Source organism: Lentzea sp. NPDC058436, assembly GCF_042721515.1.
Lineage (GTDB): Bacteria > Actinomycetota > Actinomycetes > Mycobacteriales > Pseudonocardiaceae > Lentzea.
In genome coordinates, this window is sequence record NZ_JBHXLF010000002.1 from 564,342 (window position 1) to 1,025,714 (window position 461,373).

Sequence of the window (461,373 nt, forward strand, 5' to 3'; positions counted from 1 at the left end):
GGGCTACCCGGTGGAGATGCTGCAACCGGGGCTGGACCTGGAAGCGGACCTGTCGATCGACTCGATCAAGCGCACGGAGATCGTGGGTGAGCTGGCGGCGGAGCTGGGTGCTGCCGGGTCGGTCGACGAACTCGCGCAGCTGAAGACCATCGACGGGATCGTCGCCTGGTTCGGGGAGGCACCCGCACTTGTCGCGGACGCGCCGAAAGCCATCGAGACCGGTCAAGGCCGGCTGGTCAGGCTGGTGCCGCAGGTCGTCGCCGCGGAACCCGCCGCCCCCACCGACCTCACCGGCAAGACCGTCCTGATCATCGACGACAACGGCATCGGCCTCGAACTCGCCGACCTCCTCGAACGCCACACCGCCCGCCCGCGCATCGAACCGGCGTTCCCCTCGGACCTCACGTGTATCGACGTCGTCGTGAGGCTCGGCGCCCGGCTGCCGGAGGCGTTCAGCGAGGTCAAGGCGTGCGTGACCAACGGCGTCGCGCTCGTGGTGGTGACCACGGGCGGCGGCACGTTCGGCTTCGACCACCAGCCCGACGAGTTGCCCGAGGACATCGGCCTGCACGGCCTGGTCCGCACGGCCGCGCTCGAATACCCGGATCTCGTCGTGCGCTCGGTCGACGTGAACCCCAAGGAGAGCCACCGCGACATCGCCACCGCGCTGCTCGCCGAGATCGGGCCCGGACCGGCGGTCGTCGGGTACCAGGCCGGCCGGCGGCAGGTCATCGAGGCGGTCCCGGAGAACCTCGAACCCGCGTCGCTCGACCTCGACGCCGACAGCGTGGTGCTGCTGACCGGTGGTGCGCGCGGCATCACGGCGCTCGCGGCCGCGGAGCTCGCCGAACGGACCGGGTGCCACATCGAGCTGATCGGCCGCACGCCGATCGCGCAGGAGGACCACCGGCTCGGCCACGCCACGACCGAGCCCGCGCTCGTGAAGGCGTTGTTCGAGCTGGGGGAGACCGACGACGTTCCTGCCAAGGCGCGCAGGGTGCTGGCCGAGCGCGAGGTGCGGGGCACGCTGGAACGGTTGCGGGCCAAGGCTTCCAGCGTGCGGTACCACGAGTGCGACGTCACCGACGCCGAGGCCGTCGGCAGGGTGGTCGACGACATCAAAGCGCGTTTCGGCAGGCTCGACGGTGTCGTTCACGGCGCGGGTGTGCTGGACGACAAGCTGATCGAGGCCAAGACCCAGGAGTCGTTCGACCGGGTGTGGGCGACGAAGGTGAACGGCGCCAAGGCGTTCTCGGACGGGTTCCTCGTGCTGTTCGGCAGCGTGAGCGGCGTGTTCGGCAACCGCGGGCAGGCCGACTACTCGGCCGCCAACGACGCGCTCGACCGGATGGCGCGGTTCTGGGGCGGGCAGCGACGGGTCGTCGCCGTCGACTGGGGTCCCTGGGCCGGTGCCGGCATGGCGGTCGGGCTGGCCGGCGAGTACGCGCGGCGCGGCATCCCGCTGATCGAGCCGCAGCAGGGCGTGGACGCGCTGATGGACGAGATCGCGAACGGCAGGGACGTGCAGGTGGTCTACCGATGGGAGGCATAGCGATCGTCGGGATCGGCGCCGTCTTCCCCGGTGCCCCCGACGCGGCGACGTTCTGGCGCAACATCGCCGGTGGTGTCGACGCGATCGGTCAGATCCCGCCCGGCCGCTGGGACCCGGCCACCTACTACGACCAGGACAGCAGGACCGGTGACCGGTTCTACTGCCGCCGGGGCGGGTTCGTCGACGACCTGGCCGAGTTCGACCCGACCAGGTTCGGCATCATGCCGTCCACTGTGGACGGCGCTGAGCCCGACCAGCTGCTCGCGCTCGCCACGGCCGCCGAGGCCATCGCGGACGCCGGCGGTGAGTCCAGCTTGCCGTCACGGGAACGCGTCGGTGTCGTCGTCGGACGTGGTGGTTATCTGACGCCCGGCTGCGCGCGGCTCGACCAGAAGGTCAGGCTCGCCGACGAGGTCGTGTCCGTGGTCAAGGACCTCTTCCCGAACCTCGCCGGCACCGAACTCGCCACCGTCCGGCAGGCCATCCGGGACCGGCTCGGGCCGGAGCAGCCCGAGGCCTCGATCGGGCTCGTGCCGAACCTGGCGGCGTCGCGCATCGCCAACCGGTTCGACCTCAAGGGCACCGCGTACACGGTGGACGCGGCCTGCGCGTCCGGGCTGGTCGCCGTTGAGCACGCCGTCCGCGAACTCCAGGAGGGTCGCGCGGACGCCATGCTCGCCGGGGCCGTCCACGTCTGCCACCACCCGACGCTGTGGAGCGTGTTCACGCAGCTCAGGGCGTTGAGTGCGACGGAGCAGATCCGGCCGTTCGACGCGTCAGCCGACGGAACGCTGCTGTCCGAGGGCGTCGGAATGGTCGTGCTCAAGCGGCTGGAAGACGTCACGGACGAACGCGTCTACGCGGTGATCCGCGGCATCGGCACGGCGAGCGACGGCCGTTCGACCAGCATGATGACCCCGAACCCCGACGGCCAACTCCTCGCCGTGCAACGGGCCTGGGCCGACGCGGACCTCGATCCCCGCACCCACGGGCCGGGGCTGATCGAGGCGCACGGCACCGCCACGCCCGCAGGGGACGCCGCCGAGCTGCAGACCATGATCAGCGCGTTCGGCGGGGAGGGTGACGAGATCGGCATCGGCACGGTCAAGTCGATGATCGGCCACGCCATGCCCGCCGCCGGCATGGCCGGGCTGATCAAGGCCGCGCTCGCACTGCACCACAACACGCTTCCGCCGACCCTGCACGTCGAGAACCCGCACAGCAGCTTGGCCGGCACCAGGTTCACGCCCGTGACGAGTGCTCGCGAGTGGACCGGACGGCATCGCGCGGTCGTCAACGCGTTCGGGTTCGGCGGGATCAACGCCCACGCTGTGCTCGACGGCCACACCATCGCCAAGCCGCGCAAGCCGGTGATGACGTTCGCCGCCGACACCGCGGAGGAACTGGCCGCGGCGCTGAAGGAACGCCGGACCTCCAGCGCGGACAGGGCGTTCCGGCTCGCCATCGGCAACCCGGACGACCGCAAGATCAAGCTCGCCGAACGCGTGCTGGCCCAGGGCAAGGCGTGGCCGGGCCGCCACGACATCTGGTTCAGCCCGCAGCCGCTGCTGAGCAGCACCGACCAGGTCGCGTTCGTGTTCCCCGGCTTCGAACGCGAGTTCAGCGGTGACGTCGTCGACCACGCCGTCAGCCTGCTGCAGGACGGTCGTGAGGAAGCCCGCGAACTGATGGCGCTCGGCATCACGCCGGGAGCGCTGGCCGGGCACAGCATGGGCGAGTGGACCGCGATGGTCGTCGGCGGCATCTACCCGACGATCGACGAGTTCGTCGCGGCACTCGGGCCCGGCGCGGTGGCCGTGGTCGACATCGCCTACGCCGCACTGGGGTGCTCGGCCGACACCGCCGAGCCGCACCTCGTCGACGGCGTGACGATCAGCCACGACAACTGCCCGCACCAGTCGGTGATCTGCGGCCCGATCGACCGCCTCGAAGAGGTTCTCGGCACGTTGAAGGCCAACGGCGTGATGGCGCAACTGATGCCGTTCCGCACCGGTTTTCACACCCCGGCCCTCGCGCCGTACCTGGGGCAGGCCAGGGAGATGCTCGACCGGCTGCCGGTCCGAGCGTCGGACATCCCGGTGTGGTCGGCGAACTCCCTCGAACCCATGGCCGCCGAGGACGTCCGCGAGCTGGTCCTGCGCCACCTGGTCGAACCCGTCCGGTTCCGGCCGCTGCTCGAACGCCTGCACGGCAACGGGTTCCGCGCGTTCGTCCAGATCGGACAGGGCAGCCTGCCCGGCTTCGTCGGGGACACGCTGTCGGGCAGGCCGCACATCGCCGTGAATGCCGACATCGCGCCGGAGGCGTTGTGGGCGTTCGGGCTCAAGCGCGGCACCGCCCACAAGGTCAAGCTCCGGCTCGGCACGCCGAAGATCACGGTCGAGCCGCTCGGCGCCGAACCCGTGCTGGTGGCGGACGACAGCCCGATGTCCGCGGCGGTCAACAAACTCGTCGCCCACACCAACGCCGTCGCCCGCGAGGTCGTCAGCGCCCTCCGGCCGAACGAGGCCGGGTTCACCCGCGAGTTCTCGCTGCGGACCATGCCGGAACTGGTCGACCACTCGGTCTTCCCGCAGGCGCCCGGCTGGTCCGACCTCGCGGACGGGTTCCCGATCGTGCCCGCCACCGGTCTGCTGGAGGTGTTCGCGGACGCCGCGCGTCGGCTCACCGGCGGCACCGTGCACGGGTTCGCGCAGGTCAGGGCCAAGCGATGGCTCACAGCGCTGCCCGCGACGACCGTGAAGATCTCCGCCCGCGTGGAAGCCCCTGACCGCGTCACCGTCCGGGTCGGCGACTACGCCGAGGGCGTCGTGCTGATGACGCCGCAGGCACCGCAGCCCGTCGGCAAGGAACTCGAAGGTGTCCGCGAGGCACCGGTGAGCGCCGCCGAGCTGTACCGCGACAACTGGATGTTCCACGGACCGGCGTTCGCGGGCGTCACGAGGATCGACTGCCTGGCGGACAACGGGATCGCGGGTGTGCTGACGCCGTTGCCCGCGCCGGGAGCGTTGCTGGACAGCGCAGGACAGCTGATCGGGCACTGGATGCAGGTCTGCCGCACGGTGGACCAGACGGTGCTGCCGACCGGGATCGAGCAGGTGACGTTCCACGGACCGGTGCCCACCGGGGACGTCGGCTGCACCGCGTGGATCCGCGAGGTCACCGACCAGACGATGGTCGCGGACGCCGAGCTGACCGTGAACGGCGTGCTGTGGTGCCGCATCACCGGCTGGACCACCCGCCGCTTCACCACGGACGACCGGATCTGGCAGGTGAAGCTCAGGCCCGGCACCGAGATCCTGTCCACTCAGGACGGTGAGTGGCTGCGGGTCGCCGAGAACTGGTCGGACAGCGCCACGCGTGACCTGATCATGCGCCGCTACCTGAACTCCGCCGAACGCCTGCACTACGGCGATCTGGACGTGCCCGCCCAACGCGACTGGCTGTTGCGCGTGATCGCGGTGAAGGACGCCGTGCGCACGTGGTTGTGGGGTCGCGGAGCGGGACCGGTCTACCCGTCGGAGCTGACCGTGAACGCCGACGGACGGGTGCGCGGGGCCTTCGCCGTCCCGCGCATCGAAGTGACGAGCGACCAAGGGCGAGCCGCGGCCCGCGTGCGAACGGAGATCTGATGGACGAGGTGCTGCAGCAGGTCGCGAAGCTGATCACGGAGGTGGTCGGGCAGGACTTCCTGCTGGGCGTGGAGATCACCCGCGACACCACGTTCAGCGACGACCTGGGCCTGGAGTCGATCGAGTTCGTCGCGCTGGCCGACAAGCTCAACGCGCACTACGGCGTCGACCTCGTGGCCTTCCTGGCGGACATGGACATCGACGAGATCATGGCGATGTCCGTCGGCCGGCTCGTCGACCACATCACGGCTCGTGTCTGACGTCCACGCCCGAGGGCTGCGCTTCCACGTGCAGCGGCTCGGGCCAGAAGACGGGCCGACGGTGGTGTTCGTGCACGGCCTGGTGATGGACAACCTGTCCAGCTTCTACTACACGCTCGCCGCGCCGCTGGCCCAGGCCGGATTCGGCACGGTGCTGTTCGACCTGCGCGGGCACGGCCTGTCCGAACGGCCTCCTTCCGGATACACACCGGAGGAGAGCGCCGAGGACCTGGTCGCCGTGCTGGACGAGATCGGCGTGACCGAGCCGGTCTACCTGCTGGGCAACAGCTACGGCGGTGTCGTCGCGATGCACGCGGCCGTCCAGGCACCCGACCGCGTCGGCGGTGTCGTGCTGGTCGAGTCCGCGGTCGGCGGGGTCGTCGGAGACGCATGGTTCGAGGACATCACGAACACGCTGACGGTCGCGGCACTGGGCCTGGAGTTCGACCGCACGCAGGACCAGCTGATGGCGCTGGGTCAGCGCAAGATCGCGAAGCTCGCCGTGAACGCCAACGCGTTGCTCAACGGCACGACGTTGATCGACGACCTCGGGTCCGGCGCGAAGCTCGACCTGAGCGAGGTGCGGTGCCCGGTGCTCGGGGTCTACGGCGCCGAGTCTGAACTGATCGGAGCCGCCGCCGAACTGCGCGAACGCATCCCGTCGTGCCGGCTGCACGTCGTCTCCGGGCTGGGGCACACGGTGCTGCGCGAGGCCACGGCCGAACTGCTGGACGTGCTCTTCGACTGGTTGCCGTCATGAGCCGGTTCCTGTTCGTCGTGCCGCCTCTGACAGGCCACGTCAACCCGACCGCCTCGGTGGGCGGCGAGCTGTTGGCGCGCGGGCACGACGTCGCGTGGGTCGGGCACCCCGGCACGCTCGCGCCCCTGTTGCCGGACAACGCGAGGATCTTCCCGGCGATCGACGACGACCTGGAGGCCGACATCCGCGCGAAGCGGGAGCGGTGGCTCGCGTTGCGCGGGATGGCGGTGTTGAAGTTCTTCTGGGAGGAGTTCCTGATCCCGCTGGGCCACGCGATGGTGCCAGGGGTGACGGACGCGGTCGCGCGGTTCGGTCCGGACGTGGTGGTCGCGGACCAGCAGGCCCTGGCCGGACCGGTGGTGGCGCGTGAGGCCGGACTGCCGTGGGTGACGTCGGCGTCGACGTCGGCCGAGCTGGTGAATCCACTGAGGACGATGCCGAAGGTCGACGCGTGGGTGCGGGACCTGTTGCACGACTTCGCCGGTGGGGACATCAGGTTCTCCGAGCGGCTGGTGCTGGTGTACAGCTCGGCGGCGCTGGTGGCGGGGGAGTTCGGCGAGGAGGTGGCCTTCGTGGGACCGGCGCTGGCGCACCGGGTGGAACGTGGTGTGTTCCCGTGGGAGTGGTTGGTCAAGGACGAGAAGCGGGTCGTTCTCGTCTCCCTGGGCACCCTCAACGGCCCTGCCGGCGAACGTTTCCTCAGCCAGGCCCTGGAAGCGGTCGCCGACCTGCCCGTCCGCGTCGTCGTGGTCGGCGAGCCCCGTCCCGCGCCTCCCAACGTCCTCGTCCTCCCGTCCGTGCCGCAGCTCGCGCTCATGCCGCACCTGGACGCCGTCGTCACGCACGGCGGGCACAACACGGTGTGCGAGGCACTGGCACATGGTCTGCCGCTGGTCGTGGCGCCGATCCGCGACGACCAGCCGACCGTCGCCGCCCAGGTCGTGGAGGCCGGCGCCGGCGTGCGCCTGACCTACTCGCGGGCACGGGCGGCGGACATCAGGAGCGCACTGGAATCCGTGCTGGACGAGCCGGAGTACGCGGCCGCCGCGGAGCGGGTGCGCACATCGTTCTTGGCGGCGGGCGGCGCAGCGGCCGCGGCCGACCGACTGGAAAAGGTGGTGGCAGGGTGATCCTCACCGTGCTGGTGGTGCTCGTCGTCGTCCTCGACGTCCTGCGCCTGCGGTCCCGCGCGTCCAAGCTGCGAGTGCTCCCTTCGGGAGTGGGTGAGCACTCGCTCCTCACCGCCACCGGGGTCCGTCCGGAGGGATCGTGGGAGACCGACGCGGACCTGGTCGACCTGGTCCCGCGCGACCTGCCGACGGTGGCCGCGCTGGACCTGCTCGGCGCGGTCGACCCCGGGAAGTACCGCGACGACCAGTGGGCGCGCGGCGTCAGCGCGTCGCAGGCCGTTCTCGTGCGGGAGAAGTACGCCGAGGAGGTGAACCCCGACGACCCGACCGAGTTCGTGGCGTACGTGCGGCGGGTCAAGGACCACGTGCACGCGACGGTCGACATCGCGGTCGCGCCGGGGTTGAAGGCCGGGCCGTACGACCTCGGGTACCGCGCGGCGACGTTGCGGCAGATCGGGAAGCGGCCGTCGCTGTGGATCGCGGGCTCGGTCATCGGGTACGCGGCGGTCGCCGGTGCCCTGATCACCAATTGGCAGTGGGGACTCGTCGCGCTCGCCGCGTACTGGGCGCACCCGGTCCTGGTGTTCGCCGGAACGCCGCTGAAGCCGCGTGATCTCTGGGTGCCGCGCGTGCTGCGCACCCCCTACCTGTGGTTCAAGACGTCCGGCGGCAAGAAGTCCACCGCCGAGAAGCGGCAGGCAGAGCACCTCAGGCAGGCCGGGCCCTGGTACGAGCAGAACCGCGACAAGAACTTCCACGAGGCTCCGCGCGACAACTGCCCGTCGTGCGGGAGCACCGACCTGCGCCGCTGGGTCACCGCGACGGACCTGGTGCAGCGCAAGCCCGGCACGTTCACGATGGACCGATGTGTCCGATGTGGACACGTCTGGCAGAACCCGCGGCTGACCGAGGAAGGCCTCGGCTTCTACTACCGCGACTTCTACGACGGCCTCGGCGAGACCTCGGCGGAGGCGGTGTTCTCCGGGAAGACCGACCCGTACTACGGCCGGGCGCGCATGGTCGAGCCGTTCACGAAGCCCGAGCGCTGGCTCGACGTCGGCTCCGGGCACGCGCACTTCTGCCTGGGAGCCAAGGAAGTGCTGCCGCAGACGACGTTCGACGGCCTGGACCAGGGCGCGGCCATCGAGGACGCGGCACGGCTCGGGCGGATCCAGAACTCGTACCGGGGCAGCTTCAAGGACTTCGCGGGCGAGCTCAAGGGCCAGTACGACGTGATCAGCATGCACCACTACCTGGAACACGTGCGCGACCCGTGGGAGGAGCTCGACATCGCGGCGGACGTGCTGCCGCAGGGCGGTTACCTGCTGATCGAGCTGCCCGACCCGGAATGGCGGCTCGGACGGTTGTTCGGCCAGTACTGGATGCCGTGGTTCCAGCCGCAGCACCAGCACATGATGCCGATCGGCAACCTGGAGCACGCGCTCGCCGACCGAGGCCTGACCACGGTGGCCACCGAGCGCAAGGAAGCCCACCTCTGCAACGACTTCACCCTCGCGTTGTTGCTGTGGCTGGGGAACAAGGCGCCGCGCACGCCCGCGCCGTGGCGTCCGGAGAAGGTCAGGCTGCGCAGGACGAGGAGCTTCCTGGTGTGGTCGCTCGGCATTCCGGCGTTCTTCGTCGCGCTGGCGCTGGACCAGACCGTGAACCGGTTCGTCGCGGCCCGCACGGGCAACGGCAACGCCTACCGGCTCCTGGCCCGGAAGTCGTGATCGACCTCGCGGACAGGCCTGAGCTCGCGCCGGAGCTCAGGCTCGTGCCGCACGCGTTCCGGCGCACGTTCGGCAGGCCTGCGCAGGGTGTCTGGTACGCGCCCGGCGTGCTGAACCTGCTGGGCGGCGCCGTCAGGGTCCCCGCCAAGTGGGGCGCGATCGTCGCGGGAGACCTGCGCGACGACGGCGTCCTCGAACTCGTGTCGGTGAACCGCCCCGCCGAACGCGCCGTGCTGCCGTCGGACGACGTTCCGGCGTGGGCACGGGGTGTGCGGGCTAGGGGCGGTGCCACGTTGATGTGCAGCGTGGACCTGCCGCACGGCAGCGGTCTGTCCGCGAGCGAGGCCCTCAACGCGGCCGTCGCACTCGCGCTCGGCGAGATCGCAACGGACCCCGAACCACTCGACCTGCCCGGCCGGCGGCTGCTGGTGGTCGACACGAGGATCAGGCGCGAGGAGCCGCAGGAAGTACGGCCGTACAACCCGAGTTCGAACGACCTCGGGGCGGAGCTGACGGCGTACCACCGCGCCCAGAACCCGGATCCCGAGCAGGACGCGGTGGTCGAAGCCGCCCTGAAAGCCGGCGCACGCGGTGCGAGCATGCTGGTCGACCCACCGGGAAGGCCCGCTGTCGCTCTGGTCGACGCGGACCTCGTCCCGGCGGTGAAGAAGGCGATCACGAAGGCGGTGGAGATCCCTCCCCGCTACCTCACGATCGCCCCCGGTCCCTTCAACTCAGCGGCTTTACGGTGAACTCGGCCCGGCGCAGGTCCTTCGAGCTCGGACCCACGAGCAGGACGAACTCGCCGGGCTCCACCACGCGCACCCCGGCCGCGTCGACGATCGTGCAGTCCGACACCGGCAGTTCGAGCGAGACCCGCACGGTCTCGCCGGGCGCCACGTCGACCTGCTTGAACGTCTTCAGCTCCTTGTCCGCCCAGCTCACCGACGTGACGGCGTCGCTGACGTAGACCTGCACGGTCTCGCGGGAGGGCCGCGAACCGGTGTTGGACAGCGTGATCGACGCCCTGACCGTCTCGTCCGGGCGCAGCACCGCCGTCTCCACGTGCAGGTCGCCGTACTCGACCGTCGTGTACGACAGGCCCTCGCCGAACGCGAACGCCGGGTCCTGCGTCAGATCGGCGTAGCGCGTGCCGTGCTGGCCGCGGATCTGGTTGTAGTACGTCGGCTGCTGGCCGGCGTGCGCGGCGAACGAGATCGGCAGGCGTCCGCTGGGCTCGACGAGCCCGTGCAGCACCTCGGCGATCGCGCGACCGCCCTGCATGCCGGGGTTCGCGACCCACAGCAGCGCGGCGGCGTTGCGGGCGGAGGCGGGCAGCACCAGCGGCTTCGACGCGAGCAGCACCACGACCAGCGGCTTGCCGGTCCCGGCCAGCGCGTCCAGCAGGGCGATCTGGCCGCCGATCAGGTCCAGCGTGGCGGTGGAGCGGCCCTCGCCGACCAGTTCGATCTGGTCACCGACGACGGCGACCACGAAGTCGGCGTCCTGCGCCGCCGCGACGGCCTCGGCGATCAGGTTCGCGTCCGGCGCGCACGGCACGACGATCGGCGGCCGCGGCTGGCCGTCCGGGAACGTGTCGCCCTCGGGGTCCGGCTCCAGCGTCAGGATGTCTGCGCCGCGGGCGTAGGTGACCTCCTGCGACGACAGCTCGCGCAGGCCGTCCAGGACGGTCGTGATCATCTCGCGCGGGTGGCCGTTGGGCAGCCAGTCGGCTTGACCGGACGAGCCCGCCCAGTCGCCGAGCTGCGTCTGCGCGTCGTCCGCGAGCGGTCCGACGACCGCGATCTTGCCCTTGCCCTGGGCGAACGGCAGCACGCCGTCGTTGCGCAGCAGCACCAGCGAACGGCGCGCGACCTGCAGGTTCAGCGCCACGTGGTCGTCGTGGTTGATCATCACGCGCTGGCGTTCGGCGTCGGGCCTGCGGGGGTTCTCGAAGAGGCCCAGGTCGAACTTCAGCGTGAGGATGCGGGTGACCGCGCGGTCGAGGTCCGACTCGGCGAGCAGACCCTCCTCGACGGCCTGCAGCGCGCCGTCGAAGAACTGCGGGGTCGTCATGATCATGTCGTTGCCGGCCTTCACGGCGGCCGCGGCGGCGTGCATGTAGTCGGGCTGCAGCTTCTGCTCCCAGACCATGCGGCCGACGTTGTCCCAGTCCGTGATGAGCGTGCCCTGGTAGCCCCACTCGCCGCGCAGGACCTCGTCGAGCAGCCACGAGTTGACCGTGATCGGCACGCCGTCGGTCGACTGGTAGCCGAGCATGAACGTCGCGCAGCCCTCGCGGGCGACCTTCTCGAACGGCGGCAGGAACCACGAGCGCAGCTTGCGGCGCGACAGGTCCGCCTCGCTCGCGTCCCGGCCGCCCTGGGTCTCCGAGTAGCCGGCGAAGTGCTTCGCGGTCGCGAGGATCGCCGTCTCGTCGGTGAGGCCGTCGCCCTGGTAGCCGCGGACCATGGCGGCCGCGAGTTCGCCGATCAGCACGGGGTCCTCGCCGAACGTCTCGTCCACGCGGCCCCACCGCAGGTCGCGCGAGATGCACAGGACCGGCGAGAACGTCCAGTGCACGCCGGTCGCGGCGGCCTCGACGGCGGTCACGCGGGCGACCTGCTCGACGAGTTCCGGGTCCCAGGACGCCGCCATGCCGAGCTGCGTCGGGAAGATCGTGGAGCCCTCGTAGAACGAGTGGCCGTGGATGCAGTCCTCGGCGATCAGCAACGGCACGCGCAGGCGTGTCTGCGTGGTGAGGTCTTGCGCGCGCAGCACTCGTTCGGGCGAGGTGTGCAGGATCGAGCCGACGTGCTTGCGCAGCACGTGGTCGTCCAGGTCCTCCCGCGAGTCCAGCTGCATCATCTGACCCACCTTCTCGGCCAGCGTCATGCGGCCGAGGAGGTCGGCGACCCGCTCTGCGGTGGGCAGCGTGGCGTCGAGGTAGGGCACGTCGTCGCGATCCATGTGGTCTCCGAGAGGGCTCGTGCGGCGGCAGCGTCTATGGGAGCGCTCTCACAGTTGATACCTGAAACCGGTTCCGCGCGGAACCGGTTTCAGGATTTCCGGTACAAACGAATCGTTCGAGTAACCCGAACGCGACAAACCGGCAACCCTTCCGGGCCGCCGGTTCCGTTGTGTGGTCCGGGCGTTACGCCGTGCGGTCGCCTGCTCTAGCGAGTGGCCTTCGCCCCGGTGGGGGAGATGGCGAACCACTTGTCGTCCACGCCGTGCCCCGTCGTGTCGCCCGCCTGCTCGTCGTCGACGTACCGGTGGACGGGCTTCCCGGCGATCGTCACCTGCTCCAGGCCGTCCGGGCGCTTCGTGGTGCCGAGCAGCGCCGGGTCGATGCCCGGTGCCTCGATCTGGCCGCCCTTCGCGAGCAGCGGCGGCCACACGAGCGTGCACTCCGGTTCGAGGCACGTGGGCTTCGACGGGCCGTCCTGAGTGGTGAAGTAGAGGGTGTAGTGCTCGCGGTCGGCGACCACCGCGCCGACCGCGGGCGACTCCTCGACCTGCAGTTTCGCGATGTCTCCCGGCAGGATCCGAGTGGGTCCCGCGACCGGACCGGCAGCGGCCTCCAGTTCGGCCGGCGAGGCTGTCTCCTCCGGAGGGGAGGAGCAGGCACCCAGGCACACGAGCAGCGCGAGAACGGCGAATCGGCTCACAACGGGTGATACGGGCAGCGGCGGCCGGTCGGTTCACTGAGTCTTGGTGCGCCGCACGCGTGAACGCATGATCGTCGCCGCCTTCTGGAAGTCCTCGTAGGTGCTGTCCAGCGTCACGGACATGACGCGGCCCTTCAGCTCCACGTGGTAGTCGTTGGACTCCGAGACGGGCACCTGGAACGCCGTCAGCACCATGCCCTCGCGGCGGATCTCCTCGACCTGGTCCCACGTCACCACCTGGGGCACCGTCCACCCGCGCACCACGACGAACCCGCCGGTGAACAGGTAGAGGCCGCCGCCGCGGCGCCGTTGCAGCAGCAGCCAGGCGATCCAGATCGGCAGGGCCACGACCACGACCGGTGCCGCGCTGAGCATCAGCAGCAGGAGCACCACCCCGGCCGCAGCGAACACGCCGAGCACCGTGAAGACCGTGACGCGCCGGCGGAACCTGTGGTCGCACGGCCCGAGGCCGCGTTCGGCCGCGAGCTGTTCGAGCGCCGCGGGGATTTCGACCATTCCAGCACCGTACGAGGGACACCGGTCCCGTGATGGCTCTTTCGGTGCCGAACACCCTTACGGGCGAGTGATGGCCGCCAACACCAGCTCGCGGATCTCCGCGGCGATCTCGTCGGCCGCGAGCGGCGGCTCGTGCGCCTGCCACTCCCGCAGCAGGCCGGTGATGGCCCCCACCAGCGCGATCGCCGTCAGCCGGTACGACCTGCGCGGCGCCGCGCCCGTCTCCGCGGCCCTGAGCGCCTCCGACTCGATGAACTCCGCCCACGTGTTCACCCAGCGCACGTGCTGCTGCTCGATCTCCGCGTTCACGCCGACTGCCTCGACGTAGTTCAGGCGCGGTGCGCGGGGGTCGGCCGTGACGCTGCTGATGAACGCGTCGACGAGCGTCGTGATCCTGGTGCCGAGGTCGGCCGTCTCCAGCCCGTTCAGCGCCTCGCGGACCCGCGCGAACGCCGTGGCGTTGATCAGGTCGTGCAACTCGCGCAGCAGGTCTTCCTTGGTCGCGAACTCCTCGTAGAAGTTGCGCGTGGAGACGCCGGCCTCGGTGCACAGCTCCGAGATCCTCGTGGCCGCGAACCCGGTGCTCGTGAACAGCCGCAGGCCCGCCTGGAGCAGCTTCGCCCGGCGCTCTGCCCTGCGCTGCTCGGGTGAGATGCCGCCGTAGGCACGGGCCACCGGGGTCCCCCGATCTGGTAACTGGGCTTGTCAGATTATGACCGCGCAACCCCGCGCGCACGCCAAGCGTCTAGACCTTTGCGCGAGGGGTCAGCTGCCCGTCGCGCTGGGGATCAGGGCGGGGCACCCTCCGGTGAGATAGCCGGAGCTGTACTCGAAATGCCACTGCTCGTTTTCGTAACGGCGGCACCAGCCGAGGGTGTTGCCGTTTTTCTCGACCCATTTCGCGGATTCGATCGGCTGCACGTCGATCGCGAATCCGATCACGTGCATCGAACGGTCCGGCGGGTTCAGCACGTACTTCGACGCGAGTTCTTCGGTCCCGAACTTCTCGACGGCCTCGTCGAACTCCGCCTGTTGTTGCTGACGGCTCCGCTTGCCGTCGTTCAGGCACAGCGTGATGCCCTGCTCAGAGGCCTTCTGGCGCAGCTTCAGCCACGCCTGCAGTACCTCGGGTCGCAGGCCTCGCGGCTCCTCGTCGAAGTAGCGCGCGTCGATCGCGCACTTCGGCCCGTCCGGCGGTCCCGGCACTTCCTCGATTATCGCGAGCGACTTTCCCGGATGGCGGTCGAACACGAGCGTCAATCTGCCCAGGTAACCCAGCGCGCCGCCGGTGGAAACCACGAGTGTGACGATCAGGAGCACGCCGAACACGACGCGTCTGGAGGTCTTGGACATGATTCGAATAATACGTCCGAGCGCAACCTCGTCTGTCAGCAACCCGTAACAGTCCGTCGGCAGCTGTGTCGCGACGAACGTGTCCCGCGACACATCCGTTCGGCCCAACCATACTTTCGGAGGGGCGTGGAAATGTGATCGGTGAACAGTTCCTGGCCCCTTTCGCTCACTCGATTCCGGGTGGCAACATCTGCGGCGGCCGAGAACCGGCCCGTTTTTGTGAGGTCTCAGGAGGACCGCTTTCATGTCCGGCCGCATTTGTGCGTTCGTTGCTCTGTTCGTGTCGCTTTTCGCCTTCGCCGGCACCGCGCAGGCCGCTCCGGCGGCACGCGGTACCACCGCGCTCGTTCTCACCACCCAGTACTCGGAGTTCGACGGCGGCGCCTTCAAGGCGACCGTCCTGACCTGCGAACGAGGTGACCAGCACCCGCGCAGGGCCCTCGCCTGCGCGACGCTGACCTCCGCGGGCACCGACCTGCGCACCATGCAGGCCGACGACAGGGCGTGCACGTTCCACTACGCCCCGGTCGAGGTGGCGATGTTCGGTTTCTGGCGCGGTGAGCCCGTGAACGAGGTGCACACCTACCCGAACTCGTGCGTCATGCTGGCGCACACGGGTGCCCTCTTCGATTTCTAGGAATCGAACACGGCACCATCCAGGAAATGTGGAGCGGGGCGCGGCAGGGGCGCTCCGCTCCACATTTTCTTGTGGTCGAAACCAGTGCTGCGCCGAATGGCGGAGAGTGCGCCCGGTATGCGAGGGTTGGATCATGGCCGCCGCCCCCCGCTTCCCGCTGCTCCACTGGACGACCATCACCCCCGTGCTCGGCGTGGTCCTGCTCGCCCTCTTCTGGGGCCGCGACCTCGGGGGCGTGTTCGTCGCGATCGTCGCCGTGGTCCTCGCCGCGACCGTCCTCGCCGCCGTGCACCACGCGGAGGTGGTCGCGCTCAGGGTGGGGGAGCCGTTCGGGTCACTGGTCCTCGCGGTCGCGGTGACGATCATCGAGGTCGCGCTGATCGTGACGCTGATCGTGTCCGGCGGCCCGGAGGCGTCCTCACTGGCCCGCGACACGGTGTTCGCCGCGGTCATGATCACCACGAACGGCATCATCGGCATCGCGTTGCTGCTCGGTGCCATGAAGCACCACACGATCCTGTTCAACGCCGAGGGCAGCGGCGGCGCGCTCGCGACGGTCATGACGCTCGCGACCCTGACCCTGGTCCTGCCGACGTTCACCACGTCCACGCCCGGCCCGGAGTTCTCCGGCCCGCAGCTCGCGTTCGCCGCCTTCGCGTCCCTCGGCCTGTACGCGATGTTCGTCTTCACCCAGACCGTCCGGCACCGCGACTTCTTCCTCCCCGTCGACGAGGACGGCGTGATCGAGGCCGACGAGCACGCCGACGCGCCGTCCGGCAAGGCCGCGCTCACCTCGCTGGCGTTCCTGCTCGTCGCACTGGTCGCCGTCGTCGGTCTCGCGAAGATCGAGTCGCCCGCGATCGAGGCTGGCGTGAAGGCCGCAGGCTTCCCGCAGTCGTTCGTCGGTGTCGTCATCGCGTTGCTGGTGCTGCTGCCCGAGACGATCGCCGCCGCCCGCGCCGCGCTGCGCGACAGGATCCAGACCAGCATCAACCTCGGCTACGGCTCGGCGATCGCGAGCATCGGCCTGACGATCCCGACGATCGCGCTAGCGACCATCTGGCTGGACGGTCCGCTGATGCTGGGGCTCGGGTCGACGCAGATGATCCTGCTGCTGCTCACGGTCCTGGTCAGCGTGCTGACGGTGGTGCCGGGGCGGGCGACGCGCCTGCAGGGTGGCGTGCACCTGGTGCTGCTCGCGGCATTCCTGTTCCTGGCCGTGAACCCGTAACGGGATCCGTCCCGGTTCCTTGATCCGTTGTGCCCCGGTTTGTCCGACTCCTACGTTTCGGAGCATGTTGCGACGCAGGGCACTTCTGCAGACGGCCGCGCTCGGAGCCGTGTCGGCACTGGTCGGCCGGTCCACAACGGACGTCCAGCTGATCAGGCCGGGTGACGCCGCCTACGGGGACGCCAAGCTCGGCTACTTCACGCAGTACGACGCCCAGCGTCCGAGCGCGATCGCCCGAGTCGCGTCACCTGCGGACGTTCAGCGGTGCGTCGAGATCGCCCGCGCCGAGCGCACCCGGATCACCGCTCGGTGCGGCGGCCACAGCTATCCCGGGTACTCCACGGCGGACGGTGCGCTGGTCGTGGACGTGCGCGGTCTCAACCGGATCGACGTCCGGTCCGACGGCACGGCCGAGGTCGGCGCCGGCGTGCTGCTGATGGACCTCTACGTCGCACTGGCGAACGCGGGACGCATGATGCCGGCGGGCACGTGCGCGACCGTCGGGATCTCCGGGCTGACGCTGGGCGGCGGCATCGGGGTCACCGCGAGGCAGTTCGGCCTGACCTGCGACCGGCTGGTCAGCGCGCGGATCGTGACGCCGGACGGTGTGCACCGCACGGTGTCGGCCACCGAGCACGCCGACCTGTTCTGGGCGTTGCGCGGCGGTGGTGGCGGCAACTTCGGCATCGTCACGTCGTTCGTCTTCCGCACCGAGCCCGCGCGCGACCTGACGACGTTCACCCTCGTGTTCCCCTCGGCGGCGCTGGCCTCGCTGCTCAGCGTCTGGCCGGACTGGCAGGGCGCCGCGCCGGACGCACTCACGTCCACACTCGGCGCCGGCAGCGGCACGAACCCGTACGTCGAGGTCAGCGGCTGCTTCGTCGGCACCACTGCGAACCTCAAGCCGGTGCTGGACGACCTCGTGCGCCGCGTCGGCTCGCAGCCGACCTCCCGGCGCGAGACCGAGCAGAGCTTCCTCTCCGCGATGGAACGGTTCGCCTGGTGCAAGGTCGGCGACGGCACGTGCAAGCCGTCGTGGAACGGAGGCGGCGGCAGCCAGTCGCGCGGCAGCTACGTCGCCACGTCGCGGATGATGACGAAGCCGATCACCGACCCGCAGAAGCTCGCCGAGATCTTCAAGAACACCCCGAACTCCTACAACATGATCGATGGGTTGGGCGGCGCCGTCGGTCGAGGCCCCGCCACCGCGTTCCCGCACCGGAACGCCGTGGCGAGCATCCAGGTCGAGCTGTCGTTGCAGGCGGGGGAGGCGAACGCGCGGCGCGCGATGGGCGTGGCGCGCGACGAGCTCGGGAAGATGTTCGGCGCCAACGGGTACGTCAACTACATCGACCCGCAGATGCCGGACTGGGCGCAGGCCTACTACGGCTCGTCGCTCACCCGGTTGCGCGAGGTGGCGCGCAAGTACGACCCGGACGGGGTGTTCACCTTCGCCCAAGGGCTTGCTTGAATCCATCAAGCCGTACGGGCTATTGCTCCGTTGCGACGTTCGGCCCTACATTGCGGTAACGCCGGTTACCACAAAGGGGTCCAACGATGCAGCTCCGAGCCGTGCTCGCCGCCGTTCTCCTGTTGTTCGCCCTGGTCACGCCTGCTTCGGCGGCGGCGCCGGGCGAACTGGTCAGCAGCAGGGAGGTGGCGTGGCACCCGGAGCCGCTCAGACTGCTCCCGGCGCCCGTGAAGGCCTACGACATCCGCTACCGCTCGACGTCCGCGACGGGCGAGGGCACCGTTGTGTCCGGCATGGTGCTCGTGTCGCCGCTGCCGTGGAACAACGGCCCGCGCCCGATCGTGGCGTACGCGATGGGTACGCAGGGCCTGGGCGACCAGTGCGCGCCGTCGCGGCAGCTGCAGGGCGGCACCGAGGTCGAGATCGCGTTCCTCGCGCAGGCCATGTTCAAGGGCTGGGCGGTCGCGGTCACCGACTACGAAGGCCTTGGCACGCCAGGGGATCACACCTACGCGGTGGCCCGTTCGGAAGGCCGCGCCCTGCTGGACGTGGCACGGGCGGCGAGCGGAGTCCCCGGCCTGTCCGCTGATGCCCCGGTCGGCGTTTTCGGCTACTCGCAAGGAGGTCAGGCCGCTTCCTCCGCCGCCGAGCAGTGGAAGTCCTACGCGCCTTCGCTGAACGTGGTCGGCGTGGCCGCCGGTGGTGTGCCTGCCGACCTGAACGCGGTGGCGAAGTTCAACGACGGCAACGCGGGCTCCGGCCTGGTGTTCGCGGCCGCCGCGGGTTATGCCGCGGCCTACCCGGAACTGCCGCTGTCGTCGGTGCTCAACGCCCGCGGCAAGCAGGTCATCGACCGGATCCGCGCGGCGTGCGTCGCCGAGATCGCTTTGGTGGCACCGTTCACGCGCCTGAACTCGCTGACGACGATCCCGAACGTCATCCAGGACCCGTTGTGGCAGAAGCGTTTGAAGGAGAACACGCTCGGCTCGGTCAAGCCCGCCGCGCCCGTGTACCTCTACCACGGCACGCTGGACGAGCTGATCCCGTTCGGCGTCGGGCAGAAGCTGCGCTCGCAGTGGTGCTCGCTGGGCGCCGACGTGCAGTGGACCCCGCTGCCGCTGCTCGGTCACGTCACGGCCGTCAGCGCGTGGGGCACGAACGCGATGAACTGGCTGGGCGACCGCTTCGCCGGGAAGACGACCCGCCCGAACTGCTAGTCAGGAGCCGGAAACCGGCGCCGGAAGGTGAACGCCTCCGGCGTCGGGCCGCTCTTGACCAGGTCGAGCTTCGCCAGGCCCTCCTCCGTCGTGGGCTGGTGCCCGGCAGGGATCCACCACATCGCGTCGAGCGCGCTCCCCGGCTCGAACCACTGCCTGGTGCGCTTGAGCGCTTCGAGGTGCACACCGCTGAAAGCGAAGGCCCACAACGACTCCACCGACTCCCACACGCTGAGGTTGTAGGCCTCGCGCATCGGGTCGAGCCCCAGCCGGACCAGGTCGTTGAGCATCCGTTCCGACGTCGGCCGCCACACGAACCCGGGAGCCTCCTGCGCCAGGTCGTTGATCGCCTCGATCCTGCTCGTGAACCCGCGCATCCTCCAGTGGTCGAACGCCCACCGCCCGGTCGAGATGTTGGCCTGCGCCAGGTGGAAGGCTCCCATGCTCCTACTCTGACATGATCGGCTCATGCGGTGTGCGGTGTTGGACGACTACCAGGGCGTGGCGCTCGCGAACGCCGACTGGTCGGGCCTCGACGTGACGGTGCTGCGCGAGCACCTGGACGACCCGGCCGACGCGCTGGCCGACGCCGAGTGCGTCGTGATCATGCGCGAGCGGACCCCGTTCGACGCCGCTCTGTTCGCGCGGTTGCCCCGGCTGCGGTTGCTGATCACCAGCGGCATGCGCAACGCGTCGATCGACCTGGAGGCGGCGCGTTCGCACGGCGTCACGGTGTGCGGCACCGGCAGCGCCAAGACCCCGCCGACCGAGCTGACCTGGGCGTTGATCCTGGGCCTCGCCCGCCACCTGACCGTCGAGAACGAGGCCTTCCACGCAGGCGGCCCGTGGCAGAGCACCGTCGGCGTCGACCTCGCCGGCCGCACCCTCGGCCTGCTCGGCTTCGGCCACCTCGGCAAGGCCGTCGCGCGGGTGGGGCGGGCGTTCGGCATGGACGTGGTGGCGTGGAGCGCCAACCTCGCCGCCGACCGCGTCGAGCCCGAGGGCGTCCGGCTCGCCTCGGGGCTGCACGACCTGTTGGCGCAGAGCGACTTCGCGTCCATCCACCTCGTGCTGAGCGACCGCACCCGCGGCCTGGTCGACGCCGACGCGCTGGCGTGCCTCAAGTCGTCGGCGTTCCTCATCAACACCTCGCGCGCGCCGATCGTGGATTCCGCCGCGTTGCTGGAGGTGTTGCGGGAGAAGCGGATCGCCGGTGCCGGGCTGGACGTGTTCGAGGTGGAGCCGTTGCCGCTGACCGACGAGCTGCGCACGCTGCCCAACGTCCTCGCGACCCCGCACCTCGGGTACGTGACCGAGGGGAACTACCGCACGTACTTCACGGAGGCCGTGGAGGACGTCCACGCGTTTCTCGCGGGTGAACCGATCCGGGTCCTCTAGCGCTCGGTTACCTACCGGTAGTAAGTTCGGGCGCATGACGCCGGACGCCACCGCGCACATCGACGTTGCCGCCTCGCCGCAGCGCGTGTTCGAGCTGGTCAGCGACCTCCGCGGACTCAGTCGGTGCGCCGAGGAGTACTCCGGCGGCAAGTGGCTGAACGCGCCGGGTCCGCAGGTCGGTGCCCGGTTCCGCGGCGTCAACAAGCGCGGCTGGCGCGTGTGGCCGACGACCTCCACGGTGACCGACTGCTCGGAGACCCGGTTCGCGTTCGAGGTGAAGTCGCTGGGGCTCGCGGTGTCGCGCTGGCAGTACGACATCGAGGAGACGGCGGGCGGCTGCCGCGTCACCGAGTCGACGTGGGACCGCCGGCCGCGGTGGTACGTGCCGATCACTCAGGTGGCGACCGGCGTGAGGAACCGCGCTGTGACGAACCAGCGCAACATCGAGGCGACTCTGGAGCGGCTGAAGCGCGCCGCCGAGTCCGCTTGATCGTTCCTGTCCTCCCGGCGACATCGGACAGAACCACTCACTTTTAAACACACCGCAACACGTCGAGGCAGGCGTGTAGTGCGGCTATGAGCTGCAGACATCGGAGGACCGGAACGAGACCCGGTCGCCGCAACCCGTTGAAAACGCTGTCATCCGCGTGGGAACGTGGCCAAACGACGATTGACACGCTCGTAACGCCCGCGTTCAATCTTCGTCAAATATCCTATAGGATCAAAGGTCCGAGGAGTTGGCGTGGCGAAGGTCGTGCGGGCTGAGGCGTTCCAGGTCGACGTTCCGGTCGAGACTCTGCGCACGGACGCGGTCCAGCAGTTCGTCAAGCAGGAGACCGTGTTCGTCGAGGTCACGACGGACGACGGGCTCACCGGCCTCGGGTACGCGTACACGATCGGCACGGGCGGCAGCTCGGTCCTCGCGCTCCTGAAGGACCACCTGCTGCCGCGTCTCGCGAACGCCGACACCCGCCGGATCGAGCACGTGTGGCGTGACCTGTTCGCGTACACGCGGTCCACCACGGTCGGCGCGATCACCTCGCTCGCGCTGGCCGCCGTCGACACCGCGCTGTGGGACCTGCGTTGCCTGCGAGCCCGGGAACCGTTGTGGCGCATGGCCGGCGGGTTCCGGCGGGAGGTGCCGCTGTACGACACCGAGGGCGGCTGGCTGCACCTGAGCACCGAGGAGCTCGTGGCGGGCGCCAAGGAGACGGCCGCGCAGGGCTGGCAGGGCATCAAGATGAAGGTCGGCAAGCCCGACCTGACCGAGGACGTCGAACGCCTCGAAGCCGTCAGGTCGGCGGTCGGCGAGCGGTTCGCGATCATGGTCGACGCCAACCAGTCCATGACGGCCGCCGAGGCGGTCCGGCGCGCGGACGCGTTCAGGCACACCGGTCTCACCTGGCTGGAGGAGCCGCTGCCGGCGGACGACGTGCGCGGGCACGAACGTCTCGCGAGAAGCACCAGCATCCCGATCGCGGTGGGGGAGTCGCTGTACTCGGTCGCGCAGTTCCGCGAGTACCTCGAACGCGGCGCGGCCTCGATCGTCCAGGTCGACGCGTCCCGGATCGGTGGCATCACGCCGTTCCTGAAGGTCGCGCACCTCGCGGAGGCGTTCAACGCCGACGTCTGCCCGCACTTCCTGATGGAGCTGCACGTCAGCCTCGCGGCGGCGCTGCCCAACGGCAGGTTCGTCGAGCACATCCCGCAGCTGCGCGGGATCACGAAGAGCGAGATGACAGTCCACAACGGACACGCGCTCGCACCTGACACACCGGGTCTCGGTATCGACTGGGACCGCGACGCGATGGAAGACCTCCGGGTCGCCTGAAAATCACAAAGGAGTGGTCTTGAGAGCGTTAGGTGTCGTTGCCGGCCTGCTCGCGTCGCTGATCGCGGTTCCGGCGGCCCAGGCCCAAGCACCCCAGGCCCCAACACCCCAGCAGCAGACGGCGGCCAAGGCCGAGAAGCCGTACATGGGCTGGAGCAGCTGGACGTTGCAGGCGACCAACTACCCCGGGGTCAACCCGGACGGTCCCGCGAGCTGGTTGAACGAGAAGAACGTGCTGGCACAGGCGGACGTGCTGGCGGCCAGGTTCAAGAAGGCCGGCTACGACCACGTGAACGTCGACGCGGGCTGGCTCGGCTCGTTCGACGAGTACGGGCGGCCGGTGGTGGACGCGAAGAAGTTCCCGCGCGGCTTCAAGTGGCTCGGGGACTACATCCACGGCAAGGGCATGAAGTTCGGCTCGTACCTCGCGGTGGGGCTGGACCTCAAGGCGTACAACGACGGCAAGACGCCTATCTACAACGCGCCCGGCTGCACGACCAAGGACATCGTCTACCCCGACCTGCGCAAGACCAACGGGTGGGACATGGCCTACAAGATGGACTTCGACAACCCGTGCTCGCAGAAGTACATCGACTCGATCGCGCAGGTGCTCGCGGGCTGGGGCGTCGACTTCCTCAAGCTCGACGGCGTCGGGCCCGGCAGCTTCCGCGGCGGTGAGCGCTACGACAACACCACCGACGTGAAGGCGTGGAACTCCGCGCTCAAGAGCACCGGCCGTCCCATCGAGTTCCTCATCTCGTGGGCGCTCAGCCACCGCCACGCCGACGTGTGGAAGGCCAACACCAACGGCTGGCGCGTCGACACCGACGTCGAGTGCTACTGCGACACGCTCGTCACTTGGAACCAGTCGGTGAAGCAGCGCTGGAACGACGTCGTGCAGTGGATCGACGACGCCGGGCCCGGCCACTGGAACAACCTCGACAGCCTCGCCGTCGGCAACGGCCAGATGGACGGCCTGACCGAGGCCGAGCGGCAGAGCTACATGACGCTGTGGTCGATCTCGTCCTCGCCGCTCTACATCGGTGACGACCTCACCAAGATCGACGACTTCGGCTACAGGTTGCTGACCAACAACGAGGTCATCGCGATCAACCAGGCCGGCGTTCCGGCCCGGCCGGTGGACCAGTTCTCCGACCAGCAGGTCTGGTACGCCCGCAACCGCGACGGCAGCTACACCGTGGCGTTGTTCAACCTCGGTTCGCGGCCCGCGCCGGTGACGGCGGACTTCGCGCAGCTCGGCATCCAGGGCAACGCCAAGGTCCGCGACGTGTGGGCTAAGAAGGACGTCGGCCAGAAGTCCGGCTCCATCACGGAAGAACTGCCGGTGCACGGCTCGAAGCTGTTCACGATCACCCCGCGCAACTCGGTCGCGCCCGGTGTCGTGCAGGGCACCGCCGCCACGCCGAACAGCGTGTCCCTGAAGTGGTACGGCAAGACCGGCGTCCGTTACGACGTCTACGCGGGCAACAGGAAGGTCGCCACGACCACCGACACCAAGGCGACCGTCACCGGCCTCACGCCGGCGACCTCCTACGAGTTCACGGTCGTGCAGAACGGCGCCCGCTCGAAGCCCGTCACCTTCGTGACACCGCAGGAAAGCGTGACGTACGAAGCGGAGAAGGGCAGTGTCGGCGGCGGCGCGACCGTCTACGGCTGCGCGTGCTCGGGCGGCAGCAAGGTCGGGTACCTCGGCGGCAGCGGCGTCCTGACCATGCCGACGGTCACCGTGCCGCGCGAGGGCACGTATCTCGTCGAACTGGCCTACATCTCCGCCGACGCCAGCAGGACCGGCGTGATCACGGTGAACGGCACCGCCTTCAAGCTGCCCGTCGCCGGGTCGAACGACGACGACTGGAACACGCCGCAGAAGGTCACCGTGCCGATCTACCTGCTGAAGGGCGGCAACACGATCCGGTTCGGCAACCCGGACGACTCCGTGTTCGACGTCGACAGCATCCGGATCTGAGACCAGGAGGCGTCGTGGTGACCACCGTGCAGGACACAAGCGCCCAGGTCGTGCGTGGCCCCGCCACCACGGCGCCTCCGCCCCCTCGGCGACGCACAGGCCCTGCCTCGCGCCGCAACGACACGTGGGTCGCGTGGCTGCTCGTCGCACCCGCCGTCCTCGGGTTCGGCGTCTTCTTCGCCTACCCGATGCTGCGCGGGGTCTACCTGAGCTTCACCGAGTTCCACATCCTCACCCCACCGGTGTGGACGGGCCTGGAGAACGTCCAGGAGTTGCTGAACGACAACAGGTTCTGGCACTCGCTCGGCGTCACGGCCTACTTCGTCGTGCTGTCGGTCGTTCTGGGGGTCGGCGTCTCGCTGGTCACCGCCGTCGTGCTGCACCGGCTGGGGGTCAGCACAACGGTCCGCGGGCTGATGATCTTGCCGTTCCTCATCTCCGGCGTCGTCACGGCGCTGGTGTGGACGTGGATGCTCGACCCGCAGCTCGGCATCGTGAACCAGCTCATCACGTGGATCACCGGCGAGCCCGTCATGTTCTTCAGCTCGAACGCGTGGGCGGTGCCGACGCTGGCCGCGCTCAACGTGTGGAAGACCATGGGCTACAACGCGGTCCTCATCTTCGCGGGCCTGCAGACGATCCCCGCGACGATCTACGAGGCCGGGCGGATCGACGGCGCGTCGGAGCTCCAGATGTTCCGCTCACTGACGTTGCCGCTGCTGCGGCCGATCCTCGTGATGGTCGTGATCCTCAACGTGATCGGCGCGACCCAGATCTTCGACATCGTCCAGGTGAGCACCAAGGGCGGTCCGGCGGACGCGTCGCTGGTGCTGCAGATGTACATCTACGACAAGGCCTTCGGGCAGTTCGACTTCGGCTACGCCGCCACGATGTCGCTCGCCCTGTTCCTGATGCTCGTCGCGGTGACCTTCACGCAGATGCGGATGGCCCGTGCGAGCGAGTCCGACACCGCCTGAGGAGGCCCGGTGAACCTCACGATGAAGCTCGGCAGGGGCGTCGCCTGGGGCTACCTGGTCGTCGTGCTGCTGATCACGATCTTCCCGTTCTACTGGATCGTGCGAACGGCGTTGTCCAACAACTTCGCGATGTCGACCGACCCGTCTTCTTTGCTGCCGGTGCACTTCACCTGGGGCCCGTTCCAGCGCGCTCTCGGGCTCGCGACGCCGGCCGAGGCCGCGGCCGAAGGCGGTTCGGGCGCCAAGATCGAGCTGGGGCTCGCACTGTGTAACTCCGTTGTGTACGCCGGGGTACTGACGTTCGTCACCGTCGTGTTCTCGGCGCTGGCCGCCTACGCGTTCGCCCGGCTGCGGTGGAAGGGCCGGGACGTCGTCTTCGGAGTGCTGCTGACGGCGCTGATGGTGCCGTCGGTGTTCACGCTGCTGCCGAACTTCGTGCTGATGAAGGACCTCGGGCTGCTCAACTCGTTCGCCGGCATGATTCTTCCGAGCGCGTTCTTCTCCGCGTTCAACATCTTCTTCCTGCGGCAGTTCATGCTCGGCCTCTCCCACGAGGTCGAGGAGGCCGCGATCATCGACGGCGCCGGGCCGTTGCGCGTGTGCTTCCGGATCGTGCTGCCGATGAGCGTCGCGCCGATGGCGACCCTGACGCTGCTGCAGTTCATCACCACCTGGAACGACTACTTCTGGCCGTTGCTCGTCACCAACGACGAGTCGGTCCGCCCGCTCACCCTCGCGCTCGCGGTGTTCAAGCAGTCCTCACCGCAGGCGTCGCTGGACTGGGCGGGCCTGATGGCGGCGACGCTGGTCGCGGCGCTGCCGATGTTGCTGCTGTTCGTGGTCTTCGGGCGGCGGCTGGTCAACTCCATCGGCTTCACGGGGATCAAGTGAGACTGCACTGGCCGTCGGCCGCGGCGGAGTGGACCGAGGCGCTGCCCGTGGGCAACGGGCGCCTCGGTGCGATGGTGTTCGGCGGGGCCGGTCGGTCCCGCGTGCAGGTCAACGACGCGACCGTGTGGTCCGGGACCGCTGACGGACCTGGGGAGGCGCTGACGGACGTGCTGGCGTCGGGCGCCGGTCCGGAACGGCTCGCGCGGGTGCGGGAGGCGATCTTCAGCGGCGATCTGGAACGGGCCACCGAGCTGCTGATGTCGTTCGAGGGCCCGTACAGCCAGTCGTTCCTGCCGTACGTGGACCTGTGGATCACGTTGCCCGAGGGCTCGTCGCGCGGCCGCACGCTGGACCTCGGCACGGGAGTGGTCACCGAGCGGCTGACCGTCGACGGCGCTGAGGTCGTGCGGCGGGTGTGGGCGTCGGAAACCGCGCTGTGCGTGGAGATCACCGGCGCGGTGCCGTCCGCCGTCGAGATCTCGACGCCGTTGCGCGAGGTCGCGCGGGACGGGCTGACCCTGGTGGTCGAGATCCCCGTCGACTCGGCTCCCCGGCACGAGCCGCAGGTGGACGCGCCTGTGTACGGCGCCGGGGAACGCGGCACGGTGACGGTCGAGGTGCACGAGGGCGAGCGGTGGTTGCTCACGCTCACGAGCTCCACGACGACGGAGTCGCGCTGGACCGGCCGGCGCCACGGCAACCACAGGACGCTGATGGACGCGTGCGACGTGCGGTTCGGGGAGGTGCCCGAGGTCGTCGACGTGCCGGACCTGTTGAGCGGCAAGGACGAGCAGCTCATCGCGTCCGTGCTGTTCGCGTACGGCCGCTACCTGCTGGTCTCGTCGTCACGGCCCGGCGGCCCGCCCGCGAACCTGCAGGGCATCTGGAACGACGACCCGCGCCCGGCGTGGTCCTCCAACTACACGATCAACATCAACACGCAGATGAACTACTGGGCGGCCGAGGTCACCGGGCTCGCCGAGTGCCACGAGCCGTTGCTGGAGCTGCTGGAGAAGCTCGCGGTGACCGGTGCGGACGTGGCTCGGGAGCTGTACGGGGCGCGGGGCTGGGTGGCGCACCACAACACCGACGTCTGGGGCTGGTCGTTGCCCGTGGGCATGGGGCACGGCGCGCCGTCGTGGGCGATCTGGCAGATGGGCGGCGCGTGGCTCGTCCAGCACGCCTGGGACCACTACGACTTCGCCCGCACCTGGTCCACTTTGGAGCGTGCGTGGCCGTTGCTGCGAGGGTGTGCCGAGTTCTGCCTGGACTGGCTGGTCGAAGGGCCCGACGGCTACCTCGACACGTGCCCGTCCACGTCGCCGGAGAACTGGTTCCTCGACGCCTCCGGCACACCGCAAGCGTTGTCGTGGTCCGTGACGATGGACGTGGTGCTGATCCGAGCGGTGTTCGAACGGACCTTGGCGCTGGCACTGGCATCAGGCCGCGCGGATCCGCTGGTCGCGGAGATCTCGGCGGCGCTGCCCCGGTTGCGTCCCGTCCCGGTGGTCGGCGGGCGGCTGGGGGAGTGGGTGACCGACCTGCCGGAAGAGGATCCGTCGCACCGGCACATGTCGCACCTGGTCTCCGCGTACCCGCTCGGGCAGATCGCCGCCGGGACGTCGTTGGGCGATGCCGCCGTGGCGACCATGGACCGGCGCGGCAACGGCGCGATGGGCTGGTCGTGGGCCTGGAAGATGGCGCTGCGAGCGCGGCTGGGCGACGGCGAGACCGTGCGGTCGCTGCTGGCTGAGGCCTCGCAGGCCTTCACCGGGGACCGGCACCGCGACGCGCCGGTCGACGGCTCGCAGTGGGGCGGGCTGCTGCCGAACCTGTTCAGCACGCACCCGCCGTTCCAGATCGACGGCAACTACGGCTTCACCGCGGCATTGGCGGAGGTCGTGGTGCAGAGCCACGCGGGCGTGATCGGCGTGCTGCCCGCGTTGCCCGCCGGTTGGTCCCGGGGCTCGGCGCGCGGCCTGCGTTGTCGCGGCGGGCTTTCCGCGGACGTCACCTGGCACGACGGCGAGGTCGTGGTGCGGCTGCGGCGGTTGTCGGGTGACGCCGCGGAGGTCGTGCCGGTGAGCATCGGCGGCGAGATCACCGAGGTCGTCGTGAGTGACGTCGTGGAGGTACGCGGGAGGGTGTCGTGCTGACCGATCTGGGCCTGGACTCGCTGTGGGAGTACCGCAGCTCCTATGAACGACCGGACGACTTCGACTCGTTCTGGGATTCAACGCTGGCGGACGCCCGGTCTTTCGACCTGGCGGTCGAAGCGGTGCCGGTCTCCACGCCGTTGCGGACGCTCGACGTCCACGACGTGTCGTTCGCGGGCTTCGGCGGTGACCGGATCCACGCCTGGCTGCGGACTCCTCGCGGGGTCACCGGTCTTCCGGCGGTGGTGCACTACCACGGCTACGGCGGTAACCGGGGCAGCGCGGTCGAGAACCTGACGTGGGCCAGCGCCGGGTTCGCGCACCTGCAGGTCGAGGTGCGGGACCAGCGCGGCGGCACCGGGTTCCTGACGCGCGGCATCACCGACCGCTCCACCTACTTCTACCGCCGGGTCTTCGTGGACGCGGTGCGCGCGGTGGAGGCCGTCCGCGCCTTGGGTTCGTCGGAGGTCGCGGTCATCGGGAACAGCCAGGGCGGTGGAATCGCGCTGGCCGTGGCAGGTCTGGTCCCGGACCTGGCGGCGGTGCACGCGCAGGCGCCGTTCCTGTGCGACCTCCGCAGGGCGTTGAACGTGTGCGGCAGCCCGCCGTACACGGAGCTCACGAAGTACATCGCCGACAACCGGCGTTCCGACGTCTTCCCCGCACTGTCCTATTTCGACGGTGTGGGGTTCGCCGCCCGTGCCACGGCTCCCGCGTGGTTCTCGGTCGGCCTGATGGACGACATCGTGCCGCCGTCCACCGTGTTCGGCGCCTACCACGCGTACGCCGGACCGAAGGAGATCGCCGTCTGGGAGCACAGCGCCCACGAGGCGGGCGGCTCCGACGACCTCGACATCGCACTGGAAGCCTTCCGATCCCGTCTCCTGGAGAAGCCATGAAAATCGCCGCCGCTGCCCTGGTCGCAGCAACAGCCCTGGTGGTCGCCGCGTGCGGGAGCTCGGACACCGGCTCCGGGAACACCGTGAACTGGTGGACGTGGGACGACAAGCAGGCCGTCGCCTACGGGGAGTGCGAGAAGGCGTTCGAGGCCGCCAACCCCGGCACCGACGTGAAGATCACCCGCTACAACGTCGACGACTACTTCACCAAGCTCACCGCCGGTTTCGTGGCGGGCACCGCGCCGGACGCGTTCCAGAACTCCGTGCAGTTCCTCCAGGCCTACGCCTCGCAACACCAGCTGATGCCGCTGGACGACCTCATCACCAAGTCCTCTTTGGACACCAAGCGGTACTCGGTCGGCGTCGACACGTGGAAGTTCACCGACGGCAAGCAGTACGGGCTCCCGCTGGACTGGGCCGCCTCCGCGCTCTACTACAACGCCGACATGCTCGCGAAGTCCGGCGTGGCCGAGGCCGATGTTCAGAAGCTGACCTGGAACCCGGACGACGGCGGCACGTTCGACAAGGTCGTGGCGCGGTTGACCGTCGACAAGAACGGCAAGCACGGCGACGAACCCGGCTTCGACAAGACCCAGATCGCCACCTACGGCATCGGCGCGATGGCGGGCCGCAGCTTCATCGGCGAGACCTCGTGGGCACCGTTCGTCAACACGCTCGGCTGGCGCCTCGGTGACAAGGACCAGTGGCCCACCAAGTTCAACTACACCGACCCGCGCTTCACGAAGACGATGAAGTGGGTCCTGTCGCTCACCGACCGCGGCTTCTCGCCGAAGCTCGGCACCTTCACCACCGGCAACCAGTCCACGATCTCCGACGTCGACCTGATCGGCTCCGGCAAGGTCGCCATGACCATGGGCGGCTCGTGGTCGGCGCCGTCGTTCGGCAAGATCCCCGGCGTGAAGGTCGGCATCGCCCCGACCGTCCTCGGCCCCGACGGCAAGCGTTCCGTCCTGTCCAACTCGAACGGCAACAACATCTGGGCCGGCACCAAGAACCCCGAGCTGACCTGGAAGTGGGTCAGCTACATGGGCGGCGAGGAGTGCCAGACGAAGGCGGGCGCCACCGGCACGTTCTTCCCGTCGATCCCCGCCGCCATGGACAACACCGTGACCTCCATGAAGTCCCAGGGCGTCGACCTCACCGTCTTCAACCAGTACGTCAAGGACGGCGTCCTGTTCCCGTCGAGCGCCTACGCCAACGGCTCGGCCGTCCAGTCCGCCGAGCAGCCGCTCTTCGAGGCGTACTTCGCGGGTCAGCGCTCCGACGACGTGTTCGCCGAGATGGAACGCGTCTCGCAGGAGATACTGGCGAAGAACTAGACGGGAGCTTCGGGAGTGGAGTTGCGGATACCGGCCAGGCGCGTGCTCGCGGACGACGTCTACGAGCAGATCCGTGCCCTGATCATGAGCGACGGCATGGCGCCGGGCGCCCGCGTGAACATAGACGAGCTGGCCCGCCGCCTGGACGTGTCCCCGACCCCTGTCCGCGAAGCCCTCGCCCGCCTTGAGTCCGAGGAACTGGTCAGCAGGCTCCCGTTGCGCGGCTACAGCGTTACGGACCTGCTGAACCGCAAGCAGGTGGACGACCTCTACGCCCTGCGCCTGCTGCTCGAACCGCCGTCCGCGGCACTGGCGGCGGTGCGGATGACCCGTGAGTTCGCGGCCGAGATCGAGGAGGAGCTCGCGACCTGCCCGGCCGCCCCCGCGGACAACGCGTACGACGACTACAAGAACCTCACCGCCCACGACCAGCGCCTGCACGAGCTGATCCTGCGGATCGCCGGGAACGAGGCCGTGCTGCAGTCGTTCGCGAAGACGCACTGCCACCTGCACCTGTTCCGGCTGAACTTCCAGCAGCCGTTCGGGGTGCAGACGATCACCGAGCACCGGGCGATCGTGGACGCGCTGGTCGCGGGGGACCCGGAGGCGGCGAGTGCGGCGATGACCGCGCACCTGGAGATCGCGCGGGCCCGGTTGCTGGACCGCATGTAGTCGTTGCGTAGCCGCCGCATCTACGCAACGACTACCGACGCGAACGACCCCGCCCGGCCGCGACGCTACTCCCGTGACAACACGAACCGCGCCGACGCGACCGGCCCAGGCGGTGGTCCTCGCCTCCGCCACCCTCACCATCATGGCTGCGGCCATCATCGCCCCGAGCCTGCCCGCGATGGGCGAGGTGTACGGCCAGGAGGTCCTGGTCAAGCTCGCCCTCACCATCACCTCGCTGGCCATCGCGGTGAGCGCGCCATTGGCGGGCCTCGCCGCCGACCGGACCGGCCGCAAGCCGCTCCTGACCGGGAGCCTCGTCCTGTACGCCCTCGCGGGAACGGCTGGCTACTTCGTCACCAGCCTGCCGGTCCTCCTCGGCACCAGAGCCCTGCTGGGACTGGCGGTGGGCGGCGTCATGACCTCCGTCAGCGCCCTGATCACGGACTGGTTCGAGGGCGAGAGCCGCACGAGGTTCCTCGGCTACCAGCAGGCGGCGGCGAGCTTGGGCGGTGTGGTGTTCCTGCCACTGGCGGGAGTCCTGGCCGGCGTCGACTGGCGGCTGCCGTTCTGGCTCTACAGCGTGGCGGCCGCGATCGCGCTGGCGGCAGCACTGACACCCACCGGTGAACGTCCAGCCGCGACGAAGGCCACGACCACGGCCGGATTTCCGCGGAAGGCCATCGGGATCTACCTGATGGCGCTCACGGCCACCCTCGTCTTCTACATGGCGCCGACGCAGCTCCCGTTCCTGCTGCGAGAACTGAACGCCGACACCACCACGATCGGCGCGGTGATCGCGGGCAGCACCCTGACCAGCGTCGTGGGAGCCCTGGTCTTCCCGAAGCTCAGGACCACGAAGATCACCGCCATCAGCGTCGCACTGCTGGGCGCGGGCTGGTTGATCATCGGCGCGGCGAACGGGATCGCGCTGATCACCGCCGGTCTGCTCCTCGGCGGGTTCGGAGTGGGGCTGGTCGTGCCGAACCTCAACACCACCCTCGCCGGTCTCGCGGAACCGGAGCAGCGCGGCCGCGTGCTGAGCGGGCTCGTCGCCGGCATCTTCCTCGGCCAGTTCCTGTCACCGCTCGTCGTCGCACCCCTGATCGAGGCCACGGGCATCGCGCAAGCGTTCGCGTGGACCGGGATCGCCACCACCGTCGCAGGGGCGGCACTCGCCCTGACGTACAAGGAGAACTGACATGATCTACCACGGCAACCGCCTGACGCTGCGCAAGGACGCCTCGCCCGAGCAGATCGAGGAGGCGCTGGAGAGCCTGCGCAACCAGGGGCGCGTGATCCCGTCCGTGAAGTCCTTTGTGGTCGGACGCGACTACGGCGGCGAGTACGAGTGGGGCGCCACGTTCGTCATCGAGGACCTCGAAGGGTACTGGGAGTACCTGATCCACCCCGCGCACCGCAACACCGACCGGGTCGGGTTGCCGCTGGTGGACAAGTTCGCCTCGTTCGACATCACCGACGACGAGGACCCCGAGATGGGCGCGAAGATCGCCGCCCTGCACCAGAAGCGCTACGACAGCGACCCCGAGCTCACCAAGCTGGTGTCGGACCTCGGCGAGTACACGGGCAGCGCCGCCCCCGGCCAGCACGGAGAGAAGTGATGAGCGACCTGGTCAACGACTGGCTGGAGTTCTGGAACGGCGATCTCGCCCGCGCCGGGCAGATCGTCCACGAGGACTTCGTGTGGCACGTGGCGCCGCTGACCGGCGGGCCGTCGCAGGACCACAGTGGACGGCAGGCGCTCGTCGAGTGGGTGAAGGGCTCCCACGAGAACATGCCGGGGCTCAAGTTCAGCATCGAGGTCGGGCCGATCGTGCAGGACCCGTTCCACGTCGTGCGCTGGTTCGCCGAGGCCGGCGCGGTCTCCTTCCACGGTACGGACATCCTCCGCGTCGAGGACGGCAGGATCGCCGAGTACTGGCTCAACGCGGACGGCCTGTGGGCGGCTCAGCAGCTCGGCATCATGCCGAGGAGCTGAACAGGCCGGCCAGCTGGCGGCGGGAGTTGATGCCCACCTTGCGGTAGATGTTCCGCAGGTGGGCATCCACCGTGCGGGGGCTCAGGAACAGCCGCGCGGCGACCTCCTTGGACGTCGCGCCGGTCGCCACCAGCCGGGCGATGTGCGTCTCCTGCATCGTCAGCTCGTCGGTGGCCTGGGCGGACCGGCTGCGCGCGACCTCGCCGGTGGCCTGCAGTTCCAGTGCCGCCCGCGCCGCGAAGGCCTCCATCCCGATGGAGGACGACAGTTCGTGCGCCGCACGCAGTTGAGCGCGAGCGTCGACGCGACGGCCGGCCCGGCGCAACCACTCGCCGTACACCAGGTGGGTCCGTGCGAGATGGGGCCGGGCCGCGGACGTCTCCAGCAACCGCAAGGCCGAGACGAACGACGACTCCTCGCCCATGACGAGGGCACGCGAGCAGGCCGCGACACCGGACGCCCACGGGGTGTCGCAGGGAGAAGTCCGGGAGACCAGGTCCTCCAACGCCTCCGCGGCGACGGCCGTCTCACCGCACCGCATCGCCGCCTCGATCAGTTCTGGCAGCGCCATCCCGGTGAGGTACAGGTCGCCCGGCGCGACCGCCTCCCGAGCCGCGGCCAGTGCCACCGGGTACTCGCCGAGCCCGTTGTGCAGCACGGCGGACGCCCAGTGCACATTCGCGACCAGCAGCCCCTCCCGTCGGGACGCCTCCCGCAGCGTGTCGGAGGACTCGGCCAGCACCTCGTCCCTCCGGCCGCGCATCGCCGCCAGGTGCAACCGCGGATACCGCAGCGGAGGCATTCCCACGGCGTCCGCGACGGCCTCTTCCTCCGCGATCGCGGACACGGCCCTGCCGAACTCGCCGGTGAGCACCGCGCGCGTCGCCACCTGCGCGAGCCCGAGCCGCAGCACGAACGGCGACCCGGAGTCCCGTCCGGTCTTCACCAGCCAGTCCGTCACCGACGAGTGCACGCCGGTGTCCCACAGCTCGCCCGCGAGCATCGTCGCCAGCGCGGGATGCCGCGTCCACGCGTCGCCGGAGAACACCTGGCGCAGCAGGGGAACGGCGGCCGCGTGTCCCTCGTCGGCGAGGAGCACCAACGCCTCCAACGCGTCCGAGCCGCGTTCCAGCGTCCGGGCCTCGCGCACCACGGCCTCCATCACGCCGCTCGGGCGTCCGAACGCGAGCGCGATCTCCAACGCGTCCAGCACACCGTCCCGTGCGGACGGACCGCTCATCCGGCGAGCCGCCCGCAGCACGAAGGACGGCCCGTCGTTCGACCTGGTGCGAACGAAGGCGATCCGGCCGCGCAGGAGGTCGGCCTCCGGGTCGTCCGCGGCGAACGTCGTGAGCAGCTCGGCGGCGACGTCGACCGCCCCCGCGTCGAGCTTCGCCGCAGCCGCGGCCAGCGTGCGATCCGCCCGCAGACCGGGGTCCAGCGACAACGCTGCCGCCCGCTCCAGGAACGCCGCCGCGGCAGCCACCCCGCCCCGCGCACGAGCCCGCTCGGCCGAGCGCTCCAGCTCCGCTGCCAGCGAGTCGTCCGGTCCGGTGCCGGCCTGCGCGCGGTGCCACACCCGCCGGTCGGGATCGCTCGACGGATCGGTGGCGGCGGCCAGCGCGAGGTGCGCCGACTGGCGTTCGGCGGGAGAAGCGGCCAGGTAGACGGCGGACCGGGCGAGCGGGTGGCAGAACCGCACCCGCGTGGAGAGGCCGACCAGTCCGGACGCCTCGGCCTCCACCCCGGCCGACGCGACGTCGATGCCGAGCTCGGCCGCCGCCGCCCACAGCAGACCGGGTTCTCCGGTCGGATCGGCGCCGGCGACGGTCAGCAGCAGCCGCGCGCCGGAGGGCAGGGCCGCCCACCGGTCCTGGAAGCTGCGCTCGATCCGGCTCGGCACCGACGCCACGTCCGGCAGCGCGAACCCGCCTGCCTTGGGCAGTTCCAGCAGTGCCAAGGGGTTGCCGCGCGCCTCGGCGAGCAGTCGTTCCCGCACCTTGTCGTCGACCACCGCGACCGGCCCTGACGACAGCAACGCGCGTGCCTCGGCGTCGGCCAGTCCGCGCAGCTCCAGGCCGGGCAGCTCGTCCAGCAGCGAACGCGCCCACGGCTGCCGGGCGGCGAACACGAGCACGACGGGTTCGGAGGCCAGCCGCCGTCCGAGGAACGCGAAGACCCGCGCCGACGCCTCGTCCAGCCAGTGGGCGTCGTCGAGCAGGCACAGCACCGGCTGCTCCTGGCCGCCGAGCAGGTCCAGCGCGGCCATGCCGACGCGCAGGACGTCGGGCTTGCCGTTCGCCAGCCCGAACGCGACGTCGAGCGCCTCGCGGTGGTGCCCGGTCAGCGAGCCGAGCAACGGCAGGCACAACTGGTGCAGCGCGGCGTACGGCAGTTCGGTCTCGAACTCCGACCCGGACGCCTCCAGCACGCGGAACCCGGACGCCGACTCCCGCACGTGGTCGAGCAGGGCGCTCTTGCCCATGCCCGCCTCGCCGCGCAGCACCAGCGCGCCACCACGCCCTTCCCTGGCGGCGGCGAGCATCCCGGACAGACAACTGATCTCGTCGTCACGTCCGAGGAGCGGAGGTGCGGTCAGCGCGTCCATGTGCCCAACCGTAGGCGTCTCCTGTCCAGTTCAGAGTCCAATTGAGACGGCGGCGGGAAAACGGGCTTCGCGTGCCCTGGTTTCGAGCTGCGCGACCGGCAGCGCCGCCTCGGTGGACACGAGGACCACGTTGCCGGGTCCCGTTCCCGCCAACACCCCCAGATCGGCGATCACCAACGGAACGCCGAACTTGGCACTAACGACGTCGATCAGCCTGGTGGTGACGGACAAATCGGGCTGGTCGACCACGTTCACGACGTACGTGCGGGATCCCGTCAACGCGTCGGCGACGTGCTGCTGGAACTCCGCGCTCGCGAGTTCCTCAGGCAGGCCAACGGCTTCGACCACGACCAGGTCGAGATCACGCGCGGTGCGAATCGAGTCCGCTCCGTTCCCGGCGCGCACGGAGATCCCGGTGGGAACCGGGAGATGGGCGTTGACCAGGTCGACCATCGCCTCGTCGGCGTCCACGACGAGCTGGTCGGAGCCGCGGCGGACGTGCTGGACGTAGCGCGGCAGACTTCCCGCCGCACCGCCGACGTGCAGGGCGTTCACCGGACCCGGCGGCAGCGCGTCCACCACGTCCGCGATCCTGCGCGTCACCCCGAACGGCAGGTTGGCGGGGTCCAGCAGGTCCACATAGGACCGTGGAGTGCCGTCGACGCTGATCAGCCAGGCTTCTCGGCGGTCGCGGTCCTGTTCGACGTCGGCCATCCCGGAACGCACGCGGCGGCGTTCGACGGTCTCGAATCGCATGGTGACCATGATGGCTGTTGAGACGCTCAAGTGGTGGGCGAACGAAGTGCTTCTGTGGGAGCGTGTGCCGCGCATGCGGACATGACTGTCTTCAACAGGGGGTACGGACAGAATGAAGCAGCGAAGGCTGAGCCTTGCGCTGGCGGGTGCCGCCAGTCTGGTCTTCCTCGTCGGCACGTCGACGGCGCAGCCGCCGGCGCCCGTCGCCGTGCAGGACGGACCGACGTACGTCTACCGCGTTCCCGCGCCGCTCGGGCAGAAGGCGCAGGACCTGCTCGCGCGCGGGTTCGACGTGCTGGAGCAGCGCGACGGCGACGACCTGTTCGTGCTCGGCTCGAAGGTCACGCACACCAGGCTGAGCGAGGCCGGGTACACCGGCGCGGTCGAGTCCGTGATGGCGCCGCCGTCGTCCACGGCGAAGACGCAGGGCCACGGGATCAACGAGACGTACTACGGGGGATATCGCACGATCAAGGCCCACTACGCCCACCTCGACCAGGTGGCGGGCCGGTACCCGCGCCTTGCGACCGTCGTCGACTACGGCGACTCGTGGCGCAAGACCCAGGGCGCCGGCGGACACGACCTCAAGGCCGTCTGCATCACGAAGAGGGGCCCCGGCGACTGCCGGCTGAACCCGAACGCCCGCAAGCCGAGGATGGTCGTCTCCGGCCAGATCCACGCCCGCGAGATCACGACGGGCGACATGGCGTGGCGGTGGATCGACCACCTGACCCAGGGCTACGGCAAGGACCGCGAGGTCACCTCGTTGCTCGACACGACCGAGGTGTGGGTCGTGCCGATCGCGAACCCGGACGGCGTGCAGATCGTCCAGTCGGGCGGCGACTCGCCGAAGCTGCAACGCAAGAACGCGAACTACACCAACGGCCCGAGGCAGTGCCCGACGACCGAGGACCCGAACGCCCAGATCGGCATCGACGTCAACCGGAACTTCGACGCGCAGTGGGGCGACAACGGCACGTCGGCCGACCCGTGCCACCAGATCTACCGCGGCCCGAGCCCCGACTCCGAGGTGGAGACGAAGGCGCTGGAGAAGCTCTTCCGCGGCCTCTTCGCGGACATGCGCGGACCCGGCGTGAACGACCCGGCGGACCCGAAGACGCGCGGCATGGTGATCACCATGCACTCCGCCCTCAACGTCGTCCTGCTGCCGTGGGGCTACACGACCACGCCGTCGCCGAACGACGGGCCACTGCGCGCGATGGCGAAGGACATGGCCCAGCTCGCGGGTCCGGACTGGCAGTACGGCCAGCCCGGTGAGCTGCTCTACACCGCGGGCGGCTCGATCGACGACTGGGTGTACGGCGAGCTCGGCGTCCCGCACTACACGTGGGAGATCGGCAACTGGCAGGGCGAGTGCGCAGGGTTCCTGCCCGCCTACTCCTGCCAGGACGGGCACTGGGCGAAGGTCAAGCCGATGCTGACCTACGCCACGAAGAAGGCGGCCAACCCGTACGTGGGCTGATTTCGCTACTCCAACCGGGTGTGGCCGGTCACATCGTGTTTGGCCACACCCCGCAGGGGTATCCGCGCGCCATGAGCATCGAGCCCGGCATCGACATCGAGATCGACTTCGACGATTCCGCCGTGCGCGATGTGCGCCATTACCTGGGGCAGGTCGTCACAGGGCTCGGTCTGCGCGGTGACAGCTCGTGCGCCGACATGGAGCCGATGGTCACCGCGTACGTGGCCCTGGACGGACGGCTGCCCGACTTCCCGGAGCACTACGTGGCGCTCGTCTGGAACGAGCTGACCGGGTGGGCCGTGGCCGTCGAGGACCGGATCGGGGAGCTCGTGGAGGTCGCCCGGCTGGTCGGCGACCCACGACCCGCGCCGGACGCCGTCGTCAGCTGGGTGTCCGGGCTGCTGCACGAGGAGCAGGGCAGGGCCAACCGCGACTTCGCCGCGTTCGTGCCGTCGCAGCGGGCGGTTCTCTCGTAGTTTGGCCTGCGGAGGACGCGGGTAGCCGGTGCCGCGTCAAGCAGTCGGCGCGCCATGTCCCCGGCTGTTTCCGAAGGCGGCAAGCACATGCGTTCCAGCGCACTCGACCGAGCGATCCGCGAGGCTCTCGCGCTCATCCGCGTCACGGCGGGCAGTGACCTCGCCGAGCAGATCGAGCGGGCGCGCAAGTGCCTGGCCCGAGCCGTGTCGGACTCGCCGGAGGCGCCGCAGCGGGCGTTGATGCACGTCGCGGCTGCGGACGAGCACTTGGAGTACGGGGAGTTGATGGAGGCCCGCACGCTGCTGACGGCGGCACGGTCGTTCCTCCCCGGTGCGCGGGCCGCGGTTCCGGCCCGCGCTTGAGAGAGGCTTAGTCCGGCGGTTCGCTCTCGTCCTCGGTCGTCTCCTGCGGGATTTCGGGCTCCTCGACGTCGAGGTCGTCGAGACTCGGCGTGCCGGGCGAATGAGGCGCTTCGGGGTTGATCGGATCGGTCATGTCGTGCGGTTACCCGCACGACATGACCTCAAGCTCCTACGCCGGCACCGTCCACCGCTGGTTCGCGCCGCCCGTGCAGGACCAGATCTGCAGCTTCGCGCCGTCCGCCGTGTTGTTGCCTATGACGTCGAGGCACTTGTTGCTGCCGACGTTGACCAGCGTGCCGCCCGACGCCGTCCACCGCTGGTTCGGGCCGCCGAAGCAGTCCCAGAGCTGGACCGGCGACCCGTCCGCCGTGCCGTTGCCGGTCACGTCGAGGCACTTGCCCAGGCCGCGCACCGTGCCGTCGGACGCCAGGGTCCACGTCTGGTTCGGGCCGCTGAAGCAGCTCCACAGCTGCGGCAGGTTCCCGTTCGCGGTCGAGCCGTCGGTGACGTCGAGGCACTTGCCGCCCAGGCCCGTGATGGCGCCGGTGCGGCCCGTCGGGGGCTGACCCGGGTCGAGCGTGCCGGGCCACGTGAACGTCGCCATCGCGCCTGCCGGGAGGTTGTAGCCGAACGTCTGGCCGTTGTACTGCACCCGGAAGTTCTGCTGGCCGCCCGAGTTCAGCGCGACGAGCACGATCTGGCCGTTCGGGTTGCGGAACGCGACGTTCTGCACGCCGCCCTCGCCGTAGCCGGTCGAGTCGATGCGGACCGCGCCGGGCTGCACGAACTTCGACAGGTGGCCGAGGACGTAGTACTCGGCGTTGTACATGACGTTGCCGCCGTTGGTCGTGACGACGCCGGTGCAGTTGGTGCAGCTGCCGATCACCGGGCCGTTGTTCTGGTCCAGCGCCATGTTCCAGATCGCGACCGACCGCGCGTGGTTGCGCGTCGCGCCGATGGCGAGGTTGATGCCCTGCCAGCGCAACGTGTCGCGGAACGTCGCCGCGTCGTTGGCCGACTTCGTGCCGGAGCACTCGGTGAAGAAGATGTCCTTGCCGGGCTGGTTGTTCTTCACGACGGACTGGCCGCTCGGGTTGCCGCCGTAGCAGTGCCACGCGGAGCCGATCACGTTGTTGCCGGCGCCGTTGTTCACGACCTGGGCGTAGTTCGTGTCGTCCCAGTTGTGGTCGTAGCCCAGCAGACGCGCCTGCTCACCGGCCGCGCGCAGCTTCGGCACCAGGGTGTTGATGACGTTGACCTGCTGCTGCGCCGACATCCTCATGCCGGGGTAGCCCGGCGGTTCGAAGTTCGGCTCGTTCTGCACGCTCAGGTAGTCGATCGGGATGCCGGCGGCCTTGTACGCCTGCGCGAACTTGACCAGGTAGTCGGCGTAGACGCCGATCCGGCTGTCGTTGAGCGAGCCCTGGATGAGGTTGTTGTTGTTCTTCATCCACGCCGGCGCGCTCCACGGCGTCGCCATCACGGCGACCTGCGGGTTGAGCTGCTTGGCCTGCTGCAACAGCGGCAGGATGTACGGCCTGTCGTGGTCGATGGAGAACCGCGACAGCGACGGGTCCGCCGCGCCGTCGTTGTAGGTGTAGAAGCTGCGCGAGAAGTCCGTCGCGCCGATCGGCTGGCGGATGAAGCTCATGCCGATGCCGTTGTTCTTGTCGAACAGGTTGTTCATGATCTCGTTGCGGCGCGGGGAGTTGAAGATGTTCCACGCCGCCGCGTCCGTGAACGACGCGCCGAAGCCCACCATCGACTGGTAGGTGGAGTTCGGGTTCACGGTGATCGTCGGCCCGGTGCCACCCGAGCCGAACGCCACGTCCGCTTGCTTGGTCAGCTGGGCCGACCTGTCACCCGTGGTCAGCCACACGCTCGCGTTGGTCGCCGCGGTGGCGGACGGGGAGACCAGTGTGGACCCCGCCGTCACCACGGCTGCTGCGATCGCGATACCGCGCCAACGTTGTGTCACCTTTGACATAAGCGCTCCTTGCAGGGGTTGGGCGCCCGACAGCGGTAATTCAGTTGTAGAGCCGGAAATCGGAGATGCTCCACCAGTTGTTCGCGGCCCCGGTGGACGTGATGCGGACGTACCGCGCGCTGGTGCGGCGGACGTCGACGTTGGTCAGCTGGCCGACGCCCTCGCCGGACGCGATCCTGCGCCAGCTCGTGCCGTTGTCGCTGACCGAGAGCTCCCAGTTGCGGGCGTAGTCGCCGAGGTTGCCACCGGAGTCGATCGCCACGCGGCGGAAGTCCTTGCGGCGCCCCAGATCGACCTGCAGGAACTGGCCGGGCGCCTGGGCCCCGTTGTTCGACCAGCGGGTCGACGCGTCGTCGTCGATCGCGAGCGCGCCGTCAGGAGAGGCGGTCGCGCCCTTCAGCGACACGGCGTCGAGCTTGCTGCGGAGCTGGCTGGTCCAGGTGAACGTCGCCAGCGCGCCGCCGGGCAGGGTGTACTCGAACGTGCGGTCACCGACGTTGACGGCGAACGAGCGCGGGTCGTCGTTCTGGTTGTGCACCACCAAAGCCGTGGAACCGTCCGGGTTGCGGAACGCGGCGTCCATGGTCTGGCCGTTCCAGCCGGTGGTGCCGAACGACGTGCTGGCGATCCGGCGCGCGCCGGGCTTCACGAACTTCGAGAGGTGCCCGATGGTGTAGTACTCGGCGTCGGTGACGACCGACCCGTCCGGCTGCACGGTGACGAGGCCGGTGCACGTGCCGCAACCACCGAGGTGCGGGCCGCCGGTGCTGTCGAGCGCGATGTTCCAGTTGACCGCGCTGCGCGCCCAGTTGCGGGTGGTGCCGAGGACGACGTTGCGGGCGTGCCAGCGCAGGGTGTCGCTGAAGACCTTGGCGGGCGGGTCGTCGACGCCCTTGGAGCCCGAGCACTCGGTGAACCAGATCCCCTTGTCCGGGAAGGCGTCGTGCAACGCGGTCTGCGCGCTCGGGTCGCCGTAGTAGCAGTGGTAGGCCGTGCCCGCGACCCACTTCGCGGCCTTGGACCGCAGGATCTGGTACGGGTAGTCGGCTTCCGCCGTGCCGTCGTTGGGGTGAGTGGCCCAGTTGTGGTCGAAGCCGAGGATCTTGGTGCGCGGGCTGGCGAGCCTGAGCTTCGGGCCGAGCGCCTCGATCACCTTCACCTGCGCGGCGACGCCCATGTCCGTGCCGGGGTAGGCGTCGGGCTTGCGGTTCTGCGGCTCGTTCTGCACGGACAGGAAGTCGACCGGCACACCGGCACGTGCGTACGCCTGCACGAACTTCACGAGGTAGCGCGCGTAGGCGTCGTAGATCTTCGGGTCGTCCTTGAGCTTGCCTCCGACGAGCGAGTCGTTTTCCTTCATCCACGCCGGCGGGCTCCACGGCGTGGCCATGACCTTGAGGCGCGGGTTGAGGCGCTTCGCCTCGCGCAGCAACGGAAGGATCTTCGCCTCGTCGTGGCGGATGCTGAAGTGCCTGAGCGGGAAGTCGGTCTGCCCGGCCGGCACGTCGTCGTAGGTGTAGTGCTCCTGCGCCGCCGTGAAGTCGGACGACCCGACGGGCTGGCGCAGGAAGCTGACACCGATGCCGCTGTTCGGGTCGAACAGCTTGCGCATGGTCTCCGCGCGCACGGCCGAGGGGAGACCCGCGAGCAGTTCGGCGGACGAGTCCGTGATGGAGGCGCCGAAGCCGTCGACCTCCTGGTAGCGGCGGTCGGGGTCGACCACGATCGTCGGGTGCGCCGACTCGCTCGTGCCGAACGCGACGCGCGGCCGTTCGTGCAGCAGCTCCGCGCGGTCCGGAGTCGTGACGAAGACGCGGACCTGCGGCGGCGCGGAGGCCTCTGCGGTCGGCACGGCGGTGAGACCGAGGACCAGGGCCACGATCGCGGTTCGTCTCATGTAACACCCATCCATCACTGTGAAACGTCAGCTTTCAGGATGAAACACCCGGTCGTTGCGACGGTCAATGGTCTGGAGGATTTCCGGTACATTGACCTGGTGGAACGCAAGATCGAGAACGTGAAACAGCGCGCGAGCCTGCGGGACATCGCGGCGGAGACGGGCGTCTCGATCGCGACCGTCTCCCGCGTGCTCAACGATCACGTCAACGTGGCCCAGCGAACCCGTGACCTGGTGCTCCAGGCCGTCGAACGGCGCAGGCAGGACGTTGCCGCGTCCAGGACCCGCACGATCTACGTCCGCTGCCCGTACGTCCTCACCGACTACTTCGGGCTGATCGTCTCCTCGATCGCCGACGCGCTGAAACTGCACGGCCTGCGGCTGGTGCTGGACGCGGGGGAGTCCGGCCAGGGCTCCGGCGCGTTGCGCGACCTGCCCGCCGCGGCCGACGTCGACGGCGCGATCCTCATCCTGCCGCCGGAGGAGGGCGACGAGCTCGTCGCGTTGTCCCAGGCGGGTTACCCGTTCGTCGTGGTCGACCCGCGCGTCCTGCCGCTGCCCGACATCGCCTCGGTGTCGGCCGCGCACTTCGCGGGAGCGCGCGCGGTGGCGGACCACCTCATCGAACTGGGGCACCGGGACATCGCGGTGATCGCCGGGCCGGAGGAGTGGCTGGCCGGTGACGCCCGCCTGGCCGGGCACCGCGCGTCCCTGGCTCAGGCAGGAGTGCTGCTCACGCCGGATCGCCTGCGGCACGTGGAACCCACCACGACGCACGGCAGGATGGCCGCGGAGGAGTTGCTGGCGCTGGAACCCAGGCCCACCGCGATCGTGTGCTTCAACGACAAGGTCGCCGTCGGCACGTTGCGGGCGGCTCGCGAACGCGGGCTGCGGGTGCCGGAGGACCTGTCGGTGGCCGGGTTCGACGACATCGACCTGGCGGAGGCGACCTCACCGCCGCTCACGACCGTGCGGCAACCGTTGCAGGAGATGGGACGCATCGCCGTGACGCAGCTGATGCGGGTGCTGGACGGGCACGAGCCCGAGGCGTTGCACATCGAGCTGGCGACGACGCTGGTGGTGCGCGGTTCCACGGCCGCCCGTCAGTGAACGACGGCCCAGGCGCGCGTGACGGTCTCGCTGTCATCCCGCGAGGTGCTGTCGAGAACCTCGGCGACCACGGTGGTTCCGTTGGCGCGCAAGGCAGCCGTCTCCTTGGCGGACTCCCCGGCCGAGGCCCAGAGCGCCAGCATGATCACCACGACGACGAGCATGCCCAGCTCCCACAACGCGATCGCCCACCACGGTTCGTCGGAGAAGGCGAGCACGGCCATGCCGCCGGCCAGCGCGGCGATCGTGACCCCGGACAACACGCGCTGCGCCAAAGCCGAACGCGGGCTCGTCAGGACGACCTCAGCGGGATTCGTGGTCACCGGCCGATGGTAGAGCGCCGATGACCACGAACTCGCTGCCTTTAGGGGCGCAGCGTCACCGACTGGCCCTTCCGCAGGCTGATCTTCTTCTTCCAACGGCCGAAGCGCACCTCGGTCTCCGTGCCGCCGACGCTGCGGACGGTCGCGGTGGTCACCTTGCCGTTCCTCCACGCCAGGTCGACGGTGAACCCGCCGCGCGCGCCGATCCCGGTGACCGAGCCCGTCTTCCACGCCGAGGGCAGCGCGGGCAGCAGTTCGATCACGCCCGGCCGCGCGTACAGCAGCATCTCCAGCATCGCGGCCGGAGCGCCCAGGTTCGCGTCGATCTGGAAGATGGACCGGTCACCGAAGCTGTACATGTCGAAGAAGTTCGGCGCCGTGCCGTTCGCGTGGTCGATCGACGGCCGGATGACCTTCTGGAACAGCTCGTACGACCGGTCGGCGTCCTTCAGCCGCGCCCAGCACGCCGCCCGCCACGCGAGGCCCCAGCCGAAGCTCTCCATGCCGCGGGTGATCAGGTGCTGCTTCACGCCGTCGAGGACCGCGGCGGGGGAGTCGTCGCGGTTGATCCGGTCGCCGGGGAAGAAGCCGACGAGCGGCGACAGGTGCCGGTGCGTGGTCTCGCCGAGGTCGTCGGGCGACATCCACTCCTGCAGCATGCCGGTCTTCTGGCTGACGACCGGCAGGTACAGCCTTTCCCGCAGCGCCGACATCCTGCGGCCGTAGGACTGGTCGCGGCGCAGCACGTCCGTCGCGGTGCGGTACGTGCCGAACAGGTGGTGCACCAGCTCCTGGTTGTACGTGTTGCCGCGGGTGTCCTGCGGGCCGTGCTCCGGCGACCAGTCGTGGTCGTCGACCAGGCCCTGTGGCGTCTCGACCAGGCGTGCCTCCCAGAACTCGCAGGCGCCCTTGAGCAACGGGTAGATCTTGGCCAGGTAGTCGCGGTCGAGCGTGTACTCGTAGTGCTCGAACAACGACATGCACAGCCACGCGTTGCCGCCGGGGTGCCACCACCAGCCGCTGCCGCCGTAGATGTTGGTGGAGAAGGCGACCGCCCACCCGGCCACGCGGTTGTTGGTGTTGCGGAACCGGTTGCGCTCGTCCTGGTACACCGCCTGCGTGGTGTTCGTCCACGCCGGCAGCTGCGCCACGCAGTAGTTCGCCAGCGCGTCGAACGTGTCCGACAGCGCGGCCCTGTCCGCGAGCCAGTAGTTCATCTGGATGTTGATGTCGGTGTGGTAGTCGCTGTACCAGTCGGGCGTGTTGTTCGACAGCCACAGGCCCTGGAGGTTGATCGGCAGGTTGTCGCGCGAGCCCGTGATGGCGAGGAAGCGGCCGAACTGCAGGTAGCTCGCCTCCAGTTCCGGGTCGGGGGCGGGGTTCGCGGCCCTGGCCTGGAGCCGGGTCCACGTGTCCATCGCGCGCTGGGCGTCGGTGGAACGGCCGAGGTCGACCTTCTGCCGGTCGTACTTCTTGCGGTAGTCGGCGACGTGCGTGCGCAGCAATGCGTCGGCCTTCGCGCGCACGTTCGCCTTCTGCAGTGCGAGCTTCGCGGGTTCGAGGAGCGGGTCCAGGAAGCCCCGGGAGGCGTCCGGGACGTAGTTCGTGCCGCCGGAGAACACGATCACCAGGTCGGAGCAGCCGGTGAAGGCGATCTTCGCACCGTCCACTTCGACCGTTCCATCAGGACTGAACGCCGTCACGACGCCGCTGTACGCCAGCTTGTTCGGGAACGAGCCGGTGAAGACGGCCGCGGTGTGCGGCGCGTCGCCCACGGACGGTTCCCCGTGCGCGCCGACGAGGTCGACGGTGCCGGACTGGTTCGGGCCGACGAGCCGGACGACCACCACGTCGTCCGGGTGGCTGGAGTAGATCTCGCGGCGGTACTGCTTGCCGCCGTGGGTGTACCTCGTGGTGACGAGGCCGTTGCTCAGGTCGAGCTCGCGGCGGTAGTTCGTGGCGCCGGCGTGGCCAGGGACGGTGACGTAGAGCTTGGCCAGCATGGAGAACGTGCCGAAGTGCGTGGAGTCGTACGGCAGCTGGCCGTCGCCTTCGAGGGTGTCGTTCAGCTCGCCGGTCCACAGCGTGACGTCGGTGAGGTAGAGGAAGTCCTTCTCGACGCCACCGCCGACGAGTGCGCCCAGCCGGCCGTTGCCGATCGGGAGACCCTGTTCGATGATCTTCGCCTCGTCGGCGGGGGCGGGGTACCAGAGGGTGGTGGGGTTGGGGGCGAGCGGGTTGCCGGAGGGCCGGTGGGGTTCGGCGTGGGCGGAGAACGCGGGCAGGACCATGGCCCCCAGTCCTAACGCTCCTGCGGACCTGAGGAAAGTGCGGCGTGAGGTCATCGGTGAACTCCTGGCTCGGTCAGGGGGCGGTCAGGCTGGACACGTGCACGGCGTCGTCCGGACCGCGCACCGCGACCCACGTCGTGCCGTTCGCACCGGCCGCGCCACCCACAGCGCCGGTCAGCGCGTTGCTGACGAACTGGTCGCGCTTGAACCACCAGGTGCCCGCGCCGTTGACGAGGTCCTGCTGCCAGAGCGTGTAGTCGCTGCCCCGCACGAAGACGTTGACCCGGTCGCCGTTCGCGACCGCCGTCGGGCTGCCGCTGATCACGCCGCCCAGCGAGGTCCACGCGGACCAGCCGTTCGCGGTGCGCCTGCGGTACCAGGCGGAGTCGTCCTGCAGCCGGACCACGACGAACGTGCCGGACGCGACCGTCGCCGCCGAGGGCCTGCCGTAGATCTGCTGGTTGCCGGGAGAGCCGACCGAGGTCCAGGTGCTGTTGTTCCTGTCGCGCGTCCAGACCCGGCCGTCGGCGCCACGGCCGAACAGGCTCCAACTGTCGGGGCCGCTGAACGCCACCGACACCGAGTCGGTCAGCGTGCCGCCGAGCGAGGTCCAGTTGCCCCACTTGCCGTTGGTGTAAGTGCGTTGGTACGCGACGTTGTCCGTGCCGCGGACGAAGAGGTCGACGCGGCCGTTCGGACTCGCGAACGCCGAGGGCTGGCCGAGGATCTGGCCGCCACGCGGACCACCGAGCACGACCCAGTTGCGCCACTCGCCGTTGACCATCGACCGTTGGGTGAGGCGGCCCGACCTGTCGCGGGCGAACGTGGCCATCGTCCTGTCGTCCCAGCGGATCAGGGCAGGGCTGGCCGAGGTCTCGCCGCCGAGGTCGGTGCCGGGGACGGCGGTCTCGCCGCGCAGCTTGAGGAACGCGGTGCCGTGCGCGGGAACCGTGACGGTGTAGGCGCCTGTCGCGGTACCGCGGTCGGCGCGAGCACGCAGGTCGCGGATCGAGATGGCGCCCCTGAGACCGGTGTCGGCGAGGTTGATCGTGAACTCGGAGGGCTGGTCGTTGCGGTTGAGCACCGCCACGGCCCGTTCTCCCTTGCCGGACAACACCTTGCTGTACACGTCGACGTTGTTCGACCCCGCGACGCGCACGCCCTGGATCGCGAGCGGGTCCTGGTCGACCGCGATGATCTCGGGGTTCTTCAGCGTCTCGATCATCGACGGCGGCAGCGTGCGCGGGTCGGAGCCGATGATCAGCGGCGAGGCCATCACCGACCACATGACGAGCTGTGAGGTCGACTCCTCCTCGTTGAGCTCGTACGTGCCCTGCTCCGTCTTGCGCATCGGGATCAGGTAGTCGGGGTCGTTGTAGTGACCGGGACCCTGCGCGCCGGGCCGGTAGAGGTTGCGGTCCATGTTGCGCAGCACGTCGCGCCAGATGCCCTCGTACGGCGTGCCGAACGCGACGTCCGTGCTGGTGCGCCACGAGTCGCCGACGCGCGGCCCGTACGTGTAGGCCACGTACGCGGTCTGGTCCCAGCGGTGCGGCACGCTCCACTCGTCCGTGACCGGGTTGCAGAGGTTGAGGATCATCTTCCGTCCGGCCTTCCGCACCGCCGCGGAGAACTGCGTGAAGGCGACGGCCGGGTCCATGTTCTGCGCGATGCCGCACAGGAAGTCGATCTTGATGGCGTCGAACTCCCACCCGGCGAACTGCTTCGCGTCGGCCTCGTAGTACCCGCCACCGCTGCCGGCCGCGCAGTTCTTGCCGTCCCACGCGCCCGCGTCGGTGTAGATGCCCGCCTTCAAACCCTTGGCGTGCAACGTGTCCACCAACTTGTCGAAGCCGGACGGGAATCGCGCGGGATCGGGCACGAGCGAACCCTTGGCGTCGCGAGGCGGACTGGCGTTCCACCCGCCGTCGATCCACACGATGTCGTACCCGGCCTTCGCGAGGCCGCTGCTGACGAGGTGGTCGGCGACCCCGAGCACCTTCTCCTCCGACGCCGCGCCCACGGCGAAGTAGGAGTTCCACCCCATGTACGGGGTGCGTGCGAGGCCGGAGTCGTAGTAGGTGGGGGCGCCCTGGTCGACACCGGCGTGCTCCACGGGGGATGGTGCGGCATCGGCAGCCGCCGTGGGCGCGAGCAGCGCCAAGGCGATGGTGGCCACGGACAGCAGGGTTCTCGGCATACCCGTACCTCTCGTCGTCGAGTGGCTGAAGTGTGCTGCGGTCGTCCGATCGCGTCAAGAATAAATACTAAATTAAGTTTAGAAATCCCTGCGCCCGTCCGTACCGTACAGCGCTCCGACCTATGACAACGAGACAAGTTGACCAACGATCGTCCGTGGATGTGAATCTGCAGCTAGACGCACTGATGCCCGCACTCGGCGATCGAGTGCGGGCATCATGTGATCCGAGGTGTGGCGGTCAGGGCACCACGAGCACCGGCCAGTGGCCCGACCGGATCAGCCGCGTCGCCACCGACCCGGCGAACCGGTGCCCGGCCTGCTGCGAGGCCCCGACGACCACCATGTCGGCCTGGCACTGGTCGGCCGAGTCGCGCAGCACCGTGACCGGGTCGCCGAACGCCTTCACGAACGTCACCGGCACGTCGAGCTCCTCCGCGAACTGCCGGGCCTGGTCGCGCAGTTCGGCGTACAGGTGGGCGGTGGCCTCGTGTTCGAAGACCGACGCGGCGGCGGGGCTCAGTGCAGCCAGGGACGAGTGGCACGCCACGAACGTGACGACCAGTCGTGCTCCCTGGCGGCGGGCGAGGCCGAACGCCGAGGCTGCCGCGCGCATCGCCGTGTCGGAGCCGTCCAGGCCGACCATGATGGTCCGCGACGACGGCAGGGGAGCGGGACCGAAGCAGTCCACTGTGGACTCGAAGGCGTTGTTCAGGCCGGCGCTCATGGTGTCCCCCTCGGTTATCGCGCGACCGCTGAGTCTGCTTCCTTCTTCTCGAGATCGATCGTCGTGCGCAACGTGATCGGCTTGAGCAGCAGTGCCGCGATGATGCCGATCACGCCGACCGCGGCGGAGATCAGGAAGATGTGCGCCGTCGCGTCGCCGTAGACGGTGTGCACGATCGTCTGGACCTCGGGCGGGAGAGCGGCGAGGTTCAACGCGCTGGTGCTGCCGGTCGACTGGCCCGCCGGCACGTGCAGCGCGGTGGAGAGGTCGGCCGTCACGCGGTTGGCGAGGACGGCGCCGAGCACCGAGACGCCGATCGTGCCGCCCAGCGAGCGGAAGAACGTGACCGTCGCGCTGGCGGCGCCCAGTTCGCTCAGGGGCACGCTGTTCTGCACGGCCAGCACGAGGTTCTGCATCGTCATGCCGACGCCGATGCCCACGACGGCCATCGCGACGCCGACGATCCACAGAGCGGTGGCGTGGTCGACGAAGCCCAGGCCGAGGAAGCCGAGCACCAGGGTCACGGTGCCCGCGACGATGTACGGCTTGATCCTGCCGGTGCGGCTGATCAGGCGGCCGGAGATCGTGGACGACACCAGCACGCCCGCCATCAGCGGGATGGTCAGCAGGCCCGCCTCCGTCGGCGAGTAGCCGCGGCCGATCTGGAAGTACTGGCCGAGGAACACCGCGCCGCCGAACATGGCCATGCCGACCGCGAGGCTCGCGATGATGGCGAGCGCGGGGGTGCGCTGGACGACGATGTGCAGCGGCACGACGGGTTCCTCGACCCGCCGTTCCACGGCCACCGCGATGCCGAGCAGCACGACGCCGGCGCCGGCCATGAGCGCGGTCTCCCACGACAGCCAGTCGAACGAGTTGCCGACGAACGAGACCCAGATCAGCAGCACGCTCACGCCAGCGGCGATGAGCACGGCTCCGAGGTAGTCGATCTTGACGTTCTGACGGCGCACGGTTTCGAGCTTCAGCGTGGCCTGCAGCACGACGAACGCGATCACCGAGATCGGCACGGCGACCCAGAAGCACCAGCGCCAGCCGAGCCACGACACGTCGACGATGAGACCGCCGAGCAGGGGGCCACCGACCGTCGCCACGGCCATGACCGCGCCGAGGTAGCCGTTGTAGCGGCCGCGCTCGCGCGGCGGGATGATCGCGGCGATCACGACCTGCACCAGTGCCTGGAGGCCGCCGACGCCGAGGCCCTGGAACGCGCGGGCGGCGATGAGCTGTCCGGTGTCCTGGGCGAAGCCGCTGAGCAGCGAGCCGATCACGAAGATCACGATCGCGGCCTGGACCAGCGTCTTCTTGTTGAACAGGTCGGCGAGCTTGCCCCAGATCGGGGTCGTGGCCGTCGCCGCCAGCAGGGTGGCGGTGACCACCCAGGTGTACTGCGTCTGCGTGCCGTTCAGCGAGCCGATGATCCGCGGCAGCGCGGTGGAGACCACCGTGGAGCTGACCATGGCCACGAACAGCGCGAGCAACAGCCCGGACAGCGACTCGAGCACCTGCCGGTGCCCCATCGCCTGAGTCTCGATCTTCACGTCTCGCCCCTTCGTCACCCTAATTCTTGCGCGTCGTGCAAATTTGCGCAATGAGCAACGTACACCCGCTAGGCTGATCGGCATGGAGACGCTCACCACGCTGCGCGAGCACAAGAAGGCGGAGACCCGCCGGTCGCTGGCCGCGGCGGCGTTGCGGCTCGCCATGGAACGCGGGCTGGACGGGGTGACGGTCGAGGAGATCGCGGACGAGGCCGGGGTGTCGCGCAGGACGTTCTCCAACTACTTCACCAGCAAGGAGGACGCGGTCGTCGCCGCCGACCGCGAGCGGATCAGGGCGCTGGTCACCCTGGTCGCGGCCCGGCCGGCGGACGAGGGGCCGTGGCAGGCCCTGCGCGCGTCCACCGCCGAGCTCTACCGCGACCGGCCGCTCCCGGACGTCGAGTGGATCGAGCAGCTGCGGCTGCTGCGCCGGCACCCGTCGCTGATCGCCCGGCAGGCGGGCGACCAGGTCGCGCTCGAACGGGACCTGACCGCCGTGCTGGTGCACCGCGAGCCGGACGAGGAGGTCGCCAGGCTGATGGCGGCGACGTTCCTCGCCACGATCCGCACCGGCATCGCGCTGTGGCTGGAGGGTGCCGGCGAGCAGCGGCTGCCCGACCTCGTCGACCGGTTGCTGAGCCGCGTGAGCGTTCAGGGCACGTAGACCTGCCCGGTCTGCCGCCCCTCGATCGACCTGACGTACGCCCGCACGACCTCGGCGAGCGGCACCGGCTTCATGCCGGGGAAGTAGTCGCCGTACTTGTCGAGCGACTCGGTGAACACCGTCGGGCTGACGGCGTTGATCCGCTGCGGGGCGATCTCGATGGCGGCGGCGCGCACGAACGCCTCCACCGCGCCGTTCACCAGTGCGGCGGCCGCGCCGGTGACGATCGGTTCCCGCGCCAGCACGCCCGTGATCAGCGTGAACGACTCGGCCACGTGCGCGAGCCCTTCCCGGACGAGTGCGACCTGCGACAGGACCTTGCCGGTCACCCCCGCCTGGTAGTCCTCGATCGTCAGGTCCCGCAGCGGCCGGAACGGGACGTGCCCCGCGGCCGACGCGACGGCGTCGACCTGGCCGACGGTCTGGTACAGCTGGGCCACCTGGGCCGGGTCGGTGACGTCGAACTGGAGGTCGCCCCCGGTGCGGGAGACGGTCACGACGTCGTGCTTGCGTTCGGCGAGCCCCTCGTGCACCGCGTTGCCCAGCGTGCCGGTCGCTCCTACGAGCAGAATTCTCATGCCACCGACGCTAGGTCGGCTCCGGACAGCAGTGAAATGCCGTTCGTGCAGCACTTATGATCGGTGGTCATGAATGTCGAGCTGCGTCACCTGCGAGCGCTGGCCGCGATCGGCGACCACCGCTCGATCACGGCGGCCGCCCTCGCGCTGCACGTCACGCAGCCCGCGCTCTCCCGCACGCTCGACCAGTTGGAGCGGCGCATCGGCGTGCGGCTGGTCGAACGCACCACCCGGCACGTCGCCCTGACCGAACCGGGCCGCCGCCTGTGGGAGCACAGCCACCGCATCCTCACCTCGCTCGACACGGCGCTGGCCGAGGCCACCAGACCCCAGCCGATCAGGCTCACCTTCGCCTGGGCGGCGCTCGGCCGGTTCACCATCCCGTTCCTGCGCGAGTGGAGGGCGGCGCACCCGGACGTCCTGGTGCGCATCCGCCGCGCCGACGACCCGGAGGCGGCGCTGCGGCGGGGCGACGCGGACATCGCGGTCCTGCGCACCAGCCCGGCGCAGGCCGGTGTCGACCACGTGGCGCTGATCGAGGAACCGCGGGTCGCGGCCGTGGCGGACGACCACCCGCTGGCGACCCGCGACGCCCTGGTGCTCGCCGACCTGGTGGGCGAGTGCGTGGCGGTCTGCGAGACGGCGGCCACGACCAGCGCCGACCTCTGGCCGTCCGGGGCGAGGCCGCGCACCGTGGACGTGCCGGGCGTGGTCGAGTGGCTGACGTCGATCGCGACCGGGACGACGGTCGGGGTCACGGCGGCCGGGACCAGCCACCACCACCCGCACCCCGGCGTGACCTACCTGCCGCTGACCGACGCCGACCCGATCGTCGTGCACCTGGCGTGGCCGGCGGCGGCACCGCACCCGTCGACGAGTGCGTTCATCGCACTGGCGCAGCGCCATCTGGCCGCCACAACCGAAGTTGGAGCATAGCCGCGAACCGCGCGTTCGGATCGCCGAGATCGATCTCCCCGACCTCCGACAACCGCCGCAGCCGGTACCGGAAGGTGTTGGGGTGCACGAAAACGGCGGCGGACGCGGCGGCCACGTCGCCGAACGCGTCGAGCCACGCGCCGAGCGTCTCGACCAGGCAGGCGTGGTGCTTGCGGTCGTAGTCGATCAGCCGCGCGACCGGTCCCGTCAGACTGTCCCCGCGTTCGGCGATCAGGTCCGACAGTTCCAGCAGCAGCCCTTCGCTGTGCACGTCGGACACCCGCGCGACCGGCAGCGAGGAGCGCCCGGCCCGCAGCACCCGCAGAACGAGGTCCGCACCGGCCCGTGACCGCGACAGCGTCAGTCCGTCGGAGACCTCGCCGACACCGACCACCACGTGGTTCCCGATGCGGTTGCGGAAGTCCGCGGCGATCCGCATGGCCCTGACCTCGGACTTCGCGGGCAGGATCGCGTAGGCGACGTCACCGATCAACGCGGCGGCGGCGCGCGGGTGCACGGCCGTCAGGTGCATGGCGAACGCGTCGGCGACCTGCTGGCGTTCGGCCAGGAGACGGGCGTGCGCGGCCGGGTCGTCGCCGTGCGAGTGGGACAACGCCAGTGCCAGCACGACGCAGTCCTGGTCGGCCAGACCGAGCCGCCGCACCGCCTCCGCCGCGCCGGCACCTCCCTCCACGGCGGTCGAGACCAGGTCCGCGCGCAGCCGGCGTTCGACGTCGGCGCCCGCGCGCTGCCGCATCATGTGCAACGCCACCAGCTTCGCCGCGTCGCGGAAGGCGGCGGTGCTGTCCTTTGACAGCGGCGAACGCACCGCGGCCCAGATCGAGCCGAGGAACTCGTCACCCGCCCGCACCGCCACGGCGACGCGAGGCAGGCAGAACGACCCGTCGTCCGCGGGCAGCTCCTCGATGGTCACGGGTTCGTCGCTGCGGTAGAGCTGCTGGAACACCCCTCGCGCCTCCAGCAGCTGCGAGTACCGAGCCGGCACCTGCCTGCCGAGGATCGTCTCGACGCGCGACGGGTCCGCCTCGTCCTGGCGGCCGGAGAACGCGAGCACGCGAGAGCTGCGGTCCTCGATCGTCACCGGGGCGGTGATCAGCGACGCCACGGCGTTGGCCAGCGCGAACAGGTCACCGGCAGGCACACCGCCGAAGGTCTCCGACGGGTCGACCTCACCCTCGGCGAGCAGCGAGCGGAGCATCGCGGCGAGCTGCGTCCACGACGCGCCAGGCGCCAGTCCGAGCAACGCGACGCCGGAACGGTCCACCACCGCGGCCAGTTCCTCGGTGACGACGACCGGGCCGCGCACGACGAGCGCGACCGCGCCTTCCGCGCCCAGCGCGTCGAGGACCTCCGCCGGGTCCCGCACGCCGACGCCCAGCACCAGCGCGGACGGCGGCAGCACCTGGTCGTCGTCCGGGTCGTGGATCACGACGCCGCCGACGTGGGCCGACCGGCCGGGGTCTCCGCGCACGAGGTCGATCAGGGTGGTGCCCAGGTCGTCCAGGACGCGGGTGAGGCCTGTTCGCGGGCTCATGCCTTCACCTTGCCAACTGTCTACAAGGGAATCCAAGTGGTGTTGGCCAATTGGAACCACCCAGGAGTAGCGGACGTTCTCTGTCCTCTTCTGGTGACATCGTCGTTCTCATCGCCGGACGACACCGGTGCACCACCGCTGCCGAGGGACTGTCGGCGCCGCCATCCACCGCAGGAGAACGAATGCGAACCCGTCCGCTCGGACGTTCCGGCATCCAGGTCAGCCCTTATGTCCTGGGCACGATGATGTTCGGCCCGTACGGCAATCCCGACCCCGACGCCTGCGTCCGCATCGTGCACCGCGCCCTCGACGCCGGCATCAACATGATCGACACGGCGGACGTCTACGGTGACGGCGAGTCGGAGAAGATCGTCGGCAAGGCACTGCGAGGACGCCGCGACGACGTCGTCCTCGCCACGAAGTTCAACGGCCCCATGGGCGCCGACGCCAACCAGCGCGGCAGCTCCCGCCGCTGGATCGTCACCGCCGTCGAAGGATCGTTGCGTCGCCTCGGGGTCGACCACATCGACCTCTACCAAGCCCACCACCCCGAACCCGGCACCGACGTGGAGGAAACCCTCGCCGCGCTGACCGACCTGCTTCGCGCCGGCAAGATCCGCGCCATCGGTCACTCCAACTTGCCCGCCTCGGACATCGTTGACGCCCAATGGGTTGCTGAGCGGCGAGGGCTCGCCCGCTTCCGCACCGAGCAACCGCACTACTCCATCCTCAACCGCGAGATCGAACGCGAGATCCTCCCGGTCTGCCAGCGCTTCGGGCTCGGTGTGCTGGTGTGGAGCCCGCTCGCGATGGGCCTGCTCGCGGGCCGCCTGCGCAGGGGCAACGCCGAGACCGCCTCAGCCGGCCGCCTGCACTGGGCCCGCCGGCACATGACCGACGAGCGCAAGCTCGACGCCGTGGAAGCGCTCGCCCAGGTCGCCGACCAAGCCGGACTCTCGTTGCCACACCTCGCACTGGCGTTCGTGACCGGCCATCCCGCGGTCACCTCCGCGATCATCGGCCCCCGCACCCTCGACCAGCTCGACGACCTCGTCGCGGGAGCGGACACGCTCCTCGCCGACGACGTGCTCGACCGCATCGACGAGATCGTGCCGCCGGGTACCGACGTCGGCCCGATCGACGTGGCCTACGCCCCGCCGTCGATCACCCAGCCCGGTCTCCGGCGCCGCACCGTCGACACCCGCGCGGCACGGCAACTACCCACGCAGTGACGCCCTGAAGTGCCCACACCACCACAAGAACAGAAGGAAGAGAACAATGTTCGCCGTTGTGTCCGAGATCAACTGGATCGCCGTCGCCGTGTCCACGGTCGTGCTCGCCGGCCTGGGCGCCGTGTACTTCATGTTCGTCATCCCGCGGCAGTACGCCAGTGCGCTCGGCCGTGAGAACGCGCCGGCTCCCGAACGTCGCACCGTCGACGGGATCGGCCCGCTGGTGTGCACTGTGGTCAACGTGCTGACCAGCGGGCTGCTGTTCGCCGCGTTGCGCATCACCTCCGTCGGTGACGCGCTCGCGTTCGGCGTGATCGTCGGCGTCGGGTACCTCGCCGCGATGACCTTCAACATCGCGATCAACCCGAACTTCCCGCATCCGCTGCGCTACGGCGTCCTCAACGCGCCGTACTTCCTCGTCGGCAGCGTTATCACCAGCCTCGCCCTCGTCCTGATCTGACACCGTCCCGGACGGACGACAGAAACGCAGATGCCGCTGAAGATCGGTGTCGAGCAGCGCCGGGCACGTCTCGGTGTCCGCCACCACCTCGCCAAGCCCGCCGCCACGATCAGCGATGCCATCGCGGGCGTGGTCGCGCTGCACGCGCGCTGTACGAGGAGCGCGCGGCTCTGCGGCTGCTCGGCATGCGCCGCACGGTGTTCGTCACGGACCTGCACACCGCGGCAGTGGTGCAGCACGGCTGCTCAGGGGACGTCGCCGCGAAGCAACGACGACTGCTGGTGCGGCAATTCGCGCAGCAGGGGTACCCGGAGAACGTGCCGGAGCCGGAAAGTGGCTTACGGCAGTGGAAACGGCGACGGAAGCTGCCCTGCGGGGCCTCGGCTCCGCGACGGCACAGCAGCTGAGCGCCGCTGAGCCACGGCTGCACCAGCAACTGCAGGACGACCTGGCGCATCGTCGGTGGCTGGGCTCAGCGTGCGACCGGCGAGGTGGTGCACCGGCTGCTGGGGAGGGTGTCGGCGGAGGAACGGGAACTGGTGGACCAGCCCGCGGAACGCTGCGCGACATGGCTGGGCGGGTTCCGAGTGATACCGCGGATGCGCACCCCGCTGGAGCGTGAACTGACGGAGTGACTTCACCACGTTCTGATGTGGTCCAACGGATTGAGGAGGGCCACGACGGACACGAGGCTCGACGCTCCGGCGATCCCACGGGCGGTGGCCGCCGCCGCGTCGACGCCCGCGTCGTTCATCGCCTCGTCGAACAGCTCCATGTCGAGCAGTTCGACCTGAGCCAGGTGCGTCGCCGTGCCGGAAAGGCTCACCTCGCTGTTCGTGGGCATCCGGGTGAGCGCTTCCGAGGCGCCGCTGCCGAGTTTGAGACACTCGGCGAGGGAGATCGGGTCGATTCCCAGACGTACAGCCAGTTCGAGGATCTCGGCGATGCTCGCCTGGTTCATCATCAGCAGAGCGTTGTTGAGGAGCTTCGCCGTCTGGCCGGCGCCGTGCCCACCGAGGTGCAGGACGTGGGCGGAGTAGGTGTCGAAGATCGGTCTCGCGGTGTTGAACGTCTCCACCGGACCCCCGGCCATCGTCGTGAGGTTCCTTGCTTCGGCACCGATCCGGCCGCCGCTGACCGGGGCGTCGAGGAAGTGCAGGCCCGCCTCCGCGCACAGCTCCGCGGCACGCGCGGCGTTGCGGGGAGTGCCGGTGCCGGCGTTGACGATGATCGCTCCCGGCTTCGCCGCGCCGATGAGGTCGGTGGCGAGCAGAGCGAGAACGTCGTCGTCCGTGGGCACGTAGAGGATCACGACATCACTCGCCGCCGCCAGCGAGCGGACGTCGGGGTGCGCGGTCCTCGGGGCGTTGCCAAGCGCGGTGATGCTCGCCTGGCGTCGCGCCCAGACCTGCAGGGGGTACCCGGCCTCCGCGATGGCGGTGGCCATGGGCAGACCCTGGTCGCCCAGACCGACGAAGCCGACCGCGATCGTTGCCGCGTCCACGTGACCGGTGGTCATGGTGGTATCTCCTCTTGTGGAGCGCTTCTCAAGCGCAGACGTGATCGCCGACGATGCGGCGATACGCCCGCCAGCCGATCAGGACGGCAACGCTGAAGACCACGGCGTTGGCCATGTCGACGATCCCCAGCCCGACGATGTCGTCCATGCGGTAGAACAACACCGAGGTCGCGGTGGACAGCACCTGCGCGGCCAGGAAGATCAGGCTCGCGGCGGTGTAGCCGCTCACGCGGTGGGCGCATCGGCGCCAGCGCAGCCCCTCGTTGGTGACGAGTCCCATGATCAGACCGGCGGGCGGCAACCGCAGTGCCGAGAGCACGGCGTTGAGCGTGCTCGCCGTGAGACCGAACAGGATCTGGGAGAGGAAGAAGCCGGACGCCTCTCCCGTGCCCACCGCCAGCAGGGCCCCGACGAGCACGAACGCGAGGGCGGCGAGCGCCCGCCACGGGGCCGTCCGGCGCACGATCCGAGACACCGTGACAGCCACGCCTGCGCTCACCGCCAGTGCGACGGCGAGACCGAGGTTCCCGCTGATGCCGTACACGACGGTGTACAGCAACGCCGGTGCGACGTCCGCGGCGATCTCCGCGACGTGGGCGGCCGTGCGACGCGTCCCGCTCGACGCCGTGGTCTGCCAGTCTGGCGCTGCCTGGTTCATGGGTGCCCTTCGACGTTGTGGTCCAACGACTTTGGCGTTGAACACACGGATCGAGCGAGAGCCCTGACGAACCAGGGGAGTGACAGGACCCAGGCTGACCAGGGCGCTGCCAAGCGGACAACCCCGGTGACACGGTGCCCTTGGCCACCTCAGTCCGCTTCAACGCAGGAGACGCGGCAACACCATGACAGCAACCGTCCACAAAGTACTGCTGCACTCGTCCTACGGATACCTCCTCCTCTCCGCCGTCCTGCACTTCTTCGTGGACGTGCTGCAGCAGTACTGGAGGGGAGAGCGGCCGCCTGGAGCCGAGTCCACTTACTACTACGGTCTCCACACGGCCTACTCGTTGGGACAGGTGGCTTTCGCGGTCCTGGCCCTGATCGTCATCGGAACGGGTTCCGACTTCCTGAGCGGATTTCTCGGACAGCTGCTGAGCATCGCCCTGGTCGCCGCGTGGTTCGTGCTGTGCTTGGTGTTCTTCGAGTACTTCCCGCCCAAGCTGCACCTGATGATCGTGTCCGTCCTGCTGGTGGCCGCCGCGGTCACCTCGTTCGCGAGCAGGACGAGTGCAGGCGCTTGACCCGATGCGCTGCGAGGTGCACATGGTGCAGCGGGCCGGTGATCGCCTGAGTAGCGGTCCGGGTCACTGTCGAAAATTTAGGAACGCTCGTTCTTGACCGACCGTTCCTAAAAACACTAGGGTTGCCTCATGGGACGGCGACGGTCATTCGACGTGGACGAGGTCGTCGAGGCGGCCGCGGAGTTGTTCGCCAGTCGCAGCTACGACGGTGTCTCGATCGACGACCTGGTCAAGCGGCTCGGCGTGCACCGCAACAGCCTCTACGGCGTGTTCGGCAGCAAGCGCGGGGTGTACCTGGCGGCGTTGCGCCGGCACGTCGAGCGGGAGGTGCGTCCGCACCTCGCCAGAGCGGTGCAGCCGGAGGGTGTCCTGACGTGGGACCTGCTGCTGCTCGCCGCGGTGGATCGCGCGCCGGACGACGCCGAGGTGGCCGAGTTGGTGTCGTCGGTCTTCGCCGAGATCGACGAGGCGACTGGCGACCCGGCGGCCACCGAGGTGCTGCTGGGCCGGTGGCTGCGTCGCCGGCCCGATGCCGGGCGCCACGACGTCCCGGCCGAACAGGACGCGCCGGAAACGGTGCCTGGTGAGGGGATCTGACATGGCGGTGGTCAGCGTGCAGGGCGAGGACCTGGTGGTGGAGATGGAGGGACTGGACAAGCTGTGGGCTCTGAAGAGCCGGTTGACCATCCCTCTGGCGAACGTGCGGGGCGCCACGGTGGATCCGGGGATTCTGGGTGAGCCCAAGGGAATCCGGGCGCCGGGCACGCACGTGCCCAAGGTCATCACCGCGGGCACGTTCCACCACGAGGGCGAGAAGGTCTTCTGGGCGGTGCGCGACGCGCAGAAGGCCGTGGTCGTGGAGTTGGCCGACGAGACCTATGCCCGGCTGGTGGTCGAGGTCGACGACCCGCGCGCCGTGGTGGCGATGGTGGAGAAGGCGACGAACCGATGATCGCCCAAGCCGCGGTGGCGCTGGCGACGGTGGTGTCCACGGCGGCCGGTGCCACGGTCGCGTTACCGCCCACGACCGCCCTTGCCGCCTCAGCGGTTCACGACAGGTGGGTGCCGGCGCAGGACGAGGAGGTCTCCTTCGTCGTCGACGGCACGACCACCTACGGGACGTTGCACGTGCCGGCGCGCCGCCGTGGCGAGCGGCTGCCCGCAGCCCTGCTGCTGCCCGGTAGCGGGCCGGCCGATCGTGACGGCAACCAGCCTCCGGCCTTCACGCCGAACACCATCCGTGATCTCGCTGGCGTGCTGGCCCGCGATCGCGTGGTGACCCTGCGGTTCGACAAGTACGGGACCGGCCGCACCGGGCTGGGGGAGTGGGCTGGGCGCCCTCAGGAGATCGACTACCCGGCGTTCGTCCGGCAGGCTGCCGCCGCTCGCGACTACCTGCAGGGCCGCGGGGAGGTGGCTCCGCGCCGGGTTGCGCTCGCCGGCCACAGCGAGGGAGCGTTGACCGCGCTGGTGCTCGCCGCCGATGCTTCCCGCGAGAGGCGTGCCGCCGCGCTGATCATGTTGCAGCCCTTGGCGTTGCGGATGCTGGACGTGCTGGCGATGCAACTGCACGACCAGACAGGGCAGGCGGTCGAGTCGGGTGCCATGACCGAGGACGAGGGGCGGGCCGCGGACCGTGCGATCGATCTGGCCGTCACCGACCTGCGCGGCAACCGACCGGTCGACACCACGGGCATGCCGCCGTCACTCGCCGCGCTCTTCCAAGCGCTGGCAGGGCCGAGCCGCCGCTACATCACGTCCGTGGACGCCTACTTCCCGCCCGACGTCGCACGCAGGCTGCGGCCGATGCCCGTGCTGCTGACCTGTGGCGCGCTGGATCCCCAGGTGCCCTGCCACACCACCGACCAACTCGCCGCCGTGGTCGGCCACCGCGTGGTCCTGCCGGACGTGGGGCACGCGATGACGACCGCGGACGGCACGTTGTCACCGGTTCTGACCAGGCGGCTCACCGCCCTCTGGTGGTGACGGGCGCGGTGCCGCGGGCAGGGAGCAGAACCATGCGTTGAACGTGCCAGTACGTTCCCCAGCGAACTCGAACAGCGCAGCTGCTACGCCACAGGAATCCACTCCGTCTTCACCGTGACCTCCTCCAGCGCGTCCGGAACCGGGGTCACGCCCAACCCAGGCCCGGTCGGCACGGTGAGGTGGCCGTCGTCCAGCACGAACGGCTCGGTGACGTCCATCCGGTAGTAGCGGTCGGACGCCGACGTGTCGCCGGGCAGCGTGCAGCCGGGCAACGCCGCCAGCGCCACGTTCGCCGCCCTGCCGATGCCGGTCTCCAGCATTCCGCCGCACCACGCCGCGATGTTGTTCGCCGCGCAGACGTCGTGGATGCGCCGCGCCTCCAGGTAGCCGCCGACCCTGCCGGGCTTGATGTTGACGATCTGGCAGGCGCCTAGCCTGATCGCGTCGGCGGCGGACGACGCCGAGGTGATCGACTCGTCCAGGCAGATCGGAGTCTTGACCACCTTGGCCAGCTCGGCGTGGGCCAGCAGTTCCTCCTCGTCCAGCGGTTGTTCGATCAGCAGCAGGTCGAACGGGTCGAGTCGCGCCAGGTGCCTTGCGTCGCCGAGGGTGTAGGCGGTGTTCGCGTCTACCTGCAGCAGCACGTCGTCGCCGAAGCGCTCGCGCACTGCCCGCACGGGGGCGATGTCCCAGCCTGGCTCGATCTTCAGCTTGATCCGCACGTAGCCCTCGTCGAGGTAGCCGCCGACCGCGCTCAGCAGCTCGGGGATCGAGTCCATGATCCCGACCGACACCCCGCACGGCACGCGGTCGTGGATCGCGCCCAGCTCACGGCCGAACGACACGCCACGCGCGCGTAGTTCGGCGTCTAGCACCGCCATCTCCAGTGCTGCCTTGGCCATCCGGTGGCCGTAGAACCGCTTCAGGCGCGGTGCCACCGATATGCCGTCGACCTGTCCGGTCAGCGCGGGCACGAAGTACCGCCGCAGCACGTCCGCGCAGCCCTCCAGGTACTCCGAGGAGTACACCGGTTCGGCCATCGCGACGCACTCGCCCCAGCCGTCGCCGGAGTCCGTGACGGCCCGCAACAACAGCAGCTGCCGCACGGTCTGAGTGCCGAACGAGGTGCGAAACGGCGACCTCAGCGGCATGTCGACCCAGCGGAGCTCCACCCCGTCCAGCTTCACGAACCACTCCTCTCGACCACGTACCACCCCGACCTGTCGAACCCGGTGATGCGGGCGCCGCCGGCGAGCAGGTCGCCGAGCACCTCCCGCACGGCGTAGCGCCACTCGTTCGCCGCGGCCGGGTTCGTGGCCCGCAGCGTCTCGATGTCGGGTGGGACGGCTACCAGGACCGTGCCGCCGGAACACACCCCGCGCACCGGCAGTCCGTCCTCGGAGATCCCGAGCCCGACGACACCGGTCGCGCTCACGGTTCGCGGCCGCCCTGCGCACGCGGCGCCGACCTCCTGCGAGCCGATGCGCCAGCTGACGAGCAGGCGGTCGGTCTCGCCGCCGCCGTTGATGTCGTCGTCCATGTGACCGTAGAAGTCGGGCAGGTACTCGGTCGCTTCGGCGGCGAGCTTGCCCAGGTTGAAGTAGGCGTTGCGGCGCACCAGGGGGTCGAACGTCCAGCTGACCTCGGTGAGGCCGCGTTCGAGCGCCCACGTCCGCTGGTCGAGCTTCAGCGCGTAGCCGACGTTGCGGCCCCGCATGCCCGCCGCCACACCGGCGATGTGGCTGTGCAACGCGCCTGCGGCGGGCGGTGAGCAGAACCCGATGCACGCACCGACCAGGGTGTCGCCGTCGAACGCGCCGGCGACGTAGCTGCCGGCCTTGGTCATCGCGCGCAGCAGCTCGGCGGTGACCGGGGGAGTGCCGCCGTCGCCGGTCGGCCGCCAGATCGACTCGTACAAACGTTGTGTGGCGAGGAGTTCCGCGAACTCCGTGAGCTGGCGGACCACGACGTTCCTGGTCACCACGGTCATGTCAGCTCCCTCACGAGCGCGGCGAGCAGGTCGGTGCGCGGGACCAGCTCCGACACCAGCACGTGCTCGCTCTCGGCGTGTGCCCCTCCGCCGACGGCGCCTAGTCCGTCGAGCGTCGGAACTCCCACGCCCGCGGTGAAGTTGCCGTCGGAGGCACCACCGACGGCGGCCTGTGTGACGCCGGGCAGCAGTCGCGCGGCCAGGTCGAACAACGCGCCGGACGCGGTCAGTTCCATCGGCGGGCGGTTGGGTCCGCCGGACACCTCGACCTTCGACCCGTCGAGCGCGGGCCGCAACGCCTTGAAGTCCTCGTCCACCCTGAGCTGCTCGGCGATGGTCCGCACCCGCACGTCGACCATGAACTTGCCTTGCGCGGGAACGGTGTTCGTCGTCGTGCCGGACGAGAGGACGGTCGGCACGACGGTCGTCCCGGTGGCGGGGTCGGCCAGTTGCGCGACCGCCAGGATCTGGTGCGCTGCCTCGATCGTGGCGTTCACGCCGCGTTCGGGTTCGAGCCCGGCGTGCGACGCGCGGCCGTGCAACGTCACCTCGTACATGGACGTGCCCTTGCGCTCGGTCTTCAGCGCGCCGCCGTCCGCAGAGCCCTCGCAGACCAGGACGGCGGAGTGCTCCACGGCCTCGGTCTCGATCAGCCCGCGCGACGACGGCGAGCCGATCTCCTCGTCGCCGGTGATGAGAACCGTTGTGCCGTCAGGAGATCCCAGCGCCGCGACGGCGTGGAAGATCATCGCGACACCGGTCTTCATGTCGAAGCAGCCGGGCCCGCGCAGCACGCCGTCCTCGATGCCGAACGGGATCCGCTCCAGGGTGCCGATCGGCCACACCGTGTCGTGGTGGCCGAGCAGCAACACCTTGCGCGGCCCCGAACCCAGCCGCCACCGCAGGTGCGTGCGGCCGTCGAGCACGATCCGCTCCGGCGCGGAGCGCAGCAGCGCGGAACCCACCTCGGCGGTGACTTCGGCGCTGCGGGCGACCGCGGCCAGGTCGGTGGACGGCGACTCGCAGGACACGAGCCGTCCGATGTCGTCGATCAAGCTCATCAGGACACCTTCGGCGTGGCGCGGACACCCATGTGCACGTACTGCTCCCCGGTGGGCAGCGTGTAGAACACGAGGGACGACCAGGTCTTGTCCGTGCTCTCGCGGAAGAGGAACGTCGAGTCGTCGACCGGCACGAGCGAGACCTGCGGCGGCTTCGGGAACAGACCGGCCAGCGGACCCGTGGGCGTCACGTCCAGCACCAGCCCGTTCTCGCCCTCGGAGATGTCGAGGGTGATCGAGGCCCGCTCGTACTTCCCGGTGAACCGCGCGGTGTCGACGGACGGCGGTTCGGCCGCCGGCTCCAGCGGGCGCGGCATGGCGACGTCCGCCAGGTCGGCGAAGATCTCCCGGTACAGGTCCAGGTACAGCTCGCGGGCGCCCTCGCCGTTGGTCAGCAACGTGACCGCGAGGTCGTGCTCCGGCAGCAGGCGCAGGAACGCGGACTGCCCGATCGTGTTGCCGTCGTGGCCGATCAGCCGGTGGCCGTCCCAGTCGAACCGGATCCAGCCGACGCCCCACGAGTCGCCCAGCACGTTCTTGTCGGGCACGTCGGTCTGCTTCTCGGTCATGACGGCCGCGGACTGCTCGGACAGCACGCGCGTCCCGTCCGGCGCCAGGCCTCCCGCGAGGTGCATCCTGGCGAACTCCAGCACGTCCTCGGTGGTCGAGAAGATCGTCCCGGCCGGTCCGACCGAACGCGGGAGTGCCCACACCGGAGCCACTTCGAGCTTGCCCTCGTTCTTCACGTGGCCGACGGCGGCGCGGTGCAGCAGCGCCTCCTCCGGCAGCGTGCCGGTGCGGGTGAGCCCGAGCGGCGCGAAGAGCTTCTCCCGCATCGCGACGTCCCACGTCTTGCCGGTCAGCTTCTCGATCACCCTGCCCGCGAGCACGAAACCCGCGTTGCTGTAGGAGAAGGTGGCGCCGAGCGGGTGGTTCTGGGCCGCGTCTGCGAGCAGTTCGGTGTAGCGCTCCAGGCAGTCGTCACCGCGGCCGGTGTCGGTGAAGTTGTCGCCGTCGATGCCGCTGGTGTGCGTGAGGAGGTGCCGCATGGTCACCTTCTGGCCCACCACCGGATCAGACAGCTTCAGCTCCGGCAGCACGTCGGTGATCGGCGCGTCGAGGTCGAGCAGACCCTCGTCGACGAGCCGCATCACGACCGTCGTCGTCCACACCTTGCCGATCGAGCCGATCTGGAAGATCGTGTCGTCGGTGACCTCGACCCCGGTGGCGGTGTTCAGCACGCCGTGGTGCGCCTGGACGGTTTGTCCCTTGTAGAGGATGCCGAGCGTCGCGCCGGGCACGCCGTGCTTCGCGGCGATCGCGGAAAGCCTGCGCTGCCAGTGCTTCGCGTCGAGCGGCTTGCGGTTCTCCGCGTGCTCACGCACCCAGTCGACCACGCGGCGGTTGAAGTCCTCACGGTGCGACGGCTTGCCGGTGAGGATGAACAGGTGCGACTCGTCCGGGTACAGCACCAGTTCGGTGGGAACGCCGTTCTGGCGCAGCCCGGTGAACCACTGCTCGGCCTGACCCACGGGGCACCGGTCGTCGGACGCGCCCTGGTAGATCAACGTCGGCGTGCGGACCTCGCCGACGCGCGTCAGCGGTGACATCTCCGCGAGGTGGTCGCCGGTGCCGCCCAGTTCCTGCGCGGTCAGGTAGTGGCCGGCGTCGGACGTGCCCGCCATGCTCGTCAGGTCGCTGACCACGCCACCCGCCACGGCCGCGGCGAACCGGGAGTCGCGGCTGGTCAGGTAGCAGGTCATGTAACCGCCGTAGCTGTAGCCGGTGACCGTCAGCCTGTCCGGGTCCGCGAGACCCTCGGCGACCAGCTGGTCGAGCGGCTCCAGGAAGTCCTTCGCGTCGGCCGTGCCCCACGCGCCGAGCGCGGCCTGGTAGAACGCCTCGCCGTAGCCGTCGCTGCCGCGCGGGTTGAGCAGCAGCACCGCCCAGCCCTCCTGCGCCAGCACCTGGTGGTAGGCGTGGACCGGGTCGGCGGCGCCGTTCCACGCGTTGTGCGGGCCGCCGTGGACGTCCAGCAGCAGCGGCAGCGGACCGGTGCGCTCCGGGTCGCGGACCAGCCAGCCGTGCACGACCGTGCCGTCCGAGATCGTGAACTCGCGTTCCTCGCGCACGAACCGCGCGGCCTCGGTGTGTCCGGTGTGGACGGTGGCCTCGCCGGTGGTGAGATCGACGGTGGCGACCTCGCCGAACGACGTGGACGTGCCCAGGACGACGGCCGCGGTGTCCCCGGAGACCGAAAGTCCCGTCACCACGCGGGAGTCCCCGCCCAGCACCAGCCGCGGCTCACCCCCGTCGAGGTTCACGGCGTACAGCTGGGTGCAGCCCCGGTCGCGGGCGCAGAAGTACGCGGTGTCCCCGGACAGGACGGGCAGACTGCCGGGGTAGCCCGCCGCGCCCGGCATGACGTTGCGGTCCAGCGGCGCCGACAGGTCGCGCACCTCGCCGCCGGAGGACAGGTGCAGCAGGCTGAGGTGCCCGGACGTGGCGGTGGTCCGCCCGACGACGAGCAGGCCGTCCGGCGCCCAGGTGATCGTCCCGGCCTGGCCCTCCGCGAGCCCGGTGAGCACCGGCTCGGAGCGCCCGTCCACGTCGACGACGTGCACGCCGGCCCGGAACGTGAGGTCCGCGTCGTCGTCCCGGCCCGCCGTGAACGCGATCTTCGCGCCGTCCGGTGACCACGCGAGCGCGCCGGCGTGCCAGTCGCCGTCGGTGAGCTGCCGGACCTCACGGCTTTCGAGGTCGAGCACGTGCACGTGCGAGCGGAGGCTGCGCAGGTAGCCGGGTCCGTCGGCCTTGTACGCCAGGCGCTTCGTGACGATCGGCGCCTTGGCGTCCGCGATGTCGACGGGGGCGGTGAACGCGAGCTTCGTGCCGTCCGCGCTCCACACGGGAGCGCCGGCGCCGAGGGGGAGGGTCGTGAGCTGCTCCGGTTCGCCGTCCAGCAGCCAGATCTGCGCCGGGCCGTCCTGGGCGCGCAGGAACGCGAGCCTGCCGTCCGGCGACCATGCCGGTGACGTGTCGGCCTTGCCCCTGGTGAGCTGCTTCGCGGTGCCGTTCACCAGCCGCCAGAGCGCCCGTTCGTCGCGGTCGTTCTCGCGGTCGGTGGTGCGCAGGACGTAGACGACCTCGGAACCGTCGGGGGAGAGGGCGGGCTGCTCGGGCAGCGCGTGGCCGTACAGGTCCTCGATGGTGGTCACGATGCGGATCCCCTCAGTTCGGTTCGGAACAGGTCGAGCACGTTCTGGCCCAGGACGCGGACGATGTCGTCCTCCGGCCAGCCCTTCTTCTGCAACGCCTCGGTGACGAGCGGCAGGCCCGCCGGTCCCTCCAGCCCCGGCAGGAACCGGTCGGTCGGGACGCCCTCGATGACCTGGGTCTCGCAGCACGGCGGCGTGACGTCCTCCAGGACCTCCTTGACGAAGTCCGGGCCGAGGCCGACGTGCTCGACGCCCATGACGCCGGCGATGTGCTCTATGTGGTCGACCAGGCGGTCGATCGTGAAGTCGGACTCGTGCAGGAACGGCGCGAAGAAGTTCACGCACACCACGCCACCGGTGTCCGCGATGCCCTTCAGCTGGGCGTCGGTCAGGTTGCGGTGGTGGTCGCGCAACGCCCGTGCCGACGAGTGGGTCGCCATCACCGGACGGGTCGACAGCTCCAGCACGTGCTCCACGCCCGCCGCGCCGAGGTGGCTGACGTCGAAGATCATGCCGAGGCGTTCCATCTCGGCGTGCGCGGCGACTCCGGCCCTGGTCAGCCTGCTGCCGGTGCCGTCCTCGCCGCTGCCGTCGGCCAGCGGGGTGCGGCCGAAGTGGGCGAGGGACGCGATCCGCACACCCAGCCGGTACAGGGTCCCGAGCAGCTCCACGTCCTCACCGACGCCCGGCGCGCTCTCCAGCGCGAGCACGAGCGCGATCCGGTCGTTCGCCAGGGCGTCGTCGATGTCGGTGCCGGTGAAGCAGAGCCTGGCCTCCGGGCTAGCAGCGGCGACGCGGTGGGCCGCCTCGATCATGCGCAACGTCTGCCGCAGCGCGCCTTCCGGGCGGAACACGTCGTCGACGAACACCGGCAGCACCTGCAGGTTCACACCGCCCTGCTGCAGCTGCGGCAGCCACCGCTCGCGGAAGTGCGGCACCCAGCGCTCGACCGGGCGGTGCGCGATCGCGTCGAGCAGGTCGTTGTGGGTGTCCGCGACGACGCTGCGCCCGTGCAGATCGTCGATCATGAAGCCTCCAGCCCGGTGTGGCGTCTCGGCGCGGCCGCGAGCAGCTCGCGCGTGTACTCGTGCCGCGGATCCGCGAGCACCTGTCCTGCCGGTCCCTCCTCCACGATCCTGCCCGCCTTCATCACCGCGATGCGGTCGCTCACGTACCGCACGACCGCGAGGTTGTGCGAGATGAACAGCATGGACAGGCCGAGCTGCCGCTGCAGGTCGCGCACCAGGTTCAGCACGGCGCCCTGCACGGACACGTCGAGCGCGGACGTGATCTCGTCGGCGACGACCACCCTGGGGTTTCCCGCCAGCGCCCTGGCGAGCGCGACCCGTTGCCGCTGCCCGCCCGACAGCCTCGCCGGCAGCGAACTCGCCCGGCCGGGGTCGAGGTTCACCAGTTCGAGCAGCCGTGCGACCTCCGCCTTCTTGTTCGTGCCGCGCGGCATGGCCTCGGCGATCGAGTTGCCGATGCTCATCCTCGGGTCGAGCGACGAGTACGGGTCCTGGAAGACCATCTGGACCTTGCCGTCCGCGCGCACGTGCCCCGAGGTCGGCTTGACGAGGCCGACCGCCGTGGAGGCGAGGGTGGACTTGCCCGACCCAGACTCGCCGACCAGACCCACGACCTGACCGGCCGGAACGGTGAGGCTGACGTCGTCGACCGCCGTGTGGTGGCCGAAGCGGACGGTGACGTTCGTGAAGCTCAGCTCGCTCATCGCACACCCGCCAGTTCGCTCTCGGACTTCCAGCACGCGACCCGGTGGCCCTCGTCGAACGTCACGAGCTCGGGCTCCTCGGTCCGGCACTGGTCGTCGGCGAGCGGGCAGCGCGGCGCGAACGGGCACCCCTGCCGGATCTCACCGGGCTCGGGAGGCCGTCCGGGGATGACGGCGAGCGGCGCGTCCCTGTCCGTGTCGAGGTCGGGAACCGCCTTGAGCAACGCCGTCGTGTACGGGTGCCGCGCGGCCGTGAACAGCTCGTCGGTCGGCACCTCCTCGACGATCCGGCCCGCGTACATCACCAGCACGCGGTCGCAGGTCTGCGCGACGACGGTGATGTCGTGGCTGATCAGCAACACGGCCGCGTCCCGGTCCTCGCGGATCCGCGCGAGGAGCCTGAGAACCTCCTTCTGCACGGTCACGTCGAGCGCGGTCGTGGGTTCGTCGGCGATCACCAGCTGCGGTTCGCCCATCAGCCCCATCGCGATCATCGCCCGCTGCCGCATGCCGCCGGAGAACTCGTGCGGGTACTGCTTGGCCCGCCGCTCGGCCTCCGGGATCCGCACGGCCTTGAGCCGGTCGATCGCCTTGTCCAGCGCGGCTTTGCGGGTGAGGCCCTGGTGCACCTCGGACACCTCGGCGAGCTGGCCGCCGATGCGGCGCGTGGGGTTGAAGGACGTCATCGGGTCCTGGAACACCATCGCCATCCGCGTGCCGAGCTCGCGGTCCGGGGTCTTCTGCACGGGCTTGCCGTTGAACTCCAGCCGGTCCGCCGTGACTCGGCCGGGGTGCTCGACGAGCCGGGACACGGCCAGCGCGGTGAGGCTCTTGCCGGAACCCGACTCGCCGACCACGCCGATCATCTCTCCGTTGTGGACGGTGAACGACACCCCGCGCACGGGCCTGATGTCGCCGGGGAACGTCACGTGCAGGTTCCGGACGGTCAGCAGCCCGCCCTCTGACCGGTCGTCTACGGGCTCGTGCGGCTTGGTCGCGGCGCCTCGCCGCTGGTCGCGGTGCACCGACGCGGCGGCCTCGCCGAACAGGTTGAACGCGAGCCCCGCGAGCACGACGGCGATCGCCGGCCCCAGTGCGGGAGCCGGGGTGATGTAGATGCGGTTGAGGCCCTCGCCGAGCAGCCGTCCCCAGTCGTAGGAGGGGGCCTGCACGCCGATCCCGAGGAACGACAGCCCGGCGAACGCCGTGAGCGCCGACCCCGCCGCGAGAGTGGCGTTGATGACGAGCGGTTCGGCGATGTTGGGCAGCACGTGCCGCGTCAGCAGCCGGAACCGGCCCACCCCGCACACCCGCGCCGCCTTGATGAAGTCACGGCCGCTGATGGAGGCCGTGAGGGTCTGGGTGAGGCGGGCGAACGACGGCGTGATCGCGAACGCGATGGCGAGCACCGCGCCGATCGTGCCGGTGCCGAAGATGACCGCGAAGAACAACGCCAGCAACAGTCCGGGGAACGCCACCGCGATGTTCACCGCCGACGTCACGATCCGTGCCGCCCACCTCGGGAGCACGGACGGGATTGAGCCCAGGACCAGACCGAGGCCCACGCCGATGACCGTGGCCAGCAAGGCGAGGCCGATCGTGAGCCGGGTGGCCACCAGGACGCGGTAGAAGATGTCGCGGCCCAGCTGGTCGGTGCCCAGCAGGTGGTCCGCGGACGGGCCCTGCTGGAGGGAGTCGGTGTCGATGGCGGCGGCGCGGTCGCCCCAGAGGATCGGGGCGAAGATCGCGAGGGCGATGAGGACGAGGAGGAGGACGGCGGACGAGGCGCCGACGGGGGAGCGGAGCACTGCCAGGCGGCGCATCACGCCTCCCTGATCGTCGAACGCGTCGGGCCGGACGTGCGGAGGGGTCGCATCACGCCTCCCTGATCGTCGAACGCGGATCCAGCATCCCCAGCACCACGTCCACCACCAGGTTCACCACCAGCACCCCGGCCCCGTACACGAGCACGATGCCCTGCACCGCCGGGTAGTCCTTCTGCTGGATCGAGCCGACGATCGTCGACCCGAGGCCCGGCCACGCGAACACGTTCTCCACCAGCACGGTCCCCGCCACCAGGCCCGCGAGCATCATGCCGCCCAGCGTGAGGGTCGCGGTGACGGCGTTGGGCAGCGCGTGCCGCAGGTACACCAGCCGTGGCGGCAGGCGCTTGGCCCGTGCGGTGCGCACGAAGTCGTTGCCCAGCACGGCGAGCAGCTCCACCCGCACGATCCGGGCGAGCACCGCGGCCGGCCCGATCGCCAGCGCCAGCACCGGCAGCACCCACGAGCCGGGGGCGTCGTTGCCCGCGACCGGGAACAGGTTGAGCTGCACCGCGAGAAGACTCACGAGGCCGACCGCGAGCAGGAACTCCGGGATCGCCGCCAGGACCACGCTGCCCGAGGTGAACGCGAGTTCGCCACCGCGGCGGCGGCCGCCCTTCGTCAGGACTGCCATCAGCACGCCCACCGGCACGGCCACGACGACCACGACGAGGAACGCGAGCACCGCCAGCTGCACGGTCGCGGGCAGCCGGTCGCCGATGAGGGAGGCGACCGGGGTTCCGCTGATCAGCGAGGTGCCGAACTCGCCGCGGAACAAGCCGCTGACGTAGTGCCAGTACTGCACGAGCAGCGGGTCGTCGAGGCCGAGCGCGGCGCGGCGGGCGGCGACGACGTCCGGTGGGGCGGTCAGGCCCAGTGACTCGCGGACCGGGTCGCCGGGGATCAGGTGGATCATCAGGAACGCGGCGGTCACCAGCACCCACAGCGAGGTGAGGAACCGGACCGCGCGCCGCCGGGCGAAGGACAGCCACGTGCTGCCCCGCACCCGTTCCAGCGTGGTCATGAGGCGAGCATCCTGATCGAGGTCGGGTCGAGGCTGTCGCTCAGCGTTGCCTTGGCGCCCTTGAGGAACGTGGGCACGACGGCGTCGAAGTACGGCACGAAGCTGAGGTCCTTGACGAGCGCGGACTCGGCCTTGTTCCAGTTCTCGCAGCCCTCCGCGCCTGCCTTGGACGCGGCCAGCTTCGACTCCGACTCGAACTCCGCGTTCTTGACGTGCCCGAAGTTCACGCCCTCCGGAGGCACCGGGCCCGACGCGAACGACACCAGCTGGCTCGGCAGCGACAGCGTCAGCGGGATCATCGACACGTCCCACGCGCCCGTGCCGAACAGCGTCTGGTTGATGCCGGCGGCGTCGACCGGGGCGATCTCGACCTTCACGCCGATCCCCTGCCACGCCTGCTGGATCAGCTCGGCGGTCGAGGTGAGCGTGGGGCCGGCGACGGTGGGCTGCAACAACTTCACCGCCAGCGGCTGACCGTCCTTGGCCCGCGTGCCGTCCGCTCCCGCGCGCCAGCCCGCCGCGTCCAGCGCGCTCGCCGCGGCCGCCTTGTCGAACTTCGGCAGGTTCGGGCCGACGTTGTCCCCGGTGCACGGCCGGGGTTCGACCGTCACCAGCGTCTTCGACGGCCTGCCCCTGCCGCTCGTGAGCACCTTGCCGACCTGCGCGAGGTCGAGGCCCTGCACGAGCGCACGGCGCACCGCCAGGTCCTGGCCGGGCCGTCCGGGGGCCTGGTTGAACGTCAGCGTGCCGAGCGGGGTGGCGCCGTCGACGTGGTCGAGCTTCTGCGCCGTCAGGCGTTCCTGGTCGGGGCCCGCGACCGTGGCGGCGGTGAGCTGGCCCTGCAGCAGCAGGTTCACGGCGGTGGTCTCGTTCGCGATCACCCGGATCACGACCTTGTCCGGCAAACCCTGCTGGTCGGTCTGCCAGTCGCCGGGACCCCACGCGAAGTCCTTGCGCCGCTCCAGCGTGTAGTGGTCGTTCGGGACGATCTCGGAGACCTTGAACATGCCCGTGCCCTGCTCGCCCTTGACGAGCAACGAGCGGTCGGCGAGGCCCTTGGCGCACACGATCGGCAGCGTGCCGACGTTGGTCAGCAGGAACGCGTCCGGGGCACCGCTCTTCACGGTGACGGTGCGGGTCGCCTCGTCCGCCGTGGCCGTGGTGCCGGGCGGGACCTGGATGCCCGCGAGCGGCGACTTGTTCGCAGGGTCGCCGACGAACGTGATGTTCGCGGCGACGTCCGCGGCCGTCAGCGGGGAGCCGTCGGCGCACGTGATGCCCTGGCGCAGCGTGAAGGTCGCGGAGGTGACGGTGGCGTCCCACTTCTCGGCGAGACCGGAGACGATCTGGCCGTCCGAGGTGCGCTCGATCAGCCTGCCGTAGAGGAACCGGCCGACCTGCCGCGCCACCGACAGGACCGTCAGCGCCGGGTCGAGCGAGCCAGGATCGGCGCCGACCGACATCGTGAACGTCTTGCCCTCGGCGAGGTTCTGGTTGCCGGTCGTACCGGCTGTGCCGCACCCGGCCACAACAACTACGGCCGCGAGCACGGCCACCGCGCGCTTCATGAGGTCCTCCGGAGGTGGTCGACGGCGAGGCGTCCCGCGCGTCCGATCACCGCGTCGGCGGCGGGGTCGCGCTGGGCGAGGGACGGGGAGCGGGTGAAGACGGCGACGGCGTACGAACGGCCGTCGGGGTAGGCGACGACGCCGGCCTCGTTGCGCACGGTCGGCAGGGTGCCGGTCTTGGCCGCCACCTGGACGTCGGAGGGGAAACCGGAGCTGAGCCGGTGCGGCCAGACCTGCTGGGCCATGATCGCCCTGACCTCCGCGCACGCCTCGGGTGCGGCGGCGCGGTCGGTCCAGATGGCGTCGAGCAACGTGGTGATCTCCCTCGGCGTCGAGGAAGTGGTGCGCTCGGGGTCCACGATGGACAGCTTCGGGACCAGTTCCGGGTCCTGGAGGGCGTTCTCGACGTCCTCGGTGCCCAGGTCCGCGACCACCGAGGCGAAGAGGTCCTCGCAGCAGCCCAGGATCCGGGTGCGTTCCAGACCGGCCCGGGCGAGCACTCCGTCGACCGCGGCCTGGCCGACGCGGTGGAAGACGACGTCCGTCGCGGCGTTGTCGCTCATCGTCATCATGAACAGCGCCAGGTCGCGCCAGCTCATCTCGACGTCGTCGGCACACCCCGCGGTGCCGATGCCGCCGATGCGGTAGCGGGACGTGACGCGCGTCCGTTCGGTCTCGTCGAGCCTGCCCGCCGCGACCTCGGCCGCGTACGCGACGGCGACCGGGATCTTGAACACCGACGCCAGCACCACCTGGTCGTCCGCGCCGTGGCAGAACTCCCGCCCGTCCGCCCCGATCTCGCGGGCGTGGACGAAGCCCTCCACGCCCGCCTCGGCGAAGGCCTCCGCGATCACGGGCTCACCCGGCGGTCCGCGCGGCCGGTGTGCAGGAACAACGCCCGCCCGTCGCCGTCGTCACCGACGAACGCGTGCGGCATGTGGATGCCGTGCACCGGTTCCGCCGCGACGAGCGTGTCGCCGCGCCACGGCACCAGCTCGGTCCTGCCCGCCGACTCCGGGCTCAGCTCGGCCATGATCCCCTTCGGCACGAGCTCCATCCAGATCCGGCCGTCCTCGTCCTGCGTGACGACGCGCTCGCCGACCGACGAGACGTACACGCCGGTGAAGCGCTTGCCGTCCAGGGACGCGGGCTCGGCGGCGGGTTCGGGCATCGCGGGCAGTTCGACGCCGGTGAGCTCGCGCAGCACGTGCCGGAAGACGGCCTCGTACAGGTCGATCGTCTTGCCGCCGTTGGTCAGCAACGCGATCGCCACGCCGTGCTCGGGAACGAGGCGCAGGAAGGCGTTCTGGCCGATCGTGCCGCCGTCGTGGCCGATGACCGTCGCTTGTGGATAGTGGAACATCTCCCAGCCCAGGCCCCAGGAGTCGCCCATCAACGCCAGGTCCGGCACCTTCACCTGGACCTGCCGCATGGCCGCGGCACTGGCCGACGACAGCACGTCCGCGCCGTCGTTCAGGTGCGTCCGGGCGAACTTCAGCAGGTCGCGGGCGCTCATCGCGAGCACGGACCCGGCAGGGGCGTTGGACCGGACGAGCGCCCACACCGGCGCCACCTGCGGCCCGGCCTCCTCGTCGTGCGTGAGGTGCCCGACCGCGGCCCGGTGCATGATCGCCTCGTAGGCGTCCGCGGCGGCGTGCGTCAGGCCGAGCGGCGCGAACAGGTGCTCGCGCAGGCAGTCGTCGTACGACTTGCCGCGCATGACCTCCACGATCCGGCCGAGCACGACGTAACCCGCGTTGTTGTAGCTGAACATCTCGCCGGGAGCGAAGAGCTGGGGCGTGTCGTGCAGCGTGGCGACGTACTTCTCCACGCAGTCGTCACCGCGGCCGGTGTCGGTGAAGAGGTCGCCCTCGAAGCCCGCCGTGTGGTTCATCAACTGCCGCACGGTGATCCGCGTGGCGGCGTCCTCGTCGGCGATCCTGAAGTCGGGCAGGTAGTCCCGCACGGGCGCGTCGAGGTCCAGCAGGTCCTCGTCGACGAGCTGCATCGCGAGGGTCGTCGTCCAGACCTTCGTGATCGACCCGATCTGGAACACCGAGTCGGTCGTCGTCTCGACGCCGGTGTTCTTGTTGAGCACGCCGGCAGCGGCCTCGGCCACGTCGTCGCCGACGGTCACGGCCACCGCCGCCCCCGGCACGCCGTGCTCGGCGGCCAGTCGCGGCAGGTTCTCCCGCAGCCACTCGTTGATCTCGCTGAGCTTGGACATTCGCGCCCCATCCAGGTCGACGTGACTCCGGTCACCGGCAACGCTAGGTTCGACGCCCTCGGCTGCTCTTCGTCGCGGCCGACGAATCTGGCTCCCCGGATCTGTCCACGCGGACGAACCCGTCAGGAGGTAGAGCCTGCTCCACCCCGTTCCAGGCAGCCTGCGTGATCGATCCGCGCGGCTCCCGAAATTACGTTCTTGCTCAGAAGTCGTTGCGAGCCAAGGAGAACGTGATGAGGGCAGACGCGCTGTCGCTGCAGGCGGTGCGGAAGGTGTACGGCTCAGGGGGCGGCGCCGTCACCGCGCTGGACGAGGTCACCGTCGCCATCCGGCGGGGCACGTTCACCGCCGTGATGGGGCCGTCCGGCTCGGGCAAGAGCACCTTCCTGCACTGCGCGTCGGGCATGGACCGGCCGACGTCCGGCCGCGTGCTGCTCGGCGACACCGACCTCGGCGGCCTGAAGGAGACCGCGCTGACGCAGGTGCGGCGCGACCGGATCGGGTTCGTCTTCCAGGCCTACAACCTGCTGCCGTCGCTGACCGTCGAGCAGAACATCACCCTGCCGCTGCGCCTCGCCGGACGTGCGGCGGACCAGGCGTGGCTGCGCGAGATCGTCGGCAGGGTCGGCCTCGACGGACGCCTCGACCGGCTGCCCGCCGAACTGTCCGGCGGCCAGCAGCAGCGCGTCGCGATCGCCCGCGCACTGGTGGCGAGGCCCGAGGTGGTGCTGGCCGACGAACCGACCGGCGCGCTCGACTCCCGCACCGCGCACCAGGTCCTCGGGCTGCTGCGGTCCATCGTGGACGAGATGGGGCAAACGGTCCTGATGGTCACGCACGACCCGGTGGCCGCCTCGGCCGCGCACAGCGTGCTGTTCCTGGCCGACGGACGGCTGGCCGGCGAGCTGGCGGGGCCGACGCCCGAGAAGGTCGCCGAACGCATGACGCACCTCGGGGAGTGGTGAGCGTGCTGACCCTCGCCTGGCAGACCGTCAAGGCCCGCACCGGCGGGTTCATCGGGGCGTTCGTCGCGATCCTGTGCGGCACCGCGATCGTCGCGGCCTGCGGGATCCTGATGGAGTCCGGCCTGCGCGGCGGCGTGCCGACCGAGCGCTACGCGGCCGCCGACGTCGTGGTCACCGCGGACCGGATCGTGCGGCCGCCGAGTGCGGACGTCCTGGCGTTCGAGCACGCCGCCGAACAGCCTTCCCTGCCCGCTTCCCTCGTCGCCAAGATCGCGGCGGTGCCGGGTGCGCGGGCCGTCGCCGAGCAGACCTTCCCCGCCGTCGTGGTGGGGCCGGACGGGCAGCCGCTCGCCGGCAGGCCGTCGTTCGGCCACAACTGGGACTCCGCCGTGCTGGCGCCGTTCACCCTGAAGCAGGGGAGCGCGCCGAAGGACGGCGAGGTGGTGCTGGACGCGGCGCTCGCCGCCGAGGCCGGGGTCGCGGTGGGCGGCGAGGTCCGCGTCATGGTGCGCTCGGCCCCGGTGACCTACCGGGTGGCGGGAGTCGCCGAGGACTCCGGTTCCGCACGTCAGGCGTCGCTCTTCTTCAGCGAGGCCGTGGCGACCGAGCTGGCAGGACGTCCTGACCGCGTGAGCGCCATCGGCGTGCTGGGCGCCGACGCCGGGCGCGTCGAGGCCGCCCTCTCCGGGGACCACGTCACGGTCTCGTCCGGCGCCGACCGCAGCGCCGCCGAGTTCGACGACGTCAGCCAGACGAAGTCGATCCTCGCGATCCTGGCCGGCTCGTTCGGCGGGTACGCGGTCCTGGTCGCGATCTTCGTCGTGGCCAGCACCCTCGCACTGGCCGTCGAGCAACGCCGCCGCGAGTTCGCCCTGCTGCGGGCCGTGGGCGCGACGCCGCGACAGGTCCGCAGGCTGATCGGCGTTGAGACGACCGTCGTCTCGGTGGTCGCCGGTGTGCTGGGCAGCCTGCTAGGCATCCTGGTCGCCCAGGGGCTGCGCGCCGCGTTCGCGCGGATCGGCGTGGTGCCGGACGACTTCGCGCTCTCGATCGGCCCGATTCCGCTGGCCGCGGCGTTGCTGATCGGGGTCGGCGCGGCACGGGTGGCGGCGTGGAGCGCGTCCCGCCGGCCGTCGTCGATCAACCCCGTCGAGGCGCTGGGCGAGGCCGCCGTGCAGAAGCGGGACGTCGGCAGGGTCCGGCTGACGATCGGCTGGGCGCTGGTCGCGCTCGGCCTCGGCGCCACCGCGGTGCCGTTGTTCCTCGGCGGCCAGCTCGGCGCGGCGATGTCGGTGATGGCGGCGCTCGTGCTGATCATCGGCCTGACGCTGACCGGGCCGAGGGTGGTCGGCGCAGCGGTCAGGGTGATCGCGCCGGTGCTGGCCAGGTCGTCCGGGGTGAGCGGCTACCTTGCCTCGGCGAACGTGCTGAAGAACTCGCGCAGGCTCGCCGCGGCCGTGACGCCGTTGATGCTCGCCATCGGGTTCGCGGTGGTGAACTTCTACAGCCAGACGACGCTGACGGCCGCCGTGCAGCAGCAGACCGAGCGGTCGATCACCGCCGACCACGTGATCACCGGTGTCACGGGCGTGCCGGCCGAGGTCGCCGGGAAGATCTCCGGAGGCACGGCCACGTCGCTGGTGCGCACCCAGGTGATCACCGCGAGCACGACCGGCGACAGCGTCGACGTGCAGAGCCGTCCCGCCAACGGCCTCGACCCCACGGCGAGCGGCATGGTCGACCTCGGTGTCGTGTCGGGCAGCATCAACGACCTCCGGCCGGGCACCGTGGCGTTGAGCGACGGGCACGCGTCCTGGGAGGGCAAGAAGGTCGGGGACGACGTCGAGTTCTGGTTCGCCGACGGTCAGCAGGCGAAGCTGAAGGTCGTCGCCACCTACGAGCACGACCTCGCGTTCGGCGACTACGTGCTGTCCGCCGCCGACGCCCGCGCTCACACCAACGCGGGCATGGACAGCGCTGTGCTCGTCAAGGGCTCCGACGCCACCGCGCTCCAGGCCCTGACCAGCACTTATCCGGGTCTGCAGGTCACCACCGGGGTGGCGGCGCAGGACCGGAGCGCCGAGCGCACCCAGTTCCTGCTCAACCTGGTCGCGGTCGGCGTCATCCTCGGCTACGTCGCGATCTCGGTGTCGAACACGCTCGTCATGTCGACGGCCGCGCGGCGCCGCGAGTTCGCCCTGCTGCGCCTGGTCGGCACCGGACGCCGGCAGGTAGTGCGGATGATGCGGGCCGAGGCGCTGCTCACGGTCGGTCTGGCCGCGGTGCTGGGCTCACTGGTCGCGGCGGTGCCGCTGGGCGTGCTCGCGCTCGGCTTGACCGGGACGCCGGTGCCCGCCGGTCCGGTCTGGGTCTACCTGGGAGCGCTCGCCGGGGCCGCGCTGCTCGGCCTGGTGTCGGTCGCGGTGTCCACGAGGGTGTCGTTGCGCGCGAAGCCGATCGACACCATCGGCCTGCGCGAGTGACGCGCCAGGGGCCACCCGCGCGGGTGGCCCCTGTGGCGTCAGAGGACCTGCTGGATCGGGCTGGGCTGCACGCCGAGGTGGATCGGCATCGAGTGCAGCCCGTAGACGATCGAGAGCTTGCGGAACGACAGCTCGCTCTGCGGCACCGCCAGCCGCATCTCCGGGAACTTGCGGACCAGCGCCGGGTAGGCGATCCGCAGCTCCATCTTCGCGAGCTCGGCACCGATGCAGCGGTGCGCGCCGTAGCCGAACGCGAGGTGCTGGCTCGCGGGACGATCGGCGAGGATCACGTCCGGGGTGTCGTAGACGTCGCGGTCGCGGTTCGCCTGGGACAGCGAGCACGCCACGATGTCACCCGCCTTGACCTTGATCCCGGCGATGTCGATGTCGTGGCGGGCGATGCGCAGGAACGCCACCGACACGACGCTGAGGTGCCGCAGCAGCTCGTCGACCAGCCCGTTCACGGCCTTGTCGTCGCCCAGAGCCTTCTCCTGCAGGCCCGGATCGCGCAGCATCGCGAGCGTGCCGAGCGAGATCATGCTGGCCGTCGTCTCGAACCCGCCGGTGAGCAGCCCGTCCGCGAGACCCGCGAGCTCGTCGTCGTCCAGGTCGTCGCCGTGCTTGCGGACGAGCTCGCCGAGCAGCCCGTCGGTGGGGTTCAGGCGCTGGGCGCGCACCAGTTCCCGGAAGTAGACGATGGACTCGGACACGGCTGACAGCGATGTCGTGGCCGCCCCGCCGAGGTCGAACCGCGAGACGCTGCGCCGCTGGAACTCCTCGCGCTCACTCGCGGGCACGCCCAGCAGCTCGCAGATCGTGAGCGCGGGCACGGTCATCGCGAAGTGCTCGACGAGGTCGACCGGGCCGTCCTTCATGGACATCAGGTCGAGCTGGTCCGCGACGATCTGCTCGATCCGCGGCACCAGCCGGGAGAGCCGTCGCATGGTGAACTCGGGCGTCAGCACCTTGCGCAGCCGCGTGTGCTCCGGCGGGTCGCTGAAGCCGAGCCCGCCCGGCGCCTCGTCCGAGAAGAGCCCCAGCTCGCGCAGGTGGCCGAAGTCGTTGCTGAACGCCTCGGAGTCCACGAGCACCTGCTTGGACGCCTCGTAACCCGTCACCAGCCACACCGTGACCGGCAGCGGCAGGCGCGTCAGCGGTGCCTGGGCCTGCATCCGCGCCATCTCCGGCACGGGGTCGAGGCCGTTGCGCCGCAGCGGCGCGAGCACGCGCGACGGCACGAACCAGGACGACTCGAGGTCGAACCCGGTCTTGCTGAGGTGCGCGAGGAACCGCTTCCCCATCCACTCGGTCACGCGCGACCGGACGTCGGTCGCTGACTGAAGAACTTCCCACATGACGCGGCTGTCCCTTCGGCGGAAAGGGGGTTACGAGCTGATGATGTCCAACGGAACGGACAATAACGACGTCACCGCTCGCACGTCGTCATACCTGGGATTAACTCGCCGTCATACTTTGGTCCAGGTGTTGATCAGATCCGGGGCGGGCGGTGCGGAGGGCGTTCGGTCCGGGACGGAGCGTCAACGTTGGTTGCCGATGCACGCATCGCGGTGGACCGTGCGGACGAAGGCGCCGACGTCCTCGGCGGTCGTGCGACGGTTGCACACGAGCCACAGTGGACGGGCACGAACCCACCTCTGGCAAGGTCTCGATCATGGTGAGCGCTGAGCACTTCGACCGCTGGTACGCCGACAGGGCCGAGTCGACCCAGGCCGACGACCTGGTGCGTCGCGTCCTCGGCCTCCCGGACGGCCTGGAGTCGACCAGCCTGCTCGGCGGCGCCGGCCTCGACGAGGTGGTGGCCTTCCTGGCCCTCGCGCCGGGCCGCGTGCTGCTCGACCTGGCGTGCGGCCGCGGCGGCTACGGCATGGAGATCGCCCGCCGCACCGGCTGCCGTCTCGTGGGCGTGGACTTCTCGCCGGTGGCCGTCGAGCAGGCCAGGCAGCGCAGCGGCGGCGACTTCCGAGTGGGCAACCTCACCGCGACGGGCCTGAACGGCGCCTCGGTGGACGCGGTGCTCGTCGTGGACTCCCTGCAGTTCGCGGAGTCCAAGCCGGACGCGCTGCGGGAGTGCCTGAGGGTGCTCCGCCCTGGCGGCCGGCTGGCCGTCACGTGCTGGCAGGCGGCCGAGCCGGTGGACGAACAGGTGTGGGGGCCGATTCGCGAGCTGGACCTGGCCGCGCAACTGCCCGCCGCCGGCTTCACCGAGGTCGAGGTGGCCGACAGGTCCGCGTGGCGGGCGGGCGAGAGGCGACTGTGGGAGGAGGCGCTCGCCGTTCCCGAGCCCGACCCGGCGATGGTGTCGATGCAGCAGGAGGCGCGGCACGTCCTGGCCGGGTTCGACCGGAAGCGCCGCGTCCTCGCCACGGCGGTGAAGCCGCGCTGACGGCTGGGCGCGACCGCTGCTGGGTCGCACCTGAACCCCGTCCCACCGCTCAGTGGCAGTGGCCCTGCCTGCCGAGCGTCTCCACCGCCGTCGCACCGGGCCGAGTCCACTGCGGCACCGGCCTGCTGTCCTCACCCCAGCTCGACTCGCCGTCCGCGTTCGTCCGCCAGAACCACCCCGCCTGCCGCGCCTCGGGCCACCCCTCCGGCTGCCGCTCCCACGCCTCGCCACGCCCGCGCACGGTCATGTCGAGCAACCCCAGCGACCCGTTGACCCGCTCACACCCGCGCCCGGTCGTCGAGTACGTGAGGTACGTGCTGTCGCCATCGCGCAGATAGCTGGTCAGGTAGCCCATGTCCCCGCCAGCGGGCCCCTCCACGCCACGCACGGAGTACCACGGCTGCGCGTACCCCATGAACTCCACGAACGGCGCCACCTCCTCCCACACGCCGGTGGTCAGCACGGCGAACGAGACCCCGCGCGCGTTGAGGTACGCGGCGTCGTCGAAGTGCCACGGCACGTGCGTGCACCCCTCGCACTGCCCCTGGTGCGGAGCGCCGTCCCACCACATGTGCTTGTAGACGACGAGCTCGTCGCGCCCCTCGAACAGCTCCACGAACGGCACGGGCCCCTGAGCGCCGACGACCTCGACCGTGCCGTCGAACTCGACCATCGGCAGCGTGCGGCGTTCGGCGGCGATCGCGTCGCCCTCGCGGGTGTGTGCCTTCTCGCGGACCAGGAGCTCGTCGCGGGCCTTCTGCCAGGTGGCGAGGTCGGTGACGGGCGGGCGTCCGGTCATGATCAGTCCTCCGTGGATGTGCGGGTGTCCTTCCACAACCACGTCGAAGCCGTCACGGCCGTTTCGACATGTCCCGCACGGTCCACTCGCACGGCTTGACGGCCCTGGGCCGCCGCGGCAGCGGATCGTCGTCGAGATGGGGCGCCCACTGGCCGCCGGTCCTGGGCCTGACCGGCTGCTCGTCGGCACGGGCGAGCCAGGTCCACAGCTCGGCGGAGATCGGCACGACACGTCCTGGCACCGGCCACGCGTCACCGGTCTGCGGGTGCCGGGGCACGAGCAGGACGTCCGCCCCGGAGGTCTCACCGGGTCCGGCGAGGCCCAGCGTCAGGGTGCGCGGCCCCTGGGAGCCCCGTTCGGTGAGCCCGGCCTGGAAGGTGTCCGCGAGCGGCCCGTCAGGAACGACCACGCTTGCGTCCGCGGCCACCGCCAGCACTCGAACGAGCGCCACGGCCGCCGAGATCTCGGCGCGCGCCTGCCACCACCGGTCCGCGTCGGTCAACGGCACGCTGTCCCAGTCGAACGTCTCCCACGGCCGAACCGGATCCGGGTCGCCCACGGCGCGCACGGCGTCCGGTTCGAACCGCACCACCTGCCAGAGCGAGCAGTCGTCGACGCGGGTCGCCACCGGCCGTCCGCACCCGCAGGCGAGGTTCGGCCCTTCGTGACCGTCGATCCCGCAGCAGTAGCCGACGAGCCTGCCCTTGATCCAGCTCACCCCGCGCACGTCACCGGGCGCGATGACGTGCCCTGCATAGGTGCCGGGAGGAACGAGGCCGGGCATCTCCAGCACGCCGTTGCCCCACTGGTGAACCCGTGCGTGATCGGGTGTGTCGACCTGCGTCAGCGGAACGGTCAGCGCCGCACCGCACGCCACGCACTCGAACACCACCACCGGACCATCATCGGCAGGCCGTCCACCGATTTCTCACAGCCGGACCTCCGCACCACCCCACCGCTTCCGCAGCCACCGGTCGTGGCTCGCCAGCACGATCGCGCCCGGCCCCGGCCTCAGCGCGTCCTCCAGCTCGTCGCACAGCGTCGGCGACAGGTGGTTGGTCGGCTCGTCGAGCAGCAGCAGGTGCGGCGGGTGCGCGACGAGCAGCGCCAGGGCGAGGCGGCGCCGCTGGCCCACGGACAACGTGCCGACCGCCTTGCCGAGGTCCCATTTGTGCAGCAGCCCCAACGACTCCAGCGGCACCTGCGCAATCCGTTCGGCCCCCAGAGCACGGCCATAGGTGGCCCGTGCGGTGAGGCGGGGATTGGCGAACGACGTGTCCTGGTCCAGCAGGCCGATGCGCACGCCGGGATGCCGCCGCACGCCACCGACCTCCAGCCGACCCGCCAGCACGTGCAGCAACGTGGTCTTGCCCGCGCCGTTCGGGCCGGTCACGAGCAGGCGGTCGCCGTCGCGGACGTCGAGGCGGTCGAGCGCGAGACGGCCTGGGACCTGGATCTGCCGCAGCGACACCAGGTCCTCGCCCGGCGCCACCACCGCGTCCGGGGAGAACCGCAACGGCGGCGGGGGAGCGGGCACGGCGGCGCGTTCGAGCTCCTCCAGGCGTCTCGTGGCGTTGCGGACGCGGCGGGAGATCTGGCTCTGCACGCGGTTCGCGCGCACGCCGTAGCCCATCTTGTCGTTGTCGCGCATGGCCCGGTTCGGGGCGACGCGGCCCGCGATCAGGCCGAGCGAGTCGCGGACCTCGGCCAGTTCCTCCTGCTCCTCCGCGTAACGGCGTTCCCAGCGGGCCCGGTCGGCGCGCTTGAGCCCCAGGTACTCCGTGTAGGTGCCGCCGAACCGCACCGGCCCGTCCACCGCCGGATCGAGGTCGACCAGGTCCGTGCAGACCGCGTCGAGGAACGCCCTGTCGTGGCTCGCCAGCACGACGATGCCGGGCAGCGCGCGGAGTTGCTCCTCCAGGAACGCGGCCGCGTCGTCGTCGAGGTGGTTCGTCGGCTCGTCCAGCAGCAACGCCGTCGGCCGCCGGATCACCAGCGCCGCCAGGTGCAGGCGGCGTCGTTGCCCGCCGGACAACGAGCCGAGCGTCCGGGCGCGGTCGACGTCCGCAAGACCGAGTCCACTGAGGACGATGTCGGCCCGCCGGTCCGCGTCCCAGGCGTCGTGGCGCTGCGCCAGTTCCAGCCGTTCCGCGTACTCCGCCTCGACGTCCTCGGTGCCCAGCAACGCACCCAGCCGTTCCAGCTCGGCCAGGTCCTCCCGCGCCTCGGCCAGGGCGTCGTCCACGACCTGAGCGACGGTGGCCGAGTCCGGGAACGGCATCTCCTGCTGCAGGAAACCCAGGTCCGGAGGCCGTTGCACGACGCCGCCGTCCGGCTGGTCGACGCCGGCGAGCAGGCGCAGCAACGTCGACTTGCCCGCGCCGTTCTCCCCGATCAACCCGATCCGGCGGCCGGGCGCCGCCGTCAGCGACACCCCGTCGAGCACCCGCCTGCCACCGAACCCGCGCACCAGTTCGGTCGCGACCAACGCCTCAGTCACGCGCGGCCTCCACCAGCCTGCCGCCGTCGAGACGCAGCCGGCGGTCGATCCTCACCTCGTTCAGGAACCGCTCGTCGTGGCTGACGACGACCAACGCGCCCCGGTACGCGTTGAGAGCGCTCTCCAGCTGCCCGGCGCTGACCAGGTCGAGGTTGTTCGTCGGTTCGTCGAGCAGCAGCAGTTGCGGCGCGGGTTCGGCGAACAGGACGCACGCCAGCGTCGCCCGCAGCCGTTCCCCACCGGACAGCACGCCGACCGGCAGGTGCGCACGGGCGCCGCGGAACAGGAAGCGCGCCAACAGGTTCATCCGTTCGGCGGGCGGCATCGCCGGGGCGAAGCCGGCCAGGTTCTCCGCCACCGTGCGGGAGTCGTCGAGCAGGTCGAGCCGTTGCGACAGGTAGGCGACCCGGCCGTCGGCGCGCTTCACCTCGCCGCCGTCGGGCTCCAGCGAGCCGTGCACCACGCGCAGCAACGTCGACTTGCCGGCCCCGTTCGGCGCCGACAGGGCGATCCGCTCCGGCCCGCGGATCGAGAAGTCCAGGCCGGAGAACAACTCCCGCACGCGGACGTCCGAGCCGTCGAACAGCGTCCGCCCGGCCGGGACAGCGGTCTGCGGCAGCTCCAGGCTGATCCTCTGCTCGTCCTTCAACGCCCGCTCGGCCTGGTCCAGCCGGGACTTGGCCGCACCGAGCCGCGCCGCGTGCGTGCCGTCGGCCTTGGCCGCAGACACCTCCGCGTTGCGCTTCATGTTCCCGGCGAAGATCCTCGGCAGTCCGGCGTTCGAGAGGTTGCGCTGCGCGTTGGACGCACGCCGCGCGGCACGTTCACGGGCCTGCTGCATCTCCCGCTTCTCGCGCTTGACCTCCTGCTCGGCGCTGCGGATGTTCTTCTCGGCCACCTCGCGTTCTGCGGCCACCGCCTCCTCGTAGGCGGTGAAGTCGCCGCCGTAGAACCGCACCTCACCGCCGTCGAGCTCGGCGATGCGGTCCATCCGGTCGAGCAACGCCCGGTCGTGGCTCACCACGAGCAGGCACCCGCGCCAGTCGTCGAGCACGTCGTAGAGCCGGTGCCGCGCGTCCAGGTCGAGGTTGTTGGTCGGTTCGTCGAGCAGCAGCACGTCGGGCTGCTTCAGCAACTGCGCCGCGAGCCCGAGCGAGACGACCTGCCCGCCGCTCAGCGTGCCGAGCACCCGGTCGAGCGCCAGGTCACCGAGCCCGAGCCGGTCGAGCTGGGCCCGCGTGCGCTCCTCCAGGTCCCAGTCGGTGCCGATGGTGGTGAAGTGCTCCTCGCCGACGTCACCGGACTCGACGGCCGCGATGGCGCGCAGCACGTCCGCGACCCCGAGCACCTCGGCCACGGTCAGGCCGGCGGTGAGCGGCAGGTCCTGCGGCAGGTAGCCGAGCACACCCTCGACGGACACGCTGCCGTCCGACGGCGTGAGCGCGCCCGCGATGAGCTTGAGGAGAGTCGACTTCCCGGCGCCGTTCGGGGCGACGAGACCGGTGCGCCCGCCGGGCACCGAGACGGACAGGCCGTCGAACACGGGGGTGTCGTCCGGCCAGGAGAACGACAACGAGGACACGACGATGAAGGCGTCGGACATGGGTGTGAGACCTCAGGGATGTGCCGCGCGCGAACTCATGGCCGCGCGTGTGTGGAAAAGGGGACGACGAAACGGCCATCGCGAGAGATGGCCTGTCACATCCAGGGCTCACCCTGAGATGTCGTCTTCACCCACCAGCACGTCGGGCTCCTCGGTCGAGCGGAATGGATCTCGCCGTCCACAGTAGCAGCGTCGCGGAGGCTCCGCAGATAGGGTTTCCGGCATGACCGTTCTCGAGTTGCTGCGCGAACGCAGGCGTCAGCAAAGCGTTCCAGGACAACGGAACGACGACGCCCGCCTGGTCCTGCTGGTCGAGGGCGGCAGCTCGCGCGGCGTGTACTCCAGCGGCATGACCGTGGCGATCGAACGGCTCGGTCTGCTGCCCCTGTTCGACGCCGTCTACGGCAGCTCGGCCGGATCGCTCAACGCGGCCTGGCTGCTCTGCGGCCGCGCCGACGACAGCAAGCACGCCTGGTGGGACCCGGCCGTCATGCGCACCACGATCAACCCGAGGCGCGCGTTCACCCGCCGCCCGGTCGTCGACACGCACCACCTCGTCCACACGATCTACACGCAGGTCGTGCCGATGGGCTTCCAGGAGATCCTCGACAACCCCGTGGAGTTCCACCCCATGGCCACGGACGGGCTCACGGGCGAGGCGGCAGACCTGCACGGGTACGTCCGCGACACGCTGAGCCTTCAGACCGCCCTGCGGGCGTCGGCCGCGATGCCGTTCCTCGCGGGCGACCCGGTGATGATCGACGGCCGCCCGTACGTCGACGCGGGACTCAGCGAGACGATCCCGATCCGCACGGCGCTGGACCAGAAGGCGACGCACGTGGTGGCCCTGCGGACGCGGCGCGAGGACGAGTTCCTGGGGGCACCGCCGTCCCGCAGCGAACGCTTCGTGCTGTCGCGCTGGTTCGCCCGGCACGCGCCGGGGGTGGTGGCGAGCTGGCTGGGGCGGGAGGCGATCCGGGCGCAGGACGAGGAACTGCTCGCCGCGCACCCCACGTGCCTGCAGATCAGGCCGCCGCTCGGGAGTGCGGTGATCGGGCGGACGGAACGGCGGGCGCGGGTCATGCAGGACGCGCTGGACGTGGGGGTGGAGGCGGCGATGCGCGACCTCGGGGAGGTGGCCGGGGTCGGCCGCTGACCACGGCCGTGAGTCGACTCGCAGAGGTGGGCGAGGGGACCGTTGACCCACGCCGTGAGTCGCCTGGCCGGCGTGGCCGAGGGACCGTTGACCACGGCCGTGAGTCGCGCCTGGCCGACGTGGGCGAGGGGACCGTTGACCCGTCACGCCGCTGTGAGCCGCCTGGCCGACGTGGCCGAGGGGACCGTTGACCCGCCATGCCGCTGTGAGCCGCCTGGCCGACGTGGCCGAGGGGACCGTTGACCCGCCACGCTGCTGTGAGCCGCTTGGCCGGCGTGGCCGAGGGGACCGTTGACCCACCACGCCGCTGTGAGCCGCTGCCCCACGGCCACAAACCACCTCGCCCGAGGCCCTCTTGTGCGCGTCCACCCCACCGCCTACGGTATTCGCAACAACCTGTTGCGAATTGGAGGCCGCCGGTGGCGGGACGTCCGCGGGACCCCGAGCTCGAACAGCGGCTGCTGGCGACGGCGTGGTCGCTGCTGACCTCGAACGGCTACGACGCGCTCACGCTGACGCAGGTCGCGGCCCAGTCCGGCGCGCACAGGACCGACGTCTACCGGCGCTGGCGCAGCAAGGTCCGGCTGGTCGCGGACGTGCTCGACGCCTACCTGCCGCCGGTGCCCGACCCCGACACCGGCACGCTGCACGGCGACCTCAGGGCGTTCGCCGAGGACCTGGCCGCGGCCTGGAACGAGCCGTGGAACGACGGCCTGGTCGGCTTCCTCGCCGACCTGCGCGGCGACGGCGAGGCCGAGCGGACGTTCCGCGCTCTCGTGTCGCGCCGGTCGCAGCCGCTGGTCGACGCGATCGCGCGGGCTGTGCGGCGCGGCGAGATCGGCGAGGTGCCGGAGCTGCCGTTCGTCGGCAACCTGCTCGAAGGCCCGCTGATGCACCGGCGGATGTTCGGGGGTGGGCCGCTGACGTCCGCCGAGCTCGACGTGGTGACGTGGTCGGTGCACCGGCTGCTCACCGGAACGTCCGTGACACCGTGAAGCCGCACGAGCTCACGGCCGCCCAGCAGCTGAAGGCGTTGAACGCCAAGGAGATCAGCTCGCGGGAGCTGACCGGGCACTACCTGGACCGGATCGAACGGCACGCCGGGCTCGGCGCGTTCGTGACGATCAACGAGAACGCGCTCGACGAGGCCGCGGAGGCCGACGAACGCCTTGCCAGGGGCGAGCGGGCGACGTTGGTCGGACTGCCCCTGGGCATCAAGGACCTCGCGACGACGGCGGGGATCCGCACGACGTTCGGGTCGGCGGCGCTGGCGGAGTTCGTGCCGCCCGAGGACTCCTGGACCGTCGGGTTGCTGCGGCGAGCCGGCGCGATCGTGCTGGGCAAGACGAACACGTCGGAGTTCGGCGCCACCTGCTACACCGAGAACGACGTCGCGCCGCCGGCCGTGACCCCTTACGCCCCAACGCGTTATTCGAGCGGGTCCAGCGGCGGTGCGGCCACGGCGGTCGCGGCGGGGCTGTCGCCGGTCGCGCACGCCAGCGACGGCGCGGGGTCGATCCGCACGCCCGCGGCGACCTGCCACCTCGTCGGGATGAAACCGAGCCGGGGTCTGGTGAGCCCGGCGCCCGCCACGTCGTTCCTCTCGGCGAGCACCGAGGGGCCGATCGCCAGAACGGTCGAGGACGCCGCACTCCTGCTGGACGTGATGGCGTCCGCGGCGCCCGGTGACCTGTACGGCTGGCACCGCACGAGGCCCTTCGGTGACCCGCTCGACCGCCGCCTCAAGATCGCGCTGTGGACCGACACCGGTCTCGACCAGGACGTCGACCCCCAGTCGGAACTGGCCGTGCGGCGCACCGCGGACCTGCTCGCGGAACTCGGTCATGAGATCGTCGAGATCCCGCTGCCCGCCCGGTACGACGAGCCGGTGAGCCGCGCGATCCTGACCTGGTTCGCCTACCAGGTGGGCGCCGTGACGCGGCTGATGGTGCCGCCCGAACGGATCCACCTGCTGCGGCCGTACACCCGCCACCTGCTCGACGTCAACGAAACGTTGTCCGCCAACGACATCGTGACGGCCCAGGCTCATCTCGCCCGCTACGCCGGCACGTTCCTGAGCAAGGTCAGCGACTACGACGTCGTGCTCACCCCCACGACCAACGGCGCACCGGTCCCGATCGGCCACTACACTGGCGACGAGGCCGACCTGATGCTGAAGTGGTCCTGCCACACGCCGTGGGCCAACCTCGCCGGCGTACCGGCGATCTCCCTTCCGTCGCATGTGGACGATGAAGGACTGCCGCACGGCGTGCACCTCGTGGGCCGCGACCGCCACGACGCCGAACTCCTCGCCCTGGCCGCACAGCTGGAAAGCGCACAGCTCTGGACCCAACTCCACCCACCGAGCTGGCACGAATGAGGGAGAAGAGCGTCACCCTGCCGGACGGGCGGGCGATCCGCGCCGTCACGGCGGGCGAGAGGCCCGGACCGCTGGTCGTCTTCGAGGCCGGGATGAGCGCGCCCGGTTCGTCCTGGATCCACACGCAACGCGAGGTGAGCGCCCGCCACCGCACGCTGTCCTACGACCGGGCGGGCTACGGCGGCAGCGACGTCGACCCGCACGACCGCACGCTCGACCGGATCACGGACGACCTGACCGCGCTGCTCGACGCGCTCGGCGAGACCGGACCGGTGGTGCTCGTCGGGCACAGCTGGGGCGGGCCGATCATCCGCGTGTTCGCCGACCGGCATCCCGGACGCGTGGCGGGGATGGTGTTCGTGGACGCGACCCTCGCCGAGGTCATGTCCACCAGGAACGCGAAGGTCGCCGCCAGGTTCTTCACCCTCATGTCCCTGGTGGCCCGGCTGGGCGGCAAGGGGCTGATCAGGCGGCAGACGTTCCGCAACGGCGTCTCGCCGGAGATCTCCGCGGCGGACGTGGAGATCATGACGAGCGACTACGCCACCGCGCGGGCGATGAAGGCCGGCAGCAGGGAAGCGCTGCAGATCGAGGCCGCACTGCCACTCCTACGCCGGCTGCAGGAGAAGGGCACACCAGACGTGCCGACGGTCTGCCTGCAGGCCGGGCTGGTCGAGCGCGGCATGACGAAGTGGCGCCCGCTGTTCAACCGTCACACAGCGGATCTGATGGACGCGGCGCCGCAGGGCAGGATGATCGTCGTCGAGGGCGCGGGGCACCTGATCCCGCAGGAATCACCGGCGGTCGTGCGCGAAACCGTCTTCGGGGTCGTCGAACAGCTAGTTTGAGCGCGTGGACTTCGACGAGTACCGGAAGTACGACGCCACCGGGCTTGCCCGGCTCGTCGCGGACAGGCAGGTGTCCGCGGCCGAACTGCTCGCGGTGGCACGGGAACGCGCCGCCGAGGTGAACCCGCGCCTGAACGCCATCGTGCGGGACGTCCCGGCCGAGCCGGGCGACGACCTCACCGGTCCGTTCGCCGGCGTGCCGTTCCTGATCAAGGACCTCGGCCAGGACTACGCGGGCCTGCCGACCTCGAACGGCTCGCGGTCGCTCAAGGGGCACAACGCGACCGCGCACTCGACCGTCGTGCAGCGCTGGATCGACGCCGGTCTGGTGATCTTCGGCAAGACCAACCTGCCGGAGTTCGGCGCGAAGGCGATCAGCGAGTCCGTCACCTGGGGTCCCGCGCGCAACCCCTGGGACCTGACGCGGACCCCCGGTGGCTCGTCGGGCGGGTCGGCCGCCGCGGTCGCCGCCGGGATCGTGCCGTGCGCGGGAGCCAACGACGGCGGCGGTTCGACCCGGATCCCGGCCGCGTGCTGCGGGCTCGTCGGATTGAAGCCGGGACGCGGGCTCACGCCGTTCGGCCCGGACACCGCCGAGACGATGCACGGCGCGGCGGTGCAGGGCGTCGTCTCGCGCACGGTCCGCGACACGGCCGCGATGCTCGACGTCATCTGCGGTGGTGAGCCCGCCGGGCCGTTCTCGCCCGCACTGCCCTCGGACCCGTTCGCGTCCTTCGTGGGACAGGAGCCGGGAAAGCTCCGGATCGGCGTGCGGATCCCGTCGGCGATCAACCCGGACCCGCACCCCGAGGCGGTCGCGGCCGTCGCGTCCGCCGTCCGCGTGCTCACCGACCTGGGCCACCACGTAGAGGAACTGCCGCAGGCGCCGTTCGACGACGCGGCGCTGGCCAAGGACTTCCTGCTGACGTGGTTCGTGAACCTCGCCTGGAGGGTCGGCGAGGCCAAGCGCCTCACCGGGGCGCCGGACATGGCGTTCGAACGCGACACGCTGCTCATGGCCGCGCTGGGACGGGCCACGAGCAGCGTCGACTACGTGGACGCGGTGCAGCGGCGGCACGAGCACACCAGCCGCCTGACCACCTACTTCGAGGCGTACGACCTGCTGCTGACGCCGACGCTCGCGACCCCGCCGCCCAAGGTCGGCCAGTTCGAGCTGCCGGTGTCGCTGCAACGGGCGACCGACGCGTTGCTCAGGACCGGCACGGCCCGGTTCCTCAAGCACACCAAGATCGTCGACGACATGATCAGGGACAACCTGGGCTGGGTGCCGTACACGCAGCTCGCGAACCTCACGGGTCGTCCCGCGCTGTCGCTTCCGCTGCACTGGACGGCGGACGGGCTGCCGCTCGGCGTCCAGTTCGTCGCGCCGCTGGCGGGGGAGGCGGTGCTGATCAAGCTCGCGGCGCAGCTGGAGGAAGCCGCGCCGTGGGCCGACCGGTTCCCGGTCATGAGCTGAGGAAGCGCAGCAGCTCCGCGGTGACGAACTCCGGGTTCTCCTCGACGAGCCAGTGGCCCGCCTTCGGGACGTCGAGCGCGCGCACGATGTTAGTCATCCGCGGGGCCGCCGTGCCCTTGATCGCCTCGGCCTGACCCTCCGCCGCCATGACCAGGGTCGGTGCCTGCACGGGCTTCGCGGCCTCGGTGTCGCGGACGTCCTGGTCGAGTGCGCGGTACAGCTCGAAGCCGTTCTTCAGCGTCTTGTCGTAGGTGCGGGCGTACTCGGTGATCTCGTCGTCCGCGAACGGGGACTTCGTCGACGTGCCGCCGAAAGCGCTGCCCTGGTAGGAGACCTGCGGGTAGAAGAGCTCCAGGTAGTCGCGGACGTCGTTCTGCACCACCGCTTCCGGCACCTGCGGCTGCGAGTGGAACGCGATGTGCCAGCTGAGCGTGCGGTAGGTGCGGGCGTCGATCGCCGGGCCCGGCAGCGGCAGGTCGAGGTAGCCCAGGCGCGCGGTGTCCTGCGGGAACTGGCTGGCGTACTGGAACGCGACGGCGGCGCCGAGGTCGTGGCCGACGATCGAGGAGTTCTTGAGCCCGAGCTTGCTGGTCAGCGCGTGGACGTAGCGGGCGAGCGTGGCCTTGTCGTAGCTCTTCGGCGTGCCGGTGCTGTCGCCGAGACCGGGCAGGTCGAGCGCGTAGACGGTGTGGCGTTCGGCGAGCTCCGGCATGACCGGCCACCAGCCGTACCAGGTCTGCGGCCAGCCGTGCAGCAGCACGACGGGGCTGCCGGTGCCGCCCTTCACGTAGTGCATGCGCACGCCGTCGACCTCGGTGAACTCGTGGCTGAAGGTCTTCTGGAAGGCCGGGTCGTCGCGGGTGATGGCGGTGTGCGGTTCCTGCGGGGCGTCGGGCGCGGAGCAGGCGGTGATCATGAGCAGCAGAGCGAGCACGAGGCGTTTCATGGTCATGAGCTTGGGCTGCGGTTGCCGGATTTGGCACGAAAACTTGCCGGTGTGGCAAGCTCGGGTTCGTGAACCGTGAAACCGAAGAGGTCCTCGACGGGGTGGGCGCGCGGCTGCGGGCGTTGCGACGGCACCGCGGCATCACGCTCGCCGACCTCACGACGACCACCGGGATCTCCGAGAGCACGCTGTCGCGGCTGGAGAGCGGTCAGCGCCGGGCCACGCTGGAACTGCTGCTGCCGCTGTCGCGCGTCTACGACGTGCCGCTGGACGACCTCGTCGGCGCCCCGCGGACCGGTGACCCGCGCATCCACCTCAAGCCGATCAGCAAGTACGGCATGACATTCGTGCCGTTGTCGCGACGGCCGGGCGGGGTGCAGTCGTTCAAGATGCTCATCCCGGCCGTCTCTCTGCCGCTGGAGCCGACTTTGCAGACGCACGACGGGTTCGAGTGGCTCTACGTCCTGAATGGACGGTTGCGGCTGGTGCTCGACGACCTCGACCTGACGTTGCCGCCCGGTGAGGCCGCCGAGTTCGACACCGCGAAACCGCACTGGCTGGGCAGCGCGGACGGCGGCGCGGTCGAGCTGCTGATCCTGTTCGACCCGCAGGGCGTGCGCACGCACGTCCACGCCGACAAGATCACGTCCGGTTGAACCGCGCGATCGCGACCACGCCGGCCAGCGTCACGACCGCGTTGAACACACCGAACCCGACGGCCGTGGCCGCCGCTCCCGCGATGCCGATGAAGATCCCGGCGACGATCGCCGACGTGCCCATCGCGAGGTAGCCGACGAAGAAGATCGCCGTGAACAGCCCGGCGCGTTCGTGCGGCGCGACCTCGGGCACGAGCCCGCGCGTGGTGCCGGCGAACGAGGCGCCGATCCCCGTGCCGCCCACCACCGCGGCCGCCCACAGCAGCGGCAGTGAGGTGGCGCCGATGCTGCCGACGAACAGGACCGCCCCGGCGACCATCGCGCTGGTGCCGGCGAACCGCAGCCGCGGCGCCTTGACACCGCTGGAGAACGCGGAGGCCACAGTGGACGCTCCGAGCGCGACGAACGCCAGCAGCGACCCGACGATCGGGCTCCGCACGCCGAACACCGCGACCAGCAGCGCGGGCACGAGTCCCATGAACAACGTCATCGTCGTGAACCCGCCGACGATGGCGGGAACCGTCGTCCAGTAGAGCCTGCGCACCTGAGCGGGCAACGAGATGCGCGGGTTCAGAGACCGGATGGCCCCCGGTTTGCGCGTGGCCGTCTCCGGCGTGAAGTACGCGAAGACCGTCCCGGCCGCCATGACGACCGCGAGCACGAACCACACCTCGAACGCCGCGTTCGTCGCGAACTGCGCCAGCAACCCGGCGAACAACGCGCCGATCGCCAGCCCGCCGAGCGGCGCCATGCTGGTCATCTGCGCGCCGAGCTTCTTGAACCGCTCGGGCGCCAGCTCGACCACGGCCGCGCTGAGCGCGCTCGACGCGGCGCCGGTCGCCACGCCCTGCACGACGCGAGCGGCGATGACCCAGCCGATGCTGGGCGCGAACAGGAACATCAGCATCGCGACGAGGTCGACGCCCAGCGCCGCGATCATGAGCGGCCGCCGTCCCACGTAGTCGGAGAGCGACCCGAACACGAGGATCGCGACGAGCAGCGAGAACGCGTAGATGCCGAACGCGAGCGTCAGCACCCACGGCGCGAACCCCCACTGGTGCTGGTAGATCGGCAGCAACGGGGTCGGCGCGCCGGCCGCCACGAGGATCGCGACCATCGCGGCCGAGATGCCCGCGAAGCCGACGCCGCGTGACAGGTACGGCCGGCGCACGGCCGTGTCGGTGCGATCGAGCAGTGCGGTCATCGCACTTCCTTCAAGTCCGGGGAGTGGGCTGCACGACCGTAGGCCCGTTCACTTGTTTTTTGCAAGTGAGCTTTGCGTCACGAAGTCTTTGGCGTTTTCGCAAGCTTGCTAGTGTGAGTGGTGTGAAGCGACGCGATTTCGGCCAGTACTGCGGCCTCGCCCGGGCGTTGGAGCTCGTGGGCGAGCGCTGGGCGTTGCTGATCGTCCGCAACCTCATCGTGCGGCCGCGCCGCTACACCGAACTGCAGACCGGCCTGGTCGGAATCCCGACGAACGTGCTGGCCACGCGCCTCAAGGAGCTCGAACAGTCGGGCATCGTGGAGCGCCAGGTGGCCCCCGCACCCGCGCGAGGCGTCGTCTACGCGCTAACGCCGCTGGGTCAGTCGCTGGAACCCGTGCTGCTGTCCCTGGCCCGCTGGGGCGCACCGCAACTGGGCGAACCGCAACGAGGCGACGTGGTCACGCCGGAGGGTCTGGTCCTGAACCTGCGCGCGGTCTTCCAGGCCGAGCAGGCGTCCGGCCTGACCGCCTCGTGGGAGATCCACGTCCGCGACGTGGTCGTGCACGCCGTGATCACCGACGGCGCCCTGGTCACCGGCCTGGGCCCCGCCCCGGTCGAGCCGGACCTGATCATCATCACGACGTTCGCCGACGACGAGCTGGCGTCCTACCGGGCGATCATGACGCAGGCACGCGACGGCGTGCTCGAACTGAAGGGCCGCCGCGAGCTGCTCGCCACGTTCCTGCGCGTCTTCACCGTTCCGAAGAAGGCCTGAGCGCCACCGAGCCCGCGAGGATCAGCCCGGCGGCGATGAGCAGGGCGTGCGGCATGAGGATGCCGGCGATCACCAGTGCCGCGGCGACGACGTGAAAGGGCCAGGTCCGCGTGCGGGGGCGGGTCGTGGGGGCCATGGGGCGCCTCCTGGGGGTCGAGGGCGTCTCGGGTCCAGGATGCGTCGGTTTTGTCCGGTTTGGCGATCGGGTGCGGCCCCCAACCTTGTGGTGGGTGTGGGTGGGTGACGGACACCCGGCGTGGGTGTTGGCCCCCGCACGGCGGTGGTGACGGGCACCGGCGAACTGCCGCTGGACCGCGCCCGCCAGCACCGACTTTCGCGCCCTGTCAGCCGCGAGCCGCGCCCACCAGCCGCGAGCCGTGCCCCGCCAGCCGCGCTCCCGTCCACGGCGCCGCCACCAGCCCCGCCCCACGCGCCGCTCCCGCCGCCCGGCTGCTGCCGGCCGTGCCCGCCCCTCGCTCCAACCGCGCCCGCCCCGCCGCCCCCGCTGCTCGCCGCCCCTGCTGCCGCTCGCCCGGCGACCCTCAGCCGCCTCCTGCCCGGCCGTGCCCGCCCCCGCTCCACCCGCGCTCGCCCGCCGTTCCTGCTGCCGCTCGCCCAGCGACCCCAGCCGCCTCCCACCCCGCCCTGTCTGCCAGCCGCCCCCACCCACGCCGGCCGCCCACCACGAGACCCACCTCACCCCGCCCCGCCGTGACCATCCCCACCCCGGCACCCACCCCCACCCCGCCGACCGGCGCACCCACCACATCCCCGCCAACATGGGTGTTGCCACGGATGGACACGTGGCGCCCCCGCCAGTCAGCCTCGCAGGCGTGGCGGGAAGTGATCACGGAGAGGCGGCGCGCGTGTCGTTGTTCGGGCGGATCTTCCTGCTGAACGCCCTGGTCCTGGTGGTGGCGGCCGCGCTGCTCGTGTTCGGGCCCGCCACGGTGTCGACGCCCGCGCTGTCGCGTGAGGTGCTCGTGCTGGCGTCGGGGCTGGTGGTGATGCTGATCGCCAACGCCGTGCTCATCCGGGTGGGGCTGGCGCCGCTGGGCAGGCTCACCAGGGCGATGACCACCATCGACCTGCTGAAGCCGGGGCCGCGGCTGGAGGCGACCGGGCACGGGGAGATCGCGGAGCTGATCACGACGTTCAACAGCATGATCGACCGGCTTGAGGCCGAGCGGGGGTACAGCTCGGCCATCGCGCTGTCGGCGCAGGAGTCGGAGCGGCGCAGGGTGGCGCAGGAGTTGCACGACGAGGTGGGGCAGTCGTTGACGGCGGTGTTGCTGAGTCTGAAGCGGGTGGCCGACCAGTCGCCGCAGGAGACTCGCGAGGAGCTGCTGCAGGTGCAGGAGACCACGCGCAGCACGTTGGACGAGATTCGCCGCATCGCCCGCCGCCTGCGACCCGGTGTGCTGGAGGAGCTCGGGCTGGTCAGCGCGCTGAAGGCCCTCACGAACGAGATTTCCGAACCGACCGGTCTCACCATCAGGCGGAAGTTCGACAAGAACCTGCCCCCGCTCGACGCCGAGACCGAGCTGGTCGTCTACCGCGTCGCGCAGGAAGGGCTCACCAACACCGTTCGCCACGCGAAGGCACAAGAGGCCGAGCTGAGCCTGAAGGCGCGACCGTCCCACGTGGAGCTCCGGATCCGGGACGACGGCCGGGGGATCGGCGACAGCCAGGAGGGCGCGGGCATCCGGGGCATGCGGGAACGCGCGCTGCTCGTGGGTGCCGACCTGAAGGTCGGCGCGGCGCCGGACAGGGGCACCGAGGTCCGGCTCACCGTCAAGGCGAAGGGGGAGGGCGAATGACCGTGCGCATCCTGCTCGCGGACGACCACGCGCTCGTCCGCCGCGGCGTCCGGATGATCCTCGACAACGAACCCGACCTCGAAGTCATCGGCGAGGCGGGTGACGGTGCCGAGGCGATCAGCAAGGCCCGCAAGGACCAGCCGGACCTGGCGATCCTCGACATCGCCATGCCGCGCCTCACCGGGCTGCAGGCCGCGCGCGAGCTGTCGCGGCTGCTGCCTGACCTGCGGATCCTCATCCTCACCATGTACGACAACGAGCAGTACTTCTTCGAGGCGCTCAAGGCGGGCGCGTCGGGGTACGTGCTCAAGTCCGTCGCCGACCGCGACCTGGTGGAGGCGTGCCGCAGTGCCATGCGCGGCGAGCCGTTCCTCTACCCCGGCGCGGTGAACTCGCTGATCCGCAACTACCTCGACCGGGCCAAGGAGGGCAACGGCTTCCCGGCCAAGGCGATCACCGACCGCGAGGAGGAGATCCTCAAGCTGGTCGCGGAGGGCCACTCCTCCAAGGAGATCGCGGACATGCTCGTGATCAGCGTCAAGACCGTCGAGCGGCACCGGGCCAACCTGCTGCAGAAACTCGGGCTCAAGGACCGCCTCGAACTCACCCGGTACGCGATCCGCGCCGGGCTCATCGAACCCTAGGAAACTCGAGTGAACGTCGAAGTGACGCCCCTGCCCGGCATAGGGGTCAGGCAGGACTTCTCCATCCGTTCCGGCCGCCGGATCGGCGTGATCTCATACCGCGACGGCAAGTTCGAGCTCATCCTGTCCAAACAGGACGATCCAGACGCCACCGCCGCGTCGATCCCGCTCGCGCCGGAGGAGGCGGGCACGCTCGCCGGGCTGCTCGGGGCGCCGCAGCTCGTGTCGCACCTCGACAGGCAGCACCGCGACATCGCCGGGATCAGCACCCGCCAGCTGCCGGTGACGGCGTTCGCGAGCCGCACGCTCGGCGACACCGCGCTCCGCACGCGCACCGGCGCGTCCATAGTGGCCGTCGTGCGGGCGGGCAACGCGCATCCGTCGCCCGGCCCCGACTTCCTTTTCGAGAACGGCGATCTCGCGGTCGTCGTCGGCACCGCGGACGGTCTCGACACCGCCGCGGACATCCTGACGGGCGGCTGAACCTGTGCACGACACAACGATCGCGCTGATCCAACTGGGTGCGGTCTTCTTCGGACTGGGCCTGCTCGGCCGCCTCGCCTGGAGATTCGGCATCTCGCCGATCCCGCTCTACCTCGTCGGCGGTCTCGCGTTCGGCTCCGGCGGGCTGATCCCGCTGCACGGCATCGAGAACTTCACCCACCTCGCCAGTGAGATCGGCGTGGTGCTGCTGCTCCTCCTGCTGGGACTTGAATACTCGGCGTCGGAGCTCACGACCGGTCTCAAGAAGTCGTGGATGGCCGGCGTCCTGGACATCGTGCTCAACGCTGCGCCCGGCGCGATCGTCGCGCTGATGCTCGGCTGGGGCCCGGTCGGCGCGCTGGCGATGGCCGGCGTCACGTACATCTCGTCGTCCGGCATCATCGCCAAGGTCCTCGGCGACCTCGGCAGGCTCGGCAACCGCGAGACACCCGTGATCCTCTCGGTGCTGGTGTTCGAGGACCTGGCGATGGCCGTCTACCTGCCGGTGCTCACGGCGGTGCTGGCGGGCGTCAGCTTCATCGGCGGACTCACCTCGGTCGGCATCTCGCTGCTCGCGATCACCATCGTCCTGGTGGTGGCGCTCAAGTACGGCCGGGTCATCTCGGCCATCGTGGACAGTCCCGACCACGAGGTGTTCCTGCTCAAGCTCCTCGGTTCCGCGCTGCTCGTCGCCGGTATCGCCTCGGAGCTGCAGGTGTCCGCCGCGGTCGGCGCGTTCCTCCTCGGCATCGCGATCTCGGGCTCCACGGCCGAGAACGCCACACGTCTGCTGGAACCGCTGCGAGACCTGTTCGCCGCGATGTTCTTCGTCGTCTTCGGCCTCAACACCGACCCGCGCACGATCCCGCCGGTGCTCGGCATGGCCGTGCTGCTGGCCGTGATCACCACGCTGACGAAGGTCGCCACGGGCTGGTGGGCCGCACGACGGCAGGGCATCGGGCCGATGGGCCGTGCCCGAACCGGTGCCGCACTGGTCGCGAGAGGCGAGTTCTCCATCGTCATCGCGGGTCTTGCGGTCGCGTCCGGGCACGTGAGCGAGCAGCTCGCCGCCCTCGCGACCGCGTACGTGCTGCTGATGGCGATCATCGGCCCGATCGCGGCCCGGTACGTGGAACCGGTCGGCGAGTTCTTCCTGCGCAGGAGGGCCGCGGCTCAGTGAGGTGGCCGGCGCTCCTGCTGGCCCTGTTGCTGGCGTTCGTCGGCTCTAGCACGCGAGACACCAGTGCCGACCAGCCGGGATCGGGGCTCAACGCCCCGGTCTCGGCCGTTCACGTGCACGCGACCGGGTCACCCGACGCCTGCTGGGCGCTGCCCGGTACCGCGACCGGCCCGTGCCCACCGCCGGAACCGGCGGCGGCCGTCGTGGCCGCTGCCGAGAGCTTCGAAGGAACGACCTCAGGTCACCGGTCGAGCCGGGCGCCGCCGCACGCGGCCGCTCCCGACTCCACGTACCCCTGACCCTTGAGGACTTCCCATGTCGTATGTCGTTCTTGTGCTGCTCATCGCGTCCGTCGCCGCCGGTGTCGGCGCCCTGGTCGCGATGGTCCAGAAGAAAGAGCCGTTCTACGGCGTCGTCGGACTCGTGACGATCTGCGTCCCGAGCTCGCTCCTGGCGTTCGTCTACATCGCCGTCGCCTGATCGGCGGACCTGCCGAGCTGGGCGACGCCACGAGCCACGCCCAGCTCGACCAGGTCCTGCGGCCGCAGCCGCAGCTGGTCGGCGGTCTGCCGGGCCTGCCCCGGTTCCCGCTTGAGGATCGCCGCCGCCAGCTCCGGTGAGATGACCGCCAGGTAGCTGTCCGGCGTCACCCACGTCCGGCCGGGCGCGGCGAACGCCAGCGCGCCACCGGATCCGCCCTCGCCGACCAGCAGCGTCGTCACCGGCACGCGCGCCTCGGCGACCGCGGTGAACAGGTCGGCGATGGCCGCGCCGACACCGGCCTTCTCGGCGGCGGCGTCGTTGGCCGCACCCGGCGTGTCGACGAGCGTGAGCACCGGGACGCCCAGCCGGTTCGCCAGGCGGAGGAGCCGCGCCGCCGTCCGGAACCCGGCGGGTCGGGTGGCCGTGCCGCACTGCGCCGCGTAGGCGATCGTCCTGCCGTCGCGGTGCCCGAACCCGCACAGCACCCCGGGATCAACGCCACCACTGCGGTCGCCGTTGATCGGCTCGTGCCAGTCGAAGTAGCTCGCGAGGTAGTCCTTGGCGCGTGGACGGTTCCGCGCGCGGGCCCGCAGCACCGCGTCCCACCCGGTCTTCGGCAACACCGGCTCGCCGAGCGCTTCGGGGACAGGCGCGGACTCGGGCGAGAGGGAGGTGAGCAGGCGCAGCCAGCGTTCCAGCCGCCCGCGCAGCTCGTCGGACGGCAGCAGCTGGTCGACCAGCCCCGCCGCGAACTGCTGCGTCACCGAGTATCCCGGCGGCCGCACCCGTGAGCCGGCGAACCCGACCTGGGCGCCGCGCAGCCCCAGCACGACGTCGGCACCCGCGCCGAGCGTCGCCCAGCCGCCGCCGGTCGTGGGGTCGCGCAGGACCGAGACGTGCGGCAGACCGGCCTCGCGGGTCAGCGTGAGCTGGCGGGCGATGCGGGGCAGCTGCATCAACGCCGGCGTGCCCTCCTGCATGCGGCTGCCGCCGGTCGCGACCAGCGACACGACCGGGACGCGGAGCTCGCGGGCGTGCGTGAAGGCCTGCTCGATGCGGGCGCCGGTGCGGGTTCCCAGCGAGCCGCCCAGGAACCCGAACTCGAACGCGACCACCACGGCCGTGACACCGCCGATGTCCGCGACGCCGCAGACGACGGACTCGCGCTCGCCGGTGACCTCGGCGGCTCGGGAGAGCTGGTCGCCGTAGCCGGGCCAGGCCAGCGGGCCGTTGGCGTCGAACGCGGTGTCGCCGTCCGGCAGCTCCGTGAACGCCGCCGCCACCCGGCCGATCAGCTCACGGGCCGTCTCACGTCCCGAGGGCACGCTTCATCACCTTGCCCATGTCGTTGCGCGGCAACGACTCCACGAACCGCACCACCCGCGGCCGCTTGTGCGGCGTGAGCAGGCGCGCCACGTGGTCGGCGAGCTCGCCGGGGGAGGGCTCGGCGCCGGACGACACCACCCAGGCGACGATCCGCTCGCCCAGGTCGTCGTCGGGCTCGCCGGTCACCGCCACCTCCTTCACCGCGGGGTGCTCCAGCAACGCGTTCTCGATCTCGCCGGCGCCGATCTTGTAGCCGCCGCTCTTGATGATGTCCGTGGCCTTGCGCCCGACGATGCGGAAGTAGCCGTCCTCGTCGCGCGTGCCGACGTCGCCCGTGCGGAACCAGCCGTCCGCGAACGCCTCCGCGGTGGCGTCGGGCCGGTTCAGGTACTCGGTGAACAGGTTCGGCCCGCGCACCTGGATCTCGCCGATCGCGCCGACGTCGTCCAGCGTCAGACCGGAGTCGTCGACGAGCCGCACCTCGACGCCCGGCAGCGGCACGCCGACGGCGCCCGGCCTGCGGTCGCCGTCCGCGCGCACGCTGGTGTTCATCAGCGTCTCGGTCATGCCGTACCGCTCGACCACCCGCTGCCCGGTCGCGGCCGCGATCCGCTCGTGGTCGCGCACCGGCAACGCCGCCGAACCGGACACGAGCAGCCGCGCCTTGCCCAGCGCGGCGGCGAGAGCGGGGTTGTCGCCGACCTCCTCGGCGATCCGGTGGTACATCGTCGGAACGCCGAACATCATCGTGCCCTCGCCGTCGAGCGCCTCCACGACCTGTGCCGTCGAGAACTTGCCGAGGTGGTGGAGCGTGCCGCCGCGCCGCAACGGGCCGAGCACGCCGAGGATCAGACCGTGCACGTGGAACAACGGCAACGCGTGCACCAGCACGTCCTCCGGGGTCCACTCCCACGCCTCCGCCACCGCGTCCAAAGTGGACACGATCGACCGGCGCGGCAGCACGACGCCCTTCGGCGATCCGGTGGTGCCGGAGGTGTAGACGATCAACGCGGGAGCCTCGTCGCCGGGATCCGCGAACACCTCGTCGGAAGCACCGTCCAGCGTCACGTCCAGGCGTGGCACCGAAGCCAGTCCCGCGGGCAGTTCGACACCGGGAGCCGCGAGCACCAGGGCGGGCGCGCTGTCCGCCACGATGTGCGCGAGCTCGCGTTCGCCGACCTTGGGGTTGAGCGGCACCGCGGGCACCCCGGCGAGCAGGGCCGCGACCACCGCCACGCAGGTCTCGATCGTGGGGGTGGCCCACACCGCCACCCGCGGGAGCCCGGACACCGTCCGGGCCAGGGCTCCCGCGCAACCGGCGAGCTCGGAGTGGGTGAGGGCGCGGTCGCCGAAGCGGAGGGCGACGCGGTCCGACTGCAAGGCAAACATCAACTCACCAGATTCCCGGGACGACGAGGGCGAGCCACACCAGCGGCGGCGCCGCCGCGACCATGATCCCGCCGTAGACCATCAACTGCTTGAAGAACTTGTCGCGGTCGACGTCCTGCGCACCCGCCAGCACCAGAGCGCCGTTGGTGGAGAACGGACTCACGTCGACCACGGTCGCCGACACCGCCAGCGCCGCGATCAGCCCGACCGCGCTCACCTCGCCCTGCAACAGGAACGGCACCGCCAGCGGGATCAACGCGCCCATGATGCCGACCGACGAGGCGAACGCCGACACGGTCGCGCCGATGTAGCAGATCAGCAGCGCGGCGAGCAGGGGAGCGCCGACACCCGCGACCGAGTCGCCCGCCCACTTGATCGTGCCCATGCTCTGCAGGACGGCGACGTAGGTCAGGATGCCGCAGATCAGCAGCACGGTCGGCCAGGTGATCTGGTTGATCGCCTGCTTGGAGGTCTCCGGCCACACGACGCTGAGCAGCACGGCCACCGTGATCGCGGCGAGGCCGACGTCGAGGTCGAAGACGAGGGCGGCGACCACCAGGGCGGCGAGGCCGAGGAGGGTGGCGATGCGGGGCGCGGTGAGGGTCATGCGCTCGTCGGACTCAGGCTCGGACTCGGGCTCGGACTCGCTGTCGCCGCCCGCACCACCGCCGCCGGTGCGGACCAGCGCCGCCGTGTCCAGCGGCTGCCGCGCCAGCTTCATCCCGCCGCACACCACGAACACCACGACGGCGATCAGCAGGTTCACCACGAGGCTGGCCAGGAACAGCACGATCTCGTTGCCCGGCAGCCCCTCCTTGTCGACGATGCCGTTCACGATCGTGCCGTAGATGCTGATGGGCGAGAACCCGCCTGCCTGCGCGCCGTGCACGACCATCACGCCCATCAGGAGTGGGCTGATCTTGTACTTGGCCGCGAACCCCATCGCGATCGGCGCCACGATCGCGACCGCCGCCGGGCTCACCGCGCCGATCGCCGTCAGCACGCCGGTGATCGCGAACATCACCCACGGCATCAACGCGATCCGCCCGCCGACCAGCCGGATCGCCATGTGCACCAGCCAGTCCGTGGTGCCGTTGGCGCGGGCGATGGCGAACAGGAACGTCACCCCGACCAGCACGACGAACAACGAGCCGGGGAAGCCTTTGAAGATGTCGTCGGCCTTCATGTCCGCGACCAGCGTGCCGACACCGAAGGCGGCGGCGAAGGCCAGCGCTCCCATGTTGATCGACCGCGTCGTGGCGATGACGAACACCACGACCAGCACGAGTATCGAGATCAGTTCGGCGGACATGGGCAGGGCTCCCGTCGTTGGGTTGTCCCAGTGGCTGAGTGGATGAGCCACTTTCCGCCCGTCCTCCGGTGGCTGTCAAGAGGTGGCCTAGTGGCTGAGCCACTTGGACGGTTATCCTGGGACGATGTCCGAGGCACTCCGGCCCATGGTGAAGTCCCGCCTGTACGAGCAGGTGCTCGAACGGCTGCGCGCGCACGTCACCGAGGCGGGGCTGGGCGCGGGTGACCGGCTCCCCGCCGAGCGCGACCTGGCGGCGAGTCTGGGCGTGAGCCGCGCGTCGGTCAAGCAGGCGATCGTGGTGCTGGAGGTCCAGGGCCTGGTCGAGGCACGTCACGGCGGTGGCACGTACCTGGTGCGCGACACGCTCGACGTCGAACCGGTCGAGCAGCTCGTCGAACGCCGCAAGCGCCTCCCGGAGGTGCTGGAGGCCCGTGAGGCGCTGGAGACCAAACTCGCCGAACTCGCCGCCGAACGCCGCACGGACGCCGAACTGGAGACGATCCGCGCGGCGCTCGACTACATGCGCGACGAGATCAAGAACGGTGAGAACGGCGTGGAAGGGGATCGCCGCTTCCACGCCGCCGTCACCGCCGCCGCCCACAGCTCGCTGCTGGCCGACTTCATGAAGGCCATCGCCCAGCAGATCACCGAGAGCCGCACCGAGTCGCTGCGCCAGCCGGGGCGCCCGTCCCGGTCACTGGCGCAGCACACGGCGATCTACGAGGCCATCGCCGCGGGCGACGCGAAGAAGGCCGCCGCGGCGATGCGCAAGCACGTCCGGACCGTCGCGAAGGTCCGGCTGCTCACCTGGGTGCCCGAAGACTGATCACCGGCCTCCCCGAGCTCTGCACGGTCCGGGTCGAGCCGTCGCTCTCGTGCACCACAACGGTCCACTTCCGCTTGGCGAACGTGGACGACTGCACGGTCAAGATGTCACCGGACTGCTTGAGCCGGGTGCGCTTCCCCTTGTCCTCGTACAGGGTGAACTCGCCCTTCGCGCCCGCCGTCACGTGCACGGTCAGCTCGTTGGCCGGGTTCTGCGCGTCGTTGGTGACGTTGTTCGTGCGCTCCACCAGGATCCCGCCGGACCGCAGGAACACCGGCATGGTGTCCCAGCCCGCGCTGACCGTGGCCCACGTGTTGCCCTGGTAGACCTGGCCCGTGAAGTAGTCGGTCCACTGGCCGGGCGGGAACCAGACCCGCGTGGAACCCACGTCACCCGGCGTGGTGATCGGCGCCACCAGCATGTCCGGGCCGAGCAGGAACTGGCTGTCCACAGTGGAGTAGGCCTCGGGACTGCCCGGGTACTCGATCCACGCCGGCCGCACCATCGGCACACCCGTGCGGTTCGCCTGCTCCGCCAGCGTGTAGAGGTACGGCACGAGCCGTTCCCGCAGGTTCAGGAACTTCGTCGCCGACGCCTGCGCGGCCGGTCCGTACTGCCACGGCAACCGGTCGCTGTGGTTGCTGTGCAGTCGCGTGATCGGCTGGAACGCGCCGAGCTGCACCCACCGCGCGTACATGTCGTCCGGCATCTTGGTGGTGTAGCGGAGCTGGCCGTTGTCGAGGTACTGCTCCGACCCGCGCAGCCCGGTGGTGTCGTTGTGACCGCCGATGTCGTGGCTGATGTTCGACATGCCCGTCGACACGCCCTCGGCCGAGGTGTAGCCGATGGTGCCCTTCAGCACGCCCCACGTCGACGAGGTGTCACCGGTGAAGTGCAGCGTCGTGCGCTTCTCCGCCCACGGCCCGGTCGGCAGCGGCCCCGAGCCGCTGTACCCGCCCGCCTGCAGCGAACCGAACCCGCGCGAGAACGCGAACGCGCCCATCTTCGAGTACTGCTCGTTGATCCACGTGTCCGGCGTGACGCCGCGCAACGACGAGCCCGAGCCGTCGCAGCACCAGTCGAGCCACCAGAAGTCGGTCGGCATCTTGCGGTGCAGCTCGACGTACGCCCGCAGCTGGTCCGGGTCGCCCCAGTCGAACAGGTAGCAGTTCGCGCAGTTCCCCTTGGCCAGCTTGCCCTTCGCGGTGGCCTGGGCCTGCGCGAAGTCCGGATCGTCGCCCTGGATGCTCGGGTGGATGTTGAGCGTGCTGCGCAGACCCTCGCTGTGCGCCCAGTCCAGGAACCCCTGCGGGTCCGGGAACTTGGAGGAGTCCATGCGCCAGCCGTTCCACAGGTTGTGGCCCTTGAAGTCGGTGTCCACCACCAAGACGTCCAGCGGCACGCCGTGCTGCCGGAACGCGGGCAGGATGCGGTCGCGGAAGTCGGCCGCGGTCCTGTCGATGTACTCGGAGTACCAGACGCCGTAAGCCCAGCGCGGCAACAACTTCGGCCCGCCGGTCAGCGTCGCCAGATCACCCAGTGCCGCCTTGTAGTCCTGGCCGTAGCCGAACACGTACCCGTCCTGGTACGGCTGCGCGCCCTTGTCCGCGCGAGGAGTCCCGTTGCGCAGAGCCGAACCCGTGTCGTCCAGCAGGTACCAGCCGTCGCGGTACATCAGGCCGGGGTAGAGCTTCGGGTCGCCGCTGGTGCCCGTGTAGCCGTCGAGCGAACGCCGGTACCCGCCGAGCGCCAGGTGCTGCACGGAGTTGTTGACCCCGACGGTGTCCAGGTTGACGTGACAGCCGCTGTCCGGGCACGTGACGTTCAGGTCGGAAGTGCCCGCCGGCAGGGAGATCTGCGCCGTGGTCGTGGCCCACGTCGCCCAGTTCGCCGTGGTGGGCAGGGTGATCGCCTGGCCGTTGAGGAACACGGTGCGCGGTTCGTGCTTGCCGTCGCCACCGACGCCGTTGGCGTAGCGCAGCACCACCGGGTACGTGCCTGCGGCCGGCACGCTGCTCACGCGCTGGGTCAGCCGCGTGCCGCCGACCAGTTCGGCGACGAACCCGGTGCCCGCGAACCCGGCGTGCTCGTCGGCGATCTTCGCCGCGCCGCTGATCGCGCCGTTCTCGGCCTCGCAGCTGGTGCCGAACCGGCAGTCGTCGACCGCTCTGGCGGTGGGATAGGCCTGGCCCGCCGTGAGCAGCGCGAGGCTGTCAACGTTGACGTTGCCGGAGTCCGCCGCGCCCCGCGTGAGCGAGATGCGGTGCTCACCGGCCGACAGGTCGACATCGGTGGCGACCTGCTGCCAGTCGTCCCAGTTCGCCGTCCTCGGCAACGTGATCTGGCGCGGAGCCTGCCCGTCGACGCTGAGGCCGAGCGTGCGGTTCTCGTGCTTGCCGTCGCCGCCCTGCCCGTTGGCGTACTTCACGACGACCCGGTGCCTGCCCGCACTGGTCGCGCGCACGGTGGCCGTGACACCGTTGTTGACGTAGGAGAACCCGGCGACGAAGCCCCACCCGGTGTGACCCGCGTGGTCCGCCGCGACGAGCATCCCCTCGCGGTGCTGGTCCTCGGCCTCGCACAACTGCCCGGTCGCACAGACCACCCGCCGCCACGGGGACGCGGTCGTGCCACCGGTCTTCAGTTCGAGGTTGTCCGCGCGGAACGGCCCGGAACCCACGCGGTACCGCAGGGTCATGGCCGACGTGGTGATGACCAGCCAGCCGTTCTCGGTGCGGGAGCTGTAGGCCGTGCGTGGGAAGGTGCGGTTGACAACGTTGTAGGTGGCCTGGTTCTCAAACGCGCGGTCCCCGGCGAACTCGGACCGGATCAGGGTGGGGGAGAGGATCTGGAACCGGGCCTGCCCCGAGGTGACCGTGCCGTTCGGCTGGGCGGTCGCGGGTGCGGGGAGGATCAGACCCAGAAGGGCTAGCAGAGGGACGATCGTCGTGCGTTTCCGCATTCGTGCTCCTCGTCTGACGCCGTCGGCTTCCGAGGTGTTCAGGTACCTGAACCTTCCTCACCTTGGCGTGACGAAGTTGAGCGATCAAGACGCCACTTGGCCCACCGTCTCAACTGGCGAACGGACGATCGTCCGCAGTCCGTCCACTGTGGATTCTCACCTGATGACGCGGTAGGTCACGTGCGTGAACGAGGCCTTGGCGCGCGACTCGACCTGCTCCAGCCGCAGCCCGGGAACACCGTCGAACAACCTCGTGCCGGCGCCGAGCGTCAGCGGCACGATCCGCAGCCGCAGCTCGTCGATCAGCCCCGCCGCCAGGTACTGGTTGACGGTGGAAGCGCCGCCGTGGATGGAGATGTTGCCGTTCCCGGCTGCCTCGCGGGCGAGCTTGAACGCCGCCGCGATGCCGTCGGTGACGAAGTGGAACGTCGTGCCGCCCTCCATCGGCTGCGGCTCGCGCGCGTGATGGGTGAGCACGAAAACCGGCCCGTGGTAAGGCGGGTTGTCGCCCCACCAGCCGTTCCACGGGCGGTCCCACGACCCGCGCACGGGGCCGAACATGTTGCGGCCCATGATGAACGCCCTGGTCTCGGCGAGACGGTCCATCTGCCACTTCTGTTCCTCGGGGTCCTCCATCCACGCGTGCAGCTCGCTGCCCCACCCGTCGCCGCCGTCGTCACCGAACGGCCGGTCCTCCGCCTGGCCGGGCCCCGCCGAGTACCCGTCCGCCGAGATCGAGAGATCGCACGTCACCTTGGTCATGAACCCAGCCTGAACCCCGGAACCCATGACGTCCAATGCCAACAAGCGGCGCAAGTCATCGATAACCTTGATGAATGCTCAGCCTGGTGCACCTGGAGGTGCTGGCGGCGGTGGCCCGGCACGGCTCGGTGACCGAAGCCGCCAAGGAACTGCACTACTCGCAGCCGTCGGTGAGCCATCACCTGGCGAGACTGGAGGCGGCCACGGGCGTGAAGCTCGTGCAACGGGCGGGCCGCGGGATCCGCCTGACGCCGGAGGGCAGGCTGCTGGCCCACCGCGCCGCCGAGATCGTCGGCCGCGTCGGCGCCGCCACCACCGAACTGGCCGCCCACGCCGGCCTGCGGGCGGGACGGGTGCGGCTCGCCGCCAACGCCTCCACGGCCGCCACGATCGTCCCGAAGGCGGTCGTGGCACTGGCCTCGGACCATCCAGGCCTGGAGCTGAGCCTGGTCGAACGGCACCCCGTCGAGGCGCTGGAGATGCTGCGCCACGGCGAGGTCGAGATCGCCGTCGTCTTCCGGCACGCGGACACCCCTGCCGAGGAGGGCTTCCGGTTCGTGCACCTCGGCGACGACCCGATCCACCTGATCAGCCGGCGGCCGGACGACAGCCTCGCGCACCACCGCGACTCGGCGTGGATCGGCGGCTGCGACGCGTGCAGGGAGGAGCTGGAGACCGTGTGCCGCAGCGAGGGTTTCGCGCCGCGCGTCTCCTCGCACAGCGACGACATGGTCGTCGTCCAGGCCCTCGTGGCGGCCGGTGCGGGCGTGGCGATCCTCCCCGGACTGGGACTGCGCGCCCACCGCCGCCCGGACGTCCACGCCATGGAGCTGAAGGGCTTCCACCGCGAGATCCACGCGGCCACGTACGGCGACCCGCCCGATCCTCCGGGCGTGGCCGCCGCACTGGCCGCTCTGCGGGGAGCGCTCAGCGCTTGAGCGTGAAGGTGAAGTCGCCGGTGACCTTGCCGGTCAACCGGATCGCCGACACGACCCTGCCGTCGGCGATCAACCGCTCCACCTCACCCCGCGTCAGACCGCACGCGTCCGCGATCAGGCGCACCGGCCGGACCGGAATCCGTGCCGCGAAACGGACTTCCACGTCGACCACCTCCAGATCCAGGTGAGCGGACCTGCCGGTGTCGAGCCGCCACGCGCCCTCCCAGTCGAGGGAGACGTGGTTGCGCCGCAGCAGAACGGAGTCCTGCAGCAGCTCGTCGACGAGCGTGAGGTCGTTGGCGTGCAGGCGATCCAGCAACGCGGGCCGCACGGAACGCACGTGCGTCCGTTCGAAGACCGTGAGCTTGACCGTGTCCCCGCACCCGGTGCAGAGCAGCAGGAGCCACGCGTCGAGGACCTTGTGGTTGGCGTTGACGCGGAACTTGCCGCTCGCCCGGAAGCGGTCGGAAGCGCACACGTGACAACGACGGCGGACAAGAGGAAGGCAGGTGGGCACGACGGCCCAGGTGATGAGCACAGGAGTACACCGATCGGTGAGAAATCCGCAGCAAGGGGAGCGCGTCGCTCAGAAGAGCGGCGCGCAACGAAGACCAGCGCTTGGGAAGACTCACACGGTGTACAACGGCACGTCCCAGCCTCGACGACTCAGTCGGGCAGGAAGGTAGCGGCCCGGGGCCGCGGCGCTCCACTCAATTTCGGCAGGGTCGCAGACCCCAGCACGGTCTCCAGCTGCTCCCACCGCGTCACGAGGTCCGAGAGCATCAGCATCATCACGTCCGGGAACGCGTACAGGAAGCTCTGGTACCGGTAGTGGTCCAGGTAGAACACCACGACGTCGTCGGTCAGCGCCGTCACCGACGTGGTGCGGGCGTTGAAGAACAGGTCGTAGTGGCCGAGCAGCCCGCCGCGGCCGAGGACCGAGCGTTCGTAGATGCCGCCGAAGTCGACCTCGACCTGGCCGGAGGCGACCAGGAACACGCCGTGCGCCGCGTCGTCCTCGTGGAACAGCGTGTCGCCCGCGGTGTAGGGGATCTCGTCGAACATCGACGCGAGCGTCTCCAGTTCGGCGTCGGCGAGCGCGGTGAACAGGCGGACACCGTGCGGGTCGACGCTCTCCCGCAGGCACGCCACCCGTTCGGTCAGCTCGGCCGCGGTGATGTGGTTCATCCGCATCCGCACGAACCGCAGCATCCGGTCGGTGTTGCGGGACTGCGCGCGGGACTTGCCGGCGCTGGGCGGGGTGTAGAGGGTGTGGTCGCCGCTGATCCGCGCCGCCTCGCGCAGTCCGGACTCGTACGCGCTGTGCACGCAGCCCCAGTGGTACGGGTTCGTGCCCTCGCCGGCGAAGAAGAGGGCGTCGCCGACCGGTTCTGCGAGGGTCGCGATGTCCCTGGACGACGAGCCGACGCCGATGCAGGTGTAGGAGCCCAGGGCGAAGGGATCCGAGGACCAGGTGGTGCGCGAGACGCCGGAGGGGGCGGGCGCGTCCTCGCCGAACAGGTCGTGGACCACGTCGGTCGCGTACGCCGACACGGCCTCCTCGGACCAGGTCTCCATCTCGCGGCCGAGCGAGGCGCCGAGCAGCATCACCAGGATCGGCTTGCCGTGCGACTTCCACATGCTGATCACGACGGTGGGGTAGCGGTCGGTGTCACGGCACAGGTAGCCGAAGACGTACTGTTCCGTGGGCCAGAACGGCGCGTCGAAGTGCAGCGCGATCTTGTTGAGCGTGCCGTAGCCGAGCCGGGCGATCGCCGAGCGCTTGGCCTCGGGCAGAGGTGGCACGAACTCGACCGCGGACGCCTTCAGCACGCCCAGCGGCACCGTGACGAGCACCTTGTCGGCCTCGAACACGCCCTGGACCGTCGTCACGCGGCCGCGTTCGACGCGGGTGACGACGTGCCCGAGCCGGACGTCCAGGTCCTGGGCCAGTGCGTCCACAACGGACTGGTAGCCCTGGTGCAGCGTGCTGTCGCCGTAGCCGTAGACGAGGTAGCCGTCCTCCCAGTGCTTCAACGAGAGCCTGTCCGGATCCTCCGCCGCGTCCTCGCGCAGGATCACGTTCAGGTGGTACCGCACGGCCTGTTCGTCCTCTGAGGACAGAGCACGCCCATCCAGGACCTGCCGCATCGCCTCGCCCAGCGGCATGTCCGGGTGGTCGCCCTTGCGCGCCACCTCGGCCCGGTGCTCCAGCTCGTGCAGCACCTCGTCGGCCAGTTCCAGGGTGCGGCTCTTGTAGCGGTGGTTCACCGCCCGGCGGTCCGCTCCGAACAGGTCGAGGCTGTCAAACCCGCCCGTGTAGGCGCTGTCCCCGCCCACGTAGCTGTACGGGATCCCCAGGTCCTCGACCAGTTCCGTGATCGGGTTGCCGTCCGTGCCGTGGATCCAGTGCGCGCCGAGGTCCACCCCGTGCTCGTCGGTCCAGATGCGGCCACCGACCCGTTCGCGGGCCTCCAGAACGGTGACGGGGTGGCCACGTTCGCGCAGCGCACGCGCCGCCGTCAGGCCGGCCATCCCCGCACCTACTACCAGGACGCTCGGTCTCGCGTCCTCACCACCGGATACCTCGGGCATCGCTCGATTGTCGGGCGACCATGCGTGTCCGAACATTCCCGGATCGTGTGTTCGTGCTGGGCCGTCCGGGTTGTCCGCGCGGACCCCGAATCTCGGCCTCAAGACCGGTACCTGCGCTGCGCTCCCCGAGCGAACCGGGACTACCAGGTAGTGACTTGATCTACAACGGTCGGTATAACTTGTTCTCATGCGCCCACAGTGAGGAAGATCACATGACCCACACAACGACGTGTGACAACGGTTTCGAGGGTCCTTCACGACGTTCGTTCATTGCTGGAACAGGTTCTATTCTTGGGGCTGTGGCCCTCGGTGGCGTCGCTCCGGTGGCACGGGCGGCGGCACCCATCGCGGACGCGGCGGTCGTTCCGGCCCTGGTGATCGGTACCGGCTACGGCGGTTCCGTGGCGGCCCTGCGCCTCGCCCAGGCCGGTGTCGACGTCCACATGGTCGAGATGGGCATGGCGTGGGACACCCCCGGCGCGGACGGGAAGATCTTCGCCAACACCACCACGCCGGACCAGCGGTCGTTCTGGTTGCGCACCAAGACGAAGCAGCCGCTGAGCAACTTCCTGGGCTTCCCGATCGACAAGACGATCCCGAAGTACACCGGCGTCCTCGACGCCGAGGAGTTCGCCGGCATCACCGTCTACCAGGGACGCGGTGTCGGCGGCGGTTCGCTCGTGAACGGCGGCATGGCCGTGACGCCGAAGCGGGAGAACTTCGCCGAAGTCCTGCCGACGGTGAATCCCGACGAGATGTACAACACCTACTACCCGCGTGCCAACGCCGAGCTCGGCGCCAGCCTGATCAGGCCGGCCTGGTTCGAGAGCACCGCGGCCTACCAGTACGCGAGGGTCGGCAGGAAGCACGCCCAGCGGTCGAACTTCCCGTACGTGTTCGTGCCCACCGTGTACGACTGGAACTACATGGAGCAGGAGGAAGCGGGAACGGTCACGAAGTCGGCGCTGGCCGGGGAGATCCTCTACGGCAACAACTACGGCAAGAAGTCGTTGCAGAAGACCTACCTCCCCAAGATCAGGGCGACCGGCCGCGTCACCATCTCACCGCTGCACCGGGTCGTGTCGGTCGTCCCGGCGTCGGGCGGCTACAAGGTCACCATCGAGCAGCTCAACACCACCGGTGACCCGATCGCCGTCAAGGAGGTGACCGCGGCGAAGGTGTTCTTCGCGGCGGGCAGCGTCGGCACGAGCAAGCTCCTGGTCAAGCTGAAGGCCACGGGCGCGCTGCCGAACCTGAACGGCGAGGTCGGCAAGGGCTGGGGCGACAACGGCAACGTCATGTGCGGCCGCGCCAACCACCTGTGGGACCCGACCGGCCAGCTCCAGTCGTCCATCCCCACGCTGGGCATCGACAACTGGGCGGCGGGCGGCGCGTTCGCCGAGGTGGCGCCGCTGCCGACCGGGATCGAGACCTACGCGTCGTTCTACCTGTCGATCACGAAGACCCCCAACCGCGCCCAGTTCAGCTGGAACGCCGCCGCGGGCAAGGTCGACCTGAACTGGCAGACCGCGTGGAAGAACGTCTCGATCAACGCCGCGAAGACCATCTTCGACAAGATCAACTCAAAGGAGGGGACGATCTACCGGACCGACCTCTTCGGCGTCTACAAGATCTGGGGCGACCACCTGACGTACCACCCGCTCGGCGGCGCCGTGCTGGGCAAGGCGACCGACAACTACGGCCGCCTGCACGGGTACTCCGGTCTGTACGTCACGGACGGTTCGCTCATTCCCGGCTGCACCGTGGTGAACCCGTTCGTCACGATCACGGCGCTCGCCGAGAGGAACATCGAGAAGATCATCGCCACCGACTTCTGACCGGTCGCGTGTGGACCGTCAGAACTTCGGCAGCACGCACATCGCGTCGAGGCCGAACACCCGGTTCAACCGTCCGAACACGAGCCAGGCCCCGATGCTCATCGTGAGTTCCACGATCTCCACCTGCGTGTAGTGCGCGGTCATGCGAGACCAGAACTCGTCGTCGAGACCGTGGTGATCCAGTGCGTACCGCTCGGCGTACTCCGCGGCCAGCCTCGCCCGGTCGTCGAAGGCGTCGGTGGTGCGCCACTGGGTCACCGCGTCGATGAAGTCGTCCTCGACCTTCTCGCCGTCGCGCTCGGTCCGCCAGTCGAGGCAGAACATGCACCCGTTGATCTGTGCGATCCGCAACCGGGCGGCCTCGAACTCGCGCAGCCCCAGCGTGGTGTGCTGGTACACGGCCAGCGACAGGTTCGCGGCGGAGATGCCGATGCCCGGCACGAGCTCGCCCCACACGTACCCGATGGGGTCCTTGCCCTCGGGGATGTCGATGTTCACGGCTTGCTCCTTCCGAGCTTGCCCGCGACGGGCCGCAACGGGACGTCGAGCGCGTCGTACAGTCCTGGCTCCGCCTCCGCCAGCCAGTCGATGGCGTTGACGATCCGCCCGACAGCGGTGGCGTTGCCGCCGGCGGACCGGTTCTCACCCTCGTCCACGGCCTCGACGGACACCTCGATGCGGGGCCGCCCCTCGATGATCACCTTGTGCGCGCCGTCGCCGGACGGCGGCATCGGCCAGTCCGTGGCGCAGGAGGCGTGGATGCGGGTGACGTGCTCGATGACGATCAACGGTTCCCCGCCGACGATCCCCTGCACCTCGAACCGGATGGCGCCCTGCGTCCCCGCCTCGAACTCGCCCATGGTCCGCGTCGTCACCGTCTCGTCCAGCGCACGCCGGTCGACGGTCTCGCGGATCTCGTCGATCTCCACGCCGAGCGCCCGCGCCATCAGCCGGATCTGCCCGCCCCACACCATCGTCGGCACCGTGGCCATCAGCATCGGAGCCTGGTAGTCGAGCGGCTGCCCGAACCCGATCAGCCACCGCACCGCGTCGGGCTGGTCGTAGGTGGAGTAGTCGAAGATCTCCTGGCACCGCACCGCGTCGATGGTGCTGCCGAGACCGCTGATCATCAGCGGCAGCACGTCGTTGCCCCAGCCGGGGTCGACGCCGGAGACGAACAGCGACCCGCCGCCTTCCGCGATGGCGGCTAGAACCGGTTCTCGCAACTCGGGCGGTGCACTGCGATGGTCGTAGAGCGCGTACAGCGACGGCGTCACGACGACCGCGCCGGCCCTGATCGCCTTGGTGATGTCGGCCAGCGCGTCGTCGGGCCTGATGTCCCCGGACGCCGCGTACACGACGGCGCGCGGACTCGTGGCGAGCACCGCCTCGATGTCGGTGGTGGCCGCGACTCCCAGCTCGTGATCGAGTCCGGCGAGGTCGCCGGCGTCCCGGCCGGCCTTCTCCTCGTTGTGGACGACCACGGCCGTCAGCTTCAGTGCCGGATGGGCCTCGACGGCGCGAATCGCGGCACGACCTACGTTTCCGGTGCCCCACACCACTGTGGCGATCATGCGGGTAGAGTAACTAGAACACGTTTCAGTTTACAAGGGGCCATCGGGTGTAAAGCCCTGGGAGCGGCACCTCACTCCGGCAACAACGGCACGGAGATACCGGGATCGCGCCCCAGCAACACGGCCCGAGTGACCGACCGGGCCCCGAACCGCTCCCGGACGTGGTCCAGCGCCGCGTCCAACGCGGCCGGTTTCTCCTCCTCGAACGGCAACGCCATCTGCATGGGCGCGTCGTCCTGGAGGTTGCTCAACGACACCCCCAGCAACGTGATGCCACGCCCGGAGATCAACGGCATCGCCCCGGAGAGCAACCCCCGAGCCGCCGACAGCAACACGGCCGTCTCCGTGCTCGGACTCCGCAACGTGCACGACCGGGTGGCCCGGGAGAAGTCGCCGAACCGCAACCGCAACACCACGGTCCGGCAGGCCCGATGACCACTCCTGAGTCGCCGCGAAACACCGTCGATCAACGAGGTCAGAACGGCGTCGAGGTCCTCCCGAGTCCGCTCCCGGCGCCCCAGTGCCCGTTGCGACCCGATGGAACGCCGCCGCCGTCCACCCTCGACCGGACGAGGATCGTGGTTGTGCGCCAACGCGAACAGGTGCCGTCCCGCCGCCTTCCCGATCATCGACACCAGCGCCGCCTCCCCGAGTGCGGCAACCTCCCCGACGGTCCGCAGCCCGAGCCCGTGCAACCGGGCCGCGGTCACCTCCCCGACGCCCCACAACCGCTCGACGGGCAGCGGGTGCAGGAAATCGAGCTCACCGCCGGCCGGTACGACCAGCAACCCGTCCGGCTTGGCGACCCCGCTGGCGACCTTCGCGAGGAACTTCGTCCGCGCCACCCCGACGGTGATCGGCAGGCCGACCCGCGAGAGCACGTCCGCCCGCAGCCGTGCGGCGATCACCTCCGGCGTCCCCGCGATCCTGTGCAAGCCGCCGACGTCGAGGAACGCCTCGTCGATCGACAACCCCTCGACCAGTGGCGTCGTGTTCCGGAACATCTCGAACACCGCCTTGCTCGCCTCCGAGTAGGCCGACATGCGCGGCGGCACGACGATCGCGTGCGGGCACAGCCGCCGTGCACTCGCCCCGCCCATCGCGGTGCGCACGCCGAACGCCTTGGCCTCGTAGCTCGCGGCCAGCACCACGCCGCCGCCCACGATCACCGGGCGACCTCGCAGGCGAGGGTCGTCCCGCTGCTCGACCGACGCGTAGAACGCGTCCAGGTCGGCGTGCAGGATCGGGGTGCTCACGAACACATGTTCGCATCCATCACTCGTTCAGAACAGTCACATCAGAGCGCGAGCGATCGGCCACGCTCCGGGAGAGGTGTTCGAGAGGACGGTGATGGTCGTGCCGGTGTGCGGGTCGTGGCTCGACTTGAACGACGCGCCCGCGTCGTAGCCGGCCAGGATCACCGTGTCGCTGGTCCGGTGCAGCCAGAACCCGAGCCCGTACCGCAGCGACTCCTCGGGGACGTCGTGGCGCGGCCTCGTCACGATCTGGGCGTCCTCGCCGGCGAACAGCGCCCGCCAGAACTTCGACATGTCGCCCGCGGTGGTGTGGATGCCGCCGTCCCCGGTCGCGAGGACGGGCAGGTGGAAGACGTTGGACCGGTCCGAGTCCTCCAGGTAGCCGACGGCCGCGTCACCGGGCAGTTCGTCCGACCGCAGGAAGTCGGTGCGCGTCATGCCCGCCGGGGCGAGCACCCGAGAACGGACGAGGTCGTGGTAGCTCTGCCCGCTCGCCCGTTCCGCCAGCAGCGAGAGGACCACGTAACCGCCGTTGCAGTAGCCGAAGCGCTCACCGGCCTTGAACTTCGTCGGATGCCCGTCGAGCAACGGCAGGAAGGCCTCGGTCGTGGTCAGCACGTGCACCGCGCCGATCACGTAGTCGTCGGCCTCCCAGTCGCCCTCCTCGTCGAGGTAGTCGCCGATGCCGGACGTGTGCGTGAGCAGGTGCTCGACCGTCACGTCGCCGGCGATCAGCGGCAGGTCGTCGCCGAGCAGCGAACGGGCCGTGGTGTCGAGCGCGAGCCTGCCCTCGCGAACCAGTGAGAGCACGGCCAGCGCGGTGAACCCCTTGCCGCCGCTGGCGATGCCGAACCGGGTGTCGACGGTGTTCGGCACGCCGTACGCGCGGTTGGCGAGCCCGTAGGCCGCGGCGAACTCGACTTTCCCGGCGCGGTCCACCTGAACCACGCCGGAGAAACCGGTCTCGGCGGCGATCTTGTCCAAGTCTCCCAAAGACATTGACGCAGGCTAGACCCGCGGAGCCACCTCGCTGAAACGGATTTTCCGGTGCAAGATCAGTGGTGCCAGCGCTACGACCGCCGCGAGCAGGAAGCCGAGTTGGAAGGCATCGGGCGAACCGGTGAGCAACGCCGCCGTCACCTGGACCCCCACCGCCGCACCGATCGCCCGCGCGATCCCGCACACCGCGGTGGCGACCCCGGTGTCCTGCTCGCCGACCGAGGCGATCGCGCCGGTGTAGAGGGCGGTGGACGCCGTGCCGACGCCGATGCCGAGCGCCACCAGCACGCCCAGCGCGATCTGCCACGGGGAGTGCCACACGGCCACGAACAACGTTCCGGCGGCGGTGAGAACAAGACCCGCCACGACGGCCGCACGGACCCCGGCGCGGCGGACGAGCACTCCGGACGCCGGCCCGACCACGATCGCGACCAGCACGGCGGGGAAGAGGAGCAGGCTGATCTGGCTGGCCGAGGCGCCGGACCCGGAAAGCAGTTGCGGTACCAGGAAGTACGTCGCCGAGTAGCTCGCCCCGAGCGCTCCGGCCGTGACGCTCGCCGTCCACACCCCACGCGTGCGCAGGATGCCGAGGTCTACCAGCGGGTGCTCGACCCGGCGCTCCACCACGACCCAGCCGACGCCGAACGCGAGAGCGAGCGCGAACAGCGCCAGTGCGGCGAAAAAGTCCTGTGGGACAAGGAAAAGAGCCAGCATCAACAGGGCGAGAGCGAACGCCAGCAGCGTCCCGCCCCGCCAGTCCAGCCGCACTCGCCGTGCCTCGACCGGCCCAGGCAGTGCGAACGGCGCGACGACCGCGACGGCGGCCACGACGAGTGCCGGCAGCAGGAACATCCACTGCCGCGACAGGCTGTCCGCGAGCGGTCCGGCGACGAGCACACCGACGCCGGTGCCGACGGTGAACAGTCCGGTGAGCACACCGACCGCGACCGGTGTGGAGTCGCGGAAGACCTGACGTGCCAAGACGAACGACACCGGCAGCACGCCACCGCCCAGTCCCTGGAGGAACTGCCCGAGCAGGATCACCGGGAACGTCGTCGCGAACGCCGACACCACCGCCCCGGCGACGATGCACCAGGTCAGCACGAGCAGGGTCCGGCGCCCGCCGCGGTCGTCGGCGATCTTCGCGACGACCGGCATGGTGATGGCCGACGTGATGATCAGCGTCGTGGACAGCAGCCCTGCCTGGGCGGGGTCGAGGCCGAGTTCGCGCTGCAGCAACGGGAGTGCGGGGAACGGGATGCTTTCGAGCGCGCCGATCGTGACGGCCAGTGCCGCCAGTACGGCCATCGAGCGGGTGGATCTGGTCACGGCTGGTCTCCCTCGTCCAGGGGCCAGTAAAGCTACAACGTGTAGCTGAATAGCGGTAGGGGATTGGGCGACAACTTGTAGCGAAACGTGCAGGCAACCCATTCGACGGGCAACCCGTTCAGAGGAGTGTCGGGTTTCGTTCCCACCACCTGAGAGGACCGAGCGGTCTTGTCGCTCGCCACGATCCAGCGCCCCACCGAGGTGTCCCTGCCGCCCGCGCGGGCCGCGACACCCCGGCGGTGGCCGTTCGTGCTGGTGGCGGCGGTGCTCCTGGCCCAGATGGCGATCGCGATGACCGTCACGGCCGTGCAGCAGACGCCGACCATCGACGAGCCCGTCTACATCGGTGCCGCGGTCGTCCAGTCGGAGCAGCACAGCCTGCGCTACAACCCGGAACACCCGCCGCTCGGCAAGCTGATCATGGCGACCGGCCTCGCGTTCGCCGGCGTCCGCCTCGATCCGGGCTTCCAGAGCGACCAGACCGAACTCGGCCGGCACGTGCTCTACGAGTCGGGCAACGACCCCGGCACGCTCCTGCTGGCGGCCAGACTGCCGATGATCGCGCTCACGCTGCTGTTCGGGCTGGTCGTCCTCCTGTTCGCCACGGACATCTCGAAGAGCAGGACCGGCGGCGCGACGGCCTTGGCGCTGTACGCGTTCTCACCCGACGTCATCGCGCACGGCTCACTGGCCACATTGGACGTTCCGGCGGCAGGGTTCCTGCTGACCACGGCGTGGTTGCTGTGGCGGGCGCGCACCGATCCCGCACTCCACCTGCCGCTCGCCGGACTGGCGCTCGGTGCAGCCCTCGCGACGAAGATGAACACACTGGCGGCGGTCCCGGTCCTGCTGGCGCTCGTGTGGTGGCATTCCCGGTGGCGGGCGGCGCTCGGTGTGCTGCTGACCGCGATCGCCGTCGTCTGGATCTCCTACGCGGCCGTGGATCCGTCCGTGTCGTTCCCGCAGGTCTACGTCGACGGGATCCGCGCCCAGATGGGCCTGGAGGACCGGGTCTGGGGCGGGTACCTGTTCGGCACGCACTACGAGGGCTCGCACTGGTACTACCTGCCGGCCGCGTTGCTGGTGAAGACACCGCTGGGCGCACTGCTGCTGTGGGCGGCCGGGGCCGTCGCGATGATCAGACGCCCGGCGGCCGCGTACGTCCTCGCGCCCGCCGCCGTGTTGCTGGCCGTGGCCATGACGGGCAGCCGCGACCTCGGCGTCCGCTACGCGATCTTCGTGCCGATGTTCCTCGCGGTCGCCGCCGCGGTCGTCGCGCACCGCGGCTACGCCAGGATCGCCGTCGCGCTGGTCGCGGCGAGTTCACTGTGGACGTTCCCGTACTACCTGCCGTACTCCAACGAGGTGTTCGGCGGCCCGTCCAAGACCCACCTGCACCTGCACGACTCGAACGTCGACTGGGGACAGGACCTCGGCAGGCTGGCCGAGCGGCTGAAGCGCTACCCGGGCGAACGGACGTGGCTCGTGTACAAGGGCGCCGGAGTGCCCGAGCACTACGGGATCCGCGCGTCGGACCCGCGCGAGGTGCCGCCGGATCAGGTGAAGGGCCTGCTCGTCGTGTCCAACACGGCCATCGCGAAGGCCGACGACGCGTTGAGGGCGCTGGTCGACACGAGCACGCCGATCGACGTCGTGGGCCACTCGATCACGATCTTCCGCAGACCATAGGGCGTGTGTCGAAGCCTGGTCCGCGACAGCCGGGCCAGGCTTCGACACAGGCCATAGGTAGGGAAAGTTCCGTACCCCTACGGATGCGGTCCCTGATTGTTCCGCACGTGCTCCACTCCGACAGTGATCGCAGCGAACGGCCGCCGTCCCTGCCCTGAGGTGGGCGTTCCTGAGATCCGGAGAGGAACCAACGTGACGAGAACACGGTCATGGGGCCTGGTGGCCCTGGTCGCGGCCTCGGTGCTGACGCCCGTCAGCATCGCCAGCGCCGCGCCGCCGAACGCCCCTGCGGCGAACTACCTGGGGGACACCGTCCCCGCGAACCTCGGTGACGCCTCGCCCTTCTTCGCGGGCGGGCAGAACGCCACCGTCAGCGAGTTCCCCGGCATCGTCGCCGGAATCCGCGCCGGTGGCACCCGGCCGGAGGGACAGACGTGCTCCGGCACGGTCGTGGCACCGCGCAAGATCCTGATCGCGGCCCACTGCGCGGACGCCCAGGGGGAGAAGAGGTTCGTCTACGGCCTCGACGACCTGAAGGACTTCAACGGCGGCAACGGGACCGGGTTCGCCGTCAACGTCGTCAGCTACAAGAAGCACCCGAAGTACGTCAACTTCGACCAGGGCTTCGACGTCGCCGTCGTGACCGTGGACCGCGACATCGCGCTCAAGGGCGCCGCCGCGTACCCGGCGTTCGCCACGTCCGCCGACTCCGGTGGCGCGGCGCCCGGCAAGACCGGTGTCGGGTACGGCTACGGCAAGAAGGACTTCAACGACACCTCTGCCGACGTCACCCTCGACAAGGCGAGCCTGCCGATCGTCAACGGCGACAGCGTCTGCCAGGGCGTCGGCGCGGGCTTCAAGTCGGCGACCATGATCTGCGCCGGCTACTCCGACGGTCGCACCACGATCCTGCCCGGTGACAGCGGTGGCCCGCTGGTCGTCGCCGGCAAGATCTACGGCGTCGCGTCCTGGAGCAGGTCCGACTTCAAGTGGTACTCGATCTACGGCCGTCTCGACAACGAGATGGGCGACTGGGTCAAGTCCGAGGTCGGCCAGCAGCCGCCGGTCGGCGACTTCGGCCTGACGGTCGCGCCGGGCAGCGGTTCCGTGGCGGCGGGCAAGACGGTGTCGGCCGGCATCACCACGACCGCGGGTTCGGGCGGCGCGGAGAACGCCACGCTGTCGGCGAGCGGCCTGCCCAGCGGGGTGAAGGCGGTGTTCCAGCCGACGTCGGTCACCACCGGCAACTCGGCCAAGGTCACGTTCGACGCCACCACCTCGGCACCGAACGGCACCTACGAGGTCACGGTCACGGGCACCACGTCGAGCGGCAAGACGGCGTCCGGCAAGTACTCGCTGACCGTCACCGGCGGTGGCGATCCGCAGCCGGGCGACTTCACGCTGGGTGCCTCGCCGAGCAGCGTCAAGGCGGCCAAGGGGAAGTACGTCTCCACGACCGTGTCGAGCAACGGTGACGGCCAGACGATCAACCTGTCCGCGAGCGGTGTGCCGAACGGCGTGAAGGCGACGTTCCAGCCCACCTCGATCGGTGCGGGAAGCTCGTCCAAGCTGACGCTGGACGTGTCGTCCACGGCCACCGCCGGCACGTCCAGCATCACGGTCACCGGTACGGACGCGGGTGGCAAGACGGCCACCACCACGGTCTCGCTCACGGTCGAGGGCTCGCAAGAGCCGCCGACCGGTGAGGTCACCGTGACCGCGACGCCGTCGTCCGCCAGCGTCAAGCAGGGCCTGCTGGCCCAGACGTCGGTGAAGGCCAGTGGTGGCACCGGGAACCTGACGCTGACCGCGTCCGGTGTGCCCACCGGTGCGCAGCTCTCGTTCAACCCGGCCACGATCGGCCAGAACGGCACCAGCAACGTCTGGATCTTCACCAACTTCTCCACCCCGCCCGGCACCTACCCGATCACCATCAAGGCCACCTCGGCCGACGGGAAGACCGGCACGACGACGTTCACGCTGACCGTCACCCGATAGCTCCCCTGGCAGGGGGAACAGGGAAGAGCCCCGGAGCCGATGGCTCCGGGGCTCTTCTTCGTCGTGGTGGGATCAGACCGTCAGGGTCCAGGTGTCGATGTTGCCGGTGTCGTACGTGTAGACGTCCTTCACCTGCAGCTTCCAGGTGCCGTTGCGGGCCTCGGAGGACAGGTCGACGGTGTAGGTCTCGTGGACCCCCGCCGAGGACGAGGCGCCGCCCGCCTTCTTCAGCACGTACGTCTTGCCGGACGGGCTGACCAGGTCGATGGCCAGGTCGCCGGTGTAGGTGTGGTTGATGTCGACCTTGACGGTTGCCGAGGCCGTGGAGTTGCCGGTGCAGCCCGAGATCGTCACCGACGACGAGACGGCGGTGCCGGTGTCCGGAATGGACACGTCGTCGCCGTTCGTGCCGGGACCGCACTGCGGCGGGTTGGGGTCGCCGCCGATGAAACCGCTGTACAGCAGCTTGTTCGGCGAACCGGAGCCCGGGTTGGTGACCTTGCCGTCGGTGGCGTTGTTCACCAGCGCGTCGCGCAGGGCCTGCGGGCTCGCGGACGGGTTGGCCGACAGGTACAGGGCCGCGACACCCGCGACGTGCGGGGTGGCCATGGACGTGCCGGACATGTTGGTGCTGCCGCCGTTCAGTCCCAGCGAGGTGATGTTGTCACCCGGCGCGAAGATGTCCGTGCAGTTGCCGTAGTTCGAGAACGAGGCACGGGCGTCGTTGGACGAGGTCGCGTTCACCGTGATGAGCGACGCGATCTTGGCGGGTCCGGTGGAGCAGGCGTTCGTCGAGCTGTTGCCCGACGCCACCGCCATCTGGACGCCGGAGGCGACCATGCCGGCGATGGCGTCGTTGCCGATGTCGGCGGTGTCGAAGGTCCAGGAAGCGTTGACCACGGCGGGTTTCTGCGCGTTCGCCGTGATCCACTCGATGGCCTTGACGCCGGCCGAGTCCGGTCCGTTGCCCGTGCAGTTCGTGCCGAGCATGCGGACCGAGACGAGCTTGGCCTTCTTGGCCACGCCCCAGGTCTTCGAGCCGACCGTGCCCGCCACGTGGGTGCCGTGGCCGGAGCAGTCCTGGCCGTTCTGGCCGTCCTCGATGAAGTCGGCGCCCACGGACGCGCGTCCCTCGAAGTCGGCGATGTTCGTCTTGACGCCCGTGTCGGTGATGTAGACCGTCACGTTCGACGCGCCACCGCTGGGGTAGGTGAACTTCTTGTCCAGCGGCAGGGAGGCCTGGTCCACGCGGTCCAGGCCCCACGTCGGGTTGGTCTGCACGTCCGACGCCCGCGCGGTGCCGTCCTGGTAGACGGCCTTGACGGCGGGGTCGGCCGCCAGCCTGCGCGCCGCGGCCTCGCTCAGGTTCGTGACCTGGAAGCCGCGCATGGCACGGGAGAACACGGCGTCGAGGTTCCCGCCGTACTTCTGGGACAAAGCTTGCGACGACGCCTGGACGGCGGCGCCCGGCTTGAGCGACACGATGAAGCTGCCGCCGGCCGCGGGGTTCTTGGCCTTGACGAAGTCCGCTTCAGCTGCCTGCGCGGGGGTGACCAGCAGGGCGGAGGCGACGAAGAGAACGGCGAGCCCGCAGGTGGTGCGGTGCATGGGAAGTCCTTCCAGGCGTCGTCAGAACGTCAGGGTCCAGGTGTCGATGTTCCCGGCGTCGTAGGTCCAGACGTCGGTCACCTGCAACTTCCACGTGCCGTTGCGGTTCTCCGCGGAGGCGTCGACCGTGTAGGTCTCGTGCACGCCACCGCTGGAGGTCGCGCCCTTCGCCTTCTTGAGGCTGTAGGTCGCACCGGACGGGCCGACCAGGTCGATGGCCAGGTCAGCGGTGTACGGGTGGTTGATGTCGACCTTCACCTTGGTGGTGGTCGAGGCCTTGCCCGTGCAGCCGGTCACGCTGACGGACGAGGACACGGCGGTGTTGTTGTCCGGAATGGACACGTCGTCACCGTTGGTGGCCGCGGCACACGGCTCGGGGTCCGGGCCACCGCCGCCGATGAAGCTGATGTTGAGCAGCTTGTTCGGCGATCCGCGCAGGTCGCTGATCTTGTCCGGCGTGGAGTTGTTCACCAGCGCGTCGCGAACCTGGGCAGGGGTGGCGTTCGGGTTCGCGGACACGTACAGAGCGGCGGCACCGACGACGTGCGGGGTGGCCATCGAGGTGCCGCCCATGGACGTGGTGCCGCCGCCGTTCTTGGTCGACGTGATGTTCGAGCCGGGCCCGAAGATGTCGACGCAGGAGCCCCAGTTCGACGCCTGCCCGCCGGTGTAGATCGAACGCTTGTCCGCCGAGTCGCTGGCGGCCACCGTGATGGCCTCCGGCACGCGGGCGGGGGAGGTCTGGCAGGCGTCGCCGTTGTTGTTGCCGGCCGCGAGGCCGAACGTCACGCCCGCCGCGATCGCGCGCTTCACCGCGTTGTCCACAGTGGAGTCCGCGCCGCCGCCGAGGCTCATGTTCGCCACGGCGGGCTTCTTCGCGTTCTGCGCGACCCAGTCGATGCCCTTGATGATCTGCGAGTACTGGCCGTTGCCCGAGCAGTCGAGCACGCGGACGCCGACCAGGTTGACCTTCTTCGCCACACCGTACGTCTTCGACCCGACCGTGCCGGCGACGTGCGTGCCGTGGCCCTGGCAGTCGGAGGCGTCCGGGTCGTTGTCGATGAAGTCGTAACCGTCCTTGGCGCGGCCCTCGAACTCGCTGTGCGCCTTGTAGATCCCGGTGTCCAGGATGTACGCGGTCACGTTCGACGCGGTGTTCGGGTAGGTGAACTTCGAGTCGACGGGCAGGTTCGCCTGGTCGATCCGGTCGAGGCCCCACGTCGGGTTCGTCTGGGTGTCGGACATCCGCGCCCAGCCGTCCTGCTGCACGTAGGCGACGGACGGGTCGGCGGCGAGGCGCTTCGCCGCCGACTCGTCCAGCTTCACCGCGAACCCGCGCACCGACGCGACGTAGGTGTTGCTGACCTTGCCGCCGTGCTTGCGGGCCAGGTCGAGCGCCTTCGCGTTGGTGGTGGGAGCGTCGCTCGCGCCGTCCTTGAACACGACGATGTAGCTGCCCGCGACGGGCTCGGCGGTCTTCTGGATCGACCCCGTCTGAGCGGACACAGGGCTGCTCACCGCCGCCGCGACGGCCAGGCCCAGCCCGGTCGCCGCCAGCACGCGTGTTGTGCGATCAAGTCGCATCTCTGGTTCTCCGTTCTCCGGCCGCCTCGGCAGGGGTGGGCGACCACGTGCCGATCACCATCGGGCGACCTCGAACGACGAACAATCCGGATATCTCTACGTAGGGATACGCGTCTTTCGCCTAACATCGGTGCGGATGAGCCGGACACCGAGGTCCAGGGCGCGGCGCTGCGACCCCAGCGGACTGATGCGCACGAGCTCGCCGGTGCTGGTGGGCCGAGGTGACCAGCTCGGCGCGCTGCGGGCCGCCGTGCCGAGCCAGCCCGCGGTGATCATGGTCGAGGGCGAGGCCGGAGTCGGGAAGTCGCGGCTGGTGCGGGAGTTGCTGGACGCCGACCTGGGGCCGATCGCCGTCCTCATCGGCCACTGCCAGCCGGTGGGGGAGCCGTTCCCGTACGGCGCGGTGCTGGAGGCGTTGCGCGACTGCACGGATCGCTTGGCGCGCAACCACTCCCGGTTGAGCCCGGTGTCCGGTGTGCTCGGTGCGCTGCTGCCGGAGCTCGCGGACCACCTGCCCGATCCGCTGCCCTCGACCGGTGATCCGCGGGCCGACCGGCACCGGTTGTTCCGGGCCCTGCGCGAACTGCTCGGCGTGCTCGGGCCCGTGCTGCTGGTCGTCGAGGACCTGCACTGGGCCGACGACGGCTCGCGGCAGCTGCTGCGGTTCCTGATGGGCGACCCGCCCGCGAACCTGTCCATCGTGGTCACGTACCGGCGCGAGGACGTGCCCGGCGGCGTTCCGCTGGGCTCCGCGTACCGGCCGCCGACCGGGATCACCAGCGCGTTGCTGGAGCTGGAACCGCTCGACGTGGCCGAGGTGCGCGCGCTGACGTCCGCGATCCTCGACGGCGAGCCCGTGTCGGCGGAGTTCGCGGCCAAGCTGCACGAACGCACGGCCGGCATCCCGTTCGTGGTCGAGGAGACCTTGCGGGCGCTGCGGAATCCCGCCGGCGCCGTGCACGCGGACGGTGCCACGGCCCGCCGGTTGCTCGACAACGTGGACGTGCCGGTGCTGCTGCGCGACGCCATCGCCGAACGCCTGGCCGCGCTGCCCGCCGAGGCGACCCGGCTGGTCCAGGCCGCCGCCGTGCTGGGCGCGCCCGCGTCCGTCGAACTGCTCGGTGAGGTGGCCGAGATCAGCGAGAGCCGTGAGGCGTTGACGCACGCGCTGACGGGCCATGTTCTGCACGAGGTCGACGCACGGCGGTACGGCTTCCGGCACGCGCTGGCCCAGCAGGCCGTCTACGACACCCTCGGCGGTCCCGACCGGCAGGCGCTGCACCACCGCGCCGTCGAGGTGCTCGACCAGGTCGAACCCCGCCCGCTGGTGCAGCTCGCCGAGCACAGCGAACGCGCTGGTCAGACGTCCGCGTGGCTGCGCTACGGCGAGGCGGCGGCGGACAGGGCCGTCGAGAACGGCGACGCGGGCACCGCCACGGCATTGCTGCAGCGGCTGCTGCTCGACCCGGCCGTGCCCGCGGCCGACGTCGACCGGCTCGCGATCAAGCTCGGCCAGATCGCCCACCAGGGCCTCGACCAGCTCGACCCGACCGAGGCGCTCGAACGCCTGCTGTCCGACCGGCGCCTGTCCACGGCGGCGCGCGGGCAGGTCCGCCACTACCGCGGCGTGCTGCTGATCCGGCAGGCGGGCGGCATCGAGGAGGCCCGGTCCGAGCTCGAACGGGCCGTCGCCGACCTCACCGAACGGCCGGACCTGGCGGCGCGGGGCGAGGCCGTGCTGGCGTTGTCGTACCTGGGCATGACGCCGATGAGCGAGGTCCAGCCGTGGCTCGACCGCATCAGCCTGGCCCGCGCCGCCGAGACCGACCTGGAGCAGAAGCTGGCGCTGTACGCCAACGAGGTCGGGTCGAAGATGCACACGGGCGACCCGTCGGTGCTGGCCGAGTGGAGCTACCGGCCCGCCACCACGTCCGGTGAGCTCCGCCAGCTCGCCCGCGCGCACTGCAACCTCGCCGACGCGCTGACCACGACCGGCCACTTCGCCCGGTGCGCCGAACTGCTGCGCGACGGCCTGCGGTTCGCCGCCGAGTGCGGTGCCCCGTTCACCGCGAGCACCGCCAACGCGACGAGGGCCCGCCTCGACTGGCACACCGGCGACTGGGAGGGCCTCGCCGACCGGGCGCGGACCCTGCTCGACGAGTACCGCGACCTGTTCCCGCTGGCCAGCGAGCTGAGCCTGATCCTGGGCTCACTCGCCACCGCGCGCGGTGAATGGGCGGAGGCCACCAGCTACCTCACCGAGACCGGCGCGTTCGCCCCCGAGGAGTCGATCACCCCGGTCGCCATCGCGGGGTGCGCGGCGCTGGCTCGCACGATGCTCGCCCAGGACGAGATCACGCGTGCCTGCGTGGACGTCGACCGCGGCCTGGCGATCGTGCGGGCCAAGGGCGTGTGGGTGTGGGCGACCGAGCTCGGCCCCATCGCCGTGGCCACGTTCCTCGCGGCGGGCCGTGAGACCGACGCCGAGACGCTGATCGAGGAGTTCGCCGCGGGCGTGGAGGGCCGCGACGCCCCGATGGCGTTCGCCTCGGTGGCCTGGTGCCGCGCCCAGCTCGCGGAGGCACGCGGTCAGGTCGACGCGGCCGTGTCGCTCTACCGCGAGGCCGCGGACAGGTACTCGGCGTTGCCCGCGCCCTACCTCACGGCCCTGGTCGCCGAACGCGAGGCGGCCTGCCTGCTGCCGTCCGACCAGGAGAAGGCGGCGGAGATCCTCTCGGCACTGGTCGACACGTTCGACGGCCTGGGCGCCACCCGCGACGCGGCCCGGTGCCGGCACCAGCTGCGCAGCATCGGCGGCGGCAAACCGTCCCGCCGAGGTAGGCGCGGGTACGGCGACGAGTTGTCGCCGCGCGAGCAGGAGGTCGCGCGGCTGCTGGTCGCGGGGCACACCAACCGCAAGATCGCGGACGTGCTGTTCCTCTCGCCGCGGACCGTCGAGCAGCACGCGGCACGGGTGCTGCGCAAGCTCGGTGTCTCGTCGCGAGCGGAGCTGCAGGCCGAAGACCTGACCTAACCCACGACGGTCTTCATCGGGAACTGCGAGTTCGTGCGCGCCACGCCCGGCAGCCTCGTCAGCGCGGACATGTAGAGCTGCTCGTACGCGGCGAGGTCGGCGACCGCGATCCACAGGTGGTAGTCGGGCTGCCCGAACATCCGCACGCACGACTCCACCGCGCCGATCTCCGCGATCCGCGCCTCGAACGCCTCGATGGTGGCGAGGTCCTGCGCGTTGAGGTCGATGTGCACGAGGACCCGGAACCCCCGGCCGAGTGCGGTGGGGTCGATGGCCGCGTGGTAGCCGGTGATCACCCCGGCCTCTTCCAGCGCCCGCACCCGCCGCAGGCACGGCGACGGCGTGAGGCCCACCTTGTCGGCCAGTTCGGTGTTGGTGAGCCTCCCATCGTCCTGGAGGTGGCGGATGATTGCGCGATCGATGCGGTCCACTGGCAGAGTGTGCCACGACGACGGCCGAACGAGGTCGAAGTAGCAATCGCGTGCCAGTCGCTCAGCCCTAATCTGCTTCTCGTGAACGAACTGCTGCTGACCGACGACGAACGCGACAGGGCCGGCACGAGACTGCTGGCGCTGCTGGACTCCTACGAGCGCGGCCTGCCCAAGGCCGAGATCCTGCCGGCGCCGGACCGGGACGCGCTGGCGGCGTTGCTCACGCCGATGCCGGAGCAGGGCGTGGGCGTGGACGCGCTGTTCGACTCCTGGGAGAGCACGATCCTGCCCAACTCGACGGCGGTGGCGCACCCGCGGTTCCTCGCCTACGTCCTCGGCCCGCCCAACGGCATCGCCCCGTACGCCGAGGCGATGGCGGCCGCTCTGAACCAGAACTGCAACTTCTGGCAGCTGTCGCCGACGGCGAACGTGGTCGAGCGTTCGGTGCTGGAGTGGCTGGCCTCAGTCGTCGGATTTCCCGCTGGTGCCAAGGGAATCCTGACCGGCGGAGGGTCGCTCGCCACCCTGCAGGCGTTGGCCACGGCGTTGAACGACCGCGTGCCCGACTTCCACGCCAACGGTCTGCAACGGGACGCGGCGCCGCTCGTCGTCTACACGTCCGTCGAGGCGCACCGCAGTGTCGACAAGGCTGCCGCCGTCCTCGGCATCGGCCTGGACAACGTGCGCCACATCGCCACGGACTCGTTGCACCGCATGGACGTGAACGCGCTGCGGACGGCGGTGGAGGAGGACCGTGCTGCCGGGCTGCGGCCGTGGTGCGTGGTCGGCACGTGCGGCACGGTGTCGACCGGGTCGGTGGACCCGCTGGACGAGATCGCCGACCTGTGCGCCGCGGAGGACCTGTGGCTGCACGTCGATGGCGCGTACGGCGCGCTTTTTCTCCTGTCGGAGGAGATGCGGGTCCTGATGGGCGGCTGCGCCCGCGCCGACTCGATTACGCTCGACCCGCACAAGCTGCTGTACGCGCCGCTGGAGGCGGGCTGCCTGCTCGTCCGCGACGGCGCGAAGCTGCGGGACGCGTTCGCGTTCGACTCGTCGTACCTGACGGTCGCCGAGGACCCGTTGATGACCGACTACATGGACTACGGGTTGCAGCTCTCCCGCAACTTCAAGGCTTTCAAGGTGTGGAGCGCGTTGCAGGCGTTCGGGGTGTCGGCGTTCCGCGACGCCAACGCCCGCACGCTGGCGTTGGCGCGGCGGCTGGGTGAGGGCGTCGAGGCCACGCCCGGACTCACGTTGCTGGCCCCGGTGACGCTGACGGCGGTGTGCTTCACGGTCGACGGCTTCTCGGACGCCGAGCACACCGCGTTGCTGGAGAGGCTGGCCGCCGAGAACGTGGCGTTGCTCGGACCCGTTGTGGTGGCGGGAAAGCGCGGCATCCGTGCCTGCATCACCAACCACCGCACGTCGGAGGCCGACATCGATCTGATCCTGGAACGGCTTCGTTAGCGCCAGACGTCCGCGAGGTTGCGGTCGAACATCGTCGCGATCGACACCAGCGCGGCGTTGAGGTCGACGGCCTCCGGATCCACCAGCGCCTGCAGGTGGATGCCGAGGAGCGCGCCGTTCAACGCGACGGCGGCGGTGCGCTCCTGCTCGGCGGCCAACTCCGGGTCGGCGCCGGCCGGGCGTTTGAAGCGCAGCAGGTCCTCGATGCCCGCACGCCTGCGCGCGAAGAACTCCCGGTACTGGTCGTGCACCACGCCCCGGTCGCCGAGCGCCTCGACCAGGATCATGAACACCAGCGCGGAGTTGCCGGTCCTGAGCAGCTCTGCGGTCTCGGAGAACACCTCGATGATGGACGGGACGGCGTCGTAGCGCTCGGCGGGCCAGATGCGCGCGACCGCCCGTTCGACGACGGCCATCACGAGGCCGTCCTTGTTTTTGAAGTGCCAAGGGATCGACCCCCGGCTGATGCCCGAGCGCTTCGCGATGTCCACGAAGGACGTTCGGTCGAACCCGCGTTCGGCGAACAGCTCCTCCGCGGCGTCAAGGATGCGGCGGCGGCTCTCGTCGCCGATCTCGTCGATCCGGCGCTGCCCGGGGGAGGTCACGACGATCATCGTACGACCTCACCCGGCACGTGGCGGGCGGCGGCGACCAGCACCAGACCCGCGATCACCGAGGCCAGCGGCGCCGCCGTCGCGACCGCCGCCCGCACGCCCCAGAACTCCTCCGCGACCGCCGTGAGCAGCGCGCCGCCGAGCCCGCCGACCAACGCCGTGTACACGCCCATCAGCGCGAACGCCGTGGCACGGAACTCCTCGGGCGTCACCGCCGCCACCACCAGGCTCAACGCGATGATGCCCGCGAACGTCATCCCCTGCGTCACGACCCCGATGGCCACGTACGTCGTGACGTCCGGTGCATAGGCCTGCACCGCGAAACCGATGCCCAGCAACGCGATCGCCACCGCGGCGAGGTACACGCACGCCTGCGGACTGCGCCGGAACAACCGGTCGCTCAACGCACCGCCGAACGCCGCGCCGACCAACCCGCCCACGGCCGCCACCGACGTGATCACCCCTCGTGCCGCCGCGCCCTGCCCGAGCTGGTCCTCCAGCACGAGGTTCAGGTAGATCGGCACCGTCGTCACCGACATGCCGAACGCTCCGAGAGCGATCATCACCAGCACGAACGTGCGGATCTTCGTGAGCCGCCGCAGTGCCTCACGCGCCGACGGCGTGACGTGCGCGCGCCGCGGCTCCGGCAGCCGGAATGCCACCAAGCCCAGGACCAACGCCGGCACCGCCAGGAACGCGAACGCCCACCGCCACGGCTCGTGCTCCTCAGGAATCACGGCAGCGAACCCGGCCGCGACCAGCGGTCCGACGACGATCCCCAGCGGCTGCCCGCCGCGGTGCAGCCCGAGCACCCGCCCGCGCCCGGCCGGCGGATAGGCGTCCACCAGCAGCGACGTCTGGATCGGCCCCTCGTTCGCCTTGCCGACCCCGGCGACGACCCTGGCCACGACCGCCTGCCACAGGTTCTGCACCATGCCCAGCGCTCCGGCCGCCACAGCCCAGACGAGGGTGCAGATCCCCGCGAGGGTCGTGCGGCGGCGCCGGTCCCCGAGCAGGCCGAGCGGCAGCGCGGCCACCGCCACCATCACTCCGGCCAGCGCGCCGAGCACGGCGACCGCACCGGCGCTGATGCCCAGTGACGTGCGGATCTCCGGTGCGAAGACCACGAACATCACGCCGTCGACGCTGTCGAGGACCTGGAGGCCGACGAACGTGACGAGGGTGGCGCGGCCGCCGGTCGCGAGGACCTGCCTCAACGGGCGGGCTGCAGCCTGGTCGTCTTCTGTGCTCAAGGGCATGCTGAGCAGGCTACTGTGTCAGTCAACATAGAGATGGCAGATCAGCACAGAAAGGTCTCCCATGAGGGATTGGGCAGGATCAACGGCCTTCGTCACCGGCGGTGCGAGGGGCATCGGCCTGGGCATCGCGCGGTCGCTCGCGAAGCGCGGCGTGAGCCTTGCGCTGGCCGACGTCGACGCGTCCGCGCTCGGGCAGGCGGCCGAGGAGCTGACCAGGCTGACGGAGGTGCGGACCTACGAGCTCGACGTTCGCGACCGCGAGCGGTTCGAGGAGGTCGCCGACGAGACCGAACGCGAACTGGGGCCGGTGGACCTGCTGTTCAACAACGCGGGCGTCGTGCCGTACGCCACGGCCGAGCAGCTGAGCTATGACACGTGGGACCTGGTGCTCGGCGTGAACCTGACGGGCGTGATCAACGGGATCCAGGCGTTCCTGCCGCGCATGATCGGCCGCCGGGCCGGCCACGTCGTCAACACCGCGTCGGGCGCCGGGCTCGTCGCCGATCCGAACGTGCCGTACGTGACCTCGAAGTTCGCCGTGGTCGGGCTCTCCGAGTCGCTGCGCCTGTCCGCGGCCCCGCACGGCGTCGAGGTCAGCGTGCTCTGCCCCGGCCCCGTCGACACGGACATCGTCGGTAACACCGGTGCGCTGCACGAGGGTCTGGCGCTGAGGGACGACCTCGTGCCGGTCGTCGAGGCGTTCCTGCGCAGCGGGCCGGGCGTCGACGAGGTGGGGGAGATGGTGCTCGCGGCGATGGAGGCCGGCAAGCCGTGGATCTTCACCGGGTACGACGCCGGGCCTCACATCGAGGCCAGGACCGCCGCCCTGCTGGACTGCCTATGAGACGGTGGTGAGCTGACGGCGCAGGCGGCCGAAGAGCTTGGCGTTGTTCATGGCCAGCACGCCGATCGGTCGCCCGGCGCGGCGGAACTCGGCGACGAACCTGCGGTCGTCCGGTGAGCCGTCGATCACCGCGACCTCGTCCGCGCCGCCGGTCTCGCCCGCGAGTTGCAGGCGCACGCCGTACTGGTCGGACCAGACGTAGCCGGACGGCCGGTAGGTCTCGGCCGACGTGCCTGCGAGGAGGTTGCGGACGGCCACGACCGGCTGCTCGGAGGCGTTCGTCCAGTGCTCGTGGCGAACGTGGCCGTCAGCAAGCCGATAGCGGGCCACATCGCCGACGGCGACCACGGACGGGATGGACGTGACGCAGCCCGAGTCGCACAGCACGCCGTTGTCCACTGCGAGGCCCGAGCCGGCGAGCCAGCCGGCGGCGGGTTCCATGCCGATGCCCGCCACCACGACGTCGGCCGGCAAGTGCGTGCCGTCGCGCAGGACGACACCGGTGACGCGGGTTCCGTTGTGCTCGAACGACTCCACGCCGACGCCGAGACGGAGGTCGACGCCGTGGTCGGTGTGCAGGTCGGCGCAGAGCCTGCCGAGCACGGGACCCAGCGCGCGTTCCATCGGGATCGGGGCGGCCTCGACGACCGTCACGTCCAGGCCGAGCGTGCGGCACGTGGAGGCGACCTCGGAGCCGATCCAGCCCGCGCCGACGACCACGACGCGAGCGCCGGGTAGCAGTTCTCCTTGCAGCGCAAGAGCGTCGTCGAGCGTGCGCAGGGTGTGGACGCCGCGCAACGAGGCGGTGCCCGGCAACGTGCGCGGGCGGCCGCCGGTCGCGATCACCACGCCGTCCGCGCGCACGACCTCGCCGGTGGACAGGAAGACCGAACCGGTGGACGGGTCGAGCCGCTCCGCACGGACGCCGAGGCGCCACTCCGCGCCGAAGTCGTCGTCGGAGAGCGCCAAGTCCTCGCGGGACAGGGTGCCCAGCAGGAACGCCTTCGACAGCGGCGGCCGGTCGTAGGGCGCGTGCGGCTCCTCGCCGATCACCACGACCCGGCCGTCGAACCCTTGCAGGCGAAGCTCTTCCACGGAACGCAGGCCGGCGAGCGACCCGCCGACCACCGCGACCGTTCTCATGCCACGGCCTCGCGGCTGCCCGTGTCGACGTAGATCATCCCGTCCTGCACGACGACCGGGTACGTGCGCACGGCCTTCTTGGCGGGCAGGCAGGTCGGCATGCCGGTGCGGAGGTCGAACAGCGCGGCGTGCAGGGGACATTCGACGAAGCAGCCCTCCAGCCAGCCCTCCGCCAGCGAGGCGTCCTGGTGGCTGCAGGTGTCGTCGATCGCGTAGAACTCGCCGTCCGCGTTGAAGACGGCGATCGCCACCTCGCCGGAAACGACCACGGACTCGCCCACGGGCAGGTCGTCCACGGCGCATGCGGTGATCATCAAAAGCCTCCGTTGCGTAATACGGAACAGTGTGTGCGATACGCAACAGCGAGAATGGCTCAGGATCATGAAAGTCGTCAAGAACCCGAGTGGGTTGCGTCAATCGGATAGTGTTGCGTGATGAGCAACAACGGCGAGGCTCGTGACAAGGCGCTGGTGCAATCGGTCGATCGGGCGGTGGCGGTGCTGGAGCTGCTGGCCCGCAACGGGGAAGCGGGGATCACCGAGATCGCCGCCGAGCTCGGCGTGCACAAGTCCTCCGCGTCCAGACTCGTCTACACGCTCCAGACCCGTGAGCTCGTGGAGCAGGACGGCGAGCGCGGCCCGTTCCGCATCGGCATCGGCATGCTCCGGTTCGCGGGAGCGGTGACCGGCCAGCTCGACTACGTCCGGGTCGGCGGCCCGGTGTGCACGGAGCTCGCGGACCGGCTCGGCGAGACCGTCAACATCGCGGTTCTCGACGGCGACGTGGCGCTCAACGTCAGCCAGGCGCGGGGGAGTTCCGCGGTCGCCGCGCAGAACTGGGTCGGCCAGCGCACGCCGTTGCACGCCACGTCGAGCGGCAAGGTGCTGCTCGCCGCCGCGCCGGCCGACGAGCAGGAACGCCTGCTGTCGGGCGACCTGGAGTCCTGCGCCCCGCGCACGATCACCGATCCCGTGAAGCTGCGCGGTGCGTTGCGCCGTACGGCCGAAGACGGGTTCGCCACGTGCATGGAGGAACTGGAGGCCGGTCTGCACGCCGTCGCGGTGCCGGTGTTCGGCTCGCAGGGTGACGTCGTGGCGGCGATCAGCGCCGCCGGTCCGGCCTACCGGCTCTCCCAGAAGCGCATGCCCGAAATCGTCGAGGAGCTGCGCGTGGCGTCGCGCGACCTGTCCGTCCGAATGGGGCATCCCGTGCTGTGAAAGACCTTCACGAACGATGAGCCCCCGGCCGGTGCCGGGGGCTCATCGCGTTTCCGGATGCCTCCGTCCGTGCGACAAGGCCTTGACAACGGCTCGAACGCGTCGCACCGTGATGCGCGCTGCAGTTGCATAATGCGAACCTGGTTGCGTATTACGGAACTCGCTCGGAAGGGTTGGCCCGTTGTCACTCTCCGTTCCCACCACCACAGTTCTGGACCAGAACCTCGACGACCTCGACCCGGAGGTCGCCGCCGAGATCCGCGCCGAGCTGCACCGCCAGCAGTCGACGCTGGAGATGATCGCCTCCGAGAACTTCGCGCCGGTCGGCGTGCTGCAGGCGCAGGGATCGGTGCTGACCAACAAGTACGCCGAGGGCTATCCGGGCCGCCGCTACTACGGCGGGTGCGAGCACGTCGACGTCATCGAGGCGCTCGCGATCGAGCGGGTCAAGGCGTTGTTCGGCGCCGAGCACGCGAACGTCCAGCCGCACTCGGGCGCGCAGGCCAACGCCGCGGCGATGGCGGCGGTGCTCCAGCCCGGTGACACGATCATGGGCCTCGACCTCGCGCACGGCGGCCACCTGACGCACGGCATGCGGATCAACTTCTCCGGCCGCCTCTACAACGTCGTGGCCTACCACGTCGACCGCGAGTCCGGCCGGGTCGACATGGCCGAGGTCGAACGGCTCGCGCTGGAGTCGAAGCCGAAGCTGATCATCGCGGGCTGGTCGGCCTACCCGCGTCAGCTCGACTTCGCCGAGTTCCGCCGCGTCGCCGACCTGGCCGGCGCCAGGCTCATGGTCGACATGGCCCACTTCGCCGGACTCGTCGCGGCGGGCCTGCACCCGAGCCCCGTGCCGTTCGCCGACCTCGTCACGACCACCACCCACAAGACCCTCGGCGGTCCGCGCGGTGGCGTGATCCTCTCCACCGAGGAGCTGGCCAAGAAGGTCGACTCCACGGTGTTCCCCGGCCAACAGGGCGGCCCGCTGCAGCACGTCGTCGCCGCCAAGGCCGTCGCGTTCAAGGTCGCGGCGGGGGAGGAGTTCCGCGAACGCCAGCAGCGCGTCCTCGAAGGCGCCCGCGTCCTCGCCGAACGCCTCTCCCTGCCCGACTGCGCCCAGGCCGGCGTGAAGGTCCTCTCCGGCGGCACGGACGTGCACCTCGTGCTGGTGGACCTGGTCGAGTCCTCATTGGACGGCAAGCAGGCAGAGGACCGGTTGCACCGCATCGGCATCACCGTCAACCGCAACGCCGTGCCGTTCGACCCGCGGCCGCCGATGGTCACGTCCGGCCTGCGGATCGGGACCCCCGCGCTCGCCGCCCGCGGCTTCACGGCCGGCGACTTCACCGAGGTCGCCGACATCATCGCCGCCGCCCTGCAGCCGTCGTTCGACGAGGGTGACCTGGTCGCCCGCGTCGACGCACTGGCCGCGAAGCACCCCCTCTACCCCCACCTCTGACAGGAGAGAACGAAGTGGCACAAGCGGTGAACGGTGTCGTGGCTGCGGGGCGTGGGGCGAAGGTCTCGGTCGAGACCGTCCTCGTGCCGGATCCCGGCCCCGGCGAGGCGTTGGTGAAGGTGCAGGCCTGCGGGGTCTGCCACACCGACCTGCACTACCGGGAGGGCGGGATCAACGACGAGTTCCCGTTCCTGCTCGGGCACGAGGCGGCCGGTGTCGTGGAGGCCGTCGGTGACGGTGTGAGCGACCTGGAGCCCGGCGACTTCGTGATCCTCAACTGGCGCGCGGTGTGCGGGTCGTGCCGGGCGTGCCTGCGCGGCCGTCCGCAGTACTGCTTCAACACCCACAACGCGGCGCAGCCCATGACGTTGCAGGACGGCACGCCGTTGTCGCCCGCGCTGGGCATCGGCGCGTTCGCGGAGAAGACCTTGGTCCACTCCGGACAGTGCACGAAGGTGAACCCCAAGGCGCCGGCGGAGGTCGCCGGGCTGCTCGGGTGCGGTGTGATGGCGGGCATCGGCGCCGCGATCAACACCGGCGGCGTGACCCGCGGCGACAGCGTGGCCGTGCTCGGCTGCGGCGGTGTCGGGGACGCGGCCATCGCGGGCGCCAGGCTGGCGGGGGCGCGGACGATCATCGCCGTCGACCTCGACGACACGAAGCTGCAGTGGGCCGAGCGGTTCGGCGCCACGCACACGGTCAACGCCCGCGAACAGGACGTCGTCGAGGCGATCCGCGAGCTCACCGAGGGCAACGGCGCGGACGTCGTGATCGACGCGGTCGGCCGCCCGGAGACGTTCCAGCAGGCGTTCTACGCCCGTGACCTCGCCGGACTGGCCGTGCTCGTCGGCGTGCCGACACCGGACATGAAACTCGAACTACCGCTGATCGACGTGTTCTCGCGCGGCGGCGCGGTCAAGTCGTCCTGGTACGGCGACTGCCTGCCGTCACGCGACTTCCCGCTGCTGATCGACCTGTACCTGCAGGGCCGCCTCGACCTCGGCGCTTTCGTGTCGGAGACGATCGGGCTCGGCGACGTAGAGAAGGCGTTCGACGACATGCACCACGGCCGCGTCCTGCGTTCGGTGGTGGTCCTGTGACCCAGCCGAGAGTGGTGCTGATCGGCGCGGGCATCGTCGGATGCGCGCTCGCCGACGAACTGACCGCACGCGGGTGGACCAACGTCACCGTGCTCGAACAGGGACCGCTGTTCGCCACGGGCGGGTCCAGCTCGCACGCGCCGGGCCTGGTCTTCCAGACCACCGGCTGCAAGACCATGACCACGTTCGCCAAGTACACCGTCGAGAAGTACACGGCGCTCACGATGGACGACAAGTGGTGCTTCCAGCAGGTCGGCGGGCTGGAGGTCGCGACCACCCCGGAACGGTGGACCGACATCAAGCGCCGCCACGGCTGGGCGACCGCCTGGGGTGTCGAGAGCTTCCTGCGCGACCCCGACGAGGTCGCGCGGCTGTACCCGTTGCTGGACCCCTCGAAGATCCTCGGCGCCTTCCACATCCCGAGCGACGGCATCGCGAAGCCCCTCCGCGCCGCCGAGGCCCAGGCGCGCAGGGCGATGGAGCGCGGCGCGAAGTTCCTGGCACATCACAAGGTCACCGGCATCGAACGCACCGGGCGTCAGGTCAAGGCCGTCGTCACCGAGCACGACACCTTCCCCGCCGACGTCGTCGTGTCGTGCGTCGGCATGTGGGGCCCGCGGATCGGCAGGATGGTCGACCTCGACATCCCGCTCGTCCCGATGGCCCACCAGTACGCGAAGACCGCTCCGCTGCCCGCGTTGAAGGGCAGCAACACCGAGCTGTCCGAGATGTCGAAGCCGTTGCTGCGCCACCAGGACGCGGACCTGTACTTCCGCGAGCACGTCGACCGGATCGGCATCGGCGCGTACGGGCACCGGCCCATGCCGATCTCCGCCGACGACATCCTCGACTTCGACGTGGCGCCGACCATGCCGTCCGAGATCGCCTTCACCCCGGAGGACTTCGAGACCTCCTGGGACGCCGCCGTCGACCTGCTGCCCGCACTCGGCGACTCCAAGGTCGAGGAGGGCGTCAACGGCCTGTTCTCCTTCACCCCCGACGGCAACCCGCTGCTCGGCGAACATCCCGGCCTGCAGGGGTTCTGGGTCGCCGAGGCCGTGTGGATCACGCACTCCGCCGGCGTCGCGAAGGCGATGGCCGAGTGGCTGGTCGACGGGCAGCCGGAGATCGACCTGCACGGCTGCGACCTCAACCGGTTCGAGGACGTCCAGCGCGCGCCCGGTTACGTGCACGAACGCAGCTGCCGGGCGTTCGTCGAGGTCTACGACGTGCTGCACCCGTTGCAGCCCGCCGAGAACCCGCGGCCGTTGCGCACGAGCCCGTTCTACGAGCGGCAGAAGGAACTCGGCGCGGTGTTCCTGGAGGCCTCCGGCTGGGAGCGGCCGCACTGGTACGAGGCCAATGCCTCCCTGCCCGAGGTCGCGGAGATCCCGGAGCGCAACGAGTGGGCGTCCCGGTTCTGGTCGCCGATCGCCGGCGCCGAGGCCCTCGTCGCCCGCAAGCGCGTCGCGATGTTCGACATGACCGCGTTGAAGCGGCTGGGGGTCAGCGGCCCCGAGGCGTTGACGTTCCTGCAGACCATGACCACCAACCAGCTCGACCGCAAGCCGGGCGCGGTGGTCTACACGTTGCTGCTCAACGAGGACGGGGGAGTGCGCAGCGACCTGACGATCGCCCGGCTCGCCGAGGACCGGTTCCAGGTCGGCGCCAACGGCCCGCTGGACCTCGACTGGCTGCGCCGGCGCATGCCTCCCAACGGCGGCGTGCACATCACCGACATCACGCCCGGCACGTGCTGCATCGGCCTGTGGGGACCGGAAGCGCGGAACCTGCTGCAGCCGTTGACCCGCAGCGACTTCTCGCACGAGGCCATGGGTTACTTCAAGGCGCAGAAGGCGTTCATCGGCGAGGTGCCGGTCACCGCGATGCGCCTGTCGTACGTCGGTGAGCTGGGCTGGGAGCTCTACACCACCGCGGACATGGGCCTGCGGCTGTGGGACACGCTGTGGGAGGCCGGTCAGGAGCACGGCGTCATCGCCGCGGGCCGCAGCGCGTTCACCAGCATGCGGCTGGAGAAGGGCTACCGCTCGTGGGGCGCCGACGTCACCACCGAGCACGACCCGTTCGAGGCGGGGCTGGGCTTCGCGGTCAGGATGAACAAGGGCTACTTCCACGGCCGCAAGGCGTTGGAGGGCAAGTCGGAGGAGACGGCCGCCCGCAGGCTCACGTGCCTGGTGATCAACGACGACCACCAGGTCGTGATGGGGTCGGAGCCGGTGTTCGCGGACGGTGTCGCGGTCGGCTACGTCACGAGCGCGGCCCGCGGTTACTCGATCGGCAAGAACATCGCCTACGCCTGGCTGCCCGCGGCCGTTGCCGTGGAAGGCACGCAGGTCGAGATCGAGTACTTCGGCGAACGCGTCGCGGCCGTCGTGGCGGCGGAACCGCTCTTCGACCCCAAGATGCTGCGGATCAGGTCATGAGCCACGACGTGATCGTCATAGGGCTCGGCGACCTCGGCGGGGCGGCCGCACACCGCCTCGCCGCGCGCGGACTGCGCGTGCTCGGGCTGGACAGCCGGTCGCAGGCCGAGCTGCCCAGCTCCGACGACGCGTTCCGCGCGGGCGCCGACCTGCGCTTCGAGGAGACGGTGATCGACTTCCACGTCGAGCCGTCCGGAACGGGTGCCCGCGTCCTGACGCGGTCGAGCACCCACACCGCCCCGCTGCTGGTGATCTGCGCCGGCTCGGACGCGCGTTCCCTTCTTCTCTGACACCACCACGGAGTGATCATGACCGCGACCGAGCTCCCGTCCAGCCTGATCCCCACCCTGCCGGGCAGCACCTACACCGATCCGGCGATCTTCGAGCTGGAGCAGGAGAGGATCTTCGAGCGGATGTGGTTCTGCGCCGTCCGCAGCGCAGACCTCCCCGACGCGGGCAACTTCCGCACCGTCCAGATCGGACGCGAGAGCGTGCTCGTGACCCGGTCGCGCGACGGCTCGCTGCGCGCGTTCCTCAACATCTGCCGCCACCGCGGCGCGAAGCTCTGCGTCGAGGAGACCGGCACGGTCAAGCGCAACTTCCAGTGCCCGTACCACGCCTGGACCTACGGCCTCGACGGCAAGCTCGTCGCCGCGCCGAACCTCACGTCGATGCCGGACGTCGACCGCGTCGAGTACGGCCTGAAGAAGGTCCACCTGCGCGAGTGGCTCGGCTACGCGTGGCTGTCGCTGGCCGACGAACCCGCGTCGTTCGAACAGACCGTGCAGCAAGACGTGCGCGAGCGCCTGGGCAACCTCGACGCGATCGGCAACTACCAGGTCAGCGAGCTGGAACTGGGCCGCCGGATCACCTACGACGTGAAGGCCAACTGGAAGCTCATCATCGAGAACTTCATGGAGTGCTACCACTGCGCGACGATCCACCCCGAGCTCACGGAGGTCCTGCCGGAGTTCGCGGACGGGTACGCCGCGCAGTACTACGTCGGGCACGGCGCTGTGTTCGGCGAGGAGATCAAGGGCTTCACGATCGACGGCAGCGAGGGCTTCGACAACCTGTCCGGCGTCGCCTCCGACCAGGAACGCCGGTACTACGCGATCACCGTGCGGCCGCAGGTGTTCATCAACCTCGTGCCCGACCACGTGATCATCCACCGGATGTTCCCGATGGCCGCCGACCGCACGATCGTCGAGTGCGACTGGCTCTACGCCAAGGACGTCGTCGCGACCGGCAAGGACGTCTCGCGGTCCGTCGAGCTCTTCCACCGCGTGAACGAGCAGGACTTCGAGGCCTGCGAACGGTGCCAGCCCGCCATGTCGTCGCGGGCGTACGCGCAAGGGGGTGTGCTGGTTCCCTCCGAACACCACATCGGGGAGTTCCACCGCTGGGTCCAGGAAACCACGTCAACGAAGAGGTGGTAGAAGGCCATGTCCGAACTGAAAGAGTTCTTACCCACCAAGAGATCGCACACCGACAAGGTCGTGTTCACCGTGTCCGCCGCCGTCGCCTCGGCGTTCCTCGCCTGGGGCGTCATCGGCACGGACAGCCTGAGCAGCGTCTCGACCGCGGTGCTCGGCTGGGTCATCCGCAACACCGGCTGGGCGTTCCTGACCGCGGCGACCGGGTTCGTGGTCTTCGCGCTGTGGCTCGCGTTCAGCCGCTACGGCCGGATCCCGCTCGGGCACGACGGCGAACGGCCGGAGTTCCGGACGATCTCGTGGGTCGCGATGATGTTCAGCGCGGGCATGGGCATCGGCCTGATGTTCTACGGCGTCGCGGAACCGTTGTCGCACTTCGTGAAGCCGCCGCCCGGCACGGTCGAGGGCGGCACGGACGCGGCGGTCGAGACCGCGATGGCGACGTCGCTGTTCCACTGGGCGATCCACCCGTGGTCGATCTACGCGGTCGTCGGTCTCGCCATCGCGTACGGCACGTTCCGGCGCGGCCGCAAGCAGTTGATCAGCGCCGCGTTCGCCCCGCTGTTCGGTGACAGGGTGTCCGAGGGGCCGCTGGGCCGGCTGATCGACATCCTGGCGATCTTCGCGACGCTGTTCGGGTCGGCGGCCTCGCTGGGTCTGGGCGCGTTGCAGATCGGCAGCGGGCTGAAGGCTGGTGGGTTCGTGGCCGAGAACCCCGGTGTGGGCGTGCTGATCGGCATCATCGCGGTGCTGACGGTGGCGTTCGTGGCATCGGCCGTGTCCGGTGTGGCCAAGGGCATCCAGTGGTTGTCGAACATCAACATGGTGCTCGCGACCGTGCTCGCGGTGTTCGTGTTCCTCGTCGGGCCGACCGTGCTGATCCTGAACCTGGTGCCGGCCGCGATCGGCGACTACTTCCGCGAGATGGGCGAGATGGTCTCCCGCTCCGCCGCCTCCGGTGGTTCGGCGATGGAGGGCTGGCTGTCGTCGTGGACGATCTTCTACTGGGCCTGGTGGATCTCGTGGACCCCGTTCGTCGGGATGTTCATCGCGCGGATCAGCCGCGGCCGCACGATCAAGCAGTTCGTCAGCGGCGTGATCCTCGTGCCGTCCGTGGTCAGCCTGATCTGGTTCACGATCATGGGCGGCACCGCGATCACGGTGCAGCGCGGCGGAACCGACCTGGCAGGCGCGGCGAACCCGGAGTCGCAGCTCTTCGGCGTGCTCGACCAGTTCCCGCTGGCCGCCGTCGCCGGGGTGGTCGTGATGGTGCTGGTGGCGATCTTCTTCGTCTCCGGCGCCGACGCGGCCTCGCTGGTGATGGGCACGCTCTCACAACGCGGTGACATCGAACCGCACCGCAGGCTGGTGGTGTTCTGGGGCGTGGCGACCGGCGGCGTGGCGGCCGTGATGCTGCTCGTCGGCGGAGGCGGCGCGACCGCGCTGACCGGGCTGCAGAACCTCACGATCATCGCCGCGGCACCGTTCGGACTGGTCATGGTCGTGCTGTGCGTGGCGCTGGCGAAGGACCTGCGCAGCGACCCGATGGTGTTGCGGGAGAAGCACTGCGCGGAGATCGTCGAGGAGGCGGTGGCGACCGGCAACGAGCAGTACGACGGCGACTTCCGCCTTCAGGTGGAGCCGACGCCCGTCAAGACGGAGGGCAACGGCCAGGTCGTGCAACGAGAGGTCGTCGACGAACGAACATGATCCGATAGCTTGGAGGTGGATGCGCTTGTTCTGGTGACAAGAGGACCTCATGAGGGCGACAGAACTGCTTCGCGAACTCGCGATGGCAACGGTCGACGCGCCGGAGCCACCTGGTGCCGGTCGTTACCACTACGTGCACACGCGTGGTTCGAACCTTCGAACGAACCGGATCTTGACGAGGACCGGCGAGAGCACGGTGGCCGGATCTGTCGAACAGTTCGAGCGCAGGCAGTGGATTGCCTCTGACGGGTCGGGACGCTTGGTCGTGACCCGTGGAGAGGAAATGTCGGCACCTCCCAGCGGCGTGCACGCGCCCGGTCAGCTCGCTGGGGTGTTCATCACCGCTGGAGACGAGAACTCTCTTGTCACCGAACTTGCCGAACTGACCTCGAAGTCGGATGACGGCGCGATTGTCAGGGCCTTTCGTCAGGTGTGGAATCTCCAGGTCGTGACGCCGGGACTGCAACGCCTGCTTTTGTTGCGCTTGGCGGAGTGCGCGGATCTGAACGTGGAGGAGGCGACACGGAAGTTCACGGACAGATCCGGTGTCGCCGTGTCCCACGTCGACGATGCGCGTCATCGACGGCAGGTCCTCGTGTTCTGCCAGGAGACCGGTGAACTGATCGGCGAGGAGGGAATCGCGTTGGAGGGCGCCGCGGTACCTGTTGCGGTGCCGGCCGTGGTGAGCAGCACTGAATGGCTGCTCACCGGATACTGCGAGACGACGGCCGAGCCGCCGCGCCAGGGGTGACCTCTGCGATTGATGCCCCAGTTGGGCAACGGTCAGGTCAGATCAACGCCCGAATCGCCTGCTCAAACCCGATGACGTGCTGGGAGGCGAGTTCGCTCGCCTTCTTCGCGTCACCCTCGACGACCGCGGTCAGCAGCGGCACGTGCTCGTCGACGTGACCGGCCATTCCGGACAGTCGCGGCAGGAAGACGCACCAGATCCGGGTGGCCAGGTTGTCGTAGGAGATGAGGGTGTCCTCCAGGAACGGGTTGTGCACGCACCGGTAGATCGCGCGGTGCACGCCGACGTCGTCGCGGAGGAGCTCGGTGTTGTCGCCTGGCCGTGCGGCGGTCTCCAGCTGGGACCGCAGCGCGGTCAGGGCGGCCCGGTCGTCCTCCGTGGCGCGGTCGGCCGCGGCGGCCGCGGCGAGGGGCTCCAGCGTCCGGCGCACCTCGGAGATGTGGGAGAGGTCGGAGATGTTCACGTCGGTGGCGAACGTGCCGCGGCGCGGGAAGGCGACGACGAGCCGTTCCTGCTCCAGCCGTTTGAGGGCCTCGCGGATCGGGGTGCGGCCGACGCCGAGCTCGGTGCGCAGCCTGTCCTCGTTGATCGGCTCACCGGGCTTGATCTCCAGCATGACCAGGCGATCCCGCAGGACCGCGTACGCCTGCTCGGTGAGTGAGACGGAGGCGGGCTCGTCGTTGACCCGTGCGTTCATGTGACCTACTGTAACGCACAGACTGATATACCAGTAGTCGACCAGATGATCCCGCTGGAGGCGTCGCAATGACCAGCCCGCCCGGAGCACATCTGCCCGAGCACCCGGACTTCCTGTGGGACGACCCGGAACCCAAGTCCTCGTACGACGTCGTGGTCGTCGGCGGCGGTGGGCACGGTCTGGCCACCGCCTACTACCTCGCGAAGGTCCACGGCATCACGAACGTCGCGGTGATCGAGAAGGGCTGGCTCGCGGGCGGCAACATGGCCCGCAACACGACGATCATCCGGTCGAACTACCTGTGGGACGAGAGCTCCGGCATCTACGAGCACTCGCTGAAGCTGTGGGAGGGCCTGGAGGAGGACCTCGGCTACCCGATCCTGTTCGACCAGCGCGGTGTGCTGAACCTGGCGCACAGCCTGCAGGACGTGCGGGACAGCGTGCGGCGGGTCAACGCCAACCGGCTCAACGGCATCGACGCGGAGTGGGTGGATCCGGCCGGGGTCAAGGAGATCTGCCCGATCGTCAACACCTCGCCGGACGTGCGCTATCCCGTTCTGGGCGCGACCTACCAGCCGCGTGCGGGCATCGCGAAGCACGACTACGTGGCCTGGGGCTACGCACGGGCCGCGCACGCGATGGGCGTCGACCTGATCCAGAACTGCGAGGTCACCGGGCTGGAGACCTCCGGCGGACGGATCACCGCGGTGCAGACGTCGCGCGGCAGGATCGCCGCCGGCAAGGTCGCGTTGTGCGCCGCCGGGCACAGCTCAGTTCTCGCCAAGATGGTCGGGCTTCAGCTGCCGCTCGCCTCACATCCGTTGCAGGCCCTGGTGTCCGAGTTGCTGGAGCCCGTGCACCCGACCGTCGTCATGTCGAACGCCGTGCACGTCTACGTCTCCCAGGCGCACAAGGGAGAACTGGTGATGGGCGCCGGGATCGACAGCTACAACGGTTACGGCCAACGGGGTTCGTTCCACATCATCGAGCAGCAGATGGCGGCGGCGCTGGAGCTGTTCCCGGCTTTCGCGCGGGCGCACCTGCTGCGGACGTGGGCGGGCATCGTCGACGTCAGCCCTGACGCGTCCCCGATCGTCGGGCTCACGCCCGTCGGCGGGCTGTACCTGAACTGCGGCTGGGGAACCGGCGGTTTCAAGGCCACGCCCGGTGTGGGCGACTGCTTCGCGCACACCATCGCCCACGACAAGCCGCACCCGTTCAACGAGCCGTTCACCCTGGAGCGCTTCACCACGGGCGCTCTCGTCGACGAGCACGGCGCCGCAGCCGTGGCCCACTAGGAGCGTTGCGATGCAGCTGATCCCGTGTCCGTGGTGCGGGCCCCGCGAGGAGGCCGAGTTCCACTACGGCGGCCAGGCCCACGTCGCGTACCCCGAGGACCCGTCGGCGCTGACCGACGAGGAGTGGGCGCGGTACGTGTTCTTCCGGGACAACCCGAGCGGCCCGTTCGCCGAGCGCTGGAGCCACAGCGCCGGGTGCCGGCGGTGGTTCAACGCCGTCCGCGACACCCGCACCCACGACCTGCTGGCCGTCTACCGCGTGGGCGAGCCCAAGCCCGAGGTGACCGCATGAACCTCCGCACTCCCACCGGTGGGCTCGTCGACCGGAACACGTTGCTGCGCTTCACCTTCAACGGCACCGAGTACACCGGACACCCCGGCGACACGCTCGCGTCCGCGCTGCTGGCGCACGGTGTCCACGAGATCGGCAGCAGCGTGAAGCTCGGCCGTCCGCGCGGCGTCGTCGCGGCGGGCTCCGAGGACCCGACGTCGCTGGTCCAGGTCGAGGCGCCGTTCTCGGAGCCGATGCTGCTGGCCACGACCGTCGAGCTGTACGACGGCCTGGTGGCGCGCGGCCTCGCCGGTCAGGGACGGTTGTCGGCCGAGCCCGACCCAGCCCGGTACGACGCGAAGCACGAGCACTGCGACGTCCTGGTCGTCGGCGCCGGGCCCGCCGGTCTGGTGGCCGCGCTGACCGCCGCTCGCGCCGGTGCCCGCGTGGTGCTGGTGGACGAGCAGAACCAGGCCGGCGGCGCGTTGCTGGGCGTGGACGAGTACCTCGACGACCGGCCGTCCGCCGAGTGGGTCGCGGACGTCGTCGCCGAGCTGAAGTCGACGCCCGGTGTGCTCGTGCTGGAGCGCACGACGGCGTTCGGCATGTACCAGGACGGGTTCGTGCTGGCTCTGCAGAAGCGCACCGACCACCTCGGGTTCGCGGCTCCCGCCGGTGTGGCGCGGCAGCGGGTGTGGCGGATCCGGACGCGGCAGACCGTGCTCGCGACCGGTGCGCACGAACGCCCCGTGGTGTTCGCGGACAACGACAGGCCCGGGATCATGCTGGCCTCGTCCGCGCGCACGTTCCTGCACCGGTACGGCGTGCTGCCCGGCTCGCGGGCGGTCGTGTTCACGACGAACGACTCCGCTTACTGCGCGGCGATCGACCTCGCCGAGTCCGGTGTGGACATCGCGCTGGTCGTGGACGCCCGTCCGGAGGCGCCGGCACGGCTGGCGACGGAGTGCGCGGCGCGGGGGATCGAGGTGCGCGCGGGACACGCGGTGGTGGGAACGGACGGCGAGGCACGCGTCACCGCCGCCCACGTCGCCCCGCTGTCCGGCCTCGGAGAGGCGGCCCCGTCAACGGTCGCCTGCGACGCGCTCCTCGTGTCCGGTGGCTGGAACCCGGTCGTCGGCCTGTTCAGCCAGGCCCGCGGCAAGTTGCGCTACGACGCCGAACTCGGCGCTTTCGTGCCGGGTGAGGAACTTTCTGCCGTTCGTGTCGCGGGATCGGCGACCGGCGAACTCGATCTGACCTCGTGCGCTCGCCAGGGCCGCGAGGCCGGTGCTGAGGCCGCCCGTGCCGCCGGGTTCACCTCCGGTGGTCAGGTGCCGCTGCCCGCCTCCGACTCGCGCTGCACCGCCCGCTCCGGGCTCGTGCTGTGGCGCGTGCCCGGCTCCGACTCCGGTTTCGTCGACCTGCAACGGGATTCGACGGTCGCGGACGTGCTGAGGGCGACCGGCGCCGGCCTGCGGTCGTTGGAGCACATCAAGCGGTACACGACCATCGGCACCGCGCACGACCAGGGCAAGACGTCCGGCATGATCGCGGCGGGGATCGTTGCCGAGGCGCTGGGCGTGGAGCTCGCGGACCAGCGGCCCACGACGTTCCGCCCGCCGTACACCTCGGTGTCGTTCGCGGCGCTGGCCGGACGTGACCGCGGCGAGCTGCACGACCCCGTGCGCGTCACGGCGATCCACCCGTGGCACGTGGCTCATGGGGCGCTATTCGAGGACGTCGGGCAGTGGAAACGGCCCTGGTACTACCCGAAACCGGGCGAGGACCTGCACACCGCCGTGCTGCGGGAGTGCAGGGCCACGCGCGAAAGCGTCGGCATGATGGACGGCTCGACGCTCGGCAAGATCGACGTGCAGGGCCGTGACGCCGGCAAGTTCCTCGACATGCTCTACACGAACCTGATGAGCACGTTGAAGGTCGGCAAGATCCGCTACGGCGTGATGTGCGGCGTCGACGGCATGGTGATCGACGACGGCACGGTGATCCGCGTCGGCGAGGAGCGCTACCTCGTCACCACGACCACCGGCAACGCGGCCAAGATCCTCGACTGGATGGAGGAGTGGCTGCAGACGGAGTGGCCGCACCTCGACGTGCACTGCGCCTCGGTCACCGAGCACTGGGCCACGATCCCGCTGGTGGGCCCGCGATCTCGTGACGTGCTCGCGGCCGTGGCTCCCGGACTGGACGTGTCGATCGAGGCGTTCGAGTTCATGACCTGGCACGACACCGAGGTCGCCGGGGTGCCGGCGCGGGTGTGCCGGATCAGCTTCTCCGGCGAGCTGGCCTACGAGATCAACGTGACCGCCTGGCACGGGATCACCGTGTGGGAGGCGTTGATGGCGGCGGGCGAGCGGTACGGGATCACGCCGTACGGCACCGAGACCATGCACGTGCTCCGCGCCGAGAAGGGTTACCCGATCATCGGCCAGGAGACCGACGCGACCGTCACGCCGCAGGACCTCGGCATGTCGTGGGCGGTGTCCAAGAAGAAGCCCGACTTCATCGGCAAGCGCTCGTTCGCCCGTGCCGAGAACAACCGCACCGACCGCAAGCAGCTCGTGGGACTCCTGCCCGTCGACCCGTCGGTGCTGCTGCCGGAGGGGTCGCAGATCGTGGAGACCGACCGGCTGCCCGAACCGCCGGTGCGGATGCTCGGCCACGTCACGTCCAGCTATCCGAGCGCCGCGCTGGGCCGGACGTTCGCGCTGGCGTTGGTGCGCTCCGGCCACGAACGCATCGGCGAGACGTTGTACGTGCCCGTCGAGGACTCGCTGGTGCCGGTCACCGTCACCGAATCCGTGCTCTACGACAAGGAAGGAGCCCGTCGTGACGGTTAGTCCACTCGCCGCCTGGAACGACCGGCTGGCGGCGCTCGCGCCGGTTCTGGACGTCGCCGAGGTGCCGTTCCGATCGCAGCTCACCATCCGCGTGTCCGACCCGGACGCCGTCGCGGCGATGAGCTCTACGCTCGGTGTCGTTTTTCCTTCCGCTGCTTGCACTTTCACGTCCGGCACCGGACGATTCGGAGACGTCGAGGTGCTCTGGCTCGGACCGGACGAGTTCCTCGTCACGGCCGGGCCCGACCAGCAGGTCACGATCGAGGAGGTGTTGCGTGGCGCGCTCGGGACAGTTCGCGGGTCCGTTGTGGACACTTCGGCTCAACGCACGACGGTGGTCCTCCAGGGTCCGCTCGTCCGAGAAGTGCTGGCTCACGGATGTTCCGTGGACCTGCACCCGGCTTCGGCTCCCGTCGGCACTTGCGTGCAGACACTCCTCGCCAGGACGGGGATCGTCCTGCAGGTGACCGGCGACGACCGCTTCACGATCCTGGTGCGCTCGTCGTTCGCCGAGTACTTCGCGGCCTGGCTCGTGGACGCCTGCACCGAGTACCTGGCGGTGTCGTGATGCCCCAGTTCACCCTGACCCTGCACTGCCCCGAGCGGGCGGGCATCGTCCACGCCGTGACGTCGTTCCTCGTCGACCACGGCTGCGACATCGTGCAGCACCAGCAGTTCGACGACGACGTGCGCGGGAGGTTGTTCCTGCGCACGGCCTTCTCCTGCGCCGGCGCGACGGTCGACTCGCTCGCGGGGGAGTTCGCCGCGGTGGCCACCGAGTTCCAGATGGAGTTCGAGCTGCACGACGAACGCGCGCCGCGCCTGCTCGTGATGGTGTCGAAGGCCGGTCACTGCCTGAACGACCTGCTGTTCCGCTGGCGGGCGGGCAGTCTCGGCGGGGAGATCGCCGCCGTGGTGTCGAACCACGAGGACCTGCGCCCGATGGCGGAGGCGGCCGGGCTCGACTTCGTGCACGTGCCGAACACGGCCGACACCAAGCACGCCGCCGAGCAGCGGCTGGTCGAGCTCGTCGAGGAGTACCAGGCCGACCTGGTGGTGCTGGCGCGGTACATGCAGGTGCTGTCCAACGACCTGTGCGCGAAGCTCGCCGGCCGCGTGATCAACATCCACCACTCGTTCCTGCCCGGCTTCAAGGGCGCCAAGCCGTACCACCAGGCCTACGACCGGGGTGTGAAGTACGTGGGCGCGACGGCCCACTACGTCACGCCGGACCTCGACGAGGGCCCGATCATCGAGCAGGAGGTGCTGAGGGTCGACCACTCCTTCGACCCGCGCGCCCTCACCGCCGCGGGCCGTGACGCGGAGGCGCTGGCGTTGTCGCGGGCCGTGCGCTGGCACTGCGAGCACCGCGTCCTGCTCAACGGCAACAGCACGGTGGTGTTCCGCTAGTCCTTGCGCGCCAGCAACTGCGCCTGGAGGAACCGCTCACCCTCGATCGGCCGGCGGACGAGCCGGCCGACTTCGGTGAAACCGGCCTTCTGGAGGAGTTCCGCGATGCCCGAGGGCGACCAGCGGTAGGCGGGCGTCACCTTGTGGTCGAACTCCACGGGTTCGGGGTCGTCGCCCGCGAAGAACCCGAGCATCAGGTGGCCGCCGGGCCCGAGCACCCGGAAGAACTCGGCGAACACCGCCGGGAGCTCGTCCGGCGGCATGTGGATGACCGAGTAGAACGCCAGAATTCCGTTCAACGCCTGGTCCTCGAGGTCGAGCTCGGTCATCGACCCCACCTCGAACCGGAGGTGCGGGTGGGCCTCGCGCGCCAGTTCGATCATGGCGGGGGAGAGGTCGAGGCCGAACACGTCCAGACCGAGTCCGCTGAGGTGCGCGGTGAGGTGGCCGGGGCCGCAACCGAGGTCGGCGACCGGCCCGTCGACGAGCTCGGCGAACGCGGCCAGCATCGCGCGTTCGAGCGGCCTGGTGTCGAGCACGTCGCTGAAGAGTTCGGCGTAAAGGGGTGCGACCGAGTCGTAGGGAGTCACGGCCGGAACCCTAGCGCGAATTGTTGGGAAAGAATTGCTGTTGCCAGTGTTCTGCTGTTGCACCGTCGACGCAAACCTATTCGTGTGCCTATAGTTCCGCCGTGATTTCCGTTCTGCGTGATCCGGCCTACCGGAATCTGTTCGGCGCCCAGGTCGTCGCGCTGACCGGAACGGGACTGGCGACCGTCGCGCTCGGTCTGCTGGCGTACGACCTCGCCGGACCGCGCGCGGGCACCGTGCTCGGCACCGCGCTGGCGATCAAGATGATGGCCTACGTGACGGTGGCGCCGATCGCCTCCGCGCTGCTCGGCGCGTTGCCTCGCCGTGCGGTGCTGGTGGCGCTGGACGTGCTGCGGTTCGGGGTGGCCGCCGCGTTGCCGTTCGTCAGCGAGGTGTGGCAGGTCTACGTGCTGATCTTCCTGCTGCAGGCCGGATCCGCCGCGTTCACGCCGTTGTTCCAGGCGACCATCCCGGACGTGCTGCCGGCGGAACGCGACTACACCCGCGCGATCACGTTGTCGCGCACGGCCTACGACCTGGAGAGCCTGCTCAGCCCGGCGCTCGCCGGGGCCGCGCTGGCGGTGGTGAGCTTCGAGACGCTCTTCCTCGGCACCGCGTTCGGGTTCGCGGCCTCGGCGCTGCTGGTGCTGTCGGTGGTGCTTCCGCGCCCGAAACCGTTGTCGCACAACGGCTGGTACGACGCCACCACCCGCGGCGTCCGCATCTACCTCGCCACGCCGCGGTTGCGCGGGCTGCTCGCCGTCCACCTGGCTGCCGCCGCGGCGGGCTCGATGGTGTTCGTGAACACCGTGGCGCACGTGCGAGACGGACTGGGTCGTGACGCGTCTGCCGTCGGTATCGCGTTGGCCGCCAACGGTTTGGGTTCGTTGCTGGCGGCGTTGACGCTTCCCCGGCTGCTGGACCGGTTCGCAGATCGTGCAGTCGTGCTGCGAGCGGCACTGGTGCTCGTGGTGGTGTTGTTCGCGGGGACGTTGCTCGCCGGACATTGGCCGACCCTGCTGGTGTTGTGGGCGTTGATCGGCGCGGGCTGTTCGCTTGCTTTGACGCCGGGCGCCCGTTTGCTGCGCCGTTCCGCCGACCCGGCCGACCGGCCCGCGTTGTTCGCCGCGGACTTCGCCCTGTCGCACGCCTGCTGGCTGCTCTGCTACCCGCTCGCCGGGTGGCTCGCCACTTTCGGTGTCGCGACGGCTTTTGTCGTGCTGGGCGCGCTGACCGCTGTGGGCGCGGTGTTCGCGTTGAGGCTCTGGCCGACACACGACCCGGAGGTCGTCGAGCACGAACACCGCTCTCCCGACGGCGATGTGTGGACGCACTCGCACGAGTTCCGCATCAACTCCGACCACGTGCGCTGGCCTGAATTGAGGAGGTGAAACCGAAAAGTTAAATTCGCGGGTCGCGGGTTTTCCGGAATACCGTTTCGGCACCCTGCCTGCGAAGGAGTTCCACTCATGCGAGTGCGCAGCAAAATCATCGCTGCCGCGTGCGGATCGTTCCTGACGATCGGCATGCTCAGCGCCACCCAGAGCGCGGCCGCGGCCCAGCCGGAGGCCCAGCAGAACGAGGCACACCAGCGTTTCAAGGGCCTGTCGCAGGACCTGCGCGGCCAGCTCGCCGGCCACTGGTTCGACGCGGCCGCCGGCAAGCTCACCGTCGCGGTCCCGACCGAGAACGCCGCACGGCAAGCCCGGTCGGAGGGCGTCAACGTCGTTGTGGTGCAACGCAGCGCCGCACAGCTGGAGAAACTGCTCGCCGACGTCAGGTCGTTGATCGGCGACGGAGTGCCCGGCGTGTTCAGCTGGGGCGTCGACGTGCGCGACAACCAGGTCGACGTCACGGTCAACACCTCGCGCAGGACCGAGGCCACCGAACGGTTCCTGACGAAGGTGCGCGGTCTCGACGGAGTGAACGTCGTCGAGACCAGGTCCCAGCAAAGCCAGCAGGCCGGCACCGTGCAGGCCGGCAGCCCGTGGTGGCCGGGCTCCGAGACGTACTGCTCGGTCGGCTTCGCCGCGACGGACGCCAACGGCGGCAAGCACTTCCTCACCGCCGGCCACTGCACGAACGACGCCAACCAGGCCGCCTACGGCCAGTCGGGCCAGCAGAACAGGATCGGCACGTCGAACGTCGGCGGCACCCGCAGCGTGAACGCCCGAGAGGGCGACATGGGCGTCGTCGCCGTGACCGAGCCGGGCTGGACCCTGTCCCCGTCCGTCAACACGTGGGGCCAGCCCGCCGTGACCGTGACCGGCTCGGCCGAGGCGATGGTCGGCGACCGCGTCTGCCACTCCGGCAACACCTCGAAGTGGCAGTGCGGCGAGGTCAAGTACGTGAACAAGGCCGTGGACTACGGCGGCGGCCTGGTGATCGAGGGCCTGACCTGGACCACCGCGTGCTCGAAGGGCGGCGACTCCGGCGGCGCGTGGCTGCTCGGCGACAAGGCCGTGGGCCTGCACGACGGCGGCCCGTCCCAGTGCGTCCAGAACCCGACGGACGACGGTGACCTGTCGATCTTCCAGCCGGTCAACGAGGCACTCCGCAAGTGGAACCTCACCCTCGTCACGGGTTCCGGTTCCGGCGACACCACGGCGCCGTCCGTTCCGGCCGGCCTTCGTTCCACCGGGGCCACGGCGTCGAGCGTGTCTTTGGCTTGGGACGCTTCGACGGACGACGTGGGTGTGACGGGTTATGAGGTGTTGCAGGGTGGTGTTGTCGCTACGAAGGTTGCCGGTACCACTGCTTCTGTGAGTGGGCTCGCCGCTGACACTTCGTACACGTTCACCGTTCGCGCGGTGGACGCGGCCGGCAACACTTCCGCTGGCAGCGCACCGGTCACCGTCCGCACCCAGCCGGGCAGCGCGGACTCCTCGCCTCCGTCGGCGCCCGGCACCCTCCGCTCGACGGGCGTGACTGCGTCGAGTGTGTCTTTGGCTTGGGATGCCTCGACGGACGACGTGGGTGTGACGGGTTATGAGGTGTTGCAGGGTGGTGTTGTCGCTACGAAGGTCACCGGCACCACTGCTTTGGTGAGCGGCCTGGCCGCTGACACCTCGTACACGTTCACCGTCCGTGCGCTGGATGCGGCCGGCAACCAGTCGAAGGAGTCGTCGGCGGTCACCGCGCGCACGTCTGGCAACACCGGCGGCCGCACGTTCACGAACGACGCGGACCACCCGATCCGCGACTACCAGGTGGCAGTCAGCGCGGTGCGATCCACCGCCACCGGCGCAGCGCGGAACCCGATCACCGTCAAGGTCGACGCCGTGCACACCTGTCTGGAAGACCTGAACGTCACGCTGGTCGCACCGAGCGGCCGCACGTACCCGCTGATGCGGACGCCCGGTGGCAACTACAGCTGCCACCCGTTCCCGGCGGGCAGGACGTTCTCCGTGGTCCCTGGTGCAGGGGAGGCCGCGAGCGGCACTTGGACGCTGCGCATCGGGGACAGCGGCCCCGGTGACACGGGCGTCCTGAGCAGTTGGTCGCTCACGGTTTAGTGGAAGGGGGTGGGTGTGGCCGCGTTGTGCGGCCACACCCACCTTCGCGCACGGCGGGAGTTGCGCGCACGCCGGGCAACGCGCGCAAACCTCGGGTCTCGCGCGCACCCACTCTCGTGTGCATGCCACTCTCGCCCACACGGCGGCTCTCGCGCGCACGGTGGCTGCTGCGCGCATGCTGGTTTCGCCCACACGGCGGCTCCTGCCCGCACGTCAGGCGATGCGCGCACTGCTGCCCTGCGGGCCTGCGCGCATGGCGGCTGTTAGGCCCACGGCCCGTCTCGCGCGCACGCTTGCACACGTGCAGACGCTGCTTGATGCGCGCACGGCGGTTCTTGGGCGTGCAGCTTGTCTCCCGCACGCCTGGTTCGCGTGTAGATGCCGGCTGATGTGCGCGGGACGCTCTCGCACACGCTGGCACGTCCATGCGCGCACGGTGTGCACTCACGCGCAGGACGGCTCTGCGCGCACGGTGGCTCTTACGCGCACGGCGACTCACGCGGGCATGAGGGCACGCGGGCTCTCCCGCGCACAGGGCGACTTACGCGGGTATGCGGGCTCTCGCGCGCACCAGCTCCCCGCTCTCTCGCGCACACCGAACCCCCCGGCTCTCTCGCGCGCACCGGACCCGCGCTCTCGCACGCGCACCGCACCTGAACCGAACCCGAGCCCTCTCACCAACTCCACTCAAACCCATAACACCCAGGCCCGAACTTCAGCGCCACCCCCAGCACCGACCCACCCTCCTCCACCCGCACCCCAACAGACCGCCGACTCCCATCCGCCTCCTGCACCACCCGCCGACAAGACCGCGGCACCACGTCAAAAGTCACCTCCAGCACGTACTCGTGCACCGGCCGCCGGAACTTGCGCGAGTAGTTGGTGGCCAACGGATAAGGCGCACAATTCACCAACTCGTGCTCGGTGATCACAGTCTGCCCCCGCCGCAACGGCGACCGGAACAGCAACTCCGCCACCAGAAGCCCGTCGGCAGGCCGAGTCACGACCCGCCCGAGCCGACAGTTGTGCAACGGCCGGATGGCAGGCAAAGGCCGGTCGTGTTCGTCGAGGTGCAGGATCACGACCCACCGGTCGGGCCCGTCCTCCTCCGCCCGCAGCACCTGCCGCGACACATAAGACCGCTCGCCCCGCTCCGGCCCCACGGCCACCCGGTCGTGCTGGCTGATGCGGGTCAGGCGCGAGTCCCAGCGCGTGTCGACGCCACCCACCACGTCGTCGATCACCGAAGGCACCGGCCAGAACTCGCTGATGCCCGTCTGGCGGCGGCTTCCGCGGACAGCGGGGCCCAGCAGCGAGGACAACGCGCCGGGGGACAGGGCCAGCACCTCCTCCAGGCACGAGACGGCCGCTACCGAGGCTCGGCGTTCCGGGCGGCTGCGGCCCGTTTGCCAGTAGCTGAGTGTTGCGAGGCTGACCGACACGCCTCGGCGGGCGAGGTGGTCTCGGATCCGTTCCAGGGACAGGCCGCGCGCCGCGACGCCTTCCCGGAGTGCGGACGCGAAGTCCGACATCGTTGTCTCCTTCCCGACGGGCGCGTCGACGCTATCCCTCTTATGGCGCAACGGAAGCCGGGACTTAAAAGTGAAAACGGACATCATCCGATCGCCGCACGTCAAGAGTGACCACAACCATCCGAAAGACCGGATGTCCTGAGCGATCGCTACGGCTACCGTCGCCTGACCCTGCGAACCCTGCAGAAACCCTGCGAAGGAGCCCGAAGGTGCGAAGAAGAAGATCCCTGCTCGTCACAGCACTCCTGGTGCTGACGGCGGTCCTGCCCACGGCCACCGCCCAGGCCGCCGGGTGCTCCGGCACCAACGAGAGCGACTTCGCGATCGGTGACAACACCACCGTCGAGTCGCCGATCGCCATCAGCGACTGCGGGTCGGTCCCGTCGGCGACCGCCACGGTGCCGGTGAAGATCGTGCACACCTACATCGGTGACCTCCAGGTCAGCCTGATCGCCCCGGACGGCTCCGCGTACGTCCTGCACAACCGGGCCGGCGGCTCCGCGGACAACATCGACCAGACCTACACCGTCGACCTGTCCGGCGAGACGTCGAACGGCACGTGGAAGCTGCGGGTCAACGACAACGCGAACAACGACACCGGCCGGATCGACGCCTGGTCGCTGAACCTCGGCGGATCGACGCCCGCCAACGACTTCTCCGTCGCCGTCTCGCCCACGTCCGGTTCGGTGGCGGCGGGCAGCACGGCCACGACGACCGTCCAGACCCAGACCACGGCCGGTCAGGCGCAGACCGTCGCGCTGACGGCGACCGGAGTGCCTTCCGGCGCGACGGCGTCGTTCAGTCCGGCCTCGGTCACGTCCGGTTCCAACTCCACGCTGTCGATCAGCACGACGGCGTCGATCTCGTCCGGCACCTACCCGATCACCGTGCGGGCCGCGGGCACGACGACGAAGACCGCGACCTACACCCTGACGGTCACGGGTGGCACCGGGCCGCAGATCCCGGACATCGACATCGCCAACGTCAAGGCGCACCTGACGCAGTTCGGCACGATCGCCTCGCAGAACGGCGGCAACCGGCGCTCGACGTCGGCCGGCTACCGCGCGTCGGTGGCGTACGTGAAGGACAAGCTCACCGCCGCCGGGTACTCGGTCACCGAGCAGCCCTGCACGTCCGGCTGCACCAGCGGTGCCGGACCGAACGTCATCGCGGAGTGGCCCGGAGGCAACGCGAACAACGTCTACATGTTCGGCGCCCACCTCGACGGTGTGTCCGCCGGCCCCGGCATCAACGACAACGGCTCTGGCTCGGCCGCGCTGCTGGAGACCGCGCTCGTGCTCGCTCAGCGCAACCCGTCGATGGTGAACAAGGTCCGCTTCGGCTGGTGGACCGACGAGGAGCAGGGCCTCAACGGCTCGCGCTTCTACGTCTCGCAGCTGCCGTCCGCCGAGCGCACGAAGATCAAGACCTACCACAACTTCGACATGGTCGGCTCGACCAACGGCGGCTACTTCATCAACAACATCACCTCGGCCCAGTCCACGCACATGAAGGCGTACTGGGACTCCCTCGGCCTGCAGCCGGAGGAGAACACCGAGGGCCGCAACCGGTCCGACGACGCGTCCTTCACCAACGCGGGCATCCCGGCGTCCGGCTACGCGATGGGCGCGAGCGCCCGCAAGACCGCGGCCCAGGCGACGAAGTGGGGCGGCACATCGGGCAGCGCGTTCGACCCCTGCTACCACGCGTCCTGCGACACCACCGCGAACATCAGCGACACCCACCTCAACCGCGCGGTCGACGGCATCGCCTACACCCTGTGGAAGTCCGCCGTCGGTACGGGAACGCCGGGCGCGGACTTCTCGGTGTCGGTGTCGCCGACGTCCGGTTCGGTGGCGGCGGGCTCGTCGGTCTCGGCCACGGTGGGCACCGCCACGGTGAGCGGTGATCCGCAGACCGTGCAGCTGTCCGCGTCCGGACTTCCCTCCGGCGCAACGGCTTCGTTCAGCCCGGCGTCCGTCCAAACGGGAGCGAGCTCGACGCTGACGATCGCCACCACGGCGTCCGTCGCCGCGGGCACCTACCCGGTGACGATCACCGCGGCCGGCACCGCGAACCGCACGGCCACCTACACGCTGACCGTCACGGGCGGCGGTGGCGGCAGCTGCACCGGCACGAACCCCAACGACGTCGCCATCCCGGACGCGGGCGCCGCGGTCGACAGCGACGTCGTGATCTCCGGGTGCTCGTCCACGCCGTCCGCCGCTTCGGTGGTGACGGTCCGGATCGTCCACCCGTACATCGGTGACCTCACGGTGGCCCTGATCGCACCGGACGGCACGTCGTACACGCTGCACAACCGGACCGGTGGCAGCGCGGACAACATCGACCGCACCTACACGGCGAACGTGTCGGGCGAGGGCGCCAACGGCACGTGGAAGCTCCGCGTTCGCGACCTGGCGGCGTCCGACGTCGGCACGATCGACACGTGGGGCATCAACCTGGCCCCGTAGGCGATGAAGTGGCCTCTTGGTTTACCCGCACAATGGGTATTCTGAGAGGCCACTTGTCCGCGCGAACATCATCGTCGTGACCACTCAGCACACCATCAAGATCGCGGAGCTGGACAACGCGGACCTGGCCTCCGCCTTCGACGTCATGCGCGAACTCCGACCGCACCTCACCGACGCCGACGAGTTCGTGGAGCTCGTGCGCGCCCAACGGCGTGAGGGCTACCGTCTCGTCGTCTCCTACAACGAGACGGACCGTCTCGTCTCGTTGGCCGGGTTCCGGCACCAGACGAGCCTCTACGCGGGCTCGCACCTCTACGTCGACGACCTGAGCACGCTGCCGTCCGCCCGCGGTCAGGGCCACGCCGGCGCCCTCCTGCGGTGGGTAGACGAGGAGGCCCGGCGCCTGGGCTGCGCGGGCGTGCACCTCGACTCAGGCTCTCAACGGCACGACGCGCACCGCCTCTACCTGGCCTCCGGCTTCGTCATCCCGGCGTTCCACTTCGCCAAGAGCCTCTGAAACGGCGTCGCGCCCACACCGTGCAGCGCGACGCTGCCGAGCACGCACACGACCGTGATCGTCAGGATCGTGTCGGCGGCGGGACCCTCCGGCAGCCGGTTGAACGCGAGCAGCCCGAACACGATCGTCGTCGTGCCCCTCGGCCCCAGCGCGCCGACCAGCAGGCGTTCGCGCCGCCGCATCCGCGAGCCGGTCAGCGCGAGGAACACGGGCCCGAGCCGGACCACGGTGAGCACGGCCGCGCAGAAGAGCAGCACCTGCCATGAAACGCCCAGGTAGAACGTGAGCACGGCGGCGATGCCGACCACGAACCACATGGTCATCGTCAGCAGCCCGGTGACGTCCTCCAGCAGGTGCAGGTCGGAGTTCAACGCGTCGGTGCGCGCCTCCGCCCGCCCGGTGCGGACGCGGCGGGCCTTGAGCAGCCGGTGCACGTACCGGAACGTGATGCCGCAGACGAACGACGCGACGAACCCGTTGCCGTCGATCGCGACCGTCGCCGTGTAGGTCAGCAACGGCGTGAGCAGCACCGCGACGCGGGCGGACTGGTCGCTCACCCAGTCCGCCTGGTGGGCGAGGTCCATCAGGCAGCCGAGCAACGCACCGATCACGACGCCGGCCAGCAGCGCCTTCACCGCGAACGGCAGCACCGTGCCCAGCGCCTCCAACGGCGTGCGCTCCTGCGTGTCGTCACCCGCCAGGACCAGCGCGAACAGGAACAGCGGCGTGATGATGCCGTCGTTGTAGCCGCCCTCGACGTTCAACGTGCTCCGCACCCGCGCGGACAGCCCCCGGTCGCGCACGACGCGTTCGGCGGGGGCGAAGTCGATCGGCACCGTCACGCACGCGACCAGCAGCAGGACCTCCCACGGCAGGCGCGGGAACAGCAACCAGCCCAGCAGTGCGGCCACGGCGATGCTGATCGGCATCGCGACCAGCAGCACCCTCGCCACCAGCCCCGGATAGGGGCCCCACAGCCTGCCCGCGCGCACCTCCGTCGCGTCGACGAACAGCAGCACCGCGAGGATGATCTCGGCCGCGTGCTGCACCGACTCGGTGTTGAGGCCGTCCGCGATGCCACTCGGTTCGAACCATCCGACCACGACCCCGGCCAGCACCATCACGAGAGGTGCCCCGAGCAGCCAGCGGTCCAGGCGGTTCGCGGCCAGCGACCGGACGACCATCGCGAACGCGGCGGCGAGCAACAGCGAGTTCATGGGCCTCATCTTGGCCCTTGAGTCCAAAGAGGACATCCGCAGGCGTTGCTCCGGACGGACCGACTCCGACTATTCACCTAAACCGGGACGCCCCGCTGTACGTACACCCAGACATGAGCGGATCTCAGTCCGGTAACGAGAGGGCGCCACATGGGCAAACACCACGATGACAACCGCCGCGCGAAGGTGATCGCGGGCGCCATCGGTCTCGTCGCCCTGGCGATCACAGGCGCGACGTTCACCGCCAGCCAGGCGGCGCCACAACTCCGCACGGCACCGGAGAGAGCCACCGAGACGTTGCGGGAGAAGGCCTCCGTGCCGGGCACCGCGTGGGCGGTCAACCCGGCGACGAACGAGGTTCTCGTGACTGCCGACGACACGGTGACCGGCGCGAAGTGGGACAACCTCGTTTCCACGGTGAACGCCATGGGCGCCGGCGTGAAGCTGCAGCGCACCTCGGGGGAGTTCCGCCTGTTCGCCGAGGGTGGTGACGCGATCTTCGCCGGCAACAGCCGCTGCTCGCTCGGCTTCAACGTCGTCACCGGCAACGGCAGCCCCGCCATCCTCACCGCGGGCCACTGCACGGCCGCGGGCAGGCAGTTCTCCCTGACACCGGGTGGACGGGCCGCCGCAACGGTCGCGCAGTCGACGTTCCCGGGCAACGGCGACTTCGCCCTGCTCACCTACAACAACCGCAACACGAACGCGCCCAGCGAGGTCGACACCGGCAACGGCCGCAGGGTGCGGATCGAGCGCGCCGCGGAGGCGCGGGTCGGCCTGCAGGTCCAGCGGATGGGCAGCACGACGGGCCTGCGTTCCGGCCGCGTGACCGGCCTCAACGCCACGGTCAACTACCCCGAGGGCCGCGTCACCGGCCTGATCCAGACGACCGTGTGCGCCGAGGGCGGCGACAGCGGCGGTCCGATGTTCACCAACAACGGCAACGCGATCGGCCTCACGTCCGGCGGCAGCGGCAACTGCCGCACCGGCGGTGTGACGTTCTTCCAGCCCGTCACCAGGGCGCTCGCCGCGGTGGGCGCGCGCATCGGGTGACCGTCAGGCGGCATCGCGCCGGCTCACCGGCCGCAGCCTGATCCGGCGCCGCGTGCGCGTCCGTCCACTTCGGTCCGCCGAGGAGGACGTGTCGCGCGTGCCGGCGCCGGAGTCGCTGCTGTGCAACGGCGTCCGCCCGCCGGGGTCGCGCCGGCCGAAGTGGACGAACGCCAGCAGCACGAGTCCGACCACCAGCAACGAGTGGGAGAACACGCGCGCCGCAGTCGCCGTGCCACTGAGAAGATCGCTGGCGGAGTAGGGGATCAGCACCGCGACGAACGCCGCGGTGACCGGCAGCACGCCCGCCGTCGCGGACGGGCGCAGCGCCGTCCACAGCAGACCGAGACCGAGCGCGAGGTTCCACGCCGTGCTCTCGTTGAACAAGTGCGTGCTGTCGACCCCTGTCGTGTGGCCGCTGTGAGCGGTGCTGACGCCGAGCACCTGGGCCAGGCCGAGGGCGATCTGCGCGACGGCGACCCCCGTGAGCAACCCGCGCGGCAGCGCGCCCTTCGGCGTCGGCGGGGTGATCGGCGGTGCGGCGTCGAGGATCGCCGCGGTCAGGTCGGGAACCCGCGCGGCCGGCCTCACCCGCAGCACGCGGTTGAGCGCGGCTGCCCCGTCGTGCCACTCCCGGCAGGACGCGCAGCCGTCGAGGTGCGCGTCCACCTGGTCGGCGGGCACGCCCTCCGGTTCCCCGTCGAGCCTCGCGGACAGGGCTTCGCGGCAGGTGCGGCACTCCACACCGTCATTGTCGTCCATCGGCCGTTCGCGGTTCCCGACGATCTCGAACGGTGGGTTACTCTGCCGGACCGTGGCGTCTTCGAGGAGTGACGACGAGACGGTGACGGCGTGCGCGCTGGCCGCCGGTGCGGGGGACCGCGAGGCGCTGGAGCGGTTCATCCGCCTCACGCAGCGCGACGTCTGGCGGCTGGTCGCGCACCTCGGTGGCATCGGCCTTGCCGACGACCTCACCCAGGACGTCTACCTGCGCGCTCTGCGGTCTCTGCCGGGCTTCGAGGCCCGTTCGTCGGCCCGCACGTGGTTGCTCTCGATCGCCCGCCGCACCGTCGTGGACCACATCCGGGCGGCCGTCGTGCGCCCGTCGATCGCGTGGTCCGCCGACTACCAGACGGCCTCGGACTCGGACCGCTACGCCGAGCACGCCCGTTCGGCGGGGTTCGAGGACGTGGTGGAGTTGAACGTGATGCTCGCGGGGCTGGCGCCGGAACGCCGGGAGGCGTTGCTGCTGACGCAGGTGCTGGGGCTGTCGTACGCGGAGGCCGCCGAGGTGGCGGGGTGCCCGATCGGGACCGTGCGGTCGCGGGTGGCGCGGGCCAGGGAGGACCTGATCAGCGGGCAGGGGCACGAGGACGCCGGGGCGGTGTAGGGGCGCCGGGGCTGTGCAGGGCCGCAGGGGCGGTGTAGGTCCGCAGGGCTGTGCAGGCCGCAGGGCGGCGCTGGTGGCGGTTGGTGCTGCTCGCGGCGCTGGTGGCTTCTGCCAGCGGCCGGTGTGGCGCGGGTGCTCGCACTCCTGCACGTCGCCGGGTGGTGGCGGGGCGGGTGCACCCTCCGGCGTCGTAGGACCGTTGGTGCGTTATCGCTTCCAGACCGTGCCGCGGCGCTCGTACTCCAGGACCGTCTCCACCCGTTGCGCCACCTGAGCGCCCACGAAGCGCTCCACCAGCCACAGCGCCACGTCCAGGCCCGAGGTGACGCCGCCGCCGGTGATCAGGTCGCCGTCGTCCACCACGCGCGCCTTGATCACCGTCGTGCCCTGGGCGGCGAGGTCGGCCTGCGCGGCGTGGTGCGTGGTGGCGTTGCGGCCCTTGGTGATCCCCGCCGCCGACAGGATCATCGTGCCGGTGCAGATGCCCGCCTTGAGCGACCTCGTCTCGGCGAGGCGGCGCAGGAACTCGCGGTCGCGGATCACCGGGTGGACGCCGGGGGCGTTCGTGTTGGCGTAGCCGCCGCCGGGGACGACGAGCACGTCGGCGTCGGCGGGGGACCAGCCGGTCGCCACCTTGACCTCGGTGCCGTAGGTGCAGGTGACCGAACGTGGGCGGTCGGTGGTGACCATGGTGGTGCGGAGGGCTCCGTTGCTGAGCTTGCCGGCCAGGCCGAGCACCTCGACGGGGGCGATGAAGTCCTGTTCCTCGACCCCGTCGAACATCAGCACCTGCACCCGCAGCGGTGCCGCCGCGGTGGCGGCGGCGGTAGCGGTTCCGGTGAGTCCGACGGACAGCGCCGAAGCGCGGAGAAAAGTTCGACGTTCCATGCCGGACAAGTCGGTTTCGGAGCGCTTCTGGTTCCCGCGAAACCGGTTCCGTCAGCGGGAGACGGACTGCGCGAACGCGAACACGTGGTCCGGGTCGTACTTCCCGTCGACCTCCTTCAGGCGGGCCAGGTTGTCGCCGTAGTAGGCCTGTGCCCATCGCGGCATCTGCGGGTCGATGTAGTTGACGTACCCGGTGTCGCCGACCAGCGCGCCGAGTCCGTCGCGGATCGTGGCCAGGTTCTTGCGCGCCTCGCCCGCGTTCTCCGGTGGCGTCTTGAGGTAGATCTGGACGTTCGCGAGAGCCTTGCGGTGCGGGAACGCGGTGGCGTCCGGCGCGACTTCGGCGACCGCGCCGCCCAGGCCGTCGAAGATCAGGTACGTCTCGTCCGACTGGCCCGCCAGCAGCGCCACGGCCTTGGTGGGGTCACCGATCGGCTCGCCGACGACCCGGGACGACGCCACGGCCGACTCGCGGGCGATCGGGCCTCCGGCGAAGTAGCGCGTGGCCTCGGCGTAGGTCTGCGGCTGGATGAACCTCTCGCCGGGAGGCAGCTGGTTCAGCAGCGCGGCGAGGCCGCCGACGGATCCGACGAAGCAGCCGCCGATCTTGCAGCTCGGCTGGGCGCCGCCGCGCACCACGACGTTGGACCACAGCTCGTTTGGCGCTGCGGCGATCCACCTCTGCCACGCGCCGAGCGCGTCCGCCGCCGCACCGGCCGGGTACGACAGCGAGAAGACCGTGACCTCCGGAGCGGGCACGGTGTCGAACACGAACTCGGTGACGATCCCGAAGTTGCCGCCACCACCGCCGCGCAACGCCCAGAACAGGTCGGGTTCCTGCTCGGCGGACGCGGTGAGCACCTGTCCGCCGGCCGTCACCACCGTCGCGGACACGAGGTGGTCGCACGTCAGCCCGTACTTGCGGGACAGCACGCCGATGCCACCGCCGAGCGTGAGGCCCGCGACGCCGACGGACGGGCACGTGCCGGTCGGCAGGCACCGCCCGGAAGCCGCCAGCACCTGGGAGACGTCGCCGAGAGCGGCGCCGGAGCCGATGCGGACCTGGTCACCCGGCAGCACCTCGACCTCGGCCAGCCCGCGCACGTCGACCTGCAGACCTCCGGCCGGGGACGAGTAGCCGGCGTAGCTGTGGCCACCGCTGCGTGCCGCGATGGCCACGCGACCACGGGCGGCCTCGATGCAGGCCTGCACGTCGGCGGCCGAGGTGACCTTGGCGACGGCGGCGGGTTTCTGGCCGTCCCACACGGGGTTGAAGCCCTGGTAGGCGAACCCGTCGTCGCCGGAGAGGACGAGCTGACCGGACATCTTCGAACGCAGACCGGTCCAGTCGGGCGGTCCACTCGGAACGGACGAACTGGACGGTGGCGGTGAAGGAGGAGGAGCAGGAGAGGTGCAGGCCGCGAGTGCGGCACCGGCACCGGCGAGCCCGGCGACCTTGAGAAACCTGCGTCGATCCACCCGGTCGATCTTGGCACGACGTGATCACGCCCGCACTCCGGTGTGGTACCTGAGTCGGACTTCGCACCAGTCCACGGTGTGATGCGCGCTCACGCGCTGTAGATCCACTCTGAGGTCGTGGCACTTTCTCGAAAGCATGTGGTGACCGTGGTGGTGGCCGGGATGATCCCGCTCGCGCCGGCCGCTCAGGCGGCCCCGGACCCCGGATGGGGCGCGTGCGACAAGCCGGTCGCGCAGGGCGTCGAGTGCGGCACGCTGACCGTGCCGATCGACTGGGCGAGAACGGACGGGGGCACGGTCGGGCTGCGCGCCTACCGGTGGAAGGCCGAGAACAGCAGGGGAACGATCCTGAGCTTCCCCTCCGGTCCCGGCCAGCCCGGTGACTTCACGTTCGGCACCCTCCGCAAGGCCCTGCCCGGATACGACCTGATCTCGCTCGACCCGCGTGGTGTCGGTGAGAGCCGTCCGATGACCTGCGACGTCGACAAGATCCTCAAGATCCCGTACGTGCCGCCGGCGGACGACACGGCGTTCGCGACGCTCCAGGAGAACCAGAAGGGGTTCTGGTCCTCCTGCACGACCGGTGTGCCGGACCTGGACCGGCACCTCGACGCCTACAGCACCGCCCAGGACGCGGACGCGTTGCGCAGGGCGGTGGGCGCGAAGCGGGTCAGCGTGTACGGGCTCTCGTACGGCACGTTGCTGGGCGAGCGCTACCTGGAGACGTTCGGGCAGCACGTCGACGGATCGGTGCTGGAGGGCGTGATGAACCCGGGCCAGAGCCGCAGGGAGTTCATGACCACCGCCGCGGCGGGCGTGGAGGCGATCTTCACGAAGTTCGCGCGGTGGAACGAGGAGACGCCGGACAGCGCGTTGCACGGCCAGAACGCGGCCGACGTGTTCCGCGGGGCGCAGCAGAAGGCCTCCGGCGTTCCGGGGACCTTCTTCGGCTTTCCGTGGTCGGAGGTCATGATCACGCGGTACTTCGAGATCTACGCGCCCCGGGACTTCGCCGAGGTGGCGAAGGGGCTGCGGGACCTCGCGGACGGACGCAACCCGTTCGGTGACGAGCCGGGCGGTGAACCGCCGCCGGAGAGGATCGAGTACGCGGATCCGATCGTGTGTTCGGACTGGCAGTTCGCGCTGCCGGACGCCAGGACCGCGCGCGGGGACCTGGACTCCACGAGGAAGGCCGCACCGGTCGTCGGGTACTCGACGAACTCCAGCAACTACACGGCGATCTGCGTGGGCGGCCCGCGGACGGGGCAGCCGAAGCCGGTGTCCTCGCGCAGTGCGAACCCCACGATTCTGCTGAGCAACTCGCTCGACCCGGCGACGCCCAGGGCCTGGGCGGACGGGGTCGCGTGCCAGTTGGGGCACAAGGCGATCCACGTCGTCACGGACCGGGTCGGCCACGGCGGCGGCATGGACGACCCGGTGACGCTCAAGAAGGTGCGGGACTACATGACCAGCACGACCCGGCCGTGATCGTTGCGGTGCCACGCGTCCGTGACGCCGTCCAGCCGCACGACCTCGTGGTCGACGCTCAGCTCGCCGTCCGCGGCGTACCGGGCGACGACCGACACGGCCTCGGCCCGTTGCCGCACCGTCAGTTCGTTGTTCGTGTAGCCGGACAGCCGCAACGACTTGCTGCGCACTGTGGACGAGGTGATCGGGCAGGTCTCGCCGGCCGATCCGCCGAGGTTCACCCACCGGCCGCCCTGGCGCAACGCACGGGCGGCCGCGGCGGCGGGAGGCCCGAACAACGGGTCGAGCAGCAGGTCCGCGCCCTCGGCGGCCTCGGTGACGTCCTCCAGCGAGACCACGACGTCCGCTCCCGCCCGCTTGGCGCGGTGGCGTGCCTGCGGTGACCGCGCGGCCGCCACCACCTTGCCCGCGCCGGCGAGGCGGGCCAGCTGGATCGCGGCCTGACCGACCGTGCCGCATCCCAGCACGACCACGGTCTCGCCCTCGGCCAGTTCGCCGCGCCACGTCAACGCCATGTGCGCGGCGACGGCGGAGAGCCCGAGCGCCGCCATCATGACGGGGTCGACGTCCGGCAGGAACACCAGATCTTCCTGACGCGCCAACGCCTTCGCGGCCATGCTGCCGTCGCCGGGCGCCATCCCGGCACTGGTCGGGAACCACACCACCCGGCCGTCGACCGTCCCGATCCCCTGCACGCCGGGAACATAGGGCGTCTCGGGTACGCCGAAGTACGACGTTCCGCTGGCGCACAACAGGTCCAGCGGCGTGATCGGCGCGGCGAGGACGTCGACGACGACCTCACCGGGTGCGGCGGAGGGCTCGCCCCGGTCAGCGAGCGACGGCGGCTGACCGGGACGAACGACTACCGCGGCGCGCACGGCTGCAGCACGAAGTCGTACTCGGCGAGCACCCAGGGCACCTCGGACACGTTGCCGTCCGGGGTGACTCCGGGCTCGCGCGGCACGAACCTGACGACGAGCTCCTGCTTGGTGCCGAACACGACGTCGCTGTCGAGGTACTCGGCGCCCTCCTCGAACAGGTGCGTGATCAGCGGCTCGAAACCGTCGGCGGTGAGCAGGAAGTGCACGTGCGCGGGCCGGAAGTGGCTGATCTCGGTCTGGTCGATCAACGTGCCGACCGGCCCGTCCATCGGGATCGAGTACCCCTTGGGCGTGATCGTGCGGACGCAGTAGGTGCCGTCCGGCTCCGCCCGGTACTTCGCGCGCAACCGCGCCTCGTCCACCTCCAGCTGGGCCTCGTACGCGCCCTCGGCGTCGGCCTGCCAGACGTCCAGCACGGCACCGGCGACCGGGGTGCCGTCCAGCGACCGCACGGTTCCGGTGAGGTAGAGCGGAGTTCCGTCCACGTCGTCCGACATGTCACCGCCGAAGCCCAGTTCGGGGGAGCCGTCGATGTGGAACGGGCCGAGCACGGTGGCCGGGGTCGCCGCCGGGGCGAACCGGTGGTTCATCTGCACGACCAGCATGCTCAGGCCGAGCACGTCCGAGGCCAGGATGAACTCCTCGCGCTTGGCGTCGCTGATCTGCCCGGTCGCGGTGAGCCACCCGATCGCGGCCATCCACTCGGCCTCGGTGAGCCGCACCTCGCGGGCGAAGTCGTGCAGGTGCCGGACCAGCGCCGTCATGAGCTGCGCGGTCCGCGGGTCCTTCGCGGTGGCCCAGCGCTGCTCGGCGAGCGCGGTGATGTTGTCCTCGGTGACGAGCTGCATTGCTCACTCCTCGACGGGTGCGACGGACCTGGTGTTCGTGTCGACGGAAAGGAAGATCTGGTTGCCGACCGGGTTGCGCAGCTCCTCGGCGAGCTGCCCGATCAGGCCGGCGGTGCGGGCGAGCAACGCGAAGCCCCGCAGCAGTTCCAGCGGCAGGCCGAGGTCGGCGAGGACCGCGCCGCACGTGCCGGCGCCGTTGAGCGGCAACGTCTTGCCGAGCACCTGCGGGTGCACGCGGCCGATCGCGGCGAACAACGAGAGGTGCGGCCCGACCAGGCCCTCCTCCTCGGCGATCGCGAACAGCCGGGGTGTGCGGGGATCGCCGTTCTTGTGCACGTGGTGCCCGAGACCGGGGATGCGTGCTTTTCCTTGCGCTTTCAGCGTTTCCAGAGCGAGCGCGTCCCAGTCCGTCGAGTCGCTGGTGCTCACGACGGCGTTGAGGAACCGGCCGCAGTCCTCGGTGACGCCGAGGAACCGCGAACCGCCGCCCAGCAACCCCGCCGCGAGCGCGCCCTGCACGGAGTCGGGTGCGGACAGGAACGTGAGGCGGCTGACGATCGCGGTCGGCGTGAACCCGTGGTCGGCCAGCGCGGCCAGCACCGCCTCGAACAACCGCGTCTCGCCGGGGCTCGGCCTGCGCTGGGTGGCGAGCCAGAACGCCAGCTCGCCGAACCCGACGCTGCCCATCACGTCACGCGCGAGGTCCTTGCCCAGCAACGTGATCGTGTCGGGCGTGGATGCGCCGAGCGCCGTTTCATAGACCGTCACGGTCCTCCTTCAGCCAGCTCCGCAGTTCCTCGCCGTGCTCGTCCAGCCCCGGCGGCGGCAGCCGGTACACCGCCGGTGTCTCGGAGAACCGGATCGGGTGCCGCGTCGTCGGCACGTCCCCGACCACCACGACCGGGTCGAGCCCGAACCGTTCCGCCATCGCGAAACCGCCGTCGATCGTGTTGATCGGCCCGCACGGCACCCCGGCCGCCACGAGCAGGTCGAACCACTCGACCGCGCCTCGGGTCCGCAGGCGTTCCAGCAGCAACGGCCGCAGCTCCTCGCGGTTGCGCGTGCGGTCGGCGTTGCGGGCGAACCGCAGGTCGTCCGGCACCTCGGGCAGTCCGAGGACCTCGCACAGCCGCCGGAACTGGCCGTCGTTGGCGGCCGCGACGATCAGGTCGTTGTCGGCGGTCGGCAGCGGTTCGTAGGGGAACACGCTGGGGTGCGCGTTGCCCATCCGGAACGGCACGACCCCGCCGGCCGCGTACGCCGAGCTGTGGTTCACCAGCCCCGTGAGCGCGGACGACAGCAGGTTCACCTCGACGAGCTGCCCCTGCCCGGTGGCGTCGCGGTGCCGCAGCGCCGCGAGGATGCCGATCACGGCGTGGTTGCCCGCCATCACGTCGAACACCGAGATGCCCGCGCGGTACGGCGGCCCGTCCGGGTCGCCGGTGAGGCTCATCAGGCCCGAGATCGCCTGCACCATCAGGTCGTAGCCGGGGACGTGCTTTCCCTCCCCAGAGCCGAAACCGGTGATCGACGCGTAGATCACGCGGGGGTTGTCCGCGCTGACCGACGCGTGGTCGAGCCCGTACTTGGCGAGGCCGCCGGGCTTGAAGTTCTCGATCACCACGTCCGCGCGCCGGGCGAGCTCGCGTCCCAGCGCGGCGTCCTGCTCGGCGCGCAGGTCGAGCGCGATCGACCGCTTGCCGCGGTTGACGCCCAGGTAGTAGGTGGACACGTCGTCGCGGACGGGCGGCATCCACGTGCGGGTCTCGTCGCCGCTCGGGCCCTCGACCTTGACGACCTCGGCGCCCATGTCGGCCAGCAGCATGGTCGCGTACGGGCCTGCCAGCACGCGCGAGAAGTCGGCTACCAGCAGGCCTTCGAGCGGACCCATCAGACGGACGTCCTGGTGTCGCCGCGGTACTCGGTGTACGTGTAGGGGTTGTCCAGCACCTTCGACTCCGGGATGTCGGGGTTCATGCCCTTCGCCCACGCCTCCTCGCCGAGCTCGGAACGCAGGTGGTCGACGGTGTCCTGGACCTGCGCGCGGATCGAGCCCAGATCAACGCCGACGAGCCTGTGGTCGCGCTTCACGATCTTCCCGTCGACGATCACGGTGTCCACATCGGACCGTTGCGCCTGGAACGCCACGTGCCCGTACGGGTTGAGGATCGGGAACATCGCGGGGGAGTTCTCGTTGCGCAGCAACACGATGTCGGCCTTCTTGCCGACTTCGAGGCTGCCCAGGTCGGAGGCGCGGCCCAACGCGCGTGCGCCACCCAGCGTCGCCCACTCCACGACCTGCTCGGCCCGGAGAGCCGCGTGCGTGACGGTGTCGTTGTTGGCGTGCGCGGCCATGTGCGCCCGCGCCCGGTCGGCACCCAGCGTCGTGCGCATCGCGGAGAACAGGTCGCCGCTCCACCACACCGAGGTGTCCATCGACAGCGACACCGGGATGCCGTGCTCGCGGATCGCCCAGGTGGGCGGGTAGCCCTGGCCCGCGCTCTGCTCGCTCTCGGTCGACACGGAGATCGACCCGCCGGTGGCCGCGATGCGGTGGTAGGAGTCGGCGGACAACGTCGCCGCGTGCACGTAGATCGTCTCCGGCGTCATGAACCCGTTGTCGTGCATCAGCCTGATGCCGTCGTCGTTCGTCGCGCCCCACACGCCGGCGTGCGTCGTGACGGGGACGCCGAGCTCCCGCGCGACCTCGAAGGCGGGCTTCTCGGGGAACGACGGGTCGCCCGTGACGTCGAACGCGAGCTGGAAGCCCAGCATGTCGTCGCCGGTGACGCGGCGGGAGACGAAGTCGCGGAACTCGGGCGTGGCCGTCCAGTTCGCCGGGCTGTCCTGGATGTTCCCGTACGCCAGCACGAACCGGCCGGGGATCGCCTGCAACGCGTCGGCGGCGGCGTCGGCGTGGTCGGTGGTCTGCAGGCCGTGCGACCAGTCGACGGTCGTGGTGACACCCGCGTCGAGCGCCTCGGCCGCGCCCAGCAGGTTGCCAGCGTGGATGTCCTGCGGCCGGAAGACCTTGCCCCACTCCAGGTAGTACCAGACGAAGTACTGCGTGAGCGTCCAGTCGGCGCCGTAGCCGCGCATCGCCGTCTGCCACATGTGCCGGTGCGTGTCGATCATGCCCGGCATGACGATGCCACCGGAGGCGTCGACCTCCTCGGTGCCCTCCGGCACCTCCAGTCGTGGCCCGATCGCGGCGATCCGGTCACCGGTGACCAGGACGTCGTGGTCGACGAGCGGCTGGCGGCCGTCCATGGTCAGGACGGTGCCGTTTCTGAGGACGACGGAACTCATCGGGAACTCCCTTGACCGTCTGGCGGACAGGTGTCCGTTGAATCCTCAACCTTCTGCCGTCCGGGGTCAAGCCCTCAGGACGCGACGACCTCGTGCGGCACCGTGCCGAGCCGGGCGAAGTCGGCGCTGATGTCGCCTGCGACCTGCAGCAGGAGCGGCAGGTGGTGCTCGACCATCCGCTCGACGGACGTCTCCGACGCGTGGCAGTTGACGTTGATGCCGGCGACGACCGTGCCGTTCCCGTCCCGCAGCGGTGCCGCGACCGACCGGATGCCCAGCGCGAGCTGCTCGTCGGTCATCGCCCACCCGCGAGCCCGCACGTCCCGCAGTTCGGCGTCGCGCTCGGCCTCGTCCGGCTGCCATCGCGACGTCAGCCCCGACCGCGTGGGCTGCGCCAGTGTCGCCTCCAGCTCAGCCGGCGGCAACGCCGCGAGCTGCACTTTCCCGAGCGAGGTCGACAGAGCGGGGAAGCGCGTGCCGATCTGCACGGACAGCGTGACGATCTTCGGCACGGCCACCCGCGCCACGTAGACGATGTCCGACCCGTCGAGCTGCGCGATCGACACGGACTCGTTGGTGCGGGCGCACAGCCGTTCCATGTGGGGCCGGGCCACGTCCCACAGGCCCATCGACCGCACGTACGCGACACCGAGGTCGAGCACCCGGGGCGTGAGCGCGAACCCGGTCTCGCCCTGCCGCACGTACCCGAGCTCGACCAGCGTCAGCAGGATCCGGCGCGTGGTCGGCCGCGCGAGGTCCGTGGCCGCGGCGACCTCGCTGAGCGTCATCACCGGACGCAGCGGCTGGAACGCGCGGATCACGTCCAGGCCGCGGGCGAGCGCCTCGATGAAGTCGGGGCCGGTGTCAGGGCGAGCAGGCATGCTCCCACGATAACGGACAAGTGTCCGTAATCGTGGGAGCGTCAGTGCCGGGAGACCAGCACCGCGCAGGCGACCACCAGCGCGGTCAGCACGAGCAGCGTCACGCCGACGTCGACGAGGAAATCGAGCAAACGCGCGGTGGCCATGGCCATCAGTCCAAACTGACAGGTTCCTTGCGGCGGGAGCGGAGGCTGGTCAGGGTGACGACGCCCAGGGTCACCACGATGACGCCCAGCGAGACAGGGGTCGGGATCGTCGGCACGGCGGGCCACACGCCGTGGGCCCAGTGCAGCACCAGCTTCAGCCCGATGAACGCCAGGATGATCGCGAGACCGTGGTTGAGGTGCACCAGCTTGGCCAGCACGGACTGGAGCACGAAGTACAGCGCGCGCAGGCCGAGCAGCGCGAACGCGTTGGTGGCGAACACGAGGTACGGGTCCTCGGTGATGCCGTACACGGCGGGCACCGAGTCGATCGCGAACACCACGTCGGTCGCGAAGATCGCCACCACCACGATCGCGAGCGGGGTGAGGGCGCGGCGGCCGTTCTCGCGGACGACCATCTTCGTGCCGCGGTAGTCGTCGGTGACCGGCATCAGCCTGCGCAGCAGCCGCACCGAGCGCATCTTCGACGTGTCCTTCTCGGCGGGCTCACCGGACAGGGCGGACTGCAGGATCTTCACGGCGGAGGCGAAGAGCACGAGCCCGAACACGAGGAACGCCCAGGTGCCGGCCGAGAGCATGGCCGCGCCGGCCGCGATGAACACGCCGCGCAGCACCAGTGCGCCGACGATGCCGTAGAGCAGGACCCGCTGCTGGATCTCCGACGGCACGCTGAACGCGGCCAGCAGCAGCATGAAGACGAACAGGTTGTCGACCGACAGGGACTTCTCGACCACGAACCCGGTCACGAACTCGATCGACTGGACGCTGCCGAACTCGAACCACAGCCAGAGGCCGAACACGAACGGCAGCGCCAGGTAGAAGATCGACCAGCCGGTCGCTTCCTTGATCGACACCTCGTGCGGGCGCCGCGTCACCAGGAAGTCGACGACCAGCAGACCGAGCAGCACCGCGATGCTGACGAACCACAGTGCGGGCGATGCCACGGATTCCACGGGCACAGGACCTCCTCGAACAACGATCGTTCGAGGTCTCCTTCACCCGAAGCCGAGGCCGGGCGGCCTCCCGAGGACACCTTGGGGATGTCCGTACTGACCGGGCAGGCGCTTGGGAAGTACTCCCCTCGCCGGACAGCATAGGTAAAGGGATAGTAATGCTCAAGTAAGCCGATCGTGGCTTGCATCTCAACCGGCTTGAGGTTTGATCGTAGGCGTCATGGACGACAACAGGCTGTACGCGATCGGTGAGGTGGCGCGCCGCACCGGGCTGAGCGTCAGCGCCATCAGGTTCTACTCCGACGAGGGGGTCGTGGCGCCCGCGAGCGTCACCGCCGCCGGGCATCGGCTCTACGACGTGCACGCCATCGCGCGGCTGGAGTTCGTGAGCACGCTGCGCGAGCTCGACGCTGGTCTCGACGACATCCGGCGGCTGCTGGACGGCAGCGTGACGCTGACCGACCTGGCCACGGCGCACCTGTCCCGTCTGGACGACCAGGCGCGGCGGATCCGGTCCCGGCAGGCGGTGCTGAGGACGATCGCCCGCCAGCACACCGAGGCCGAGCAGGTGATCCTGCTGCACAAGCTCGTCACGCTGTCCGACGCCGACCGCGAGCGGCTGATCGACGACTTCTGGAACGAGATCAGCGACGGACTCGCGGCCACTCCCGCCTTCCTCGACATGCTGCGCAGCGAACGGCCGATCCTGCCGGACGAGCCGAGCACCGAGCAGTTGGAGGCGTGGATCGAGCTGGCGAACCTGTTGCAGGACGACGACTTCCGCCGCGCGGTCCACCAGCAGTTGCACGAGACCGTGTCCACGCCCAGTGCCCAGGTGATGATGTCCCCGGAGGTGCTGGGCTCGTTCGACCGCGGCGGCGCGATCCTGGAGCGGGCGAACCAGGCGCGCAAGGCAGGGGTGCCGGTGGACTCGCCGCAGGCGCGCGAGATCGCGGACCTCTACGCGGACCACATGCGCGAGTACACGCGGGAACCGGACAGTCCCGAGCTCCGGCAGCGGCTGGCCGTGGACGCGCTGCGCGTCGAGGAGCTGCACCTGGAGTCGCTCGCGGAGTTCGAGAGGCCTCAGGACCCGCACACCCGCTACCAGTCGCTGGTGGGCGTCATCAACGGAACGGCCGGCGCCGGGTTCGACTTCATGCCCTTCGTCTGGCTGTCCGAGGCCCTGAAGTTGTCCCCCGCGAGAGCTACACGCGAATGTCCACCGAGCGGGGACGTTCCGAACGCCTGAAATCCCTAGTTTTCCGGTCATGCGATTTCTGAAGCAGTTGGTCGTCGTGGCGGTCGTGTCGTGGGCCGGCGGAACCGGCGTGCAGGCCCTGGGCTGGAACTGGCCGCTCACCCTGGTCGCCGGGTTCCTCGCGGCGGCGCTGGCACTCGCCGCCTACACCTGGATCGTCCGCAAGACTGAGCACCGCGAACCCACCGAGGTCTCGCTGAGGACCGCTCCGGGCGCGCTCGGCCGCGGTGTCCTCATCGGACTCGCGATGTTCGGGGCGGTGATCCTCAACATCGCGTTCCTCGGCGGGTACGAGGTGCGCGGAATGGGATCGGTGACCGGGACGATCGCGATCTTCGGGTTCATGGTGGCGGTCGCGGTGACCGAGGAGCTGCTGTTCCGCGGCGTGCTGTTCCGGATCGTCGAGGAGAAGATCGGCACGTGGCTCGCGCTGGTGCTGAGCGGGCTGGTGTTCGGGTTCGCGCACCTGCCCAACCCCGGCGCCACCGTGTGGAGCTCGCTCGCCATCGCGATCGAGGCGGGGCTGATGCTCGGCGCCGCCTACGTGGCCACGCGCAACCTGTGGGTGCCGATCGGCGTGCACTTCGCGTGGAACTTCGCCCAGGGCGGCATCTTCAGCACCAGCGTGTCCGGGCAGGACGCTCCGCAGGGGCTGCTGGACGGCGTCACGTCCGGTCCGGCGATCCTGACCGGCGGCGACTTCGGACCCGAGGCGAGCGCGTACTCGGTGCTGGCGGGTGTGGTCGTGACGGTCGCGTTCCTGTGGCTGGCCAAGCGGCGCGGGAACCTCGTGCCGCGCCGGGGCCGTGCCGCGTCGGCCGCTACGCTCGACGCGTGATCAGCCTCCAGCGGTGGCGCGGCTGGGACGTGCGCGTCCAGGACGCGCCACTCGCGCTGTTGCTCGCGCTCGGGTCGGTGGTGCCCGCGTTGCACGACAAGGGCACCCAGCTCGGCGGGCTGCCGAACCGGCCGTTCGACCTGCTCGCGATCGCGGTCATCGCCTTCGAGTGCCTGCCGCTGGTCGTGCGCCGCAAGTGGCCCCTGGTGTGCCTCGCGCTCGTGTCCGTCGCGTTCGTCGTGGACCAGTTGCGCGGCTATCACACGGTCGCCGGGACAGCGCTGCCGATCGCGTTGATCAGCGCCGGTCTGCACGTGTCACGTCATCGGCGCACCACCGTGATCGCGCTGACCGCGGGCTACGCCGGACTGGCCGTCGCGCTGGAGCTCAACGGATCGACCGAGGGCGTGGCCGGGTTCGTCACCTTCTACCTGGCGCTCGCCGCCGCGTGGGCCATCGGCGCGTGGCTGCGGCTCTCGCGCGAGTCCGAGGCCGAACGCCGCCGGCACGTCGCCGCGTCCACCCGTGTCGCGGAACGGACGTTGATCGCCCGCGAGCTGCACGACGTGGTGACCCACCACGTGACGGCGATGGTGGTGCAGGCGGAGGCCGCGCGGTACCTGACGGCGGCGCCCGACCGGCTGGACCAGACGCTGCAGGCGATCACGGACACCGGACGGCGGTCGCTGACGGACCTGCGGCACCTGCTCGACCTGCTGAACCCCGACCACAGCGCGGAGGCCGTCGGTGATCTGCGCACGCTCGTCGAGCAGACCCGGCTGGCCGGGCAGCCCGTGGAGTTCGCGGAGGAAGGTGAGGCGACGCGGGACGCGGGCAGCGCCGAGGCCGTCGCGTACCGGGTCGTGCAGGAGGCGTTGACGAACGCGCTGAAGTACGCGCACGGCAACCCGACGAACGTCTACGTGCGTTACGGCGAAAGGGACATCACGGTGGAGGTCGGCACCGAGGGCGCGAAGTCGTCCGCTTCGGTCGGCGGCAGCGGGCGCGGCCTCGCGGGGCTGCGCGAACGCGTCGACGTGCTCGGCGGCGAGTTCTCTGCGGGGCAGCGGGACGGCGGTTTCGTGGTCACGGCACGGATTCCCGCGGGGAGTCCGGCGTGACCGTGCGCGTCCTGGTGTGCGACGACCAGGCACTCATCCGCACCGGGTTCGCCACGATCATCGACGCCCAGCCCGACCTGGAGGTCGTGGGGGAGTGCGGGGACGGGCGCGCGGCGGTCGAGCTGGCCGGGCGGCTGAGGCCGGACGTCGTCGTGATGGACGTGCGGATGCCGGTGCTCGACGGCATCGGGGCGACCCGGTTGCTGGCGGGCGCCGGCGTTCCCGATCCCGTCAAGGTCCTCGTGGTCACGACGTTCAACCTGGACGAGTACGTCTACGAGGCGCTGCGGGCGGGTGCCAGCGGGTTCCTGCTCAAGGACGCGCCGCCGTCGCAGCTGCTGCAGGGCATCAGGACGGTCGCGAGCGGGGCCGCGCTGCTCGCGCCGGAGGTGACCAGGCAGCTGGTCGGCAGGTTCGCCGCGCGCATCCGGCCGCTGGACGAGGTGGGGGAGACCCAGCTGGCGCCGCGCGAGCTGGAGGTGCTGCGGCTCATCGCGGAGGGCCTGTCCAACAGCGAGATCGCCGCCGCCCTGGTGATCAGCCAGGAGACGGTCAAGACGTACGTGTCGCGCATCCTCACGAAGCTCGACCTGCGCGACCGGGTGCAGGCCGTGGTCTACGCCTACCGCCGCGGCCTGGTGACCTGACCCTTACCGGAGGATTACGAGACGTGACGTGATCGTCACGAAGCGGTAAGAACCGGGGACATGAGAATCCCTGCGATCTTGTCGATCGTTCTCGCCGCGGGCGTGCTCGTGACGCCGTCGGCCTCGGCCCACCGTCCTGTCTGGTTCACCTCGTGGGCCGCGTCGCAGCAGCAGCTCGCGCCCGTCACCCTGCACGACCGGTCGATGCGGATGATCACGCACCTGAGCCAGGGTGGTGGCGCGGTCCGGATCCGGTTGCAGAACACGTTCGGCACGCAACCCCTGACGGTCGACCACACCACCGTCGGTGTGAGCACCGGCGGCGCGACGGTGGCGCAGACGCGCGACGTGACGTTCAAGGGCAGCCGGACGGTCACGATCCCCGCCGGGGGTGAGGTGTGGAGCGACGGGACGCCGCTGACCACCAGGCCGGACACCGACCTCGCCGTCAGCATGTTCGTCGCGGGCGACGTCGTGCCGGGCAGGCACGAGGCCGCGTTCCGCGAGAACTACCTGACCCCGGCCGGTTCCGGCTCGCACACCACCGACGAGGGCGCCGCCTACACGGAGAAGGTCCAGTCGACCTACCTCGTGAGCGCGGTCGACGTGTTCAACCCCCAGCTGACCGGGACCGCCGTGTCGTTCGGCAGCTCGGTCGTCGACGGCGTGGGCAGCACGAACTGCGGGCCGGGGTGCACCGAGCTCGGCACCAACAAGCGCTGGAGCGACCTGCTGGCCCGCCGGATCGTGGCCTCCTCGCGGCCCCAGATCGCCGTCGCCAACGCCGGGATCAACGGCACCACGAGCTCCGTCTGCCCGAACAGCCCTGGCGGAGTCGCCGGCCTGGATGCGTTGTCACGCCTGCAAAGGGACGTCCTCGCACTGCACGGCGTCACCGACGTCATCTACTACTACGGCACGAACGACCTGGCGAACGGCTGCACCGCCGAGAGCATCCTCACCAGCTACCGCACGGTGTTCCAGCGGCTGCGCCAGGCCGGGATCGCGGTGCACGTCACCCCGATCACGCCCCGGCCCGGCTACAGCGACCAGAACAACCGCGACCGCAACACCGTCAACGAGTTCGTGCGCCGCGGCGGCGACTGCTCGGACACCTGCGCGTCGGTGCAGGACTTCGACCAGGTGCTCAAGGACCCGGTCAGGCCGAACAGCATCGAGCCGCGGTACGACACCGGTGACGGCGTGCACGTGAACATCGCGGGACAGCAGGCGATCGCGGACTACATCGCGCTGGAGGACCTGTCGTAGGTCAGCGACGCCCGCCGCGTGCGCTGTAGGCGGCGATCCCGCTCACGAACAGCACTCCGGCCGTCCACGACGTCAGCGCGTCGTCCGGGGAGCCGAGCGGCCACGTGACGATCCGGCCCGTCACCGACGAGGCCGGCGGCATGATCGCCGCCACCGCCCACCACAGCACCGGCGCCACCGGGGCGAACCGGGCTCCTGCCACCGCGGCCGCGAGCCCGGCCAGCCCGATCATCCCCGCCGTGTCGCGCACGACGAACGCGGCGGGGAACGGCTGCTGACCCAGTTCCTGCACCAGCAGCACCGAGGCCGCGGCCAGCACCGCTGCCACGAGCAGGTGCCCGAACCTCCAGAGCGGCCAGGGAAAGGCGGTCGACCGGTCGAGCTCCGGGTCCTGGCCGGTGAGGCCGACCGTGGCCACCAGGACGGCGGCCAGGCTCGTCAACGACGCGCTCAGCGGCGTCCAGGGCGTGTTCAGCGCCGACCAGGCGATGAGCACCACCACGGGCAGGAACACCACGGCGGCGGGCACTCCACGAGATCGCGCGTAGAGCGCGAACGGCCTCATCGCCCGTCCTTCAGCACGCCGAGCACGCGTTCGGAGTCCTCGCACGTCAGCAGCATCCGCCGGGCCTGGGCGACGCGGTTCAGCTGCTCCTGGGCCGGCTGCTCGCGGAACCGCTGCCAGGCCTGGTCGATCTCGGTGCGCAGCCGACCGTTGTTCCACATGAGGGGTTCGGACGCCAGCTGGACCAGTTCGCCGTTGAAGTAGCCGGCGGTGACGTAGCGGACGACGCCCTCGTAGGTGTTGAAGGAGTTCGGCTCGGCGCAGGTCGCGACGCCGCCTCCCGCGAGGAACTCGAGCCGCAGCTGGTCCTCGGTCATGGTCAGCGGCCGGGGGTAGCCCTGCGACGGCAGGTACACGATCCGCTGATCTCGTTGGGGCGCGGTCAGATGAGCCATCGCCGACGTGTCCTCGCGGATCTCCTTCGGCGCGTCCGGCAGCACGGCGAGCTTGGCCAGCGCCGCCCGTCCCGCGGCGGCGACGGCGGGCAGCTTGTCCTCGTGCGCCTGGCTGACGCACACCTCGCCGTCGCAGACGAGCCTGCTCGCGATCGAGTCCGAGACCAGCACGTCGGAGTACTTGGCCGGCATGATCGACAGGGCGAGCGCGACGGCCAGCCCCGCGGGGACGAGCGCGGTCAGGCGGCCCAGGTTGGTCCTCGCGACGAGCAGGAGGAACGCCGTCACGCCGAGTCCGGTGAACCACACGATCTGGCCGAGGTCGACCGACGTCGAGGTCGTGACGAGGTCGGAGCTCGGCGGGTCGAGCACCGGCGCGAGCAGGGCGAGCCGGGGGATCTCGTCGCCGGGGGAGCGGGCTTCGAGCGCCCGCCCGGCCGTCGTCGCGACCATGAACGTCCCGACCAGCGCGACCGGCACGGTCAGCGGATGCGGCAGGAGCCTGCCGACCGCGAGTCCCAAGAGGACACTCGACGCCAGCGCGAGCACCACGGTCACCATGAGCGGGACGAACCCGATCGACACGAACCCGCCGCCGAGCGCGACGTTCGCCACCAGTCCGGCGCACAGCACCGCCGTGGCCACCGCGACGACACCCGCCACGGCCGCGGCGAGCGTGCCCAGCCGCACCCAGCCGGGACGGGAGGTCGCGGCGAACAGCTCGGTCACGCGGGAGCGGCTGTCCCGCATGCCCTGGAAGACCGCCAGCCCGACCACGAGCGCCCACACGTACGCGAGCGGCAGGCGCAACGAGAGCACCGCCGACGTCGAGTTGCCCGACCACCGCACGTTCGACGTCATGACCAGCAAGAGCATTCCCGTGCCGGACACCAGTACGAGCAGTCCGGCCCAGAGCGCGGTGGAGCGCCGCAGTTCGATGCGCAGTCCGGTCACCAGGCACCTCCGGCGTTCGCGCTGATGAGCGCCGAGTAGCCGCGTTCGATGGGGCTGTCGCCGACGTGCTCGCTCGTGCCCGCCGTGGCGAGGTCGGACGGAGTTCCCTGGAACACCAGCGATCCCTCGCTGACGAGCACCACGTCCGTGCAGGCCGCGGCGACGTCCTCGACCAGGTGGGTCGAGATCAGCACGCAGGAGTTCCTGCCCAGTTCGGCGACGAGCTCGCGGAACCGCAGACGCTGTGCGGGATCCAGCCCGACGGTCGGCTCGTCCAGCAGCAGGACGTCGGGGGTGTTGACGATGGCCTGCGCGATGCCGACCCTGCGGACCATGCCGCCGGACAACGACTTCATGCGGTCCTCCGCGCGGTCGCTGAGCCCGACCCGTTCGAGCGCCGTCTTCACGGCTCCCGGGATCTGCGCGGACGGCATCTCCTTCAGCCACGCCAGGTACTCGACGAACTCGCGCACCTTGAACCGCTTGTAGTAGCCGAAGTGCTGGGGCAGGTAACCGAGCCTGCGCCGCACCGCCTTCAGCTTCCCGTTCGCCGGAGTGCCCAGCAACGACAGCGTTCCTGCCGTCGGGGACTGCACCGTCGCCAGCGTGCGGATCAACGTGGTCTTGCCCGCGCCGTTGGGGCCGAGCAGGCCGTGCACGCCCTGGCCGAGTCGCAGACTCAGTCCGTTCACGGCGTTGCGCCTGCCCAACCGCACCACCAGGCTGTCGGCTTCGATCGCCCGCATCCTGTTCTCCCTCAAGTGATTGCCGCTTCACCCGGCTAGACGGCGGAGGTGGTCACGCGGTTCTCGCATCGGTGTGACGTGGGACACTCACCAGGTTCCGGGGCGGTTGGGGAGAGCGAGCACGGCGCTGTAACCGCGTTCGATCGGGCTGTCACCCGCGTGCTGCGCGGTGCCCTTCGTCGCCAGCTGGTCCGGGGTGCCCTGGAAGACGAGTTTTCCTTGTGAGAGCAGCACAACGTCCGTGCACGCGGCGGCGACGTCCTCCACGAGGTGGGTGGAGACGACGACGCACGCGTCGGTGCCGATCTCGGTCAGCAACTCGCGGAACCTGAGGCGCTGCGCGGGATCGAGGCCCGCGGTGGGTTCGTCGAGGAGGAGGATCTCCGGGTCGTTCACGATGGCCTGCGCGATGCCGACCCTGCGGATCATGCCGCCGGACAACGTCTTCATCCTGTCGTCGGCCCGGTCGGCGAGCCCGACCCGTTCGATCGCGCGCTGCACCGCCGCCGGGATGTCGCGCATCTCCTTGAGCCACGCGACGTACGCGACGAACTCCCGGACCGTGAACCGGCGGTAGTGCCCGAACTCCTGCGGCAGGTAGCCGACCCTGCGGCGGAGTTGGCGCAAGTCCATGCCGCCCAGCAGGGACAGCTCTCCCGAGGCCGGTCCGACGACGGTCGCGAGCGTGCGGATGAGCGTTGTCTTGCCGGCGCCGTTGGGGCCGAGCAGCCCGTGCACGCCCCTGCCCATGGTGAGCGTGACGCCGTCGACGGCCATCCGCCTGCCGGCCTTGATCCGCAGGTCCCTCGCCTCGATCTCCCAGGCGTAGGTGGTGGGCGCGGTCATCGGTTCGCCTCCAGGCGCGTGAACGTCATCCGTCGCGCGGCGAGCACCGCGAGACTCAGGGCGAGCAGCACCGCCCACACCGGCGCGGCCTCCGCGGTCAGCGCTGCGGACGTGCGGCTGAACGCGATCGTCGGCGCCACGATCACCACGGCCCACGCCGCGATGAGCACGACCGCCGCCCGCGTGACCCCGATCAGCGTGCCCAGGGCGAGTGTCCCGACGGTGAACGCCAGGCACGGCAACAGCCACCGCACGAACCCGACGTCGCTGAGCAGTCCTGCCGCCGCCAGCCCGGGAACGGTGACGGCCAGCACCGCCGCCGTCCGCCGGAACACCAACGGCAACCCCGCCCGTGGTGTCGCGGCGGTCACCTCGAACGCCGGGTCCAGCGCCCGCCCCCACGAGGCGGCGACCCCGAGCACGGGCAGGACAGGCGCGACCAGCAACACCAGCGACACCCGGTCCCCGACCGCGAACCCGACCCGGTCGAGCGCCACCGCCGCGGCCGTGACCAGCAGGATCATCGCCAGCCACGGCCCCGCCGCAGGCGAAACCCACGAGTGCACCCGCCGCCACGCCCGCTGGCGAGGCATCTGCGGCGTGCGGTCGAGCAACGGCTCCAGCCCGGCCCACACGGCTTCGGCGATCGGCTCGGGCGCGAGCCTGCCCCGGCACGGCCCGCACGACTCCAGGTGCGACTCGACGGCCCACAGCTGGTCGGCGGGCACGTCCTGGTTCTGTTCGTAGCGTTGCAGCAGCTGGTCGCTCGGGTGCGCCCCGCCTGGTCCTCGGCTCATGCCGGCGTCTCCCGCGCCGAGTGGTTCTCCGGTCATGCCAGCGCCTCCCTCATCGCGATCCGAGCCCGCCGGGCGCGGGTCTTGACGGTCCCCTCGGGCACCCCGAGCAGCACCGACGTCTCCCGCACCGACAGCCCGTCGAGCACCATCGCCTGCAACACCTGCCGCAACTCGGGCGCCAACCTCCGCAGCGCGTCCCCGACCTCGTCCCCGACCACCCCGTCGAGCACCGCCTCGTCGGCGGCCGCCACCGTCCCCGGCGCGGCAGCGGTCGGAGGCGCGGCGTGATGAGCCCGCCGCCGGAACGCGTCGATCAACCTCCGCGCCGCGATCGTCCACAACCAGCCCACGGCACTCCCGCCCTTGGCGGCCCCGGCGAACGCGTCCGCAGCCCGCCACACCGCGAGATAGGTCTCCTGCAGCACCTCGGCCACGATCTGGTCGTCGGCACACCGCCTGCGCAGCCGCACGGTCAGCCACGGCGACGTGCGGCGGTACAGCTCCTCGAACGCGCGCCGATCACCCCGTGCGACGCGTCGCACGAGCTGCTCCTCGTCGAGGTCGGCCGGCTCACCCCGGATGGCTCTCACACTCCGCAAGACGTGGGAATCGCGGGCCAGGGTTCTCGTGGCGGTGTGGTGTGCGTCACGGCGGCGCGCCGGTGGGGTCGCGCTGCCGGGTGGCGCCCAACCGGGGCCGAGCGCTCGGTTGAGCGTGGGGAAGGAGTGGGGTGCCGTGTGCTCGGGTTGGCGGGGGAGAGGCCAGTGCTCGGGCGAAGCGACTGAGGAGGGCGGCTGCCGGTCAGCCACAGCTCGCCACCCACGACGCAACTCAGCTCATGGCTGACACAACTCCGCTCTATAGCTTCAGTGCAGGCCAAAACTAATCCGCTGGCGAAGGCAGCCCAACAGCGAGCGTCAACTCCAGGACCCGCTGCGGAGACCCCAGATCCGGGAACAGGTCCCGAAGCTGCCCCATCCGGTACCGAACGGTCTGAGGGTGCACGAACAACGCCGCGGCCACCTCCTCCCGCCGCCCGTGGTGCAACAACCAGGCCCGCAACGTCTCCTCAAGCCGTCGAGCAGAAGTGGCGGGCAGTTCGAGCAACGGAGCCAAAGCCCGCGCCCGCAGATCGGCGTATGCGTCAGGATCGGCGCTCAGCACGAGCGAAGCGAGGTGCTCCTCGGTGTCCCGGATGTCCGGCGAGAGAGAACGCGCCCGCACGGCCCGTTCGTAAGACGCCGAAGCACGCATCCATGGACGCGCAGGCCCGACGACCGCGTTACGGCCGATGAGCTGCCGCAAGAGATGAGACCGGTCTGCTTCCGGAACCATCAACACACCCGTGGACTCAGGCAGGTCGTCCAGCACCAAAGTGCCCGGATCGAGCAACCGGTAGGCGGGCCTGGCCTGGAACGCGGGCAGCAACACCACCGTCAACGCGGCAGGAGGCTGCCACCCCGCACGTCCAGCGGACGCCAGCAGCACCTCGGTGCTCGCCCCGGCCAGCAGGTCGCGGGCCAGCTGTTCGAGGTGGCGCTCGTGGGCGAGGCCGCGCGCGGCCAGTTCGTCGGCGTGGCCCGCGGCGGACGCGGCGGACAGTTCGTCGATGTAGGCGAAGGTCAGTTCGGCGAACTTCGCCACCTCGGAGGCAGGTAGACCCGCTGGTACGGCGCCTGCGGCCAGGCCTCGCCAGGCCACGCGGGCGCCTACGCGGTACGCGCTGAGCAGGGCGTCCATCGAGCGGCCGTCGCGCACCTCGCCCCGGCCGAGCTCGTAGGCCGCGTCGCTCGCGTCGGCGCCTCCGCCGGTGCCTCCGGCGAGGTCCAAGTAGTGTCCGAGCGCCGTTCGAACGGCGCGGCGGATCGTGCCACCCATGCGTCCGGACAGGGCGTTCGCGTACGAGGGCACCTCGGCGATGATGGCTCGGACGACCTCGTCGGCGGTCGTCTTCAGCACGGCCCGGATGGCGGCCACTGTCTTCTCGTCGAGGGCCAGTTCGGTGGCCCTCCTCATTGCGTGAGTCACGATTTGTTCCCTGCGAACAATCTGAAGGTTCAAATTCACGTCCTACGGACAGGACTTTACGCCCTGAGGCGCATCAAGCTGGATACATGACGAGTGCCGCCCTCCGCAGCAGGGCGTGGAAGATCCTTGAGCTGGTCACGACGCCACTGCTGCCGTCCGACTACCTCGACCTGGTGAGCCCCCTCCGGGCGGGCGCTGACCTGCGCGGCCGCATCGAGGCCGTGCACCGCGAGACAGACGATGCCGCGACCATCGTGATCCGGCCCGGCAAGGGCTGGCGCGGTCACGTCGCCGGCCAGTACGTCCGGATCGGCATCGACGTCGACGGCGTGCGCCTGTGGCGTGCGTACTCGGTGACGTCGCCGACCAGCCGCGCGGACGGTCGCATCACGATCACCGTGAAGGCCATCCCCGACGGCAAGGTCAGCAACCACCTGGTCCGCAAGGCCAGGCCCGGCACGATCATCCAGCTCGACCAGGCCACCGGCGAGTTCGTGCTGCCCGCGGCCAAGCCCGCGAAGGTGCTGTACCTGACGGCCGGCAGCGGCATCACGCCCGCGATGGGCATGCTCCGCGACGCCAAGCTCGCCGACGTCGTGATGGTGCACTCCGCGCCGCGCAAGGAAGACGTGATCTTCCGCAACGACCTGCACGACCTGGTCGCGGACAAGGCGCTCACGCTCAAGGAGCTGCACACCGACGCCGACGGCATGCTCGACGTCGCCAAGCTGCACGAGCTGGTGCCCGACTGGGCCGAGCGCGAGACCTGGGCCTGCGGTCCGGCGGGTCTGCTGGACGCCGCCGAGGCGCACTGGGCCGAGCACGGCATCGCCGAGAAGCTCCACACCGAACGGTTCCGCCCGAGCGTCGTCGTCGCGGGCGAGGGTGGCGAGGTCACGTTCGGCAAGACGGGCAAGACCGTCGAGGCCGACGGCGCGACTCCGCTGCTGAACGTCGGCGAGGAGGCCGGCGTGCTGATGCCGTCGGGCTGCCGCATGGGCATCTGCTTCGGCTGCGTGACGCCGCTGAAGTCCGGCGCGGTGAGAGACCTGCGCACCGGCGAGATCACCGAGGCCGAGGACAGCCCCACCGCCCACGTGCTGGTCCAGACCTGCGTGTCCGCGGCCGCCGGGCCCTGCGAACTCGAACGCTAGCGCCGTGACCCGACCACGTCGCTGAGCCTTCCCACCACAGACCTTCCTCCCCCGCGAAGTGGCCCCACCCCCAGCCACTGCTCCCCTCGAAAGCGAGCTTCATGACCGCCATCGACCCCACCGCCCACCTGACCGACGAGCAGATCGAGGAGCTCGGCCGCGAACTCGACGCGATCCGCGACGAGATCATCGCGAGTCGTGGTGAGAAGGACGCGGCCTACATCCGCAAGGTCATCTCGGCGCAGCGCAAGCTGGAGCTGACGAGCCGCGGCATCCTGCTGTTCTCGTTCTTCCCGCCGGCGTGGATCATCGGCACCGCCGGCCTGTCCGTGGCGAAGATCATGGACAACATGGAGATCGGCCACAACATCCTGCACGGCCAGTGGGACTGGATGCGCGACCCGAAGATCCACTCCACCACCTGGGAGTGGGACCACGTCTCGCCGGCCGAGCAGTGGAAGCACTCGCACAACGAGCTGCACCACACGTACACCAACGTGATCGGCAAGGACAACGACCTCGGCTACGGCATCATGCGCGTGGACGAGGACCAGAAGTGGCACCCGATGCACCTCGGGCAGCCGGTCTGGAACTTCATCAACGCCTGCTTCTTCGAGTACGGCATCGCCGCGTACGACCTGGAGCTCGGCAAGAACCTGCACAAGCGCCGCCGCAACCGCCCGGAGTTCCGCGCGCGGGCCGCTGCCGTGGGCCGCAAGATCCGCAAGCAGGTGCTCAAGGACTACGTGATCCACCCGCTGCTGTCGGGCCCGTCGTTCCTCACCACGCTCGCCGCGACGTTCACCGCGAACCTGATCCGCAACCTGTGGTCGCACTCGGTGATCATGTGCGGTCACTTCCCCGAGGGCGTGCAGGTCTTCGAGCGCCGCTCGATCAAGGGCGAGACGCGCGGCCAGTGGTACCTGCGCCAGATGATGGGCTCCGCGAACATCAGCGGCAGCAAGGCCATGCACTTCATGACCGGCAACCTGTCGCACCAGATCGAGCACCACCTCTTCCCGGACCTGCCGAGCAACCGGTACGCCGAGGTCGCGGTGAAGGTGAAGGCGCTGTTCGAGAAGTACGAGCTGGAGTACGTCACCGGCCCGCTGCCCAAGCAGGTCTTCTCGGCGTGGCGCAAGGTGTTCCGCCTGTCGCTGCCGAACAAGAAGCCGAAGACCAAGGCCCCGAAGCGCGACAAGGAACTCGTCGCGGCCTGAGACGGGCATTGGTTTAGATCTTTCGGCCGTACCGGAGAGCACTCCGGATTCGGTGAGATTCCTTCGTAGGGCCCGAGCTCGACCCCTGCTGCTTCATCGGGCCCTCCGACGGAGGAACCTATGCGAAGGGTCTACCTCGTCGCGGCCACCCTGCTCACGGCCGCGACGATCCACACGCCTGTCTCCGCCGCGGCCCCCGCGGCCGCGGCGATCACCGAAACGGTCTACGTCGAGTCCACGATCGACAGTGACGCCGACGGCAAGCTCGACCGGATCGCCGCCGACGTCATGCGGCCGGACACGGCCGAACGCGTGCCGATCGTGATGGAGGCCAGCCCCTACTACGGGCTGGGCGCGGCGGCCGCGTCGTCCATGAACGTGCCGCGCGGCTTCGGCCGTTGGTACGACGAGTACTTCGTGCCGCGCGGGTACGCCGTGGTCGAGATGGAGATGCAAGGCACCTCCCGCTCGACCGGCTGCCCGACCACGGGCGGTCCCGAGGACACGGCGAGCGTCCGCGCGGTCGTGGACTGGCTGAACGGCCGGGCCAAGGCGTTCTACGCGGACGGCCGGGAAGCGCTTGCCAGCTGGAGCACCGGCAACGTCGGCATGCTCGGCGTCTCCTACAACGGCACGCTGCCCAACGCGGCGGCCGCGGCGAACATCCCCGGTGTCAAGACGATCGTGCCGATCGCGGCGATCTCCAGCTGGTACGAGTACGCGCGTGACCAGGGGATCGGCTACAAGGGCTGGGAGTCCAACTACCCGACCTTCCTCGCCAACTACGTCGTCAGCGCGGCGCAGAAGGCGAAGTGCAAGCCGGTGTTCGACAAGCTGACCGCGGACGACGGCGACGAGTCCTACGACTACACGTCGTTCTGGAAGGCCCGCGACTACCGGCCGGGCGCGCAGAACACGTCCGCGTCGGTGTTCGTGGTGCACGGCCAGGCCGACTGGAACGTCAAGCCGTCGCAGTTCGGCCGCTGGTGGAAGGAACTCGAGAACCACGACGTGCCGCGCAAGATCTGGCTGCACCGCGGCGGTCACCTCGACCCCATCTCGTTCCGCCAGGCCGAGTGGCAGCGCGTCATGGGCCTGTGGATGGACCACTGGCTCAAGGGCGCCGACAACGGGATCATGTCCGAGCCCATGGCCGACGTGCAGAAGCCGGACGGCAGCTGGGAGCAGGCCGCCTCGTGGCCGCGCCCGGACACGCAGGACACGACGCTGTACTTCGGTCCCGCGTCCGGTGGCATGTCCGGTTCGCTGACCACCACCCCGGTCACGAGCGGCACGCAACGTCTCGCGGCGAACGCGAACATCAGCGAGGCCAGCATGATGGCGAACCCGGAGACCGCGAACACCAACCGGCTCGCCTACGTGACGCCCCCGCTGACGAAGGACACGCGCCTGTCGGGCGAGGTCAGCCTCACCGTTCGCGTCGCGTCGAACCGCGCGTCGACGCCGCTCACGGCGTTGTTGGTGGACTACGGCCCGAGCAGTCAGGCCGTGCTGTCCGAACGCAGCCCGCTGCAGCTGTCCACCGAGGTGTGCGGCAAGAACGACCTGCGGGACAAGACCGGGTGCGCCCGGCCGCCGGACGTCTCGATCCAGGCCGTCACGGCGACGATGCTGACCAAGGGTGCCATCGACGCCAAGAACAGGCTGTCGCTGGAGACCGCGACCCCGTTGCCCACCAACGGGACCACCGCGGACGTCACCTGGAAGCTGCACGCCCGTGACGCGATGATCCCGGCAGGGCACCGGATCGGCATCGTGCTCGTCACCAACCACAACGCCTACCTGGCGTCGGACTCGGCGGCGAGCGGTGTCTCGCTCAACGTGTCGCTGGGCGCCAGCAAGGTGGTGCTGCCGATCGTCGGGGGAGTGGTGCCCCGGTGACCTCGCGGTGAGCTGAGGGGGCGGGGGCCTGCGCGCAGTGCGCAGGCCCCGCCGTCACCGGTCTGGCCCGCGGGTTTCGCAGTGCGCGGGTCCCTGCCCACCGGTCCAGCCTGCGGACTTCACAGTGCGCAAGCCCCCTTCTCCCTACCCTGGCGCGATGCTGCTCGCGGCCATCCCGAGTCCCACCCAGGGCGTCTGGCACCTCGGCCCGGTGCCGATCCGCGCCTACGCGTTCTGCATCATCGCCGGCGTCCTCGTCGCCGCCTGGCTGACCGAACGCCGCTACGTCCAGCGAGGTGGCAGGCCCGGCGTGATCAACCAGATCGCGACCTGGGGCGTCCCGTTCGGCATCGTCGGCGCCCGGCTCTACCACGTGGCCACGTCGTGGCAGCCGTACTTCGGCCCCGGCGGGAACCCGGTCAAGGCCCTGTACATCTGGGAAGGCGGGATGGGCGTCTGGGGCGCGATCGCGTTCGGTGCCCTCGGCGCATGGATCGGGGCGAGGCGGGCCGGTGTCGCATTGCCGCCGCTGGCCGACGCGGCGGCGCCGGGAATCCTGCTCGCGCAAGGGATCGGCCGCCTCGGCAACTGGTTCAACAACGAGGTCTACGGCGCTCCGACCGACCTGCCGTGGGCGCTCACGATCCACCAGTGGGACCTGGACGCGGGCCGTGCGGTGGTCGGTCCGGACGGGCTTCCCGTGGTGCTGGGCACGTTCCACCCCGCGTTCCTCTACGAACTGCTGTGGACCTTCGCGGCGGCGGGCGTGGTGATCTGGGCCGACCGCCGGTTCACCCTCGGGCACGGCAGGGCGTTCGGCCTGTACGTCGTGCTCTACACGCTGGGCAGGCTGTGGATCGAGGCGTTGCGGATCGACGAGGCGAACACGATCCTCGGTCTGCGCCTCAACATCTGGACGTCGGTGCTGGTGGGGCTGGGTGCCGCCGCGCTGACGGTGTGGTCGGCGCGGCGGCATCCCGGCAGGGAGGACCTCAGGTCAGCTTCGGCGCCGAGTTGTACGCCTCCGCCAGCAGACGTGGATTCCGGACGGACCTCCGCGGATCGATCGTGACCGTGCGGACCTCGCCCGGCAGGAGCCAGAAGTAGTTGTCGCTGTAGAGGGTGGGCAGCACGCGGTCGGTGCCGTTGCGCTCGCGCAGCGACAGCCGGACCATCGCGGCCACCGTCTTTCCGGTGTTGCGGATGATCGCCGTGCAGCCGTTCTTGTTGGTGCTCAACGTGGTCTGGAGCTGCGTGTAGGCCAGTTGGTTGAGGGCGTGCATCGACTCCGGCGTGCGGTAACGCCAGTAGGTGTTCTCGGAGAGTTGCTTGCCGGCAGAGTCGGTGAGCGTGAGGCGCAGCAGGTGGAACGCGGGCAGCGCGTCGTCGAACGGCACGGTGAACAGCTTGCTCGCCGACGTCGCGGCCACGTCGAGCTTCTGCTGCTGCGCCTGCCCGATCGCCTTGCCGTCCAGGCCGTGCAGCTGCGCCTTGACGGTGACGCCGGTCAGCGCCGACGCGGTGTGGTTGACGGCCGTGACCTGCCAGCTGGTCGGGTCGGCCTGCACGTGCCGCTGCTCGCAACCCTTGCGGGAGCCGTAGTAGCTGCCGTTGACGTCCAGGTCGTAGTCGTAGGTCTGCCACACCGTGCTGTGCCACGCCGGGTGCGACATCCACAGCAGCACGCCGGTCGCGTCGTTCCACAGCCGCGAGTTCCACGCCTCGAAGATCGCGCGCATGTTCTCGTAGTTGACGAACTGGGCCTTGCGGCAGAACTCCTCCAGGCTGCTCGACGGCGCGAGACGGCCGTCGATGGCTGCCTTGTAGCCGTTGGGCTGCTGGTTGCTGTTCTCCGACCAGTCGTGGTGGTACCAGGCCTCGCCGATCGGCCAGCCCGCGTTGCCCTGGCCGACGAGGTTGCGCATGCTCTCGACCACGGACACCGTCGGCAGGCCGATCTCGCTCCAGAACCCGAACTTCCCGCCCGTGGCCTCGCCGGTGCCGTACGTGCGGGGGTCCACCCAGCGGTACGTGCCGTCGCCGGTGATCACGCCGCTCGCCGAGTTCGGCTGGTACATCAGGTCGGTGTTGGTGTGGACGATCTCCTTCAGCACGCTGTCCACCGAGGACGGAGGGCTGCCCTCGTTGCAGCCGAACCACGCCACGCAGCAGGGGTGCGAGCGGTAGCGCAGCACGGTGTCCTTGGCCTGCGCGAAGAACTTGTCGTGGTTGGCCGGGTCGTACGACCAGCCGAGCCAGAACTCGTTCCACAGCAGGATGCCGTACTTGTCGCAGGCCTCGAAGAGCTCCTCGCGGTACGACGAGCCGACCCAGTTGCGGATCAGGGTGAAGTTCATGTCCCTGTGCAGTGCGACGGCCGCGTCCGCGCGTGACGCGGGCATGCGGCGCAGCAGCTCGTCCCAGCCCCAGCTGCCGCCGCGGGCGAAGATCTTGACGCCGTTGACGAGGATGATCAACGGCTTGGGGGAGTTGTCCTTGGATGCCACGTCGGTCCAGGTGTCGCCGTCCTGGGAGACCTGGATCTTGTAGGTGGCGGCGTAGGCCGTCTCCCAGCGCAGGACGACGCGGTCGAACGTCGTGGTGGCGCCCAGGTCGACCTGCACCCACTCGTTGTCGTTGTAGTTCGACGTCCACCGGGACTTCGGGTCGCCGTCGGTGACGGCGCCGGGCGAGGTCCAGTCGGCGGCCGACGACGCCGTCGCGGTCCTGCCCCGCGCGAGGTCGACGTCCGGAGTCTTGCTGTCCACAACGGACAGTGTGAAGACCGAGAAACCCCAGCTGGTGGCGCGCTTCAGGCCCTGCATCCGGACGTACCGCGCCTGCTGGAACGGGAACTCGACGGTCTGCTCGGCGGCGCCGTCGACGATCGTGATCGGCAGGTCGTACTGGTAGGTGACCTGGCGGAGGCCGAACTTCCGCTGCCTGCGGTCGCTGACCGCGCCGCCGACGGTGGCCGTCAGCGTCAGGTCGTGCAGGACGGGGTCGCCGTAGCCGTTGGGCCACCACAGCTTCGGGTTCCTGATGCGCAGCTGCGAGTGCGTGGACGGCGCGAACACGACGTCGGACTCGGAGTTCGGCGGCACGGTGACCGTCCGGCTGACCTTGATCCCGTCGAACTCGGCGGTGACGGTGACGCTCTTCGCGGCGGCCTCGACGTTGCGCACGGGCACGGTGAACGTGACCTCGGCGGTGCTCTTGTCGGGCAGCACGGTGTCGATGCGCGGGTCACCGATGACCGCGGCCCCGGTCGAGCGCAGGCGGACGTGGTTCCAGATGCCGGACGCGCGGTCGCGGACGGCGGGCATCCAGTCCCAGCCCGACACCGCGAGGTAGGTGGGGGAGTTCTTGAACATCGTGGTGTTCGCGCCGACCCACGCCTCACCGCGCGGTCCCTTGTCGCCGGGGCTGCCGGGGAACGGCATCGGCGCGATCCGCACGGCCAGGTTCTGGTCGCCGGAACGCCTGAGCGTCGAGGTGACGTCGAGCGAGGCCCGGCCGAACGGGTTGCTCAGTGCGCCGATCTTGGCTCCGTTGAGCCAGATCTCGGCCTCGTGGTTGATGCCGTCGAACTCCAGCCAGACGTGCCTGCCCGCGGACGTGTCGAGGCCGCGCGGCAGGCCGAACGTGCGCAGGTACCACCACACGTGGCGCGACAGGGCCTCCGGGATCTGGAGGTTGTTCATGCCGTGCACCGGATCCGGCAGGTGGCCCTGCTCGACCAGCGACGCGAGCACCGTGCCCGGGACGGTCGCGGGAACCCAGCCGCGGGTGTCGACGTCCGGACCCGAGAGCGCGGCGCCGTCCCCGGAGGGCGCGAAGTCCTGCATGGTGAGCACCCAGCCGGACTCGATCGGCACCGAGCCGTCGGCGGCCACGGTCAGCGCGGGGTTCTCGTGGTTCCGGACCGGCCAGTTCGTCCAGCCCTTCACCGCGGGCCGGTTGTCCCTGCTGGTGCCGTAGACCTGGATGCCGTTGAGCCCCAACGGGTTGGCCGTCGAGCGACGCGTGGCGGAGAACCGGACCCAGCGCCCCTTCACGACCGGCGTGAACGGGACGGTGACCGCGCCGCCCGTGCCGGACTCGCTGTGGTGGACCGTTCGCCAGGTGCGGCCGTCGTCGGAGACGTCGAGGTCGAACGCCACCGCGTAGCTGGACAGGATCTCGGTGCCGAGGGTCTCGGCCCGCGACGCGTTCGCGTCGAACGCCGGGTCTCCGGGCTTCGCCTCGAACGTCAGCACCACCGAACTGATCTCGCAGCGACCCTGCAGGTCGACGATGAGCCACTGGCCGTCGCCCTGCCCGGCGCGCCAGCCGGAGCCCCGCACGCCGACCTGCGCGAGACCGTCCACCGCGAACTGCCCCGGCGTGGCCGCGTAGTCCGTCGACGACACCGACACAGGCCGGAACAACGCGAGGTCGACGGCCTCCCGCTGCGCCACCTCCGCCCCCGGTGCGGCCGACGCGACACGCAGCACCAGGCTGCTCACGCCGAACCCGGCGAGCAGCCCGCCTCCCGCGGTCAACGCTCTGCGCCGCGACACACCGCTGCCGAAGTCCTGCGCCATTGCGAGCTCCGATCACTGTCCTGACAACGTTGCCAGGAAGCTTCGATCCGGTTACTCGGGCGGTCAACAAGACAAGCGAGACAGGAATTCTGCGGCCAGACATCGATGTCAGGACCGGGATCGTTGGCAGGTGCGTCTGCCAGGCAGAACGGTACTGCGGGAGGTTCGTCCCGGTCACGGCCGTGCGAAAGACCGGTACAACGGGTGGGCCGGTTTCCGCCGGAGACCTGGAGGCGGTCGGGTGACCGGTGGTCTCGGGCAAGATCGAGTGGGTGAGTGAGAAGCGAGCTGTCAGGGCCGAGTTCGACGCGGTGGGGGAGCGCGCTGCCACGCCGACCGACTACGACGCCGTGGCCGAGGCGTACGCGGCCGACAACGAGAAGAGCTTCGCCAACGCCTACTACGAGCGGCCCGCGACCCTCGCCCTGGCCGGTGACGTGGCCGGGCGACGGGTCCTCGACGCCGGCTGCGGCGCGGGCCCGTTGTTCGCGGCACTGCGGGACCGGGGCGCGATCGTGACCGGAGTCGACGTGAGCTCCGGGATGCTGGCGCAGGCACGGCGGAGGCTCGGCGCGGACGCGGACCTGCGGGTCGCCGACCTGGCCGAGCCACTGCCGTTCCCGGACGCCGCGTTCGACGACGTCATCGCCTCCCTGGTGCTGCACTACCTCCGGGACTGGGGCCCGGCGCTCGCCGAACTGCGGCGCGTGCTGCGGCCCGGCGGCAGGCTGATCGTCTCCGTCAACCACCCCGCCGCCGACTACTGCGCCGAACGTCTCGCGGGCCGCCGCCCCGACTACTTCTCGACGTACGCCAACCCCGCCCGGTGGCCGGTGGGAGACCAGGTGGTCAGCGTGACGTTCTGGAACCGGCCGCTGCACGCCATGACCGACGCGTTCGCCGCGGCCGGGTTCCGGATCTCCGCGATCAGCGAGCCGGCACCGCTGCCCGAGGCCCGCGACCTGTTCCCGGAGGAGTCCGCGTTCTACGCGGGCGCCCCGAACTTCCTGTTCTTCGTCCTGCAGGCCGGCTGACGCGGGTCACGCCGGCCGGATCACCGCGGTCACGGTGATGTCGACGTACCGGCCGATCAGGAACCGCGGCGCGCGGATGCCCAGCGTCCGCCGGTCCAGCCGCGTGGTCGCGGTCAGCACCGCCTCCGCTCCGTCCACAGAGGACAGCGAGACCTCGCCGTCCAACTCGGTTGCGGCACCCCGGGCGGTGAGTCTGCCGGTCACGTGCCAGCCGGAGCCGGCCGCCTGCGCGGACAAGGCGGTGAACCTCATGGTGGGGTGCCGGTCGAGGTCGAGCAGGCCCGGTTTGCGCAGGTCCAGGTCGCGCCGGGTGATCCCGGTGTCGATCGCGCCCAGGTCGAGGGTGCCGTGCACGGCCAGCAACGCGCCGTCCGCGCCGATCTCGACGGTGCCCGCGGTGACGGGCACGGTGCCACGGGCCCTGCGTCCCAGGTTGCTGACCTCGAACGACGCGGTGCTGCGGCTCACGTCCGCATGCCAGACGCCGGCGGTGAGCGTGCGCGTGGCGGTCATGACCGCGCCCCGGTGTGCTCGACGACGGTCAGGACCGGGTAGATCTCGGTCCGGTCCGCTCCCGGCAGCAGTGCCACGTCCTCGCCGGGCAGCAGGTGCGTGCCCATGATCGCGGTCTCGACGTCCGCGAGCGCCTGTTCGGACTCGGCGATCGTCAGCACGATCTCGGAGCCGTCGGCCTTCCTCAGCACGTAGGTCCTGATGGTGCCCGGCACCGCCCGGGCGACGGGCTCGATCCGTTCCCTGGCCGCGAAGTCCGCGGCGGCCAGCAGTTCCGGTCCGCGAGGTCCGTCGAAGTAGGTGAGCTGCGCGTACATGGTCGCCTCCTCGGGTTGGTGCACCGAGTCTCGCCACCAGGGCCGCCGGGCGGATCCGTGCCACCACGGAGGTCACGCGCCGGGTGTCACCAGACCGGTCTCGTAGGCGAGGACGACGGCCTGGGCGCGGTCGCGCAGCTCCAGCTTCGCGAAGATGCGGGCGACGTGCGTCTTGACCGTCGCCTCGCTCAACGTCAGGTGGGAGGCGATCTCGGAGTTCGACCGTCCACTCCCGACCAGCGTCAGGACCTCGCGCTCCCGCGGGGTCAGCGCGGCCAGGTCCCTGTGCACCGCGGGCGCGGAGACGCCGGACGCGAACCGTTCCACGAGCCGGCGGGTGATCGACGGGGCGAGCAGGGCGTCACCGGTCTCGATCAGCCGCACGGCCGCGACGAGGTGCTCCGGTGTGACGTCCTTGAGCAGGAAACCGCTCGCCCCCGCCGTGAGCGCCTCGTACACGTACCGGTCCAGGTCGAACGTCGTCAGCATCAGCACGCGGGTCCCACCCGGCTCCCGCACGATCCGCCGGCACGCCTCCAGCCCGTCCATCCCCGGCATGCGGATGTCCATCAGCACCACGTCCGGCCGCAGGTCGCGCACGGCCGTCACGGCCTCCGCGCCGTCCGCCGCCTCGCCGACGACCTCGACACCGCCCGACCTGAGGATCATCCGGAACCCGATGCGCACGAACGCCTGGTCGTCCGCGATCACCACGCGCGGCCCGCTCACGGCTGCCCGATCGGGATCTTCGCCCGGACGCGGAACCCGCCGCCGAGTCGTCGCCGTGCGTCCAGGTCGCCGCCCAGCACCGCCACGCGCTCGCGCAAGCCGAGCAGACCCCGCCCTCGTCCGTCCTCAAAGGACACAGCGTCACCGGACAGTGCGCTGGGCCCGGAGTTGAGCACCTCGACGCGCAGGTGGTGTTCCGCGTACCGCACCGTCACCTCCGCCTGCCGCCCGTCGCCGTGCTTCAACGCGTTCGTCAGCGCCTCCTGCACGATCCGGTACGCCGTCAGGTCCACACCGGACGGCAACGGGCGCGGCTCACCGGAGATCCGCACCTCCACCGGCAGTCCCGCGAAGCACATGCGGTCGACCAACGAGCTCAGCCGGCTCAGACCCGGTTGCGGCGCCAGCAGGTCGTCGCTGTCGGCCGACGGCGCGAGCAGGCCGAGCATGTGCCGCAGCTCGGTCATCGTGTCGCGGCCCGCGTTCTCCACGGCCAGCAAGGCGTCGGTCGCGTCCTCGGCGGCGGAGGACAGCACCCGCCGGGCGGCCCCCGCCTGCACCACCATCACGCTCACGTTGTGGCTCACGATGTCGTGCAGCTCCCGCGCGATCCTGGCCCGTTCGGCGTCGACGGCACCGCGGGCGGCGGTCTCCCGTTCCCGCTCCAGCAACCAGCCTCGTTCCTCGACCGCACGGGTGTACGCGCGTCGCGCCGCGGCCAGCCGCACCGCGAAGTACGCGGCGGCCAGGCAGGCGGCGACGGCCACCACCAGCTCCCACACCCCGTCACTGTCCCAGAGCGGCGACCAGGCGCGCATCACACCCCGGATGCAGTCACTACACCCCTGGGATGACCCGGTCCGGCGAGTTACCTCCGCAGGCTGACGCCCGCGACCACGGCGCTCAGCAGTATTGCCGCCATGCAGAACGCAGACGCAGTCGTCGAACTGACGAACGTGCGCAAGGAGTACAGCGACTCGGTCGCGCTGGACGGGGTGTCGCTCACCGTCCGCGCCGGGGAGGCCGTCGCGGTGATGGGGCCGTCCGGCAGCGGCAAGTCCACGCTGCTCAACATGATCGCGGGCCTCGACCGCCCGACGTCGGGCGAGGTCGTCGTGCACGGCACCGCGCTGGGGGCGCTGAGCGAGACCGGACTGGCGCTGTTCCGCCGGCGGGGCATCGGCATGATCTTCCAGTTCTTCAACCTGCTGGACGACCTGTCGGCGCTCGACAACGTCGCCCTCGCCGCCCAGCTCACCGGCACGAAGCCGGGACAGGCCCGCGCCCGCGCGCTGGAGCTGTTCGGAGAGCTCGGCATCTCCAGCCGCCGCAACGTCCACCCGGCGCAGCTCAGCGGCGGGGAACGGCAGCGCGTCGCGGTGGCACGGGCGTTGATGAACCGACCCGCGCTGCTGCTCGCCGACGAACCGACCGGCGCGCTCGACAGCAAATCCGGCGAGCAGGTCATGGACCTCCTGCTGGACCTCAACCAGATCGGCCAGACGCTTCTGCTCGTCACGCACGACGAACGCCTCGCCACCCGCTGCGCCACCCGGTTGATCGAGGTCGTGGACGGCCGGATCGCCCGCGAGAACAGCTTGGAGCGGGCATGAACGCGGTGTGGTCGGCGTCGTGGGCGGCGGTCCGGCGCCGGAAGCTCCAGACGATCGTCATCGGCCTCGTCGTGTGCGCGGCCAGTGCGACGCTCGTGATGGCGCTGGGCCTGCTGGAGGCGGCGGCCGCGCCGTTCGACCGGGCCTTCGCCGCGCAGCAGGGCGCGCACCTCGCCGCCGAGTTCGACCCGGAGAAGGTGAACGAGGCCGAGCTGGCGAGCGGGGTGTCCGCCGGGCCGTTCCGGCAGGCCACAGTGGACACTGCGGACTCCAACGTCTACCTGGGCGCGCTCACCGTCGTCGGACGCGCCGATCCCGGTGGCCGGGTCGACCGGCTCTCGGTGTGGAAGGGGCGCTGGGCCACCGAACCCGGCGAGATCGTGCTCAACCGCACGCCGGACGTCGAAGGCCGCATCGACGTGGGCTTCCGGCTGGAACTCCCGGGGCTCCCCGCGCTGACCGTCGTCGGGTTCGCCCGCTCGGTCACGGGCTCCGCCGACGCCTGGGTCACGCCCGAGCAGGTCGAGGCCCTGCGCCCGAACGCGCTGCAGGTGCTCTACCGGCTGGACGACGCCACGGCGGCGGGCGTCACGGCGTTCACCGCGACCCTGCCGCGGGACGGGCTGCTCGGCACGCTCTCGCACCTCACGGTCAAGGACAAGGCGACGTCCGAGCTGGGCGTGTTCATCCCGTTCCTGATGATCTTCGGGATCCTCGGCCTCGTCGTCGCGGTCCTGATCGTCGCCAACGTCGTGAGCGGCGCGGTCGTCGCGGGGCTGCGGCACATCGGGATGCTCAAGGCGATCGGCTTCACCCCGGACCAGGTCATGGCCGTCTACCTGGTGATGGTGTCGATCCCGGCGGTCGTGGGCTGTCTGCTGGGCACGACCGCCGGCAACCTCTTCGCGAAGCCGGTCGTGCAGGACGCCGTCGAGGGGTTCGGCGTCGACCAGTTGAGCTTCGCGCCGTGGGTGAACCTCGTGGCGGCACTGGGCATGCCGCTCCTGGTGGTGTCGGCGGCGCTCGTCCCGGCCCTGCGCGCACGCGGACTTCCCGCGGCACAGGCGATCAGCGCGGGCACCACCGCGCACACCGGGCGGGCGTTGCGGATCCAGCGATGGCTGAGCGGCACGCGGTTGCCGCGCTCGGTCAGCCTCGGCCTCGGGATGCCGTTCGCCCGCGTCGGCCGCAGCGCGCTGACGCTGGCCTCGGTCGCGCTGGGCGTCATGGTCGTGACGCTCGCGACCGGCCTCACCACGTCGGTGTCGGCGTACAACGAGGCGGTCCGCCCCGACTACACCACGACCGGCAACTTCGAACTGCTGGCCGGACCACCCGCGGGCGCTCCGCCGATGCGCCTGCCGGGGGAGGACCACCCGGAGCCCAGGCTGGGCGACGCCGAGGCCGAGGCGATGCTGCGCGCACTGCCCGGTGTCGAGGCGGTGCTGGCGACCACCCGGATCGACGCGGAGGTCGCGGGCGGCACCCAGGAGACCACGATCCACCTCCACCGCGGTGACGCGGTGTTCCGGCCGCGCGTGCTGAGCGGGCACTGGCCAGACGGGCCCGGCCAGGTCGCGGTGCCGTCGAGGTTCCTGAACCAGCGCGGGTTCGCGGTGAACGACACGATCACCGTGCAGGCCGGGGGACACCGGACGCAGATGAGGATCGTCGGGGTCGTGCTGACCAACAACGCCGACGAGATCTTCGCCGACTGGTCCACAATGGACGTTCTCGCTCCCGGTGCGCGCGCCAGTTCCTACGTCGTGCAGACGACGGCCGGCCGAGACGCGTTCACCGCGGCCGTCGAGGCCCGCGATCCGGGACTGCGCATCCTGCCGCCGCGCGACGGCACGTCGTCCACCGCCGTGATCATCATCAGCGCCTCGGTCGTGCTGACGCTGGTGCTGGGCGCGGTCGCGGCACTCGGCGTGTTCAACACGGTCGTCCTCAACGCCCGCGAACGCCGCCGCGACCTCGGCATGCTCAAGTCGATCGGCATGACCCCGCGTCAGGTCACCGTGCTGCTCGTGACGTCCATGGGAGGGCTGGGCGTGCTCGGCGGGGTGATCGGCGTGCCGGTGGGCATCGCCGCGCACCAGATCGTCGTGCCGCTGATGGCGGCCGCGGGCCAGTCCGACGCCGTCGACATCCTCATGAACGTCTACCACGCGCCGCAGCTCGCGCTGCTGGCCCTCTCCGGCGTCGCCATCGCCGTGCTGGGCGCGGTCGCGCCCGCCAGGGGAGCGGCGCGTCTCTCGATCGCGACTGTTCTGCACAACGAATAGGGGGAACCAAGATGCGCCGGTTGATGGCGTTGTCGCTTGTGATCGCAGGAGTTCTGACAAGCAGCCCGCCCGCTGTCGCCGACGGCGGCACGGTGATCAGACGGACCTCGTACGGCATTCCGCACGTGCTCGCCCACGACTACGAGGGCGCCGGGAAGGGGCTCGGCTACGCGTTCGCCGAGGACAACGCCTGTGTCATGGCGGAGATCGTCGTGACGCTGGCCGCGGAGCGCTCCCGCTGGTTCGGGCCCGAGAACCAGGCCGGTGACCTGTACTACCGGCGGCTCAACCAGTCCGGCGTCGTCGAACGCGAGCTCGGACGCGGCCCGTCGAAGCAGGCTCGCGACCTCGTGCGCGGTTACGTGGCCGGGTTCAACCGCTACCTCGCCCAGAACGGCCTGCCCGAGGCCTGTGCTCAGTGGGCGAGGCCGATCACCGAGATCGACGTGTGGCGGCGCGTGCACCAGGTGGCGGGCCTGACCGGCAGCGAGCAGTTCCAGGAGCAGCTCGTCTCGGCCCAGCCGCCGGGCACCGCGATCACCGCACCGGCACGGGCCGAGCGGGAACGCCCCGGCAGCAACGGCATCGCGCTCGGCCGTGACGCCACGACCGGCGGCGGGATGGTGCTGGGCAACCCGCACTTCGACTGGGCCGACACCTGGCGCTTCTACCAGCACCACCTCACGATCCCCGGCGAGCTGAACGTCAGCGGCGCGGGCCTGTACGGCGTGCCGCTGGTCAACATCGGCCACAACGACCGGCTCGGCTGGACCCACACGGCGTCCGAGGCGCAGACGATGACGCTCTCCCGGCTCACGCTCGTCCCCGGCGACCCGACCAGCTACCTCGTGGACGGCAAACCGCACCGCATGATCGCCGAGCAGGTCACCGCCGGCGGCACCACGAGAACCCTCTACCGCACCCCGGACGGCCCGGTGGTCGAGGACGACCGCGCTCTGCAGTGGACGGACAGCACGGCGTTCGTGCTGCGCGACGCCAACCAGGGCAACCTGCGGGTCGTCGACCAGTGGCTCGCCGTCGCCCGCGCCCGCAGCGTCCCCGACCTGTACCAAGCCCTCGTGCGCCACCAGGCGTTGCCGTGGGTCAACACGCTCGCCTCGGACTCCACCGGCACCGCCTACTACAGCGACGTCCAGGTCGTTCCGCACGTCACCGACGAGCAGCGCGCCCGGTGCGGTGTCAGCGCGCCCATCGGCCTGGTCGTCCTCGACGGCAGCCGGTCGGACTGCGGCTGGGGTAGCGATCCCGACGCCGTGACACCGGGCAGGTTCGGCCCGAAGCGGTTGCCCACGCTGATCCGCCGCGACCACGTCAGCAACATGAACGACAGCCCGTGGCTCACGAACCCCGCCGCACCGCTGACCGGGTACCCGTCCATCGTCGGCGACGTCGGCACCGAACGCTCTCCGCGCACCCGCCTCGGGCTGGACATGATCGGGGACAACAGGTTCTCGTTGTCCACTTTGGAATCAGCGATGTTCGGCAACCGCAACCTCACCGCCGAGCAGGGACGTGCGGCGGTGGTAGCGATGTGCGAGGCCAACCCGGTGTTGCCCGCCGGGGACGGCAGCCAGGTCGACGTCCGCGCGGCGTGCTCGGCCCTGGCGACCTGGTCCGGAACAGGTGACACCGGCGAACGCGGCCGAGGCGCGTACTTCTGGCGTTCGTTCCTCGTCCTCGCCGGACGGCCGGGGAGCGCGCTGTTGTGGCAGGTGCCGTTCGACCCGGCCGACCCCGTCCACACCCCTCGTGGCATCAACGCTGCCGATCCCGGCGTGCAGCGGGCGTTCGCCGACACCGTCAAGGTGTTCGCGGCGGCCGGAGTCGCGGTCGACGTGCCGCTCGACGCCGTGCAGCGGTACGAGGACGTGCCGATCCACGGCTGCCGCGGCCCGGAAGGCTGCTTCAACGTCATCTCGGTGCCCGGCCCGCCCCGGCCGGGAGTCACGCCGGAGATCCCACACGGCACCAGCTTCGTGATGGCCGTGGAGCTGACGCGGGACGGGCCGCGGATGAGTTCGGTGCTGGTCTACGGCCAGTCCGCAGATCCGGCGTCGCCGCACCACCCCGACCAGGCGCGCCTGTACGCGCAGAAGCAGTGGGTGAAGGGCGAGTTCACCGAACGGGAGATCACGCGCAACGCCGACCTGGTGGTGCGCCGCCTCCGCTAGTGGTGTGGCTCGCAACGTTGCCGGTGGAATTCGCGGTCAGACGGGTGCATCGTGGTGCCGCCCCCACGTCCTCATACTTGACCGTATGGGGGCGTGGGGGCGGTGCCGCGAGGCGCCCTGCTGAGCGTGGATCACGCCGCCGACGTTGCGAGCCACACCACTACCGGGTGGCGATGGTCAGCAGATCGGCGGCAGGTCCCCGCAACGTCCCGCCGGACGGCCAGACCGCCCGCAGCGCCCTGTGGAGGTCGACGTCACCGACCTCGACCCTCACCAGCGTGCGGGCGGCGACGTCCGCGGCCACGGTGTGCAGGCTGAGCACCGCGGGACCGATGCCGCCGATCGCGGCCGCCTTGATCGCCGTGGTCGACGACATCTCCAGCAACGGACCGGCGGACTCGGTGATGCCGGCGGCCAGCAGCGCGTGCTCCCAGGCCTGTCGCGTGCCCGAACCGGGTTCCCTGCTGACCAGCGGGGTCGCGGCCGCCTTCGCGGCGGTGACCTTGCGGCGCCTGGCCCAGGGGTGGCCTGGAGCGACGACGAGCACCAGTTCGTCGTGCGCGACCACCCGGCTCGCGAGGCCCGCGGGCGCGTCGGTGCTCTCGACGAACCCGAGGTCGGCCTTGCCCGCCAGCACCTGCTCGGCGACGTGCACCGAGTTGCCCGCCGACAGCACCGTCGCGGTGTCCGGGCTGACGGACCGCAGCGCGATCAGCCACGCGGGCAGCAGGTACTCGGCCACGGTGAGGCTCGCGGCGATCCTGAGGTGGCTCTGCCGGTCCGCGCGCAGGCTCGTGATGCCGGCGTCCAGGTCGGCCGCCCGCGCCAGCACCTGTGCCGCCCACCCGGCCACGAGCTGGCCCGCCGTGGTGAGCCGGGCGCCGCGCGGGGTGCGTTCGAGCAACGTCACGCCGACGCGGCCCTCCAGCGTCCTGAGGCGTTCGCTGGCACTGGGCTGGGACATGCCGTGCGCCTGCGCCGCCCGGCCGATGCTGCCCAGCTCGGCGACGCTCAGCAGGAGGTCGAAGCTGGTCAGGTCGGTGACCCTGGACGACAGAGGCATAGGGACAGCCTATGTGCACATCGGCGATCGCCGCCTACCGGATCTTCCCGGGCACGAGGAGTGTCATGTCGTGACCGCTCTCGCACCTCGACCACACCGTGCCCCAGAGGTGCGACGAGCGGCGCCCTTCGGCCCGAACCTCTTCGCCTCGGTGATGGGTACGGGGATCGTCGCGACGGCCGGGGCGTCGATGCCCGGCCTGCGCACCGCCGCCACGTACGTCTGGGCGCTGGACGCCGCACTGCTCGTCGTCCTCCTCGTCGCGGCACTGAGGCGCTGGACGTGGTCGACGGTCCGGGCGCAGCTCGCTGACCCCGTGATGGCCCAGTTCTGGGGCGCGCCGCCGATGGCGCTCATGACCGTCGGTACCGGCGCGTTGCTGCTCGGCAAGGACTGGATCGGGCTGCCCGCCGCCCTCGCGCTCGACTGGACGCTGTGGACGGCCGGCACGCTGCTCGGGCTGGCGACGTCGGTGCTCGTGCCGTTGCGGATGATCGGCAGCGGTGAACGCGCGTTCGCCGGGTGGCTTATGCCCGTGGTGCCGCCGATGGTGTCCGCCGCCTCTGGAGCCCTTCTGGCGCAACACGTGCAGGACGGGGCTTTCCGGCAGGCCCTCGTGCTCGGGTGCTACGCGCTGTTCGGCGTCAGCCTGTTCGCGACGATGGTGATCGTGCCGCAGATCTGGCAACGGCTGGTGCAGCACGGACTGGGCGCGGCCTCGACCGTGCCGACGCTGTGGATCGTGCTCGGCCCGCTGGGCCAGTCGATCACGGCCGCGAACCTGCTGGCCGGTGTGCCCGTGCTGCCAGGCCAGGCCGCGTTCGGCGTGCTGTACGGGACGATCACGTGGGGGTTCGCGCTGCTGTGGGTGGCGCTGGCGGCCGCGGTGACCGTGCGGACCGCCCGGCGCGGGCTGCCGTTCGCGTTGACGTGGTGGAGCTTCGTCTTCCCGCTCGGCACCCTGGTGACCGGCACCAGCGCGCTGGCGGTCCGGGTTCCGTCGGCGCTGTTCTCCGCGGTCGCGGTGGCGCTGTACGGCGCGCTGGTGGCCGCGTGGATCACCGTGGCCGTTCGGACGCTCCTGGCCCGCTGATCGTCCGGAAGCGCGCGTGGACGTGCCGCAGGAACTGCTGTTCCTTCTCCAGAGCGGGAAGTTCCGCGAACTTCTTGGCGCGGGACAGGCAGAACTTGAGGAACTCCAGCGAGTCCAGCAGGTCGGGGATGACCCAGGGCTGGGACTCGCCGACGCACGCGCGCTGGAGCGTGAGCGTGCCCCTGATCGCGGTCTCGGCCTCGCTCCAGCGGTCGAGCCGGGCGAAGCAGGTGGCCATCAGCCAGGTCGCCGTGGCGCAGCGGGCGGCGTAGGGCCGCGGTGACTCCTGGACGAGGTCGTGGAACACCTTGGTCGCGATGCGGTAGCCCTCCAGCGCGTTGAGGTGGTCACCGCGCTGGGACAGCCGGTTGGAGAAGTTCAGCAGCACCTGGGCGTACTGCGGGCCGTGCGTGGCGGGATCGTGCCGGTGCAGGTCCTGGATCAGCAGCAACGCCTGCTGTCCGACCTCGAACCCGTCCTCGCCCAGGTCGCTCAACGCGGTGGCGTGCGTGTCGAGGGCGGCGATGTAGAGCTTCCGGTACTGGACGGGATCGAGGTCGGCCAGGTCGCGGAGCAGGTCCACGGCCTCGGCGGCGAACTCGGCCGCTCTCGCTCCGGTGTGTGCCGTGCAGGCGAGGCTCAGCGCGACCGCCTGGTCTGCCGGACCGAATTTCCTGGACAGCTCAAGGGTTTCCAGCGACGCGGCCACCGCACGAGGGTTCTGCACGGCGATGTTGCGCGACACGACCGTCTGCAGCGCCTCGAAGAGCAGCCCGTCGTCGCCGAGCGGACGCGCGAGGGCCACGGCCTCCTCCGCCTTCTCGCGCGCGTACCAGTCGTGGCCGAGCCGGGCCGTGGTCCGGGCGAGCACGACGAGCGCGCGAGCCCGCAAGTCCGGTGTCGTGGCGTTCTCCACGGCGAGGTGGGCGAGTTCGGCGGCCTCCTCCACCTGCTCGCTGCCGGACAGCATCAGGGCGAGGTCGAGGTCCAGCACGGCGCTGCGCGCGCCCGCCGGTCCGGAAGCGGCGCGGTTCGCCTTCTCCAGCGCGATCTGGGCGAGGGGCGGCCCCAGACGTGAGTCGTGGCGGGGCAGACGGAGGTAGGCGTCGACGGCGACCTCGCGGCTCAACGCCGGAAAGCGGTCGTGCAGCAGGTCGAGGATCTGATTCGGGTCGGCGACCAGCCCCACCGCCTGCGCCAGTGCGATCGCGTAGTCGTCCGGGTGGTCCGTCAAAGCCCGTGACAGCGCCAGATCGGCGGCCTGCGCGGCGACGCCCGTTCCGCCGGACAGCCGGCACAGCGCGGCCACCGCGTGCGGACGGTCGGGTGCGGCGACGGCGCGCAGGGCGTCGGCCAGCACGTCGGCGCCCCTGTCGGGTTCGCCGTAGGCGGCCAGCGCTTCCTGCACGAGCTCGTCGGCTGGGACGAGCGGGGTGGGTACGTCGGCGGTGTGGACGGGGTCGTGAGGTGCGGTGCCGAGTCCCTGCGGCGCGGTCAGCAGGTCCGCCGTGCGGCCGATGTCGTACAGCCCGGCCCCGAACCCCGGCAACGCGCTGAGCAGCGCCTCCGCGGATCGCCTGTCGCGCACCGGGAACAGCGCGGGCAGCGCCAGCGTCAAGGCCAGCGTGATCGGGTCGTCGGCGAAGCCCAGTCCGGCTTCCTCCACCTTCGCGCGCCAGTGCTCCAGTTCCCGCGGCATGGGATCATGCAACCAGCTCTCGTGCGTGCGGAGGTGCCGATCGGGGGAGACTCGTGGACCCGTTGTCGCGACTGGTGGAACGGCTCTGGTGGTTCACGTCGGGCGGTGATCCGGTGCCTTTGCTGGACGACGCCGCGCTGGAGGACTCCCAGGCGGTGGTGCGGGCCGCGTTGAGGCCGGGTGCGGACGGGTTCGAGGTGCTCGACCGCGAGGCCGTCGCGTTCGCCGCGTTGGCGCACTGGTGCAGGTACACCGCGTTGCCCAAGGGGTTGTGCGAGGGCGACTACATGCACAGCCTGTCGCTGTCGCAGGCCATCGGGTTCGACGATCCCGGCCAGATCACCGTGGCCGTCCAGGTCGGGAAGCAACGGGTCGGGCTCGACACCGTGGACGTCGCCGCCGCGTGGGCGCGTCACGTCGCCACGAGGTTCGACCAGTCCGGTGACGTCGAGGAACTGGTGTCCGCCACGGACTACCTGCGCGCCCGGATCACCGTGCTGCCCGACCCGCGGCTGCTCGACGCGTTCGCCGAGGTGATGTACCGGCGCTACGTCGCCCGGCCGGACCAGGTGTGGGTGCTGGAGGAGGCGGTCGCCGCCGCCCGCCGCGCGCTCGGGCAGACGGCGGAGGACGACCCGCGGCGCGACGGCAGGATCCACGCGCTCGGCGCTGTGCTGGCCGCCCGCGACGCGGCGACGGCACCCGGCGAGGCCGCGGAACTGTTGCGCGCGTTGGTTTCCCGGACGGCGGAGGACGATCCCGGCCTGCCCTCGTACCTCCTCGCGCTCAGCAGGACGCTGCCGGAGTCCGACGAGCTGTACGACGTGCTGACCAGGGCGATGGAGGTGACGGCGGACCCCGGGCTGGAGATGCTCGTGCGGTACGTGGGCGTGCTGCCGTCCCGCGCGCCTCTGAAGGTGCTCGGCGTGCGGCGGGCGATCATCACCAAGATGCCTGCAGTGCACCCGGACCGGTCCCTGCACCTCGTCGCGCTGGCCGACGTCCTGCGCATCGCGGGCCACGGGGACGAGGCGATCGAGTTGCTGCGTTCCGAGGACGTCCGGGGGCCGTGGCGGGCGCGGGCGCTGATGGTGCTGAGCAGCGCGCTGGGCACCCGGTTCGAGGAGAGAGGTGCCCCGGCGGACCTGGACGACGCGGTCTCGCTCGCCCGTGAGGCGGACGGCCTGGGGGACGACCTGACCGTGCGGGCGACGCTGGCCCTCGCCCTGCTGCGCCGGTTCGAGCACCGCAGGGGTCCGAGTGATCTCGCGGAGTCGTTGCGGCACCTGCGAGATGTCACGGCTCGCGCGGACGGCGACTACCCGAGCCTGCCGTCGTGGCGGTCTAACCTGGCCGCCGCACTGGCGTTCGACGGCCCGGCGAGCGCGGACGAGGCGATCGACGTGCTGAGGGACGCGGATCACGGCGAGGGACTCGCGCTGGCGCTCGTCCGGCGAGGCAAGGCCGGTGATCTGGAGGAGGCCGTCGAGGTCCTGCGCGCGGTGGCGGACGGAACGCCGGACGACCAGCCGCGCAAGGTCGTCCGGCTGTGCAACCTGGGCGAGGCCCTGAGGGTGAACGCCGAGCGCCGCAACGACCCGGCCGTGCTGAACGATGCTGTGCGGGTGCAACGGGAAGCGCTGGACCGCTGCGCACCGGGCTCTCCCGAACGCGCCTGGGTGCTGGGAAGCCTGGCCTCGGCGTTGCTGGACAGGTTCGCCCGCACCCACCACCTGCGAGATCGCGCCGACGCCGTGACGGCCCTGCGCGCCGCCGTCGCCCACACTCCGGCGCCGGTCGGTGAGCGGACCGCGTCGGCGATGCGCCTGGGCGGGATCGGCGCGGAGACGGGGGACGCGGAGGCGGCGCTGGCCGGGTTCGGCGGCGTGGTCGACCTGCTGCCCGCGCTCCTGGCGGACGGCATGGCGCGCGCCGACCACGAACACCTGCTGGGCTCGTGGCAGTCGCTGGGCAACGACGCCGCGGCGTGGGCGCTGTCGGCGGGCAAACCGGAACGGGCCCTCGAACTGCTGGAGCGCAGTCGCCTGCTGCTGTCGGGCGGAGGGGAGGCGTTCCTCGACGTGGGGGAGCGGACCGTCGTCGTGGTCAACGTCAGCCGGTACCGCTGCGACGCGCTGGTGGTCAGCTCCGCCGGCGTGCGGGTGATTCCGTTGCGGGAACTGACTTTCGCCGACGTCACCGCGAAGGCCCACGTGTTCCTCGGCGCCCAGGCGCGGCTGGAGACCCGCCCGCTGCCGTTGCCGGAGAAGGTCACGCTGCTCGACCAGGTGCGGGAGACGCTCGACTGGCTGTGGCGGACGACAGCGTCGCCCGTGCTCGACGCGCTGGCCCCGCTGCCGCCGCGGATCTGGTGGAGCCCGACGGGTCTGCTGTCCGTGCTGCCGTTGCACGCGGCGGGCGCGTACGCCGGCGAGTCGGTGCTGGACCGCGTGGTCTCGTCGTACGCGGGCAGCCTGCGGATGTTCGCACGGGACGGTGTCGAACGCCCGGCCGGATCCGCTCTCGTGGTGGCGGTGCCGGAAGCCGTTGGACTACCTGCGTTGCACGGCGTGGACGAGGAGGTCCATGCGGTACAACGGGCGGTGCCCGCGACTGTCCTGAGAGGATCTGAGGCGACGCTTGCGGCCGTGACCGCCGCCCTCGCCGACCATGACGTCGTGCACTTCGCCTGCCACGCGACGCAGAACGTCGCCGACCCGGCAGACACCGGCATCGTGCTGCACGACGGCAAGCTGGACCTCGCCGCGATCGCCGCCGTGCCGGGCGGTGCGCACCTGGCGTTCCTGTCCGCGTGCCGCACGGGTGCGGGCGCGGTCGACGTGCCCGACGAGGCACTGCACGTCGCGGCCGGCTTCCAGGTCGCCGGTTTCCGGCACGTCGTGGGCACCCTGTGGTCGGTCGAGGACCAGTCGGCGGCGGCGTTCACCACGGCGGTGTACGCGCGGCTCACCGGCGGTTCAGCGCTCGACCCCGCCCGGACCGCCTTCGCCGTGCACGAGGCGACTCTGCTGGCCCGCGCGCAGGACCGGTTCGACCCGATGCGCTGGGCGCAGTGGTTTCACTCGGGCCCCTGATCCTCAGGAGTCTTGTGCCGGTACTCGAACCTCACCGGCCGCCCCTGCCGCCAGAACGCCGACAGCCGCCGGTTGTCCTGCTTCTCCGCCTCGACATCGGCGGGCAACGGCAGGTGCAGCGCCTCGTACAGGTCGAACCGGTGCAGGTCGAACGCGGCCTCGACGGCCTCGCCGTACGCCACCGCCGCCTGCACGCACCCGCGATAGGCGAGCCGCGCCGCCACCAGCAACCCGAGCGGCAACAACAACCACCACCCGGCCCTGACCACGAGCACCGCGCTCACCACGGCCGTCAGCGCGAGCGTGACCGACAACCGCGCCGCCAGGTCCAGGCTGTCACGCCGGTCCGCGACCACGGCCCTGACCTGCTCGCCCAGCACCGGGTACAACCGCGGCCACACCACGACGGCGTCGAGCCCGTACGCCCGCCCTGCCCGATCCTCCATGGCCGTCAACACGTTCCCGAGCGCAGTGGGTCGCACCAGATGCGCGTCACGCGGAAACCGTTGCCACAGAGCCACAGCGGCCTCTCCTGCCCGCTGCACCTCGGCCGCTTCCTCCGACGACACCTCCGCCGCGCGAGCCAGCCGGGCACGTCGTTTCCGCTGCCACCACCGGAAGGGCGTCGCCACCCATCGAGGCCAGGTGCCCTCCAGCAGCCGCACCAGCGCGAGCTGCAAGGGCTGCACCAGCAGCGAAAGCACCGTCACCGCGAGGACGAGGACGAACACCTCGCCGACGCCGACCCTGCCCGCGGTCCGCCAGGCGGCCCCGAAGTCCAGCCGCGTCCCAGGAGCCCCCGCCCACACCAGGACGAGCACGCACACGGCCCCCGCCGCCGTGGGCAGGTAGTTCACCAGGACGAACCGGCCGGACATGGCATCGTTCAACGGCCGGGCGAGCTGCTCGAACTTCATTCCGGCAACCCCATCACCCCGTGCTCGGAACATTCCGGCAGATCCCGGTCGTCGTAAATCAACCGCACAGCCCTGCGATCGCATTCACCGCAGGCGAAACGAAGCAACTCGAACTGCCGGGAAACGCCGGGCTGCCCCGCGCGATCCCCTTCGCCCAGCCGGTGCAATGGCTCCCCGGCCTGCCGCTCGAACCAGGCCCGCGTGCACGCGCCGATCGGCTCCGCTCCCACGGTGATCGTCACCAGGTCCAGGCCGGACTCGGCGCGGTACAAGGCTTCCAGCGCCCGCGCGACCTCGGCCGGCAGCACCTCCGCGTCGCTGACCTGGAGCACCGTTCGCTCGTCCGGAAGCGCTTGCGGGTCCAGGAAGAACCCGTACCGCGCGTGTCCCGCGTCCATGCCGCTGATCCTGGCAGACCACGCGCTCGTGAGGCAGGCAGTTCGGCCGGTCGACGCAGCCGCGGACGAACAGGACCACTCGATCCACCGGTATCACCGAAGGCCGCGGGCCTCACGTCGATTCCGTTCGCCGCTCCGTTCGGCCCATTCCAGCGCCGTTCGCGAAAACTGGCCCCCCACCCCCGGAAAATGCCGCTGACCAGCAAGATCACCACCACTCGAAAACCTTAAAACCATTTAAAACCAACAACATCGACCTCGCTTTGAACCCCGTTCGTGACCTCCCCGTAGTCATCGGTACAACACCGTCCGACCCCCCGAGGAGACACAGAATGGGCGCTCGACACCGCAAGCCCGCCATGATCGGCGCGGGTGCCGTGCTGGCGATCGCTGCTGTCGCCGGTGGCATCTTCGCCTTCAGCGGCACCAACTCGAACGCGGCTGAGGACTGCGGCGGACTGGACACCGCCCTGCAGAACAACCTGAACTTCATCGCCGGTCAGCAGGCCAACCCCGACGCCCAGTCGGACGCCCGCATCCAGAACCGCCAGCAGGTCGTGAACCTGATCAACCAGCGACGTGCGGCGGCCGGGTGCGGCAACAACGTCCAGGCCAAGCCCGAAGCCGGGCAGGCCGCCACGTCCGGTGAGGACTGCGGCGGGCTGGACAAGGCCCTGCAGAACAACCTGAGCTTCATCGCGGGGCAGAAGGCCGCCCCGGACTCCCAGTCCGAGGCCCGCATCGCGAACCGGCAGGCCGTGGTCGACCTCATCCAGCAGCGGCGCAAGGCGGCGGGCTGCGCGGGTGACGGCGGGGCGGCCAACGCCGGCCAGGGCAATGCGAACCAGGGCAACAACAACGCCGGCAACAACCCCGGCAACCAGGCCCAGCCCACGCAGCCCGCCCAGCAGCCCGACGCGGGCCAGAACGCCGGCAACGGCGCCACCGGCCAGCAGGTCTGCAACGGCTCCACCGTGACGCTGTCCGGTGAGGGCGGCGCGCCCGCCGCGTCCAGCGGCACGTTCCCGGTCGGCACCACGCTGAAGGTCACGAACCTGGACAACAACAAGTCCACGACCGTCAAGGTGGCGTCGGTGTCCGGCAGCTGCGCGCTGCTGAACAACGCGGCCTTCGAACAGGTCCGCGAGCCCGGCAAGTTCCTCATCCGCAACGCGCGGATCGAGAAGATCGGCTGACCGTCCACAACGGACACAGCACGACGGACGGGTGTTCCCTTCAAGGCGCGGGGGAACAGCCGTCCGTCGTGCTGTTTCGCTGTCGCGGGGAATAGTGATCTCGGTGTGGTCAGGAGCCCTCCGGGAGTGAGACCTTGGTCTTCGTGACGGACAAAGCAACGGCGCCATCTGTCCTGCGCGACACCGCGTTCCTGCGGCTGTGGACCGGCACGACCGCGTCCGGGCTCGCGATGTGGGCCCTGCCGTTCGTGCTCGGCCTGGCCGTCCTCGAACGTTCGATCACCGCCGTGGAGCTCGGCGTCGTCCTCGCCACCAGAACCGTCGGCTTCCTCGTCGCGGTCCCCGTCGCCGGAGTCCTCGCCGACCGCCACTCCCGCCGCAACGTCGTCTTCTGGTCGTGCCTCACCGGCGCGCTGATGACCCCCGTGATCGCGCTCGGCATGGGCAGGTCGTTGCTGCTGATGGCCGTCGCGGCCGCGATCGTCGGTGCCGGTCAGGGTGGGTGCAGGCCCGCGTTCCAGGCCATGGTGGCCGAGGTGGTGCCGGAGTCCCAGCGGCAGCAGGCCAACGCCGCGACCACCCTCTCCATCAGGGTGACGACACTGGTCGCGCCGAGCCTCACCGCCCTCGCGGCCCTCGTGACCGACGCGAGGGCACTGCTGCTCATCACCGCCGTGCTCTGGCTGGCCGCCGCGTTCGTGCCGCCCAAGGGCGGGCCCGCGCCGGACCGGAAGACCGGGAAGACGAGCTTCACGGCCGACTTCCTGGAAGGCCTCAACGAGGCCCGCAGGCACCCGTGGCTGCTCGCCGGCCTCGGCGCGCTGACCTCCATGGTCGCACTGGGCTACTCCGCCACGGCCGTCCTGCTGCCGGTGGTGAGCCGGGACCGCTACGGCACGGAGGCGGTGCTGGCGGCGGCCACGACCGCGTACACCCTCGGCGCGCTGGCGGGAGCCGCGCTGATGGCCCGCTGGCGCCCGCGAACGCCGGGATGGGCCGCGTTGGCCGGGATGGCCTGCTACGGCTTGGTCCCGCTGGCGCTATTGCTGCCGGTGCACCCGCTCGTGCTGATCGCCGTGTACGTCGTGGGAGGCATCGGGATGGAGCTGTTCAACGTTCCGTGGTTCACCGCGGTCCAGCGCGAGGTCGAACCGGGCAAGCTCGCCCGCGTCTCCTCGCTCGACTTCCTGCTCTCCTTCGGCCTCGCCCCGGTCGGACTCGCCTTCATGGCCCCGGCCATCGACCAGTTCGGCAGCGGCGTCGTGCTGGGAGCCTGCGCGTTCATCTGCTTCGCCGCCCCCGCGGCGGCCGCGCTCGTGCCGTCCTCGAAGGGGTTCACCAGGTCCAGCTGAAGCCGCGCACTCCCGGGCGCACGTCCAGGGCCACGTCCAGCAACGTCCGCTCGGGAGCGACGGCGGACCCGTCCGCGAGCTGCACCACGGCGGCAGGGGCGTCGCCCTCGAACGTCACCTCCAGCACGTACTCCCGCGTGGGCAGCCGGAACTTGCGCTCGTAGTTCGTCGCGGGCGGACACGGGGCCTGGTTCACGAGCTCGTGCTCGATCACGACGCTCTCACCCTTGCGCAACGGCTTCTCGAACAGCAGCTCCGCGACCAGCAACCCGTCAGCCGGTTCCTGGACGACCTGCCCGACCTTGCAGTTCTTCAACGCGTTGACCTGCGGCAACGGCCGGTCGTGGTCGTCGAGGTGCATGATCACGACCCACCGGTCGGGCCCGCTCATCGACGCCGAGAGCACCTGCCGCGACCGGAAGACCCGCTCGGTGCGGTCGGCCCCGATCGTCACGAAGTCCTGCTGGCTCACCCGCAGCAGCTGGTCGTCCCACTGGGTGTCGAGGTCGTGCAACGCCTGCTCGACGGGCGACGGCGACGGCCAGAACGCGGACATCGGCGCCGGGGCGTTGCGCAGCCAGCGGCCACGCGGCCGAGGTGGCCCGAGGAGCTCGGAGAGGTGACCGGGCGGCACCTGCAGGATGTGCTCCAGGTGGACGACGGCCTGCAGCGACTTCTGCCGCTCCGGGCGGCTGCGGCCCGTCTGCCAGTAGCTCAGCGTCGCCATCGAGACGGACACGCCGTTCTGCGAGAGGTGCTCGCGCAGGCGCTCCAGACCGAGACCGCGATTCGTGATCGCCGTCCGGAGAGCCTGCGCGAACTCGTCCACGCTGGTCACGCTAATGCATCTGCACGTCCGGCTGCACCCCTCCCGGCGGCTGGTACGGCCGGTAGGTGACCTGGCCGCCTTCGAGCACCAGCTCGACCTCGACCGTGTCGGGGAACGGCGGTCCCATCGGGCGCAGCAGCTCCGGCTCGCGGCCCGCCTGGTGGATCCTGACGTTGACGCCCTGCTGGGTCGCGATCAGGTGTCCGAGCAGGTCACGGGCGTTGTAGAAGCCGTTGTTCTCGGCGGGGTCGCTGTGCATGCGCCAGTTCAGGTTCTCCACCAGCGCCCCGTACAGGTGGCCCTGGTGCATCGGCCGGCCAGCGGAGTAGTCCGCGACGGCCTTCGTCACGGCCTGGTGCGTGGCCGCGAGGCTGACGACCTGCTGGCGCAGCGCCACCGGGTCGACGCCGCGGGCCTGCCCGACGACGGCGTACAGGCCGTTGCCCGTCACCGGCGGGACGGGCTGGCGCACCAGCACGCTCTCGTTGAGGTACCGCAACTGCCGCTGCGTGGTGGTGAGGTGGTCGGGCGCCGCCGGCTCGGGTGCCGCGACGACCTGCTCCTGCACCTGTTCGACCGGCGCGGCCACGGCCGGGTGCGTCCAGTTCTGCTGCGGCGTGCCGGGCTGGCTCTCCACGTCGGCCGGCGGGTTCCACGTGTTCGGCGCGGGCAGGTCCGACCGCTCCGCGACCTCGGGCTGCGGCCTGTTGTGCGACTGCAGCGCCTTCATCCGCTCCTCGACCAGCTGCAGGTGCCGCGGCTTGAGCCTCGCGTCGGCCCTGTCGATACCCGAGGTCATGGGGGTGTTGTCGTTGACGACGCGGCCCCGGCCGTCCTCGTGCTGGAAGATCGGCTTGACCTCGCCGGGCTCCAGGTACTCGTCGCGCAGCCCGACGAAGTGCCCGACCTCGTGCGCCAGGCGCCGCGCGTCGGTGTGCGAGGGCCAGGTGAGCTGGTTGGCCCGCCCGTTCGGGTCGTTCGTGACGTCGATCGTCGCGTGCGCGTCGGCCGGGTCGTCGGTGAACTCGACCGTGACGTGGAACTGCTCGCCGTCCGGCAGCCGGTAGCCCTGGTTGTACAGCTCCTCGACACCCGCGAGCGTGCGCTGCCGGACGTCGGCGTCGCCGCCGTTGAGGTGCAGCCGGACCGTGAAGTCCCGCACCGGCACGCCGTCGACGACCATGACGCGGCTGTCGTAGGCGATCGGGCCGCGCCAGGCCTTCATGGCGATGCCGTTCGGGCCGACCTTGGTGGAGTCGAGGACACCGCCGTCCTCACCGCGCACCCAGCTCGTGGCCGGGGTCGTGGCGCGGGCGTCCAGGATCGCCTGCGACGACACGGGGTCGCGCGGGTCGAACCAGGCCGCGCTCGCCTCGGTGCTGTGCAACGGGCTCGGGTCGGCGGGCGGCTGGTGGGACACGGGCGCGTCCACCGGCGGCGCGGACGGCTCCGCGTCCGGCTCCTCGACCATGCCGTACGCCTGCAGGTTCTCCCTGAACGTGGTGATCAGCTCCGGCGTCAGTTCGACGTGGAGCGCCTCGCCCAGTTCCGCCCGGTTGTCCGTGGCCGCCCGCGTGAACACCTCGGGGCTGATGAGGCCGTCGGGGACCAGCTTCGACTTGGCGAGCACCTCCTGCACCCACATCGCCTGGTTGGCCGTGCCCGGGCCCTTGAGCTTGACCTCGATCATCGAGTCGGCCAGTGGTGGCGCGCCCGTCACGTCCACGATGGCGGTCTTCTGCGCCATGTTGAACGCGCGGTTGTAACCCTTCTCGTGGTCGAAGACCTCGGAGGCGATCCTGGCCGGGTCCGCCGAGTAGGTCGGGCTGCCTTCGAGCGTGTTCCACAGCTGGTGCGACCAGTCGCCGAACTTGCCGTGGCCAGGGTCGTCCACGAACGCGGCGAGCTGCTCGGCCTCGATGATCGGCCGCTTGAACTGGTCGTTGAACGCCTTCGTGACGGCGTCCAGGCCGTGCTCGTCGATCAACGCCGCGATCTCGTCGGAGCGGGTGTGCAGGACCACCGACGCGCGCAGCAGGTGCAGCCCGGCCTCGTGGTCGAGGTAGCTCCCCGGCTTGCCCTCCAGCTCCGCCTTCACCTGCGACATCAGCGGGGTGGCGTGGTTGTCGACGGCGTCGTCGGTCAGTTCGAGGAGACGGGCCTCGGCCTCGGGGAGCGGGGCAGGGGCCGGCGGGAGGGCGGGCTCGGCGGACCGGTCGCGGTCAGCCGAGTGGTCGTCCTGCACGGAGCTTTCAGCAACGTCGTCCTGCACCGAGTGCTCGGCCACGTCGTCCTGCACTGCGGTCTCGGCCACGGACTCGGCGGCCGTGTCCACATCGGACACCACCGGCGCCGCAGCCGGGGCCTCGGTGACCAGGCCGCCTTCCTGCAGCTCCGCCGTCAGCGTGACGACCAGCTCCGGCGTCAACTCGACGTCGAGTGCCTCTTCGAGTTCGGCGCGGTGGTCGTCGACCGCCTGGGCGAACGCCTCGGGGCTCACGGCAGAGTTCGACGGGATGACCTTCGCGTCACCCAGCACCTTGTGCACCCAGAGGCCCTGGTTATAGGGGTCGGTGCCGAACTGCGGGGTGCTCGCGATGGCGTCGGCCAGCGGCGGTGCGCCCACCAGGTCCGCGTACGCCGCGTCCTGCGCGAAGTTCGTGCCGCGGTTGTAGCCCTTGTCGTGGTTGAAGACGTCGGAGACGAGCTTGTCCAGGTTCCCGTCGTAGGACGGCGTGTTGCCGACCGTCTCCCACATCCGGTGCGCCCAGCCCTCGAACGCGGTCCTGCTCTCCTGCGTGCTCAGGTCGCCGAACTGCGCGATCTGAGCGGTCTCGATGATCGGGCGGCCGAACTCGCTGTTGAACGCCCGCGCGACCTGCTCGACGCCGTGCCGCTGGATCATCGTGGCGACGTCGTCGGTCCTGGTGTCGAGCACGACCGACGCCCGCAGCAGGTTGAGGCCCGACTCGGCGTGCAGGTACGTGCCGGGGTTGTCGGTCAGCGCCGCCCTCACCTGGTTCGCCAGGGGAGAGGCGGTCGTCATCGCGTCGTCGGTCAGGGCCTGGAGGTGGCTGCGCACCACGACGTCCGGCACCTGCCGGGGTGCCTCGTTCTCGGCGTCGGACGTGGTGCCTTCCGTGGAGGGCGCGTCCGTGGACGGTGCGTTCGGCGGCTGCGGTGCCGGACGCGTCCCCGTGACCATTCCCTGGTCCTGCAGTTCCTCCCGCAGCTCGGTGATCTTCGCGTCGGTGAGCGGGAAGCCCAGCGCGGTCCCGAGAGCGCCGCGGTTGGCGGCGGCGGCCTGCGTGAACACGTCAGGGCTGACGGGCTGCCCCGCCGGGATGATCTTCGCCTTGCCGAGGACCGTCTGGGCCCACATCGCCTGGTCGTCGAGGTCGGTGCCCCAGACCGGGGTGGTGGCGATGGCGTCGGTCAGCTCCGGGGTCGGCATGACCTCGGCGAGCGCCGCCTCCTGGACCATGTTGAAGCCGCGGTTGTAACCCTTGTCGTGGTTGAAGAGGTCCGCGACCCTGTCGGCGTCCGACTTCAGCGCGTCGGACTCCCTGACGGTGTTCCACAGCTGGTGCGCCCAGTCGTCGAACTTCGCCCGGTTGTCCGGGTTGGACAGGTCGGCGAACTGCGCGAGCTGCGCGTCCTCGACGTAGGGCCGGTCGAACGCCTTGTTGAACGACGCCGCGACCTCCTGCACGCCGTGCGTCCTGATCAGCTCGGCGATCTGGTCGGTCCTGGTGTCGAGCACCACCGAGGCGTGCAGCAGGTGCAGACCGGCTTCGGAGTGCACGAACCTGCGCGGGTCTGCCTTCAGCCCGGCCTCGACGGACTTCGCGAAGTCCGAGGCGTTCGCCATCGCGTTCTCGGTCAGCGCCGCGAGCTGGACGTCGGTCTCCGTCTGCGGGGCGACCTCCGCCGAGGAGTCCACAGTGGAGTCGACGGGCGACTGCACGCTGGACGACGGGGGAGGCGGCGCCGGACGCGACCGCACGTCGTTGCTCGTCGAGGCCTCGCTGGACGAGGACACCTCGGCGGGCGGCACCGACCGCGTCACCGGCGGGGCCGGCGGCAGCGGCGGAGGCGGAGGAGGCGGCGGGGGAGTGGACGACGACGGCGGGGTGTTGTAGTCGGTGATCCGCTGGTCGACGACCTTCTTCTTCTCCCACCACTCCTGCTGACGGCCGTCGGCTGCCCGGCGGGCGTTGTCCAGGTCGGTCTCGGCCGCCGTGACGAGCGCCTTCTGCGTCGCGTGGTCGTTCTCGACCTGGGCCTCGACCTGGTCGAGACCGGCCCTGGCCGTGAGGCGGGTGGTCTCGGCCCGAGCGACGACCTGCTCCTGCGTGGTGACGGCCGCACGGCGGTTGTTGGCCTCCGTGCGCCGGCCGTCGACAGCGGCCTTGGCCTCTTCGAGGCGACGCTGCGTCTCCTGCAGGCGGGTCTGCGTGCCGTTGAACGTGGTCTCCGCGGTCCGCAGGGTGGTCTCGGCCGCCGTCTGCTGCTGACGTGCGGTGGTGAGCTGCGCCTGCAGGTTCGCGTCGCCGGGCGTCGCGGTGAGCCGGTTCTCCAGCGTCCGCACCGCCTCCGCCTTGGTCTCGACGTCCGACCTGGCGTCGTCCACCTCGAACCGGGCGGTCATCGCCAGCGCGCCGAGGCCACCGACCTCGGGCGACAGCGAGTTGATCGCGTCGACCGTCTGCTGGAACTCGACCCTGGCGGTCTCCGCCGTGGCCTTCAGCCCGTCGAGCGTGCGCCCCTCGGCCTCGACCACGTCGGCCGCGTTGTTGTACGTGCGCTGGGCGGGCGTGAGCGAGGAGTCGCTCCTGGCGAGCGCGGCGGCCGCGGTGTTGATCACCTTCTGCGCGTCGTGGCGCTTGGTGTCGACCTCGATCTCGGCGGTGCGCCACGCGTCCGCGGCGGCCTTCACCTCGGCCTGGGCGGACGTCAGCTCGGGGCTGAAGTTCTTGCCCAGCACGTTCTGCGCGTCGGACGTGGGCATCCGGACCGAGGCCGAGTTCGGCACGGACAGGTCGACCACGGCGGTCCTGCCGCCGATCGTCGCCACCACGCGGTACTCGACGCCGAACTGCACCAGGCCGGTCGTGGCCTTCGGCTTGAGGTTGTTGACCTTGTTGTCGGTCTGGCCGCCGGAGTTCGCCGTGGCGTCCTCACCGGCGTGCCGCACCTCCAGGCCGCTCGTGGCGAAGTTGACGTTGTCCTTGGGATCGGTGTTCTGCTTGATCCCCGCGCCGCCGGTCGCGAAGCCGACGGACAGGTCGCCCGTCTCGGTGACCTTCGAGTCCGTGCTGGTCGCGGTGATCTGCGTCTTCGGGTTCTCCAGAGCCACGCCGTCGCTGAGCGAGCCCAGCGTCGGGTCGACCAGCTTCGCGTACACCTTGACGTCCGCGTCCTGCCCGAACGTCAGCGCCGCCTCGTGCAGGCCCGGCACCGACAACGGGCCGGACAGCATCGACGGCAGGTGCGGCTGCAGGTTCTCCGGGCTGAGCGTGGCCAGGAGGCTGTTGAGCGAGCCCGTGCCCTTGCCGGTCAGGCCCTTCTTCGCACCCGCGTCCTGCAACGCCTGGATAGTCGCCGCGCGCAGGTCCTTGGCACCGCGCAGGTTCTCCACCGACGCGCCCTGCGGCAACGCGGACGGGCTGCCCGCCTGCTGCCACGTGGTGATCGCGTCCGCGGAGCCCTGGTCAGGAGTCCGGGAGTGCTGTTCCTTGGCGTACGGCTGCCTTGCCGCGCCACCATCGACCTTCTGGTTGTCCGCGTGCAGGCGGACGGTCATGTTCTGCGGGCCGCTGGCCTGGTTCGCGACGACCTTGTCGCCCTTCTCCACGACGAGCTCGAACTCGATCGGCACGGTGTAGCGCGCCGCCGGTCCGCTGCCCGCGCGGAAGCTGGACTGCTGGTCGGTCGTCGAGGTGGTGACGGAACTGCTCGTCGACTGCCCGATGTTCCCGGCCGCGATCACGCCGGCGGTGCCGGAGACGTTCGGGTTCGCACTGCCCGGCGACGCGAGGCCCGGCGCCTTGAGGCCGATGCCCCAGCCCGTGGCGCGGCCCTGGCCGTCGGTCACCTTGTGCGAGCCGGTGATCGTCGACTCCATCTCGACGCCGTCGTTCACGACGTTCTGGAACTCCGGCGTGCCCGCCTTGGCCTTCAACGTGACCTGGTACGAGTCCTTGCCGAACGTGCCGGGCTGGTGCACCAGCAGCGGGACGCCGCCGTCCATCGCGCTGTCGATCATCGCCTTGACGCTGGCCGGCGAGCTGAAGTCGACCAGGCGCTGCAGGTTGCTCATCGAGTCCTTGAGCACCGAGTCCGGCAGCAACGGGTCGCCGAAGCGCTTCCTCGTGTTCTGGTTGACCTCCGCGGAGAGCCTCTCGACGACGTCGGACAGGTCCGGCACGCTCTCCACAGTGGACAGACCGAGTGCGCTCGGCTCGTTCGCCGCCACCGTCGCCGGAGGCGCCATCTCCGGGAACTTGGGCTTGTCCACCTTCGGCTGCACGTCGGGCAGCAGGCCCATGTCCCTGGCGACGTCCTCGGTCACCCGCACGAAGACCGACTTCGGCAGGGTGACGGTCGCGCCCTCGGACCTCGGCGTGGTGCCGGCGATGAAGTTCGCCGCACGGCTCTCGCCGACCACGGTGACGTCGGCGTCCAGCTGCACCAGCACGGTGCGGCCGCCGGAGGGCGTCACGTAGTTGCGGTCGTGGCTGCCGCCGACCTCCTTGCCCGAGGTCTTCGAGTCCGACCACGGCGTGACCTTGCCGGCCACCGCGAAGCCACCGGCACCGCTGGTGGGCGTGGGCTCGCCGGCAGGGGGCGCGGGGTCGTTGGGCTTGATCGGCACGTTGATGCCGCCGGTGATGTCGACCGACCGGTTCGTCGTCGACGACTGGCCGGCCTTGTAGCCACCGGTGCTGGCGTTCTCGGTACCGGTGTCGTCCGAGATGGACACGATCTTCGGGTTGCTCAGCCCGAACTTCACGCCGATCGCGCCGGTGCGGTTGGTGACCCGCCGGTCGTACTTGAGGCCCTGCTCCTGGATGCCGGTCTGGGTCAGCGTGCGCAGGTTCGCCTTGATGTTCTCCGGGGAGAACATCTTGTCGATCTGGGCGCGGGACGCCGTGCCCGGCACGGTGAGCGCCGAGTCGCCACCGGCCGCGCGGTTGAGCGCGTCGACGGCCTGGTCGCGCAGCGCCGTCGTGTTCGCGACGGCCTCCACGTGCAGGAACTCCGGCGCCTTCTCCTTCGGCTTCGTGCTGAGGAGCTTCTTGACGGACGGAGCGTCCGCGAGCGTCTTCGTCTCCGGCTTGCCCGGCTCGAAGCCCTTGCCGGGGTTGTCGTCCAAGGTGGAGCTGTCCGACACCCAGAGGTTGACCTCGCCCTGGAGGCGCGGGAGCTTGGTGTCGCCGGTCTTCGCGACCGTGGTCTGCTCCGGCGAGTGGAAACCGGGAGCGCCGGGCACGACCCGCCGCACCCAGGCCCGCGGCCGGGTGAACGTCGTGATCTCGACCTCGAACTCGACGTCACCGCGGAACACCTGGGCGTTCGGGCTGCCGACGCTGAGCGACGTGCTGTTGACCGTCGGCCCGGCGGTGGTCTTGTCCGTCCAGGCGTGGTTGTACTTGACGCCCAGCTGCGGCGCCGGGCTCAGCTTGGCGATCTTGGTCTCGCCCGGGATCACGACCTTGCCCTCGACACCGCCGCTCCAGCCCTTGGTGGTGCTGGAGGAGCTGTCGAGCTTCGGGCCGGTGGACGACGCGTCGCGGACGTTGCGCGCGTCGGCCTGCCCGAGGTGCTTCGGGTCGGTGACCTTCGCCTTGACCGTGATGTTGACGTAGGTGTTGGTGGACGTGCCGCTGTTCTTCAGCTGCACCTGGACGCCGGGACCCATGAGGCTGTCCATGTTGGTCCGCAACGCCGCGGGGGAGAGCTGCGAGGTCAGCTTGCGCTGGTTCGCGAGCTGCTCGGCGACGTCGGCGAAGTTCTTGCCCTTGCTGCTTCGCGGGTTCACCGACGAGTCGTTCCAGGTCGGCAGGAACTTGGCGAACCCGGGGATGTCCCGCAGTGCGTCCTCGACCTGCGTCTGGACCTGCGAGGCGACCGCGAACTCGCCGACCTTGGCGTTGCCCGTCGCGATCGCGTCGCTCATGTAGGGCGGAGCGAACTTCTTGCCCTTGTTGGACTCGTCGACGATGGAGCTGCGCGTGCCTTCCGGCGTCGGCATCCCCGCGTGGGCGGCCTCGGGCAGACCGACGCGCATGTAGGTCGTGACGGGGACCGTGACGACGCCCTTCGGCGTGCGGACCTCGACGTCGGCCGTCACCTCGTACAGACCGGTGTCGCCCTTGAGCTGGATGCCGCTCTTGTGCGCGGTGTTGATGCCCGCGTTGACGTTCTCCGCGGTGCGGGCCGAGTAGCCGACGGTGCCGCCGACCTGGCCGCCCACCACGTTCGGCAGGCCGGCGTTGAAGCCGAGACCGGCGTTGACGTCACCACCGGACTTGGTCGTCGACGACACGCCACTGCTGTGCGCCGACGTCTCGTGCAGGCGGAGCTGACCGGTGTCGAGCGTGCCGACGAGCCGTGCGGTCTTCAGCTTCGCGGTCATCTGCACTGCGGCGCCCTTGCTGGCGTGCGGGCTGATGAGGTCCGGCGACGTCACGTACGCGCCGCCGAGCATCGCGCCGAGGTTGTTGCGGATCTCCGTGGGGCTCAGGAAGTTCTGCAGCGCCTCACGGCCGGGCGAGCCGATCTTGACGATCGACGGGTGCAGGTCGCGGGCGACGTCGTCGAACGCCTTGTACGGGTTGTCGACCGACACGGCCTCGGGAGCGGGGTGTTCGAGCTTCGCCCAGTCCGTGTCCGCCGGGGTTTCCACGTCGGACGTCTTGCCGGAACCCGTGATCTTGGCGAGGTCGTTCGGGATCTGCAGCGTGACGTCGCCGTCCACGGTGGCGACCGGCTTGAGGCTGCCACCGGGGTTGGTCAGCGTGATGTCGTACGAGACGTTGACGACCGCCTGCGTCGACCCCTCGCCCGCGCGGATGATCCGCTGGTCGGTGAGCGACGTCGAGGTGCTCTGCGTCTGCGCCGGCGTGGCCAGCTGCGCCTTGCCGCCCAGCGAGCCGTACGCGCCGTACCCGGCACTGGCCGTGGCGGCGCCGCCGATGTCGTTGGCCGTGGCGACGGTGTGCGCGGTCGAGGACGTGTTGCCCGACTGCGCGGTCGCGTCGACCTTGACGCCCGCCTGGACGTCCGGTGCCACGTCCGTCTGCGCGTGCATGGTCGCGCGGACGTTCGCCTCGTACCAGGTGTTGCCGATCTTGACCTGGAAGTTGCGGCCCTTGTCGAGGAACGACTCGAAGTCGCCCTTGATCGCCTGCTGGATGCGGGCGGCGTCGGCCGGCTTGAGGTTCTCGATCGCGTTCGTGACGTTCTCGGCGCCCCGCACGTCCGTCGGCGCGATCGTGCCCAGCGCCTTGTTCTTCTGGAAGAACTCCGGCAGCGACTGCGAGGCCGGCATGACCTGGCCGACGGGCCGCGGGTTCAGCTCGACCATCGGGATGACCGGGTTGGGAGGCGCCGGACGGGTCTCGACCGAGCTCTCCGGCGGGGTCCACGCCGGAGCGTCCTGAGTGGACTGCGCGGGCGGCGCACCGCGGTGCGACGGTCCCTCGCCGCGGTCGTCGTGCGGGCTGAAGGTCGACTTGCCGTTGTCGGTGGTCCGGCGGTCGATGTGCAGCTCGGCGCCGGTCTTCGGCGCCTTCCACTTCTCGGCCTTGGCCCTGTCGGTCTTCGTGGAGTGTTCCTGGACCTCCGGCCTGAGGTCGTGCAACGGCTGGACGGTCACGGTGGACCCGTCCGGGCTGTGCACCACGATCGGCCGGTTCAGCTCGGTGGCGAGCAGCTGGACGGTGAGGTCCTCGGCCCTGGCGGACTTCTCGATCTCGGCGGTGTCGGGCCGGTACGGCTCGGGGGACGGCGAGGCCGAGCGGTCGGGGGTCGGCACCGTGTGGCCGGGGAGCGGAGTAGTGGGCCTGGGCTCGATGAACGAGTTGACCAGGTGGCCGTTCTCCAGGCCGTGCTCCTGGCGGAACCGCGCGATCTGCGTGGTCACGCTCGTCGACGCGATCGCGCCCTGCTGGATCGTGCCCGTGCGCAGGTCCACGGGGGTCGGGATCGCGGGGGCCTTGCCCCTGCCCCTCGGCTTGGCCGCGGCCTCGTTGGTCAGCGCCTGGCTCACGGCGTTGAACACGCCGTCGGCGCGGGGCGGCGCGACGTTGGGCGCGATGCCGTGCTGGAGCAGTCCGAACGTGCGGGTGACGTTGCTGTTGTTGTCCGACAGCGCCATGTTCAGCACTGTCGCCATCTTCTGCTGCTTGGCCGTGGGGACGATGTGGCCGAGCTCGGCCTCGGTCCGGTACGGCAGCTCGCCCTTCTCCGGCTTCTGCCTGGGCGGCGGGTACTGCGTGGTGGCGTCGGTCTGCGGGTCGACGCCCATGCGGCCGTGACCCGGGATCTCCTTGGAGATGCCGTAGTTGAGGGTGTTCTTGTCCTCCCAGCCGAGCTTGAGGGAGTCGACCCTCGACGGGGCCCAGCCGCCGGTCCTGACGTCGGTGATCTTGCCGGTGGTCTCGTCGCGGACGTACCGGTGGTCGATGCGCTGCTGCGACTCGCGCTGGACGTGCGGCTTGTTCTTGGCGTTCGGCGTGCCGTCCTTCTGGGGCTTGCCGTCCTGGAACTCGCCGCGGATGTCCGAGGCCCTGATCTCGGCCTTGGCCGCCTTCGACGCCTGACCCGGCTCGCCGCCGAAGGTCCGGTTCGGCACGGTCTTGAGGTCGACGTGCGACTGCGCCCACGACTTGCCGTCGTTCATCGCGAAGTCGAGCGCGATGCGGGACAGGTCGGTGCCGACGGCGCCGCCCACGAAGTCCGTCGAGAAGGTCTGGCCGCGGTAGGGGTTGCGGTTGGTCTGCAGGTCGACCTCGATGCCGGACTCGACCGCGACGGCGGTGACCGCGGCCTCGAACTCGGCGTTGCCCCTGACGAACTTCTCGTTCGCCGCGATCTCGGCGTCGACCTGGGCCAGCACCCTGGCCTGGCCGGCGCTCGGCCTGCCGCCCTGCTCCCTGATGTCGGCTTCGACCTGCGCCTTGGTGGCGAGCAGGTCCGCGTTGAGCTCGGGCCTGGGCAGCTTCGTCGTGTGGATCTCGGCGATCTCCTTGCCGGCGAACTCGTTCATCGACTTGCCCAGGCCGTTGAACTCGGCCTCGGCGTCGCTGAACCGCACCGACGGGTCGACCATCGGCACGTTCGCGTCGATGAACAGGTTGGGCTCCGGCAGGTACGGCAGCAACGGCGCCGAGGCACCCTGCCGCACGCGCGCGTCCATGTCGTCGCGCATCGCCTGCTCGAACTTCTCGACGAACGCGGCCTGGTTCTCCGGCTTGAGGTGGTCGGCCACCAGGTCCAGCTGCCGCTGCTTCTCGGCCCTCTGCGCGGGCTTGAGCTTGGTGTCGGCGTCGAGCTTCGCCTGCTCCTTCTGGCGGCGGCTCTCGACGTCGGTGAGAAGTGCGGTGGTGTCGCCGACGCGGTAGCCGCCCGCGTACAGGAGCGGGCGGACGGGGCCGGTCTCCGGCGAGTGCAGCGTCTGGTTGAAGTGGTTGAAGACGTCCGTGTCGGACGGCACCCTGCGCGACCCGGAGTCGAAGTCCTGAATGGACAGGTACGGGTGCGTGCCCTTGCCGTTCAGCGCGCTGACCGCGAACTTGGTGGCAGAGCTGTGCATCGTCTCGTTGCGCATCTTGCCGTACGGGAACGCCCCGTCGGCGGGGAGCTTGCCCAGCGGAACGAGCGCGATCGGCTCGGTGCGCGTCGCGACGGAGTTGTTCGCCTGCGCGATGTTGGCGTCCATGTCGACGCCGCTGTCGCCCTGACGGCCGTTCACGCCGATGACGAACACCATGTTGTTCTTGAGGTCACCGGCGTCGGCGGTGACGGCGTTGATGACGCTCTCGATGTCACCCAGCTGGTCGTGGCTGACGATCATGTTGACGACGAACGACGGCGGGGCGTCGTTCTCGACGTTGCTCTTGAGCTTGTCGAGGTAGGTCGCCTTGTCCGGCACGTCGAGCGGGCCGCTCGCGAGGTCCTCGAACGCCTTGTTGTACTTGAAGTCGACCTTGCCCAGCGACAGGCTGCCGAACGCCGAGGTGAGGTCGGCGACCTGACCGTCGCCCCGCGGCTCCATGTCGACGTCACCGTCGGAGTCGGAGTCGACCTCCATCCCGTCGGTGTTCTGGGTGCTCGGGCCGGCCTCGGTGTTGGTCCAGCGGTCCGATTCCGGCTTCTTCTTGGTGGTGCGGTCGTCGGCCTTGACGCCGTTGTCGCTCTCCGGGCTGCGGTCGCGCTTCACCGGCCGCGTGTCGCCCACGACCTCCGGTCCGGTGGAGTTCGTGGTGCCGACCGGGTTCGTCGTGGTGTCCGCGTTCGGCTTCGGGGTCCAGCCGGCGGGCGGCGGCACGGTGGCGGGGCCCGCGGGGTTGATCGTGGTGTCGGGCACCATGACCTGGCTCGTGGCCGTGCGTTCGACCAGCCACAGGTGCCGCGGGCGCAGGCCCGGCTCCTTGCCGTGGACGTCGGCGCCCATCATGCCGCCGTCGTTCTTGTGCACGCCCGAGTTCGTGTCGTGCTGCTGGAAGACCCGCGACTTGTCGCTGTACTCGTCCGGGATGCCCAGGTAGTGCAGCGTCTCGTGGGCGAGGACCTCGGGGCTGGTCGTGGGGTTCCAGTGCGTCTGGTCGACGCTGGGGTTGTCCGGATCGACCTTGACGCTGGTGTGCGCGTCGGCCTTGTTGTCGACGAACTCCAGGTTCAGGTGGAACTGGTCACCGCTGGGCAGCCGGTAGCCCTGGTTCAGCAACGAGTTGACGCCCTTGGCGGCGTTCTCCTTCACCTGGGCGACGACCGCGGGGTCGGCGTTCGCGGCAGGGTCGATGTGCACCTTGACGGTGTACTCCTGCACGAAGTTGCCGGGGCTGGTCTCGATGCGGCGCAGGTCGTAGTTGATGAGGCCCTGGTAGGACTTCAGGTTCGACGGCGTGCTGTCGGTGCGGATGTCGTGCACCACGACGTCGACCGTCCGCACGTCGGTGTTGTTGCGGCGGTCCGCCCAGGTGCTGCGGTCCGCGGGCGTCTCCGGCTTGAACCAGTCGGCGGTCTTCGCCGGGTCGTGCCGCCACGACTCGTCGGTGAGGACGTCCTTGCCCTTGTGCGACTCCGCGGTCGGGGGCGTCATGGCGGGCGGCGCACCGCCCGCGCGGACGTTCTTCTGCTGCGTGTCGGTGCTCGCGGGAGCGGGACGGGACGAGTTCGTCTCGGCACCGCTCCTGCTGCTCTCCGCGACGGACGAGTCCTGCGGCGGCAGGGCCGGCAGCGGCTTCTGGCCCGCGTTCGGGTCCGTCGTGGTGTTCGTGTTCGCGGACGTGCCGCTGGTCGTGCCGTCCGTCGCCGGCGGGGGCGTCGGGGTGGTGACCGGGCCGTCCTTCGGCGGGACGGGCGGCGGCGGGTTGTTGAACGAGTCGATCTCGCCGTCGACCTTGGTCTTGGCGTCCCACCACGTCTGCTGCTTGGTGTTCGCCTCGGTCCGGGCCTTGTCGAGCTTGGTCTCCGCGTCCTTGATGACCTTCTCGGCGGCCGTCTGCTGGTCGACGAGCTTCTGGCGCGCGGCCTCGGCCTCGGCGCGGGCCGCGGCGGCCTCGGCGGCGACGTCCTGCTGCGCCTTGAGGTCGGTGCGGGCGTCGGTGGCGGCCCGGCGCTGGGCGTCGAGTTCCGCCCGTGCGTCGGTGACCTGCTGCTGGGCGTCGGCCAGCGCGTTGTGCGCCGCGTCGGCCTCCTGCGTGAGCCGGTCGATCTCGGCCTGGGGAGCACCGTTGACCTCGGCGTCGGCGACCGCGTTGTCGGCCACCTGCGCGTCCTGGCTCAGCGACACGACCTGGGCGTTGAGGTCCTGGATCGTGGCACGGGTCTGCCCCGCGTCCCTGATCGTGTTGTCGAACGCGTTCTGCAGCGGCGTGACGTCGGCCTCGGCGGCGAGGTGGGTGCCGATCGCCGTGTTCGCCTCGACCGACGCGGTGCCGAGCGGCTGGTCGGTCCGCGCCATGACGGCCGCGGCCTCGTTGATCTTGTCCTGCGCGTCGTGCCGGGCGTCCTCGACGGCCTTCTCGGCGGTCCGCCAGTCGTCGGCCGCCTTCTTGACGTCGGACTGCGCGTCCTTCAGCGAGTCGCCGAACGGCTGGTTCAGCATCGTCTCGACCTCGGCGGCGGGCATGCGCACGCCGGCGGAGCCGGGCACCGTCAGGTCGACGACACCGGTCTTGCCGCCGATCGTCGCCACCACGCGGTACTCGACGTCGTACTGCACGAGACCGGTGCGCGACGCGTCCTTCGGCTTGACCGCGCCGGACGCGGACTGCGACGGGTTGCCGGACACCCCGGAGGAGTCCTCACCCCCGTGACGTCCCTCGACACCACCGGTGCCGAAGTTGACGGTGTCGGTCGGGTCACCCTGCTTGATCGCCGCGCTGCCCTGCGCGAGACCCACCGCCACGTCCACGGTCTCGGAGGACTTGGCCTCGCTGGAGATCTCGGTCGACCTCGTGTCGAGCGGCTTCTCGATCTTGACGTCGTCGCTGAGCGACCCGAGCTGCGGGTTGACCAGCTTCGCGTAGACCTTGACGTCGGCGTCCTGACCGAACGTCAGCGCCGCTTCCTTCAGACCCGGCACGTCGAGCGGGCCGGACAGCATCGACGGCAGGTGCGGCTGCAGGTTCTCCGGGCTCAGCGTGGAGAACAGGGCGTTGAGCGAGCCCGTTCCCTTGCCGGTCAGGCCCTTGCCCGCGCCCGCCTCCGTCATCGCCCGCACGGCGGCGTCGCGCAGGTCCTTGGCACCGCGCAGGTTCTCCACCGACGCGCTGGACGGCAGCTGCGAGGCACGGGGGTCCTGCTGGAACGCGGCCGCGGCCTCGGGGGTGCCGAGGTCACTGCTGCGCCTGCTCGCCGCGGACATGTACGGCTGCGGGTTCGCGCCGCCGGCGATCTTCTGGTTGTCCGCGTGCGTGCGGACCTTCATCTCCTGCGGGCCGCTCTCGGCCCGCGCGATCTCCTTGGAGCCCTTCTCGACGACGAGCTCGAACTCGACCGGCACGGTGTACTGCGCCGCCGGTCCGCTCGCCGTGCGGTTGTGGCCGAAGCCCTCGGTGGTCGCGGTCGTCAGCGAACTGCTCTTGCTGCCACCGATGTTCACGCCCGCAGCGACACCCGCGGTGCCCGAGACGTTCGGGTTCGCGCTGCCCGGCGCTGCGAGGCCCGGTGCGCGCAGCCCGGCGCCCCATCCGGTGCCGCGGCTCGTGCCGTCGCTGTTCTTGCTGGAGCCGGCGACGTTGTGCGACATGTCGACGCCGTCGTTGACCACCTGGTCGAACTGCGGCGTGCCCGCCTTGGCGCGCAACGTGACCTGGTACGAGTCCTTGCCGAACGTGCCGGGCTGGTGCACCAGCAGCGGGACGCCGCCGTCCATCGCGCTGTCGATCATCGCCTTGACGCTGGCCGGCGAGTTGAGGTCGACGATGCGCTGCAGGTTGCTCATCGAGTCCTTGAGGACCGAGTCCGGGATCAGCGCGTCGCTGCCGAACTTCTTGGTCTTCGTCGAGAGCTCCGCCGTGAGGTTGTTGACGACACCGGACAGGTCCGGCACCGACTCCACGTTGGACAGACCCAGCGCGCCGGGCTCGTTCGCCGCCACCGTCGACGGCGGCGCCATCTTCGGGAAGTCCGGCTTCGGCACGCTCGACTCGACCTTGGGCAGCGCGCCCAGGTCGCGCGCGACGTCCTCGGACACCCGCACGAACACCGACTTCGGCATGTTCACCGTGACGCCTTCGGCGTTCGGCGTGCCGCCGTGCAGGAAGTTCCCCGCGCGGCTCTCACCGACGATGGTGAACTCGGCGTCGATCTGGACCAGCACGGTCCGCGCCTCGCCCGACGTCGACTTGCCGCGGTCGACGTTGCCGCCGATCTCGTTCGACGTGGTCTTGCTGTCCGACCACGGCGTGAACTTCGCGGTCGCGGCGACACCGCCGGACCCGCTCGGGTTCGTCGGCGTGCCCGCGGGCGGCGGGGTGACGTTCGGCCGCACCGGCACGTTGATGCCGGCGGTGAGGTCGACGGACCGGCTCGTCGTGGACGACTCACCGGCCTTGTAACCACCGCTGACCGAGTTGTCCGTGCCGGTGGTGTCCGAGATGGCCACCAGCTTGGCCTCGCCCAGCTTCACGGACATGCCGATGGCGCCGGAACGGTCGGTGACGCGGCGGTCGTACTTGAGGCCCTGCTCCTGCACGCCGGTCTCGATGAGCCGCTGCAGGTTCGCCTTGATGTTCTCCGGGGCGAACATCTTGTCGATCTGCGCGCGGGACGCGGTGCCCGGCGTGGTCAGCGCCGAGTCGCCCTTCGCCGCGCGGTTCAGGGCGTCGATCGCCTGGTCGCGCAGCTCCGTCGTGTTCGCGACGGCCTCGACGTTGAGGAACTCCGGCGACTTCGGCCGGGCTTCCTTCGGGCTCAAGATGTCCTTGATGGACGGAGAGTCGTCGATCTTGGTCGACGTCGGGTCACCCGGCTTGAAACCGTCACCGGGGTTGTCCTTGAGCGTCGCGCCGTCCTGCACCCACAGGTTGACCTTGCCGTCGATCTTGTCGAGGCCCGCGCCGGTCTTGGCGACCGTGCTCACCTCGGGCGACTGGTAGCCGGGCGCACCGGGCGTCAGCGACCGCACCCACGTGCGAGGGCGCTCGAAGGTCGTGATCTCGATCTCGAACTCGACGTCGTTCGAGAACACCTGCGAGTCGGGGCTGCCGGACTGCGACTGCGTGGCCGAGACCGCCGGTCCGGCCGAGGTCTTGTCCGTCCACGAGTGGCTGTAGGACACACCGGCCTGCGGCGACGGGTTGAGCGCGGCGACCCCGGTCTTCACCGGGATGTTCGCCCTGCCCTGCACACCGCCGGTCCAGCCCTTGGTGGTGCTGGTGTTGGCGTCGAGCTTCGGGCCGGTCGTCGTCGAGTCGCTGACGGTGTGCGCGTCCGCCTTGCCGAGGTGCTGCGGGTTGCTGAGCTTGGCCTTCACGGTGACGTTCACGTAGGTGTTCGTCGTCGTGCCGGAGTTCTTCAGCTGCACCGAGACGCCAGGGCCGAGCAGGCTGTCCATGTTGGCCTTGAGCGCGGCGGGGGAGAGCGTCGCCGTGATCTTGCGCTGGTTCGCGAGCTGCTCGGAGACGTTGGAGAAGCTCTGGCCCTTGCTGCTGCGCGGGTTCGCGTCCGGGTTGTTCCACTTCGGCAGGAACTTCTCGAAGCCGGGCAGCTCGCGCAGCTTGCCCTCGACCTGACCCTGCACCTTGTTGGCCGGCGTGAACTCGCCGACCTTCGCGTTGCCGGCGGCGAGCGTGTCGGCGACGAAAGGCGGCAGGTACTTCGTGTCCGCGGTGGCGGGGTCGGTGATGGAGTTCCTGGTGCCGTCCGGGGTCGGCAGACCCACCGCACCGGCCTCGTTGAGGCCCATGCGCATGTGGGTCGTGACCTCCATCTTCACGCTCTCACCGGAGGGCGTGCGGACCTCGACCTCTGCCGTGACCTCGTACAGGCCGGTCTCGGACTTCACGCCGATGCCGGTCTTGTGGTTGCTGCTCGACCCCGCGTTCACGCCCTCCGCGGTGCGCGAGGAGTAGGTCGCGGTGGCGCCGACCGTGCCGCCGACCTGGCCGGGCACGCCGATGTTGCCGCCGAAACCGGCGGTGACGTCGAACCCGGTCTTGGTGGACGCGGACACACTGCTGCCGAAGGCGGAGGTGTCCTTCAGGTCCAGTGCTGCCTTGTCGCTGGTGCCGACCAGCTTCGCGTCCTTGAGGGTCGCGGTCATCTGCACCGCGCCGCCCTTGCTGGCGTGCGGGCTGACGAGGTCGGGCGACGTGACGAAGCCGCCGAGCATCGCGGGCATGTTGTTGCGGATCGAGGTGGGGCTGAGGAAGTTCTGCAGCACCTCGCGGCCGGGCGAACCGACCTTCGTGATCGACGGGTGCAGCTTCGAGGCGACGTCGGTGAACGCCTTGCCGGAGTCCTTGACCACCACGGCTTCCGGCACCGCGTTCTCGACCTTGGCACCCCACTCGGCGTCCGTCGGGGTGACGGTGCCCGAGGACTTGCCGGAGTCGACGATCGAGCTGAGGTCCTGCGGGATCTGCAGCGTGACGTCCGTGCCGGTGCTCAGCGTCGAGAACTGCTTCACCTCACCGCTGGCGTCGGTGAGCGTGACCTCGTACGAGACCGGGACGGTGGCCTTCTTCGAGCCGTCGTCCGATCCCTTGATCGCCCGCGCCTCGGTGACGGAGTTGCTGGTCGACTGCGAGACCGCGGGCGTCGCGAGCGCGGCCTTGCCGCCCAGCGAGCCGTACGGGCCCATCGCGACACCGGCCGTCGCCGAACCGCCGACGTCGTTGGACGTCGAGATGGTGTTCGTCGTGCCCGTGGCCGCGCCGGCCTGGTAGCTCTTGTCGACCTTGGTGTCGGCGTCCGCCTTGACGTCCGTGGAGGCGTCCGCGTGCATCTCGGCGCGGATGTTCGCCTCGAACCAGGCGTTGCCGATCTTCACCTGGAAGTTGCGGCCGCCGTCGAGGAACGTCTCGAAGTCGTTCTCCAGCGCGTTCTTGATGCGCGCCTGGTCGTCCGCCTTGAGGCCGGGCATCTCGTTCACGACGGCGTCGGCGCCGCGCACGTCGGTCGCCGTGATCGAGCCGAGCGCCTTGTTGTCCTGGAAGAAGCTCGGCAGGTTCGTGTTCGGGACCTGGCCGACCGGCTGCGGCGCCATGGTGGTCATCGGGATGACCGGGTTCGGCGTCGGCTTCGGCGGTGCGGGACGGGTCTCGACGTCGGCGTTGGTGTTCGCGTCCGCGTCGGGGGCCGACCGCGTCTGCGTGTCGGGTCCGGGCGGCGCGGGACGCGTGTCCACGTCGGGAGCGGGCGGTGCCGGGCGCGTGTCCGCGTCCTGCCGTGCCTGCTGGACCTCCTGGGTGAAGTCCCGGAGGGCTTCGAGGTGGCTGGTGTTGTGCCCGCCGGTCTGCGCGTCCTGGATCTGCTGGTCGACGTGGGCCTGCACGGCCGCGACGTCGGCGTCGCTGAACTGACGCCAGCCGGGCGCGTTCGTGTCGGCAGGCAGCTGCAACGCGTGGGCGGTGAGCGACGCGTCGCGGTTGGCCGTGAGCTGGTCGACCTGGTTCTGCCGCCACTGGACGTCGCGACCGGCCCGCTCCTGGCGGGCCGCCCTGTCGTCCAGCATCGACTGGGTCTTGAAGGCGTCGGGCACCATGTCGGCGGCGTTCCACCGGGTGCTGTCGGCCTTGGCCTTGGCGAGACCCTGCTCGGCGATCTGCGTGCGCTGGTCGTAGATGTGCGGCGGACCGGCGTTGCGGGAGATGTCGAGCGCGTTCTGGATCGCGGCCGCGCGGTCGGGGTTGTTGGAGTACGCCGGGTTCTGCTGCATGTCGCGCAGAGCCGCGGAGTCCAGGCCGTACAGCGACGCCGCGAACGACCGCGGCGACGTGCCCTCCTGGACGGGGCCGAAGCCGCCGGGGACGACGAGGTCCACGTCGGGGTTCGCCGGCCGCGCCGCCGGGTCCTGCATGAACGGGCGCGGTTCCGGCTGGACAGCGGGCGCCGGTGCGGGCTGGGCCTGCTGGTTCGCGTCGGCCGCGGTGTTGTCCCTGGTGCCGGCCGGCGGGACGTCGCCGCGCGGCTGGACCGGCGCGTCGTCGTCCGAGCGGACCGACGAGGCGTCGTCCACGTCGGCCGGAGGCGTCTCCGGGCGGTAGGGCACCGCCGAGTCCAGGAGCTGGAAGTCCTGGAGCTGGCCGTAGAGGTTGTCCAGCTCCGGGGTCGGCCGGCCGCCGATCCGCGCGTCGCGGATCAGGTCCGTGACGTGGTCCTGGAGGACCTCCACGTCCTGCGGCGTCACCGACTGCCAGCCGGGGGCGTTCAGGTCGTCGGGCAGGCTCAGCGCGTACGTCGTGAGCGCGTCCTTGCGGTCGTACTGCAGCGTCAGCAGCTCGTTGGAGAGCTGCTGCTGGTGCTGCTTGAGGTTCTGCACCTCGGCCTGGCGCTGGGCCTGGTCCGTGCGCTGCAGCTCGGACTTGAACATGTCCGGAAGCGCGTCGGTGACGTGCTTCAGGTCCTTCGCCTTGCTGTGCGACTCGTTGATCTCGGTCTGGAGGTCGCTCAGGTGCTGCTGGATGCCGCCGGGCTTCTGCGCGATCTCCAGGTTGCGGGACATCTGGTCGATCTCTTGCACGTGGAACGGGTCGTTGCGGTGCTGCGCCTTGAGGTCGGCGAGCTCGGCGGGCGTCTTGCCGAAGAGCTCGGCCCTGAACGCCGCGAACTCCTGCCGCGGGTTGAGCCCGCTGTCGTTCGCCCGCGTGTCCACATCGGACTGCGCGTCGAGGTCGGAGTTCGCGTCCACATCGGACTCCACGTCCGACTGCACGTCGAGATCCGACTGCACGTCGGAGTCCGGCCCGTTGGCCGCGGCCTCGGCCGCCATCTCCTGGCGGCGCTGCTCCAGCGCCAGTTCGAACTGGCGGTTGTTGAACTCCCGCGTCCTGGCGTCGAGGTCGCGCAGCCGTTCCGCGCGTGCCTCGATGTCCGCGTTCATCTGCGCGATCTTGGCCTGCGTGGCCTGGATGTTCGCGTGCATGTCCGCGGCTTTGTCGAAGCGGTTGGCGTAGTCGGGGTTGCCGACGAACGACAGGTTCTGCTCCGTCTGCTTCACCAGCGCCTCGGCGTCGGCGATCTTCTGGTCGAAGTCGACCGAGGTGTCGACGTCGCCGCCGAACATGCCCCTCAGGAAGCCCTTGACGCCGGTGTTCTCCGACTTTCCGTCGCGGTAGTTCTGCAACGCCTCCTTGGCGTCGTCCAGCTGGGTCGTCAACGCGTCCAGGCCGCGCGTCGAGGCGTGGCTGAGCACCTTGCGCACGTCCGCCTCGTTCTGCACGCGCTGCTGCAGGTCCTTGAGGCTCTGGGCGTCGAACCCGGCGTTCTCCGCCGCCGTGATCTGCTGCGTCAGGTGGGCGTCGAGCTGGGGGAGCATGTTCGCCGGGATGTTCGCGAGGTTGTCCGCGTTCGGGCCCGCGACCTGGGTGTCGACGATGTGGGTCATGCCGACCCGCGGACCCTCGGCGTTCAGGGTCCTGATCTGGCTGTCGGTGTTGTTCTTCAGGTCGGTGAGCGTCGCGACCTGTTCCTTGATCGCGGCCGTCTGCGCGAGCTCCTTCGGCGACTGCATGATCTCGGGCTTGCGGGAGCCCTGGGCCTTCGCCTCGTCGATCCGCGTCTGCAGGTCCGCCGAGCGCTGCATCAGGTCCTGCGTGAAGACCTGCGGACCGCCGGGGTGCGCGGCCGCGCGCTTGATCAGCTGGGTGTTCTGCGCCGCGGTGTAGAGGCCCAGGTCCTGGCGTCCCTTGTACAGGTCGCCGATGGTCTGGTTGACCTCGGCGGAGGACTTGCCGGCGAGCCAGGCCTCCATGCCCGCCCGGACCTCCTGCGGCGTCGGGCCGCCGAGAGCGCCGAACGTGCCGTTCTGCGTGTTGATCTGCACCTGCGGCGCGCCCGCGGGGCCGTGGACGGTCGGCACGCCGTTGTTGTCGACGACGAGCTGCACGCCGAGCGACTGCGCGATCGTGTCGGGAATGTGCGAGCCGACGTGCGAGTCGGCCCACGACGGCGTCTGCAGGGCGTGGTTCATGAGGTCGGCCGACGACGGCAGCGCGCCGTTCGTCTTCACCTCCTGCGTGACGTGGTTGATCATGTCCACGTCACCCGGCTTCATGCCGTCGGTGTTCAGGCCGGCGTTCACGACGTCCCAGCGCCTGCCGGACCCGTTCGCGAGGTCGTTCGCGACGTTCGCCCGCCACTGGTCGACCTTGGCGTCGGCGGTGAGGCCGGGCGTGTTCGGTTCGAGGTCGGGGTGGAACTTCGCGAGCGAGTCGGGGGAGACCTGGCTCGCGACCCAGTTCGACAGGGCGGGCGGGTTCAGCCCGGCGTGGTTGTGGTTCTGCGGGTTCTGCTGAACGTCGTTGCGGACGTTGTCCACAGTGGACTGGACGTCGCTGAGGCCCACCAGCGGCGAGGAGTTCGGCACCTGCACGCCCTGGAACGCGGCGCTGCGCAGCACCGACTCGACCAGGCCGACGTTGTCGAGGTTCGGCAGGTGCGTCTGGTTGTTGGGCCGGACGTCGGCGTCCACGTCGGAGTCGACGTCGAAGCTGCCGGGCAGACCCGGCGTGTCCGAGGGCATCGGCCGCGTCTGCACGTCGGGGCCGACCTCCGGACCCGACTTGACGTCCTGAGTGGACGGTGCGCTTTCCGGTGCGGGCTTGGGAGTCCAGTCCGCGGGCGGAGGCACGGTCGCCGGACCGGCCGGGTTGATCGTGGTGTCGGGCACCATGACCTGGCTGTTCGCGTTGTTCTCGATCAGCCAGAGGTGGCGCGGCCGGATGCCGGGGTCGGGCAGGTGGACGTCGGCGCCCATCATGCCGCCGTCGTTCTGGTGCACGCCGGAGTTGGTGTCGTGCTGCTGGAAGACGCGGCTCGAGTCCTTGTACTCGTCCGGGATGCCCAGGTAGTGCAGCGTCTCGTGCGCGAGGACCTCGGGGCTCGTGTCGGCGCCCCAGTGCGTCTGGTCCGGGTTGGGGTTGTTCGGGTCGACCTTGACGCTGGTGTGCGCGTCGGCCTTGTTGTCGGTGAACTCGAGGTTCAGGTGGAACTGGTCACCGCTGGGCAGCCGGTGGCCCTGGTTCAGCAGGTTGTTGACGCCGTTGGTGGCGTTCTCCTTGACCTGCGCGATCTGCTCGGGCGTCATGTTCGCGGCAGGGTCGATGTGCACCTTGACGGTGTACTCCTGCACGAAGTTGCCGGGGGACGTCTCGATGCGGCGCAGGTCGTAGTTGATGAGGCCCTGGTACGACTTGATGTTCGACGGCGTGCTGTCCGTGCGGACGTCGTGCACGGTCTGGTTGACCGTCCGCACGTCGGTGTCGTTGCGGCGGTCGGCCCAGGTGCTGCGGTCGGCCGGGTTGCTCGGGTTGGACCAGTCCGCGGTCCTGGCCGGGTCGTGGCGCCACGACTGGTCGGTGAGGACGTCCTTGCCCTTGTGGGACTCCGGGGTGGGCGGCGTCGCGGCCGGCGGCGCACCGACCTTCGGCACGTCCTTGCGGGTGCCGTCGGGGTTCAGGTTCGACTGCGGTGCGGGCGGTGCCGGGGGAGCGGGAGGTGCCGGCGGGGCCGCGGGCGGCGGGCTGGCCGGTGCGTCCCTGGTCGGCGCCGGTCCGTTGTTCTGCGGGGTCGTCTGGGGGGTGGTCTGGGGAGCGTTCTGGGACGGCGCGTCGGTGTCCGCGGACGTGTTCGTCTCGTTCGGCCTGACGTCGGTGCCGGGCGCCGGGGGCGCGCTGCGGGTGCCGTCGCCCAGGTCGCTGCCGGGGTTGGACTCGGCGTCGAAGAAGGCGTCGTTGTCGGACTCGACGTCGCTGTTGGTGCCGCGGTTGGACTCGGCGTCCACGAAAACGTCGCTGTCGGACTCGACGTCGCTGCGGGACTCGGCGCCGGTGTTGGTGCCGGTGTTGGTGTTGGTGTTGGTGTTGGTTTCGGTGTTGGTTTCGGTGTTGGTCTCGACGTCGCTGTCGAATCCGAAGAGACCGCCGCTCATGTCGGGGCCTTCGGACTCGCTGTCGGACTCGACGTCGTTCTCGGCGTTGGTGCCGGTGTTGGTTTCGGCGTTGGTGTTGGTTTCGGTGTTGGTCTCGACGTCGCTGTCGGACCCGAAGAGGCCACCGCTCATGTCGGGTCCGTCGGACTCGGTGTCGGACCCGAAGAGGCCGCCGCTCATGTCGGGTCCGTCAGACTCGGTGTCGGACTCGACGTCGCTGCCGGTGTTCGTCTCGACGTTGGTGCTGGGGGTCGTGACGGCGGGAGGTGCCACCGAAGCAGGAGACTGCTGGGCCGGGGCCTGCTGGGCCGGGGACTTCGACTCCACCGGCGTCTGCGGACTCGGCACCTCGGCGTCCGGCGTCCGCACTTCCGGGGCAGGCGGCGGTGCGGACGGCGGGTCCAGCCGCAGGGTCAGCGCCTGGAGAACCTGGTTGTTCTGCGGTGCGCGAGCGTCCTCGAACACCTGGGAGAAGTAGTTGCTCTCGGGAGTGTCCTTCTGCGAGAGGTTCTTCAGCAGGTCAGCGAGCTGGGCAACGTCGTTTCGAGCCGAATCCGCATCGGCGGGATCGACCGGATCGCCCGGCTTGTTGCTCGGGAAGTTGTCGGCCAGCTGTTGCTGGAGTTCCGGCTTCCGCGACTCGAGCAGATCGATGATCTGGTCGACCTGCTCCTTGGTGAGGTCGACCGGATTTTTTTCGTCGTCGAGGAAGTCCCGTGACGCCGGGTTGCCGTCGATGACGCTTTTGATCTCCTTGGCCGCGTCCTCGGGGATTCCGGAAAGGATGTTCGTGACCTCCGCGCCCTTGCCGTGGAGCGCGGGCGAGAGCATGGAGGAGATCTGGGAGACGGAGCTGGCTGCCTCGCCGGGTGTGCGGTCCGGCGACACCACGTAATCCCCGAGCGCCGAGAAGGTCTCGATGGCGGAGGTCACCTTGAACGCCTGGATTGCAGGCGACGGGTTCTTGGGGTCGGTGGTCCCCTGCAAGGCCTCGTTGACGGCTGCGGTCCACGCGGTGTCCGCTCGCAAGCCGTTGCTCGCGTTGTTCAGGTTCGTGGTGGCGGCGTCGGCGCCGGGGACGTTCGGGTAAGGGGTCTTGCTGGTGAGAACGGAGATGTTCGGCCGTTCGACGAGGTGCGCGAGGTTCGTGGAGTTCGCGCCCTCGTTGATCGCGGGCAGGGTGCCGAGCTGGAAGACCTGCTGGAACACCGCCTGGGGCATGGACCCGGTGTTCACCACCAGGACGTCGCCCTGCTTCAGGTCGTCGATCTTCTGCTGCAGGTCGGGTGACGTGATGTCCGCGTGCTGGACCCCGTCCATCTCGAGCTGCGGCACGAACCAGACCGACGAGGGGGTGATCTCCATCATGATCGCGGGCTTCTGGTTCAACGAGTGCAGAGCCATCGCGAGGTGGTTGGACACGCCGGGACGGCTGATGGGATCTACGGCCACGAGGCCGTAGACCGGCATCAGGTCGACGTCGTTGCTGAGCACCGCGTCGGCGACCTTCTTGATGCCGTCGGCCTTCGCGGGGTTGGCGGCCATCTCCGTGTCGATGAGGTCGGCCAGTGCCTGCGGATCGGTGATCTTCGGTACGTCGTAGACGTACCTGGCGTCCGGGCTGATGTGCGGGTCCAGATCGGTGATCGTGACCTCGCCGCCGGGGGCGTCGCGCTTGATGAGAAGCCGCTTGCTGCTGTCCCAGGCATAAGGCTTGAGGATGAGCGCTTCGTTGACTTTGTTCTTGTCGAGGTAGTCGGTGGCGGCTTTCGTGTCGTGCGCGTTGAGCGAGTCGTCGCCTGCCGACATCAGCAACGTGTCGCTGTCGGCGGGATGGTTCGGCGTGGTGGTGACCTCGACCTCGCCTAGGTCCGGCGTGATCAGGAGGTTCATCTTCGCCACGGACTCCGGATCGGTGACGAAGGTGATCTTGTCCTTGTAGCCGCCGTCGCGCAGCGCCTTCACCAGCGTCGTCGCGGCGGCCTGGTGGCCGAGCCCCGCGGCGTTGTCCACCGCGACGACGACATTGTCGACGTCCGACAGCAGGTCCTTCACCGTCGGAGCGGCATCGGAGGTCGTGGCCTCCTGCTGGACATCGGTGGACGGGTCGGAGACGGACGATCCCGTCTCCGCGTTGGGGTTGGGATTCGATCCGGCGGTCATGGGCGGCAGCACGACGAAGCCGGGCGTGACGTTGGGGTTCGGGTTCGGGTTCGCCGTGGTGTTCGGGTTCGGCGCCGCGCCGGTGGGCGGCGGGGGCGACGGCCGCGTCTGGACGGGCGGCGCGTCGGTGTTGGCACCGTTGACCGGCGCGTCGACCTGCGGCGCCGGCCGCGTCTGCGGGTTGGCCGGCGGGACGTTCGCCGCGGTGTTGGGCGACGGCGTGTTCGCCGGCGGGACGGTGGTGTTCGGCGCCGGGTTCGGCGTCTGGACGGGCGGAGCCGAGGTCTCGGACCTCGGCGCGGGGGCCGGGTTCGGGTTCGGGTTCGGCGAGGTGTTCGGCGCCGGGACGTTCGTCTCCGGACGCGGCGACGGCACGCCGGGTGGCGGCGTCGCCGTGTTCGGCGGCGGGGTGTTGGCCGGCGGGGTGTTCGGGTTGGGCGTGTTGACGGGCGGCGCGCTCGGCACGTTCGCCGGCGGCGTGTTCACGGGCGGCGTGTTCACCGGCGGGGTGTTCACGGGCGGGGTGTTCACCGACGGCGCGTTGGCCGGCGGGGTGTTGGTGTTCGGCGACTGCGTGTTCGGCGGCGGCACGTTCGGTGCGGGAGCCGGGTTCGGCGCGGGTGCGGGGTTGGGGTTGGGCGCAGGTGCCGGGTTGGGAGCCGGGGCCGGCGTGTTGACCGGCGGTGCGGGGGGTGCCGGGCGCGTCTGCGCCGGGGGCGGGGTGTCGGCCCTGGGCTGCGGGGCCGGCGTCGTGTCGGGCCGCGGCGCGGGCGTGGCCGCCGGCGGGGGCGTGTTGACGCTCGCCGGCGGCGTGTTCACGTTCGCCGGGGGCGTGTTGACGTTCGGCGCAGGCGCCGGGTTCGGCGCGGGTGCGGGGTTGGGTGCGGGTGCCGGGGCCGGCGTGTTGACCGGCGGTGCGGCGGGTGCCGGGCGCGTCTGCGCCGGAGGCGGAGTGTCGGCCTTGGGCGGCTGGGACGACGGCGCCGTCTCCTGCCTGGGCGGCGGGGTGGTGGCCGGCGGCGTGTTCGTCGACGGCGCGTTGCTCGGCGGAACGTTGGCCGCGGGTGCGTTCGCCGGCGGGACGTTCGTCGAGGGCGCGTTGACGGGCGGCGCGCTGATGGGCGGCGGGGCCGGGCGCGAAGACGCCGGGGGCGGCGTGTTCGTGTTCGGCGCGGGCGTGTTGGCCGGAGGCGTGTTGACCGGCGGCGCGCTCATCGGCGGTGCCGGGCGCGTCTGGGCGGGCGGCGCGGTGTTCGGGTTCGCCGCCGGGGGAGCGGACGACGCGGGCGGCGTGGTCGAGGGGGCCGGGGTCATCGGCGTCGGCTTCGGCGCCGGGGGCGGCGTCGAGGGTGACGTGGACGGCGGGGCCTTGGTGATCGTGTTCTCGGGCGTGGGGGCCTTGGGCGCGTCGAACACGCCCTTCGAACCGCCGGTGCTGGGGACGTACCTGCTGCCGCCGCGCTCGCCGCCGGTCGCGCCGGGTGCTCCGCCCGGTGCCATCGGCGGGGCCATGGGCGGTGCGCTCGCGGCGGGAGGCGTCACGTTCGGAGCGATGCCGCCGCCGGCACGCGGGCCCGCGCTCTGCGGCGGGGTGCTGACGGCGCTCTGCGAACCGGGCGACGTCGGGCCGACGCTGCTGGGGTCCTTGTAACCGGGCGCGGTCGGCGTGAAGGCCGCGGGGGCCGCGGGTCCCTTCGAGCCGCCACCGGGAGTGGCACCGCCAGGAGTGGAGCCGCCGGGAGTGGAACCAGGGGTCGCGCCGGGGGCGCTGGGGTCCTTGTAACCGGGTGCCGTCGGGGTGAAGGGCGCGGGGGCCGCGGGACCCTTCGCGCCGCCGCCGGGGGTCGTGCTGCCGGGCGTCGTCGAGCCGCCGGGGTTCGAGCCGGGGGCGCTGGGGTCCTTGTAGCCGGGCGCCGACGGCGTGAAGGGCGCCGGGACGTTGGCGTTGGGCTTCGGTGCGGGCGGCGGAGTCGAGGGCGACGTTCCGGGCGCCTTGTCGATGGTGCTGCCGGGCGTGGGCGGCTTGGGCGCGTCGAACACGCCCTTCGCGCCGCCGGTGCTCGGGACGTACTTGCTGCCGCCGCGCTCGCCGCCGGTTGCGCCGGGGTTCGCGCCACCCATCGGCGGGGCCATGCCGGGCGCCATGCCGGGAGGCGTCGCGCCGCCGCGGGAAGGCGACGTCACGGGGCTCGGCGCGGCGGGACCGCTCGTGCTGGGCTTGGTGCCCGCGGTGCTGCCGGGCTCCTTGTAACCGGGCGCCGACGGCGTGAAGGCCGCGGGGCTCTTCGCACCACCGCCGGGGTTGGCGCCACCGCCAGGGTTCGCGCCGCCACCAGGAGTGGCGCCGCCGCCCTTGCCACCGGCACTGCCGGGAGGGGTGTAACCAGGTGCGGTGGGGGTGAAGGCCGCAGGGCTCTTGACGCCGGGAGTGGATCCACCCTTGCCGCCCGCGGCGGTGGCGCCACCAGGAGGGGTGTAGCCGGGTGCGGTCGGGGTGTAGGCGGCGGGGGTCTTCACGCCGCCGGGGGTCGCGCCGGCGCCGCCCTTGATGTTGGGCGTGGCGCTGGCCGCGGTGCCGCCGGGGCCCTTGGTACCGGGCGCGGTGGTGCCGCCCTTGCCGCCGGCACCGCCGGGAGGCACGTAGCCGGGTGCGGTCGGGGTGAACGCCGCAGGGGCCTTCACGCCGCCGGGCGTGGCGCCGGCGCCGCCCTTGATGTTGGGCGTGGCGCTGGCCGCGGTGCCGCCGGGGCCCTTGGTGCCGGGAGCCGTGGTGCCGCCCTTGCCGCCGGCACCGCCGGGAGGCACGTAACCGGGTGCGGTCGGCGTGTAGGCCGCAGGGGCCTTGACACCGCCGGGGTTCGCCCCGGCGCCGCCCTTGATGTTCGGCGCCGCACCGGCCGACGTGCCGCCGGGCGTGTTCACGCCGGACGTGGTGTTGGCGCCGCCGCCCTTGACGTTCGGCGCGGCACCGGCCGCGTTGCCACCGGGCGTGTTCGCGCCGGAGGTCGTGTTGGCGCCGCCGCCCTTGATGTTCGGGCCGGCCGCGGCGGGGCCACCGCCGGGTCCCTTGACGCCCGAGGTCTGGTTGTTCGCGCCGCCCTTGATCGCCTGCGGGCCGGCGGCGTTGGGGCTGCCCGGCGTGAAGTTGCCGGAGCTGCTGGTCCCGCCGCCCTTGATGCCCTGCGAGCCGTTGGCGTTGGGGCTGCCGGGGGTGAAGTTGCCCGACGTGTTGTTCGCGTTGCCGCGCACGTTCTTCGCGGCGGTGGACGGGTCGATCGACTGGAAGTTCTTCTGGTTGGTCTGGTCGACCTGCTGCGACGTCTGCTGCGTCGCCTTCAGGTTCGTCTGGACCTCGGTGAACGCCTTGGCGCCACGGTCCGCCTGGGACACGGCGTTGTCGTTGGACGCGTTGAGCGCCGGCACCGCGAACAGGCCGATGGGCCCGAGCGCGTTGCCGCTGAAGTTCAGGCCCCGCAGGCCGCCCGAGATGCCGGTCAGCCGGGACCCCAGGTCACCCGCCTTGTTCTGCAACCCCTGCATGGAGGAGTCGTTCATGGAGTAGCCGCTGTTGCCGGTGGGGCCGCCCCCACCCGTTCCGCTGGTCGGCGGCGTCGAGGGGGGCGGAGTGGCCCCGGGGTTCGACGACGGGTTCGGGTTGACGTTCCCCTTGGCCATGAGTGGCGATTCTCCAGAACTGCGTCAGAACGAGACGGGATCGAGGGATCCCGGCTGTTGGCTGGGACTTACTCTGTGGGCCGGACGGAACGCTGGGGCTGCGCCGCCGCACCGCCGGCGACGTCGTACCTGGCAGCCTGCATCGGCTCGCTCGCCATGAGCGGGTTGACGCTCTCGTAGTGGGCGGGCTCCGCGTCGACGCGCGCATACGCCTCACGCGGCTGCGACGGCTCAAGAGCGTCGTAGGCGTGCGACATCTGCGTGCGCGCGAGGGGCTCGTAACCCGACTGGGCCTGCAACGGCTCCGAGGGCGTCTCCGGGCTGATGTACATCTCGCGCGCCTGCATCGGCTGGACGGGCTCGTGCATCCCGCCGCCACCCGAGGTCATGCTGACACCCGAGGCCATCGTGGAGTCCGAAGCGTCCACGCGGGAGAACGCCACGGGAGCCTGGACCGCCTCGGCCCGCTGGAAGGCCATGGGCGCCTGGACGGCCTCGGCCCTCTGCATCGGCTGCAGCGGCTCCATCGCCTCGCGCTGGAACGACTGCATCGGCTGCAACGGCTCCGCGGCCACCCGCTGGAACGACTGCACCGGCTGCAACGGCTCCGCCGCCACGCGCTGGAACGACTGCACGGGCTCGGCCGCGTGCATCGCGGTACGGGCCTGCATCGGCTCGGTCGTGGCGTGCATCGCCGTGCGGGCCACCATCGGCTCGCCCGCGTCCATCGCCCGCAGAGCGTGCGTCGGCTGCAGCGGCTCGCCCGCCGAGCGGCGGAGAGCCTGCATCGGCTCGCCGGCCTCCGTCGGCCTCAGCGGAGCGTTCGGAAGGGTCGCCTGCGCGAACCCGTCCTGCTGCACGGTGCCGATGCGCGCGTTCTGGAGCGTCGCGGTCCCCTCGGCCTGGACCAGGCCGACGCGGGCGTTCGCCAGCGTCGCGGTCGCGGTGCCGGTGGTGTCCGCGGCGGTCTTGCCGTCGGTGGCCCCGGGAGGCGTGTTGCCGCCACCGGCGCCGCCACGGCCCTCCATGGCCTCGTCGATCTTGTCGTCGACGCCCTTCTGCGCCTTGTAGCCCTCGTAGGTGATCTCGGCGACGTCAGCGGAGTTCTCGAAGCGCTCCCAGCCCTTGCTGACCTTCTTCATGATGTCGTCGAGGTCGCCGATGCGCTTCATCTGCCGGCCGAGGGCCGCGACGACGCGGGCGACGCGGGACGCGATGTTCACGCCCAGCGCGACGGCCTTGCCGACCGCGAAGCCGGCGAAGATCGGGATCGACGCGCCGAACGTCGGGATCATCATGGCGGCGGCGATGAGCGCGCCACCGATCAGCGAACCGATGAGCTGGGCGATCAGGTCGCGGACGATGTCGCGCAGCACCGTGACGAGCATGCCCATGATCGCGACGATCTTGGCCTTGCTCTCGACGGCGTTCGCGAGGTCGTCGAGCTCGTGGCTCATGTTGTCCATCGAGGCCTTGAAGCGCTCGGAGGACTGACCGGTCCAGCCGTCGAACGTCGCGAGGCCGCTCTTGTGGTCCTCCGCGAGCACGCGCAGCTCGGCCGCGCGAGCCTTGTTGGCCTCGACGTTGGCCTGGATCTCCTCAGGGTTGCCCATCAGCTGGTTCAGGGCGTCGCGCAGGAACGACACGTGCTCGATCAGCCAGCCGACACCGGCACCGATGATGCTGCCGAGCGGGTCGATCGCCAGCATCACCGTGGCCGAGGCCGCGCCGATGGCGTTGAACGTGATGTCGAGAGCCTTCTCGGTCTCGGACTCCGCGTCCTTGCTGATGCCGTCGATCAGGCTGCCGTAGGCCTCGATGAACAGCGAGCCCTTGAGCTTGTTCTCCTCGGTGATGTTCATCCCGGGAGGAGACGAGATTGGAGTTTCAGGCGCGGTCATCGCTGTTCCTTACCAGGGCTGGTTGTCGTCGTTGTCGTCGTCGGCGGGGCGTGGCCTGCCGCGGACGGGCGCCGGTTGCGGCGCTGCCGCGGGACGGCTCACCGGCGGCGGGGCCGGAGCAGGTTCCGGCTCGTCGTCGACCTCGTCGTACGCGTCGGTGGTGTCCTCTTCGAACTCGTCGTCCGGGATCGAGTCCGACACCATCTGGTAGGCCTCGGTGCCCTCGCCGAGAGGCTTGAAGAGCTCGAGGACCTGGGTCGCGGCCTGCTTCTGGGCAGCCCGCGCGGTCTCCAGGATCAGCGCGGTGAGCCGGGGCGCGCCCAGCTCGACCGCGCGGTGCCCCAGCTGCAGGTTCTGCAGCCCGCCGTTGGGGCCGACGGTGACCGTCACCGCGCCGTCCTTGGACGACACGGTGGCGCCCGCCGCCGCGAAGTTCTCCGTGAGGTTCTCCGACTTCTGCTTCAGGTCGGCCAGCTTGGCCTCGTACTCTTCGACCCACTGATACGGGTTGGCGGTGGTCACACGGTCCTCCGGCGGCGGCGGTTCAATTGCGGTTGGGCTGTGGTGCGTCAGATCACGCGAGCACAGCGTTGATCCGGGTGGCGATGCGGTCGTTGTCGGTGGGGGACAGGCTCATCCAGCCGTCCGAGTTGACCATCAGGTAACGACCCTGGTGGGTGTCGAACCAGTTGATGACGACACCCGACCGCTGCCGGTCCTGGGTGACGCCGAACTGGCCGCCCGCGACGCGGTTCGACGCGAGCTCCTCGAACTGCTTGGCGTCCTGGGCGGACAGGCCGGCCTGCTGCAGCGCCTCCTGCTCGTCCAGCTTGCCGTCACCGAACAGGTCGTCGGCCTCGGAGGCCTCTTCGGCCTCCTCCTGGATCGCGACCGCGTCCTGGAGGGACTGGACCCGCACGTTCACCGCCGTGCCCGGACCGGGCACGGCGTCGGGCAGCACCTTGACGATCTCGCGGGCGATACCGGTCTCCCGGATCTCCAGCAGTCCCACCCGGTCGCCGTCGATGATCGCCAGCGCGGCGCGCTCGCCGTTCGAGACGGCGAGCGCGCGCACGGTGCGGTCGAGACCGGCGACGGCGTCCACGGACACCTTGTGGTCGTCGAGCAGCCGCAGGAAGTCCTCGAGGCGGTCGTTGTCCACGAGACCGCGCGTGCGCAGCTCGTCCAACGTCCTCGTGACGAGCACGCGGCGTTCCTGCTCGGTCGCGCCCTCGCTCGGCACGTCCAGCGGGTACGGCACTCTGCCGAGCCGCAGGTCGTGCCACAGCACGTCGAACTCGAGCGGTGAGAGCAGGAACTCGGGCGTGATCACTGCGACTCGGTCCCCTTCTGCTTCTTGACCTTCGCGGCGCCGATCACCGACGGGGGCAGGTTCTCACCGGGGACCTCGAACAGGTCGCCGCCCATGATGTAGCTGGCGGAACGGTGTTCCTTGTCGTCTTCGCCCCGGCCACCGCCGGGAGCGCCACCCATGGGCGCGCCGCCCATGCCGGCACCGGCCGCGGAGGCGCCACCGGGACCCATGCCCATCGCCATGCCGGGCCGGGCACCCTGACCCTGGACACCGGCCGCGCCACCGGGCTGCATCGCACCGGCCGTGCCACCGGCACCGCCGCCGCCGCCGAACGCGCCGCCACCGCCACCCGCGCCCATCTGCGGGGAGTAGGGCATCGGGCCCTTCATGCCGCCACCGGCACCGCCGCCACCACCGGCGCCACCGCCACCGGCACCACCAGCGCCGCCGGGACCCGTGTAACCGGGAGCCGTGGGCGAGTAGGCCGCGGGGCCCTTGGGGTTCTGCGGGTTGTAGCCGGGGTTCTGCGGGTTGTAGTTCGGGTTCGCGAGGTCCTTGCCGACCACCGGGACCTTGGGGACGTTCTGGTTGTTCTGGCCGGTGTTCTTGCCGGTGCCCATCTGCGGCGTGTAGCCGGGAGCCGTGGGCGTGTAGGCCGCCGGGCTGCCACCACCGCTGCCGCTGGTGAACGTGCTGCCGGACGTGTTCTGGGGCGTGTACCCCGGAGCGGTCGGCGTGTACGCCGCGGCCACGTTGGTGCTCGTGTTGCCGGGGTTCTGCGGGGTGTAGCTGCTGCCCGCGCCGCCACCGGCACCGCCGCCGGCGCCACCACCGGGGCCTGCCGCGGGGTTGTAGCCGGGCGCGGAGGGCGTGTACGCCGCCGCGGCGGGCTGGTTCACGCCACCTGCGGCCGCACCACCGGCGCCACCCGCTCCGGCACCGGCGCCCGCGCCGGAACCGTTCGGGGAGGTGACCGGGGCCGTCGCCGTGCCGGCGCTCGCCGCCTGGGTGGACATGAGGCCGTCCACGCCACCGGTGAACGCGGCCGCGCCGGACTGCGGCAGAGCCATCACCGGCTCCTCGACCTTGCCGGTGTTCGGGTTGAACGGCGGCTTGAAGGCGGGAGTCGACGAGTCGATCTGGCGGGAGTTGTTCTCCATGTCGGTCATCACGGTGACCGCCTGGTCGTGCGCGGCGCGCGACGCGGTGTTGGCGGCCGCGATGTCCGCGGAGGCCAGCACGAAGGCGGGCGTGCCGGGCTGGGAGAGCGCGGCCGTGGCCTTGGCCCAGTCGAACTGGATCGGCTGCGGCATCTGCGCGCGGGCGCTCTCCATGACACGGCCCTGGTCGGCGACCTTGGTGCCGACCTCGACAGCCGTGCGGGCGGTCTCGTCGACCCAGTCCCCGAGCTTCTTCATCGCGGCGCGTGCGGCCTCGGCGGAGTCACCCGTCCACTTGGACTCCGACGAGGTGATGACCGAGTTGATGGTCCTGGACGCCTCGGTCAGCTCGTTGCCGTACTTGCCCCAGTCGGAGCTGATCTGGCCGGCTTGACCGGGGTCGTTGTTGTTGTGCACCGCGGCATAGAGCTCTTGGTGCGATCGGGACGCCCAGTTCTGCGGGTCCGTGAGGACCGGGACGTTCTCGATCTCGCTCGGGTCGGTCTCGGGGGGCATGACCGGCTCGCCTCTCACGTCGTTGGATCAGCTGGCCACAAGATCAGCTGTTACCCATGTGCTTCTTCAGTTCGGCCTGCTGGTCCTCGTCGAGCGCCTGGAAGTTCCCGATCGCTTCGACGATGGAGTTCTTCGTCTGCTCGAGAACCGTGCGATACGCGGTCATCACGCTGACGAACGAGTACTGCTCACCCTCGGCTCGATGGGTGAACTTGTCGCGCATCTTGTCCCCGACCGGGTTCGCTCCGAGCGGAGCCGGCCGGGCGATGCTCGAGGTCGCACGCTGGATCCACGTGTCGACCTGGTCGATCTGGGCCTGCAGCTGCTTGCGGAGGTCCTCGCCCGCGGTCGGGTCGATCTGGACCTGGCCAGAGCGGACGGTCTCGCCGAGCGGGACAGCGTCTTTGTCACCGACGATGTACATGCGGGCAGTATCGGCTGTCTTCTCGTGCAACGCTCACTTTGACGCGAACGAGTTGCCAATTGAGACCCGCGTTCACAATGCGTTGCGGTGTACCAAAACGGGCCACGACCAGGTGAACGTCATGTAACGACGTGATCGTTTGCCCTGGTTGTGGGAGCGCTCTCGGCTTGCTGCCCGTACGGGCTCCCGATCTCTGTTCACATCCCTGGATCGGCCCTTGACTATGCCTGGATGTGACCTAAATCACAGTGGGTTATTAACCGGGATTTAGGACTCTCTTGAGGTCGGTCACCGGCTGGTTCGGCATTCACCGGATCGGCTGAATCGGTCGATAGACGCAGAAACGCGGGCGCACCCGTCAGAGTACGCCCGCGATGTCCGATTTGGATCATTGTTGTGCGCTACGACGCACCTTGTTCATCTTCAGGCGAGCACCGCGTCGATCCGCGTGGCGATGCGGTCGTTGTCGCTGGGGGACAGGCTGAGCCAGCCGTCCGAACGGACCATCAGGTAGCGGCCCTGATGGGTGTCGAACCAGTTGATGACCACGTCGGCGCGGTGCCGCCCGTGCGTGACGCCGAACTGGCCGCCCGCCACGCGGTTCTGCGCCAGCTCGTCCATCTGCCTCGCGTCCTGCGCGGACAGACCGGCCTTGAGCAGCGCCTCCCGGTCGTCGAGCTCCTCGTCGGCCGCACCCCACGGGTCCTCGGACTCCTCCTCCTGCTCGGCCTCCTGGAGCGCGACGGCCTGCTGCAACGTCTCCAGGCGCACCGACAGCGCGCTGCCGGGACCGGCGACGCCGTGCGGCAGCACCCTGACGATCTCGCGGGCGAGGGAGGTGGGCCTGATCTCGGAAAGACCGACCCCGTCGCCGTCGATGACGGCCAGCACGGCCTCACCGCCGCCGGCCGCGGCCAGTGCCCGCACGGGCCGGTCCAGCCCGGCGACGGCGTCCACGGACACCTCGTGGTCGCCGAGCAACCGCATCAGGTCCTCAAGTCGCGGGTCGTCGGCGATGCCGCGACGCCGCAGCTCGGCGATGGTCCTGTCCTGCAACGCTTTGACGTCTCGCTCGGTCGCTCCTTCGCTGGGCACGTCGAGCGGGTACGGCATTCTGCCGAGCCGCAGCGTCTGCCACAGCACCTCGAACTCGCGGGTCGACAGCAAGTACTCGGGCGTGATCACGAGTGCTCGGAACCTTTCTGCTCTGCCTGCTATGGGCGCAGTATCGGGCAGAAATGCTGAAACCGTTCCTGATCGTGCGAATACGTACCCGGTTGAGACGGAACATTCACAATGTGGCGTGATGCCCGCAATCCGCCCGCTTTGGTGGGCGGCGACCTGGGGCGGGCTTGTCCGGGGTGGATCTGGGAGCGCTCTCACGGGGTCGTCCGGGTAGTAGCGAGGGGCTTGTTCACAGCCGCCGCGAGGGGTCTTGAACTGACTCGCTGTGATGCAAATCACACGCCGGGTGAGCGGAAAACGCGCGGTTCCGCCCACCCCTGGGTGTGTCAGAACGCGGCAGCCGCCCGGTAGGGCCGGATGACGTCCTCGACGAAGCCGTCGAGCTTCTCCTCGATCCGTGTGTGCCCGCGGTCGTCGAGGTCGTTGTCGAGGACGTGGCACCGGTCGCCGACCGCGGAGTCCGCCTGGACGCGGGCGAAGTCGTCGGTCAGGTAGAGCGACTCGGCGACGGCGGGAGGCAGCCGGTGGTCGTCCGACAGGGTGATGCGGATGTCGTTGGCCATGACGTTGATCCGGGGCGGCTGCGCCCGCGAACGCAGCCGTTCGGCTCGCGTCTCCGCCGAGGTCCGCACGTAGATCAGGTGTGCCGCGGAGGTGATCTCGTGGCCGAACGCGCCGAGGGACGGGCCGATGTCCGACCGGGCGAACTCGACCAGTGCGATCGACGCCTGCTCCCGCCTGGCGGAGATGCGCAGCGCCATGTCGTTCAGCGCGGGCTTGAGCAGGTCCTCGTCGTCGATCTGGAACGCGCCGTTCTGCGACGCCGAGAAGCCCTTGCCGCGCTCGCCTTCGAGCAGCATCACGCCGTGCAGGAAGTCGTGGAACGCGTACAGGTAGTCGTTCTCCTCGGTGACCTGCAGTCGCAGCGCGTCGAGCTTGGCCTTCAGCAGCCGGCGGACCGTGGACTTGCCGGCGCCGGGCAGGCCGGTGATGAAGATGACCGGCGCGGAGTGCCGGAACGCGACGTGCCGCAGCACCGCCTCCAATGCCTCGGTGCCGAGCGAGTACTTGTCCCTGAGGTCACGCAGGTGCGTGGCGAGCCGCGTGAGGTCGCCGTCGCGGCGCAGTTCGGTCACGACGTACTCCGCGAGGACCGACTCCACGGGGACGGCCGCGTCCCAGGCGCGGTCGAACTCGGCCTGGAAGATCGCCGCCACGGACTTCCCGCACAGCCTGCTCGGGTGGTCCTTGCCCCTCTCGCTGAGGTTCAGCACGGTGCGGTGCAGGGAGCCGCGGAACAGGTGGAACGACAGGTCCTTGCTGAGCTGCGTGTGCGAGATCCGCGTCTCGATGCCCCGGCCGAGCAGTTCCGCCGCCGCGGTGAGGCACTGCTCCTCCTCGCGGGTGACCACCCTGGTCCGGTCGCGCCGGTCGATCTCCTGCCAGGTCTCCTGGACCGACCGCAGTAGTCGCGAGGTGGACGCGGGCGCGAGGTTCGGCAGGAGCGCGTCGAGACGCTCCACATCCGTCTCCCTGGCGATCGCGTGCACCTCGGACAGGTACTGGCGGCGCTTGACGACCTGCGACAGTGCTCGCGGCATCCGCCGTCGCGCCCACGCGGCCCGCGAGGTGGAGACGATCGCCGCCACCGCGACACCCCCTGCCACGGACGCGGCGAGTTGTGCCCATTGCATCGAGTCATCCTCCTGCTGAGGGGAGATCCGGGAGGTCGTGCTCGAACCCGGGATACGGGTCGCACTCCTTCTGGATCATCTGTTCGCTGATCTCGTTCGCCTTTTCGCGCAACAGCGGCGCGAAGTGGCTGAGGTTGTGGTTGACGCTGTGCACGACGATGCCGAATCCGGCCACCACGGCGTTGTTCGCGTCGAACACCGGGACCGCGACGGAACACGACCCCAGGGTCATTTCCTCCTTGGTGAGCGAATATCCGCGCTCGCGGGTCAGCGCGAGTTCGCGGCGCAGTCGCTGCGGTTCGACGATCGTGAAGCGGGTGCACCGCTCGAGCGGTTGTGCGCAATAGAGGTCGATGATCTCCCTGCTGGAGAACGCGAGCAGCGCCTTTCCGACTCCAGTGGAATGCATCGGCAGTCGGCTCCCTTCCCGGGAGAGGATCGAGATCGACTGATGACCACTGAGTTTCGCCAGGTAGAGGACCTGAAGCCGGTGCCGCACGGCGAAGTGGACGTTCTCCTTGCACTTGTCGTACATGTCTTGCATGTAGGGCAGCGCTATCTCGCGGAGGCGTGTGGGAATGGGGGCCAGTTGTCCTGCTTCCCAGAGCCGCGTGCCGATTTGGTAGCGGTGGAGACGATCTCGTTCGAGCGCGCCCCACGCTTCGAGATCAGCGGCGAGCCGGTGGGCGGTGGCAGGAGGCATGTTCGCTCGCGCCGCCATTTGGCTCAGCGTGAGGTAGGGGTGGTTGACGTCAAAGGTCCCGAGCAGTTCCAACGCGCGAGACGTGACATGGCGGCCGGTGGCCCTGCGCATCGATTTCCTCCAGTGAATGGCAGTGGGAAGGACGATGGCGGAATCGAGCAAGGTGCGCCAGAGCTCCATCTCGTTGAACGGAAGGATGATTTTTCAAGCTCTTGAAACCCAGGTCAGGAGGCATATTCGGTGGCGTGGTTCCGTTGAACGGAATGGGAGCGCGACCACGGCGAGAGCCGTTCGCGTGCTCGGCAGCGCACACCCGCAGGTGTGAAGATCGACGGGTGACTGTCTCCCCGTGGGCGCCCCTGCGCCGCAGCGCGTTCCGTGCGCTGTGGCTCGCCCAGTTCGCCTCCAACATCGGCACCTGGGCGCAGACGGTCGGTGCCCAGTGGCTCATGGGCGACCTCGGCGGCACCGCCCTGCAGGTCGCGCTCGTCCAGACCGCCACGACGCTGCCGGTGTTCCTGCTGGTCGTGCCCTCCGGGGCGCTGGGCGACATCCTCGACCGCCGGCAGGTGCTGATCGCCGGTCAGGCGCTGATGCTGGCGGGCGCGGGCGGGTTGATGCTGCTCGCGGGCACGGACAGGGCCACGCCGGCGAGCCTGCTCGGGTTGCTGGCGCTCATGGCGATCGGCCAGGCGTTGTCGATGCCGTCGTTCCAGGCCATCCAGCCAGAACTGGTGTCGCGCGAGGAGATCCCGCAGGCCGCGCTCCTCAACGGCGTCAACATGAACGTCGGCCGCGCCATCGGCCCCGCGCTCGGCGGCCTGCTCATCGCGCTGGCCGGCTCGGAGGCGACGTTCGCGTTCAACACGGTGAGCTTCTTCGGCGTGCTGATCGTGCTCACGCGGTGGAAGCGGCCGTCGGACCACCGTCCACTCGGGACGGAACACATCACGACCGCCATGCGGACGGGCGCGCGGTACGTGGCCAGTTCGCCGCTGTTCCGGCGGGTGCTCACGCGGCTCACGTTGTTCATCGTGTTCGGCAGCGGGCTGTGGGCGCTGCTGCCGGCGATCGCGCGCGGACCGCTGGAACTCGACGCCAGCGGCTACGGCGTGCTGCTCGGCAGCGTGGGCGCGGGAGCCATCGGCGGCGCGTTCGTGGTGCCGAAGCTGTTGCAGCGCATGAGCAAGAACCGGATGGTGCTGCTCGCGACGTTCGTCTACGCGGCCTCCACCAGCACCGCGGTGCTGACGCGGAGCTTCCCGCTCGTGATCGTGGCGATGCTGCTGACAGGCGCCTGCTGGATCGCGACGCTCTCGACGTTCAACGCCACCGCCCAGGTCCTCCTGCCCGCCTGGACACGAGCGAGGGCGCTGGCCTACTACCAGCTCATCCTGATGGGTGGCCAGGCACTCGGTGCGGTCGTCTGGGGCGCCATCGCGGACGTCTACAGCCTTGAGGTGGCCATGATCGTGCCCGCGGCGGCTATGGCCGTGCTGGCACTCGCGGCGACCCGCTGGCTGCCGCTCAACGACAGACCGCTCGACGTCAGCCCCGCGACGTACTGGGAGGAACCACCCGAGATCACCGACACCGACGCGGGCCCCGTGCTGGTCACGGTGGAGTGGTCGGTGGCCCCGGAGAACGAGGACGCGTTCATCGACGCCATGCAACGCGTGGGCAGGGCACGGCGGCGCACCGGCGCCACGATGTGGGGCCTGTTCCGCGACACCGAGAAGGTCGAGACGTTCCTGGAGACCTTCACCGTCGCGACGTGGCAGGAGCACCTGCGCCAGCACGTCGAACGCGGCACCGTCGTGGACCAGCAGAACCAGGAGGCGGCCCGCGCGCTGGCCAAGGGACCGGCGCACGTGCGGCACCTGCTGTTCGCGGAGCCGACCAAGCCGGAGTGAAAATCGTCCGTTCGAACATGAAAATCTCAGTTCGAGTGGAATAGAAGCGACCTGTGTAACGCGCCTTGTGTCGCGGCGATACTGAGTCAGTCAACAGATGCAGTGTCGGTGAGGTAATTGCGCATGCTCACTTCCATGCTGGCTTTCCGGGAAAGGTTCCACGCGCTGCACGACAACGTCGAGCAGTTCGTCCGAGGCAAGCCCGAGGCCGTTCGATTAGCTCTGACCTGCATGTTCGCCGAAGGTCACCTGTTGATCGAGGACGTTCCGGGAGTGGCGAAGACATCGCTCGCCAAGGCGCTCGCAGGATCGGTCGGCGGTGATTTCCAGCGGATTCAGTTCACCCCGGACTTGTTGCCGTCGGACGTCACCGGTGTCGAGGTCTTCAATCCGAAGACGCTGGAGTTCCAATTTCGGAAAGGCCCGGTCTTCGCGAACGTGCTGCTCGGCGACGAGATCAACCGGGCTTCCCCGAAAACGCAGTCGGCGCTGCTGCAGGTCATGGCGGAGCAGACGGTGACGGTCGGTCTGAAGACCTATGCCGCACCCAGGCCGTTCTTCTGCGTCGCCACCCAGAACTCCGTCGAGCACCAGGGGACCTACCCACTGCCGGAGGCCCAGCTGGACCGCTTCCTGATGCGCACGTCGATCGGCTACCCGGCGCCGGACGTCGAGAAGGAGGTCGTCGCACTGGGAATCGCGCGCAAGGCGCCGGATCCGTCCATGTCGATCATGAGCATCGACGAGGTCGAGCAGATGATCGCGATCGCCAGGACGGTCGACGTTTCCGACCAGCTGAGCGAGTACGTGGTCAACATCGTCTCGGCGACCAGGGAGGACGCGGCTCTGCTGCGGGGTGCGAGCCCTCGCGGCAGCATCGCGCTGGCCACCGCCGCACAGGTCGTCGCGGCATCGCACGGACGTGCTTACGCGACCCCGGACGACGTGAAGTCGGTGGCGGAACCCGTGCTGGCTCATCGGATCCAGCTCACCCACCAGGCGCGGATGGAAGGGCGGACGGCCGCGAGCGTGATCGAGGAGATCTTGCGCGACGGCCGACGCGTCCCGGTGCCGAGAGCTGGATGACCATGCGTCTCACCGCGACTGGCTGGGGTCTCGCGATCGCCGCCTCGGTGCTGATCGCGGCAGGACTGTCGGCCGACTACCCCGAGGTCACCGCGCTGGGTGCGACGGCGGCGACCTTGCTGCTCGCCGCCGCCGTGTGGACGGCGCGGCGGCCGAACGTGAGCGCGCGGCGTGAGCTCCAGCACCACCGCGTGCGAGAAGGACAACCGATCCGATGCCGTCTCGTGGTGCACAACGACAGCGCACGTCCCAGCCCTGAGCTGGACGTGGTCGACGGCAGCGGTGAGGAGCCCGTGCGGCTGGTTCTGGGCGGGCTCCCCGCCCAGGCGTCCGACGAGGTGGAATACCAGCTGCCGACCAGGCGCCGAGGGGTCTACACGGCACCACCTCCCGCCATTGAACTGACCGACCCCGTCCGGCTCCTGCGTCGCTCGCGCCGGGACGGCTCACCGGACACGTACTACGTGCATCCTGACTACCGCGAGCTGCCGGGATTCGGTGCGGGAGGCCCGCTCGACATCGACGGTGAGGCGTTGACGCCCCGGCGCGACGGGTCCGCGTTCTACTCGCTGCGGTCGTACGTGCCCGGCGATGAACGCAGGCTGATCCACTGGCCTTCAACCGCGCGGACCGGGGAGCTGGTCGTCCGCCACCTCAGCGCACCGGACGCCCCGGAGTGCCTCGTGGTACTGGACACCACCGCGACGCCGTACGCCGACGGCCGCTTCGAGGAAGCCGTCCGCGTGACCGCCTCGCTGTGCGTGTCGGCGCTGGACTCCGGTGCTCGGCTGACGTTGCGCACCACCGGGGACCTCGAACTGCGCTGCGCAGCCAAGGCCGAGCACGGCGAACCGCTCGACTTCCTGGCCGGGGTGGATCTCGCGCCGCAGCGGCTCTCCTGGGCACAGGCCGTCGTCGGTGACCGGGAGTGGTCGGACGCCCTGGTCGTGAGCGGCGCGCTGGCCGCGACCGAGGTCGGGAAGATCGCCGCCGCGGGGCCGCCGGTGCTGGTCGTCCAACTGGGGCCCGCTCCGTTCTCGACCCGAGTCGTGTCCGGGGCAACGGTCGTGACGGCGCGCACGTGCGCCGAGTTCGCCGACCACTGGAACGGATGAGCGTCATGATCCAGGTGCTGGTGTGCGTGGCGACCGTGAGCGTGTCCGGGCTGCTGTACCTGGACTTCTTCGCCACCAACGGTTTCCTGCCCGCATTCGCCACGGCCGTTCTGGCGGCGAGCGCGCTGGCCTGGCTCACCGCGCGGCGAGGTCTTGGGTGGCGAGTGGCAGCGTTCGCGACGTTTCCCCTTGTCGGCGTGCCGTTCGCGCTGCACGACACGTTCGACGAGGGGTGGGTGCGGGTCGCGGGCGAATTCGGCCTCGGCGTGGCGGGTGGCTGGGCCAGGGTGCTGTCCGTGAGCGTGCCGGCCGAACCGACGGGACAGGTGCTCGTTGCCGTTCTCCTCGTGTTCTGGTGCACGGCTTTCACGTCCGTGCTGCTCGCACTGCGGACCCGTGCGGTCCTCGCTCCGGCTGTGCCGCTGCTGGCGGCGTTCGTCGCGGGATTGGTGGTGGTGGCGAGCAGACAGGGCGAGCACCTCGAAGCGGCCGCCGTGTGCGCGGTGTTGCTGGTGTCGCTCATCTTCCTGCGGGCAAACGCTTCCATCCGCATTCGACCCGTGGTCGGGGGCGCGGCGTTCCTGGTGCTGGCGGTGGCGGCCGGAGCCGGCGCGGGTGCCGTCTCCTCCAGTGCTGAGCGCCTCGACCCGCGTCCACTGCACACCGACCCGGTACCACCGCCCGACCTGATCACGCCGTTGAACGAGATCCGCAACCAGTTGATCACCAAGCCGCCCAGGCCGTTGTTCACCGCGAGGACGACCGGTGAGCTCGTGGGCATCCGCACCGCCGCGCTCGGGCACTTCGACGGCACCCTGTGGACCTCGACGGACGACTACCTCGTCGTAGGCGAACGCCTCGCCCGTGACACGTCCGGCGCCGAGGTGAGCGCCCGCATCACGCTCGGGGAGCTGGCACCGCCGTTCCTGCCCGTCGTGGGCCGGCCGAACTCGGTCCGGTTCGCCACCACGGCACCGAAGACCGTCGCGTTCAGTGCCACGTCCGACTCGTTGCTGGCGGAGCGGTCCTGGGCCGTCGGCACGACCTACGAGGTCACCGGCGCGCAGCCGGTCGCACGAGACCTGACACGAGACGCTGTGCCGTCCTCCACCTCCGAGTTCGCGTCGTTCCGCGAGATGCCGGACGCGGTTCCGGCCGGAGTGCTCGCCCAGACACTGGCTTTGACGAGCGCGGCGGCCAGCCCTGCCGAGAAGCTGCGGGCGCTCGAAGCCCACCTGCGCGGCCTCCCGTACAGCGTTGATGCCGCACCCGGTCACTCCTACGCCCGCATCAGCCGTTTGCTCGGCGCGTCCCAGGACGGTGACGACAAGGGTTACGCCGAGCTGCACGCGTCCGCGTTCGCCGTGATGGCGAGGGTCCTCGGCTATCCGTCGCGCGTCGCGGTCGGTTACCGCGTCCGAGAGCAGGTCACGACCGCCGATGCGCACGCCTGGGCCGAGGTCCACTTCGCCGGACGCGGCTGGGTGGCGTTCGACCCGACCGATCCCGCGAAGACGCAGCGCGACACTCCGCAGCAACCTCGAATGCTGCCTGTGCCGGTGCCGGTGCCGAGCGATGGGAGCCAGAAGCCCACCACGACCATCGCACCGCCGCCCGGCGATCCACCTGTCGAGCCTGAGCCGGAGCACCTGCGTCCAGCGCTGCTGGCGGTCGCCGCGTTCGTACTGCTCGTGGTTCTGGTGATGCCGATCGCGAAGGCTAGACGCCGCCGCCGTCGGCGTCGTACAGGCTCCGCCGCAGCCAGAGTGGTCGGTGCCTGGGAGGAGTCCGTCGACCGCCTGCTGGAACGAGACCTGGCGCTGTCGCCTGACCGCACGCCGTTGGAGTACGCCCGCTACGCCGGTGCGCGGCTGGGTGCGTCGTCAGTGCTGCTCGAGCTCGCGGACGCGACGACCACGGCGATCTACGGGCCCGCCCATCTCGCGCCGGACGCCGCGGAGAGGACCTGGCGTCTGGAACGAACCCTGCGCCGGTCGCTCTACCCGGGCTGGCGCCGGCTGTTGCGCTGGCGGGCGTACTTCGATCCCAGACCTCTCTTGGCGAGGAGACGCCGGCGATGATCCTCTTGCACCGCCACCTCCGTCCGGCTGTGGCTGTCGCGTGCGCCGCCGCAGCCGCCGTCAGTCTGGTCGTGGTGGGTCACCAGCAGGTTCTGCCGCCGGTGCAGCCGCACATGCTCGCGGGCAGCACCTGGCTCGCGTCGCGCTCGGTGGGGCACGTAACGCTGGTCGACGGTGTCTCGGCCGCGGTGTCCGCGAGCGTGGGCGTGCATCAGGCGAACGTTCCGTTCGCTGTGGTGCTCGGCAAGGACCGCGCCTACACCGTGGACCCGGCTACGGGCGCGGTGGTCGCGATCAACCCGTCGACCCTGGACACGATCGGCCTGAAACCACTGTCGGAGACGAAAGGGCTCTCGGTGCTTGCGGTGGGCCGGTCGTACTTCGCGCTCGACTCGTCGAACCGGCTGGTCCAGGCCGTGGGCGACGACGGCCGGAGCAAGCTCGGCGTCCGAGCGCGACTGCCTGGCCAGGTGCTGGACGCGGCCGCCGACAGCCGGCGCGTGTGGCTCGCCGACGGCGGCGGCTCACTCCAGTCGTTCGAGGTGGGCACCACCGATCCGATCCAGCGTGAGCTGCACGACGTGCACCAGCCCGGCGCCTCCTCGGTGGAGATCCTGATCGCGGGCGACCAGCCGCTCGTCGTGGACCGGACGCACCAGACCGCCACTCTCGTCTCGGTGACGGGAGAGGTCACGGCGCGGACGCCATTTCCGGTGGAGAAGACGGATCTCGTCGCGGCCGGTTCCAGAGTGGGACAGTTGTTGCTCGTCCAGCCGTCTCATGGCGTGCTCATGTCATGTGACGTGTCCGTCGGTACCTGCGGAGCGAGCCATCTGCTGTCCGGCGATCTCGGCACGCCGGTCGAGGCGCGCGGTCACGCGTTCGTGCCGGACCGCGCTACACATACCGTGCACGTCGTCAACCTCGCGCACGGCTCGTCGATCACGACCGAGCCACTCCTGCCGGCCGGTGCGGCTCTGGAACTGTCCACTCGTGACGGACTTGTGTTCTTCAACGATCCCGCCAGCGAGAAGGCCGGCGTCATCGACGTGCACGGCGTCGTGCGGCGCATCAACAAGTACGACCCCGCGAACCCGCCGAGCCCATCTCGCACCGCGAGTTCACCGCCCAGCAAGACCACGTCTTCACCCAGCGCGACCTCCAGCGGTCCGCGTCCGAGTCTGACCGCGTCCATGGGCTCGCGCCCGGACGGCACGGCAGGCTCGGTCCCAGTGCCCACCGGAGGTTCCTCGCCGGTACCCGTCGTGCCGCACATCAACGGCATCAACGCCTCGCCGAACAACCCGGAGGCAGGCGAGGAGGTCATCTTCACCGCCGACGTGACGGGGACTCCTCCCGAACGGTGGGAGTGGGAGGTCCGCGGGCCTGGCGGCGTGCTGGCGAGCGAGACCACGCCGCAGTTCAAGCACCGGTTCGTCGACGCGGCCACCTACGTGGTGAAGCTCGTCGTCAAGGCTGGGACCAAGCAGGACGAACGCAGCCGCGACGTCGTGGTCGACGTCGCGGTGCCGTCAGCGGAGTGCGGCGAGACGATCACCCAGAACGTGAGGCTGCGCAAGGACCTCCACTGCGCTGGTCCCGGCCTGATCATCGGTGCCAACGACGTCGTCGTCGACCTCGGCGGGCACACGTTGAGCGGGAACGGCACCGACAGCGGCGTGAGCGCTCCAGATCGGATCAACGCAACGGTGCGCAACGGCACCATCCGTGCGTTCAACGTCGGTGCCGCCTACTACCGAACCAAGACGAGCACGGTGGACAACGTGAGTTTCGAGGGCAACCTCGACGCTGACCTGGGATTGAGCTTCAGCACCGACCTCACGGTACAAAATTCGCGGCTGAGAAAGGGGTCCAGGGCGCAGAGCGTGGAGCGCCCGAAGTTCCTGGGTACGAGTTTCACCGCTGCCGACATGAGCTTCGGAACTCAGGTCTCGGCGGCGACCTTCGTCAATTGCCGGCTCACCGACAGCGCTGTCAGTGCCAACTGGAACTCCAACGCGCTCACCGTGACGGACAGCGAGTTGACACGCAGCCACATCCACCTGAGCGAGGCAGACGGGCTGAACGCAACCAGAAACCGTTTCATCGACAGCTATGTGGAGATCGGCGCTGCCTCGCGGACGACCACGTTCCGCAACAACGAGTTCGTCGGTGCCGAAGCCGGGATCCGTGCTTACAACCCCTATGGCGCGGAGAGGCTGACTGTCGAGAGCAACGTCTTCCGAGACAACACGATCGGCCTGAACATGGGCAACGACCACCAGTTGCCCTACGAGGCTTTCCACGACCTCGTGGTCACTGGCAACACGTTCGTCAACAACAGTGCGGCCGGCCTGTACTTCGATCCCGTGGGCGGGGGCCCAGGGCCTCATCTGCTGATCAGTGGCAACACGTTCACCTCCAACGGTCATCGATCGGCGGGCAAGGTCGACCGGGCCGGGCGTGCGGTGAACGACGGCATGCACATCAACGTCGCGCCCGGCAGCAACATCGAACTGCGCGGCAACAGGACCAGCAACAACGCCGACCACGGCATCGAAGCTCAGCCGGGGACGGTGGTGGACGCGGGTGGGAACACGTCCGCGGGCGACCCGGCCGGCTGCTCCGGAGTGGTCTGCGGATGAACGGGAGCAGAACATGACGCTGGTGTACGTCCACGGCATCGGGAACCGCCCCGGCCGCAGCTACGAGGCGGCCGCGCGCCGCCGGGAGGCGTTGTTCCGGAGAGTGCTGCTCCCCGCCGCCGGCCTGCCGGACACGCCGATCGTCATGCCGCACTGGGGATGCCTGACCAGGGAACCGCGTTGGGGACTGGCTTCTTTGCCGCACAGGGGAACCGAGCGCCTCGGTTCGGACGCCGACGAGCGCGAGGCCTTGGTCGAGCAGTCGCCGTCGCTGCTGATCGTTGCCCGGCAGTCTGTGACAGATGCCCTCGATGCTCTGTACACGCTGCTCGAACCCCGCGCTGATGACGAACACCTGCTGACGCGGCAGGCGCCTGTCATCGTGCAGTACATCTGTCGGCACGAGAGCCTCCATCCGCACGAACCCGAGCACGTGCGCTACCCGTGGCTGAACGAGGTGCACAACGACATCGAGTTCGTCGACCGCCTGGTCGCCGAAATCTGGCCACCGGAGGGCGAGACACTCGGTGCCGGAGACAGGATTCGCGACCTCTTCGTCTCAGCTTCCCGGCGGTTCAACCCGACAGCGATGGTCGTCGGCGCGGGACGCAGACTGGTGAGCGCCAACACCGCGTTGCTCCTCGCCGACGTGATGCAGTACACAGCGCTGCGCGGCACCCGTGAGCAGCCAGGAGAGGTGATCTCCCTCGTCGCCAGAGCGATCGAGGAGGCAGCGGCACCACGGGTCGTCCTCGCGCACAGCATGGGCGGCACCATCGTCTACGACCTGCTCAGTCACTACCGGCCCGACCTGAACGTGGACGTCTTCCTGACCGTGGGCTCGCAGGTCGGCCTGTTCGAGGAGTTGAGCCTGTTCCGGGAGAGCCGCCCAGGCGAGGAGGCCGGGCAGGTTCCGTTGCCGCACAACGTCCGCAACTGGATCAACGTTGTGGACCCGGCAGACCCGTTGTCATTCCGAGTCTCCCCGGTCTTCGCGGGCGCCGGCGACTACACCTACCCGTCTCGCGCCGTCTGGGCACACACGGCCTATCTGAAGCAGCCCACCTTCCACCACCGCGTCGGCGGTCGCATCGCGGAGGCGCTCGCGTGACCACGGTCTTCGAAGAGCGCGGTTCCGGTCCACGCACTCACGCCTTCGTCGTCGGCGTAGGTGACTACCCGTATTGCGCGGATTTCGACGGCGACGGCGCACTGGCCTCAGCCGTGCGCAACTTCAAACCAGTCGCCGGGCCACCTCCGTCCGCACGAGCGGTGGCGTCCTGGCTGGTCGAGAACCAGGCCGGCAAGTCCTTCGCGCCGCTCGGATCGGTCGAACTGCTGGTGTCCGGTGAGGACAGCCCCACAGTCGAGAACTTCAGGATGGCGTTCGAACGCTGGTACAGCCGCTGCGACGAGAACGAGGACAACGTTGCCTTGTTCTTCTTCAGCGGTCACGGCTGCCAGAAGGAGGGACAGCTGATCCTGCTCGAAGACTTCGGCCGGTGGCGCAACCCCTTCGAGGGCGCGCTGAAGATCGAGACGTTCGCCGCGGGCATGGAACAGTGCCGGGCGAAGGTCCAGTGCTACTTCGTCGACGCGTGCCGAAACCTCCCGCACGAACTGCTGGAATCCCCGCCCGCGCACACCTTCACGCCGATCCTGCCCGACGTGGTCGGCAGGGCGCGCGAGTCCGTGATCCTCTTCGGCACCGCACCGGGCGCGACCGCACCGGGCTCGCTGGACGGCCCCACGCCGTTCACGGTCACGTTGTTGCAGGCGCTCGAAGGTGCGGCGGCCACGAAGGACCACTCCGGACAGTGGGTGATCAGGACCGGCGACCTGGTGACCGCGATGAACGCCGTGATCGAGTGGCAGTCAGGCGAATCGCACGGGGTATGGGCCGGAGGAGGCTTTCAGGGCAACCGGCCGATCCGCCACCTCGACGGTGTACCCGCCGTGCCGTTCCGCCTGGGCTGCGACCCGCGGGAGGCCCTGGCTTGCGCGAGGTTGGTGCTCACCTGCCCTGACACGTCGGTCGTGCTGAGCCGCGAACCGCTGCCCGCGCTCTGGGAGGACCGGACACCCGCGGCCGTGTACCTGCTGAACGCCTGTTTCGACGGCGCGGATTACAACGACGCCTGCTCCCACTACATGCCTGTCCACCCACCGAATCTCGTGTTCGACCTGCGCGTGTGCGGAGCGTGAGATGCCGACCATTTCCCTTTACCACGAGGACTCGCGGGCGGAGGGCAACGACGTCGTGGGCGTTGTGCGCATCCTCGACGACCAACTCGTCGTGGTCACGACCTCGCTTCTGCGCGCTCGTGCCGGTGTTCCGGTCGACCTGTCGCCTGGCCGGTACTTCGTCGACGGCTGGTCGCCGCAGGGGGAGCGGTACCACGGGGTGATCGAGACCGCGGACACCCACGCCGTCGTCCACGTGGACCGTGCCCAGTCCACATCGGACGTTGAAGAGAGCGCTCTGCAACCGTGGTCCTTCAACGGGCGTGCGTGGGTGCGCGGTGTGTCGAGGTGGAATCCCGATGCGAACGCCGTGGTGTGGACGCCGATGGGCGGCGCGTCGAAGGTGTTCGTCGTGCCGGGGCTCGACGGGCTGAGAGCCACTGGTACCGGCGTGGGCTTGCGGCCCGGACTGGCGGCGACACTTCTCGGCTACCTGCATCGCGGCGACCGGCTTTCGGCCGGTGTGGTGGCGCGGGAGACGCAGTCCCTCCAACCCGGTGCGAACTTCCCGGCCGAGGTGGTGGCCGGCTACCACCTCGTGAACACCGGCGACCCCGGCGCCGCCGAGTGGATCGAGGGCCTCCGCTGGCGGTACCCGGACTCCACCGACGTCGTCGTGCTGGACGCCCAGTTGATGCTTCGCAAGGGTTTGTCCGAGGCGACATCCGCGTTCCGACGTGCCGCCACGAGTGGTTTGCCGTTCGTGGGAGACGGTCTGCGCGTGATGTCCGCGGGATTGGAAGCTGTCGGCGCCGAACCGCTCGTCCGGCCGTATCTGCTGGCACAGCAGGACTCGCCGCTCACCTCTTTCTGGGGCAGCGATCCCGCTGCGCCCCGGCGTGAGATCGGCCCGAGCACCTGGCCGCGAGCCGAGAACCTCCGCGAACAACCGGAGACGCGGCCGGGGCCCAGCGGCACGCGGCAGGCGGAGCCCGTGGTGAGGGCGTACGGGCTGCCGCTGGCGGTGCTGGATGATCACCGGTTGACGGTCGTGGCGGCACCGAGCGAACGCGAGCCGAACCGGTTCGACCTCGACATCACCGCCGAAGGGAGAGCGGCGACGTCCTCCGGGTTCGGACTGGGTGTGCGAGAGCCCGGCGTTGTGCGGCTAGGAGAGTTCGACGATCTCGGCGTGTGCCGGATCCGCGACATGGGGCCGGGCCCGTGGGACATCGTGGTGTGTCAGCGACGCGCCGGCTCGCTCCAGACCGACTCGGTCGTGCCGCTGCCCGTCGTCCGGTCCGCGGCCGAGGTGCTGGCCGCGGCAGGCGCCAACGCCGACGAGGTGTTGCGCGCGAGGACTCCGAGCCAGCTGACAACGCTGGTGTTGCGATGTGACCGAGCCAGGAGGTTCTTCCTCGAGGCGACTCGGCCACCTGGAGTCGACGCGGTGGCGATCGGTGTCGAGTACGGCACCACCAACGGCGCCACCGCCCTGCGCGTGATGCCCTACCCGGTGAACGAGTGGGGCCGGCGCGGCCTGCGGATCGAGTTCGACGACTTCGACGCCAACGAGCGGTGGCAGGTGGCCGAGGAGCTCACGGTGGGCGACATCGCCCGCATAACCGCCGTCGACCTCATTCCGTCACTCACGGCATCCCTCACGCCCGAGGTGAGCCACACCTGGCGAGAACTCACCGCCTGCCTGCCGCAGTCGCACCAGGCCTTGATCGAACGGCTGGTCGGATGAGCGCGCTGTCCACACTGGACGAACTGCTGGCGCAGGCGGGGAGGGGCGACCCGCACGCCCTCACACCTGATCAGTTGCGCGCGAGGCTCAGCACCGGGCTGCTGTGGTGGCAGGCGGTGCGGGAGGCGGTGACCGAGGCGCCCCGGCGACTCGTCGACTGGGAACGTGGCACGGACCGGCGCGTCGCGGGCGAGGTCGGCGACCGCGACTTCCTGGAGGCGACCCGTGTCACTGCCGCGGTCGGTCTGGTGCTCGCCGCGGCGAGCGGTGAGCACGCGAAGTCCGAGGGCGTCGAAGCGATCATCGCCTCGACGAGGCGCTGGCAGGAACGCGGGCTGTTGGTGGAGACCCGGGGCGCGCACAGATGGCGGGCGAACGACGGGTTGCGACTCGTCGACGCATTGCCTGAAGGTCCCGGCCGGTCTCTCGCGCACATCGCGGTCGCGCTGATGTCCGGGATCGCCAGACCAAGAGCGTTCAGGCACAGGATCGGCGTCCTGTTCGACACGGGTGAACGAAGAGGCGCGACCGGATCGCTCAAGCTCGCCGTCGTGCCCGGTGGTCCGCCCGGCCTGTTCCCGGACCCGCGCACGATGACGTTCCTGCGCGTCGACGGTGACTTCACCGCGTCCCTGCAAGCGGCTTGGGACTTCGTGTCGCACGGCCGCAAGAAACTGCCCTGCGTGCTGTGGGAGATCGATCCGGGTGACTGCCGTTTGGGACCGATCAACGGACCGTCTCTCGGTGCTGCTTTCGCGGTCGCGCTCACCGGCGCCCTTTCCCGTGTTGATGCCGGGTTCCTGAAGGGGTGGCGTGGCAGAAGCGCGGTGACCGGTGCGGTCACCGCGCGGGGTGAAGTCGGTGGAGTGCACGGCCTGGAGGCGAAGTTCGAGGCCGCCCGCGACGCGAAGTGGGAGGTCGTCGCGCCGGAGGAGAACCAGGAGAACGCCCCGTCGACGACCGGGCTTCACGTGCACTGGGTCAGCACGGTCGACCAGGCGCGGGCGAGGACGCGCAGCTGGCGGCCGGGACGGTTGGCGGTGGTGGCCGTGGTGGTAGCTCTGGTGGTCACCTCCGGTGTGGTCCTGTGGCAGAGATCCGTGTTCCGGCAGCAGCAGGACGAGTCGCTCAAGCAGCGGGCCGTCAGCGAACTCCTGCGCGAGGCCTCCGCGATGCGCGACTCCCGCCCGCAGCAGGCGTTGCGCTTGGTGCTGTCCGCCAACGGGTTGGAGGACTCCGGCCGGGTGCGAGCGGCGTTGCTGGCCGCACTGACCAACCGGCGCGAACCCGAAACGTTGTTCACCGGCTTCGGTGAAGTGCGGTCGACGCAGTTCACCAAGGACGGGTACGTCCTGCTCGCAGGCGATCGAGGCGCCGTGATCTGGCAGGTTGCCAGCCCGACCTCGGCAACGGAGGTCGCGTTCTTGCCTGGTGAGGACGACGACCAGGCGGTACGCGACGTCACGATGAACACCGACGGCACTGTCGCGCTGCTGGACCGGGTTCGCGGGCCGCTGGAGATCTGGGATGTTCGCGACAAGAAGACCCCGCGGCTCACCGGGAAGATGACAGGGCTTCCGTGCGATCCCGTGGCGAGGTCGCTCAGCCAGACCGGCCATCGCCTGCTCACCGGATGTGCGAACGGCACCATCACGTTGTGGGACCTCAGCTCCGGCAGCAACCCGATCAAGATCGCTGATCTGCTGCCGAAACCTCCGAGCCTCACCGACGTCGCGTTGAACCCGGATGGCAACTCCGCCTTCGTGACGACCGCCGACGGCCTGCTGACCTGGCAGGAGGGGCCGGACGGCGTGGGCATGCGGCGACGTGATCCAGACCCGAGCCCGCAGTCCGAGCCGGAGACCAGCGCCCGCGTGATCGCGGTGGGACGGTTCGTCTCCGCCTCGGGCTCCGCCGAAGGAGGTGTGATCCTGCGCGTGAGCGGTGAGAAGAGCCAGGAGTCGTTGCGTCTCAGCTTCACGGATCAGGACGAGATCACGTCGGTCGCGACCAACGACACCCTGGTGCTCAGCGGAGTCGAGACCGGTGAGGCGATCCTCTGGGCCGCAACGGAACCCGGCGTCTACGACTACCGGCCGAAGCTGCTGTTGCACGGCCATGACGATGCGGTGACCGCCGTCGCCTTGAGCTGGGACGGTACCGCGGCGCTGACAGCGAGCCGGGACGGTTCCGCCAAGCTGTGGGACATCCGCCGCCCCAGCCCGTTCAGCCTTGCAGGCGCCTCTCCACTCGACGCACCGGTCGACCAGGTGGTGGCGTCGCAGGCGAACAGCCTCGCTCTGGTGATCACCGAACGCGGGGAGGCCAGCCTGTGGGACCTCACCGACACCACGCACCCCAAACGGCGATCCGGAGTCAAGTCGCATCGCGCGGCGGTGCGCAGTGCCGCGATGGACCCCGGACGGGCACAGGTCGCGACCGGTGCGGACGACGGAACGGTGCAGTTGACCGACATCTCCACGGCGGACGACCTGCGCAAGCTGTCGGAGTTCGAGGTGAGCGGCGCCGCTGTCCGAGCCTTGGCCTTCCACCCGGCGGGAACGAGCGTCGCGGCCGGCAGCGACGACGGCTCGGTGGTGCTGGGCGACGTCGGCAAGCCGACACCGGTGCCGTTGCCGCGCAGGGAGAAGGACGCCGTGCGCGCGCTCACGTTCAACCAGTCGGGAGATCTGCTCGCGATCGGTGGCGCTTCTGGACGGGTCGAGTTGTGGCGCGTCGACCCGCCACAACTCGTGGGCAAGATCCCGAAGGCACGTGCCGGCGTGCGTGCGCTGGCGTTCGACCCGCGTGGTGGGTCGCTGCTCGTGACGATCGACAGCGGAACATCCGTCGCACAATGGGATGTCACGGCACCGGAACGGCCGGCGGAGCGACCTTCTTTGCAGTTCCGAGCCGGTAAGATGCGCACTGTCGCCTACTCGCGGGACGGCACGATGGTGATCGGCGCGAGCACGGATGGCACAGCAGTGGTGTGGAGTGTGCTGGATCCGGGCACACCGCACCAGATGGCCGAGCTCACCGGACACACCGGTCCGGTGCTCGCCGCCGCACCGGTCGTCGGCGGTGACGCGGTGCTGACGGGAAGTTTCGACAAGAGTGTTGTCGCGTGGGACATCAGCGACCTGATCACGATCAACCGCGATCCCCGAGCCAGAGCCTGCCAGGAGGCACGGGGAGCCCTGCCCGAGGACCAATGGCGGCGGCACGAGCAGCTGAAGCACTTCCCGCACGTGAACGCATGCCGGTGACGGGATCGTTCAGGCATCCGGCCGAGCCGGAGTGAACGCGGCCATAGCAGCGCGCTATGAGCGGAAGGGATGATCACGGCACGTCGGGTGGTGTGACGCTCTGGGGCACCTCGAACCCTGCGGAGGACACCCCATGAGATCACTCGCCCTCACCTTGGCGCTCTTAGCCGGCTTGCTGGCTCCCAGCTCGGCTCAAGCCGCCCCTGCCCCAGGCACGCCGAACAGCCCGTTGCTCCCGCCCGCGGTCGCCAGGAACATCCTCCACGCCGCACCCGAATCGACGATCTACCAGGCCGTCACCGACTACCCGGCAGAACTGCGCGCGTTGACCCGCGTGTTGGACAACTACACCAGCGCCGACGACGCGGCCGTGCACGCCGGCATGCTCCTGCTCTACTACGGCCACGCGCAGCCGGAGTTCCTCGCCGCGGTGCGCGCCGAGCCGGAGGTCCTGCGGGCGCTGCGCCGGTTCGTGGTGGGGCACCTGGACCTCTTCGGCACCGAGCGGCAGTACCTGGTCCAGAACGCGACTCGCGAGCTCGGCAGGTTCTTGCAGCACAACGACATCGCGCCGCGCGTGCGTCCGCTGCTCGTCGACATGGCGTCACGAGGTGACGTCGTGGGCCGCCTCGCGCCGTTGTGGGTCGGCGTCGCGGAGATGGTCGACTGGTACGACAAGGCGAACTGCCGCCGGTACGGCACCTGCGACTTCCGCGCGAAGATCGACCGCCGCGTGCTCACCGTCCGGCACACGTGCAGCGCCACGCTGCGGATCCGCGCCCAGCAGCTGACGGCGACGCAGCTCCGTCAGACCTGTGCGTCGCTCGCCGGCCAGGACGCCGCTTTCCACCGCGTGGTGCGGGATCCCGGCCCGGTCGCGGGGGACAACAACACCTCCCTCGAAGTCGTCGTCTTCAACACCGGCAACGACTACCGGACGTACGCCGGGGTGCTGTTCGACATCTCCACCAACAACGGCGGCATGTACCTCGAAGGCGACCCTGCGCTCAACCAGGCGCGGTTCATCGCGCACGAGGCCGACTGGCTGCCCACGTTCGCGATCTGGAACCTCAACCACGAGTACACCCACTACCTCGACGGCCGGTTCGACCTGCACGGCGACTTCGAGGAGAACATGACCACGCCGACCGTGTGGTGGATCGAGGGCTTCGCCGAGCACCTGTCGTACAGCTACCGCGGTGAGGTCTACGCCGACGCGCTGGCCGAGGCGAAGAAGCGGACGTACGCGCTGAGCACGTTGTTCGACACCACCTACGACCACGACGCCACGCGGGTCTACAACTGGGGTTATCTGGCGGTCCGGTACCTCGTGGAGAGGCATCCGGAGGACGTGGCGGCGGTGCTGGCGGACTACCGCGTGGGGGACTGGGCGGGGGCTCGGGACCACCTGACGCGGGTGATCGGCGACCGCTACGACGGCGACTGGTACGGCTGGCTGGCCGTGGTGCGGTAGCAGCCCGCGCCGAACCCGAACAGCCGCGAGCTCCTGCGCCGCCTCACCCGGCCCCGAAGCACACCAGCGGGATGCGGCTCTCCGCCGCGGCGGCGTCCGCCAGGGCTCTGGCGGGCTCCGCTCCGGCGGCCAGCGCGCGGTGGTACGAGCTCATGACCTCCACCGCCAGGTCGTCGGGGACCCGTGCGACGCTCGCGATCACGCTGCTCGTGCCCGAGTGCAGCAGCGCGGCGGTGAAGCCGAGCGCCTCGTCACCCGCGCGGACGTTCGCCTGGCCCACGTCGCAGGCCGAGAGGACGACGTGTCTGGGCGCGCGCTCCAGCCGTGCGAGGTCGTAGGCCATCAGCGGGCCGTCGGCGAGGTCCAGGCACGAGAACAGCACGTTGTCCGGCTCGTGGTGGCCGTGTGCGACGAGGTGGGCGAAGTCGATCCCGTCCAACGCTTCGAGCACGGCCTCCACGGTGGCGGCGGGGCCGGTCACGCACCGCGCCCGCGGGTGGACCGCGCTGATCCCGATGACCTCCTTTTCCGCGTGGGGAAGGCGTGGGCCGCCGACGAGCAGGCCGCCTCGTCGTGGTGCGGGGTTGGTGGCGGTCTGCCGGGCGAACGACCACGTCGACGCGGACAGCGCCACCGTCACGGGTCTGCCGCGGAACTCCGGGAGCAGGCCCCACGGGAGCGCGCTGAGCTGGTTCGTCGGCACCACCACGACGTCCGCGTCTCCCAGCAGGTCGCGCAGCGGGGCGGCGACGCCGGAGCTCAGCAGGCCCACGTGGTGGTTGATCGACCTGATCACCGCCTCCTCCAGGCGCGCAGGCACGCGCCTGCCGCACAACGCGTCCAGGTCGTGCAGCAGCCTGGTGACGGTCTCGACCACGACGCTGGTGCTGCCCAGCTCCACCATGCGGATCCGGCGCCCGTCCACGACCAGGGCCGCGAGCCGGTCGTCGTGGTCGAAGAAGCTCACCATCACCCGGTCCGCGAGCTGAGCCTGCACCGCGGCCAGGCTCACCACCTCACGGCGCGGACCGCCGCCCTCCAGCTGCCAGGTTCGTTGCCGGACCAGTCGTTCGAGGCTCGCGCACCGCGCCCTGGTGGCCGGGTCGGAGCGGTTGCGCAGTTCGGCCTCGCGCAGGTTGTGGTTCAGCTGGCGGAGTTCGGCCAGCGCGTCGCGCACCACCTGGTCTGCGGGCGGGCGGACGGGGGCGAGCCGGAACGACTGGGCGCGGTGGCGTTCCGTCCAGGCGAACACCAGCCGCGGTGAGCCGCCGGCGAGCGCGAGGCCGAGGCCCTGCCTGGCCAGTTCGGCGCCCGTGGTGAAGAGGGCGGCGCGCAGTTCCGTGCTGCCCCAACGGCTTCGCTGCGCGTGCAGCAGGTCGAGGCCGGTGCGCAGTTCGCGCAACGCCCTGCCTCCGTCGCCCAGCCGGGCGCGGACCAGCCTGCGCAGCAGCCGCACCTCCAACGGGCCGCCGCGGCCGCGCACCGCCCGCACCTGCCTGGCCTGCTCAGGGCGTCCGGCGTCGAGCAGGGCGCGGGCGGCGAGCAGGTCGGCGAGATCGGCGTCGTTCGCGAGCCCCAGCGCACGCAGTCTGCCGGCGAGCCGTCCACATCGGACGGACACCGCCGCCGGGGACCGGTTCGTCACCAGGAGAGCCCGCATCGCGGTGAGGTCGGCGACCGCCGCCCACGCGTGGTCGCCGTGGCGGCGGAACCGGCGGCCGGCGCGCACCGCCCAGTCCCGCGCGGTCGCGGCGTCGCCGACGGCCAGCGCCGCCTGCGCGCGGGTCAGCTCGGCCCAGGCGTAGTCCACGCTGAACCGGTCCGCCGTGAACAGCGCGAACGCCGAGTCCAGCTCGCGGGCGGCCTCACCGGCGAGACCCGTCGACAGCAACGCCCGAGCCTTGTCCATGGCCAGTACGGGCAGGTACCCCGCGCCGTGTTCGGCGTAGCGCTCCGCCGCCTCCTCGAACGCGCGCAACGCCGCCGGGATGTCGCCGTCGAGCACGGCGCAGCACCCGACGTCGTGCGCCACCTTGGCCTCGGTGAGCGCGAAACCCTCGCGAGCCGCGATCTCCTTGCAGAGACGGAGGTCCTCCCGCGCGCGGCGGGTCCTGCCGACCCCGATGCCGATCGCGACCCTGGTCAGCAGCGCGGACGTGAGCGTGAACGGGTCCCCGTCGCGCACGAGCAGGGGAACGGCGGCGTCGAGCAGCCGCATGGCCTCGTTCACGCGGCCGGCGCGGTGCAGCACGAGAGCGCGTTGCTGCCACAGGATCGGGCGGTCGCGACCGCTGACGATCACCTCCGCCGCGTCGAGCGTCGCGAGCCCCCGCGCGGTGTCGCCCAGTTCCGCCTCGGCGAGCCCCAGGCTGATCAGCACGTGCGAGGTGAGCACCGGGTGGGCGGGTGCCACGCCCGGCGACCACCGCAGCAACCGCAGCGCCGCCCGCAGCCTCCTGGCACCCGCCGCGGGCCGGCCGGAGTTGGTCAGCAGCGAGCCTTCCTGGCGCATCAGCCGCACCCGGTCTTCGAGCCCCGCGTCCTGCACCGCGCTCACACCACGATCGCGGGCGTCACGACGGTCGTGCCCGCCGCTCGCACGACGAACTGGACGAGACCGCGCCGGGCGTGGTCGACGGCGAACCGGCCCTCCGGCGACACCTCCACCGCGGTCGTGCCCGCCTCGGTGCGGAGCTCGACCTGCTGGTCGCCGGGCGGGGTGAGCCAGCCGTCGATCCGCACGTCACCGTCGTCGCGGACCTGGATCTGCACCATCACGGCGAGCTCGGGACCGCAGTCGAACGTGATCTGCGTGCCGGTCGTGCCACGCGCCCCCGCTCCCTGCAGCGGCGCGGAGTCCTCGATCCGCGCGATGCCGAAGTCCGTCGACTCCACGTCCACCGCGAACTGGGCGCAGGCCACCAGCTCGGCGGGCACCGGTTCGACGGCGGCGTAGAGGGCCTGGAGCTCGTCGAGGAGCCGGAGGTCCTCCGCGTCGAACGGCGGCGTCATGACACCTCCCCGTCCGCGTCGTCGCCGAGCTCGACGCGCAGCTTGCCGAGACACCTCATGCGGGTCGGCCCCACGCTGCCGTGCTTCATGCCGAGCGTCTCCGCGATGAGGCCGTAGTCGGGCCGGGGGATGAACGCGACGATGCGCAGCAGGTCCCGGCACCGCTGTTCGAGTCGCGCCACGGCGGCCCACAGCCGGCGCTGCCGGTCGTCCAGCACCGCCAGCGCTTCAGGACCCGGCACGGCGTCGGTCCCGTCGAGCTCCCGGTCGTCGCCGGTGAGCACCTCCCGCCCGCGACGTTCGCGGACCCGCCAGCTCTCCCGCTTCGTCGTGGTGACCAGCCAGCCCGTCAACGCGACCGGGTTGCGGATCCCGTGCATGTCGCGGAGCAGGCCCAGCCAGGCCGTCTGCACGACGTCCTGGCTGGACTCCCGGTCGAGCCCCTGGGCACGCGCCACGTGCCACAGCAGGGGACTGAGCATCGCGACGAGTTCGTGGAACGCCTGGCGGTCACCGCCACGCGCCGCCACGAACAACGCCGCGACCCCCGCCCAGTCCGTGCCGGGCTCCCCTGTGGACGTGCGATCGCCGGTGCTCATCTAGTGGTGGGCCGCTGTCCGGACCTGGTCGATCGCCTTCTCCGCGCGAACTCTCGCCTGCTCCTGTCTCTCCGCGGCCGTGGCACCGGCGGACTCCATGTGCTGCAGGGCTTTCGCGAGGTGTGCGGCGACGTGCGGAGCCGCGAACGAGGTCCCCGTCCAGACGGCGAACGGGCTGAGCGTGTGGTCGTCCACGTCCGGTGTCTGCCGGTACGGCGGCAGCTTCTGAGCGTTTCGCGCCGCGACCCGCACGAGCGGTTGCCTGCTGGCGTTGGCGTCCTGCGGGAACGTGCTGATCACGTTGACGCCGGACGCGTAGCACGTCGGGGACTCGTTGGAGAACAGGGCGATGCTGCCGTTGGGGTTGAGCGCGCCGACGCTGATCACCGGAGGCCGCACCCCGTCGTCGATCGTGGCGAGGCTCGCGGGGAAGAACCTCCTGTTGGACGCCGCGTTGCCGATCGCGGCCGTCACGATGACACCGCGCTTGCGCAACTCCCTGATCTGCACGGCGATCGCGGACGTCTTCTCGTCGGCCACCGGCCGCTCGAACGCGCAGCCCATCGACAGCGACACCACGTCGACCATCTCGGCCATGTCGGCTGTCCCGAGCGCCCTGTCGACACGGGCGACGAGGGCCTGCAGCGCCGCCACGACGGCACTTTCCCTTGCGACACCGTCACTTCCCATCACGCGGACGGCGAGCACGGTGGCGTCGGGAGCGATCTGCTTGATGATGCCCGCGCAGAACAGGCCGTGCCCGAAGCACCAGTCCTGCGTGCCGATGAACGGGTTTCTCGTCAGCGGCTGGTCCTTGGCGTCGTTCATGACCTCGACGCGGTGCCCCTGCTTGAGCAGGCCCTGACCGGCTTGTGCCACGGCCGCCTGCACCGCGCCGTCGACGACGACGTGCTGCCCCGGCTGCCCGGACATCGGTTGCGTGATGTCCAGCCAGCTGTTCTGGCCGATCCCGGTGTCGAGCACCGCGACCACGGGGCTGCGGCCGAGCTTCAGCGCTGCCGGCGGGGCCGGGTCGAGCGGAGGCATCTCCAGCGCGACGGGCCCGTTCAGATAGCCGTCCGCCACGGGGTTCGCCAGGCCGAACGGAGGCGCGAACCCCTGGATCGCCCCCGGTACACCGCTCAGGTCACCGAGGAGCGAGGCGAACATCAGGTGGTCGAGCCCGACCAGGGGGCCGATCTCCTTGTTGGCCCTGATCGCCTGCACGGCGGTCCACGCGTCGATCGTCACGAGACCTTCGGAGGGCGTCAGCGGGACCGGCACCGCCTGGTCCTGGACATCGTCGTCCGGCAGGTCCGGGACAGGGAAGTCCGGGTCGATGGTCATCTTGACCACCGCGAGCAGGTTGTTCAGCGTCCCCCGGTCCGACCGCAGCAGGCCGATCGGGACCAGCAGCACGTTCGCCACGTACGCGGTCGGCTGCAGAGCGGGCCCGGCCAGCCCTGTGGTGGCGGTCGCGGGGTCGAGCACGCGCGCGCCGTGCCGTTGCAGCACCTCGTCGGGCACCTGGAAGGCGAGCCCGGTGTTCTCCGGTTCCGCTGCGTGCGGCGAATCCGGCCAGTAGATCGTCATGCGGTGTCCCCTCCTCGTCGACTGAGACTCGCCGCCGCACCTGGATGGTGGCCGTCGCGCAGGGGGACCGGACAGAGCCCTTTGACCCCAACCGAGCGGCGGTGTGTCCTCACTTCACAACGGGTCGCGCACGGCCTCGCCAGATACGTGCCCGTTGCCGGTGTGGGCGGGCTCGTGCCGCAACATCTGCGCGGGGATCTCCAGCAGGTCGGCCGCCTGCTTCCCCGCCTCGTACCCGAGCGTCCGGTAGGCCTCGAACTGCTCGTCGGTGAACATCTGCTGGCTCGTGGAGTGGTTGGGGAATCGGCCGTCGCGCGCCTTGAACGCGTGCAGGTCCCAGGTCGACTCCGGGGTCAGGACCGCCTTGGCGTACACCAGCTGCGCGGACTTGAGGTGGTTGGGCGGCGGGTAGGTCACGTCTCCCTGCACCGCCATCCGCGAGCTGACGCCCTCCGCGTCGGGCAGCACGGGCCGCGGGTCCAGCGAGATGTCGACGCCGAGCTCGCTGCGGGCCAGTGCGACGGCACGGCCGATGTCGAGTCCTTCGCCGCTCTGGTCGCAGCTGGCGTCGAAGCACAGCACGTGGGTGCAGCGCCGGCGCAGCAGCTCGACGACACCGAGGTTCTCCCAGTGGCCGCCGTCGGTCAGGTAGATGTACCGGTGGCTCGACTTGGCACCGCCCAGCGCCTCGCGCAGCACGTACAGCGCGCCGGGTTCCAGCCATCCGGCCTGGATCGACCGGGCCGCGCGGACCAGCCAGTGGCGGCGCGGCTCCGGTTCCCCCGAGTCCGGACGCCGGCTCCGGTGGTTCGGGTTCTTGATCCAGACCCCGAGCCGGACGTTGGTCAGCGCCATCAGGAACCGCAGCGGCGGGTAGGTGAACCGGCCCATCAACGGCGACAGCGCCGCGCCGGACACCGCCATGATCGACGGCAGCGTGAGGTGCGTTCCCGGCAGGCCGCCGCGCTGTTCCAGGTCCCTGGTCGGGTGGTAGCCGAAGAGCGGCCCGCCGCTGCGTGCTGTCTCGAAGGTGAACGACTCGGCGAACCGGCCGACCGGCACGTCGTCCGTGGTGAGGTTGACCGCGCAGCAGACGACCAGGTTCGGCAGCCTGCTGCCGCCGGCGGCCTCGCAGTCGGTGAAGTAGAGCTTCTCGTCGTAGGCGATGGGCTCCGCGACGATCCGCCCGTGCTCGTCCTTGGTCCGCTTGAGGGCGAACGCGCTGTTGAGGCGTTCGCGGTAGAAGAGGTGCATGGAGTACCGGCGGTTGTGCATGAACACCGCCATCCACAGCACGATCACGACGTAGACGGTCAGGCCGAAGGCGTCGGCGGGGGAGTCGATGCCCTCGCGGGTGGCGTGCTCCAGCGACGACAGCAGCGGGACCAGGAGCAGGCCCGCGCCCGCCAGCGACGACAGCACCAGCATCAACCGCCGCGCGCGGAGCCTCCTGCTCAGCACCAGCGCCGCGGCGGCGAGCAGCAACGACACCACGAGCCACAGGAAGGCGATCGCGACACGGCCCCGCGTCGTCAGGAACGTCTCGGGACTCTCGTCGAAGATCCGCGACAGCGCCGCCGTCGAGGCGTTCCCGTACAGCTCGCCGAGCACGGGCAGGGTCAGGGCGATCACGACCACGCCGGCGGCGATGAGCAGCCGCGCGGCGTAGCGCTCGGCCCTGGAGTCGCCGTAGTTGCCGGGGTCGCCGTCCTTCATCTGCCTGCGCCAGACGACGAACGCGACGGCGGCCAGCAGGAAGGTCGCGCCGCAGCCCAGCAGCACGCGCACGACGGTGGACTCCGGCAGCTGCAGGCCGTTGAGGTGCAGGTCGGAGAGCCGCAGGCCGAGCCACGACAGCGTCCAGCCCGCCAGCCTGCCCGCGATGATCATGCAGAGGGCGAACGGCAGGTAGTTCACCACGAACCCGTACACGACGCTGATCGCCATCCACAGCTTGCCGACGTGACCCGGTGCCAGGTAGTCGGTGTGCTGGCGCAGGTAGCGCTCCTCCGGGGAACCCCTGCCCCACAACGGTTTCCCGTTCTCGAACTCCGGCTTCGTGTGCGCGGCCGAGAGGGCGAGGGCGCTCGCGATGTAGTTTCCGCCGGACACCGCGGCGAGGTGGTCGGCCTTCTGCAGGATCCCGCGTTCCCCGAGTGCCTGCAGCGCCCCGAGGTTGAAGGCGGCCGACCTGATCCCGCCCCCGGACAGCGCGATGCCCACCCGCAGCTCGCCCGGCGGGTCGTCGAGGTACTCCTCCGCCACGCTGGGCAGCGGCTTCTTGGTGCGTGGTGCGAGAGGCATCGCCGTGCTCCGTTCACGAGTCGAGGTAGCCGAAGGTGTCCCGGTAGTCCTCGCCCTTGGGATCACTGCCGTACGGGTAGGTGGCGTGGGCCTGCCGCGCGCGCAGCTGGGGGAGGGTGCGTTCGAGCAGGTAGCGGGTGAACAACGGGTGGAGGCAGAGGTGGTCCGACTCCTCCTGGCTCACGAGCGGGTAGTCGAACGTGTACTGGAAGTGGGCCTTGTTGTAGCGGCCGGTCTGGCCGAACCGGATCCCCAGCGCCCCCAGGGTGAAGAGCATGGACAGGAGCTCGTCGAAGTCGAGCCTCGTCAGCTTCTTGATGCCCTGCTGGTTGTAGACCTTGTGCAGTGTCCTGGCGGGGAAGGAGATCTCCAGCCGCCCGGTCAGGCGGTGCAGGGCGTCCGCGGCCTCGGGGAAGGTCTCCTTGTAGGCGCTGAGGATTCCGTGCACCAGCAGGCGTTCGGCGTGGCGGGTGCCGGCGATGACCGCGGCCGGGGTGACGTTCCAGGGCGTCGAACCCCTGTCGCGTCTGCTGAACACGCTGTTGAGGATCTGGATCAGATGCCTCGGCAGCAGCTGCGTGTGCCGCAGCAGGTACGCGAGGGGGTCCTCGTCGATGTCGAGTCCACTGTGGATCGTCGGGGGCAGTGCCGCGCGGAGGAGCGCGATGGACGGGTCGGACTCGTCGTTCTGGTCCGCGCGGCGTTGCAGCGCCTCCAGCTTGTCCGGGTGGTGGGCGTGCAGGAACAGCTGAAGCCTCGTGCCCGAGAGGCGCAGGAGCTCCCGCGCGGTCCAGTAAATGGTGAGGTAGCGGCCCTGCAGGTCCTTCTCCGGCGCGGCCGCGACGTCGTGGATGCGGTCCCAGAGCTCGGACGGGAGGCACACCTGAACGCCGAACGGGCGGCCGTCGGGGTGCGACGAGATCATCCCGCCGACGCAGCGGAACAGCCCGGCGAGCACGGGCCGCAGCTCCCGCAGCCGCAGGTGCAGCTCCTCCAGGTTGTCCATGACGATGACCGGGGGCCGCTGCCTGCGGGCCAGCACGGCGCGCAGGACCGTCCTGGCGTCCGAGAACGGCGTCCGGCCGAGCGTCAGGTCGTCGACGGCGTCGCGGAACCCGACCTCGGGGGACTCGCTGATGTTCTTGCGCAGCTGCCGCAGGAACCGGGTCGCGGCCTCGGACTCGTCAGGGTCGCTGTCACCCGCGTTGCCCAGGTAGCTGGTCAGGACGTGGAGGCTGTCCTGCGGGTCGGCCGAGTCGAACGTCCGGTACACGTGGACCAGCGCGACGTGCTCGAACAACGCCTGCCAGAGAGCGGCCCGCTGCCCGACGAACAGTTCGTGGTCGCGGCCGTACTCGTGGAAGACCTTCAACATCTCGTGGTAGACGTCCTCGGTCTGGAGAACGATCCGCGGTCGTTGCCGACCCTCGTCCGAACCGATCAGGAAAGCGGTTTTCCCCGCGCCTTTCCGTCCGATGATGTAGGTCGGCGGCGAGTCCGCGGCGGCCTGCGCGTAGACCCGGTTGTTGCGGTCGAAGAGCTGTTCCGCGTTCGACCGGCCGTGGGTGATCACCTTCTCCGTCTCGATCGGCCCGAAGGGCAGGTGAGCTGTGAGAACCCGTTTCAGCCCGTGCTGGTCCGGCAGGACCTGGTGACGATCTTCTGTTTGGTCCACGACTGTCCCCGCAATGGCGTATCGCACTGGTATCAGGGACTCGTGGCCGCAAGAGGTTCCGTTACGCGAAGTGGCCGATTCGAAATGAGCTCACTCGTTCGTATCAATGCCTCACGCGTAAAAGAGGACATTCTTGATGACATGGATTCGAGCGGAAGTCCCTGTATTCATGAAGGGGACAGTGCAGTGCTCCCGAATACATCAGGTGGACAGCCGCGCCCGCAGTGACGGCTGGACCGACTTCCACCACGCGCGCATCACGGGACTGGCCAGCGCCTGGTCGGAGTAGGCGCCCAGCACCTCGGCGAAGACGCGGCTCGCCTGGCTCCAGGTCAGCCGCTCCCGCCGCCACGCGAACACCAGCCTCATCCGCATCGGCGCACCGGCCAGCGGCCGCACCGCCACCCCCGGACCGCCCTGCGACGTCGGCTCGACCAGCTGGACGGCCTTGCCCGCCGCGATCAGCTGACGCCCGGCCCCGCTCGGCACCTCGAACCGGATCCGCGGCACGAACCCGGCGGCCCGGCAGGCGGCGCGCAACGCCGTGAGCGACCCGTCCTCCGCACCAGGCGGCCCAACCCACGCTTCCCCGGCGAGGTCGGCGAGGTCCACTTCGGACTGTGACGCGAGGGCGTGGTCAGTCGGGATCGCGATGTACACGGGCACCCAGGGCACGACGACCCGTTGCGCCACCCCGCGCGGCAGGCCCAGGTCACCCTCCTCGTCGACGGCGATCACCGCAGCGTCGAGGTGCCCGTTCGCCAGCGCCAGGGCCAGCCCGGTCGACGAGGGGTCGACGACGAGCGTGACGTCGTCGAGCGCCTCCTCCAGCCGGGAGTACAGGGCCGCCACGCACTCCATGTGCACGGACCCGAACCGGACCGGCCCGCCGCGACCGGCCGTGTCCGAGCCGCACGCCTCCAGCTCCACCAGCAGCAACCTGGCCCGTTGCAGCATCTGGGCACCCAGCGGCGTGGGGGCCGCTCCGGAGCGGCCGCGGTCGAACAGCGTGCCGCCGACCATGCGCTCGACCCGCTGCAGGAGGGTGGTGAGCGAGGGCTGGGAGATCCCGAGCTGCGTCGCGGCGCGGGAGAGGCTGCCCGCGTCGCCGATGGCGCAGATCGCCCGCAGGTGCCGGATCTCCAGTTCCATAGCCCGAGGCTATACGGGGTCAGCAGGAGGTGTCGCGCTCGGCTTCGGGGCGCGAGAACTCCAGGCGCACGTCGTTCGAGCGGGGCAGCACTAGGGCGGCGCCGTCACGGCGGTTCCACCCCTTCGGCAGCAGGAAGCTCTGCCCTCCCGACTGCAGGACGAGCACCAGGCCGTCGTAGCGGAACCGGTACGACGAGTCCGCCGCGGTGCACGCGGTCATGGTCACGCCCGGCCCGCGGAACCCGATGTCCTTGGTGCTGAACACGACCGCCTTCTGCATGGTGCCGAGCCTCGTCTCGTACTCGTAGCCCCTGGCCGCCCCGACCGCCGCCGAGTAGTCGTTGACGGCCCAGAACAGGCCGATGCTCGCGAGCACGAACGTGAACGTCCACTGCACCACCGGCACGACCCCCGTGGCGAGCTTGCCGGCGACCGTCGCGTGCAGGCGTTCGGCCAGCGGGAACGAGATCACCCCCAGCGCCACGCACACGCCGGGCAGACCCGGTACGGCGTAGAGCAGGGTGGGCACCGCGAGCCCGGTCAGCCCGAGGAGCAGCAGGGCCAGGCCGAGCGCCACGAGCACCGGCACGGCGCGCCTGGCCAGGACGCGCCACGTCTTCGGCGCCAGGGCCGCGTGCAGGAAGCGGTAGCCCCACAGCGCCGCGAGCCCCGCGGCGGACAGGACCGTCAGCGGCACGAACATGCCGTCCGCGCTGCGGATCAGGTAGTCGGGCGCTGACAGGCCGAGCACCGAGTAGTGCACGCCGAACCACTCGCAGAAGAACGTCGCGTGCCGTACGCCGAAGTAGAACAGCAGTGCGGTCAGCACGGTCGTTGGTGCCAGCAAGGAGCCGAACACCTTCAACGCCCTGGACGGCGCCTCGTCCTTCGGCTTGGTGGGAGCGGCGCGCACGGCTCATGCCCCGGCGCAGTTGATGTCGTTGTTGACCCTGAACGTGATCGTGCCCTTCTCGTACAGGGGATCGGGAACCTTGATGCCGCCCTCGACGATCACGCAGTCCCCGAGGGTGCCGGTGGATCCGTCGACGACGAGCGCGTAGCCGACACAGGGGACCTCGCCGGGACACACAGGTGCCAGCTGGACCTGGATCGCTTCCCAGGCGGACGGGAACGACTGCCCGACCTGCGACTCGATGGTCCCGCGCAGGCCGGACGGGAGCACCCAGCGGTCCGGCGGCTTCGGCGGCGGTGGTGGTGGCGGCTTCGTCGTGGTGGTGGTGACGCGCGGCGGTGGTTTCGGCGCCTGTGTCGTCGTCGTGATCGCTGGTGGTGGCGCGACGATCTCGGTCGTGGTCTGAGTCGTCGTGGTCGTGACCTCGACGGACCGCACCGGTGGCGGCGGCGAGACGGGCGCGGGCGGCTGGCCACAGGCGGCGAGCGCGGCGACGGTCAGCAGGCAGATGTGGATTCGGTTCATGGCGGATGCCTCCTCCAGTAGGTAGGGGCGTGCCGCCGACCGGTGGATACACCCGGCGCGTTCCATAACCTGAAGCTATGGCCAAGTGGGATTGGCGGGACCCGTCCGAGGAGGGGAAGGCTGGTAGCAAGGACAACTCTGGAAGGACCCGAATTGGCTCGGACACGCCGCGACATGGCGAAACTGGTGGACGCGGACGGTTTCCGCACGTACATCCGCGACGGCTGGGGCGAGTGGGACAGCTCCGTCGACCTGCCCCAGGGGACCGCCGAGGCGGCCGCGGCCCATCGCGCCAGGCTCACCGCGGCGCTGCCGGGCAAGCGGATCGCGCTGGCCGCCGGGCGGGCGCACGTCCGGTCGAACGACACGTTCCACGAGTTCCGCGCCGACAGCGACTTCGTGTGGCTGACCGGCTGCCAGGTCGAGGGCGCCGTGCTGGTGCTGACCGACGACGACGCGACGCTGTTCGTGCCGGTGCCGTCGGAGGCCCACAGCGTCGACTTCTTCGGTGACGCCGACCGCAGCCCGTTCTGGATCGGCGCCGCCGCCGGTCCGAAGGAGTGGGGTGACGCGCTCGGCATCACGGCCCGCCCGATCGAGGAGCTCGCCGGTTCGCTGCGCGGCCGCCACCCCGAGACGCTCGTCGCGAAGGGCGTCGACCCGCTGCTGGACGCCGTGACCGGCTCGCACAGCGACGAGCTGCGCACCGTGCTCGCCGAGCTGCGCCGCATCAAGGACGACTGGGAGATCGACCAGCTCCGCCAGGCGGTCGACGCGTCCGTGAAGGGCTTCGCCGACGTCGCCATGGAGCTCGGCCAGGCCGTGCGCGGCGGGGGAGAGCGCTGGTTGCAGGGCACGTTCGACCGCCGCGCCCGCACCGAGGGCAAGGGCCCCGGCTACACCTCGATCGTCGCCGCCGGCCCGCACGCCCCGGTGCTGCACTGGACGCGCTGCGACGGCCGCGTGAACGACGCCGACCTGCTGCTGCTCGACGCCGGCGTCGAGATGAACTCGCTCTACACCGCCGACGTCACCCGCACGTTCCCGGTGAGCGGTGAGTTCAGCGCGCCGCAGCGCCAGGTCTACGACCTCGTCCTCAAGTCGCACGTGGCCGCTTTGGCGGAAGTGCGGCCGGGCAACGACTACAGCGCCTTCCACCACACCGCCATGCGCGTGCTCGCCGAGGGCCTGCACGACTGGGGCCTGCTGCCCGTGAGCGTCGACAAGGCCCTGGACCCGAGCGGCCAGCACCACCGCCGCTACATCGTGTGCGGCACCGGCCACTTCCTCGGCCTGGACGTGCACGACTGCGCCGACGCCCGCCAGGAGACCTACCAGCAGGGCATCCTGGAACGCGGCATGGCGCTGACGGTGGAGCCCGGCCTGTACTTCCACCCGAACGACGAGACGCTCCCGCCGGAGCTGCGCGGCATCGGCGTGCGCATCGAGGACGACCTGGTCGTCACGTCGACGGGTGCGGACGTCCTGTCGGACTCGCTGCCGATCGAGGCCGACGAGGTCGCGGCCTGGGTGCGCAAGCAGCGCTCCTAAGTGGACGGACTGGAGCGGGCCCACGCGAACGTGAGTTCCACGGCCCGCTTCCAGTTCGCGTACTCGTCCTCCCGGTACTTCGCGTCCATCACCGGGTTCCACCGCGCGGCCAGGTGCCAGTTGCGCCGCAGCCCCTCCAGGTCCGGCCAGTACCCGGCGGCCAGACCCGCGGCGTAGGCGGCGCCCAGCGACACGGTCTCGGCGACCAGCGGCCGCTGCACCGGGATGTCCAGCACGTCGGAGATGAACTGCATCAGCAGGTGGTCGGCCGTCATCCCGCCGTCCACCTTCAGCACCGGGGTCGGGGCGCCGAGGTCGGCGTTCATCGCGTCCACGACCTCGCGCGTCTGCCAGCCGGTCGCCTCCAGCACGGCCCGCGCCAGGTGTCCCTTGTTGATGTACGACGTGAGCCCGACGACGAGTCCGCGTGCCTGCGCGAGCCAGTGCGGCGCGAACAACCCGCTGAACGCCGGCACGATGTAGCAGCCGCCGTTGTCCTTGACCGTGCGCGCCAGCGTCTCGATCTCCGGCGCCGAGTGGATCAGCCCGAGGTTGTCGCGGAACCACTGCACGAGCGACCCGGCCACGGCGATCGAGCCCTCCAGCGCGTACGCCGGTTCGCCGCCGATCTGGTAGCCGATCGTGGTCAGCAGCCCGTGCTTCGACCGCACCAGTTCGGTGCCGGTGTTCATCAACAGGAACCCGCCGGTGCCGTACGTGCCCTTGATCGATCCCTTCTCGAAGCACGTCTGCCCGAACAGCGCCGCGTGCTGGTCGCCCAGGGCGGCGGTGATCGAGATGCCCGGCACCACGCGCGTCGTCACACCGCTGATCTCGGTCGACGGACGGATCTCCGGCAGCATCACCGAAGGCACGCCGAAGAACTCCAGCAGCATCGGATCCCATTGCCGCGTCGAGAGGTTCATCAGCATCGTCCGCGACGCGTTGGTCACGTCCGTGACGTGCAGACCGCCGTTGACGCCGCCGGTCAGGTTCCAGATCAGCCAGGTGTCCATGGTGCCGAACAGGACGTCGCCGCGTTCGGCCTTGGCGCGCAACCCGGCGGTGTTGTCGAGCATCCAGCGCAGCGAAGGCGCCGAGAAGTAGGTCGCCAGCGGCAGGCCGCAGCGCTCGCGGACCTCCTCGATGCCGGGCTGTTCGCCAAGTCGCGCAACGAGTTCCTCGGTGCGGATGTCCTCCCAGACGATCGCGCGCCCGATCGGGACGCCCGTGTGCCGGTCCCACAGCACGAACGTCTCGCGCTGGTTCGTGATGCCCATCGCGACGACCTGCTCGGCGCTGATCCCCGCCTGGCGCAACGCCTGCGGCACGATCCGGTCGACGTTGCGCCAGATCTCCACGGCGTCCTGCTCCACCCAGCCCGGCCGCGGGTGGTACTGCCGGTGCTCGCGCTGCGCGACCGCCACGAGGCGGGCGTTCTGGTCGAACACGATGCAGCGCGTCGACGTCGTGCCCTGGTCGATCGCCATTACGAACCGTTGCACGGCGAGCCCCTCAGTTCTCGTCGACGAGTGACGTGGTGACCGCCTCGGCGGCCTGGACGACCTGACGCACCAGCGTCGCACGCGCACGGCCCGCGGAGTCGCACAGGCGGTCGGCGGCACCCGAGATGCCGATCGCGCCGACCACCAGCCCGCCGGGGATCCGGATCGGCGCGGCGATGCTGGCCTCGCCCGGCATGTACTCCTCGGCCTCACCCGCCCAGCCCTGCCCGCGCACCTCGGTCAGCACGCGCTCCAGCATCTGGGCGCGCGTGATCGTCCTGCGCGTCAACGACGTGAGCTCCCGCCGGCGTGCGGCCGCCGACAGGTCCGGGTCGTAGGCGAGCAGCACCTTGCCGAGCGCGGTGGCGTGCAACGGCAGCATCGCGCCGATGCCGAGGGTCTGTACGGAGTCGTCGGGCCGGAACACGTGGTGCACGACGAGCACGGCGCCGTCGTGGTGCATGCCGATGCGCACCTCCTGACCGCTCCGCGCGGCCAGGGTGTCGGCCCAGTTGATCGATCGAGAACGCAGTTCGTTGGCGTCGAGGTAGGACGTGCCGAGGTGCAGCAGCGCCGCGCCGAGGCGGTAGCGGCCCGTCGCCGGGTCCTGCTCGACGAACTCGACCCGTTGCAGCGTACGGAGAATCCCGTGCGCGGTGCCCCGCGCCAGACCGAGCGAGTCGGCGATCTCCGTGAGACCGTGGTGGCCGGAGCCGCGCGCCAGGAGCCGCAGCACGGCTGCGGCGCGTTCGATCGACTGGATGGGTCCCGGCACGCGACGAACGTAATTGAGACGACCCGTGTCGGCAATGTCGAACGGCTACGACGCCCATCACCCCTGGAAACACGCCTGAAACGCCTTGTCTGCGCGCAGCGTGACCGGTCGGTCACACGTTCGTGGGTGGCAGGTGTCGACATTGTCGAACAGCACCTGTTGAACAGGCGTTCAGACACTCATACGTTCCGCCTCAATCACCACGGGGTGATCAGCCGTTCAAGGACGAATGGGAGGCCAGCGTGGGTCTCGGGACTGTGTTCCTCAGCGAGGTGCTCGGTACGGGCATCTTGCTGTTGCTGGGTGCGGGCGTGGTGGCCAACGTGCTGCTCGCCAAGTCGAAGGGCTTCGACGGCGGTTGGCTGTTGATCAACTTCGGCTGGGGCCTCGGCGTCTTCGCCGGTGTCTACATCGCGTACAAGTCGGGTGCGCACCTCAACCCCGCTGTGACGGTCGGCATCCTCACCAGCGGCGCGGACGAGTTCGCCCCCGGAGTGCCGGTCAGCGTGGGCTCGACGCTCGTCTACTTCGCCGGCGAGATGCTCGGCGCGTTCCTCGGCGCCGTTCTCGCGTGGCTCGCGTACAAGCCGCACTTCGACGAGACGCCCGACGAGGGCCTCAAGCTCGCGGTCTTCTCCACCGGCCCGGCGATCCGCAGCTACACCTGGAACCTGGTGTGCGAGATCATCGGCACGTTCGTCCTGGTCTTCGTGGTCCTCGCCCTGGGCAAGACCCCGACCCAGCTCGGCCCGCTGGCCGTCGCCATGCTCGTCGTCGGCATCGGCGCGTCCCTCGGTGGTCCCACCGGCTACGCGATCAACCCGGCCCGCGACCTCGGTCCGCGCATCGCTCACGCGATTCTTCCGTTGTCCTACAAGGGAAATGACGGCGAGGCAATCGGCAAGAAGGACTCCGACTGGGGCTACTCCTGGGTGCCGGTCGCCGGCCCGATCATCGGTGGCGCGCTCGCCGGTGTGATCGCCTCGCTCGCGTTCTGACGCTGACCATCCGGAAAGGACTTCTTCGATGTCGCAGTACGTTCTCGCCGTCGACCAGGGCACGACCAGCACGCGGGCGATCATCTTCGACCACAGCGGCTCCATCGTCGCCGTGGGCCAGAAGGAGCACGAGCAGATCTTCCCGCGCGCCGGCTGGGTCGAGCACAACCCCGTGGAGATCTCGGAGAACACCCGCTTCGTGATCGGCCAGGCGCTCTCCACCGCCGACCTCAACACCGGCGACCTCGCCGCCGTCGGCATCACCAACCAGCGCGAGACCGCGGTGGTGTGGGACAAGAACACCGGCGAACCCGTCTACAACGCCATCGTCTGGCAGGACACCCGCACGCAGGCGATCGTCGAGGAGCTCGGCGCTCTCGGCGGCGGTGCCGAGCGGTACAAGGCGAAGGTCGGCCTGCCGCTGGCGACCTACTTCTCCGGCCCCAAGATCCGCTGGATCCTCGACAACGTCGAGGGCGCCCGTGAGCGCGCCGAGGCCGGCGACCTGCTGTTCGGCAACACCGACACGTGGACGCTGTGGAACCTCACCGGCGGCCCCAACGGCGGTGTGCACGCCACGGACGTCACCAACGCGTCGCGGACCATGCTGATGGACCTCGACACGCTGCAGTGGGACGCCGAGATCGCCGGTGAGATGGGCATCCCGGTGTCCATGCTGCCGGAGATCCGTTCTTCCTCCGAGGTCTACGGCACCGGCGGTCCCGGCGGCGTGCTGAAGGGCGTGCCGATCGCGGGCATCCTCGGCGACCAGCAGGCCGCGACGTTCGGCCAGGCCTGCTACGAGCCCGGCACCGCCAAGAACACCTACGGCACCGGCAACTTCATGCTGCTCAACACGGGCACGGAGAAGGTGGCGTCGAAGAACGGCCTGCTCACGACCGTCTGCTACAAGATCGGCGACGAGGCTCCCGTCTACGCGCTGGAAGGCTCCATCGCCGTCACCGGGTCGCTGGTGCAGTGGCTGCGCGACAACCTCGGCATCATCGGCTCGGCCGCGGAGATCGAGACGCTGGCCGCCTCGGTCGAGGACAACGGTGGCGCGTACTTCGTGCCCGCGTTCTCCGGCCTGTTCGCGCCGTACTGGCGTGCGGACGCCCGTGGCGCCGTGGTCGGCCTGACCCGGTTCGTGAACAAGGGCCACCTCGCCCGCGCCGTGCTGGAGGCGACGGCGTTCCAGACCCGCGAGGTGCTGGACGCGATGAACGCCGACTCCGGCGTGCCGCTGACCGAGCTGAAGGTCGACGGCGGCATGGTCGCCAACGAGCTGCTGATGCAGTTCCAGGCGGACGTGCTCGACGTTCCCGTCGTCCGCCCGGTCGTCGCCGAGACGACCGCTCTCGGTGCCGCGTACGCAGCCGGTCTGGCCGTCGGCTACTGGTCGTCGCTCGACGAGCTGCGCGCCAACTGGTCCGAGGACAAGCGCTGGACGCCGGAACTCGCGGCCGACGAGCGCGAGCGCGAGTACCGCAACTGGAAGAAGGCCGTCACCAAGTCGTTCGACTGGGTCGACGCCGACGTCCGCTAGGAATTCCTTTCTTAGGAGCTGAAGTTGTTCGCAAGGCTGGATCCGGCTCGGCGTGCCCGCTCACTGGAAGCGTTGGGCAGCACGGAGTTCGACGTTCTCGTCGTCGGAGGTGGTGTGGTCGGCGCGGGCGCTGCTCTCGACGCGGCGTCGCGCGGCCTCTCCGTCGCCCTGGTCGAGGCCGACGACTGGGCGGCGGGCACGTCGAGCCGGTCCAGCAAGCTCGTCCACGGCGGGCTGCGCTACCTGGAACAGCTGGAGTTCAAGCTGGTCCGGGAAGCGCTGAAGGAACGCGGGTTGCTGTTGCGCCGGCTCGCACCACACCTGGTGCGGCCGGTGCCGTTCCTCTTCCCGTTGAAGAAGCAGTGGGAACGCGCGTACGTCGGCGCGGGCGTCATGCTCTACGACTCGATCGGCGGCGCCGGGGCCGTGCCGATGCACCGGCACCTCTCCCGCCGCGGGATGGCGTCCGTCGGACCGTCCGTCGACGTCGACGCCTTCGCCGGCGCCATCCGCTACTACGACGCGCAGATGGACGACGCGCGGTTCGTGGCGACGCTCGTCCGCACCGCCGCCCAGCACGGCGCCACGGTGGTGTCCCGCGCGCGGGTGACCTCCTTGCTGCGCACGGACGGCCGCGTCTCCGGCGCCTCGGTGCGCGACGAGCTGTCCGGCGTGACGCACGTGGTGCGGGCGCGGCGGGTCATCAGCGCCACCGGTGTGTGGACCGACGCGCTGAACTCGATGTCGCCCGGCGAGCCGCCGTTCCACGTGCGGATGTCCAAGGGCGTGCACGTCCTGGTGGAGCGCTCGAAGATCGAGCTCGACGGTGGCCTGATCACGCAGACCGAGAAGTCGGTGCTGTTCGTGATCCCCTGGGGCGCCTACTGGATCATCGGCACCACCGACACGCCCTACTCCGACTCACCGGAGTCCGTCACGGCCACGACCGAGGACGTCGCGTACATCCTCGACCACGTGAACGCCGTGCTGCGGTCACCTCTGTCGGTGGACGACGTCGTCGGCACGTACGCGGGCCTGCGCCCACTGCTCGCCGGGGCGTCCAGCGACACGTCGAAGCTCTCCCGCGAGCACGCCGTCGCCGAGCCGGAGCCCGGCTTCTTCGTGATCGCGGGCGGCAAGTACACGACCTACCGCGTGATGGCCGCCGACGTCGTGAACGCGGCCGTCGCCGGCCTGGGCCGAGCGGTCGCACCCTCCCTGACCGCGCGCCTGCCGTTGTGCGGCGCAGTCGGTTTCCAAGAACTGTGGGCGGACCGGGCTCGCGTCGCTGCGGAGTCCGGCCTGCCCACGTCCACCGTCGAGCGCCTGCTGCGCCGCTACGGCTCCGCCGTCTCCGACGTGCTGGCACTCGTCGCCCAGGACCCCGACCTGGCCTCACCGGTGGCCGGTCACCTGGCGGCGGAGATCGTCTACGCGGTGACGCACGAGGGCGCGCTGGGCCTGGAGGACGTGCTGGCGCGGCGGACGCGCATCGCGATGGAGCATCTGGACCTCGGCGCATCGGTTGCGGGCCAGGTGGCTGATCTGATCGCCGGACCTCTGGGTTGGTCCTCCGAAGAGCGCGTTGCTGCGGTAGAGGCTTATAGGTCGGACACGGAGTTGGCGGCCCAGACGGGAACGTGACGGTGAGATGGACAGCGTGGAGCTGATCGAGAGGTTGCGGCGGGAAGGCGGCTTCCGGCTGCTCCCGTTGCTGGGGAACACCGGGCAGGTCGCAGGGGTGCACCTGACCCGGTTTCTCCCCGGCGGGCACCTCGACGTGATCCAGGCGTGGGACGAGCGGTGGGCCGTGTGGGCGCGCCTGCCCGACTCGCTGGACCCGGCGGCGCCGTTCGCCGGGCCTGGTGGGGGAGTGGTGAAGAGCGGGCCGTTCGGGCAGGTGGTCGCTCCGCTGCTGCCGCTGCAGGCCGGGCTGCTCGCACCCTGACAGCCCTGCGCCTTGGCGGCTCGCCGCGCTTTCGTTCCTGCCCTGGGCAGCCTCTTCGACGCGGACTTACCGCTCCTTAAGCGGCCCGCGCGAGTGTCCGAGCCATGATCAGAGCACTCGCGCTGGCCCTCCTGGCCGTCGTCGCCACCGCCCCGGCAGCGCACGCCGCCAGCCCACTCGGCCTGACCGACGGCTTCTACGTCGACCCCGACTCCAACCCCGCCGTGTGGGTGCGCGACCACGCGAACGACGGCCGCCAGCCCGCCATCAAGGCGAACATCTCGTCGAAGCCGATCGCCCACTGGTTCGGCGCCTGGAGCGGTGACGTCAAGACCGCCGTGTCGTCGTACGTCGGCAAGACCGGCACCAAGCTGCCCGTCCTGGTCGCCTACAACATCCCCGGCCGTGACGCGTGCGGTGGCCACTCGGGTGGTGGCGCCGGCACGCCCGCGGCGTACCGGACCTGGATCTCCTCCTTCGCGGCCGCCATCGGCACGCGCCCGGCCGTCGTGGTGATCGAGCCGGACTCGCTGGCGGACTTCAACTGCATGGACGGCGCCGCGATCGCCGAGCGCACGGCGATGATCAAGTACGCCACCGAGCAGTTCAAGGCCAAGGCGCCCAACACGTGGGCCTACCTCGACGCGGGCAACGCGCAGTGGGTGCCGGCCGCGGCCATGGCGACGCGCCTGGACTCGGCGGGCGTGCGGAACGTCCGCGGGTTCTCGATCAACGTGTCGAACTACCACACCACCGCTGCCTCGACGGCGTACGGCGACTCGGTCAGCGGCGCGCTTCCCGGCTACACCAAGCCGTACGTGATCGACACCAGCCGCAACGGCAACGGCCACAACGGCGAGTGGTGCAACCCCGGCGGCCGCAAGCTCGGCACGCCCGCGCGCACCGGTGGTGGCGCGGAGATGCTGTTGTGGGTCAAGGTTCCCGGCGACTCGGACGGCCGGTGCGGCAAGGCGCCGGGCGTGGACGCGGGCAAGTTCGACCCGCAACTCGCGTTCGACCTGGTGTACGGCTACTGAGTCCTGGCCAGCGCGCGCAGCGGTGTGGGCCCGCGGTACTCCGCGAGCTTGCGCCGCGACCGGGTCTCGTCCAGGGCGACCTCGTCGAGCAGGTCGAAGAGCCGCCGGCTCCGCTCGACCGCGGCCTCACCCTGGGCGAAGACCCTGGCCAGGTCGGACTCCCCGTAGACGAGCGGCGAGGCCTTGTCGAACTCGAACAGCGTGCACGTCGACTGGAACGCCGCGGTGCTCGCTTCCTCCGGCACGATCCGCACGATCGAGGAGTTCGCCAGCAGCCACACGAACTGCTCCTCCATGACCTCCGCGTCACCGAGCCGCATCCGCAGCGCCAGCTCGTGGAGGTAGAAGACGCACTTGGGGCCGCCGGGGCGACGCAGGACCGCCTGCCTGTCGAGGTCCTCGATCGGCTGTCCGGTCGCGGCCTGCACGGCGCGCGCGTACTTCGGCGTCTGCAGGAGGCTGTTCACGGTGAGGACGTCGTACGCCATGATGCTGGTGGCCATGCCCTCCGTCATCGCGAGCGTGCGGAGGTTGTCCGGGTCCAGCGCGAGGTACGCGTCGAACGCGTTGTGGTAGCGGCGGAGGAAGGCCTCGAAGAAGTCGATGTCCTTGCCGCACGCGGTGAGGTACTGCACGAGGTCGATCTCGGTGCCGCGGATCTTGCCGTGCTCGAGGTTGGACACCTTGCTCGGGTCCCAGCCGAGCAGCTGCGCCATCGCGCGGCCCCTCAGACCGGTGAACCTCTGCCGGAGCCGGCGCAGCTCGTCGCCCAGATCCCTGCTGTACGCGGTGGAAGTCGTCACTGTCACGACACCGAACGTATGGGTTGGAACGACTCCAAGGTACGCGCTCGTTCGGGTGAACCGCTCAGTCGAGCAGCTTGCGCAGCTCCGCGTCGAAGTCGACGTAGTCGTTCTCGCAGCCGGGGGAGACCACGTCGTAGGTGGAGTTCAGGAACTCCTGCAGCTCGGACGACTGCACGTGGAACACCGCGTGCGACACGTCGGAACGCAGCTCGAGCACCGCCGTCGTGGAGTTGTGGGGCCGCAGCGTCACGTCGCCGGCACCGCTGGTGGTGATCAACCCGTCGGCGAGCAGATCGCGGCTGACGAGCCACACGGTCTCCTGGCGTCCCATGCGGAACGTCATGGTCACCGCGTGCGGGTCGTCGGCGCGGTAGCCGAGCTCGACGTCGACGGGCAGGGGGCGCCCGGAAGGCGCGATGAAGGCGAATGTCGAGTCGGCGCCCACTCGTGTCACGTTCCTCATGCCCCCTTAGACGTCCGGCAACCGCCGTGGATGCCTCGATCAGGAAAAGCGATCGGAACGTGATTTTCAATGGTCCCGAAGTATGACTTTTGACATCGAGGTGCGGTCACCAGGTGAGACGATCTAGTGCACCTGTTCTGACCTGGCTGTTCGCGTTGTTTAGGCTGGTCGGGTTCAGTCATCTGTGGATGGAATCACGATGTGAGACGGTGGGCGGCGACCGAATCCTGGGACCGTGGGATGACCTCACCTTAAATTCGACTTAAGGAATGCGGCGCTTTCTGTAGCTATTTCGGCACGGAAAGTGAGGTCCGGCGTCAGGCCGGGTTGCCGCGCGGCCGCAACCGCCCACCCGGCAGCCCCGGCGCCGGCAACCGGTCACCGCCGTACCCCTCCACCCGCCCGAACCGGTCGCCCTCCGCCTGCCACTCCTCCCGGAACGCCGCGATCTCGTCGTGCGTGCGCCCGACGAAGTTCCACCACATGACGATCTCCTCGCCGAACGGCTCGCCGCCCAGCAGCACGACCCGCGCGCCCGCGACAGAAGACAGCGTCAACGTCGACCGCCCCGGCCCGACGTACCCGAGCGCGCCGGGGGAGAGGACGGTCTCGGCCACGGACACGTCGCCCGTGTCGAGCAGGACGCCGTGCTCGAACGACGGCGACACGTCCAAGGTCAGAACAGCACCGGCGGGCAGCACGATCTCCGCGCCGAGCAACGGCGTGAAGGTCTCGACCGGCGACGTCGACCCCGCCAGCGAGCCGAGGAACACGCGCACGGCGCAGCCGTCGGCGGTGACGGTCGGCGGGACGTGGTGCTGGAAGTCGCGCGGCGCGTCGCGGTGGGCGTTGGGCAGGGCCAGCCAGAGTTGGACGCCGTGCAAGACCGAAGAGGCCGCCGTGGAGACCTCGGAGTGGCAGATGCCGCTGCCGCCGGTCATCAGGTTCAGCTCGCCGGGGCGGACGTACGCGTGGACGCCGTGGCTGTCGCGGTGCTCGATCTCGCCCGTGAAGAGCCAGCTGACGGTCTGCAGGCCCGTGTGGGGGTGTGGGGCCACGTCCATGCTGACGTCGTCGGGGCCGTAGTGGTCGCAGAAGCACCAAGCGCCGATGAGGGAGCGCTCTTTTTGCGGCAGCGTTCGGCGCACTGACATCGCCCGCGGGCCGCCCAACGGGACGTCGCGCGGGGTCAGGACTTCCACGCCGCCGGGGGTGGAGGTGCACGTCACTTCTGCGGGCTCGGCCTCGACATTGCTCACGAGGTCGATCGTAAGCTGGCGCGGGGGTAACAGTGGATCTTCAAGAGCACGTGTCCGGCCGGGGGTATCTGCTCGACGACGCCCAGCTCGCGGCCATCGCCAGGCTTGAAGAGCTTGCTCGCCGAAGAAGGGGCGTCTACCTGCACGGACCTGTCGGCCGGGGGAAGAGCTTCCTGGCGGACGCGCTGTTCGACGTGCTGCCGGAGCCCAAGAAGCGGGTGCACTTCCACGCCTTCTTCCAGGAGCTGCACGGGAAGATCTCCGAACGGCTGCACGAGCGCGGGGCCGTCGCGAAAGCCGTGAAGGAACTGGTCGGGCGGGCGAAGGTGCTGGCGTTCGACGAGCTGCACGTGCACGACGTCGGTGACGCCATGCTGATGACGCGGCTCTTGGAGGTGCTCCAAGAGCGCAACGTCATGATCATCGCGACCTCCAACTACCCGCCGGACGGACTGCTTCCCAACCCGCTCCACCACGACCACTTCCTGCCCGGCATCGCACTGGTCAAGCGGCTCATGGAGACCGTCCAACTCGACGGCCCCACCGACTACCGGCACCTGCGCGGCGCGCCCAGGTCGCGGTTCGAGACCGGCGAGATCACCACGCGCACCGCACTGCCGGCCACACCCGTCACGCTCGACGTCAACGGCCGCGCGATCACCGCGCTGGGCACCGAGAACACCAGGGTCTGGTTCGACTTCGGCGACCTGTGCGAGAAACCGACCTCGACGCAGGACTACCTGGTCGTCGCCGACCGCTTCGACGACTGGGTCATCACGAACGTTCCACAGCTCAAAACGAAGGACCGCGAGGCCCAGCAGAGGTTCGCCAACGTCGTGGACGTGGTGGTGGACAAGGACGTCCGGCTGACACTGGTGAGTGACCACCCGCTCGCGGAGATCATCGGCGGCGAGGCGCTTGACCTCGCTCGCACCGCCAGCCGGCTGGAGCTGATCAACACGACCGGGTGAACAGTTGGGCCGCCTCCATCGCCGATAGGTAGCACAACCCCTGTCGTAGGAGCAGCAAGTGATGATGGTGCGCGCCCGCGTCGGCGAGCTCGTGGAGAGCAACCGGTTCCAGATGTTCATCGTCGGCGTGATCGTGATCAACGCGATCACGCTGGGAGCCGAGACGTCGACCGTCCTGCACGCGAAGTTCGGGCCGGTGCTCACGACGATCGACCACCTGGCACTGGCGATCTTCACCGTGGAACTGGCGGCCCGGCTGTACGCGTTCGGTTGGAGGTTCTTCAAGGACCCGTGGAACGTCTTCGACTTCGTGATCGTCGCCATCGCGCTGATCCCGACCGCCGGGCCGCTGTCGGTGCTGCGCAGCCTCAGGATCCTGCGGGCGCTGCGGCTCGTCGCGATGGTGCCGAGCATGCGCAGGGTCGTCACGGCGCTCGTCAGGTCCATTCCGGGCCTGGTGTCGCTGTCCGGCCTGCTGGTGCTGCTCGTCTACGTCGGCGGTGTGATCGCGAGCAACCTGTTCGGCGACACGGGCGATCCGCGCTTCACCGGCCTGGGCCCGACGCTGCTGACGCTGTTCCAGATCACCACGGGCGACGGCTGGTCGGACGTCATGCGCGACCTCATGGAGCAGAAGCCGTTCGCGTGGATCTTCTTCCTGATCTACCTGATGGTCGGGTCGTTCACGATGCTCAACCTGTTCATCGCGGTCGTGTGCAGCGCGATGCAGGAGGAGATCACGCTGCCCGCGCCGCGTTCCGCGGGCCACGACGACCTGCTGTTGCAGGAAGTCCGGGCGCTCAGGGAAGAAGTGCGGGCGATCCGGCAGAACGCGTGACAAAGCCAGGGGTCCCGACCGGCGACGCCGCCGTACACCGATCGGGACCCCTGCAACCCCCGCCTTCTACGGGGTGACCGGGATGTTCGACACGCCCTTCTTCGCACGGCTCACCGTGTTCGAGGCGTGCACGACGTTCGGGTCGGCCTTGCACTTCGACGTGGACGACACGTAGACCGCGTACTCACCCACGTTGCCGAGGTCGGACCTGTTGCCGCGCCACACGTTCCCGCAGCCGTTGGCGAACGACGGCGAGGTGCTCGGGTTGTGGGTCTCGTAGCCGTTCTTGAACGTGCCGGGCGAGGCGAAGGTGCCGGTGTTGTTCTCGATCCGGTAGCCGAAGCCCTTCACGTCGACCCACGAGTCGGCGGAGTTCGCGCCGGAGATCCCGGTGCCGTTGAACGTGTTGCCGCTGATCAGGCCGCCCTGCGTGCCTTCCTTGACGTCGATGTGCTCCGCCGAGACGCCAGGGCCGATCCTGTTGCCCAGCACCTGCACGCGGTCCGACCTGTCGACGCCGCCGGAGTTGCCGTGGCACTTCCAGTTGGAGTTCGCGGAGCCGATGTAGACGCCCTCGCCGTAGTCCTTCGTCACGACGCCGGCGTCGGTGATCGTCGAGTTCCTGATCACGCCGTCCGCGGACGAACGCCGGAAGTGCACGCCCTCCTCGTCGGTCTTGCGCACGGTCACACCGTCGATCGTCGCGTGGTGGGAGTTGTCGAGGATGATGCCCTTCTTCGACTCCGCGACCGTGATGCCCTTGATGGTCCAGTACGGCGCGTTGTACAGCCACAGGCCGTAACCCGAGTCCCAGCCCGCGGTCGGCACCGGGCAGGTGGGAGCGGTGCCGGACGGGCCGTCGTTGACCAGCACGGCCGACGAGGGACCGGTCAGCGTGATCGGGTTGCTCGCCGTGCCGGCCTTCTGCGTGACGAACGAACCGCGGTACGTGCCGGGCGCCAGCGTGATCACGTCGCCGGGCTTCGCGTTCGCCAGCGCGGCCTTCAGCTCCTCGGCCGTGGACATCGAGGCACTCGCGACCGCGACGTTCGCCGGGATGTTCTTGAGGAACAACGACTTCGCGGAGTCGGTCTTGGAAGCGTCGACGCCGTGGCCGCCGGTGTAGTCGCGTTGTTCGTTCTTCGCCCAGTCCGCGATGGCCGTGCCGCCGACGTCGAGGTGCTTGTACGCGCTGCCGTTCCAGCCGAACTGGTAGATCCGCGACCTCTCGCTGTAGAACGGGTCGTACGCGCCACCGTTCGACAGCTGCTTCGTCATGCCGTTGTTGAAGAACACGTTGCGCGGCCCGGAGGCACCCGACCACTTCACGGCCTTCTTGCCCGCGCCCCACCAGATCGGGAACCAGTTCGAGTCGTCGGGACCGCCGCCGCCCTCCTCGCCGCAGTTCGCGCGGCAGTTGCCGGAGCGGTGGGCGTACGGGACGCGAACCGCGTTGTTCTCGAACAAGTTGTTGCGTTCCCATCCGCCGTGCAGGTTCAGGTCGGAGTCGAAGTCGTTGCCGATCACGACGTTGCCCGACGCGGACCACTGGAACGTGAAGTGCCGCAGGTTGCGGGAGGTGTTGCCGGCGTAGAGCGAGTCCCACACCCGCGAACCGCGGAAGTAGCCGTTGCCGCCCTTGCCCTTGTTCCACGAACCGTCGAGGTGGTTGTCGACGATCTGCAGGTTCTTGGCCTCCTCGGTGACGATCGGGTGCGAACCCGTCATCTCCGCACGGACGCCACGCACCCAGGAGTTGGCCGCCCACTTGAACACGATGCCGTGCATCTCGTCCGCAGGCGCCATGTTGCCGTAGTTGTTGACGGCCTCGGCGGGGTTGAGGTTCGGCATCGCCTGCGTGAAGCCGAAGTTCTCGAACCCGACGCCGAGGACCGGGTCCACCAGCGGCGACACCTTGGAGTCGTAGGTCGCGCCGTCGATCGCCGGTGAACCGTCCGAGGTGGAGTTGACCGGGACGTCGAACTCCAGCGGCTTGTCGAGCGTGACGGTCGTGCCCGACACCGACGCGACGGTGAAGATCTGCTGCCGCATGTGCATGTTCAGCATCGGGTACGGCGTGCCCGTGGCGAACTGCTGCTCGTAGAACTTGACCGAGTTCGCGGCGCGGACGTTGACGAACATGCCGGGCTTGATCGTGCTCGCGGACGCGACCTTGATCGCGCGGTCACCGGCCTTCGCGGCGGCGCTCACCTTCGCGCCCGCCTTCCAGTGCACGTTCACGGTGCCCTCGAAGATGTCCTTGCGGTTCTCCGGTGCCCGCGAGTGGTCGCTCGTGTAGCTGGAGTGCACCCCGCGCGACTGGACGCGGAACAGGCCGCGGCCCGGCCACAGCCAGCCGCCCTTGCCCTGCCCGAACGTCATCCCGTCCTCGTCCCAGTCCGAACCGTCCGGCGTGAGCGCGTCGTACCGGGTGTTCGCGTCGGGCGTGTAGACGACCTTGGTCGCGGTCGCGCCGGCGCCCCTGATGATCAGGTAGTCGGCGTCGGCGTGCAGCTCCTTCGACACCTTGAGCTCGCCGGCGGGCAGGGTGATGAGGCTGAGCTTCGTGTAGCTCGCGCTCGGCGAGCACTGCGTCTTGATGGAGTCGATCGCGGCCTGGAGCCCCGCCGTGTCGTCGCCCGCGTCATTCGGGCGGACGTTGAACTGGGAGGCGAGTTCCGCCGCCGTGATCTGACAGGTGGCGCTCGGATTGACCTCGTTGTTGCCCGGCAGAACGCCATTGCCGCGATATCCGGCTTTCGACCAGTCGTACAGGCCGGAAACAGGTGCGCGGCGGTTCGCCGACGAGACGTCCAGGCCTGTCAGTGCAGGTGCGGCGGCCGCTGTGGTGACAGGAACGGTCAGCGAACCTATTAGGAGCAGGGCGAGCAGTGATGGAGAGGTTTTCGTCATCGACAACCCTCGATCGGCAGGGCGGGGCCATTTCTTTCTAGCTGATGGTTTAGATGTGTGTCAAACATTCACATTCTTGAAATAGGTAATTCTGCAATGCTTTTCAATGACGGCTGCGGTTCGGCCGGACGGGCCTGCGGGGCAGCTCACGGACCTGAATCGTGCGAGTCGCCCGTGGCGGTCGCGGCCCGGAGTGCCGTCATGAGGTCCCGCGGGCCGTGTTCCGGAATTTCTCCCAGGTGGCGTGGAATTTCGGGCGGTCTCGTCATCCGGTCGGGCGTGGAGAACCCCCGAAAGTGGGGATACCAGACGGCTTGCACGGGTTAAGAGGCCCACTGTGAGGAAGCGTTCGTCCTACCCGTTCGTGGCCGAACCAAGCCTGAACGGCGGATCGCCGGATGGGCCATCGGCTGCAAAGGTCATTTCCTGTTCGGCAGTGAGCGTCAACGAACAGGAGCCACTCAGGTCATGGCGAGCCCCACTGTGAAGCCGGTTCTGCGCACCGACTACCAGCGTTCCGTCGCGGACTACTGGAACAAGGAGAAGGACCCGGTCAACATCAAGCTCGGTGAGGTGGACGGGCTCTACCACCACCACTACGGGCTGGGCCAGTACGACCCGGCGGTGCTGGAGGCACCGGCCGCCGTGCGCGACCAGGCGATGATCGCCGAGATGCACCGCCTGGAGACGGCGCAGGCCGAGGTGCTCCTCGACGCGTTCGGGAACCTGCCCGCCAACCCGCACCTGATGGACGGCGGCTCCGGCCGCGGCGGCACGAGCTTCATGGCCAACGCCCGCTTCGGAGCCCGCATCGACGGCGTCAGCATCTCCGAGGAGCAGGTGGCGTTCGCCAACAACCAGGCGGTCGAACGCGGTGTCGCCGACCAGGTCCGGTTCCACTTCAAGAACATGCTCGACACCGGCTTCGAGACCGGCTCGCTCAACGGCATCTGGACCAACGAGACCACGATGTACGTGGACCTCCAGCAGCTGTACGGCGAGTTCGCGCGGCTCATCGCGCCCGGTGGCCGGTACGTCTGCATCACCGGCTGCTCCAACGACCTGACGGGCATGCGGTCGCGCGCCGTCAGCCAGATCGACCAGCACTACATCTGCAACATCCACCCGCGCAGCTACTACTTCCGCGCGTTGGCGGACAACGGTTTCGTGCCGATCAGCGTCGTCGACCTGACGCCGGACACCATCCCGTACTGGGAGCTGCGCGCCCAGTCGTCCGTCGCGACCGGCGTCGAGGACCCGTTCCTGACGGCCTACAAGGAAGGCTCGTTCCACTACCTGCTGATCGTCGCGGACAGGATCTGATGAGGGATCTCCTCACCGGGCCGTCCGGGCTGGGCACATCCGCTGCCCGGCTCGGGCGGCCCGAGGCCGTTGAGCTACCTCCAGAGCCGGGCTACGCCGAACGTCCGTGGGGTGACGGCAGCGCGCCGCCGCTGTACGTGCCGGTGCTCGAACGCGAGGACGCCCTGCTCGCCGCCGCCGTGGACGAACGTCTCGTCGCGTGGGCGGACGAGTGCGGGTTCGAGGAGCCGGAACGGTTCCTGGGCGGCATGTTCGGCCGGCTCGCGGTGCTGACCCACGTCGACACCGACGACGTCGACCAGCTGCTGATCGCGGCCAGGCTCAACGCGGCCTGGTGGGCCGCCGACGACTTGTACGCGGACGACACCGAGATGGGAGCGATCCCGGCCGAACTGCCCCCGCGCCTGGCGCTGGCCATGGCCGCGATGGACCCGGTCGCGCCCGCCGCCGAGTTCACGGCGGACCTGGAGGAGCGGATCGCGTCCGACCCGGTGCTCGTGGGCCTCAGATCGGGCATCGCGCACCTCACGTCGCGCAGCACGGCGCCTGTCGTGCAACGGGTCTGCTACTCGACGTTCGCGATGTTCGTGTCGTGGAGCGCGTACGCGGCCTGGCGGCACACCGGCAACTACCCGCCCGCGTGGCAGTACCTCGCGACCAGGCAGCACGACACCTTCTACACGTCGATGACGCTCATCGACGCCGTCGGAGGCTACGAACTGCCGGCGCCGCTGTACTACGACCCGCGCGTGCGGCAGCTGCTGACGGCAGCGGGAACGGCGTCGGTGATCGTGAACGACCTGGTGTCCGTGGAGAAGGACGCCGCCGATGAGAAACCGGTCTGCAACATGGTGTTGCAGGTCGCGGCCGACCGGGAGTGCTCGATCGCCGAGGCCACCGCGCGGACCGTGGAGCTGCACAACCAGCTGGTGCGGGACTTCGAGGCGGGGCACAAGGCGTTGCTGGCGGTGCCTTCGGTGGAGCTGCACCGGTTCCTGAAGGGGACGAAGGCCTGGATGGGTGGTGGCTTCGAATGGCACACCACCCACCCGCGATACAAATGATCAGCTGTGGGGAACGCGGCCACGGCCGCGTTCCCTGCCTCAGTCCTTCACGTACGTCTTCAGGTGCTGCGCGGTCAGCGTGTCGCTCGACGCGATCAGGTCGTGCGGCGTGCCCGTGAACACCACCTTGCCGCCGTCCGACCCGGCGCCGGGGCCCATGTCGATGATCCAGTCGGCGTGGGCCATCACGGCCTGGTGGTGCTCGATGACGACGACGGTGTTCCCGTTGTCCACCAACCGGTCCAGCAGCCCGAGGAGCTGGTCGACGTCCGCGAGGTGCAGGCCCGTGGTCGGCTCGTCGAGCACGTAGACCGAGCCCTTGTCGGTCATGTTGATCGCGAGCTTGAGCCGCTGGCGCTCACCGCCGGACAGCGTGTTCAGGGGCTGTCCGAGCCCGAGGTAGCCGAGACCGACGTCGACGAGCCTGCCCAGGATCGCGCGCGTCGGGCCATCGGTGAAGAACTCCGCGGCCTCGGCGATGGGCATGGCGAGCACCTCGGCGATGTTCTTGCCGTTGAGCTTGTATCCCAGCACCTTCGGCGTGTAGCGCTTGCCGTCGCACTCCTCGCAGACCGTCGCGACGCCGGCCATCATGGCCAGGTCGGTGTAGATCAGGCCGATGCCCTTGCAGTTCGGGCAGGCGCCGTCGGAGTTCGCGCTGAACAGCGAGTCCTTGACGTTGTTGGCCTTGGCGAACGACTTGCGGATCGAGTCGAGCATGCCGGTGTAGGTGGCGGGGTTCGAGCGCTTCGAGCCGCGGATGGGGGACTGGTCGACCTTGACGACCTCGGGCAGCGACCCCAGAGAACCGTGGATCAGCGACGACTTGCCGGAGCCGGCGACACCCGTGACGACGGTGAGCACGCCGAGCGGCACGTCCACGCTGACGTTCTTGAGGTTGTGCAGCTTGGCGCCCTTGACGCTGATCTTGCCCTTGGGCGAACGGACCTGGTCGCGCAGGCCCACCTTGTGGTCGAGGTGGTCGCCGGTGAGCGTGCCGGACTTGCGCAGGCCCGCCAGGTCACCGGTGTAGCAGAGCTCGCCGCCGTTGACGCCCGCGCCGGGCCCGAGGTCGACGACGTGGTCGGCGATCGCGATGGCCTCCGGCTTGTGCTCGACGACGAGCACGGTGTTGCCCTTGTCCCGCAACATGAGCAGCAGGTTGTTCATGCGCTCGATGTCGTGCGGGTGCAGGCCGGTGGTGGGCTCGTCGAACACGTAGGTGACGTCGGAGAGCGCGGAACCCAGGTGCCGCACCATCTTCACGCGCTGCGCCTCGCCACCCGACAACGTGCCGGACTCGCGGTCGAGGCTGAGGTAGCCGAGGCCGATCTCGACGAGCGAGTCGAGGGTGCCGAGCAGGTTCGACAGCAGCGGCGCGACCTCGGAGTTCGTGACCTTGCGCAGGAACTCGGCCAGGTCGCTGATCTGCATCGAGCACAGCTGGGCGATGTTCTTGCCCTTGATCTTGCAGTCGAGCGCGGCCTTGTTGAGCCTGGTGCCCTCGCAGGAGTTGCAGGTCGTGAACGTCATCGCGCGGTCCATCCACGCCCGCACGTGCGGCTGGACGGTGTCGCGCTCCTTGCCCGCGTAGATCCGCTGGAACTTGACGAGCAGGCCCTCGTACTTGAAGTTGAACTTGTCCCGCTTGAGCATCTCCGCCGGAGCGTGGAGGAAGGTCTCCCACTCCTTCTTGGTGAAGTTCTTGAGCTTCTTGTCCATGTCGAAGAACTCCGACATGTTGTAGGTCTGCCAGTACTGCGAGCGAGGGTGGAAGTTCGGGATCGTGATGGCGCCCTCGTTGAGGGACTTCTCGACGTCGTACATCTCGTTCATGTCGAGGCCGCGGGCGCTGCCCATTCCCTCGCACTCGGGGCACATGCCCTCGGTCGAGTTGAAGCTGAACGCCGCCGACGTGCCGATGTGCGGCTTGCCGAGACGGCTGAACACGATCCGCAGCATCGTGTACGCGTCGGTCGCGGTGCCGACGGTCGACCGCGAGTTCGACCCCATCCGCTCCTGGTCGACGATGATGGCGGCGCTGAGGTTGCGCAACTCGTCGACGTCCGGCCGGCCCAGGTTCGGCATCATGGCCTGCAGGAACGCGGTGTAGGTCTCGTTGATGAGCCGCTGCGACTCGGCGGCGATGGTGCCGAACACGAGTGACGACTTCCCGGAGCCGGACACACCGGTGAACACGGTGAGGCGGCGCTTGGGGATGTCCAGCGAGACGTTTCGCAGGTTGTTCTCCCGCGCCCCGCGCACCTCGATCACGTCGTGGCTGTCGGCGGCGAACGTGTCAGGTCCTGGTTGTGCTTTGCGATCACGGCCCATCGCACGAGGATCCCGCGCGCTGATCGAATGACGCTTGAGCCGCGATAGGGCCTAACGCAGTACTCGACGCAGCCATTCGATTCGCGCCGACCTGGCACGCCGCGACAGCACGGCGTCCGGAACGAGCTGGTCGAACCCGTGACAGCCGCCGGGCCAGACGTGCAGTTCGGCATCTCCGCCGGCCTGCCAGATCCGGGACGCGTACTCGACGGCCTCGTCGCGGAACACGTCCACCGAGCCGACGTCCACGTAGGTGGGAGGCAGGCCGGACAGGTCAGCAACGCGAGCCGGAGCGGCGTACGGGGACACGTCCGGACCGCCGCGTTCGTCCCCGAGCAGCGCCGTCCAGCCGGTGAGGTTCGACGACCGCACCCAGGTCGTGCCGCTGAGGAACTGGTGGCTGGACGGCGTCTCGCACCGGTCGTCGAGCATCGGGCACATCAGCAGCTGTCCGCGCACGGACGGTCCACCGAGGTCGCGGGCCATCAGCGTCACCGCCGCCGCCAGCCCGCCACCCGCGGACGTGCCCGCGACGACCGGTGAGCCGAAGATCCGTCGCACCCACTCCAGGGCCCGGTAGCAGTCCTGCACCGGTACCGGGTGCGGGTGCTCGGGCGCCAGCCGGTACTCGGGGGAGACCAGCGTGACGCCCAACTCGGACACCCACTCGGCCAGCAAGTGCAGGTCGGAGCGCCGGGTGCCCGCGACCATCCCGCCGCCGTGCACGTGCAGCACGGGCGGACCCGAAGTGCCGACCGGACGCAGCACGAGCACCGGCACCCCGTCCGCGTCCTCCTCGGCGAACGTCACCGTGCCGCCACGAGTCAGTTCGGCGTCGGTGACGACCCGCCCCGCAGCGCGCCTGGCCGGGATCCCGGACGCGGTCAGCGGTGGCCTGGAGAGGTCCACCGCCGCCGCGATCTCGGGATCGGTCACCCCTTCACACCCGTGTGCGCCAGGCCCTCGATGAACTGCCGTTGCGCCACCACGAACACGATGAGGATCGGCACGGCCGTCATGGTCGCGGCCGCCAGCTGGACGTTCCACATCGGACCGCCGTAGATGTCGACGAACTGGGTCAACGCCTGCGGCAGCGTGAACATGTCCGGAGTGGACAGGTACACGATCGGCTCCAGGTAGAGGTTCCACGAGTGCAGGAACGTGAAGATCGCGACCGCGCCCAACGCAGGCCGGGAGAGCGGCAGGGCGATCCGGTAGAAGATGCCCGCACGTCCCAGACCGTCCATCCGCGCGGCCTCCTCCAGCTCCGGCGGCAACGCGATGAAGAACTGGCGCATGATGAAGATCGCCAGCACACAGGGCGCCCCGAAGATCGGCACGATGATCAACGGCCAGTGCGTGTTCGTCAGCCCCATCGACTGGAACATCTGGAACAACGGCACGATCGTGACCTCGCTCGGGATGAGCAGGCCGGTCAGCACCACCACGAACAGCACGTTCTGGCCGGGGAAGCGGATGCGCGCGAACGCGTAGCCGGCGAGCGCCGCGACGGCCATCGTGCCGATCGTGACGACCACCGCGATGTAGAGGCTGTTCCAGTACTGCTGCCCGAACGGCTGCATCTTGAACACCGTCTCGTACGTGGAGAACGTCCACTCGGACGGCAGCAGCGACTCGGAGAAGATCTCGCTGATCGGCTTCATCGACGAGGTGACCATCCACCACGTCGGGAACACGAACGGCACGCACAGCAGGCACAACAGGCCGTACAGCCAGACCTTACGACTCATGGAGCACCCACTTCCGGCGCATCCGCCACTGCAGCAACGTCAGCGCGGCGACGATGACGAACAGCAGCACCGAGATCGTCGCGCCGTAGCCGAAGTGGTGGAACTGGAACGCCTGCTGGTACAGGTAGTAGATCAACACGGTCGTGGACGTGCCCGGACCGCCCTGGGTGAGCACGGCGATCTGCGCGAACACCTGCAGCGAGCCGACGATCGTGATGATCGACGTGAGCAGGATCGTCGGGCTGATCAACGGGATCGTGATCCGCCGGAACCGGGTCCACGCGCCCGCGCCGTCGATCTTCGCCGCCTCGTACAGCGGTGCCGGAACCCCTTGCAGCGCCGCGAGGAACAGCACCATGTTCAGCCCGACGTTCTTGATCACCTGCACGACGATCACCGACACCATCGCGGTCGTCTCGCCGCGCAGCCAGTTCGGGCCGTCGACGCCGAACACACCGAGCAACCCGTTCACGCTGCCTTCGGGTTGCAGCATGAGCTGCCACACCAGCGTCCACGCCACCAGCGACACCAGCACGGGGGAGAAGAACAGCGTGCGGAACAACGTGGTGCCGCGCAGCTTCTGGTTGAGCAGCACGGCGAGCAGCAGCGCCAGCGACAGGTTCAGCACCACCAGCCCGGCGGCGAACCAGGCCGTGGCGACGAGCGAGTCGCGCAGCTTCTCGTCGCTGAGCAGCTGCTTGTAGTTCTCGCCGCCGATGAACTCGAACGTGCCGCCGAGCACGTTCCACTCGTTGAGGCTGTACCAGCCCACCATCGCGAGAGGGATCAGCACGAACGCGAGGCTGCCGAGCAGAGCAGGCGCGACGAACAGGTACCCGACCAGGTTGTCGCGCCTGCGATACGTCCAGAACGTCACGAGCGCTCCAGCAACGGCTTGATCTTCGCGCACACGCCGTCGAGCACCTGCGAGACGTTCGCGTCGGGCTTCCACAACGGGTCGAGCGCCGCGCGGATGGTCTGGTTCAGCTCCTCCTGGCCCTGGTGGCTCGGCTTCACCACGCCCTTGCTGATGCCGTCGATCACGACCGACTGCAGCTGCTCCGGCTTGATCAGCGGGTTGCTCTTGGCCAGCGTGTCGGCGTTGAGCAGCGACTGCCGGACCGGCGGGAAGAACTGGGCGAGCTTCGCGGAGTTGGCCGCGTTGGTGAAGAAGCCCAGGAAGTCCGCGGCGGCCTCGGCGTTCTTCGAGCGCTTCAGCACACCGACGCCGGCCTGGCCGATCACCGCGTAGTCACCCTTGGGGCCCTTGGGCAGCGGCAGCAGCGTCCAGCCGAACTTGGCGTCCTTCAACGCACCCGCCCGCGAGATCTGGCTGACGGCCATGGCCGCGTCACCCGCGAAGAAGTCGACCGTCGTGCCGGGGCCGGGAATCGCCTTGTCCGTGAAGATCGCCTTGTGGACGAACGTCATGGCGTCCTTCATCTCCGCGCTCGCGAAGCCGCACTGCTTGCCGTCCTCGCTCCACGCGTTGGCGCCCCAGCCGCGCCAGATCGCCGACAGCACGGCCCAGTTCTGGTACTTGAAGTCCGGCAGCACGAGGTTCTTGCCCGCCGACGCCGCCACGGCCTGCTCCCAGGTCGTGGGCAGGTCCTTCACCAGGTCGGTGTTGACGAACAGCCCGAACGGCGAGGTGGAGAACGGGTAGGCGTACAGCTCGCCGTCCTTCTCCCACAGCTTGGTCGCGGACGGCACGAGCTCGTCGGCCTTCTCGACCTTGGCCTTGATCGGGGCGAGAGCGCCGGACGACACGAAGTCCGGCGCCGACTCCTCCAGGATCCACGCCAGGTCGGGCGCGTTGCCGCCGGCGATCTGGGTGGTGAGCGTGGTGGTGTAGCCGTCGGCCGGGATCGAGTCGAACTTGATCTCGGTGACGTCCGGGTGCGAGGCCTTGTACTCGGACGCGATCTCGTTGAGCAGCTTGAGATGCGCCTCGTTCGCGGTCCACACCGTCATGCGCAGCGTCTTGGGACCGGACTGGGCGGACGAGCCCGAACACGCCGTGAGGGCGATGAGAGCTGTGCAGATCAACGCTAGAAGCCTGGACATCGTTGTCTCCATGGGCCTAGTAACCGGACACGTCCGGCCAGCGGAGCTCGACCCCGTCGCGGTCCAGCCGGTGCTGGAAGTCCGCGAGCAGGGCGGGGGTGTTGCGCACCGCGCGAGGGGTGACTCGGTGCGCCAGGCAGAAGTCCGCGAGCGCGCCCGCGACCTCGCCGACGTTCCACTCGACCGGGTGCAGCCGGTGGGAACCGTTGGTGATGTGGGTGGTGCCGATGTTCTTGCCCGCGGGGAGCAGGTTCTCGACGCGCTGGGGGATGAGCGCGCCGAGCGGGATCTCGAACGGGCAGCTCGCGACGTCGAGGTAGTTGTCGCCGCCGGTCGAGGGGTGCAGGTCGATGCGGTACATGCCGACACCCACGGCGTCGGCGTGCTGCACGGCGCCCTTGTCGCCGCGCACGGCGAGCGAGAGGTCCTGCTCGACGATCGTGTACTCGGTCCGCATCCGCCGTGACTCGCGGATGTACGGCGCCTGGGCCAGCCCGTCCGCGCTGCCGGTGACGTCACCGCGCAGTCGCAGTCCGGGAAAGCCCGTGCCGCCGTCCACGCGTGGTGCCTCGGTCTGCAACCAGTACAGGACCGACTTCGACAGCTCCCTTGCCGCAGCGATGTGCTTCTCGACGTCAGGGACGTCGATCACCGGCGACTCGAAGTAGTCGATCATCGGCCAGTTGACCAGGCAGATGTCGCTCTCGTAGGCGCCCTCGACGAAGTTGCGGCGGGCGGCGATGCGGCGGAACGTCCAGAGGTTGCTGTCGCCCGCGCTCAGCCGCTGGTCGGACAGGACGCTCAACGGGTCGTCGTCCGGGTTCGGGGTGAAGGTGCGTTCGGCGATGGAGAGCGTGCGCGGGTCGGGGGAGCGGAACGACAGCATCCGGTCGCCCCAGTAGTCCGGCTGGTAGTTCCGCCAGAAGTCGTAGCGCGCTGGCTTGTCGACGGTGTGGTCGCCGTCGACGTGGTCGATCGCGAAGCACACCGACATCGCCTGCATGTTCGCCGGTTGGGCCACCTCGGGCGCACTGGGCTCACCTGTGTCCAGTGTGGACTCGAAGCCGGTCACGTACTCGGCGCCGGACAACGGGAGCAACTCACCGGTCTCGGTCGCGTCGAGGACGTACGGCGCGGCCAGTTCGACCTCGGACCCGTTGTGCTCGACCGTCACCGACACGATCCGGTCGCCGTCGGTGCGCGCCGAGACGGGCCTGGCCGGTTGCAGGACCGTGAGTTTTCCGCTGCCGCGGTAGGGCGCGAGCATCTCGTCGATCACAGCCACGGCGACGCGGGGCTCGTGGCAGAGGCGGCTGACGTTGCCGGCGCCGGGGTTGAGCTCGCGCCACGCCCGCGCCCGCGGGGTGAGCGGGTAGTTGCGGCGGTAGTAGTCGCGGATGCCCTCGCGCAACGCCCGGTAGCTGGCGGTGACGCCGAAGCGCTCGACCCAGCTGTGCTCGTCCGGCGGCACGGCCTGGCTGGTGAGCTGCCCGCCAAGCCACTCGAACTCCTCGGTGAGCACGACCCGCCGACCGGCGCGCAGCAGGGCGAGCGCCGCGGCGACTCCGCCGAGCCCGCCGCCCACCACGACGACATCTGTGTTGTGCGACAACAGGTTCCTCCAGATCAACGGCGGGGCGCGCCCAGGGTGGTGCCTTCGACGAACTCGCAGGCGAGCAGCTCCCGCGGGGTGGTGCCGTGTTCCAGCACCTCGGTCAGCGCCTGCACCGCCCGCCGCCCCATCTCGCGGCGGGGGATGCGGAAACCGGTGAGCGCCACGTCGTCCGGCGCCGGCCGGGTCGCCGCGCCGAGCATCAGCACGGACAGGTCGCCGGGGACCGACAGGCCGCGCTCGCGGGCGGCGAGCACGAGCGCGGCACCGTCGGAGACCTCCTCGGCGAGCACGGCCGTGACGCCCGCGTCCATCAGCCGGTCGAGCTCGGCGAACGGCACGTGCGTTCCTGCGACTCCTTGTGCCGCAACCGCTTGCTTGAAGCCGCGCAACCTGTCGGCCGACGACTCGGCGCCCGTCCCGGCGCCTGCGTAGGCGAGCTTGCGGTGGCCCAGTGCGACCGCGCGGTCCACCAGGTTCCGCACCGCCGAGACGTAGTCGGCGCCGACGTGCGGCACCGGTCCGCCCGCGTCGTCGCGCCGGCCGATCGAGACGAACGGGATGCCCTCGCTGATGAGCTGGGCCAGGTCGTCGCGGTCGATGGAACGACCGAGCAGCAGGCAGCCGTCCGCCAGCCGGATCCTGCTGTCGTCGCTGAAGATCCGCCGCTTGCCACCCGCGGCCTTGGCGCTGGTGAACAGCAACAGGTCGCAGCCCACCTCCTCGGCCTGCTCCTCGATGCCTTCGAGGAACGGCTGGTAGAAGTCGGCGCGCGTGCTCGGGAAGACGGCCTCGTAGGTGAAGACGCCGAGGATGCGGTTGCGCTGGTCGTGCAGCCTGCGGGCGATCGGGTTCGCGACGTAGCCCGTCCTGCGGATGACCTCCAGCACCCGCGCACGGGTGTCCGGCGCGATCCGCACGCCGCCGTCGGTCCGGTTGTTGAGCACCAGCGACACCGTGGCCTGGCTGACGCCCGCCATCCTGGCGATGTCCTGCTGGGTGAGCCTCTTGGCCATGACCACCTGCCAATTCGAATTGGCACGGAGTCTGCGTCAGCACCCGCATCGCCGTCAACCCTGTAATAATTCGAATTAGCATCTTGACGGGCCGCCGCACGGGGAGCGAGGGTGCTCCGCCAAGGAGGTAGGCCCGTGAACGCATTCAGCCGTCGCAGCCTGATCACCGGTGCGACCGCGGTCGGACTGCTCGCCGCTCTGCCCACCAGGGCGCTCGCCCTGCCCGCGCCCCCGCCGGTCGTCCCGAACCGCCGCGCCTTCGCACCCGGCGAGCAGCGGTTCGCGTCGTACCTGACGGCCGTCTCGCCGATGGTCACCGACATGGACTCGACCGGCTTCTTCGGCGGTGGCTGGTGGCGCAGCCCCAACGTCCCGTACAACGCCCGCGTCCAGGAGCACGTCTACACGCTGGCCTGGTTCGCGACCCAGTCCCGGACGTGGAACCCGTACCGCGGCAACGCCCAGGTGGTCGCGGCGCTCGATGCCGGACTCGGCCACTACCTGGGGCTTCAGCACGCCGACGGCTCGTGGCCCGAGTACTCGCGCGACCAGCACTCGCTCGCCGCGACGGGGTTCGCCATGGGCTACCTGAGCAAGACGAACGCGCTGCTCAGGCGTGCGGGAACACTGCCGTCGCGGCAGGCGCAGATCAGCGCCGCGCTGCACAGGGCCATGACGTGGTTCCTCGACGGCTCCAACGGCGTGGTCTGGCAGTCGCCGCTCACCTGGGCCAACCAGACGACGTCCGGGCTCGCCGGCGCCGCGCTCGCGTTGAAGCAGGACCCCGACGCGCAGCTCGGCCGGCAGTTGACCGAGGCGTTCGCGCGCCTGGCCAGGACCGGCCAGAGTCCCGCCGGGTTCTTCCACGAGGAGTCCGGCGCGGACACCAACTACAACTTCGAGGTGATGCTGCCGGAGCTCGCGGACGCGTGGCGGCAGTCCGGTGACCCGAACCTCGTCGCGATGACGCGGAAGTACACCGACTGGCTCGGCTACAACCTGCTGCGCGAACCGGACGGCTCCGGCTGGTTCGCGAACATCGCCACGAACTCGCGCACGTCCTCCAGGTTCTACGCCGACGTGCGTCCCGATCCCGAACGGACCGCGCTCAACGCCCAGTTCGTCTCCGAGGTGCCGGACCTAGCCGCGTTCGTGTCCAGTCGCGAGGACCTGGCCGCCGCACGTGCGGCGTGGGCGGCTTCCACGGCGCCGGTGCCCGCGTTGGTCAAGCCGGACACCTCACCGCGGATCCTCGCGCACGCGATCTACGGCGAGCGCTATCCCAGCCGTGCCGAACGGACGGCGGCGATCGCGCGGCTGCCGTACCGGCGCGCGCACTTCACCGAGCGGCGCAGTGATCAGGGCCAGGACTTCCTGTTCGTGCGCCGGCCGAAGTGGTACGTCGGCGGCTACTTCGGCACGCGGCGCGCGACCTCGTTGGCGCGCACCGGTTTGACGTTCCTGTGGCACCCCGTCGCGGGCACGCTGGTGCAGTCGGTGAACAACAACAACCACGCGTGCTGGGGCACCGTGTTCCCCGGCCAGGTCGTGGACTCCAACGGGCCGCAGCAGGCGGAGTTCCCCGGCGGCGAGCCTTACCGGTTCCGCTACCGCACGGCGTCCGGCTCGGTCGTGACCGAGGTGGCGGTCGGCGACCGGATCGTGCGCTCGGTGCGCGCCCAGTCAGCGGCGACCGAGCAGATTCCCTTGGTGGTAAGGGATTCCGACACCGTCGCGCTGGATTCCCGTGGCCTGACGCTCACTCGCGGGAGGACCGTGATCCGGTTCGACTGGGCGCGGGACCTGGAGCCGCAGCTGCGGACGGCGTCGTCGATCACCTACCCCGGCCGCACGATGCAGATCCTCACCGTGCCGCACGACGGGAGCTTCACGCTGACGGTCACGGCGCGTTAGTCCACTGAGGACAGACGGTTTCACTCTTATGTCGCAACGGCGGCACGCATGTTCTCGCAGCTCACGGGGTATTCGATGTTCCCAAACCCTTGGTCCCCGCGGTTCACGCGAAGGAGTGGTCGTGATGGCACACGTGCGTCGTCTGGTCGACGTCCACACCGGAGACGAGTTCGATCAGCCGGTTCCCTTCGGACTGGTGTACCCGATCTGCACGGCGGACGGCTCCGCGCCGCCCAGTCAGCGCGGCAGGACGTGGGAGCACCTGGCCGCCTGCGACCGCGAGCTGCGCCAGGTGTCGTGAAGTCCGTGTAAAGAGTCCTCGATCGGGTACTGCCTGATCGGGTGACCCGGCCGGGCGCCCTGAGAAGGGAGCTCGACATGGACTTCGGACAAGGGCTGACCGACGCCTGGCGGGCGGTCGCCACGTTCGTTCCCAAGCTCGCGGCGTTCCTGCTGATCCTCCTGATCGGCTGGTTCGTCGCGAAGGCGGTGGCCAAGCTGGTCGACAAGGTGCTCGAACGGGTCGGCTTCGACCGGCTCGTCGAGCGCGGCGGCCTTCGCCAGGCGCTCGCCCGCAGCAAGTACGACGCCTCCGACCTGCTCGCCAAGCTCGTCTACTACGCGCTGCTGCTGATCACGCTGCAGATCGCGTTCGGCGTGTGGGGCCCGAACCCCGTCTCCGAGCTGCTCACCGGCATCGTGGCGTGGCTGCCGAAGGCCGCGGTCGCGATCATCATCGTCGTCGTGGCCGGCGCGGTCGCCAGCGCAGTGAAGGACTTCATCGGCGGTGCGCTCGGCGGTCTGTCCTACGGCAGGGTGCTCGCCAACATCGCGTCGGTCTTCATCTGGGCGTTGGGCATCATCGCCGCGCTCAACCAGATCGGTGTCGCCACCACGGTGACCACGCCGGTGCTGATCGCGGTGCTCGCGACGGTCGGCGGCATCCTCGTCGTCGGTGTGGGCGGTGGCCTGATCAGGCCGATGCAGCAGCGGTGGGAGGGCTGGCTGGGGCGCGCGGAGCAGGAGCTGCCGCAGGCCCAGGCTCAGGCGCAGGCCTACCAGCGCGGTCGCGAGGACGCGGTTCGGTCCACCGAGCCCGTCGCCCAAGAGCCGATGACCGTTCAGGAACCGGTGACCGCGCCGGTGCCGGTGGCGAACCAGGCGCCGACCGGGCCGCAGGTGCCGGCGGACGACCCGGTGCTCGGCACGCGCAGGCCCGAAGAGCGCTGAACCCCTGATTCACGACGAGGCGCATCCCGCGGGGTGCGCCTCGTTCTCATGCGAGCTTCGGCAGCGCGTGCACGTCGTCGGTCAGCGGCTTCACGTCGTGCACGTGCGCCAGCTGACAGACGGCCATGAGCCGGACGCCGAGCCACGACGCCGGCGTCCAGTCGCTGTCCGCCACGTCCTCCAGCAGACCGCGCCCGTACGCCGCCAGGAGCACGACCGCACCCACGGTGCCAACGCCCTCGACGCCGAGCAGCAGGATGTCGCGCACCGCCGCGGCGTGCTGGTCCACCTCGGCCGCGAGCGCCGGTGTCACGGCGAGCGCCGCCCACCCGGTCATCCCGATCCGGCCGGACAGTTCGGAGATCCACTGTCGCGCGTTCTTGTCGCGCCAGGTCGCACGCATCCCGCCACGGTAGCGGTGCCGGGTGAAGCCCCGGTTTGACGCGGCTCGGGCCGGGTACTCGGGCCCGAATGCGTCAAGCAGTCGGCGCTGAACTCCCACTCGGCTGTGAAGGCGGCGGATGACCGTGACCACCGAACTCGACGACACCTCGTTGCAGCACCTGCGCACGACCGCGATGCAGAAGCTCGACAACGCCGTCTGCACCGCGCTGGCGAACGTCGAGGGGGATGGCGCGCGAAGAGGCCTCAAGGAGGCGCTGGCGGCGTGCACGGACACGGGCGCCGTCGTGTCGCCGCAGGTCCTGGGATGCGTCACGGCCGCCGACGAGCACCTGCGCTACCGCGAGCGGATGGAGGCGCGGATGCTGCTGACCGTCGCCCACCGCCTGCTGTCCCGCGCGCGGCCGCCGATGGTCGTGCCCGGACCGTCCACTCCGGGAGACGTCGTTCTGGGTCGATGATTGATCCGCCGTCACCCCGGGTATCTCGAACGGGCGTTCGAGTGAAAGGGGACGGATGTGAACCGCACGCCGGAGAAGGACCCGCAGGACTGGACGACCGGTGACGAGCCGATGACCGGTCCGCAGGAGTCGTACCTGAGCACCCTCGCCCAGGAAGCGGGCGAGGAGGTGCCGGCCGAGCTGACGAAGGTCGAAGCGTCCCAGCTGATCGACCGGCTGCAGGAGAAGACGGGACGCGGCACCTGATCGTTTTCTGTTTGCGCTGCGTGATCGCGGGTAGCCGGACGAAGTGGACATCAAGCACGAAGAAGTAGCCCAGACCGAGTCGTCGCTGCTGGCCAGCTTCCCGGACTACCTCGGAGCCCAGAAGCTCGTCGACAGGATGTCGGACGACGGCTTCCCGGTGGAGAGCGTGCGGATCATCGGCGACGGTGTCCGGACGGTCGAACAGGTGACGGGCCGCATGACGCGGGGCCGCGCCGCGGTGGCGGGCGCGGCCAGCGGTGCCTGGTTCGGTGTGTTCATCGGCCTGCTGTTCGGGCTGTTCACGGCGGGCCAGACCTGGGCGTGGTTCGTGTTCATCAGCCTCGCGGTCGGTGCGTTCTGGGGCGCGGTCTTCGGGTTCGTGGCGCACTGGAGTACGCGCGGCCGTCGTGACTTCGCGAGCGTCATGACCCTTCAGGCACGCCGCTACGAGGTGCACGTCGACAAGGCGCGAGCGGCCGAGGCCGCGAAGTACGTGCTCTGAGTCATGCAGAGTGCTGGACCGGAGACGACTCGGCAAGCAACGGGTCGAGACCATCCAGGTCCAGCGCGGGCTGGTGGTGCCCGGCTACGGCTGGCGCCATCACCCCGCCGTGAAGATGTGGGCGGGGTACGAGGAAGCGCTCGTGCGGTACGGCCTTGACATCTGCGCGGGCGACCTGCCCTACGTCTGGCCTCCGACGCTCACCCGCACGGTGAACCCGTCGACCTCGCGACCCATGGACACGTAGTCGCACGTGCGGTGCAGGATCCACAGCCCGAGCCCGGCGGACAGCGTCTCCGTGGTCGGCACCAGACCGGCCAGCGGATCGGACGGTCCGTGCCCGCGGTCGCTCACCGCCACCAGCACCCGCGCGCCGTCGGCCCACAGCCGGAACCTGACAGGCGCGACACCGTGCGTCAGTCCGTTCGTGACGACCTCGCTGGCCGCGTAGACGACGTCGTGCGCGTCGTCCTCGGACAGGCTCATCCCGCCGATCGCCGCGCCGACCGCCTCGCGCACCGCTCCGGCCGTCGGGTCGACGAGCTCGATGACCGGAACGCCTCGTTCGAGCACGTCCGGGACCTGCGGTGAGGCAGCCAGGCCCTCGCGGTAGCCGGGGTTGACCTCGTGCGTGCCGGGGGCCGTCGCGACGTTCGGGTGCGTGCGCACCACGTCGGCCAGCACCTCGGCGGGAGTCGTCCTGGTGTCGTACGGGCACAGTCCCCAGACCGGGAACTCGGCGTACGCCTGGTTCACCGCGGCCTCGTACCGCGCCCACCAGTCCCAGCACGCGCCCACACCGGGATGGGGAACGTCGCCGAGCACGCGCATCTGCCGTGCGCCGTCCTCGGTGTGCTCGCGGAAGAGCGCCCGGAAGTTCGCGATGGAGTCGGACGGCCGTGAGTACTGCTCCTCACCCGACCTGTACAGCACGGCAGTCTCGCCCAGAGCGCCGCGCAGCAGACCGTTGTTCCACTCCGAGCACGCCACGACCAACGACTCACCGGCCCGCAGTCCGTCCTCCAGGAACGGGACGGCATGGGCGAGGAAGTCGTCGTCGGAGCCGTAGAAGGCGGTCTCGTGGAAGAAACCGGTCACGACAATGCATGCTACGCGCGCTTTCCGCGAGCCATCCGAGGGAACCTGCACTTCGTCGGCGCCACCGTCGCACCGCGCCCACACGGGCACTGCGCTACCGTCGTCCCGGGTTGAGCAGCCAGCCCTTCTGACGGCCGATCGCGCCGTCAGCACTGGAGGATGCCTAGTGCTCACTGACGGTCAAGTCCCCTTCCGCACCACCCGCGAAAGCGTGGGCGCCGCCGTTCTCGTGCACATCGCCGGCGAGATCGACCATTCCACAGCCCCTGACCTTGCCGAATGCCTCGACGACGCGGTCAGGTCGGTCACCCCGCCCGCCCCCGTCGTGGCCGATCTGACCGCCGTGAGGTTCCTCGGTGCCCAGGGCATCGGGCTGCTGCTCGACCACCAGGACCACTGCCTGGACCGGGGCAGCGAACTCGTGGTCGTCGCGAACACGGCGGCGGTGCTCCGACCGTTGCGCGCGCTGGAACTCATCAGCGTGCTGGGCGTGCGGTCGTCCGTGACGGAAGCGGTGTCGCTTCCCGAGGTGAACGCTTAGGCGCGTTCGGACGCGCTGCGCAGCACGCAGAACTCGTTGCCCTCGGGATCGGCCAGGATTGCCCAGCCGGTCCCGTCTGGGTTGCGGTGGTCGCCCACGAAGGACGCACCGAGTGTCAGCAACCGCTCGACCTCCTCGTCGCGCGTGGTGTCCGGGCGAAGGCAGAGGTGCAGGCGGTTCTTGACGGTCTTGGGTTCGGGTACCTGGTTGAAGAACAGGACCGGACCCTCGGCCATCAGGACCTCGGTCTCGTGGTCGCCCGGCTTGTCGTCCGGGTGCATCGGGCGACCGGTCACCCTGCTCCAGAACAGGGCCAGTTCGTAGGCGTTCGCGCAGTCGATCGCCACGTTCTGCAGCACGGAAGTCATGCGCGACAGCCTAAATCGTCCGAACGGGCGCCAGGTGCACATCGCTGGTGACGTGCAGCGGGCCGCGCGGTGCTGCAGTGGGATCCGAGGTCGCTGCCGCGGCGGCGACCTCGGACACGGATGTTCCGCGGTGTTCAGGAAACCAGTGGCCGCAAGGTCTCGTGGGCCCATGCGGCCAAGGTGGTCGCCGTCGTCGACTGGACGGAGCGTTCCTGCTCCGGCACGAAGTCCTCGCGCAGCCCGGTGGACATCCCCAGCACCGATTCCACCGACTTCTCCGTCATACCGGTGTCGAGGAGCAGTTGACGCATCGAGTCGTCACTGATCCGCCGCACCCGCACCTCGCGACCGACCGCCTCCGACACGATCGCGGCCGCTTGTGCCCAACTGAGGTCCGTCGGACCGTGCACGGCCTGCACGTGGCGGCCCGACCACTCGGCGTTCAGCAGTCGTGTCGCAGCGACCTCCGCGATGTCGCGCGGCGCGACCCAGCTCATCGGCAGGTCCGTCGGCAGGATCACCGGGATTTCCCCGGCACGGATCGCTTCGAGTTGCAGCAGCAGGTTGGAGTAGAAGAACCCGCAGCGCAGGTGCGTGACCGAGGCACCGAGCGCGTCCAACGCTTCCTCGGTCCCTGCCAGGCCGTCGATCTCGCCTGCGCCGTGCCGCTTCTCCGCGCCCACGCTGCTCTGGAACACCGTGCGTGCGATGTCGTTCTCGCGGACCGCACGGGCCACCGCGGCCGTTGCCAGGTCGTAGTCGTGCAGCGGATCGCCGCTCCCCGTCGTCGGGTCCACCCAGAACAACGCGTCGACGTCCTTCGTGGCGGCCGCAACGGCATCGGCGTCGCGCTGATCGACGGTGGCGACGTCGATCGCGGACCGCAGCGAGGCGTCGAGGCGTTCGGGGTCGCGAGCCAGGACGAGCGGACGGACGCCGGCGCGGACCAGCATCGGTACGACGTGGCGGCCGACGTTGCCGGTTGGAGTCGTGACAGCAATGCGCATACCGGTGACGCTAGTGAAAGATGCGGTCATCAAGTGTCCGCATCTTCTGGCACCCTGGATTCGTGGTCAGGAACCCGGCTTCGCGAGCGCTGCGGCTGCTGTCGCTGTTGCAGTCCGGCGCGGACCACACCGGCGCATCGCTCGCCGGGAGGCTCGGCGTCAGCGCCCGGACCGTGCGCCGGGATGCCGAACGACTGCGAGCCCTCGGCTATCGGATCGAGACGCGTCCAGGCCCCGGCGGCACGTACCGGCTGGCCGCCGGCTCGTCGATCCCGCCGCTGCTCTTCGACGAGGAGGAGATCACCGCGGTGATCACCGGGCTGCGCCTCGTGCAGGCCCACCTCGGCGACGTCGACGTGGCGAGCCAGGCACTGGGCAAACTCGCCCGAGTGCTGCCGGCCCGGCTGGCCCGCCGCGTGCGGGCAACCGACCAGGCCACCGAGGTGTTCGCCGACGGCGTGGCACCGGTCGCCGCCGCCACGCTGGGCGCGGTGGCGGAAGCCATCGGCGAACGCGGCCGGATCCGGTTCGCCTACCGCGACCAGTCCGGCCGCGCGTCCGATCGCCTGGTCGACCCGTATCGGCTGGTGCTGCGCGACGCACACACGTACCTCATCGGGTTCGACCAGGGGCGAGAGGACTGGCGCCTGTTCCGGCTCGACCGGATCACCGCCATCGAACGCGTGCCCGGCTCGTACCCGCCGCGTGAGTTCCCCGAGACGTCGATCGCTGAGTGGTTCGCCACGGACTTCGGCCGCGCCCGACCGGCGGAGGGTGTTCGACCGCCGCGGTGAACCGCTGCGTTCCGCGTCGCCACGATCATCACGCATTCGGGTCGTCGATCTGCGGCCACGCCGCGTGGCCGGCCGGTGTGCTGGAATGCGGACAGGTCACGCACGACCAGGCGTCGGTCCGGATCGACGTGGAGACCCGCGAGAACCTGCTGGCCGAGTGGGCGAGCGTTCCGAGGGCCTCCTATGAACCTCGTGACCAACCATCATGCGCGACTACCACCGCCCTCTCTCGTCCGCTCGTGCCGACGACAGAGCGTTGCTGGGATGGAGGGGCAGCCGGTCAGGTGTTCGTGTTGAAAGGAGGATCATCGAGCGGAGAAAGGTCGATTACGACTTTTCCCTCAGACCGTGAGTAGACAGCGGACTTGAGCTCGCTCCACTGTCCGCGGGTCAGTTGCTGCGAGTCCAGCAAGTGCCGCTTGCTCGAGTCCTTGCCATTGCTCGTCGTCGTCGCGTACAGAGCGCCGGTCGTCGCGCCTCGGCGGAGATGAAGGCCGCTCATTTGGAGAACGCTTCATTGTGGCCTCAGGGGTGGCGGGTGTCCGCTGACGAATGCCACGAGCCTTCCCACCCAGTCGACGTCGACCGAGTACCGGCGCACTCAACAACGCCAGCACGACTCCGACGGCGATCACCACCAGCCACATGGAGCTCATGCAGCACAGCATCGCCCCAATGTACGGATCAGGTCCTTTAGGAACCGCGCCAACCTGCAAGTGTCTCGTTTCCGCAGGTCAGCGCAGTCTCGTGGCCACAGTTCACGCAGAACGAGTCTTCGAATTGACTTCAGCTGCACTCGACGCCGCAGCGGCGCCGAGTGCACTGAGCGAACGTCCCGATCAGTCGGGGCGGCCGACCTGGACGTTGGACAGGTCGAGACCGATCGCGAAGTCCGCGCTGTAGCCGGCCCCGGTGCTGGTCGGGTTCAGCAGCATCTGAGCACCACCTCGCAGGTAGATGGAGTCCCTGTCGTTGGTGGTGTCCGCGGGGCCTTTGCGCGCGTACGGCTGGGTCCGGAGATAGGCCGCGCCGAATGTGGTTGTGAAGTACAGCTGAGACGTGAACTCGTACGGACGGCCGTTGGTGCCGGTCGTGCGGATCTTGATGTGGATGTGGATGGTCCTGCCGGTGTACCAGCCGGGCAGGATGGTGATGAACTGAGCCTTTCCATCCGAATTGGTGTTCTGGTAGCCGCGCAGGAAACGGCGACCGGAACTTCCCTGTGACGGGATGTCCGAGTAGAGCCCGAGCGCGTCGCACTGCCAGATGTCCACTACGGCGTTGGGCAGGGGAGTGCACTGTCCTGGGCGGACCGACTGGACGGTGAAGTTGAGCGTCAGCGCCGTTCCGGGCGACGGCCGACCGGTGGACGGGTCGGTTCGAATGTCGGACCGGTTGAGCATCCTGTCGACGAAGTAAGGACCTTCCATCTGCTCCGGCTTGACCACGCAGTTCAGCGCCGGTGCGCAGACCTCGGGGCCGCCGGCGGTTCGGGTGGCGCCTGCCACGGGAGATTCCGCGACCGTGAGCGTCGCGCCTGCGGCGCCGAGCAGGATCAGCGCCTGCCGTCGGCCGAGTACGCGGCCTACCGGCTCATCGTCGTCGTGCATGGGGTGTTCCTTTCGGGCATTCCGTTCGCTGTGCGTGGTGGGAACGAAATGCATGTGGTGAGTGGCTGCAGGGAACCTCGCACAATGGAACTGTCCAAGACCGCCAGAATCGCTGTCGAGAAGATTCACCCGTCTGCTGCCATCACGAATTACCGTTCGTGAAACTGATAGACCGATCACCGGAACCCGTAGTTCATTGCGCATGAGGCAATCCACGTGGTCCGGGCCGTTGCCATTATTTGTCTTCATGACGCTGTTGCTCCTGACGGCGGCATGGCGACCGTCGCGGGCAACCGGAGATTGCGCACGCAGATCGGCGTCTTCGGCCAATACGCGGCGTGTCGGCGAGTATCTGACCGGGTCCGTGAACCTGGACGTGGTTGGACGTCACGACCACCTCGGTGCCCTGCCGCACGACCAGTGGACTTCTCGCCAGGACGGTCTTCAGCGTGCGCAGCGTCTCGTGTGGGAAGCACTGGAACGGCAGCCGGCGGTGGAGTTCCACTTCACGCGGTGCTCGTTGACGCGAGGTCGTTCAGCTGAGGCCATTACCCCCGTCGCTCACAACCTCGCTCGTTCGATCAGGTCCAGTAGGATCTTGCGGGTCGAGCCCATGCCGTAGCGGTCCGCGTCGCTGGACATCGCGGCCACCTCGACAAGGGTGGGGACGATGTCGATGCCTGCGGCACGTGCCCGGTCAGCCAGGTCCCACAACCCCAGGAGCACGTCACGGGTATCGGTCCCCTGATCTGTGGCCGAGACCTTGACCAGCCGTGACCTGTAGCTCTGCAGCGCGGTCTCGTCGAAGGGCAGCGTCGCCGCCCATCGGAACGACGTGTAGCGGTCGAAGATCGCGCGCACGGCGACACGGGTTGGTTCGTCGCCCCGCTCGTAGTGGCCGAGCAGATCCGCCAGGGCCGCTTCGGCCTCGCCGCCGACCCCGGCCTCCTGGGCCGGCGGGATCCGGTTGGCGAGTTCGGCCGCCCAGTTCGGATTGTTCACGTCGACCGGGCGTTTCGCGATCGGGCGCAGGATCTCGTCGAGTTCCGCGATGCGTCGTTCCACGTCTGGTAGTGACACCCCGCCATTATCGCGCTGGCCGGTGAAGTGACATCACTTTTGGCGCGCTGGTAGGAGCTTGAGCAGCCGCGGGGAAGCCTTGGTCAGTCCACGATCAGGCAGTCCACGTTGCCGCCGCTCGAACCGATCGCCGTCGCCCGCACCCGCACCTGCCCGGCCGGCAGCGCCGCGCTCACGCCGACGGTCCGCCACGTCCGCCAGTCGCCGGTGGGCGGGAAGGACAGGCCGGCCGCGACGACCACGCCGTTGACGGAGATCCGCAACGGCCGGTCGGTCGTGCCGCCGTTGGCGTAGCGGAAGCTCAGCGTCCGGATGCCCGCGGCCGGTGCGGAGACGGTCCACTCGGCGAAGTCGTCGGAGGCGTTGACGTAGTCGACGTAACCGGTGCCGGTGTAGCCGGGGTGCTGGGTGGCGAGAACCGCGCCGCCGCGGAGGGTGTCCTCGTGCACCACCCGCGCAGAAGCGGCTGGGAAAGCGCCGCCACTCGGCTCGACCGTCGCCGCGACACCGTTGGCCGCCACGGAGATCAGCGGCGTCACCACGGTCAGGACCTTCTTCGCCGAGTCCCATGCCTGACCGGAGCCGTTGAGGACGGCCGCCGTCTCGCCGGTGAACGCGGGCAGCGTCGCACCACCGTTCACGCGCATGCCCACCGGTGCAGAGAGGCCATGGACTCGCACGACGTAACGCCGTGCCGTGGGGGCCCCGCTGTAAGTACCCGCGGGATGGTTGACCGTCACCCGCAAAGCCGCGTCCGCGAAACCGATCTGGGTGGTGGCCGCGGCATTCGAACGGAAGTCCTCCGTCGTGCCGTCGTCCTCGTACAGCGCGAACGAGCCGTTCTTGCCCGTGTAGACGTCGAGCTCGAGCTGCGACTTGTCCAGGAACGCCGTGCTCTGGGCGTACTTGTACCTCGGCAGCACGCTGCCGGCCTTCACGAACATCAGGATCTCGCCGGTGCGGGTGACGCAGTTCTTCTCGGCGGTGTCCGAGCCCGCGCTCTTCGCGTCGGTCCAGAAGTCGTACCAGGTCTCGCCGGCGGGCAGCCAGACCTTCTGCACCTCGCCGTCCACGTCGGTGGTCACCGGCATGACGATGATCGACGGTCCCCACATGTACTGCAGGTCGTGCGAGTACGCCATCGTGTTGTTCTGGTGGTCCACCACCATCGCGCGCGCCATCGGCACGCCGGTCGCGTGGGCGGTGTGCGCGATCGTGTAGACGTACGGCATGAGCGAGTAACGCAAACGGCTGTACTTCAGGAAGTCGGCCTGCTCCACCGAACCCTGGTCGATCGGCCAGCGCGACCCGGCCGGGCCCAGCGCCGCCGTGTCACCGTTGGAGTGCGGACGCCACACGGGCGAGAGACTTGCCCAGGCGGCCACCCAGTTCCGGTAGAGGCCGCTGGAGATCACCCCGCCGAAGAAGCCGCCCGCGTCGATGTTGGCGTACGGGAACCCGCCCAGTCCCGCGTTCAGCATGCCGCGGATCTGCTCCTTCATCTCGCCGTAGGTCGACTCGATGTCGCCGGTCCACAGGTGTCCGTACCGCTGCTGGCCCGCCGTCGCGCCGCGGGTGAACGTCCACGGCCGCTTCGCCCGGCCGACCTGGGAGTCCCAGCCCTGCGCGACTCCCTTCTGGCAGTACAGGAAGTAGGCGTTGCGCAGCTCCGACCAGCGTTGCCCGTTGGCGGTCAGCGCGTTGTACGGGATCGGGCCCAGCTCGTCCGGTTCGTCGATCCAGAGCGCGTCGCCGGGGTAGCCCAGCGCGGGGTCGAAGGCCTTGGACCAGAACACCTTCCACACCCACGCCCGCGCCGCCGGGTTGCTCCAGTCCGGCACGGCGTCGGGCTGGTCGACGCCCGTCACGTCGGCGGGCTGGAAGCTGTAGCCGGGCGGCGGACCCGCGACCCAGCCCGCCATCTCGTTGGAGTTGTTGCGGTTGTAGTCGAGCGTGGTGAGCACGCCGTGCTCGTCGGCCCAGCGCTTGAAGCCGGCGGGATCAGGCCAGCGCACCGTGCTGAACTCGAACCACGACCCCGCCCACTCACCGGACCCTGCGCGCCAGCGGTTGTCGTTGACCTGCACGTCGAGCGGGAACCCGGCACCGCGCAGCGCGGTGATCCTGGACGTCCACCAGTTCTGGTCGCTCACGCTCGGGTAGTTCTTGTCGGACAGCTGGAGACCGAAGACGCCGAGCCGCGGGAACCTCGGGCGCCCGGTCAGCCGCGTGTAGCGGTCGAGCAGCTGGGCGAACTCCGGTCCCCTGATGACGAAGTAGTCGAGCTGAGGCTGGACACCGGACGAACCGCGGCTGTCGGCCGAGAACCCGTACGAGCCGGTGAAGTCGAACGTGGTGTCGAAGGTCGTGTTGACGAAGATCGCGTAGCCGCGCGAGGAGAGGTACATCGGCACGATCGCCGGTGCCTGGTCGACGTGGCGGGACTGCAGCGGGTAGTTGTGCGCGACGACGTCCCCGGTCCGGTCGACCTTGGGCGCCCGGCCGTAGAGACCGTGCCCCGCCTTGACGAACCGCTCCCCGGTGGCCGGTGCGCCGAACGCCTGCCGGACCACGCCGCCGCTCCAGGTCAGGCTCCTGGCCGCGGTCTCGGCGGCGAGCAGGTCGTCGGTCCTGGTGCGGAACTCCACCCGCAGAGGTGCTTTGAACAGCACCACTTTCACGCCGTCAGCGGGTGGGGTCGTGATGGTGAGCCGGTCGCCGCTGTCCACGACCTGGAGGCTGCCGCCCATGGACGCGTGGCTGGACGGCTCGACCATCTCGTAACGGTCGTCGGCGAAGAAGTGCTCGCCGCTGCGGACGGCGCGGTACCGGACGACGTGGTCGCCGTACGCGGTGATCTTGACCTGCTGCCCGGTCGTGCTCGTGACCGTGACGCTGCGGCCGTCGGTGGTGTGACCGCTGTAGTTCGCCAGCGTCTCGTCCGCCAAGGCCTGGGCCGGCGTGTTCGCCGAGACCGCACCGGCCCCGGCGAACACTCCTGCCACCTTGAAGAAGTCCCGGCGAGTTGGCTTCTGTGGCATGGCGTTGTCCCTCCGCGCAGGGTCCCGACGCCACAGGTTCTCGGACATCAACAGGCACTGTCAACAAGAAGCAACAGAACAAGACAACTTGCTACATCCGGCCGGAGCAGTGCACGTGCCACACCACTAGACGAGGCACTTCCAGCTGTACGGATCGGCGATGGCGGAAGACCGGGAGAAGACGCCCTGCTCGTGCGGGTTCTGGCGTTGGCAGGCGTCGTCCACGTTCACGTCCACCCGAGCACCGGTGCCCGTGACGCAGCGCCAGTCGTAGGCGGTCGTCCCCGCGAGGACGGCACCGTTCACGGCGCCGATCGACGTGCAGTAGCCCTGCAGGTCGAGGCCGCCCTTCTCGGTGAACACCGGCGGCCGGGAGAGGGTCACGGTGACCGAACTGGTGCCCGGCGGCAGCGTCACGACGCCCTTGGCGTTGTCGACGGTGCCCGCGCTGGCACTGGCGATGTTGCCGACGAACGCGGGCAGCTCGAACCGCACACCGCCCGCAGGTGCGGCACCGGTCAGGGTGAGGCTCACGGTCGCACCGGAGGCGGTGATCGACGCGCCCATGCGCCTGTTGCCGGCGATGGGGTAGTTGGTCACGCTCGTGGTGGCACCGTCGCGCAGCCACTGGTTCGGCAGCCCGCGGCCGGCGATCACCGCGCCGTCGAGCTTCTCGGCGAGCAACGAGTCCAGCAGCACCTTGGAGGAGTTGGCCTGTCCCCACATGTGCGGGCTGGAACCGCTGCCCGCCGTGCTGTGCGTGCCGGGGGACCAGTTGCTGGTCCCCACGGTCTGGATTCCTTCCCACCACGAGAAAGGAGCGCTCTGGGCGTTCTGGATCAGGTACTGGTAGCCGTAGATCCCCTCGGAGCGGTACCGGGCAGACGCCAGGCCCGCCGATCCGTAGCCCGCGTTGTAGGCGCTGCTCACGCCGGGGTAGCCGCCGAAGGTGTGCTTGGGCAGACCGGACAGGCGGCCGAAGCCGTTGTCGTAGGTGGCGTCGATCAGATCGATCATCGGCCCGGCCGGGGTGGCGCCCCAGAGCTGGCCGTCCCACGACCAGCGGCCGAAGAGGAACATCGAGGCCCAGTTGCCGTTGTTGGTCTGTCCGCAGACGTTCGCGCTGCTGTTGGGGACGTCCATGGCGCACGGCAGGTAGGTCAGGCGGTTGGTGGAGATGGTGTTGTTCAGCTTGGTGTTGACCGCGTTGAGGAGCGTGCTGTAGACCCGCTCGGCCCACGACGCCTCGGTCGTCTCGCCAAGAGTGGTGGCTATGTACCTGTAGGTCAGGAGGCCGAGCAACGCCGACTGGTTGTCGACGGTCCAGTAGCCGGTGTGGTCCACCGCGATGGTGGCCTTCATGATGCCGCCGGGACCGGTCGCGTCGGACTCGATCCGGTGCGCGGTCTGCCTGATCGTCGCGAAGTTGTCCCGGACGAACGCGGCGTCGCCGGTCTTGCGGAGGTAGACCGCCCAGGGCCAGTTGTACTTCCAGGTTCCGTCCGGGTACATCCTGGTGATGTCGTTCGGGTTGTCCTGGGAGATCAGGGTCGGCAGGTAGTCCCTGGCGCGGTTCAGGTCGCCGGCCTCCAGCAGCTGCACCAGCATGCCCACGAGATCGTGGTTGAAGATGGCGTCGTAGCCGTTCTCGCCGACGTTGAGGCGGTTGCCGTCCTTGACGAGGTTCGTGGTGATGTACCCGGCGCGGTAGGCGTTCGCCAGCTGCGGGTCGGGCACCTGGATCTGCGCGATCTGGGCGAGCTTGCCGTCCCAGTAGGCCGTCATGTGGGCGTGGTGGGCGTCGTAGCCACCGGCCGCCACCAGTTCGGCGGCGGTGGGCCAGGCGTAGCTCTGGCCGAACCGGTCGGCCGCGATCACGTAGTCGAAGTCGGTCGTCTGGCCGGGCTGGACGGTGGTCGGCGGGCGGGTGAGCGCGAGGGTTCCGCCGGTCGGTGCGGGGTCCAGCACGCGGGCGACCGTGTCGTGGTTGACGACGCGGACCCGTGAGTAGATCGCGACGAAGTCCCGGCCGCCGATCGTCACCTTGTCGCCGAAGTTCGTGATGCTGACGGTGGCGCCGTCCCGCTCGAACTGCGTCGTCAGGGCAGGGTAGTAGCCGCCGGCGTTGAACCACTGGGCACGTCCGGGGTTGTTGTAGATCCCGAACCTGACCGTCGTGTTCGGTCCTGAGTGGACGTCGAAGCTCCCGTCCTTGTGGGTGAGCACTCCGTAGTAGTCGCCCTCCCAGCCGATCGAAGCGCTGTCGTGCTGGGTCACCGCCGCCTGCGCTCGGTCGGGGGGCAACACGGGGGAGGTGCCCGCCACGACCAGGGCTGCGGTGACGACCGCGGCTGACCACCCGCGCTTCTTGCGGCTGTACGTCTTCATTGACGGGCCTTCCCCTCCGAGCGCGTGTCAGCGTGGGTCCCACCGCCGAATTGGATCGTTAAAATTGGCGTGGACCAAACCCAACCACAGGGTCTTTCTGGCTGTCAACGACGGAAGATCAGGCCCGAGGCCGGGACGACCCGCGCACGACCAGTTCCGGCGCCAGCAGTGCGGCCACGGGCAGTGTCGACCCGTCAGGCCCGAGCAAGGCCTCGACGATCCGCCGTCCGATCTCGGGGATCGGCTGGCGGACGCTGGACAGGTCGAGGACCTCCGCCGACGGTGTGTCGTCGTAGCCCACCAGGGCCACGTCCTGTCCCGGAACCAGCCCGAGATCGCGGAAGGCCTGCAGAGCGCCCGCCGCCAGGGTGTCGGAGGCGGCGACGAGGGCGGTCGGCGCGTCGGCCCGGTCCAGGAGGGAGCGGGCCATCCCGGCACCGCTGACCCAGGTGTCCTCGCCGCGCACGTCGAGGCGTTGGCTGCCGGCCAGCAGGCCGTGGCGGTCCATCGCCGTCACCCAGCCATTTGCCCGGTCGTCGCCGACGCGGTGGCCGTCCGGAAAGCCGAGGAACCCGATCCTGCGGTGGCCGCACGCCGCCAGGTGCTCGACGACCGCGGCTATGCCCGCCGCGTTGTCGACGTCCACCCAGCCGGTCGCGTCAGCGGAGTCGGAGAACCTGCCGAAGCACACGAACGGCACTCCGGCGCTCTGCAGCACGACCGGCCGCGGGTCTTCGGGTGACAGGTTGTAGAGCACGACACCCTCGACCGACCCGCTGCGCACCAGTCGCACGCAGGTGGCGGCCTCGCTCTCCGCGTCGTCCACCGCGAACAGCATCAGGTGCCGACCGGCCGCCTGGCCCGCCTCGGCGAGCGCGTGCAGGAACCGGTCGTGCAGGTGGGCGAGCGAGTGGGAGGAGACGGGCTCGATGCGGCACGCGATCATGCCGGCCGAACTCGACCGCAGCGCCCGCGCCACCCGGTTCGGCTGGAACCCGAGGTCGGTGACGACGCGCTGGACTCGTTCCCGCGTCTCCGGGCGCACCTTCTCCGGGTAGTTCATCACGTTCGAGACCGTCTGCTTCGACACCCCGGCGGCCACGGCGACGTCGGCGATCGTGACCGGGCCAGACCGTGGTGCGACTGGACTGGCGGGCGGTTTCGCCACGACGAACACCCCTGACCTCTGCTGCGCACCGTCGCCGGCGCAACGCGTTGAGTTGATCGATGAGACCCGGCCGAGGCCATCGTAACGAGACCCTGCAGGTAGGCCGGCCAAGGCGGTTTCCCGGCGAAGGAGGCTCTCGCAGTACCTGTACCGCCAGGATCTCCCGGACTTCGAGGCCGCTCGGCAACCTGGTCGCGTCGGCTTTCGCAACAAAGGGAAGAACATCAATGGCGGCCAACCAGTTCACCTCTCACGCAGACCTCTTCGACCTGAGCGGGAAGCGCGCACTCGTCACCGGCGGCACCGGCGGAATCGGAATGATGATCGCGCGTGGCCTCCTGCAGGCGGGTGCCCGCGTCATCATCAGCTCACGCAGGGCGGACGCGTGCACGGAGGCGCAGCGCCAACTGTCCGAGTTCGGCGACGTGCGAGCGTTCCCCGCCGACCTGTCGAAGTACGACGAATGTCAGCGCCTCGCGAATCTCGTCACGGCCGACTCGGAACGCCTGGACGTCCTCGTCAACAACGCGGGAGCGATGTGGCGCGAGCCGCTCGCGACGTTCCCGCCCGAGGCATGGGACTCGGTGGTCGACCTCAACCTCAAGTCGCCGTTCTGGCTGGTGCAGGCGCTGCTCCCGGCACTGTGCAGGGCGGGCACCGCCGACGACCCCGCGCGGGTCGTCAACATCGGCAGCATCGCCGCCGTCCACGTCGCCGACTCGCCCAACTACTCGTACGCCAGCAGCAAAGCGGGACTTCACCAACTCACCAGGGTGCTCGCCAGGGAGCTGGGCCCTCAGCACGTCACGGTGAACGCGGTGGCGCCGGGACCGTTCCCGTCGCAGATGATGGCGGCCACGCTGGAGGCCGTCGGCGACACGATCGCGGCGAAGGCCCCTCTGCGTCGGCTCGGCCGCGACGACGACATGGCGGGTATCGCCGTGTTCCTCGCCAGCCGGGCGGCGTCCTACCTCACGGGCACCATCATCCCGGTCGACGGCGGCATCGCGACGACCGCGACGGGCACCTAGACACGGGCACCGACAGAACCTCCCTCCGTACCCGGACAGGACCTACGGTGAAGTCGTGACCACGATCGATCCGCGCACCGAGATCAAGGAGTTCCTGAGCTCGCGTCGCGCACGGCTCACGCCCGAGCAGGCAGGACTGCCCGCCTACGGCGCCCACCGCCGGGTCAAAGGTCTGCGACGCGAAGAGGTGGCTCTGCTGGCCGGGGTGTCGGTCGACTACTACGTCCGCATGGAGCGCGGCAGCCTCGCCGGTGCCTCCGACGGGGTGCTCGACGCGCTGGCGTCCGCCCTCCGGCTCGACGAGGCCGAGCGCGCTCACCTGTTCCACCTGGCGAGGCAGTCCAGGGCGCCGGGTGGTGCACGCCGCAAGCGACCCGCCGTGAAGGTGCGGCCGGCGCTTCTGCGAGTGCTCGACGCCATCACCGACGCACCGGCTTGGATCTGCAACGGCCGGTACGACGTCCTGGCCGCGAACCGGCTCGCCCGCGCGCTCTACTCACCGGTGCTGGCTGACCCGCGACGGCCGGCGAACACCGCGCGGTTCGTGTACCTGGAACCCGAAGCGGCGAGAACGTTCTTCGTCGACTACGACCGGATCACCCGCGACGTGGCAGCCAAGCTGCGCATGGAAGCGGGCCGCAACCCGCACGACGAGGAGCTGATCGCCCTGGTCGGTGAGTTGTCGACGCGCAGCGAGCTGTTCCGGCAGCGGTGGGCGTCCCAGGACGTCCGGCTCCACCGGTCGGGACGCAAGAGCGTGCACCACCCGGTGGTGGGCCGGCTCGACATGGACGTCGAGTCGATGGAGATGTCCGCCGAACCCGGCCTGCTCCTGAACGTCTACACCGCGCCGGCCGGCTCGGCGAGCGCGGACGGTCTGGCCCTGTTGGCGTCGTGGGCGGCCGGTCAGGGGGAGAGGACGCCCACTCGCTGACGCTGGACCGGTTCGACCTGCAAGAGTCGCCTTCCGCAGGGCTAGAGCATCGGTGGCATCAACCGATAACTGTCCGAGTAGTACGCGTCGGTCCGCGTGCGGTAGCCGTCATGGTCGTCCGCGTCGTACTCGGGAGCGTTCTTGATCTGCTCCTTGGTGCGGTCGACGTGGACCTTGCGCTCCGCGTGGTCCACCGACCGCACCGTGCCGACCGGGAGCACGACCTTGCGGCCGAAGATCCACGGCCCGGTGTCGACCATCAGGCAGTCGTGCGGCACCTTGGCGTTGTCGTCGTCGATCTTGCCGATGCCGCCGTCGGTGGCCTCGACCTCGTACCCGATCAGGCCGGTGTCGGGGCGGTCGCCGAGGTCCTGGTCGGGCTTCTCGGCCCACGACGGGTCGCGCCACACCCACGGGACGAACGGAATCGGTTGCACTTCTGCCTCCTCGGTGGCCGGAGCCACCGAGTACCCGTCAGGCCTTCCCGAGGAACGTCTTCATCATCCCGATCTGCGCGGTGCGGGACTTGTCGATCCGGTCGGCGAGGTCCTTCACCTCCTGGTTCGCGCCGCTGCCGGTCTCCCAGCGCGCCATCTGCACGGCGTCGTCCTGGTGGGCGATCATCACGTTGAGCAGGCGCTGGTCGAACTCCGTGCCGCGCAGCGCGGACAGGCGTTCGACCTCCGCGGGGTCGGACTCGCGCATGCCGCCGTGGCCCGTGTGGGAGTCCGGTGGTGCGGTCAGCGGTTCGCCCCACGACGTCAGCCAGTTCCTCATCGTCTCGGCCTCGGTCGCCTGGGTCTGCTCGATCGCGGCCGCCAGCATGCGCAGGTCCTCGTTCTGCGCACGGTCCTTCGCGAGGGCGACCAGTTCCACTCCCTGCTGGTGATGGGGAAGCATCATCTGCAGGAACATCACGTCCAGCGGATCGCCGCGCAACACGGCGTCCGGCTGCGTGGTGGCGCAGCCGGACACCATGAAGGCGAGCACCAGCAAGAAGAACCGCATCAGAGGCGTCGCCACAGGGCGGGCGTGTTCGGCGGTTCCCAGCCGGCGAGGGCGGTGTGCGCGAGCTGGCACTCGTAGTTCACGCCGCCGTAGGTGACGCGGTTGCCGACCGAGTACGTCGTGCCCGCCGCCCACGTCCCGCCGGCCGGCGGGGGAGTCGTCGTGGTGGTCGTGGTCGGAGGGGGCGTGGTGGTCGTCGTGGTCGGGGGCGGCGTGCTGCCGCCGCCGAAGTCGACGTCCGAGCACGTGTAGAACGCCTCGTTGCTGCCGACCACGCGCTGCCAGATCGAGTAGATGATGTGGCGGCCCGAACGGCCGGGCAGGTTCAGCGTCCAGTTCGTGAACGTGGACGGGTTCTGGTTGTTGAACGTCTGGAGGTGCACGAGGTCCGACCAGCGCAGCGGCTGCGTCGGGTTCCAGCCGTCCCTGGTGATGTAGAACTCGAAGTTGCTGTTCGAGTGCGGTGCCGACGCGTGGTAGGTCACCGTCAGCGAACCGGCCGACACGCGCTTGGCGGGCCAGTCGGCGCGTTGCAGGTCGAGCCCGCGGTACTTGTCACGGCCGGCGCTGCACAGCTTGCCGTCCGGAATGAGCTCGCGGTGACGGCCGCCGGCCTCGAGCAGCGAGACCTCGTTCCAGTCGTAGTAGGCCTGCGTGCCACCGGCGGCCACGGCCGCCTTGCACGCGTCGGACTTCGGGGTCTCCGGACCCTCGTTCTTGCACGTGTACACCCGGCTGGCCGGATCGGACATCGTGCCGTGGGCGATCGCGGGCGTCGTGGGGACGATGAACGCGACGACCACCGCGGCGGTGGAGGTGAGGCTCGCCAGGGCAAGCCGAGTGCGTGTCTTCAAAACGCCTCCTGGCAGGCGGAGGTGGCGATCACTTCCGCAGGGGGAGGTGATCGCGTGACGGGTCGGCGGCCCTGTTCACAAGCGTAAACAAGTGGTTGAACCATTTCATGCGACCAATCGGACGAATCACCCTTCGTGCCGATGAGTACCGACGGTGTCCCCGGTCTGCCTCGTCGAGCGATCGGAAGGTGGACGGTGTGGACCTGCACAGCGTGATGTGCGTGAGCGATCTGGCGAGGTCGCGGGAGTGGTACGGGGTGTTCTTCGGCCGCGGGGCGGACGAGGTCATCGGCGAGGAACACCTCTGGCAGGTGGGGGAGAACGCGTACGTCGTCCTCGACGCCCGTGACGTGCGGGCGTCGCACGTCGGCGGCTCGATGCTCACGTTCGGCGTGGAGATGGGAGAGTTCGACGGGGCGCTGGAGCGGCTCGCGGCGCACGGGGTGGGCCACGGGACCGTCGAGACGTACTCCAACGGCGTCCGGCACGTCGAGGTGCTCGACCCGGACGGCAACAGCCTGTCGCTGGCCGCGCTGCCGTAGGCGGTTCGTCGTAGAGTCGGGCGGATGAGCGACGAGAACGTGCTGGGCCGCATCAACGACCTGGTCGACGAGGAGCACCGGCTCCGTCAGCAGCTCGCGGCCGGCGAGATCTCCACGGACGAGGAGCACGCGCGCCTTCGGTCACTCGAGGAGGCCCTCGACCAGTGCTGGGACCTGTTGCGGCGCCGCCGTTCGGCGCGGTCGCAGGGCGAGGACGCGGAGGACGTCCCGGCCCGCTCGGTCGGCGAGGTCGAGGGCTACCTGCAGTAGGTCAGCTCTTGGTGTCGCGGAAGATGACCCAGCGCATGACGCTGTACATGAACGCGGCCTCGCACGCGCCCGCGACGATCCGGGACAGGTGGTACTGCAGGCCGAACTCGGTCAGCGCGCTGCCGACGCCGAGGATGAACGCCAGGTAGTTGATCGTGATCGCGACGGCGTAGAGCCCCGCCTGCGGGCCGACCGGCGCGTGCGAGCGGAAGTTCAGGGCCCGGTTGAGGACGAAGCTCAGGCCGAACGCGAGGACGTAGGCGATCGTGAACGCGAGCGGCACCGGCAGGCCGAGGCCGCCGCGGAACAGCGTGAGCAGCAACAGGTCGATGCCGAACGTGAACCCGTTGATCAGGGCGAACCCGAGGAAGCTCGGCGCGATGACGCGGGACAGACCGAACGGCAGCCGCCTCACCACGACTTCCATCAGGTCGTGGAACCTCGCGCCGAGGTCTTTTCTGTTGTCGCTCAAGGTGGGCGTGCCGCCGGTCATGGTCACGACAGTGCCACGGCCAGGAGGGACGAAAGCGACGAAAAGCCTGGTGGGGGTCAGGCCGTTCGCAGGAGTTCAGCGAGTGTTCAGGTGGTTGAACTTCCGCCAACGCGTGGGGCTCATCCCGTGCAGCTTGCCGAACGTCCGCGCGAAGTAGCCGGCGTCCGTGATGCCCACCTGGCGCCCGATGTCGCCGACCGGCAGGTCCGTGACGGCGAGCAGGCGGCGTGCCTGGACCATCCGGCGCTCGGTGATCCACTCCTGCACGGTGCGGCCGGTCCGCCTGCGCACCGTCGAGGTCAGGTGGCCGGGGGAGATGCTGACCGCGGCGGCGACCTCGCGCAGCGAGAGCGGTTCGGAGTAGCGCCGCTCGATCACGTCGAACACCTCGGCCAGCAGCGGCTCGGCGTTCTCGCGCAGGTCGCCGACGACGTCCGCGGCGAGCCTCGACACCCCGACGAGCAGCAGCGTGAGGTGCGCGGACACGGCTTCGCGGTAGCCGTCGCGGCGGTGCCGGAGCTCGTCGTGCAGCGCCTCGACGCGGGCGGTCCACTCGGAGCGCTGTTCCTGGGGCACCTTGAGCCGCAACGCTCCGGTGGCGCCGCCGTGGACGAACGGGAACAGCAGCGGGTGCGTGCGCCACGCCAGGTGCGTGCCCGGCGTGTCGCTGCCGAGCGCGTCGGCGGTGAAGAAGACGCCCCAGCCCCGTGCGCCGAGGAGGTCGTCGCTGCGGGCCCTGCCCATCACGTCGCCGGGCGCGATGACGAACAGGTCGCCCTCCTCGACCTCCCTCGCCTGCCGGCCGTGGCGGACCACGCCGCCCGCCGTCTCGAAGTACGCGATGCCGGGGAAGTCGTGGGAGTGCGCCTCGTGCGAACCGTCGAAGTCCAGGCCGTGCCCGAGCCGCACGGCCGCCACGGACAGCTCTCCGGGAGCGGGCCGCCAGGCGTACTGCGCGGGCTCGGCGCCCTTCACGGGCGTTCGCTGGGTTTGCACCGTCAAATCATCCCATTCAAACCGAGGATCGACACAGAAATCCTGGTGTGACACCGGTCAGAATGAGTTCATGACCGAAATATCGTCCCAAGAGCGCGACTACCTGCCCGGCATGGGCAAGCACTACCTGATGCCGCTCTACGACGTGCTGCACCGGGTGTCCGGGCTGCACACCGTGCACCGGGAGATGGTCGAGCTGGCACGGCCGCAGGCGGGGCACCGCGTGCTCGACGTCGGGTGCGGCACCGGGAACCTGTTGCGCGCCATCGGGAAACGGCATCGGGACGTCGAGCTCGTCGGGATCGACCCCGATCTGAAGATGCTGGCGCGGGCCGAGCGCAAGCTCCGGCGGGCAGGGCTTGAGGCGAAGCTGGACCGGGGCTTCGCGCAGGAGCTGGCGTTCCCCGACGCGTCGTTCGACCGCGTCTTCTCCAGCCTGATGCTGCACCACCTGGACAGCGCGTCGCAGGCGGAGATGCTCGCCGAGGTACGCCGGTTGCTGAAGCCGGGAGGCCTGCTCGTGCTCGCCGACATGACGCACCACGGGCACGGCGGCGCGCACCACGGGCACGGCGCGCACGGCATCGCCGCGGCCGGGTTCACCGTCGAGCAGACCCGGAGTCGGGAACTGCGGATGTTCGGTACCGTCGGGATCGAGGTCGCGAGTCCACTCCGGACAGGTCCATTGTCGACCGATTGATTGCACACGATGTTGCTTTGATACCAGGCGATCCAATTCGTCAACGAACTTGCCGAAGGCGCGTGGATGAGAGTGCGCTCCCATCTATGCTGCCCGCCGTGACAGATGCGACGGGAAGTCTGGTGGCGCAGCGCTACCGGCTCGTTCAGGTGATCGGCACCGGCGGCATGGGCCGGGTCTGGCTCGGCCGTGACGAGGTCATCGGCCGTGAGGTGGCCATCAAGGAACTGCTGCTGCCCGCCGGGCTCGACGCGCAGCAGCGGGCGTTGCTGTGCCAGCGCGCCATGCGCGAGGCGCAGCTCGCCGGTCAGCTCAACCACCCCGGCATCGTCACCGTGCACGACGTCGTCGAGTACAACGGCACCCCGATGATCGTGATGGAGTTCGTGCGCGGCGGTTCGCTGTCCGACGCCGTCAAGGCCCAGGGCGCGCTGCCCCCGGACCAGGTCGCGTACGTCGCCACGTCGATGCTGAGCGCGCTGCGGGTGGCGCACCAGGCCGGCATCGTGCACCGCGATCTCAAGCCCGCCAACGTGTTGCTGTCCGGCGACCGGGTCGTGATCACCGACTTCGGCATCGCCAGGCTCACCGGCGACGTCCCGCTGACCACGGACGGCTCGATCGTCGGCACGCCCGCGTACATGGCGCCCGAGCAGGGCACCGGCGCTCCGATCACGCCCGCGACGGACCTGTGGTCGCTCGGCGCCACCCTGTACGCCGCGGTCGAGGGCAGACCGCCGTACCAGGGCCAGGACTTCATGACGACCCTGTCGATGCTGCTCACCCAGGAGCCGCCGCCCCCGCAGCGCGCCGGGCACCTCTCGTCGCTGCTGGGCGCGTTGCTGCGCAAGAACCCCGCCGAACGCGCCACGGTCGACCAGGCCCTCGCGATGCTCGCCGGCGCGCCCGTCGTGCTGCCGGTGGTCGCCAAGCCCGGTGTCAGCAGGCGCACGGCGCTGTTCGCCGGCGTCGGCGCGGTCGTGGCGATCGGTGGCGGCACCGCGTGGTGGCTCACCTCGAAGAACAAGACCGGCGGTGACGGCGCCCAGCTGCCCTCCACCGGCGACAACAAGGCCGCCTCGAACAAGGAGGGCGGCTCGGAGCAGTCCACGACCTCGTCGGTGGCCGAGCCCGGCAGTCCGGAGGAGTTCACCGAGCACGTCCAGCTGGTCGACCACAAGGAGTCGGTCTCGTCGGTCGCGTGGAGCCCGGACGGCAAGATCCTCGCGAGCGCCGAGGACGGCCTGGGCGACGGCGGCGCTCTCGTCCGCATCTGGGACACCACGACCGAGAAGCTCATCGGCACCGTCCAGAACCCGGACGGTCCCGGCGGCGCCTCGGCGTGCGCGGTCGCGATCAGCCCGGACGGCAAGATCCTCGCGGCGGGCGGCAACCGCACCGGCGACTTCACCACGTACCTGTGGAACATCGCCGACCGCTCGATGATCGGCGGTCTGGACGACAGCCGTTCGATCATGAAGACCCTGCGCTTCCATCCCGACGGCAAGACCCTCGTCGGCATCACCCACACCGGCCGCCTGCTGGTCTGGGACGTGGCGACGCGCAAGGTCAAGATCGGCCTGACCGAGGCGAGGGGCAGCAGCGAGCTGTCGTTCAGCCCGGACGGCAAGCTGCTGGCCTACGCGGGCAACAAGTACCAGGAGATCAGGATCGTCGACCCGGCCTCCGGCAAGACGGTCAAGACCATCACCGACTCGACCGGCGACGGCGGCTCGTTCTCGCCCGACGGCAAGACCCTGGCGGTCGTCGACGGCGACGGCAAGAACAGCATGCAGCTCTGGGACGTGGCGTCCGGCCAGAGCTCGGCGGTGTTCCCGCGCGCCGACGACGGCCTGACGCTGTCGAGCGCGCTGTTCCACCCGGACGGCAAGACGGTCGCGACCTGGGGACAGGGCAACTTCGTCCAGCTGTGGGACGTGAAGACCAAGAAGATCCGCGCCACCGTGATCGGTGCGGGCGGCCAGATCCAGACGGTGGCGTTCTCGCCCGACGGCAAGCGGCTCGCCGCGGGTGGTGACGACAAGACCGTCCGGATCTGGAAGATCTAAAGGCGCGGACCGGAACGTCGCCGACCCGCTAGAGGCCTTCCAGCTCGAACACGTCGATCCCGTGGCGTTCCAACGTGTCGGCGAACGCCTCGATCACGTTGTCGAGGATCCACTCGCAGCGCGCCCGCAGCGCCGCACCTTCGGGAGTCCGGAAAGCGGGAATGGCCGCGGTGAGGCGCACGGCCGTGGGCCATTCGTTGTCGTACTGCCACAGCTCGGCGGCCGGGGTCAGGAAGATCCCGGCCTCCTTGAACACCCCGGGGTGGGCCGCGCGCGGCGTCCTGGTGGCCAGGACGAGCCAGCCGGACGCGATCCGCACCTTCTGGCCGCCGACCGTGTCGTGCAGCGTGTGCTCGGCGGGGACCTGGTGGTTCGTCAGCAGGACCACCACCTTGTGCGCCCACTCCGAGATCGCCGCGGACCGCGCGGCCCACGTCTCGGCGGCGGCCTCGTCGTCGAGCCTGCGCTGCTTCATGAACGTCACGAGATCATCCATAGTCGGTGAACATAGCGTCATCGTCATGACACAAACGGTGTGATCGCAGGAAACGCGCGTTTCGTAGCGTCGAACTCCATGACCGTTGAAGAGGTTGTGGAGCGTGCGCCGGCTCCTGCGGCGTCCAAGGAGACGCTCGAGGACTACACGCTGCGGTTCGCGCCGCGGACCTACCGGCGCTGGACACCCGCGGTGGTCGGAGCCTCCGCGCTGGGTGGCATCGCCTACATGGCGGACTTCTCGATCGGTGCGGGCATCGCCCTCACCCACGGCACCGGGAACGCGCTGCTGGCCATCGGGTTCGCCGCGATCGTCATCTTCGTGACCGGCTTCCCACTGGCCTACTACGCCGCCCGCTACAACATCGACCTCGACCTGATCACGCGTGGATCGGGCTTCGGCTACTACGGCTCGGTGATCACCAGCGTGATCTTCGCGAGCTTCACGTTCATCTTCTTCGCGCTCGAAGGCTCGATCATGGCCCAGGGGCTGCGGTACGCGCTGGGAATGCCGCTGTGGCTGGGGTACCTGGCGTCGACACTGGTGATCATCCCGCTGGTGATCTACGGGATGAAGGTGCTGGCGAAGTTGCAGAGCTGGACGAACCCGTTGTGGCTGCTGCTGATGGTGGCGCCGCTGCTGTTCCTGGTGATCGCGGAGCCGTCGTCGGTGGGCCGCTGGCTCGCGTACGGCGACACCGGCGTGAACCTCGCGGCGGTCATGCTCGGCGCGGGTGTGTGCCTGTCGTTGATGGCGCAGATCGGCGAGCAGATCGACTACCTGCGGTTCATGCCACCGCGCACGGCGGAGAACCGCCGCGCGTGGTGGACCTCGATGGTCATGGCCGGGCCGGGCTGGGTCGTGTTCGGCGCGATCAAGCAGGCGATCGGCGCGTTCATGGCGATCTACGTGCTCGACGCCGTCGGCAAGATCGCGGCGGTGGAGCCGATCGAGCAGTTCACCGGGGTGTTCCGGCAGTTCATGCCCACCTGGCTGGTGGTGCCGCTCGCCCTCGTGCTGGTGGTGCTGAGCCAGGTGAAGATCAACGTCACGAACGCCTACTCGGGGTCGCTGGCGTGGACGAACTCGTTCACCCGCGTCACGAAGCACTATCCGGGGCGGCTGGTGTTCGTGCTGGTCAACCTCGCCATCGCGCTCGTGCTGATGGAAGCGAACATGTTCAGCTTCCTCAACAACCTGCTGAGCTTCTACTCGAACTGCGCGATGGCGTGGGTCGTCACGGTCGCGGCGGACATCGCGATCAACAAGTACCTGCTGAAGCTGTCGCCGAAGCAGCCCGAGTTCCGCCGGGGCATGCTGTTCGCGGTCAACCCGGTGGGCGTCGGCTCGTTCCTCGCGTCGTCGATCCTGTCCATCTCGGTCTACTTCGGACTCTTCGGCGCCGCGATCCAGCCGTACTCGCCGCTGGTCGCGGTCGGGATCCCGATCGTGCTCACGCCGTTGCTCGCGATCGTCACGCGTGGGCGTTTCTACCTGCGGCGCACGGACGACGGCATCGCGGAACCGCTGCTCGACGAGGACGGCAACCCGAGCGGGACGCGGTACGACTGCGTCGTGTGCGGGGAGTCCTACGAGCGGCCGGACGTGATGGCGAGCGCGCAGGGCGGCGAGATCTGCTCGCTGTGCCTGAGCACCGACCGTGACGGCCGCCACGTGCTGCCCGCGTCCTGACCGGCGCGCCTTCGCGGGCGAGGTCCGTCCTGATCAGACAAACTGCTCGTCATGCAGGAATGGGCCTTGCTCGCGGTCGCGGCCGTGCTGATCATCGTGGCTGTCTCGTACTTCGCGCCGAAACTGGGCGTGGCGGCACCCGTGCTGCTCGTGCTGGTCGGCATGGGCTGCAGTCAGCTGCCGGGAGCGCCACATCTGGTCGTGGAGCCCGAGTGGATCCTCGTGATCGTGCTGCCCCCGATCCTCTACTCGGCCGCGGTGAACGTGCCGGTGGTCGACTTCCGGCGGAACTTCGCGACCATCGGATCGCTGTCGGTGCTGCTCGTGCTCGTGTCCGCGTTCGGCACCGGCCTGCTGATCTGGTGGCTGCTGCCGGAGATCGGGTTCGCCGCCGCCCTGGCGCTCGGCGCGGTGATCAGCCCGCCGGACGCAGTCGCGGCCACCTCGATCGGCAAGAAGCTCGGCCTGCCACCCAGGCTCGTCACGATCCTGGAGGGTGAGGGGCTGGTCAACGACGCGACGGCGCTCGTCCTGCTGCGCACGGCGATCGTCGCGATCACGGCCAGCGTGTCGTTCGGCAGCGCGCTCGGCGACTTCGCGTACGCCGTGTCCGTGGGCGTGGTGATCGGCGCCGCGGTCGGCATCGTGTCGGTGTGGACGCGGTCGCGGATCCAGGGCCAGCCGGTCCTCACGACCGCGATCTCGTACGTGGTGCCGTTCCTCGCGTTCATCCCCGCCGAGGAACTGCACGCGTCCGGCGTGATCGCGGTCGTCGTGGCCGGGTTGATCACCGGGCACCAGAGCGCGCGCAAGTTCACCGCGCACGACCGCATCTCCGAGCGCACCAACTGGCGCACGATCCAGCTGATCCTGGAGAACGGCGTGTTCCTGCTGGTGGGCTTCGAGCTCACCTCGGTCGTCGGCGCCGTGGCGGACGACGGTCTGGCGCGGACGCTCGTGATCGGCGTGCTGGCCACGGTGGCGCTGGTCGTGCTGCGCGTCGCGTTCACGATCCCGGTGATCGCCCTGCTGCGCCGCCAGCAACGCCGCGCGGACGCGTTCACGAGCAAGCTGGAAGCGTTCGTGGACAGGGTGACCGCGCGCGGTCCGAGGCCGGGTGAGGAGAAGCGCTACGACCGCGGAGTCCGCATGCTGCAACGCAAGCAGGCCGACGTGGCGTTCTACGCGACCGAGGGCCTGAGCTGGCGCGGTGGTGCGGTGCTCGCGTGGTCGGGAATGCGCGGCGTGGTGACGGTCGCGGCCGCCCAGACGCTCCCGGAGGACCTGCCGTTCCGCAACGAGCTGATCCTGATCGCGTTCACCGTCGCGATCCTCACGCTGGTCGTGCAGGGCGGCTCGTTGCCGCTGGTGATCAGGTGGCTGGGCATCCGCGGCAACGACGACGACCACGAGCGCCGCGAGTACGCGAGGCTCGCGAGCGAGCTCGTGACGGCGAGCAGGTCGTTGCTGGAGAGCGAGACGTTGTGCCGCGAGAACGGTGAGCCGTTCGACGAGCACCTGCTGGAGCAGACGCTGGAACGGACGGTCGCGATGAGCGAGGGCATCGAGAAGAAGTTCCTCGAACAGAGCCCGGACATGTCGATGCACCAGCGCTTCGAGCTCCAGCGGATGATGACGGACGCGCAGCAGAACGCCCTGCTGGACGCCCGTGCCGGTGGCACCTACGCCTCGCACACCCTCGAACGCGCCCAGAGCTTCATCGACAGTCAGAGCGCCCGTTTCATGTGATCAGAACGGGTCGCCGCCGATCTTCGCCCGCACGTCCACGGTGTTGCGCGGCGACGCCCCGAGCGTAAGCCGCGACACGATCTTGTACCGGTCACCGCGGTAGATCGAGTGCACGTACTCGACCTGTCGTCCCTCCGCGTCGGTGGTCAACCGCTCGAACAGCAGAGCCGGTGCCAGCTCGGGAACTCCGAGCAGCGCGGCCTCGGACTCGTTGACCACGGTGGGCTCTATCGACTGCACGGCCTCGGAAACGTGCACGCCGTGCTCGCGCAGCCGTTCGTAGAAGTCGCCGGACTCCATGTCGTGCAACGTGAGTGACGGCGCGACGTGAGCCGGGACGTGCAGGTACTCCAACGCCATCGGCTCGCCGTCGACCAGGCGCAGCCGGGCGATGTAGTGGATGTCGGCGGCGGGGGAGAGGTGCAGGCGCCGGCCCACCCGTGCGCCGGCCGGGATGCGGGCGTGTTCGAGCACGCGCGACGACCACGTGCCCGAGGCCTGCGGCAGGGACATGGATCCGGTGTCGGAGACCATCTCCTGCGTGATCTTGGCGCGCGCGACGAACGTGCCGCGGCCGTGCTGGCGGACGAGGAGGCCGGTGTTCACCAGTTCCTCCACGGCCGAGCGGACGGTGGGCCGCGACACCGAGAGTTGCTGGCACAGCACGCGTTCGGCGGGGATCGGGGCGCCCGCCGGGTGGGTCTCGATGAGTTCCAGCAGGTAGTCGCGGACCTGCTCGCGCTTGAGGATCGCTTCGGCCATGCCCCTCCGCTCGGTCGGCGGCCAGTATGGCATACCACTGGTAAGTAACCAGCCCGATTCATTCCGGGTGGTCAGTACCAGTCCGATCGGGGTCTGGACCGCTCTCACGCGTCCAAGCAGGGGATTGACCTGACAAGTGGTCTATGCCACTTTCTATCCACTCCATCGGACCTGACCAATTGGTCACATCTCAGCGAGAGGTGAGTCGTGTCGCGCTCCGCTGCCTTACTCGTCCTGGCTCTCACGTTGTCCGCCTGTGGAACGTCCGCGGGTGGGGGAGGTGAGAAGCAGGAGATCACCGTGTGGCTGATGAAGGACACGGCCACCGAGGAGTTCGTCTCGAAGTTCGAGAGCGAGTTCGAGAAGGACCACTCGAACCTCGACCTGAAGATCCAGATCCAGGAGTGGAACGGCATCACGCAGAAGGTGACCAGTGCTCTGGCCAGCACCGATCCGCCTGACGTGATCGAGGTCGGCAACACCCAGGTCGCGCAGTACGTGGCCAGCAAGGGCGTCACCGACCTGTCGGCCAAGAAGGCCGAGCTCCAGGGAGACGACTGGATCCCGGGCCTGTCCGAACCCGGTGCCGTGGACGGCAAGCAGTTCGGCGTCCCGTTCTACGCCGCGAACCGGGTCGTCATCTACCGCAAGGACCTGTTCGAGGCCGCTCAGGTCACGCCGCCCAAGACGCGCGAGGAGTGGCTCGCCGCCACCGCCAAGCTCGACCAGGGCGAGCAGCAGGGCATCTACCTGCCCGGCCAGAACTGGTACACGCTGTCCGGGTTCGTCTGGGACGAGGGCGGCGACCTGGCGAAGCAGGACGGCGGCAGCTGGAAGGGCTCGCTCAACACGCCGCAGGCGTTGGCGGGCATGGACTTCTACAAGCAGCTCCAGGCGCTCGGCGACGGGCCGAAGGACTCCGACGAGGCCAAGCCGCAGCAGACCGACGTCGTCGCGGGCGGCAAGGTCGCGCAGTTCATCGCGGTGCCCGGCGCGGCGAAGCTCGTGGAGAAGGCCAACCCGGAACTGGCCGGCAAGATCGGGTTCTTCCCGATCCCCGGCAAGACCGCGGACAAGCCCGGCGCGGTGTTCACCGGCGGCTCCGACCTGATCATCCCCCTGGCGTCGAGCAGGCAGGACGGCGCGTACGAGGTCGTCAAGGCGCTCGCCGGCGAGAAGTGGCAGGTCGAGCTCGCGAAGGCGATGAACTACGTGCCGAACCGCAAGTCGCTCGCGTCCTCGGTGGGCGGTGACCCCGGCACGGCGGCCATGGCGCAGGGCGCCGCCAACGGGCACGCGACCCCGAACTCGCCGAACTGGGGCGCGGTCGAGGCCCGCAACCCGATCAAGGAGTTCCAGACCGCGGTCCTGACCGGCACCGATCCGAAGACGGCCGCCGCGAAGGCCGACGAAGTGATCACCCAAGCGCTCAACTCCGGCAAATGACGATCCTCGCCGAGAGGCCGGTGCAGGAGACTGCGCCGGCCCCGCCGAAGCGCCCCAAGCGGTCGGTGCTGCCGTACCTGCTGATCGCGCCGACGCTCCTCACCACCGCGTACCTGCTGTTCTACCCGCTGGTGCGCAACGTGATCATCTCGCTGCAGGAGTTCGGGCTGCCGCAGCTCGTGCGCGGTGACGCGAAGTTCGTCGGGCTGGCGAACTACGCGAAGGTGTTGTCCGACCCCGAGTTCTGGTCCGTGGTCAAGCGGACGCTGTGGTTCACCGCGATCAACGTCGTGCTGATCATGGTGCTGTCCACCCTGGTCGCGCTGCTGCTCGTGCGGCTCGGCAGGTGGCTGCGGCTGCTGGTGATGGGCGGGCTGGTGCTCACCTGGGCGACGCCGATCATCGCGGCCACCACGGTGTTCCAGTGGCTCTTCCAGTCCCGGCTCGGCATCGTGAACTGGGCGCTGGTGTCGCTGGGCTTCGAGGAGTACCGCGACTACACGTGGTTTGCGGACGGCGACGCGACGTTCGGCATCCTCGTCGCGCTGATCGTCTGGCAGTCCGTCCCGTTCGCGGCGCTGTCGCTGTACGCGGCGATGGTCACCGTGCCGCAGGAGCTCTACGAGTCCGCCCGCATCGACGGCGCCGGCGCGTGGCGGGTGTTCACCACCATCACGTTCCCCATGCTGCGCGCCATGTTCGGGCTCATCACGTGCCTGGAGGTGATCTGGGTCGTCAAGGCGTTCGTGCAGATCTGGGTGATCAGCCAGGGCGGTCCCGGACAGGCCACCACCACGCTGCCGGTCTACGCCTTCCAGGTCGCGCAGTCGTTGCAGCGCTACGACCTCGGCGCCGCGGTGTCGATGCTCATGGTGCTGCTGCTCGTGCTCGCACTCCTGGCGTACTTCCGCCAGCTCTACCGGCAGGAGCAGGAAACGTGATCGGCCGGATCTCCCGCACCACGGCGGCGTTGCTCGTCTTCGTGCTCTCCGTGTTCCCCGTCTACTGGATGGTGCTCACGGCCTTCAAGCCCACCAAGGACATCCAGAGCGCGACACCGACGTTCCTGCCGATCCCGATCACGTTCGACCACTTCTCCACCGCGATCGCCGCGAAGGGGTTCTTCTCCTTCTGGCGCAACAGCCTTCTGGTCGCGGGCGGCGCGGTGCTGCTGGCGTTGCTGGTGGCTCTACTCGCGTCGTTCGCGATCGCGCGGCTGCGGTGGAAGGGCCGCAGGGCGTTCGTGCTCATGGTGTTCATCGCGCAGATGACGCCGTGGGAGGCGCTGCTGATCCCGATCTACGTGATCGCGCGCGACACCGGCATGCTCGACACGCTCTGGATCCTCACGCTGGTCTACTTCATGATGACGCTGCCGTTCACGATCGTGACGCTGCGCGGGTTCCTCGCCGCCATCCCGGTCGATCTGGAGGAGGCGGCGCAGGTCGACGGCTGCACGCGCGGGCAGGCGTTCCGCAAGGTCGTGTTCCCGCTGCTGGCGCCCGGTCTGCTGGCGACCTCGCTGTTCGGGTTCATCACCGCGTGGAACGAGTTCGCCTTCGCCAACGTGCTGATCATCAAGGACCAGGACGACCGCACGCTGCCGGTCTGGCTGTCCTCGTTCAACAACACCTTCGGCACCGACTGGGGGGCCACCATGGCCGCGTCGACGCTGTTCATGCTGCCCGTGCTGCTGATCTTCATCGTGCTGCAGGGCCGGGTCACCACCGGCATCGTCGGAGGGGCGGTGAAGGGATGATCGTCCCGCTCCCGACGAGGATCGTCCGCCGCAGCAGGGGGTTCACGCTGGACGCCGACACGAGCGTCCGCGTCACGCCCGGCGCGGAGCCCGTCGCACGGCTCCTCCGCGCCCTGCTGCGGCCCGCCACGGGCCTGCCACTGCCGATCAACGACCACGGCCAGGTCCTCATCGCCCTGGACGCGAAGCTCGTCGGCCTCGGCGCGGAGGGCTACGCGCTCACCGTCAACGAACACGGCGTCATGCTGCGCGCGGCGACCAAAGAGGGCCTGGCGCACGGCATCCAGACGATCAGGCAACTCCTGCCGGCCGAGGCGCTCAAGCCCTCGCGAGTGTCCGATGTGGAGTGGGCGCTGCCCGGCGTCGACATCCGCGACGTGCCGAGACTGCCGTGGCGCGGGTTCATGCTCGACGTCGCCCGGCACTTCCAGCCGGTGCCCGTGATTCGCCGGTTCGTCGACCTGATGGCCCTGCACAAGCTCAACGTCCTGCACCTGCACCTGACCGACGACCAGGGTTGGCGCATGCCGGTACCCGCCCACCCGCTGCTGACGTCGGTCGGCGGCTGGCGCACCGAGACCAACGGCGACGGCGTTCCGCACGGCGGTACCTACACCCGCAGCGAGCTGGAAGGCCTGGTGGCCTACGCGGCCGAACGCGGCGTCCGGGTCATGCCGGAGATCGAGATGCCGGGCCACGCCCGCGCCGCGCTGGCCGCCTACCCCGACCTCGGCGTCGCACCGGAACCACTGCCCGTCTGGACCCGCTGGGGCATCAGCGACGCGGCGTTCGGCCTGCACGCCATGGGTTTCGTGCGCGAGGTCCTGGCCGAGGTGCTGGACGTGTTCCCCGGCGAGCACGTCCACCTCGGCGGTGACGAGTGCCTGCTGCCGGAGGACGTGCACGGCCAGTTCCTCCGGCAGGCGAGCAGGTACCTGCTCGACCAGGGCCGCGTCCCGGCGGCCTGGGAACCGACGGGCGACCCCCGCGCCGTCGTCATGCCCTGGAAGGACGAGACCCAGGCGGCCAAGGCGCTCGAACGCGGCCAACCGGTCGTGATGACCCCCCACACCTCCACCTACCTCGACTACCCGCAGTCCGACGGCCCGCACGAACCACCCGGCCAGCCCGGGTTCGTCGTCACCACCCGTGACGTCTACGACGTGCCGCTGCCCGACGGCGTGCTCGGCGCCCAGTGCCAGCTGTGGACCGAGCACGTGCGGTCGAAGGACCACCTGGAGTACCTGGCGTTTCCCCGTCTTGCCGCGCTGGCCGACACCCTCTGGTCCCAGCGCCCCGAGTGGGAGGGCTTCACCACCAGGATGCGCCTCCACTCGTCACGGCTCGCCGCCTTGTCCATCCCTGCCGAAATGAGGAGAGAACGTTGCGAGCACTCCTAGCCGCGTCCTGCGCGGCGCTGGCCGTGGCCGCACTGGCCGTCGCGCCGAACGCGTTCGCCGCCGACGCGATCACCGCCCAGTACCGGACCAGCGCGTCCGGCGCGACCACCGACCAGGCCGAACCGTGGTTCAAGCTGGTCAACTCCGGCACCACGAGCGTGCCGCTGTCCGACGTGAAGATCCGCTACTACTTCAAGAGCGACACCCCGGACGTGGGCTACCGGTTCGCCTGCTCGTGGGCCGTGCGCGGCTGCGGCAACGTGACCGGCCAGTTCGGCACGCTCACCGGCGGCCCTGCCGACCGCTACCTGGAGGTCGGCTTCACCTCCGGTGCCGGCACGCTGAACCCCGGCGCCGACTCCGGTGACCTCCAGCTGCGCTTCTACCGCACCAACTGGGGCCCCATCAACCAGTCCGACGACTACTCGTTCCGCGCCGACAGCAACTACTCGGCGTCGAACAAGGTGACCGTGTACCGCGGCAGCACGCTGCTGTGGGGCACGCCGCCCGGCGGCACCCCGCCCACCACCACGACGACCACGACGACGCCGCCGAACCCCAACGGCGCCAAGATGTTCGACGACTTCGCCTACAACAACTCGAGCGACTCGCGGATCAGCCAGCGCGGCTGGACCGTCCGCTCTGGTGCGGGCGGCCCCGGTGTCCCCGGCGCCGAGTGGGACGCCTCGCGCGTCACGTTCCCGACCGTCGACGGCCAGAAGGTGCTGCGCCTCGACTCGTGGAACAACGGCTCCGCCGCGAAGCAGACGGAACTGTTCCACCAGCGCAAGTTCTTCGAGGGCACCTACGCGGCGCGCGTGAAGTTCAGCGACGCGCCGGTCTTCGGCCCCGACGGTGACCACGTCGTGCAGACGTTCTTCACCATCACCCCGCTCGACGCGCCGATGGCCCCGAACTACGGGGAGATCGACTTCGAGTACCTGCCCAACGGCGGCTGGGGCGAGCAGGGCAACATCATGTACGAGACCACCTGGGAGACCTACCAGAACGAGCCCTGGGTCGCGGACAACATCCACAACGAGCAGCGCCAGAGCTACAACGGCTGGCACGACCTCGTGTTCCAGGTCGCGAACGGCCGCGTGAAGTACTACATCGACGGCAACCTCGTCGCCGACCACGGCGACAAGTACTACCCCGAGACGCCGATGTCGATCAACTTCAACCTGTGGTTCATCTCCGGCGGCCTGCAGGGCAGCTCGGCCGAGCGCGCCTACCAGCAGGACGTGGACTACGTGTACTTCGCCAAGGACCAGGTGCTGAGCCCGGCCCAGGTGAAGACGGCGGTGCAGGACTACCGCAACGCGGGTGTCACGCACACCGACAACGTGTGATGCCGGGCGGGCCGGCCGACACCGGTCGGCCCGCTTCCCACCCGGTTTGGCAGGATCGCAAGCGTGCGCGTGCTGATGCCCCTGCCCGACCGCGACTTCGACGTCACCGAGGTGGCCGTGCCGTGGCGCCTGCTGACCGACGCCGGCCACGAGGTGGTCTTCGCGACCGAACGCGGTGACGGCCCTGCCCAGGCGGACCCGCTCCTGCTCACCGGTGTCCTCTTCGGACAGCTCGGCGCCGAGGACGAGCCGAAGAGGTTCTACTCCCAGCTCGTCGAGTCGGCGGCCTACCGCGCGCCGATCGCGTGGGAGGCGATCGACCCCACGGCCTACGACGGACTCGTTCTGCCCGGCGGCCACGCACCGGGCATGCGGCAGTACCTGGGCGCGTCGTCGTTGCAGGACAAGGTGGCCGCGTTCTGGGCGCTGGAACGCCCCGTCGGCGCGATCTGCCACGGACCGCTGGTGCTCGCGAGGGCCGGTGTGCTCGCCGGTCGGCGCACCACCTGCCTGCCGAAGTACATGGAGCGCTCGGCCTTCTACCTCACGGCGTGGCGGCGCGGGCGGTACTACCGCACCTACCCGGACTACGTGCAGGACGAGGTGGTGGCGGCCGGTGCGACGTTCGAACGCGGCCCGGTCGAACTGTCCCGCCGCGGTACAGCGACCGACGACACACCGGCGTTCGTGGTGCGCGACGAGAACTACGTGTCGGCGCGCTGGCCGGGTGACGCGTACCTGTTCACCAGGACGTTCGCCGGTCTGCTCGGCTGAGCTCAGGTGGCGGTCACGGTCTCGCAGTTGACCATCTGACCCGGCTTGCCGGTCGCCGCCGCCAGTTCCTTCACACCGTCGAGCAGGATGCGGCACGTCAGCACCTGGTCGCCCTTCGGCGTGGCGGAGACCTGGGCCTTCTCACCGGCGTTGACGATGACCTCGACCGTCCACGGCAGCGGGTTCTCGGCGCGGACGGTCTGCGGCGTCTCCTTGCGGTTGCGGTTGGGCGACTCCGCGTACGTGAGGTCCACGAGCGTCTGCGCGGGCTCGGCCGACACCTCGTAGGTGATCGCCCACGCCTTGCCCGTCAGGGTCGTCCACCCGCCGAAGTGGTTCACCAGGGCGACGGTTCCGCCACCGAGGACGGCGAGCACCGCGAGGACGATGAGTGTCGTCTTCATAGGACAGACGTTAGAGGTGAACGCGGTGCGCGGGCGTCGTTCGGTGGTGTGACTCGCGGGTCATTCCGGGGGACTACGCCCCGCGCTCCAGGTACTTCTTGATGCAGTGCACGACGCCCTGCCTGCTCGCGAAGGCGTTGAAGTCGGCGAGCCGGTGCACCGTGAACCCCATGCCGCTCCACAGGCGTTCCATCTCGTCGTCGATCGCGGCGAGGTCGGTGTGCTCGCCGTGGCCGAACGTCGGCAGGTAGACGTGCCTGCCCTCGTCGGCGCTGTTCTCCACCAGGCAGTTGTTCCAGGTGATGTGGTGCCACGACCGGACGTTGATCGTCGTGTCCGGCGTCGCGCCCGCCTTGGTGAACTCGCTGACCACCTCGCGCAGTTCGGCGCCGTCGGGCGTGCCGGCGAAGGACTGGAGAGCGGCGAACGTGAGCTGCTGGGAGATGTGCGGCCGGTGCACGAGCGGGTTGCGCACGACGTCGAACCCGCGTGCCGCGAAGTCGGCGGCGATCTCGTCGTAGGCGTTCTGCAGGCCGTACGGCGACCTGGTGCCGAGAGTCGCGTCCGCGAGCGCGGGGCTGCCGACCAGCACGCGGAAACGGCCGTCCACCGGCCCGGCCAGCGTGACGAACATGTCGATGTGGAAGATCGGCTGGACGTCCCCGACACCGCCGCCAGGGATGTCCAGGTAGAACTCCGCGCCTTCCGTCGTGGCGTAGTAGGCCTTCAGCCCCAGCGGGCGTTTCGTGCCGACGAGGACCAGTTCGCGGTCGCTGTCGACGTGCCGGCGGAACAGCTCGCGGACGAACTCGACCGCGGTCCGGCCCGGTGGCACCGAGATCGGCAGCTCACCGCTCTGGACGAGTTCAAGGGTGTCGAGGAAGTAGTCGGTGCCGAGCAGCCAGAAGTCGTCGCCGATCAGGCAGTTGCCGCCCTGGAACACCAGCGGCGCCTGGGTCGCCCGCACCGGGCCGAACTCCTCGACGGCGTCCGCGATCAGCGAGTCGCCGGAGCGCAGGAACGACCACGGCTCCAGCAGGTACGTGCCGGCCTCGCCCTGGTCGGTGAGCGCGAGGTAGCCGTCCTCCGCCCAGTCCGTGAAGTCCACGTAGTCGGGCATGGGCACGTACTGGGCGCTGTGCCCGGCCTCGGTGAACCATCCCTCGACGGTCTCGCGGTCGCTCTCGTGGTGCACCACCACGAACCCGGTGCCGGGACGCAGCGCGCCGATCACCGAGCGGTAGCCCGCGGCCAGTTCCGGGGTGTGCACGCCGTAGGAGGGGAACGCGAGCAGCAGCCGGTCGATGGAGCCCGACCAGGAGGAGACCAGGCTGGGACGGGCGATGCCGGGGGTGGTGCGCAGCTGGTTCAGCACGCCGATGCGGGACGGGGCGAGTGCCGGGACCCGGTCGCCGTCCGTGCGGCGGTACTGGGGTGCGTCGGGAACCAGGAACCGGAAGGCGGCGTCGCCGTGCAGACCCATGGCTCCGAGTCTAGGACTTGAGCAGCAGGCGCACCGTCAGTTCGAGCCTGTTCGCGACGTCCGTTGCCGTGGCGCGGCGGGTGACCCAGGCGACCAGGTTCGACAGCCACACGTCGCCGATGACGCGGGCGATGGCCTTCTGCTCCTCAGTCGGCGCGTCGTCGCTCATCGCCTTGGTGAACATGCTCTCCATCAGCAGCGAGACCCTGTCGATCTCGGCGCCTGCAGAGGCGTCGGCGAACGTGAACGCGCGCGTCATCGCCTCGGTGAGGTGCGGGTTGCGCTGCAGGCCGCGCGTGATGCGGCCGAGCACGAACAGCACGCGCTCGTAGGAGCTGTCGCCGGGGATGGCGGTGCGGTCCATCTTCTCCTGCGCGCGCTCCAGTTCCACGGCGAGGCTCGACACGAGCAGGTGGACCTTCGAGGGGAAGTAGCGGTACAACGTGCCCAGCGCGACGTCCGCGCGGTCGGCCACGGCGCGCATCTGGACCGCGTCGAACCCGCCCTTGGACGCCAGCGCGATGGTCGCGTCGACGATCCGCTTGCGACGCTCGCGCTGCGCGGCGGAGCTGAGCTCGTCGCCCGCCATGAGCGCGTCCGTGCGCGACTTCGAAGGTGACACGGAGATGATCCTCCTGAAACGTGTTGCAGCTGCCTCCTCATCATACTCGATCGGTTTCCCGGCCATGATCTGTTGTCAGAAATAGAACACGTTCTATAAACTTCTTCATGTACTGGAGGAGGCCGCATGCCGATCGCCACGACCGGGGAACAACGAGCGCTCCGCGACAGCGTGGACGCTGCCAAAACCGAGTGGTCTGATCTCGTCCGGGTCGGGTTCTTCGAGGTGACGCGGGAGGGCGGCACGGTCGCCGATCTCGCGGTGATGCTGGAGCGGGCGGCGGAGAACCTGGTGCCGGGGCCGTTGCTGCCCACGGCGCTGGTGTCGGTGCTGCGGCCCGATTTCGAGGGGGTCGCCGGGTTCGGGTTCTCGTCTCAGCTGGTGGTCGGTGCCGCCGAAGCGACGCACCTGTTGCTCAGAACGGACAGCTGGATGCTCGTGCCGGCGGACCAGGTCTCGGTGACGCCGCTCGAAGCCGTGGACCACTCGCGTTCGCTCGGTTCGGTCGTGGTCGACGCGCCGGGGGAGGCCGTGGCGGACCCGACGGACCTCGCCGTGACGCTGATGGCCGCTGAGGCGAGCGGGGTGGCGGCCTGGTGCCTGAACACCGCTGTGGAGTACGCGAAACAGCGTCAGCAGTTCGGGCGTGTCATCGGGTCGTTCCAGGCCGTGAAGCACCTCTGCGTGGAGATGCTGTGCCGCGCGGAGCAGGCGTCGTCGGTCGCCTGGGACGCGGCTCGTTCCGTTGGTGAGGACGAACATCCGCTGGCCGCCGCGGTGGCGGGCGCCGTCGCGTTCGACGCGGCGGTCCGCAACGCCAAGGACTGCATCCAGGTGCTGGGCGGAATCGGGTTCACCTGGGAGCACGACGCGCATCGCTACCTGCGGCGGGCGTTGGCGCTGCAGCAGCTCGCGGGCGGTGTGGCCTTCTGGCGCCGCCGGGTGGCGGAGTTGGCGCTGGCCGGTGAACGGCGTTCGCTGTCCGTCCGGGTCGAGTCCGATCCGGACGTGCGGGCGTTCGCGGAGGAGATCGCCGCGCTCGACCCCTCCGGGCAGCGGGAAAGGCTGGCGGACAGCGGGTTCCTGGTGCCGCACTGGCCCAGGCCGTACGGGCAGGACGCCGATCCCGCCCGGCAGATGGTGATCGACAGCGAGTTCGCCCGCGCCGGGGTGCGCAGGCCGGACCTGATCATCGGCGGCTGGGCGGGACCGACGATCCTGCGCCACGGCACCCCCGAGCAGCAGGAACGGTTCGTGCGGCCGACGTTGAGCGGCGAGCTGACCTGGTGCCAGCTGTTCAGCGAACCGGAGGCCGGGTCGGACCTGGCGTCGTTGCGCACCAAGGCCGTGCGCGCCGACGGCGGCTGGAGGCTCACCGGGCAGAAGGTGTGGACGTCGCTCGCGCACCAGGCCGACTGGGCGATCTGCCTGGCCCGCACGGACTCCGGCGTCCCGAAGCACAAGGGCATCACGTACTTCCTGGTCGACATGCGGTCTCCTGGCGTGGACGTGCGGCCGTTGCGGGAGATCACCGGCGACGCGCGGTTCAACGAGGTGTTCCTCGACGACGTGTTCGTGCCGGACGACTGCGTGGTCGGCGCGGTGAACGACGGCTGGCGCCTCGCCCGCACGACGCTGGCCAACGAGCGCGTCGCGATGGGGTCGGCGCTGGGCGAGCCCCTGGAGCAGGTCCTGAAGTCCCCGGCCGCTCACGACCACGCCGAACGGCTGGGTGCGTTGGTGGCGCAGGGACTCGCGGTGTCGGTGCTGGACCTGCGGGCGAGCCTGCGGGTGCTGAGCGGGCAGGAACCGGGCGCGGAGTCGAGCGTGCGCAAGCTCGTCGGGGTGCGGCAGCGGCAGGACGTCGCGGAGTTCGCGGTCGACCTGCTCGGGCCGTCCGGTGCTGTGGACGGCGGCGAGATGTACGAGTTCCTGCTGTCGAGGTGCTTGAGCATCGCCGGCGGGACCACGCAAGTGTTGATGAACCTGGCAGGCGAGCGGATTCTCGGCTTACCGAGGGAGCCCTAGATGGATTTCCAGCTCGACGAGACCCAGCAGGAGATCGCGCGGTTGGCGGCCGACGTGCTGGGCAGGGAGAGCGACGCCCCCTGGAAGGCGTTGGGGGAGGCGGGACTGCTGGCACTGGTCGTTCCGGAACGGCTCGGCGGTGACGGGCTCGGCGTGCTGGAGACGGCCGTCCTGCTGACCGAGGTCGGGCGACGGGCGGTCGACGTTCCTGCGCTGGCCACGCTCGCCTTGGGAGTGCTGCCGATCGTGCGGTACGGGACCGTCGAGCAGCAGGACGCCCTGCTGCCGTTGGTGTCCGAGCAGCACGGTGTGCTGACAGCGGCGTTGAGCGAGCCGTCGCGCCCGTTGCCCGCCGTGCCGGAGACGACAGCGGGACCGGACGGCATCTTCGGCGAGAAGATCAACGTGCCGTACGCCGCCGAGGCACAGCGGATCCTGGTGAGCACGAGCGGTGGGGTGTTCGTCGTCGACCCGGCGCAACCGGGAGTGTCCATTTCGGACGGGACAGTCCGGCTGGAGGGGGCGCGCGGAGACCTGCTCGAAGGTGCCGAAACGGGGATCCGGCGGTTCGCCTTGGCGGGTGCGTGCGCCGTGGCGGACGGCGTCCTGGCCGGAGCCCTCGACCTCACCGTGAAGCACGTCGGCACCCGCCACCAGTTCGGCAAGCCCCTGGCCACGTTCCAGAGCGCCGCCGCACTGGTCGCGGACGTCTACATCGCCTCCCGGACGCTGCACCTGGCCGCGCTGACCGCCGCCTGGAGCCTCGACGACACCGACCTCGACACCGCCGCGTACTGGCTCGCGGCGGAAGCCCTGCCGGCCGTGCACACCTGCCACCACCTGCACGGCGGTCTCGGGCTCGACATCACCTACCCGATGCACCGCTACTACGGGCTGGCCAAGGAGCTGACGCGGTTCGTCGGCGGAGTGGAGCACCGCTTGGGGGCCATCGATGTTCATTGACCTCACCACCGAGCAGCGGACACTGCGCGACGAGCTGCGCGAGTACTTCGCGACCGTCATGACGTCCGCCGAACGCGAGGCCATGCTGACCGAACGGCACGGCGAGACCTACCGCGAGCTGGTCCGCAGGCTGGGCCGCGACGGCAGGCTCGGCGTCGGCTGGCCCAAGGAGTACGGCGGCCTGGGTTTCGGGCCGGTCGAGCAGCAGATCTTCGTGAACGAGGCCGCCCGCGCCGACGTCCCGCTGCCGTACGTGACGCTGCAGACCGTCGGCCCGACGCTGCAGTCGTACGGAACGCAGGAGCAGAAGGACTTCTTCCTGCCCCGCATCCTCAGCGGCGACCTGCACTTCGCCATCGGCTACACCGAACCCGACGCGGGCACGGACCTGGCGGCGTTGCGCACCAAGGCGGTTCGGGACGACGACGGCTACGTGGTCAACGGGCAGAAGACGTTCACGACGGGCGGCCACGACGCGGACTACGTGTGGCTGGCCTGCCGCACCGGGGCGCCGGACTCGCGGCACAAGGGCATCACGATCCTCATCGTCGACACCACCGACCCCGGCTACTCGTGGACGCCGATCATCACCTGCGACGGCGCCCACCACGTGAACGCCACCTACTACAACGACGTCCGCGTGCCCGAGTCCCGCCGCGTGGGCGACGAGAACAAGGGCTGGCGGCTCATCACCACCCAGCTCAACCACGAACGCGTGATGCTCGGCCCGTCCGGCCGCCTCGGTGCCCTGGTCGAACGCGTCCACAGCTGGGCCGCGGAACGACAACTGCTGGACGAGCCGGACGTGAAGCGTGCGCTGGCCGAGGCACGCGCGGTCCACCGCGTGAACGAACTGCTCAACTGGCAGGTCGCCGGCGGCGAGCTGGAGGTCGCGGACGCCAGTGCCACCAAGGTGTTCGCCGCCGACCGCACCCAGCGCATCGGCCGGTTGATGGAGGAGCTCGTCGGACGGCACGGCGCTCCGGCGGAACTGGTGCACTGGCTGGACGTGCAGGCGCGGCGCAACCTCGTGCTGACCTTCGGCGGTGGCGTGCAGGAGATCCAACGCGAGCTGATCGCGAACATCGGGCTGGGCCTACCGCGGGTGGTGCGATGATCGACGTCGAGAAGGAAGCAGCCCGCATAGCCGAACAGGGCGAGTGCGCGCCACGACTGGCCCGCGACCCGGTCAACCAGCCGATGATCAACAACTGGCTGGAGGCCATCGGCGACGAGCACCCCGGCTACGACGGCGTCGCGCCGCCCGCGATGGTGCAGGTGTGGACGATGGCCGGGCTGCGCGGTCAGCGCACGCTGGACGACCCGCTCGGCCAGATGATGACCATCCTGGACGAGGCCGGGTACACGTCGGTGGTCGCGACCAACAGCGACCAGACCTACCACCGGTACCTGAAGGTCGGCGAGCACCTGTCGGTGACGACGAGCCTGGAGGACGTGACCGGGCCGAAGCGGACCGGGCTGGGGGAGGGGTGGTTCGTCACGACCCGCAGCACGTGGTGGGTCGGGGACGAGGCCGTGGCGGAGATGCGGTTCAGGGTGCTGAAGTTCAAGCCCGCGCACGCACCCGCCGCCGCGCAGCACGCCGCTGCTCAACCCATCGCCCAGCCCGCGACCGCGCAGCCCACGACCGCCCAGCCCGACGGCCGACCCACCGCCGCGCAACCCACTGCTGCGCAACCCACGTTCCCCCAAGCCGCCGCCATTCGCCCCTCCGTCAACCGCGACACCGAGTACTTCTGGGAGGGCACCCGGCAGCACGAGCTCCGCATCCAGCGCTGCGGCGGCTGCGGCCTCCTGCGCCACCCACCAGGCCCGATGTGCCCGGAGTGCGGTGCCACCAAACCGAAGTACCTCGTCTCGGACGGCCACGGCGTGATCTACAGCTACGTCGTGCACCACCACCCGCAGGTGCCCGGCAAGCAGACCCCGTTCGTCATCGCTCTCATCGAACTCGACGAGGGCGTGCGGATGCTGGGCGAGTTCGACGGCGAACCCGCCATCGGCCAACGGGTCGAGGTCGTGTTCACCGAGATCGACGACGAGCTGACGATGCCGAGCTGGAGGCCCCGTGCGGATCGGTGATTCCCTGCCCGAGTGGCACGTCGAGGCCACCCCGACGTTCGTGATCAGCACCGCGCTGGCCACCCGCGACTTCCAGGACGTCCACCACGACCGCGACCTGGCGGTCCAGCGCGGTTCGAAGGACATCTTCATCAACATCCTCACCACGACCGGCCTGGTGCAGCGCTACGTCACGGAGTGGGCGGGCCCGGAGGCGTTGGTGCGCCAGGTGAACATCCGGCTCGGCGCGCCCTGCTTCGCCTACGACACGTTGAAGTTCTTCGGGCAGGTCGTCGAACGCGAGCAGCGGGACCTGACCATCGAGGTCGTCGGCCGGACCGCGCACGGTGACCACGTCACCGGAACCGTGAAGATCGAGGTGCCCGCGTGAACGCCGCGATCGTCGGGATCGGTGCGACCGATTTCTCGAAGGACTCCGGGCGCAGTGAACTGCAGCTCGCCGCCGAGGCCGTCAGGGCGGCGCTGGAGGACGCGGGCCTGGAACCGTCCGATGTGGACGGACTGGTCAGCTTCACCATGGACACCAACGCCGAGATCGCCGTCGCGCGCGAGCTGGGCATACCGGAGCTGACGTTCTTCAGCCGCGTGCACTACGGCGGCGGGGCGGCGTGCGCGACCGTCCAGCAGGCCGCGATGGCCGTGGAGACCGGGGCGGCGAAGGTCGTGGTCTGCTACCGGGCGTTCAACGAACGGTCCGGGCACCGGTTCGGGCAGGTCCAGACGGCGGCCGCGGCCAACATCGACAACAGCTGGTCGTACCCGATGGGCCTGGGCACGCCGGCCGCGATGGTCGCCATGTTCGCCCGGCGGTACATGCACGAGTACGGCGCCACCAGCGAGGACTTCGGCCGCATCGCCGTGATCGACCGCAAGCACGCCGCCACGAACCCCAACGCGTGGTTCCACGGCCGACCGATCACCCTGGACGACCACCAGGCGTCGAAGTGGATCGCCGAACCGCTCCGGCTGCTCGACTGCTGCCAGGAGAGCGACGGCGGAGTCGCCCTCGTCGTCACCTCGGCCGAACGCGCGAAAGACCTCCCCACCAAACCCGCCCACGTGAAAGCCGCCACCCAGGGCAGCAGCGTCGACCAGTTCACGATGACCAGCTACTACCGCGACGACCTCACCAGGTTGCCCGAGATGGGTGTCGTGGCGAGGGGGTTGTGGGAGAAGTCGGGCATCGGTCCGTCCGATGTGGACGTGGCCGTGCTGTACGACCACTTCACCCCGTTCGTCCTGGTCCAACTTGAGGAACTGGGCTTCTGCGGCAGGGGAGAGGCCAAGGACTTCATCAGGACGGGCGCCCTCGAACTGGACGGCGCACTCCCGCTCAACCCCCACGGCGGCCAGTTGGGCGAGGCCTACCTGCACGGCATGAACGGCATCGCCGAAGGCGTGCGCCAGATCCGCGGCACCGCGGTGAACCAGGTCGCCGGTGCAGACCACGTCCTGGTCACCGCCGGTACCGGCGTCCCGACCAGCGGGCTGATCCTCGGACAGGAGGCCTGGACTGGCCGACCATGACCGCCTTGCACGTGAGCAACGGTGACAGCACCGACGTGCCGGGCACCGGACTCGCGCAGCACGTCCTGTACTGGCGTGACTCGCTGCACGAAGGCCCGGTGCCCGCGGTGGGGCCCGAGGAACTGCGCGGGATCAGGGCGCGGTTTCTGGCCGAGAGCGGCGTCGACGACCGCGCGGAGGGCCCGGCGATGTTCGCCGAGCGGGACCGGGTCCTGGCAGCGGCCAGGGACGGCGAGTACGTGCTGTGGTTCGAAGCGGACCTGTACGACCAGCTGCAGATCATCCAGATCCTCGACCGGTTGGCCGGTCTGGGTGTCGAGGCGGCACGCATCATGCTGATCTGCATCGGCGAGTACCCCGGCATCGCCCGGTTCGGCGGTCTCGGTGAGCTGACGGCGGACCAGCTGCGCGAGCTGCCAGCGACGAAGGCGTGCGCGGTGCTGACCTCGGACGCGCTGGAGCTGGCAGTGGACGCGTGGGCGGCCTTCCGGGCGCCCGTTCCCGCCCGTCTCCGGGAGATCGCCGCGCGTCGCAGCGGCGAGCTGCGGTTCCTCGGCGAGGCGTTCGACCGGCTCGGCCGCGAGTACCCGTCCACTCGCGACGGTCTGTCGCTCACCGAACGCCGCGTGCTGGCCGCCGTCGCGAGCGGGGCCACCGACGCGGGCACCGCGTTCGTCCGCGCGGCGGCCAGGGAGACGCGCCCCTACCTCGGTGACACGTGGTGCTACCTGATGATGGAACGGCTGGCGCACGCGCCGGTCCCGGTGCTCACCGCGTCGGACGGAAGGATCACCCATCGCACCCGGCTGAGCCTGACCGACGCCGGCACACAGGTGCTCGCAGGCAGGAAGGAGCACGTCGGCGTCGACAGGTGGATCGGCGGCGTCCACCTGCGCGGGAGTGAGCCGGGCTGGCGCTGGGACGAAGGCGCCGAAGTCGTCACACCGTGGTGAGCACCGCGTCCGCGAGCACGGGACGGTCGCCGGCGGAGGTCGTCAGCACCAGCTGCGAGCCGTCCCGCCACACCCGCGTGGTCAGCGTCTCGCCGGGGAACACCACCCCAGCGAACTTCGCCCCGAACGACGACACCTGCTCCGGCCCGTCCAGCACCGCGTCGATCACCGCCTTGCACACCACCCCGTACGTGCACAGCCCGTGCAGGATCGGCGCGTCGAACCCGGCCCGCACCGCGAACTCCGGATCGGCGTGCAGCGGATTGCGGTCACCGCACAACCGGTACAAATAGGCCTGCTGCGGCAAAGTCGCGGTCTCGATCATGAAGTCCGGTTCACGCGCGGGCACCTCGACCTTGCCGGACGGCCCGCGATCACCGCCGAACCCGCCCTCACCACGGGCGAAGATGCTCGACCGGGTGGTGTACAGCGCATTCCCGTCCGCACTGAAAGCCGTCGCCTCCTGCACGATCACCGCGGCCTTGCCCTTGTCCCACACGTCCGCGATCCGCGTCCGCAGCACCGCCTCACCCGAGGCGGGTAGGGGAGCGTGCACGGTGATCTCCTGCGTGCCGTGCAGCACCCGCGCCAGATCGATGTCGACGCCGGGGAACGACACGACGGGCGCGGCGGTCTCGTGGAACCGCGGCGCCACCACGCCGAACGTCGGCAGCACCCGCAGGCCCTGCTCGTAGACGTACCGGAGCTCCGTCGCTCCCAGCGCGAGGTGGTAGAGCAGCACGTCGGACTCGGTCCAGGAGAACTTGACCTCGGGAAGCTCCGCCCCGACCGCGACGGAAGGATCGATCGGCATCAAGCGCCCCTCACTCGTAGGTGATCTTCACGGTGTCCGTGACCGGAACCGACTGGCACGCCAGCACGATGCCCTCGGCGATGTCCTCGGAGTCGAGCACGTCGTTGTTGAGCATCTTGACCTCGCCCTCGACCAGCCGGCACGCGCACGCGCTGCACGCGCCCTCCCGGCACGAGTAGGGCGCGTCGAGTCCCTTCTCCAGCAACAGGTCCAGCAGCTTCGTCCGCGCGGGCCACGGAAACCGGTGCTGCTCACCGTCCAGCGACACCTCGACGACGGCGTCCGGCCGGTCGTCGACGACCGGCTCCTCCGAGCTGAACGGATCGCTGGACAGCGACACGAACTTCTCGATGTGCACCACGGGCACGTCGTGCAGCGCCTTGCGCGCGGCCTCCATGAACGGCGCGGGCCCGCACACGAAAGCCTCGTCGCAGGGCCGGACGAACGCCCGCAGGCCGTGCGGCAACCCCTGCACCGACTCCAGCCAGTGCACGACGGTCAGCCGCTCCGGATGCGTCCTGGCCAGTTCGGAGAGCTCGGCGGCGAAGATCACCGACGACTCGTCCCGGTTGGCGTAGAACAGGAACACCTTCCCGGAGCCGCCGGACAGCACGGCCCTGATGATCGACATGACCGGCGTGATCCCGCTGCCCGCGGCGAAGGCGAGCAGCGACCCGTCCAGCGACGAGGGCGTGAACACCCCGGCCGGGGCTAGCACGTCCAGCTCCATCCCCGCCTGGACCTCGGAACACATCCACAGCGACCCGTACCCGTCCGGCGTGCGCTTCACCGTGATCTTCAACGGCTCGCCCGGCGCGCTGGACAGGGAGTAGCAGCGCGCCACCTGGCCCGCCCGCACGGTCAGGAACTGGCCCGGTCGCGGTGAGAAGTTCGCGCCCGACAGCACGAACGAACGCGCGTCGGCGGTCTCCTCGATCACGGCGTCGACCCGGAGCCGGTGCACCTCAGCCATCGGCGACCTCCAGCGTTCCCTCGCGCACGGCCTTCTCGATGCTGTCGCGCAACCGCAGGCACGTCGGCACCAATGCGGCCCGCGCACCGCACAGCTCCGGGCAGTTCCGGGTGTCGGAGAGCCACTGCACGCTGGTGTGCTGCGGGCTGTTCTTCTTGACCAGCACCCGGTTCCCGCAGTCGCAGCCCACGGGAACCATGCCACCGGCCAGGAACTCGTCCCGCTCGCTCACGTCGCCTGCTCCTGCGGTTGCTGCTTGGCGAGGTTCTCGGCGACCTCCTTCTCCCAGACCTCGACGGCCCGGCTGGTGTCGACCTCGAACTCGAAGCGCCGGGTCATGTCGTCGGACACGTCCTCTACATCGACGTAGAACTGCTCGTACCAGCGGCGGAGCTGGTAGACCGGCCCGTCCTCCTCGCACAGCAACGGGTTGTCGATGCGGGACTTGTTCTGCCAGATCTCCACGTCCTGCAGGAACCCGACGCCGATGCCGCGCGCGAACTTCGCCGCGATCTTGTCCGCGTGCTCGTCGTCCACACCCGGCAGCTTCTTGACGATCGCACCCCACTGGAGCTTGAACGACGTCGGCGAGATCGGGTAGTGGCAGTTGATCAGGACGGTCTCGATCTCCAGGCCCTTGTAGTCGTTCCACAGGTAGTCGATCATGTACGACGGCCCGTAGTACGCCGCCTCCGAACGCACCTCGACGTCACCCGTGTAGTTCGAGCCCATCGCCACGTCCGGACGGCCGCGCGTCGTCAGGTACTGCGAGGCGACGTGGCCCTCCATCACGTTCTTGAAGTAGGTCGGGAACGCGAAGTGGATGTAGAAGAAGTGGGCCATGTCGACGACGTTGTCGATGATCTCGCGGCAGTTCGCGTTGTCGATCACGACCGAGTCCCAGGTCCAGTTGCTCCACTCGGTGCTGAACGCCGACTCGATGCGCGGGATCGTGACGTGCTCGGGCGGCGGGTTGCCCTGCGGGTCGTTCCACACGAAGAGCTGTTTGTTCTCTTCGAGCGTGATCCACGACCGGGTGCGCGCCCGCAGCGGAACCCGCTTGGCATAAGGGATGTCGACGCACTTGCCGTTGCCCGCCCAGCGCCAGTCGTGGAACGGGCAGGCGATGGTGTCGCCCTTGATCGTGCCCTGGGTGAGGTCGCCGCCCATGTGCCGGCAGTACCCGTCGAGCACGTTGATCTTGCCGTCGGCGGAGGCGAACACGACGAGCTTCGTGCCGAACGCCTCCACCGCGTGGGGTTTGCCGTCGCGGAAGTGGCTCGCGAGGCCGAGGCAGTGCCAGCCGCGCGCGAACCGGGCCGGCGGCGCGCCCGCGTCGATCGTCCGCACACCGTCCTGCGTCATCGGTTTCCTCCAGAGATGTCGAGGCCGGCGAGGTATCCGAACGTCATCGCCGGTCCGAGGGTGGCGCCCGCGCCCGCGTAGGTGTGGCCCATGACGGACGCGCTGGTGTTGCCCGCCGCGTAAAGGCCTTCGATCACCGAACCGTCGTCGCGCAGCACGCGCGCGGCGGCGTCGGTGCGCAGACCGCCCTTGGTGCCGAGGTCGCCGGGCACGATCCTGACCGCGTAGAACGGGCCGGTGGTCAGCGGTGCCAGGTTCGGGTTCGGCTTGGTGCGCGGATCGCCGTAGTAGCGGTCGTACGCGCTGTCGCCGCGGTGGAAGTCGGCGTCCTTGCCTTCGACGGTCAGCGTGTTGAACCGTTGCACGGTGTCCACGAGCTCGGGGAGGTCGACCTCCTGGGCGAGCTCCTCCAGGCTGGGCGCGGTGCGGACGGAGTCCTTCCAGCGCCGGGGGAGCGGGCGGCGGGGAGGGATGCCGCAGAACGGGTAGCGGCTGCGGTAGGAGTGGTCGAACACGAGCCAGGTGTCCCCGGTCATCGCGTTGACCACGTCGATGTAGGGCGCCGCCTCGTTCACGAACCGCCGTCCTGCCTTGTCGACCAGGACGCAACCGGGCAGAGACCGTTCCGCGAGCAGGAAGAACGGGCCGCGCGGCAGCGGGACGGACGGGCCCCACCAGGCGTCGTCCATCAACCCCACGGCCGCACCGGCACGTTGGCCTGCCTCGATGCCGTCGCCGGTGTTGGCCTTGGCGCCGACCGTCCACTCCGTACCGATGTTCTGGTGCTGCTTGCGCATCTGCTCGTTGTTCTCGAAGCCACCGGACGCGAGCACGACGTGCTTGGCCAGGACGAGCTTCTCGCCGACCAGAACTCCGGCGACGCGGCCGTTCTCGTAGTGCAGGTCCGTCATCGCGGTGTTGAGCCTGACCTCGACGTTCAGCGCCTTCAGGCCGGCACGCAGTCCGGCCGTCAGCGCCTGGCCCATGGTCAGGCGTCGGCCCGGCAGGAACCGGCGGGCGAACACCTTGGCGGCGGTGACGATGCCGCGCGGGTGACGTCCGATCAGCGTCAGCCACTTGTAGTCGGTCTGGGTGATCACGATGCCCGCGGGCGTCGGCACGTACGGCGGTTCGAGGTCCTTGATCTCCTCGCCGAGCAGCTTCGTGTTGAACGGCAACGGCTCGACCGACCGGCCGCGCGGCTGTCCGCCGGGCGCCTCCGGGTAGTAGTCGCTGTAGTCGCGGACCCAGCGGAACCTCAGCGGCGTGTGCTCGCGGACGAACGCCAGCATGGCCGGTCCCGCGTCCAGGAACGCCTGCCGCAGTTCGGCCGGGACCTCGGGAGCGATGTGCGCCAGGTAGGTGCTCGCCCGCTCCGGTGAGTCGGTGACGCCGTTGGCGGCGACCACCGCGTTGTTCGGCACCCAGATGCCGCCACCCGACCGCGCGGTGGACCCGCCGTAGTGCCCCGCCTTCTCGATGATCAAGGTCCGCAGGCCGTGTCGAGCGGTGCAGAGCGCGGCTGTCATGCCCGCCGCGCCACTGCCGACGACGATCACGTCGTACATCGCACCTCCCCGGAAGCTCAGACTAGAACAGGTTATAGTTCTGAGGCGGTTTGGCGCTATGGTGTAGGAGTTCCAGGCAAGTCGACTCACCAAGAACCTGTTTCTGGAGGGTTGCGTGGAGGTCACCGCTGACGTGGTCGTCGTCGGCTTCGGCGCGGCCGGCGCGTGCGCCGCCGTCGAGGCCGCGGCGTCCGGTGCGTCGGTGGTGGTGCTGGACCGGTTCGGTGGTGGCGGCGCGACCGCGTTGTCCGGCGGCGTCGTCTACGCGGGCGGCGGGACGCGGCAGCAGGTCGAGGCCGGTGTGACCGACTCCGTGGACGCGATGGTCGCGTATCTGCGGCACGAGGTCCGCGACGCCGTGTCGCCGGAGACCCTGCGGCGGTTCTGCGAGGACAGCGCGACGATGCTGGCCTGGCTGGAGGACCAGGGCGTCCCGTTCGACGCGCGGGTGTCGCCGTTCAAGACCTCCTACCCGACCGACGACTACTACCTCTACCTGTCCGGCAGCGAGGACGCGTGGCCAGACCCTGCGCCGCGCGGGCACCGGACCAGGGCGAAGGGCACGTCCGGCAGGGAGTTCTTCACCCGCCTGGCCGAGGCGACCCGGCGCGCGGGCGTGCGGATCATGCCGCAGACCCGCGCCGTGGAGCTGGTCCAGGAGAACGGGCGGGTGACGGGCGTGCGGTGCCGGACCCTCACCGGTCTTCCCCGCGCGCTGCACAGTGCGTTGTCCAAGGTGGGCGCCAAGCCGTGGCTGTACTACCCGCCGCTGGGCAGGAGGCTGTTCGGGCTGGCCGCACAGCTCGAACGGTTCAGCCGGCCGCTGGTGATCACCGCCGGGCAGGGCGTGGTCATCGCGGCCGGCGGCTTCATCGCCGATCGGGCGTTGGTGCACGAACACGCTCCGGCCCACCGCGGCGGACTCGCGCTCGGCACGCCCGGTGACGACGGTGGCGGGATCCGGCTCGGCGTCGCCGCGGGTGGGAAGACCGCGCGGATGGACAAGATCTCCGTGTGGCGGTTCGTCACGCCCCCCAGCGCGTTGCAGCGCGGAGTCCTGGTCGACTCGGCCGGGCAGCGGTTCGGTGACGCCACCCTGTACGGCGCGGCCAACGGGAGCGAGATCGTCGCGCGCGGAGGCAAGGCCTGGCTGCTGGTCGACGACGAGATCCTCCAGGTCGCGCGAGCCCAGGTCCGCACCCAGACCGCGCCGTTCCAGCGCTGGCAGGTCCGCTACCTGCTCGGACGCGGCCTCGTCACCGCGCAGACGATCGAGGAAGTGGCTCAGAAGGCCGGAATCGGTGTGCCCGAGGCGTTCGGGACGCCGCCCTATTCGTTGATCAACGTGTCGGTGCGCGCGGGGTTCGGCTACCCGTGCCCGATGCTCACGCTCGGCGGCCTCGTCGTGGACGAGGACACCGGCCAGGTGCAGGGGGTTCCGGGTCTGTACGCGGCGGGCCGGTCGGCGGTCGGCGTGTGCTCGGAGTCCTACGTCAGCGGACTCGCGCTCGCCGACTGCGTCTTCTCGGGCCGTCGCGCCGGAGCCCACGTCGTGAAGGAGGCCAGGTGCTGACGACGCAGAACAGGGAAGCGGCCGCCGCGCTGCTGCGCACAGCGGAACACGACCGCGTGCCGATCAAACCGCTGGTGGAGCTGTATCCCGAGATCGACGTGGTCGACGCGTACGAGATCCAGCTGCTCAACATCCGGCACCGCAACCGTGACGTCATCGGCCACAAGGTCGGCCTGTCGTCGCTGGCGATGCAGCAGATGATGGGCGTCGACGAACCCGACTACGGCCACCTGCTCGACGACATGCAGCTGTCCGGAACCGCGGACGCGTCGGCGTACCTGTACCCGAGGGTCGAGGTCGAGATCGCGTTCCTGCTGGCCCGCGACCTGCCCGGTGAGGGGTGCACGGTCGAGGACGTGCTGGAGGCGACCGAGTTCGTCGCGCCGGCCATCGAGCTGATCGACAGCCGGATCGAGAACTGGCGGATCGGCCTGCAGGACACCATCGCGGACAACGCGTCGTCGGCCGGGTTCATGCTGGGCTCCGAACGCGTGCGTCCGTCCGAACTGGACATCGGTGCGGTCGCGGCCACCCTGCGGCGCAACGGCGAAGTGGTCGCCGAGGGCCGTGGTGACGCCGTGCTGGGCGATCCGGCGATCGCCGTGGCGTGGCTGGCGTCCAAGGTCGCGAGCTTCGGCGTCCGGCTGCTGGCGGGCGACATCGTGCTGCCCGGTTCGTGCACGCGCGCCATCGACGCGAGGCCTGGTGACGAGTTCCACGCCGAGTTCGCCGGACTCGGCTCCGTTGACCTGAAGTTCGAATAGGGGTGACTGGGTGAAGGCGGCCATCGTCGGCTCCGGCAACATCGGCACCGACCTGCTCTACAAGCTCCTGCGCTCGCAGGCGCTCGAACCGCGCTGGATGGTGGGCATCGACCCGGCCAGCGAGGGACTCAAGCGCGCGGCGTCGCTGGGCCTGGAGGTCTCGGTCGACGGCGCGGAGTGGTTGCTGCGCCAGGACGAACTGCCGGACATCGTCTTCGAGGCGACGTCCGCGGCGGTGCACAGGGCCAACGCCCCGCGCTACGCCGAGGCGGGCGTCCGGGCGATCGACCTGACACCGGCCGCGGTCGGCCCGTATGTCGTGCCGCCGGTGAACCTCGGTGAACACGCTGACGCGCCCAACATCAACCTGATCACGTGCGGCGGCCAGGCCACGATTCCCATGGTGCACGCCGTTTCACGGGTGGTGCCGGTGTCGTACGCGGAGATCGTCGCGAGCGTCGCCTCGGTGTCGGCCGGTCCTGGCACACGCGCCAACATCGACGAGTTCACCCGCACGACCAGCCGTGGCATCGAGGCGATCGGGGGTGCCGCGAGGGGCAAGGCGATCATCGTGCTGAACCCGGCGGACCCGCCGATGATCATGCGCGACACGATCTTCTGCGCGATCCCCGAGGACACCGATCCCGACCCGATCACCGACTCGATCGCCAGGATGGAGACCGACATCCGTTCGTACGTGCCGGGTTTCCGGTTGTTGCGCGAACCGCAGTACGACGCCGGTCGCGTCGCGATCTTCGTGGAGGTCGCGGGAGCGGGCGACTTCCTGCCGGAGTACGCCGGGAACCTCGACATCATGACGGCCGCCGCGACCAAGGTGGGGGAGGAGATCGCCCGTGCACCAAAAGAATCCAACACTGCGGTTGACCGACACGTCACTGCGTGACGGCTCGCACCACAAGCGCCACCAGTTCACGGCCGACGACGTTCGTTCGATCGTGGCGGCGCTGGACGGCGCCGGGGTGCCGGTGATCGAGGTGACGCACGGCGACGGGCTGGGCGGGTCGTCGTTCAACTACGGCTTCAGCCACACGCCGGAGCAGGAGCTGATCAAGGTCGCGGTCGAGACGGCGACGCAGGCCAAGATCGCCGTGCTGATGCTGCCGGGCGTCGGGGTGAAGGACGACATTCTCGTTTCCCAGGACAACGGCGCTTCGATCGTGCGGATCGCCACGCACTGCACCGAGGCCGACGTGTCCGTGCAGCACTTCGCATTGGCTCGCGAACGCGGCCTGGAGACCGTCGGGTTCCTGATGATGGCGCACTCGCAGCCGCCTGAGGCGCTGGCGAAGCAGGCCCGGATCATGGCCGACGCCGGGTGCCAGTGCGTCTACGTCGTCGACTCGGCCGGAGCCCTTGTGCTGGAACAGGTTTCCGAACGCGTCGAGGCGCTGGTCGCGGAGCTCGGATCGGACGCCCAGGTCGGCTTCCACGGGCACGAGAACCTCGGCCTGAGCGTCGCGAACTCCGTCGCCGCGGCACGGGCCGGCGCGAAGCAGATCGACGGCAGCGTGCGCGGATTCGGTGCGGGAGCGGGGAACACGCCGCTCGAAGCGTTCGTCGGCGTCTGCGACAAGCTCGGCTTCGAGACCGGCGTCGACTTCTTCAAGATCGTGGACGCGGCCGAGGACGTCGTCCGGCCTGTCATGCCCGACGAGTGCCTGCTCGACCGGATGGCGCTGATGATGGGGTACGCGGGCGTCTACTCCAGCTTCCTCAAACACGCGTACACGCAGGCCGAGCGCTACGGCGTGTCCGGCGCGCAGATCCTCGTCCGCGCGGGGGAGCGCAAGCTCGTCGGCGGGCAAGAGGACCAGCTGATCGACATCGCACTGGAGCTGAGCAGGGAGGAAGTCCGATGAGCGAGGAAATCCTCGGCAAGGTGCGGGAACTGCTGCCGGCGCTCGCCGAACGAGCGGCCGAGGCGGAGGAACTGCGCAGGGTGCCGCCGGAGTCGGTGAAGGCGTTGCAGGAGACCGGGTTCTTCCGGATGCTGCAACCGGCGCGGTACGGCGGTTTCGAGTCGCACCCGCTCGACTTCTACGCTGCGGTCCGGTTGATCGGCAGCGCCTGCGGGTCCACGGGCTGGGTCGCCTCGGTGCTGGGCGTGCACCCGTGGCACGTCGGGCTGTTCGACGTTAAGGCGCAGGACGAGGTGTTCGGCGAGGATCAGGACACCCGGATCTCGTCCTCCTACGCGCCAACGGGTCGCGCGACGGCGGTCGAGGGCGGGTTCCGGTTCAGCGGCAAGTGGAGCTTCTCGTCCGGTTGCGACCACGCGACGTGGGTGCTGCTCGGCGGCCTCGTGATGAACGACGAGGGCAAGCCGGTCGACTTCCGCACGTTCCTGCTGCCGATCTCCGACTACACGATCAACGACGTCTGGGACACGGTCGGCCTGCGCGGCACCGGCAGCAACGACATCGTGGTGGACGACGTGTTCGTGCCGGAGTACCGGGCGCTGAGCATGTCGAACACGGCGCGGTGCAAGTGCCCCGGCCAGGAGGTCAACCCCGGACCGTTGTTCCGCATGCCGTACGGGACGATCCACCCGTACGCGGTGACGGCGCCGATCATCGGCATGGCGACCGGGGCGTACGCGCTGCACGTCGACGCGACCCGCGAACGCGTCCGGGCGGCGTACCTGGGGGAGAAGTCGGTCGACGACCCGTTCGCACAGGTCAGGATCGCGACCGCGGCGGCCGACATCGACGTGGCGTGGTGGACGCTGGAGAAGGACATCAACGAGGAGTGGGCGCACGCCGTCGCCGAGACGAAGATCCCGATCGACCTGCGCCTGCGGGCCCGGCGGGATCAGGTGCTCGGCAGCGGGCGGGCGCTCGCCGCGATCGACCTGCTCTTCGAGAGCGCGGGCGGCAAGGCGATCAACGCCGGTCTGCCGTTGCCCCGCTTCTGGCGCGACGCGCACGCCGCACGGGTGCACGCGGGCAACGACCCGGAGCGCGTGCTCGTGCTGTACGGCAAGAACGAGCTCGGCATCCAGGTCCGCGACGGCTTGTTCTGAGGGAGCGTTGATGAGCGTGCGACTGCACTACCACGAGGCCGGCGCGGACAACGCCGAGACGCTGGTCATGCTGCACGGTGGCGGACCCGGTGCGTCGGCCCTGTCGAACTTCCGCGCGAACGTCCCGGTGTTCGCGAAGTCGTTCCGGGTGCTGGCCGTCGACATGCCGGGCTACGGCCAGTCGGACAAGCCGGCCGAGCACGACCAGTACTTCTCCTTCGCCTCCAGGGCGTTGAAGGACCTGCTCGACGAGTTGGGTGTGGAGCAGGCGCACATCCTGGGCAACTCCCTGGGCGGCGGCACCGCGGTCCGGTTCGCGCTGGACCACGGAAAGCGCGCAGGGCGGCTGGTGCTGATGGGGCCAGGAGGGTTGTCGCTCAACGTCTTCTCGCCCGACCCCACCGAGGGCGTGCGCAAGCTCAGCGCGTTCGCCCGCACGCCCACGCGGGAGAAGATCGAGGAGTTCCTGCGGATCATGGTGTTCGACCAGTCGCTGATCACCGAGGAGCTGATCGACGAACGGTTCGAGGCGGCCCGTCAGCCGGAGTCGTTGCGATCCATGGCGGCGCTGGGGAAGTCGTTCTCCGGTCCCGACTTCGAGCAGGGCATGCTCTGGCGCGAGGCCTACAAGCTGCGCCAACGGGTTCTGCTGGTGTGGGGCCGCGAGGACAGGGTCAACCCGCTCGACGGCGCGTTGGTGGCGACGAAGCTGATCCCGCGCGCGCAACTGCACGTGTTCGGCGGATGCGGGCACTGGGCGCAGCTCGAGAAGTTCGACGAGTTCAACAGGCTCGCCCTCGATTTCCTGACGGAGGCGTGATGGGCATCCGGTCGCTGGGTTATCTCCGGATCGAGGCCACCGACATGGACCGGTGGCGCGAGTACGGGCTCAAGGTCCTCGGCATGGTCGAGGGCAAGGGCTCGACTCCCGGCGCGTTGTACCTGCGGATGGACGACTTCCCGGCACGACTGGTGATCGTGCCGGGGGAGAAGGACCAGCTGCAGGCCTCCGGCTGGGAGGCCGCCACCGAGGCCGAACTGGAGGAGGTCGCGAAACGCCTGGCCTCCGCTGGTGTCTCGTACGTCGAGGGTTCGGCCGAGGACCTGGCGGAACGACGCGTCAACGGGTTGATCCGCTTCGAGGACCCGTCCGGGAACACGTTGGAGGTGTTCCACGGCGCGGCTTTGGAACACCGGAGGGTCGTCTCGCCGTACGGGCACCGGTTCGTGACGGAGGAGCAGGGGCTCGGGCACGTCGTCCTGTCCACTTCGGACGACGAGGCCGCACTGCACTTCTACCGCGACGTGCTGGGGTTCCGGTTGCGCGACTCGATGCGCCTGCCACCGCAGTTCGTCGGCCGCCCCGCCGACGGACCACCCGCGTGGCTGCGGTTCTTCGGCTGCAACCCGCGCCACCACAGCCTCGCGTTCCTGCCCATGCCGACGCCCAGCGGGATCGTGCACCTGATGGTCGAGGTCGAGAACACCGACGACGTGGGCCTGACGCTGGACCGCGCTCTGCGCCGCAAGGTGCCGATGTCGGCGACGCTCGGCCGACACGTCAACGACCTGATGTTGTCGTTCTACATGAAGACGCCCGGCGGGTTCGACGTCGAGTTCGGTTGCGAGGGACGGCAGGTCGACGATGAGGACTGGATCGCACGCGAGAGCACGGCGGTGAGCCTGTGGGGACACGACTTCAGCGTTGGCCACCAGAAGTAGGGGCCCGCTACCGTTCCGTTCTCGGGCACTTCTGCACCGGGGTGACCGTGGTGACCGGCATGTCCGCCGACGGTCCGGTCGGGTTCGCCTGTCAGTCGTTCGCGGCACTGTCGCTGGACCCGCCGCTGGTCGTCTTCTGTCCACAACGGACTTCGCGCAGCTGGGCGGCGATGGCGTCCTCCGGCTCGTTCTGCGTGAACGTGCTGGCGGAGGACCAGCGTGAGATCTCGACGGTGTTCGGCAAGGCGGGCGCGGACAAGTTCTCGGGCATCTCGTGGACGCCGTCGGCCACCGGTGCCCCGGTGCTCGACGGCGCCCTGACCTGGATCGACTGCGAGGTGTCGGTCGTGCACGACGCCGGCGACCACCACATGGTCGTCGGCGCCGTGGTCGAGTTGGGCCCGGTGCGCGAGACGCAGCCGCTGCTGTTCTACCGCGGCCGCTACGCCTCGCACGCCGAGCTGGACACGCGCGGCTGGTCCGGCGAGGTGCTCGACAACCTGCTGACCTGGCAGCGCCAGTCAGAGTGGAGCTGACGCGGTGACCTGCCAGCAGGCGGCGGGCACCCGCACCTCGTCACCGTGCACGAAACCGTCGAACGCACCCCGCACCTCGGTCAGCATCCGGCCGCGGTCCTCCTCGGGCGCCTCGCGGAGCGCGCGGGAGATCGGGCCGAGGTTGCTCAGGTACGGGAGCAGCAGGGACTCGGGGATGGTGCAGGTCCGGTCGACGCGTTCGATGCCGATGTTCTCCCACCCGGTGCGGCTCAGCAGGTCCCGGGTCTGGTCGGGGTCCGCGAGCGAGTGCGGCCCCGGCCCGTTCGGATCGGGCGCCGGCGCGTCGGGAGCCAGCCTCGCGGCGACCTCGGACGCGGTGGTCATGAACGGGTTCTCGGCCCTGTCCCGCCACGTGACGAAGCACAGCTCACCGCCCGCGGTGGTGCTCCTGAGCAGGTTGCCGAAGGCGGCAGCGGGGTCGTCGAAGAACATGACCCCGAACCGGCTCACGACCAGGTCGAAGCTCCTGCCGAACGAGTGCACCTGCGCGTCCGCCCGCACGAACTCGGCCTTGCCGTGCTCCCGCGCCGCCGCGAGCATCGACTCGGCGATGTCGACGCCCACACACGCCGCACCGGTCGCCTCGGCGATCGCCCGCGTGACGGCACCGGTACCGCAGCCGACGTCGAGAACTTTAGTGCGCGGCCGTTGCCGGGCGGCCTCCACGAGCACGTCCTGGAAGGGCCGCAACATCACGCCCACGATGTCCTGCGCCTGCGCCCACCCCTGCCCGGCGGCGTTCCACCAGGCGGCCTGCGCGCTGTTCACCTCAGATGTCATGCTCCTACCGTCCTACTTCAAGTCGGCTTGAGGTCAAGTGTCGTGGACACCGTTGAGATCGGCATCGGCGAGGTGGTCCGCCGTTCGGGCGTGCCGGCCTCCACTCTGCGCTACTACGAGGAGCGCGGCCTGATCGCGTCCGTGCGGCGGCAGGGCCTGACCCGCGTGTTCTCGCTGGCCGTGCTGGAACAGCTGGCGTTGATCGCGGTCTGCCGCACCGCGGGGTTCTCGCTGGACGAGATCACCCTGATGTTCTCGCCGGACGGCCGCCCGTCACCGAACCGCGAGATGCTCGCGGCGAAGGCCGACGAGTTGGACGCGACGATCCGCAAGCTGGCGTTGATGCGCGACGACCTGCGGCACGCGGCGGCGTGCCCGGCGCCCACTCACCTGGAGTGCCCGTCGTTCCGCCGCGTGCTGGGCCAGACCTAAATCACCGTGCAGAGCCGTTCGAGGTGCACGGCCGGACTGCCGAACAACTGCCCGCTGCCGTGCGCCCGCTTCAGGTACAGGTGCGCGTCGTGCTCCCAAGTGATCGCGATACCGCCGTGCAGCTGGACCATCTCGGCCGCGACCTTGAACAGCGCCTCCGAGCAGTAGACCTTGGCGACCGCCGCGGACACCTCGTCCGTCGCCGCCTGCGCTGCCGACCTGGCCGTCTCGACCAGGACGTGCATGTCGGCCATGCGGTGCTTGAGCGCCTGGAACGACCCGATCGGCCTGCCGAACTGCACGCGAGTCTTCGTGTACGAGACGGTGAGTTCGAGCGCCCTCGCGGCGGTGCCCACCTGTTCCGCGCTGAGCGCCGCCAGTGCCGCGTCCCGGACCTCGGGCTTCCACGGGCCCACGAGCGTCAGAGCCGCCTGGTCGAGGTGAACGGTGGCGAGGCGGCGGGTCTGGTCCATCGTCGGGGTGTGCTCGCGGGCGACGCCGGGATCGATCTCGTACAGGTCGGTGCCGTCGGTGGCGAGGAGGATCTCGGCGGTGTCGCCGTTCAGGACGTGGCGAGCGGGGCCGTCCAGACCGATCCGAGTGCCGTCCCACGGCCAGACGAGCGTGGCGACGGTGCCCTCCGCGATCCGGGGCAGCAACCGTTGGCACGCCTCCTCGTTGCCGGTCGCCAGCAACGCTTGCACCGCCAGTGTCGAGGCGAGCAGCGGTGAGGGTGTGAGGGTGCGGCCGAGTTCTTCGAGGGCGATGTGGGTTTCCGTGGTGGTCGCGCCCGATCCGCCGTACCGTTCGGGGATCGGGAGGACGCCGATGTCAGTGAGTCGCGCCCACACGTCCTTGTCGTAGCCGTGCGGGGTCTCGATGGCCGCGCGGACGTCCGAGTGCTTGTCGAGCAGGCCGCGGACGGCGTCCCTGAGCGCCAGTTGTTCCGGTGTCACAACGCCTCCAGCACGCGTGCTCGGTGCATCGACGGACTGCCCCACGCCGTGCGCAGGGCTCGGGCTTGAAGGAGGAACCGGCCGAGCTCGTGCTCGCCGGTGTAGCCGATGGCGCCGTGCACCTGCAACGCGACGCGGGCGGCCTGCCAGGCGGCGTCGGAGGTGGCGACCTTGGCGGCGGAGACGTCCCGCGGCGTCATGGTCACGGCCGCGCCGAACACCAGCGGGCGGGCGAGCTCCAGTCCGATGAGGACGTTCGCGAGGTGGTGCTTGACCGCCTGGAACTGGCCGATCGGCCTGCCGAACTGGGCGCGCGCCTTGGCGTACTCGGTGGTCATCTCCAGCATCGCGCGGCCCAGGCCCAGGAGTTGGGCCGAGCAGGTGAGGACGCCGAGGTCGAACGCGCGTGCGGCGGGCACGTCGGTGGCGATCACCGGGCCGGGGGAGAGCTCGACGAGGCGACGGGTGGGGTCGACGGACTGGAGTTCGGTGGTGGGGGTGGCCTCGCGGAGGGTGTCGCCCTCGACGAGGAGGTAGCGGTCGGCTTCGGCGGCGTGGGGGATCAGGGGAGGGAACGCCACGGAACAGGTGCCAGAGCTGCCAACGGCGCTGGCCTCGCCCCCGATCCCTCCTACCAGCGCCGGCACCACCGCCAGCGTCTCCATCAGCGGCCCCGCCAGCGCGTGGTGCCCCACCTCCTCGAACACCACCACCAGGTCGACCGGGTCCGTGACCTCGTCCACCCCGAGCGAGGCCAGATCGGTCCTCCCCGCCCCCAGGAAGTCGTGCACCACGGCAGCGAGGTCCGTCTGCTCCGACGACAGCGTGAACATCATCGCGGCAGCCCCAGGAGTCGTTCGGCGATCACGTTGCGCTGGATCTCGTTTGTTCCGGCGTAGATCGGCCCCGACAGCGAGAACGACCACCCGTCCCGCCACCCCGGCGCCACCTCGCCCAGCAGGTCCAGCGCCGTCTCGTGCAGAGCCACGTCCAGCTCCGACCAGAACACCTTCGTCACGCTGGCGGCAGGTCCGGACAACGGCGCGGACAAAGCCCCGAACGTGTGGAGGCGGTAGGCCTGCGCGCCGATCCACGCGTCGACGACCCGGTCGCGCAACGCCGGGTCCGGGTTCTTGCGGTACAGCTCGACCAGACGCGCGGCCGCGGCGGTGAAACGGCCCGGCGAACGCAGGGTGAGGCCGCGTTCGTTGCCGGCGGTGCTCATCGCCACGCGCCAGCCGTCGCCGACCTCGCCGATCACGTCCTGGTCCGGCACGAACAGGTCGTCCAGAAAGATCTCGGCGAAGCCCGGTTCGCCGTCGAGTTGGTTGATCGGGCGGACCGTGACACCTTCCGAACGCAGGTCGAAGAGCAGGTAGGTCAGGCCGCGGTGGCGTTCGCCGGGGCCGGTGCGGAACAGGCCGAACGCCCTGTCGGCGAACGCCGCGCGCGAGCTCCAGGTCTTCTGGCCCCGCAGCAGCCAGCCGCCGTCGCAGCGGGTGGCCGTGCTGCGCAACGACGCCAGGTCCGACCCCGCTTCCGGCTCGGACCAGGCCTGCGCCCACACCTCGTCGGCGCGGGCCATCGACGGCAGGATCCGGGCTCGTTGCTCGTCGGTGCCGTGCGCGAACAACGTCGGTGCCAGCAGGAAGATGCCGTTCTGCGAGACGCGGCCCGGCGCGCCGGAGGCGTGGTATTCCTCCTCGAACACCAGCCACTGCAGCAACGACGCGTCCCGGCCACCGAAGGCAGCAGGCCACGACACCACCGACAGGCGTGAAGCGGCCAGCGAGCGTTCCCACGCGCGGTGTTCCTCGAAGCCCGCGGCGGTGTCCATCGAGGACAGAGGACGAACGTGCTCGGCCAGCCAGGCGCGCACCTCGGCCTGGAACGACAGGGTCGAAGCGTCCAGATCCAGGTCCATCAGCTGGAGGCCTTCTTCATCGCACGGGCGTCCATCCCGGCCAGCGCGTCGGAGCTCACCTCGGCGTTGTGCGCGTGCGCGAAGTGGTGCAGCCCGAACACCGAGTCCATCCCGGCGCGCAGGCCCATCAGGTCCTCGGACTGGTTGACCGCCTTCTTGGCCAGCGCGAGCCCGAACCGCGGCATCGCCGAGATCCGCCCTGCCAGCTCGAAAACGGACTCCTCCAACGAGGAACGCGGTACGACGCGCGACACCATGCCCCACTCGTAGGCGCGCTGGGCCGAGAACCGGTCGCCGGTGAACAGCACCTCCTTGGCGGCGCGCGGCCCGAGCACCCACGGGTGCGCGAAGTACTCGACCCCCGGAATTCCCATGCGCACCACGGGATCGGCGAAGAACGCGTCGTCGGAGGCGACGATCAGGTCGCAGATCCAGGCGAGCATCAGGCCACCGGCCACGCACGCGCCCTGCACCATCGCGATCGTCGGCTTCGGGATCTCCCGCCACCGCCGGCACATGCCGAGGTAGACCTCCATCTCGCGGGCGAACCGGAGGTCACCGCCCTCGCGACCGACGTGGTCCCACCACATCACGGCCTTGCGCTCGAACGACGTGTCGACGTCGCGGCCCGGTGAGCCGATGTCGTGGCCCGCGGAGAAGTGGTCGCCGGCGCCCGCCAGGACGATCACCTTGACCTCGTCGTCGTCGACCGCGCGGGTGAAGGCCTCGTCCAACGCGTAGGTCATCGCCGAGTTCTGCGCGTTGCGGTACTCCGGTCGGTTCATGGTCACGACGGCGACCGCGTCCCGCCGCTCATACGAGACTGTCACGCGTTCTCCTTGCGCAGTTGGGTTTTGAGGACCTTGCCCATCGCGTTGCGGGGCAGCGCCGGGACGAACTCGACCGCGCGCGGCACCTTGTAGTTCGCCAGCCGCTCGCGGCAGAACCCGATCACGTCGGACTCGCTGAGCGAGGAACCCGGCGCCGTCACGACGAACGCGAGCCCCACCTCGCCGAGCCGCGCGTCCGCCATCCCGACGACAGCGGACTCCGCGACGCCGGGCAACCGGGCCAGCGCCTGCTCGATCTCGGCCGGGTACACGTTGAACCCGCCGCAGATGTACATGTCCTTGAGCCGGTCCGTGATCGACAGGTACCCGCGGGAGTCGATCCGTCCGACATCACCCGTGTGCAACCAGCCGCCGGCGTCCACGGCGGCAGCGGTGGCCTCGGGATCGTCGAGGTACCCGAGCATCACGTTGGGGCCGCGCAACAACACCTCGTCCTGCGTCCCCAGCCGCAGCTCGAACCCGGCCATCGGCGCTCCGCAGGTGTGCGCGACCGTCTCAGGGGAGTCGCCGGGCCGGCACATCGTGGCGACGACCGCCTCGGTCAGCCCGTAGGCGGTGAGCACGGTCAGGGACAGCTCCGACCGCATCCGCTCGATCAACGCCACCGGCACGACCGCGGCACCCGTGACCGCCAGCCGCAGGCTCGACAGGTCGAACGAGCCGCGCTCGGGGTGGTCGAGCAACGTCTGGAAGATCGTCGGCGGCCCCGGCAGCACGGTGATCCGCTCGCGTTCGACCAGCCGCATCGTCTCCACGACGTCGAACACCGGCTGCGGCACGATCGTCGCACCGCTGAGCAGGCAGGCCAGGATCCCCGCCTTGTAGCCGAAGGTGTGGAAGAAGGGGTTGACGATCAGGTAGCGGTCGGCGGCCGTCAGCTCACCACAGGAAGCCCAGGCCTCGGCCACTCCGAGCGACTGCCGATGCGCGCTCATCGCCCCCTTGCTGCGCCCGGTCGTGCCGGACGTGAACATGACGTCGCACAACGCGTCCTCGGAGAGCGCCGGCAGATCAACGTCGACCGCCACCCACGAAGCCGGTAACCGCACCACGGAGGGCAGCTCCGCGGACAGGGAACGGAGTTCCGCCTCCCGGTCGCGTCCGAGGAACTCGCCCTCCACGACCAGCACCCGCGCGGCACTGCGGTGGAGCACGTCCAAGGTCTCCGTGGCGGTGAACCGCGTGTTGATCGGCACCAGCGCCGCACCCGCGCGTAACGCCCCGAGCGCCGCGACGACCCACTGGGCCGAGTTGGGCGCGCACAACGCGACCCGATCTCCCGGCCGCACGCCCATCCCCACGAGCGCGCGGGCCGCGTCGAGCACCGCCGAACGCAGCCCGAGCCACGTGAGGCGAACCTCCCCGTCCACCAACGCCTCCGCGTCGATGTACGAAGCAGCGGCGCGGTCGAGCACGGCTGAAACCGTTTGCCTGCTTGGATCTACGGCCACAACGCCCTCCAAAGCAAGTGCTTGGTAGGTTAGAGTATGGCGCATGGAGTCCTTCCGGCGCGAGGTGCGGGAATGGTTGTCCGCCAACCTCGTCGGTGAGTTCGCTGAGCTGCGCGGCCTGGGTGGACCCGGCCGCGAGCACGAGGCGTTCGAGGGGCGGCTGCGGTGGCACCGGCATCTCGCGAGGAGCGGGTGGACGTGCCTCGGCTGGCCCGGCGAGCGCAGTGTGGAAGAACAGGTGATCTTCCACGAGGAGTACGCGGAGGCCGACGCACCGGCGAAGGTCGACATCGTCGGCGAGGGCCTGCTCGGCCCGACGCTCGTCGCGTTCGGCACACCGGAGCAGAAGGAGCGCTTCCTGCCGAAGATCCGCACGCTCGACGAGCTGTGGTGCCAGGGCTACTCCGAACCGGGCGCGGGCTCGGACCTCGCGTCCGTGCAGACGAAGGCCGCTCTCGACGGCGATCAGTGGGTGATCAACGGCCAGAAGATCTGGACGTCGAACGCGCACTACTCCGACTGGATCTTCGTGCTGTGCCGCACCGAACCGGGCTCGCAGCGGCACAAGGGCCTGTCGTACCTGCTCGTGCCGATGGACCAGCCGGGCGTCGAGGTGCGGCCGATCCGCCAGCTCACCGGCACGTCCGAGTTCAACGAGGTCTTCTTCGACGGAGCGGTGACGGCGCGCGAGAACGTCGTGGGCGAGCCCGGCGAGGGCTGGAAGATCGCCATGGCCACCCTCGGCTTCGAACGCGGCACCGCCATGCTCGGTCACCAGGTCGGCTTCCGGCGGCAGCTCGACGCGATCATGGCCACCAAGCCGGACGACGAGCGCCTCACCAGGGCGTGGCTCGAACTGCACGTCATGCGCTCGCACACCATGAGAACGCTGAACGACGAGCCCGGTCCGGAGGCGTCCGTGCTGAAGCTGTTCTGGGGGAGCTGGCACCGCAGGCTCGGCGAGCTCGCGATGGACTCGCTCGGCCCCGAGTCGATGATCGACGGCAACGAGTGGCAGAGCACGTTCCTGTTCAGCCGCGCGGAGACGATCTACGGCGGCTCGGACGAGATCCAGCGCGAGATCATCGCCCACCGGATCCTGGGGCTGCCGCGATGACCGGCCACGACCTGCTCAGGGACAAGATCGTCGTGGTCACGGCCGCGGCGGGCACCGGCATCGGCAGCGCGACCGCGAAGAGGTGCCTCGAAGAGGGCGCCACCGTGGTCATCAGCGACTGGCACGAGCGCCGCCTCAAGGAGACGCACGAGGCACTCGGCACCGCGCACGCCGTTCCGTGCGACGTCACCGACGAGCAGCAGGTGCGGAACCTGGTCGACGAGACGGTCGCGCGCTACGGCCGCATCGACGTGATGGTCAACAACGCCGGCCTCGGCGGCGAGAAGTCCGTCCTGGACATGGCCGACGACGAGTGGGCGAGAGTCCTCGACGTCACGCTGAACGGCACCTTCCGCTGCACCAGGGCCGCGCTACGCCAAATGGTCGTCCAACGAAGCGGTGTCGTCGTTAACAACTCCAGTGTGATCGGCTGGCGCGCTCAGAAGGGTCAAGCCCATTACGCCGCAGCGAAAGCGGGAGTCATGGCGCTCACCAGGTGCGCCGCGATGGACGTCGCCGAGCACGGCATCCGGGTGAACGCGGTCGCACCGAGCTTGGCGGCGCACCCGTTCTTGACCAAGGTCACCAGTGAGGAGTTGCTGACGGAACTGGCGTCCCGGGAGGCTTTCGGGCGCGCCGCCGAGCCCTGGGAGGTCGCGAATGTGATCGTGTTCCTCGCCAGCGACTACTCGTCCTACCTGACGGGCGAGGTCGTCTCGGTGAGCAGTCAGCACCCGTGAGGAAGGTAAGACCGGTGAGCACCAGAAGGCAGGAACTGCTCGCGTTGGCGGCGAAGATGTTCGCCGAACGCGGGTACGGGCAGACGACCGTGCGCGACATCGCGGACGCGGCGGGGATCCTGTCCGGCAGCCTCTACCACCACTTCGACTCGAAGGAGTCGATGGTGGACGAGATCCTGCGGACGTTCCTGGACGAGCTGTTCACGCGGTACCGGGAGATCGTCGAGGCGGGCCTCGGCCCGAAGCAGACGCTGAAGGCGCTGGTCGTGGCGTCGTTCGAGTCGATCGACACCCGGCACGCCGCCGTCGCGATCTACCAGAACGAGGCCAAGCACCTCACCGGCCTGGAGCGGTTCTCCTACATCGACGACCGCAGCGTCGAGTTCCGCAAGCTGTGGACGGTGCTGCTGGAGGAGGGCATGAGCGCGGGCGTGTTCCGCGCCGACCTCGACGTGGACGTCGCGTACCGGTTCATCCGCGACACGGTGTGGGTGGCCGTGCGCTGGTACCGGCCGGACGGCGAACTGCAGGCGGAAGCGGTGGCCGACCAGTACCTCGCGATCCTGCTCGACGGCATCGCCACGGGCCGCCGGAAGAACTCCAAGACATAGCTTGAAGGAGGGCCCCTCGTGGCCGAGGCGTACATCATCGAGGCTGTGCGGACCCCGGCGGGCAGGCGTGGTGGCGAACTGAGCCACGTCCACCCGGCAGATCTCGGCGCGCACGTGATCACGGCGCTGCTCAACCGGGTCGACGTCGACCCGATCGACGTGGACGACGTGATCTTCGGCTGCGTCGACACCGTCGGGCCGCAGGCGGGCGACATCGCGCGGACGTCCTGGCTGGCGGCGGGGTTCCCGGAGCAGGTTCCGGGCGTGACGGTCGACCGGCAGTGCGGTTCGAGCCAGCAGGCGCTGCACTTCGCGGCGCAGGCGGTGATGAGCGGCACGGCCGACGTCGTGGTCGCGGGCGGCGTGCAGAACATGTCGCAGGTGCCGATCGGGTCGGCCATGACCGCAGGTGCGCAGGCGGGCAGCCCGTTCGAGGGCTGCGAGGGCTGGCAGCACCGCTACGGCGACGAGGAGGTCAGCCAGTTCCGGGCGGCCGACCTGATCGCCGTGCGGTGGGACCTGTCGCGGCGCGAGATGGAGGACTTCGCGCTGCAGAGCCACCTGCGGGCGATCACCGCGATCAAGGAGGGCCGGTTCGACCGCGAGATCGCGCCGGTCAACGGGATCGCGGCCGACGAGTGCCCGCGTCCGGACACCAGCGCCGAGAAGATGGCCAAGCTGCAGCCGTTGCGGCCAGGCGGGCGGACGACGGCGGCGCTGTCGTCGCAGATCTCCGACGGTGCCTCGGCGGTGCTGGTCGTGTCGGAACAGGCCGTGCGCGAGCACAAGCTGACACCCCGCGCCCGCGTGCACCACATGTCGGCCCGCGGTTCCGACCCGATCTACATGCTCACCGCGCCTATCAGGGCGACGAAGTACGCGCTGGAACGGGCCGGTATGTCCATTTCGGACATCGACCTGTTCGAGATCAACGAGGCGTTCGCGTCGGTCGCCATGGCCTGGGCGAAGGAGCTGAAGATCGACCTGGGACGCGTGAACGTCAACGGGGGAGCGCTCGCCCTGGGCCACCCGATCGGCGCGACCGGCACGAAGCTGTTCACGACGTTGCTGCACGAGCTGGAGAGGACGGGCGGCCGGTTCGGGTTGCAGACGATGTGCGAAGGCGGCGGTCAGGCGAACGTGACGATCATCGAACGTCTCTGAGCCGGTCGATCGCCGCCTCGGCGTCCTTCACGATCGCCTCGATCAGGTCCGCGCACGTCGGCAGGTCGCCGAGCAGTCCGGCGACCTGACCCGACGCGAGCACGCCCGCGTCGGTCCTGCCCTCGACCAGACCGGCCTTGAGGAGCATCGGCGTGTTCGCGGCCATGATCACCTGCGACCACGTGAGCTCCTTGCCGTGCTTCATGGCCAGACCCTCGCGGATCATCGCGCGCCAGGTCAGCCCCGTGTGCTGCCGGAACCTGGCCGCGTTCGTGACGGCACGCGCCAGACTGCTGACCCGCCCGGACCTCTCCAGGTGCTCGACGAGGTCGGACCGCAGGACCCGGTGCGGGAGGCCGTCGACCCTCGTGGTCACGACCGTGCCGTTCAGATCCCGTTGCAGGTAGGCCTGTTTGACCGCGTCCGGGACCGTGCTCTCCTGGGTGAGCAGGAACCTCGTGCCCATCGCGATGCCGGCCGCGCCGTACGCGAGAGCCGCCGCGAGACCTCGTCCGTCGAAGAAGCCACCTGCCGCGACCACCGGGATGTCCACGGCGTCCAGCACGCTCGGGAGCAACAGAGTCGTGGCCACGCCTCCCGTGTGGCCACCGCCCTCGCCGCCCTGCACGATCACCGCGTGGGCGCCCCACTTCGCGACCTTCTCCGCGTGCCTGGCCGCGCCGATCGACGGGATCACCACGACACCGGCGTCGTTCAGCTTCGCGATCATGTCCGGTTTCGGTGCCAGCGCGAAGGAGGCGACCTTCACCTGTTCGCGGATCAGCAGGTCGATCCGTTCCGGGGCGTCGTGGGCGTCCGCTCGGAGGTTCACCCCGAACGGCGCGGACGTGCGAGAGCGGGTCTCCTTGATCGCGGCTTCGAGTTCGGAGTAGGTCATGGTCGCCGAGGCCAGGATCCCGAGCCCACCGGCTTCGGCGGTCGCGGACACCAGGCGCGGGCCGGCGACCCAGCCCATGCCGGTCTGCACGACCGGGTGCCGCACGCCGACCAGGTCCGTGAGCGCGGTTCTCATGACGGGACTTCCTTGTCCCGCTTGCCGTCCGGGTCGAGCCTCGTCCTGATCAGGTCGAGTTCCTCGCCGGTCGGCAGCCGGGTCTCGGTGACGTCCTCGGCGACGAGCGGGAACGACGTCTGCTTCTGGACCTCGTCGACCGACACCCCGGGGTGCACCGAGAGGATGCGCATCGAGTGGTCGGGGGTGCCGAAGTCGAGCACGGCGAGGTTCGTGACGACGCGGTGCACGTCGTGGAACGGCCCGACGGCCCGGTCGTAGCCGACACCGGACACGACGTCGACCGCCTCGACGAGCACGCGCGGGCTGTGCCGCGGCACCCAGTAGCTGGTGCGGTGGTTGACGGTGTTGCCCGGCGCGCCGCGGAAACCCAGGAGCTGCCTGGTCGGCCTGGCGTGGTCGCCGATCGCGGAGATGTTCTGGTTGCCGAACCTGTCGACCTGGTTCGCGCCCATCACGACGTGCCGGCGGCCGTGCGCGACGACGTCGAACACCTTCCGGTACGGCAGCCAGCCCTCCACAGTGGACTCGGGCGTGAGCAGGAACGCCTCGCCGTCGCTGAGGAGCAGGTCGGGTTCGGAGGTGAGGCGGGCGAGCTTCGCGCCGAGGGACGGGACGAGGCCCATCGGGCTGGCGAGCGTCTCACCGGCCCCGAGGAACAGGTCGGCGCACGCGGCGACGCAGACCTCTGCTCGCGTGATGTCGCTCATCCGACGAACCTCTCGTAGAAGCCGGGCCACTGTTCGAGGTCCGTGGCGGCGTTGGCGTACTCGCGCTGCAGGGCCTCGTCACGGCCGTAGTCCGGCACGCAGCTCGTGAACCCCGCACCACCCGGTGCCTCCACCACGCCGTCGACCATCATCCGGTTGAGCAGCAACGTCTGCGGCGGCCCGTCGAACGTCTCCACGACCTGCTCGCACGAGACGTACCGCCGGTCCGCGGCCAGGCAGAACAGGTCGTCGAAGTACGGGTCGGGCCCGAGGTACTGCGCGTTGCCGTGCCTGTCGGCGCGGTTGAGGTGCACCAGGGCGACGTCGAGCTTCAACGCCGGCATGGCGACCAGCTCTTCGCCGTCGTCGTAAGGCGATCGCACGGTCTTGAGCTCGGGCGCGTACTTCAGAACGTCCGAGCCGAGGCCTGCCCTGATCGGCAGGAACGGCAACCGGTGCGCCGCCGCCCGCAGCCCCGTCTGGAACATGCCCTCGTCCAGCTCCAGGACCTCGATCGCACCGGTCTCGCGCGCCCGTTTGAACCACGGGTCGTACGGGATCGAGTCGAGCGAGACGAAGCCGTAGACCAGCTTGCGGACCTTGCCCGCCGCGCACAGCAACCCGGCGTCCGCACCGCCGTACGTGACGACCGTCAGGTCTGTGACAGGACTCCTCAGCAACGCCTTGACCAGCGTCATCGGCTTGCGCCGCGAACCCCAGCCGCCGATGCCGACGGTCATCCCGTCCTTGATGGTGCCGACGACCTCGTCAGCTGTCATTCGCTTGTCGCGCATGGTTTCCGTCCAGGAAGGCCTGCCGGGCGTGGTCCGACACACCGGTGAGGTTCAGCTCGAAGGTGAAGCCCTGCTCGAAGCGGTAGCTCTGGTGCACGCGCTGCGGGTCGATGCCGTTGATGGCCTCCTTGGCCGCCCGGATCACCGACGTGTCCTTCTTCGCGATCTCCTTGGCGATCTCACGGGCCGCGTCGTCCAGCTGTGCGCGTGGCACGACCTCGACGACGCTGCCGTGGTGGTGCAAGGTCTGCGCGCTGACGTTGCGCGCGGTGTAATACAGCGTCCGCATGAGGTGCTGCGGAACGAGTCTGGCCAGGTGCGTTGCCGCGCCGAGCGCCCCGCGATCGACCTCGGGCAGTCCGAACGTGGCGTCGTCGGACGCCACGATGATGTCCGCGTTGCCGACCAGACCGACGCCGCCACCGAGGCAGAACCCGTTCACCGCGGCGATCACCGGCACCTCGCAGTCGTACACGGCCGCGAAAGCCTTGGCGCACCCCCTGTTCGCCGCCACCAGTGCGTTGTACCCCTCGGCGCGCTGGATCTCCTTCAGGTCGACGCCCGCGCAGAAGCCGCGGTTCTCGGCCCTCAGGATCACCACCCGCGCGTCCGGGTCCTCACCCGCGGCCGCGACGGCCCTGGCCAGCTCGAACCAGCCCTGCGACGGGATGGCGTTGACCGGGGGGTAGTCGACGGTGACCTCGATGATGCCGTTTTCGGTGTGGCTGCTGGAGATTCCCATGGAGCCGCCTTCCGAACCAAGCGATTGCTTGGTAATTTAGCAGTGCCGAAGCGACCGGGGTAGGTGCTTGTGGAACTGGACCTTCACGGAGCAGTGGTCCTGGTGACCGGCGGCGTGCGGGGTGTCGGTCTCGGCATCACCCGCGCGTTCCTCGCGGCCGGGGCCGTCGTCGTGACGTGCGCTCGGCGTCCCGCAGGGGTCGACGGCGCGTCCTTCGTGCCGTGCGACGTGCGGGACGCGGACCAGGTGTCCGACCTGGTGTCCGGGATCGTCGCCGAACACGGCCGGTTGGACGTCGTGGTGAACAACGCCGGCGGCGCGCCGTTCGCGTTGGCGGACAAGGCCTCACCGCGGTTCCACTCGAAGATCGTCGAGCTGAACCTGCTGGCACCGCTGCTGGTGTCCCAGGCGGCCAACTCCGTCATGCAGAAGCAGGACGGTGGCGGTTCGATCGTCAACGTGAGCAGCGTGAGCGGACGGCGTCCGTCGCCCGGCACCGCTGCCTACGGCGCAGCGAAAGCCGGGCTCGACAACCTGACCTCGTCACTGGCCGTCGAGTGGGCGCCGAAGGTGCGGGTCAACGCGCTGGCCGTGGGCATGGTGCGCACCGAGCAGTCGCATCTGCACTACGGCTCCGAGGCCGGGATCGAGGCCGTGGCGAAGACCGTGCCGTTGGGGCGCCTCGCCTCGCCGGACGAGGTCGGAGCCTGTGCGGTGTTCCTGGCTTCACCGCTCGCGTCCTACGTGAGCGGCGCGACCCTGGTCGTGCACGGCGGGGGAGAGGCACCCGCGTTCCTGACCGCAGCCGATGGAGGTCCTTCATGAGCCGGGTCGTGATCGTGACGGGGGCGGGCCGAGGCATCGGCCGTGCCCACGCGCTGGCGTTCGGTGCCGCCGGCTACAGGGTCGTGGTGAACGACCTGTCGGCGGCGGTCGCGGGCGAGGTGGCGGAGCTTATCGGGCCCCGAGCGGTCGTCAACACCGACGACGTCGGCACCTGGGCGGGCGCGCAACGGCTGGTCGAGGCGGCGGTGTCGGAGTTCGGCGGACTGGACGTGCTCGTGAACAACGCCGGCATCGTGCGCGACCGCATGGTCGTGAGCTGCGCCGAGGACGAGTGGGACGAGGTCGTCCGGGTTCATCTGAAGGGTCATTTCGCGACGCTGCACCACGCCGCAGCGCACTGGCGTGGCGTGGCGAAGGCCGGCGGGCGCGTCTCCGGCAGGGTGATCAACACGTCGTCCGGCGCGGGCCTGTTCGGCAGCGTCGGCCAGGCGAACTACTCTGCGGCCAAGGCGGGCATCGCCTCGATGACGCTGGTCGCGGCAGCCGAACTGGCCAGGTACGGCATCACGGTCAACGCCATCGCCCCGGCCGCGCGGACCCGGATGACCGAGGCGACGTTCGCGGACATGATGGCGGCACCGGAGGACGGCTTCGACGCGATGGCGCCGGAGAACATCTCACCGCTGGTCGTGTGGCTCGGCAGCGAGGAGGCAGGGGACGTGACCGGGCGGATGTTCGAGGTCGACGGCGGACGCGTCTGCGTCGTGCACGGCTGGCGGCGTGGGCCGGAGGTCGACAAGGGCTCGCGCTGGTCGCCGGACGAGCTGGGTGCGGTCGTGCGCAAGCTCGTTGCGGACGACCACCCGGTGCCGGTGTACGGGGCCGAGTAGCTTCGATCATGTGAGCCGCCTCGCCGCCGTGCGGGCCGCGTTGTCGTGGCTCAGCGATCAGTAGTCCGCTGACCTGCTGAAATGCGCCGGGCTGAGTGAAGCGGGGATCGGTGTGCCGACGGTCTTGCCGGCCGTCGGAGGCACGGGGTGTTCGTGAAGCCGTTGCCGCTGTACGACCGGAGCCGCGGTCGGAGAGTCCGACGACGCCGATCTGCTGACACCGCTCGTCTGGTCGGTATCGGTAGGCGACGAGTGCTGCTGCCGGCCCGACGTTCCTCCTGCAGACGGGTGCTGGTGTGCGACCGCGGAGGTCGTCGTTGATGTACTCCTGAGCGCGCCCGCCGCAGCCCGGGCAATTGCTTTCGGGGGCTGAGGCGGCTGCTGACAGGGGAACGGAGATCCGGCGCTGGATCGAGGCGCTGCGGAACCCCGCTGCGAGCATCGTGCCGTTTCCGGAGTGCTTCGTCCACAGCCTCGCGTGGGCTCAACGACCCGGCGTTCGAGGTGGGAGCGGTGGCAGCCGGCGTGGAGTTCATGAACTCCCAGGGCCTCCTGCACTTCGACGCTCACTTCCAGAACGTCCTCACCGACGGCGAACGCCTCTACTTCGCCGACTACGGCCTGGCGATCTCCTCCCGGTTCGACCTGTCCGAGGAGGAGACCGCGTTCCTCACCGAGCACCACGACTACGACCGCCACTACACCGTCACACACCTGGTGTGGTGGTTCTCGCACTCCTCCCGCTCACAAGGAGTCCCGCCGCGAATCAAGCAGATCCTCCACCGCCACAACGACGTCGCCGCGATCATGAAGGACTTCTACCGCCGCTTCCAGCACGAGAGCCGGCGGACCCCGTACCCGGCGGCCGACCTCAGATCCGTTCGATGATCGTGCCGGTCGCCATGGCACCGCCCGCGCACATCGTGATCAACGCCGTCGTCGCGTCCCGGCGCTCCAACTCGTGCAGCGCGGTCGTGATCAGCCGCGTACCGGAGCTGCCCACGGGGTGGCCGATGGCGATGGCGCCGCCGTTGACGTTGACCCGGTCCAGGTTCGGCCGGTGCACCGACGCCCACGACAGGACGACGGAGGCGAACGCCTCGTTGACCTCGAACAGGTCGATGTCGGCCATCTTCATGCCGCTGCGCTCCAGCAGCCGCGCGGTGGCGTCGACCGGCCCGTCCAGGTGGTAGTACGGGTCCGATCCGACCAGGCACTGCGTGACGATCCGCGCCCGCGGGGTGAGGCCGTGCGCCCGCGCGAACTCCTCGTCCACGACCATCACGGCCGAGGCGCCGTCCGAGATCTGCGACGACGTGCCGGCGGTGTGCACGCCGTCCGGTACGACGGGCTTCAGCGTGGCCAGCGCTTCGAGGGACGTCTCGCGGAGCCCCTGGTCGGTGTCCACCAGGTCCTCGCCGACCTTCACCGGCACGACCTCTGCGGTGAACCGGCCCGCCGCCCACGCCGCCCGCGCCCGGTTCTGCGACTGGACGCCGAACCGGTCGACCTCCTCGCGGCCGATGCCACGCCGGGCGGCCACCCGTTCGGCGGCGACGAACTGGTTGGGCAGGTCGATCGTCCACGAGTCGGGGCGGGGCAGGCCGGTCGTCTCGCTGATGTTGCTGCGCAACGGCACGCGGCTCATCGCCTCCACGCCGCACGCGATGCCGGCGTTGATGACGCCCGCCGCGATGAGTCCGGCGACGAGGTGCGTGGACTGCTGGGCCGAGCCGCACTGGGCGTCGATCGTGGTGGCGCCGGTGGTCTGCGGCAGGCCGGCGTGCAGCCAGGCGGTCCTGGTGATGTTGCTCGACTGCTCGCCCGCCTGGGTGACGGTGCCGCCGATGACCTGTTCGACGGTGGACGGATCAAGACCGGTCCTGTCAAGAAGACCTCGTTGTGCCGCGCCGAGGAGCTCGGCCGCGTGCAGGCCGGACAACCAGCCGTTCCGCCTGCCGATGGGCGTGCGCACCGCTCCCACGATCACCGGACTGCCCACGCGAGCCTCCTAGGCTGGAAACTAGAACACGTTCCTGTGAAGCTCCAGATTGGCCGTGTGGGGGCTTCAACACAAGGCGCAACCGTGTTTGAATCGGATAGAACGCGTTCCACCTAGGAGGTTGCTCGTGAGCAAGCCGCGCATCCCGGAAGGCTTCGACTTCACCGACCCCGACATGTACGCGAGCAGGCTGCCGTTCGAGGAGTTCGCCGAACTGCGCCAGACCGCGCCGATCTGGTGGAACTCCATCCCGCAGGGATCGGCCGGGTTCCCCGACGACGGCTTCTGGGTCGTGACGAAGCACCGCGACGTCAAGGAGATCTCGCGCAACAGCGAACTCTTCTCCAGTCGCGAGAACACGGCGATCATCCGGTTCAAGGAGGACATGCCGCGCGACAACATCGAGATGCAGCGGCTGTTGTTGCTCAACATGGACCCGCCGACGCACACCAAGCAGCGCGCGATCGTCTCGCGCGGATTCACGCCCCGCGCCGTGAACAGCCTGCGCGAGGCGCTCGCCTCCCGCGCCGAGCGGATCGTGGCGGAGGCGTTGGAGAAGGGCAGCGGTGACTTCGTCTCGGACGTGGCGTGCGAGCTGCCGCTGCAGGCCATCGCCGAGCTGATCGGCATCCCGCAGGACGACCGGCGCAAGATCTTCGACTGGTCGAACCAGATGATCGCCTACGACGACCCCGAGTTCGAGATCGAGCCGCTGACCGCGGCCACCGAGCTGCTCGGCTACTCGTGGACGATGGCGGAGGACCGGCGCAAGTGCCCGCGCCAGGACATCGTCACCAAGCTCGTCCAGGCCGACGTGGACGGCGCCGGGCTCGCGTCCGAGGAGTTCGGGTTCTTCGTGCTCCTGCTCGCCGTGGCGGGCAACGAGACCACGCGCAACGCCATCACGCACGGCATGAAGGCGTTCTTCGACCACCCCGAGCAGTGGGAGCTGTTCAAGGACCAGCGCCCCGCGACGGCCGGCGACGAGATCGTCCGCTGGGCCACGCCGGTCGTGTCGTTCCAGCGCACGGCGATGGCCGACACCGAGCTCGGCGGCGTGGAGATCAAGCAGGGGCAACGGGTCGGGATGTTCTACTCGTCGGCCAACTTCGACGAGGAGGTCTTCGAGAGCCCGGAGACGTTCGACATCACCCGCGACCCCAACCCGCATCTCGGGTTCGGCGGCAGTGGCGCGCACTTCTGCATCGGCGCGAACCTCGCCCGGCTGGAGATCGACCTGATCTTCAACGCGATCGCCGACGCCATGCCGAACATCAGGCAGGTCGCCGAGCCGCGGCGGCTGCGTTCGGGCTGGCTCAACGGCATCAAGGAGTTCCGCGTCCAGTACGCGTGAGAACGACTGAGGCCCCCTCCGGTGTCGCGGAGGGGGCCTCGCCACGTGTTCAGGACTCGATGCGCAGGGTCGCCATCGCGCGTTCGGTCTCCCAGAACGCCCGCATCGACTTGATCAGGCCGTCCTCGCCCACGTTGTAGACGAACACGCCCTCGGTGTCGACGCGCGCGCCACCGGGCAGGAACGCGGTGATCGTGCCGACGTTCGCACACTCGGAACCGGCCGCGAACGAGTCGTGCATCGCGAACTCGAAGCGTTCGACGTTGGCGATCGCGAGGTCCCAGAAGGCCGCGATCGCCTCCTTGCCGTGGTGGCCCTTGCCCTCGTTGTCGAACATCGACGGGCCCACCGGGTCCTCGACGACGGCGTCCTCGGCGAAGAGGGCCAGCCATTCGTCCTTCTTGCCGCTGGACACGGCCTCCATCGAACGCCAGGAGGCCACGCGGGCGGGTGTCTCGGTCTTGGACGCCGTCCAGGTCACTGCGGTCACGCGAGCTCTCCGATCACCTCGTCGGCGAAGCGCCGAAGTCCGTCCTTCTTGGCCTGCAGGCTGCCGTCGAAACCGACGCCGTAGAACAGCCACGGCACGACGATCGTGTCGGTCACGCCCACCTCGGCCAGCTGCTTGTACCCGTCGAGCCCGAACCGGTCGATGCACACGGCCTGGATCTCGAACGGCTTCTCGAACGCGCCCAGGTCGTCGAGCGTCGCGATGACCGACTTCAGCTCCTCGAACTTGATCATCGCCGACGTCCAGCCGTCACCGACGCGGGCAGCGCGCTTCAACGCGGCGGGGGAGTGGCCACCGACGTAGAACGGCACCGGCGAAGTGGGTGCCGGCGACATCTGCAGCCGGTCGAAGTCGAAGTAGTCGCCGTGGTACTCGACCATGCCGCCGCCCAGCACGAGCTTCAGCACGTCGATCATCTCGTCCACGCGCGGGCCGCGGTTCTTGAACGGCACGCCGCACCACTCGAACTCCTCCGGCGACCAGCCGAGGCCGACGCCGAACCCGAACCGGTTGCCGGTCAGGTGCGCGACCGACCCGACCTGGCGCGCGAGCAGGAGCGGGTTGCGGGAGCCCAGTTTCAGGACCTGGGTGTAGAAGTTGATCCGGGACGTCACCGCGCCCATCGCGGCCGCCGCGACGAACGGGTCGACCCACGGGGTGTCGGCGTTCCACATCCGCGAGCCGTCCGGCGTGTACGGGTAGTCCGCGGAGACCTTCTCCGAGAAGAAGAGGGAGTCCGGCAGCGCGATGGAGGCGTAACCGCACTCCTCGGCGGTCTGGGCCAACTCGGTCAGCTGGTCGAGCGGGCTCATGGCGATGCCGACCGTGAACTTCATGGCTTCTCCGATCCGACGACCCACATGGCGAAGAACTGCGAACCACCGCCGTAGGCGTGGCCCAGCGCGACCCGCGCGCCGTCGACCTGGTGGTCTCCTGCGGTGCCCATGACCTGCATCGCGGCCTCGGCGAACCTCAGGAGCCCTGACGCGCCGATGGGGTTGGACGAGAGCACGCCGCCGCTCGGGTTCACGGGCAGGCGGCCGCCGATCTCGGTCTCGCCCGCCTCGGTGAGCTTCCAGCCCTGGCCGACGTCGGTGAAGCCGAGGTTCTCCAGCCACATCGGCTCGAACCAGGAGAACGGCACGTAGATCTCGGCGGCGTCCACTTCGGACAGCGGGTCGGTGATGCCCGCCTGCTTCCACAGCGCTTTCGCGGCGTCGCGACCGGCCTGCGGGTTGACCTGGTCGCGGCCGGCGAACGTCGTCGGCTCGGTGCGCATCGCGGTCGCGCGGATCCAGGCCGCCTTGCCCGAGGTGGGTTCGGAGGAGATGACGACCGCGCAGGCGCCGTCCGACGACGGGCACGTCTCGTCGTACCGGATCGGGTCCCACAGCATGGTGGAGGCCTGCACCGACTCGACGGTGATGTCCGGTTGTTTCAAGTGTGCGTAGGGGTTTTTCGAGCCGTTGCGGCGGTCCTTGGCGGCGACCATCGCGCCGATGTGCTCAGGTGCGCTCGCCCGGCGGATGTAGGAACGCACGTGCGGTGCGAAGTAGCCGCCCGCGCCCGCGTGCACCGGCATGGTGAACGGCGTCGGCACGGACAGCGCCCACATCGCGTTGGACTCGGACTGCTTCTCGAACGCCACGGCCAGCACGCGGTCGTGGACGCCGGACTGGACGAGCGACGCGGCCACGTTGCCCGTGCTGCCGCCGACCGAACCGGCGGTGTGCACGCGCAGCAACGGTTTCCCGACGGCGCCCAGCGCGTCCGCGAGGAACAGCTCGGGCATCATCACGCCCTCGAACAGGTCAGGTGCCTTGCCGAGCACCACGGCGTCGATGTCGGACCAGTCGACGCCGGCGTCGGCCATCGCGCGGTCGATCGCCTCGCGGCACAGGCCCGCCATCGACACGTCGAGGCGCTTCGCGGCGTGGTGCGTCTGGCCGGTGCCGACCACTGCTGCCGGTCGCATCTACTCCCGCCCTTCCATGACGCAGACGAGGTTCTGCTGGAGCAACGGGCCGCTGGTCGCGTGCCCGAGGACCTTCTGGGCCGTGCCGTCGTGGATCCGGCGCGCGGCCTCGCCGATGCGCGCCAGACCGGCGGAGAACATCGGGTTGCCCGCGAGCACCCCGCCCGACGGGTTGACGCGCACGTCGTCACCGAGCCCGAGTGCCTGGCGCAGCAGGATCTCCTGGTGGCTGAACGGCGCGTGCAGCTCGGCGACCTGGACTCCGTCGGCGCCCGCCGCCTTGCCCGCGGCGACCGTGGACGGGGAGGTTGTGAGATCACGCGTGCCGAACGACGGTGAGTCGACGCGGTGCGCCAGCCCGGTGATCCACGCGGGGCGTTCGCACAGCTCGCGCGCCTTGTCACCGGCGGCCAGCACGATGGTGGCCGCGCCGTCCGTGATCGGGGCGCAGTCGTGACGCCGCAACGGGTCCGCCACGTACGGAAGGCTCAGCAGCTCGTCGGCGTCGACCTCACCGGACAGCTGGGCCAGTGGGTTCGACAGCGCGTTGGCACGGCTCTGCGCGGCCACGGACGCCATCGCGCGTTCGTCCCACAGCCCGTTCTCGATGCCCATCCGCGCCTGGATGCCGGCGAGGCCGAGCGTGTCCGGCCACAGCGGAGTGACGAGGTAGGGGTCGAGCTGCATCGCCATGACCCGCCGCAACTGGCCCGCTGACGACTTGCCGAAGCCGTAGACCAAGGCGGTGTCGATCTCTCCGCAGAGCAGTTTCACCCACGCCTCGTACAGCGCCCAGGCCGCGTCCATCTCGACGTGGGACTCGGCGATCGGTGGGAAGGCGCCGATCGCGTCCACCGCCGAGACGAACGAGAACGCCCGCCCGGCCAGGTAGTCCGACGAGCCCGAGCACCAGAAGCCGATGTCGGTCTTGGTGAGTCCCAGGCCGCCGAGCACCTCGTGGAAGATCGGGACCAGCATCTCGACACCGTTGGTGGTGCCGTCGGTCTCGCGCACGCAGGGCGTCTGCGCGAAGCCGACTACCGCAATGTCACGCACGCGAGCCTCACAGGTGCTGGGAGTAGGAGTCGAACGGCGCGTCCGGTTCGTCGGACGGCTTGAAGTGGTCGATGTTCTGCATCGTCGGTCCCCACTCCTCGCGCGGCTTCCAGACCGCCTCGACGCGCATGCCCATCCGCACGTCCTCGGGCGCGACGCCGAGCAGCAGGTGCAGGAACGGGATGTCCGCGCCGTCGAGCAGCACGTACGCCGAGACGTACGGCGGCGGGATGCGCTGGCCCAGGAACGGCACGTTGACCACGCAGAACGTCGTGATCGTGCCGCGGTCGGAGAGCTCGATCTGGTCCGTCGTCGGCACGCCGTCGGTGGGACAGGCCGGTCGCGGCGGGAAGTAGACCTTCTCGCACGACGGGCAGCGCTGGGCGATCAGCCTGCCTTCCATGAGGCCGCGCAGAAACGGGTCCTCCGTCGGTGACGCCGAGTGCGTGTAGTGCAGGTTCACCGGCGTGGTCACCATCGTGACGTCCTCGGCGTCGGCCGGTTCCGCGGCGGGCTCGTCGGAGATCTCGAAGCACTCGATGTCGGTGATCGCGCCGACCCGTTCTTCACGCCACCTCGCACGCACGCGTGTTCCGGTGGAGATCCGGTCCGGCGAACCGGCGTCGACGGCGTGCAGCATCGAGGTGTCCGCGCCGTCGAGCTGGATCAGCGCCCACGCGAACGGCCGGTCTAGCGGCTGTCCTTCGAGGGGCTCGGGAATCCACGACCACCCGCGCACGACACCGGTCGCCGTCACGTCCACGAACTCGTGGAGGCGTTCGGCGGTCACGGGGTCGTATTCGAGCGGCGGCACGTGCACGCGCCCGTCACTTCCCCGGATCCCGGTCACCCTGCGGCGGCGCAGATCAGAGAGGAACCGGCCCAGCGTCGGGCCGAGGGAACGCGTGTAGTCGAAGCCAACGTCGAGCGGAGCACTCAGCGGCCGAGTCACAGATCAAAGTGAAACAGGTTCTCGAAATGGTGGCAAGATGGGTGCATGAAGCTCGGTCTGCAGCTCGGGTACTGGGGTGCTCAGCCGCCCCTGAACGCCGCCGAACTCGTGGCGGCGGCGGAGGAGTTCGGCTTCGACGCGGTCTTCGCCGCGGAAGCGTGGGGATCGGACGCGTTCACCCCGTTGGCGTGGTGGGGATCCGAGACTTCGAGGGTGCGGCTCGGCACGTCCGTCGTGCAGATGTCGGCGCGCACGCCGGCCGCTTGCGCGATGCACGCGTTGACGCTGGACCACCTGTCCGGCGGGAGGTTCATCCTCGGGCTCGGCGTCTCGGGGCCGCAGGTCGTGGAGGGCTGGTACGGGCGGCCGTTCGCGAAACCCCTGGCCAGGACCAGGGAGTACGTGTCGATCCTGAGGCAGGTGATGGCCCGCGAGGCGCCGGTGCGCAACGACGGTCCGCACTACCCGTTGCCGTACCAGGGGCCTGGTGCTCTGGGGCTGGGCAAGCCGCTCAAGCCCATCACCCACCCGTTGCGCGCTGACCTGCCCATTTGGCTGGGCGCCGAGGGTCCGAAGAACGTCGCGCTGACGTCGGAGATCGCGGACGGGTGGCTCGCCATCTACTACGCGCCCAGGCTTGCCGGCATGTACGACGAGTGGCTCGACGAGGGCTTCGCCAAGTCGGGCCGGAGCAGGGAGAACTTCGAGGTCGCCGCCACCTGCCAGGTCGTCGTGACGGACGATCCGGCGTCGGTGCGGGCCATGCTGAAGCCGTTCGTCGCTCTCTACATCGGCGGAATGGGCGCGCCCGGCATGAACTTCCACGCCGAGGTGTTCACGCGCATGGGCTACGGCGAGGTCGTGCGCGACATCGGCGAGCTGTTCCAGGCCGGGCGCAAGGACGAGGCGGCGCGGGTGGTCCCGGACGAGCTGGTGGCCGAGATCAGCATCGTGGGCGACGCCGAGCACGTGCGCGAGGAGGTCCGCCGGTGGGAGAAGGCGGGCGTCACGACGCTGCTCGTCGGATGCCGCGACGTTGCCTCGATCAAGGCCTTGTCGGAGGCTTGTCAGTAGGTGAAACGCGTTCTACTTTGAGGGTGTGGTCACAGGACTCTGGAACATCGCTGCCGATCAGCCGGACCTGACCGCGCTGGTCGATCCGAGTGGTCGCGAGATCACCTACTCCGGGCTCGCGGACGACGCGAACCGCTACGGGCGCGGGTTCCGGGCACTGGGCCTGCAACCCGGCGACAGCATCGTGCTGATGCTGCCCAACAGCGCCGACCTGGTGGCGGTGTACTTCGCCGCCTACCAGACCGGCCTCTACGTCGTGATGGCCAACTGGCACCTGACCGGGGCCGAGGTCGCGTATCTCGTGCAGGACAGCGGTGCCAAGGCTTTCGTCGCGCACGAACGCTTTGCCGCCGCCGCTGCCGAAGCCGCGGCGAGTCTGCCCGCCGAGGCGCGGTTCGCGGTCGGTGAGATCGAGGGTTTCGCACCGCTGGCGACGCTCGGCGAGGGCGAGGAGGGCAGGCCGGACGGCCGGACCACCGGCTCACCGATGCTCTACACGTCCGGCACCACCGGGCGGCCGAAGGGCGTGCGCAGGCCGTTGACCGGCGCGGATCCCGACAACGTGCCGCCGTCCGCCCCCTGGTTCTTCGGCATCTTCGGCATCAAGCCGCACGACGGGCACGTGCACCTGTGCGGTTCTCCGCTCTACCACACGGCCGTGCTCAACTTCGTGACCATCTCCATCCAGCTCGGCCACACCGCGGTGCTCATGGACCACTGGGCGCCGGAGGAGATGCTGCGGCTGATCGAACGCCACAAGGTCACCCACAGCCACATGGTGCCGACCCAGTTCCACCGCCTGCTGGCGCTGCCGGACGACGTCAAAGCCAAGTACGACATGGGTTCGCTGCGTTCGATGATCCACGGCGCCGCGCCGTGCCCGCTGGAGGTCAAGCGCCGCATGCTCGACTGGTGGGGACCGGTCGTGATCGAGTACTACGCGGCCACCGAGGGCGGCGGAACCGCGATCAGCGCCACCGAGTGGTTGCGCAAGCCGGGTTCCGTCGGGCTGCCGTGGCCGACGTCCGAGATCAAGATCCTGGGCGAGGACGGCACCGAGCTGCCGGTGGGCGAGCAGGGGCTCGTCTACATGCGGATGGGTGACTCGACGTTCGAGTACCACAAGGACTCCGAGAAGACCCGTGCCGCGCGCGTCGGGAAGCTGTTCACGTTGCAGGACATCGGGTATCTGGACTCCGACGGCTACCTGTTCCTGTGCGACCGCAAGAACGACATGATCATCTCGGGTGGCGTGAACATCTACCCGGCCGAGATCGAGGGCGAGCTGATCTGCCACCCGAAGGTCGCGGACGTGGCGGTGTTCGGTGTGCCGCACGCGGACTGGGGCGAGGCGATCAAGGCCGTCGTGCAGCCCGTGGACGGGGTGGACGGGGACGAGGCGCTGACCGAGGAACTGCTGGAGTTCGCGCGCACGCGGCTCGCCAAGTTCAAGCTGCCGCGCACGGTCGAGTACATGACCGAACTGCCGCGTGATCCCAATGGCAAGTTGTACAAGCGAAAGCTGCGGGACCGTGCGTGATGCTATCAGGATGTCGGCCGGCGAGGTCGAGGAGTTCCTGCGCGGGCAGAAGACGTTGATCGTGGCCACGATCGGACGCAACGGGCTGCCGCACCTGGCGCCGATGTGGTTCGCGTGGGTGGACGGCGAGATCGTGTTCTGCACGGACCGCAAGTCGCAGAAGATCATGAACCTGCGACGTGATCCGCGTTGCAGCGTGCTGGCCGAGGCGGGGGAGTCCTACGACCAGCTGCGCGGCGTGCACATGGAGGGCGTCACGGAGTTCACGGACCTCGGCCCGGTCGTGGACGCCGTGGTGGCGCGCAACTTCGGCGAGGTCGGCGACGACCCGCAGGCACGTGACGCGTTGCGCAAGGCGATGTCGAGGCGCGTCGCCGTGATCTTCCGTCCGACGAAGACCGCCAGCTGGGACCACCGGAAGACGATGTCTGGAGTGACACCGTGAACCTGAACCGCCGTCAGGTGCTCGCCGGAGCCGGCCTCGCGCTGGCCTCCGGACTGGTCAAGCCCGGTTCCGCCGCCGCGGACCTCGGCGAGTTCGACGTCGTGGTGGTGGGCGCGGGCGCGGCGGGCATGACCGCCGCGCTGACGGCCGCCAAGCGCGGCCTGAGCTGCGTGGTCGTGGAGAAGGCCCCGACGTACGGCGGCTCGGCCGCGCGGTCGGGCGCCGGCATCTGGATCCCCAACAACGAGGTGATCCTCGCCGCGGGAGTCCCGGACACGCCCGCGAAGGCCGCGCAGTACCTGGCGGCGGTGGTGGGCAACATCCCGTTGGCCCGTCAGCAGGCCTACCTGTCGCAAGGGCCGCAGATGATCTCGTTCGTCATGCGGAACAGCCCGCTGCGCTTCCGGCACATGGACGGCTACAGCGACTACTACCCCGAGTTCCCCGGCGGCATCGCGAAGGGCCGCTCGATCGAACCGGAGGTGCTCGACGGCCGCGTCCTCGGCGCCGAGCTCGCGAACCTGAACGCGCCCTACCTCGCCACGCCGGCGGGCATGGTCATCTACGGCGCGGACTACAAGTGGCTCGCCCTCGCCCTGGTCAACGCGAAGGGCGCCGCGACGGCCGCCGCGGCACTCGCCCGAGGTGCGGCGGCCTCACTGGCGGGGGAGAAGCCGCTGACGATGGGCCAGGCACTGGCCGGTGGCCTGCGCGCGGGCCTGCTGCAGTCGAACGTCCCGGTGTGGCTGAACACAGGCCTGCAGGACCTCGTGGTGGAGAACGGCGCAGTGCGCGGAGTGCTGACCTCAAGGGGAGTCGTGCGCGCCCGCCGTGGCGTGATCATGGGCTCCGGCGGCTTCGAGCACAACGCCGCCATGCGCGCCCAGTACCAACGCCAGCCGATCGGTACACAGTGGACGGTCGGCGCGAAGGAGAACACCGGCGACGGCCACCGCGCGGGCCAGCGCGCCGGCGCCGCTCTCGACCTGATGGACGACGCCTGGTGGGGTCCTGCCATCCCGACCCCCGGCTCCCCGTACTTCTGCCTGGCCGAACGCACGCTGCCCGGCGGCCTGATGATCAACGCGGCCGGCCGCAGGTTCGTCAACGAGGCCGCGCCCTACAGCGACGTCGTGCACGTCATGTACGACAAGAACCCCACCGACCCGTGCATCCCCTCGTGGCTGGTCGTGGACCAGAACTACCGCAACAGGTACCTCTTCGCCGACGTGGCGCCGACCCTGCCGCTGCCGGACGGCTGGTACCAGTCGGGCGCGGTCGTGAAGAACTGGTCCCTCGACGGCCTGGCCTCGGCCATCGGCGTCCCGGCCGGGAACCTGAAGTCCACCGTCAGCCGGTTCAACGGCCAGGCCGTGCTGGGCCGCGACCCCGACTTCAAGCGCGGCGACAGCGCCTACGACCACTACTACACCGACCCGGCGGTCTTCCCGAACTCGTGCCTCGCACCGCTGTGGGCACCGCCGTTCTACGCCTTCAAGATCGTGCCCGGCGACCTCGGCACCAAGGGCGGCCTGGTGACCGACGCGCGCGCCCGCGTGCTGCGGCCGGACGGTTCGGTGATCCCCGGCCTGTACGCGGCGGGCAACGTCAGCTCGGCCGTGATGGGGCGCAGCTACGCCGGGGCGGGGTCGACGATCGGGCCCGCAATGACGTTCGGGTACATCGCGGCCAACGACGTCTAGGGGCAGCGGCAGAAAGCAGGCGCCCCGGCGAACCTCATCTCGTCGGTGATGCGCAGGAACGGCCAGCCACCGGTCTCCGCGAGCAGGAGATCGGTGGTCTCGCTGTCGCCCACGACGAAGCAGACCGTCCGACCCTCCGTCAGCGCGGTGCTGACGGCGGCCGTGAACTCCGGCGTGCCCTTGGGGTGGCCGACCTCGCCCGAGACGAACACGCGCTGGAACCGGTCGGCGAGCCCGGACAGCGCGATCTTCGCGCGCTGCAGCGACCGGCAGCCGTCGGTGGCCAGCCACAGCTCGTGCCGTTCGGCGAGCGACTTCAGCGCCTGCTCCACACCGGGGAACGGGACCACCAGCGCCCGGCGCAGCCTGCGGAACGCCAGTGCGGCGGTGGTGGCGTCGGCTGAGCTGCCCAGGTCGTCTAGCGCGAGGCGCCACGCGCGCACGTCGTTGCCGACCAGGGACTCTACGATCTCGCGCGGCATCGGCAGCTCGTGGAAGTCCGCCCAGAGCGCCTCCCAGGACGCGACCCGTTCGACCTCGCGATGCGTGACCTGCCGGTTGTCCCGCCACTCCCGCCGGGCGGCCGCCAGCACGGTGTCGACCGCCAGGTCGTCCGCGGTGATCGAGAGCTCGTCCAGCACCGCGGCTATGGCGGCGCGCGCGGCGGTGCCGTCCGGGATCAGGCAGTCGTCGAGGTCGATGATCACGACAGGGCTCACGCGGCGATGCTAACGACCCTTGAACTCCGGCTTGCGCTTCTCCGAGAACGCCCGCGCTGTTCGCAGCTGGTCGTCACGTGCTCGGTCCAGCGTGAATTCCACCTTCGGAAGAAACAATTGGCGTACGTCAATCTATTTGGGTGCTGAATGGCACTGCGCCTTTGGGGTGATGTGCGGGCGCGCATGGAACTGTTTCAAGTGCTGATGTGTTCTTGTGGTGCAGAACCTGATCATTCGGAGGTAATCCCCGTGCCACTGCCCGCAGTAATAGCCGGCGTTGCCGCTGTCGGCGCCGGTGTCGCAAAATGGAGCAAGACTCCTCAAGGCAAGGCGTTCTGGTCTTCGGTGAAGATGTTCGCCGCGTACCGGATGCAGAGGGAGCACCCGAACGCCCCTGGGACGAGTCAGTTCGTCCAGGACGCTACGGCGGACTTCGCCGACAACGTCGCCAGTCCGATCGCTCAGAACGTGACGGGCGCTGTCCAGGAGCAGTACCGGCACTTCCGGCAGGATTCCTGAAGCGGGCCGCGCCGGTGGTGAGAGCGCGCGAAAACCAGACCACCGGCGTGGCGGCAGCTCAGCGGCGGCGTGTGTGGCCGTTCTCGTCGCGGCGTGGTTCGACGACGGATTCGACCAGGCGCACCACGTCGCCGTGCCGGACTTTGTCGAGCGCGCTTGCTCCGAGACGCCATCGCAGGATGAAGTCGAGCGAGGTGGAAATTCCGACCAGAAAGCTCAGAATCAGAATGACGTGCAAGGGTGCTGACATGAGAAGTGCGGAGATCAAACAGCTGCTTCCGGTGAGGCGCAACGCTCTGCCGACCATCATGTTCTTCGCCTTCCTATTGGTGTGATTTCGATGGTCTCGCGTCTCGAACGCGTTCGGGTCTGTCTGGAGGATCCCGGAACGGTGCTGGAACGGATTCGGATCGATGCCGGAACCCAGGTTCGGCAGGACAGGACAGACGTGTGATGCCGCAGGACGAGGCACCGCCAGCGCTGACGGCACCTCAGGCCCTTGGTGCGATCCTGCGCAAGGCGTTGGCTCGGACGAACTTCTCGCAGAAGGACGTCGGGGAACATCTGCACCACAGCAAGACGGCGATGTCCAACCTCTTCAGCGGTGTCCGCCCGTTCGACTGGGAGACGGTTGCAGGCGTCGCCCGCCACATTGATCCCGATGACCTGTGGGTCGAGTCGCTCAGAGCGTTGTGGCGGCTCAGCGCGCTGCATCACAACGGGGAGGACGTGCCTCAGCGACTGGTGAACGCCGAATTGTTCGCTCTGCGGGATGCGTTGGACGCGGGGCTTCCGTCCTACTTCCCGCGAGACATCCGGGACTTCGTCAACCGCGTGGACGAGATCGAGGCCATTTCTGCTCATGCGCACGAGGGCTGGTCCGTGCTGGCGATCAGCGGTATGGGCGGCGTGGGCAAGTCGCGGCTCGCGATTCGAGCGGCGCACCGGTTGGGCGACAGCTGGCCCCACCTGCATCTGTACCTGGACCTCAACCGGAAGGATGGGACGGCGCTCGATCAGCGTGAGGCGTTGAGCCTGCTCCTTCGACAGACGGGTGTGCCTGCGGAGAGGTGGCAAGAGGATCGTGGTCGGGCCTGGCAGGACGCGCTGCGCGGCAAGCGGGTCTTGCTGGTCCTGGACAACGCGAGCGGTGCTGAACAGGTGCGTGAGCTCCTTCCGCCCGGAACGACTCACCTGACCATAATCACGTCACGTTGTTTGCTCGGCTTGGAGGACGCCAGACAGTTCAACATCGGGCGGTTCTCGAGGGAAGCCGCGGTCGAGTTGCTCGCGACGGTCAGCGAGCAGCCTGCGCAGTCAATTCCGGAGCCAGTGCTGGATGCCTGCGGTGGACTGCCGATCGCACTGCGAGCCATCGGCCTCAGGTTGGGCAGGACGTCCGCGGACACCGTCCTGGCCAGCGTGAGTGAGGCTCGTACTCGACTTCGGGCGTTGCGCGCGGCGGAGGGTGAATTGGACGTGCTGGCCTGCCTGTTGGTGAGTTACAGGGCGTTGTCAGCGGACCGCCGACGGTACTTCCGCAGACTGGCCGCGATTCCGGGGACGGACTTCGGCGTCGGGGTGGCGGCCGCGGTCCTCGAACTGCCGGAGAGCGCAGCCGCACAAGAATTGACGGAACTGGCTGCCCGAAGCCTCCTCGACGTGGGATCGGCGGGACGGTTCACCATCCACGACCTCTACAGGCTGCTCGTCGTGCACGTCGCGGACCAGGACGCCGAGCACGGGGAGGCGGAGGCCGCCGCGTTGCGGGCAATTCGGTGGTACGAGTCGGAGGTGCGTCGCTTGGGGGCCGACCACGCGAGGGACGGACAGCCGGTCGGCGCCGGCCTGCCCTGGCGCGACCGTGAAGGCGGCAACCTGGTGGCGGTGGTCGATGCCGCTGTGACTCAGCAGCAGTGGAACCTGGTCGTGAGCCTCGCCATGGAACTGCAGGGCTACTACATGTACCGGGGTCTGTTCGTTGAGGCGGAGACCGTGCTCAGACAGGGACTTGCCGCTGCGGTGGAGTCAGACGACATCGGTGCGATCGCGGACATGAGCGTGCATCTCGCGCTTCATCTCGGTGGCCGCGACCGGCCGAGCGATGCCGTTGACGTTCTGGTGCCGTTGGCCGGCCGATCCATGACGGTGCGGAGGAAGTCCTACTTACTGGCTCATCTCGGTGCGCACCAGCGCGACAGCGGTGATGTGACCGCGGCGCTCGTCACGCTCGAAGAGGCGCTTGTCCTAGCCAGGGAGGTTGACGATCCGCGCCACACCGCATGGGTGTTGAACTATCTCGGCCTCACGTTGCAGCGAGCAGGCGACCCACAGCGTGCGTTGGCTCTTGAGGTCGAAGCCGAACAGATCTATCGGGAGCACAACGACATTCCCAGTCTGGTCTGGACAGCGGTATACCAGTCGCACAGCTTGGAGAGCCTGGGGCGGCACGGCGAAACCGCGGCACTGCTCAACTGGGCGCTCGCGCAGTCCACCGGGCCGGACGACGTCGGCACCGCCTCGTGGATCTTGACCAGGACGGCCCAGCACCAGGCCAACATCGGGGAATGGCTCGCGCTCGCCAGCACTGCCCGCAAGCTGCGCGAGACGGGCGAGGTCATGCGGAACGATCATGTGCGCAAGCAGGCCGACAGGTTCGAGGGCATCGCTCGGGCCGGATCGTCGACCGTCAGCGGCCCTTGAACTCCGGCTTGCGCTTCTCCGAGAACGCCCGCGGCCCCTCCTTGGCGTCCTCGCTGGAGAACACCTCCATGCCGAGCCTGGCGTCCACCTTGAACCCGTCGTTCTCGTGCATGGCCTCGGTCTCCCGCATGGTCTGCAGGATCTTCTGGACCGCGATCGGCCCGTTGGCCGTGATCAGCGCGGCGAGTTCGAGGGCCTTGTCGAGCGCCTGGCCGTCCGGCACCACGTGCCCGATCAGCCCGATCTCCTTGGCCTCCGCCGCCCTGATGTGCCGTCCGGTCAGCAGGAGGTCCGCCGCGACCGTGTACGGGATCTGGCGCGGCAGCCGCACCGCCGAGCCGCCGAGGGGGAACAGGCCCCAGCGCGCCTCCGAGACGCCGAACCGTGCGCTCTCGCCGGCCACGCGGATGTCCGTCGCCTGAAGGATCTCGGTGCCGCCGGCGACCGCCGGGCCCTCCACCGCCGCGATGAGCGGTTTCGTCAATCGACGTCCTTTCAGGAGCGGTTCGATGACGGAGAAGTCGAACTTGCCGGCGTTCTCGCTGGGGTGGTTGGAGGTCATGGCCTTCAGGTCCGCGCCCGCGCAGAACGAGCCGCCGGCGCCGGTCAAGATGCAGACGCGGACGTCCGGATCGGTGTCGACGCGGTCCCAGGCCTCCTTCATGATGGCCAACATGGGGCCGGACAACGCGTTGCGGACCTCCGGGCGGTTCATCGTGACGACCAGTGCGTTGCCCACCAAGTCCACCAACGCGTGTGGTTCTGTCGTGGTCGTCATTCGCGCGCCTCCTGGATCGAGTCTGACCGCACGGGGGATTGTCGAGAACAGTAACACGTTCTACTTTGCTCACCATGGCCCTCAACGTCGCAGACCTCGTTGAACACGCCGCCGACACCGTGCCCGACCGGACCGCGCTCGTCTGCGGCCCGAAGAGGGTCACCTACGCCGAACTTGAGGCGCGAGCCAACAAACTGGCTCACCACCTGGCAAAGAACGGCGTGACGCAGGGTTCGCACGTGGGCCTCTACGCGCGCAACTCGATCGAACTGGTCGAGGCCATGCTCGCGGTCTACAAGCTGCGTGCCGTGGCCATCAACGTGAACTACCGCTACACCAAGAACGAGTTGCAATACCTGTTCGGTGAAGCGGACCTGACCGCTCTCGTACACGAACGGCGGTACTCGCCGCTGGTCGCGGAGGTCGGCTCGCCCGGTCACACGGTCGTGATCGGCGACGAGACCGAGGAACCGTTCGAGGGCGCGGACTACGAGACGGCGCTGGCGGAGGAGTCCGCTGAGAGGGACTTCGCGCCGCGCAGTCCGGACGACCTCTACATCCTCTTCACCGGCGGCACGACCGGCATGCCCAAGGGCGTGATGTGGCGGCACGAGGACGTGTGGCGCACGCTCGGCGGCGGCATCGACTTCGTCACCGGCGAGCGGCTCACCGACGAGTGGCACCAGGCCAACTCCGGCAAGGACTACGGGCTCGTCCGGCTGTGCCTGCCGCCGCTGATCCACGGCGCGGCGCAGTGGGCCGTGCTCGGCGCGTTGTTCAGCGGCAGCACGGTGGTGCTGGTGCCCAAGTTCGACCCCGTCGAGATCTGGCAGGTGATCGAAAGGGAAAAGGTCCAGGTCGCCGTCATCACCGGCGACGCGATGGGCCGGCCGCTGATCGAGGAGTTCCAGCGCGGCACCTACGACGGCTCGTCGCTGTACATCCTCAACAGCAGCGCGGCCCTGTTCTCCTACACCGTCAAGAAGCAGTACCAGGAGCTGTTGCCGCACACGACGTTGCTGGAGTCGATCGGGTCGAGCGAGACCGGGTCCACCGGCATCGGCGCGGTGCCCAAGGAGATCGTGAAGACCGACGGCACCAAGGTGAAGCTCAACGAGGACACCATCGTCATCGACGACGACGGCAACAAGCTCGAACCCAAGCCCGGCGTGATCGGCAAGCTGGCGCGCGGCGGGCACATCCCGATCGGCTACTACAAGGACCCGGAGAAGACCGCGCGGATGTTCGTCGAGGTCGACGGCAAGCGGTTCACGGTGCCCGGTGACTTCGCCCGCTTCGAGGAGGACGGCGACATCACGTTGCTGGGACGCGGCAACACGTGCGTCAACACCGGCGGCGAGAAGGTGTTCCCCGAGGAGGTCGAGGGCGTGCTGAAGTCGCACCCGGACGTGTTCGACGCGCTCGTCATCGGTGTTCCCGACGACCTGCTCGGCCAACGCGTCGGCGCGATCGTCCAGCCGCGCGACGGCACCACGCCGACACTGTCCGAACTGGACGCCCACGTGCGCGAGACCCTCGCGGGCTACAAGGTGCCGCGGTCGTTGTGGCTCGTCGCCGAGATCGGCCGCACCCCGAGCGGCAAACCCGACTACCAGTGGGCGAAGCGCCACGTGGAGGACCATGCGCACCAGCCTGTGTGACGAGCTGGGCATCGAGCACCCCGTCTTCGGCTTCACGCCGTCCGAGCACGTGGCGGCGGCGATCAGCAGGGCGGGCGGGTTCGGTGTCCTGGGGTGCGTGCGGTTCAACGACGCGGAGGACCTCGACCGCGCGTTGACGTGGATGGACGAGAACACCGACGGCAAGCCGTACGGCGTTGACATCGTCATGCCCGCGACCGTGCCGAAGGAGGGCACGCAGATCGACCTGAGCGCGTTGATCCCGCAGAGCCACAAGGACTTCGTGGACCAGACGCTGCTGAAGCTCGGCGTGCCACCACTGCCCGACGGCGAGGGCGGCGAGGGCGTGCTCGGCTGGCTGCACTCGGTCGCGCGCTCGCACGTCGACGTGGCCCTGGAACACCCGATCCGGCTCATCGCGAACGCCCTGGGCTCACCACCGGCCGACGTGATCGAGCGCGCGCACGCGGCCGGCGTGCCCGTGGCAGCGTTGGCGGGCAAGGCCGAACACGCGCGTCGGCACGTGGCCAACGGCGTCGACATCGTGGTGGCGCAGGGTTACGAGGCTGGCGGCCACACGGGTGAGGTCGCGACGATGGTGCTGGTGCCGGAGATCGTGGACGCGGTCGACGTGCCGGTGCTCGCCGCCGGTGGCATCGGCTCCGGACGGCAGGCGGCCGCGGCCATGGCGTTGGGCGCGTCCGGGGTGTGGATGGGCTCGTACTGGCTGACCACCGCCGAGTACACGCTCGGCAACTCCAGCACTCAGCAGGCGTTGCTCGCTGCCGGGTCCAGCGACACCGTCCGCACCCGCATCTACACCGGCAAACCGGCGCGGCTGCTGAAGACGCGGTGGACCGAGGCGTGGACTTCGGAGGAGGCACCGGACCCGCTGCCGATGCCGTTGCAGAACCTGCTGGTGAGCGAGGCGCACCTGCGGATCGCCCGGTCCGACGACCCGTCCGTGGTGTCGATGCCGGTCGGCCAGGTCGTCGGGCGGATGAACGAGGTCCGTCCGGTCGCGGACGTCATGGCGGACCTGTTGCGTGAGTTCGGTGAGACGGTCGAACGCCTCACCAAGCTGCGCTGAGTTTCAGGAGCTGGGCGGTCGCCCCGCCCAGCTCGAACTCGTTGCGCTTGGCCGCGGTGAAGTAGCGGTGCACGCCGTGGCTCATGTCGATGCCGGTGCCGCCGTGGACGTGCACGGCCGTGTGCGCCACGCGGTGCCCTGCGTCCGCGGCCCAGAACTTGGCGGTTGCCACCTCCGCTGCCGCGTCGAGGCCCTCGGAGAGCAGCCAGGCGGCCTGCCAGAGCGTCAGGCGGATGGCAGCGACGTCGATGTACGCATCAGCGAGGCGTTGCGCCACGGCCTGGAAGCTGCCGATCGGCCGGTCGAACTGCACGCGGGTCCGCGCGTACTCGGCCGTCAGCTCCAGCGCGCGTTCGGTCACGCCGAGCTGGAGTGCGCACAACCCCAGTGTGTACCGCGTGATCAGCCAGTCGGGGGAGAGACCGGGGACCAGTTCGCCGCCGGAGTGCTCGAACGAACCGGCGTCCGACCCGTCGACCAGTTCCTGCGGCGTGATCTCCAGCTCGCGGGCCTCGACGAGGAACACCTGCTCGTCCTGCGCCACCAGGAAAGCCGCAGCGGTGCTGGCGAACGGCACGGTCGTCTTCACGCCGTCGGCCTCGGAGAGCGCCACGGACAGCACGGTTCCGGGCTCCAGCCAGCGTTCGCGCTGCTCGGGCGTGCCGAACTCGGCGAGGGCCGAGGCCGCCACCGTCGTGGGCAGGTAGGGGACGTCCGAGACCGCGCGGCCGAGCTCGACCAGCACCGCGCACTGCTCCAGGACGCCGAACTCGTCGGGCTGCTCCGGCACGACACCGGACCTGACCAGGTCGCTCCACGGCGAGTCGGACGAGTCGAGGATCTTGCGGGTCAGCGCGGCGAGCTCGCGCTGCGCCTCGGTGAGCGTGAAGTCCATGGCAGTGCTCCTTACCGGGGTACTGCGGGGAGCCCGAGGCCCACGCGCGCGATGATGTCCCGCTGGATCTCGTTGGTGCCGCCGCCGAACGTGAGGATCAGTGACGAGCGGTGCATGCGCTCGACCCGGCCGTGCAGCAACGCTCCGGGCGAGCCGGCGCGCACGATCCCGTTGGCGCCCAGCACCTCCATCAGTAGCCGGTAGCCCTCGGTCGCGAACTCGGTGCCGAACACCTTGGTGGCGGACGCCTCCGCCGGTGACGGAGCCTCGTCGGAACCGGACGCGATCCGCCAGTTGACGAGCTTGAGGAACTCGGTCTTGGCGTGCACGCGGGCGAGGTGAAGACGCACCCACTCCTGTTTCGCGGCACCGGTTTCGTCCGCCCACCGGCGAACCTCGCGCAACGCGGTCTGCAGCGGCGCGGCCGAGCAGAGGGCGACGCGTTCGTGGTTGAGCTGGTTGGTGATGAGCTTCCAGCCCTTGTGCTCCTCGCCGATGAGGTTCGACGCGGGCACCCGGACGTCGTCGTAGAAGGTGGCGCTGGTCGTGGGGCCGGACATCGTCGGCACGGGCGTCCAGGAGAAGCCGGGGGCCGTGGTCGGCACCATGATGATGCTCAGCCCCCTGTGCCGCTGCGACTCCTGGTCGGTGCGGCAGGCCAGCCAGACGTAGTCCGCGTACTGGATGAGGCTCGTCCACATCTTCTGGCCGTTGACCACGTACTCGTCGCCGTCGCGCACGGCCCGCGTCCGCAGGCCGGCGAGGTCGGTGCCCGCCTCCGGTTCGGAGTAGCCGATGGCGAAGTGGAGCTCGCCGGACGCGATCTTCGGCAGGTAGAAGGCCTTCTGCTCGGGCGTGCCCAGCGACATGATCGTCGGCCCGATCGAGTTCAGCGTCAGGAACGGCACGGGCGCGCCGGCCGCCGACGCCTCGTCCAGGAAGATCAGCTGCTCCAGCATCGGGCGGTTCCGCCCGCCGTACTCCTCCGGCCAGCCGATGGTCAGCCACCCGTCCAGCCCCATCCGGCGGACGGTGTCCTTGTAGACCTCGGCGTCGCCGTAGTCGCTGCCCCCGGCGAGACCGGCCTTGCGTTCGGGCGTCATGAGCGCGGCGAAGTACGCCCGCAACTCCTGGCGCAACTGCTCCTCTTCGGGCGTGAAACCGATGCGCATGACCGCTACTCTAGAACAAGTTCTACTTGATGTCAGGAGGCCGCGATGAAGGTCGGCGTCGACCCTTCGCTGTGCGAGGCGCACGGGGAGTGCATGTCCATCCTGCCCGAGGTGTTCGATCTCGATGACGACGAGGTTCTGCAGATCCGGGACGGTGAGCTGACCTCGGGTGAGGAGGCTCCGGCTGAACGGGCCGTCGCGTCGTGCCCCAAGGGCGCGCTGCGGCTCTCACGCTGATGGGCCTTGTCAAGAACAGGAACAGATTCTAGTGTCCGACGGGTAGTTCGGCCGTGAGCTCAGCGAGGAGTGATACCGGTGAAGGCTGCCGTGCTCAACCAGGTAGGCGACGACAAGCTGGAGCTCCGCGACGACGTGACCACCACACCGGTGGGACCGCAGGAGATCCGCATCAGGATCAAGGCGTGCGGGGTCTGCCACAGCGATCTGTCCGCAATGGACGGAACGCTCCCGGCCCTGGCTCCCGGCGTCGTCGGCCACGAAGGCGCCGGTGAGATCGCCGAGATCGGGAGCGCCGTGACGTCGCTCGCGGTCGGCGACCACGTGGCGATCACGTTCGTGCCGCCGTGCGGGAAGTGCGCCCAGTGCGTCACGGGCCAGGCACATCTGTGCCTCGTGCACACCATCTCCGCGTTCACGTCACCGAGGTTCGTCGTCGGTGGCAACCCGGCCTTCGGGTACGCGGGGCTCGGCGCGTTCGCCGAGGAGATGGTCGTGCCCGCCGACGCGGCCGTGAAGATCGACGACGACGTGCCGTGGGACGTCGCCGCGCTGCTGTCGTGCGGCATCCTGACCGGCGTCGGAGCCGTGCTGAACACCGCGAAGGTCGAACCTGGCTCCAGTGTCGCCGTGATCGGCTGCGGTGGTGTCGGTGTCGCGGTGCTCCAGGGCGCCCGGCTCGCGGCCGCGGCACGGATCGTCGCGGTCGACCCGGTGGTGGAGAAGCACGAGGTGGCGCGGAAGTTCGGCGCCACGCACGCGACCGTGCCCGACGGCATCGCGGACCTGAACAACCAGCTGAACTTCGGCATGGGCTTCGACTACGTGTTCGACGTCGTCGGCCTGCCCGCCACGATCCGGCAGGCGTGGGACCTCACCCGCCGCGGCGGCCACACCGTGGTCGTCGGCGCCGGCCGCGCGGACGCGATGGTGTCGTTCAGCGCCCAGGAACTGTTCCTGCACGACAAGACGCTGCACGGGTCGTTCTACGGGACCGCCAACTTCCGCCGCGACATCCCGCGCATGATCGCGCTGTGGCGGCAGGGTCGGCTCGACCTCGAAGGCATGATCTCCAAGCGGATCAGGCTGGAGGACGTGAACGAGGGACTGCAGGCGTTGCGCGGCGGTGGATCGCTGATCCGCCAGGTCATCCTGTTCGACTGACACATTTCCTTTCTGGGAGTCTCCTGTGGACCTTGCGGGGAAGGTCGCCGTCGTCACCGGCGCCGGTGCGGGGCTCGGCCGCGCGGAAGCGCTGGAGCTCGCACGGGCCGGTGCGTCGATCGTGCTCAACGACCTGCCGGGAGCGGCCGACGCCGCCGCGGCCGAGATCGAGGAGCTGGGCGCGAAGTGCGTGGTCGTCGAGGGTGACGTGGGCGAGCGCAGCACCGCCGACGCCCTCGTCGCCGCCGCGGTCGAGCAGTTCGGCGGGCTGCACGTCGTCGTGAACAACGCGGGCGTGCTGCGCGACCGGATGCTGTTCAACATGAACGACGACGAGTGGGACCTGGTCGTGCGGGTGCACCTGCGCGGCCACTTCCTGTTGTCGCGCAACGCCGTCGCGTTCTGGAAGCAGGAGTCGAAGGCGGCTGGCGAACCGGTCTACGCGCGGATCGTGAACACCTCCTCCGAGGCGTTCCTCCTCGGCTCGGAGGGCCAAGCCAACTACGCGGCAGCTAAAGCGGGCATCGCCGCGCTCACGGTCGCGACCGCTCGGGGCACGAGCCGGTACGGCGTGCGCGCCAACGCGATCTGCCCGCGCGCCCGCACCCAGATGACCGCGCACGTGTTCGGCGACGCGCCGGAAGGCGACGACTCGCTCGCACCCGAGCACGTCGCGAAGTTCGTGGCGCACCTGGCGGGACCGTCTGGCGACAAGATCAACGGACAGGTCTTCGTCGTGCACGGCGGCATGGTCGCGCTGATGGCGCCGCCGACCGTCGAGAAGAAGTTCGACGCGTTCACCGATCTCGACGGCCACTTCGCCGACCGGGATCCACAGAGGACTTTCGCCTGTACGGACACGATGGCCCTGTAGGAGGAGCTGTGACGCTCACCGTCCAACCGCACCGCGAGACCCTGGGCCTCAAGGACGGCCGGCTCCTCATCGGAGGCGAGTTCCGCGAGGCGGACGAGACCTGGACCCACCACCACCCCGCCACGGCCGAGGAGATCGGCAGCTTCGCCGTCGCGTCGGCGAAGGACGTGGACGCGGCCGTGCTGGCGGCCCGCAAGGCGTTCGACGAGGGGCCTTGGCCCCGTTCGAAGGCGGGCGAACGCATCAAGATCCTGCGCAGGTACGGCGACCTGCTGCGCGAGCACTCGGACGAGCTGCGCGGCCTGCAGGCGCTCGACAACGGCGTGCCGCTGTCGTTCGGCCAGATCTACGCCACCTCGGTCGGCATCGCGGCCGACATCTTCGACCACCACGCCGGCTGGATCGACAAGGTCGGCGGCCAGACCCTGCCGCCGTACCAGGGCGGCGACCACCTCGCGATGACGTTCCGCGAACCCGTCGGCGTGGTCGCGGCGATCCTGCCGTGGAACGCGCCTTTCGTGCTGTTCGCCCAGAAACTGGCGCCCGCGCTGGCCGCAGGCTGCACGGTCGTGGTCAAGCCGTCGGAGTACGCGTCGTTCTGCGTGATCCGCATGGTCGAGCTGCTGATCGAGGCGGGCCTGCCGGAGGGCGTCGTCAACCTCGTCACCGGCCCCGGCAACCCGACCGGCGAGGCGCTGATCACCCACCCCGGCGTCGACAAGATCAGCTTCACCGGCAGCCGCACCGTCGGCCGCCGGATCGTCGAGGCCTCAGCGGGCACGATGAAGCGCGTCTCCCTGGAACTGGGCGGGAAGTCGCCAGCGATCGTGTTCGCGGACGCCCCGAACGTCGGCCTCGCCGCGATGACCTGCATGGGCATGGTCACGATGGGTCTGTCCGGCCAGGCCTGCGTCGCGCACACGCGCGCGTTGGTGCAGCGGGACGTGCAGGACGAGTTCATCTCGATGGCGCAGATGCTCGCGACCGCGGTGACGTTCGGCGACCCGTTCGACCCGGCGGTGCTGGCCAGCCCGCTGATCAACGGCAAGCAGCTCGAACGCGTGCTCGGCTACATCGAACGCGGCCAGCAGGACGGAGCGCGCCTCGTGACGGGCGGCACCCGCCTCGACGGCGACTACGCGTCCGGCAACTTCGTGGCGCCGACGATCTTCGCCGACGCCACCAACGACATGGCCATCGCACGGGACGAGATCTTCGGCCCGGTGCTCACGGTCGTGCCGTTCGACGACGAGGAAGAAGCCGTCCGCATCGCCAACGACACGGAGTACGGCCTGGGCGCGGGCGTCTACACCAACGACGTCCGCCGCGCGTTCCGCGTCTCGAAGTCGTTGCGCGTCGGCATGGTCGGCATCAACGGCTTCCAGCTCGAACCGCACATCCCGTTCGGCGGCTACAAGCAGTCGGGCCTCGGCAGGGAGGGCGGGCAGAGCGCGTACGAGGCGTACACGGAGCTCAAGACCGTGATGATGCCGCTCACCGACGAGATGATGTAGATGCGGCTCAACGGAAAGGTCGCCCTGATCACCGGCGCCGCACGGGGTCAGGGCGCGGCCGCCGCACGCCGGTTCGCCGCCGAGGGCGCCCAGGTGATGATCACCGACGTCCTCGACGACCAGGGCAAGGAGCTCGCGGCCGAACTGGGCGCCGAGTTCTGCCACCTGGACGTGTCGTCGGAGGAGTCGTGGGCCGAGGCGATCGCGTTCACCGTGCAGACGTTCGGCGAGATCACGGTGCTGGTGAACAACGCCGGGATCCTGCACTTCTCCGCGCTGGCCGACACCTCCCTCGCGGACTACCAGCGCGTGATCGGGATCAACCAGGTCGGCACGTTCCTCGGCATGCGGTCGGTCGTCCCGTCGATGAAGGCGGCCGGCGGCGGCTCGATCGTGAACGTGTCGTCGGTCGAAGGTCTGGGCGGCATGCCGTACCTGACGGCGTACACGGCGTCCAAGTTCGCCATCCGCGGCATGACGAAGGTCGCCGCGATGGAGCTGGGACAGCACGGGATCCGCGTCAACTCGGTGCATCCGGGAGCCATCGACACGCCGATGGTCAGCGAGGCGCTGGGGCGGCCGATCGACGTGTCGCCGATCGGCAAGAAGCTGGCGCTGCGGCGGATCGGGCAGCCCGAGGACGTCGCCAACGTCGTGTTGTTCCTGGCCAGTGACGAGAGCGCGTACTGCACGGGCGGCGAGTTCGTGGTGGACGGAGGGGCGACGGCCACACATGCGTTGAACGGTTGACGTTTGACCCCAGGCAACCCAGTTGATCTCCGCGGCGTCTTCGTGGTCGAGAGGTCGAAACTGGGGAGCTTCATGTGAGATCAATACTTCTGACGGCCGCGCTGCTCGTCGGCCTGGCGCCGGCCGCACTGGCGGCCGAAGAGGCGCAGACGCCCGTTCTGTCGTGGCAGGACTGTCAGGACGGGTTCCAGTGCTCCACGGCGAAGGTGCCGCTGGACCACGACGAGCCGTACGGCGCGAAGATCGACCTGGCGCTGATCAGGCTGCCCGCGACCGACCCGTCGAAGCGGATCGGCTCGCTGTTCGTGAACTTCGGCGGGCCCGGATCGTCCGGTGTGGACAGACTGCGGGCTCGCGGCAAGTGGGAGTGGCTGTTCTCGTCCGAGCTGCGGTCGCGGTTCGACGTGGTGTCGTGGGACCAGCGCGGCATCGGCCGTTCGGCCACCGTGCGCTGCTTCGACAGCGTCGACGAGCAGCAGCAGTTCCTCAACTCCATCCCGGTCTACCCGGACACGGCGGCGGAGGAACCCGCGTTCTACGACAGCTACCGCGAGTTCGTGCGGCGGTGCGAGGAGAAGTCCGGCGACCTGCTGGACCACGTCTCCTCCGCCAACACGGCACGCGATCTCGACCTGCTGCGCAAGGCCGTGGGCGACAAGAAGCTCACATACCACGGTATTTCGTACGGCACGCACCTCGGCGCGATCTACGCGAACCTGTTCCCGGACAAGGTTCGCGCGCTGGCGTTCGACGGCTCGCTCGACTTCGTCGGCAACGCGACCGGGCACGGTGACCAGGGCACGACCGTGCCCCTGGACACCCGTCAGGACGTGCCGCGCGGGATCGCCGAGACGTTCGACCAGTTCCTGCAGCTGTGTGCCGCTCCTGGTGCTCAGTGCGCGTTCGCGGGCGGTGACCTGAAGCAGAAGTGGGCGGACCTCGTCGCGAAGGTGACGGCGTCTCCGGTCACGACGCCGGACGGGCGGTTCGACCGCGTCTCGCTGATCAGCACGGTGTGGGACTCGCTGGCGCAGCCGGACACCTGGCAGAACACCGCTCGGGTGCTGCAGGGCGTGTGGGAGGCGCCGACGTCGTTGACGGCGTCGGCAGACTACGTCTCGAACCGGTTCGAGGCCTTCAACGCGATCCAGTGCTCGGACAGCGACTTCCCGCGCGACCAGGCCGCGTACTCGCGGTACGGCGCCAGTGAGGACGAGCGCGTGCCGTACTGGGGTCGTGCGGTGGTGTTCGACATGATGGCCTGCGCGTTCTGGCAGGGCCGTGACGAGGACCGCTACACCGGCCCGTGGAACCGCAGGACGTCGGCACCGGTCCTGTTCGTCAACAGCAGGTTCGACCCGTCGACTCCGCTGCACGGTGCCCAGGACGGCGCCGCGGAGATGGCCCGCACCGGGTTCCTGACCGTGGAGGGCTACGGGCACACGTCGATGTACGTGCGCAGCACGTGTGCGGAGAAGGTGAAGCGGGAGTACCTCTTCACCGGTGTGCTGCCTGTGCAGAAGACCTGCGGCATCGACAAGGCGCCGTTCGCCTGAGCCCTTGCATGCCTGCTGAAGGAGTGTCTACGGTAAGGAAACTGAACCGGTAAGAATTCTGAACCAGGAGGCGCCGTGCAGGCCATCGCCGACCTCGCCCGCGAACTCGCGCCCAGGTCGGAGGCGGCCCGCGCGCTCGCCCCCGAGCTGGTGGAGGCGATCCGGTCGGAGGGCCTGTTCCGGCTCGGCGTCCCGCGCTCGCTCGGCGGACCCGAAAGTCCGCCGGGCGAGACGCTGGCCGTCGCCGAGGCCATCGCCCGTGGTGACGCCTCCGCCGGCTGGTGCGTGTCGATCGCGGCCACCTCAGGACTGCTCGCCGCCTACCTGCCCGAAGCGGGCGAGGAGGAGGTGTTCGGGGACCCGCGGTCGGTCGCCGCCGGGGTGTGGGCGCCGAAGGGACGCGGTGTTGTGGCCGACGGCGGCGTGGTGGTGTCCGGGCAGTGGTCGTTCTGCTCGGGCATCGGGCACGCCGACTGGCTGTTCGCCGGGTTCGTCCTCGACGGCGCGTTGAAGGTGGCCGCGTTGCCCAAGGCGTCGCTGGAGGTGCTGGACACCTGGCACACCACGGGATTGCGCGGCACTGGGAGCCACGACTGCGTGGCGCGGGACGTGTTCGTGCCCGAGTCCCGCGTTCTGTCCGTGTTGGACGGACCTCTGCGTGATGGGGCGCTGTACCGGTTCCCCGTCTTCGGGTTCTTCGCGGCGTCGGTCGCGGCGGCGGCGCTGGGCAACGGGTTCGGCGCGCTGGACGACTTCGTCGCGCTGGCCGGACGCAAGCCCCTCGGGTCCAGCCGCACGCTGGCGGAACGCTCGTCGACCCAGGCCGCGGTGGCCTCCGCCTCGGCATCGTTGAGGGCGGCCAGAGCCTACTTCCACGAGGCGGTCGGGGAGGCCTGGGAAGCGGCGCAGAACGGTTCGGTGCCGGTCGAGGCCCGTGCCGGGGTGCGACTGGCCGCCACCCACGCCGCCCGGACGGCCCGGTCCGTCGTCTCGGAGCTCTACGACCTCGCCGGTGGTGGCGCGATCTACGACGGGGCGCCGATCCAGCGGCGTTTCCGGGACGCCCACACGGCTTCCGCGCACTTCCAGGTCAACGCGGCGTCGTTCGAACTGCCGGGCAAACTGCTGCTCGGCGTGCCCGCGCGGACGGAACAACTGTGACGTCGGTCGGCGTCGTGACGCCGTTCTGGCTCGACCGGCCGCCCGCCGAGGCCCTCGACATCGCCGTCGTGGCGGACGAGGCCGGGTTCGGCACGCTGTGGGTCGGGGAGATGGCGACGTTCGACGCGTTCGCCCTGGCCACGGCCATCGGTCTGCGGACGTCGAGCATCTCGCTGAGGATCGGCCCGCTCGCGGCCGGCGTGCGGAGCCCGGTGGCGCTGGCCCTCGGACTGTCCACAGTGGTCGTCACGACCGGACGACGGGCCTCGCTGGCGTTGGGCGCCTCCAGCCCGCGGATCGTGACGGAGTGGCACGGCCGGGACTGGGAACCGGTCCGGCGGACGCGGGAGACCGTGCGGGACACGCGGGCGATCCTGAACGGCGAAAGGGTGGCGGGGTTCCGTTCGCAGGAGCCGGTTCCCGGCACACCGATCTCGGTGGCGGCGTTCGGACCGGCGATGACGCGTGTGGCGGCGGAGGTGGGGGACGAGCTGGTGCTCAACCTCGTGAGCGCGGATCACGTGGCCGACGTTCGTCAGCGACTTGTGGGCGGACCGCCTCTCGCGGTCTGGATCCCGGCCGCCCTCGACCCCGGCCCCGACACCCTCCGTCAGCTCCGCGCCCAGTTGTCCGTCTACCTCGCCCCGCCCGGTTACGGCGAGATGTTCACCGCTCTCGGCCACAGCACGCTCGTCGACGAGGCCCGCGCCGGCAAGCCGCGTTCCGAGCTGGCCCAGGCCATCCCGCTCGACCTCGTCGAGGCGGTGGGCGCGATCGGCTCGGCCAGGACCGTCGCGGACCGGGTTGGCGAGTACTTCGAGGCAGGCGCCGACCACGTCGGACTGGTCCCGGCGACAGCGGAGGACCCGGCAGCCCGCAGACTGCTCACGACGCTCTCCCCGCTGCTGACGAAGGAACGCCGATGATCGACCCCGACGCCCACGACAGCCGGTTCCGGGGCGAGTCCGTCGGGCGCGCGCTCGACCTCGTGGGGGAGAAGTGGACGCTGCTGATCCTGCGCGAGGCGTTCTTCGGCGTCCGCAGGTACGGGCAGTTCGTGCGCAACCTCAACGTACCGCGCCCGACGCTGTCCACCCGGCTCAAGACGCTGGTCGAGGCCGGGCTGCTGCACCGCGTGCCGTACTCGGAGGACCGCGACGAGTACCGGCTCACCGAGGCGGGGCTGGAGTTGTTCCCCGCCATCGTGATCCTCATGAAGTGGGGTGACGCGCACGTGCCGAGTCCGGACGGACCGCCGATCGTGCTGGAGCACAACGCCTGCGGCAAGCCCGCGGACGCGTTCCTCGCATGCCGGTGCTGCGGCGAGGAGATCACCGCGCACAACGTGACGGCCCACGCCGGCTGACCTACGTTGGGGGTATGCCGAACCCGCTGAGCCAGGTGTCGTTGGAACGGTTGAGGCAGCGCACGAGTGTGAAGTGGCGGGAGTTCCCCGACGACGTGCTGCCGTTGTGGGTGGCCGAGATGGACGTCGACCCGGCCGAGCCGATCAGGCGGGCGATCGTCGACGCGCTCGACCTCGGCGACACCGGATATCCGGCCGGCACCGCCTGCCAGGAGGCGCTCGCCGCGTTCGCGAAGCAGCGCTGGGACTGGGACCTGCCGGTCGGGCGCACGGCACTCGTGTCCGACGTGATGCTCGGCGCCGTCGAGCTCATCAAGCTGGTGTCCGGGCCCTGCGCCCCCGTGATCGTCAGCCCGCCGGTGTACCCGCCGTTCTACCTCTTCGTCAGGAGCACGGGACGCGCCGTCGTCGAGGCGCCGCTGAGGAACGGACGCCTCGACCTGGACGTGCTGGAGCGGACGTTCCGGCACGTCAAGGCCGACCGCCCGGTGTACCTGCTGTGCAACCCGCAGAACCCGACCGGCACCGTCCACACCGCCGAGGAGCTGACGGCCCTCGCCGGGCTGGCGGCGCACCACGGCGTCCGCGTGATCGCCGACGAGATCCACGCGCCGCTCGTCTCCGGCAGCACGAGGTTCGTGCCGTACTTGAGCGTCGACCCCCAGGGCATGTCGCTCATGTCCGCGTCGAAGGGCTGGAACCTCGCCGCGATGCGGGTGGCGGTGGCGATCTCCAACACCGACGAGCTCGACCGGCTCCCCGAGGAGGTGAGCCACGGGCCGAGCCACTTCGGCGCGATCGCGCACGCCGCCGCGTTCAGGGAGGGCGGCGAGTGGCTCGACTCGCTGCTGCAAGGCCTCGACGAGAACCGCAAGCTGCTCAAGGACCTGCTCACCGAACACCTGCCCGAGATCGGGTACGAGCCCTCCAAGGCGACCTTCCTGGCCTGGCTGGACTGCCGGGCCGTGAGCGACGACCCGGCGGCGTTCTTCCTCGAACGAGGACGGGTCGCCCTGATGTCGGGCGCCGGCTTCGGCAGCGGGGGAGAGGGCCACGCCCGGCTGAACATCGGCACGTCGCCCGAGATCGTCACGGAGGCGGTGCTCAGGATGGCCGCCAGCCGCTGACAGCGCGCTGCCAGCGGGCTGCCAGCGCGCGGGCGCACAGTTCCCCCTGAACCACAGGGAGGAACGATGGCACTCGCGATCAGGGCTGAAGGCCTGGTCAAGCACTACGGGGAGACCAAGGCGCTGGACGGCGTCGACCTCGAGGTGCCGGAGGGGAAGGTCGTGGGTGTGCTCGGGCCGAACGGCGCGGGCAAGACCACGGCGGTGCGGGTGCTGGCGACGTTGCTGCGCCCGGACGCGGGACACGCCACGGTGCACGGGCACGACGTCGTGAAGGACCCGCGGGCGGTCCGGTCGCTGATCGGGCTGACGGGGCAGTACGCGTCGGTCGACGAGGACCTGTCCGGCACGGAGAACCTCGTGCTGCTCGCACGGCTGCTCGACTACTCGCGTGCGGGGGCGAAGGCCAAGGCCGCCGAGTTGCTGGAGCGGTTCGAGCTCACCGACGCTGCGGGGCGAGCCGCCAAGACGTATTCGGGAGGTATGCGCCGGCGGCTCGACCTCGCGGCCAGCCTGGTCGGCAACCCGTCCGTGCTGTACCTGGACGAGCCGACGACGGGCCTGGACCCGCACGCCCGCAACGAGGTGTGGGCGGTGGTGCGCAAGCTCGTCGCCAACGGCGTGACGGTCCTGCTCACCACGCAGTACCTGGAGGAGGCCGACCAGCTCGCGGACTCGATCACCGTGTTCGACCACGGCCGGGTCGTGGCCGAGGGCAGGCCGGACGAGCTGAAGCGCCGCGTGGGCGGGCAGACGTTGCAGGTGCGGCCCACGTCGTTGAGCGACCTCGACGTGGTCTACCGGATCCTCGGCGACCTGACCGGCGCGAGGCCGACGCGCGACGACGACACGGGACTGCTTACGGCGCCGGTGAACGACCCGGTGCTGCTGTCCACTTTGGTCCGCAAGCTCGACGAGGCCGGCATCACCGCGGACGAGCTGGCGCTGCGGCTGCCCTCGCTCGACGAGGTCTTCCTCGCGCTGACCGGCAAGCAGACCGAGGGGAGCCTGGCATGAGCACGATCGCGTTGGACAGGGGAGTGCGCCACGGCTTCGCGCTGGCCTGGCGGGGAATCCTCAAGATCCGCAAGAACCCCGAGCAGCTGGCGGACGTGACGCTGGCGCCGATCATCTTCCTGGTGATGTTCACCTACCTCTTCGGTGGTGCGCTCGCCGGGAACACCGACGCCTACCTGCAGATGCTCGTGCCGGGCATCATGGTCATGAACATCCTGCAGGCCAGCATGACCGCGGGCGTGCAGCTGAACACGGACGTCTCCAAGGGCGTCTTCGACAGGTTCCGCTCGATGCCGATCACGCGCTCGGCACCGTTGGTCGGGGCGGTGCTCGCGGACATCGTGCGGTACGTGGTGTGCATCGTCGTGCTGCTGGTGGTCGCCACGATCATGGGCTTCCGCGTGCAGACCGGTCCGGTCGAACTGGTGATCGCGGCGGCGCTCGCGATCCTGTTCGGACTGTGCTTCTGCTGGGCCTCGGTGTTCGTGGGCATGCTGCTCAAGACCCCGCAGGCCGTGCAGGGCCTGATGTTCGTGCTGATCATGCCGCTGACGTTCGGCAGCAACGTCTTCGTCGGCACCTCGACGATGCCGGGCTGGCTCAAGGCGTGGGCGGACATCAGCCCGGTCAGCCTGCTGTCGGACGCGCTGCGCGGGCTGCTCAACGGCGGTGCGATCGCCGGGCCGCTCACCGGGTCGCTGATCTGGATGGTCGCCGCGGTCGCGGTGTTCTTCCCGCTCGCGATGTGGGCCTACCGCAAGCGCGTGTGACGTGAGAGCGGGCTTCAGCCGTTGCTGAGGCCCGCTTCTTCGCGCACCTGTCGCAGCGCCTCTGCCTTGGTGATCGTCAGCTGCTCCGGCTCGCCGAGCTCGGCGACCAGCCGTCGCACGTCCGGGTCGCCCATGTCGAGGCGGCCGCGGATGACGTGGGCGAGGGCGAGCACCCGCCGGGTCGCGTCGTCACGGCCCTGCGCGTCGCGGACCAGGGCGAGCAGTTCGGTGACGCCCGCGAGGTCCGGCATGTCGGCGCGTTCCGACGTCGTCCGGATGGCCTCCGCGGCGAAGGCCGCCGCCTCGTCCAGCCTCCCGTCGGCGATCGCGATGCGCGCGTCGAGGATGGCGGTCCACTCCGAGATGAACGACCCGAGCGTCGACGACGCGGTGATCCGCTGCTTGAACAGGACGCTCAGCGCGCGTGCCTGCTCGACGTCGCCCGCCCGCAGCACCACCTCGGCCTTCGCGTAGCCGAGCATCGTGGACAGCTGGTCGTTGCCGACGTCCCTCACGAACTGCTCCGCCGCGGCCACCTCCCGCGCGGCCGCGGCGTGGTCGCCCATCCGCGCGTACTCCGCCGCGAGCCGCCACCGCTGCTGCACGGCGTCGTCCTGGGACCGCAGCTCCGTCGCGACCTCCAGCCCGCGTTCGTAGAGGTCGATCGCCCCCTGGTTGTCGCCGGTGTGCGAGACGAACGCGGCCTTCATGCCGAGCGTCATCGCCGAACCCCACCGGTCGCCGATGGCGGTGAACTGGTCGTACGCGCGGTCACGTGCCTGTTCGGCGCCTTCGAGATCACCCTCGTCGACCAGCATGAAGCTGAGCGCCCACTCTGCGCCCGCCCGCGCCCACGCGTCCTCGCTCGCCGCCGCCCGTCGCACCTCACGCCGTGCCAGCTCGACGTTCTGGCTCAGGAACGCCAGCATCGGCAGCGCGATCGCGAGGGACGGGTACTTCTGCACGGCCCCGCTGTCGACGCAGCTCTCGATGACCGCCGCGGCCTCCTCCTGGTCCGTCACACCGGGCACCGCGGCCATGATCAGCTGCATCGCCCGGAACGTCGCCGCGCGGTCGGGCGGCAGCAGGTCGCCGAGCGCGAGCACGTCGCGCACCGACATCTCCGCGCGTTCGTTGTCGCCCTTGACGAGCCAGTACCAGAACGAGCCGCCGAGCAGGTCCGCCGCCAGCTCGATCTCGCGGTCGTCGATCGCTCCGCGCAACGCAGAGATGATGTTGTCCTGCTCCGCCTCGTAGACGTCGATCGCCTCCAGCTGGCGCGCCGTGCGGGTGAGCGGCTCCCACCGCTCGGTCAGCTCGCGGTAGTAGCGCCGGAACCTGCCGACGACCTCCCGCTTCTCGCCGGACGCGTCGAGCTGCTCGTCCGCGTAGACCCTGATCGTCTCCAGCATCCGGTACCGCGGCTCGCCCTCGATCTCGACGGCGTCCACTATGGACTTCTCGATCAGGGACGTGAGCACGTAGAACGCGTCCGGCAGGCAGACTGCCTCGATCGCGGCGAGGTCGGCGCCGGCGGGGAACACCGCGAGCCGCCTGGCGAGCCGCAGCTCCTCGTCGGTCAGCAGGTCCCAGCTCCACTCGACGACCGCACGCAACGTCCGCTGGCGCGGCAGCGCGGTGCGGCTGCCCGAGGTGAGCAGCCGGAACCGGTCGTCGAGGCGCTGGGTGATCTGCCGGACCGTCATCGACCGCAGCCGTGCCGCCGCCAGTTCGAGCGCGAGCGGCATGCCGTCGAGCCGGCGGCAGATCAGCCGTACGTCGTCCACAGTGGACTCGTCGAGCCGGAAGCCGGGCTTCACCGCGCTCGCCCTGTCGAGGAACAACCGCACCGCGCCGAACCCGGCCACGTCCGCCTGGCCGTTCGGCACGGCGAGCGGGCCGATCGGGCACAGCGACTCGCCGTCGATCGCGAGCGGTTCCCTGCTGGTCGCGAGCACGCGCAGGTTCGGCACCCTGCGCAGCAGCTCGGTGGTGAACTCGGCGGCCGCGCCGATGAGGTGCTCGCAGTTGTCCAGCACCAGCAACGACTCCCCGGCGCCGAGCACCTCGGCGATCCGGTCCATGCCCTCGCTCGCCCGCCGCCTCGGGTCACCCGTGAACGTCAGCTCGAACGCGCTCAGCACCGCACCGGCCAGGTCCTCCGCCGCCCGGATGCCGGCCAGCGCCGCGAACCACACGCGACCCTTGCCGTGCAACGGATGCCGTGCCGCGACCTCGGTGGCCAGGCGCGTCTTGCCCGCGCCACCAGGCCCGACCAGCGTCACCAGCCGCGCCTGGCCGAGCAGCCCGGTGATCTCCGCGAGCTCGTCGTCCCGCCCGACGAAGCTGGTGAGTCGCACCGGCAACCGGTCGACGACGGGCCGCGGCCCCAGCTCACCACGCAACGCCGCCAGGTGGACGTCCTGCAGTTCAGTCGACGGATCGACGCCCAGTTCGTCCGCGAGCCTGCCGCGGACCTCCGCGTAGACGTGCAGCGCGTCGGACTGCCTGCCCTGCGCGCACAACGCCCGCATCAGCAGGCCCGCCAGACGTTCCCTCAGCGGATGTCTCTCGTGCAGCGCCGTCAGCGCGGCCACGTCCAGCTCGCCGCGGTCTTCCTCCGCCGCCAGCCGTGCCTCTTCCAGCCGTGCGGCGGTGGGCCCGGCGAACGGCGCCTCCCGCACGTCGGCCAGCGCGTCACCACGCCACAGCGCCAGCGCCTCGTCCAGCCGCCCGGCGGCCCTGAGCCGTTCGAACCGGAACACGTCGACGTCCTCGGTCGCGACACCCAGCCGGTACCCGCCCGGCTCCAGCGCGACGGGACAGACCTTGCGCAACCGCGACACGAGCGACTGCAGGGCGTTCCCGGCGTCCGCGGGCGGCTGCTCACCCCACAGGTCGTCGATCAGCGTCGTCGTCGGCACGGGACGGCCGGGGTCGAGCGCGAGGCGGGCCAGGAGCATGCGGACGCGGGCACCACCGATGTCGACCGGTGTGCCGTCGTCGGCCTCGACGGCCGTCGGTCCCAGCAAAGCCACGCGCACGCCTACCAGCTTTCCAGATCACGTCCGGCGATCAGGTGAGAACACCCGGTGTGCGCGCGTCCGGTGCCATCATCGGGGTGTGGCGACGTATCGGGGGACCGCCGAGGACGCTTGGCGATGGGTGCTCGACCAGGTGCGACACGACGACGGGCCGTGGATACCGCAGTTCCCGGGCGGCGAGCTGGAACTCCCGTGGCGCGAGGGCATGTACTCGGGCGTCGGCGGGCTGGCCCACGTGCTGGCCGAGATCAGGCTGAGCCGGGAGTGGACGGCGCGCGAGGAACAGTTGGCGGAGGCCGTCGCGCGGCGGGTCCGCGCGAGCATCGGCACCACGAATGACGTCAGCTTCTTCGCCGGCCTGGTCAGCGCGGTCAGCGTGCTGACGGCGCTGGGGGCGGACGGACCGGACGAGGCGGTCGCCAGGATGCTCGAACTGTCCACACCGGACGGCTGGCCGAACGGGAACATCGTCCCGCCGAGGTTTCAGGAAGGCGCCCGCTGCCACGACCTGACGGTGGGCACGGCCGGGGTGCTGCTCGGTGCTGTGTGGGCACGTCGTCACGGGGTCGCCGGTGCCGACGAACTCGCCGACCTCGCGGCCGGGATCCTGCTGGCCGAACGCGAGGAGGTGCCCGGCGGGCTGAACTGGCGGATGGTGCCGGTGCGGTTCTGCGTCGAGCAGAGGGAGTTCCCGAACTTCTCCCACGGCGTCGCGGGCGTCTCGACGGCGCTCGCCCTGGCCGGGGCCGAGTTCGGGCGTTCCGACCTCGTCGAGGCCGCCACCGCCGGCGCCGAGCACCTGGTGACGCTGGGCGACACGTCCGACGGCGGGTTCCGGGTGCGGGCGCGAGTTCCGCAGATCGTTGAGGTGGAGGAGTTCCACTACGGCTGGTGTCACGGACCGACTGGAACCTCGTTGCTGTGGCCTGCCCTGCGGCACGCGGGCGTGTCCGAGGTGGCCGGCGTGGACGTCGGCGAGTGGCACCGCCGTTGCCTGCACAGCATCCGCGCGTCCGGACTGCCCGAACGGAAGTATCCGGGCTTTTGGGACAACGACGGCCGGTGCTGCGGCACGGCGGGTGTCGGTGACGTGCTGCTCGACTCGGGGCAGCACACGGACTTCGCGCTGCACCTGGCCGACGTCGTGGTGGAGCACGCGGTGAAGGACGGGCCTGGTGTTTGCTGGCGGTTCACCGAGCACCGCAACCCCGATCCGTTGCTGCCGCCCGGCATCGGGTGGATGCAGGGTGCGGCGGGCATCGCCGGGTTCCTGTTCCACGCCGCGCGCGTGGCCGAGGGTGATGCGCGGTCCGTGCCGCGCATCGACACCTGGTGGGCGCTAGGCGGGTGACCAGCCCAGTTCCGGGCCGAGCTTCGTCGCGATGTCGGTGAGGATCTGCACGTAGTCCTCGTGGGCGAAGCTGAACGGCAGCGCGAACACCACCTCGTCGACCTCCTGGAACCCGAGGTGCGCGTAGAGCTGTTCAGCGATCTCGGCGGAGGTGCCGATCAGGTCGCGCTCGAACATCATGTTGCGCGGCCCGAACGTCTTGCCGATGCGCCCGGCCCGTCCGTCCACGTAGGCCTGGTACTTCGCGCGCTGCTCCGCCGTCGCCGAGTCGGTCGGGATCACCACGAGCCCCTGCGAGACCCGTCCGCCACCGGCCTCGCGGAACGTCCTGATGTGCGACGCCTGGGTCTCGGCGAAGTCCTCGGATATCTCGGACTGGGCGACGTTGCTGGTCAGCAGGTTCAGGCCGTGCTCGCCCGCCCACTTCGCCGACCGCAGGCTGCCGCCGCCGTACCAGATGCGGTCGCGCAGGCCTTGAGCGTGCGGCTGGACGCGGTCCGACCACACCTCGATGCCCTCGACGCCGCTGAACGACGCGACCTTCTCGCCACCCACGAAGTCGAGCAGGCGCTGCACGCGGTCGTAGCTGAAGTTCTCGACGTCGGCCGTCTCCGGGTACAGCGCGTCCTTGACGTCGTCGTAGTGGATCGGCGGCCCCACGCTGACGCCGGGGTTCAGCCTGCCGCCGGACAGCACGTCGACCGTGGCCAGGTCCTCGGCCAGGCGCAACGGGTTCTCCCAGCCCAGCGGGATGACCGCGGTGCCGAGCTGGATCCGGCTGGTGCGCTGGGTGGCGGCGGCGAGCACCGCGACCGGCGAGGAGATGCCGAACTGCAGGTGCCGGTGCCGCACCCACGCGCTGTCGAACCCCAGCTCCTCGCCCAGCACGATCACGTCGAGCGTGTTCCGGTGACCAGCCCCCGGATCGTGCTCGTCGAACAGCCCGATGGTGAGAAAACCGAGCTTCCGCAACGGCTCTGACTTCCGCGGCACGGAACCCTCCTTCGTCTCCTCCCGAGTTTAGATGACGTCTCAACTAGTTCCGGATGCTGAGAAACGCGAGGTGTGCAGGGCGTCGAGCACCGCGGTGATCGCGGCGCGCGAGTCGCGGCGCACGGCCGCGGTGATCCTCCGCGTCACCGGAAGCTCCCTGGTGACCACGTCGAACCGCCGGTCGACGGCCAGCGCGGGCAGCACCGCGACCGCCAGCCCCGCCTCGACGTGTTCGAGCGTCAGCATGTAGTTGCTGAACCGGCCGACCACCCTCGGCTCGAAGCCCGCCTGACGGCAGAGCCGGGTCGCGAGCGTGGCCATGTACGAGCCGGGGACGTCGAACGCCCACGGCTCGTCCTTGCACGCCGCGATGTCGTTCTTGGGCTGGCCCGGCGGTGTGAGCAGCACAATCGGGTCCTCGCCGAGCGGCACGACGTCGATGTCGGCCGGCACCGGCTGCTCCACGAAGTCGGTGGTCGTGATGATCACGTCGACCTCCCCCGCGAGCAGCGCGGGCATGCTGGCGTGCGGTTCCAGCTCCACGATCTCGACGCTGAGGTGCGGGTGGGAGAGCTGTTGGATCGCGGGCACGGCGAGCGTGTGGATCGAGCTCTGGAACGCGCCCAGCCGGATGAGGCCGGACGGCTCCTGGCTGAGTTCCCTCAGCTCGGCCTCCACCGCTTCCATCTGGTCGAGGATCGAGCGTGCGCGCCGCGCCAGGATCAGCCCGGCCGACGTGAGCCGGACGCGCCGCCCGGTCCGTTCGATCAGCTGCGTGCGCGTCTCGCTCTCCAGCACCGCGAGCTGCTGGGACACGCTCGAAGCACTCAGGTTCGCGGCCTGCGCCACGGCCCGCACGGTGCCCAGCGCGTCGAGCTGGCTGAGCAGGCGCAGGCGCCACGGGTTGAGCGTCATGCTGTGCAGTATTTCCGAACAGCGAGCGTGGGATTGTGAGATGGACCTGTCGCTCGGCGCGTCCTAGCGTTTTTCGCATGGACACCTTCTGGGACGACGTCGACCGCCACCTCGTCCGCTACGGCGGCACGTTCACGCGCGAGATCATCGACAGCGCGTCGGGGAGCTTCCTGTTCACCGAGGAGGGCCGCCGGGTCCTGGACTTCACGTCCGGGCAGATGAGCGCCATCCTCGGCCACTCGCACCCGCGCATCGTCGAGACGGTGCAGCGCCAGATCGCGAACCTCGACCACCTGTTCAGCGGCATGCTCAGCCGCCCGGTGGTGGACCTCGCGCGACGGCTTGCGGAGACGCTGCCGCCCTCGCTGTCGAAGGTGCAGCTGCTGACCACCGGCGCCGAGTCCAACGAGGCCGCGCTGCGCATGGCCAAGCTCGTCACCGGCAAGCACGAGGTCGTGGCGTTCGCCCGCTCGTGGCACGGCATGACCGCCGCCGCGGCCGCCGCGACCTACAGCGCGGGCCGCAAGGGCTACGGTCCCGCCACGCCCGGCAACTTCGCCATCCCGGCGCCGACCGGTGACTGGCAGGCGCAGCTCGACCTGGCGTTCGACCTGATCGACGCCCAGTCGGTCGGCTCGCTGGCCGCCTGCATCGTCGAGCCGATCCTCTCGTCGGGCGGGATCCTGGAGCCGCCGCCGGGGTACTTCGCGGCGTTGCAGGCGAAGTGCCGTGAGCGCGGAATGCTGCTGATCATGGACGAGGCGCAGACCGGCCTGTGCCGCACGGGCAACTGGTACGCGTTCGAACGCGACGGCGTCGTGCCGGACATCCTGACGCTGTCCAAGACGCTGGGTGCCGGGCTGCCGCTGGCCGCGGTGATCACCTCGGACGAGATCGAGGCGGAGGCGCACGCCCGCAACTACCTGTTCTTCACCACGCACGTGTCGGACCCGCTGGTCGCGGCCGTCGGCAACACCGTGCTGGACGTGCTGCACGAGGAACGCCTCGACGAGCGGGCGGCGAAGCTCGGGGCGTTCCTGCGCAACGGGTTGGACGACATCGCGTCCCGTCACTCGCTGGTGTCGGACGTCCGCGGGCGCGGGTTGCTGGTGGGCCTGGAGATCGCGGACGAGTCGTTGAGCGCGCCGATCACCCAGAAGTGCCTGGACCTGGGGCTGCACATGAACATCGTGCAGATCCCGGGGATGGGCGGGGTGTTCCGGATCGCGCCTCCGCTGACGGCGTCGGAGGAGGAGCTGGCGATGGGGCTGGAGATCCTGGACGAGGCGATCGGGTCCGCCGGCTGACCGTTGGGCCAGATGCCCGAAACCCCGCCGCCGCTCGCCAGCGCAGTAGGCTTCGCGTGTCGGATTCCGTTGGGGGCGGAGGGTTTTGAGCTGTGCTGGACCAACTGCGGTGGTCGCTGGACGCCGTCGTGTTCGTGTTGTCGGATCCGCTGACCGCGGGCGGTCTGGTGTTCGGAGCGGTGGCGCTGGGCGCCGGCGCGTGGTTCGCGGCGCGGAGGTTCGGCTGGCGGCCGGTTCCCTCCGCGTTCGCGGGGATCTTCCTCGGCCTCGTGCTCGCGCTGACGTTCTGGCGGTCCCAGCCGAGCTGGGCGTTGGTGGGCAACCAGTTCTGCACCTTCAACGGCTTCTCGTTGAACGGGGTGTCGGAGCAGTTCAACGTGCTGTTGTTCGTGCCTCTGGTGTGGTGCGCGGTGCTCGCGACGCGCCGTCCGCTCGCAGTCCTGGTGGCGGCGGTGGCGTCGAGCGCGGCGATCGAGTTGCTGCAGCCGATCGTCGGGCGTGGGCTGTGCGAGACGCAGGACTTCTTCAACAACAGCGCGGGAGCCGTGGTGGCCGCGGCGCTCGCGGGCGGTTACGTGGCGTTGCGCGACCGCGTGAAGGTAAGCCGATGAACGGGGCTCCCGTCGGGAACCCCGTTCAGCCGCACTGCTAGCGGGCGAACTGGAACCAGTTCACGTTCGCCAGGTCACCACCCGTGCCGCCGGTCGCGACCAGGTACAACCGGTGCACCCCAGTTGCTCCCGAGGCCGCGGCCGTGCGGCTCGTCCACGTCTGCCACCCACCCGTGCTCGCCGCCGGGACGGTCGCGACCACCGGACCGGTCGGGCTGTCGAGCCGGAACTGCAGGGTGCCGTTCGCGGTCGAGCCGGACGCGAGGCGCGTGGTCACCGAGGTCGGTGGTGTGGCACCGAAGTCGACGTCCGCGTAGGCGACGTAGTCGCCCGGCGTCAGGTAGCCGACGTTCTGCCCGCAGCCCGAGTCGGTGCACCGCTCGACCTGCGTGCCGCGCTGCTCGTCGTAGTACGAGGCGCCGATGATGCCGTAGGCGTTCTGCGTGGCGGGGAACTGCGTGCCGAAGCCGTACGGGAACAGGGGAGCCTTGCCGTCACCGACGTTGATCGGTTGCTGGGAGGCGCTCTGCATCCACGTGAACGGCAGCGTGCCGGTCGGCTTGTAGTCGCCGAACAACACGTCCGCGACGCCGTTGCCCTCGGTGCCCGGCAGCCAGGCCGCGACCAGGGCGTGCCACTGGGGCAGTTGCGCCGCGATGTCCAGCGGGCGCCCGGAGACGAGCACCACCACGACCGGGACACCGGTGGCGCGCAACGTGTTCAGGGTCGCGATGTCCTCGGCGTCGAGGCCCAGGGTTCCCGGCCGGTCGCCCGCGCCCTCGGTGTACGGGGTCTCGCCGATCACGGCGATCGCGGCGTTGTAGGTGCCGTCGATGCCGCTGCCGTTGCGGTTGTACGTCACCGTCGTGGACGACGACACGGCCGAGCGGATGCCTTGCAGCACAGTGGTTCCCGGCGTGACCGGGCCGCTGCCGCCCTGCCAGGAGATCGTCCAGCCGCCGCTCTGGTAACCGATGTTGTCCGCGCTCTTGCCCGCCACGAAGATCTTCGACGCGGTCTTCGGCAGCGGCAGCACGCCGTTCTGGTTCTTCAGCAGCACCTGCGACTTGCGCACGGCCTCGCGGGCCAGCGCGCGGTGGGCGGCGTTGCCGACGGTCGAGGTGTAGGTGCGGTCGGTCAGCGGCTTCTCGAACAGGCCGAGCTCGAACTTCTTGGTGAGGATGCGGCGGTTGGCGTCGTCGATGCGCGACATCGGCACGCGGCCCGCCTGCACCTCCTGCTTCAGGTACGTGATGAAGGTGCGCCACGCGGCCGGCACCATGATCATGTCGAGGCCCGCGTTGATCGAGTCGCGCACCTCGGCGGCGGTGAAGCCGGGCTGGCCGTCGATCTGGTCGATCGCGTTCCAGTCCGACACGACGAGGCCGCCGAAGCCGAGCTCGTTCTTCAGCACGTCGGTGACGAGGTACTTGTGGCCGTGCAGCTTCGTGCCGTTCCAGCTGCTGTAGGTGATCATCACCGACCCGACGCCGCGCGCGATGGCCTCGCGGAACGGCGGCAGGTGCGTCGCGCGCAGCTCGGCCTCGCTGACCTGCGTGTTGCCCTGGTCGGTGCCGCCGGTCGTGCCGCCGTCACCGATCCAGTGCTTGGCCGTGGCGAGCACCGAACCAGAGTCCGACAGCCTCGCACCTTGCAGGCCGGTGATCATCGTGGTCATCGACGTCGCGTTCTCGGGCGTCTCGCCGAACGACTCGTAGGTGCGGCCCCACCGGTCGTTGCGGGCGACGCACAGACAAGGCGCGAAGTCCCAGTCGATGCCGGTGCCCGACACCTCCTCGGCCGTCGCGCGCCCGATCCGCTGCACCAGCGCGGGATCCCGCGTCGCGCCGAGGCCGATGTTGTGCGGGAAGATCGTGGCGCCGACGACGTTGTTGTGGCCGTGCACGGCGTCCACGCCGTAGATCATGGGAATTCCCAGCGGGGTGGCCAAAGCGGCGCGCTGGAAGTTGTCGTACATGTCCGCCCACGACGTGGCGTTGTTCGGCGACGGCGCGGAACCACCGCCGGACAGCAGCGACCCGATCCGGAAGTTCGTCAGGTCGGCGTTGCTGACCGCGTTGCGCTCGGCCTGCGTCATCTGCCCGATCTTCTCGTCGAGCGACATGCGGCCCAGCAGGTCGGCGACGCGAGCCGGAACCGGCTGCGCGGGGTCCTTGTAGATCGGGTCGGCCGCGGCGGCCGTACCGGTGGGGATGACGGCGGCACTGAGCAGAAGTGCGGCCGCGAGGAACTTTCTCACAGGGCAGACCTCCGGGGGATGAGGTCCTGTTTACCTTGCGGCACAACAGGGTTCGCCGAGCGTAACCCGCGTGTTAACAGTGGTATAGACCAAAGGGGAACCGGTCCTGGTTCCGGTTCCCCTCAGGGCGCCTAACGGCACCAGGACTGGACCTTCTCCTCGAAGTCGGGGAACTCCGCCCGTGCCGCGGCCAGCACCTCGGCGGGCGTGCGCGGCTCGATGCCGGAGTACTTCTCCGCGACCGCGCGCAGTTCCGCATGCGGCACGCCGCTGTCGGACCCGAACTCGACGGCCTCCTGCGGCCCGACCCCGCCCGCGAGCAACCACAGGAACTCACCGAGGCTCGTCGCGACGGGCCCGACCTCGCCCTCCGACCCGAGGAACACGACGGGCTGAGCGGTCAACGGCCCCGGCCGCACCAGCCACAGCACCGCGAGCCCACCGGTGCCGTCCTGCCCGAACGGCCGGAACGCGGCACCGTCCAACTCCTTGTTCCCGGTCCAGGACCGGATCCAGTCGGTCGTCTCCTCTGCGGAGTCGAACTCCTGGTACGGCTCGTAGTCGATGCTGCCCTCGTCGGGATTCTCGCTCCACGGGAAGTCGATGCCGCTGAGAGCGGCCAGCGCGGCGGGGAAGGCGCGGTCGTCAGTGATCTCCACGCGCGAACGCTACTTCAACGGATCGCGAGCGGGCGGCGTCTTGGACCAGGAGAGGAGTCAGACATGCCGATGCCCAGGTGGTGGGGTCACATCAACAAGCGCGTGTTCAACCCGCGCGCGATCAAGAACGGCAGGTGGGCGGTGCTCACCCACGTAGGCCGCAGCTCGGGAATGCCCTATCGCACACCGATGGAGGCGCACCGGGTCGAGGGCGGCTACCTCGTCGTCCTCGTCTACGGCTCCGGCTCGGACTGGGTGCGCAACGTCATGGCGGCCGGGCACGCGACGCTCACGGTCAACGGCGAGGACGTCGACCTGACCTCGCCTCGCGTGGTGGGGGAGGAGGAGGCGTTCGCGGCGCTGGGCGAGGAGGTCAAGCGGCCGCCCAAGGTGCTCCGCGTCACCGAGTTCCTCCGGATGGACCTCGCCGTGAAGTGACGCGCCGCTACCCGTGTGATGGCTGATTTCGCAGCCCTCCAAGCCGTAGCTTGGACGTACGGGGAGGCGGGGCCAGTGCGAAATGTGATGTCGGGAAGTGCGGGCAGGGTGGTGCAGGCGTCGTCGATCGGCACCGTGCACCTGCACAACCAGGAGCCGGTACCCGTGCCGTTCCAGCTACCGCCCGCGCCGCGCTGCTTCGTCAGCCGGCAGGACGAGCTGGCCGCGCTGGACGGCTGGCCGTTGCTGGTGATCAGCGGCCCTGGCGGAGTCGGCAAGACCTCGCTCGCGTTGAGGTGGCTGCACGACCGGAGCGCCGAGTTCCCCGACGGTCAGCTCTACGTCGACCTGGGCGCGCACGCACCGGACGGGCCGGTCGATCCGGAGGACGCGCTCGAGTGGTTCCTGCACGCGTTCGGGCTGCGGGACGTGCCGGCGTCGTTCGCGGCCAAGCAGGCGCTGTTCCGGTCGGTCACGGCCGGACTCCGGTTCTCGCTCCTGCTCGACAACGCCGTGTCGTCCGCGCAGGTGAGACCTCTGCTGCCGGCTTCGGGAACGGTCGTGGTGACCAGCAGGTGGCGGCTGAGCCCCCTGGGCACGGACGGCGCGAGGTTCGTGGAGGTGGAGCCGCTCGGACAGCGGGATTCCGTGCGACTGCTCCAGGAACTGGTGCAGGACGGCAGGCTCGCGGCCGAACCCGACGCGGCAGGGGAGTTGGCCAGGCTCTGCGGCGGACTGCCGGTCGCGCTGTCGGTCGTCGGCGCACGGCTCTCGGCACGGCCGCGCCGATCGCTGGGACGGGAGCTGGACGAGTTGCGCGACGACCGCCTGCCCGAACTGGACGAGGACGCGTCCGTGGCCGCGGTGCTCGACCTGTCCTATGTGGACCTGCCGGTGCGGCAGTCGCGCCTGTACAGGTTGTGCGCCTGGCTCCCCGGCGCGCGGTTCGGCGCGGAGGCCGCTGCCGCGATGGCCGGTGAGCCGGTGCGGGACGTTTCGGGTGCTCTGGAAGCCCTGGTCGAGAAGAACCTCTTGAGCGAGATCGGCGACAACCGGTTCCGCTACCACGACATGCTCCGGACCCATGCGCGCAGCAAGGTGGACGCCGTCCGTGACGACGGCCTGCGGCGGGTGCTGCGGTGGTACGTCGCCACGGCGGTGTCCGCTGATCTGGCCGCGATGCCGGGAAGTCAGCGAGTCGGACCGGCTTACCACGACGCTCGTCCGATGGCGGAGGATCCGGTCGAATGGCTGGAGCTCGAACGGGCGAACATCGTCGCCTCGATGAGGTGTGCGCACGAGCGGGGCTGGCCCGACCTGGTGTGGCAGCTGTGCGAACCGATGTGGCACCTGTTCCTCAAGGGCCACCACTACGCGGACTGGCTGGAGACCCACCAGCTCGCCATACCGGCCGCGCACCGGTCGGGAAACCCGCTGGCGGCCGCGAGGCTGGGAGCTCAGCTCGCGATGGCCTACGTCAACCTCGGTCGCCACGAGGACGCCGTCAGCGAACTGAACGCCGTGCTGTCGGCCGGTCTCGACGACCCGGTGAGCGAGACGATGGCGTTGTCGATGCTCGGCCGGGTGCATCTCGACAGAGGAGACCCCGCCGCCGCGCTCGCCTGCTACCGGAAATCCCTCGACGTGCGTCTGGAACGCGGCCGCGATCGCGGGGTCGGCATGGCGCGGAGGCGGATCGGCCAGGCCCTGATCGAACTGGGCAGGCCGGACGAGGCGATCGCGGAGCTCGAACTGGCGGAGTCGTTCCTCACCGATCCGATCGAACGGGCACGGGTGAGGACGTTCCTCGCGCAGGCCTGTGCCGATGCCGGCCAGGCCGATCGAGCGAGGTCGTTGCTCGACTCGGCGAGCAACGACCTGCGCACCTCACCCTTCGACCGCGCTGACGTGCTGGTGCTGCTGGGCACGCTCGCGGAGGACCACGACCAGGCGCGGGAGCACTACACCGCCGCGCTGGCGTGCTTCCGCGATCCGGCCGATCCCGGCGCCGTCCGGGTCAGGGCGCTGCTGGAGCGGCACGACCACCGCCTCGCAGCCGAGGTGATCCCGGAGCAGCCGACCGGCGAGGAGCAGCGCGACCCCCGCTGACCGCGCCGGCGGGCAGATCAGGACGTCCGCGAGGTTGCGCCAGCGGTTCTCCGCGCGGCCGGCGTCCACGACGAGAAGGTCGCCCACCCGCACCACACCGTCAGACACGGTGCACCGGAACCGGTTCGGCACGGCAGTCGCGCGACGGCTCGGACAGTCCGAGCAGCCGGTACATCGTCCGGCGGAGCACGACCGCCGCCTCGCCCTGCCGCGAGCTGATCGTCAGCGGCACCCGGCGGGCCTGCTGGACGACCGCTCTGCCGGCGTCGAGCTGCGGCGCCCCGCGCGCCAGCCGATCGGCGAGGCTGTCCGGCCTGACCTGCGGTGTGCCGGTGAGGACGACCGGCACACCGAGGGCAGCGGAGTACTGCGTCACGGAACCGTGGTCGCCCACGACGGCATCACTGGCGACGACCATCGCCCGCCAGCCCTCCTCCGGCGGCACGACGATCAGCTCCGGGCAGTCGGCCAGCCACGCCCGCACCTGCCACGCACCGTGCACCTGCCAGATGTTGGGGTGCAGGACGGCGGCCGTCCGGCACTCCCGGGACAGGGATCGGTACAGGGAGAGGCGGCTGCCGAACGTCGACCTCGTCGACCAGGTCGAGCTGATCGTCACGAGGGTCTCGCCCGGCTCGACACCCGCCGCGGCCCGGTACTGCTCGCGGAAGGGCAGGCTCGCATGCAGCCGGTCGAGGCAGATGTCCCCCGCCACCACCGCGTTCGGCACCGCCTCGGGACAGGCGTCGGCGAGCAGTGCCAGCTCTTCGTCGTTCGTCAGGACGATCGCCTCCGGCACGACCCGGCCGGCGCGGGTGAGCGAGGCCCGGTCGAGGCCGTGCCCGTGCAGGCGTTTGGACTTCGCCGCACTCGCGGCGTGCGGCAGCACCACGACCGGGCCGTGCACCAGATCGGTGCCCCGGTGGCTGGCGGCGACGACCAGGTCGAACCGGTGCCGCAGCGCGTTCTCCCACGGAGTCGACGCGACGCCCTGGGCCGCGACGAACTCGGCCGTCCCCGGCGGTGATCCGGCGGGCACCGTGCACACCACTTGCACCCGTGGATCGCCCGCGAGCAGCGGGAGCACGTCCATCAGCCTGGTGCCCGCGACGAGATGCGGCACGAGCACCAGCACCTGACGGCACTCCGGCACCGTCACCCGTCGCGCGGCGCCGAGACCGAACGGTTCCCACATCACCGCACCTCGACCGGGTCGCCCGACGAGCAGTCGAAGACCGGGACGTCGTCGCGTCGCACCGGCTCGTGGGCCTCGTGCTTCGTCATGACCAGCACCAGGTCGGCCGGCGCCGAGACGGGCTGGGACACGAGCGTGACGCCGTTGTCGAGGACGAGGCTCGGCACGTACGGGTCGTGGTAGGCCACCTCCGCTTCGCCCGCGAGTTCGTTGAGCACCCGCACGGCGGCGGACTGCCGGACGTTCGCGGTGTCCGGCTTGTAGGTCACGCCGGCGACCAGCACCCGGCTGCGCCGCAACGGCGGCAGCCCGCGCGCCGCGAGCGCCATCCGGACCCGGTGCACGGTGTGCGCGGGCATCGCGTCGTTCACGGCGATGGCCGCCTCCACCACCGGCGAGTGAAGCCCGTGCCGCCGCGCGCTGGCCGTGAAGAAACCCGCCGACACCGGAACGCAGTCGCCGCCGGCCCCAGGCCCCGGTCGGTGCCGCAGGAACCCGTACGGCTTGCTGCCCGCGGCCTCCAGCACCTCCTCGACGTCGACGCGCTGCGCCCGGCACAGAGCCGCGAGCTCGTTGGCGAGGGAAATGTTCACCATTCTGAAGGTGTTCTCGAAAATCTTCACCAGCTCGGCGGCGCGCGTCGAACTGACGGCCACCACCCTGCGCGCCACCCGGCTCACGAAGCGGACCGCGAGCTCGGTGCACCGCGGCGTGTATCCCGCGACGACCCGCGGAACTGTGTCCACGGTGACGTTGCCGGGATCCGTGCGCACAGGGGAGTGGGCCAGGTGGAAGTCGAGCCCTGCGCAAAGTCCCGACGTGGCCGCGATCCGCGGCAGCACCACCTCCTCGACCGTCCCCGGCGCGCAAGTGCTCTGCACGATCACCAACGCGCCCGGCCGCATGGCTTTGGCGACGTCGTCAGCCGCCTGCGCCAGCAAGGACACGTCCAGCCTGCCGTGCCGATCCGCCGGCGTGGGCACGCACAGCACGTAGACGTTCGCGTGCGGAATTCCTTGTGCGTTGTGCCGCAACAAAAGCCGTCCGCTCGCCAACGCGGAATTCAGCTCGTGCTCGGAGACTGTCGTGAGCCCGCAACCGGGCCGCTGCTCGGTGATCTCGCGAACTCGTTCCGCACTCGCGTCCACACCGAGAACGGTCAGACCCGACCGCGCGGCGGCGACGGCGGTCGGCAATCCGGTGAAGCCGAGTCCGATGACGGTGATGTCGATGATGTCCACAACGCACCTCCTAATGGGTTTGTGGACACCAAGGTGCGGTGTGACTCTGCTCAAATGGCTTTCCGCATCACCTGCATCCGCTGAACGCGCAGGTGAAAAGCCATGTCCCCGCGATGGTGGAAGCGTTTTCCAACCGCGCTGGACTGCATGCGGTTTCAGAGTGCTTTCAGTACGCCGATCAGGCTTCGAATGCGCAACATCGCTGGAAAGCGCCTCGGAACGAGAGCACACTGCTCACGGGAGAGATGCACCTGGCGAGGGGTGGCGCGGGTGGAGATCGCATTCAGGATTCTCGGGCGCACAGGCCTGAGGACGGCAGACGGCTTCGTCCACGACTGGGGGAAGCCGAAAGAACGCGCCGTTCTCGCGGTGCTGTTGTTCAACGCGGGCAAGCCCGTTTCGGTGCGTTCGCTGGAAAAGTGGGTGTGGGCGGACGACGTTCCGAGCAATCCCTACCCGACCCTGCAGACCTACGTCGCGCGCGTCAAGGCGGCGCTGCGGGAAGCCGGTCTGCCGGGCGTGATCTCCAACGTGGAACGCGCGTACCGGCTGGACGTGGACCGCTCCACGATCGACTACTTCGCGTTCATCGAACTGGCGCGGAAGGCGAAGGAGGCGGCGCGCCAGTCGCCGCCGGACCACGAGAAGGCGTGCGAGATCTCCGAGAGGGCGATCAGCCTGTGGGACGGCGAACTGTTCGCCGACCTCGACAGCGATCTCGCGTTCCACCGCCGCGACTCGGCGGTCCGCTTTCACTACCTGACCGCGATGAACGGACTCCTGTACAGCCTCGGCAGGCTCGGCCGCTACGAGCAGATGTTGTTGCACCTCAACGAGATCCAGCCGGAGCACGACCTCGACCTCATGCTCGCCAGGCATCGGCTGGTGGCGTTGTTCGGCCTGGGCAAACGCGTCGAGGCGGCCAGCTACCACCGCAACGTCAGACGCCGGATCGTCGCGGAGATCTGCGACGGTTCGGAGGACGAGCTGCTGGCGTTCTACGAGGAACTGCGCCTGAAGCACATCCCGCGCACGGCTTCGGGCGCCTCCGGGCCGTGTCCGCGCTACCTCCCTCACAGCGCCACCTCGTTCACGGGCCACGAGGACCTGTTGGCGGAGCTGAACGATCTCGGTCATCCCCAACCCCGCCTGATCGCGCTGGACGGCCCACCAGGGGTGGGCAAGACGACCCTGGCCCTGCAGTGGGCCTGGTCGGTGTGCGGGCGTTTCCCCGACGGCTACTGGTTCGCCTCGCTCGACGGTGTGGCCCACGGGCCCCGCGTGGAGGCCGCACAGGTCGTGAAGGACCTGCTGGCCGAGTTCGGTGTCGCAGCGGACTCGATCCCGTCGCTGGAGGCCAGGACCACGCGCCTGCGCGAACTGCTGGCACAGCGGCGCATGCTCGTGATTCTGGACAACGTCGCCGACACCGACCACGTCCGCCCACTGCTGCCGGCGCTGTCGACCTGCGTCGTGCTCCTGACCAGCCGGGCCCGCCTGAGCGATCTCGCGGTCCACTACCACGCCCGCTGTCTGACGGTCTCCCCGCTCAGTCAGGACGACACAGCCGCCTGGCTGCACCACCGTCTGGGCTCCAGGGCGTCGGAAGCTCCTGAAGCGGTGGCGAGACTGGCGGAACTGGCCGACGGCATGCCGCTCGCGATGGGGCTGATCGGTGAACAGATCGCGGCCCAGCCCCGCAGATCGCTCGACGACTTCGTCCGCGTTCTCGCCACCGGCCGAGCGCTGCTCTCGCTGGGTGACGGATCGGCGGGCAGCATCCGCAACGCCTTCGAGCTCTCGTACATCAACCTGTCCGCGGAGCAGGCCAAGCTCTTCCGGCTGCTCGGCCTTCATCCGGTGCGGGAGGTCTCCCTCGACATCGTGGCCGCACTCGCTGGTGCCGCAGTCGAGGACGCACGTCGCCTCGTCGACTCTCTCGTGTGGACGAGGCTGGTGGAATCGGCGGACGGCGACCGCTATCGCATGCACGACCTGCTGCGTGAATATGCGGCAGAACGAGCTGAGCGCGACGAGGATCCAGTCGAACGCGTCGCGGCGGTGAGCAGGATGCTCGCCTGGTACACGCACACCGTCCACAACGCCGACCGCCGCGTCGTCGGATTCCGGGAGGAGGTGCCGATGCTCGCGCTCCCTCCTGACGTGATGCCCAGGCACTTCGCCGACGAGGACGAGGTCGCCCGGTGGTGCCTGCAGGAGGAGGCGGCACTGGTAGGGGTGATCAAACACGTCGCCGACCCCGACCACATCTGGCGCCTGGCGAATTCCGTGGGTGAGCTCTTCCTCCGGTATCTGCGCAACGACACGGTGGTCGCCGTGATGGAGGCGGGCGCCGCCGCCGCGCGGGAGTGCGGTGAGATCAGTGACGTGGTCGACACGCTGCAGAACCTCGGATTCGTCCACATGACGGCGAGGCACGACCACGAGTCCGCCGATCGCTGCTTCCGAGAGGCGCGAACGATCTTCGGCGACCGGGACGACCCCGAGACCCTTGCCGTGCTCCTGCGCAACCAAGCCGAATGCATGAGCGGAGCGCACAACGTTCCTCGTGCGATCAAGATGTACGAGGAAGCGCTGAGCCTGGCCGTCACCGAGGACACCAGGGCGGGCATCCTGCACCGGCTGGGCGTGGCGTGCGGTCGCGGCGGCAGGCTGGACGAGGCCACCTCGCGGCTGTACGAGGCCTTGCATCTCAGGGAGAGACTCGGTGACAGCCTCGGTCAGGCGCGCAGCCGTCTCGCACTCGCGCAGATCGCGTTCGACCTCGGTGACTCGTTCGGGGCGAAGGGCAACTGCCACCTCGCGATCGGACTGTTCCAGCAGGCCCACTTCGGCATGGGCGAGGCGCGTGCCCTGACACTGCTCGCCGCCATCGTCAAGGCGGACGACCTGGAGCTGGGCCGGTACTACGCGGCCCGGGCGATCGAGCTGTGCGAGGGCGCGGACCGCGAGGTGGAGGCGATGGCCCTCGACGTCCTCGGTCAGATCGACTGGCGGGCCGGCGAGCGGGAGCTGGCGGTCCAGCGGTGGCAGGGTTGCTTCCTGGCGTTTCGCGACATCGGAGACAGCCGCGCGAACGCGATCGCCGCTCACTTGGACGAACTCGAACTAGCCGGACAACCTGAGATCCCGTTGTCACGTCCTTCCTCCGCGGTCGACGAAAAGATCATTGGCGAAATCATGCCGTAGTCGCCACGAATTGGAATTTTCGCGTCATCAGAATGGGTGTCCGCCATTCTGATGGAGAGCCCACAGTGTGTGCTCCCGCTATTGCGAATTGATCACGAGTCGACGCTGTCGCCCCCGGATTGGTCTTGACCAATCCCCTGGTGAGGAGTGGTGGTTGCGCTAGGTGGGACCCGCGTGCGGCCGGGTTCCGCTGCCTGCGAAGATTGATCTTTGTCGGGGGTCCAACCACCGAACAGGATCAAATTGAACAAGGGTTCCAGGATTGCCGCAGCGGTCGCATTGAGCCTGCTCGGCGCCGTGCTCATGAGTACGAGCACGCCCGCCGAGTGGCTGACCGTCGGCTACAGCACTATCGCTACTGTCCTCAGCACCTGGTCGATGAAGTTCGGCTAACCCCTGGTCGTCGCGAGCAGGCGACGACACGAAGCACCGCTTCACTCCCCGGTCCGGATCTCTCGGGCCGGGGATTTTCATGTTACGCGACCGCCGCTCGGTTCTGCGGGGTTCCGGCGGAAATTCAGCTGTTCGATACTGTTCAAGGCCTTCGGTCCGGACTGAAGAGCGGTCGCCCCGTTTGAAGACTTATCCACAGGCTGCGTCTATATCGCATTGTCATGGGTGCATAAGTCGGATGCGCTCAATCGTCATCTCGACGAGCGCTCGCCGTGCGGAGAGCCCTCGGCTTGCCCGGCAGGTCCGCTGCGGCCCGTTAGTCTGCGGAGGATGGACGTCCGGCAGCTGCGCTACTTCCTCGCCGTCGTGGACCACGGCACGGTGAACAAGGCGGCCGCCGCCCTGCACGTGGCGCAGCCGTCCCTGTCCCAGGCGATCCGCGCCCTCGAACGCGACCTCGGCGTCGACCTGTTCCGCCGCGTCGGGCGGCGGCTGGTGCTGGCCGACGCCGGCGAGGCGTTGATCGGGCCCGCCCGGCAGGTCGTGCGGGTGCTCGCGACGGCGCGGGCGAGTGTCGCCGAGGTCGCTGACCTGCGGATCGGGCGGGTGGAGATCGTGGCCATGCCGTCGCAGTCCGTGGAGCCGCTCGCGCGGATCATCAAGGCTGTCACCGAGGAGCATCCCGGGCTGTCGGTGGCGGTGCGTGCCGCTTTCACGGCCGAGGACGTCATTGGCGAGGTCCGGAGTGGACGGACCGAGCTGGGGCTGCTCGGGACCGGGGAGCCGTTGCGGGACGCGCGGGTTAGGGTGCGGCAGTTGGGGCGGCAGCGGTTCGTGCTGGTCTGTCCGGTGGGCGGGCCGTTCTCGGCGGGTGATGTCGTGCGGCACGAGGACCTGGCCGGGCAACGGCTGATCGTCGGGCAGCCCGGCACCGGCATGCGGCGGGTCGTGGACGAGATCCGGGCGGGTGGGGTGGAGCTGACCGAGGTCGTGGAGACCGAGCACCGGGAGGCGATCCTGCCGCTGGTGCTCGGCGGGGTCGGGATGGCCGTGCTCGCCGACTCGTGGGCTCCGCTCGCGCGCCAGGCCGGTGCGCTGGTGCTGGACCTCGAACCCGCCCGCCACCTGCACCTGGCCCTGGTCTCGGGCCAGGGCGAGCTGACGCCCGCGGCGAGCGCGTTCCTCCACGTCGCTCATAGCCTGAGCCTCTAACGCCGGGTGGAGTCACGTCTTGGACGCCGCCGGGTGATCGGTGGTGTCATCGGGCTCATGGTCACTCACCGCATCGCGCTCATCCCGGGGGACGGCATCGGGCAGGAGGTCACGCCCGCGGCCTGCCGGGTGCTCGACGCCGTCGGCGCGCGGCACGGCGTCTCGTTCGCCTACGACGAGTTCGACTGGTCCTGCGCCCGGTACGTCGAGGAGGGCGCGATGATGCCCGCCGACGGCCTCGACCGGATCCGCCACCACGACGCTGTCCTGCTCGGCGCGGTCGGTGATCCCTCGGTGCCGGACCACGTGTCGCTGTGGGGACTGCTGATCCCGATCCGGCGGAGCTTCCGGCAGTACGTGAACCTGCGGCCGGTCAAGGTGTTCGAAGGTGTCGACAGCCCGGTGCGCGGGGCGGCCTCGATGGACCTGGTCGTCGTGCGGGAGAACGTCGAGGGCGAGTACAGCGAGGTCGGCGGGCGGTTCGGGCGCGGCTTCCCCGAGGAGATGGCCGTGCAGGAGTCGGTCTTCACCCGTGCCGGGGTGGAGCGCATCGCCGACTACGCGTTCCGGCTCGCCGGGCAACGGCGCGGACACGTGACGTCGGCGACCAAGTCGAACGGCATCGTGCACACCATGCCGTTCTGGGACGAGGTCGTGGCGGAGAAGGCACTGTCCTATCCGGACGTCGCGGTGAACTCCGAGCACATCGACGCGTTGTGCGCCAAGGTGGTCCTCGATCCGGCGCGGTTCGACGTCATCGTCGGCTCCAACCTCTTCGGTGACATCCTGAGCGACCTCACCGCCGCGGTCGCGGGCAGCATCGGCATCGCGCCGTCCGCGAACATCAACCCCGAGCGCGACTTCCCGTCGATGTTCGAGCCGGTGCACGGCTCCGCGCCCGACATCGCGGGCAAGGGCGTCGCCAACCCGCTCGGCGCGATCTGGACGGCCGCGCTGATGCTCGACCACCTCGGCCACCCCGAGGCCGCCGCCGAGGTCGAGCGCGCGATCGCGGACGTCCTCGCCCGGACCCCGGTCCGCACGCCCGACCTGGGCGGAACCGCGTCGACCGGCGAGTTCACCGAGGCCCTGCTGGAGTGGTGCCGATGAGCGTCCCCCTGCCCTTCTCGTACCGCACGGTCGACGCGGACGGCGTGCGCATCCGGTGCGCGATCGCCGGTGACGGCCCGCCGCTGCTGCTCCTGCACGGCTACCCGCAGACCCACGTGATCTGGCACCGCGTCGCCCCGCAGCTCACGGCGAGTCACACGGTGGTGCTCACCGACCTGCGCGGCTACGGCGACAGCGACAAGCCCGCACCCGGCCCCGGCGACCACGAGTACTCGAAGCGCCGGATGGCCCACGACCAGTTGCTGGTGATGAACGCACTGGGCTTCGACCGGTTCGGCGTCGTGGGCCACGACCGCGGCGGCAGGGTCGGCCACCGGCTGGCCCTGGACGCGCCCGAGGCCGTGTCAGCGTTGGCGGTGCTGGACATCGTGCCCACCCGCCACACGTTCGAGCACGCGGACAAGGACTTCGGCCTCGGCTACTTCCACTGGTTCTTCCTGGCCGCGGGCAACGGCATCCCCGAGCACCTCATCGGCGCGGACCCGAGGTTCTGGCTGACCACCCGGATGAACGCCCGGCACCGCGGCGGCGAGCCCTTCGACCCGGCCGCCGTCGAGGAGTACGTCCGCTGCTTCTCCGACCCGGCCGCGATCGCCGCGTCCTGCTCCGACTACCGCGCCGCCGCCGGCATCGATCTCGAACACGACGCCGCGGGCGGGCTGGTCGAGGCGCCGCTGCTGGCGCTGTGGGGCGAGCACGGCTTCGTCGGACGCCACTACGACGTGCTGGACGTGTGGCGGCAGTACGCGCGGGACGTCCGCGGGCAGGCCTTGGACTGCGACCACTACCTGCCGGAGGAACGGCCGGACGAGGTGGCGGCCGCGCTGAAGGAGTTCTTCAAGTCCTGACGGAGGCCTACCGTTGAGGCATGGACGACGCGTGGGTGCCGGAAGCGTGCACGTTGCCGACAGCGGACAGGCCGTTCCGCGTGGCCGAGCTCGACGACCTCCTCGCCGGGGCTGCGCGCCACCGTCCGAGCAGGACGCGGCTCGTGGTGGAACTGGAACCGAGGCCCGAGGTCGCGGCGCGTGCGGCGGACCTGGCGGTGCGGGAGACGGGTTGCTGCTCGTTCTTCACGTTCGACCTGACGATGACCGGTGACGGCGTGAGCCTGGCGATCTCGGTGCCGGACTCGCGGGCGGAGGTGCTCGACGCGCTGGCGGTGAGGTGAGCCGGGCGGGATAGCGTCCTGATCATCCGATCAGGAGGGTGCTGTGCCGGGCTTCGTCGCGGGGATGGAACGTCACCAGGTAGCGGTCTACCTCGGCGCGCTGGCGGCCGGCGGCGTGGCCGGGTGGGTGGCGCCGGGCGCGGGACCGACGCTGGAACACCTCATCAACCCCGTGCTGGCCGTCCTGCTGTACGTGACGTTCCTGCAGGTCCCGGTCGCCGAACTCGGGCGGTCGCTGCGGCCGGGACGGTTCCTCGGCGCCGCGCTCGTCGTGAACTTCGCCGTGGTGCCGTTGGTGGTGGCCGCGATGTTCGCGTTCCTGCCCGCCGACCAGGCCGTGCGGATGGGCGTGCTGTTGGTGCTGCTCACGCCGTGCGTCGACTACGTGATCGTGTTCAGCGGACTGGCGGGCGCCGACAGCCGGCGGCTGCTCGCGGCGACACCGTTGCTGCTCCTCGCGCAGATGGTGTTGCTGCCGGGCTACCTGGTCCTCTTCCTCGGCGATGACCTGGCCGTGGTCGAGCCGGGGCCGTTCGTCGAGGCGTTCGTCGTGCTGATCGTGATCCCGCTGGTCCTGGCGTGGCTCACGCAGGCGTGGGCGGGGAGGCTGATCGGGAGGATCAGCACGTCGATGGTGCCGCTGATGGCCGCGACGTTGTTCACGGTGGTGGCGTCGCAGGTGCCGAAGCTCGGCGACGACCTGGTGCGGGTCGCGGGTGTGGTGCCGTTCTACGTGGTGTTCCTCGTCGTGATGGCGTTCGCGGGGCTCGCGGTCACGCGGCTGTTCCGCCTGGACGTGCCGGGTGCTCGGGCGGTCGTGTTCACCGGGGCCACGCGCAACTCGCTGGTCGTGCTGCCCCTTGCGTTGGCCATTGACGACGTCGCCGCCGCGGTCGTCGTCGCGCAGACGCTGGTGGAGGTGGTCGGTATGGTCGTCTATGTGCGCGTGGTGCCGCGGCTGGTGCCGTGAGCGTCAGGGCAGCCGGTCGGCCAGCTCGGCACGTGAGCGGATGCCGAGCTTCGTGTAGACCTTGCGCAGGTGGTACTCGATGGTCTTCGGGCTCAGGAACAGCGCGGCGGCGACCTCGCGGGTGGTCTTGCCCTCCGCGAGCAGGAGCGAGACCTGCAACTCCTGTGGCGTAAGGGTTTCGCTTCTCGGCCTGCGCTCGATCGTCTCGCCGGTGGCACCCAGTTCGACCGCGGCGAGGTCCGCCCACCGGGCCGCGCGCAGGTTCTCGAACGTCTCCAGCGCGGCGTGCAGGTGCGGCCGGGCGTCCACCCGCCGCCGGGCCCGTCTCAGACGGGCGCCGTACGCGAGCCGGGTGCGGGCGGTCTCGAAGTCGTCCAAAGTCCTTTCGTGGAAACGCAAAGAGGCCTCGAAGTGGGTGTCGAAGCCGTCCTCGCTGAGCATGCCGATCGTCCGTTCGGCACGGCCCATCGCCCACGGCTGGCCCTTCGCGGCGGCCTCGGCCAGGTAACGCCGCGCCACGAGCCAGGCGTCGTCGCGCCGGCCCAGCCGCACCATGGCGTCGGTCAGTTCGGGAGCGGGGGAGAGGTCCGGGTCGGTGAGCTGGAGGTCGTCGAGCAGGGCGGCCAGCTCTTCCAGGTGCGCCAACGCCTTGAGCGGGTCGCCGAGCCCCAGTTCCAGCTCTCCCAACGCGAACAGCGACCAGACCCGTCCGATGTGGATGTCGCGGTCGCGGCAGATCGGCAACGCCTCCGCGACGAGCGCACGGCACCGTTCCTCGTCGCCGAGCCGCGCCCGCAGCCACGCGAGCCCAGCCAGGCACATCGCGAGGTCGGTCTCCTGCCCGGTCTCCCGCGCCAGCCGGGTGGCCTCGTCGTAGGTGGCCCCGGCGCGGACCCACTGGTTCGTCGTGGCCTCGTCCCGCGCGACGTGGAACAGCAAAGCGGGCAGCGTTCCGACGGCGGTCTCCGCGCGGGCGTCCGCGACGACGCGGCGCAGGTCCTCGCCGGAGTCCGCGTCGCGCAGGAACAACGGGCCGATCATCAGCCACGACAGCCGTCGCCGGTCGTCGCGCAGCAGCCCGGTGGAGGCGAGCAGGTCGACGCCCGCCCGGATCTGGCCGGCACCGCCGCGGTTGGCGAGGATCCGCGCGACGCCCGCCGCCATCTGCCCGAGACCGCGCGCCTTCGGTGTCGTCACGCGGTCCAGCGCGGCCTCGATCTCGTGCGCCAGTTCGACGCCGGACCTGGTGTCGCCGAGGTAGAAGCACGCGTGGACGGCGTCGGCCAGGAGGATGACGGCGGAGTCGGCGTCGGCGGACTCCCGTGCGGCGATCCGGCAGAGGTCGCGGGCCTCGGTCAGCGAACCGGTGCGGGCCGCGATCGCCGCTCGCAGTTCGACGGCTCGCAGGCGGCTGCCCGTGTCGGCCTCGCCCGACAACGAGACGGACCGTCTCGTCTCGTTGGGAAGGGCTGCGCCGGCCACCTCGTCCAACAACGAGACGGACCGTCTCGTCTCGCCGGCCAGCCACGCCGACTCCGCCGCCGCCACGCACAACGAGGCGTGCCGGGACACGTCCGGGCTCAGCCGCGCTGCCCGTTCGAACGCAGCGGCCGCGACGTCGTGCGCACTGCGTTCGTGCGCACGACGCCCAGCCTCCACGAGGAGGTCGGCGACCTGGGCGTCAGGCCCGACGGCGGCCTCGGCCAGGTGCCACGCGCGCCGGTCCGCGTCGTGCGGGCCCACCGCCTCGGCCACCGCGCGGTGGATCGCCCGGCGGCGCTGCGGATCGGCGTCCCCGTACACGGCCGCGCGGATCAGCGGGTGCCGGAACTCGGCCCTTCCGTCGGCGATCCGGACGAGCCCGGCGCTCTCGGCCTCTGCCAGCGCGTCGACCGCGACCCCGAGCACCCGGCACGCCGACGCCACCACCCGCAGGTCGTTGCCCGCCACCGACGCCACCGCCAGCGCCGCCTGACCTTCAACACTCAGCGACCGCGCCTGCGAGGCGAACGCGCGGGCCAGCGCCGCGGACACCGGCAGCGGCGCCTCGGGTGAGACGTGCTCCAGCCGGGAACCCGCCAGTTCGATCAACGCCAGCGGGTTGCCTGCCGTCGCGCGATGCAGCCGTGCGATCAACTCCGGCGACACCGCCACGTCCGACCGGCTCGACACCAGTTCGCCAGCGGCCGCGAGGTCGATGCCGGTCAACGCCAGCGTGGGCAGCGGCGGGTCCGGTGAGCGGGTGGTCGCCAGCAGCACGATCGGGTCGGCCACGAGCCTGCGCGCCGAGAACGCCAGCGCGTCCGCCGACGACCGGTCGACCAGGTGCAGGTCGTCCAGCAGCACGGCGACCGGCCGTTCCTCGGCGAACCGGCAGAGCAGGCTCAGCGTGGCGGCGCCGACCGCGAACCGGTCGATGGCGGGCCCCGGACGCAACGCGAGCGCGACGGACAGGGCCTGTGCCTGAGGTGCGGGGATCTCGTCGAGGCGGTCCAGAGCGGGCCGCAGCACCTGGTGCAGGGCCCCGAACGGGATCTCCTTCTCGGACTCGCTGCCGGCGGCCTGCAGGACGTTCATGCCGACGGCGGACTCGGCCGCGAACCGCAGCAGTGCGGTCTTGCCGACACCGGGTTCGCCGGTGATGGCGAGGGCGCCGCCGTGCCCGATCCGAGCGCTCGCGACGAGTCGCTCGATCCGGTGCCGCTCCGAGTCGCGCCCCATCAGCACACGGGGGAGTGTAGGTCCGCGAAACCCTAGGTGGGCACCTGATGCGGCTGTCCCGTTGGCGCTCATAGGTTCCGACCCTCACACGGAGGGAAGAGCAGATGACCACGACAAGACCCGAGGTCGACACCGACAAGCTCATGCAGTTCGTGTTCCGCGCCGTCGGCGAGGTCGGCGCGACGCTGAACGCCGCCCTCGTCGTGATGGGCGACAAGCTCGGCTACTACCGCGCGATGGCCGACGGCGAGCCCGTGAGCCCCGCCGAACTGGCCGACCGCAGCACCACCGCCGAGCCGTACGTGCGGGAGTGGCTCAACGCCCAGGCCGCCGGCGGTTACGTCACCTACGACCCCGCGACCGGGCGTTATGCGCTGCCGGTCGAGCACGCGGTGGCGCTCACGGTCGAGGACAGCCCCGCGTTCCTGCCCGGCATGTTCCAGATCGCGCTGGGCACCGTGCACGACGCCGGACGCGTGCTGGACGCCGCCCGCAGCGGGTCCGGGGTGGGCTGGCACGAGCACAGCACCGACGTGCACCTCGGCTGCGAGCGGTTCTTCCGGCCGAGCTACGCGGCGAACCTGATCGAGGGCTGGCTGCCCGCGCTCGACGGCGTGACCGACAAACTGCGCGCCGGGGCAAGGGTCGCCGACGTCGGTTGCGGCCACGGCGCATCAACGATCCTGATGGCACAGGCCTTCCCGAACTCCACCTTCACCGGATCGGACTACCACCCCGAGTCGGTCAGAATCGCCCGCGAACGCGCGGAGGTCGCCGGCGTCGGTGATCGCGTGACGTTCGAGGTGGCGTCCGCCAAGGACTTCAGCGGCACGGGCTACGACCTCGTGACCATGTTCGACTGCCTGCACGACATGGGCGACCCCGTCGGTGCGGCGAAGCGCGTGCGGGACGCGGTGGCGTCCGACGGCACTTGGATGATCGTCGAACCGATGGCCGGTGACCACGTCGAGGACAACCTCAACCCCGTCGGCCGCGCCTACTACGGCTTCTCCACGCTGCTGTGCACGCCGGCCTCGTTGTCGCAGGACGTCGGTCTGGCGCTCGGCACGCAGGCCGGGCCCGCGCGGATCCGTGACGTGGCGGTGGCGGGCGGGTTCACCCGGTTCGCCGGGGTGGCCCAGACGCCGTTCAACCAGGTCCTCGAAGTCCGCCCGTGAACGCCGAGCCGCGCCCGGTGCGCGAGGCCGACCGGTCCGGGTTCGCCGAACGCGCCGGGGTGCGGCTCGCGTTCCGGGTCTACGAGAACCCCGGCAGGCCGACCGTGCTGCTCATGCCGACGTGGTCGATCGTGCCGTCGAGGTTCTGGAAGGCGCAGGTTCCGTTCCTGTCACGGCACTTCCGGGTCGTCACGTTCGACGGCCGGGGTTCCGGCGAGTCCGACCGACCGGTCGGCGCGGAGTCCTATGTGGACGCTGAATGCGCTGAGGACGCGATCGCGGTCCTGGACGCGACGGGCACCGAACGGGCCGTGCTGGTGGCGTTGTCGCGCGGGGACGCCTGGTCCGTGCTCGCCGCCGCACGCCACCCGGAGCGCGTCACTGGAATCGTGGCGATCGGCCCGGCCAGCGGGTCGCTCATCGGCGTCCAGGAGGAGGAAAGACGGACCTGGGAGTCGGGGGACGGTAAGTACAGCCGGCAGCACTGGCTGAACGGCGGCTACGACGACTTCACCGAGTGGTTCTTCGCCAGGATGTTCCACGAGCCCCACTCGACCAGGCAGATCGAGGACGCCGTGCGGTGGGCGCGCGAGATCGAACCGGCCACGCTGGTGGACACGACCGCCGGACGGCTCGCCTCGGCGTCGATCGAGGACGCCTGCCGCGAGGTCCGCTGCCCGGTGCTGGTGATCCACGGGACCGCCGACCTGATCCGCCCGCACGCCATCGGTGAACGCCTCGCCGAGCTCACCGGCGGCTCGCTCGTGCTGGTCGACGGCGCCGGGCACGGGGTGCACGCCAGGGACCCGGTGCGGATCAACCTGCTGGTCAAGGAGTTCGTGGACCGGGTGCACCCGGTCGTGGAACGAAGAAGGGTGTCACGGGTCAGGTCGCCGCGGGCGTTGTACCTGAGCTCGCCGATCGGCCTCGGCCACGCCCGCCGCGACCTCGCCGTCGCCACCGAGCTGCGCAAGCTCCACCCGCGACTGGAGATCGACTGGCTCGCGCAGCACCCGGTGACCGAGGTGCTCGGACCGGCGGGGGAGCGGATCCACCCGGCGTCCGCGTGGCTCGCGAACGAGTCGTCGCACGTGGAGGACGACGCCGGTGAGCACGACCTGCACGTGTTCGAGGCGTTCCGGCGCCTGGACGCGGTGCTGGTGAACAACTTCATGGTGTTCCACGACCTGCTGGAGGCCGAGCGGTACGACCTGGTGATCGGCGACGAGGCCTGGGAGGTCGACCACTTCCTGCACGAGAACCCCGAGCTGAAGCGGTTCTCGTTCGCCTGGCTGACGGACTTCGTCGGCTGGCTCCCGATGCCCGACGGCGGCGACCGTGAGCAGCGTCTGGCCGCCGACTACAACCTCGACATGATCGAGCAGCGGGAACGGTACCGCCGCGTGCGCGACCGGTCGGTGTTCGTCGGCAACCCGGACGACGTGGTCCCGCTGCACTTCGGCGAGGGCCTGCCCGCGATTCGCGAGTGGACGGAGCAGAACTTCGACTTCTGCGGCTACATCACGGGATTCGACCCGCCCGCCGAGCAGGCGGCGCGCGAGTCCGGCGAGAAGCTGTGCGTGGTCACCGTCGGCGGCTCCGGGGCGGGGGAGTCACTGCTGCGGCGGGTGCTGGACGCCGTGCCCGCCGCACGACGCAAGGTGCCGGGACTCAGGTTCCTCGTCGTCACCGGACCGCGCATCGATCCGGACTCGCTGCCGAGCCAGGACGGCGTCGAGGTCCACGGCTACCTGCCGGACCTGCCACGGCACCTCGCCACGTGCGACCTGGCGGTGGTGCAGGGCGGCCTGACCACCTGCATGGAGCTGACGGCCGCCCGCCGCCCGTTCCTCTTCGTGCCGCTGCGGCACCACTTCGAGCAGAACTTCCACGTCCGGCACCGGCTCGAACGCTACGGAGCGGGCCGGTGCATGACCTACGAGGAGGTCGCCGACCGCGAGGGCCTGGCCGTCGCGATCGCCGAGGAGATCGGGCGCGAGGTCGGCTACCGGGAGGTGGAGACCGACGGAGCGTCCCGTGCGGCGGCCCTGCTCGCCGACCTGCTGTAGGCCACGTTCGGCGGCTTGGGCGCCCTAGTCGTTCGCCCGGTCGTCGGCGGCCGCGGTCTGGGTGAGCACGGCGACCGTCTGCTCCAGCCCGCGCTGCACCTCGTCGCCCTGCGCCTCCCGCACGCTGTGCAGGCTGATCGTGAGGCGCGACCGCCCCGGCGCGACCTCCTCGACCTGCAGCTCGCCGTGGTAGTCGTCCGGCCCCTCGGCGCCCCATTCGAGCGTCCGGCGCGAGGCGTCCGGCCGGAGCCACGCCTCGCCCTCGACGTGGTGGCCGTGCACCTCTGCCTCCACGTGCACCTGCTCGCCGCCCTCGGGTTCGGCGGCGGTCATCTGCGGGAAGTAGCGGGGCAGGTTGCGGGGCTCGGCGAGGAACTCGAACAGGGTGTCGGCCGGGATGTCCGCCTCAGCTGTGTGCGTGTACGTCGTCATGGCGCTCGGGGTACCCGGTCTCCTTCACGGCGAACACGTCGCGCGTCCGAGCCACCTGTTCGTGCCATCCGCGCTGGTCACGGCGGAACACCGGGAGGACGAACGCCCCGCCGACGAACAGCGCCACGACGATCAGGTCCCACCAGCCGATGTCGACCAGCGGCGACACGATCGTCGCGTAGGCCATGAAACCGGTGAAGCCGAGCAACTCGCGCAGGAAGTGCTGGAGCGGGTTGGCACGTGAGCCGTCCTCGGAGCGGATCCGGTAGTGCAGCAGGATCCCGCCGATCGTCATCCCGTTCGCCGCCGCGGGCAGCACGACCCGGAACGCCACCAGCACGCACACGGCCCAGCGCGGGTCGGAGTGCAGCCACAGCTTCGCGACGACGATCACCAGCACGAGCTCGGCGACCAGGCCGATCAGCCTGCGGGGGATGGTCACGGTGGTCGGCGGTGCGGTCGACTCGTCGGACGACGGCACCCGCGGCACGACGAACGCGGCCGGCGCCATCATCCACCCCAGCACGCCGCCGAAGGTGTTCGAGATGAGGTCGTCCACGTCGGCGATCCGGTACGGGCACGGGTAGAAGCCGAGGTTGCCGGTGTACTGCACGACCTCGATCGCAAGTGACAGCCCGAGGCTGATGGCGATGACGGCGAGCGGCCCCTTGCCGTACGCCTTGCGCAGCACGATGCCCAGCGGCACGAACAGTGCGACGTTGAACAGCTGCTGCAGGAACGCCTGCGACTTGACCATCGCGAGGATGCCGGAACGCCCGTTGGCCGCCATGTTGTTGCTCATGTCGGTGACCCACTGGAACGGGACCGTGGACAGCATCTGCTCGCCCGTGCACAGGTTCGCCACGTCGCGCGGGAACGGCAGGAAGATCAGCGCCAGCGCGACCAGTCCGTAGGCCAGCAGGCCGTACAAGACGAACGCCCTGCGCGGCTCGACCCGCCGGAAGCGGAAGTAGTGCAACAGGACCAGGGGCACGAGGACCATCAGCCCGACACCCACGAACGCCAGGAAACCGGTCCGTGCGGTCTCCCAGTACGACGCCATCATGAGCGGTCCATTGCCCGCTGCCGTCTCCGCCCAAACCACGATCCGCGAAGTTGCGGCGAATGGGTCAGCGGCGCCGCGCCAGGTAGACGGTGTTGGTCGAGTCCCTGTCCTGCAACGGGTTGGGGAAGCTGACGACCTCGGCCCGCACGTTCGTGAACGCCGTCGCGAGGGTGGCGGCGTACTCGTCCTCCGGCGGGTCGTTGGACCACAGGGCGAACACCCCGCCGGGCCTGAGCTGCTCGGCCAGCCGCCGGACGCCCTCGGATCCGTAGAAGTCGGCGTTGCTGGGGTGCAGCAGGTGCCGCGGGGAGTGGTCGATGTCGACGACGATCGCGTCGAGCTCCCCGGTCTGGCCGAAGCCCTGGCCGGAGCGGGTCAGGGCGAAGAAGTCACCGTGCACCAACCGGCACCGCTCGTCGGCCGCGAGGGTCTTGCCCGCCGGGATGAGTCCGTGCTCGTGCCACTCGATCACCTCGCTCAGTGCGTCGACGACCAGCAACGAGCCGACGCGCGGGTCCTCCAGCACGGTCTGCGCCGTGTAGCCGAGGCCGAGCCCGCCCACGACGACGTTCAGCGAGTCACCGGTGAGCTCGGCGAGCGCGAGACGGGCCAGTTCGACCTCGGCGACGACGAACAGGCTGGACATCAGGAACTCTTCGTTGAGCTTGATCTCGTGGATCTCCCTGCCGGTGCCGGGTTCGAGCCGGCGCCGCAGGGAGAGCTCACCGAGCGGGGTCTGGCGGTAGTCGAGTTCCTGGAACCGAGCACTCATGCGACGGCACGGTACCCCGTGGGCCAGGACCCGATCGGGTGACCGGGTCAGCCGGCGAACCGGCCGATCGCGACGAACGCGGCCAGCAGCAACAGGATCACGTTGACGGGCAACGTCTTCGTGTCACCGATCTTGACGTGGACGCGGATGGCGACGACCTGGACGACCACCAGCCCGACCGCCGCGATCGGCGTCAGGACCGGGGCGATGCCGGTCAGCCACGGCAGGACCGCGCCGATCGCGCCGAGCACCTCGACCGCGCCGATGCCCTTCACCGCCGAGTCGGAGTAGTCCTTCGCCCACGCGCCGGTGGACGCGATGACCTGCTCACGTGAGCGCAGCAGCTTCACGAGACCACTGCCCAGGTAGACCGCCGCCAGCAGGAACTGGGCCACCCACAGTGCGATGTTCATTGCACACTCCGATCCTTACCTCTTGTGCGTAGCCTCATGGTGTGTCTGTGTTGAAGGCGCTGCAAAAGGCACACGGATGTATGTGTCCAGGACAGGAGGTCCCGCTGTGACGGGGTTCACCCGCTCCGACGGCTGCCCGCCGCCGATGAACGACGGCGGCGCGGTCCGCGAGGTGCTGGACCGCATCAGCGACAAGTGGAGCCTGCTGGTCGTCGGCGCGCTGCGGGAGGGGCCGCTGCGGTTCGGTGAGCTGGAGAAGACCGTCACCGGCATCTCCCAGCGCATGCTCACGCTGACGGTGAAGCACCTCACGCAGGACGGCCTGGTCAGCCGCACGGCCTATGCCGAGGTGCCTCCCCGCGTCGAGTACGAGCTGACCGAGCTCGGGAAGACGTTGATGCCCTTGGTGATCGCCCTCGCCGAGTGGGCGCTGGAGCACAGCGACGAGATCAACGCGAACCGCCGCCGGTAGCGCTCACTCGAAGGAACAGCCGGGGTTCGGCGTGCTGACCGCGAGCGGGCCGCCGACCGGGTTCCGGTAGAGGACGCTCAGCACGAGCGGGGTGCTCGCCAGGTTCCGTCCGATGTGGACGTAGCCGGTGCCGCTCTCCTCGTTGATGAACTGCCCCGGCCGGTAGACGCCGTCGACCGAGCAGTCGGACTCGTGGTGCGTCAGCACGCCCTTCGTGACCACGCCCTTGACCGGGCCGGGGTGGTAGTGCCAGCCCGTGGAGCCACCGGGCGCGATGGTGATCTCCTTGAGCACGTACTGGGTGTCGCCGACGACGTGGTCGAAGATCGTGACGGCGCTGACCCCGCTGCCCGGTGTCGCGCCCGCGACGGATGGTGCCGCGACGGCCGCCAGGCCGACGACCGCCGTGACGAGCGCGAGCCGCTTGATGATCCGCATGAGTTCGAACGTACTCAGCCGCGGGTGCGCTCGTAGTGCCTGGCGACCCTGGCCCGGTTGCCGCAGACGTTGGCCGCGCACCAGACCCGGCGCTTGTTCTCGGCCAGGAACAGCATCGAGCAGGCCGGGTCGGCGCACGCGCGCAGCTTCTCCAGCCGCTCGCGGTCGGCGAGCAGTCCGATCGCCTCTCCCGCGATCGCGGCCAAGCCGGGATGGCCGTTGTAGTCGTCGTGCCACCGCGTCTCGGCCCGCGCCTGCGCACCCCACCCGTCGAGCCGCGGACTCGTCGGAACGGCTGCTGCCACGGCGTTGAGGTCCGCGATCAGCGCCGGGTCGGGCGCGTTTCCGGTCAGGTGGGCCTCGAACAGGGCCCGCAGCACCGTGCGCAGCCTGCGGGTCGCGCTCATCGCGGGCGGTTCGGCGGCGGGCAGCCGGTCGGCCTGCAGCGCCCACCAGCGGGCGTGGCCCGCCTCGTCCGCGATGAAGTCCTTGGCCGGGTCCAGGCACAACGCGTGCGTGTCCACCAGGTCGAGCGCCACGAGCGGCTCGGCGCCCATGAGGAAGCCCGCCGCCTGGAAGTCGGACAGTCTCACGCGCTCTCCTAACGGTTGAAGTGACACGTGAGACGTTAGCAGATTCTCGCCTTAGGAGCTTGCGGCCGCGAACCTAACGTGTATACGGTCGAGTTATCCATTAGGTCGAACTGAGGAGAACGACATGCCCGCGATCCGCCACCACCACGTCGAGGTCGACGGCCTGAAGGTGTTCGTCCGCGAGGCCGGCGACCAGGCCAGGCCCACGGTCCTGCTGCTGCCCGGCTACCCGTCGAGCACCCGCCACTACGTGCGGCTGATCGACCGCCTCGCCTCCACCTGGCACGTCGTCGCGATCGACTACCCCGGCTTCGGCTCGTCCGACCCGCTGCCCGGCGAACCGACGTTCGACCGGCTGGCCGAGGTCACCGGCCGCACCATCGACCTGCTCGGCATCGGCGACTACGCGGTCTACGTGTTCGACTTCGGCTCGCCCGTCGGGTTCCGCATCGCGTTGGAGCACGACCAGCGCGTGAAGGCCGTGATCACGCAGAACGGCAACGCGTACGTCGAGGGCCTCGGCCCGGACATGGACGTGCTGAAGAACCACTGGAACGACCGGTCGCAGGACCAGGACAAGCTCGACTGGGTGGTCAGCCTGGAGGGCACCCGGCACCAGTGGCTCGTGGGCGCGAAGGACCCGGCGCACATCGACCCTGAGCAGGCGCTGGCCGACCAGCACGTCATCGACCTGCCCGGCCGCGCCGACTACATGAAGGCCCTGCTGTGGGACTACCGGACCAACCCCGGCCGTTACCCGGCCTGGCAGGAGTGGCTGCGGACCCGGCAGCCGCGCGTGCTCGCCATCTGGGGCCGCAACGACACGTTCTTCGTGCCGGCCGGCGCGGAGGCCTTCCGGCGCGACGTGCCGTCCGCCGAGGTCGTGCTGCTCGACACCGGCCACTTCGCCCTGGAGGAGGAGGTCGACGAGATCGCCGACCAGGTGAACGCGGTGCTGGCGAAGACCTTCGCGTGACCTCGAATCCTCGTGGAATGACGTAATACTGCCCATCGGTTTTGACGTCGCTCATTCGGAGCAATCGCGTTTTGGAGCGCTCTTGGAGCTTTCTTGGAACGCGCGTGCAGACTCCTCGATGTCAGTTGCACATCGGAGGGAGGAGCACTCATGGAGAAGTCCAAGGCCAAGATGAAGCGAATCACCATTCGCAAGGTGGGTCCGGTCCGCCTCACGGCGGCCGCCTGCTCGCAGTACAACGTCAAGCCGGTCTAAGGCGCGACGCGGGTGCGCCGGGCACACGGGGCCCGGCGCATCCGATCCGCAGGGGGAGGAACGTCGTGACCGAGTTCGATCCGGACAGGCCTGTGCCGCTGCACCCGCTGGTGTTCCTGGAGGACGGCGACGAGGTGACGATCGGGCGGGCCGACGTCGACTCGTACGGCATCTTCCCAGTTGAGGGCGCCGCACTCGTGCGCAGACTGGTCGACGGGGACACGCCGCGCCAGGCCGCAGAGTGGTTCGAGCGGGAGTACGGCGAGGAGGTCGACGTCGAGGACGTCCTCGCGGGGCTGGATGAGCTCGACCTCGTCCGCGGAACCGGAGAAGTGGCCGCCGAGACGGCACCTGTTCGATTCGGCGCGCTCGGCGCCGCATTGTTCTCGCCGATCGCCTGGGCGTTGTACGCGGGGCTGGCCGCCTGGGCGTTGTTCGCGATGGTGTCGAACGCGGACCTGCGGCCGACTTATCACAGCATCTTCTTCTCCGACTATTACATGGTCATTCAGGTCGGGCTGTTCCTCGCCGCGATTCCGCTGCTTTTCCTGCACGAGTCGTTCCACGCGCTGGCCGGCCGACGGCTCGGGGTCCGATCGCGGTTGCGAATAGGACGGCGGCTTTACTTCATCGTGCTGGAGACCTCACTCGACGGGCTGGTCGCGGTCCCGCGCAGGCAGCGCTACCTGCCGATCGTCGCCGGGCTGCTGGCCGACGTCCTCGGCATCGCCGCCTGCACGATCGCCGCCGACCTGACGCGGCACGCGGACGGCACGCTGTCGGGTCCGGGGCGGTTCCTGCTGGCCGTCGCGTTCGCCGCGCTGCTCCGGGTGGTCTGGCAGTTCTTCCTGTACCTGCGCACGGACATCTACGTGCTCGTGAGCACGGTCCTCGGCTGTGTCGACCTGCACGGGGCGGCGCTGCGGATCGTCAAGAACAGGTTCCGGCGGCTGGTGGGCAGGCCGGAGGAGGACGAGTCCGCGCTGCACCCGGTCGACCGCCGGGTGGCGCGCTGGTACTCGTGGCTCGTCGTCGTCGGCTACACCGCGAGCCTCACGACGTTCGTGCTAGCCGGCGCCCCCGTGCTGTACCGGTTCGTCACGGGCGTCATCGGCAGGCTCACGGGTGACGGGGTGCCTACGGCCCAGCTGCTCGACTCGATCGTCTTCGGCGCCGTCGCGCTCGCGCAGTGCGCCGTGCTCGGCTGGCTCATGGTCCGGGAGCGCGTGCGGGCGCGCCGCGACCGTCGTCTGCACCACGTCATTCACTGAAGGGACGCACCATGGACAGCCGCTACTGGATCCGCGCCGACCAGCGGCGCGACCGGGCCCACGCCCTCGCCGCACTGGACCTGCCGCCGGTCTGGGCGGTCCTCGACGCCCACCGGCGGCTGCGCGGGCCGTACACGGCCGCGGGGGCGTTGCTGCGCCAGATCGCCGACGACCTGCTGGAACGGTGCCCCGAGCTGGGGGAGCGGCACAACATCGAACTGCTGACGGCCGCGCCGGAGCTGGCCGGCCGGGTGCCGAGCGCCTGGCACACGCTCGAATGGGCCGTGCAGGACAGCGAACGCACCCGCTACTACTCGCGGTTGCACACGCGGAACATCGCGAACGGTCTGGCGGAACTGGTGCGCGACTACCTCGCGGCCCTCGGGGGCGGGCCGCGCACCCTCGTGATCGAGAACGCGCACGAGGCCGACGCGTCCGACCAGGAGTTCATCGCGGTTCTCCTGCGCCGCGGCGACATCCCGGACCTCACGGTCGTCGTGGGCACGAGCCGTGAGCCGCTCGCGGACCCGCGCGGTGAGATCGACGTGTCGCTGGCGCAGACGATCGCTCTGCACGCCCAGGTCGTCGACGCGGAGCCGGTCGCGGAAGCGTCGGAGGATCCCGCTCTGACCTATGTGGACAGTGACGGCACGACCGACGACCCCCGTCCGCTCGCCGACTACCTCGCACTGTCGGCCGAAGCCCGTGCCGCGCTGCACGACGCCCGTGCCGCGGAGCTCGCGAAGTCCGAGGAGTTCTCACTGCGCCTCGGGGCGATCCCGTACCACCTGGAGCACGGCAGCGACCCCTCCAGAGCGGGCGCGCAGGCGTTGCGCGTGGCGCTGGACCACTGCCACAAGGTCGGGCTCTACCAGGCCGCGGCGGACCACGGTCTGCGCGGGCGCGCGGCCGCCGACCGGGAGACCGACCCCGACCTGTGGTGGCACCTCACGTTCCAGACCGGGATCGTGCTCGCGGCGGTCGGGCGCGCCGCCGAGGCCGAGAGGCTGTACGTCGAGGGACGTGCCGCCTCCGTCGACCCGGCCATCCACCTGGAGCTGTCGTACGCGATGGCCATGCTGTACGCGCGGCACTACTCGGAGGCGGAACGCGACTACGTCCAGGCCAGGGCGTGGATGAACCTCGCGATCGCCATCGCCTCGCAGCTGACCGACCCGAAGAAGGAGGCGTTCCAGTCCGTCTTCACCCGCAACGGGCTGGCGCTGGTCGAGGTGCGCGAGCAGAAGCCCGACGTGGCGCTCGCCCTGGTCAACGACGGCATGGCGAGGCTCGACCGCGAACTCGGCCCGGACGAGCACGTGCTGCATCGCCTGGTGCTGCGCTACAACCGGGCCCAGGTCTACGGCGCCGTAGGCAGGCTGGAGGAGGCGCTGGCCGACTACAGCTACGTCCTCGAACGCGACCCGAACTTCCCCGAGCACCACTTCAACGTCGGCAACGTGCTGCGCAGGCTCGGCCGTGACGAGGAGGCGCTCGACGCGTACGCCGAGGCGCTGCGCCTCTCGCCGCCGTTCCCCGAGGCGTACTACAACATCGGCGACGCCCGGCTCGCGCTCGGCGACGTCGAGGGCGCGATGGCCGCCTTCGGGTACGTCATCGAACTGGACCCGCGGCACGTGGACGCCCGGATCAACCGCGCCGGGCACCTGCTGGAACAGGGTGACGTCGAGGGCGCGTGGCGCGACGTGTCCGCCGCGCTCGAACTCGCCCCGGACAACGCGCACCTGTTGTGCCTCAAGGGCCAGCTGCTGGTCGAGCGGGACGAGTACACGGCTGCTTCCGAGGCGTTGGCCCAGGCCGTGCGGCGCAACGACAAGCTGGCCGAGGCGTGGGCGATCCGCGGCACGATCGCGGTGGCGTCCGGCGAGCTGACCGACGCGATCAGCTACCTGAGCCGCGCGATCACGCTCGACGACAACCCGGAGTCCCGCTACAACCGCGCGGTCGCGTACGAGGAGTCCGGCGAACTGGCCGCCGCGATCCTGGACTACGACGCGGTCCTCGCGGTGAGCGACGACGCGGACGCCAGGGAGCGCAGGGAACTCTGCGCCGCGGCGTCGGCCAGGTAGGAGAACACCGTGACAGCAACGGAGAACGTGGCCGCCGGACTACCGGTGGCCACGTTCACCGACGCCATGAGCCGGCTGGTCTCCGGCCTCGCCGTGGTCACCACGCGGCAGGCGAACGGCCGGCCGTGCGGGCTGCTCGTCTCCTCGATCTGTTCGTACAGCGTGCGTCCGCCGTCCGTGCTGGTGGTCGTCGACCACGCTTCCCGTTGCCTGGAGCCGTTGACGCACTGCGCGGAGTTCGGCGTGCACGTGCTCGGCAGCGCGCAGGAACGCACCGCGCGGACGTTCGCGAGCCGTGGCGCGGACAAGTTCGCCGGCGTGGCCTGGGAGTGGGACGGTTCGGTGCCCCGGCTGTGCGCGGCCCCGATCTACCTGCGCTGCACCGCTTCCGCCGTGTTCGGGCACGGCGATCACAGCATCCTGATCGGTGAGGTCACCCGCACCCTGGTCGAGGAGGCCGAACCGCTGGTCTTCTACCGGCGGCTGTTCGACTGGCGGCTAAGGGGAAGCGGTGCGGGCCGGCTCTAGTCCGGTGAGCGCGCGTTCGTGCCGGTGCACGCGGTCGAACGGGTCGTCGCCGTTGAGGATGAGCTGGTGCAGGGCGCGAAGCCGTGGCCCCGGCTCGATTCCCGCCTGGCTCGACAGCAGCCGGTACGCCCTGGCGTAGGCGGTCAACGCGTCGGCGCGGCGCTCCGCCTGGCACAGCGCCAGCATCAGCTGCTCGTGGAAGCCCTCCCACAGCGGGTGGGTCTGGCACAGCTCCTCCAGGTCGAACACGGCCAGGTGCCCGTCACCGCCGCAGATCAGGACGTCGAACCTGTTGCGCAGCAGTTCCAGGTACTCCTTCTCCAGCCGCGCGATGTCGTGGTCGAACATCCCCGTCTCGCGCAGGTCCGCCAGCGGCGAACCTCGCCACAGGCTCAACGCCGAGGCGAACTTCTCCCGTGCGTGCGCGCAGTCCGCCGCCACCATCGCGAGCTGGCCCTGCTTGGCCAGCTCGCGGAATCGAGTCAGGTCGAGCTGGTGCGGCTCCAGGACCAGGACGTAGCCGGACGGGCGCGTGCTGAGCACCGGATGCGAGTTCCTGGAGCTCACCCAGCTCGGCGTGAGCACCCGCCGCACCGACGTGACGTAGCCGTGCAACGCCGCGATGGCCGACCGCGGCGCGTTGCGCGACCACAGGTAGTCGACGATGCGGCTCGTCGGCACGAACTCGTTGGCGTGCAAGGCGAGCAATGCGAGCAGGGCTCGTTGTTTCGGGGCCGTCGGCGTGCAGCGGTGGTTGCCCCGCGTCACCTCGAACGTGCCCAGGACCCGGAAGTGCGGCGGATCGTCTTCCGTTGCCACCTGCTCGCCGCCCTTCCGACATGTCCGACCCCGAGAGTGTTAACCAGCCGACGGCCGTCGAGGTAGTGGGCGCCCCGAAACTGCCGGTCCGTGCTGCGACATGAGCGTTGGGCGGTTCGGGTGAAAGTGTCCATTGTGGAGTGTGGATGCCCGCCTCCGC

General features: G+C 69.9%; 380 protein-coding genes and 3 pseudogenes (1 of these 383 cut by a window edge). 202 read left to right on the top strand and 181 right to left on the bottom strand.

From position 1 onward, the window contains the following. The 7 genes in view from ACFWN2_RS10145 to ACFWN2_RS10175 are tightly spaced (each overlapping or abutting the next) and all read left to right on the top strand, a layout consistent with a single transcriptional unit that may run on beyond the window. Positions 1-1,552 carry the 3' portion of an SDR family oxidoreductase gene (locus tag ACFWN2_RS10145; protein ID WP_382426380.1) on the top strand. 4,952 nt of this gene lie to the left of the window's left edge, so 1,552 of the gene's 6,504 nt are visible here — the last part of the coding sequence; its start codon lies beyond the left edge, outside the window; its stop codon occupies positions 1,550-1,552. Continuing rightward, positions 1,540-5,205 (top strand): beta-ketoacyl synthase N-terminal-like domain-containing protein, encoded by a 3,666-nt coding sequence (locus tag ACFWN2_RS10150; protein ID WP_382426382.1) that lies wholly within the window; start codon positions 1,540-1,542, stop codon positions 5,203-5,205. Before ACFWN2_RS10145 ends, ACFWN2_RS10150 begins: the two co-directional genes overlap by 13 nt. Then, a complete protein-coding gene (locus ACFWN2_RS10155) occupies positions 5,205-5,465 on the top strand; it encodes an acyl carrier protein (RefSeq protein ID WP_382426383.1) in 261 nt (86 codons plus the stop codon). Before ACFWN2_RS10150 ends, ACFWN2_RS10155 begins: the two co-directional genes overlap by 1 nt. Further along, positions 5,458-6,225: an alpha/beta fold hydrolase gene (locus tag ACFWN2_RS10160; protein WP_382426384.1), complete on the top strand. Its 768-nt coding sequence runs from the start codon at positions 5,458-5,460 to the stop codon at positions 6,223-6,225. The genes ACFWN2_RS10155 and ACFWN2_RS10160 overlap by 8 nt, the downstream gene beginning before the upstream one ends. Beyond that, positions 6,222-7,355: a glycosyltransferase gene (locus tag ACFWN2_RS10165; protein ID WP_382426386.1), complete on the top strand. Its 1,134-nt coding sequence runs from the start codon at positions 6,222-6,224 to the stop codon at positions 7,353-7,355. Before ACFWN2_RS10160 ends, ACFWN2_RS10165 begins: the two co-directional genes overlap by 4 nt. Next, positions 7,352-9,085 carry a class I SAM-dependent methyltransferase gene (locus ACFWN2_RS10170; protein ID WP_382426388.1) on the top strand — a complete coding sequence of 578 codons (1,734 nt, stop codon included), beginning with the start codon at positions 7,352-7,354 and terminating at the stop codon, positions 9,083-9,085. The genes ACFWN2_RS10165 and ACFWN2_RS10170 overlap by 4 nt, the downstream gene beginning before the upstream one ends. Next, a complete protein-coding gene (locus ACFWN2_RS10175) occupies positions 9,082-9,837 on the top strand; it encodes a hypothetical protein (protein ID WP_382426389.1) in 756 nt (251 codons plus the stop codon). The genes ACFWN2_RS10170 and ACFWN2_RS10175 overlap by 4 nt, the downstream gene beginning before the upstream one ends. On the opposite strand, the gene ACFWN2_RS10180 is transcribed toward ACFWN2_RS10175, so the two are convergent. The 5 genes from ACFWN2_RS10180 to ACFWN2_RS10200 form a co-directional block, all read right to left on the bottom strand. Then, complete coding sequence (locus ACFWN2_RS10180) at positions 9,815-12,055, bottom strand: glycoside hydrolase family 3 N-terminal domain-containing protein (protein ID WP_382426390.1); 2,241 nt, start codon at positions 12,053-12,055, stop codon at positions 9,815-9,817. The two genes, ACFWN2_RS10175 and ACFWN2_RS10180, sit on opposite strands and share 23 nt — an antisense overlap. Before the next feature lie 206 nt (positions 12,056-12,261). Further along, a complete protein-coding gene (locus ACFWN2_RS10185; protein WP_382426391.1) occupies positions 12,262-12,756 on the bottom strand; it encodes a hypothetical protein in 495 nt (164 codons plus the stop codon). Between the two features lie 33 nt (positions 12,757-12,789). After that, complete coding sequence (locus ACFWN2_RS10190; protein ID WP_382426393.1) at positions 12,790-13,272, bottom strand: hypothetical protein; 483 nt, start codon at positions 13,270-13,272, stop codon at positions 12,790-12,792. Positions 13,273-13,329: 57 nt separating this feature from the next. After that, entirely contained in the window at positions 13,330-13,947 is a 618-nt protein-coding gene (locus ACFWN2_RS10195) for a TetR/AcrR family transcriptional regulator (RefSeq protein WP_382426394.1), read from the bottom strand. A gap of 90 nt (positions 13,948-14,037) precedes the next feature. After that, the gene (locus tag ACFWN2_RS10200) at positions 14,038-14,625 is read right to left on the bottom strand and encodes a D-alanyl-D-alanine carboxypeptidase family protein (RefSeq protein WP_382426395.1); all 588 of its coding nucleotides are present in this window, start codon (positions 14,623-14,625) and stop codon (positions 14,038-14,040) included. A gap of 280 nt (positions 14,626-14,905) precedes the next feature. Here ACFWN2_RS10200 and ACFWN2_RS10205 point away from each other — a divergent pair, with 280 nt between their 5' ends. From ACFWN2_RS10205 to ACFWN2_RS10220, 4 genes are all read left to right on the top strand, one after another. Next, complete coding sequence (locus tag ACFWN2_RS10205) at positions 14,906-15,262, top strand: SSI family serine proteinase inhibitor (RefSeq protein WP_382426396.1); 357 nt, start codon at positions 14,906-14,908, stop codon at positions 15,260-15,262. A gap of 133 nt (positions 15,263-15,395) precedes the next feature. After that, a complete protein-coding gene (locus ACFWN2_RS10210) occupies positions 15,396-16,493 on the top strand; it encodes a calcium:proton antiporter (protein ID WP_382426397.1) in 1,098 nt (365 codons plus the stop codon). A 64-nt stretch (positions 16,494-16,557) separates the two neighbouring features. Next, complete coding sequence (locus ACFWN2_RS10215; RefSeq protein WP_382426398.1) at positions 16,558-17,964, top strand: FAD-binding oxidoreductase; 1,407 nt, start codon at positions 16,558-16,560, stop codon at positions 17,962-17,964. 86 nt (positions 17,965-18,050) lie between these two features. Beyond that, positions 18,051-19,181, top strand: a complete 1,131-nt coding sequence (locus tag ACFWN2_RS10220; RefSeq protein ID WP_382426400.1) for a lipase family protein — start codon at positions 18,051-18,053, stop codon at positions 19,179-19,181. Here ACFWN2_RS10220 and ACFWN2_RS10225 read toward each other — a convergent pair. After that, positions 19,178-19,624, bottom strand: a complete 447-nt coding sequence (locus ACFWN2_RS10225) for a DUF3291 domain-containing protein (protein ID WP_382426401.1) — start codon at positions 19,622-19,624, stop codon at positions 19,178-19,180. The two genes, ACFWN2_RS10220 and ACFWN2_RS10225, sit on opposite strands and share 4 nt — an antisense overlap. Positions 19,625-19,649: 25 nt before the next feature. On the opposite strand from ACFWN2_RS10225, the gene ACFWN2_RS10230 reads away from it, so the two are divergent. From ACFWN2_RS10230 to ACFWN2_RS10290, 13 genes are all read left to right on the top strand, one after another. Next, complete coding sequence (locus tag ACFWN2_RS10230) at positions 19,650-20,579, top strand: D-2-hydroxyacid dehydrogenase family protein (protein ID WP_382426402.1); 930 nt, start codon at positions 19,650-19,652, stop codon at positions 20,577-20,579. Positions 20,580-20,613: 34 nt separating this feature from the next. Continuing rightward, positions 20,614-21,069, top strand: a complete 456-nt coding sequence (locus ACFWN2_RS10235; RefSeq protein ID WP_382426404.1) for an SRPBCC family protein — start codon at positions 20,614-20,616, stop codon at positions 21,067-21,069. A gap of 252 nt (positions 21,070-21,321) precedes the next feature. Continuing rightward, entirely contained in the window at positions 21,322-22,410 is a 1,089-nt protein-coding gene (locus ACFWN2_RS10240) for a mandelate racemase/muconate lactonizing enzyme family protein (RefSeq protein ID WP_382426406.1), read from the top strand. 19 nt (positions 22,411-22,429) lie between these two features. Continuing rightward, a complete protein-coding gene (locus ACFWN2_RS10245; protein WP_382426408.1) occupies positions 22,430-24,397 on the top strand; it encodes an alpha-galactosidase D in 1,968 nt (655 codons plus the stop codon). Positions 24,398-24,411: 14 nt separating this feature from the next. Further along, entirely contained in the window at positions 24,412-25,374 is a 963-nt protein-coding gene (locus ACFWN2_RS10250; protein WP_382426410.1) for a carbohydrate ABC transporter permease, read from the top strand. A gap of 9 nt (positions 25,375-25,383) precedes the next feature. Further along, positions 25,384-26,265, top strand: coding sequence for a carbohydrate ABC transporter permease (locus ACFWN2_RS10255; RefSeq protein WP_382426411.1), 882 nt, complete (start codon positions 25,384-25,386; stop codon positions 26,263-26,265). After that, positions 26,262-28,421: a glycoside hydrolase N-terminal domain-containing protein gene (locus ACFWN2_RS10260; RefSeq protein ID WP_382426412.1), complete on the top strand. Its 2,160-nt coding sequence runs from the start codon at positions 26,262-26,264 to the stop codon at positions 28,419-28,421. Before ACFWN2_RS10255 ends, ACFWN2_RS10260 begins: the two co-directional genes overlap by 4 nt. Beyond that, positions 28,415-29,320, top strand: a complete 906-nt coding sequence (locus ACFWN2_RS10265) for an acetylxylan esterase (RefSeq protein WP_382426413.1) — start codon at positions 28,415-28,417, stop codon at positions 29,318-29,320. The genes ACFWN2_RS10260 and ACFWN2_RS10265 overlap by 7 nt, the downstream gene beginning before the upstream one ends. Further along, complete coding sequence (locus ACFWN2_RS10270; protein ID WP_382426415.1) at positions 29,317-30,660, top strand: ABC transporter substrate-binding protein; 1,344 nt, start codon at positions 29,317-29,319, stop codon at positions 30,658-30,660. The genes ACFWN2_RS10265 and ACFWN2_RS10270 overlap by 4 nt, the downstream gene beginning before the upstream one ends. Positions 30,661-30,675: 15 nt before the next feature. Then, a complete protein-coding gene (locus ACFWN2_RS10275) occupies positions 30,676-31,332 on the top strand; it encodes a GntR family transcriptional regulator (protein WP_382426416.1) in 657 nt (218 codons plus the stop codon). 73 nt (positions 31,333-31,405) lie between these two features. Next, the gene (locus ACFWN2_RS10280) at positions 31,406-32,530 is read left to right on the top strand and encodes an MFS transporter (protein ID WP_382426417.1); all 1,125 of its coding nucleotides are present in this window, start codon (positions 31,406-31,408) and stop codon (positions 32,528-32,530) included. A gap of 1 nt (position 32,531) precedes the next feature. Then, positions 32,532-32,951 (top strand): Dabb family protein, encoded by a 420-nt coding sequence (locus ACFWN2_RS10285; RefSeq protein WP_382426418.1) that lies wholly within the window; start codon positions 32,532-32,534, stop codon positions 32,949-32,951. Continuing rightward, positions 32,951-33,328, top strand: a complete 378-nt coding sequence (locus tag ACFWN2_RS10290) for an ester cyclase (RefSeq protein ID WP_382426419.1) — start codon at positions 32,951-32,953, stop codon at positions 33,326-33,328. Before ACFWN2_RS10285 ends, ACFWN2_RS10290 begins: the two co-directional genes overlap by 1 nt. Here the strand turns inward: ACFWN2_RS10290 and ACFWN2_RS10295 are convergent. After that, complete coding sequence (locus ACFWN2_RS10295; protein ID WP_382426421.1) at positions 33,312-35,936, bottom strand: AAA family ATPase; 2,625 nt, start codon at positions 35,934-35,936, stop codon at positions 33,312-33,314. The two genes, ACFWN2_RS10290 and ACFWN2_RS10295, sit on opposite strands and share 17 nt — an antisense overlap. Before the next feature lie 30 nt (positions 35,937-35,966). Beyond that, positions 35,967-36,692, bottom strand: coding sequence for a spermidine synthase (locus ACFWN2_RS10300; RefSeq protein ID WP_382426423.1), 726 nt, complete (start codon positions 36,690-36,692; stop codon positions 35,967-35,969). Positions 36,693-36,804: 112 nt separating this feature from the next. On the opposite strand from ACFWN2_RS10300, the gene ACFWN2_RS10305 reads away from it, so the two are divergent. The 3 genes from ACFWN2_RS10305 to ACFWN2_RS10315 all read left to right on the top strand — a co-directional run bounded on the left by ACFWN2_RS10305 (position 36,805) and on the right by ACFWN2_RS10315 (position 39,014). Beyond that, on the top strand, positions 36,805-38,175 hold the full coding sequence (locus ACFWN2_RS10305) for a M14 family zinc carboxypeptidase (protein WP_382426424.1): 1,371 nt from the start codon (positions 36,805-36,807) through the stop codon (positions 38,173-38,175). A gap of 71 nt (positions 38,176-38,246) precedes the next feature. After that, positions 38,247-38,651, top strand: a complete 405-nt coding sequence (locus ACFWN2_RS10310) for a DUF6292 family protein (RefSeq protein WP_382426425.1) — start codon at positions 38,247-38,249, stop codon at positions 38,649-38,651. A 54-nt stretch (positions 38,652-38,705) separates the two neighbouring features. Next, complete coding sequence (locus ACFWN2_RS10315; RefSeq protein WP_382426426.1) at positions 38,706-39,014, top strand: hypothetical protein; 309 nt, start codon at positions 38,706-38,708, stop codon at positions 39,012-39,014. 7 nt (positions 39,015-39,021) lie between these two features. Here the strand turns inward: ACFWN2_RS10315 and ACFWN2_RS10320 are convergent, their stop codons facing one another. Genes ACFWN2_RS10320 through ACFWN2_RS10330 form a run of 3 tightly spaced genes read right to left on the bottom strand, consistent with a single transcriptional unit; the run spans position 39,022 to position 42,898 of the window. Next, positions 39,022-39,147 carry a hypothetical protein gene (locus tag ACFWN2_RS10320; RefSeq protein WP_382426427.1) on the bottom strand — a complete coding sequence of 42 codons (126 nt, stop codon included), beginning with the start codon at positions 39,145-39,147 and terminating at the stop codon, positions 39,022-39,024. Positions 39,148-39,183: 36 nt separating this feature from the next. Further along, positions 39,184-40,992 carry a ricin-type beta-trefoil lectin domain protein gene (locus ACFWN2_RS10325; protein WP_382426429.1) on the bottom strand — a complete coding sequence of 603 codons (1,809 nt, stop codon included), beginning with the start codon at positions 40,990-40,992 and terminating at the stop codon, positions 39,184-39,186. 49 nt (positions 40,993-41,041) lie between these two features. Further along, on the bottom strand, positions 41,042-42,898 hold the full coding sequence (locus ACFWN2_RS10330) for a discoidin domain-containing protein (protein ID WP_382426431.1): 1,857 nt from the start codon (positions 42,896-42,898) through the stop codon (positions 41,042-41,044). Between the two features lie 99 nt (positions 42,899-42,997). Here ACFWN2_RS10330 and ACFWN2_RS10335 point away from each other — a divergent pair, with 99 nt between their 5' ends. Next, complete coding sequence (locus ACFWN2_RS10335; RefSeq protein WP_382426432.1) at positions 42,998-44,008, top strand: LacI family DNA-binding transcriptional regulator; 1,011 nt, start codon at positions 42,998-43,000, stop codon at positions 44,006-44,008. On the opposite strand, the gene ACFWN2_RS10340 is transcribed toward ACFWN2_RS10335, so the two are convergent. The 5 genes from ACFWN2_RS10340 to ACFWN2_RS10360 form a co-directional block, all read right to left on the bottom strand. Next, on the bottom strand, positions 44,002-44,331 hold the full coding sequence (locus ACFWN2_RS10340; RefSeq protein WP_382426434.1) for a hypothetical protein: 330 nt from the start codon (positions 44,329-44,331) through the stop codon (positions 44,002-44,004). The genes ACFWN2_RS10335 and ACFWN2_RS10340 overlap by 7 nt on opposite strands. 41 nt (positions 44,332-44,372) lie before the next feature. After that, positions 44,373-46,676: a glycoside hydrolase N-terminal domain-containing protein gene (locus tag ACFWN2_RS10345; protein ID WP_382426436.1), complete on the bottom strand. Its 2,304-nt coding sequence runs from the start codon at positions 46,674-46,676 to the stop codon at positions 44,373-44,375. 19 nt (positions 46,677-46,695) lie between these two features. Beyond that, the gene (locus ACFWN2_RS10350; RefSeq protein ID WP_382426437.1) at positions 46,696-48,822 is read right to left on the bottom strand and encodes a hypothetical protein; all 2,127 of its coding nucleotides are present in this window, start codon (positions 48,820-48,822) and stop codon (positions 46,696-46,698) included. A gap of 238 nt (positions 48,823-49,060) precedes the next feature. Beyond that, a complete protein-coding gene (locus ACFWN2_RS10355; RefSeq protein WP_382426439.1) occupies positions 49,061-49,546 on the bottom strand; it encodes a universal stress protein in 486 nt (161 codons plus the stop codon). A gap of 14 nt (positions 49,547-49,560) precedes the next feature. Continuing rightward, positions 49,561-51,084: an MDR family MFS transporter gene (locus ACFWN2_RS10360; protein WP_382427429.1), complete on the bottom strand. Its 1,524-nt coding sequence runs from the start codon at positions 51,082-51,084 to the stop codon at positions 49,561-49,563. Positions 51,085-51,187: 103 nt separating this feature from the next. On the opposite strand from ACFWN2_RS10360, the gene ACFWN2_RS10365 reads away from it, so the two are divergent. Further along, complete coding sequence (locus ACFWN2_RS10365; RefSeq protein ID WP_382426441.1) at positions 51,188-51,769, top strand: TetR/AcrR family transcriptional regulator; 582 nt, start codon at positions 51,188-51,190, stop codon at positions 51,767-51,769. Here the strand turns inward: ACFWN2_RS10365 and ACFWN2_RS10370 are convergent. After that, the gene (locus ACFWN2_RS10370) at positions 51,757-52,347 is read right to left on the bottom strand and encodes a short chain dehydrogenase (protein WP_382426443.1); all 591 of its coding nucleotides are present in this window, start codon (positions 52,345-52,347) and stop codon (positions 51,757-51,759) included. The genes ACFWN2_RS10365 and ACFWN2_RS10370 overlap by 13 nt on opposite strands. A gap of 69 nt (positions 52,348-52,416) precedes the next feature. On the opposite strand from ACFWN2_RS10370, the gene ACFWN2_RS10375 reads away from it, so the two are divergent. Further along, positions 52,417-53,283: a LysR substrate-binding domain-containing protein gene (locus ACFWN2_RS10375; protein ID WP_382426445.1), complete on the top strand. Its 867-nt coding sequence runs from the start codon at positions 52,417-52,419 to the stop codon at positions 53,281-53,283. Here ACFWN2_RS10375 and ACFWN2_RS10380 read toward each other — a convergent pair. Then, positions 53,231-54,838 (bottom strand): PucR family transcriptional regulator, encoded by a 1,608-nt coding sequence (locus ACFWN2_RS10380; protein WP_382426447.1) that lies wholly within the window; start codon positions 54,836-54,838, stop codon positions 53,231-53,233. The genes ACFWN2_RS10375 and ACFWN2_RS10380 overlap by 53 nt on opposite strands. A 182-nt stretch (positions 54,839-55,020) precedes the next feature. On the opposite strand from ACFWN2_RS10380, the gene ACFWN2_RS10385 reads away from it, so the two are divergent. Next, the gene (locus tag ACFWN2_RS10385; protein WP_382426449.1) at positions 55,021-56,070 is read left to right on the top strand and encodes an aldo/keto reductase; all 1,050 of its coding nucleotides are present in this window, start codon (positions 55,021-55,023) and stop codon (positions 56,068-56,070) included. A gap of 46 nt (positions 56,071-56,116) precedes the next feature. Then, the gene (locus tag ACFWN2_RS10390) at positions 56,117-56,530 is read left to right on the top strand and encodes a DUF1761 domain-containing protein (protein ID WP_382426451.1); all 414 of its coding nucleotides are present in this window, start codon (positions 56,117-56,119) and stop codon (positions 56,528-56,530) included. A 637-nt stretch (positions 56,531-57,167) separates the two neighbouring features. Here the strand turns inward: ACFWN2_RS10390 and ACFWN2_RS10395 are convergent. Both ACFWN2_RS10395 and ACFWN2_RS10400 read right to left on the bottom strand, forming a co-directional pair. After that, positions 57,168-58,049, bottom strand: coding sequence for an NAD(P)-dependent oxidoreductase (locus tag ACFWN2_RS10395; RefSeq protein WP_382426452.1), 882 nt, complete (start codon positions 58,047-58,049; stop codon positions 57,168-57,170). 28 nt (positions 58,050-58,077) lie between these two features. Next, complete coding sequence (locus ACFWN2_RS10400) at positions 58,078-58,707, bottom strand: DUF3159 domain-containing protein (protein ID WP_382426453.1); 630 nt, start codon at positions 58,705-58,707, stop codon at positions 58,078-58,080. A 184-nt stretch (positions 58,708-58,891) separates the two neighbouring features. Between ACFWN2_RS10400 and ACFWN2_RS10405 the strand changes: the two genes are divergently transcribed. The 4 genes from ACFWN2_RS10405 (at position 58,892) to ACFWN2_RS10420 (ending at position 61,276) form a co-directional block, all read left to right on the top strand. Beyond that, positions 58,892-59,290 carry a hypothetical protein gene (locus ACFWN2_RS10405; RefSeq protein ID WP_382426454.1) on the top strand — a complete coding sequence of 133 codons (399 nt, stop codon included), beginning with the start codon at positions 58,892-58,894 and terminating at the stop codon, positions 59,288-59,290. Between the two features lie 129 nt (positions 59,291-59,419). After that, entirely contained in the window at positions 59,420-59,887 is a 468-nt protein-coding gene (locus ACFWN2_RS10410; RefSeq protein ID WP_382426455.1) for a TetR/AcrR family transcriptional regulator, read from the top strand. A 1-nt stretch (position 59,888) separates the two neighbouring features. After that, the gene (locus ACFWN2_RS10415; protein ID WP_382426456.1) at positions 59,889-60,242 is read left to right on the top strand and encodes a hypothetical protein; all 354 of its coding nucleotides are present in this window, start codon (positions 59,889-59,891) and stop codon (positions 60,240-60,242) included. After that, positions 60,239-61,276 (top strand): alpha/beta hydrolase family protein, encoded by a 1,038-nt coding sequence (locus ACFWN2_RS10420; RefSeq protein ID WP_382426457.1) that lies wholly within the window; start codon positions 60,239-60,241, stop codon positions 61,274-61,276. The genes ACFWN2_RS10415 and ACFWN2_RS10420 overlap by 4 nt, the downstream gene beginning before the upstream one ends. Before the next feature lie 83 nt (positions 61,277-61,359). On the opposite strand, the gene menC is transcribed toward ACFWN2_RS10420, so the two are convergent. The 11 genes and pseudogenes from menC to ACFWN2_RS10475 all read right to left on the bottom strand — a co-directional run bounded on the left by menC (position 61,360) and on the right by ACFWN2_RS10475 (position 75,919). Then, a complete protein-coding gene (menC, locus tag ACFWN2_RS10425; protein WP_382426459.1) occupies positions 61,360-62,463 on the bottom strand; it encodes an o-succinylbenzoate synthase in 1,104 nt (367 codons plus the stop codon). Further along, positions 62,460-63,266, bottom strand: a complete 807-nt coding sequence (locus ACFWN2_RS10430; RefSeq protein WP_382426460.1) for a GNAT family N-acetyltransferase — start codon at positions 63,264-63,266, stop codon at positions 62,460-62,462. Before ACFWN2_RS10430 ends, menC begins: the two co-directional genes overlap by 4 nt. Continuing rightward, complete coding sequence (locus ACFWN2_RS10435) at positions 63,263-64,327, bottom strand: M20 family metallopeptidase (RefSeq protein ID WP_382426462.1); 1,065 nt, start codon at positions 64,325-64,327, stop codon at positions 63,263-63,265. Before ACFWN2_RS10435 ends, ACFWN2_RS10430 begins: the two co-directional genes overlap by 4 nt. Continuing rightward, positions 64,327-67,545 (bottom strand): serine hydrolase, encoded by a 3,219-nt coding sequence (locus ACFWN2_RS10440; protein ID WP_382426464.1) that lies wholly within the window; start codon positions 67,543-67,545, stop codon positions 64,327-64,329. Before ACFWN2_RS10440 ends, ACFWN2_RS10435 begins: the two co-directional genes overlap by 1 nt. Further along, positions 67,542-68,573, bottom strand: coding sequence for a dipeptidase (locus ACFWN2_RS10445; RefSeq protein WP_382426466.1), 1,032 nt, complete (start codon positions 68,571-68,573; stop codon positions 67,542-67,544). The genes ACFWN2_RS10440 and ACFWN2_RS10445 overlap by 4 nt, the downstream gene beginning before the upstream one ends. Positions 68,574-68,581: 8 nt before the next feature. Continuing rightward, positions 68,582-69,277, bottom strand: a pseudogene (locus ACFWN2_RS10450) (ABC transporter ATP-binding protein); the annotation flags it as partial. Next, on the bottom strand, positions 69,274-71,100 hold the full coding sequence (locus ACFWN2_RS10455; RefSeq protein WP_382426467.1) for a dipeptide/oligopeptide/nickel ABC transporter permease/ATP-binding protein: 1,827 nt from the start codon (positions 71,098-71,100) through the stop codon (positions 69,274-69,276). The pseudogene ACFWN2_RS10450 and the gene ACFWN2_RS10455, both read right to left, overlap by 4 nt. 52 nt (positions 71,101-71,152) lie before the next feature. Then, positions 71,153-72,124, bottom strand: a complete 972-nt coding sequence (locus tag ACFWN2_RS10460; RefSeq protein WP_382426468.1) for an ABC transporter permease — start codon at positions 72,122-72,124, stop codon at positions 71,153-71,155. Next, entirely contained in the window at positions 72,121-73,692 is a 1,572-nt protein-coding gene (locus ACFWN2_RS10465; RefSeq protein WP_382426469.1) for an ABC transporter substrate-binding protein, read from the bottom strand. The genes ACFWN2_RS10460 and ACFWN2_RS10465 overlap by 4 nt, the downstream gene beginning before the upstream one ends. Continuing rightward, positions 73,689-74,546, bottom strand: coding sequence for a serine hydrolase (locus tag ACFWN2_RS10470; RefSeq protein WP_382426471.1), 858 nt, complete (start codon positions 74,544-74,546; stop codon positions 73,689-73,691). Before ACFWN2_RS10470 ends, ACFWN2_RS10465 begins: the two co-directional genes overlap by 4 nt. After that, a complete protein-coding gene (locus tag ACFWN2_RS10475) occupies positions 74,543-75,919 on the bottom strand; it encodes a serine hydrolase domain-containing protein (RefSeq protein ID WP_382426473.1) in 1,377 nt (458 codons plus the stop codon). The genes ACFWN2_RS10470 and ACFWN2_RS10475 overlap by 4 nt, the downstream gene beginning before the upstream one ends. Positions 75,920-76,152: 233 nt before the next feature. Here ACFWN2_RS10475 and ACFWN2_RS10480 point away from each other — a divergent pair, with 233 nt between their 5' ends. Together ACFWN2_RS10480 and ACFWN2_RS10485 are read left to right on the top strand one after the other, a co-directional pair. After that, positions 76,153-76,884, top strand: a complete 732-nt coding sequence (locus ACFWN2_RS10480; RefSeq protein WP_382426474.1) for an ABC transporter ATP-binding protein — start codon at positions 76,153-76,155, stop codon at positions 76,882-76,884. Beyond that, positions 76,881-79,367, top strand: coding sequence for an FtsX-like permease family protein (locus ACFWN2_RS10485; RefSeq protein WP_382426475.1), 2,487 nt, complete (start codon positions 76,881-76,883; stop codon positions 79,365-79,367). The genes ACFWN2_RS10480 and ACFWN2_RS10485 overlap by 4 nt, the downstream gene beginning before the upstream one ends. Before the next feature lie 38 nt (positions 79,368-79,405). Here the strand turns inward: ACFWN2_RS10485 and ACFWN2_RS10490 are convergent, their stop codons facing one another. Next, entirely contained in the window at positions 79,406-80,722 is a 1,317-nt protein-coding gene (locus ACFWN2_RS10490; RefSeq protein ID WP_382426477.1) for a cytochrome P450, read from the bottom strand. A 317-nt stretch (positions 80,723-81,039) separates the two neighbouring features. Between ACFWN2_RS10490 and ACFWN2_RS10495 the strand changes: the two genes are divergently transcribed. Then, positions 81,040-81,771, top strand: coding sequence for a class I SAM-dependent methyltransferase (locus ACFWN2_RS10495; RefSeq protein WP_382426478.1), 732 nt, complete (start codon positions 81,040-81,042; stop codon positions 81,769-81,771). 49 nt (positions 81,772-81,820) lie between these two features. Here the strand turns inward: ACFWN2_RS10495 and ACFWN2_RS10500 are convergent, their stop codons facing one another. Genes ACFWN2_RS10500 through ACFWN2_RS10515 form a run of 4 tightly spaced genes read right to left on the bottom strand, consistent with a single transcriptional unit; the run spans position 81,821 to position 86,673 of the window. Continuing rightward, entirely contained in the window at positions 81,821-82,570 is a 750-nt protein-coding gene (locus tag ACFWN2_RS10500; RefSeq protein WP_382426479.1) for a DUF899 family protein, read from the bottom strand. A gap of 52 nt (positions 82,571-82,622) precedes the next feature. Continuing rightward, entirely contained in the window at positions 82,623-83,465 is an 843-nt protein-coding gene (locus tag ACFWN2_RS10505) for a hypothetical protein (protein WP_382426480.1), read from the bottom strand. Between the two features lie 33 nt (positions 83,466-83,498). Next, positions 83,499-85,070: an ABC-F family ATP-binding cassette domain-containing protein gene (locus ACFWN2_RS10510; RefSeq protein WP_382426481.1), complete on the bottom strand. Its 1,572-nt coding sequence runs from the start codon at positions 85,068-85,070 to the stop codon at positions 83,499-83,501. After that, positions 85,063-86,673, bottom strand: coding sequence for an ABC-F family ATP-binding cassette domain-containing protein (locus ACFWN2_RS10515; protein WP_382426482.1), 1,611 nt, complete (start codon positions 86,671-86,673; stop codon positions 85,063-85,065). The genes ACFWN2_RS10510 and ACFWN2_RS10515 overlap by 8 nt, the downstream gene beginning before the upstream one ends. 223 nt (positions 86,674-86,896) lie before the next feature. Between ACFWN2_RS10515 and ACFWN2_RS10520 the strand changes: the two genes are divergently transcribed. The 5 genes from ACFWN2_RS10520 to ACFWN2_RS10540 all read left to right on the top strand — a co-directional run bounded on the left by ACFWN2_RS10520 (position 86,897) and on the right by ACFWN2_RS10540 (position 92,534). Then, positions 86,897-87,829 (top strand): patatin family protein, encoded by a 933-nt coding sequence (locus ACFWN2_RS10520; RefSeq protein ID WP_382426483.1) that lies wholly within the window; start codon positions 86,897-86,899, stop codon positions 87,827-87,829. A 419-nt stretch (positions 87,830-88,248) separates the two neighbouring features. Continuing rightward, complete coding sequence (locus ACFWN2_RS10525; protein ID WP_382426485.1) at positions 88,249-88,824, top strand: TetR/AcrR family transcriptional regulator; 576 nt, start codon at positions 88,249-88,251, stop codon at positions 88,822-88,824. Continuing rightward, on the top strand, positions 88,821-90,209 hold the full coding sequence (locus ACFWN2_RS10530) for an amidase (RefSeq protein ID WP_382426487.1): 1,389 nt from the start codon (positions 88,821-88,823) through the stop codon (positions 90,207-90,209). The genes ACFWN2_RS10525 and ACFWN2_RS10530 overlap by 4 nt, the downstream gene beginning before the upstream one ends. Beyond that, complete coding sequence (locus ACFWN2_RS10535; protein WP_382426489.1) at positions 90,206-91,057, top strand: alpha/beta fold hydrolase; 852 nt, start codon at positions 90,206-90,208, stop codon at positions 91,055-91,057. The genes ACFWN2_RS10530 and ACFWN2_RS10535 overlap by 4 nt, the downstream gene beginning before the upstream one ends. 4 nt (positions 91,058-91,061) lie before the next feature. Continuing rightward, positions 91,062-92,534, top strand: a complete 1,473-nt coding sequence (locus ACFWN2_RS10540) for an amidase (RefSeq protein ID WP_382426491.1) — start codon at positions 91,062-91,064, stop codon at positions 92,532-92,534. On the opposite strand, the gene ACFWN2_RS10545 is transcribed toward ACFWN2_RS10540, so the two are convergent. Continuing rightward, positions 92,524-93,486 carry an alpha/beta fold hydrolase gene (locus ACFWN2_RS10545; protein WP_382426493.1) on the bottom strand — a complete coding sequence of 321 codons (963 nt, stop codon included), beginning with the start codon at positions 93,484-93,486 and terminating at the stop codon, positions 92,524-92,526. The two genes, ACFWN2_RS10540 and ACFWN2_RS10545, sit on opposite strands and share 11 nt — an antisense overlap. Before the next feature lie 62 nt (positions 93,487-93,548). On the opposite strand from ACFWN2_RS10545, the gene ACFWN2_RS10550 reads away from it, so the two are divergent. Then, positions 93,549-94,136 (top strand): helix-turn-helix domain-containing protein, encoded by a 588-nt coding sequence (locus ACFWN2_RS10550; protein WP_382426494.1) that lies wholly within the window; start codon positions 93,549-93,551, stop codon positions 94,134-94,136. Here the strand turns inward: ACFWN2_RS10550 and ACFWN2_RS10555 are convergent. Continuing rightward, positions 94,123-95,340, bottom strand: coding sequence for an MFS transporter (locus ACFWN2_RS10555; protein WP_382426495.1), 1,218 nt, complete (start codon positions 95,338-95,340; stop codon positions 94,123-94,125). The genes ACFWN2_RS10550 and ACFWN2_RS10555 overlap by 14 nt on opposite strands. A 122-nt stretch (positions 95,341-95,462) precedes the next feature. Between ACFWN2_RS10555 and ACFWN2_RS10560 the strand changes: the two genes are divergently transcribed. Beyond that, a complete protein-coding gene (locus tag ACFWN2_RS10560) occupies positions 95,463-96,116 on the top strand; it encodes a winged helix-turn-helix transcriptional regulator (RefSeq protein ID WP_382426497.1) in 654 nt (217 codons plus the stop codon). On the opposite strand, the gene ACFWN2_RS10565 is transcribed toward ACFWN2_RS10560, so the two are convergent. Beyond that, positions 96,094-96,252: a hypothetical protein gene (locus tag ACFWN2_RS10565; RefSeq protein ID WP_382426498.1), complete on the bottom strand. Its 159-nt coding sequence runs from the start codon at positions 96,250-96,252 to the stop codon at positions 96,094-96,096. The genes ACFWN2_RS10560 and ACFWN2_RS10565 overlap by 23 nt on opposite strands. 697 nt (positions 96,253-96,949) lie before the next feature. On the opposite strand from ACFWN2_RS10565, the gene ACFWN2_RS10570 reads away from it, so the two are divergent. Genes ACFWN2_RS10570 through ACFWN2_RS10595 form a run of 6 tightly spaced genes read left to right on the top strand, consistent with a single transcriptional unit; the run spans position 96,950 to position 100,723 of the window. Then, on the top strand, positions 96,950-97,936 hold the full coding sequence (locus ACFWN2_RS10570; protein ID WP_382426499.1) for a HAMP domain-containing sensor histidine kinase: 987 nt from the start codon (positions 96,950-96,952) through the stop codon (positions 97,934-97,936). After that, the gene (locus ACFWN2_RS10575) at positions 97,933-98,580 is read left to right on the top strand and encodes a response regulator (RefSeq protein WP_382426500.1); all 648 of its coding nucleotides are present in this window, start codon (positions 97,933-97,935) and stop codon (positions 98,578-98,580) included. Before ACFWN2_RS10570 ends, ACFWN2_RS10575 begins: the two co-directional genes overlap by 4 nt. 9 nt (positions 98,581-98,589) lie before the next feature. Beyond that, positions 98,590-99,063, top strand: coding sequence for a cation:proton antiporter regulatory subunit (locus ACFWN2_RS10580; RefSeq protein WP_382426501.1), 474 nt, complete (start codon positions 98,590-98,592; stop codon positions 99,061-99,063). A gap of 4 nt (positions 99,064-99,067) precedes the next feature. Beyond that, entirely contained in the window at positions 99,068-100,243 is a 1,176-nt protein-coding gene (locus ACFWN2_RS10585; RefSeq protein ID WP_382426503.1) for a cation:proton antiporter, read from the top strand. Beyond that, positions 100,240-100,542, top strand: coding sequence for a hypothetical protein (locus tag ACFWN2_RS10590; protein ID WP_382426504.1), 303 nt, complete (start codon positions 100,240-100,242; stop codon positions 100,540-100,542). Before ACFWN2_RS10585 ends, ACFWN2_RS10590 begins: the two co-directional genes overlap by 4 nt. Positions 100,543-100,558: 16 nt before the next feature. After that, a complete protein-coding gene (locus ACFWN2_RS10595; protein ID WP_382426505.1) occupies positions 100,559-100,723 on the top strand; it encodes a hypothetical protein in 165 nt (54 codons plus the stop codon). Here ACFWN2_RS10595 and ACFWN2_RS10600 read toward each other — a convergent pair. Genes ACFWN2_RS10600 through ACFWN2_RS10610 form a run of 3 tightly spaced genes read right to left on the bottom strand, consistent with a single transcriptional unit; the run spans position 100,705 to position 104,753 of the window. Continuing rightward, positions 100,705-102,051: a carboxyl transferase domain-containing protein gene (locus tag ACFWN2_RS10600; protein ID WP_382426507.1), complete on the bottom strand. Its 1,347-nt coding sequence runs from the start codon at positions 102,049-102,051 to the stop codon at positions 100,705-100,707. The genes ACFWN2_RS10595 and ACFWN2_RS10600 overlap by 19 nt on opposite strands. Next, the gene (locus tag ACFWN2_RS10605) at positions 102,035-103,441 is read right to left on the bottom strand and encodes an acyl-CoA synthetase (RefSeq protein WP_382426509.1); all 1,407 of its coding nucleotides are present in this window, start codon (positions 103,439-103,441) and stop codon (positions 102,035-102,037) included. The genes ACFWN2_RS10600 and ACFWN2_RS10605 overlap by 17 nt, the downstream gene beginning before the upstream one ends. Positions 103,442-103,445: 4 nt before the next feature. Beyond that, positions 103,446-104,753, bottom strand: a complete 1,308-nt coding sequence (locus ACFWN2_RS10610; RefSeq protein ID WP_382426510.1) for an SLC13 family permease — start codon at positions 104,751-104,753, stop codon at positions 103,446-103,448. A 124-nt stretch (positions 104,754-104,877) separates the two neighbouring features. On the opposite strand from ACFWN2_RS10610, the gene ACFWN2_RS10615 reads away from it, so the two are divergent. Further along, positions 104,878-105,579 (top strand): FadR/GntR family transcriptional regulator, encoded by a 702-nt coding sequence (locus ACFWN2_RS10615; protein ID WP_382426511.1) that lies wholly within the window; start codon positions 104,878-104,880, stop codon positions 105,577-105,579. On the opposite strand, the gene ACFWN2_RS10620 is transcribed toward ACFWN2_RS10615, so the two are convergent. Both ACFWN2_RS10620 and ACFWN2_RS10625 read right to left on the bottom strand, forming a co-directional pair. Beyond that, positions 105,557-108,541: a TIM-barrel domain-containing protein gene (locus tag ACFWN2_RS10620; RefSeq protein WP_382426512.1), complete on the bottom strand. Its 2,985-nt coding sequence runs from the start codon at positions 108,539-108,541 to the stop codon at positions 105,557-105,559. The two genes, ACFWN2_RS10615 and ACFWN2_RS10620, sit on opposite strands and share 23 nt — an antisense overlap. Before the next feature lie 156 nt (positions 108,542-108,697). After that, positions 108,698-109,303 carry a dihydrofolate reductase family protein gene (locus tag ACFWN2_RS10625; RefSeq protein WP_382426514.1) on the bottom strand — a complete coding sequence of 202 codons (606 nt, stop codon included), beginning with the start codon at positions 109,301-109,303 and terminating at the stop codon, positions 108,698-108,700. A 74-nt stretch (positions 109,304-109,377) separates the two neighbouring features. Here ACFWN2_RS10625 and ACFWN2_RS10630 point away from each other — a divergent pair, with 74 nt between their 5' ends. Next, a complete protein-coding gene (locus ACFWN2_RS10630; protein ID WP_382426515.1) occupies positions 109,378-110,241 on the top strand; it encodes a LysR family transcriptional regulator in 864 nt (287 codons plus the stop codon). On the opposite strand, the gene ACFWN2_RS10635 is transcribed toward ACFWN2_RS10630, so the two are convergent. After that, positions 110,231-110,719, bottom strand: a complete 489-nt coding sequence (locus ACFWN2_RS10635) for a DUF1062 domain-containing protein (RefSeq protein WP_382426516.1) — start codon at positions 110,717-110,719, stop codon at positions 110,231-110,233. The two genes, ACFWN2_RS10630 and ACFWN2_RS10635, sit on opposite strands and share 11 nt — an antisense overlap. Before the next feature lie 188 nt (positions 110,720-110,907). Continuing rightward, a complete protein-coding gene (locus ACFWN2_RS10640) occupies positions 110,908-112,836 on the bottom strand; it encodes an FAD-dependent oxidoreductase (protein ID WP_382426517.1) in 1,929 nt (642 codons plus the stop codon). A gap of 212 nt (positions 112,837-113,048) precedes the next feature. Between ACFWN2_RS10640 and ACFWN2_RS10645 the strand changes: the two genes are divergently transcribed. Then, on the top strand, positions 113,049-114,674 hold the full coding sequence (locus tag ACFWN2_RS10645; protein ID WP_382426519.1) for a GMC oxidoreductase: 1,626 nt from the start codon (positions 113,049-113,051) through the stop codon (positions 114,672-114,674). Positions 114,675-114,692: 18 nt separating this feature from the next. On the opposite strand, the gene ACFWN2_RS10650 is transcribed toward ACFWN2_RS10645, so the two are convergent. The 5 genes from ACFWN2_RS10650 to ACFWN2_RS10670 form a co-directional block, all read right to left on the bottom strand. After that, positions 114,693-115,172 carry a carboxymuconolactone decarboxylase family protein gene (locus tag ACFWN2_RS10650; protein ID WP_382426521.1) on the bottom strand — a complete coding sequence of 160 codons (480 nt, stop codon included), beginning with the start codon at positions 115,170-115,172 and terminating at the stop codon, positions 114,693-114,695. Continuing rightward, a complete protein-coding gene (locus tag ACFWN2_RS10655; RefSeq protein WP_382426523.1) occupies positions 115,169-116,248 on the bottom strand; it encodes a dihydrodipicolinate reductase in 1,080 nt (359 codons plus the stop codon). The genes ACFWN2_RS10650 and ACFWN2_RS10655 overlap by 4 nt, the downstream gene beginning before the upstream one ends. A 71-nt stretch (positions 116,249-116,319) precedes the next feature. Beyond that, positions 116,320-117,510 carry a DNA polymerase IV gene (gene dinB, locus ACFWN2_RS10660; protein WP_382426525.1) on the bottom strand — a complete coding sequence of 397 codons (1,191 nt, stop codon included), beginning with the start codon at positions 117,508-117,510 and terminating at the stop codon, positions 116,320-116,322. A gap of 30 nt (positions 117,511-117,540) precedes the next feature. Then, positions 117,541-118,503 (bottom strand): serine hydrolase domain-containing protein, encoded by a 963-nt coding sequence (locus ACFWN2_RS10665; protein WP_382426527.1) that lies wholly within the window; start codon positions 118,501-118,503, stop codon positions 117,541-117,543. A gap of 9 nt (positions 118,504-118,512) precedes the next feature. Next, positions 118,513-119,832: an MFS transporter gene (locus ACFWN2_RS10670; RefSeq protein ID WP_382426528.1), complete on the bottom strand. Its 1,320-nt coding sequence runs from the start codon at positions 119,830-119,832 to the stop codon at positions 118,513-118,515. 168 nt (positions 119,833-120,000) lie between these two features. Here ACFWN2_RS10670 and ACFWN2_RS10675 point away from each other — a divergent pair, with 168 nt between their 5' ends. Together ACFWN2_RS10675 and ACFWN2_RS10680 are read left to right on the top strand one after the other, a co-directional pair. Next, complete coding sequence (locus tag ACFWN2_RS10675; protein ID WP_382426529.1) at positions 120,001-121,521, top strand: phospholipid carrier-dependent glycosyltransferase; 1,521 nt, start codon at positions 120,001-120,003, stop codon at positions 121,519-121,521. Between the two features lie 192 nt (positions 121,522-121,713). After that, positions 121,714-123,519: a trypsin-like serine protease gene (locus ACFWN2_RS10680; RefSeq protein WP_382426530.1), complete on the top strand. Its 1,806-nt coding sequence runs from the start codon at positions 121,714-121,716 to the stop codon at positions 123,517-123,519. A 72-nt stretch (positions 123,520-123,591) separates the two neighbouring features. On the opposite strand, the gene ACFWN2_RS10685 is transcribed toward ACFWN2_RS10680, so the two are convergent. Next, positions 123,592-125,127 carry a S8 family serine peptidase gene (locus ACFWN2_RS10685; RefSeq protein WP_382426531.1) on the bottom strand — a complete coding sequence of 512 codons (1,536 nt, stop codon included), beginning with the start codon at positions 125,125-125,127 and terminating at the stop codon, positions 123,592-123,594. Between the two features lie 21 nt (positions 125,128-125,148). After that, positions 125,149-126,711: a S8 family serine peptidase gene (locus ACFWN2_RS10690; RefSeq protein ID WP_382426532.1), complete on the bottom strand. Its 1,563-nt coding sequence runs from the start codon at positions 126,709-126,711 to the stop codon at positions 125,149-125,151. Positions 126,712-126,847: 136 nt separating this feature from the next. On the opposite strand from ACFWN2_RS10690, the gene ACFWN2_RS10695 reads away from it, so the two are divergent. Beyond that, entirely contained in the window at positions 126,848-129,745 is a 2,898-nt protein-coding gene (locus ACFWN2_RS10695; protein ID WP_382426534.1) for an ATP-binding protein, read from the top strand. On the opposite strand, the gene ACFWN2_RS10700 is transcribed toward ACFWN2_RS10695, so the two are convergent. Further along, entirely contained in the window at positions 129,742-130,176 is a 435-nt protein-coding gene (locus ACFWN2_RS10700; RefSeq protein WP_382426536.1) for an Lrp/AsnC family transcriptional regulator, read from the bottom strand. The genes ACFWN2_RS10695 and ACFWN2_RS10700 overlap by 4 nt on opposite strands. 81 nt (positions 130,177-130,257) lie before the next feature. Between ACFWN2_RS10700 and ACFWN2_RS10705 the strand changes: the two genes are divergently transcribed. Further along, positions 130,258-131,646, top strand: coding sequence for a pyridoxal phosphate-dependent decarboxylase family protein (locus ACFWN2_RS10705; RefSeq protein WP_382426537.1), 1,389 nt, complete (start codon positions 130,258-130,260; stop codon positions 131,644-131,646). Here the strand turns inward: ACFWN2_RS10705 and ACFWN2_RS10710 are convergent. Both ACFWN2_RS10710 and ACFWN2_RS10715 read right to left on the bottom strand, forming a co-directional pair. Continuing rightward, positions 131,643-132,260 (bottom strand): TetR/AcrR family transcriptional regulator, encoded by a 618-nt coding sequence (locus ACFWN2_RS10710; RefSeq protein ID WP_382426539.1) that lies wholly within the window; start codon positions 132,258-132,260, stop codon positions 131,643-131,645. The two genes, ACFWN2_RS10705 and ACFWN2_RS10710, sit on opposite strands and share 4 nt — an antisense overlap. Continuing rightward, positions 132,257-133,519 (bottom strand): MFS transporter, encoded by a 1,263-nt coding sequence (locus ACFWN2_RS10715; RefSeq protein WP_382426541.1) that lies wholly within the window; start codon positions 133,517-133,519, stop codon positions 132,257-132,259. Before ACFWN2_RS10715 ends, ACFWN2_RS10710 begins: the two co-directional genes overlap by 4 nt. Positions 133,520-133,580: 61 nt before the next feature. Here ACFWN2_RS10715 and ACFWN2_RS10720 point away from each other — a divergent pair, with 61 nt between their 5' ends. Next, positions 133,581-134,363 (top strand): SDR family NAD(P)-dependent oxidoreductase, encoded by a 783-nt coding sequence (locus ACFWN2_RS10720; protein WP_382426543.1) that lies wholly within the window; start codon positions 133,581-133,583, stop codon positions 134,361-134,363. Here the strand turns inward: ACFWN2_RS10720 and ACFWN2_RS10725 are convergent. Together ACFWN2_RS10725 and ACFWN2_RS10730 are read right to left on the bottom strand one after the other, a co-directional pair. After that, positions 134,358-135,506: an NAD(P)/FAD-dependent oxidoreductase gene (locus ACFWN2_RS10725; RefSeq protein WP_382426545.1), complete on the bottom strand. Its 1,149-nt coding sequence runs from the start codon at positions 135,504-135,506 to the stop codon at positions 134,358-134,360. The two genes, ACFWN2_RS10720 and ACFWN2_RS10725, sit on opposite strands and share 6 nt — an antisense overlap. Further along, a complete protein-coding gene (locus tag ACFWN2_RS10730; RefSeq protein WP_382426547.1) occupies positions 135,503-135,820 on the bottom strand; it encodes a bifunctional 3-phenylpropionate/cinnamic acid dioxygenase ferredoxin subunit in 318 nt (105 codons plus the stop codon). Before ACFWN2_RS10730 ends, ACFWN2_RS10725 begins: the two co-directional genes overlap by 4 nt. 120 nt (positions 135,821-135,940) lie before the next feature. On the opposite strand from ACFWN2_RS10730, the gene ACFWN2_RS10735 reads away from it, so the two are divergent. The 8 genes from ACFWN2_RS10735 to ACFWN2_RS10770 all read left to right on the top strand — a co-directional run bounded on the left by ACFWN2_RS10735 (position 135,941) and on the right by ACFWN2_RS10770 (position 145,626). Beyond that, entirely contained in the window at positions 135,941-136,723 is a 783-nt protein-coding gene (locus ACFWN2_RS10735) for an IclR family transcriptional regulator (protein ID WP_382426549.1), read from the top strand. Between the two features lie 181 nt (positions 136,724-136,904). After that, positions 136,905-138,185: a serine hydroxymethyltransferase gene (gene glyA, locus ACFWN2_RS10740; RefSeq protein WP_382426551.1), complete on the top strand. Its 1,281-nt coding sequence runs from the start codon at positions 136,905-136,907 to the stop codon at positions 138,183-138,185. 14 nt (positions 138,186-138,199) lie between these two features. After that, entirely contained in the window at positions 138,200-139,285 is a 1,086-nt protein-coding gene (locus tag ACFWN2_RS10745; protein ID WP_382426553.1) for an S-(hydroxymethyl)mycothiol dehydrogenase, read from the top strand. Further along, entirely contained in the window at positions 139,282-141,729 is a 2,448-nt protein-coding gene (locus ACFWN2_RS10750; protein WP_382426554.1) for an FAD-dependent oxidoreductase, read from the top strand. The genes ACFWN2_RS10745 and ACFWN2_RS10750 overlap by 4 nt, the downstream gene beginning before the upstream one ends. After that, positions 141,726-142,019, top strand: a complete 294-nt coding sequence (locus ACFWN2_RS10755; protein WP_089921468.1) for a hypothetical protein — start codon at positions 141,726-141,728, stop codon at positions 142,017-142,019. The genes ACFWN2_RS10750 and ACFWN2_RS10755 overlap by 4 nt, the downstream gene beginning before the upstream one ends. A gap of 18 nt (positions 142,020-142,037) precedes the next feature. Then, positions 142,038-143,168, top strand: coding sequence for an aromatic ring-hydroxylating dioxygenase subunit alpha (locus tag ACFWN2_RS10760; RefSeq protein WP_382426556.1), 1,131 nt, complete (start codon positions 142,038-142,040; stop codon positions 143,166-143,168). Between the two features lie 6 nt (positions 143,169-143,174). After that, a complete protein-coding gene (locus tag ACFWN2_RS10765; protein ID WP_382426558.1) occupies positions 143,175-144,875 on the top strand; it encodes a BCCT family transporter in 1,701 nt (566 codons plus the stop codon). 49 nt (positions 144,876-144,924) lie between these two features. Then, complete coding sequence (locus ACFWN2_RS10770; protein ID WP_382426560.1) at positions 144,925-145,626, top strand: hypothetical protein; 702 nt, start codon at positions 144,925-144,927, stop codon at positions 145,624-145,626. Positions 145,627-145,663: 37 nt separating this feature from the next. Here ACFWN2_RS10770 and ACFWN2_RS10775 read toward each other — a convergent pair whose 3' ends face one another. Beyond that, complete coding sequence (locus tag ACFWN2_RS10775; protein WP_382426562.1) at positions 145,664-146,323, bottom strand: GntR family transcriptional regulator; 660 nt, start codon at positions 146,321-146,323, stop codon at positions 145,664-145,666. A 68-nt stretch (positions 146,324-146,391) separates the two neighbouring features. Here ACFWN2_RS10775 and ACFWN2_RS10780 point away from each other — a divergent pair, with 68 nt between their 5' ends. From ACFWN2_RS10780 to purU, 5 genes are read left to right on the top strand one after another with little or no spacing between them, the layout of a single operon-like run. After that, positions 146,392-147,621 carry a sarcosine oxidase subunit beta family protein gene (locus ACFWN2_RS10780; RefSeq protein ID WP_382426564.1) on the top strand — a complete coding sequence of 410 codons (1,230 nt, stop codon included), beginning with the start codon at positions 146,392-146,394 and terminating at the stop codon, positions 147,619-147,621. A 10-nt stretch (positions 147,622-147,631) separates the two neighbouring features. After that, complete coding sequence (locus ACFWN2_RS10785; protein WP_382426565.1) at positions 147,632-147,913, top strand: sarcosine oxidase subunit delta; 282 nt, start codon at positions 147,632-147,634, stop codon at positions 147,911-147,913. Continuing rightward, on the top strand, positions 147,910-150,750 hold the full coding sequence (locus ACFWN2_RS10790; RefSeq protein ID WP_382426567.1) for a 2Fe-2S iron-sulfur cluster-binding protein: 2,841 nt from the start codon (positions 147,910-147,912) through the stop codon (positions 150,748-150,750). The genes ACFWN2_RS10785 and ACFWN2_RS10790 overlap by 4 nt, the downstream gene beginning before the upstream one ends. Continuing rightward, positions 150,740-151,318 (top strand): sarcosine oxidase subunit gamma, encoded by a 579-nt coding sequence (locus ACFWN2_RS10795; RefSeq protein WP_382426569.1) that lies wholly within the window; start codon positions 150,740-150,742, stop codon positions 151,316-151,318. The genes ACFWN2_RS10790 and ACFWN2_RS10795 overlap by 11 nt, the downstream gene beginning before the upstream one ends. Beyond that, positions 151,318-152,160: a formyltetrahydrofolate deformylase gene (gene purU / locus ACFWN2_RS10800; protein WP_382426571.1), complete on the top strand. Its 843-nt coding sequence runs from the start codon at positions 151,318-151,320 to the stop codon at positions 152,158-152,160. The genes ACFWN2_RS10795 and purU overlap by 1 nt, the downstream gene beginning before the upstream one ends. Here the strand turns inward: purU and ACFWN2_RS10805 are convergent. Then, positions 152,157-152,750: a class I SAM-dependent DNA methyltransferase gene (locus tag ACFWN2_RS10805; protein ID WP_382426572.1), complete on the bottom strand. Its 594-nt coding sequence runs from the start codon at positions 152,748-152,750 to the stop codon at positions 152,157-152,159. The genes purU and ACFWN2_RS10805 overlap by 4 nt on opposite strands. A 101-nt stretch (positions 152,751-152,851) precedes the next feature. Between ACFWN2_RS10805 and ACFWN2_RS10810 the strand changes: the two genes are divergently transcribed. Both ACFWN2_RS10810 and ACFWN2_RS10815 read left to right on the top strand, forming a co-directional pair. Then, positions 152,852-154,141: an MFS transporter gene (locus tag ACFWN2_RS10810; protein ID WP_382426574.1), complete on the top strand. Its 1,290-nt coding sequence runs from the start codon at positions 152,852-152,854 to the stop codon at positions 154,139-154,141. Positions 154,142-154,219: 78 nt separating this feature from the next. Further along, positions 154,220-156,265, top strand: a complete 2,046-nt coding sequence (locus ACFWN2_RS10815) for a fibronectin type III domain-containing protein (RefSeq protein WP_382426575.1) — start codon at positions 154,220-154,222, stop codon at positions 156,263-156,265. Between the two features lie 674 nt (positions 156,266-156,939). Here the strand turns inward: ACFWN2_RS10815 and ACFWN2_RS10820 are convergent. Beyond that, a complete protein-coding gene (locus tag ACFWN2_RS10820; protein ID WP_382426577.1) occupies positions 156,940-157,797 on the bottom strand; it encodes an XRE family transcriptional regulator in 858 nt (285 codons plus the stop codon). Between the two features lie 209 nt (positions 157,798-158,006). On the opposite strand from ACFWN2_RS10820, the gene ACFWN2_RS10825 reads away from it, so the two are divergent. After that, complete coding sequence (locus tag ACFWN2_RS10825; protein ID WP_382426578.1) at positions 158,007-160,271, top strand: proprotein convertase P-domain-containing protein; 2,265 nt, start codon at positions 158,007-158,009, stop codon at positions 160,269-160,271. A 76-nt stretch (positions 160,272-160,347) separates the two neighbouring features. Then, positions 160,348-160,788 carry a GNAT family N-acetyltransferase gene (locus ACFWN2_RS10830; RefSeq protein WP_382426579.1) on the top strand — a complete coding sequence of 147 codons (441 nt, stop codon included), beginning with the start codon at positions 160,348-160,350 and terminating at the stop codon, positions 160,786-160,788. Here ACFWN2_RS10830 and ACFWN2_RS10835 read toward each other — a convergent pair. After that, on the bottom strand, positions 160,734-162,005 hold the full coding sequence (locus ACFWN2_RS10835) for a cation:proton antiporter (protein ID WP_382426580.1): 1,272 nt from the start codon (positions 162,003-162,005) through the stop codon (positions 160,734-160,736). The genes ACFWN2_RS10830 and ACFWN2_RS10835 overlap by 55 nt on opposite strands. A 150-nt stretch (positions 162,006-162,155) precedes the next feature. On the opposite strand from ACFWN2_RS10835, the gene ACFWN2_RS10840 reads away from it, so the two are divergent. Beyond that, the gene (locus ACFWN2_RS10840; RefSeq protein WP_382426581.1) at positions 162,156-163,058 is read left to right on the top strand and encodes a S1 family peptidase; all 903 of its coding nucleotides are present in this window, start codon (positions 162,156-162,158) and stop codon (positions 163,056-163,058) included. 3 nt (positions 163,059-163,061) lie between these two features. Here the strand turns inward: ACFWN2_RS10840 and ACFWN2_RS10845 are convergent, their stop codons facing one another. Further along, on the bottom strand, positions 163,062-163,817 hold the full coding sequence (locus ACFWN2_RS10845) for a zf-HC2 domain-containing protein (protein ID WP_382426583.1): 756 nt from the start codon (positions 163,815-163,817) through the stop codon (positions 163,062-163,064). A gap of 52 nt (positions 163,818-163,869) precedes the next feature. Between ACFWN2_RS10845 and sigC the strand changes: the two genes are divergently transcribed. Beyond that, a complete protein-coding gene (sigC, locus tag ACFWN2_RS10850; protein ID WP_382426584.1) occupies positions 163,870-164,445 on the top strand; it encodes an RNA polymerase sigma factor SigC in 576 nt (191 codons plus the stop codon). Between the two features lie 207 nt (positions 164,446-164,652). Here sigC and ACFWN2_RS10855 read toward each other — a convergent pair whose 3' ends face one another. Both ACFWN2_RS10855 and ACFWN2_RS10860 read right to left on the bottom strand, forming a co-directional pair. After that, positions 164,653-165,333, bottom strand: a complete 681-nt coding sequence (locus ACFWN2_RS10855) for a DJ-1/PfpI family protein (protein WP_382426585.1) — start codon at positions 165,331-165,333, stop codon at positions 164,653-164,655. 51 nt (positions 165,334-165,384) lie between these two features. After that, entirely contained in the window at positions 165,385-166,812 is a 1,428-nt protein-coding gene (locus ACFWN2_RS10860) for an FAD-binding oxidoreductase (RefSeq protein ID WP_382426586.1), read from the bottom strand. A gap of 117 nt (positions 166,813-166,929) precedes the next feature. Here ACFWN2_RS10860 and ACFWN2_RS10865 point away from each other — a divergent pair, with 117 nt between their 5' ends. Then, positions 166,930-168,300, top strand: coding sequence for an alpha/beta fold hydrolase (locus tag ACFWN2_RS10865; RefSeq protein ID WP_382426588.1), 1,371 nt, complete (start codon positions 166,930-166,932; stop codon positions 168,298-168,300). On the opposite strand, the gene ACFWN2_RS10870 is transcribed toward ACFWN2_RS10865, so the two are convergent. The 7 genes from ACFWN2_RS10870 to ACFWN2_RS10900 form a co-directional block, all read right to left on the bottom strand. After that, positions 168,273-169,178, bottom strand: a complete 906-nt coding sequence (locus tag ACFWN2_RS10870; protein WP_382426590.1) for a zinc-binding alcohol dehydrogenase family protein — start codon at positions 169,176-169,178, stop codon at positions 168,273-168,275. The two genes, ACFWN2_RS10865 and ACFWN2_RS10870, sit on opposite strands and share 28 nt — an antisense overlap. Next, on the bottom strand, positions 169,163-170,029 hold the full coding sequence (locus tag ACFWN2_RS10875) for a dioxygenase (RefSeq protein ID WP_382426591.1): 867 nt from the start codon (positions 170,027-170,029) through the stop codon (positions 169,163-169,165). The genes ACFWN2_RS10870 and ACFWN2_RS10875 overlap by 16 nt, the downstream gene beginning before the upstream one ends. 3 nt (positions 170,030-170,032) lie before the next feature. Then, positions 170,033-170,797 carry a citryl-CoA lyase gene (locus tag ACFWN2_RS10880; RefSeq protein WP_382426592.1) on the bottom strand — a complete coding sequence of 255 codons (765 nt, stop codon included), beginning with the start codon at positions 170,795-170,797 and terminating at the stop codon, positions 170,033-170,035. Next, positions 170,784-171,920 carry a CaiB/BaiF CoA transferase family protein gene (locus ACFWN2_RS10885; protein WP_382426593.1) on the bottom strand — a complete coding sequence of 379 codons (1,137 nt, stop codon included), beginning with the start codon at positions 171,918-171,920 and terminating at the stop codon, positions 170,784-170,786. Before ACFWN2_RS10885 ends, ACFWN2_RS10880 begins: the two co-directional genes overlap by 14 nt. After that, complete coding sequence (locus tag ACFWN2_RS10890; RefSeq protein WP_382426594.1) at positions 171,920-173,338, bottom strand: amidohydrolase family protein; 1,419 nt, start codon at positions 173,336-173,338, stop codon at positions 171,920-171,922. Before ACFWN2_RS10890 ends, ACFWN2_RS10885 begins: the two co-directional genes overlap by 1 nt. Positions 173,339-173,412: 74 nt before the next feature. Continuing rightward, positions 173,413-174,219 (bottom strand): IclR family transcriptional regulator C-terminal domain-containing protein, encoded by an 807-nt coding sequence (locus tag ACFWN2_RS10895; RefSeq protein ID WP_382426596.1) that lies wholly within the window; start codon positions 174,217-174,219, stop codon positions 173,413-173,415. 151 nt (positions 174,220-174,370) lie between these two features. After that, positions 174,371-175,342, bottom strand: coding sequence for a TerC/Alx family metal homeostasis membrane protein (locus ACFWN2_RS10900; RefSeq protein WP_382426597.1), 972 nt, complete (start codon positions 175,340-175,342; stop codon positions 174,371-174,373). Positions 175,343-175,556: 214 nt separating this feature from the next. Between ACFWN2_RS10900 and ACFWN2_RS10905 the strand changes: the two genes are divergently transcribed. Genes ACFWN2_RS10905 through ACFWN2_RS10925 form a run of 5 tightly spaced genes read left to right on the top strand, consistent with a single transcriptional unit; the run spans position 175,557 to position 180,472 of the window. Further along, positions 175,557-176,588 carry a MerR family transcriptional regulator gene (locus ACFWN2_RS10905; RefSeq protein WP_382426599.1) on the top strand — a complete coding sequence of 344 codons (1,032 nt, stop codon included), beginning with the start codon at positions 175,557-175,559 and terminating at the stop codon, positions 176,586-176,588. A 19-nt stretch (positions 176,589-176,607) separates the two neighbouring features. Further along, on the top strand, positions 176,608-177,435 hold the full coding sequence (locus tag ACFWN2_RS10910; protein ID WP_382426601.1) for a CPBP family intramembrane glutamic endopeptidase: 828 nt from the start codon (positions 176,608-176,610) through the stop codon (positions 177,433-177,435). Continuing rightward, positions 177,432-178,556, top strand: coding sequence for a sensor histidine kinase (locus ACFWN2_RS10915; protein WP_382426602.1), 1,125 nt, complete (start codon positions 177,432-177,434; stop codon positions 178,554-178,556). Before ACFWN2_RS10910 ends, ACFWN2_RS10915 begins: the two co-directional genes overlap by 4 nt. Further along, a complete protein-coding gene (locus tag ACFWN2_RS10920) occupies positions 178,553-179,203 on the top strand; it encodes a response regulator (protein WP_382426604.1) in 651 nt (216 codons plus the stop codon). Before ACFWN2_RS10915 ends, ACFWN2_RS10920 begins: the two co-directional genes overlap by 4 nt. Before the next feature lie 60 nt (positions 179,204-179,263). Then, entirely contained in the window at positions 179,264-180,472 is a 1,209-nt protein-coding gene (locus ACFWN2_RS10925) for a GDSL-type esterase/lipase family protein (protein ID WP_382426605.1), read from the top strand. Between the two features lies 1 nt (position 180,473). On the opposite strand, the gene ACFWN2_RS10930 is transcribed toward ACFWN2_RS10925, so the two are convergent. From ACFWN2_RS10930 to ACFWN2_RS10960, 7 genes are all read right to left on the bottom strand, one after another. Next, on the bottom strand, positions 180,474-181,037 hold the full coding sequence (locus tag ACFWN2_RS10930) for a hypothetical protein (RefSeq protein ID WP_382426606.1): 564 nt from the start codon (positions 181,035-181,037) through the stop codon (positions 180,474-180,476). Next, on the bottom strand, positions 181,034-182,386 hold the full coding sequence (locus ACFWN2_RS10935) for a hypothetical protein (RefSeq protein WP_382426608.1): 1,353 nt from the start codon (positions 182,384-182,386) through the stop codon (positions 181,034-181,036). The genes ACFWN2_RS10930 and ACFWN2_RS10935 overlap by 4 nt, the downstream gene beginning before the upstream one ends. Then, entirely contained in the window at positions 182,383-183,132 is a 750-nt protein-coding gene (locus ACFWN2_RS10940; RefSeq protein ID WP_382426609.1) for an ABC transporter ATP-binding protein, read from the bottom strand. Before ACFWN2_RS10940 ends, ACFWN2_RS10935 begins: the two co-directional genes overlap by 4 nt. An 87-nt stretch (positions 183,133-183,219) precedes the next feature. Further along, the gene (locus ACFWN2_RS10945; RefSeq protein WP_382426610.1) at positions 183,220-183,978 is read right to left on the bottom strand and encodes an ABC transporter ATP-binding protein; all 759 of its coding nucleotides are present in this window, start codon (positions 183,976-183,978) and stop codon (positions 183,220-183,222) included. Beyond that, on the bottom strand, positions 183,975-184,811 hold the full coding sequence (locus ACFWN2_RS10950; RefSeq protein WP_382426612.1) for a zf-HC2 domain-containing protein: 837 nt from the start codon (positions 184,809-184,811) through the stop codon (positions 183,975-183,977). Before ACFWN2_RS10950 ends, ACFWN2_RS10945 begins: the two co-directional genes overlap by 4 nt. Next, positions 184,808-185,356 carry an RNA polymerase sigma factor gene (locus ACFWN2_RS10955; protein WP_382427431.1) on the bottom strand — a complete coding sequence of 183 codons (549 nt, stop codon included), beginning with the start codon at positions 185,354-185,356 and terminating at the stop codon, positions 184,808-184,810. The genes ACFWN2_RS10950 and ACFWN2_RS10955 overlap by 4 nt, the downstream gene beginning before the upstream one ends. A gap of 301 nt (positions 185,357-185,657) precedes the next feature. Continuing rightward, positions 185,658-186,803, bottom strand: coding sequence for a PucR family transcriptional regulator (locus ACFWN2_RS10960; protein WP_382426613.1), 1,146 nt, complete (start codon positions 186,801-186,803; stop codon positions 185,658-185,660). Positions 186,804-186,889: 86 nt separating this feature from the next. On the opposite strand from ACFWN2_RS10960, the gene ACFWN2_RS10965 reads away from it, so the two are divergent. The 4 genes from ACFWN2_RS10965 (at position 186,890) to lgt (ending at position 192,151) form a co-directional block, all read left to right on the top strand. Next, positions 186,890-187,957, top strand: a complete 1,068-nt coding sequence (locus tag ACFWN2_RS10965; RefSeq protein WP_382426615.1) for a ferredoxin reductase — start codon at positions 186,890-186,892, stop codon at positions 187,955-187,957. Between the two features lie 101 nt (positions 187,958-188,058). Beyond that, entirely contained in the window at positions 188,059-189,177 is a 1,119-nt protein-coding gene (locus tag ACFWN2_RS10970; protein WP_382426616.1) for a fatty acid desaturase family protein, read from the top strand. 120 nt (positions 189,178-189,297) lie between these two features. Further along, complete coding sequence (locus ACFWN2_RS10975) at positions 189,298-191,079, top strand: CocE/NonD family hydrolase (RefSeq protein WP_382426617.1); 1,782 nt, start codon at positions 189,298-189,300, stop codon at positions 191,077-191,079. Positions 191,080-191,236: 157 nt separating this feature from the next. Further along, positions 191,237-192,151 (top strand): prolipoprotein diacylglyceryl transferase, encoded by a 915-nt coding sequence (gene lgt / locus ACFWN2_RS10980; RefSeq protein WP_382426619.1) that lies wholly within the window; start codon positions 191,237-191,239, stop codon positions 192,149-192,151. Here the strand turns inward: lgt and ACFWN2_RS10985 are convergent. Further along, positions 192,072-195,665: a discoidin domain-containing protein gene (locus ACFWN2_RS10985; RefSeq protein WP_382426620.1), complete on the bottom strand. Its 3,594-nt coding sequence runs from the start codon at positions 195,663-195,665 to the stop codon at positions 192,072-192,074. The two genes, lgt and ACFWN2_RS10985, sit on opposite strands and share 80 nt — an antisense overlap. A 311-nt stretch (positions 195,666-195,976) precedes the next feature. On the opposite strand from ACFWN2_RS10985, the gene ACFWN2_RS10990 reads away from it, so the two are divergent. Next, the gene (locus tag ACFWN2_RS10990) at positions 195,977-196,699 is read left to right on the top strand and encodes a class I SAM-dependent methyltransferase (protein WP_382427433.1); all 723 of its coding nucleotides are present in this window, start codon (positions 195,977-195,979) and stop codon (positions 196,697-196,699) included. A 6-nt stretch (positions 196,700-196,705) separates the two neighbouring features. Here the strand turns inward: ACFWN2_RS10990 and ACFWN2_RS10995 are convergent, their stop codons facing one another. The 4 genes from ACFWN2_RS10995 to ACFWN2_RS11010 all read right to left on the bottom strand — a co-directional run bounded on the left by ACFWN2_RS10995 (position 196,706) and on the right by ACFWN2_RS11010 (position 199,076). Further along, a complete protein-coding gene (locus tag ACFWN2_RS10995) occupies positions 196,706-197,212 on the bottom strand; it encodes a YceI family protein (protein WP_382426621.1) in 507 nt (168 codons plus the stop codon). After that, the gene (locus ACFWN2_RS11000) at positions 197,209-197,529 is read right to left on the bottom strand and encodes a hypothetical protein (protein ID WP_382426622.1); all 321 of its coding nucleotides are present in this window, start codon (positions 197,527-197,529) and stop codon (positions 197,209-197,211) included. Before ACFWN2_RS11000 ends, ACFWN2_RS10995 begins: the two co-directional genes overlap by 4 nt. Positions 197,530-197,601: 72 nt before the next feature. Next, a complete protein-coding gene (locus ACFWN2_RS11005) occupies positions 197,602-198,258 on the bottom strand; it encodes a response regulator (protein ID WP_382426624.1) in 657 nt (218 codons plus the stop codon). Beyond that, positions 198,255-199,076, bottom strand: a complete 822-nt coding sequence (locus ACFWN2_RS11010; RefSeq protein ID WP_382426625.1) for a sensor histidine kinase — start codon at positions 199,074-199,076, stop codon at positions 198,255-198,257. The genes ACFWN2_RS11005 and ACFWN2_RS11010 overlap by 4 nt, the downstream gene beginning before the upstream one ends. A 102-nt stretch (positions 199,077-199,178) precedes the next feature. On the opposite strand from ACFWN2_RS11010, the gene ACFWN2_RS11015 reads away from it, so the two are divergent. The 3 genes from ACFWN2_RS11015 (at position 199,179) to ACFWN2_RS11025 (ending at position 204,351) form a co-directional block, all read left to right on the top strand. Next, positions 199,179-199,871 (top strand): ABC transporter ATP-binding protein, encoded by a 693-nt coding sequence (locus ACFWN2_RS11015; RefSeq protein ID WP_382426627.1) that lies wholly within the window; start codon positions 199,179-199,181, stop codon positions 199,869-199,871. Next, a complete protein-coding gene (locus tag ACFWN2_RS11020; RefSeq protein WP_382426629.1) occupies positions 199,868-202,159 on the top strand; it encodes an FtsX-like permease family protein in 2,292 nt (763 codons plus the stop codon). Before ACFWN2_RS11015 ends, ACFWN2_RS11020 begins: the two co-directional genes overlap by 4 nt. 92 nt (positions 202,160-202,251) lie before the next feature. Then, positions 202,252-204,351: a penicillin acylase family protein gene (locus tag ACFWN2_RS11025; protein WP_382426631.1), complete on the top strand. Its 2,100-nt coding sequence runs from the start codon at positions 202,252-202,254 to the stop codon at positions 204,349-204,351. A gap of 160 nt (positions 204,352-204,511) precedes the next feature. On the opposite strand, the gene ACFWN2_RS11030 is transcribed toward ACFWN2_RS11025, so the two are convergent. After that, entirely contained in the window at positions 204,512-205,414 is a 903-nt protein-coding gene (locus tag ACFWN2_RS11030; protein WP_382426633.1) for a LysR family transcriptional regulator, read from the bottom strand. Positions 205,415-205,523: 109 nt separating this feature from the next. Between ACFWN2_RS11030 and ACFWN2_RS11035 the strand changes: the two genes are divergently transcribed. Continuing rightward, a complete protein-coding gene (locus ACFWN2_RS11035; RefSeq protein WP_382426635.1) occupies positions 205,524-206,507 on the top strand; it encodes a TDT family transporter in 984 nt (327 codons plus the stop codon). On the opposite strand, the gene ACFWN2_RS11040 is transcribed toward ACFWN2_RS11035, so the two are convergent. Next, entirely contained in the window at positions 206,473-208,206 is a 1,734-nt protein-coding gene (locus ACFWN2_RS11040) for a hypothetical protein (RefSeq protein ID WP_382426637.1), read from the bottom strand. The genes ACFWN2_RS11035 and ACFWN2_RS11040 overlap by 35 nt on opposite strands. A gap of 53 nt (positions 208,207-208,259) precedes the next feature. Here ACFWN2_RS11040 and ACFWN2_RS11045 point away from each other — a divergent pair, with 53 nt between their 5' ends. Continuing rightward, complete coding sequence (locus ACFWN2_RS11045; RefSeq protein WP_382426639.1) at positions 208,260-211,301, top strand: CHAT domain-containing protein; 3,042 nt, start codon at positions 208,260-208,262, stop codon at positions 211,299-211,301. Here ACFWN2_RS11045 and ACFWN2_RS11050 read toward each other — a convergent pair. Both ACFWN2_RS11050 and ACFWN2_RS11055 read right to left on the bottom strand, forming a co-directional pair. Beyond that, complete coding sequence (locus ACFWN2_RS11050) at positions 211,286-212,218, bottom strand: hypothetical protein (RefSeq protein WP_382426641.1); 933 nt, start codon at positions 212,216-212,218, stop codon at positions 211,286-211,288. The two genes, ACFWN2_RS11045 and ACFWN2_RS11050, sit on opposite strands and share 16 nt — an antisense overlap. Next, on the bottom strand, positions 212,215-212,616 hold the full coding sequence (locus tag ACFWN2_RS11055; RefSeq protein WP_382426643.1) for a hypothetical protein: 402 nt from the start codon (positions 212,614-212,616) through the stop codon (positions 212,215-212,217). The genes ACFWN2_RS11050 and ACFWN2_RS11055 overlap by 4 nt, the downstream gene beginning before the upstream one ends. 332 nt (positions 212,617-212,948) lie before the next feature. Here ACFWN2_RS11055 and ACFWN2_RS11060 point away from each other — a divergent pair, with 332 nt between their 5' ends. Together ACFWN2_RS11060 and ACFWN2_RS11065 are read left to right on the top strand one after the other, a co-directional pair. Further along, complete coding sequence (locus ACFWN2_RS11060; RefSeq protein ID WP_382426645.1) at positions 212,949-213,812, top strand: hypothetical protein; 864 nt, start codon at positions 212,949-212,951, stop codon at positions 213,810-213,812. A 143-nt stretch (positions 213,813-213,955) separates the two neighbouring features. Further along, complete coding sequence (locus ACFWN2_RS11065; protein ID WP_382426646.1) at positions 213,956-215,164, top strand: MFS transporter; 1,209 nt, start codon at positions 213,956-213,958, stop codon at positions 215,162-215,164. Here ACFWN2_RS11065 and ACFWN2_RS11070 read toward each other — a convergent pair. From ACFWN2_RS11070 to ACFWN2_RS11115, 10 genes are all read right to left on the bottom strand, one after another. Then, positions 215,148-215,993, bottom strand: a complete 846-nt coding sequence (locus ACFWN2_RS11070) for an XRE family transcriptional regulator (RefSeq protein ID WP_382426648.1) — start codon at positions 215,991-215,993, stop codon at positions 215,148-215,150. The genes ACFWN2_RS11065 and ACFWN2_RS11070 overlap by 17 nt on opposite strands. Positions 215,994-216,003: 10 nt before the next feature. Further along, positions 216,004-245,661: a hypothetical protein gene (locus tag ACFWN2_RS11075; RefSeq protein ID WP_382426650.1), complete on the bottom strand. Its 29,658-nt coding sequence runs from the start codon at positions 245,659-245,661 to the stop codon at positions 216,004-216,006. 68 nt (positions 245,662-245,729) lie between these two features. Continuing rightward, complete coding sequence (locus ACFWN2_RS11080) at positions 245,730-247,523, bottom strand: hypothetical protein (protein WP_382426652.1); 1,794 nt, start codon at positions 247,521-247,523, stop codon at positions 245,730-245,732. Positions 247,524-247,571: 48 nt separating this feature from the next. Continuing rightward, positions 247,572-248,084: a YbaB/EbfC family nucleoid-associated protein gene (locus ACFWN2_RS11085; RefSeq protein ID WP_382426653.1), complete on the bottom strand. Its 513-nt coding sequence runs from the start codon at positions 248,082-248,084 to the stop codon at positions 247,572-247,574. A gap of 52 nt (positions 248,085-248,136) precedes the next feature. Then, a complete protein-coding gene (locus ACFWN2_RS11090) occupies positions 248,137-248,895 on the bottom strand; it encodes an ESX secretion-associated protein EspG (RefSeq protein WP_382426655.1) in 759 nt (252 codons plus the stop codon). Next, positions 248,892-250,553, bottom strand: coding sequence for a PPE domain-containing protein (locus ACFWN2_RS11095; RefSeq protein WP_382426657.1), 1,662 nt, complete (start codon positions 250,551-250,553; stop codon positions 248,892-248,894). Before ACFWN2_RS11095 ends, ACFWN2_RS11090 begins: the two co-directional genes overlap by 4 nt. A gap of 43 nt (positions 250,554-250,596) precedes the next feature. Beyond that, positions 250,597-250,977: a hypothetical protein gene (locus tag ACFWN2_RS11100; protein WP_382426659.1), complete on the bottom strand. Its 381-nt coding sequence runs from the start codon at positions 250,975-250,977 to the stop codon at positions 250,597-250,599. A gap of 423 nt (positions 250,978-251,400) precedes the next feature. After that, positions 251,401-252,162 (bottom strand): ESX secretion-associated protein EspG, encoded by a 762-nt coding sequence (locus ACFWN2_RS11105; protein ID WP_382426660.1) that lies wholly within the window; start codon positions 252,160-252,162, stop codon positions 251,401-251,403. Positions 252,163-252,488: 326 nt separating this feature from the next. Continuing rightward, a complete protein-coding gene (locus ACFWN2_RS11110; protein WP_382426662.1) occupies positions 252,489-253,856 on the bottom strand; it encodes an AAA family ATPase in 1,368 nt (455 codons plus the stop codon). Between the two features lie 4 nt (positions 253,857-253,860). Next, positions 253,861-254,739, bottom strand: coding sequence for an IclR family transcriptional regulator (locus tag ACFWN2_RS11115; protein WP_382426663.1), 879 nt, complete (start codon positions 254,737-254,739; stop codon positions 253,861-253,863). Positions 254,740-254,894: 155 nt separating this feature from the next. On the opposite strand from ACFWN2_RS11115, the gene ACFWN2_RS11120 reads away from it, so the two are divergent. The 10 genes from ACFWN2_RS11120 (at position 254,895) to ACFWN2_RS11165 (ending at position 272,076) form a co-directional block, all read left to right on the top strand. After that, positions 254,895-256,472 (top strand): MFS transporter, encoded by a 1,578-nt coding sequence (locus ACFWN2_RS11120; protein ID WP_382426664.1) that lies wholly within the window; start codon positions 254,895-254,897, stop codon positions 256,470-256,472. 123 nt (positions 256,473-256,595) lie between these two features. Continuing rightward, positions 256,596-257,558: an AAA family ATPase gene (locus ACFWN2_RS11125; protein WP_382426665.1), complete on the top strand. Its 963-nt coding sequence runs from the start codon at positions 256,596-256,598 to the stop codon at positions 257,556-257,558. 2 nt (positions 257,559-257,560) lie between these two features. After that, complete coding sequence (locus tag ACFWN2_RS11130; protein WP_382426666.1) at positions 257,561-258,673, top strand: DUF58 domain-containing protein; 1,113 nt, start codon at positions 257,561-257,563, stop codon at positions 258,671-258,673. Continuing rightward, positions 258,670-260,754 (top strand): DUF3488 and transglutaminase-like domain-containing protein, encoded by a 2,085-nt coding sequence (locus ACFWN2_RS11135; protein ID WP_382426668.1) that lies wholly within the window; start codon positions 258,670-258,672, stop codon positions 260,752-260,754. Before ACFWN2_RS11130 ends, ACFWN2_RS11135 begins: the two co-directional genes overlap by 4 nt. Further along, a complete protein-coding gene (locus ACFWN2_RS11140; protein ID WP_382426669.1) occupies positions 260,751-263,399 on the top strand; it encodes a right-handed parallel beta-helix repeat-containing protein in 2,649 nt (882 codons plus the stop codon). Before ACFWN2_RS11135 ends, ACFWN2_RS11140 begins: the two co-directional genes overlap by 4 nt. A 13-nt stretch (positions 263,400-263,412) precedes the next feature. Continuing rightward, the gene (locus ACFWN2_RS11145; protein WP_382426670.1) at positions 263,413-264,510 is read left to right on the top strand and encodes a hypothetical protein; all 1,098 of its coding nucleotides are present in this window, start codon (positions 263,413-263,415) and stop codon (positions 264,508-264,510) included. Then, complete coding sequence (locus ACFWN2_RS11150; protein WP_382426671.1) at positions 264,507-265,604, top strand: caspase domain-containing protein; 1,098 nt, start codon at positions 264,507-264,509, stop codon at positions 265,602-265,604. The genes ACFWN2_RS11145 and ACFWN2_RS11150 overlap by 4 nt, the downstream gene beginning before the upstream one ends. A 1-nt stretch (position 265,605) precedes the next feature. Beyond that, on the top strand, positions 265,606-267,333 hold the full coding sequence (locus tag ACFWN2_RS11155) for a hypothetical protein (RefSeq protein ID WP_382426672.1): 1,728 nt from the start codon (positions 265,606-265,608) through the stop codon (positions 267,331-267,333). Next, a complete protein-coding gene (locus ACFWN2_RS11160; protein ID WP_382426673.1) occupies positions 267,330-270,602 on the top strand; it encodes a S16 family serine protease in 3,273 nt (1,090 codons plus the stop codon). Before ACFWN2_RS11155 ends, ACFWN2_RS11160 begins: the two co-directional genes overlap by 4 nt. A 133-nt stretch (positions 270,603-270,735) precedes the next feature. Next, positions 270,736-272,076: a collagenase gene (locus ACFWN2_RS11165; protein WP_382426675.1), complete on the top strand. Its 1,341-nt coding sequence runs from the start codon at positions 270,736-270,738 to the stop codon at positions 272,074-272,076. A gap of 43 nt (positions 272,077-272,119) precedes the next feature. On the opposite strand, the gene ACFWN2_RS11170 is transcribed toward ACFWN2_RS11165, so the two are convergent. The 9 genes from ACFWN2_RS11170 to ACFWN2_RS11210 form a co-directional block, all read right to left on the bottom strand. Further along, the gene (locus tag ACFWN2_RS11170; RefSeq protein WP_382426677.1) at positions 272,120-274,633 is read right to left on the bottom strand and encodes a CHAT domain-containing protein; all 2,514 of its coding nucleotides are present in this window, start codon (positions 274,631-274,633) and stop codon (positions 272,120-272,122) included. Further along, positions 274,630-275,088, bottom strand: a complete 459-nt coding sequence (locus tag ACFWN2_RS11175; protein WP_382426679.1) for a hypothetical protein — start codon at positions 275,086-275,088, stop codon at positions 274,630-274,632. Before ACFWN2_RS11175 ends, ACFWN2_RS11170 begins: the two co-directional genes overlap by 4 nt. Beyond that, positions 275,085-275,687, bottom strand: a complete 603-nt coding sequence (locus ACFWN2_RS11180) for an RNA polymerase sigma factor (protein WP_382426681.1) — start codon at positions 275,685-275,687, stop codon at positions 275,085-275,087. The genes ACFWN2_RS11175 and ACFWN2_RS11180 overlap by 4 nt, the downstream gene beginning before the upstream one ends. Continuing rightward, positions 275,688-277,280, bottom strand: a complete 1,593-nt coding sequence (locus tag ACFWN2_RS11185) for a S8 family serine peptidase (protein ID WP_382426682.1) — start codon at positions 277,278-277,280, stop codon at positions 275,688-275,690. A gap of 114 nt (positions 277,281-277,394) precedes the next feature. Further along, positions 277,395-279,584 (bottom strand): patatin-like phospholipase family protein, encoded by a 2,190-nt coding sequence (locus ACFWN2_RS11190; RefSeq protein WP_382426683.1) that lies wholly within the window; start codon positions 279,582-279,584, stop codon positions 277,395-277,397. Positions 279,585-279,597: 13 nt separating this feature from the next. Then, positions 279,598-281,259: a P-loop ATPase, Sll1717 family gene (locus tag ACFWN2_RS11195; protein ID WP_382426684.1), complete on the bottom strand. Its 1,662-nt coding sequence runs from the start codon at positions 281,257-281,259 to the stop codon at positions 279,598-279,600. A gap of 201 nt (positions 281,260-281,460) precedes the next feature. Continuing rightward, on the bottom strand, positions 281,461-282,411 hold the full coding sequence (locus ACFWN2_RS11200; protein WP_382426686.1) for a LysR family transcriptional regulator: 951 nt from the start codon (positions 282,409-282,411) through the stop codon (positions 281,461-281,463). Between the two features lie 19 nt (positions 282,412-282,430). Continuing rightward, positions 282,431-283,324, bottom strand: a complete 894-nt coding sequence (locus ACFWN2_RS11205; RefSeq protein ID WP_382426688.1) for a hypothetical protein — start codon at positions 283,322-283,324, stop codon at positions 282,431-282,433. Between the two features lie 3 nt (positions 283,325-283,327). Further along, complete coding sequence (locus ACFWN2_RS11210) at positions 283,328-283,849, bottom strand: hypothetical protein (protein ID WP_382426689.1); 522 nt, start codon at positions 283,847-283,849, stop codon at positions 283,328-283,330. Positions 283,850-284,023: 174 nt separating this feature from the next. On the opposite strand from ACFWN2_RS11210, the gene ACFWN2_RS11215 reads away from it, so the two are divergent. Further along, a complete protein-coding gene (locus ACFWN2_RS11215) occupies positions 284,024-285,400 on the top strand; it encodes an aminopeptidase P family protein (RefSeq protein WP_382427435.1) in 1,377 nt (458 codons plus the stop codon). On the opposite strand, the gene glpK (ACFWN2_RS11220) is transcribed toward ACFWN2_RS11215, so the two are convergent. Continuing rightward, positions 285,397-286,890, bottom strand: coding sequence for a glycerol kinase GlpK (glpK, locus tag ACFWN2_RS11220; RefSeq protein WP_382427437.1), 1,494 nt, complete (start codon positions 286,888-286,890; stop codon positions 285,397-285,399). The genes ACFWN2_RS11215 and glpK (ACFWN2_RS11220) overlap by 4 nt on opposite strands. A 25-nt stretch (positions 286,891-286,915) precedes the next feature. Continuing rightward, complete coding sequence (locus ACFWN2_RS11225; protein ID WP_382426690.1) at positions 286,916-287,680, bottom strand: IclR family transcriptional regulator; 765 nt, start codon at positions 287,678-287,680, stop codon at positions 286,916-286,918. A 242-nt stretch (positions 287,681-287,922) separates the two neighbouring features. Between ACFWN2_RS11225 and ACFWN2_RS11230 the strand changes: the two genes are divergently transcribed. The 5 genes from ACFWN2_RS11230 (at position 287,923) to ACFWN2_RS11250 (ending at position 293,209) form a co-directional block, all read left to right on the top strand. Further along, on the top strand, positions 287,923-288,678 hold the full coding sequence (locus tag ACFWN2_RS11230) for an MIP/aquaporin family protein (protein WP_382426691.1): 756 nt from the start codon (positions 287,923-287,925) through the stop codon (positions 288,676-288,678). A 28-nt stretch (positions 288,679-288,706) separates the two neighbouring features. Then, on the top strand, positions 288,707-290,224 hold the full coding sequence (glpK, locus tag ACFWN2_RS11235; protein WP_382426693.1) for a glycerol kinase GlpK: 1,518 nt from the start codon (positions 288,707-288,709) through the stop codon (positions 290,222-290,224). Positions 290,225-290,248: 24 nt separating this feature from the next. After that, positions 290,249-291,868: a glycerol-3-phosphate dehydrogenase/oxidase gene (locus tag ACFWN2_RS11240; RefSeq protein WP_382426694.1), complete on the top strand. Its 1,620-nt coding sequence runs from the start codon at positions 290,249-290,251 to the stop codon at positions 291,866-291,868. A gap of 7 nt (positions 291,869-291,875) precedes the next feature. Further along, positions 291,876-292,172 carry a hypothetical protein gene (locus tag ACFWN2_RS11245; protein WP_382426695.1) on the top strand — a complete coding sequence of 99 codons (297 nt, stop codon included), beginning with the start codon at positions 291,876-291,878 and terminating at the stop codon, positions 292,170-292,172. Positions 292,173-292,276: 104 nt separating this feature from the next. Continuing rightward, entirely contained in the window at positions 292,277-293,209 is a 933-nt protein-coding gene (locus ACFWN2_RS11250) for a glycoside hydrolase family 6 protein (protein ID WP_382426697.1), read from the top strand. On the opposite strand, the gene ACFWN2_RS11255 is transcribed toward ACFWN2_RS11250, so the two are convergent. The 3 genes from ACFWN2_RS11255 to ACFWN2_RS11265 form a co-directional block, all read right to left on the bottom strand. Next, on the bottom strand, positions 293,203-294,018 hold the full coding sequence (locus ACFWN2_RS11255) for a helix-turn-helix domain-containing protein (RefSeq protein WP_382426698.1): 816 nt from the start codon (positions 294,016-294,018) through the stop codon (positions 293,203-293,205). The two genes, ACFWN2_RS11250 and ACFWN2_RS11255, sit on opposite strands and share 7 nt — an antisense overlap. Before the next feature lie 58 nt (positions 294,019-294,076). Beyond that, positions 294,077-294,478, bottom strand: a complete 402-nt coding sequence (locus ACFWN2_RS11260) for an SsgA family sporulation/cell division regulator (RefSeq protein ID WP_382426699.1) — start codon at positions 294,476-294,478, stop codon at positions 294,077-294,079. Between the two features lie 317 nt (positions 294,479-294,795). Further along, the gene (locus tag ACFWN2_RS11265; protein ID WP_382426701.1) at positions 294,796-295,737 is read right to left on the bottom strand and encodes a pirin family protein; all 942 of its coding nucleotides are present in this window, start codon (positions 295,735-295,737) and stop codon (positions 294,796-294,798) included. Between the two features lie 32 nt (positions 295,738-295,769). Between ACFWN2_RS11265 and zapE the strand changes: the two genes are divergently transcribed. Together zapE and ACFWN2_RS11275 are read left to right on the top strand one after the other, a co-directional pair. Beyond that, on the top strand, positions 295,770-296,708 hold the full coding sequence (zapE, locus tag ACFWN2_RS11270) for a cell division protein ZapE (RefSeq protein WP_382426703.1): 939 nt from the start codon (positions 295,770-295,772) through the stop codon (positions 296,706-296,708). A 61-nt stretch (positions 296,709-296,769) separates the two neighbouring features. Further along, positions 296,770-297,546: an ion transporter gene (locus tag ACFWN2_RS11275; protein WP_382427439.1), complete on the top strand. Its 777-nt coding sequence runs from the start codon at positions 296,770-296,772 to the stop codon at positions 297,544-297,546. Between the two features lie 66 nt (positions 297,547-297,612). On the opposite strand, the gene ACFWN2_RS11280 is transcribed toward ACFWN2_RS11275, so the two are convergent. Continuing rightward, positions 297,613-300,459 carry a nitrous oxide reductase family maturation protein NosD gene (locus ACFWN2_RS11280; RefSeq protein WP_382426705.1) on the bottom strand — a complete coding sequence of 949 codons (2,847 nt, stop codon included), beginning with the start codon at positions 300,457-300,459 and terminating at the stop codon, positions 297,613-297,615. A 468-nt stretch (positions 300,460-300,927) separates the two neighbouring features. Here ACFWN2_RS11280 and ACFWN2_RS11285 point away from each other — a divergent pair, with 468 nt between their 5' ends. Both ACFWN2_RS11285 and ACFWN2_RS11290 read left to right on the top strand, forming a co-directional pair. Next, positions 300,928-301,782 (top strand): geranyl diphosphate 2-C-methyltransferase, encoded by an 855-nt coding sequence (locus ACFWN2_RS11285; RefSeq protein ID WP_382426707.1) that lies wholly within the window; start codon positions 300,928-300,930, stop codon positions 301,780-301,782. Further along, positions 301,782-302,846: a family 2 encapsulin nanocompartment cargo protein terpene cyclase gene (locus tag ACFWN2_RS11290; protein WP_382426708.1), complete on the top strand. Its 1,065-nt coding sequence runs from the start codon at positions 301,782-301,784 to the stop codon at positions 302,844-302,846. The genes ACFWN2_RS11285 and ACFWN2_RS11290 overlap by 1 nt, the downstream gene beginning before the upstream one ends. A 39-nt stretch (positions 302,847-302,885) precedes the next feature. On the opposite strand, the gene ACFWN2_RS11295 is transcribed toward ACFWN2_RS11290, so the two are convergent. From ACFWN2_RS11295 to ACFWN2_RS11325, 7 genes are read right to left on the bottom strand one after another with little or no spacing between them, the layout of a single operon-like run. After that, positions 302,886-305,180, bottom strand: coding sequence for an ATP-binding cassette domain-containing protein (locus ACFWN2_RS11295; RefSeq protein ID WP_382426710.1), 2,295 nt, complete (start codon positions 305,178-305,180; stop codon positions 302,886-302,888). A gap of 51 nt (positions 305,181-305,231) precedes the next feature. Further along, the gene (locus ACFWN2_RS11300) at positions 305,232-306,116 is read right to left on the bottom strand and encodes an alpha/beta hydrolase (RefSeq protein ID WP_382426711.1); all 885 of its coding nucleotides are present in this window, start codon (positions 306,114-306,116) and stop codon (positions 305,232-305,234) included. Continuing rightward, positions 306,113-306,931 (bottom strand): carbohydrate ABC transporter permease, encoded by an 819-nt coding sequence (locus tag ACFWN2_RS11305; RefSeq protein ID WP_382426712.1) that lies wholly within the window; start codon positions 306,929-306,931, stop codon positions 306,113-306,115. The genes ACFWN2_RS11300 and ACFWN2_RS11305 overlap by 4 nt, the downstream gene beginning before the upstream one ends. Continuing rightward, on the bottom strand, positions 306,921-307,808 hold the full coding sequence (locus tag ACFWN2_RS11310) for a carbohydrate ABC transporter permease (protein WP_382426713.1): 888 nt from the start codon (positions 307,806-307,808) through the stop codon (positions 306,921-306,923). The genes ACFWN2_RS11305 and ACFWN2_RS11310 overlap by 11 nt, the downstream gene beginning before the upstream one ends. Further along, the gene (locus tag ACFWN2_RS11315) at positions 307,805-308,998 is read right to left on the bottom strand and encodes an ABC transporter substrate-binding protein (RefSeq protein WP_382426714.1); all 1,194 of its coding nucleotides are present in this window, start codon (positions 308,996-308,998) and stop codon (positions 307,805-307,807) included. Before ACFWN2_RS11315 ends, ACFWN2_RS11310 begins: the two co-directional genes overlap by 4 nt. Before the next feature lie 16 nt (positions 308,999-309,014). After that, a complete protein-coding gene (locus ACFWN2_RS11320) occupies positions 309,015-310,610 on the bottom strand; it encodes an FAD-dependent oxidoreductase (RefSeq protein WP_382426716.1) in 1,596 nt (531 codons plus the stop codon). Between the two features lie 14 nt (positions 310,611-310,624). Further along, positions 310,625-311,626 (bottom strand): LacI family DNA-binding transcriptional regulator, encoded by a 1,002-nt coding sequence (locus tag ACFWN2_RS11325; RefSeq protein WP_382426717.1) that lies wholly within the window; start codon positions 311,624-311,626, stop codon positions 310,625-310,627. Between the two features lie 135 nt (positions 311,627-311,761). Here ACFWN2_RS11325 and ACFWN2_RS11330 point away from each other — a divergent pair, with 135 nt between their 5' ends. From ACFWN2_RS11330 to ACFWN2_RS11340, 3 genes are all read left to right on the top strand, one after another. After that, the gene (locus ACFWN2_RS11330; protein WP_382426718.1) at positions 311,762-313,540 is read left to right on the top strand and encodes a hypothetical protein; all 1,779 of its coding nucleotides are present in this window, start codon (positions 311,762-311,764) and stop codon (positions 313,538-313,540) included. A 121-nt stretch (positions 313,541-313,661) separates the two neighbouring features. Then, entirely contained in the window at positions 313,662-313,841 is a 180-nt protein-coding gene (locus ACFWN2_RS11335) for a hypothetical protein (protein WP_382427457.1), read from the top strand. A gap of 77 nt (positions 313,842-313,918) precedes the next feature. Continuing rightward, positions 313,919-314,770 carry a hypothetical protein gene (locus ACFWN2_RS11340; RefSeq protein ID WP_382426719.1) on the top strand — a complete coding sequence of 284 codons (852 nt, stop codon included), beginning with the start codon at positions 313,919-313,921 and terminating at the stop codon, positions 314,768-314,770. Between the two features lie 46 nt (positions 314,771-314,816). Here ACFWN2_RS11340 and ACFWN2_RS11345 read toward each other — a convergent pair whose 3' ends face one another. Next, positions 314,817-315,173, bottom strand: a complete 357-nt coding sequence (locus ACFWN2_RS11345; protein ID WP_382426721.1) for a DUF6401 family natural product biosynthesis protein — start codon at positions 315,171-315,173, stop codon at positions 314,817-314,819. 118 nt (positions 315,174-315,291) lie between these two features. On the opposite strand from ACFWN2_RS11345, the gene ACFWN2_RS11350 reads away from it, so the two are divergent. The 4 genes and pseudogenes from ACFWN2_RS11350 to ACFWN2_RS11365 form a co-directional block, all read left to right on the top strand. Next, a complete protein-coding gene (locus ACFWN2_RS11350) occupies positions 315,292-315,633 on the top strand; it encodes a hypothetical protein (RefSeq protein ID WP_382426722.1) in 342 nt (113 codons plus the stop codon). Positions 315,634-315,690: 57 nt separating this feature from the next. Continuing rightward, entirely contained in the window at positions 315,691-315,879 is a 189-nt protein-coding gene (locus tag ACFWN2_RS11355) for a DUF3072 domain-containing protein (protein WP_089921306.1), read from the top strand. A gap of 43 nt (positions 315,880-315,922) precedes the next feature. Then, positions 315,923-316,381, top strand: a complete 459-nt coding sequence (locus ACFWN2_RS11360) for a general stress protein (RefSeq protein WP_382426724.1) — start codon at positions 315,923-315,925, stop codon at positions 316,379-316,381. Between the two features lie 10 nt (positions 316,382-316,391). Continuing rightward, positions 316,392-316,547, top strand: a pseudogene (locus ACFWN2_RS11365) (pyrimidine dimer DNA glycosylase/endonuclease V); the annotation flags it as partial. 14 nt (positions 316,548-316,561) lie between these two features. Here ACFWN2_RS11365 and ACFWN2_RS11370 read toward each other — a convergent pair. After that, positions 316,562-317,479: an anti-sigma factor RsbA family regulatory protein gene (locus tag ACFWN2_RS11370; protein ID WP_382426725.1), complete on the bottom strand. Its 918-nt coding sequence runs from the start codon at positions 317,477-317,479 to the stop codon at positions 316,562-316,564. A 4-nt stretch (positions 317,480-317,483) separates the two neighbouring features. Between ACFWN2_RS11370 and ACFWN2_RS11375 the strand changes: the two genes are divergently transcribed. After that, positions 317,484-318,020: an STAS domain-containing protein gene (locus tag ACFWN2_RS11375; protein ID WP_382426727.1), complete on the top strand. Its 537-nt coding sequence runs from the start codon at positions 317,484-317,486 to the stop codon at positions 318,018-318,020. On the opposite strand, the gene ACFWN2_RS11380 is transcribed toward ACFWN2_RS11375, so the two are convergent. Then, positions 318,017-318,388 (bottom strand): VOC family protein, encoded by a 372-nt coding sequence (locus tag ACFWN2_RS11380; protein ID WP_382426728.1) that lies wholly within the window; start codon positions 318,386-318,388, stop codon positions 318,017-318,019. The genes ACFWN2_RS11375 and ACFWN2_RS11380 overlap by 4 nt on opposite strands. A 134-nt stretch (positions 318,389-318,522) precedes the next feature. Beyond that, positions 318,523-319,395, bottom strand: a complete 873-nt coding sequence (locus ACFWN2_RS11385; protein WP_382426730.1) for an NAD(P)H-binding protein — start codon at positions 319,393-319,395, stop codon at positions 318,523-318,525. A gap of 62 nt (positions 319,396-319,457) precedes the next feature. Between ACFWN2_RS11385 and ACFWN2_RS11390 the strand changes: the two genes are divergently transcribed. Then, a complete protein-coding gene (locus ACFWN2_RS11390; RefSeq protein ID WP_382426731.1) occupies positions 319,458-320,189 on the top strand; it encodes a helix-turn-helix transcriptional regulator in 732 nt (243 codons plus the stop codon). An 839-nt stretch (positions 320,190-321,028) separates the two neighbouring features. On the opposite strand, the gene ACFWN2_RS11395 is transcribed toward ACFWN2_RS11390, so the two are convergent. From ACFWN2_RS11395 to ACFWN2_RS11415, 5 genes are all read right to left on the bottom strand, one after another. Next, complete coding sequence (locus ACFWN2_RS11395; RefSeq protein WP_382426732.1) at positions 321,029-321,799, bottom strand: twin-arginine translocation pathway signal protein; 771 nt, start codon at positions 321,797-321,799, stop codon at positions 321,029-321,031. 561 nt (positions 321,800-322,360) lie between these two features. Beyond that, a complete protein-coding gene (locus ACFWN2_RS11400; RefSeq protein WP_382426734.1) occupies positions 322,361-322,864 on the bottom strand; it encodes a hypothetical protein in 504 nt (167 codons plus the stop codon). Positions 322,865-322,962: 98 nt separating this feature from the next. After that, positions 322,963-325,920, bottom strand: a complete 2,958-nt coding sequence (locus ACFWN2_RS11405; protein WP_382426735.1) for a TIM-barrel domain-containing protein — start codon at positions 325,918-325,920, stop codon at positions 322,963-322,965. 126 nt (positions 325,921-326,046) lie between these two features. Next, complete coding sequence (locus ACFWN2_RS11410; RefSeq protein ID WP_382426737.1) at positions 326,047-328,308, bottom strand: hypothetical protein; 2,262 nt, start codon at positions 328,306-328,308, stop codon at positions 326,047-326,049. A gap of 118 nt (positions 328,309-328,426) precedes the next feature. Then, complete coding sequence (locus ACFWN2_RS11415; RefSeq protein WP_382426738.1) at positions 328,427-329,476, bottom strand: LacI family DNA-binding transcriptional regulator; 1,050 nt, start codon at positions 329,474-329,476, stop codon at positions 328,427-328,429. A gap of 227 nt (positions 329,477-329,703) precedes the next feature. Between ACFWN2_RS11415 and ACFWN2_RS11420 the strand changes: the two genes are divergently transcribed. Both ACFWN2_RS11420 and ACFWN2_RS11425 read left to right on the top strand, forming a co-directional pair. Continuing rightward, entirely contained in the window at positions 329,704-330,507 is an 804-nt protein-coding gene (locus ACFWN2_RS11420; protein WP_382426739.1) for an SDR family oxidoreductase, read from the top strand. Between the two features lie 55 nt (positions 330,508-330,562). Continuing rightward, positions 330,563-331,441 (top strand): helix-turn-helix transcriptional regulator, encoded by an 879-nt coding sequence (locus tag ACFWN2_RS11425; protein WP_382426740.1) that lies wholly within the window; start codon positions 330,563-330,565, stop codon positions 331,439-331,441. Between the two features lie 41 nt (positions 331,442-331,482). On the opposite strand, the gene ACFWN2_RS11430 is transcribed toward ACFWN2_RS11425, so the two are convergent. Genes ACFWN2_RS11430 through ACFWN2_RS11440 form a run of 3 tightly spaced genes read right to left on the bottom strand, consistent with a single transcriptional unit; the run spans position 331,483 to position 333,303 of the window. Further along, positions 331,483-331,878: a PRC-barrel domain containing protein gene (locus ACFWN2_RS11430; protein WP_382426742.1), complete on the bottom strand. Its 396-nt coding sequence runs from the start codon at positions 331,876-331,878 to the stop codon at positions 331,483-331,485. 37 nt (positions 331,879-331,915) lie between these two features. Beyond that, positions 331,916-332,449: a DUF305 domain-containing protein gene (locus ACFWN2_RS11435; protein ID WP_382426744.1), complete on the bottom strand. Its 534-nt coding sequence runs from the start codon at positions 332,447-332,449 to the stop codon at positions 331,916-331,918. Then, positions 332,449-333,303 (bottom strand): lytic polysaccharide monooxygenase, encoded by an 855-nt coding sequence (locus ACFWN2_RS11440; RefSeq protein ID WP_382426746.1) that lies wholly within the window; start codon positions 333,301-333,303, stop codon positions 332,449-332,451. The genes ACFWN2_RS11435 and ACFWN2_RS11440 overlap by 1 nt, the downstream gene beginning before the upstream one ends. 197 nt (positions 333,304-333,500) lie before the next feature. Between ACFWN2_RS11440 and ACFWN2_RS11445 the strand changes: the two genes are divergently transcribed. Together ACFWN2_RS11445 and ACFWN2_RS11450 are read left to right on the top strand one after the other, a co-directional pair. Beyond that, positions 333,501-333,845 (top strand): VOC family protein, encoded by a 345-nt coding sequence (locus tag ACFWN2_RS11445; protein WP_382426748.1) that lies wholly within the window; start codon positions 333,501-333,503, stop codon positions 333,843-333,845. Between the two features lie 24 nt (positions 333,846-333,869). Beyond that, complete coding sequence (locus ACFWN2_RS11450; RefSeq protein WP_382426750.1) at positions 333,870-334,115, top strand: DUF2630 family protein; 246 nt, start codon at positions 333,870-333,872, stop codon at positions 334,113-334,115. 1 nt (position 334,116) lies between these two features. Here ACFWN2_RS11450 and ACFWN2_RS11455 read toward each other — a convergent pair whose 3' ends face one another. Together ACFWN2_RS11455 and ACFWN2_RS11460 are read right to left on the bottom strand one after the other, a co-directional pair. Next, the gene (locus ACFWN2_RS11455; RefSeq protein WP_382426751.1) at positions 334,117-334,608 is read right to left on the bottom strand and encodes a GtrA family protein; all 492 of its coding nucleotides are present in this window, start codon (positions 334,606-334,608) and stop codon (positions 334,117-334,119) included. 75 nt (positions 334,609-334,683) lie between these two features. Then, positions 334,684-335,604: an AraC family transcriptional regulator gene (locus ACFWN2_RS11460; RefSeq protein WP_382426752.1), complete on the bottom strand. Its 921-nt coding sequence runs from the start codon at positions 335,602-335,604 to the stop codon at positions 334,684-334,686. 70 nt (positions 335,605-335,674) lie between these two features. Here ACFWN2_RS11460 and ACFWN2_RS11465 point away from each other — a divergent pair, with 70 nt between their 5' ends. Together ACFWN2_RS11465 and ACFWN2_RS11470 are read left to right on the top strand one after the other, a co-directional pair. Beyond that, the gene (locus ACFWN2_RS11465) at positions 335,675-336,304 is read left to right on the top strand and encodes a class I SAM-dependent methyltransferase (RefSeq protein ID WP_382426754.1); all 630 of its coding nucleotides are present in this window, start codon (positions 335,675-335,677) and stop codon (positions 336,302-336,304) included. Between the two features lie 98 nt (positions 336,305-336,402). Next, positions 336,403-338,373, top strand: coding sequence for a WD40 repeat domain-containing serine/threonine protein kinase (locus tag ACFWN2_RS11470; protein ID WP_382426755.1), 1,971 nt, complete (start codon positions 336,403-336,405; stop codon positions 338,371-338,373). Positions 338,374-338,401: 28 nt separating this feature from the next. Here the strand turns inward: ACFWN2_RS11470 and ACFWN2_RS11475 are convergent, their stop codons facing one another. Continuing rightward, positions 338,402-338,869 carry a hypothetical protein gene (locus ACFWN2_RS11475; protein ID WP_382426757.1) on the bottom strand — a complete coding sequence of 156 codons (468 nt, stop codon included), beginning with the start codon at positions 338,867-338,869 and terminating at the stop codon, positions 338,402-338,404. A gap of 78 nt (positions 338,870-338,947) precedes the next feature. Here ACFWN2_RS11475 and ACFWN2_RS11480 point away from each other — a divergent pair, with 78 nt between their 5' ends. Then, positions 338,948-340,561, top strand: coding sequence for a purine-cytosine permease family protein (locus tag ACFWN2_RS11480; protein ID WP_382426759.1), 1,614 nt, complete (start codon positions 338,948-338,950; stop codon positions 340,559-340,561). Positions 340,562-340,612: 51 nt separating this feature from the next. Then, complete coding sequence (locus ACFWN2_RS11485; RefSeq protein ID WP_382426761.1) at positions 340,613-342,310, top strand: cation:proton antiporter; 1,698 nt, start codon at positions 340,613-340,615, stop codon at positions 342,308-342,310. Here ACFWN2_RS11485 and ACFWN2_RS11490 read toward each other — a convergent pair whose 3' ends face one another. Then, a complete protein-coding gene (locus ACFWN2_RS11490; protein WP_382426762.1) occupies positions 342,311-343,072 on the bottom strand; it encodes a GntR family transcriptional regulator in 762 nt (253 codons plus the stop codon). Positions 343,073-343,381: 309 nt separating this feature from the next. Between ACFWN2_RS11490 and ACFWN2_RS11495 the strand changes: the two genes are divergently transcribed. From ACFWN2_RS11495 to ACFWN2_RS11520, 6 genes are all read left to right on the top strand, one after another. Then, positions 343,382-344,518 (top strand): extracellular solute-binding protein, encoded by a 1,137-nt coding sequence (locus ACFWN2_RS11495; protein WP_382426764.1) that lies wholly within the window; start codon positions 343,382-343,384, stop codon positions 344,516-344,518. Further along, positions 344,515-345,459 (top strand): carbohydrate ABC transporter permease, encoded by a 945-nt coding sequence (locus tag ACFWN2_RS11500; RefSeq protein ID WP_382426766.1) that lies wholly within the window; start codon positions 344,515-344,517, stop codon positions 345,457-345,459. Before ACFWN2_RS11495 ends, ACFWN2_RS11500 begins: the two co-directional genes overlap by 4 nt. Then, entirely contained in the window at positions 345,456-346,277 is an 822-nt protein-coding gene (locus tag ACFWN2_RS11505) for a carbohydrate ABC transporter permease (protein WP_382426767.1), read from the top strand. The genes ACFWN2_RS11500 and ACFWN2_RS11505 overlap by 4 nt, the downstream gene beginning before the upstream one ends. Next, entirely contained in the window at positions 346,274-347,677 is a 1,404-nt protein-coding gene (locus tag ACFWN2_RS11510; protein ID WP_382426769.1) for a beta-N-acetylhexosaminidase, read from the top strand. Before ACFWN2_RS11505 ends, ACFWN2_RS11510 begins: the two co-directional genes overlap by 4 nt. After that, entirely contained in the window at positions 347,662-349,029 is a 1,368-nt protein-coding gene (locus ACFWN2_RS11515; RefSeq protein WP_382426771.1) for a cellulose binding domain-containing protein, read from the top strand. Before ACFWN2_RS11510 ends, ACFWN2_RS11515 begins: the two co-directional genes overlap by 16 nt. Positions 349,030-349,092: 63 nt before the next feature. After that, a complete protein-coding gene (locus tag ACFWN2_RS11520; protein WP_382426773.1) occupies positions 349,093-349,803 on the top strand; it encodes a type 1 glutamine amidotransferase domain-containing protein in 711 nt (236 codons plus the stop codon). Between the two features lie 2 nt (positions 349,804-349,805). Here ACFWN2_RS11520 and ACFWN2_RS11525 read toward each other — a convergent pair whose 3' ends face one another. The 3 genes from ACFWN2_RS11525 to kstR form a co-directional block, all read right to left on the bottom strand. Beyond that, complete coding sequence (locus ACFWN2_RS11525; protein ID WP_382426775.1) at positions 349,806-350,207, bottom strand: MmpS family transport accessory protein; 402 nt, start codon at positions 350,205-350,207, stop codon at positions 349,806-349,808. 73 nt (positions 350,208-350,280) lie between these two features. Continuing rightward, positions 350,281-351,690: a hypothetical protein gene (locus ACFWN2_RS11530; protein WP_382426777.1), complete on the bottom strand. Its 1,410-nt coding sequence runs from the start codon at positions 351,688-351,690 to the stop codon at positions 350,281-350,283. 10 nt (positions 351,691-351,700) lie between these two features. Continuing rightward, positions 351,701-352,279 (bottom strand): cholesterol catabolism transcriptional regulator KstR, encoded by a 579-nt coding sequence (gene kstR / locus ACFWN2_RS11535; protein ID WP_382427440.1) that lies wholly within the window; start codon positions 352,277-352,279, stop codon positions 351,701-351,703. A 159-nt stretch (positions 352,280-352,438) separates the two neighbouring features. On the opposite strand from kstR, the gene ACFWN2_RS11540 reads away from it, so the two are divergent. From ACFWN2_RS11540 to ACFWN2_RS11570, 7 genes are read left to right on the top strand one after another with little or no spacing between them, the layout of a single operon-like run. Further along, complete coding sequence (locus ACFWN2_RS11540; RefSeq protein ID WP_382426779.1) at positions 352,439-354,340, top strand: acyl-CoA dehydrogenase family protein; 1,902 nt, start codon at positions 352,439-352,441, stop codon at positions 354,338-354,340. After that, the gene (locus ACFWN2_RS11545) at positions 354,341-355,303 is read left to right on the top strand and encodes an acyl-CoA dehydrogenase family protein (protein WP_382426780.1); all 963 of its coding nucleotides are present in this window, start codon (positions 354,341-354,343) and stop codon (positions 355,301-355,303) included. It abuts the gene before it with no gap. Beyond that, positions 355,293-356,420: an acyl-CoA dehydrogenase family protein gene (locus ACFWN2_RS11550; protein ID WP_382426781.1), complete on the top strand. Its 1,128-nt coding sequence runs from the start codon at positions 355,293-355,295 to the stop codon at positions 356,418-356,420. Before ACFWN2_RS11545 ends, ACFWN2_RS11550 begins: the two co-directional genes overlap by 11 nt. Next, positions 356,420-357,406: a bifunctional MaoC family dehydratase N-terminal/OB-fold nucleic acid binding domain-containing protein gene (locus ACFWN2_RS11555; protein ID WP_382427441.1), complete on the top strand. Its 987-nt coding sequence runs from the start codon at positions 356,420-356,422 to the stop codon at positions 357,404-357,406. Before ACFWN2_RS11550 ends, ACFWN2_RS11555 begins: the two co-directional genes overlap by 1 nt. Then, positions 357,393-357,776: a MaoC family dehydratase gene (locus tag ACFWN2_RS11560; protein WP_382426782.1), complete on the top strand. Its 384-nt coding sequence runs from the start codon at positions 357,393-357,395 to the stop codon at positions 357,774-357,776. The genes ACFWN2_RS11555 and ACFWN2_RS11560 overlap by 14 nt, the downstream gene beginning before the upstream one ends. Next, complete coding sequence (locus ACFWN2_RS11565) at positions 357,773-358,933, top strand: lipid-transfer protein (protein WP_382426784.1); 1,161 nt, start codon at positions 357,773-357,775, stop codon at positions 358,931-358,933. The genes ACFWN2_RS11560 and ACFWN2_RS11565 overlap by 4 nt, the downstream gene beginning before the upstream one ends. Next, a complete protein-coding gene (locus ACFWN2_RS11570; RefSeq protein WP_382426786.1) occupies positions 358,930-359,886 on the top strand; it encodes a hypothetical protein in 957 nt (318 codons plus the stop codon). Before ACFWN2_RS11565 ends, ACFWN2_RS11570 begins: the two co-directional genes overlap by 4 nt. Here the strand turns inward: ACFWN2_RS11570 and ACFWN2_RS11575 are convergent. From ACFWN2_RS11575 to ACFWN2_RS11595, 5 genes are read right to left on the bottom strand one after another with little or no spacing between them, the layout of a single operon-like run. Then, the gene (locus ACFWN2_RS11575) at positions 359,873-360,700 is read right to left on the bottom strand and encodes a MaoC/PaaZ C-terminal domain-containing protein (protein ID WP_382426788.1); all 828 of its coding nucleotides are present in this window, start codon (positions 360,698-360,700) and stop codon (positions 359,873-359,875) included. The genes ACFWN2_RS11570 and ACFWN2_RS11575 overlap by 14 nt on opposite strands. A gap of 10 nt (positions 360,701-360,710) precedes the next feature. After that, positions 360,711-361,673, bottom strand: a complete 963-nt coding sequence (locus ACFWN2_RS11580) for a 2Fe-2S iron-sulfur cluster-binding protein (RefSeq protein ID WP_382426789.1) — start codon at positions 361,671-361,673, stop codon at positions 360,711-360,713. Continuing rightward, positions 361,666-361,905, bottom strand: coding sequence for a hypothetical protein (locus ACFWN2_RS11585; protein ID WP_382426791.1), 240 nt, complete (start codon positions 361,903-361,905; stop codon positions 361,666-361,668). The genes ACFWN2_RS11580 and ACFWN2_RS11585 overlap by 8 nt, the downstream gene beginning before the upstream one ends. After that, complete coding sequence (locus tag ACFWN2_RS11590) at positions 361,902-363,038, bottom strand: Rieske 2Fe-2S domain-containing protein (protein WP_382426792.1); 1,137 nt, start codon at positions 363,036-363,038, stop codon at positions 361,902-361,904. The genes ACFWN2_RS11585 and ACFWN2_RS11590 overlap by 4 nt, the downstream gene beginning before the upstream one ends. Then, on the bottom strand, positions 363,035-364,606 hold the full coding sequence (locus tag ACFWN2_RS11595; protein WP_382426794.1) for an FAD-dependent oxidoreductase: 1,572 nt from the start codon (positions 364,604-364,606) through the stop codon (positions 363,035-363,037). The genes ACFWN2_RS11590 and ACFWN2_RS11595 overlap by 4 nt, the downstream gene beginning before the upstream one ends. A gap of 115 nt (positions 364,607-364,721) precedes the next feature. Here ACFWN2_RS11595 and ACFWN2_RS11600 point away from each other — a divergent pair, with 115 nt between their 5' ends. The 8 genes from ACFWN2_RS11600 to hsaB are packed head-to-tail and all read left to right on the top strand — an operon-like array spanning position 364,722 to position 372,244. Further along, positions 364,722-366,179, top strand: coding sequence for an FAD-binding protein (locus tag ACFWN2_RS11600; protein ID WP_382426795.1), 1,458 nt, complete (start codon positions 364,722-364,724; stop codon positions 366,177-366,179). Beyond that, positions 366,173-366,943, top strand: a complete 771-nt coding sequence (locus tag ACFWN2_RS11605) for a 2-keto-4-pentenoate hydratase (RefSeq protein ID WP_382426797.1) — start codon at positions 366,173-366,175, stop codon at positions 366,941-366,943. Before ACFWN2_RS11600 ends, ACFWN2_RS11605 begins: the two co-directional genes overlap by 7 nt. A gap of 10 nt (positions 366,944-366,953) precedes the next feature. Beyond that, positions 366,954-367,847 (top strand): acetaldehyde dehydrogenase (acetylating), encoded by an 894-nt coding sequence (locus tag ACFWN2_RS11610; RefSeq protein WP_382426799.1) that lies wholly within the window; start codon positions 366,954-366,956, stop codon positions 367,845-367,847. Then, positions 367,819-368,823, top strand: a complete 1,005-nt coding sequence (gene dmpG / locus ACFWN2_RS11615; protein WP_382427443.1) for a 4-hydroxy-2-oxovalerate aldolase — start codon at positions 367,819-367,821, stop codon at positions 368,821-368,823. Before ACFWN2_RS11610 ends, dmpG begins: the two co-directional genes overlap by 29 nt. After that, positions 368,820-369,986 (top strand): 3-hydroxy-9,10-secoandrosta-1,3,5(10)-triene-9,17-dione monooxygenase oxygenase subunit, encoded by a 1,167-nt coding sequence (hsaA, locus tag ACFWN2_RS11620; protein WP_382426801.1) that lies wholly within the window; start codon positions 368,820-368,822, stop codon positions 369,984-369,986. Before dmpG ends, hsaA begins: the two co-directional genes overlap by 4 nt. A 10-nt stretch (positions 369,987-369,996) precedes the next feature. Continuing rightward, entirely contained in the window at positions 369,997-370,806 is an 810-nt protein-coding gene (hsaD, locus tag ACFWN2_RS11625; protein ID WP_382426802.1) for a 4,5:9,10-diseco-3-hydroxy-5,9,17-trioxoandrosta-1(10),2-diene-4-oate hydrolase, read from the top strand. Further along, positions 370,806-371,708: an iron-dependent extradiol dioxygenase HsaC gene (gene hsaC / locus ACFWN2_RS11630; protein ID WP_382426804.1), complete on the top strand. Its 903-nt coding sequence runs from the start codon at positions 370,806-370,808 to the stop codon at positions 371,706-371,708. The genes hsaD and hsaC overlap by 1 nt, the downstream gene beginning before the upstream one ends. After that, positions 371,672-372,244, top strand: coding sequence for a 3-hydroxy-9,10-secoandrosta-1,3,5(10)-triene-9,17-dione monooxygenase reductase subunit (gene hsaB / locus ACFWN2_RS11635; protein WP_382426806.1), 573 nt, complete (start codon positions 371,672-371,674; stop codon positions 372,242-372,244). Before hsaC ends, hsaB begins: the two co-directional genes overlap by 37 nt. Here the strand turns inward: hsaB and ACFWN2_RS11640 are convergent. Further along, positions 372,230-373,045, bottom strand: a complete 816-nt coding sequence (locus ACFWN2_RS11640; protein ID WP_382426807.1) for a class I SAM-dependent methyltransferase — start codon at positions 373,043-373,045, stop codon at positions 372,230-372,232. The genes hsaB and ACFWN2_RS11640 overlap by 15 nt on opposite strands. Positions 373,046-373,087: 42 nt before the next feature. On the opposite strand from ACFWN2_RS11640, the gene ACFWN2_RS11645 reads away from it, so the two are divergent. Next, complete coding sequence (locus tag ACFWN2_RS11645) at positions 373,088-373,477, top strand: helix-turn-helix domain-containing protein (protein ID WP_382426808.1); 390 nt, start codon at positions 373,088-373,090, stop codon at positions 373,475-373,477. Here the strand turns inward: ACFWN2_RS11645 and ACFWN2_RS11650 are convergent. The 5 genes from ACFWN2_RS11650 to ACFWN2_RS11670 are packed head-to-tail and all read right to left on the bottom strand — an operon-like array spanning position 373,474 to position 378,704. Continuing rightward, positions 373,474-374,433 (bottom strand): acyl-CoA dehydrogenase family protein, encoded by a 960-nt coding sequence (locus tag ACFWN2_RS11650; RefSeq protein ID WP_382426809.1) that lies wholly within the window; start codon positions 374,431-374,433, stop codon positions 373,474-373,476. The two genes, ACFWN2_RS11645 and ACFWN2_RS11650, sit on opposite strands and share 4 nt — an antisense overlap. Further along, the gene (locus ACFWN2_RS11655; RefSeq protein ID WP_382426810.1) at positions 374,430-375,269 is read right to left on the bottom strand and encodes an acyl-CoA dehydrogenase family protein; all 840 of its coding nucleotides are present in this window, start codon (positions 375,267-375,269) and stop codon (positions 374,430-374,432) included. The genes ACFWN2_RS11650 and ACFWN2_RS11655 overlap by 4 nt, the downstream gene beginning before the upstream one ends. Beyond that, a complete protein-coding gene (locus ACFWN2_RS11660) occupies positions 375,266-376,357 on the bottom strand; it encodes an acyl-CoA dehydrogenase family protein (protein WP_382426811.1) in 1,092 nt (363 codons plus the stop codon). The genes ACFWN2_RS11655 and ACFWN2_RS11660 overlap by 4 nt, the downstream gene beginning before the upstream one ends. After that, the gene (locus ACFWN2_RS11665; RefSeq protein WP_382426813.1) at positions 376,357-377,187 is read right to left on the bottom strand and encodes an enoyl-CoA hydratase; all 831 of its coding nucleotides are present in this window, start codon (positions 377,185-377,187) and stop codon (positions 376,357-376,359) included. The genes ACFWN2_RS11660 and ACFWN2_RS11665 overlap by 1 nt, the downstream gene beginning before the upstream one ends. After that, positions 377,184-378,704, bottom strand: coding sequence for a FadD3 family acyl-CoA ligase (locus ACFWN2_RS11670; protein ID WP_382426814.1), 1,521 nt, complete (start codon positions 378,702-378,704; stop codon positions 377,184-377,186). Before ACFWN2_RS11670 ends, ACFWN2_RS11665 begins: the two co-directional genes overlap by 4 nt. Between ACFWN2_RS11670 and ACFWN2_RS11675 the strand changes: the two genes are divergently transcribed. Genes ACFWN2_RS11675 through ACFWN2_RS11690 form a run of 4 tightly spaced genes read left to right on the top strand, consistent with a single transcriptional unit; the run spans position 378,703 to position 382,291 of the window. Beyond that, complete coding sequence (locus tag ACFWN2_RS11675) at positions 378,703-379,776, top strand: acyl-CoA dehydrogenase family protein (protein ID WP_382426816.1); 1,074 nt, start codon at positions 378,703-378,705, stop codon at positions 379,774-379,776. The genes ACFWN2_RS11670 and ACFWN2_RS11675 overlap by 2 nt on opposite strands. After that, on the top strand, positions 379,773-380,516 hold the full coding sequence (locus ACFWN2_RS11680; RefSeq protein WP_382426818.1) for an SDR family oxidoreductase: 744 nt from the start codon (positions 379,773-379,775) through the stop codon (positions 380,514-380,516). The genes ACFWN2_RS11675 and ACFWN2_RS11680 overlap by 4 nt, the downstream gene beginning before the upstream one ends. 14 nt (positions 380,517-380,530) lie before the next feature. Further along, positions 380,531-381,127, top strand: a complete 597-nt coding sequence (locus ACFWN2_RS11685) for a TetR/AcrR family transcriptional regulator (protein ID WP_382426820.1) — start codon at positions 380,531-380,533, stop codon at positions 381,125-381,127. Positions 381,128-381,145: 18 nt separating this feature from the next. Then, complete coding sequence (locus ACFWN2_RS11690) at positions 381,146-382,291, top strand: acetyl-CoA C-acetyltransferase (protein WP_382426822.1); 1,146 nt, start codon at positions 381,146-381,148, stop codon at positions 382,289-382,291. Here ACFWN2_RS11690 and ACFWN2_RS11695 read toward each other — a convergent pair. Genes ACFWN2_RS11695 through ACFWN2_RS11710 form a run of 4 tightly spaced genes read right to left on the bottom strand, consistent with a single transcriptional unit; the run spans position 382,275 to position 385,570 of the window. Beyond that, positions 382,275-383,324 (bottom strand): NAD(P)H-dependent flavin oxidoreductase, encoded by a 1,050-nt coding sequence (locus tag ACFWN2_RS11695; protein ID WP_382426824.1) that lies wholly within the window; start codon positions 383,322-383,324, stop codon positions 382,275-382,277. The two genes, ACFWN2_RS11690 and ACFWN2_RS11695, sit on opposite strands and share 17 nt — an antisense overlap. Then, positions 383,321-384,034 (bottom strand): CoA-transferase subunit beta, encoded by a 714-nt coding sequence (locus ACFWN2_RS11700; RefSeq protein ID WP_382426826.1) that lies wholly within the window; start codon positions 384,032-384,034, stop codon positions 383,321-383,323. The genes ACFWN2_RS11695 and ACFWN2_RS11700 overlap by 4 nt, the downstream gene beginning before the upstream one ends. After that, entirely contained in the window at positions 384,031-384,828 is a 798-nt protein-coding gene (locus tag ACFWN2_RS11705) for a CoA transferase subunit A (protein ID WP_382426827.1), read from the bottom strand. Before ACFWN2_RS11705 ends, ACFWN2_RS11700 begins: the two co-directional genes overlap by 4 nt. Further along, complete coding sequence (locus ACFWN2_RS11710; RefSeq protein ID WP_382426829.1) at positions 384,803-385,570, bottom strand: enoyl-CoA hydratase family protein; 768 nt, start codon at positions 385,568-385,570, stop codon at positions 384,803-384,805. The genes ACFWN2_RS11705 and ACFWN2_RS11710 overlap by 26 nt, the downstream gene beginning before the upstream one ends. A 63-nt stretch (positions 385,571-385,633) precedes the next feature. On the opposite strand from ACFWN2_RS11710, the gene ACFWN2_RS11715 reads away from it, so the two are divergent. From ACFWN2_RS11715 to ACFWN2_RS11725, 3 genes are all read left to right on the top strand, one after another. Next, the gene (locus tag ACFWN2_RS11715) at positions 385,634-386,395 is read left to right on the top strand and encodes an SDR family oxidoreductase (protein WP_382426830.1); all 762 of its coding nucleotides are present in this window, start codon (positions 385,634-385,636) and stop codon (positions 386,393-386,395) included. After that, positions 386,392-387,246: an SDR family oxidoreductase gene (locus ACFWN2_RS11720; RefSeq protein WP_382426832.1), complete on the top strand. Its 855-nt coding sequence runs from the start codon at positions 386,392-386,394 to the stop codon at positions 387,244-387,246. The genes ACFWN2_RS11715 and ACFWN2_RS11720 overlap by 4 nt, the downstream gene beginning before the upstream one ends. 513 nt (positions 387,247-387,759) lie before the next feature. Further along, complete coding sequence (locus ACFWN2_RS11725; RefSeq protein WP_382426833.1) at positions 387,760-388,134, top strand: hypothetical protein; 375 nt, start codon at positions 387,760-387,762, stop codon at positions 388,132-388,134. On the opposite strand, the gene ACFWN2_RS11730 is transcribed toward ACFWN2_RS11725, so the two are convergent. Next, positions 388,118-389,248 (bottom strand): steroid 3-ketoacyl-CoA thiolase, encoded by a 1,131-nt coding sequence (locus tag ACFWN2_RS11730; RefSeq protein ID WP_382426835.1) that lies wholly within the window; start codon positions 389,246-389,248, stop codon positions 388,118-388,120. The genes ACFWN2_RS11725 and ACFWN2_RS11730 overlap by 17 nt on opposite strands. Positions 389,249-389,375: 127 nt before the next feature. On the opposite strand from ACFWN2_RS11730, the gene ACFWN2_RS11735 reads away from it, so the two are divergent. After that, a complete protein-coding gene (locus ACFWN2_RS11735; RefSeq protein ID WP_382426837.1) occupies positions 389,376-390,602 on the top strand; it encodes a cytochrome P450 in 1,227 nt (408 codons plus the stop codon). Between the two features lie 49 nt (positions 390,603-390,651). On the opposite strand, the gene ACFWN2_RS11740 is transcribed toward ACFWN2_RS11735, so the two are convergent. The 5 genes from ACFWN2_RS11740 to ACFWN2_RS11760 are packed head-to-tail and all read right to left on the bottom strand — an operon-like array spanning position 390,652 to position 395,096. Beyond that, positions 390,652-391,092 (bottom strand): nuclear transport factor 2 family protein, encoded by a 441-nt coding sequence (locus ACFWN2_RS11740; protein ID WP_382426839.1) that lies wholly within the window; start codon positions 391,090-391,092, stop codon positions 390,652-390,654. Continuing rightward, positions 391,089-391,949 (bottom strand): TIGR03619 family F420-dependent LLM class oxidoreductase, encoded by an 861-nt coding sequence (locus ACFWN2_RS11745; RefSeq protein ID WP_382426841.1) that lies wholly within the window; start codon positions 391,947-391,949, stop codon positions 391,089-391,091. Before ACFWN2_RS11745 ends, ACFWN2_RS11740 begins: the two co-directional genes overlap by 4 nt. Continuing rightward, positions 391,946-393,088, bottom strand: coding sequence for a thiolase domain-containing protein (locus ACFWN2_RS11750; RefSeq protein ID WP_382426843.1), 1,143 nt, complete (start codon positions 393,086-393,088; stop codon positions 391,946-391,948). The genes ACFWN2_RS11745 and ACFWN2_RS11750 overlap by 4 nt, the downstream gene beginning before the upstream one ends. Next, complete coding sequence (locus tag ACFWN2_RS11755) at positions 393,089-394,144, bottom strand: thiolase domain-containing protein (RefSeq protein ID WP_382426845.1); 1,056 nt, start codon at positions 394,142-394,144, stop codon at positions 393,089-393,091. It lies immediately after the preceding gene. Between the two features lie 7 nt (positions 394,145-394,151). Next, positions 394,152-395,096, bottom strand: a complete 945-nt coding sequence (locus ACFWN2_RS11760) for a Zn-ribbon domain-containing OB-fold protein (protein WP_382426846.1) — start codon at positions 395,094-395,096, stop codon at positions 394,152-394,154. A 45-nt stretch (positions 395,097-395,141) separates the two neighbouring features. Here ACFWN2_RS11760 and ACFWN2_RS11765 point away from each other — a divergent pair, with 45 nt between their 5' ends. From ACFWN2_RS11765 to kstD, 4 genes are read left to right on the top strand one after another with little or no spacing between them, the layout of a single operon-like run. Next, positions 395,142-396,170, top strand: coding sequence for an LLM class F420-dependent oxidoreductase (locus ACFWN2_RS11765; protein WP_382426848.1), 1,029 nt, complete (start codon positions 395,142-395,144; stop codon positions 396,168-396,170). A gap of 25 nt (positions 396,171-396,195) precedes the next feature. Further along, positions 396,196-397,710: an acyl-CoA synthetase gene (locus tag ACFWN2_RS11770; RefSeq protein WP_382426849.1), complete on the top strand. Its 1,515-nt coding sequence runs from the start codon at positions 396,196-396,198 to the stop codon at positions 397,708-397,710. Further along, the gene (locus tag ACFWN2_RS11775) at positions 397,703-398,155 is read left to right on the top strand and encodes a pyridoxamine 5'-phosphate oxidase family protein (protein WP_382426850.1); all 453 of its coding nucleotides are present in this window, start codon (positions 397,703-397,705) and stop codon (positions 398,153-398,155) included. Before ACFWN2_RS11770 ends, ACFWN2_RS11775 begins: the two co-directional genes overlap by 8 nt. Next, positions 398,152-399,858, top strand: coding sequence for a 3-oxosteroid 1-dehydrogenase (gene kstD, locus ACFWN2_RS11780; protein ID WP_382426851.1), 1,707 nt, complete (start codon positions 398,152-398,154; stop codon positions 399,856-399,858). The genes ACFWN2_RS11775 and kstD overlap by 4 nt, the downstream gene beginning before the upstream one ends. Here the strand turns inward: kstD and ACFWN2_RS11785 are convergent. Further along, positions 399,855-400,577, bottom strand: coding sequence for an HAD family hydrolase (locus tag ACFWN2_RS11785; protein ID WP_382426853.1), 723 nt, complete (start codon positions 400,575-400,577; stop codon positions 399,855-399,857). The two genes, kstD and ACFWN2_RS11785, sit on opposite strands and share 4 nt — an antisense overlap. Before the next feature lie 147 nt (positions 400,578-400,724). Here ACFWN2_RS11785 and ACFWN2_RS11790 point away from each other — a divergent pair, with 147 nt between their 5' ends. Next, positions 400,725-401,096, top strand: coding sequence for a hypothetical protein (locus tag ACFWN2_RS11790; RefSeq protein ID WP_382426855.1), 372 nt, complete (start codon positions 400,725-400,727; stop codon positions 401,094-401,096). A 58-nt stretch (positions 401,097-401,154) separates the two neighbouring features. Here the strand turns inward: ACFWN2_RS11790 and ACFWN2_RS11795 are convergent, their stop codons facing one another. Beyond that, positions 401,155-401,586: a hypothetical protein gene (locus tag ACFWN2_RS11795; RefSeq protein WP_382426857.1), complete on the bottom strand. Its 432-nt coding sequence runs from the start codon at positions 401,584-401,586 to the stop codon at positions 401,155-401,157. Here ACFWN2_RS11795 and ACFWN2_RS11800 point away from each other — a divergent pair. Continuing rightward, the gene (locus ACFWN2_RS11800) at positions 401,550-403,799 is read left to right on the top strand and encodes a tetratricopeptide repeat protein (RefSeq protein WP_382426859.1); all 2,250 of its coding nucleotides are present in this window, start codon (positions 401,550-401,552) and stop codon (positions 403,797-403,799) included. The two genes, ACFWN2_RS11795 and ACFWN2_RS11800, sit on opposite strands and share 37 nt — an antisense overlap. Here the strand turns inward: ACFWN2_RS11800 and ACFWN2_RS11805 are convergent. After that, entirely contained in the window at positions 403,786-404,577 is a 792-nt protein-coding gene (locus tag ACFWN2_RS11805; RefSeq protein ID WP_382426861.1) for a crotonase/enoyl-CoA hydratase family protein, read from the bottom strand. The two genes, ACFWN2_RS11800 and ACFWN2_RS11805, sit on opposite strands and share 14 nt — an antisense overlap. Positions 404,578-404,651: 74 nt before the next feature. On the opposite strand from ACFWN2_RS11805, the gene ACFWN2_RS11810 reads away from it, so the two are divergent. Beyond that, complete coding sequence (locus ACFWN2_RS11810; RefSeq protein WP_382426862.1) at positions 404,652-406,238, top strand: acyl-CoA synthetase; 1,587 nt, start codon at positions 404,652-404,654, stop codon at positions 406,236-406,238. Next, positions 406,219-407,307 (top strand): NAD(P)H-dependent flavin oxidoreductase, encoded by a 1,089-nt coding sequence (locus tag ACFWN2_RS11815; protein WP_382426863.1) that lies wholly within the window; start codon positions 406,219-406,221, stop codon positions 407,305-407,307. The genes ACFWN2_RS11810 and ACFWN2_RS11815 overlap by 20 nt, the downstream gene beginning before the upstream one ends. Here ACFWN2_RS11815 and ACFWN2_RS11820 read toward each other — a convergent pair. Together ACFWN2_RS11820 and ACFWN2_RS11825 are read right to left on the bottom strand one after the other, a co-directional pair. Beyond that, on the bottom strand, positions 407,291-408,202 hold the full coding sequence (locus ACFWN2_RS11820) for an acyl-CoA dehydrogenase family protein (RefSeq protein ID WP_382426864.1): 912 nt from the start codon (positions 408,200-408,202) through the stop codon (positions 407,291-407,293). The two genes, ACFWN2_RS11815 and ACFWN2_RS11820, sit on opposite strands and share 17 nt — an antisense overlap. A gap of 11 nt (positions 408,203-408,213) precedes the next feature. Then, positions 408,214-409,374: an acyl-CoA dehydrogenase family protein gene (locus ACFWN2_RS11825; RefSeq protein ID WP_382426866.1), complete on the bottom strand. Its 1,161-nt coding sequence runs from the start codon at positions 409,372-409,374 to the stop codon at positions 408,214-408,216. A gap of 45 nt (positions 409,375-409,419) precedes the next feature. Here ACFWN2_RS11825 and ACFWN2_RS11830 point away from each other — a divergent pair, with 45 nt between their 5' ends. The 12 genes from ACFWN2_RS11830 to ACFWN2_RS11885 all read left to right on the top strand — a co-directional run bounded on the left by ACFWN2_RS11830 (position 409,420) and on the right by ACFWN2_RS11885 (position 420,910). Further along, entirely contained in the window at positions 409,420-409,611 is a 192-nt protein-coding gene (locus tag ACFWN2_RS11830) for a ferredoxin (RefSeq protein ID WP_382426868.1), read from the top strand. A gap of 78 nt (positions 409,612-409,689) precedes the next feature. Then, the gene (locus ACFWN2_RS11835; RefSeq protein WP_382426869.1) at positions 409,690-410,775 is read left to right on the top strand and encodes a Zn-dependent alcohol dehydrogenase; all 1,086 of its coding nucleotides are present in this window, start codon (positions 409,690-409,692) and stop codon (positions 410,773-410,775) included. A 25-nt stretch (positions 410,776-410,800) separates the two neighbouring features. Beyond that, positions 410,801-411,649, top strand: a complete 849-nt coding sequence (locus ACFWN2_RS11840; protein WP_382426870.1) for a 3-oxoacyl-ACP reductase — start codon at positions 410,801-410,803, stop codon at positions 411,647-411,649. Between the two features lie 8 nt (positions 411,650-411,657). Continuing rightward, positions 411,658-413,163 (top strand): aldehyde dehydrogenase family protein, encoded by a 1,506-nt coding sequence (locus tag ACFWN2_RS11845; protein ID WP_382426872.1) that lies wholly within the window; start codon positions 411,658-411,660, stop codon positions 413,161-413,163. Beyond that, positions 413,164-413,913, top strand: a complete 750-nt coding sequence (locus ACFWN2_RS11850; protein WP_382426874.1) for a glucose 1-dehydrogenase — start codon at positions 413,164-413,166, stop codon at positions 413,911-413,913. A gap of 74 nt (positions 413,914-413,987) precedes the next feature. After that, positions 413,988-415,469, top strand: a complete 1,482-nt coding sequence (locus ACFWN2_RS11855) for an alpha/beta hydrolase (RefSeq protein ID WP_382426875.1) — start codon at positions 413,988-413,990, stop codon at positions 415,467-415,469. Between the two features lie 75 nt (positions 415,470-415,544). After that, the gene (locus ACFWN2_RS11860) at positions 415,545-416,630 is read left to right on the top strand and encodes an acyl-CoA dehydrogenase family protein (protein WP_382426878.1); all 1,086 of its coding nucleotides are present in this window, start codon (positions 415,545-415,547) and stop codon (positions 416,628-416,630) included. Beyond that, positions 416,627-417,556, top strand: coding sequence for an LLM class F420-dependent oxidoreductase (locus tag ACFWN2_RS11865; RefSeq protein ID WP_382426879.1), 930 nt, complete (start codon positions 416,627-416,629; stop codon positions 417,554-417,556). The genes ACFWN2_RS11860 and ACFWN2_RS11865 overlap by 4 nt, the downstream gene beginning before the upstream one ends. Further along, positions 417,553-417,996, top strand: coding sequence for a winged helix-turn-helix transcriptional regulator (locus ACFWN2_RS11870; RefSeq protein ID WP_382426880.1), 444 nt, complete (start codon positions 417,553-417,555; stop codon positions 417,994-417,996). Before ACFWN2_RS11865 ends, ACFWN2_RS11870 begins: the two co-directional genes overlap by 4 nt. A gap of 14 nt (positions 417,997-418,010) precedes the next feature. Next, positions 418,011-419,123 carry a MalY/PatB family protein gene (locus ACFWN2_RS11875; protein ID WP_382426881.1) on the top strand — a complete coding sequence of 371 codons (1,113 nt, stop codon included), beginning with the start codon at positions 418,011-418,013 and terminating at the stop codon, positions 419,121-419,123. Between the two features lie 66 nt (positions 419,124-419,189). After that, complete coding sequence (locus tag ACFWN2_RS11880; RefSeq protein WP_382426882.1) at positions 419,190-420,140, top strand: ATP-binding cassette domain-containing protein; 951 nt, start codon at positions 419,190-419,192, stop codon at positions 420,138-420,140. Further along, positions 420,137-420,910, top strand: coding sequence for an ABC transporter permease (locus ACFWN2_RS11885; protein WP_382426883.1), 774 nt, complete (start codon positions 420,137-420,139; stop codon positions 420,908-420,910). The genes ACFWN2_RS11880 and ACFWN2_RS11885 overlap by 4 nt, the downstream gene beginning before the upstream one ends. Before the next feature lie 14 nt (positions 420,911-420,924). Here the strand turns inward: ACFWN2_RS11885 and ACFWN2_RS11890 are convergent, their stop codons facing one another. Next, complete coding sequence (locus ACFWN2_RS11890; protein ID WP_382426885.1) at positions 420,925-423,954, bottom strand: BTAD domain-containing putative transcriptional regulator; 3,030 nt, start codon at positions 423,952-423,954, stop codon at positions 420,925-420,927. 79 nt (positions 423,955-424,033) lie between these two features. Between ACFWN2_RS11890 and ACFWN2_RS11895 the strand changes: the two genes are divergently transcribed. Then, positions 424,034-425,305 (top strand): lanthionine synthetase LanC family protein, encoded by a 1,272-nt coding sequence (locus ACFWN2_RS11895; RefSeq protein WP_382426886.1) that lies wholly within the window; start codon positions 424,034-424,036, stop codon positions 425,303-425,305. On the opposite strand, the gene ACFWN2_RS11900 is transcribed toward ACFWN2_RS11895, so the two are convergent. Further along, positions 425,294-426,298, bottom strand: coding sequence for an LLM class flavin-dependent oxidoreductase (locus tag ACFWN2_RS11900; protein WP_382426888.1), 1,005 nt, complete (start codon positions 426,296-426,298; stop codon positions 425,294-425,296). The two genes, ACFWN2_RS11895 and ACFWN2_RS11900, sit on opposite strands and share 12 nt — an antisense overlap. A 39-nt stretch (positions 426,299-426,337) precedes the next feature. Beyond that, a complete protein-coding gene (locus tag ACFWN2_RS11905; RefSeq protein WP_382426890.1) occupies positions 426,338-427,213 on the bottom strand; it encodes a LysR family transcriptional regulator in 876 nt (291 codons plus the stop codon). 77 nt (positions 427,214-427,290) lie between these two features. On the opposite strand from ACFWN2_RS11905, the gene ACFWN2_RS11910 reads away from it, so the two are divergent. Together ACFWN2_RS11910 and ACFWN2_RS11915 are read left to right on the top strand one after the other, a co-directional pair. After that, positions 427,291-428,520 carry an aspartate aminotransferase family protein gene (locus ACFWN2_RS11910; RefSeq protein WP_382426891.1) on the top strand — a complete coding sequence of 410 codons (1,230 nt, stop codon included), beginning with the start codon at positions 427,291-427,293 and terminating at the stop codon, positions 428,518-428,520. A 92-nt stretch (positions 428,521-428,612) separates the two neighbouring features. Beyond that, a complete protein-coding gene (locus tag ACFWN2_RS11915) occupies positions 428,613-429,131 on the top strand; it encodes a VanZ family protein (RefSeq protein ID WP_382426892.1) in 519 nt (172 codons plus the stop codon). Between the two features lie 37 nt (positions 429,132-429,168). On the opposite strand, the gene ACFWN2_RS11920 is transcribed toward ACFWN2_RS11915, so the two are convergent. The 3 genes and pseudogenes from ACFWN2_RS11920 to ACFWN2_RS11930 form a co-directional block, all read right to left on the bottom strand. Beyond that, complete coding sequence (locus ACFWN2_RS11920) at positions 429,169-429,558, bottom strand: carbohydrate-binding protein (protein ID WP_382427444.1); 390 nt, start codon at positions 429,556-429,558, stop codon at positions 429,169-429,171. 24 nt (positions 429,559-429,582) lie between these two features. Beyond that, positions 429,583-431,391: pseudogene (locus tag ACFWN2_RS11925) on the bottom strand (glycoside hydrolase family 3 protein); the annotation flags it as partial. 131 nt (positions 431,392-431,522) lie between these two features. After that, complete coding sequence (locus ACFWN2_RS11930) at positions 431,523-432,050, bottom strand: SMI1/KNR4 family protein (RefSeq protein WP_382426893.1); 528 nt, start codon at positions 432,048-432,050, stop codon at positions 431,523-431,525. 63 nt (positions 432,051-432,113) lie between these two features. Between ACFWN2_RS11930 and ACFWN2_RS11935 the strand changes: the two genes are divergently transcribed. Next, positions 432,114-432,488, top strand: coding sequence for a nitroreductase family deazaflavin-dependent oxidoreductase (locus ACFWN2_RS11935; protein WP_382426894.1), 375 nt, complete (start codon positions 432,114-432,116; stop codon positions 432,486-432,488). A gap of 75 nt (positions 432,489-432,563) precedes the next feature. After that, a complete protein-coding gene (locus tag ACFWN2_RS11940) occupies positions 432,564-434,597 on the top strand; it encodes a tetratricopeptide repeat protein (protein WP_382426895.1) in 2,034 nt (677 codons plus the stop codon). A gap of 100 nt (positions 434,598-434,697) precedes the next feature. On the opposite strand, the gene ACFWN2_RS11945 is transcribed toward ACFWN2_RS11940, so the two are convergent. Next, positions 434,698-435,792, bottom strand: coding sequence for a hypothetical protein (locus ACFWN2_RS11945; protein ID WP_382426896.1), 1,095 nt, complete (start codon positions 435,790-435,792; stop codon positions 434,698-434,700). Further along, on the bottom strand, positions 435,792-437,033 hold the full coding sequence (locus ACFWN2_RS11950) for a nucleotide sugar dehydrogenase (RefSeq protein WP_382426898.1): 1,242 nt from the start codon (positions 437,031-437,033) through the stop codon (positions 435,792-435,794). Before ACFWN2_RS11950 ends, ACFWN2_RS11945 begins: the two co-directional genes overlap by 1 nt. Positions 437,034-437,303: 270 nt before the next feature. Here ACFWN2_RS11950 and ACFWN2_RS11955 point away from each other — a divergent pair, with 270 nt between their 5' ends. From ACFWN2_RS11955 to ACFWN2_RS11980, 6 genes are all read left to right on the top strand, one after another. After that, positions 437,304-440,243: a BTAD domain-containing putative transcriptional regulator gene (locus ACFWN2_RS11955; RefSeq protein ID WP_382426899.1), complete on the top strand. Its 2,940-nt coding sequence runs from the start codon at positions 437,304-437,306 to the stop codon at positions 440,241-440,243. Positions 440,244-440,966: 723 nt separating this feature from the next. Continuing rightward, positions 440,967-441,848: a LysR family transcriptional regulator gene (locus ACFWN2_RS11960; RefSeq protein WP_382426901.1), complete on the top strand. Its 882-nt coding sequence runs from the start codon at positions 440,967-440,969 to the stop codon at positions 441,846-441,848. A gap of 57 nt (positions 441,849-441,905) precedes the next feature. Beyond that, entirely contained in the window at positions 441,906-442,958 is a 1,053-nt protein-coding gene (locus ACFWN2_RS11965) for a tartrate dehydrogenase (protein ID WP_382426902.1), read from the top strand. After that, entirely contained in the window at positions 442,955-443,827 is an 873-nt protein-coding gene (locus tag ACFWN2_RS11970; protein WP_382426903.1) for an alpha/beta fold hydrolase, read from the top strand. The genes ACFWN2_RS11965 and ACFWN2_RS11970 overlap by 4 nt, the downstream gene beginning before the upstream one ends. A gap of 20 nt (positions 443,828-443,847) precedes the next feature. Continuing rightward, the gene (locus ACFWN2_RS11975; RefSeq protein WP_382426904.1) at positions 443,848-444,150 is read left to right on the top strand and encodes a hypothetical protein; all 303 of its coding nucleotides are present in this window, start codon (positions 443,848-443,850) and stop codon (positions 444,148-444,150) included. Positions 444,151-444,214: 64 nt separating this feature from the next. Beyond that, positions 444,215-445,120, top strand: a complete 906-nt coding sequence (locus tag ACFWN2_RS11980) for an arsenic resistance protein (protein ID WP_382427445.1) — start codon at positions 444,215-444,217, stop codon at positions 445,118-445,120. Positions 445,121-445,123: 3 nt separating this feature from the next. Here the strand turns inward: ACFWN2_RS11980 and ACFWN2_RS11985 are convergent, their stop codons facing one another. After that, positions 445,124-447,841, bottom strand: a complete 2,718-nt coding sequence (locus ACFWN2_RS11985) for an ATP-binding protein (RefSeq protein ID WP_382427446.1) — start codon at positions 447,839-447,841, stop codon at positions 445,124-445,126. A gap of 104 nt (positions 447,842-447,945) precedes the next feature. On the opposite strand from ACFWN2_RS11985, the gene ACFWN2_RS11990 reads away from it, so the two are divergent. Both ACFWN2_RS11990 and ACFWN2_RS11995 read left to right on the top strand, forming a co-directional pair. Then, positions 447,946-449,019, top strand: a complete 1,074-nt coding sequence (locus ACFWN2_RS11990) for a class I SAM-dependent methyltransferase (protein ID WP_382426905.1) — start codon at positions 447,946-447,948, stop codon at positions 449,017-449,019. After that, a complete protein-coding gene (locus ACFWN2_RS11995) occupies positions 449,016-451,088 on the top strand; it encodes an alpha/beta fold hydrolase (RefSeq protein WP_382426906.1) in 2,073 nt (690 codons plus the stop codon). The genes ACFWN2_RS11990 and ACFWN2_RS11995 overlap by 4 nt, the downstream gene beginning before the upstream one ends. 24 nt (positions 451,089-451,112) lie before the next feature. On the opposite strand, the gene ACFWN2_RS12000 is transcribed toward ACFWN2_RS11995, so the two are convergent. The 4 genes from ACFWN2_RS12000 to ACFWN2_RS12015 are packed head-to-tail and all read right to left on the bottom strand — an operon-like array spanning position 451,113 to position 453,771. Beyond that, a complete protein-coding gene (locus tag ACFWN2_RS12000) occupies positions 451,113-451,520 on the bottom strand; it encodes an SRPBCC family protein (RefSeq protein ID WP_382426907.1) in 408 nt (135 codons plus the stop codon). Continuing rightward, positions 451,495-452,625 carry a VanZ family protein gene (locus ACFWN2_RS12005; protein WP_382426909.1) on the bottom strand — a complete coding sequence of 377 codons (1,131 nt, stop codon included), beginning with the start codon at positions 452,623-452,625 and terminating at the stop codon, positions 451,495-451,497. Before ACFWN2_RS12005 ends, ACFWN2_RS12000 begins: the two co-directional genes overlap by 26 nt. Positions 452,626-452,650: 25 nt before the next feature. Beyond that, positions 452,651-453,358, bottom strand: a complete 708-nt coding sequence (locus ACFWN2_RS12010; protein ID WP_382426910.1) for a spermidine synthase — start codon at positions 453,356-453,358, stop codon at positions 452,651-452,653. Between the two features lie 47 nt (positions 453,359-453,405). After that, positions 453,406-453,771 (bottom strand): DoxX family protein, encoded by a 366-nt coding sequence (locus ACFWN2_RS12015; RefSeq protein WP_382426912.1) that lies wholly within the window; start codon positions 453,769-453,771, stop codon positions 453,406-453,408. Positions 453,772-453,877: 106 nt separating this feature from the next. Between ACFWN2_RS12015 and ACFWN2_RS12020 the strand changes: the two genes are divergently transcribed. After that, positions 453,878-454,243: a winged helix-turn-helix transcriptional regulator gene (locus ACFWN2_RS12020; protein WP_382426914.1), complete on the top strand. Its 366-nt coding sequence runs from the start codon at positions 453,878-453,880 to the stop codon at positions 454,241-454,243. Between the two features lie 3 nt (positions 454,244-454,246). On the opposite strand, the gene ACFWN2_RS12025 is transcribed toward ACFWN2_RS12020, so the two are convergent. Both ACFWN2_RS12025 and ACFWN2_RS12030 read right to left on the bottom strand, forming a co-directional pair. Continuing rightward, a complete protein-coding gene (locus tag ACFWN2_RS12025; protein WP_382426916.1) occupies positions 454,247-454,681 on the bottom strand; it encodes a cupin in 435 nt (144 codons plus the stop codon). Between the two features lie 14 nt (positions 454,682-454,695). Further along, positions 454,696-455,274, bottom strand: coding sequence for a CGNR zinc finger domain-containing protein (locus tag ACFWN2_RS12030; RefSeq protein ID WP_382426918.1), 579 nt, complete (start codon positions 455,272-455,274; stop codon positions 454,696-454,698). A 124-nt stretch (positions 455,275-455,398) separates the two neighbouring features. Here ACFWN2_RS12030 and ACFWN2_RS12035 point away from each other — a divergent pair, with 124 nt between their 5' ends. The 4 genes from ACFWN2_RS12035 to ACFWN2_RS12050 all read left to right on the top strand — a co-directional run bounded on the left by ACFWN2_RS12035 (position 455,399) and on the right by ACFWN2_RS12050 (position 460,394). Beyond that, complete coding sequence (locus ACFWN2_RS12035; protein ID WP_382426920.1) at positions 455,399-456,250, top strand: alpha/beta fold hydrolase; 852 nt, start codon at positions 455,399-455,401, stop codon at positions 456,248-456,250. Between the two features lie 320 nt (positions 456,251-456,570). After that, on the top strand, positions 456,571-457,776 hold the full coding sequence (locus ACFWN2_RS12040; RefSeq protein ID WP_382426922.1) for a hypothetical protein: 1,206 nt from the start codon (positions 456,571-456,573) through the stop codon (positions 457,774-457,776). Positions 457,777-457,787: 11 nt separating this feature from the next. After that, positions 457,788-459,866, top strand: a complete 2,079-nt coding sequence (locus tag ACFWN2_RS12045; RefSeq protein ID WP_382426923.1) for a tetratricopeptide repeat protein — start codon at positions 457,788-457,790, stop codon at positions 459,864-459,866. A 9-nt stretch (positions 459,867-459,875) separates the two neighbouring features. Next, a complete protein-coding gene (locus ACFWN2_RS12050) occupies positions 459,876-460,394 on the top strand; it encodes a flavin reductase family protein (RefSeq protein WP_382426925.1) in 519 nt (172 codons plus the stop codon). Here ACFWN2_RS12050 and ACFWN2_RS12055 read toward each other — a convergent pair. Next, on the bottom strand, positions 460,365-461,213 hold the full coding sequence (locus ACFWN2_RS12055) for a BTAD domain-containing putative transcriptional regulator (protein WP_382426926.1): 849 nt from the start codon (positions 461,211-461,213) through the stop codon (positions 460,365-460,367). The genes ACFWN2_RS12050 and ACFWN2_RS12055 overlap by 30 nt on opposite strands. Between the last annotated feature and the right edge of the window lie 160 nt (positions 461,214-461,373).

What these genes read in the sequence shown, in the direction of transcription:
- ACFWN2_RS10150 (WP_382426382.1), top strand. Translation starts at nt 1,540, where the DNA reads ATGGGAGGCATAGCGATCGTCGGGATCGGCGCCGTCTTCCCCGGTGCC.
- ACFWN2_RS10155 (WP_382426383.1), top strand. Translation starts at nt 5,205, where the DNA reads ATGGACGAGGTGCTGCAGCAGGTCGCGAAGCTGATCACGGAGGTGGTC.
- ACFWN2_RS10165 (WP_382426386.1), top strand. Translation starts at nt 6,222, where the DNA reads ATGAGCCGGTTCCTGTTCGTCGTGCCGCCTCTGACAGGCCACGTCAAC.
- ACFWN2_RS10180 (WP_382426390.1), bottom strand. Translation starts at nt 12,055, where the DNA reads ATGGATCGCGACGACGTGCCCTACCTCGACGCCACGCTGCCCACCGCA.
- ACFWN2_RS10190 (WP_382426393.1), bottom strand. Translation starts at nt 13,272, where the DNA reads ATGGTCGAAATCCCCGCGGCGCTCGAACAGCTCGCGGCCGAACGCGGC.
- ACFWN2_RS10200 (WP_382426395.1), bottom strand. Translation starts at nt 14,625, where the DNA reads ATGTCCAAGACCTCCAGACGCGTCGTGTTCGGCGTGCTCCTGATCGTC.
- ACFWN2_RS10210 (WP_382426397.1), top strand. Translation starts at nt 15,396, where the DNA reads ATGGCCGCCGCCCCCCGCTTCCCGCTGCTCCACTGGACGACCATCACC.
- ACFWN2_RS10215 (WP_382426398.1), top strand. Translation starts at nt 16,558, where the DNA reads ATGTTGCGACGCAGGGCACTTCTGCAGACGGCCGCGCTCGGAGCCGTG.
- ACFWN2_RS10220 (WP_382426400.1), top strand. Translation starts at nt 18,051, where the DNA reads ATGCAGCTCCGAGCCGTGCTCGCCGCCGTTCTCCTGTTGTTCGCCCTG.
- ACFWN2_RS10225 (WP_382426401.1), bottom strand. Translation starts at nt 19,624, where the DNA reads ATGGGAGCCTTCCACCTGGCGCAGGCCAACATCTCGACCGGGCGGTGG.
- ACFWN2_RS10230 (WP_382426402.1), top strand. Translation starts at nt 19,650, where the DNA reads ATGCGGTGTGCGGTGTTGGACGACTACCAGGGCGTGGCGCTCGCGAAC.
- ACFWN2_RS10235 (WP_382426404.1), top strand. Translation starts at nt 20,614, where the DNA reads ATGACGCCGGACGCCACCGCGCACATCGACGTTGCCGCCTCGCCGCAG.
- ACFWN2_RS10270 (WP_382426415.1), top strand. Translation starts at nt 29,317, where the DNA reads ATGAAAATCGCCGCCGCTGCCCTGGTCGCAGCAACAGCCCTGGTGGTC.
- ACFWN2_RS10285 (WP_382426418.1), top strand. Translation starts at nt 32,532, where the DNA reads ATGATCTACCACGGCAACCGCCTGACGCTGCGCAAGGACGCCTCGCCC.
- ACFWN2_RS10290 (WP_382426419.1), top strand. Translation starts at nt 32,951, where the DNA reads ATGAGCGACCTGGTCAACGACTGGCTGGAGTTCTGGAACGGCGATCTC.
- ACFWN2_RS10295 (WP_382426421.1), bottom strand. Translation starts at nt 35,936, where the DNA reads ATGGACGCGCTGACCGCACCTCCGCTCCTCGGACGTGACGACGAGATC.
- ACFWN2_RS10300 (WP_382426423.1), bottom strand. Translation starts at nt 36,692, where the DNA reads ATGCGATTCGAGACCGTCGAACGCCGCCGCGTGCGTTCCGGGATGGCC.
- ACFWN2_RS10305 (WP_382426424.1), top strand. Translation starts at nt 36,805, where the DNA reads ATGAAGCAGCGAAGGCTGAGCCTTGCGCTGGCGGGTGCCGCCAGTCTG.
- ACFWN2_RS10310 (WP_382426425.1), top strand. Translation starts at nt 38,247, where the DNA reads ATGAGCATCGAGCCCGGCATCGACATCGAGATCGACTTCGACGATTCC.
- ACFWN2_RS10315 (WP_382426426.1), top strand. Translation starts at nt 38,706, where the DNA reads ATGTCCCCGGCTGTTTCCGAAGGCGGCAAGCACATGCGTTCCAGCGCA.
- ACFWN2_RS10320 (WP_382426427.1), bottom strand. Translation starts at nt 39,147, where the DNA reads ATGACCGATCCGATCAACCCCGAAGCGCCTCATTCGCCCGGCACGCCG.
- ACFWN2_RS10330 (WP_382426431.1), bottom strand. Translation starts at nt 42,898, where the DNA reads ATGAGACGAACCGCGATCGTGGCCCTGGTCCTCGGTCTCACCGCCGTG.
- ACFWN2_RS10345 (WP_382426436.1), bottom strand. Translation starts at nt 46,676, where the DNA reads ATGACCTCACGCCGCACTTTCCTCAGGTCCGCAGGAGCGTTAGGACTG.
- ACFWN2_RS10350 (WP_382426437.1), bottom strand. Translation starts at nt 48,822, where the DNA reads ATGCCGAGAACCCTGCTGTCCGTGGCCACCATCGCCTTGGCGCTGCTC.
- ACFWN2_RS10355 (WP_382426439.1), bottom strand. Translation starts at nt 49,546, where the DNA reads ATGAGCGCCGGCCTGAACAACGCCTTCGAGTCCACAGTGGACTGCTTC.
- ACFWN2_RS10360 (WP_382427429.1), bottom strand. Translation starts at nt 51,084, where the DNA reads ATGGGGCACCGGCAGGTGCTCGAGTCGCTGTCCGGGCTGTTGCTCGCG.
- ACFWN2_RS10365 (WP_382426441.1), top strand. Translation starts at nt 51,188, where the DNA reads ATGGAGACGCTCACCACGCTGCGCGAGCACAAGAAGGCGGAGACCCGC.
- ACFWN2_RS10370 (WP_382426443.1), bottom strand. Translation starts at nt 52,347, where the DNA reads ATGAGAATTCTGCTCGTAGGAGCGACCGGCACGCTGGGCAACGCGGTG.
- ACFWN2_RS10375 (WP_382426445.1), top strand. Translation starts at nt 52,417, where the DNA reads ATGAATGTCGAGCTGCGTCACCTGCGAGCGCTGGCCGCGATCGGCGAC.
- ACFWN2_RS10380 (WP_382426447.1), bottom strand. Translation starts at nt 54,838, where the DNA reads ATGAGCCCGCGAACAGGCCTCACCCGCGTCCTGGACGACCTGGGCACC.
- ACFWN2_RS10385 (WP_382426449.1), top strand. Translation starts at nt 55,021, where the DNA reads ATGCGAACCCGTCCGCTCGGACGTTCCGGCATCCAGGTCAGCCCTTAT.
- ACFWN2_RS10390 (WP_382426451.1), top strand. Translation starts at nt 56,117, where the DNA reads ATGTTCGCCGTTGTGTCCGAGATCAACTGGATCGCCGTCGCCGTGTCC.
- ACFWN2_RS10395 (WP_382426452.1), bottom strand. Translation starts at nt 58,049, where the DNA reads ATGACCACCGGTCACGTGGACGCGGCAACGATCGCGGTCGGCTTCGTC.
- ACFWN2_RS10400 (WP_382426453.1), bottom strand. Translation starts at nt 58,707, where the DNA reads ATGAACCAGGCAGCGCCAGACTGGCAGACCACGGCGTCGAGCGGGACG.
- ACFWN2_RS10405 (WP_382426454.1), top strand. Translation starts at nt 58,892, where the DNA reads ATGACAGCAACCGTCCACAAAGTACTGCTGCACTCGTCCTACGGATAC.
- ACFWN2_RS10410 (WP_382426455.1), top strand. Translation starts at nt 59,420, where the DNA reads ATGGGACGGCGACGGTCATTCGACGTGGACGAGGTCGTCGAGGCGGCC.
- ACFWN2_RS10415 (WP_382426456.1), top strand. Translation starts at nt 59,889, where the DNA reads ATGGCGGTGGTCAGCGTGCAGGGCGAGGACCTGGTGGTGGAGATGGAG.
- ACFWN2_RS10420 (WP_382426457.1), top strand. Translation starts at nt 60,239, where the DNA reads ATGATCGCCCAAGCCGCGGTGGCGCTGGCGACGGTGGTGTCCACGGCG.
- ACFWN2_RS10430 (WP_382426460.1), bottom strand. Translation starts at nt 63,266, where the DNA reads ATGACCGTGGTGACCAGGAACGTCGTGGTCCGCCAGCTCACGGAGTTC.
- ACFWN2_RS10435 (WP_382426462.1), bottom strand. Translation starts at nt 64,327, where the DNA reads ATGAGCTTGATCGACGACATCGGACGGCTCGTGTCCTGCGAGTCGCCG.
- ACFWN2_RS10445 (WP_382426466.1), bottom strand. Translation starts at nt 68,573, where the DNA reads ATGATCGACGATCTGCACGGGCGCAGCGTCGTCGCGGACACCCACAAC.
- ACFWN2_RS10455 (WP_382426467.1), bottom strand. Translation starts at nt 71,100, where the DNA reads ATGCGCCGCCTGGCAGTGCTCCGCTCCCCCGTCGGCGCCTCGTCCGCC.
- ACFWN2_RS10460 (WP_382426468.1), bottom strand. Translation starts at nt 72,124, where the DNA reads ATGACCACGCTGGAACGGGTGCGGGGCAGCACGTGGCTGTCCTTCGCC.
- ACFWN2_RS10465 (WP_382426469.1), bottom strand. Translation starts at nt 73,692, where the DNA reads ATGAAGCGCGCGGTGGCCGTGCTCGCGGCCGTAGTTGTTGTGGCCGGG.
- ACFWN2_RS10475 (WP_382426473.1), bottom strand. Translation starts at nt 75,919, where the DNA reads ATGTCCAAGCTCAGCGAGATCAACGAGTGGCTGCGGGAGAACCTGCCG.
- ACFWN2_RS10480 (WP_382426474.1), top strand. Translation starts at nt 76,153, where the DNA reads ATGAGGGCAGACGCGCTGTCGCTGCAGGCGGTGCGGAAGGTGTACGGC.
- ACFWN2_RS10490 (WP_382426477.1), bottom strand. Translation starts at nt 80,722, where the DNA reads ATGTGGGAAGTTCTTCAGTCAGCGACCGACGTCCGGTCGCGCGTGACC.
- ACFWN2_RS10495 (WP_382426478.1), top strand. Translation starts at nt 81,040, where the DNA reads ATGGTGAGCGCTGAGCACTTCGACCGCTGGTACGCCGACAGGGCCGAG.
- ACFWN2_RS10500 (WP_382426479.1), bottom strand. Translation starts at nt 82,570, where the DNA reads ATGACCGGACGCCCGCCCGTCACCGACCTCGCCACCTGGCAGAAGGCC.
- ACFWN2_RS10515 (WP_382426482.1), bottom strand. Translation starts at nt 86,673, where the DNA reads ATGTCCGACGCCTTCATCGTCGTGTCCTCGTTGTCGTTCTCCTGGCCG.
- ACFWN2_RS10520 (WP_382426483.1), top strand. Translation starts at nt 86,897, where the DNA reads ATGACCGTTCTCGAGTTGCTGCGCGAACGCAGGCGTCAGCAAAGCGTT.
- ACFWN2_RS10535 (WP_382426489.1), top strand. Translation starts at nt 90,206, where the DNA reads ATGAGGGAGAAGAGCGTCACCCTGCCGGACGGGCGGGCGATCCGCGCC.
- ACFWN2_RS10545 (WP_382426493.1), bottom strand. Translation starts at nt 93,486, where the DNA reads ATGACCATGAAACGCCTCGTGCTCGCTCTGCTGCTCATGATCACCGCC.
- ACFWN2_RS10555 (WP_382426495.1), bottom strand. Translation starts at nt 95,340, where the DNA reads ATGACCGCACTGCTCGATCGCACCGACACGGCCGTGCGCCGGCCGTAC.
- ACFWN2_RS10565 (WP_382426498.1), bottom strand. Translation starts at nt 96,252, where the DNA reads ATGGCCCCCACGACCCGCCCCCGCACGCGGACCTGGCCCTTTCACGTC.
- ACFWN2_RS10575 (WP_382426500.1), top strand. Translation starts at nt 97,933, where the DNA reads ATGACCGTGCGCATCCTGCTCGCGGACGACCACGCGCTCGTCCGCCGC.
- ACFWN2_RS10595 (WP_382426505.1), top strand. Translation starts at nt 100,559, where the DNA reads ATGTCGTATGTCGTTCTTGTGCTGCTCATCGCGTCCGTCGCCGCCGGT.
- ACFWN2_RS10605 (WP_382426509.1), bottom strand. Translation starts at nt 103,441, where the DNA reads ATGTTTGCCTTGCAGTCGGACCGCGTCGCCCTCCGCTTCGGCGACCGC.
- ACFWN2_RS10610 (WP_382426510.1), bottom strand. Translation starts at nt 104,753, where the DNA reads ATGTCCGCCGAACTGATCTCGATACTCGTGCTGGTCGTGGTGTTCGTC.
- ACFWN2_RS10615 (WP_382426511.1), top strand. Translation starts at nt 104,878, where the DNA reads ATGTCCGAGGCACTCCGGCCCATGGTGAAGTCCCGCCTGTACGAGCAG.
- ACFWN2_RS10620 (WP_382426512.1), bottom strand. Translation starts at nt 108,541, where the DNA reads ATGCGGAAACGCACGACGATCGTCCCTCTGCTAGCCCTTCTGGGTCTG.
- ACFWN2_RS10625 (WP_382426514.1), bottom strand. Translation starts at nt 109,303, where the DNA reads ATGACCAAGGTGACGTGCGATCTCTCGATCTCGGCGGACGGGTACTCG.
- ACFWN2_RS10630 (WP_382426515.1), top strand. Translation starts at nt 109,378, where the DNA reads ATGCTCAGCCTGGTGCACCTGGAGGTGCTGGCGGCGGTGGCCCGGCAC.
- ACFWN2_RS10640 (WP_382426517.1), bottom strand. Translation starts at nt 112,836, where the DNA reads ATGCCCGAGGTATCCGGTGGTGAGGACGCGAGACCGAGCGTCCTGGTA.
- ACFWN2_RS10645 (WP_382426519.1), top strand. Translation starts at nt 113,049, where the DNA reads ATGACCCACACAACGACGTGTGACAACGGTTTCGAGGGTCCTTCACGA.
- ACFWN2_RS10655 (WP_382426523.1), bottom strand. Translation starts at nt 116,248, where the DNA reads ATGATCGCCACAGTGGTGTGGGGCACCGGAAACGTAGGTCGTGCCGCG.
- ACFWN2_RS10665 (WP_382426527.1), bottom strand. Translation starts at nt 118,503, where the DNA reads ATGTCTTTGGGAGACTTGGACAAGATCGCCGCCGAGACCGGTTTCTCC.
- ACFWN2_RS10685 (WP_382426531.1), bottom strand. Translation starts at nt 125,127, where the DNA reads ATGCACCGCACCACCTGCGGGCTCGCCGTTCTCTTCGTCGCCTCCGCC.
- ACFWN2_RS10690 (WP_382426532.1), bottom strand. Translation starts at nt 126,711, where the DNA reads ATGCGACTTGATCGCACAACACGCGTGCTGGCGGCGACCGGGCTGGGC.
- ACFWN2_RS10695 (WP_382426534.1), top strand. Translation starts at nt 126,848, where the DNA reads ATGAGCCGGACACCGAGGTCCAGGGCGCGGCGCTGCGACCCCAGCGGA.
- ACFWN2_RS10710 (WP_382426539.1), bottom strand. Translation starts at nt 132,260, where the DNA reads ATGATCGTCGTGACCTCCCCCGGGCAGCGCCGGATCGACGAGATCGGC.
- ACFWN2_RS10715 (WP_382426541.1), bottom strand. Translation starts at nt 133,519, where the DNA reads ATGCCCTTGAGCACAGAAGACGACCAGGCTGCAGCCCGCCCGTTGAGG.
- ACFWN2_RS10720 (WP_382426543.1), top strand. Translation starts at nt 133,581, where the DNA reads ATGAGGGATTGGGCAGGATCAACGGCCTTCGTCACCGGCGGTGCGAGG.
- ACFWN2_RS10725 (WP_382426545.1), bottom strand. Translation starts at nt 135,506, where the DNA reads ATGAGAACGGTCGCGGTGGTCGGCGGGTCGCTCGCCGGCCTGCGTTCC.
- ACFWN2_RS10730 (WP_382426547.1), bottom strand. Translation starts at nt 135,820, where the DNA reads ATGATCACCGCATGCGCCGTGGACGACCTGCCCGTGGGCGAGTCCGTG.
- ACFWN2_RS10735 (WP_382426549.1), top strand. Translation starts at nt 135,941, where the DNA reads ATGAGCAACAACGGCGAGGCTCGTGACAAGGCGCTGGTGCAATCGGTC.
- ACFWN2_RS10755 (WP_089921468.1), top strand. Translation starts at nt 141,726, where the DNA reads ATGAGCCACGACGTGATCGTCATAGGGCTCGGCGACCTCGGCGGGGCG.
- ACFWN2_RS10760 (WP_382426556.1), top strand. Translation starts at nt 142,038, where the DNA reads ATGACCGCGACCGAGCTCCCGTCCAGCCTGATCCCCACCCTGCCGGGC.
- ACFWN2_RS10765 (WP_382426558.1), top strand. Translation starts at nt 143,175, where the DNA reads ATGTCCGAACTGAAAGAGTTCTTACCCACCAAGAGATCGCACACCGAC.
- ACFWN2_RS10770 (WP_382426560.1), top strand. Translation starts at nt 144,925, where the DNA reads ATGAGGGCGACAGAACTGCTTCGCGAACTCGCGATGGCAACGGTCGAC.
- ACFWN2_RS10775 (WP_382426562.1), bottom strand. Translation starts at nt 146,323, where the DNA reads ATGAACGCACGGGTCAACGACGAGCCCGCCTCCGTCTCACTCACCGAG.
- ACFWN2_RS10780 (WP_382426564.1), top strand. Translation starts at nt 146,392, where the DNA reads ATGACCAGCCCGCCCGGAGCACATCTGCCCGAGCACCCGGACTTCCTG.
- ACFWN2_RS10785 (WP_382426565.1), top strand. Translation starts at nt 147,632, where the DNA reads ATGCAGCTGATCCCGTGTCCGTGGTGCGGGCCCCGCGAGGAGGCCGAG.
- ACFWN2_RS10790 (WP_382426567.1), top strand. Translation starts at nt 147,910, where the DNA reads ATGAACCTCCGCACTCCCACCGGTGGGCTCGTCGACCGGAACACGTTG.
- purU (WP_382426571.1), top strand. Translation starts at nt 151,318, where the DNA reads ATGCCCCAGTTCACCCTGACCCTGCACTGCCCCGAGCGGGCGGGCATC.
- ACFWN2_RS10815 (WP_382426575.1), top strand. Translation starts at nt 154,220, where the DNA reads ATGCGAGTGCGCAGCAAAATCATCGCTGCCGCGTGCGGATCGTTCCTG.
- ACFWN2_RS10820 (WP_382426577.1), bottom strand. Translation starts at nt 157,797, where the DNA reads ATGTCGGACTTCGCGTCCGCACTCCGGGAAGGCGTCGCGGCGCGCGGC.
- ACFWN2_RS10835 (WP_382426580.1), bottom strand. Translation starts at nt 162,005, where the DNA reads ATGAACTCGCTGTTGCTCGCCGCCGCGTTCGCGATGGTCGTCCGGTCG.
- ACFWN2_RS10840 (WP_382426581.1), top strand. Translation starts at nt 162,156, where the DNA reads ATGGGCAAACACCACGATGACAACCGCCGCGCGAAGGTGATCGCGGGC.
- ACFWN2_RS10845 (WP_382426583.1), bottom strand. Translation starts at nt 163,817, where the DNA reads ATGGACGACAATGACGGTGTGGAGTGCCGCACCTGCCGCGAAGCCCTG.
- ACFWN2_RS10855 (WP_382426585.1), bottom strand. Translation starts at nt 165,333, where the DNA reads ATGGAACGTCGAACTTTTCTCCGCGCTTCGGCGCTGTCCGTCGGACTC.
- ACFWN2_RS10875 (WP_382426591.1), bottom strand. Translation starts at nt 170,029, where the DNA reads ATGCAGCTCGTCACCGAGGACAACATCACCGCGCTCGCCGAGCAGCGC.
- ACFWN2_RS10885 (WP_382426593.1), bottom strand. Translation starts at nt 171,920, where the DNA reads ATGGGTCCGCTCGAAGGCCTGCTGGTAGCCGACTTCTCGCGCGTGCTG.
- ACFWN2_RS10890 (WP_382426594.1), bottom strand. Translation starts at nt 173,338, where the DNA reads ATGAGTTCCGTCGTCCTCAGAAACGGCACCGTCCTGACCATGGACGGC.
- ACFWN2_RS10895 (WP_382426596.1), bottom strand. Translation starts at nt 174,219, where the DNA reads ATGCCTGCTCGCCCTGACACCGGCCCCGACTTCATCGAGGCGCTCGCC.
- ACFWN2_RS10905 (WP_382426599.1), top strand. Translation starts at nt 175,557, where the DNA reads ATGGACGACAACAGGCTGTACGCGATCGGTGAGGTGGCGCGCCGCACC.
- ACFWN2_RS10910 (WP_382426601.1), top strand. Translation starts at nt 176,608, where the DNA reads ATGCGATTTCTGAAGCAGTTGGTCGTCGTGGCGGTCGTGTCGTGGGCC.
- ACFWN2_RS10925 (WP_382426605.1), top strand. Translation starts at nt 179,264, where the DNA reads ATGAGAATCCCTGCGATCTTGTCGATCGTTCTCGCCGCGGGCGTGCTC.
- ACFWN2_RS10930 (WP_382426606.1), bottom strand. Translation starts at nt 181,037, where the DNA reads ATGAGGCCGTTCGCGCTCTACGCGCGATCTCGTGGAGTGCCCGCCGCC.
- ACFWN2_RS10940 (WP_382426609.1), bottom strand. Translation starts at nt 183,132, where the DNA reads ATGCGGGCGATCGAAGCCGACAGCCTGGTGGTGCGGTTGGGCAGGCGC.
- ACFWN2_RS10945 (WP_382426610.1), bottom strand. Translation starts at nt 183,978, where the DNA reads ATGACCGCGCCCACCACCTACGCCTGGGAGATCGAGGCGAGGGACCTG.
- ACFWN2_RS10950 (WP_382426612.1), bottom strand. Translation starts at nt 184,811, where the DNA reads ATGACCGGAGAACCACTCGGCGCGGGAGACGCCGGCATGAGCCGAGGA.
- ACFWN2_RS10965 (WP_382426615.1), top strand. Translation starts at nt 186,890, where the DNA reads ATGACGAGTGCCGCCCTCCGCAGCAGGGCGTGGAAGATCCTTGAGCTG.
- ACFWN2_RS10970 (WP_382426616.1), top strand. Translation starts at nt 188,059, where the DNA reads ATGACCGCCATCGACCCCACCGCCCACCTGACCGACGAGCAGATCGAG.
- ACFWN2_RS10975 (WP_382426617.1), top strand. Translation starts at nt 189,298, where the DNA reads ATGCGAAGGGTCTACCTCGTCGCGGCCACCCTGCTCACGGCCGCGACG.
- lgt (WP_382426619.1), top strand. Translation starts at nt 191,237, where the DNA reads ATGCTGCTCGCGGCCATCCCGAGTCCCACCCAGGGCGTCTGGCACCTC.
- ACFWN2_RS10985 (WP_382426620.1), bottom strand. Translation starts at nt 195,665, where the DNA reads ATGGCGCAGGACTTCGGCAGCGGTGTGTCGCGGCGCAGAGCGTTGACC.
- ACFWN2_RS10995 (WP_382426621.1), bottom strand. Translation starts at nt 197,212, where the DNA reads ATGACCGCCACGCGCACGCTCACCGCCGGCGTCTGGCATGCGGACGTG.
- ACFWN2_RS11000 (WP_382426622.1), bottom strand. Translation starts at nt 197,529, where the DNA reads ATGTACGCGCAGCTCACCTACTTCGACGGACCTCGCGGACCGGAACTG.
- ACFWN2_RS11010 (WP_382426625.1), bottom strand. Translation starts at nt 199,076, where the DNA reads ATGCGCGCCTGGTCGCCGCTCTGGGACAGTGACGGGGTGTGGGAGCTG.
- ACFWN2_RS11015 (WP_382426627.1), top strand. Translation starts at nt 199,179, where the DNA reads ATGCAGAACGCAGACGCAGTCGTCGAACTGACGAACGTGCGCAAGGAG.
- ACFWN2_RS11020 (WP_382426629.1), top strand. Translation starts at nt 199,868, where the DNA reads ATGAACGCGGTGTGGTCGGCGTCGTGGGCGGCGGTCCGGCGCCGGAAG.
- ACFWN2_RS11030 (WP_382426633.1), bottom strand. Translation starts at nt 205,414, where the DNA reads ATGCCTCTGTCGTCCAGGGTCACCGACCTGACCAGCTTCGACCTCCTG.
- ACFWN2_RS11040 (WP_382426637.1), bottom strand. Translation starts at nt 208,206, where the DNA reads ATGCCGCGGGAACTGGAGCACTGGCGCGCGAAGGTGGAGGAAGCCGGA.
- ACFWN2_RS11050 (WP_382426641.1), bottom strand. Translation starts at nt 212,218, where the DNA reads ATGAAGTTCGAGCAGCTCGCCCGGCCGTTGAACGATGCCATGTCCGGC.
- ACFWN2_RS11055 (WP_382426643.1), bottom strand. Translation starts at nt 212,616, where the DNA reads ATGGACGCGGGACACGCGCGGTACGGGTTCTTCCTGGACCCGCAAGCG.
- ACFWN2_RS11060 (WP_382426645.1), top strand. Translation starts at nt 212,949, where the DNA reads ATGGGCGCTCGACACCGCAAGCCCGCCATGATCGGCGCGGGTGCCGTG.
- ACFWN2_RS11075 (WP_382426650.1), bottom strand. Translation starts at nt 245,661, where the DNA reads ATGGCCAAGGGGAACGTCAACCCGAACCCGTCGTCGAACCCCGGGGCC.
- ACFWN2_RS11080 (WP_382426652.1), bottom strand. Translation starts at nt 247,523, where the DNA reads ATGAACATCACCGAGGAGAACAAGCTCAAGGGCTCGCTGTTCATCGAG.
- ACFWN2_RS11095 (WP_382426657.1), bottom strand. Translation starts at nt 250,553, where the DNA reads ATGCCCCCCGAGACCGACCCGAGCGAGATCGAGAACGTCCCGGTCCTC.
- ACFWN2_RS11100 (WP_382426659.1), bottom strand. Translation starts at nt 250,977, where the DNA reads ATGTACATCGTCGGTGACAAAGACGCTGTCCCGCTCGGCGAGACCGTC.
- ACFWN2_RS11110 (WP_382426662.1), bottom strand. Translation starts at nt 253,856, where the DNA reads ATGCAATGGGCACAACTCGCCGCGTCCGTGGCAGGGGGTGTCGCGGTG.
- ACFWN2_RS11115 (WP_382426663.1), bottom strand. Translation starts at nt 254,739, where the DNA reads ATGGAGCTCTGGCGCACCTTGCTCGATTCCGCCATCGTCCTTCCCACT.
- ACFWN2_RS11125 (WP_382426665.1), top strand. Translation starts at nt 256,596, where the DNA reads ATGCTCACTTCCATGCTGGCTTTCCGGGAAAGGTTCCACGCGCTGCAC.
- ACFWN2_RS11130 (WP_382426666.1), top strand. Translation starts at nt 257,561, where the DNA reads ATGCGTCTCACCGCGACTGGCTGGGGTCTCGCGATCGCCGCCTCGGTG.
- ACFWN2_RS11135 (WP_382426668.1), top strand. Translation starts at nt 258,670, where the DNA reads ATGAGCGTCATGATCCAGGTGCTGGTGTGCGTGGCGACCGTGAGCGTG.
- ACFWN2_RS11140 (WP_382426669.1), top strand. Translation starts at nt 260,751, where the DNA reads ATGATCCTCTTGCACCGCCACCTCCGTCCGGCTGTGGCTGTCGCGTGC.
- ACFWN2_RS11145 (WP_382426670.1), top strand. Translation starts at nt 263,413, where the DNA reads ATGACGCTGGTGTACGTCCACGGCATCGGGAACCGCCCCGGCCGCAGC.
- ACFWN2_RS11155 (WP_382426672.1), top strand. Translation starts at nt 265,606, where the DNA reads ATGCCGACCATTTCCCTTTACCACGAGGACTCGCGGGCGGAGGGCAAC.
- ACFWN2_RS11160 (WP_382426673.1), top strand. Translation starts at nt 267,330, where the DNA reads ATGAGCGCGCTGTCCACACTGGACGAACTGCTGGCGCAGGCGGGGAGG.
- ACFWN2_RS11165 (WP_382426675.1), top strand. Translation starts at nt 270,736, where the DNA reads ATGAGATCACTCGCCCTCACCTTGGCGCTCTTAGCCGGCTTGCTGGCT.
- ACFWN2_RS11175 (WP_382426679.1), bottom strand. Translation starts at nt 275,088, where the DNA reads ATGACGCCGCCGTTCGACGCGGAGGACCTCCGGCTCCTCGACGAGCTC.
- ACFWN2_RS11180 (WP_382426681.1), bottom strand. Translation starts at nt 275,687, where the DNA reads ATGAGCACCGGCGATCGCACGTCCACAGGGGAGCCCGGCACGGACTGG.
- ACFWN2_RS11185 (WP_382426682.1), bottom strand. Translation starts at nt 277,280, where the DNA reads ATGACGATCTACTGGCCGGATTCGCCGCACGCAGCGGAACCGGAGAAC.
- ACFWN2_RS11190 (WP_382426683.1), bottom strand. Translation starts at nt 279,584, where the DNA reads ATGCCTCTCGCACCACGCACCAAGAAGCCGCTGCCCAGCGTGGCGGAG.
- ACFWN2_RS11200 (WP_382426686.1), bottom strand. Translation starts at nt 282,411, where the DNA reads ATGGAACTGGAGATCCGGCACCTGCGGGCGATCTGCGCCATCGGCGAC.
- ACFWN2_RS11210 (WP_382426689.1), bottom strand. Translation starts at nt 283,849, where the DNA reads ATGAACCGAATCCACATCTGCCTGCTGACCGTCGCCGCGCTCGCCGCC.
- ACFWN2_RS11215 (WP_382427435.1), top strand. Translation starts at nt 284,024, where the DNA reads ATGGCGAAACTGGTGGACGCGGACGGTTTCCGCACGTACATCCGCGAC.
- glpK (WP_382427437.1), bottom strand. Translation starts at nt 286,890, where the DNA reads ATGGCGATCGACCAGGGCACGACGTCGACGCGCTGCATCGTGTTCGAC.
- glpK (WP_382426693.1), top strand. Translation starts at nt 288,707, where the DNA reads ATGTCGCAGTACGTTCTCGCCGTCGACCAGGGCACGACCAGCACGCGG.
- ACFWN2_RS11245 (WP_382426695.1), top strand. Translation starts at nt 291,876, where the DNA reads ATGGACAGCGTGGAGCTGATCGAGAGGTTGCGGCGGGAAGGCGGCTTC.
- ACFWN2_RS11250 (WP_382426697.1), top strand. Translation starts at nt 292,277, where the DNA reads ATGATCAGAGCACTCGCGCTGGCCCTCCTGGCCGTCGTCGCCACCGCC.
- ACFWN2_RS11260 (WP_382426699.1), bottom strand. Translation starts at nt 294,478, where the DNA reads ATGAGGAACGTGACACGAGTGGGCGCCGACTCGACATTCGCCTTCATC.
- ACFWN2_RS11275 (WP_382427439.1), top strand. Translation starts at nt 296,770, where the DNA reads ATGATGGTGCGCGCCCGCGTCGGCGAGCTCGTGGAGAGCAACCGGTTC.
- ACFWN2_RS11280 (WP_382426705.1), bottom strand. Translation starts at nt 300,459, where the DNA reads ATGACGAAAACCTCTCCATCACTGCTCGCCCTGCTCCTAATAGGTTCG.
- ACFWN2_RS11285 (WP_382426707.1), top strand. Translation starts at nt 300,928, where the DNA reads ATGGCGAGCCCCACTGTGAAGCCGGTTCTGCGCACCGACTACCAGCGT.
- ACFWN2_RS11290 (WP_382426708.1), top strand. Translation starts at nt 301,782, where the DNA reads ATGAGGGATCTCCTCACCGGGCCGTCCGGGCTGGGCACATCCGCTGCC.
- ACFWN2_RS11295 (WP_382426710.1), bottom strand. Translation starts at nt 305,180, where the DNA reads ATGGGCCGTGATCGCAAAGCACAACCAGGACCTGACACGTTCGCCGCC.
- ACFWN2_RS11305 (WP_382426712.1), bottom strand. Translation starts at nt 306,931, where the DNA reads ATGAGTCGTAAGGTCTGGCTGTACGGCCTGTTGTGCCTGCTGTGCGTG.
- ACFWN2_RS11315 (WP_382426714.1), bottom strand. Translation starts at nt 308,998, where the DNA reads ATGTCCAGGCTTCTAGCGTTGATCTGCACAGCTCTCATCGCCCTCACG.
- ACFWN2_RS11325 (WP_382426717.1), bottom strand. Translation starts at nt 311,626, where the DNA reads ATGGCCAAGAGGCTCACCCAGCAGGACATCGCCAGGATGGCGGGCGTC.
- ACFWN2_RS11340 (WP_382426719.1), top strand. Translation starts at nt 313,919, where the DNA reads ATGGACTTCGGACAAGGGCTGACCGACGCCTGGCGGGCGGTCGCCACG.
- ACFWN2_RS11345 (WP_382426721.1), bottom strand. Translation starts at nt 315,173, where the DNA reads ATGCGTGCGACCTGGCGCGACAAGAACGCGCGACAGTGGATCTCCGAA.
- ACFWN2_RS11350 (WP_382426722.1), top strand. Translation starts at nt 315,292, where the DNA reads ATGACCGTGACCACCGAACTCGACGACACCTCGTTGCAGCACCTGCGC.
- ACFWN2_RS11375 (WP_382426727.1), top strand. Translation starts at nt 317,484, where the DNA reads ATGCATGCTACGCGCGCTTTCCGCGAGCCATCCGAGGGAACCTGCACT.
- ACFWN2_RS11380 (WP_382426728.1), bottom strand. Translation starts at nt 318,388, where the DNA reads ATGACTTCCGTGCTGCAGAACGTGGCGATCGACTGCGCGAACGCCTAC.
- ACFWN2_RS11385 (WP_382426730.1), bottom strand. Translation starts at nt 319,395, where the DNA reads ATGCGCATTGCTGTCACGACTCCAACCGGCAACGTCGGCCGCCACGTC.
- ACFWN2_RS11395 (WP_382426732.1), bottom strand. Translation starts at nt 321,799, where the DNA reads ATGCACGACGACGATGAGCCGGTAGGCCGCGTACTCGGCCGACGGCAG.
- ACFWN2_RS11405 (WP_382426735.1), bottom strand. Translation starts at nt 325,920, where the DNA reads ATGCCACAGAAGCCAACTCGCCGGGACTTCTTCAAGGTGGCAGGAGTG.
- ACFWN2_RS11410 (WP_382426737.1), bottom strand. Translation starts at nt 328,308, where the DNA reads ATGAAGACGTACAGCCGCAAGAAGCGCGGGTGGTCAGCCGCGGTCGTC.
- ACFWN2_RS11420 (WP_382426739.1), top strand. Translation starts at nt 329,704, where the DNA reads ATGGCGGCCAACCAGTTCACCTCTCACGCAGACCTCTTCGACCTGAGC.
- ACFWN2_RS11435 (WP_382426744.1), bottom strand. Translation starts at nt 332,449, where the DNA reads ATGCGGTTCTTCTTGCTGGTGCTCGCCTTCATGGTGTCCGGCTGCGCC.
- ACFWN2_RS11450 (WP_382426750.1), top strand. Translation starts at nt 333,870, where the DNA reads ATGAGCGACGAGAACGTGCTGGGCCGCATCAACGACCTGGTCGACGAG.
- ACFWN2_RS11455 (WP_382426751.1), bottom strand. Translation starts at nt 334,608, where the DNA reads ATGACCGGCGGCACGCCCACCTTGAGCGACAACAGAAAAGACCTCGGC.
- ACFWN2_RS11465 (WP_382426754.1), top strand. Translation starts at nt 335,675, where the DNA reads ATGACCGAAATATCGTCCCAAGAGCGCGACTACCTGCCCGGCATGGGC.
- ACFWN2_RS11475 (WP_382426757.1), bottom strand. Translation starts at nt 338,869, where the DNA reads ATGGATGATCTCGTGACGTTCATGAAGCAGCGCAGGCTCGACGACGAG.
- ACFWN2_RS11480 (WP_382426759.1), top strand. Translation starts at nt 338,948, where the DNA reads ATGACCGTTGAAGAGGTTGTGGAGCGTGCGCCGGCTCCTGCGGCGTCC.
- ACFWN2_RS11485 (WP_382426761.1), top strand. Translation starts at nt 340,613, where the DNA reads ATGCAGGAATGGGCCTTGCTCGCGGTCGCGGCCGTGCTGATCATCGTG.
- ACFWN2_RS11490 (WP_382426762.1), bottom strand. Translation starts at nt 343,072, where the DNA reads ATGGCCGAAGCGATCCTCAAGCGCGAGCAGGTCCGCGACTACCTGCTG.
- ACFWN2_RS11495 (WP_382426764.1), top strand. Translation starts at nt 343,382, where the DNA reads ATGAAGGACACGGCCACCGAGGAGTTCGTCTCGAAGTTCGAGAGCGAG.
- ACFWN2_RS11500 (WP_382426766.1), top strand. Translation starts at nt 344,515, where the DNA reads ATGACGATCCTCGCCGAGAGGCCGGTGCAGGAGACTGCGCCGGCCCCG.
- ACFWN2_RS11510 (WP_382426769.1), top strand. Translation starts at nt 346,274, where the DNA reads ATGATCGTCCCGCTCCCGACGAGGATCGTCCGCCGCAGCAGGGGGTTC.
- ACFWN2_RS11525 (WP_382426775.1), bottom strand. Translation starts at nt 350,207, where the DNA reads ATGAAGACGACACTCATCGTCCTCGCGGTGCTCGCCGTCCTCGGTGGC.
- ACFWN2_RS11530 (WP_382426777.1), bottom strand. Translation starts at nt 351,690, where the DNA reads ATGGGTCTGCACGGCGACGCCGCCTTCCGGTTCCTGGTTCCCGACGCA.
- kstR (WP_382427440.1), bottom strand. Translation starts at nt 352,279, where the DNA reads ATGGCGGGCGACGAGCTCAGCTCCGCCGCGCAGCGCGAGCGTCGCAAG.
- ACFWN2_RS11540 (WP_382426779.1), top strand. Translation starts at nt 352,439, where the DNA reads ATGCCGATCGCCACGACCGGGGAACAACGAGCGCTCCGCGACAGCGTG.
- ACFWN2_RS11545 (WP_382426780.1), top strand. Translation starts at nt 354,341, where the DNA reads ATGGATTTCCAGCTCGACGAGACCCAGCAGGAGATCGCGCGGTTGGCG.
- ACFWN2_RS11550 (WP_382426781.1), top strand. Translation starts at nt 355,293, where the DNA reads ATGTTCATTGACCTCACCACCGAGCAGCGGACACTGCGCGACGAGCTG.
- ACFWN2_RS11570 (WP_382426786.1), top strand. Translation starts at nt 358,930, where the DNA reads ATGACCGCCTTGCACGTGAGCAACGGTGACAGCACCGACGTGCCGGGC.
- ACFWN2_RS11575 (WP_382426788.1), bottom strand. Translation starts at nt 360,700, where the DNA reads ATGCCGATCGATCCTTCCGTCGCGGTCGGGGCGGAGCTTCCCGAGGTC.
- ACFWN2_RS11580 (WP_382426789.1), bottom strand. Translation starts at nt 361,673, where the DNA reads ATGGCTGAGGTGCACCGGCTCCGGGTCGACGCCGTGATCGAGGAGACC.
- ACFWN2_RS11590 (WP_382426792.1), bottom strand. Translation starts at nt 363,038, where the DNA reads ATGACGCAGGACGGTGTGCGGACGATCGACGCGGGCGCGCCGCCGGCC.
- ACFWN2_RS11595 (WP_382426794.1), bottom strand. Translation starts at nt 364,606, where the DNA reads ATGTACGACGTGATCGTCGTCGGCAGTGGCGCGGCGGGCATGACAGCC.
- hsaA (WP_382426801.1), top strand. Translation starts at nt 368,820, where the DNA reads ATGAGCGAGGAAATCCTCGGCAAGGTGCGGGAACTGCTGCCGGCGCTC.
- hsaD (WP_382426802.1), top strand. Translation starts at nt 369,997, where the DNA reads ATGAGCGTGCGACTGCACTACCACGAGGCCGGCGCGGACAACGCCGAG.
- hsaC (WP_382426804.1), top strand. Translation starts at nt 370,806, where the DNA reads ATGGGCATCCGGTCGCTGGGTTATCTCCGGATCGAGGCCACCGACATG.
- ACFWN2_RS11640 (WP_382426807.1), bottom strand. Translation starts at nt 373,045, where the DNA reads ATGACATCTGAGGTGAACAGCGCGCAGGCCGCCTGGTGGAACGCCGCC.
- ACFWN2_RS11655 (WP_382426810.1), bottom strand. Translation starts at nt 375,269, where the DNA reads ATGATGTTCACGCTGTCGTCGGAGCAGACGGACCTCGCTGCCGTGGTG.
- ACFWN2_RS11660 (WP_382426811.1), bottom strand. Translation starts at nt 376,357, where the DNA reads ATGGACCTGGATCTGGACGCTTCGACCCTGTCGTTCCAGGCCGAGGTG.
- ACFWN2_RS11675 (WP_382426816.1), top strand. Translation starts at nt 378,703, where the DNA reads ATGGAGTCCTTCCGGCGCGAGGTGCGGGAATGGTTGTCCGCCAACCTC.
- ACFWN2_RS11670 (WP_382426814.1), bottom strand. Translation starts at nt 378,704, where the DNA reads ATGCGCCATACTCTAACCTACCAAGCACTTGCTTTGGAGGGCGTTGTG.
- ACFWN2_RS11680 (WP_382426818.1), top strand. Translation starts at nt 379,773, where the DNA reads ATGACCGGCCACGACCTGCTCAGGGACAAGATCGTCGTGGTCACGGCC.
- ACFWN2_RS11695 (WP_382426824.1), bottom strand. Translation starts at nt 383,324, where the DNA reads ATGAGAACCGCGCTCACGGACCTGGTCGGCGTGCGGCACCCGGTCGTG.
- ACFWN2_RS11700 (WP_382426826.1), bottom strand. Translation starts at nt 384,034, where the DNA reads ATGAGCGACATCACGCGAGCAGAGGTCTGCGTCGCCGCGTGCGCCGAC.
- ACFWN2_RS11705 (WP_382426827.1), bottom strand. Translation starts at nt 384,828, where the DNA reads ATGCGCGACAAGCGAATGACAGCTGACGAGGTCGTCGGCACCATCAAG.
- ACFWN2_RS11710 (WP_382426829.1), bottom strand. Translation starts at nt 385,570, where the DNA reads ATGGGAATCTCCAGCAGCCACACCGAAAACGGCATCATCGAGGTCACC.
- ACFWN2_RS11720 (WP_382426832.1), top strand. Translation starts at nt 386,392, where the DNA reads ATGAGCCGGGTCGTGATCGTGACGGGGGCGGGCCGAGGCATCGGCCGT.
- ACFWN2_RS11745 (WP_382426841.1), bottom strand. Translation starts at nt 391,949, where the DNA reads ATGAAGTTCACGGTCGGCATCGCCATGAGCCCGCTCGACCAGCTGACC.
- ACFWN2_RS11750 (WP_382426843.1), bottom strand. Translation starts at nt 393,088, where the DNA reads ATGCGACCGGCAGCAGTGGTCGGCACCGGCCAGACGCACCACGCCGCG.
- ACFWN2_RS11765 (WP_382426848.1), top strand. Translation starts at nt 395,142, where the DNA reads ATGAAGCTCGGTCTGCAGCTCGGGTACTGGGGTGCTCAGCCGCCCCTG.
- ACFWN2_RS11790 (WP_382426855.1), top strand. Translation starts at nt 400,725, where the DNA reads ATGGCACTGCGCCTTTGGGGTGATGTGCGGGCGCGCATGGAACTGTTT.
- ACFWN2_RS11800 (WP_382426859.1), top strand. Translation starts at nt 401,550, where the DNA reads ATGCCGCAGGACGAGGCACCGCCAGCGCTGACGGCACCTCAGGCCCTT.
- ACFWN2_RS11805 (WP_382426861.1), bottom strand. Translation starts at nt 404,577, where the DNA reads ATGACGACCACGACAGAACCACACGCGTTGGTGGACTTGGTGGGCAAC.
- ACFWN2_RS11810 (WP_382426862.1), top strand. Translation starts at nt 404,652, where the DNA reads ATGGCCCTCAACGTCGCAGACCTCGTTGAACACGCCGCCGACACCGTG.
- ACFWN2_RS11815 (WP_382426863.1), top strand. Translation starts at nt 406,219, where the DNA reads ATGCGCACCAGCCTGTGTGACGAGCTGGGCATCGAGCACCCCGTCTTC.
- ACFWN2_RS11820 (WP_382426864.1), bottom strand. Translation starts at nt 408,202, where the DNA reads ATGGACTTCACGCTCACCGAGGCGCAGCGCGAGCTCGCCGCGCTGACC.
- ACFWN2_RS11825 (WP_382426866.1), bottom strand. Translation starts at nt 409,374, where the DNA reads ATGCGCATCGGTTTCACGCCCGAAGAGGAGCAGTTGCGCCAGGAGTTG.
- ACFWN2_RS11830 (WP_382426868.1), top strand. Translation starts at nt 409,420, where the DNA reads ATGAAGGTCGGCGTCGACCCTTCGCTGTGCGAGGCGCACGGGGAGTGC.
- ACFWN2_RS11850 (WP_382426874.1), top strand. Translation starts at nt 413,164, where the DNA reads ATGCGGCTCAACGGAAAGGTCGCCCTGATCACCGGCGCCGCACGGGGT.
- ACFWN2_RS11870 (WP_382426880.1), top strand. Translation starts at nt 417,553, where the DNA reads ATGATCGACCCCGACGCCCACGACAGCCGGTTCCGGGGCGAGTCCGTC.
- ACFWN2_RS11875 (WP_382426881.1), top strand. Translation starts at nt 418,011, where the DNA reads ATGCCGAACCCGCTGAGCCAGGTGTCGTTGGAACGGTTGAGGCAGCGC.
- ACFWN2_RS11880 (WP_382426882.1), top strand. Translation starts at nt 419,190, where the DNA reads ATGGCACTCGCGATCAGGGCTGAAGGCCTGGTCAAGCACTACGGGGAG.
- ACFWN2_RS11885 (WP_382426883.1), top strand. Translation starts at nt 420,137, where the DNA reads ATGAGCACGATCGCGTTGGACAGGGGAGTGCGCCACGGCTTCGCGCTG.
- ACFWN2_RS11905 (WP_382426890.1), bottom strand. Translation starts at nt 427,213, where the DNA reads ATGACGCTCAACCCGTGGCGCCTGCGCCTGCTCAGCCAGCTCGACGCG.
- ACFWN2_RS11910 (WP_382426891.1), top strand. Translation starts at nt 427,291, where the DNA reads ATGGACACCTTCTGGGACGACGTCGACCGCCACCTCGTCCGCTACGGC.
- ACFWN2_RS11935 (WP_382426894.1), top strand. Translation starts at nt 432,114, where the DNA reads ATGCCGATGCCCAGGTGGTGGGGTCACATCAACAAGCGCGTGTTCAAC.
- ACFWN2_RS11945 (WP_382426896.1), bottom strand. Translation starts at nt 435,792, where the DNA reads ATGTGGGAACCGTTCGGTCTCGGCGCCGCGCGACGGGTGACGGTGCCG.
- ACFWN2_RS11960 (WP_382426901.1), top strand. Translation starts at nt 440,967, where the DNA reads ATGGACGTCCGGCAGCTGCGCTACTTCCTCGCCGTCGTGGACCACGGC.
- ACFWN2_RS11965 (WP_382426902.1), top strand. Translation starts at nt 441,906, where the DNA reads ATGGTCACTCACCGCATCGCGCTCATCCCGGGGGACGGCATCGGGCAG.
- ACFWN2_RS11970 (WP_382426903.1), top strand. Translation starts at nt 442,955, where the DNA reads ATGAGCGTCCCCCTGCCCTTCTCGTACCGCACGGTCGACGCGGACGGC.
- ACFWN2_RS11975 (WP_382426904.1), top strand. Translation starts at nt 443,848, where the DNA reads ATGGACGACGCGTGGGTGCCGGAAGCGTGCACGTTGCCGACAGCGGAC.
- ACFWN2_RS11980 (WP_382427445.1), top strand. Translation starts at nt 444,215, where the DNA reads ATGGAACGTCACCAGGTAGCGGTCTACCTCGGCGCGCTGGCGGCCGGC.
- ACFWN2_RS11985 (WP_382427446.1), bottom strand. Translation starts at nt 447,841, where the DNA reads ATGGGGCGCGACTCGGAGCGGCACCGGATCGAGCGACTCGTCGCGAGC.
- ACFWN2_RS11990 (WP_382426905.1), top strand. Translation starts at nt 447,946, where the DNA reads ATGACCACGACAAGACCCGAGGTCGACACCGACAAGCTCATGCAGTTC.
- ACFWN2_RS12000 (WP_382426907.1), bottom strand. Translation starts at nt 451,520, where the DNA reads ATGACGACGTACACGCACACAGCTGAGGCGGACATCCCGGCCGACACC.
- ACFWN2_RS12010 (WP_382426910.1), bottom strand. Translation starts at nt 453,358, where the DNA reads ATGAGTGCTCGGTTCCAGGAACTCGACTACCGCCAGACCCCGCTCGGT.
- ACFWN2_RS12015 (WP_382426912.1), bottom strand. Translation starts at nt 453,771, where the DNA reads ATGAACATCGCACTGTGGGTGGCCCAGTTCCTGCTGGCGGCGGTCTAC.
- ACFWN2_RS12025 (WP_382426916.1), bottom strand. Translation starts at nt 454,681, where the DNA reads ATGCGGATCATCAAGCGGCTCGCGCTCGTCACGGCGGTCGTCGGCCTG.
- ACFWN2_RS12035 (WP_382426920.1), top strand. Translation starts at nt 455,399, where the DNA reads ATGCCCGCGATCCGCCACCACCACGTCGAGGTCGACGGCCTGAAGGTG.
- ACFWN2_RS12045 (WP_382426923.1), top strand. Translation starts at nt 457,788, where the DNA reads ATGGACAGCCGCTACTGGATCCGCGCCGACCAGCGGCGCGACCGGGCC.